Origin of the sequence: Entomospira culicis (genome assembly GCF_028748145.1) — a bacterium.
GTDB lineage: Bacteria > Spirochaetota > Spirochaetia > WRBN01 > WRBN01 > Entomospira > Entomospira culicis.
The window spans coordinates 1,152,896-1,614,268 of the sequence record NZ_CP118181.1 but is presented as its reverse complement, the minus strand read 5'-3'; the positions used below and the strand labels follow the sequence as shown (position 1 = coordinate 1,614,268).

The window sequence follows — 461,373 nt, the reverse complement described above, 5'->3', positions numbered from 1 at the left end:
TTATGGAAAAGCGAAAAAAATATCCACAAAGTGCATTGTGGATAAGAAGGAAAAATGCTTGTGGATAAGAAGTGGAAGAATTTTAGCAAGTATGTTCTTTTTTGTTAAAATATTACTTAAAAATAGATTGAAGTTGTGCAAGATCGGTGGATTGTAACTCTTGGGCGATGGTCTCTTTGGCTTTGTTAGAGGCATCGACAAAGGCGCTCTTAATGAGGGTTTCAAGCATGGGAATGTCGCGTTCATCGACGGCGATGGGGTCAATTTTTATATCAATTAAATCAAACTTGCCATTGATGGTAACCTGCACCAAGCTGGCTGCCGATCCATTGATGCGCAGTTGTTGTAACTTCTCCTCCATACGCTTGGCTTCGTCCTTCATCTTGCCAAATTGGCTCATAAAAGTCAGGGGATTGATGTTCATGATTGTTCTCCATAAAAAATAGATTGAATTAAGTTGATTTTATCATAGATTAAGGATAATTGCCACGCCTGTGTGCTATCTAAATTGGCAAGATAGGTTTGAATTTCTACCTGCCTCGCGCTAAGGGTTTGGTAGTGCACGGCTTGATGAAGGGTAATCTGCACAATATCCTCATCGATAAGCAGATCTTTGGGGGTGAGGCTTATGTCGAATTGCTCGGCAAGATAGGCAAGAATGGATGCTTTGGAGAGAGTTTTTGTTTCTGGGGCTGAAATGGAAATTTCTTCGGTTTTACTGGGTGGTGGATTGGGTTTGGATGTTTCTAAGGTGGTGGTGGATGTGGCTGGGTTGGTAAGGTTGATGCGTAGCGCGCTTAGTTTGGCGAGGAGGTCGCTAGGGTAGAGTTTGGTTTGGATGGCGGCGATCTGGCTAAGGAAGAGTTCGAGTTCGAGTTGAATGTTGATGGAGAATTTGGCGCTTTTGTAGAGGGCAAAGAGGCTGGTTAGGAGATCTTTGGTCTGGTCGAGGGAGAGCTTGGCGAGCACTTCTTGCGAGAAGCTGGCGAGGGGGAAACCTAAGAGCGACTCTTTGGTGATATCGTGCTTAATGAGCATGATGGCGTGGAAGTAGGCGCTGAGATCTTGGATGATCTGCTCGCCACTAATGCCTTTGGCGATAAAGTCGCGCAAGAGGAGAATCGCATCTTGCATGGTTTGGTCTAGGGCAAGCGCTACTAATTGATTGAGATCGTCGATACCGGCGAAGCCCATCTTCTCTTTCAACTCGGCTAAGGTAATTTTTCCTTGGCTAATGGCGATGGCTTGGTCGAGCAGGGTGTAGGCATCGCGCATACTGCCTCTGGCCTCTTTTGCCAGCCAGAAGAGCGCCTCTTCTTCATAGCTAATGTTTACCTCATTGAGGGCTTCTTGCAGGCGATCTTTAATGAGATCGATAGAGATAAGCTTGAAGTTGAACTGCTGGGTTCGGCTCTTGATGGTGGCCGGGATCTTGTGGCTCTCGGTGGTGGCGAAGATGAACTTAACGTAGACGGGAGGCTCTTCAATCGTCTTGAGCAAGGCGTTAAAGGCACCGCTGGAGAGCATGTGTACCTCATCGATGATATAAATTTTGAAGCGCGAGGCGGTGGGCGGAAAGAGAATTTCATCTTTAATGGCGCGCACGTCGCCGACACCGGTATTGCTTGCACCGTCAATTTCAATGACATCGACACTACTTCCGGCAGCAATCTCGATACAGTTGGCGCAAGTGCCACAAGGGGTGATGGTGGGTTTCTCGTTGGCAAGGCAATTGAGACAGGTCGCTAGGATACGGGCGCTACTGGTTTTACCCACCCCGCGAGGTCCGGTAAAGAGATAGGCATTGGCCAAGGATTGATGATCGAGGCTGTGGCTAATGGCCGTGGCGACAAATTCTTGCCCCACCATCGATTGAAAATTCTTGGGTCGCTTGCGTGATGCCGTAACTTGGTACTTCATTTGTTTGGATTATCGGCAAAGACGCGACGATTTCTTGCATGCCTAGGTGGATAATGCGATGAATAAGAGAAAAGTTGTCGTATTTTATCGATTAAATAGGCTTGCTATCGATAAGAATTTAGGGTAAAATAGAGAGATGATGAGAAAATTGCGCATGCGTTGGATATGGTTGCTTTGGGTAGGATTATTGCTGGGTTGTCTGCCCCAAAAGAAGGTGGTGGTGATCAGTTATAATGTGCAAAATCTCTTTGACGATCAATATCAGGGTACGGAGTATCGCGAATTTAGCGAGGTGAGCACCGCGCTTTATCAACAAAAAGTGAGTAATTTAGCTGGTGGCTTCGCCCAGATTGCCCAGAGTTATGGTTCACCGAGCATTCTTTTATTGCAAGAGGTGGAGAATCATGCGGTGGTGCAAGCCTTAAGCGAGCAGAGCAAAGGCTTACAAGGGATGCATATTCTCTTTGCCAAAGAGCCTTCGCATGCTACGGGGCTGGCGATTCTCTCGCGCTATGAGGTGATCGAGATGCGAAGCATTCAGGTGCGCGATCCGTTGGATGAGCGTCAACAGCTACGCCCGATTCTCTTGGGCGTTTTACGCTTATCTAACAACCAACCGCTGGTCGTGATCAATCTCCATTTACAGAGTCAGCGCGAGGAGCGCAATGTGGTGCGTCGTAGTGCGACGTTCGCACAGTTACACTTGAGCATCGAACGTATTCGGCGCGAGTATGGCGAGGATGTGGCGATCTTGGTGGGTGGCGATTTCAATATGGATTTACGTAATGCATCGGCAATGGAGGCAAACATTATGGCGATTGCCTCGTCTCTTGCGATGGTAGAAGCGGAGGGATTTTACAATCCTTGGCCCAGCTATGTGGAAGCGCATCAGGAGAAAGAGAGCATTTTGGGTACCTATGCGTATGGGGGAAATTGGCAGGCACTGGATGGTTTTTTACTAGCTCGACGGCTCTTGATCGGCGATGGCTTGACCTTTATTGAGCAACGCCCGATTACCCATGCGCGATTTTTATCGGAGCAAGTAGACGAGGAGAGCCAAGAAATTTTCCTCTACCCAAACGCATTTTATGCTAATCGTATCGACGGCTTGAGCGATCATCTGCCGATAATGGCAATATTCACCTATAAAAATTCAAAAAAATAGAAGAAAAGGAGTAGAGTACAATGGCATACGAAGTGGAGATTAAAGCGCGTATTAGTGCCAAGGAGTATACGCAGATGAAGAAGCAGTTGGAGCAGATGGCGGTGGACGGAGGCTTTTATGAGCGTCATGATGTCTATTTTAAGAAGATAGGCGAGAGTGAAGAGCGTCTACGCCTGCGTAAATGTAGCGTGAAGGGCGTTTTACTCACCTATAAAGAGCGTCATACGCATGAGGGCGTAGAGACGAACAAAGAGATCGAGATGGAGGTCTCGGACATGGCAAAGGCACAGGCGATGCTAGAGGCACTTCATTATGGCGTGAGTTTTGAAAAAGAGAAGATGATGCACCTTTACACCCACGACGGTATTCATTATGAGCTGGTGGAGGTAGCTGGCCTTGGTCTCTATATCGAGATTGAAAAAGTTGTCGAAGAAGAGCGCGACATGCAAGGCATCGAGCAGGCAAAAGTGCAGGTGCGCGAGGCATTATCTCGTTTAGGGGTCAAGCCAGAACAGATCGAGGAGAAGTCTTACAAAAAATTACTAGGTTATATCTAGTAATTTTAGCCAAAGAGTGTTATGATACTTGAATAGGGAGATGACTCTCTAGGTACATGAAAGGAAGGTGTAAAAATGGTAAGTCAAAAAGTAACCATTATCGATCCTATTGGTCTGCACGCTAGACCTGCGTCGATTTTGGTTAAAGAAGCCAAAAAGTATCAATCGGCAATGACAATGCGTTACGGCGAAAAAGAGGCCAGCCTCTCAGCGATGCTTAAAATTCTCTCCTTAGCCGTCTCCGAGGGTGCCGAGGTGGAGATTATCGCCGAAGGTAGCGACGAAACCGATGCGCTTGCCGGCATGATCGAGGCAATGAAGAGTAATAACCTCATTTAAAACGAGTGAGAGCCACTCTCTTTTACATAATCGTACTTAAGAGGGTGGATTCTCCTAAAAAAGAGTAGAAAGCTATTGACAAAGGGTTATTTTGATTGTATACTAAAAATGTAATGATTACAAAAAGAGAGTGATTTCATTATTGTGAGTAATAACATGCAACTAAGTGAGGTACTAGAGAGTAGGGGGATTCGCGCGTCGTATCAGCGATTGCGTATCTATCAGGAGCTTAGCGCTAGTCAAGAGCATCCTAGTGCCGAGCAATTGTATGTGCGCTTGGTGGGTGAGATTCCTAGTTTATCGCGCACTACGGTTTACAATACGCTCAACCTACTGGTGCAACATCAATTAGCAAGGCTCATTACCATCGAAAATAATGAGTTACGTTACGATGCGATGATGGAAGAGCATGGACACTTTAAATGTGAGATCTGTGGTAAGGTGAGCAACTTTTCGATACATTTAGACCTTAATCTCTCGCCGGAGCTGGAAAATTGTGTTATTTTAGAGCAGAATGTGTATGTAATAGGCACGTGTAAAGCGTGTTGGGATAAAATTATTTAATTGGAGGATATATTTATGGAAAAACATGAGCAAGATTACTATCAGGAAGATCGTTTTCAGATGCCATTACTAGGTGATGCTGCACCAGAGTTTGTGGCTAACACGACCAAGGGTGAGATTCACTTTCCTAAAGATTACAAGGGTAAGTGGGTGATTCTCTTTTCGCATCCAGCCGACTTTACTCCCGTTTGTACCACCGAGTTTATGACCTTTGCCACGATGGCAGAAGAGTTTAAGGCGCTTAACACCGAGCTTATTGGTTTGTCGATTGACTCGTTGTTCTCGCACATTGCTTGGATCCGCAAGATTGAAGAGCTTCAATTCAATGGGATGAAGCAGGTGAAGATTAACTTCCCTGTTATTGATGATATTCGCATGGACGTTGCTAAGAAGTATGGCATGGTTCAGCCTAATCAATCGAATCAACAGGCGGTACGCGCGGTATTTGTGATCGATCCTGAAGGAAAAATTCGCACGATTATTTACTATCCTATGGCGTTGGGTCGCAACTTTGACGAGCTAAAGCGCGTTATTCAAGCGTTGCAAACTTCCGACAAGTTGGGCGCTGCGATGCCTGCTAACTGGCGTCCGGGTGATGATGTGATTGTGCCACCTGCTGCCACTGCTGACATTGCTCGCCAACGTGTAGAGAAGCCAGAAGGCATGACCTGTCATGATTGGTTCCTATGCACCAAGCCTAGCAAGTAGTTGAGAGATTTTTTATTTTGTAAAGAGATCCGTTTGGGTCTCTTTTTTATTTATGTTGACAAAATAGATGTCATTTTGTATACTAAAAACGAGGATAAGAGGCGATGAAGAGTTATACGTTATGGAATAATAAGGGTGGAGTTGGAAAGAGTTTATTAACGTTTATTCTCGCCACTGAATATGCACGAATGCATCCAGCAGAGAGTGTTTTGGTGATTGATATGTGTCCTCAATCTGATATTTCTCAGTTATTACTCGGTGGGACAAAAGGTGAAGGTAAAAATTACGAAAAAGTAGATGAGAAAAAAATTACCATTGGTCATTACTTTAATGAACGATTGTCGCATTCTCCTTTTGCTCTTTTAGGTACAGAGAGTGATTATTTTATTCATGTGGCAAGCTATAATATTGGCATGCCTAAGAATATTTACCTGATGTGTGGTCATAATAGTTTGGAAATTCTTGCTCCTGCATTGGAGGCTACTGCCGAAATTAAAGGCATAGACGGTCAAAGTAAGCATCGACAAATTTTGGGTATTATTAAGGATTTAAAGATACCCTTTAGTAATAAATATAAGGGGGCAAGTTGTCTTTTTATTGATACTAACCCGTCGTTTTCTATTTATACAAAAATGGCACTTTTAGCTGGTGATCAATTAATTATTCCTTGTTTAGCAGATTATGGTTCTTCATTGGCTTTAAAAAATGTTTTTCATCTCTTATACGGCATAAATCAAAATAATAGCGAAATTCATAGTAAATATACCTTAAAAGAGCAAGCTATGATGTATGATTTAAGTGTACCGATTATCGCTCATGTTATTTTTGGGCGTTCGACTAGATACGACAAAGGTTCAGCACAAGCGTTTAAAAATATTGAGCGAGGCATGCGAGAGTATTTACAAATGATGAAAAAGGAGTATAATGGTTCTATTTTTCTCCCGGTAAATTCTTTGGAATACGATCTCCCCGATATGAATTCTTTAGTACCAGTGATTACTTATGATCCACAAGTGATCTCTTTGATGAAGAACAGAGTACAAACGGCTGAGGGAAAGATCATACAAGTAAATAACTTGAAACAATATAAAGAGTATATCAATCGTTTAGTGGAGCTTCTTTGATTATTCTTGTTAGAATATTGTTGAATTCACTCTTACCATAAGCAAAAAAAGCATAACTGTCGAGCAGATTTTGCTATTCAAGGAGATCGGTTAATGGTCTCCTTTTTTTTATTGTAAAATAATAAAATATTCTTTTTAATAAGACAGAATTTTCCTTATGCATTACTAAATTTACAGTTTATGTTGCTAAATTTATGGTTTGTTTCTATTGACAAATACAAAGATGCTTGTTATGATAAGGAGAAACATGTTCTTATGCATAGAATCAATTTAACCTAAAGGAAGTAGAAGATGCCATATCCTATTGTTGTGTTTAGTTATAATCGTCCGACGCATGTGCGCCTTGCTATCGAGGCACTGGCGAAGAGTCCTTTGGCAAAAGAGAGCGCGTTGTATATCTGCTCGGATGCCCCACGTACGAAAAAGGATGAGCCGGAAGTTTCGGCTTGTCGGGCTTATTTTGAGCAGATTGAAGGCTTTAAGTCGGTACAAGTGGTGGCGCTCACCGAAAATCATAATGTAAAGAAGGCCGCCAAGGTGATGGGCGAGTGGATGAGCAAGAAGTATGAGGCGTGGATCTCGATTGAAGATGATATCTTGGTGCATGAGGATTTCTTGCGCTTTATGAATGATGCGCTGGTCTACTATCGGGATAATGAGAAGGTGGCTTGTGTGATGGGTTTCGCTTATGACAGCGTCTTTGAGAAGGCATTAATTGGGCGAGGCTATGCGCATGATGTGCTCTTTACGCAGGCGTTTTATGCGTTTGGTTGGGCAACCTGGGCGCATAAGTGGCAGAGTTTGGAGATCACTATGCCTTCGCATGATTACTTTAAAGGAATGGGATCGTATCTGCAACTGTTGCGTCGTAGTTGGGCGCACTTGGCTTCGCATCGGGTGGCGAGCAAGCCCACCAGCGAGCTTTGGGACGTACACTTCTGTTATGAGATGATCCGTAAAGGGCTGGTTGCGGTGATGCCAGTACGTAGCTATCTGCAAAATATCGGTTTTGATGGTTCGGGCTTACATAAGTATCACTTTGGGGAAACTTTTTTTCAAGAAAGGCTTCAACCCAGAGAGGATATCGCCTTTACCAATCATATTCATATTAGCGATAATTACCATAGTAGTATCACCTTTGGCGTGATTCGTTTATGGATACGGGCGTTTTGGGGCAATCTTTGGCTCATTTTGGGACGAAAATCGTCACGATGGTGGAGTAAGCCAGAAAAAGTGTTGGTTTTTTCCGAGAAAGGAGATCGATCTAATGCCTAAGTAAATCTTTTCTTTAAGAGAGATAACCTTGACAGGGTTGCAAATTTTTGTTATGTTGTATAGAATCAAGAAAGAGGGAAAAGAGGAGGGGTAGAGAGATGAAAATAGCGGTAACGACGGATGCATTTTATCCACGCACGCACGGGATTGCCGTGGCAATTGATTCGAGTATTCGCTACTTAGCACAGGCAGGGCATGAGGTGGCAGTCTATGCGCCAAGCTTTCCCGATACTAAGGAGCGTGAGTATCCGAAGGGCATCACGATACATCGCTTTGACTCCTATAGTATTGCCGACTTAAAGTTGACCACGAATAAAGAAGAGCGCTTTGTCTATAAGCGAGAATTTCCGCGTATACGTCAATTATTGGCAGATTTTAACCCTGATGTCATTTATAACCACATGGAATTCACCATTGGTAGCGTTACCAAGGCGTGGGCGCTAGAGCATAACACGCCCACCATAATGATGGTACATACCTACTTTCCGCCTTATTTTAAGATATACGCGCCTTTCTTTCCACTTGCTTTGTGGAGGAGTATTATCAAGCATTGGAGCCGTTGGTTTTACAAGGGGTTTGATCTCTTGGTTACGCCTTCTAAAGAGATGAAGCAGGTGATTCAAGAGGTTTACAAGATTGAGCAACCGATTGAGGTGTTACCTACGGGGATCATTGTGGAGAATTTTGCAGGAGTGGATCAAGGGCATGAGCGCGAGTCATCGTTTATCTATAAAGAGCATCCGCGAGTAAAAACGCGTCGCAGATTGCTCTTTGTGGGACGGGTGGGTAAAGAGAAGAATGTGCGTTTTCTCTTAAAGATGATGGAAAAACTCTTGCAACAGCGTGAGGATGTGGAGTTATTGATCGCGGGATCGGGTAGCTATATGGAACAACATAAAGCGTTGGTCAAGCGTATGGGTATCGACGGGCATGTAACCTTTTTAGGAGCGTTCCCGAATAGCCAGATGAAGTATGTCTATGCGATTGCCGATATCTTTGTCTTTGCCAGCCTCACCGAGACGCAAGGCGTGGTAACCACCGAGGCACTTTGCAATGGCATTCCTGTGGTGGCGATTGCTGAATTGGGGTCGATAAGTGTCCTTGAGGGGGAGCGTGGTGGCTTTTTGGTGGAGAATGATCTCGATGCTTTTGCCAATAAGGTCAATTTACTATTAGATGATGAGGCGCTCTATGCTAAGAAGCGTCAAGAGGCGCAAGCGCGAGGTAAAGAGCTTGCCTTTGACGTGCTTACTGGGGAGAAGCTGGTGCGTTTATTAACGCAAGTGGTTGTTGATAAGCGTAGCATGCGCACCGAAGCAACTGTGGTGAGTTCGGAATTTAATGAAGAACAGTCGATGAATACCTAGAATAGTGGAAGAGTAGTTTACTGAGGATAAAAGAAGCGATCGATATGTTCTTGGCAAAAAGAGTACATCGATTGCTTTTTAGATAAAAAATAATTTATAAATAATTAGAGGAAGAATAAATTTTGTACCCAATAGTCTTATTTACATATAATCGACTGGAGCATGCCAAGCAGGTGGTAGACTCCTTATTAGCGAATGCTTTAGCGAAGGAGAGCAAGCTCTATATCTGCTCGGATGGCGCGCGTAATGAGGAGGATCGCCCTAAAGTAGAGGCGTGTCGGGCATACTTTAAGACGATTACGGGCTTTAAAGAGGTTGAGGTCGTAGAGCTTGCGGAGAATCACAATGTGAAGCGTGCGGTCAAGGTGATGGGCGATATGCTCAGCGACAAATACGAGGCGTGGATCGCCATTGAGGACGATGCGTTGGCGCATCCGCTCTTTTTGCAGTTTATGCACGATGCCTTGGCTTACTATAAGGATAACGATAAGGTCTTACTGATTAACGCCTATGCGCACGAGCGAGCGTTTCGTAAGGCGCTTATCAAGAAGAAGTACCCGTATGATGTGATTTTTGGCGTGGCGTTTCACTGTTTTGGCTGGGGTATTTGGTCGGATAAGTGGAAGGCAATTGATTTTCATATGCCAGAGCAGGATTATTTTAAGGGATTGGGCAGTACCTTTTCGATCTTTAATCGTAGCTGGGGGCACTTGATGTCGCATAAAGTGGCAAGTAAGCCATCTAGTGAATTGTGGGATATCCACACGACTTATTATATGCTAAAGCATGATAAGGTAGCGCTCTGGCCGGTGCGTGGGTATATCCGCAATATTGGCTTTGACGGCACGGGGTTGCATGGCTACGATTTTGCTGATAGTGTCTTTGGGGAGGAGGTCAATCCGAAAGAGCGTATCACCTTTACCGATGATCTTGCATTATCGAGAAAATACGATTTTGCTATCTATTCGCAGGTGGCGATTAAGTGGGTAGGCGCCTTTGTGGGCAACTTTTTTACGATTCTGTTTCGTCGAAAGAAGAAAAGATCGTAATATTTGCTCTAAATTGCTTGTCAAAGGTGTAAAAAGATGCTATTCTTAAAGAAAGTTACGTTTTTTATGCCGTTAGAAAAAGGTATCATTTTATTTGAACTCCTAGAAGGAAGAGAGGCATTGGGTCTCTCTTCTTTTTTCTCTACAAATCTGCTATAATAGAGAAAGTATACCCAAAAAATAAGGAGTTAGAGATGGAAATAGCCAAACTTATCGACCATACGCTATTAAAGGCCGATGCCACCAAGGCGCAAATTCTACAGTTGTGCAACGAGGCCAAGACGCATCATTTTGCCTCGGTCTGCATTAATCCCCACTGGATTGTCCTTGCCAAGGAGGCATTAACAGGAACATCGGTGAAGGTCTGCACGGTAATCGGGTTTCCCTTAGGCGCAAATAGCGTGGCAACGAAGGTCTTTGAGACCAAGGATGCTATTACGATGGGGGCAGAAGAGATCGACATGGTGATGAATATCAGCAAGGCCAAGGATGGCGACTTTACCTATATCGAAGAAGAGGTGCGCGCGGTGGTGGATGCTAGCGGTGATGCGTTGGTCAAAGTGATTTTAGAGACCTGTCTGCTCACCAAGGAGGAGATTCGCTTAGCCTGCTTGGCGTGCGTGCGTGCGGGAGCTGATTTTGTCAAAACCTCCACGGGCTTCTCCACGCGTGGGGCAACGGTGGAGGATGTATCTTGGATGAAAGCCTGCGTGGGCGATAGCGCTTTGATTAAGGCCGCAGGAGGCGTGCGCACCCTTGCCGATCTCGAAGCGATGGTGCAGGCAGGCGCTAGCCGTATCGGTACCAGTGCCGGTGTCGTATTAATGCAAGGGAATAGCCATAGCGGAGCGTATTAAGCACTCGCTTGAGGATAGAAAGAGAAGAGTAGCGCAAGGCTACTCTTCTGCTTTATGATGGAAAGGGAAATTAGGTTATTCCTGTAGATCTTCGATCTCTTCCTCGAGTTCGTTGATTTCATCCTCAATCTCGTCAAGGCGCTCTTGAAGGATATCTTGCTCTTCCTGAAGATCTTCGATCTCGCCTTCAAGTTCGGCAATTTCGTCTTCAATCTCATCCTCGATAAGGAGATCTTCGTCGGTTGGTTCAAGACTACCCTCCTGCCCGTCAATGGTATCAATAAGCTCATCGGAGCTGATTTGTTCTACCTCGTCCTCGATATTGCTCTCTTGAGAAGAATTCTCTTGTGCAGGGAGGTTGATCTCTTGACCTTCTTCGGGGATACCTAACTCTTGACCGGGTAAGATGATATCGGGGTTAGAGATGATATCTTTGTTGGCCTCCCAGAGACGTGTCCACTGGAAACCATCACCATAAACCTCTTCGGCAATGCGCCAGAGCGATTCACGACGGCTAACATTGAGGCGCACCACACGAATTTGAGCAAAGCTCATTTGTGAGTAGACAACAACATGTGTTGAGGCTTCATCTAAGAGGGCAAGAGCCTGATCGTGTTCTCCCGCTTCGGCAGCTACGGTAGCCTGCTCCCATAGAATGATAGCACGTTGAAGATTGGTAAATTGGGGCGCCATATCTTGGTGCTCCATGGAGTTATTCTCCCCACGGCTCGCTTGCCAAGGGCTAGGTTGATGCATTTGCTCATCGGTACCACGGGCATAGCGACGGCTCAACATTTCGATGCTAAGTGCAGTCTCTAAGTGGCGATCGAGAAGTACAATGAGGGTCTCATCGTCATGTTCGATGGCTTGCCAGAGATGCTTAGCATTTTGTAGATGCTCTACCGCTTCGCTTAATCGTGCTTCATTATAGGCGATACGCGCATTGCTCACTTCATTGCGAAAATCAGCTAAAGGATTCTCTAAAAGATAGAGGCGCTCTGGGCGTTGGACATCCTCAAGGAAGGTCTCGTAAAGCGCGAGATGGAGATCGATAATATCGCTATACTCGATGAGCAAAACGGTAAATTCCTGCCAAATAGCCAAGGTCTCTTCGCCATCATCGCCGGCTTCTAGGCGGTCGCCCACTTCTTGAAGCGATGCAGATAATTCACTGGCTTGGGCTTCTTCATAGGGAGCGATGTTTTGTGCAATGATTAACTCATACTCAACAATTTGATTGAAGGTGGGCAAACTCTCGCCAATGGATGGATCGATTTGGAGGGGATGATACGCCTCTGAAGTGGCTTCCGCGTCGTTCTCCGTAGTGATAAAATCTCCCTCTTCAGAAGCACCTTGGATGTAAAGGATATCTTCCTCAAGAGAATCCGTCGTCTCCTCTGCTAGATCTGCATTTGTTTGGTTGGTTTGGGTGTTTCTTAGGCGTTCGTTCTCCTCGCGAAGATGTTCGTTCTCTTCGGTAAGTCCTTCGAGTTCACGTTCTAGGCGCGCAATCTCTTCGTCTAAGTTCTGATTATGATTCTCTTGAATACTGCTGATAGGCACTGGTGTTTGGGTTGCATCTTCTTGCGCAAAGAGCGATCCGACACTCAAGAGCGAGGCAATGACAAAGCCTAACGACAGGTGGTGGAATTTTTGCATGTATCTTCTCCTTTCCAGATGATGATAAAAGGCACCCCCTCAAAGAAGGGGATGCAACCATCTGCATGAAATTAGTTTAGCACAATTAGTGAAGGAGTGCAACTACTTATTATCATCAACAACTTCAAAATCAGCATCTTGGGCATCATTTTTAGGATGATCGCCACCATTTTGTCCCGATGCATCGCCTTGCGCGCCTTCGGGGGCTTGTTTGTAGGCCTCTTCGGCAAGCTTGTGCGAGAGCTGTTTGAGGTGCTCGGTCTTATCCTTAATTGCCTGCACGTCGTCGCTAGCGATGGCGCTCTTAAGGTCGGCAATCGCACTCTCGATGTTGGCTTTGTCGTTGGCATTGACTTTATCACCTAGATCGGTTAGGCTCTTTTCCACTTGATAGATGAAGGAGTCAGCCTCATTTTTCGCGTCAATTTTCTCTTTGATTGCGTTATCGGCAGCCTCGTTAGCTTTGGCCTCTTGTACCATCTTTTCGATGTCGCTATCGGAGAGACCCGAAGAGCTCTCGATGCGGATTTTTTGCTCTTTACCGGTGCTAAGATCCTTGGCGCTTACGTGCACAATACCATTGGCATCGATATCAAAACTCACCTCAATTTGTGGGACACCGCGCGGTGCTGGTGGAATATCGGTAAGATCGAATTTACCAAGGGTGCGGTTTTGCGCGGCCATGCTACGCTCACCTTGGAGAACGTGAATGCTTACGGCTGGTTGATTATCGGCAGCGGTGCTAAAGACTTGGCTCTTTTTGGTGGGGATAGTGGTGTTGCGCTCGATGAGCTTGGTCATGACTCCGCCCATGGTTTCGATACCAAGGGAGAGGGGGGTAACGTCGAGGAGGAGAACGTCTTTCACATCGCCACCGATCACACCACCTTGAATGGCCGCACCCATGGCAACCACTTCGTCGGGGTTGACGCTCTTATTCGGCTCTTTGCCAAAGAGCTTTTTCACCAGCTCTTGCACTGCAGGAATACGGGTAGAACCACCAACAAGGATAACCTCATCAATATCCGATGCGCTCAAGCCGGCATCTTTAAGGGCATTGAGACAAGGCTCTTTGGTGCGCTCCACGAGATCGGCAACCATCTGCTCAAATTTGGCGCGAGATAGCTCCATTTGTAAGTGCTTAGGGCCACTGGCATCGGCGGTGATAAAGGGTAGGTTAATCGAGGTGGTTGTCGCGCTGGAGAGCTCGATTTTTGCCTTCTCGGCGGCCTCTTTAAGGCGTTGCAATGCCATACGATCTTGGGCAAGATCGATACCCGAAGTGCTTTTAAACTCGTTGATAAGCCAGTCGATGATCTTGGTATCAAAGTTATCACCACCAAGATGAGTATCACCATTGGTCGAGCGTACTTCAAAGACACCATCGCCTAGCTCGAGGATGGAGATATCAAAAGTCCCACCACCTAGGTCATAGACGGCGATTTTTTCTTCTTTATTCTGCTTTTCAAAGCCATAGGCCATAGCAGCGGCGGTTGGCTCGTTGACGATACGCTTCACCTCAAGACCGGCGATCTTACCAGCATCCTTGGTGGCTTGACGCTGCGCGTCGTTAAAGTAAGCAGGCACGGTGATAACCGCCTCGGTAACGCTTTCGCCTAGATAGTCTTCGGCGGTTTTCTTCATTTTTTGGAGGATGGCCGCCGAAATTTCTGGTGGAGAGAGCTTCTCGCCACGGATATTCACACGACAGTCGCCATTAGAGCCTTGCTCTACGCGGTAGGGGGTGCGATGAAGCTCATCGCTTACTTCGTCAAAGCGACGCCCCATAAAGCGTTTGATGGAGTAAATGGTATTTTCCGGGTTGGTAACCATCTGGTTTTTGGCGGGGCTACCAATAAGGCGTTCGCCCTTTTCGGTATAGGCCACGATGGAGGGAGTGGTGCGTTGCCCTTCGGCATTTTGAATAACAACGGGATCACCGCCTTCAATAACAGCGACACAAGAGTTGGTGGTTCCTAAATCTATTCCAATAATTTTTCCCATGGTTTAAACTCCTTTGTTGGATATATAAAGTCTATTGTTGGTTGGGTACAAGCGCAGGGCGTGTAACTACTCTTTGGCTTTTGGCATGCGTACTTTTACCTTGGCCGTACGCAAGAGGCGATCGTGCAAGAGATAGCCGGCTTGAAATTCTTCTATTACATGCGCCTCATCGGTCTCTTCGCTCTCTTCCATGGCAATGGCTAGGTGATGGTCGGGATTAAAGGGCTCTTGAAGGCTCTTTAGTTTGGTTAAGCCTTTGCTGTTGAGCAGGGCAATGAGATTATTTTCGATGAGATCGATGCCTTGGATAACGGCTTGAATGTCGTTATTCTCCTGCGCGGCCTTTTTGGCACGTTCAAAATTATCCAGAACATCGAGCATTTTTTCGATGAGATCGGCGTTAGCGTATTGAATGCTCTCGATCTTCTCTTTGCTCATGCGCTTGCGATAATTCTCAAAATCTGCTTGCTTACGTATCGACAAATCTTGCAACTCTGCCTTTTCTTGGGTGAGTTTTGCGATAGTCTCGCTAAGCTCTTGAATGAGGTTATCCTCTTGACTAGGCGAGGTTTCGGTCGCTTGAGGTTGGCTTTCAGTAGGGTTTTCGCCTGCCAATACCTCCTCTGCCTCTGCTTCATCTTTCTTCTTTTTAGCCATAAATACTAGATTGCACTCCTTTGCTTATTTGTACATCTTTACTAACAAGATAACAAGATATTTTGGGGTGGTCAAGTAAATTTTATCATTTTGACGCGAATTTTATTTTAATATGTACTAGATTTTATCTTTAAGGGAGGTTAGGGCGAAATTGAGCGTCTCTTCTATTAATTGGTTCGTGCGTAAACCCATCTGATAGCCAGTACTCATGCTTGGTAGGAGCGTGTAGAGAAGCGTGCGATGATTTGGGCTTAGAGCATGCCATGCATCGATGGGGCGTTTGGCGAGATCGATGAGTTGTTGGTGATAATTTTTTAGGAATTTTATGCCATCAATGCTAGGTTGATGCCATGTTTTTGGCGTGTGGAGGGTTTGGGCTTGATGGAATTTTGTTTGATAAAAGGCGAGCAGATCGCTTTGATAGTGCCCTGTTTCTGGATAGTAGTGAATGGCGGTGCGAAAGGTCAGTTGGGCTACGTTTTGGCTGATGGGTTGTAAGCGCGAGGCTTGCGCCTCATATAAACAATAGAGGTAGTTGGGATTGGCGTAGGGCTTGCCGTGCAGATAGGCAAAGTCGAGGCCGCCCCAGCGGATACTTTTTGCGCCTAGGTACTTGGCGAGGAGGTAGGCGGTGGTGCCGACATTACCAGAGTCGGTGGGGAGATGGCGAAGTCCGCTTAAGCGCGCTAGGGGATGCGATCCGGCAAAGAAGTGGCTCTTTCCCGAGCGGTGGAGGGCAGGATGGACACTGAGATCGGCGATGAGGGTAGATGGTTTGAGATCGAGTCCTAAAAAGTGATATTGAACAAGGGCTTGCGCGTCGATGGAGAGGATGAGATCGGCTGGCAGTTGATGGGCTTGCAACGTGAGGGCTGCCGCGTCGCTAGCGATGATGAGCGGGCGCTTATGCTCTTTTTTCATACGCACGATGGCATCTTCTAAGGATGGCCCTGCCCCGGCAATAAAGATGTCGGTTTGGCTAGGAATAGCGCGCGCTGAATTCTCGGGCGTGATGGTGGCGAGGTTGGTAACGATATTCTTAAACCAGCGTCGCCCAAAGAAGTGCCACGTACTCAACTCCCCGCTAAGTTGATGCATCCATGCTTGCCATGCCTGCGTAAAATTATCGAAAAAAGTGGGATAGAGGCTCTGCATAAGGCGTGGGTGGATGAGGTGAAGATTGCCGTGCAGTAAGGGTTGATAGAGGTGAGCTAATTGCTGAAATAGGGGAGATATCTCTTTATTAGATAAAAGGATAAGGCGAGGATCGTTAAGGATATCGGTGTAGTCGAGGGTGGCAAGGAGGTTGGCAAGGTCGCAGGGGCTTGGTTCGATAATAAGGAGCAGGGCGGTGGTAGATTGCGCGAGGATGCTTTTGGCAAGGTAGCCTGCACCTAGCCCGATAACGAGGTAGCTCTCGCCTGTGGGAGGCAACATTTTTTGCGCCTCTTTCATGGGATCATAGAGGCTGTGGAGTGGTTGGTCTTGGTAGATGGGTACAGCAAGCCCATTGCGCGCCTCTTTTAGGGGAAGAGCAATAGGCTGATATTGCGCAAGTTGTTGCGCTAGCGCATTAAAGCGTTGACGCAAGATCTGGAGATTTGTTGTCCATAAATTCATCTACTTATATAAAATTGATTTAGGTGCAAAAATTCATCACGATACCCATATCTTGAGGCGTATCGGTAAAGGCACTAATCACTGGCGAGAGGGCTTGACGCAGAGAGAGCGCATGATGGTGTAAAAAGTCGAGTTGTTCTTGATTATAACTGATATTTTCGAGGGCTTCGGCACCTTCAGCTTGTAAGAGGTCGAAGGGTTGCACATCGTGTACCTCTTTTGCCGAGGGACGAGTAAAGTGTGGAGGCCTGCCAATAACGGGCGCATCTTGATAGGTCTTTTTCACCTGATACTGATACTCGCGATCGCTTAATGCGACACCGGCGACGGTAGCTTTTTCTCTTTCTAGGACAAACATCATGATCACTGTATCGACGCTTGAGAAAAATCCTTAAGAAATTTTATTTTTATTTTTACTCTTTCTCGCTAGATAGCGGTGGTAAAAGCGCATCAAACCTCTTGAGAAATTGATGAGAGTGAGGTATACTAAGAACATGACAATCATACCAGTAGCAAGTGGCAAAGGCGGTGTGGGTAAGAGTACGCTCTCCACGAACATCGCGATTACGTTAGCAAAAAAGGGCAAGCAGGTTGTCTTGGTCGATTTAGACTTGGGCGCAGGCAACTTGCATATCACTTTGGGGGTTAAGGGCATTAGCCATGGTGTGGGCACTTTTTTGGTGAGTCCGCAGATGGACATTAACGACTTGGTGATGCGCACCGAGTATGATAAGCTCTTCTTTTTGGCAGGCGATGGTGGCGTGGTGGGCTTAGCGAACCTCACCTTTCAGCAGAAGAAGAGATTGATCAACGCTCTTATGACCATCCGATGCGACTATCTTATCTTAGACCTAGGCGCAGGATCGGGGTTTAACACGGTAGACTTCTTCCTCATCTCTGGACGTGGCGTGATTGTTACCGCCCCCAACATGGCTGCTACGCTCACCGCCTATCTCTTTTTAAAGAATGCCATCTTTCGTATTATCGCTTCGGCCTTTCCTAAGGATAGTAAGGGTGCGATCTTTATGGATCACCTCAAACGTGATGGGTTGAGTCTGCAGAAGATCTACATTACCAAGCTACTGGAACAACTCAAGATCGCCGATCCCGAACATTATCCAAAATTTGAACGTACGCTGAAAGCCTTTCGCCCGCGCTTGATTATGAATATGCTCGATGAGCCAAGTAGCGCTAGCAAGGCCGAGCGTCTACGCCGTACGATTGTGCAGTATTTAGGCATCGATATTGAACACTTAGGCGTAGTGTTTCGCGATGAAACCCAATCACGCGCATTGGCAAGTGGCTTACCTGTGGTGATTTATAAACCGCGTGGCGTGATGACCCAAGCGGTCAATCGGGTGGTCGATCGCATTATGCTAGCGCGTGAGGGTAACGCTGCACCCTTCCTTAAAGCCGACGACATCGAAGCAGGCTATAAGCTCGCCGAGGCCGAGGCAAGCGAAGATTATATGGAGAAGATGGGGAGCGTGGAGACCTTCTTTAAAGAGGGCTCGATCAGCGATGGCGACATCATCGAGACCATCCGCACCCAGCAGTATGAACTCAATCAGCTACGTAAAGAGAATCGCTTCTTAAAGAGTAAGATTGTCAAAGCCAGCAAAGATGGATTTAAATTGTAATGCGTTGTAGATGCGCCACCTCCTGTCTAAGTCCATCGTTTTGATGGACTTTTTTTATGCGATTGTAGCCAGCAAAGCAAGGAGATCGGGGTTGTCCATCTGATGAAAGGCACGGCTTAGATTAACACTGTTCAATTTTTTTGCCTTTCATAACGCAAGAAAATATGACAAAATAGGCAAGTAATAAATACTAAGGGAGTCATTATAATGAAACAACGCATCTGGCTGGCGATTTTCGCCTTGATTTTTGTCGCTTCTTGTGTGAAGAGCAACCATAAGGCGCGTGGGCGCGAGCCAATTGTGCTTACCGAGGGGGGCTTTATGGTGGATGGCAAAGAGCTTCGTTTTGGCATGAGCGAAGCTGAGGTCTTTGCTCTTTTGGGCGCGCCAACCGATAGCACACCTGATGATATATCCATAGGTATGCATTGGTATGGCTTTCAGTTTATGTTACGCTTTCGAGATGATGTGCGCTTACAAGATTCTCCGCGCTATTTAACATCGATTTCGCTCTATTCTTCTCGTATGCGTACCATGGAGCTGGGCGGGGTAACCTTTGCCACATCGGAGAGTTACGCGCAAGCGATCGAGCGGTTGTCGGATATTTCTATAGCAGGTGCAACGATTGAGCATACAGAGAAACAGAGCATTTGGCGTAAAGAGGGCGATAGTTTGACTATCAGACGTAGCCGAGAGCATGCGGATAAGATAGAGTCGATTGAATATCGTAATGAAACGTTGCCGTTATTACCACCGATTGCGATAGAACTTTTACCTGATGGTGTGCGTATCGACGAGAAAGAGGTTCGCTTTGGCATGTCTCAGACCGAGGTGATGGCGTTACTAGGCGAGCCGATGCATATCTTTGATGATGCGGGTAAGTCGGCGTCGTATACTTACGCAGCCCCACCGGTTAGCCTTAATTTTGATCGACAGCTCGGCGAGGAGTTTCTCTTAGGATCGTTGCGCTTGCTGGCTCCGCCAAGGCGTGGGGTAACGTTTCTTCTACTGGGCGAGGAATTTTCGCTTAAAGATGATTGGCAAGCGATTCAAGCAAGGCTTAAAGCCATCGACGACCCAGCCTTTGCTCTGGATACAAAGGCGCCATTGTGGTTCACCGCTAGCTGGCACGATGTTACGCTCACCTTGCCTAGCTCTGATGTGATTATGATGCATTATCGCTGGCAAGAGTAAATCGTGCCGATAATGATACCAAAGAATAAGATAGTAAGGAATACCTAGATGAATACAAACCAATTACCCTACTCCAAACGCTTGATGTTTGCCTACTTGGCGATGCTTGCGCTCTTTTTTGTTTTTAACCACCAAAAGCGCACCCAAGAGGCGCGTGAGCGCGCGCCGATTACGATAGAACTGTTGCCTGATGGCTTTAGTATTGATGGCAAAGAGGTTGCCTTTGGCATGACGATGGATGAGGTGCGCGCGATTTTGGGCAAACCGCGTCGTTTCTCCGGCGACAGAACCTTTGTATATCATGGTTATGCGCTTGGTTTTACCGATGATATGGGGGTTGTCTATTTAGATGGCATATTTTTAGATAGGGACAATCCAAACACAACCTTGCTGATCGATGAATACGCCTTTAGGTATCATGGGGATTATACGCTGGTGGGCGATCAGCTTGCGGAGATCGCTCATCGTCATGATGGTAAAGTATTAGAAAGTGGCGCACTTACTATGGGTAACCACTATGTATTGATTAACCCACGTAAAGGATCTTCTAATCAGATTGACACTATCTTTGTTTTTTCATGGCGGATGCAACCACGCGCGGTAACTGTAGAGTTAGAGGCAGATGGCTTTAAGGTGGAGGAGCGCAAGGTTCGCTTTGGCATGACCAAGGAGGCGGTGATCGCGGTTTTGGGTGAGCCATCTCGCAGGGAAGAAGAGGAAGATAATGCTAGCCATAGATTTACCTATAAGAATAAGTTTGTCTTGAATTTTATTGATATTGAGGGGCAATATTTATTAAAAGATGTGTGGTTATATGCTCCTTTTTTTTCAGATTCTCGTGGGCTTTTTGCGGAGCTGAGCATCAACTTTACCGACTCTTTTGATGCAATGGTTGCCCAGCTAAAGAGTGTGGATGTAGCAGAGCTTAGCTATTTTCATGAGTCAGAGAGTGGCAATGTTTTGATTGATTTTTTTGATAATGGGCTTATGCTATTGCGCAATAAAGAGGATCAACTCGATGCGCTATCGTATGGCATTAAGATAGAGCGCTTGTATCAACCGGTGCATGTTCACTTTACCCCCGATGGCTTTCTTTATAATGATAGCGTGGTGAGTTTTGGCATGAACGAGGCGCAGGTGGAGGCGATCTTAGGCGCGCCCGACAAGATAGCCACGAATGATAGTGTGCGTTATGATTATGCAGGCGGTGGCATTAGCCTCTACTTTTTTGATGCCAATCAACAGGTGGGCAGCGAGAATATGCTTAAAAATATCGTTATTTTTAACGGACAGCATACGTGGTCGATAGAGGATAACACCTTCTCCTTTGCCTTAACCACGCAGGAGTTGGTCGAAAGGTTGAATGGATTAAGGCAGATCTCCTTCGATCGCTCCACGAGCAACGGCCGCGAGCTCTTTAGGTTGTACGATCACCACTTGATTGTCTACGAAGACCCAGAGCAATCAGCCGGACGCATCGCATGGGTTGCCTATCGCACCTATCCCTATACCAAAGAGTAACATAGCAAGGAGTACCTAGATGAATACAAACCAATTACCCTACGCCAGACGCTTACTGATTGCCTACTTGGCGATCTTTGCCTTGGTTTTTCTCTTTAACTACCAAAAGCGCACCCAAGAGGCAGTCCTGCGCGAGCCGATTGTCCTTACCAAAACTGGCTTTATGGTGGATGGCAAAGAGGTGCGTTTTGGCATGGACGAAGCCGAGGTCTTTGCACTTTTAGGCGAACCAACGTACCGATCAGATAAAGATATGCCTGTTTTGGTGCGCTACACCTATCGCAATCGATTTTCGTTATATTTTCTCAATGAAGAGCTCCTTTATGAAGGGCGCTTCTCTTTAGCGTATATCTGGCTTGACAACACATCTACTACCACCATGCAACTTGGCGGAGTAACCTTTGCCACCACCGATAGTTACGCGCAAACCATCGAGCGGTTGTCGGATATTTCTATAGCAGGCGCAACGATTGAGCATGGGGAGAACTGGAGTGAATGGCGTAACGCAGGCGATAGTTTGACCATCAGGCGTAGTTCCATTAATGCCGATAAGATTGTGGATATTGAATATCGCAATGAAACGGTCTCGTTGCTACCGCCCCTTGCGATAGAACTCTTGCCTAATGGCTTTACCATCGAGGGCAAGATGCTTACCTTTGGCATGACCAAGGATGAGCTGGTTGCGGTTTTAGGCGAACCCATCAATATCTTTGAGTCAGCGAGCGGCAGCATCGCTTATGATTATCCCAACAAAATTAATATATGGTTGAAACCAAGCACAACCGAGGATGATACGCTGGTGTTAGAGTCGTTAAGTTTAGGGGGAGTCTTAGCAAGGCGCGACGTGCAAGTGCATCTCTTAGGCGAGGCGTTTACCCTTACCGACGATCGCACCACGATTATGGCAATCATGCAAGCCATCGACGACCCTAATTTTGTCTTAAATCATGAGTTCTCTAACACATCCATATTTAACTGGCATGATGCCTCCTTAATGCTCTCCTTTTTTGAACGTGAAGAGAGTGAGGGGCTTTCCCTTCTTTACTTAAGTTACAGCGGGCGTAGCTAGTGGATAAGTAGAGCTATTGGCAAGAAGAGGCATCCCGTTGAGTACGCTTCCCGTCTAGTTGACCTTTAGGAGATTATTGCGTATAGTAGGATCAGCCATGCACCCAAGGAGATGCCCTTGCCCCGTAAACGCCTCACCCAAATTTTTCCTTTTTTGTTACCGATTCGCAAGCGTCAACGCGCGCTTTTTTACAAGATAGGCATGAGGTTCGATCGCCACACCTACGCTAGTACACTTAGTGATGATAAGCTAGAGAAGCGTATTTTTACGCATAAGTCGTTGCTATTACGCAAGCTAGGCGACACCGATATGCAATTACAGATCAACAAGGTAACTAACCTTAAAATTGCTAGTAGTAAAATTTCTCACGTGCTTATTAAGCCCAACGAGGTCTTCTCTTTTTGGCACTTAGTGGGCGATGTCTCACCCAAGCAGGGCTACAAAGATGGCATTTTCCTCTCCGATGGCGCGGTAAAAGTGGCCAGTGGCGGTGGATTGTGTCAATTGGCGAATTTGCTCTTTTGGATCTTTTTACATACGCCCTTAGAGATTGTCGAGCGCTATCGCCACGGCTTTGACCCCTTCCCTGATTACGGACGCGTCATCCCCTTTGGCACGGGTGCCACGTTGGTACACGGTTGGAAGGATATCAAGGTGAAGAATCCGACCAACCTCACCTTTCAGGTCAATCTCTGGTTCGACGAGACCTATATCCATGGCGATATCCGCGCCAACGACTATCCACCGCACAGTTATCATATTGTCGAGAAGAACCATCGCTTTGTCCAAAAGAGCGACGGCATCTATCGCCAAAACCAGATCTATCGGCAAATTATCGACCGACGCACAGGTAATCACCTAGGCGAGGAGCATCTCTTTGACAACGACTCGCTCACTAAGTACGACGTAGCAGAAGAGCTTATCTGTATTACGTAGAAAATGATAATCATCATAAAAAAAATAAAATAGTATTGATATAAAAACATTAATATAATATAATGAAGATATTTATATTCTTTGGAGGATATATTCATGATGAAGAGAGTAATGCCTTGGATGCTGGTGTTGTTTGTAGTGGGGTTGGTGGCCTGTTCGCCAAAAGCTGATGATGTGGATGATAAGGAAGATACACAGTATCTGGCCACTGTAAGCGATTTACCTAGTACAACGAGTACTGCCTCGGTCTTTTTTATGGTTAATGGAAAAAAAGCAGCAAATCTGATTCTTACCCCCTATTCGTTCAAAGTTGGGTCTAATGGTGCCTTTGTTCCCTCTGTAGATACGGTGGATGTGGTTCGGGATATTGTAGCTTCTGGGGTCTATTTTGCACCACCGCGCGCATCTGAGGGACCTGTTTTAGCGTATAATACCAAAGATAAGGATAGCTTGGTATTGAATTATCGTACCGGAGAGATGTGGACAAAACTGGGTATCAATGGGGAGAAATTCAGACCAAAGCAACTAACGCGATCCAATGGTAAAGATTTTATGGATTGGAGTGTCAGTGATCCAGAAATTGAGTCATTAAATCTTTTTTTGAGTAATGCTGGCAAGACACCCTTGGTTGCAGGAGATGAAATTTACGTAGAATTTGTAATAATTTCTGATAACGCTAACGGATCTTATTTGCAGTATTTCACGCTCAAATCTTATACGTTAAAGTAGTTGTCTATTAATTTATTTTAGAGAGCTTTCCCTGTGAAAGCTCTTTTTGTCTTTAGCCACGGGCAATTTTTAAGTCATAAACACGAACAGAAATAAACCCCATTTGGATAGCTTTGTGTAGATCAAAGCTTCGGTATGTTGCCATGCCCGTAATTTGATCTGTTCTTAATGCACCCTCGAAAATGAGATCATCAAAGGCATCATAAACATCAAAATTAAAGCGTAAGAGTTTTCCTTCTATGGATTTATCTAGCTCAAACTCCATGCCTACTGTCCATTCGTGATCGAGTAAGATAAAATTTAACGCCTTGACGATTGCTGTTTCATCGATGAGTTCCACCTCCGATGAGCCGAGGGGCAGAGCAAAGAAGAGAATCAATAACCATTTTTTCATTTATTATCTCCGGTTTTTTTAGATTGGGGTAGAGAAAAAGGATTTACGATAGTGAATCGCCCTGTCATGCGGATTATATCCGTATGGCAGGGCAAGATCAACCCTAGGGTTGATCTTATCATAGATCTATGATAAAAATTTTCTTCTATTTTTACTATTTATTTATAGATGATAAGATGTGGTTTTCGTTTTGCCTCGCCTAGAGGCGTATAGCATCCCTATAGTCATATCCTATGCTTTTAGCATAAGGATAGCACATTTTATTTTAAGGAGAATTCTATGGAATTTGCCAATGAGAAAGAACAGGCGCTCTTTGTGGAGGGTGCAATGCACATGGTTCAAGAGTTGATTTTACGCGGTTTTGCCCCGTTAGATCTGCTCGATCACTTTGATATGGTGGTGGATAAGGAGGTTAAGATTAATACCTACGCGGTTCCGCCACATCAATTTAATATCACCACGCTCAAAGATGCGCTGATGCGACACGCCAAAAAGGAGGATAAAAACTTCGATGAAACCAAGACCTACAAAGTACGACTGGTCTCGGTAGAGTTGAATGGCCTGTTACAGCTCAAGCCAGAGCTTTGGGCTGACTAGAAGTCTTATGCATAAGATCCATTACGGTGGGTCTTATGCCCTTTGCCCGTTGGGCGAAGCATCATATGTTGGTAAAAGAGGTAAAGAAATGGCAGAGAATTTTTATTGTGAGTGTTGTGGAAAGAAGTATTCTAACGTCAGGGATTTAACGAGCAATAGTTGTAGTAAGAGTCCGACCAAGAAGCACGTGCTGTATGAGGGATCGGAGAAGAAGCAGTATACCTGTAAACTCTGTGGAAAAATGTACTCTAATTTGGTCGACTTAACAAGTAATAGCTGTAGCAAAAGTCCTACCAAAAAGCACGTTCCTGCGCGCTAGGTCTTAAAAATGTTTTAACCATGAACCCGTATGAAGTCTCATACGGGTTTTTTATAGTAACTTAGCGTAAAATTTCGCGTGGTTTACTACCGTTGGCGGGGCCAACAATGCCTCGGCTCTCCATCATTTCGATGAGCGTGGCGGCGCGGTTGTAGCCAATCTTAAAGCGACGTTGCAAGTAGCTAGCGCTCGCCTTACCCGAGGTGAGCACCACTTCTACCGCTTGGTCGTAGAGGATATCATCGCTTGCGCCGTCATTGCTCTCAAAGGAGTTGTCGTCATCGTCGTAGAAGATCTCGTCGTCGATGTAGTTGGGCGCACCTTGACTCTTCACAAAGTCGGCAATCTGCTCTACTTCGTTATCGCTTAAAAATGCCCCTTGGATACGCGTGGGGATGGGATTCCAACTGCTGACAAAGAGCATATCGCCCTTGCCTAGGAGCTGTTCGGCACCGTTGGTATCGAGGATAACACGGCTATCCATCTTGCCGGCAACCATAAAGGCGATACGGCTAGGGAAGTTTGCCTTGATAAGACCGGTAATCACGTCGACACTGGGGCGCTGGGTAGCCAAAACGAGGTGGATACCGGCGGCGCGACTCTTGGCGGCGAGGCGGGCGATGAGTCCTTCTAGCTCTTTTGCGCCGGTTGCCATGAGGTCGGCAAATTCGTCAATCACCACGACCAGATAGGGGAGGGGAGGGTTGATCAATTGCATCTCTTGAATTTTGAGGTTATACCCCACAATGTTACGCACACCGAGATTGTCGAGGAGCAGATAGCGACGATCCATCTCTTCGTTGACCCACTGGATAGCTTGCAGGGCGCGCTTAGGGTCGGTGATGACGGGCGTGAGGAGGTGCGGTACGTCGTTGAAGGGTTTTAGCTCGACAACTTTTGGGTCGATGAGCAAGAGGCGCACTTCAGAGGGTTTTCGCGTGAATAAAATCGAGGAGATGAGACCGTTGACGCAGACCGATTTTCCACTGCCCGTAGCACCAGCAATCAGCAAGTGAGGTGTCTTGGCAAGATCCATCACTTGGTTATCGCCTGCGATATCTTTCCCTAAAATAATCGGGATAATCTCCCGCGGATCGTGCATCTTGGTATCATCAATAAGCTCTTGAAAGCTGACAATCGAACGGCGCTTGTTAGGGATCTCTACGCCCACCGCCTGCTTACCGGGGATGGGCGCGACGATACGCACGCTCTTGGCAGCCAGACGAAAGGCAATGTTGTCGGCAAGCCCCTCAATGCGCGAGAGTTTGACACCACTGGCCGGTAGAAGCTCAAACATCGTGATGGCTGGTCCTTTGGAGATATTGGTTACCGTACCCTCAATCTTAAATTCCTTGAGGGTGCTCTCCAAGATGCTGGCGAGCTGTTCGGTCTCTTCGTCGATGTGCCAATAGGGAACTTGCTCGTAGCCTTGGAGGATGTCGGCAGGGGGAAATTGATAGTTGGCGATTTCGGCTGGAGTAGTGGGCGAGTCGACCGCCTCTTCAAGCTCTTGCTCGACAAGCGTCTGTTGAAGAAAAGGCGAATTCTCCCAATCCTCTTTGATGCTAGGCAATGCGCCCACGTGTTGAATCTCTTCTTGGGGATCAAGGTCGATATCGTCAAAGGTGGGATCGTCTAGGGCGATAAAGGGAGTAGGCTGGGTTGCTTCGGGTGGATGCTCAAGGGCAGTGCGTGCTAAAAAGTGCGCGCGCTCTTGGGCAGGCGTGAGGGGGATAGGGGGAGAATCTTGGGTCGTTGATGCGTCGATATGAGTGGAGCTGTATGGCTCGTGAAGAGGTTCTTCGGGCAACACTTCCTCTGACTCCGGAAGGCTAGGCGCGTCTTCTGGTTGGGGTTCCTCAAATGTATCATGGATATTATCGTGATGGGTAGGGAGAAATTCCTCGTCTAGCGAGACAAGCTGGGCATACTCTTGGTGAAGCTCGTTGGATTGAGCGATGGGCATCTGGGTGTTGGCGATAATCTTATCAAGAGTGTGGTTTGCTTCGTCGATAAGTTCGGCAATCTGCGACTCCAAGTGCGCATTCTCCACAATCTCCTCGCTAATCGCATGCAAGGCATCTTGCTCCTCTTGGGTAAAGAACGATTCGCGCAGGTGTGGGGGAAGAAGATCATCCTCAAGATGGTTCCTTCGCTCTTTAAAGTCATTCTCCACATTAACTTCTGGACGCTCAAGCTTTTTGGGGATAAAGGACTCCTCTGGCGCGGGCGATATCTCGGGGGCAGGGTCAGGTTCCACAATACCTAAATGTTGATTAATAATCTGGCTAAGATCCTCCTTGTTAAGGGGATCGTGGGGGGTAGGTTCGGGGATTTTCTCTTCACTCTGGAGGCTCTCCTCTGGTTCATCCTCAAGGGCAGAAGAGAATGGCGCAACCTCTACGTGCGAAGGATTGTGGCTGGTAGCCTCTTCGTGCCAAGCATCCACCATCGGATCTTCAAGGAGCTCTTTAATTTGCGGGTCGGCTTGTAGATAGTGCAAGGTGCTCTTTTCGTCGCTAAGGGTTGTCTCTATTTTGGTATCTTCATCGGAGGGGGTAAAACGAGGCTCACTTTTGAGTTCACCAAGGAGATCTTCGACCTCTTCTTGCCACTCTTTCTCCACCTTTTCGGCACCAAAGAGGGCGATTTTTATTTTGTGCAGACTCTCGCTGAGGTGATGTTTACTCTTCTTTAGGTGCGACTCCACACGCAGTAAAATACGACTAGGATCATGCTGATTGGGGTGAGGATTTGGTGGGATCTCTTCGCCGTCCATAAAGATATTCTGGCTATTGTCGATGGTGTTGATTTGGTTGATGTGAACGTGGATCTTTTCGTCTACGTTGAGGTTCTCCTCGGCAATTTTGCGATCTTTTAAGAAGAGACGCGAGCGATACCAGAAGTAACTAATGAGGGTGAGCTCAAGCAATAGCACGACAAGATAAATCATGATAAAGTGGGGTCGGTGGTTTTTAGAGAGACGCCAAAAGAGATCAAGTTCCCAATCGGTGGTGGCGTTGCCGGTGAGAAAGCGCGTAAAGAGAACTAGGGTGATAAAGGGCAAAAAGGTGAGGTTTATCGCGGTGATATAGGCAGGGTTGTCGTGATTTTGCTTGAGGTAATTGCCGATAATATAGAGGTAGAGCGGAATGTAGAGGGCAAAGAGACCAAAGGCGTCAAAGAAGAAGCGCCCAATAAGAGTGGCAGTGGGCCAAGCAAAGAGCGCCGAAACAAGCATAAACAAGAGCAAAACGGCAAGTATGTAGAACATAGAGCTAATTACGAACGAGGGTGTTTTTTGTGTTGATGTATCCACTTGGACAAAGACCTCCCACCTATAGCCTATTTTCGGCATTGAGTGAGCAATTCTTTACGTTACTGATTGTCATTAAAGAAATAAGTCTAGGCACATCTCTTGACAGAAGCTAGCGTATTGGTTTAAAATGGAGTATCGCGTGTATGAACATCGTTGGCTTATCTTGACTATGCATAATGACATATATCAGAATGTGAAATATAGAAAGATAGGAGAAGATGATGTCTTTACAAAAAATAGTATGGATTCTTTTGCTAATGACGATTGGTTGCCAAAGTCAAAAGCGGGTGCAAGATGATTATTATGATGATACCTCGCATCCGGCGCAGGAGACTTTTGATAGTCGGGTACAGTATCTTATTATGCACTATACCGCTGTCGATGAGGGGCGGTCGTTTGACCTTTTAACGCGCCCCGATTGGCCTGCTAGTGCGCACTACTTGGTTACCGAGTACCCAAAGATGCGAGGCAAAAAGCCTGTTGTCTATGGCTTGGTCGACGAAAAATTGCGCGCTTGGCAGGCGGGTAAAAGCTACTGGGCAGGTAATACCAACCTCAATTCTGGCTCGATAGGCATCGAGATTGTCAACTTTGGCTACATCGACGCCCCTGACCCCAATGATGATAATGCCATCTACGCGCTGATGCTCAAAGAGGAGCGTATTAGCAAAGAGGGCGGTATCTCTCAAGCGGAGTTGATGAAGCAGAAGAGCAGTTGGCTTTATGCCGAGGATCGCTATTGGTTTCCCTTTACCGCCGAGCAGACGACTGCGGTCATCGCCCTAGCAAAAGGCATTGCTCAACGGCACGATATCCCTCCCGAACATATCTTAGGGCATATGGATATCGCTCCCCAGCGCAAGCACGATCCAGGTCCACTCTTTCCTTGGCAAGAGCTCTATGACGCGGGAGTTGGCGCGTGGTATCTACCTGAGGCGGTGGAGTGGTACGTGCAGGATCGCCCCTTAGATCAAGAGGTCGATCCGCAATTATTACTTAAGGCGCTCAAAGTCTATGGCTATGAAATTCCCGAACCACTGGATGAACGTATCCCGAAGAAATTGCTCAAACCGCAAGAGGTTAAGCAGTACGAAGAGAGCAGACGTATGGTGATTCGTGCCTTTCAGATGCACTTTCGCCCTAGCAACTTCTCGGGCATCGCCGACGTGGAGAGCGAAGCGATCGCCCTTGCCTTGGTGGAGCGCTATAAAGGTGCCGATGTCGCGCTCGCCTTACTGCGCAAGTAGGCTTTTATGACGTTATCCCTAGGTAGAGATCCGCTGATTTCTACCTAGGTTGTTTTAATCGGAGTCACTTGCCTTAACTCTTTTCTCTAACCACTTGTCGAAGTTACCTTCTTTAAAATACTTTTTAAACACACCATTTGTGATATCCCAAGTTTCATCGATATGATGCACAGAATTGTTGTGATAGGGAATTTCATCATCGTCTTTATCATTTGGAAATAGCGTATCAATGACTTTTGCCACTTTCTTTTCCAAATTTTTCTGATTTACTACTTTTACCGTGGGTAATCTTTCTTCAACTAGATCTGCATATGCATCTGGGTTAGTGATGAGATTAAATTTTTGATTTACTCCATTAAGACTTCGATAGATATCGTCATGAAGACGCGCTGTTAGCAATCTTTTTACTTCTTTTTTCTTTTCCATCCTTTCATTTTACCATGGGTTTGTTTGAATGTAAAGTAAAAATAGGTAATTTTCTCTCATCATGGCCACAAATAGCTGGGCGGTTGTCTAAAGTGGTGAAAATGGGTAGACTATAGGCATGAGTAAGTTCGATTTAATTATTTATGACTTTGACGGCACACTATACGACACCCGCCCTGGTTTGCACAAGATTTTGCGCCAGATGTTAGCGGAGTTTGGCTTTAACCCCGATGGCTACGACCTTAAAGAGTTTGTGGGGCCACCCATGGAGTGGTCGTTGGCAAATATTGTGGGGGCAGCGCCCGATGTGGTTACCCAGATGATTGTCTATTTTCGCCCACGTTATCAGGAGTCGGCGTTGGAGCACCTCATCTTTTTTGATGGGATTATGCCGATGCTGGAGGAGTTTAAGCAGGCAGGCAAGAAGCAAGCCATCGCCTCGTTGAAGTTTCGCCCTTCGTTGGACAAGATCTTGGAAGTTGCTAGCATCGGGCATCTTTTTGACGCGGTGGCTGGCTACTATCCCGATGCTCCCGAAACCAAGGCACAGCTGATGCGTACGGTTATTGAAGCAACGGGAGCAAAAGCGCCGATCATGGTGGGCGATCGCCACTTTGATTTAACCGGAGCGCAAGAGGTGGGTGTCCCGTTTATCGGGGTGGGCTATGGCTATGCGCGCGATATGGCCGAGCTTGCCGAGGGCGATTACTGGGTGGCTACGGTGGCAGAATTGCATCAATTTTTGGCACAACACACTTAGATTGTGATGCAGGTGCGTCGTTTTGCCAATGGCTTGATGGTTATCACGCCTCCGCTTTATCGTGATGAGCGCGGGTGTTTTATGGAGCTTAGTAAAGCTAGCACCCTTAGGGCGCTTGGTTTACCCGATGCGTTGGTGCAGAGTAATCTTAGTTGGAGTAAATATGGGGTGTTGCGCGGATTGCACGATCAGCTTGAACCTTACGCGCAAGGCAAACTGGTGAGTGTTCTACAAGGGGCGATTTGGGATGTAGTGGTCGATATCCGCCCCCAGAGCGCGACCTATTTGTCGTGGTTTAGCTTTTACTTAACGGCCAAGAGCATGCGTCAATTGTGGATTCCTAAAGGATTTCTCCACGGCTTTTATGCTTTGGGGCAGGATAATTTGGTGCTTTATCATACGAGCGCCGAGTATCATGCAAGCCACGAGCGAAGCGTTGCCCACGATAGCCCGATATGGTCGGTTCCCTGGCCTCGGTATAAAATTTTGTCAGCAAAAGATGCCCAAGCGCCCCACTTTCAGCCTTAATTATAAAAGATAGTGTCGAAAAAATGCTTGCAAGTGTTCCTGCCACGTGCCTAGCGAGGCGATGGCGAGGGTTTGTTTGGCTTTTTGGCTGGCTAATGGGCTGTAGATGGGGCGTGTGGCGGTCTGTGGATGGGCTTGTCGATAGGCATGGCTGGTGATGGCGTGGAGGGTGGGGTTGGTGGATAGGTTGAGGCTACGTTGCGCGAGGTTAAGGGTGGCCTGGGCGAGGTGATATCGGCTTACCTCTCCTTCGCTGGCAAGATGATACGTACCCACGGCTGGGCTAGTGGCAAGGGCAAGAATTGCTGGTACAATAGACGGGATAAAGGTGGGCGTGCCGATTTCATTCTCTACCACGGTGAGGCTGGCTTGGGTGCGCAGTTGTTGGAGAATGGCCAGGACAAATCCACGCTCGGTGCTGTAGAGCCACGATAGACGAATAATCAGATGATTTGGGTAGGGGTGCAAGGTCTCTTCGGCGAGGAGCTTGCTCTTACCGTACCATTGTAGAGGATTGGGGCAGTCGCTCTCGAGGTAGGGCGAGGTTTTGGTGCCGTCAAAGAGATAGTCGGTAGAGAAGAAGACAATTTTAGCGCGGTAGGGTTGCGCGATGTGTGTAAGATTACGCGTGGCGAGAAGGTTGTCGGCAAGGGCTTGGAGCTGGTGTTGCTGGGCGTGGTCGACATGAGTAAAGGCGGCGGTGTGCATAATGAGCGTGGGGCGATATTGTTGGGCAAAGCTCTCAACCGCTCGATAATCGGTGAGGTCGCACTGGCTACGGTTGGTGGCAACAAAGGGCGCACCTTGCCGACGCAGTTGTTGTTGAAGCGCGCGTGCCAGTTGTCCATCTCCCCCCGTAATCCAGATTCTCATAGGCTAGAGTATAGACGAAACGATCGCTTTTGTCTACTTGCACAATTTGGGTGAACCATGTATGCTATAGTAAAAAAATGATTTATAATATAAGGCAAGGATGGTGATAGCGTGCAAGCAGTAGCGTTTAATGGGACGTTTGGTGGGTACCTCAAGCGGATGAGTGGCTTTGTGTTGCTGGGGGTTGGGTTACCGTTGGTGATAGCGATGATGGTTTTTGGGGCATTGAAGACGGCGGGCTTAGAGCCTTCGATTATTTTTAAGGAGAATATTTTAACCGCTTTGGCTACACTAAGGGAGAATCCGACGCTCCTCTTGCTCTTGATATTATGGTCATTCGTGGTTTTACCGTTCTCGTTTTCGTGGTTTTACCACATATTAATACGCTATTTTGTGGGTGCAAGCAGGCTGGATCGGCATCAGTTACGTTTTACTGGGCGCATGGGTGGGTTGATTAGGATCTACTTTATTATTTGGGGGATGAATATCTTGGCAGGATTAGTCGTAGCACCGTTTGCTGCGTTCCCTGTTTCAGCAAAAATTTTCTCTGCCATGACACAAGCGATATTGGGTGCTACGCTCTCCCATTATTGGTTAAAGTGGGGCGTATCGCATGTGGTGGTCGAGAAGAGTTCGGCGGATTTGGTTTATCGAGGAAGATGGGGAGATATTTTTAACATTTATGCGCTCTACGTAATGCCATTCCATATTATTAATAATCTCTTTTTTGCAGAGGCCACACCGATCCTTAGGTTTTTGATGCTTGTGATGGGCGGTATCTTCTTACTGTATTGGGTAATGAAGCAGATGGTTGGTTTTATTACGTATGGTAAGCATCCTTTGCAATGGAGAGCGAGCATTAAGTGGCCTTTTCGTTTGATTGGTTTCACGGTTATCTATGCGGTTGTTATCTTTATCCCAATCGTAATATTTATTCTATTAGTGGGTGAGGCGGTATTAGATATCTTCGTTGTCTTCCCTTTTTCTACGTTGATTCTTGCTTGGTGGATCTATGCGATTGCGCGTTGGACAATAATGGCAATTCATTATGAAGAGATTCCCAATTAAGATGAGGATCTTGCCTTAGAGCAGGGTGGATAATGGGATATTCTCCTTGGTAATCCAGATTCTCATAGGTTAGAGTATAGATGAAACGATCGCTTTTGTCTACTTGCACAATTTGGGTGAACCATGTATGCTATAGTAAAAAAATTACGTATAATATAGAACAAGGATGGTGATAGCGTGCAAGCAGTAGCGTTTAATGGGACGTTTGGTGGATACCTCAAGCGGATGAGTGGTTTTTTACTATTGAATTTTGGGTTAGTGCTAGTGGGAGCGATGATGGTTTTTGGCGCGCTGAAGACGGCGGGCTTAGAGCCTGCGATTCTTTTTGAGGAGGATTTTTGGATCGCCTTGTCTACGGTGGAGGAGAATCCTGAGGCGTTGCAGGCGTATTTCGAAGAGTTATTTGCAGATATGGATGAGTCGACGCTCCTTGCTTTCCTTGGGCTTTTTGGTGCGATTTTTCTCTTTATCTTGCTGATGCTGGTTGCCTCGCCTTTTGTTTTGTCGTGGTACTACCGTACGCTGATGCGCTACTTTGCCGATGTTAGCAGGCTGGGTCGGCATCGGGTGCGTTTTGATGGGCGCATGGGTGGGCTCATCAAACTCTTTTTTATCGCACTTGGGGTGAATATCTTAGCAGGATTAGTTGGAGCACCATTTGAGGAGCTCAAGTCTTTGAAGATTGAGACACTTACCTTGGTGGCAGGAGTCGCCTCTACCGTGATACAAGTCATCACCAGTGCGTTTGTTTTGCATAAGTGGCTAGAGTGGGGCGTGCCTCACTTGGTGGTAGAGGAGAGTCCAGAAGATTTTGTCTATGAGGGCAAATTTCTCCAGATCCTCAAAATTTACAGCCTCTACTTAACGCCATTCTATCTGGTGGGTGTCTTTCAAGAGATGGTGCATGAAGGGATATTTGCCCTTATGTTTATGGTGGTTGTGATTGCTAGCCCCTTCTTAATTCGTCTCTTTACGCGGCAGATACTGGGTTTAATTACCTATGGTGAGCGCCCGTTAGCATTTCGGACGGGGGTCAAGACGCTGTTTAAGTTTATGGGGCTCTCGATTGTCTTTGGGTCGGTGCTGATTATCGTCGTGATTATCCCGATTTTGACAGAGGCAGTGATGTTGACGGTCGTTTTGGTTACGGGGTTTTTTATACTGACTTATGCTTGGTGGACGTATGTCATGATAAGATGGGTGATTCGAGGGATTCATTATGAAGAGTTACCAAATAAGGAAGAGGATTTAGGTTTAGAATAAATTTAATATCTCAATAGAATAGGAGAAGAGAGTTGTTAAAGTTTGAAGGGAATTTTATTGCGTTTTTACAGCGTCAACGTGTTGCGATGACGGCGCGGTGGGTTTCGCTGGTGGGGATGCTGGCGGTGGTGTTGTTTGTCTTGTTGCCTAAGGGATCGCAGTTGGTGATGTGGTTGAGCATGCGCTATAGTGTGTATGTTGCGCGTCGGGGTGGGCTAGATTTAGATACCAACATGGTGAGCAACGCCATGAAGTATATGGGTATCGATGAGGGCGCACTACAACGGCACCTCTGGCTACTGGGGGCGCTCTTTTTTGTACTGTTTCTTGCCTATAGCGTGGCGTGGGCATGGCAGATGATTACCCAAGCGCGTTACTTTGCAAAAGAGAGCACGTTCAAGGGCGAGCGCTTTACACTAGGTGGTTCTTGGCGTTACTTGGCAATCCATTACGTGGCATTGCAAGTTGTGGTGGGATTAGTGATGGGCTTTATGTTCTATGACATTCAGGGCTGGGTATTGGACACTATCACCAGTGGCAATTTCGAGGATGTAAATGCACAGGGTATCTTTTCGGCGCTTCATTTCCGTATGATGCCCTTTCTTTTTCTTTTAGCGATAGTGTATGCGGTGGTGATGCATCGGGTGGTGGGCTACTATGGAAGCAAAACGAGCCATGGTGGGGGCGTGCAACTGCTTGCGTATCGCGGTAAATGGTTTAGCTTTGTCCCGATGATGACACTCTACTACGTGGGAGCTATTGTGATTAGTTGGTTATGGAGTGTGTGGGCATATCAATCATTTGAGTCGGACAAAATTGATTTATCGCCATTGGCAGAGAATAGCTCTGCGACGCTACTGGGTCTTGCTTGGCCGCTCTATCTTGCACTCACGGTGTTGATGGCAGGCGTGGTTACGTGGAGCTTTAGTACGCTAGCAAAACAGGTGAGCTTACCCGAGCGAGCATTTCGCTTTAGGGGTAAATTTTGGCAGATGTGGTATATCTGGTTGGGTCTCTTCGCCTTAATGATGGTGAGCTTGATGGTAAGCAATGCGATCAGTGAGAGTTTCTCCAAAAAGATACTAGAGAGTTTCTCTGGAATGTTAGGCGCGAGCAGTGCAAGTGATGAGAGCGCACCTAGTTGGAATGTGGGCGTGATTTTTGTGGTGGGCGCGGGTATCTTACAGGCATTCTTGTCGCTAGAGATGCTGGTGTACTATCTGCTAGGGCGCTGGTTTATCCGCAATACCGAAGAGATTGAGGCATAGCTAAGCGAATCGTTTTGCTCGCTATCAATTTTTTGTTACGTAATTGAGGTTGATCTTTTTTCATCCTTGCATTATATTAAGTGAGCTAGCGTTATTGCTAGCGCTTAATATAAGGAGGTTCTTATGAAAGGGTTTCGCTTTGAAGGATCGGTAAATGCCTTGATGTGGACGTTGATTCGCACTGTGTTGTTGATTGTGGGTACGGCGGTGGTCGCCTCGGCAGTCTCGGGTGCGGTGGAGAGCATGTTTATCCGCTCGGTGATGGCCTTTATCGTTTTAGGCGTGATGATTTTTGCTTTGCCTACCATTGTCAACAGCATCGCTAAGTACTTGGTAGAGCATACCCAAGTAGGCGGACAGAAGCTTAAGTACAAAGGACAGGCGATTGGTATTTTGTCTTTAGTGCTAATTGGTTGGTTTCTCTTTTTGATTGTTACCTCTCTTTTTGCTGGCTTGGTGATGTGGCTTTATCAAACCGACCTATCACCGGTTTGGGTAACAGGTATCGCCGGTGCAATGTATATGCTCTTTATGGCATTCTTTGCCTCTTGGTTTATCTTACACGTCTATCGCTGGGTGTTGAACAACACGCAAATTGAAGAGTAGTTACTTGACAAAAAAGAGCAGTTAAGATAGAATAAACGTATCAAAGGAGCTGGGGAGCTTGTTAAGCTGAGAGGATGCCTATGCATCGACCCATCGAACCTGATTCTGGATAATGCCAGCGAAGGAAGCATCCATATGCGTATAAAAGAAATTCGTTTATCTATTGCGATTGCTCTATTTTATCTTGCGTGGTTAGTTCTTTGGCAACTCTTTGCCGACGACTATTTTACCCTTTGGGTGCGCATTTTTCCCAAACCATCTACTATTGTTGCTTCTATGGTAAGGCATCGTGAGCTCTTGTGGCTAGGCACGGTGGAGACGCTTTATCAAGCGGTGATTGGTCTCTTTTTAGGCGCAGTTGTTGCTTTTGTCTTGGCGATTGTTTTAGAGCCGTTGCCTTGGTTAGCGCGCCTTCTTTATCCCTTATTATATGCATGGCAGGCCAGTCCGCCTATCGCTACCACGACGCTGGTGCTCTTGTTGCTTGGTTTTGGCACCACGAGCAAGCTAGTGATTGTGGTGTTGGTTACCTTTTTCCCGATTTATGTGGGCTTTAGTCAGGCGTTAGCCAAGAGCGATCGCGAAGTTGAGGCGTTGTTGCGTAGCTATGGGGCAAGTCGTTGGCAGATCTTTAGGATGGCGCGCTGGCCCATGGCGATGGTGGGCTTCTTTAGTGGCGTGCGCGTCTCGGCAACATACCTTATCTCGGTGGTGATTACGGCACAATGGCTGGGCGGGCAAGATGGTCTGGGCAATACGTTGTTGCGAAGCCGAAAGAGCTACGATTACGCCCTGATGATGGCAACCATCGCCTTGAGCATTGGGTTGAGTTTACTGATTATTTTTATTAGTAGTCAGTTAGAGCAACGGGTGATGCGTAGGTATCATCTTATAGATAAGGAGGAGAGAACGTAAATGAGAGGACTTTTTATTGTTGGTTTAGGGATAGTTTTTAGCATGGTGGCTTGCACGGGCAAGGCGAAAGATGAAGAATCCAAAGATAAGGTGAGCATCATGCTAGATTGGGTGCCTAATACCAACCACATTGGGCTTTATGTGGCGCAGGCGATGGGATACTTGGCGGAAGAGGGTGTGGAGCTTACGATTCTGCAAGCGCCTGAAGATGGTGGGTTAGATTTCTTGTTGACTAATCAGGTGGATTTGTTGATTGGCTGGGAGAGTACGCTCTTTTTTGGACGCGACCAAGGTTTGCCGATTGTGGCTGTAGCAGCGATTTTACAAGAGAATGATTCGGTGTTGGTCTCTTTGCAAGAGAATAATATTACGCGTCCTAGCGATTTAGTGGGCAAGCGCTATTTGAGCTATGGTAGCGCCAACGACATCGCTACGGTGCGAGCCATTATGGCACGCGATGGGGTGGAGAATCCCGAAGTTACATTAGCTGCTACGGGGTCGATGGCCGATCTCAACGCGCTGGTGCATGGGGAGGGTGATTATCTCTGGGTCTTTAGAGGCTGGGATCTCTTGGCCGCTAAGCTACAAGGCATTATGCTTAATGAAATTATTGTGCGCGAGTACGACGATGCGCTCAACTTCTACACCCCGATGATTCTCTCCACCGACGAGAATATCGCCAAGCGAGAGGTTGCTCTGGCAAAGGCGATGCGCGCGATTGCCCGTGGCTATGCGTATGCTGTTGAGAATCCAGGTAAGGCGAGCGAGATCTTTTTAAGTGCGGTGTCGGGAATGGATCGGGCGCTGATTGAGGCGAGTACGGTGCACTTAGCGACGCTTTATCTTAATCATAATGGTCAATTTGGTCGCATGGATGGCAAGGTCTTTGCCCGCTATTTGGCGTGGGCGAGCGCAGAGGGCTTACTTCCTAATAATGGGCAAAATATTATTATTGAAGAAATTTTTACAAATAGGTTGTTAGAATAAGAGGGGGCGCACCATGGCAATCGAGATAAATGGTTTAAGTAAGGCATTTGGTGGTCATCAGGTGTTGCGGTCGCTCGATTTCTCTTTACCTTCGAGCAAGCGAACGGCGCTTTTAGGCGCCTCTGGCTGTGGCAAGAGCGTACTTTTTCACCTGCTAGCTGGCTTGCTCTCGCTGGATAGTGGTAGGATGCAGGTGGACGGAGAGCTTGTTGATAAACTTCCGGTGAGCTACATGCAACAGAAAGATCTCTTATTGCCATGGTATACGCTTTTGGAGAACGCGTCGTTGCCTTTAGTATTGTCGGGAGTTCGCAAGCAAGAGGCGCATGCGCAGGTGCAATCGCACTTGGCGAGGTTTGGGTTGGCCGACTTTACCGATCACTATCCCAATCAATTATCGGGAGGTATGCGCCAACGCGTGGCGCTCTTGCGTACGATGATCTATCGGCAACCTATCGTGCTGATGGATGAACCTTTTTCGGCAATCGACGCGCTCAGCGCCCAACAATTACGCCTCTTTTTGAAAGAACTGCAAGAAAAAGAGCAATTTACCCTCTTTTTTATCACCCATAATGTGGAGGAGGCGCTCGATTTAGCCGATGAAATTTGGGTGATGCATAAGGAATCGACCCCCCAGCTACAGCGCATCGATAGCACGGGTCTTGATTATGAGGCACGGCGCAAGCTCTTATGGCAGGCGTTGGGGGTGGGGCAGGGCGTTCTCTCCATGCATTGACTAAATAGCCTAAACTGCGATAGGATAAGGGTAGCATGAAGAGAATACGAGAGATATTGATGATGAGCACGATCTTGCTAGTGGTGGCATCGTGTCGAGATAGCTATGGCTATGGTGTGGTGCTCTGGAGCGCCGATGAGATTGAGCTTGCCACGGGCATGATTGTGCGTATTGTGGGCGAGTCGCAGCGCCGAGAGATTGTTCGCGTGGAGCATCCTGATACACGGGCGATTATCGAGATGGATAAGTGGCGTTTAGAGCGCTTTGAGAAGAAGACACAAGCGCAGGAGTATCTGGCTGAATTTGCGCCCTTCTTGCGTAGTTACGTTGATGCCAGACGTACCGGATTACCGATGCGCCGACAACCGTACGTCATTCAGGGGGAGAGCTTTTACTCCTTGCGTGATGGACAGGTCTTAAAAGTGATTGGCAGAAGTGCCGAGCGCGAGCAGATTGGTGGGTACAAGGCGTATTGGTATCACTTGCTCTCTAACGACGGTGTGCAGGGTTGGGCGTATGGACGCTTTTTGCGCGAGTATATGCTCACCGAGTCGGGGCAGGCAATTTATGATGAGAAGGATTATACAGGCGATGCCATCTTAGAGAATTTTTTCGACCCCGAGAATATCTGGCGTCCTGCATATATCTATGATATGGTGGCCAAAAATACGGTCAACTTGGCGCTGGTCAGCGAGGAGTATGGACTCTTTATCAACCCTGAGAGCAAGACCATTAACATCCGTTTGCCCAATCAAAGTGTCGACTTTACCTACAGTCGCATTACGCCGGTAGGTGGCGATGCCTATATGTTTGTGGATAGTCCCTTTAGCTTTACGTTGAAACCGAATTTGGTGCAGGCACGTTACTCACTTAGAGGGGCGAACCAGAGTGCTGAATTTAGGGTGCTACAACAGCCAATTCGGGCGATTATCAGTGAGGAAGAGAGCCGACGTGGTGCGCGCTATCGAGAGTTTACCGCGATGGGGCCAACCTTCCGTAGCGATTGGGGCACGCTTACCTTTACGGGCGATGGGCGCTTTATCTTCAACGATACACAGAGCTTACAGGATTTTCAAATTATTCTGCCCAGCGACGGCAATAGTGGGCGTGTTCTCTTCGATCTCTATCTGGATGATGCGTTATGCAATCGTTTTGATGGTGCTTTCGCACTGGTCTTTGATGAATCGGCTAAGCGTATCATTATCGCCTACCGCATGGGCGTGGGTGGTTTTGAGGCGAGTTGGGTGGAGCAAATGACGCCTAATCATGTGCTTTTATCGCAGTATGTTAGCCCCATCGAGACAATTTTTGTTAAGTAGGATTTGGCACTAGATGGCATTTTTACAAGTCTCTTCGTTGTCGCTTGCTTTTGGCGAGCGGGTAATTTTAGATAAGGTTGCCTTTACCTTAGCGCCGATGAGTAAGGCAGCGTTGGTAGGGATTAATGGTGCGGGAAAGTCGACATTGATGAAGGTGTTGACAGGTGGTCTTAGCCCTGATGATGGGGAGATCGTCTTAAGTAAGGGAGCAAAGCTCGCCTACATGGCACAGAGCAGTAAGGTGGAGGCGGAGGCGACGCTCTGGCAACAGGTAGAGCATGCCTATGATGATTGGTTTGCTTACGAGGCGCGCGCCCATGCATTGATGGAGCTTGGCGATGAAGAGAGTCTGCAAGAGGCTAGCGCTCTACACGATCGCTTGGCGCATAGTTCATTTTATCAACGCACCTCGCTTATCGATGCTACGTTACGTGGACTTGGGTTCAAGGAGAGCGACTTTATTAAGCAGGTGAAGCACTTCTCCTCGGGCTGGCAGATGCGTATTGCCTTGGCGCAGGTGCTCTTGAGTGAGCCGGATATTCTCCTTCTTGATGAGCCGTCGAACTTTTTGGACACTGAGACCTCTGTGTGGTTGATGGATTGGTTGAAGCGGTTCAGCGGTGGTCTGCTCTTGGTGAGCCACGATCGCTACTTTTTGGAGCAAGTTACCAATGAGACGTTGGAGCTTTTTAATGGGGCGCTCAAGCGATATGCAGGATCGTATAGCCAGTACGAGGTGCGTCGGGCGCAGGAGTTGGAACAATTAATGAAGTTGCGTCAACAGCAAGAGGAGCGTCTGGCCCAGATTGAGGATTTTGCGCGCAAATTTCGGGCGAGTCCTAGTAAAGCGAGCTTGGTACAGTCGCGCTTACGTGAGGCCGAAAAGATCCGAGAACAGCTTCCCTCCCTGCCAGAAACCACCAAACAGATGCGTATTGTTCTGCCCAAGCCTCCGCATGCTGGCGAGCGGGTGCTCTATTTGGAAGATCTCCAAAAGAGTTACAACGATCGTCTCATTTTTAGCGATCTGACGCTCTTGGTGGAGAAGGGCGAACGCTTGGCGATTACGGGTCTCAATGGTGCGGGTAAGTCTACCTTGATGCGTATCTTGAGTGGCGTGGAGAAGGCCGATAGTGGCTATCTCAAGTGGGGCAGTGGTGTGGAGATTGGCTACTTTAGCGAGGATACGCACCAGCCCTTTATGGGTAAGAGCGTTTTGGAGGAGATGGAGAGCCAAGCGCCGCTGCACCTACAGCCGGAGGTACGTAATATCTTGGGGGCGTTTCTCTTTAATGGCGATGCGGTCTACAAGCCGATTTCGGTACTCTCGGGTGGCGAGAAGGCGCGCTTATTGTTGGCAAGGCTCTTTTTAAAACCGTTCAATTTACTTATTTTAGATGAACCGACCAACCATTTAGATCTCCAGTCCAAGGATCTCTTACTTCGTGCCTTGAAGGAGTATCGTGGAACGTTGATCTTTGTCAGCCACGATCGCTACTTTAATGAGCAGTTGGCAACGTCGGTATTGCACATGCAGGCAGAGCCTCGATACTATCCGGGGGATTACGGCTACTACTTGGATCAATGGGCAAAGGGCGGTACGGGTCAATTGATGCGCGCCAAGCAGGAGCAGTCGCTTCTCAAGGCGATTAAAGAAGAGCCCAAGGTCATCACCAACTCGCAACAGGAGCGCTTACAGAATAAGGCACAAGCGGCCAAGGTGCGTAAATTGAAGCGTCAGGAAGAAGAGCTTCTTCTTCAGATAGCCGAACAAGAGGATACTTTGGCGCAGAAGCAGGCGATGCTTGCCGATGAGGTGGTCTATCGCGATGTGGGGCGTTTAAAAGAGGTGCAAGCCGAGATTGCATCGTTAGAGGCATCGTTAGAGACACTATACGAGAGCTGGCAAAGCATCACGCAGGAGCTAGAGAGGGATACTTAGTGGAACGGGGAGCTAGGGGGAAGTTGCATCCTTACGATAAGGAGGATGGTTGTGCGCGTCTTTATTGATGGTGACTCGTTCGTTAAGCAGGCGCGCGAGGTGGTGATTCGTAGCGCACTCAAAGGGCGAATCTGTGCACACTTTGTGGCAAATCATCCTATTTCGTTGCCCAAGCACCATAAAAATATCTTCTTTTATCAGGTAGAAGCTGGCGCGGATAAGGCGGATGACTTTTTAGTAGAACATGCGCAAGTGCACGACTTGGTTTTAACGCGTGATATTATCTTGGCGAGCCGATTGTTAGCCAAGGGGGTGGCGGTGCTTAACGATCGCGGATATCAATTTAATGATGACGAAATCAAGGTTAAATTAAGCGAACGCGATCATATGCTAAAAGCGCGTGAGGCTGGTCTCTATGTTCCGCCCAAAGAGAGTCTGTATGCCAAAAAAGATGGTCAAAATTTTGCCAATGCCTTTTATCGTGTGCTAGAAGAAAAAAAGGGCTTGCGAGAATCGATAGAGTGTGTTATGATTAAGAAGTGTTAACATACCAAGCTATGAGTTGGTAGTAAGACAAGGAGGCGAGGCATGAATGACTTTACAGAACGCATGCGAGAGGTGTTGCTAGCCCAGCGGGCTAAGCTCACGGGCAATTGGGAGTTGGAGCACGAACGTTTTGATGAGATGATTCATCAACACGACGGTGGCGATAGCATGGACGAAGTCTCCACCACCAATGACAAAAAGATCCTAGAGCAACTGGGTGCGACCATGTTAATGGGCGTGCAAAAGATAGATGCGGCTCTAGCGAGAATGGAAAATGGCACGTATGGCGTCTGTGTTAAGTGCGCCAAGATGATCGATAAAGAGCGCCTAGAGGCAATCCCTGAGGCGGCTATGTGCATCGATTGCCAGCGAGCTATCACATCGCATCACTAAAAAAGAAGAGATCTTTGTAGCAGTAGGAATGATATAATAGGGTGTTAGCACGGTATAGCAAGAGTAGTAAAGGCAAGTTGGTTAAGCTGGCTGATGTCTATGTAAAGGAAGAGCATGGAATTGATGCGCGTAGTGTAGATAAAGATGCCTATGCGATTTGTCGGCAGTTGATTCATGCTGGTGCGCAGGCCTACATTGTGGGGGGGGCGATTCGTGATATCCTATTGGGCAGAGAGCCTAAGGATTGGGATATTGTTACCAACGAGCACCCTGCAAGGATTCGCAAGATCTTTAAGCGATCGCGCATTATTGGTAAGCGCTTTAAGCTGGTGCATGTAACAACAAACTCCGGCGCGCTCTTTGAGGTGGCAACGTTTCGATCGCGTAATGGTGATGATGGCGAAGAGCTCTTTGGCACGCTCGAAGAAGATGCCTTTCGGCGCGACTTTACGCTTAATGCGCTCTATTACGACGTGATGGAAGAGCAGATTATCGACTTTCACGGGGGCTATCGCCATCTACAAAATCGCATGATTGAGCCAGTTGTTCCCCTCAAGATCACTTTTGTTGAAGATCCTGTGCGCATGATCCGTGCGATTAAATCGGCAAAAACCTCCCAAAGCAAACTATCTCCCGCCCTTGCCAAAGCGATCAAAAAACAAGCGCCGTTACTCGCAAAGAGCTCCTCTTCGCGTCTCAGTGAAGAACTTCTCAAGGTGGTGGTGCTCGCCGAGTGTGCCGACTTCTTAGCCACTTGCTACGAAATGAAGCTTCTTGCCTACTGGATTCCCGCTTATCATGCCTATATTCAGCGTCTTGGTAAGGCCGAGCAAGCGAAGCTTTGGGCACATATCACCCAGCCCGATCTCCCTAGGGGCAAGCGCTTTAAGAGTATCTCGATCCGCCATCAAACGATGTATGGCATGATCTATCCGTATGTCAAGGCGCTAGGTACGCTCTCCTCGCTAGAGGGTGAGGCGATTGTCTTGCTCCTAAAAGAGATTCTCTTTCCGGTTGTGCTTCCGAATAAAGACCTCTTTATGGTGATTAAGATGATGGCCGCCAAAGAGGGGCTACCGAGCAACTTCTTTAAAGAGCAGGATTATCTTCAACGTCGACGTAATAAACGCACGTGAGATGAATTGTGATTGGGTGGAGCTAGAGATAATTATCATCATAAATACAACACGAAACAGAATAAAAAACCTCACTGCTAAGGTGAGGTTTCTATTTTTCTAGTAGATTTAATTAAGCTATATATTATTTTATTTATCTATAGTAATGGTAGATGTAACATCGGTTAGCTCTTTTTTGGCAACAACGACAGTATAGCCATCGACATCATTACCCTTAAAGGTTATCTTGTAAACGGCAGGAAATTTAATAGTATCGCCTGCTGTTACTGCAGTAGCCCAGCTAAGACCAAAGGCTTCAACAGAAGATGGATTAATTGTTATCGTACCATCTACGCCATCGGCTAAGGTGAACATAAAATCTGTCTCCTCCACAAGCAGTTCTACTAGCTCATTTAGGGAAAAATTCCAAGGTAAGGCGTACGCACTACCGCTGGGTAGCTCCATGCCTACCACGTAAAAAGAGAAACCATTAAGAGCCTCTACGTTTATCGCGTTCCAATTGTCGTCATCTTGTTCGGTTTTACCATCAATCTTCAGGGTCATCAGGGCGGTAGCCATTCCTTCCTCTCCAGCCTCCGTAGTAGGAATGATGATATTATTCACGGATAATTCGACATCAACATTAAGCTTATCCATACCATTATCAATATCAGGTTTATTTGTACCATTATCAATATCAGGTTTATCCATACCATTATCAACATCACTATTGTTTGGCTTACAGCTTACCAAACCAATCATCGCCAAAACGGCCAGCAAAAATAAAGTTTTTTTGAACATAAATTTACTCCTTATGTTTATAATCTATTTATTATTATATACAAAATTACAATATTTGTCAATAATTTTATTATTATAATTAATAAAATTAAATATTTTTAATAATTATGCAAAAAAGATCTTAAAATTAATTATAATAATTTTTTTATTCATATCTATGCATTGTTTTTGGGATTGTTTATTTATCTGTTGATTAATTATCTGTGATTTTGAATAAAGCAATAATTTTTCACAACATGTAAAAGAGGCACTAACTAATAATAGCTTAGGAAACATTTCCCAAAATATCCTATGTAAGGGCTTTTTCTGCTAAGGTATGCGGTAAACGCAAGGCGATAGTACGGGGGATGTACCCCCCATTTATGGCTTAGGATTATCATCTTCTAAATGCATCTTCTTGCGGATAGACTTCCTAAAAGACTTCTCGTAATGGCTCTTTTATTGTTTATCCTCCTTCAGGTACAGGCTGTAGTTGGATAGCGCGAGAAAAGGCGTGTTGAAATGCTTCGAATTCGGCTTGTGTGGGTTTAAGCAGAAGCACGCCGTGTTGATGCCCCTGATCGGCTTGGATGCCTCGGCAAAAGAGATAGTATACCCCACCGATTTGGTCGTAGCTAAAGGTGCGCTGGCTCATCTGCACGTAGTAGGTGATAGCCAGTAGGTAGATGTGGTACTGTAGTGTAAAGTGTTGCTGATGCATTTCGGCTTGCATGCGCTCTTGGGTGTAGTGCGCTAGGCTCTCGCCGAGGTTGGAGCTCTTCCAGTCGATGATATAGAATTTACCTGCATCCTCAAAAAAGAGATCGATAAAGCCCGTGAGGAGGCCCTGCTTGAGGGTGTAATTGATCTCATTAAGGTTGAAGGTTACCTTTTCGCGTAAAAAGAGACGAAAGGAAAGCTCTTTGCTTTGGCGCAGGCGATCGAGTTGGTGAAGCGGTTGGCGCGAGTGAGGCATCGGCACATTGAGGCTCTGCCAAAAGATCTCTTTAACGATGGCAAGATTTCGCTCTATCCACTTGGTGTGGAAGTGTTGCTGGGCGATGGTGTGGAATTGGTGGTGGATCGTCTCGTTGGTGAGGAAGGTTTCTTTGTCGATACTTGCGATGCTAAAATCTTTCTCTTCAAAGAGTTGATGAAGAAGCAACCCCAGACTCTTTCCGCCTTTAAGGGTGAGCGCGGTAACAACGGCTGGGGTCTCGTTATCCTCCCACAGCAATGTTTCGGCATCGCTCTGATCATCTTCAGGTTCGCTAGCACTAGCGGTACGCTTGAGGTTTTTGGTGAGCGAGGTGTAGCTATGGGTTGCGCGCATGCGATCTTTTATCTGGATATCTAGCGAGGCAGGGATAAATTGCGGATTGGATCGTGTCGCTTTTTCTTGCGACAGAGGCGCGAGCATTATCTCCGTATCGATATCAAGATAGGCAAAGGCAGCGGGGAGTCCCTTAAGGGCATCTTCTATTGCTTCATGACGTTGCGTAGCCTGTTTTACAGCAGCGCCGGTTACTTTTATTCCTTTGGCATTTACTTCTAGTTCGGGTTCCTTTAGATCTAAAAATTGTTGCAAAAATTGCACAAAGGGCACGGGATCTTTTACAAAGAGATAGGGTAGGTAGAGGTGGCTCTGGGCGCGGGTGCAGGCAACGTAAAAGAGGCGTTTTTTTTCGTCGAGTTCTTGTTGGGTGTGCATCTGGACAAAGGTTGCGTCGATGCCGTAGCGATAGCCTTGCTTGCCCTGTTCGTCCATGTAGGCGAGCGATGGCTTGCTTTTTATTTCGTTTAGATTGGTGATGCCTACGAGGCTAAAGACGATGGGGAACTCAAGGCCTTTGGCTTTGTGCGCGGTGAGGATTTGTAGGGCATTTTCGTCGTGCTCCAGACGCAAGGTCTTTTCATTATTGCTCTCGTCTTGGGCTTCGGCTTTGTCAATCATCGCTTGGAGGGCGTGGAGAATCGCCGTTGGGTTGGTGAGCGCGGTACTTCTGCCAATGTCGATGAGGAGATCCTCGAGGTGGCGAATATTAATAAAGAAACGTTCGCCGTCGTAGGGCTGGGCGAGCTGGGAGCGCATGATATCACATTTTGTTAAGATCTGATCGAAGGCGCGCAAGATCGAGTGCTTTTGGAGCAACGCCTTTGCCGTTTCGAGCTTGCCTACCAGACGCGCGTAGCCATCTTGCGGATGCTTTTGGCGGAAGGTGTGGAGGAAGTGATGGTAGAAGAACTCATTTACCGCGGTACCCTTGGCGTGTAAAGCGATGAGCGCTTGGAGGAAGAGTTGCAAAAAGAGAAACTCTTGGCTGGCAAAGAGGCTCTGGTTGGAGATGTTGACGGCATGAATATTGAGACGATAGAGCGCCTCTTTAAGATCGCTCCCCTCCTTGTGGGTCTCGGTGAGACAGGCGATGTCGCTGGGCTCTAATTTTCGTGATTTTTGTGTCTTGGGGTTGTAGAGCTCGTAGCCATTGGCAGGATCGAGCAGGGTATGAATCTGTTGCACGAGGAGTTCTTGCGCCGTCGCTCTAATGCTCTCTTTACTGCCGATAGGCTTTGCCTCCGCAGCTAGGGTAGGTGTAAGCAAGGTGATGCCTGCGGTGCAGGGTTTGTCGTTTTTCATAAGCATGAGCGCTTCTTTGTTTTCTGCGTTGACGGATGCGTAATCTTGCTCGCAAAAGAGGGGCGCAAAGAGTTGGTTAATCGCCTTGATAACCTGTGCATTAGAGCGATAGTTGTTGGCAAGCGTACAGATATTATCTTGTGGAACGCTCTGCATCGCGGTGAGATAGGTTTGAAGGTTCGCCCCGCGAAAACGGTAGATCGACTGCTTGGGGTCGCCAATGAGCAGATAGGTGTGGTCTGTCGGATCGTTGGGGTTGGGGCTGGGGCTAAAGAGGCGCTTAAAGATTGCCCACTGCTTGTGGTCGGTATCTTGAAATTCGTCAATGAGCGCCACGCGAAAATTGCGACGAATCGCGCTAACAAATGATTCATTGGCCTGCTCATGGGCAAGCAGTTGATAAACATCGTCGATCAAATCATTAAAACGCAACTGCGCCTGCTCTTGGCGTTGCTGCGGGTGCTTTTTCTGGATAAAATCGACAATCTCGGCAAGCAACGTCGCCTTCATCGCGTTAAAGAAGGGAATTTTTGATTTTTTACCATTTTCTAGGTGATAGAGATTAAGCTTTGCGAGTTGATCGATTAACGTAGTAAAATCTCCCTTACTTTTGGGTGGGATTTGCGCGAGGATGTCCATTAGGGCGTAGAGATCGCGCGGATCGATGCGTTTAAGCTCCTGCCATAGCACTTTATTATCTTCTTCTGTGGGTGGGATAGCCGTGGCACGGAGCGCCTCCACTATGGCGTTGAGTTCATGGTTACCTTGTTGATAGGCTTGATAGATCTCCCATACCCGATTGCGCTCGTCTGGATCGGGGTGGATGAGATTGGTGCGAAGCTCCTCCTTGAGCGCTTGGATGAGGGGACTATCTTCGTATCGCTCTGACTTTTCAAGGAGTAGCTTCTCGAGGTCGTTCTTGAAAAATTTGTAAGAACGGGTGTAACAACGATAGGCAAGGTGGATGCGTGGATTGATGGCTTGCTCTTGCTGGCGAAAGAAGTCGTAGAGCAGTTGCTCGAGAATGGCTTGGTTGTTGACCAGCGCAAAGTGAAAATTCTGTCTACTCTCAAAGGGATAGGCGCGCAATAAATATTGACAAAAACTGTGGATGGTGTAGATCGGCGCTTCGTCGAGATTGGCATAGGCACGCTCGAGGCACTCTCTGATTTCGGGTCGGTCGTTCTCGATATGGTAGTCCTCACGCTCCAAAAAGGCGCGATGCTCCTCACAAAACTGTTTTAGTTCGGTCTCGTCGCTGGGGTGGAGCAGACCTTTGAGCAACTCACGCAGGCGATGGCGAAGCTCGGCGGTGGCCTTGTTGGTGAAGGTAACTAGGAGAATCTGCTGGATAGTGGGGGGATTATCCTTCTTTAGCAGGTAGAGGAGCGCAAGGCGGATAAGGCTGTAGGTCTTGCCCGTGCCGGCAGATGCGTTGAGGGCGGCGGGCTGGGTGAGGTCTAAGTCGACATAAGAATTCTTACTCATGCGACTATTGTAGCACAAAATAGGCTAAGACGGAAGTATTTTTTAGGAGAATCGGCGCAAGTATCAAGCTATTACGTTGAAATGCGTTACTTAACTTTGGCATAAAACTAAGCCAATATGGGGGTAAACCCACATTTATTGTTTAGAAAAAAGCTACTTCTTTTCGTCTAATTTTAACCACTTTCCTAATAACCACAATAATGTAATACTTGGAACAAGCAGAAGAGGCTCTAACCATGTTGACTTGGTGGGATACCAATCATCTTTATAGATTAACTCGCCGAGCTTATAGAATATGGGAAGAACTACAAAAAGAATAAACAAAAATGTTACAAGGAATAATAGTACGATTCTCCATGCTTTAGGTAGTGCTAATAGTGTAGCTCTTATCTTTTTCAACATCAATTGATCTCCTTGGATGATATACTTTTTCTTAGTGATAGTCGGCGTTGGTGGGTAGCAGGTAGGTGATAAGCGTGATGCCTTTTGCCTTTGCCATGGCGATAGTTTGCTCTTGGGTGGGGCCAAAAATGGTGATGAATTTCCCTTCGGGCGTGCGTATTTGGCGACTCTTGGGCGTGGGGTGGGGAGGCGCGTCGCCAATTTGGATGATGATTCGATTTTGCGCACCGCTCCAGTCGAAATCTTGCACCGCGCGCTCAATTGCCTCGTACACTGCCTCGGGAATATCGTGTCCACCGCCTACCGTAATGCTCTTGATGTGCTGTTCAATCACCTTGGCATCGCGGGTAAAGCCTGTCCCCAAAATCTTGGTAAGATACGCCCCTTTGCGCGCATCTTCGTAGTCGCGGTAGAGGACAAAGCCGATCTGGATCGGTTTTTGTTGTAGTTCTTGAATGAGCGTGGGCAGAAATTCTCTTTGCACGTAGGGCATCACTTGTTTCATACTCACGGTGGTGTCGATGGCAAAGACGACTTTGGTCGTGCCAGTGGCGGGGATAGCTGCGAAGATCTGCTCTAGCGTAGCGATGAAATCTTCCCCTTTTTCGAGATTGGTATGGAAGGTTCCCCCTGTTTGCTTGGCGAGTTGGCTAAGGGGTGTGATGGAATCGGTTTTGGGCGCGACTTTTTGGAAGCGGATATGGTAGGGGTTATCACGAAAGCCACGATCGGGGAGGGCGGTGTTATAGGTGGCGTTGGGCGCGGTAAAGGTGCGGATGTTGAGCCAAAAGTCGTCGATAAATTCCATCTGCCCCTCTCTACTGCCGGGGCGTGGATAGCCAAAGACCACGGCGCTGGGCACAAAGAGGTGAAACCATTCGTCATCGCCAAGGGGCTTAAAGACTTGCGCGGTAGAGGTAACCAGAAAGTAGCTTCCGTCGGAGAGAGCGATGGTACGATCGCCTAGGTTGCGATGCTCATTTGCATAGGTGGGGTCGGGGTCGTAGGCGCGTAGGGCAAAGTTATCGTAGAGGCCTTGCAGGTCGACGGTGGAGTCGGTGAGCATGATCGACTCTACGCCATCTCTTTTTCGCACAAAGAGATCAAAGCCATCTTTGCTTGGGTCTAGCCGAAAAATTTTGATGTCCTCTGGCCTGAGAATACGCACCGTTGAGAGCTCTTGTGCCGAGAGCAAGAGAAGGAATCCACTAAAAAAGAGAGAGAGGCTGAGAAATTTTGGCAAGGTAGATAATTTCATCATAATCAAATTTTCGACGCTCCATGCTATAAAGAGAAGACGTAAGGGCTATTTTGTCGATATTTTTTGTGGTTATGCGTAAAAGTGTACGAAAAAGCGACGTAGATAATTGACTTTTAGTCTCAAAAACGAGTAGACTAGAGGAGAAGAGATGATAAGATTTCTTAGAGATTATTAAATGAAAAGATGAGGTGGCATTTTGTCGCAAAAAGAAGAAGCAATTGAGGTAGAGGGTGTCGTAACCGATGCACTGCCGAATACCAATTTTAAAGTTAAGCTCGATAATGGGCACGTTGTGATGACCTATCTCTCGGGGCGTATGCGCAAGCACTATATTCGTATTGTTCCCGGTGATCGGGTGAAGGTGGCGCTATCTCCTTACGACTTGACACAAGGTCGCATCATTTTCCGCGAACGTTAGAGCTCTTATCCTTTAAAATTTTAATTTTAAAATCGAGAATAAACTATGAATAAAGAGATGCCTCATGGTGTAGCTATTTTGTGGGATATTGAGAATATCACCCCACCCAATAACGATACCTTATTGATGGAAGGGATCGGCGAATTTGCCGAAGGATTTGGTCGGGTAGCAGTGAGCTTTGCCTATGCTGATTGGTCGATTCCCAAGTTTGCTAAGCTAAGCCGTAGCCTTAGCGAACGTCAATTTAAGCTTACGCACACGCCTCACAAGGGGGGCAATGGGGGTAAGGGAAAGAATTCGGCCGATATGGCGCTAGTGAGCGACGCGATGGAGTTGCTTCAATTTTATGGACATATCAATGTCTTTATTGTGGTAACCGGCGATAGCGACTTTCGTCCGCTCCTGCAAACCATGCGTAAAAATGGTAAGATGATCCATGTCATTTACGATATGAAGCGCGCCCCTCAAGATCTCCTTGCCCTTGCCGACGGCTTTACCGACTATCGCGAACTCTTGGCTAGCAAAGACGATGATGATGAGGACGAGGAAGTTGCCGTATCCAAGGTAAAAGAGAGCAGAGAGTATTGGTTTCAACAGTTGGCCGAGGCTGCTGATATGTTGAAGAATCAGGGCAAGAGTACGCCTTTTAGTGCAGTAAAGATCCAGATGAAGATGCTCAATCGCGAATTTAACGAGAGCGATTTGGGCTTTAAACGCTTTAGCCATTTTGTCATGGCCGCAGGATCTGCTGGATTTATCACCATTCAACGCTCCGAGAGCGGCTCACGCGAGGTGGTCTCCCGTAACAATGGTAATACGCGTGGAAATAGCGCCCCAGGATCGTTACAGGCAGCGCTAATTGCACTAGATGAAGAGCTTATCAAGCTAGATGAACTCAAGGAAAATAGTGAGCACGACGGCTGGCATGGCTATAATCACTTGGGCATTCTCTTGTCAAACCGAGGCGTTAATTTACAGGAGCTAGGCTTCTCTAAATTGAAGAAGTTTATTCAGAACGCCGAAGTACGTGGCATCGTGGAGACGAAGATTAGTGAGGACGGTTATCCTTTTGTGCGTCGAGTGCGTCAAGAGACCAAGTAATGCTGGCTTGTTGATGTTTTTGTAGAAAAGCGTCAATCTCACAAAAACAACCACAGCCAATAAAGGGCGTTGCGCTACGCCCAATGGCTGCCAGTGGCGATGGGTGGGGCGTACTAATAATATGCAGGTTGTCGGCTAGCAAGAAGGTTTTTGCCGCCTTTTGCGCCTTTTTGCCCATGGCAAGCATAAAAATGAGTTCGGGGGTTTTCTCCTCGAGGATATAATGAATAATGCTTTGATTCAGGCGCGTCCAGAGTTCTTCTGAGATGTTTTTCGGATTCTTTTTTGTGGAAAGATCAAGCGTTAGGACGGTATTGAGTAGGAGAAGTCCTTGTTTTGCCCAGTTGGAGAGATCGCCATGGGTGGAGACGGGAATCTCATGCGAGCGGTTGAGTTCAAAAAAGATATTGCGTAGTGATGCAGGAATCGTTAATCCGGGATCGACACTAAAGGCTAGACCATTAGCGTATTCGATGTTCGGATAAGGATCTTGCCCCAAAATAATCCCTTTGAGTTGCGCACGTGGGGTAAGCTCAAAGGCGCGCCACAAGTACTTCTCTTGGGGTGCAATGCTTAGGGTTGCATAAGCATGCTCAATCTCTTTAAGAAGGAGCTGAAACCATTGCTTCTCGGATAGCTCGACAAAGAGCGTGCGCCATTCAGGGTGAACGGGGTAATTGAGCGGATGGTGTTTGTGATTAAAAGAGCCGATGTTTGTTAAATTCAAAGTGATATTCTCCTGCGATTTTTTGATAATATGCCTTATCTTCGGGTAGATACCGGGTTAAATAGAGTTCTCCTAGCTGTACCTTGCCCTTGGTTGCGCCTTGATGGAGAAGGGTCTGTAGGAGCTCTTGCGCAAGAGCTTGGGTGGTCTCGGCGATCTGTAGGTGGTGGGAGGTCAGAAGTTTTTCTAGATCATTTTTAATATGTAAAAAGTGTGTGCATCCCAAAATGAGTGTTGCTGGATGTTGAATGGGAATTTGCTCGATGACAAACGTTTCAAGGTACTTCATACGCTCGGCTTGTGAGGCTTGGGGAAAGAGCGTTTCTACCCACCGTACTAGCGGATCGGCAGGAATGATGGTGATGTTGCCTAGGTGCTGGTAGGCACGGCAAGTCGCACTGGTGGCAAGCAGAAGAAAGGATTCACTGGAGGTATTCTGCATGCAGAGGGTCGGCGTGGTCGTGAGGATGGGGGTATTGGGCAGGTGCTTGGTGAAGATCTCTTTGCCATAGATGCTGGCGGTATTACAGGCGATAACGATAACATCGTAATGCTTATGCGCCTCTTTGAGCTTGTTAGCCAGTGTATGTAAGTGGGCTTGCAGTTGACTATCGTTCTTGGCACCGTAGGGAAAAGCGTCGTTATCGGCAAGATAGTCGATGGTGCAGGCTAGCGCGTGCGCTTCTAGGAGATGCTTAATGGAAGTAAAATAGGGTAATCCACCGATGCCTGAGTCGATAATTAATATATTGTGATTTTTTGTCATATAATTATTATAAACACTTAAAAAAGATGCTCACGCTCCTCCCCTCTTTTCTGATATTTTAGCGTAAAGAGACCCGATTAGTCAATGCATTCTTGGCAAAGATAGGATAAATATGCTAAAATCGAAAGGTATGTTATATTTTGATAGCGCCGCTACGGCGATGTTGGAGCAGATTTTTGTAGAAGAGGCGTATCGCGTGGCGTTGGAGTATTTTGCGAACCCCTCTAGTTTACACGAGGCGGGTAAGCGAGCAAGAGGCGCTTTGTCGATAAGTCGAGAGGCAATTGGCCGGTACTTAGGGTTACCGGCAGACGATCTTATCTTTACCAGTGGCGCTACCGAGGCGAATCAGCTTGTGTTGCTCTCGCTTTTGCGATCGCCGGCAAGGGGTACCATCCTCATGAGCGAGGCAGAACACCCCTCGATGTATGAGAATCACCGTTGGTTGAAGCAAACAGGCTTTAGTATTAAATTTGTCAAGGTAGATAAATTGGGTCGTTTAGATCTCCTCGACTTGCAAAAATTGCTGACTAAAGAAGTACGCATGCTCTGTTGTATGGCGATCAATTATCAAAGTGGGGCGATCAATGATATTAGCGCGATCCGTAAGGTGTTAGATGCCTATCAAGCCGAGCATCAGAGCCGATCGATCCACTTGCACGTGGATGCGGCGCAGTTGGTAGTGGGGCATCTCTACGGGGAGGTGTCGCATTGGCGGTGCGACTCCTTGGCACTTTCGGCGCATAAACTTGGGGGAGCTAAGGGCGTGGGGTTGCTCTATTGGCGTGGCAGTAAGCAGGCATTTCTGCAGGGGGGTGGACAGGAATTTGGTATGCGATCGGGCACGGAGAATTTGTTTGGTGTGAAGACGCTGGAGCTTGCGCTACACCGCGTCTCCCAAGAGAGAGATACGCAGGCGCAAGCCAAGCAAGCGCTTTTCTACCAAGCGGTGGCAGATGCTGGTGGCGTGGTCTACCATCAAGAGGCGACGGCAAGAGAAAAATCGATGTATCATTACTTGGTGCGCTTTGCTCCCCTCCCCGGTGAGGTGGTGGTGCGCCATTTAAGCGAGCATGGTATCATGGTGGGCACCAACAGCGCCTGCTCGGGAGGCAACAAAGAGCGTCTACGTGCCCTGATGGCCCAAGGTATCGCCATGAAAGAGGCAGGGGAAATCGTACGCTTCTCCTACAGCCCATGGACACCGATCTCACAACTAGAGGCTTTGTCGGTCGCACTTCCGCAGGCGATGGCAGAACTTCCTCGTTAATATACGTTTTTCTTGACAATGGGGAAAACGCATGATAAAATTATAATAAAAAGAGAGACGACTCTATGTTTGTGAGAGGTGAGCCCCATGAAAAAACCCCTAAAAATTGCCACAATCGGTGGCGGATCTAGCTACACGCCAGAGATTGTAGCTGGTTTTATTAGTCGATACCAAGATGTGCCGATTAAAGAGCTCTGGTTGGTCGATATTGAGGCCGGTAGAGAAAAGTTAGAGATTGTCGGCGCGCTGGCTAGGCGGATGGTAGAGAAGGCTGGCGTGCCGATGCAGATTCATCTGACGATGGATCGTGAAGAGGCGCTCAAAGATGCCGATTTTGTTACCACACAACTACGTGTAGGTCTGCTAGATGCACGCATTCAAGATGAGCGTATCCCCCTCTCTCACGGGGCAATTGGGCAAGAGACCAATGGTTTTGGTGGCTTTATGAAGGCATTACGTACTATTCCTGTGGTTTTGGAGATTGCTAAAGAGATGGAGCGTCTCTGCCCCAATGCGTGGCTGATCAACTTTAGTAACCCCAGCAGTATGGTTACCGAGGCGGTGCATCGCCACTCTAGCATCAAGTGTATTGGTCTGTGCAATGTGCCTATCGGCATGCAACGATCGGTGGGCGAGGTGATTGGCGATGAGGACTTCTTTATTCACTTTTTGGGCATGAATCATTATGTTTGGGGTAAACATATTTATCACCAAGGCAGAGAGATTACCCAAGAGATTCTACCCAAAATCATTGAGCATGAATCCACTAAATCGGTCGTAAAAAATCTTAAACCTATCGTTTGGAATAAGGAATTTGTTCAACAATTGGGCATGTTACCCTGCCCCTATCACCGTTATTATTACATGCAAGATGATATTTTACACGAAGAGTTGGAGTCGTTTAAAGATGGCAAGACGCGTGCCGAAGTGGTGCGTGGTGTGGAAGAGGCGCTCTTTGAAATCTACAAAAACCCCGAACTTAACGAGAAACCAGCCGAACTTGAACAGCGTGGAGGGGCGCACTACAGCGACGCTGCCTGTGGTTTGATTCGTGCGATTTATACCAATAGTCAAGAGATTATGGTGGTGAACATGCCAAATAATGGTACCATTGGTATTCTCCCTGACGACGCGATCATCGAAACCTCCGCCATGATCACCAGCTTTGGCCCAGTTTCGCTCAAAGCCTCGCCTCTACCAGCGCCCGCGCAAGCCGAAATTCTCCTAATGAAGACCTTCGAGCGCCTCACTATCGAAGCGGCGGTAAAAAAAGATTACAACATCGCCATTCAAGCCCTCACCATTAATCCGCTCACCAAGCACGGTGCGATGACGCGTGTGATTTTTAACGAGTTACTGCAAGCACACAAACCCCACCTATCGGGTTGGCAGATTTAATTGTTGTGATTGACAGCTTGCCAAAAGCATGGTAAAATGAAGGATAGATAGTAAAAATACTTTTTTTTGTATGAAGGGAGTGATGAAAAATGAGTACAGGTAGTTTGATGGAACACTACTTTTTGAACCCGATGACCAAGCTTGCTAAGCAACGTCATTTAATGGCAATTCGCGATGGAATGGTCTCAACAATTCCATTGACGATTGTAGGCAGTTTATTTTTAATTTTCTTGAACTTGCCCTTTACCGACGCCTTTAAGGAGGGTAAGGCATTTTTTCAATTTTTGGCGGCAAATTCGCTGGGTATTGCGTTACCGTTTCGTGTTACTACAGGCTTAATTGCCATTTATGCTACATATAATATGGGATATAGCCTTGCCAAGAGCTATGAGCTAGATGGTAGGAGTGGCGGTACGCTTTCGCTGATGGCCTACTTTATGACCACCATGCCTCAAATAGCTGATGGCTTAGGGTTCGTGATTCCTCTAGGAAGATTAGGTGGTGCGAGCTTATTTACGGGAATTTTTACCTCTATTTTATCCGTAGAGATCTTTCGTCTCTTTGTGAAGAAGAACTTAGTTATCAAGATGCCCGAAGGTGTGCCTGACTCTGTCTCTAAATCTTTCTCTGCGTTATTTCCGGCCTTTGCGATCATGATTGTGATGTTTACCTTAATTACTATCGCAAAAGTTGACTTACAGGCGATGTTTATTAAGATTTTTGATCCATTAAAAAATATCGTAGATACTCCTTATGGTGCGGTGATTATTGTCTTTTTGGTAACGCTTTTGTGGACGATGGGAATTCATGGTGTCTCTATTGTGGGTGCGGTGGCGCGTCCTATTTGGACAGAGATGATCTCTGAAAATAGTAGTGCTTACGAAGCTGGTGCGGCGATTCCTTATTTAACTCCAGAGCCATTTTTTCAGTGGTTTGTCTGGATAGGTGGCTCTGGTGGCACGTTGAGTTTGGTCTTTTTGCTTCTCTTTGCTCGTTCTCGCTACTTAAAGGATTTAGGTAAGGTTACATTGATTCCTGCGTTGTTCAACATTAATGAGCCAGTTATTTTTGGTCTACCAATCATGCTCAATCCGTTCTTCTTTGTGCCCTTTATTTTAGGTCCTGTGATTGTTACGATTGTAAGTTACATCGCTATCGCTTCTGGTATGGTAAATATTCCTGTGCTTGTAGCACCGTGGACATTCCCCGCACCTTTAGGGGCTTTCTTTGCAACGGGGCTTGATATCCGCGCAGCGATTTTAGCATTGGTGAACATCGTGATTTTGGGTGTTGTTTACCTGCCGTTTATGAAGATGTACGATAAGAAGATGTACCAAGAAGAGCTGGATGCTGCTAAAGAGTAGGAGTGTAAAAGATGAGTGAAGAGTTAAATCTGGAAGAGGCGATTTTTACGATTATCGCCAGTGCTGGTGAGGCACGAGGTAAGGTCTTTGAGGCGATGAGCTTGGCTGAGGCAGGAAAGATTGGTGAGGCTAAGGCGCGTTATGCCGAGGCAGATACTGAGCTCCACGCTGCGCATAAGATTCAGACAGGCTTTATTCAGCAGGAGAGCGGTGGTAATCCCGTTGAGATTAGCATGCTCTTTTTGCACGCACAAGATCACTTGATGACGGCGATTTCGGAGAAGGCGCTCACCGAGAAGATTATCAATTTGCACGCAAAAGTGGCAGATTTAGATGCACGTTTACGCGCACTTGAAGGCAAGTAGGGGGAGAGGATGCGTCAATTAGGCATTTCGGTTTATGCAGGGCATGCGCCCATCGCCGAGAATAAGGCGTATTTGGACTTAGCGGCCAAGCATGGGTTTACGCGCGTCTTTATGTGTTTGCTCTCGATTGAGGGCGATAAGGAGAAGATTGTTGCTGAATTTAAGGAGACGGTAGCACACGCGATGGCGCTCAAGTACGATGTGATTGTCGATGTGGCTCCGCGTATCTTTAGTGCGCTGGGGATTTCATATCAAGATTTGAGCTTCTTTGCCGATCTGGGGGTGAAAGGTTTTCGCTTGGATATGGGCTTTACGGGCATGGAGGAGTCGATGATGACCTACAACCCGCATGGTCTGCAGGTGGAGATCAACATGAGCAACGACACGCACTATATCGAGACGATTATGGATTACAAGCCCAACACACACATGATGTTGGGGTGTCATAACTTTTATCCGCACCGTTACAGTGGCTTAACGCGCGCGCATTTTGATAGCTGTAACGTGCGTTTTAAGCAATTTGGTTTAACTACGGCAGCCTTTGTCAACTCGCATGTGGCGACGTTTGGCCCTTGGCCGGTCGATCAAGGGTTGTGTACGCTTGAGGAGCATCGCGCGTTGCCTATCGATGTGCAGGCGCGAGATCTCTTCTTTAGTGGCATCGATGTGGTGATTATCTCCAACTGCTTTGCCAGTGAGGCGGAGTTGGCGACGTTAGCGGCGATCAATAAAGATGTGCTAGAGCTTAAGATCGAGACGCTTATCGATTTGCCTGCGGTAGAGAAGAGCATTCTCTTTGATGAGTTGCACTTCAATCGTGGCGATGTCAGTAGCTTTTTGGTACGTTCCACCCAGTCGCGCGTTAAGCACAAGGGGCATCACTTTGCAGTGATGAACGCTAAGCCAACGATTGAGCGCGGTGATATTATCATTGAGAGTTCAGAATATGGGCATTATGCTGGCGAGATGCAGATTGCGCGTCATGCGATGGAGAATAGTGGTAAGAGTTCGGTGGTGGCGCGCGTGCACCCTGACTATATCCCTTTTTTAGATCGCATCGAAGCGTGGCATAAATTCAAATTAATTCCATAAAATAGAGAAAAGAGGGGCGATCTTAGGGTTGCCCCTCTTGTCAAAATGCGATAATCCATGCATACTTAACAATGATGAATCTCTTTGTATTAGGGCTAATGCCCGCACTGCTAATTACTCAATTATTTATGGGGCGCGCGCCACGGATGGTCTTGTGGCACGGGGCGATAGGCTTGCTATTGGTCTTGCCGATGGTTCTGATTCGTGCCTTTCTTTTAGATCAGGGGTTTGCTGGCGATTATATGACCTTCGCCTCGCAATGGGTGGTGGTTTTTGTGTTAGATTACCTGATACCTTTTGGTTATTTACTGGTGATGATCCCTTGGGCGTTGCACTGTCGTTGGGTTTTGCGCGACGAGATCTACTTGATTGCCTTTTTGGCCACGTTTTTTGCGGTAGATGGCTTGATTTTCTGGTTCTTTAGAAGCAGTGCTGACGGTGCATATGAGTATCTCTTTCGCCCGCTTTTTTATCTACTGTTTACGCTATTAGTTGCGCGGTTTTACGCTAAAGGCGCATGGGTTGCGTTGATTGGCTTAGTAGTAGCCACGTTGGTGGCTGGGGCAAGCGATGTCTTTATCTTTATGAATCAATATCTTTTTACTGCCTTAAGCGTCTTATTGGTGGTGGCAATTGCGTTTGCAAGTTGGTTGTTGCCGTTGTCGCTAACTAAACGCGGTGAAGACGGGCAAGAATGAGCCCTAAGCCGATTCTCTATGTGGAGCAACTAGAGAAGAGCTATAAGGTGGGCGATGCGCGTCAAAAGGTGTTGCACCATCTCACTTTTTCCCTCTATCCCAAGGAGGTGATGGCGGTGGTGGGTGAGTCGGGATCGGGCAAATCGACATTACTCAATTTAATTGCTGGTCTAGACCCGTTTGATGGCGGTACGATTACGAGCTGTGGGGTGGATGTGGGTAAGGCAAGCGATCGAACATTGGCGCAGTATCGCAATGAGGAGTTAGGCTTTATCTTTCAGTTTCACTTTTTGCTGGAAGATTTTACGGTGTTAGAGAACGTTTGCATGCCGGCGTGGTTAGCTGGGCGACGCGGTGCCACGGTGGATGCGCGCGCGCGGTATCTTTTGGATGCGGTAGGTATGGCTAATAAAGAGAAGAGCCTGCCAGCGCGATTATCGGGTGGCGAGCGCCAACGTGTGGCGGTAGCGCGTGCGTTGATGAATCGCCCAAAATTGATCTTGGCTGATGAGCCGACGGGGAGTTTGGATGGCTATCATGCGCAGAATGTTTTTCGCTTGATGGTTGATTTAACACTTGCCGAAGAAGGATCGTTGCTATTGGTTACGCACGATCTGCAGTTGGCGAAGCGAGCCTCGCGTCAATTGGAGCTGACGAAGGTTCTTGCAGGGAGCTAGCTGATGAACCTTAGTAGCTATTTAGCAAGGCGCTTTATGCTAAACCCTAAACAGCGCGCTCTACGGAGCGCCATTTGGGTGATTGCCTTGAGTGTGGCGCCGTTGGTCTTTGTGAGTCAACTCTCAAGGTCGATGGTGGAGGGCATTATCGATCGCTTTTTAGAGACCTACTCGTATCATTTACAAGTAACAAGTTTTTTAGATCCGACTTTTGATGAGGCAAAAGCGCGTCTCGCCGATGCACCGATGGTGCATGCGGTGTATGAAGAGGTGCGTAGTTATGGGTTAGCCTTCTCCTCGACGGGGCGCATGAGTGTGCAGTTGCGGGGCATCGATCCTAAGCTCTATGGCGAGGAGGGACAATTTCGACGTTATTTAACGATTGAGCCTCCGGATGCTATGCTCAATGAGGGCGAGGTTTGGTTGGGAGTGGCTAGTGCGAAGCAGTTGGGTCTTGGCGTGGGCGATACGGTGCGCCTGATGGTGGCGTACGCGGATACGATGGGCGTCTACCAACCGCGTATTTTACGGGCAGAAATTACTGCGTTGGTCTCTACAGGCTATCAAAATTTGGATGAGCGCTGGCTCTTTGTAACCCTTCCCTGGGCAAAGGATCTCTTTGCAGATGGGGAGCAAGAGCATCTCTTTGGTATCAAAGTGCATGAGCCGTACAAAAACATTAAGGCAACACGTGATGCGGTGCAGGCAATATTAGGTAATAATTATCTGGTGTATGATTGGCAAAATCTCAACAAGAGCGAACTGGTGAGCCTCAATTCTAGTCGTGGGATCTTGCTCTTTTTGTTGATTTTGATTACCGTGGTCGCGATTGCCAATACGGTGGGGGTGCTTCAACTCTTCTATTTGGAACAGATTAGGAGCATTGTTACCCTGACTTTTTTGGGCATGCATCGCAGACAGCTCTTTGCGTTTTATCTTTTTGCTAGCTTTTGGACGGCCTTAGCTGGTGTCCTACTGGGTGCGCTCTTTGGTTTGTTGTTGACCTTTGGTTTTGTGCATCTCTTGCCGTGGGTGGAGGATGTCAGTGTGGTGATGGCGCGTGGTTTGGGGCAGATCTTGCCATGGATTGAGTGGCCAGTGTTAGACTTGAGCTTTTATCTACGTGGGATGGAGGTGCGGATTGAGTGGGCATCGCTCTTGATGAGCTTGGGCGGTGTGGTTATATTAACGGTAATATTTAGTCTTGTGCCGGCATGGCGGGCAAGCGTGATGAAGCCGATGCAATTATTGAGAAAAGTATAAGATATAATAAACAACTTTTTCAGATGAATTTCTAGGTGTAAGGGAGAGAAAAATGAAGATTTTGGGGCTATTACGATTTTTGGTTGTGTTTATCTTGGTGAGTTTGGTAACGATTCCATTTTTACTGATTCAGTGGTTATTGCGCTTTTTACGCGCGCGCAAGCTCAATCGAGCCTTTGCTTATCGTACGCTCAGTTGGATATCTCGTGCATTGATGTGGGGTAATGGCGCACGCGTAACGGTGAGTGGCTTGGAGAATCTGCCTAAGAATCGTGGGGTGCTCTTTATGTCCAACCATCAGGAGTACAGTGATATTCTCTTGTGTTATGGTTATTTACGCACCCCAATGGCGATGATCGCCAAGAAGGAGTTGGGGGATATTCCCTTTCTTGCGACGTATATGCGATCGTTAGAGTGTTATATGCTCGATCGTAAAGATCCTAAGCAGGCGATGAAGCTCTTTCAAAAGGCAAAACAGCGCCTCACCGAAGAGCACTATAGCGCCTTAATTTATCCCGAAGGTACGCGTAGTCGAGGCCCTAAGAATCGTGATTTTATGGTGGGTGCATCACGTATTGCCTATCTTGCCGATACCGCAATTGTGCCGGTTACGATTAGTGGAAGCTGGAAGGCTGGGCAATATATCACGCAGGTGGGGGGTAAAAAACCGATCGATATTGTCATCCACCCGATGATTGAGACCAAAGATTATCCATCTGATCAAAAGCAAGCGCTGATGACAAAAGTGCAGACGACGGTGGAGAGTGGCTTTACCTCGGCAAATGACGCTAGTATCAGTAAGCAATAGAAAGGAGTTTGACAATGGACAAAGAGCAGAGCGAAGCAGAGAGACTACCACAAAATGAGCCTTGGTCGGCGCTCTCACACATGATTGGTGCGGGGTTGTCGGTGGTGGCGCTGGTGGTCTTGGTGGTGGCATCGATTCAACGCGCCAGTACGGTGCATACGGTGAGCTTTATCATTTATGGGGTCAGTCAAATTTTACTCTACACCATGAGTACATTATATCATAGCTTTAAGCGCGGTACGCGCGTAAAACAACTCTTTCGTCGGTTTGACCATATCATGATCTTCTGGTTCATCGCCGGAACGTATACGCCGGTGAGTTTAGTTGTGTTGCATTATCCACTGGATTGGATTTTAGTGATTATTATCTGGAGCATCGCGATTTTGGGCACGCTCTTTAAGGCGATATGGATCAAATCACCGGGTTGGATCAACTCAACGCTCTATATTGCGATGGGCTGGGTGGCGGTCTATGTCTTGAGTCCACTCTACCAGAGCGTGGGAGTTAAAGGCGTCGCCATGATGATTGGCGGGGGGCTACTCTACAGCATCGGTGCAGTGATTTATGCGCTGGGTAAAAAGAAGGATCTCAAGACGGCCATGCGCGTACACGATCTCTTTCATTGGTTTGTCTTGGCGGGATCGGCGCTCTTCTTTGTGGTGATGTACACCATTGTCTTGCCGATGCCGGTACAGTAAAGAGAATTGGGGAGTAAAAAATGAAAAGAGCGGGATTGTGGATACTCTTATTGATTTTGATGAGTTGTGGCGGTGAGCAAAAGGCGACAAAGAGCCATGCGCTTCCCTTTGACGCTTCTTGGCGCGTGTGGGATGATTTAGTGGTGAATGAGCGCGATGAGGTGCGCGAGCTAAGCGCAACCTTTAGGCAGGTTGTCCGCCCCGATGTAACGTGGTTAGGCATGCAAGGCACGCTGACTTTTTATCTGAATAAAGGCGAAATTCGTAGTGTCGCTTTTACCCCCGAAGATTTATATCGTGATGAGGAAGCGATGACAACAATGCTACGGGAGCACTTCGGAAAAAATCGTTCTGCCGACGAGGAGTTATTAGAAGCGTGGTATCAACGTGATGCCAAGGAGAGTTGGTTTCGTAAGCAAATTCCACAAGATGTTGAGATAACATTAGGTAGTCGATTAGCACACTACTGGCTGTATGATGGCTGGGTGATTGCCACGCATGCTGGGGATTATCCTTATGCATACATTGCGTTTTTAACGGAAGAAGGATTTCATTTTCGTTGCATCGACTACTTTATTGAAGAGTGTCTGGTGGATTAAAAGAGCGGAAGGAGTAGTGTATGTTTAAGAAGGGTGTCTGGATGTTTGGCATGATTTTTTGGTTGGTAAGCTGTGGGGGAAATAAGGAGGCGATTCTGCCTGAAGAAGAGCCAAGCGAGGATCTTGTCGTGGTGGAAGAAGTTACGACGGAGGTAGAAGAGGTTGAAGTTGGCGTGGAAGTGCGAGAGGAGAATGTCAATCTTATCCCCGATACACTTTTGCGCGCGATGATTGTCTATCTGCAAGATATCGAGGCGCAAGCCGAGCCTCAAGCGAGCATCGAGCTAGACCGCGAGGATTATTACCCCACACCGATGCCCTTTGGGGAGCATATCGATACGTGGATCGCGCTGTATGGCCAACCTGATGGCGAGTTGCAAAATACAAATGAGTATCCCGATTATAGACCTCCTTATGGGCGTGATCGCAACTATACAGCATTTTACAAAGAGATTACCCGTTGGCAGGGCGAGCTGTGGAATGTTACGTTAAGCTTGAATGATGCGCAAGAGATCATGATAATTAATGTCTCTTCCTGGGATGCGGAACGCCAAGAGTATCGTGCCTTTCCGAAAGATTTGTATATTTCGCTCACCGATGAGATTCGCCGTCGCCTAACTGAAGAGGCTGTCGCGCAAGGGTGGATTAGCGAGGAGGAGATACGCCTCTTCTACCTCAAGCTAATGACGCTTAATACCATTACGCGCGACGACTACTTGGTGGACGATGGCTTTATGCCCGTAAAAGATTTATTAACTGATAGTTTTCAGCTGGCTATCTATTGGTCGGATGCATATGATAGCCGATGGGACAAGAGTAACCCAGAGCGACGTTGGGGGATGGATGTGGCGCGTTGGCAAGAGGACATGCCCGCTGCTCCCTTTAAGGCAGAGGTCGGCGACTCGTTACTTAGCTTGCTCCAAAAAGAGGGCGCAGGTGTAGAGATCTACATGGACATGCCGTTTGAAAAGCTTTATGATAAAATTTCTACCGATACAGGCTTGGTCTTGCTGGAGGGTAGTAGTCTCTATAACGCACCCAATACTAGCTCGCCGTATGTTACGATGCGTAATGATATCCTTGAGGGATATCCGCTTTTGTCGTTGATGGCGTATAAGCCCGAAGAGCGCTTGGCACTATGGCAAGAGTTTGGTCGGGGAGGTCTCTATCTCTATCAGCGCGTATGGCAGGGGCAACCTATCACCATCACCTACCGCGTGTGGGGGGATAAGGTGGGGCATCGTTCGTTCTTTATGCCCAACCCTAAGGAGGAGTAGTGTATGTTTAGGAAGGGTGTCTGGGTTTTTAGCACGATCTTTTGGTTGGTAAGCTGTGGGGAAAGAAGCGAGAGTAGTCTTCAGCAAGCAGAGCCAAGCGAGGATCTTGTCGAGGTGGTAGAAGTTCCACTCAAAGTGGAGGCGGAAGAGGTTGCCGTGGAGGAGGTGGCTAAGCCGAATTCGAATCTTATCCCCATGGAACTACGCCAGCAGATGATCGCCTATCTTACCGAAACAGAAGAGACACAAGATGCAATTTCTATGGTTGAGGGTGTCGCGTCGTTGCCGTTTGACTTGATGCTGGGGCGCGATTTTGCTGACTTTCTCGAGGTACACGGTGCGCCCAATGCGATGTACTCTACCTTCGATGGGCCACCATCAAAAGTAGATAGCTACTTTACCCTCTTTCCTGATATGGAGTGGGGGGATCTTCCCATTAATTGGGCATCCTACGAGCATTTGGGCGATTGGCTTGGCTTTGCGGTGGGCGCAAATGTGATTGTCGATGTAGAGAATACTATCGCTTTGGTTATTCTGACTCCCTATTATGATCCAAGTACGCCACGTAACGATCCCACGTATGAGGAGTATTTTCAACGTTTTCGTGATGCCGAGCGCGCTTTTTTTACCCAAGCCTATCAGCCCTTGACGGACAACCGCGAGGCGAAGATTGCGTTTATTAACGAGGCGTTAGAGAAGGGCAACCTCCAGTCGTGGCGCGTACGCACCTTCTATCGCTTGCTTGGCAACTTTGTCTACCTTACGCCCGATGGCTATTTGGTGGATAGCGCTGGGTTTTATATCGATGCCATGCGCTACACGCGTGAGGGCAGTATCAGCGCTAGCGACGATGAGACGCAAATGGATGAGGCGTTGTGGCAAGAGAATTTCCCTGCATCACCTTTTCGTGCGCAGGTGGGAGACTCCTTACAGACGTTGTTGAGAGAAGAGGAGGCACTCTCCTTCTTTCTTAGGGCGCACTTCCTAGCGGGCGAGAAGAGTGATTGGCTTCGCCCAGAGGTTGGTATTCGCTTGGATTTAGCCATAGAGAACGATTGGAGCAGGGTGGATCGCGCATTTAGAGAGGCAACGGATGCAAGTAACCCGTATGTTACTTGGTGGAATGACTACGGCGGGGGCATTGCGATGATCTCTTTGATGGCGATAAAACCAGAGCATCGCTTGGCAGTGTGGCAAGAGCGTCGTAGCCGAGGCGATTATTCAGAAGATCTTTACTTTGTGGACAAAGCGTGGCAGGGCTTGGCGATTCGGGTGGTTTATCATGTTAGGGCAGATAAAATTGTACGCCGATACTATCTCTTAGCAAGTCAAGCGCGTCGTTCTTGGTAAAGGGGTGAGTATCAATATTTATGGTAACGTGTACGGCATAGACGACCTAGAGCGCGTGATAGAGAGCGCCATACACAAGGCCGAGAATAAGCTGATGCGCAGTGTGAGCTTTGGGCTAGATAGTGGCTACGAAGTGTAGCCACCCAAAAACAACTAAAAAGTAAACGGCGTACCCGTAATGTTTTTCTTCTTGACCTTTTTATCCCGAGGCTCCATAATATTTCGCAGATCATTGTGCAAACTACTTATGGCTTTTTTTGTTCTATAAGTGATCGCATGATGATTATTGTTTAGGCGAACACCGTTAATCTCAGGATAGACCCCAAAGTACTTTGTTACGCCGACAATCTTCTGCATAGTCTCCTCGCTAAGGGTTGCGTAAAAGTCGAAAGAGAGGAGGCGACCGTTATGATCCACCGTCTTCTCGACGCGTGCAGGTAATCGATAGGTAGTGTCATCAAGAACAAGCATGAGGTTAACCGAGGATAGGTTGTCTCTAATCTCGTAGTGGCTGGTATGGTAGCGCAAGAGGTAGTGGACGCCCTCGGCGTTCTCTATGGCATAGAGATAAGCTCTAACTCTATATCTATCTTGTTGTAGCGCCGGATAGCGATATTGAGAGTATCCGTCATACCAAGAGCGCCAGATGCTCTTGCCATAGATGGGATCATTGGCACGATACTCTATCTCCGTCCAATTTTTAAAAACACTTCGGTTTGGATTCCACTGGGCGGCAAGGGGGCTAGTGGCTAGCGCTACTAGGGCTAGCATCAATACAAATCGTTTCATTAAGAAAAATCCTTTTTTAAAGAAATTATTTTCTTTATTATACTACATAAACCATCATGTTGTCAATCAAATCTCTCTTTGGCGCTACAATCACCATTGTTGGATGGTGGCATCTGCTATGCTTAGGGCGTGGCCTTCTTTAGCAAGGCAGACTCTTTTTTTATCCAGGAGATACCCATGAATTACATTGGAAGTGTCAATGAATTTACCAAGTTTTTCGCCATGCATGACAACCTTATTGGTAAATCAATAAACAACGGGCGCTCTTTTGAGCGCCCTAGCTATTTATGGATAGATGCGTTCTATCCAATTTTTATACGCCTCTTGGCGGTTAAAGAGGCTCTCGTATGCCTTTGCCTGCACAAACCCCGGAATCCCTTGCGCCGTTACCACCAGTTGATAGATAAGCAGTCCTGCATCGGTTTGCATAAGATAGACAACGATAAGCATCTCTTTGGGCTTGGCGGTGGTTACAATCCCTTGCGTCAGCTTTTCGATATTTTGTGTAGTCATCAGGATCTCGTTTTCATTGGCATAGACAATCACGTCGTAATATTTGGCGCCAAAGGTCTCGTCGTCTTGCATCATCACGCCTTGCCAGCGCGCGGGGATAGCGCTAGGGCGTGGGGCATCGATCTTATTTTTGCTGGCAAAGGAGTCGACCAAGTAGGTTTCGTAGATCAACTCTTTCATCTTTTTGTCGCCACGGGAGTAGAATTGTAGCCCTTTAAGGCTGGCGATGTTGAGCAGATTGTGGTAGAGCGAAAGTTGATTTGCGCCCTTTTTGTTGGGCAGAAGGTAGAGTGATTCGGCAACGCTCTTCATTTTTACCTTATTTATTTCCGACTGCAGATTGGCTTGGAGTGCGGTGTTTTTAGGCATTAAGATAATATCACTAAGCGATTTTCCGGTATTTGTAATCTTGGCGTTGGTTAGCAGTTCTTGTTGTTGATCGGCAGTGATGATATCGCTAAGCATCATCTGCGCAAAACTATGTTGAAGAATAAATAAGCTAAGCAGAAGGACAAGGGAAATCTTTTTTTTCATAAAATATGCTCCTTTATTGCATGAATATTGCGTATCATTGTACGAGAAGCCCTTAAAAAGATCAATAGTGATAAATTTTTTGTAAAATTGGTTGTTATTGATGCAAATATCGGATATAATTTTAGGAAAATTTTAGGGATGAACTGGGAGGAGAATCGGGATGTTTACGATTACAGAAAAGTATAGCTATGATGATGTATTGTTGGTGCCTGCAGCGTCGGAGGTGTTGCCAGACGAGGCGCAGACACGTGTACGCTTGGTGCGTGATTTGTATATCAATATCCCGATCATCTCGGCGGCGATGGATACCGTAACCGAAGAGCAGATGGCGATCGCGATGGCCTTGCGCGGTGGCGTGGGCGTGATTCACCGAAACCTTTCGCCTAAAGATCAAGCGAAGCAGGTGGTGCATGTAAAGCGCTATCTTAATTGGGTTATCCACGCACCTTTCACCATCACGGCCGATGCAACAATGAAGGATGTTAAACGCACCATGAAGAAGCACGATGTGCGTGGGCTTCCCGTGGTGGACGATGCGGGCAAGCTTCTTGGCATCATTACGGGACGAGATTTGCGTTTTGTCAATAATGATGAGCAGAAGGTCTCTACGTTTATGACCAAGGATGTGATCACCGTACCTGTGGAGATCACCCCCGAACGCGCTTATGAGATGTTTGGTAAGCATCGGATTGAGAAGTTGCCGGTGGTTGATAAGGATGGCACATTGTTGGGGCTTATCACTTTTAAAGATTTACAAAAGCGCGAGGAGAATCCTGATGCAGCGGTGGATAGTGATGGGCGTTTGTTGGTGGGGGCGGCGATTAGTCCTAGCGATTGGCAGGTGCGCGTACCGATGTTATTGGAGGCGAAGTGTGATTTTGTCGTCTTTGATACGGCGCATGGCGCGGCGAAGTCGGTGTTAGAGGCGCTTAGGGCATTGCGAGAGGCGTATCCGCAAATGCCGGTGATTGCGGGTAATGTGGCGACGGCACCCACGGCAAAGCTCTTGATCGATGCGGGTGCAGATGCGATTAAAGTGGGCGTCGGGCCTGGCTCGATTTGTACAACGCGCGTGGTGAGTGGGGTGGGCTATCCCCAATTTTCGGCGGTGGTGGAGTGTGCCGAAGTGGCGCAAGCGCATGATGTTCCTTGTATTGCCGATGGCGGTATCAAGTATTCTGGCGACATTGCCAAGGCGATTGGTGCGGGGGCCAGCTGTGTGATGTTGGGCAATATGTTGGCCGGACTCAAAGAGGCGCCTGGGGATGAAATTATCTTTGAAGGACGTATTTTTAAGCAGTATCGAGGGATGGGAAGCATGGGCGCCATCGCTAGTGGTAGTGGCGATCGCTACCAAATGCGTAAGGAAGAGAAGCCCGTCCCCGAAGGCGTAGAAGGGCGTGTTCCCTACAAAGGCGAGGCAGTAAATTATCTGCATGTCTTGGTAAGCGGACTCAAAAAAGGCATGGGCTACACCGGCTGTAAAGATTTAGAAAGTTTACGTAACTATAAGCAATTCGTAAAGATAACCCAAGGCGGTTTAGTAGAATCACACGTGCATAACGTGAGTGTTACCAAAGAATCTCCAAATTATTCGTAAAAAGGCCTTGATCAAATTTAGCGAAATGGGTATAATGCCGTTAAAGTAGTTGTAATGTAAATTACAAGGATAACAATGTTATCCCCACTTGCCCTTGTAGCTCAGTTGGTAGAGCGCATCCTTGGTAGGGATGAGGTCTGCGGTTCGATTCCGCACAAGGGCTTTGGTTTTTGCCAGAGTAGGTATTTGGTTTTGAAGGGAGAATGAAGATGGCTAAAGCAAAGAAAGGTGCCGTAGAATTAATCGCACTACAATGTGGCGAGTGCAAAAATAAGAATTATACCACCCAAAAAAATCGTCGCAACACGCAAGGAAAGCTAGAGTTTTCTAAATTTTGCAAGTTTTGTCGCAAACATGTAGACCACAAAGAGACGAAGATTAAGTAGTTTTATGTTGTTATATAGGTCAGTAGCCTAGAGGTTAGGCAACGGTCTCCAAAACCGTCTTACGAGGGTTCGAATCCTTCCTGGCCTGTTTTTTTAAAATTGGAGTAAGGGATAAAATGAGTATCATTCTAACCGTTTTAGGAATCATTCTTGCTGTTTTAGTCGCCTTGACGGTCGCAGTTAATTACAAAGCCATCATTAATTTCTCTAAAGGATCGTGGCGCGAGTTAAATCGGGTTACCTTTCCTACCCGAGAAAAAGCTATCGCCCAAGCGTATATCGTTTTAGGGTCAGTGGCAATTTTTGCTGTGATGTTTGGCTTATTCGATCTTCTACTAGTACGAACAATGGGTCTGCTTTTTTAAATATTTTGACAAGATTTGCGATAAAGTAAGCCTTAGGAGATAGAGAGTGGCAAAAGCTTGGTATGTGTTGAGTGTCTTTTCTGGACATGAAAATAAAGTAGAAAAGCTCGTTCGTATGATGATGCAACATGGCGATCTTGATGCAGTTAGCGATGTTCGCGTGCCTACCGAAGAGGTGGAAGAGGTGGTAAATGGCAAAAAACGCATGGTCAGTCGCACCTTTTTACCTGGCTACCTCCTTTTGGAGATGGATTTACCAGAACGTGGCTGGAAGAGCACTCTTTCCAATCTTTCCAAAATCAATGGCGTTATGGGCTTTGTCGGACAATCGGGCAATATCAAGCCTCAACCGATTAGTGCCGAAGAGGCTAAAGAGATTCTTCAAAAAACCGGTGAAATTAAAGTAGAAAAGAGCACCCATCTTAAACAAGAGTACGCCATTGGCGAGAAAGTTCGCATTATTAGCGGTCCTTTTGAGGGATTTAATGCGATGATTGAAGAGGTGCATCACGAAAAGGGCATGCTCCGCGTCTCTGTCGTCATCTTCGACCGAAACACGCCACTGGATATTGAGTATTATCAGGTAGAGCGTGTAAGTAATTTATAGGAACAAAAGAAAATGGGAGCTACGTCCTAAATAAAACACGTAGCGATATTACCATGGAGGAAATGTAAGTGGCAAAGAAAAAAGTTACAGCAATTGTTAAGCTTCAGTGTCCTGCTGGATCGGCAACTCCTGCCCCACCAGTAGGTCCTGCGCTAGGTCCTCACGGTGTCTCGGCACCTGAGTTTGTCAAGCAATTCAATGATCGCACCAGTAAGATGGAGAAGGGTTTAATTATCCCTTGTGAAATTACGATTTTTGCCGATCGTACCTTCACGTTTATCCTCAAAACTCCCCCCGCAGCAGTTTTAATTAAAAAAGCGATCGGGTTGGATAAGGGATCGGCAAAGTCTCATATCGAGAAGGTCGGTAAGATTACTAAGGCGCAAATCGAAGAGATTGCCAAGTTGAAGGCACCCGATCTTAACGCTATCGATCTTGATGGTGGTGTAAAGATTATCGCTGGAACGGCGCGCAGTATGGGCGTGACGGTGGAGGGCTAGGATGAGACGAGGCAAGAAGTATTTAGAGGCTAAAAAAGCCATCGAAGCAGATAAAATTTACGAGCCAATGGCTGCGTTAGAGTTGATTAAAAAGATTGCATTTGCAAAATTTGACGAGACAGTAGAAGTTTCGGTGGCGTTGAACATCAAAAAGAGTCATTCGATTCGTGATACGTTTGTTTTACCTCATCAGTTTACCGCCGAAAAGAAGATTTTGGTCTTTGCCAAAGGCGAGAAGGCAGATGAGGCAAGAGCAGCTGGTGCCGCTTATGTGGGTGATGATGATTTGATTCAGAAGGTTAAAGATGGTTGGACAGACTTTGACGTCTGTATTGCTACTCCCGACATGATGAAAGATGTGGGTAAGTTAGGTCCTGCCTTGGGTCGTCGTGGTTTAATGCCCAACCCTAGAACCAAGACGGTTACCAACGATATTACCGCCACTGTTGCTGAACTTAAGAAGGGACGTATTGAATTTAGAGCCGATAAGACGGGCGTAGTTCATTTAGCAGTAGGTAAGTTGAGCATGCCTTTGGAGCACGTACAGGAGAACTTGATGGTTTTCTTTTCGGAGCTTATTCAGAAGCGTCCTACAGATCTTAAGGGCGAGTTCATTCGCTCGGTCTATCTTGCGAGTACGATGGGACCAGCAATCAAGTTGGAAAATGCGGTAATCACTGCAACAAGGAGCGCTTAAGGTATGGAAAGAAAGATTCAACCCAAAAAAATTGAAGCGGCAAAGAAGTTGGTTCAAGAGATCGGTGGAGCAAAGGATCTCTTTTTTACCGAGTATCAAGGTTTGACGGTAAAGCAATTAACCACGCTTCGTAAAGAGCTTCGCACTCATGATGCAACGTATGCTGTTGTAAAGAATAGCATGGTGCGGGCGGCCTTTAGAGAGCTTGGTAAGTCTGACTTAGATAAGTACTTTGTCGGCACCAGTGCTATCATGTTTACCCATGGTGAGGAGTCTGGTCCTGCCGCTAAGGCGCTTACCACGTTTGCCAAGGAGAACAAGGCTTTGGTGGTGAAGGGTGGTTATGTGGGTGGCGAGGAGTATGATGCTAATGCAGTTATCAGTTACAGTCAGCTACCTACTCGTATCGACCTTATTGCGATGTTGGCGCGCACGCTTAACGAGCCTGTGGCACAATTTGCCCGTGCTTTGCAAGCGGTTGCTGATCAAAAAGAGGCTTAAAAGGCAATTTAGTCTTCGTTTAACCGTTAACTTGCTAGTTGCCAAAAAATAATATATATTATAGGAGAAGATAATATGTCAACGGAAGAGATTTTGAGCGCAGTAGAAAAGATGACTGCTTTGGAGCTATCGGCTTTAGTAAAGGCCATTGAAGAGAAATTTGGAGTAAGTGCTGCTGCTCCTGTAATGATGGCTGCAGGTCCTGCTGCCGCTGCTGAAGAAGAGAAGACTGAATTCAACGTCGTTCTTAAGGATTTTGAAGCTTCTGCTAAGGTTGCTGTCATTAAGGCTGTTAAGTCGGTTACTGGCTTGGGTCTTGGCGAAGCAAAAGCCATGGTCGAGCAAGGTGGCGCAACCATTAAAGAGGCCGTGAGCAAAGATCAGGCTAATAAGATTGCAGAAGAACTTAAGGCTGCTGGAGCAACTGTAAGCATTGAATAGAAGACGTATGTCGCCTATCTATTAGCACACAATACGACGTATGGCAGAGGATTTTCTTTTGTCTAGCGTCGTTTTGTGCTAAATGATTAGATTTAAACGAGTTATCTGGTGGGGGAGAACCTAAATGTTTGTTCGAAAAAGAGACCAAGAAAGGAAAGTTGTGGGGGAACAGTATGAAGAAGTCGTACAATTCCCTAATTTAATCGATATTCAATTTGCAAGCTACGAGCGTTTTTTACAGCTAGAGGCTCTCTCGCAGAATAAACCGCTTAAGCGACAGGGTTTGCAGGATGTCTTTGAGTCTACCTTTCCTATTGAGAGTCCTAATGGTGAATTCATTTTGGAGTATCACGGTTATACTATTGATCTTAATGCAATCAAATTTTCAGAGGTTGAGTGTAAGCAGAAGGGGGTCTCTTATGAGGCGCCATTAAAAGCAAAGATTAACTTGGTCTTTCAGAACACTGGTGAAATCCGCCAAAAAGATATCTACATGGGCGATGTTCCTCTCATGACCGATCGCGGGACTTTTATCATTAATGGTGCCGAGCGTGTTGTTGTCTCACAGATTCACCGCTCACCAGGTGTTATTTTTAGTTATGAGAAGGGTATTTTTTCCAGCCGAATTATTCCTTACCGTGGAAGTTGGTTGGAGTTTGAAGTTGATCCTAAGAAAAATTTAATATTTACCAAAATAGATCGTAAAAAACGTATCCTCGGTACGCTCTTTTTACGCGCACTTGGCTTTGAGAGTCGTGAAGAGATTCTTAATCTTTTTTACAAAACCGAAGAGATGGATCTCGTTGATGATGTCGATCTGAAAAACACTTTACTAGGGCGCTACTTAGCAAAGCCGGTCTTTGTCCTTAATGAAGATGGCACCCAGCGCCGTCTCTTTCGCGCAGGTGATCGTATCTATCTACACGAACTGGATGCGATGTTGCATGCGGGAGTCAAGAGCGTTGAGCTGATTGACTTTATTGTCCCTGGCAGTGTGAATAGCGACATTATTTTGAAGTGTTTTGAGTGGGAAGATAGTCGTGATTATGGCGATAAGGATGATGCACCTAATAAGGAGGATGCGCTTACGGCGGTGTATGATGTCTTGATGCCAGGAGAGCCGATGACGGTGGAGAATGCCGAGAAGGATTTACACTCGACGTTCTTTAGTAGCCGACGCTACGATTTAGGTTCGGTCGGACGCTATAAGATTAATAAAAAGTTTGGTTATGAAAATCCTGATCACGAGAATACGGTTTTGACCAAAGAGGATATCGCTGCGACCATGCGCTATCTGATGAAGGTATACACCGATGCCGAGCAGATTGACGATATCGACCACTTGGGGAATCGACGCGTGCGTAGTGTGGGTGAGTTGCTTACCAACGCGATGAAGAGCGCCTTTAGCCGTATGGAGCGCAATGTTAAAGAGCGCATGAGCATTAAAGAGGTGGAGTCGCTTAAGCCACAGGATATTATCAGCATTAAGCCCATTGTCTCGGCGATTAAGGAATTTTTTGGCTCGAGTCAGCTCTCGCAGTTTATGGATCAGTGTAACCCTTTAGGAGAGTTGACCCATAAGCGTCGTCTTAACGCTTTAGGACCCGGTGGTCTTACCCGCGATCGGGCTGGTTTTGAGGTGCGCGACGTTCATTATACGCATTATGGGCGCATGTGTCCTATTGAGACGCCTGAAGGTCCAAACATCGGTTTGATTATGAGTTTGGCAAATTATGCGCGTGTTAATGAGTATGGCTTTTTGGAGAGTCCTTATCGAAAGGTGGTGAAGGGTAAGGTTACCAAAGAGGTGGAGTATCTCTCGGCGATTGACGAAGAGCGATATCTTATTGCGCAGGCCGGTGCTCCTATCGACGAACAAGGACGATTTTTAGAAGAGCAAGTTGCTGTGCGCAAGGCGGGCGACTACACGACTAGTTCGGCTCCTGAGATCTCTTATATGGATGTTTCGCCCAAACAGATTATCTCCACGGCCGCCTCGTTGATTCCATTTTTGGAGCACGATGATGCGAACCGCGCGCTGATGGGTTGTAACATGCAACGTCAGGCTGTTCCGCTTCTCTTCCCCGAGGCGCCACTGGTGGGTACGGGTATGGAGATGAAGGCTGCCTATGATTCGGGTGTATTGCTCAAGGCCAAGCATGCAGGTGAGGTGATTTACTCTTCGAGCGTGGTGGTTAAGGTACGTCGTGATGAGGATCCTTCCATTATCGATGAGTACCCCTTAACTAAGTTTCAACGTACCAACCAAGATACCTGTTTCAATCAAACTATGTTAGCCAGAAAGGGCGATAAGGTTGCCAAGGGTGATATTTTGGTGGATGGGCCTGCAATCCAGAATGGTGAGCTTGCCTTGGGTCGAAACCTTTTGGTGGGTTTTGTGCCTTGGATGGGCTATAACTATGAGGATGCGGTTTTAATTAGCCAACGGGTGATCAAAGAAGATCACTATACGTCGGTGCATATTAGCGAATTTATCACCGAAGTTCGGGAGACAAAGCTTGGGCCTGAGAAGATCACTAAGGATATCCCCAATACCAACGAGCGTGCCTTAGCCCAGTTGAGCGAAGAGGGTATTGTGCGGGTGGGTGCGTTGGTGCAATCGGGATCGATTTTGGTGGGAAAAGTTACGCCTAAAAATGACGCCGATACTACTCCTGAATTTAAGTTACTCAACTCGATCTTTGGCGAGAAGGCCAAGGAGGTACGCGACTCTAGTTTGAAGCTTCCTCATGGTGTGGAGGGTACGGTTGTCGATGTTCAGCGCCTAAAGCGCTCGGCAGGTGATGAGTTGGATCCGGGAGTAGAAGAGGTGGTTAAGGTGCTTATCGCTACCAAGCGCAAGTTGCGTGTGGGTGATAAGATGGCGGGTCGTCACGGAAACAAGGGTGTTGTCGCGCGCATTGTTCCTGAGTCGGATATGCCATACATGGCCGATGGTACGCCGTTAGATATCTGTTTAAATCCGTTGGGCGTGCCTAGCCGTATGAATATTGGACAGATCATGGAGACAGCACTAGGCATGGTGGCTGCCAAGCGTGGCGAGCATTATGCGACACCGGTTTTCCAATCGCCGAGCAACGACTTTATCGACGAAGAGCTGGCGAAACTTGGCATCGATCAAGGTTGTACGATGACGCTTTATGATGGTTTAACCGGTGAGCCACTGCGTAATCCTGTCTTTGTGGGATACATGTACTACTTGAAGTTGCACCACTTGGTAGACGACAAGATGCATGCGCGATCGACAGGTCCGTACAGCTTGGTTACCCAGCAACCGTTGGGTGGTAAGGCACAATTTGGAGGTCAACGTTTGGGTGAGATGGAGGTTTGGGCGCTGGAGGCTTATGGCGCGGCCAATACCTTGCAAGAGTTACTTACCGTTAAGTCTGACGATATGAATGGCCGTGCGAAGATTTATGAGGCAATTGTTAAAGGTGAACCGACTAATCCAGCGGGTATTCCAGAGGCCTTTAATGTTATGGTGCAAGAGCTTAGGGGATTGGCGCTCAATCTCTCTCTCTCGGACGCACGTGGAAACCCTGTACCGCTTACCGAACGCGATGAAGAGCTGTTGAGCAAGCGCGGGGAGAGTGGTGCATTTAATAAGTAAGATGGCACCGGCATAAAGAAGCAAGAGGGGTGGATAGAGTATGAAAGAGATGGCAGAGTTTGATAGTATTCGTATTAGTTTGGCAAGTCCTGATCAGATTAAGGCATGGAGCTATGGCGAGGTAAAGAAGCCAGAGACGATTAATTACCGCACGCTAAAGCCAGAAAAAGAGGGGCTCTTTTGTGAGCGTATCTTTGGTACTACGAAGGAGTGGGAGTGCTTTTGTGGTAAGTTTAAATCGATACGCTATAAGGGTGTGGTCTGCGATCGTTGTGGGGTTGAGGTTACGCATTTTAAGGTGCGCCGTGAGCGTATTGGACATATTGAACTTGCCTCGCCGGTGAGCCACATTTGGTACTATCGTAGTGTGCCTAGCCGTATGGGATTACTCTTAGATCTCTCGATGTCGGCATTACGTTCGGTGCTCTACTTTGAGAAGTATATTGTGGTGGACGCGGGCGATACGGATCTTAAAAAGATGCAATTGCTCACCGAAGAGGAGTACTCCAGCGCCAAAGAGCGCTTTGGCTTGAGCTTTACCGCGGGTATTGGTGCGGAGGTGATTCGCACCCTTTTGGAGCAGATTGATCTGTATGAGTTAGCCTCATCTTTGCGTGCCGAGATGATCGAGAAGGGAGCTAAGAGTGATAAGCGCCTTTTAAAGCGCTTGGAGCTGGTAGAAGACTTTCGCGATTCGGGCAACCGACCGGAGTGGATGATCCTTGATGTTGTGCCGGTCTTGCCACCAGAACTACGTCCGATGGTACAGCTTGATGGTGGGCGTTTTGCCACCTCTGACTTAAATGATCTCTATCGCCGTGTGATTAACCGAAACAACCGCCTCAAGCGTTTGATTACGCTAAAGGCCCCTGATATTATTATCCGTAACGAAAAGCGTATGCTTCAAGAGGCGGTTGATGCACTCTTTGATAATGGTAAAAAGAAGAAGGCGGTGAAGGGGTCGGGCAACCGTCAGCTTAAATCGTTAAGTGATATGCTCAAGGGTAAGAGTGGTCGTTTCCGCCAGAACTTGTTGGGTAAGCGTGTTGACTACTCGGGGCGTTCGGTTATCGTGGTTGGGCCAAACCTCAAGCTTCATCAGTGTGGTTTGCCTAATAAGATGGCGATGGAGCTCTTTAAGCCTTTTATTATGAAAAAGCTTATCGACAGAGATTTTGTAAGCAATATTAAAAAAGCAAAAATTTTGGTGGAGCAAGAAGCGCCTGAGGTTTGGAATGTCTTGGACGAAGTAGTTAAAGAGCATCCTGTCCTCTTAAACCGCGCGCCGACCCTGCACCGTTTGGGTATGCAGGCGTTTGAGCCAGTGCTGGTAGAAGGCAAGGCGATTCGTCTGCATCCGCTGGTTTGTACCGCGTTTAATGCCGACTTTGATGGTGATCAGATGGCGGTGCACGTGCCATTGACGCAGGCGGCACAGATTGAGTGTTGGACGTTGATGATGTCGACGAACAACTTGCTCAACCCATCAAATGGTCAACCGGTGGTCTACCCACGTCAGGATATGATTTTGGGTATCTATTACCTTACCAAGAACTACCTTGAGAAAGAGGGCGAAAAGCTCCGCTACTTCTCGGGTGAGGATGAGGTCTTAATGGCTGCCGAGCGTGGGGTATTGGATTATCATCAGCTCTGCTTTGTTCGCCTGAATAATGAGTGGGTCAAGACGACCCCAGGGCGCATGATTTTTAACCAAAATATGCCCGATGAAGTGCCCTTTGTCAACGAGACACTGGGCGATAAGCAGGTGCGTCGTTTGATTGCGCAAGTCTATGCCGAACATGGTTCGTATACCGCGGTGCAGATGTTAGATGCCATTAAGAATACGGGATATCGTTATGCAACCTTCTTTGGTGCCTCTATCTCGATGAATGATATTCTTGTGCCAGAAGAGAAGAAGAGCATGGTGGAGGCCGCCAACAAAGAGATTGTGCGTATCTCTGAACAGTATAAGAAGGGCCATATTACCGATGAAGAGCGCTACCAACGCGCGATTCAGACGTGGTCGAATGCTAACGATCAGCTTACGGATTTGATGATGAAGAAGCTGGAGGTTGCTAAGGGTGGATTTAATAGCGTCTATATGATGGCAGACTCAGGTGCGCGTGGATCGCGTAACCAGATTCGTCAGTTGGCGGCGATGCGTGGTTTGATGAACAAACCCAATGGACATATTATTGAGTTGCCGATTCGTTCTAACTTTAAAGAGGGTCTCTCGGTTATCGAGTACTTTATTTCGAGTAACGGTGCGCGAAAAGGTCTCTCGGATACGGCGCTCAAGACGGCCGAAGCTGGATATTTGACCCGTCGTTTGGTGGACATTGCCCAAGACGTGGTGATCAACGAAGAGGATTGTGGTACGATCAATGGCTTGGTCTTGGCTGCGGTTAAGGATGGAGAAGAGGTTATTGAATCGCTCTCTAGCCGTCTGGCGGGGCGCTTCTCTTTGGAGCGTTTGGCGCATCCAGTTACAGGCGATGTCTTGATAGATATTGGTGAGGAGATTACCGAAGAGGGCGCTCTGGTGATTGAGGATCTTGGCTTTGATTCGGTTAAGGTGCGTTCGGTCTTAGCGTGTGAGTCGAAGTATGGGGTCTGTCAGAAGTGTTATGGACGCGATCTTGCGCGTGGGCACTTGGTCAACGTGGGCGAAGCCGTCGGTACGATCGCTGCCCAGTCGATTGGTGAACCGGGTACCCAGCTAACCATGCGTACTTTCTATACCGGCGGTGCGGCGAGCACGGCGAGTGAAGATAATAAGGTAAGCTTTAAGTACGATGTCTATATCGAGAAGATTCAGGGTAATTACATTGAGCTTGAGGGTTCTAAGCTCCTCTTCACGCGACGTGGATCGTTGACATTGCGTCAGGTATTGCAGAGCGAACAAATCGCTAAAGACGATAAGCTCGTGGGAGATTTTCCTCGTCGGGTGGTTAAAGACGAGGTGCTTATGGTGAAGGCTGGTGGTAAGAAGATCCATGCCTCGGCGCTGGGGTATATTGACTATCATGGTAAGCATATCTATTTGATGGCCAATGAGCAGAATATCACCATCCGTAACGGATCAGAAGTGGTGGTAAAGGTGGGGCAGATGATCCCTGCCGGTGAGGCTTTGGCAAGCTTTGACGCCTTCTCTGACCCCATTATTGCCGAGCAAAGCGGATATATGCGCTTTGTGGAGATTGAGTTGGGGCGTACGTTGCGCGAAGAGACCAATGAAGATACCGGTGCTACCGAGCGTAAAATCACCGATCTCTCCAATGAGTCTGCGCAGCCTCGCATCGAGATTTTGAGCGATCATGGCGATGTTTTGGGTGTCTACTACTTACCGGGACACGCCTATCTTGCGAATGAGACACAAGATGGTGCATTTGTGGAGGCGGGAACGCGTCTGGCGCGTATGCTTAAAGAGAGTCAGAAGTCGATGGACATTACCAGCGGTCTGCCTCGGGTTAGCGAGCTCTTTGAGGCGCGTCGTCCGCGCAATGCCGCTGTCTTGAGTTTGATCTCGGGTAAGGTGCACTTTAGAGGCGTAACCAAGGGCAAGCGTACCATTGTGGTGGAAGATCCCTTTGGCAAAGAATTTAAGCACCAAGTGCCGATGAGTCGCTACTTACTCGTGCGTGAAGGTGATATGGTAGAGGCGGGGGAGCCACTGTGTGATGGCGCGACCGATCCGCATGATATCTTGCAGATTTTGGGCGAACAAGCGCTTCAGCAATTTTTGTTGCGTGAGGTACAGGCGGTCTATCGCATGCAGGGTGTGCAGATTCATGATAAGCACGTGGGTATTGTCATCCGTCAGATGATGCGTAAGATGGAGATTGTTCAGATTGGCGACACGGGCTTTATCTATGGCCAGCAGGTGGATAAGTACGACTTTCACCATGAGAATGCGCGGGTGCATGCCGATGGTGGAGAGGTGGCGATTGCGCGTCCACTCTTGTTGGGTGTTACACGTGCAAGCTTGAATATTGGTAGCTTTATCTCGGCGGCCTCCTTCCAAGAGACAACGCGGGTACTTACCAACGCTGCCATTGCCGGCGAGGTGGATAATCTTAAGGGTCTCAAGGAGAATGTCATCATTGGACACCTTATCCCTGCTGGAACGGGGATGAAGCGCTATCGCAAGATGAAGCTCTCGAATCAGGAGTATACTGACTTGGATGACTTGGTGCAAGAGACGAAAGAGAATCGTCGTCTGGAGCAAGAGTTGGCGCGTCAACGTATGAACGAAGAGCTTGCCGAAGATGAGGTCGAAGTGGAGAGCGCCGAGCTTGACGAGGTTTACACCTACGAAAATGGTGGCGACTTTGGCATGAGCGAAATTGATCTAGACGATGAGTAGCATGTAGATAGGAAAGGAGTTCTTGAGCGATTTTCTCTTGCTCAAGAGCTCTTTTTCGTTTATTATGAATAGTAGAGAACTCTTTTGGCGAAGGATGGTTGGTACATGAGGATTGCTTTATTTACGGATACATACTTACCGCAAAAGAATGGAGTGGCGGTAGCCGTTAACCAGTTGAAGCATGAATTGGTAAAAATGGGGCATGAGGTTTTTGTCTACACAATCCATATTCCCAATGACACAAACGAATTAGAAGAGCAAGTGGTGCGCAGTCGAGCAGTGATGGTGCCTAAGCTTGGTGCTGAGGAGAATCTTTGGGCGTTACCGAATCGTATGCGTATTTTGCATCAACTTAAAAAGGATAAGGTTGAGATTATTCATACGCACACCGAGCTTCCGCAAGGGATGACGGGGCGTTATTGTGCTAAGGCAATGAAGATTCCGCATATCCACACGGTGCATACCATGTGGGCGGACTATAAGCACTATCTCTTTCGTGGGCGCTTACTTACCGAGCGAAATATTGCGTTTGCCTATCACTTTTTTTTGCGTAAGGTTACGGCGATTATTGCTCCTAGTCAGAAGGCGCAGGATTTTTTAACGCATATTCAAATTAAAGGGGTGCGTATCAACAACGGGGTGGATGCGTCGCTTTTTTTTTCTCAAACAAATAAAGAAATACAGCAGAAGATATTATCCGATTTTGGGATTCTCCCAGAGCAGAAGGTGATTCTCTTTGTGGGACGCATTGCTCCAGAAAAGCGCGCAAGAGAACTCTTTGCACTCTTGACAAACGTTATGCAGGAGCAAGATGATGTGGTGGCGATCTTTATTGGCGATGGAGTGGACGCGGAGTCGCTTAAAGCCGAGGCGATTAGCCTAAATTTAACCAAGCGGATGATCTTTGCAGGACGCGTGGAGCATGCGCAGATGGTTAATTACTATGCAATTGCGCACCTGTATGTTACCATTAGCTTGAGCGAGGTGCAACCGATGACCTTGATTGAGGCGTTGCTTTCGGGGTTACCGATTATTAGTCGGCAAGATTCAGCGTATATTGGCTTGGTGGTGGATGGAGTGAATGGCTCTCAACATGCAACCGATGAGGCGGTGGGCGAAGCGATTATTTCGTTACTGCGCGATGAGGCAATCTACGCACGTTATCGCGAAGGGAGCTTGGCGCTCGCCAAGGATTTTACTGCGCAAGGTAATGCCCAGAAGACCCTCGCCCTCTACGAGCAGGCGGTGGCGATGGGGAGGCCGGAGGTTTTTCACAAAGGGCCACTCATTTATGATCAATAAAGGTGCGCTTGTCGCGGATAAATTGGCTTATCGGCGTGGGGAGCAGGAGCTTTTGCGTATCGATGCCCTTTCGATTCCTCATCAAGGATTAGGCTTGGTGGTGGGTAAGAATGGCGCGGGCAAGAGCCTCTTGTTACACTTGCTTGCCGGGCGCTTGGCACCAAGTGATGGGCAATTAGTTTATCGGGACGAGGTTGGTCTGCGATCGTTTCAAATCGATGTTGCCTTGCGTGATCTGGTGCGTTTACTGCCTGATTTATGGGTGGGTGATGCCTCGTTGACGGTGGCGCACCATCTGGAGCAATTGGCCTTGGTTTATCACCATTTTGATAAAGCCAAAGCAACTACGAATGTTCAACATGTAATAAAACAGGTGCGCTTATCCCCCCTAAAAGATAAGCCAATTAAGGAGTTATCCTTTGGGGAGAAGAAGCGCTTAGGTGTGGCGGGGGTACTCTTAGGGGAGCCTCAATTTCTCTTTTTGGATGAGCCATTAACGGGTCTTGACGGCGAGCAAGCGCGTAAAATGCGAGCACTTTTGCAAGGTCTAGGTGCTAAGCAAGCGGTGGTGATGAGCGGGCATGATTTAGTGCAAGATTGCAAGCTTGCGGATTATCTGCTTTGGGTAAAAGAGCGTCGCGTGGAGTATCATCTGCCTAGCAAGGAGATCTTCGCACAATTACAGCAGGAGATGTTGGCCGATGTTTAAAGGATTGCTAGGGCTAGAGATGACGCGATTGCTTAGACGCAGGCACTCTTTTTGGTGGCAATTTTTGTTACTAGGATTAGCCTTAAGCATCTATCTTTTACTCTATCAATTTCCGATTCACTTGGCAAGCGCTCCTTTAGTTTTTGGCACTATTGTCAGTGGTTTGACGCTCTGGGTCTTGCCGCTCTTTGTGATTTCGGAGGTACAGATTGGGCGTTATGGCGTGGATAGCGTATGGCTTGGTTTGCCGATACGTCCACGATATTGGCTTGTGGCGCGCTTGGTGGCGTGGCTGGGGTTACATATCTCTACGCTTTTGCTCTGGATGCTCATTTTTATGGTGGGTAGCTATTGGTACTTTTTCGATATCGGCTTAGTTGTGGGTGGTATCTTAGAGCTTTTGCTTGCGACCAGTTGGACACTTTTGGTCAGTTTTGCGATAGGTAGTTGGATTCGTTCTAGCTGGCTGGCGCTTATCACGATCTATCTGATGCAACTCTTCTTTGTGGGTGGTGGATTACTCTCGGCGTTTTTGTGGGATCGACTCCCTGCCTTGGCGATGGGTGTAGAATTTTTTTCGTATGGCTATCGGGTGCGTAATTTGCGGTTGGGGATATTCTCTCTGGCTGATGCGATCTTTTGGTCGATGGTGCTGGGCATCTGGTGGCTAACGCTGATTTATCGCGTGGAGTCTATCGCCAATTATTGTTGGGAGGTATCGCGTAAGGATGGGTTTAAGGCGCTGGGTGTCTTGATTGTGGGGAGTTTTTTGCTTTTTTTGCCGATCGAGCGAGACATCACCCAACGACAGATGCATCAGCCCTCGCCGGCATTTAGGCAAGAGGCAAAGCGCTTGAAAGATCCCTTAATTGTGCAACGCGTACGCACTGATGCTTTGGCGTGGTTGGGGCAGGAGCGCTGGTTGATGCGTCGTCTTTATGCGTATCAACGGGTGAATAAACATCTGCATGTAGAGAAGCTTTCGATTCAATCTCCTGAGGGTGCGCGCATGGGCTTTCGTGCAGTTGCCGAGTTGGGGGGCGCGGATCAGTATGCTGGATTGTTGATGCACTATCGTGATTTGGTGGTACGTGAACCTAAACTACGTGACGGGCGCTTGCTGGACGAGGCGATGACGATTGCGGTGCGTCGGTTGACACGACAGACCCCCAAACGTCTTTTGCTTATCCTTGATCAGGATCAACACGCAGAAGATTTTTCCCTACTTTCCACCATGTTGGCACGAGAATTTGATATTGAGTGGTTGACTGCCGAAAATCGTAGGTGGTTGGCGCACTTGGAAGTGGATGGATATTTGGTTTTGGGTGGCAACGATTTAACCACCGAGGATTTAGCCATTTTAGATGCCGAACGTGCTAAGGGTAAGGGCCTCTGGATTAATACTATGGGCGTGCGCCTCAGCACACATCCTGGCTATCCGATTGAGCGTCTATCGCCATCGCCTTTGCATCGCTATTTAGGGGATAAGGGATTGAGTGTGGGACGTAATTTACTGCTTGATCCTGATGGCTATCTCTTGGAGAGCGGAGCGGGGCTGGCGAATTATCCGCTTTGGTTGAGTGGTCGCCGATCACGCCTGAGATCGCCGTTGGTAGATGGGTTGACGGGTATTGCCCCTTTGATGAGTGTTGCCCTTACGCCACATAGCGATCGTTGGGAACCCTTGGTGGTCAGTTCGGCACTGGTTAAGGAGCAGGTGGGTGAGCTTGAGTTTAACATTTTTCAACTCTGGAGTGGCGACTGGCGAGGCGATGCTGATGTGCGTTGGCTAGCGAGTATCGAACAAAGGGATAATAAGATGGGTACACTGGTGGTGGTGGGCAGTACCACGTGGCTTAGCAACATGATGGAAGATGCCGGAACCGTGCATAATTTGGAGCAGGCCAAGGCGTTGGCGCGATATATCGTGGGTGATGAGGCGTTATTAGATGCGCAATTACGCTTGTTGCCTACCTCTACGATGAAGCGCCCCTTCGCCGGTAGAGAGATGCGTGAGCGATATTATGGAGCTCTTTTGGTTTTGGGATTTGGTTGGGTGATGGGAAATGTGTTCTGGTGGATGTTAGCAAGACGAGTACGAAGGAGGCGAGGATGAGACAATTAGCTGTGATATTTTATCTCGTGGTGGTAGGCGTGGGCGTTTATATTGCCTATCAATGGAACAGTAGTCGCTTACCCGAACGGGTACGCTTGCAGGGTTTCCAGGTGGTAGACGTGGAGAAGCTGGTGATCGAGCGCGGGCAAATCGTCCTCACGCTGGTGCCAGATCTTGATGATCCTCAACGTTGGATCTTCTCTTCCAATCTCGATGCCGTGCGCGCTTATGGGGTGGATAGCCCGTTGGTTATGAGCTTGATATCGAGCTTACAGAGCGCTAAGTATGCCTATTTGGTGGAGAATAGCAGTAATCAGAGCCTACAGCGTTATGGCTTGGGTGTGCAAGAGCGCTATAGCGTGGAGCTATGGCTTAAAGAGCATCCAGAGCCCTATCGTTTCACGTTGGGTGCGTTGGCGGTGAATGGGTATGATGTCTATTTGCTCCATAACGAACATGTCTATCGCGCCTCCTTTTTAGGACTTTACGAACGTATGGGTGCACTGGGGCAGGTTATCGATGCAACCTTGGGCGCTAATGAGCGTCTCTTTGGCTAAAAAGTATATCACTGTGTCGAAGCTACCGTGAAGAGGATAGACTATTTGCTTATTATATGTTATAATGAAAGATATTGAGTAAGGAGTGGGAGATTGGGAACCTTTAATAGTGTACCGTTAGGGATTGTGGTCTGTCCGGGGGCGGAGACTTTTTCTGCGCAGTTGATTCATTTTGTGGAGCAGTTTTGGCGACATCGTTTCTTGCGTAAGTGTAAGTCGATTGCCAATACCTATGGATTTGAAGAAGAATTTGCGCTCAAGATCCTCAATTTAAGCGATGATCTCATGACGGCGCGTATCTCTCCACGTGGATCGGCAGAAAAATTTAGAATGCCACGCTTTAAGGTGGATGCCACCTTCACCTGTTTTGCCAACGGCGAGGTAAAGACCGAACTTTTAGGCAGTGTGCGCGAGCGCGATATTTATATTATTCAGGATATGTATAGTAAGGTTCCCGCTCATTACGAGGGCGCTGATCCTAAAGTTTATGCAGTTAATGATCATTATATGACACTGCTTACGGCGGTGGATGCTGCCAAGGGCGCGGGCGCGGGGCGCATCACTTGCATCTTACCGGCCTATCCCTATGCTAGACAGCACAAGCGTAAAGGTAGGGAGGGACTCACCGCGGCGCTAGTGGGACGTATTTTAGAGGATATGGGCGTGGATCGTATCATTACGCTGGATATTCACTCCCGGGATATTGATCACACCTTTAAAAATCTCCACTTAGAGAGTTTTCATGCGAACTACCCTATTCTTAAAGCGCTTAAGCAGATTATCAACCTAAAAGAAGAAGACTTGGTGGTACTTGCACCTGATACGGGGTCGTTAGGGCGTAATCGCTACTACGCCAACTCGCTGGGGCGACCTTTGGCGATGATGTATAAAGAGCGCGACTATAGTAAGGTCAGCAAGAATGCTAGCGACTCTAATATTAAAGGCGCGAAGCTTTTAGGCGATGTGGCGGGCAAGACGGTCTTTCTTGCCGATGACATGCTAGGTACGGGTGGAACGCTGATTAAGGCGCTTGAGCAAATGCGTGAAAATGGTGCAAAGCGCGTGATCATCGCGATTAGTTTGCCCTTTTTCGATGCCGATGCGGTAGAGCAGTTTCAAAAAGCCTACGACGCAGGGCTCTTTTGGCGACTAATTAGCACCAACGCGGTAGCGCACTCATCTGACTTACTCGAGCGATCGTGGTACATTCAAGCCGATGTCGCGAAGCTCTTTGCCGAGGTTTTGATGCGCCTGCATACTGATCGCACGTTAAGCCCGCTCTTGGATAACAATGAGGTGATTCAAAAATTGCTTAATGCCGAAGACGAGTAGCCAATGATCTTGAGCATTGACCTAGGCACATCGAGCGTAAAGGGGGCGATCTTTTTGGAGAGTCGCCTCTTGCGTAGCTTAGGTCGTGTGATCTACAAACGCCAAGATGCTTCTAGTTGGATTGTCGCTATTCAAGAGCTGATAAGCTCCTTAGCCCACGCCGAACGTGCCGATTTAGCGCAGATTGTCATTAGTGGGCAGGGGCCAACTATTGTACCGATTTTGCGTAATCAACAAATTCTTAAGCCAAGTTTCTACTACGCCAAGGGGGCATATTATCCGGCAAAGCAAGCGAATATTGCTTCGTATTTTTTGCCCAAGGTTGCGTATCTCTTGAGGAAAAAGCCAAGGCTTAGCGAACAAGTGCATTACTTTGTGAATGCGCCTGATTTTATTGCGTACTGGCTCACGGGCGAAGTGGTAACCTCTTTGCCCAATCATGCGTATCGGGAGTTGATCTGGTCGCCTGAAGAGATCCAAGCATACGGGTTTTCGCCTGATTGGTTTCCTCCATATGCTCAAGATACGGCAATTGGTACGGTGCGACAAGCACTACGTCAAGCGTGGATGCTTCCTCGACGGGTGGTAGTGTATACCACAACCTTCGACTTTTTATCGGCGCTGTTGGGTAGCCAATCTACACAGGTAGGCGATGTCTTAAATCGCGCTGGGATGAGCGAGGGGATTAATTTCATTACAAACCAAATCCCCGATACGTCCCTGCTCCCTACGGTTGACTCCTTTTGGCGCATCACGCCACATGTACTACCACATCTCTATAATGTGGGGGTGGTCTTTAACGAGGTAGGGCAGTTGATGCAGCAACATAACTATGATTTAGATGAGGTAGAAATTCAGCTCCATGTGGCAAAAATTACGCGTATCTGGAACGAGATGCAACCGATTAACGTAAAGCAAATTCGGCTCTGCGGTGGACAAACATACCATCAGGATCTCAATGCGATGAAGCGTCGGTTGAGTCATCACCCGCTACACGTCTTACGCTTTAATCAGCCCGAGCTCACCGGCAACGCCATGTACGGCGCGTGGCTATCGGGCTACTACGCCACCCTAGAGGAGAGCGTTGATGCAATTGGTAAAGAGGTTAATTAATTTATATGATATTTACTTATGGTGTTCTTCTGGCGCATAGAACGATAGTGCTTGACAGGAGTGCTATCCATGCGTATTATTAAAGAAGAGATAGAGTGAAATATGGTATTTTGCTAAATTTTATGCAATTATTATGTAGAATTTTATTTTTTAAAAAGGGAGAGATAAAATGCAGATCGCAATCGGTTCTGATCACGCTGGGTATGAGTTAAAAAATGAGATCACGAAGCATTTGGAAGAGAGTGGTTATGCCGTGCAAGATTGTGGAACTTATAGCAAGGAGAGTTGCGACTATCCGGTGTATGGGCGAGCTGTGGCACATAAGGTGGTGCATGGCCAGTGCGAGCTGGGCATCGTGATTTGTGGTACGGGTGTGGGCATTTCATTGGCGGCGAATAAGGTTACGGGGATTCGTGCGGTGGTCTGTAGCGAGCCGTATACCGCAAAGATGGCGCGTATGCACAATGATGCCAATATTCTAGCGTTTGGCGCAAGAGTGGTGGGTATCGACATGGCGAAGATGATTGTGGATACGTGGCTGGCTAGCACCTTTGAGGGCGAGCGTCATGCCAAGCGCATAGCGATGATTGAGGAAGATGAACAGAAGAGCTAAAGGTCTGTGTGGATTGTTGATAGAGATGGGATAAAAATGGTTGTTGATGGATGTTTGGCGGGCTAGGTTGAAGGAGATTGCCTGTTAGATATGCAAAAACAATCGAAGAAGATAGATTGGAGGATTAAAATATGGCTAATGGAAATAGCGTAGGTGCGACTATTTTTGGTGTGTTACAGCGAGTAGGGCGGGCGTTTATGTTGCCTATCGCACTCTTGCCGGTAGCAGGTTTGATGTTGGGTATTGGTGCTTCGTTTACGAATTCCGTTACGTTGGCGCAGTATCCGATTTTGAACACCCTCTTTGGTGGTGGTTTCATGTTTGCGGTGTTAACCGTGATGAAAGAGGCTGGAGATGTTATTTTTGGCAACTTACCGATGCTCTTTGCGATTGGTGTGGCTGTGGGTATGGCCAAGCAAGAGAAAGAGGTGGCTGGAGTTGCGGGTGCGGTTGGTTTCTTTGTGATGCATGCAACGATTTCGGCGCTTTTAACCTTGAACAATAAGCTTGCTCCGGGGGCATTGCCTGAGGGTGCTATCGGTAGCGCGGTGGGTATCACTACGTTGCAGATGGGTGTCTTTGGTGGTATGATTGTTGGTCTAACGACGAGTTACTTACATAATCGCTTCTACAAAATTGAACTTCCCGAAGTCTTCTCCTTCTTTGGTGGTACGCGTTTTGTGGCAATCATTACGGCGTTGGTGCATTTGGTGATTGGTGGTGTGCTTTATCTTATCTGGCCATCGGTACAGAACGTTATCTTGGCGATGGGTGATTTGGTTAACACATTGGGTTATGCGGGAACTTTTGTCTATGGACTTATTGAGCGCTCCTTGATTCCCTTTGGTCTGCATCACGTTTTCTATATGCCTTTCTGGCAAACAGCCGTGGGTGGTGTTATGGAAATTGATGGTCGCATGGTAGAAGGTGCACAAAACATCTTCTTTGCACAGTTGGCAAGTGGTAGCACCACGGAATTCTCCGTAGAGGCTACGCGCTTTATGGCGGGTAAATTTCCCTTTATGCTCTTTGGTCTACCTGCAGCAGCCTTGGCAATGTATCACACAGCTAAGCCAGAGAATAAGAGTAAAGTGTATGGATTACTCTTTTCTGCAGCGCTTACGGCCTTTGTTACGGGTATCACCGAGCCACTAGAATTCTCCTTCTTGTTTGCTGCGCCCTTGCTTTATGGTGTGCATGCAGTCTTTGCGGGATTATCCTTTATGTTTATGCATATCCTCGATATTACCGTAGGTCAGACCTTCTCTGGTAGTATCATCGACTACGTGCTCTTTGGTGTGATGCAAGGTGCATCTAAGACCAACTGGCCACGTATCTTTATCATTGGTATTCCTTATATGTTCTTGTACTACTTTACCTTCCGTTTCCTAATTACGAAGTTCAACTTTAAGACCCCAGGGCGTGAGGATAATGTTGAGGATGTTAAGCTCTACACCCGTGCTGATGTCGATGCACGTAAGGCAAAGGGCGAGAAGAAAGAGGGTGCAAGCCTTAGTGAGAGTGAGATTGCCCTTTCCAAAATGCTCGAGGAGGGCTTGGGGGGACGTGAGAATATCACCTCTTTGGACAATTGTATCTCTCGTTTACGTGTTACGGTTAGTGATCCTAGCGCGGTGAAAAAAGAGATCTTAGAGAGAACAGGCGCTAATGGCGTACTCTTAGCGGGTACGGGCGTACAGGTTATCTTTGGGCCTAAGGTCGCGGTGATTAAATCTAACTTGCAAGAGTATTTGGATAGCACCAAATAAATTGTGAAGCCCACCAGTTGGTGGGCTTTTTCATAAATAAAGATATTTTTATTTATAGACAACAGCAATACCGCTGAATACGCGATATTTGGATGCTCCGTCGACGAGAATAGACTCTTCAATATCGATAACATTATCAATATCTGTGCCGTACTTCTCTTCTGCGATCTGAATGAGAGCAGCGCGTACACCTTGAACCTCTCCTTTAACAATGCGCTTGTCATCCTCACGAACGCTTACGGGTCCAATTACGCGTACGTTATCATTTACCCCATTGTTATGGAAAATGACGTTGCCAACGCCGGTACATCCCACCATAAACAACGACAAAACGATAGCAATGATGGCAATTTTCAAACCTTTCTTTTGCATAAACATGCCTCCTAATTCATAACATTGTATGAAAAAAGATATTTTTTGTCAACAGATATTTTAATAATATTGCTTAATTAATTTCTTTATAGCAATTTTGGATCGACTTGTACCTTGATAAGACGCACTAAAGGCGCACCAACTAGGGCAATGATCGACTTAAGTACGATATTGACCATAATAATTGAGATCATTGTTGCCCATGGCAAGATACCCCCAAAGGCGATTAAAGCAAAGAGTATTGTATCTAAGATGATAGAGAGCAGGTTACTGATCATGCTGGCGAGGATATCTTTTTTTTCGGGGTTGGTGCGGATGATTCTACTAAAGACAAAGGTGTTGAAGAGTCCTGAAATCAAGAGCGCGGTGATGCTTGCTAGCGCAATACGGCTACTCTGCCCGATGATAAGCGCAAAGGCTTCTTGCATGCCACTAGCGTGCCATTGGGGGGAGGGGGGAAGGGCAACGGCAAGCTGAAAGAGCCCCACCATCGCAATGCTAATGATCACCATGGCGATTACCACGACCGACGCGATCTTGCGTCCGGCATTTTTATGGAGCATATCGCGCACAATAAACGAGACCGGAAAAATAATCGTACCAGCATCCACTTCTTGAAAGGGGAAAGGAAAGGGTAGATAAAGCATCTTTACCGAGAGAATATTGGCGAAAATATTGCTCGCCACGTAGATGGCGGCCACAACGAATCCTGCGATAGGCAAGGAGATAAAAGCTTCTTTCTGATTATCCATAATGGATAAGGGTAGCATAAATGGCTAAAAAAATCAAGTAAATGCTTTTGTTGTAACGAATTTTTTGGATAAAATAGCTAAAACTTCTTATTTTTCTCTTTTTTGCCTAGACACAGGCGAAAGATTCGACGATAATCAAGATAATTTATAGGAGTTTTCATGCTAATTGATCTACATAGCCACTCCACTGCTTCGGATGGGGCAGATGCGCCGAGCGTTTTAGTGGATGTGGCATTTAAGGGTGGCGTACGTGCATTAGCGCTTACCGATCACGATACACTTGCAGGGCTTGACGAAGCTAGCCAGCAAGCAGAGGCGTTGGGTATGCTCTTTTTACCGAGTATCGAGATCGAGATTAACGCGCAACGTGGTGCTTTTCACCTCTTAGGGCTTAACTTTGATGCAAAAAAAAGTCAGGCGATGCAACAACTTGCTCTTGCATTAGACCAGCAACAAAAACAGCGTGAGGAGCGCAATGTTGAAATTTTGTCCAAGCTCAATGCCCTTGGTCTACCCTGCGATTACGCCGAGATTCGTGCGCTTGCCAAAGACGTGGTGGGACGGGTGCATATCGCGCGCTACCTCTTTATGAAAGGATATGTGAAGAGCCAGCAGGCGGCCTTCGATCTCTACCTAGCGAACGGTCGACCTGCCTATATCCGTAAAGAGTCGTTTGAGCTAGCAGAGGCGGTGGCGCTAATTCATCAAGCTGGAGGTAAGGCGATTGTGGCGCATCCGCTTTCACTCTATCAATCTTGGCGGGTGATGGCGGAGAGTTTCGCGCAGTTTAAAGCGATTGGCGTGGATGGTTTAGAGGCGTATCACAGCAGTTGTAAGGCAAACGAGAGCCGTCGTTTTGTCGCGCTTGCCCAGTCGTTAGGGTTACTGGTTACGGGCGGGAGCGATTATCACGGGGCAAAATACTTTTCGCGTCGGCTTGGTTATGCTACGGCGGGGGAGAAGATCGATCCTTCGCTATTACTGCCTTTGCTACGCCCCGAACAATTAGCTCAATGGGAGAAAATGCAATATGAAGCAATGGATAAATCATTTTAATGTAAGCAGATGGGTGGGAGTTACTCTTCTTTGTTTGGGCACTTTGCCCTTATCGCTTTGGGCGCAGAGCGCCGATGAGTTGCTCGAGATGCACTTTCACCGTGGGCGACAATTGCTCTTCTCTGGGGAGAGTATGGAGCATGCAATTGAGGACTTTTCGTATGTCTTGTCGGAAGATTTTCTCCACTTTGAGGCACGTCTCTTTCGCGCCATCGCCTACTTCGAGTTAGGTGAGATCGAGCTAGCCAAAGCCGATGCGCTCTATGCGCGTCATTTACACGAGGCGGATGCGCGTCTTAATGGTGTCTTGGGCATTATTGCCATGCGCGAGGGGCGTTATCCGCAAGCGAGCGACTTTTTTACCCGTCAAATGCAGTTAGACCCCAATAATCCACAAGCCTACATCAATCGGGCGTGGGCGCTCCTGATGCTTCCGCATTATGAAGAGCTAGCATTAGCAGATTATCAACAAGCGTTGGAACGAGATCCCGATAACGTAACAGCGCTCTTTAGCCAGCTTGAACCGCTCTTACGTTTGGGGCGAACCGACGAGGCGCACACCGAGATCACCCGTATCATCCACCTCTACCCCGAACTTACCGAGCTCTACGCTAAGCGCGCACAAATTCGCCTCCTATTGGGTGAAGAGGAGCGTGCACTGGCTGACTATCAGCAGGTCTTGCGCCTCATCACCGAGAGTGAATTCGATCTGATGCTCCATGCGATGCGCGGTATCGCCTCGATCTACCTTAGCCAAGAGAATTGGCAAGCCACGCTGGTCTACAGCCAAGCGGTGCTCACCCTCACCAATGAAGAAGATGCAGAGGCACTCGTGTTACAAGGGCGCGCGCTCTTAGGCATTTACCAAACCACGGGCGAAGCCGATATCTTTAGCGAGGCACAACGCCTCTTTTTGTTAGCAATCGAACGGGGCTTTCTCAATATCGTCTACCTCGAGCGCCTCTTGCACGAGGCCAACGCCGATTATACCGTGGAATTTTCATTGATAGAGGAGGTTTTGGAGTGATATATCTTAAGAGAATAGCTTCGTTTATGATTGATTTTTATATCATAATTTTTTTATGGGGCTCTAGTGTAAAATTCATCGCCATGCTATCGTCAGCCAGTGGAGTGATGGTTCCTGAGACAGTTTTTGCCCATCTATTGTCGCCAGTTTTTTTGGGGATTGTGGCAGGTACGTATGTTTTTCTAGCCAAAAGAACACTAGGACAGCGGATTCTTGGGTTAGAGTTTTATCGTAAAGATGGTACAAAGATAACCTTTTGCCGTAATGCGGTGGTGCATGGTCTGCTTGCTTATCCCTTTCTCACGATCTCGGTCATTCCCAACATCATTTTTAGCTACACCAAAGAGAGCTTATGGATGGATGGATAGTGTTTCTAAGCTTTATGTGCGAAAGTATGAAAGGAAGGATCACCCCCAAGCCGATAAGAATATAAGGAGCGTATAATGAAAAAAATGTTAGCAGTGGGGGCTATCGTGATGATAGGTATAGTGATGGTGGGTATTGCAGGAATTTCTGCAAACAATGAGCAAGCCACGGGCTACGAGGCAGAGGTTAGGGTAAATGATGCCCATAGCACCTATTTTAAAGTCCTCGATATAGAGGTAACTATTGGTTATATTAAGAAATTTAAACAAATTTTTCAAGAGATTGAGGCGGGTAAGCACTTACCCAAGGGAGATACTCCTGCTATTCCTGATGCAAAAAGTGCTGCCGATGCGATGATTCGATATTATTATAAGGATAAATCTTTTGAAGATGATATACTGGATTATATCCCTTTAAAAGTTGGTTACTACAAAGGCGTGTGGTACGTTCAGGGACTCTACCTACCTTATGAAAACAGAGTAGAACCATATTCTTTATTGATAGAAGATGGTTCAAGACCACGCATATTGTTACGTGCAGAAGATGGGATGGTTTTAGGCGCCAGAACAAGATTGATGGATCCAATTATCTAGTTTATTCCAAGCCAAAAAGGAGTAACCATGGATTATGACATTACGCTTTTACATGATCTTTACTATATTAGACCAGATGGTATTTATTATATTACTTCGCATGAGCAAGCGTTGCTTAGGCGTTTTTGTCGACGCATTTTAAGCCTCATTAGCGAAGAGATGATGTTCAAGGTTAATCCCGCTTGGTACGATGCGTGGCAGGCACAGCTTGGCGAGGTAAAACAGATCACCATGGACTTTACCGGTGGGTTTTGTTACCTAAAGTTTGTGCAGGATGAAGTAAAGGCCAGTCAGCGCCCCTTCCCAGGGCTTCCAACCAAGGGCTACTCTAACGACAGCAACTATCAAACCTTTCACTTTAGCTACAAAGGCGAGCTCTTTTGTGGAACGCTTATCTCCTTTATTGATGGATATTTAGAGATCATGGAGCTATATAACTTTGGTATGGATCGCGAAACGTTCATTCCCTTGGATATGGAAGAGATCCGACCCTTGTACAATATGGAGGATACGTAAGGTGATATTATTAGGCATAGCGTTTATTGTTATTTTGCTTATTATGATTTCTGCGGGGATAAAAGCGCACACCCTTGGCGATGATCTACAAGAACTCTGCCGAGCGCACGGCTATATGATCGAGACGATGATGGATATCAGCATTTATAGTTACCCATGGATATTAGGCAAAGAATTTGCCAATTTTATCGAAGATAAGCCAGAGCTAGACGAGCAGATAAGAGAAATCTTGGAGGAGAGGGTAGCCATTACGCAGGGTGCATTTGCGAAATGTGCTGGGGTGATGGTGATGACCTTTATTCTAGGTGTCCTATTTTTTTAGTTTTTAGGAGAGAAGGCTAGCGTGAAAAGAGTGTTCTTGGCAACTTTTTTGTTTCTTGTTGGTTGTGGGTATCCTCGAGGGAGCGCAGAGATTCCCGCTTTTATGCAACATGGATTTACGTTTGATCTCTATTTTGGCATGGATCTAGCACGATTTCAAGAGCATATCAGCCAATCAGGCTATCGAGAAATAGAGCAAACTATCCCACTGGTGGACGAACAAACCTACCACATGCACGATTACTATACCCCTGAAAATGGAGATCGCACGATTGCGTTTCATTTTCATGATGTAACGATCTCTTTTGACCAAGAGAAACTACTCCATCTTTCACGATCGGGTGCATATAGCAGGGAACAACTGCTTATGTGGGAGGAAGAGATAAGCACGAAGCATGATGGTCTTCTTTTTTATGTTGATGAGGAAGAAAATAGTGTGAGAATCCACATAATGTCCATAAAAGTAGCGAGATGGTTATACAATAAAGAAGTATTTGAGAGGATACTGATTAATATAACTTCCTAAGCCAAGAATTCATTCTCGATATGGTGTGCCGATAAGAATATAAGGAGCGTATAATGAAAAACATGTTAGCAGTGGGCGCTATCGTGATGATAAGCTTAGGGATGGCGAGTATTCCGGGGATTTCTGCAAATAAAGAACAAGCTAATAGCAATAGCGGGGCACAGATGACTGATTTTAAGGTACCGAAAGAGGGATTTATCGATGATGCAGATAAGGCAATTAGGCTAGCCTTGGTCTATATTCACTATTATGGCAATTATGAGATTACCTATGATCAGTTGACAGCAACATTAAACGGTGATGTTTGGTCGATTTCCCGTAAGGGTGAGGTGGTAATGCAACTCCTTAAGAGCAGTGGCGCAGTAGAACATCTTAATTTTACACGCATTGGGCATGAGGAAGGTGGGGATTGGTATAGGCTTAAAATAAAGGAGAATGGTTATGTCTATGATGGTCTTCTGGCAATGAAGATTGCTAATGTGATATATGATGAGAGGTATATGCAGAAAGGTGGCAATAATGAGCCAACTTTTCCTAGTTATGATTACGCATTTACTCTAGAAAGCATAAGCACAGAGGCAGAAGAGATACGTATTTGGCTAATTGATACCAAATATCCGATTTATATTGACAATGATAGCGTTGAGTTAATGTTAGGTGGGCAATTGGCTTTTAAAATACGCCAAAAGGATGGTGCTCTACTAGGCATCATTGATATAGGTTAATTTATAAACAACTTAGGGTTTTATCTCTTTCTTTTTTCGTTTGGTTGATGGCTTGGCGTGGGCTAGCGCCTGATAGATCGCTTTACCCAGATGATAGGCGAGGGTAACGGGTACGGCATTACCCACCATCTTGTAGCCGTGGGCGATGTCGCGGTAGTGGAAGATAAAGTCATCCGGAAAGCTCTGGATGCGCGCGCACTCTCGCACGGTGAGCCGACGGTAGAGATGTTCGTGTCCGGGGAGAAAGATGCGCTTATCCTTATCAACAAAGAGCATTTTGGGCGCTTGCGGATGCAGGGGCGCATGGCGTCCTCCGGCTTGAATGGTAAATGAGGGCTCATCCCACCCTCTCACCCGATTGCGCGACATGTAGAGGGTAGAGAAACCCCCAGTCATATACTCGTGGTTGGCAATGGGAAGGTGTTGCTGGTGCTTATTGCCTTCGCTGGCAGGAAGCGCGCTTGCTTGGAGATCGGCGATAGCGTCGCTTAGCGTGGGACGGGAGAGCAGTGGTTCGGGCCAGGCAAAGGGGATGGTGAGATCGCGACGAAAGCCCACATAAAAGACTCGCTTTCGATCTTGTGCTACGCCGAAGTGGTTGGCGTTGAGCACTTTAATGTGGGTTTGGTAGCCTGCCTTGGTAAAGTCGGCAAGGATGCGTTTCACAGCATCTTGATGGAGATCGGCGAGCATGCCTGTTACATTCTCGGCGACAAAAAATTTGGGCTGTTTATCCTTTAAGATACGGATAAATTCATAGAAGAGTTGTCCGCGTAAGTCGTTGATACCGCGCAACATCCCTGCAGCGCTCCAGCTTTGGCAGGGCGGACCTCCAATAATGCCATCGCAGGCGGGAATTTCGTTAGAGTTAATCTCGCGAATGTCGCGCTTATCTAGCGGACTAAGGTGGTTCTTCTCGTAGGTCTCCCAGATGCTCTTGTCGTATTCGTTTGCCCAGATTACGCGAAAGCCTGCCTTTTGAAACCCTAGATCCATGCCACCGGCGCCCGAAAATAAGCTGATAATATTCATGTAAAACCTCTATAGATAAAGGGTGATGAGCTTGGCGCTCTTGGTTTGGCTGGGATCATCGGGCTCTTTAATGACGACGTTGGCGATGTTTAGCGTGGGATGATCGACCGTGAGCGCGAGAAGCGCGTTGCGATCGTTTTGGGGAAAGGCGAGAAATTTTTCGTCATTGATGATTGCCATGAGCGAGAAGGCCGCGTGTGTGGGTGGTTGGGGGAGGTAGTCGAAGCTTCGCCATGGATTACTGATGTGCCACATCCCACGAATTCTGAGGTAGGTGTTGCCAAGGGGGTCAACTTTATTGACGCGTCCTAGTTCATTAGTGGGTGCAAATTCAACTTCAGGAATAGAGGCGATGCCGGTACTCATCGATGCTTTAATGCGCTCGTAGGTGGGTGCGCTGGCAACGTAATCGATACCGTAGACAAAGGCAAGCGCACTAAGCTGGCTCTTATCCACCAAGCCTACAGCATAGATAAGATCTTTCTCTTGCCACCACTCGCATTGACGGCACTCTTTGGTGAGCATTGGATTATCGCGCATAAGTTGGGTCTTTGGATAAGAACTATTGAGCGCAAGATCAGCATTTCGTGCGGTGATCTTCTTTACCTCGATGGCATCTCCTCCACGAAGCATCATGTCGGGCGGATTATTTTGGCTTCCCAGATAAGAGAACGTCCCTGCTAGCTTGTTGAGACGCGCTTGCGCATCACTGGTATGAAAGGTATCGGCAAATGCGTCCTTAATGTACTCTTCCAGTGAGACTCCCAAGCTATTGGCCCGATTCTTAGCAGAAGTAACATCCTTAAGGTTGGGGATCGGTTGCTGAACAATGCGAGCAAGAGCCTGAAGCAGGTTAGCCGGCATGCTTAATCCTCGCTATTGCTAAGAATCTCTTCGCCACTGGCAGTCAAAATGAGCGGATCGATGAGATCGGTGAGATCGCCATCCATGATCTTGTCTAGCTTGTAGAGCGTTAAGCCAATACGGTGATCGGTAACGCGCCCTTGGGGATAGTTGTAGGTACGGATACGCTCGGAGCGATCGCCGGAACCCACTTGATTTTTACGGGCATCGGCGCGCTGGGAGGCATTTTTCGCCTCTTCTGCCTCTAAAAGACGACTGCGCAAGATATTCATCGCCTTTTCTCGGTTTTTGATCTGGCTACGGCTATCTTGCATGGCAACGACGACGCCAGTGGGAAGGTGTGTAATGCGCACGGCAGAGTCGGTTTTGTTGATATGCTGACCACCAGCGCCACTGGCGCGGTAGGTGTCGATGCGCAGATCTTCTTTACGGATGACAATATCGGCTTCTTCGGCTTCAGGCAAGACGGCAACCGTCGCCGCGGAGGTCTGAATGCGTCCGCTACTCTCGGTTACCGGGATGCGTTGCACACGATGCGCGCCTGACTCATAGCGCAGTTTACCATAAACGCCTGATCCAGAGATTTCAACGATAACTTCACGAAACCCACCAATGGTGGTCTCATTGGCATCAAGGAGCTCAAAACTCCAGCCTTGACGCTCGGCATAACGATGATACATACGATAAAGATCGGCAGCAAAGAGCCCCGCTTCGTCGCCTCCGGTACCGGCACGGATCTCCATGATGACGTTCTTGCCGTCGAGGGGATCGGCGGGGATGAGCATCACTTTGAGCGCCTTCTCTTGCTCAATAAGGGAGGCTTCTGATTCGGCTAACTCCTCTTGGGCTAGGGCTTTGAGCTCGGCATCGCTTTCGGACTTGATATATTCACGATTTTTTTCTATGGCTAAAATAGTGGCTTGATAGGCTTGGTGTGCTTGAAGGACACCCTCTAAGCGCGAGAAATCTTGGCTAAGTTTGCGGTAGCGATTCATATCTTTGACCACGTCGGGATCGCTAAGGAGCTTGCTCACTTCATCGTGCTGGGCGATGATGGGTTTGAGTTTTTGTTCTAGATTTTGCATAGATGCCTCTATTCTACTCAATTTTGGCTATTCTGTAAAGGGTCTTTTGGGCTGATTTTGATTTTAATAAAGCACAATTGCTTGTGGGTATAGAGACATCGGTCGTGAAGGTTACTTACTGATAGGTAATCAAGCTATCTCGAACGGGAATGGAGAGTGTCTGGAAGATATCTCCTTGGTAGTTCCTTAAGGTGATGGTGATCTTTGCATCTGGTGATGGGAGATCGTCGCCACCACTAGAGCTTACGAAGAGCGTTGAGCCCTTGTCTTGGGTGAATAGCCCAAAGGGGGTATAAATATGTAAGCGATAGCCCTGTCTCTTTAGCTCTTCTCCATTTAGGGGCGTACGTCCTTTGTTTGGCGTGGAGGTATAAAGGGTAAGCGTTCCTGCCTCTACGCTAGAGTTAATATAGAGAAGATCTTTGTCAGCACTTAACACTGGACGTTCTTCTACAGGTGCTTGTGGTGGATTTTCTATCGTCTTTTGAGATTCTGTGGGCTTGGGGGATTTTTGCATATCCGCTTTGGGTACCGTAGCAGGAGGTTCGGGCTTTGCATTTTTGGGGGTGCAAGCGGATAAAAGCAAGAAGAGAGCTAAGCAATAGATAAGTTTGTTCATAAATTCTTCCTTTTTTGATTTTTTTTGCAAAAAATTACATATTAAGCTTTTGCATAACTAATTATACGCCTGCGTTGAATAAAGTGTCAAGGTAAACTAAGAGAAGAGAGCGTTTCTTTTATTTTTTTGTTTTGCTTGAAGATGATATTTTTATAATTTTTTTGATTTTTTAATAACTTAATTATATAAAATGCTTGTATAATTTTGCTTTTTATGCTATACATTATCATGTAAAGGATAATAACATGATGAAGAAAATTGCGGGTATTTTGGTTCTTTCAATGATAGCTGGGTGTACGCCAAAGGGAGATGGCGAGGATGCATTGCTAGGGCGTTCGGTGGTTGATCAAGCAAAGAGAGAGGTGGCGATGGTTGGTACACCTAGGCGCGTGGTGAGTGGCTTTACCTATCCGTATGTCTCGGCGTGGTACGTGGCAACGGGCTCGGGCGAGGCGATGGTGGGTATGCATCCTAGCTCGTATAGTGCGATGGAGTATTCGATCTTGGCAAACTTATCCCCAGAGTTGCTGGCTAGTTCGACGGGATTTATTCAACAGGGGGAGCTTAATGTTGAAGAGCTGCTCAAGCTTGAGCCTGATCTCTATTTGGAGAATTTTGCTTTTGGGAAGAATATCGAAAAAATGGAAGAGCTTGGGTTAGCGACTATCGCACTGAAAACGATGAGTCAAGCTGGGGGCGATCCCTTTGCGACGATGCAGAGTTGGCTCGATTTGACCGCGGAGATTACCGATGCTAATACACGCGTGCATCACTTTAGCGAGCTTGCACAAGAGGCAAAGGCGGATGTTGCCCAGCGTTTATCTGGTGTAACCGATGGGGAGAAGCCTCGCGTCTTGATGATTCATAGCCATGATGAACGTACGATTATGGTATATGGTGCAGGTATTTGGGGTAACTACTGGATTAGAAGTGCTGGAGGTATCGATGTGGCGGAAGAGCAGGTGCAAGGCACGCAGGCCGTGAATATGGAGCAGATCTATGCGTGGGATCCCGATATCATTTTGATTAGCAACTTTACCGAGACGCACCCGATCGATCTCTTGAATAATCGGGTTACGGGACAAGATTGGTCGGTCTTATCGGCGGTGCAGAGGGGCAAGGTGTATAAGATTCCGCTGGGTGTCTATCGATGGTCTACCCCTAGTGGTGATGCGCCTTTGATGCTCAAGTGGATGGCACAAACGCTTCATCCAGAACGCGCACAGTACGATATGGAGTCGGAAATCCGCACCTACTATCAAACTTTCTATGGCTACTCGCTCAATGAGCAAGATCTCGAGAGTATCCTTTTTCCCGCACGAGAATCCGCACGTAGCGAACTAACACTATATATCAATAATCTCAAAAATTAATTAGAACATAGGCGGAGGAACAAGATGTATAAGAGAGTGGGGTTTGCGGGAATATGCATAGCGCTTTTGTTGAGTTGTGCGCCAAAAGAGGCGACGCATAGGTTGGATGCGCCTGAAGAGGTTGTGGTGGTAGATGCGTTGGCGCGTGAGGTTAGGGTGGTTGTTGAGCCTAGTCGCGTAGTGAGCGGAAATATTTTACCCTTTGTGCCGGCGTGGTACGTCGCGAGTGGGCAGACAAGCTCTTTGGTGGGTGTGCATCCTGACTCGTACGAGGTGGCGCGTCATACGTTATTATCGCGGATGTCGCCAGAAATTTTGCAGGCATCCTCGCGTTTTTTGCAGGGTGGGTTGCTCAATGTGGAAGAGCTGCTTGCGCTAAATCCGCAAGTGTATGTTGAAAGTGAGCTTCAGCTAAAAAATATTGAAAAGATGATCGAGGTGGGTATCCCTACCTTGGCGATTCAGGCGCGGATGATCGATGAAACGGATCCCTTAGAGACGCTCCATAGCTGGCTCGATTTGGTCGCTATCATGATGGATGATGATGCACGCGTGGTGCATTTTCGTACATTCGTTCAAGAGAGTTACGATCGGGTGGCGCAAGGATTAGCCGGTATCTCCCCGGAAGAGCGTGTGCGGGTACTCTTTATCCACACGCATACTGGTGCATTGATGCGTGTTACAGGTAGTGGCTTTTTCGGGAATCAGTGGATTACGGTGGCAGGAGGTATTCCGGTTACCGAGGCAGAGGTGGTACGCGTGCAAGAGGTAAGCATGGAGCAGATTTATCGCTGGAATCCGCAAGTGATTATTATGACAAACTTTAGCGCCGTTACACCAGAGGATATTTTAGCAAATCGGGTGGCGGGGCAGGATTGGTCGGTGGTGGATGCGGTGCAAAACGCGCGCGTATATGCTACGCCTACGGGAATCTATCGTTGGGCGTCGGCAAACGGCGATGCACCTTTGATGTTCTTGTGGTTGGCGCAGAAGCTCTATCCTAATCGCTTTGGGTACGACATGCGCGAGGAGACGGCAAGGTACTATCAGGCATTTTATGGATACGCGCTTTCGGATGATGAATTATTGATGATGTCGCTTTAATTTATAAAGGATGTAAAAGAGGATGATGCGGGTGAGTCGGACGGGGTTGTGGGTAGTGATGGCGCTTTTGCCTATTGTGTTGGGGGTGGCGGTCTTGGGATTTGGTCGCATGCAGATTGCCTTTAGTGATGTGGTGGGCGTGCTCTGGAGTCGGGTTTCGGGCAATGGGGTGAGTTGGCCGTCGGTGTACGAAGTGGTGATCTTTAAAATACGTATTCCGCGCGTCTTGATGGCGTTGCTTTTGGGGGGTGGTTTAGCTGTGGCTGGTGCATCGTTACAGGGGATGTTTGCCAACCCATTAGTGAGTTCGGATATTTTAGGGGTATCGGCAGGGGCGGGCTTTGGTGCTGCTCTGGGGATTATCTGGTGGGGAACGGGCTTACCGACGCAGATGATGGCATTGTTGGGTGGGTTATTGGCGATCTTTTTGGTGGCTCTTTTGGTGGGCAGGGGAACAAGGTCGATTTTTGTGCTGGTGCTTGCTGGGGTCATCGTCTCGGCGCTCTTTCAGGCGCTTATTTCCTTGATGAAATTTATTGCTGATCCCGAAGATAAATTACCCACGATCACCTATTGGCTGATGGGTAGCTTGAGCAGTGTCAGCTATCGCGATTTACAGATTGCCCTGCCGTTGATGGGGTTGTCGATTGGGATCTTGTGGTTGTTGCGCTGGCGGATCAACTTGCTCTCCTTACCCGAAGATGAGCTACGATCGCTGGGCATCTCGGTGGGGTTACTCAAGGGGTTGATTATTGTGAGCTCTACCTTGATTGTGGCAACCAGTGTGGCGGTGGCAGGGATTATCGGCTGGGTTGGCTTGGTGATTCCGCATATGGCGAGGATGTTGGTGGGTGCGAATAATCAACAGGTTATCCCGATGAGCTTGTTGTTGGGGAGCAGTTATTTGCTGGTGATCGATACATTGGCGCGATCGATGAGCGCGGTGGAGATGCCGATCTCTATCTTGACGGCGTTGATAGGCGCGCCGGTCTTTGCATTATTGTTGAAACGATCCCAAGGAGCATGGCGATGAAGGTAGAGGTGTGCTTGGCAAATTTTTCGTATCAACGTGGCGCAGAAAATTTATATACGGAGGATCTCAATTTTACCTTAGATACGGGGGAGATCTTGACAATTTTGGGCGCTAACGGCGTGGGAAAGACAACCCTTTTGCGTTGTTTGGTGGGATTGTTGCCTTGGCGAAACGGAGAGAGTTATTTTAATGGAAAGAGCCTTGGGGCGTATCGTAAAATTGACTTTTGGCGCGAGGTGGGCTATGTGCCGATTGCTAGGCGTAGTACCTTTGAGCTGAAGGTATGGGAGTATGTTGTTCTGGGTCGTGCTTCATACGTGGGGACGTTTGCACAACCATCTAAGCGGGATAGATGCTTGGCTCAAGAGAAATTAGAGACGGTGGGCATTGGGCATCTTGCAGAGAAGAGCTCGCACCAAATTAGCTCTGGCGAGTTGCAATTGGCCTCGATTGCTCGCACATTGGTTTCTAATCCAAAGCTTTTGCTCCTTGATGAACCAGAGTCGCACTTAGATATCCAAAAGCAGGTGGCGGTGCTTGCGGTTATCAAAAAGCTGGCCAAAGAGCATGGCATCACGAGTATCATTAATACGCATTATCCTAATCACGCTTTTTATCTTGCCGATCGGGTGTTGTTGCTGGGTAAGGGATTACCGGTAAAATTTGGCACGCTGGAGGATGTGATGCAGGTGGAGACGCTCTCAACCTATTTTAATGTCGAAGTGATCAAGCTCCAAGAGCAATGGGGTGAGGAGCATTTAGAGGTAATGGTGCCTAGAGCCTTGGCAAAAGGGGGGAAATCGTGAGAAAATTGTCAGATGCCCCTCTTTACAAAGAGGCAAGGAAACTATTATAGTATAGAGATATGGCACAAATCAAGCAAATTTTCGATCAAAATTTTTTAGAATATGCATCTTATGTAATTAAAGACCGCGCGATTCCCGACATTCAAGATGGGCTTAAGCCAGTACAGCGACGCATTTTGTACACGCTCTACCGCATGGATGATGGCACGACGCATAAAGTGGCGGCGGTGGTGGGACAGACGATGTTTTTGCATCCGCACGGCGATGCCTCTATCTATGAGGCGTTGGTTAATCTCGCCAATAAAGATCTCTTTATTGAGAAGCAAGGGAATTTCGGTAATATCTTTACAGGCGATAGCGCGGCTGCTGCGCGTTACATTGAGTGTGCGCTCTTGCCCTTTGCCAAGGAGATTCTCTTTCATCCAGAGACGATGCAATTTGTGCCTAGTTATGATGGCAAGTTTCAAGAGCCGGTGGTTTTGCCGGTAAAGATTCCTTTAGCGTTGATTTTGGGTGCAGAGGGGATTGCGGTGGGTATGAGTACGCGCATTCTTCCGCATAACTTTGTCGAGGTGGTTGATGCGGTACGTAAAGCCTTGCGCGGTGAAGCTTTTGCGCTCTATCCTGACTTTCCCACGGGCGGGCTCGTCGATGTGAGTGATTATAAGGATGGCTTGGGTAAGGTGGTATCACGCGCTAAGTTAGATGTCGTAGACAACAAGCGGATTGTGGTGCGCGAGCTGGCTTTTGGTACGACGTGTGAGTCGCTGATTAGTAGCATTGAGGATGCCACGCGTAAAGGCAAGCTCAAGGTGGGTGCAATTAACGACTATACCGCGGGTGAGGTGGAGATTGAAATCGAATTGCCCCGCGGGGTGCATGCCCAAGATGTGATTCCTGCCCTCTATGCCTTTACCAAGTGCGAAGTGGCGCATCATGTGCACTGCTTGTTGATTGTCGATCGTAAACCGAAGGTCATGGCAATCTCAGAGGTGATTCATTATCATGCTAAGCATCTGCAAGAGTTGCTCAAGCGCGAGCTCTTGGTGGAGCAATCGGCGCTTCTTGCCAAGATTCACGCGCGTACGCTAGAACGTATTTTTATTGAAGAGAAGGTCTATCAAGGGCTAGAGCATCTCAAGAGTGCCAAGGCTATCGACGAACATATCCGTAGCGCGCTCCAACCATTTGCTGGGGTGGAGTTTCACGACCCGCTTACTGATGAGGACATTGAGCGCTTGCTCAAGTTGCCGATTCGTCGCATTAGCCTCTTTGATATCGACAAGAATAAAAAAGAGCTTGCCCAAATGCAAAAACGGCTCAAAGAGATTAGCAAAGCGCTGGGCGATTTGGTGAGTTATGCGTTGCTCTATTTGGATAATTTGCTGGTTGCAGAGTCGGCGCGTTTTGCGCGTAAGAGCGAGATTACCGATATCGATCGGGTTGATTATCGCCAAGCAGCGCTACGCAACCTCAAGCTTCGCTACGACGAGAAAGAGGGCTATTTAGGCACAGAAATTACCACTGGAGAACTCATTGGCGAGTGCTCGGAGTATGATCGCGTCTTTTATGTGGGAGGCGATACGATCTATCGCGTTATCGAGATGCCCAAGAAGCTCTTTATTGGCAAGAAGGCACTCTATGTGGCGCTCTTTGAGAAGAAGATTTTATCTGAAGCTATCTTTAACATTGTCTACAAACACAAAGAGAGTGGCTACCCTTATCTTAAACGCTTTAAGCTCAACCAGTGGATGCTGGGTAAAAACTATGGCCCACTCTTGCCTAGTCAAGGGCAACTGATGCACTTCTTTATTGGCGAATACTGGCAGATGATCCCCACCTACAAAGAGTCTAACCTTTTGAAAGAAGAGGAAATATTCTCTACAGAACAGTATCTCATCAAGAGTAGCTCCACCCAAGGAGTACGTCTCAAAGCCAAAGCCATCGCTAAAATCAAGCTCAAGGAGAAAAAGATTTAAATAATCGATAGTTTCTACTTGTCATAACTAGAAAAAAAAGTTATACTGTAACAAGAGTGGTAGATTATAATGAATACAGACAAATAGGCTATATGCATCGGGCATTCTTTCGCTTATTGACCGATGGCTTGGGCATCCTAGAGCGAAGTTCGGCTTCAAAAGAGGCAAATAACTAAGGTGAAATGGCTTAACAACTTACATATATCAGATAAAATCATCCTCTTTGTGGGCGCGTTACAGCGTAATCGCTACCTAAAGGCACTACAGCAGGGCATGGAGTTATCTATCCCGCTATTAATGGTCTTTAGTATTGTCAATTTGGTTTTGAGCTTTCCTTCTGTCTCTTACCAAATTTGGCTAAGAAGTATCTTTAATATTGCCGATGTGAATATTCATTATATTATTAACTCACTATGGGTGATTGTGAATATCAACTTTGTGGTGGGTATCTCTTATATTTTAGCCGAGTCATTTAATAAGACCTCGGTAGTGGGTATGGCTAGATATCGGTCGTTTATTAGTGTGGGAGTTTCGGTCTCGGCGTATATGATCTTTGCCATCACCAACCGCGACTTTCTCTATACGAGCTACGGAGGTGGATTGCAACGCTATCCGGCAGAGGTCTTTTTATCAATGGTGATTGCCATGGGGTCTTCGCGGTTATTTATCGCCTTCTTCTCGCTTCAGCAAAAGCGACGGCATCTCTACAACGATATGAGTAATCCCGTTCTCTCGCGAGTATATGATGCGATGATGCCGGCGATTTCTACGTTGTCGGTCTTTATTTTATTGAAATTGATTCAAATTTATGTCGATTTTAGCTTTGTCGTGGCGCTCTTTGATCGCATTTATCTCAGGCTTCATGGCAATTCCACGCCAACCAATTTGGGGCAGGCAATTAGCTATGTCTTACTGGAGAATGTCTATTGGCTCTTTGGCATCGATAGTTCGATGATTCTCAACGACATTACGGGGCATTATCTTACGACAATTAGCTTACCCGGATATAACATTTTTGAAGCGGATAGTTCAATTTTTATCTTTAGTCGTACGTTCTTTGCTCATTTTGTGTATCTTGGCGGTGAGGGCGCACTTTTGAGTTTGGTGGTTGCCTACTGGTGGTTTCGCGTACGCACCGACTACGATCGCACGATTCAGCTCTCTACCTTTCCCGTTATCTTTAATATTAATAAATTGCTTATTTATGGGTTACCAATTGTGGCAAATCCGCTCTTTATTTTACCCTTTCTCTTGACTCCATTAGTCCTTACGATTACGAGCTATCTTGCATTTTCTTGGGGATTTATTCCTGCTATTACGCGAAATGTCTCTTGGTATATGCCTATTGGATTGTCCGGATATCAATCTACAGGTAGTATTGCCGGGGCAATTTTACAGCTATTTAATCTTACGGTAGGCGTGATTATATACGCCCCCTTTCTACTTTTGAGCAAGAAGGTTCGTGATCATGACTATAATCAGGGACGTAAGGAGTTAATTGAATTTTCGATTAATCGCTATGTTTCTGAAGAGAATTATTTGAACGTTCGCACTGATGTGGTGGGCGCGGCTGCGCGCATTCTGAGTGCTGACTTACGGGTAGCTTTGCGTACAGGGCAACTTTATTTGGTGTATCAGCCTAAGGTGAATTTTTTAGAACAAAAAGTGCATGGCGGTGAGGCACTCATTCGCTGGGAACACCCCATTTATGGATTCATTCCGCCACCAGTTATCATTTCGATTGCCGAAGAGAATGATCTGCTTAATGAGCTCTCGCATTGGGTAATTACCGAGAGTATGAGTCAGGTAGCAAGTTGGCAACAACAAGGGCTTAATGATGTGCATATTGGGGTCAATTTGTCAGCACGAGAGATTAATCACCCGCATTTGTCAGACTTTATTCTTAATACTATCAAATTTTTTGGGCTTAAGCCAGAGCAGATTGAGGTGGAGATTGTCGAAACGATGGAGCTGTCGATGAACGATCTGGTGCAACAGCAACTCTCTCGTCTGGTGGAGCATGGGGTAACGTTAGCTATCGATGACTTTGGCGTAGGGCATGGATCGGCGATTTACCTGAAAAATTTTGATATCAGTACGCTGAAAGTGGATAAGGCGATTAGCGATGAAGCGCATCGCGATCCTCGTGTGGCTGCGATTTTCAATGGTGTGATGCTGATGTGTAACGACTTAGCTGTCGAGATGGTGATTGAGCATGTGGAGACCGAAGAGCAATTGGAGTATTTAGTGAGCAAGGGGGGCAAGATCTTTCAGGGCTACTTCTTTAGCAAACCGCTCTCTGCTAGCGACTTTTTTACTTACATGAAAGCCGTCGAGGCCGACCCGACTATCTTGACTAAATCGATTGTATCGGCGGATTTACGTAAGCTTTTTGTCGGCAACCCACCGAAAGATGCTGTGGATAAAGCGGGACAAAATTAGTTTATATTATTTTTTCATCGAATTTTACATATAAAAATAGCTGACGATAGAGTAAAAATTGTATATACTTAGGAATAATAGAACAAATTTGAGAAGGAAGTGAGAAACAAGAGACATTTATGGCAAAACGTGACTATTATGAAGTATTAGAGACGCCTAAGAGTGCAAGCGCCGAAGAGATTAAGAAAGCCTATCGTAAATTGGCGATAAAGTATCACCCCGATCGTAATCCCGATAATGCTGAGGCAGAAGCTAAATTCAAAGAAGCAACCGAGGCTTATGAGGTTCTCTCTGATAGCCAAAAGCGTGAAGCTTATGATCGTTACGGTTTTGATGCGGTCAATAATGCAGGCGGTGGGTTTGACCCTAATGCCTTTCGTGGCGACTTTGGTGATATTTTTAGTTCATTTTTTGGTGGAGGATCTTCTTCTCGTCGTGGTAATCCGGCGCAGGGTAGAGATTTACGCTATGACTTAACGATAAATCTCGCTGATGTGGTGAGTGGCAGTAAGCAAAATATCGTTATCAATAATCAGATTTTTTGCGACGCATGTTCTGGTTCGGGTGCTAAGGCTGGATCATCGAAAAAGACCTGTCATACCTGTCATGGTACGGGGCAGGTGGTGCGTTCGGCGGGGTTTTTCAGTATTCCTAGCACCTGTGCTACCTGTAACGGTAGTGGTCAGATTATTGAACAACCTTGTGCGAAGTGTAGTGGCAAGGGAGTTAAGGCTAACCGTGAGGAGATTGCGCTTACCATTCCTTCGGGGATTGAAGATGGGCAACGCTTGCGCGTGTCCGGACGTGGCGATGCGGTAAGTGGTAGTAGCCAGCGTGGCGATTTGTATGTCTATATTCGGGTGCGCCCCCATGAGCATTTTGAGCGCGATGGGGCTGATTTGTGGTGTGTTATTCCGATTTCTCCTGTGCAGTTGATGCTGGGTGATGAGATTATTATCCATACAATTACGGGTTCTCGTGTTAAGCTCAAGATTAAGGCGGGTAGTCAACATGGAGATGATTTACGTATCCGCGATCAGGGCTTGCCGATGCTCAATAGTAGTAAAAAGGGCGATCTTTATGTGAAGCTTCAGGTGTCGATTCCTGAGAAGATCTCTGGTAAGGCGAAGGATCTCTTAAAGGAGCTTGAGCGTGAGCTTAAGGTGGAAAAAGAGCCTCGACCGGTGCGTCTAAAAGATTTAAAATAGCAAAAAAAGAAGAGAGGAATCCGCTGGGCAAGTTGAGGATTCCTCTCTTTAGATTGAAGGTTTCTATTGTTTGTTTATGCAACAAAGATAGCTAGGTCAGCTTTGTTGGCGGGCTTGGCAAGGCGCTGGAGTGCTTTTTTCTCGATTTGGCGAATGCGCTCTTTGGTTAAGTTGAAGTATTCACCAACCTCTTTAAGGCTCTGCGCGCGATGATTATTTAAGCCGAAACGCATCTCCAAAACCTTCGCTTCCTTGGCTGGAAGGGTGGCAAGGAGTTTGTTAATCTGTTGGTGCAACTCACTTTGTTCTAATTCGCTTTCTGGGCTGGTGTAGCGACTATCAGTGATGAATTCGCCGAGGGTAGAGTTGCTTTCCGTTTCGCTACTGGCCGGTGAGTCTAAACTGGCTACGCCACGAGAAGTGTTGAGGAGAGATTGGATGAGTGCAGGCTCTAGCCCAACAAGATCGGCGATATTTTCGGCGGTGGGTTCTTTGTTGTTGGTAGCTAGGAAAATTTTGCGCGCTTTTTCGATTTGAACCAACTCATTGGCGCGATTTTGGGGTAGACGAATGGAGCGAGACTTCTCCCCTAAGGCTTTCATGATGGCCTGACGAATCCACCAGACGGCGTAAGAGATAAAGTGAAAACCTTGGTCTGGGTTGAAGCGCTCGATGGCGTGAATCATGCCGATATTACCCTCACTGATAAGATCGGCAAGAGGCAAGCCTTGGTTTTGGAATTTTTTCGCAACATTTACGACAAAGCGCAAGTTGGCTTGAAGCAGGCGATTTTTCGCATCTTCATCGCCGGCGCGCGCTCTTCTCGCGAGGGAATCTTCCTCTTCACGAGATAGCAACTCAATCGTGTTGATTTCTCTAAGATAGAGAGACAAGGCATTTTCGTCTTCATCGTTGAAGTAGTGATTTTTTTTAGCTTTTTCCATAGGTTTAACCCTCCGGCTATATCTATGCAAAAATCGTGCCAATAATTTTACCCTTTTGTCGACAGTCTTAGAGCTTGGAGTGAGTCAAAATGACACACCCCAATCCTTTTAGAAAAAAAGTGAGACAAAATGTTACAATAATGGAAAATTTCGCCCCACAAAGAGGACTTCTGGCTCGAGCATGTGGCCAGTTTGACGCAAAACTTCGTCTTTAATGTGCGCCACTAGTTGATAAATTTCGCTAGCTTTGGCATTATTTTGGTTAATGACGATATTCGCATGGAATTGTGAGACCGACGCGCCACCAATGGCATAGCCTTTGAGACTACATCCATCGATGATCTGCCCCGAGGGTTTACCAAAGGCACGATTGTTTTTAAACGTTGAGCCACCGCAGGGATAGGCAAAGTGTCCTTTTTGCGTACGGTCGTCCTTAAAAGATTGGGCGTGTTGTCGCAATGCCTCGATACTTTGTGTGCTGGCTTTGAGGGATAACGTCGCCTCTATCACTAGCGCTAGGCGGTGTTGCAGCGGTGATACCTTATACTCCCACTGCTCTGGTTTGAAGGGGATGACTTCTCGCTCCCCACGCTCATTGAGGATGGTAATATCAACAAGGATGTCTGCCATTTCAGCATCATAACAGCGCGCATTCATAAAGAGCGCGCCACCCAACGTCCCCGGCAAGCCATAGAAGGGGGTGAGCCCTTCTAGTTGTTGTTCTACGCTCCATAGCACGAGTTGCTCCATGAGGATACCCGCTGGCGCTTTGATGCGATCGTTTGTCAGGCGTGTGGGTGTTTGATGAGCACTAAGGGCTTGGGTGTCGATGACGATGCCTTCGATGCCCTCATCACTGATGACGAGATTGGAGCCGTCGCCCAGAAAGAAGAGAGGCACGGCGTATTGATGTGCAAGTGCCATCACCCGCGCTATTTTGGTGTGCTCTTGGGTATGGATGAGGAGGTCGGCCTTGCCCCCCACCTTAAACCAAGTACGCTCCTTGAGAGGCGCTTGTAGCGTGTACTCTTGCGAAGTGATGCGAGCTTGCTCGATGATGGCTTGGCGGTGAGTGCGCAGAGACATCCTAGATTAATCCTCTTTGGAGAAAATTTTGTTGAAAAAATTGAAGATGCCTTTAGACTTATCTTCGTGAGGCTTCTGTCCCTTTGGTTTGGGTGGATTGGGGTGGGATGCGCCTTTTGGTTTAGCCTGATGGGGGCTTTGTGGGCGATTCTGTTGAGAGGCTGTTGTATGAGATCGGGAATGTTTCGCACGCGATTCGTGTTGACCATTGCGGGGGGTACGGTCGCTAGGGGCAGAGCGTTGGGGACGATCGGGGCGATCATTGCGTGGGTGGGACGAGCGTGTGGGGCGTTCGGTTTGTGGGCGATCGTTACGATCGTGCTGGGATCGGGCTGGGCGATCGGGGCGAGGTTTACGCGTTGCTTCTCGTGGTGGGTGTACTTCGTGGTCGCGTTCTGGCGCGTGATCTTTGGTGGTTTTGGGGCGGGTATTGGTGGGTTTGTGGTTGCTTTTGGGGGATTTTTCGCCGTAATTGCGACTGGAGCGAGGAGAGGAAGAAGGTTCGCGTCTGGGATGATCTTTTCTACGATGTTCGTAATGCGAGGTTGACTCTTGCCCGACAGGTTTGGGGCGCGATGCTTCCTCTTTGATGGTGAGATCGACCAATTGTTGAAGCTCGTTGTCGATGATGGACATGGGGATCTTCTTTTTGATGAGCTTCTCGATGGAGGCGAGGTTGTAGACAAAGCGCTCACAGGCGAAGCTGATGGCAAGACCGGTGGTTTGTGAGCCACGGGCGGTGCGTCCGATGCGGTGGATGTAATTTTCGGCATCGTCGGGGAGGTCGAAGTTGATGACGAGCGAGAGGTCTGGGATGTGTAGTCCACGGGAGGCGATATCGGTGGCAGCGAGGATTTTGATGTTGCCATTTTTCATGTTATTGATGATTTGTAGACGCTTTTTCTGCTGAATACTGCCTTCGATGAGCGCACAATTATAGCCGGCAGCTTTGAGGCGCTTGGCAATTTGTCCCGCCCCCGCCTTGGTGTTACTAAAGATGATGACACTTTCGGGGTTCTCTTTTTTGAGGAGAGCCAAGAGGAGGATCATCTTTTCGCTACGGCTGACGTGGAAGAGGCGCTGTTCGATTCCCTCGACGGTGGGGGATTGGGCTTTAATCACGATGCTCTCAGGGTTATTCATGTGCTCCCAAGCGAGTTGCCCGACCTTGTTGTTGAGGGTGGCGCTAAAGAGGAGGTTGAGGCGATCTTGTGGGGCGGGGAGCATCTTGATGATTTTTAGAAGATCTTTATGAAAGCCCATATCGAAGAGACGATCGGCTTCGTCGATGACCAGAACGCCGGCGTTTTGAAGGTTGATGGCTTGCTTGTCGGCAAAGTCTAGGAGGCGGCCTGGGGTGGCGACGACGATTCGTGGATTGCGTCTAAGGCTGTGGAGCTGTTTGTCATAGGCGGTTCCACCGTAGATGGTGGCCATGTTAAAGGAGAGAAATTGTCCGATGGCTTTAGCCTCTTTCTCAATCTGAACGACAAGCTCGCGGGTGGGTACAAGAATGAGGGCGAATTTATCTTGGTTTTCTGGTTTGAGGAGATGCCAAAAGGTGGCGATAAGGAAGGATGCCGTCTTGCCGGTACCGGTTTGGCTCTGGGCGTAGACATCTTTCTTGGCCTCTAGTACGGCTTTGAGCGTGGCCTCTTGAACGGGTGTACAGGTTTCGTAGTTGATAGCCTGAAGCCCTTTGAGTAGCCGAGGATCTAGGGGAAATTGTGAAAATTGCATGTTAATAAAAGTGTACCTCACAGGAAAAGTCTGGATTGTGTTGCTGGAACACAAGGGTAGTTTTTGGCAAAAGAGGCCAAGGAACTATAATAGTTATATTGTGAAGGGAAAAGGCTATTCTGTCAAGCACCTAGGAGCGAATAAAAAAATCTGGGTAGATATTGACAAAAAAAAAGATTTCGGGTAGAATAGAGGAGTTCTATTTGGTGACATAGCTCAGTCGGTAGAGCAAACGGCTCATATCCGTTCGGTCGGGGGTTCAAATCCCTCTGTCACCATTAATATTTTTAAGAAATAAAATAGGCTTGCTGATTGGCAGTCTATTTTTTTATTCGCTTTTTCTCCGATAATAAGAGCAACAGAATGACAAAAAGAGAGAATCGTACATGAAAAAATTGGGAATTATGATCTTAATCATGGGAATAGTGGCGAGTTGTAATACGATGTTTAAGCCGACCAATAGCACACAGACCTCGGCAACGGGGCAGGTGATTGAGGAGCGTGGGTTTCGTTTACCTGAACGCTTTGACAACTTTCGTCTCGATATTATTCGCCGTAAAGCCAATCAGGGACGCGACTTTATTTACTTACGCGCGGAACATGTTGGCCCTGAGCGCCTGATGGTTACCAAGCTGTGGGTCAATATCGACGGCGATACTACGCGTGTCTACGAAGTACCCCCCTCTCAAACGTTGCGCGCCGATCAGCAGACCCCCGATGGTCGTGATCGCAACCGTTACTACCTGCGCCAAGTAGAACATTTCATCTTTACCGAAAATCTTTTAAACCTGATGCTCGAGGCAAAAACCAGCGTTACCTTCACCATCATCGGTGAAAATCAACACTACGGCGCCAACCTCTACACCGGCCAAGATCTCGAAAGTTTCCAAACTTCCTTGCGTGATCTAGCCAAAAAAGAGTAAATTCATTATACTAGTTCTTGATAGAATCTTAGAAGAAAAAGTTTATGTCTGCTGGTGATGTGCCGATAAATGAAAGAGAGTTTCCCTATTTGTCTACAAGGGAGAGCCTTTGTCGCCACCTTAAGAGTTAGACAAAAGAGTATGGAAAAACCAAAAAGAGTCGCCAAAATGCTCTTTTTGTACACCGATAGGTAAGGAGAGGGATAAAATGTATCGTGTTTCAAGCTCCATGGGGCAGAGCAATTTTGACTACCACAACCGCGCACACGAGTCGCAAAAACATAAAATCGACGGGCAAATCCAGAGCCAACGAGGCATCGCACGCCTAAGAGATAATCCAGTTAATGCCGCCCACTCGGTACGCTATCAGAGCAAAAATGTTCGCCTAGAGCGCTATCAGCAGAATGTCGATAACGCTGTCAACCGCTTAGCCATCGCCGAGTCGAGTGTAAGTGAGGCAACATCTATCCTTCAACGCATCCGTGAAATTGCGGTGCAGGGCGCTAATGGTACCTACGATCAAAACGATTTACGCTACATGGCTATCGAGGTGAATGAGTACCTCGAGGAGCTTGGTAATATTGCTAATGCTAAGGGTGGCGATGGTCTTGCCCTCTTTAGTGGTACGCGCACCGACGTGGATGCCTTCCGCTTGGTACGTGGCTCGGTGGTGGGCGCGGATGAGCAGATGATTACGGGTGCTATGTATACCGGTAATGTTGATCGCCGTGAGAGCGCCTACGCCGACAATGCCAGTATGACTACACAGTTTACGGGGAATTCACTCTTTTGGGCAGAGAATCAACGCATCTGGGGTGCTAGCGACGTAGCACAGTTTGTCGTGCAACAAGATAGTTCTATTCATATTGATGGGGTCGAAATTCCTCTTCAAGCAGGCGACGGTGTCCATGCGCTTATCCACAAGATTAATCAAGCCGATATTTCGGTACGCGCAAGCCTTGATCCTGTCGAGAACAACCTTGTGTTAGAGACAACCCAACCACATCAGCTTTGGTTGGTAGATGGCGAAAATTCCACTACATTAGAAGAGCTCGGGCTTATTGTCTCGGGGCAAGAGGCTTCGACTCCTAATAATTATCACCCCTTTGCGCGCGTTAGTGGTGGCAGTATGTTTGATGCGGTGATTGAGTTGCGTGATGCGCTCTTGGTCGGTGATAGTAATCGTATTGGTGGGGCCGCCCTTGGTGGCATTGATCGTGCTTTGGACAATGTCAACTTAGCCCGCGCGCAGATGGGTGCTAAACATAATCGCTTAGAGAGTGTGGGTGATCGCCTCTCGAAGGACTCTTTAACCTATATTCAGTGGGATGATCAGGTGCGTGGACTAGATTTAGCGAGTGCGCTGATTGAGCAGAAGATGTTAGACTCGGCAATGACTGCCAGCTATGCGAGTATGGCTAAGGTGATGCAACCGAGCTTGATGGATTTTTTAAAGTAATTAATAGTATATGACAACGATTGAGAGCAAAGACTATGGCGCAGTTACGGTGGATGAAGAGACGCAGATCTACTTGTTTGACGGGGGGATTCCTGCCTTTGAACACCTGAGGAGATGGGCGATTTTTGAAGCCGATCGCGCGCCTTTTTTTATCTTTCAGAGTTTGGATGAGCGCGATGTTGCGTTTTTTGTGATGAATCCGTGGCTCTGTCGCAAAGATTATGAGGTCAAACTAGAGCAGGGAGACCTCCTCTCTTTAGGATTAAATTCTACGGATTCGGATGCGGTAATGATCTTCTCGATTCTTTCTATTCCTGCTGGCGAACCGCACTTGATGAGTATTAACTTGCAGGCACCGTTGGTCTTTAATCAAACCAATCAGCAGGGAATGCAGGTGATTTTAAGCGACCATCGATGGGGTATTCGCCATATTGTGTCGCAGGAGTTGGCGCGCGAGGGCGAAGCCTCATGTTAATTCTTTCTCGGCGCAAAGATGAGAAGATTATTATTGATGGTCGTATTGAGATAACGATTGTGGAAGTCAAAGGGGATCAAGTGAAGCTAGGAATCGTCGCCCCCGAAGAGGTTAAAATTTATAGGCATGAAGTTTTTCAAGCTATTGAGCAGGAGAATATTCATGCAAATTGTACTCTAGCTAGAGACTTACCTAAAATAGAGATCCCTAGGTAGTTTTTTAGCTAGAGACAGTTTGTCGATAAGGTTTGAGAAGTAGGAGAATGATGAGATGAAAAGGGCAAGATTTTTACTTTTGGTATTAAGTTTGTTCACCTTAGTATACGCGTCGGCGCAACAAGAGGTGATTCGAGAGGAGCTTGAGGGTATTCCTACTGAAGGAATTACCTTTAGAAATTTCGATGGCGTCGTGGTGAACCCCAACACGGCTGCCGAAATTCGTGGTATTGGTCGTGCGCTAGCCAACCTCGCTGGTGATGCGCAGATGGATGGTCAGATTTATCGCTATGGTAATAAGTACGCCATTCGCGAAGCAGGCGATCAAGAGATTGATGGCAAGCTCTCGGCAGCGATTCTTTACGTGAATCCCGACGCATTGGTAGAGAATGTGCGTAATTTACGCTTGATTATTTCGGGTTACCTAGAGGGGCGTTTTGGCTATAGCACTGCTGATGCGGATCTTTTAGCCTATCTTTTAACCATGTATAATGCCTACCATCGTGGCGACATTGAGTTCTTTAGCGCGCGCTATAAGCCCGCAGTTATGAGCGATGTAACCGCACAAAATGCCGGTTTGGCGCTCTCTTACGACCAGTGGCCTGGGCAAACGCGCCTCTTTATCCCGCTTACTTTCGGTGGCAATCTTTATATTCCAGACATTGTCCCTAATCCTGATGATATCGACGATCAGACGCGCGGGGATTTAGCTGATCTTATTGAAGATTCTTTGACAGGCGATCAGCTAGAGATCGATGACCTTGAGAATCAAATCGATGAAAATGAGGATAAAATAAAGGCTCTTGAGGAAGAACGTGATAGACTGATTAATGGTGGATCTAATGGGACGGGCATTGGCGAGGAGAATGCCATCGAGAGCGAGAGGGGCGACTTTGATGTTACCATCCGCGATGTCTTTATGGATGGTACGATTCAAGAAGATGTCTACGACAATGTTGTAGAGATTATCACCAAGCACGAGCCCAAGGGGGAGTTTGACGAGACCGAAGATGACGATAAACGTTATATTATTGTTAAAGATAACACCACTGGCGTTACCCGTGAAGAGGTAAAAATTGATGAGGTGATTGTTGAAGAGACCACGGATGAGGATGGTAATCCTGCGTATATCGTTACCGTAATTATCCGCGATCGTGAAGCTGGCAACGACAACCAAGGTAGTACAACAGATCCCAAGAGTGGAGATCAAGGAAGTACAACAGATCCCAAGAGTGGGGATCAAGGAAGTACAACAGATCCCAAGGGTGGAGATCAAGGAAGTACAACAGATCCCAAGGGTGGAGATCAAGGAAGTACAACAGATCCCAAGGGGGGAGATCAAGGAAGTACAACAGATCCCAAGGGGGGAGATCAAGGAAGTACAACAGATCCCAAGGGGGGAGATCAAGGAAGTACAACAGATCCCAAGGGGGGAGATCAAGGAAGTACAACAGATCCCAAGGGTGGAGATCAAGGAAGTACAACAGATCCCAAGAGTGGAGATCAAGGAAGTACAACAGATCCCAAGGGTGGAGATCAAGGAAGTACAACAGATCCCAAGAGTGGAGATCAAGGTAGTACAACAGATCCCAAGAGTGGAGATCAAGGTAGTACAACAGATCCCAAGAGTGGAGATCAAGGTAGTACAACAGATCCCAAGAGTGGAGATCAAGGTAGCGACAGCTCAACCGACACCAGCACCCTCGATGAAGAGACTCAAAAGCGCATTGAAGAGCTTGAAGAGGAGATTGAGCGTTTAAAAGAGGAAAATCAGCAATTGCGTGATCAACTCAAAGCAAAAGAGGATGAGATCAAAGCAAAAGAAAAGATTATTGACGACTTGAAGAATAATCCTCCCTCCAACAGTGGCAGTGAGAGCGGAAGTTCCAGCGATCCTAAGAGTGGCGAAGACGGTTCTGAGGATGGTAGCGAGGATTCAACCGATACCACGGATGATCCAACCGATTCTACCGATGACCCTGCGAGTGGAACCGATCCAAATGGCGGGGATCAAGGTAGCACGACTAATCCTACTGATCCAAAGGAGGAGGATCAAGGAAGCACAACGAATCCAACCAATCCTGCGAACCCAGGGAATACGCAAAACCCAACTGATCCAAATGGTGGAGATCAAGGAAGCACAACGAATCCAACTAATCCTGCGAACCCAGGGAATACGCAAAACCCAACCAATCCTACTGATCCAAATGGTGGAGATCAAGGAAGCACAACTAATCCTACGAACCCTGGGAATACGCAAAATCCAACCGAGCCTCCCAAGCCAACGAATCCTAATCCGGATAAAGTCGACACTAGCTTAGGCGAAGAGGGTACCATCTACTTTATGTTAGACACGGGCGTGCGCCAAGGTGGGCGTCATCGCAAGGTTATTGTCTCTTTTGACCTCGCGAAGAAGGAGATTGTCAGTCGTAGTCCCGATAATATCTCTTCTGGTCAGTTCAAATTGACACCCAAGGGGCTTATCACAATCACCGAGAAGGGCGATCCTACCAATCCTAAGTTCTACCTTACCCTCCTCGACCCTCGCACGCTTCAGCCTATTGGTATTAGCGATGTGCCTTTGCATGTGGATAGCTTCTTGTTTGCTACGGAGGAGAGCATTTACGCGATGTCCGAAGCGCGTGGCGACAGCTCTGTTTTGATTCGTTTTAAGGATGATTTGAACATTGATACTCGTAGCGATGCGATTGTCAACCCAGACACCACCCTTACCCAACACGAGGATTATGTCTTTGTGGAGAATAAGGCGGGTACGGCAGTGTTGGTCTTGAACCGCAAGGATTTGAAGCTGATTGCAGAGATCAAGCTTTAAATCGATAGTCATTTTGATGTTATTATCCTCCACGGCGTTTCCTGTAGCGTCGGTGGGGGATTCCTTGCATCTTGCTAGGCGTTTTTATGAGGCGCAGGAGTATGTTGACGCGTTGCGTTATTACCGCGCCTTTTTGAATGAAAATAAATTTGTTGATCATTATGGTGCTATCGTTATCGAGGCGTCGCTAACATTGATGGGCGTACAACAACAAGTGCCCTTTATTCAAGAGTATTTAGCAAAAGCTCCCACGCTAGACGATAAAGCCTTGATCTATCAACACTTAGCATTTCTCCATGAGTATTTGGGCGATTATACAACGGCAATCAACCACTATATTCTTGCCTACGAGCACTCTCGTCCAGTACGTTACGAGCTCTATTTACGGGTGGCTAAGTTGAGTTTTGAGTTGGGGGAGTACGAGCGCAGTTTATATATGGCAAGACGGGTCAAGAGCGAGACAGCGATGCACCCAGCCTTGCACAATGAGATTTTGTTAGTGATGATTCGTTCGGTTTTGATGCTCCCTGACAACATCAATAAGTTGGAGGCGATTATACAGCATGAGCGTCTCTTTATGGAGGAGCATGCACAAGCTAATCTCTTGTATCTGCTCTATTTAGGTTATAGTCGAAATCATGAATTTGCTAAGAGTCAGGAGTATAAATTGAAATTGATTCGTCGTTATCCAGAATCTCCGGAGGCGCAAGAGGTGCAGGGATATGTGAAGCGGAGCATTGCTCCCTCGTTGTTGTGGTGGTGAGCATGAAGCGATTTTTGGTACATGGTTTTTACGCGTTTGCTTCTGGCGTATTGATGAGCCTGATTTTGCCAAACGATTGGGCAGAGCAGGGCTGGACGATGCTTGCATTTGTCGCTTTGGTACCCCTTTTGGTGGGTACGTATCGCAGTAAAAAGAAGCGAGAGTTGCTCTTTATGGCAGTAATTTTGGGGACAACGCACGCGTGGGTGGGGCGCTACTGGTTGAGTTATTTCCAAGATTTTAGTTATATTATCTTGATAGCGTTGAGCGTTGGTTTGAGTGGTGTCAACTTCATCCTTTTGTTGGTGATACGTCGCCTACGATTTTTGCGCGCTTCTAGCCGTATTTGGGCGATAACGTGGCTCTGGGTCGCCTTTGAGTTTGTGCGCAGTCAGGGCTTCCTTGCTGATCCTTGGGCGTTGTTGGCCTATGGTTTTGGGCAGAGTCGCTATCTTATCCAAATTTTGGATATTACTGGGCCGATGGGTTTAACGTTATTGGTTGCCTTAAGTAATGCGATTCTGGCGCAGTGGTGGGTACGCCCTGTAGGATGGCGTCGCTACTTTGGGCATGCGCGGTCGGCTTGGTTAAGCTGGATCTTCTTGATGCTCTTCAGTTTAAGTTATGGATTTTGGCGCGTTTCTTCCTATTCTGTGGAGAGCGAGCATTATGCAGAAGTTATTTTGGTACAACAAAATAAAGACTCTTGGCAGGTGGATTGGGTGGAGCTGATCGAGGCACACATCGCTGGGGTGGCAACGCTTGAACCATTTGTGGTACAACCCGATATTATTGTCTCCAGTGAGACGACCTTATTAGGTGATTTTTCGCAGATCATGCGGATGGGGCAGTCGTTACCTTGGGATCGATCGTTGCGTGAGTTTATCCTCTCTACGCATAGCTACCATCTCTTTGGCGCGTTGGATACGGAGGATAAATTTTACTACAATGCTGCGTTTTTGGTTGATGCGAACGCGCAACAAGTGGGCTTGCCCTATTATAAACGCGCACTGATTCCTTTTGCCGAGGCGTTGCCCTTTGTCGATTGGACATGGCTGGGCAATCATTATCGTAAATGGTTTGGCGGCGATCTGCTCCAACGCGCGGGGGAGGAGAGCGTCCTTTTTACTGTCCCTTTGCGTAGTGGTGGGACATTTACCTTTGGTGTGCCGATTTGCTTTGAGGATGCCTTTCCGTCGGTTACGCGAGAGTTTGCTCGATCGGGGGCGCAAGCGATTGTCAATATCACCAATGACTCTTGGTCGCAACGCCTCTCGGCGCAACTCCAGCACATGGCGATTGGACGTTACCGTAGTATCGAAACGCGTCTGCCAACGCTCCGCGCGGCCAACAGTGGCATGACGGTGCATATCAACGCGCTGGGTGAGTACGAAGCGACGTTAGAGCCGTTTGTCAATGGTGCGCTGGCGGTCTCGTTGCCTGTGGTCGATCGCCCGTGGACTGTATATGTGCGCTTTGGCGAGTGGCTAAGTTATCTTGCTGTGTTAATAAGTGGCTTGTATCTGTTGATGAGCTATCACCCTGCTGGGGCGACATCGCTCTTTTCTTGGTTAAAGAGATTTTTTTAAGGGAGTGTGAGGGGCAGATAAAGATTCACCACTTACGCCTTGATTATATCCCAAAAGTAGCTGATGGAGGTACCAAGGAGGATAGCACTGAATGCATTAATCGCTATTTTGTTGGCGCGCAAAGCGGAGGCTTTGTCCTCTTCATACTCATCATTGATCGCTTCAAGGTTGTTGATAAGCCCTATTCTTCTGTAGACAAGTGTGACTAATGCGCCACCATAAGCAATCATCGAAGGCAATCTGAGCGTTTTGATCATGCTCTCTTCCGATGAAAATTCATCATAATAGATCTTGATGGCAAGGATAGTAAGCGCCCATAGCATGGAGAGGATAAAGAGAAGATAAATCCACTTTTTCCCTTGTTGATAGGATATCGTCGGGCGTATTTTTTTCATTTGCTAACCTCATAGATCGCTGTGGCATCTATAGAGAATTTCGACGTATTTCGGCACAACCTTAAGACAAACAACTTAATCATATTCTTCACTGTCGTATTCACTTTCATACCCCGCTAATTTATCCAAATAATATTCACATCGCGTAAGCATATGCATGAGAATTGCGTCTATTTCTGTCATATCAAGGGTAGATGGACGCCCATCTTCTAGCGCCCATGCATGCATGCCTAAGGCCATCTCGATAATATCGAATTTACCTACCAAATCATGACATATCTCTTGGGCAGAAGTTCCTAGATGCGCAAAAATGATAGGTGCATCTAGGTGATCTTTATGTACCTCAAGCAGTTCGTGAGCAAAGGCATTCACGGCGGCATAGGTGGAGTCAAAGGAGTATTTTTTGGCAAAATATCCATCCAACCAGATTTTCGTTCTTTCAAATATTTTTTTGATTGTTAATATTCTTTTTCTCCTAATGTGGACTAAAAATAGAGTTGCTAAGGCGTAGCCTTTGTTTGATTGTCAATCACAAAATTATATCAGTTATTAAATTCAATTTTCCCCCCTTATTGATACGATATCTTTTTATATTTCATCATGTGGAGAATTTTAGTGATTCCCTAGGTTAGAGCCAGTCGCCGGTGTCGTCGCTTTGGAGCTGGGGGAAGATGCGCCTTAGAATCGTCAGTAACTGGGTATACGAGCGAAAGGCGCTGGGCTTTTGGTCGCAGAAGAAACAGACACTTTGGAGTTCTTGCAGGAGAGCTTCTAGCGCTTGCGGGGTGAGAATTTCTTGTTCTTTGGTAACTTGGAGGAGTTTGGGATAGTCGGTAGCGCTGATCATCTCTTGCTTGGAGGTAAGCTGTTCCTCAAGCGTCTCTCCGGGGCGAAGACCAATGTATTGCAGGTCGATATCGCCTTTATCAACATCAAAGCCGTAGAGTTTCGCCATCTGCTTGGCAATGGTGAGTGTTTTGATTGGTGTGCCCATGTCTAAGAGGTAGAGCGCTTTGGGATTGGGGACTCCGCCTGCCATGAGCACGAGAGAGGTGGCCTCGGGGATGGTCATCCAGTAGCGTTGCATGCGCGCGTCGGTGATGGTGAGCGGGCCGCCTTTGAGGATCTGCTCTTGAAAGAGTGGGAGAATCGAGCCCCTACTGCCCAAGACATTACCAAAGCGCACGACGAAGAAGGGAAAGCCTTGGTGGTTCGCTTGGAGGAGAATCTCTTCACTTAGCGCTTTACTCGCGCCGTAGATGTTGGAGGGATCGACGGCTTTGTCGGTGCTAATGAGGACAAAGCGTTCGGGGGGGAAGTGTTTCGCCGCCTCGACGAGGTGGTGGAGACCAAAGACATTATTTTTGATCGCCTCAATCGGATTTATCTCCATGAGCGGTACATGCTTATGCGCTGCACAGTGAAAGATGGCATGAGGTTTAATGCGTTGGATGAGGTAGTGCATGTATGCTTTGTCTTGCATCTCGCCGATAATGGGGCGAATGGTGGTTGCTGGGGATAGTCCGTGTTGTTGGAGCTTACGCACCTCTTTTTCGGTGTGATAGATGGAGGTCTCGCCATGTCCAAAGAGGTAGATGGTTTTGGGTTGGGCGCGTAGGAGCTGTTTGGCGAGTTCACTGCCAATCGATCCGCCTGCACCGGTTACGAGGATATCTTTGTGTTGTAGGTAGGAGAGGTGGGTGTCTAAAGGAAAGGAGACGCTTGGGCGACCAAGGAAATGCTCGGAAGAGATCTGTTGAGAGCTAAGCCAGATGGGAAGTTGCGGTAGATGGTGGAGGGTAGGGAGGTAGGCGGTATGTTTAAAGCCGTGATTTTTGAGTTGATGGAAGAGATCGGCGAGGGTTTGCGTGGAGATGTTGTCGAGGGTAATGGTAAAGTCAAAGTGGTAGTTAAGTTCAGGCAGAATGGTTTGATAGTTACCTTGGAGAATAGGGAAGTTACAGGCATCGGGCAGCTGCTGGTGCGATAAATCGGGGTCGACGATCAATGTGATGCTAAGTTTTGGGCTAAGTTGTTGCATCATAATAGCCAAGTGATAGGCCGTTGCATTACTGCCTAGAATATAGTGTCCAGAAGAGCTCATGGCTATAATTATAGCAAATTTAAGTAATACTAGCAATAGGTTACGATTTATAGTATAATAGGTCGTAGATACGAGAAAGAGAAGAGGTAGAGAGGTGAAAAAGATATTCATTTGGTTGGTGATGAGTGCGGGGGTGCTTTTTGCACAGGAGATTAATTGGCAGGGGATCGACTTTCCCAAGAGTGCACAGGCGACGATTGCCCAGATGGAGCGCACGCAAGGGCCCGGCGAATGGGTGGAGAGCGGGCGTCGTTATCGGGGTAAGGGGATGTTCTTGGGGACAAAGGCCGAGGTGGAGCTTCTGGTGGATGGCGATTTTATTCAGCAGGCAATCTTTACGTGGCAAGAAGAGGGCGATGTATTGGCTTCGAAGAGCTACTGGCGCACTCTGTTGCGGGAGCTTTTGGGTACGCGTTTGTCGGTTGATCTCTTTAGTGGCGCGCATCTGTGGCGCATGGAGGGTGGATCGCATGTTAAGTGGAGCCAAGAGGTGCATCAAGAGGTACGAGCGCGCGAGGCGAGCAAGTTAGAGGGTAAGATCCGTAGCGAGAGCAAGAGCCGTCGACTGTATAGTATCGATCGTGAAGAGCATGAGCATGAAGGAGAACTCACCCTCGATGGCGTGCAACTGGGTAGCGATGAGGAGATCACCGTAGAGATTGTGCACCATCGCGTGGAATTCTATCAACTTCGCCCGCTAAGTAGTACAAGCACTAGTAATGAAGAAGAGCAAGAGAATCTTACTGATACGCGTGGCAGTGAGGAGCGTGAGGATTCCGTCGATGGAAATGAGTAGGGAGCGTTGCTTGCGTGGGTATGATTTTATCCGGCTAAAGCGTGGGTGTTTTGGGATGGGTCTTTATCGAGATGGGGGAGCGTGCGAATGGGCATGATTAGCGAATTATGCGTGGGTGGACAAGATTTTATCCAGCTAGAGAATGAGCGTTTTGAGGTGCTTATTAGCCGATATGGGGCGCAGATTATGGCGATTTTGCCCAAAGGTGGCGACGTAGATGCGCCTGATTGGCTCTGGTTGAGCGAGAAGAGTCCGCTAACTGAGGGCAAGGCGATGCGTGGAGGTATTCCTATTTGTTGGCCCATTTTTGGTGAGGATATGCAGGGGCGACTACCTAAACATGGCTTTGCGCGTCTGCAACAGTGGAGCTTTATCGGCGATCATGAGGACGAGAAAAATCAGGAGGTGGCGGTGAGTTTTCGTTTACGCGACAATGACCTTTCTCGTCGATACTGGCCGTACGCTTTTGAACTGGAGTTTGCCGTTCGTCTCACCATGCAAGGGGTGGAGTGTCAATTTGAGGTTAAAAACACTGATGTCAACCCGTTTGAGCACGCGTTTGCTTTGCACCCGTATTTTCATGTGAGTGGGTTATCTGCCGTGGAATTATTGGGGATAGAGGGCGCTTCGTACCAGCGCGCGGGGGAGAATTCTTTACGTACGTGGCAGCTAGGCGACTCGTTGGATATGGCACGCGATGATGCATTTATCGATATGGCAGATGCGACGATAACGCTTAAAGATCACGGCTGGCAACGTTCCATGCAGATGCGCTATGAAGGAGTTTCGGACTTGGTGGTGTGGAATCCCCATGCTGAAGGAACTAAGCAGATTAGCGACATGCATGCCGATGGTTATAAAACGATGCTCTGTGTGGAGCCTGCACAGGTAGCCCGCGTAAGCTTGACACCACAAGCTAGCTGGATGATGCGGATGCAGATGCACTTTACCTAAAGGAGGAGAGGATGTGGTCATTTCGTCGAAAAGCGCGTGCCGTAGAGGTAACGCCTTGGCAAGCGTTTGGTCAGCAGTGGAGCGAGCGCTTTGGCGCAGAGATTCTCTTTCGTGAGGCTAGCGAGTCGCAAGATTTTAAGGAAGTTTCCGCGCACTGGCTGGTGCATAAGGCGCAGATTCTTGCTTGTGTGGTGGGTGAGCGAAGTCAATCGATACAGACGCTCCTCCGTGCGATGCCTAGTGTTAACGCTAGCTATGATACGCATCACTTTTCGTTTTTTACTACGCCGTCGCCGGCTATTGACGGAATCCTTGATGACTTTAGCTCATATAATATAGAAGTGGCGGGTGGACGATATTACGTATGGCTTGAGCCTAGCCTCTATGCTATGGATATGGAGCCTAAGCCGATGAGTAATCGTCTCTTTGGGTATGCGCTTTTTTATCGTCTATTAATACCGCGATTTAAAGAACAAGAGAAGAGCTTTGGTTGGCATGTGCATCAAGTGAAGGAACTTAGAACTTGGCAAGAATCGGCAGATTGGGCAAGTTTAGAAGTCATTGGGCAGAGCGCGAGCAAGGAAGTGCGTTATCAATTTTGGTTGGCATGGCCGCAAAAAGGCGATAGTCAAGGCATTTGTGCGCAGATTATGAAACGATTTTGCTATCACACCGCACGATTTTGGCAACGCGAGGGCATTGAACTTATCTATAAGGAGACAAAGCACCCGTTGTCGTTACAACAGGTTTTGGCGATGCAGGGGGAGATTCGCTACAAAGAGCCGTATCGCCTTCCGTTTTTGCTCTTGATGAATCAACAGGCAGTGCGTAATATTGCGCTTGGCTTGGGTGGTAGCGATTTGCCTTTTTGGTCGGCCTACCATTATAGCATGTTGCGGATATGGGCGACCTATGGTTCTAGCTTGCAACATATTGCCGTGTATGGTGCGGTAGAGAGTAAGGGGCGCTTGGCGAGCTTGGCAGATCTCTTGTTTTACTTACCGATGAGCGAGCAAGAGAAGATCCTGCATAACTTTGTGTCGGTCTCTTATGGGAGCAAAATTAGGGCACTTTTTGCCTATCAGCATGCGCTTGACCCAGAAGATGTGCGCTGGATGGTGAGTGATTTTTTCCCTAGCGATCTCTGTGCGCGTTTGCCCAAGGCGTTGATGAGTGGGTGGCAAGAGCAGAGCGCCTCGCTTGATGTGGAGCAGTGGCAACACCTCAACGAGGAGGTGTTATTGAGTTTAGTGCGGGCGATTATGCAAGGGCGTTTGGTGGTGAATGCATGGACAAAAGCGTTGCTTTTGGCGGAGATCTTTGAGCCACATCAGCGACAGTATATTCAAAAATTTGAGCAGAGTTATCGACTCTTTTTGGAGCACTGGCAGGCACTAAGCGAGCGTGAGCGCATCTTTATTGTAGAGCAGGTGCATAATGGGCAGTGGCGCGAGCTTTTGGTCGTAAAACCGAAGCTTTTGTCGCTTCTTAAGCCGGCTATGAGTCAACGTCGCTACCACCTGCTTGATGAGGAGCTACATCTAAGCCCCGATTCCCAGAGTATCGCCTATCAGGAGCTTACGCGTATCTTAGAAAAAATCGTTTATATCACACTTTAAAAAGGAGTAAAATTAGGAGGAAAGCTCTTGTCATTAATGAGCATACCTGCTATCTTAATAGTATGAGTATAGAGAAACCAGTAGAACAGAAGAAGAAATCTTATTTGGATGGCATCGACTTTACCATTCCTACGTTGGGGGAGAACAAATACGATAGTCCCTTTTTTAAGACATCAGGTTCCGATAGCATCGATTTTGTTAGCGATGGAGATTACACGCTCTACAAGGTTGATACCAATGACTTTACCGATAGAAAGCTTCAAGAAGAGGCGATTCACGACCCACGTAATCGTATGGAGCGCGCAGGGGCGAGAAAGAAGCTCTACTTTAATCCCGATAACGTGCGGGCGGGTATCTCTACTTCAGGCGGACTTTGCCCTGGGTTAAACGATGTGATTCGATCGTTAGTACGTAGCCTCATGCTCGGTTATGGCGTAAAGACGGTGTGGGGTTTTCGTTATGGATACCGCGGTTTTTTACTCGACAGCCCAATGGGGCCTATGCGCTTAGATCCAGATATTGTGGATGATATCCACCTAGAAGGTGGTACGATTCTGGGTAGCGCACGTGGTGGTGGTGAAAAGACCGAAGAGATTGTCGATACGTTACAGCGTTATCGCATTAATATGCTCTTTGTGATTGGCGGTGATGGATCGCAAAAGGGCGCTGCTGCCATTGCCGATGAGGCGGAGCGTCGTGGGTATGACCTTGCGGTGGTGGGTGTGCCTAAAACCATCGACAATGACTTATCCTTTATTAACAAATCGTTTGGCTTTGAGACGGCGGTGGGTATTGCCCAAGAGAGCGTGTACGCTGCCCACGTAGAGGCCAATGGCGTAATGAACGGTGTTGGTTTAGTTAAGGTGATGGGGCGCGACTCTGGATTTATTGCTGCCCAGACGGCATTGGCTAGTCAGCAGGCGAATTATGTCTTGATTCCAGAGGTTCCTTTCGATCTTGATGGCCCTAAGGGCTTGCTCAAGTCGCTCACCGAACGTTTGGGGCGCAAGGGGCATGCGGTGATTGTGGTTGCCGAAGGTGCTGGCGCCGATCTTATGGAAGCAGAGTGGGGAAAGATCGGGGAGAAGGATGCTGGTGGTAACGCCCGCATGCACGATATTGGTCTCTTTTTAAAGGAGAAGATCTCGGCGCACTTTAAGAGTATCGGTCTCGATGCGATGGTGCGTTACATCGACCCAAGCTATACGATTCGTGCCAGTGCTCCTAATAGTAATGATGCCATCTACTGCGCTAGGTTGGGGAATAATGCCGTACATGCTGCCATGGCAGGTAAAACCAAGGTCTTGATGAGTCAGTGGAATGGTATTTATGTGCATGTGCCTATCAAGTTAGCCACGCGTTCGCGCAATAAAATTAACCCTCGCGGTCGCCTTTGGCAAGATGTTTTGGAGAGCACGTGGCAGCCCATCAATATGAAGAACTAGCCACTGCCTTTATCGTATGATGCTTTTTAGGAATAACGTGGGCTAGTTGACATAATTTTTTCCTCAAGGTAGAATGATAGTGTGAAAGTAATAGTTCCTACAGTTAATGCGACCATTGGTCGCTTCCAAGATAATCGCACAAAAGTAGAAGAGACTCTTCATGGGGTCTCTCTGTTGTCTTCAGACGCATTGCTGGTGCTTCACCCTTATACGCTGGCTGGTTGCGAGCCTCAAGATGCGTGGGAGCATCCCCTTTTTCTCTCTCATTTTGAGACAGAGCTGGCAACAATGGCTAAAGGCGCAACGAATGCTGTCAGTTTGATTTGGCAGGAACAAGAGTGGTTGGTTGCGTTCAAATATGCCAGTGGCACATTACGTAAAATGCCCTTTAACTCCAGCGGTTATCTTCTCCATGAGGGGATGCATATGATCACGGATCAAGGGCTTATGGATACGGATTTGGAGCCGTTGGCAGGTGAAGATGGTCTGTGGATTGTCTTTATGCTTGATGCCTATAGCCGTGAGGGTGTCGCCTTATTACAGCAACGGGCGCAGATGCTAGCCCAGCAGAGTGGGAGTACCGTGGTATTGGTGGGCGCACTTGGTACGGCGAACGATCGGCTCTTTAGTGGCGATGTTGCGCTAATAAGCAATGCAGGGTGGGGCTATGGGTTTCTTTTGGAAGATCAATGCACCATGCTCGATACGGATAATATCAATATTGCGTGGCAGGTCGGTAAGCAGCAGGTTGATATTTTAGAGAGTTTGGTGAGTCGAGAGTATGCACTTATCCTCTTTGCCTTGCGCGATTTTGTCCAGAAGAGTGGCTTTAGCAAGGTGCATCTGGGGTTGAGTGGTGGGGTGGATAGCGCGTTGGTGGCGACATTGGCGGTGCATGCTTTGGGTGCAGAGCAGGTGGTGGGGATCCTTATGCCAAGTCCGCATAGTAGCGAGCATAGCGTGAGCGATGCTTTGGCGCTTGCGAATAATTTGGGTATCGAACACCATACGATAAGCATTAGCCCGTCCTATTCACAGTTACAGGGTGAATTAGCCTCACACTTTACACTTAGCACGCTGGCCGACGAAAATATGCAGGCGCGTCTACGTGGGCTCTATCTAATGACCTACGCCAATAGCACGGGGAGCTTTCTCTTAACAACGGGTAATAAGAGCGAGATTGCCTGTGGCTATGGTACGCTGTATGGCGATATGTGTGGGTCGTACAACCCGATTGGCGATCTCTATAAGACGGAAGTTTATGCGCTCTGTCATTATATTAATGAGCAGGCGGGCAAGGCGCTTATTCCCGAACATATCCTCACCAAAGCACCATCGGCGGAGCTTCGGGAGGGGCAGTTTGATCAGGAGAGCTTACCCGCATACGATCGATTAGATCGAATTATTGAAGAGTTATCAAAGAATCAATCTTCTCTGGAAGAGGTGGTGGCGAAAAGCAACACCACGACAGACGAAGTAACAAAGGTTGCGCAATTGTTGCGTAATAGCGAGTTTAAGCGTTGGCAAGCTGCGCCTGTGCTCAAATTGAGTACTACGCATATGGGCAGTAGTCGAGTGCATGCGTTATTGTCGCGTTTTCGTATTGACGAGAGCTAGGAGATAGGTAAAATGTCAGATGTGAGTAGAATGAGTGAGCGTAGTAAGTTGGTTACCTTATTGTTGGCGATTTTTGGTGGTCTCTTTGGATTTCATCGTCTCTTTACGGGGCATCGCTCTTCGGGTATGCTTCAGTTGATCACCACGCTTTCGGCGATAGTGGGTATTTTTACGGTCTTTATGTTAAACTACTCCCTATTCGACAAACAGAGCACACAGCTTGTCTCGGTGGAGTACTTTTTAACAGTGTTAGGTATTATGGTGGCTGGGGCTATCCCTATTGCCTTGATTTTGGGCTGGCTGATCCTTGATCTTTTTCGTATTATGTTTAACCGTTTTGACGATGTCGATGGGCATCGGGTGGGGCGGTGGTTTGTACGTACAGGATTTTAGGCGATCTCCACGGCGTATAATGAAAAGAGTCATGATGCTTGTACTATGATGCTTAGAGAGAGGAATAATGCAAAAGAGAAAGATAAAGATTATTGCGGAGTTGGGGACGAATCACTTAGGCGATTTGTCTAAGGCCCGCAAGATGATAGAGGCTGCCGCACGCGCGGGAGCAGATGCGATTAAATTTCAGTGGGTTATTGCCGATGAGATTGTGCATGCGCGGGTGGGGAATGTACCGCTACCGGGCGGAAGCGTCTCGTTGTATCAACGCTTTAAGGAGCTGGAACGTCCAGCCTCTTTTTACGAAGCGCTAAAAGTCATTGTTGAAGAGGAGTTTGGCTTAGAGTTTATGTGCACGCCCTTTGGCTTAGAGAGCGCGCGTCAGTTGATCGCGCTGGGCGTTAAGAGCATGAAAATCGCTAGCCCAGAGCTCAATCACTATCCGCTTATCGAGAGCTGTGCGCAGGAAAATATTCCGATGTACTTAAGCCTTGGCGTAAGCAAACTTAGCGATATTGAAGAGGCAATGCAGTATCTAAACCCTAAAACAACCACGTTATTACACTGCGTAACCTCGTATCCTGCCGATCCTACCGAGTATAACCTACGTCAGCTTCCCCACCTTAGATGCCTCTTTGGCACGCAAGTGGGGGTTTCTGACCATACCATGGATCCGCTTTTAGTGCCTGTTCTTGCGGTGTTACAGGGAGCAATGGCTATCGAGAAGCACATGTGTTTAAGCAAAACCGATGATGGCTTGGATGACCCTATCGCCCTTGACCCCAAAGAATTTGCCCGCATGGTGGATGCGGTACGGATGGCCGAGATCTTCCCTGAAGCAATTCTCGCGGAGTTGACATACTGTTATGGTGGCGATCTGATTGAGTGTGTCTTTGGGGATGGACAAAAAATCTTAGCACCCAATGAGCAGGCGAACTATGGCAGAACCAATCGATCGATTTGTGCGCTGGTTGATCTGCCTGCTGGTACGGAGCTTACTAAAGAAAATACCGCGCTGTTACGGGTGGAAAAGGAGCTTCGTCCGGGGTTACACCCAAGACATTACGCGTTCATATTAGGGCGTAAATTAGTTGCTGAGGTTAAAGCTGGCGATGGCATCACGTGGGGAGAGCTTTAAATTCTATTGAGGGCTACTACCTTTATTTTTTAGGTTTGGGTTGATGAACTTTAGGGTTATTTGTTTTCCCAATGCTATTGCCGGAGGTTCCTGTAACGTACCAGTGAACGGCACTTTCGGGAAGCTCTAGTGGTACTCTTCGTCGATTGAGGGAGCGCGTTGCCGTAACGTACTGAATATCGATAGGATCGCCTTGCCACAGTTGCTGATCGAGGAGGTACTGCCACTGCTGAAGAAAGAGTTGGCGTTGTGAGGAGTTGGTCTCACTGGCGCTGGCTTTTTCATAGGCAAGACCAAAGTAGGCGGGTGCGTAGGGATTGGTGGCGATGGTGATCACTTCGCGCGTGTTACCAAGTTTGGGACTGTTATCGAAGGTAAAAGGCGCGGGAATATCGGCGTGTAAGACAAGGAGATCGCCCTCTTTTACCTGATGATCGGCAAAGATATAGCGGGCGCGATAATTTTGGGGCGTTCCTAAGTAGACGGTGGTGCCAGCGAGATTACCTGTGGCTAATGCACGTAATTCGATGGCATCGGTAATTTTCTTATTATGGATAATGGAGAGTTCGTTGATGACCAGTGGGATAGGCTCCTCTGCTGGTATCCCGTAGAAGGTGAGCGAAAAGTCTAAGGAGCTAACCCCGACACTGGCCGTTGCCTCTAATGTATAGGGTTGGGCAACGTGCGCATTGCCAAAAAAGAGCGTATTTTTGTCGACAGATTCTAAGGTTAATGGAGAATATAGGACGATATTAGAGAGGTGTACGGGTCTATCAAAGTGTAGAGTAAGGCTATTGTGCGTAATTTTTTCGATACCTAGAAAAATTGGGGGCGAGAAGTATTGACTTTTTTGCCCACAACTGGTTAAAATAAGGAATAGTATGAAGAGTAAAAATCTTTGTTTCATATAAAAGAGCATAACATAAAGTACGGCAGTTTGACAAGTGATAGAAATGGAGAAGAAGGATGAATCGGGTAGTTCTAAAAATCATCGTGGTGAGCAGTTTCCTCATCTTGGGTCTTTCGGATGTCTGGGCAAAGAAGCAAGAGGTTACCCCAAAGGCGTTGCGCGCCCCTGTATCGATGCGATCGGAGTATCAGGGCAATATTTATAAAATTAAGTTGGATAAAAAATTACACGCCTCCGTAGAGCGACAGATTGAGCGCTTTAGCAGTGGTAAGCTACAAAATTTTGTGAAAGAGGGTATGGCACGTGCCGAACCTTATTTGCCTTATATTATGGAGCGTATCGACTATTATGGGTTGCCACGCGAGTTGATTTATCTGCCTTTGGTGGAGTCTGCTTATCGGCATGATGCGGTCTCTCGGGTGGGGGCGACAGGTATGTGGCAATTTATGTACACGTCGGCGCTTCCTTATGGTTTGGTCATCAATGAGTGGCAAGACGATCGCTTAGATGTTTATTTAGCCACCGATGCAGCCTTACGTAAAATTCGTCGAGAGATGGATTTATTAGGTGATCCGCTCCTTGCCATGGCTGCATACAATGGCGGAATTACTCGAGTGCGTCGTCATCAGCGCAACCTCGAGAGTGCCGGCGAAGAGGCAACCTTTTGGCAGATGTACGACCAAAAATTGCTTCCGCGTGAGACCTCGGAGTATGTGCCGCAAATTTTAGCTATCGCCAAGATGATGGAAAAGCCTCGTAAATATGGCTTTAAACCGATTAAGTGGCGTCCTAGGGAGCTTAATAGTGGCAAATCACGTTTTTTTGTCGAGCTAGAGTTGAGTAAACAGATCCACCTTGAGCTTATCGCCAAAGATGCAGGCATTCAACCCGAAGAGCTTATCTATCTTAATCGCGCGCTCAAGAAAAATATTACCCCACCCATCGCAAAAAACACGCCCTTTATGGTACGCCTACCTATTAGTTATGTGGAAGAGCTCACCCAAGCCATCGAGGCTAGCGACTGGGCGCCCATCCTTTATAAAAAGTATCGGGTGCAAAAGGGCGACTCCTTTGCGCGCATTGCTTCTCGCCATAATGTACGCGTTGCTGATCTCATTGAGGCAAACCCTGGGAAAAATCCGCGCCTTATTCACCCTGGAGATATCATTAATGTGCCAATATAGGTAAGGTTTTCTACACTAAGTATCGATAATATAGAGTGAGGGTAGGAAACGTGAAGAGAATCGTAGCTATGATATGGATGTTGGTGGGGTTGACTTTCAGTCTTCGTGCAAATACTGCGCAGAGCATTAGCGTAGAAAAAGAGATCGATTGGCAGGCACAGCAAATTCGCTTTACCTTGCGGGTTGCTGTCGATCAACAGGCATTGCCTAACTCTCGCCAACAAGCCGAGGGGTGGATCGAGCGTGAGCGCTTTCGCCTTATCGCCCAGAGTTTGGGAGATGTGGTACTCGATGCACAAGGATCGTTTAAAGAGAATGCACCACGTAAGAATCAAGTGCATTGGAACCTCAACCTTGCAGCTACCCATGCGCAACGCGAATACGCCGTCTTGAGCGCCGATTTACGCTACCTAGAGGCGGTCTACACTCTCTCAATTACCGATCTGATGCGTCATATCTCTGTCGATGTAAAACAGCGCGTCTTGCCCTTACTTACGACGAATCAACGCGAATTTGCCTACTCGGGCATTGTTATCTTTGTCAAGAGTCGCTTACCTATCCGTGGTAAATTTAACCAATTTTCAGCACTAGAGCCAGCCCTTGCTCCCTCGATTTTCGATGAATCGGGCGAGACACTCTTGAGCTTAGCTACAATCAATAGCCGTCTCTTTAGTGAAGGCAAAGGCGGATTATCCTACACCTTCGATACCAATAGTCAACACTGGTCGCCATTGCAGGTGGGCTTTAATCCTCTGATTCTTTCGGCGGTGGCAGTTAGCGGCGAGTATCACATCACCGATATCGTGATTGCCCAAGGTGATGCTGATCGTCTGCGCGCCTCGGCACAAGCGATGGAGATGCTCCATAATGCGAAGGTATTGGTGGTTATTCAACCCTAACTAAAGAGAGGATTTATTGCATGGAACTTGTGCGTGATTTGTTTGTGAAGTATTTTGTTATCTTGTTTATGCTTGTAGGGTTATTAAATGTTCTATTTTTTTATCTTCCTTTTTTTAAAAAAATACGAGACTTAAAACAACGCTACAATCTTCCGACAGAAAAAAATAATGGTACGGGTCGATCGAGCTTTTTTACTAGTGAGGCTACTAAGGAGCTAGCAAGCCGTAACCTCGATTTTGCTCACGAACTATCCAACCTCAAACGCCGATATTATATTAATACTGCGATGATGCTTATTATCTTGGTACCGTTGATGATAATTAATGTTTTATTGCAGAGTTAGAGGGTCAGCCTCCAGTTGAGTCAATTGTTCCTAAGTTGATATCAATTTATGCGTTACGTCTGTTTCCCAGCTTAGTGCTGAGAAGTGGGAGTGTCATGGCTACCAGCAAGAGGGTTAGGTGGCTAAGGGATAGGCTGGTTTTAGGCCAGATTTTTATCACCGAGAAGAGGATAAGCCCGAGGGCAAAGCTAAAGAGGGCGTCTTTGTGGCGATGCATAATTTTTGCCACGAGTACGGCGTAAAAGAAGAGTCCGATCAAAATGCCAAGAGCAAAAGCGCTTAGTGCGATAAAGGGGGCCCAGACCATTTCGCCTTGGAGTAGGCGATCGATCCAGAAGTTCATTAACGATAAAATTTGGCTATACTGTCCCATGAGTAAGAGGATCAGGCTTCCTGAAATGCCAGGCAGCGCGATGGCGATAGAGGCGATAAATCCGACGGCAAAGAGCTGTAAAATGTATCCTACGGTGATTGTAGGTAGGTCGGCAGAGAGAACGGATGTGTTTGCGCCAGTGTAGAAGTCCCATGCGAGAATGGTGATCATCAGGAGCGCACCGACGCTAAAGCTTATCGTTTTTTTTCGGTTGACGGGGAAGAATTCGCCTTGCCGAACGATGGTGGGGATTGCACCAAGAATGAGACCCGTGAAGACGATTTGTGTATGGCTGGGCCAGTGCAGGAGCAGAAATTTGATGATTTTCGCAAAGAGAACCAGCCCCATTCCGACACCTAAGAGGATGGGTATGAGGAAGCGTAGATGCGAGAGGAAGGCCAGTCGATTTTTGGCTTTGATGGCGTGGATGCTTTGGCTAGCGTGCGCGATGATTTTGTCGTAAACGCCCAGAAGCATGGCGGTGGTGGCACCGGAGACTCCGGGGATAACGTCGGTAATGCCGATGGCGATGCCTTTTAATAAGAGTGCGATAGTTTGGATCATGGGTACTAGTGTAGCAGAGGCGATAAAAAAAGTCTAGAGCGATAAAACTCTAGACTCTCTTTTTTTGTGAAAAAGTAGATTAGAACGGACGATCAGCGAGGTATTTTAGCTCTTTAAATTGACGATCGAGGTCGGTCTTAATCTTGGTCAAGAGCTCCGTAGCGCGCTCTGGGTTGACCTTCTGGAGACTCTTAAAGCGAACTTGCTTATAGAGATAATCTTCAACGGGGGTGCTAGGGGCTTGGTTGTCGAGCATGAAGGGGTTCTTACCATCAGCAACTTTGCGTGGGTCATAGCGGTAGAGAGGCCACATACCCGAGGTGGTTGCCTCTTTTCCTTGATTCATACCCTGCATCATATTACCGCCCTGACTGATACAGTGGCTATAGGCAATGATAAGGGATGGCCCGTCGTAGGCGACTGCCTCTTTAATAGCCTTGATGGTCTGGGACATATTGGCACCCATGTTGATTTGTGCAACATAGACATTACCATACATCGATTGCATAAGACCAAGCGGTTTCTTGGTAACAGCCTTACCACCAGCAGCGAATTTAGCGATAGCACCGGTTGGGGTTGCCTTACTGGATTGACCACCGGTGTTACTGTAGACCTCGGTGTCCATAACTAGCATATTGATGTTCTTACCGCTAGCAAGAACATGGTCAAGTCCGCCGTATCCAATGTCGTAAGCCCAACCATCACCACCGACAACCCAGTGTACTTTTTTCACGAGGTAATCAGCCAAGGAGAGGAGGTGCTTAGCCTGATCGCTACCGATCTTGGTGCAAGCCTCTTTCAACTTAGCAACGTCGGCACGCATTTGGGCGAGCTTCTCGTCGGTGCTCTGGTCGTTGCCCTTAATGGATTCAACGAGACTGGCATCCAATCCTACTTGAGGAAGGATATCGAGAGCATGTTTGTTGAGGTTCTCGTAGGTGAGAAGCATACCAAAACCATATTCGGCAGCGTCCTCAAAGAGGCTGTTACCCCAAGTTGGACCCTTGCCATCATCGGTTTGTGCGTAGGGGTTGGTGGGCAGGTTACCCGAGTAGATACTGGAACAACCTGTAGCGTTGGCTACCACAAGGTTGGTACCCCAAAGTTGGGTGATAAGCTTAATGTAAGGGGTCTCACCACAGCCAGCACAAGCGCCCGAGAACTCGAACATGGGGCGACGAATTTGTGTACCAAGAGGTGTGTCAGTGGAGACAGGAACGTTGCTCTCAGGGAGTTCATTAAGGAAGAAGTCCCAATTTTTAATGCCCTCATCACGGACAGTGCGCTGATCGACAAAGGCTAAAGCCTTGCCCTTTGCAGGACAGATGTTGATACAAGCACCACAACCAGTACAATCTTCTGGGGAGATTTGGATAGTAAATTCCTTCTCTTTAAGAGGACCTGCGGCCATGGTTTTGCGTCTAAAGCCCTCTGGGGCATTCTCAAAGACGCTCTTATCTTGGAAGGCCTTCATGCGGATAACGGCGTGAGGACAGACCATCGAACATTGACCACAGGCGATACAGGTCTCAGGAAGCCACTCTGGAATGGTCTCGGCGAGGTTACGCTTTTCGTACTTGGTGGTGGCAGTAGGATAGACGCCGTCCATAGGAAGCTGACTGGTTTTGAGGTGTTGACCACGACCATTGATGATCTCGGCCAAGACTTCGCGCACAAATTGAGGCGCATCGTCTGGTACAGCCTTAGCCATTTGGAGGTTACCCTCGATGGTTTTAGGATAGTTGACCTCAAAGATATTTTCAAAGGCAGCATCGACGGTCTTGATGTTTTGCTCAACCATCGCCTCGCCCTTACGACCGTAGGTCTTCTTGATGGCCTCTTTAATGTAACCAATAGCTTGATCAACATGCAATACGCCAGAAATTTTAAAGAAAGCAACTTGCATGATAACGTTAATGCGCGCGCCCATGCCATTTTCCCGCGCAATTTTTACCGCGTCGATGACATAGAACTTGAGTTTTTTGTCGATAATCGTCTGCTGTACGTTGGTAGGAATCATGCGCCAAACGGCATCGGCAGCAAAGGGGCTAGCCAAGAGGAAGGTTCCGCCTTCTTGAATGTTGGAGAGCATATCGACACGCTCTAGGAAGCTAAACTTATGACAAGCAACAAAGTCAGCACTGTCGATAAGGTAGGGACTACGGATAGGCTTATCGCCAAAACGCAAGTGCGAGACGGTAACGGTACCAGCCTTCTTACTGTCGTAACTAAAGTAACCTTGGCCATACTTGTCGGTGTGGTCGGCGATGATCTTGATGGAGTTTTTGTTTGCGCCAACGGTACCGTCGGAACCAAGACCGTAGAACATCGCTTGGTTGAGACCTTCTACTTTGAAGCGGAAAGATGGATCGTACTCAAGGCTGGTGCCAGTGAGGTCGTCAGTGATACCAATGGTGAATTTATTCTTTGGCTTCTCGCTCTTGAGGTTATCAAAGACCGCTTTAGCCATCGCAGGAGTGAACTCGGCGCTACCCAATGCATAGCGACCGCCCACAACTTTTGGCCAACCTTTAAAGGGAGCGTTACCACTCTCCATCATCTCGCCAATAGCGGTGCGGATATCCTCATAAAGAGGCTCACCTAGAGAACCTGGCTCTTTGGTGCGGTCTAAGACAGCGATTGCCTTAACAGTAGCAGGCAGAGCCTTGATAAAGTGTTCGGCAGAGAAGGGTCTAAAGAGGCGTACCTTAATGAGACCACACTTGCCACCCTGTGCATTGAGCAGGTCGATAGCCTCTTCTACAGGCTCTACACCCGAACCCATGGCGATGATGACGTGTTCGGCATCTTTTGCACCATAATAGTCGAAGAGGTGATATTGGCGACCAGTGTGTTTCGCCAAGCGATCCATATAGGATTGCACGATAGCAGGAGTATCCGCATACTCCTTGTTGATGCTCTCACGGGCGGTGAAGTAGACATCGGGGTTTTGCGCAGAACCACGCATGGTTGGATGCTCAGGATCCATAGCACGGGCGCGGTGGGCAGCAACGTAATCGTAGTCGATCAGGTCATTCATCACCGCTTGAGGGATCTCTTCGATCTTTTGCACTTCGTGAGAGGTTCTAAAGCCATCAAAGAAGTGCATAAAAGGCACACGTGCCTTAAGTGTAGCTGCATGAGCAACAAGGGCTAAGTCCATAACCTCTTGCACGTTGCTACTAGCAAGCATCGCCCAACCTGTTTGACGACAAGCCATCACATCCGAATGATCGCCAAAGATGGAAAGGCCATTAACCGCAAGCGCACGTGCGGGAACGTGAAAGACGGTGGGAGTCATCTCACCGGCGATTTTATACATGTTAGGGATCATCAAGAGAAGACCCTGACTTGCTGTGAAAGTGGTGGTAAGCGCACCTGTTGAGAGCGCACCATGCACTGCTCCAGCGGCACCGCCCTCGCTTTGTAACTCCGAGACAATAGGGATATTTCCCCAGATATTGGTGCGTCCCTGAGCGCTCCACTCATCACAGACTTCTGCGATGGGTGTTGAGGGAGTAATTGGGTAAATAGCAATTACTTCGTTAACTGCATGGGCAACATAGGCAGCAGCTGTAGCGCCATCTATGGTTACCATTTTTTTGTCAGCCATTTTTGATACCTCATCTTATATATTTGATAGTATAATTATTCTAACATTTTTGTACAAAGTCCACAAGGGGATTATACAAAAACTAATCAATATTCATATAAACGCAAAGCGATTTTTATAACTTTTTCTCTTCTAATTGCCAAATAAGCAAATAAATCATAAAAAAGCGTAAAGATGCGTAGCGCGTAAAGAGCGGATTCTGGCAGATGCGGAGCATACTTTGCATGAGCGGGGTGTCGTTTTTGGAGCAAGATTGGATGAATGTGCGCATCTGTTGCATGAAGTCTAGTTGAGAGGCGTGGTGAAAGATGATCTGTTCAAGGCTCTGCTTAAGGGCAGGCTTGGTCTTTTTTTGTGCCTGCATGACCTCTTTGAGCTCGTTGTAGGCCTCTGGTTGATTGTGTAACCAGAGCAAGTAGCGATGGTAGAATCGATCGAGAATACCAAGCAGTTTCGCGGCTCCAAGGATAGACTCGTTGAGGATAGTTGGCTCTACCTTTTGCCAACTCAAGGGCCATAAGAGCACATACATGTCATTTACCGAGAGCAGAGTCGTGAGCGATTGGATGGAGCTTACCAGAACATAGTGATTGTTGTTGTGGTAAATCTGGCGCTTGATGAGAAGGATGGCGCTGCTATCTTTGAGATTGCCTAGAGCGGTAATGGCTTCGGCTTTAAGGCGATAATCTTCGCTCATAACGGCACGTCGCAGGCTAGGAATGGCTTGCGAAATTTGGTGTTGTCCTAAAATGCGCGCAGCTACATGGGCGGTGCTAAAGGGGTGATTGCGTAATTGTTGTAAGAGCGCTCGGGTGAGCTCTGGCGGTTGGTCGGCACTGGAGATATTTTCCAGCGTGGCGAGGGCTTTACGACGGATCTCGAATTTGGGTGATTGCAAACTCTCAACAATGATATCGACGGCAGCGTCAGACTCTAAGCGACTAATTTGCTCCAAGATAGGACCAATCTCACTAGGAGTAGCCGCCCCAAGACGATTGGCAAGGCTAATGGCCTGAATGTCGCGTGGGTTAATAATCAGACTAAGGCCAGTGCGTACCGAGGTTTTGTTGGTGTTTTTAAGAAAGGACATCAACACCAAAAGCGGGATCATAAAGCCAGCTGCCACACCAAAGAAGATGCGAAAGACCGTGCTAGAGTTAGCAATGCCTGCCGATTGTAGCGTGTTAAGCAGTTGTCCACCGGTAAACGAACCCAAGCTACCCCCCAGACCAAAAATCATGAAGAAGAGGATAAAGGCATCCATGGTTTCGTTACGCTTGATGATGCCAAAGAGGTAGGTTTGCCCTGTCGATTCAATGCCTTGGAGCCCAAAGACAGCCAAAAAGTTGAAGGTACTCAAAAAGATAATCAGGTAGAGACCACTTAAATTGGGGCTAATGGCTGCCGGCAAGAGGCTCACGCCTGAGAGCGCGGTAAAAAAGATAAAGAGCGTCTTTGCGCCTACGGTCTGTACGATCGTTTTACTAAAGGCGCTCATTAAGAATGCACCAAAGAGCCCTGCAACGGTAAAAAGGATCGCATTACTGTCATTTTGATAATAAACGTCGCGCATGTAAACCACAATAAAGGGGCGTGTCGCCGCAGTAACAAAGGAGATAAAGAAGAAGACAATCGCAAAGATCCGAAAGTCTGCACGTCCAAAGATGTTCTTTAAGAAGGTAAAGAAAGAGAGTTTCTGTGTGCTTTTGGGCGCACGCGGGAGAATAAAAAGATAGTAGCAGGAGAGAAATCCCAAGGCAATGCCTAATGCAATCAAGAGCGTGTAGCTAAGGGTAGAGGCATTAAAGCGTAAGACTAATCCAATAAGCACCGTGGCAAGGATCATCGCGCCAAAGTTGAGCATAAAGGTAAGCGAGAGATAACTGGCTCGGTTTTTTGGCGTGGAGAGCTCACTAACGACGCTATTATTTGCGCCCATGCCTGGCCCGCGCGTAAGGTTAAAGCCGATACTACTAAAGAGCAAAATGGAGAGTGCTAACTCCGTATTGCCCCAAATCATGATAATTGGAATGCTAAGAATGGGGAGCATCATGATATTGCGCATCAGCCATGCCCAGTAGTAGAGAGGTACAGCCCCAATACGAGGCTCTAGGATGCGCCCAAAGTAGACCAAGATAAAGGCCAAATAATTGAGACTGGAGATAAGACCGATAAAGGTAGCGTCCGCCCCCAGCTGAATAGCCAGAAGCGTGATAATCGAGCCGTTGATAAGCGGAAATGATGCACCGTTGAGGGCTTGATAGGTGTTAAAGTTAGCCCGTCCTTTACGCACTTGCATGCCCGTTAGTGCTTGATTACTCTCCACGACTCTCCTCCTTATCCTTATGGAATTTTTTCGATCTGCTCAAATTGTTCAACGGTGCTCTCGACAAGGGGGTAGGAGCCAGCAACAAAGAGGCGCGTTGGCTTGAGTTGCAATAATCGCAAGCGATGTAGCCCGTCGTTCTCTTCTTTAAAGACGACCTCAAAGCTCTGTTGCTCTTCGATTAACCCGTATACATTTCGATAGCGCAGTTGCATAATCAAGGTGTTCTCCAGCCTAAAGAGGCTCATGCTCCCCTCACGAACAACGCCTTTGGCGTTTTTTTGTTGAAAGAGGGGATAGTTAAAGAGGAGCGCCTCCCCATTTTGATGCGTGAATGTCCCGCTAAAGGGGCTTTCACTTAGGGTGATGGGGGTGAAGGCTTGGCTATTAACCAACTCTTGTTGGAGATTGATGCGAGTATAACGGCCTTGCCATGCAACACTAGGAGTAGGCTGGGTAAGGATGATGGTGTTGTCGTCGATGATGGTGATGTTGCTGTTGCCACTGACTTGTGCAACCTGTTGGTTACGCGCTTGAAGAGTGATACGATTACCAGAAATGGAGCTGTTAAGCCAATCGTAAATTTCCACACGACCTTGTTGAAAGAGAATCTCTTTCTCTTTTGCGTTGAAGACGACCAGACCTTTAGCCTCGGGTGGGTCGCTTTGCCAAGGACCTTCAAGGAAGGCTTCAAGCCGATCGCGGTTGGTGGTGAGTTGTTGTAGGGTTGATTCGCTCTTGGTCAGTAAAAATTGTTGGCTTGCACGATTATATTGATAATAGTCAACCTGTAGGCGATCTTGATTACTGGTGGTAATGAGGATGCTTGAGTTACTGGGATTCGCTTCATCGAGGAGATAGGAGATCTCTCCGGGGGTGCTAGTACGAAAGAGAAGGTCGGGATAGCCATTGTGTAGTTGGTAGATGTCGAGGGTGGTGGGCGATTGGTAGGTCGCCTGACCTTTGAGAAGCACGTGGGGCATAGGGTTTTCTGGATCGAAGGCGATCGTATCTAACTCTGCCCAAGTAAATGCGGAGTGGATGATGGTTTGGCTTTGGTCAAGTTGAAGGGTATGTCCAAGGGTTAAATCTTGCCATGCATGGGGGTAGATGTAGACTTGGTGATCGTGTTGTTGCCAATAGGCACTGTTCTCGCCAGTGAGCGATGAGGCTAAAAGTTGGATTTGGGTATCAATAGGTTCTGGGGTAGCGGGGGGGGTGGGGGTGAGGATAACCTCATCAAAATCTTTGTAGCCACGACAGCCAAAGAGCATTAGGAGGAGGAAAGGTAAAATTCGTAGGTTTCGATATTGCATATATTCTATTATTTTGAGTATAATATACACCAGATGACAGGAAAAAAGCAAGGGCTTTGGCTGTTAAAATGAGGAGAAAGTGGTGAGAAAAATGTCGATACTACAACAAATTCTATTATCCTTGATACTTGCTGGGTGTGCAACTGACCCAAGTGTTTCGGAGGGCGAGCCGACCGGCGAGGATCCAAGTGGTGATGATTCGGTGGTGGAGCAACGCGTAGAGCCAAGTGATGAGCTTCGCTTGAGTGCGCGAGAACTCTTTTTCTTGCGTTACGATCAAGAGGAGTATCAAGTGGCCATCCGAGGTGGGCGCATCCAGCAAAGCCAAATCCCTGCTAGTCAAAGCCCACGGCAACTGGTCTATCGCCTTGATGATGCCCCCTTGCGCCTCTTTGCTCGACCTAATTATCCTCAACAGCTAGCATTACAGATGACAAGCGAGCAACAGCAATATTACCATGGGCGATTATTGCGTCATTTTTTTGTACAAGAGAGTCCGCTCGTACAGGTTGATGAGGCGTTGGTGTGGTTGCGCTGGCTTGAGAGTTTTGTCTATAATGCCGAAATTCTCACCAAAAAAGAGGATGCCCTTCAATTTTTCCAAGATCCTGATCGCTTGCTCTCTAACATCAATCCTTTTTTCTACATTAATTACGATGGCAAGCTCTTCTCGGTAGATTATTTAACCATCCAAGAGAACCAGCTTTGGCAAAAGCGTATCAGCTTTACACCGACGGGGGAGATTACGCGTCTTCAACAAGACCCTCTGGATTTGGAGCGACGCAGTGGGCTATAAGAGGATCTGGGTGGTGATGTTATTAATAAGTTTTTTGAGTTGCACCAAGAAAAAGATTGATTATCTCCAGCTACCCGAACATAGCATCATTAGTCAAGATCGTTACTGGGGCGTGGTGCGCGTGCCTTATTTACGCTTGAGCGCAGGCATTGTCGACGAAGGACAAATTGAGGGCATTTTGCGCGCCGGCGACGTAGTACACATCCTTGAGATACGTTCGGTATATCAACAGGAGGCAGGATTTTGGCGCGATTATTATCATGTGAAAAGTGTTACCTCTACGCTCACCGGGTGGATTACCAGCGACGCGCTAGAGCTCTTCTTATATGAAGAGGCGGCGAGGCGTAATAGCGATCGTTTTCGTCAGCGTGATGGTGCTTGAGTGTGATGACCTTTTGTGTGGATAAATTGAAGCAGATTAACCTCTAGGCTAGGCATTTGGCAAAAAGCGTTGCTCATTTGGGTAAAGAATGTGGTAGAGATGGCGAAGAATTCCGCTAAGTCTACGCAATTTTCCCGATTGAATTTAGCTTGTAGTGTTGCCCAATGTTGATGATCGGGGTGGGCATAGAGATCGGCGAGGTGGTCGTTTAGCGCGTGTACCTTAACATGGTGATACTCTTCTTCTTGCCGATAGGCTTGCCACAAAAAGGGTTTTCCTGCGAGTACGGCACGGCTCAAGCTATCTTCTCCACGAATAAAGAGTGCATCAGCAACCAGAAGTAATCGATCGAATATCGCTTGGCTACAACGACGCTTCACCAACCAAGCATCTTCTATGGTGGTAGGAGATGCGCCAATTTGGATGATGGCAAAGTGGTCAAGCAGTTGGTGCAGGAAGGTCTCGTTAATTTCGTACAGATATAATAGAAGCCACGGTCGGCTTAGATAACTTTTCGGAAGATCCAACTCTACACTAAGTTCTTTCTTGGTAAGAGAAGGATGACGCTGAACAATCTCTTTCTCTTCGATAAAATCGCCATGCGTAAGCGAGCCTTGTGCGGTGAAGCTCGGAAAGAAGAAGAATTTTTTGCCTGCGGGATTCATGCCAAACGACTCTAAGCCATGATAGTCGTTGATCCAAGATTCAGCGGTGAGGTACTCGAGGTTTATGATGATGGGTGGTAGCGGATAGTCTTGCGGTAGGGTGCAGGCAAAGGCCTCGATGGCGACGTCGGCAGGCATGGCTTGGCCGGATGCACTGGTGTAGGGTAAGAGCGCGATACTCTGTTGATCGTGGGTAGGATGAAGGGCAAGAACTAAGTCGGGGTGGGTGCAGTAGAAGCGTAGCGTGAGGCTGGGTTTGCGCTGTTTGAGCGCTCTGGCTAGGCGATAGGTTACAGCGACATCGCCAAAGTAGTCGATAACCTGACAGAAGAGATCAATGTTCACGGATCTGCTTCCGGTAGAGCTTGCGGATCTGGCTAAGGTCGGCTTGGGTGGTGGCATCGCGAAAATCGGGGTATGTCCAAGGCAGAATTTGCCAACGCTTTTGGCTATAAAAGAGCGTCAGCTCGCCGTAGATGCCCGATTGTAGGGCAAAGCGATGCGCCACGCTCTTGGTGGTGGCTAAAATGAGCCTCCCTGTATTGATGAGACCGGGGTCAAGGTTGATGGGACGATAGCCAGCGTGCATAAAGGTTGCCTCGATGGCGTTGGTTTTTATTTTGATCTCGGCGAGTGCTTGCGGATCTATCAATCTTTCCACACTGATAAATTGACGAAAGACCGTCCCGCCCATCTCTTTATCATAATAAGGAGAGTGGTCGGAGAAGGTGTAGGTATCGCTGACAAAATCTAGCTCTCCCCATGTCTGGACGATCGTCTTTTTGGCATCCTCGGCTTGCTCTTTATCGCGAAAGAGTAGACCCATCATCAACTTTTCTGGTGCAAATGGCGTAATGTTCCCCATAGCATCCCCTTATTTATCAAAATAATCTCTATTTTAGCCGAATCTTACAGAGAATGCAAGTATTGCCTATTGAAAATTTTGATGAAATCGGGTTTACTGTAGGGTATCGTGGAAAAGTTATATTACGCAACCTGTCAACTCTTTTTTGAAGATCTCTTAGAACAAGAGCTCACCACCTTGGGCGCCACTTCAACCGAACGTTCGGTGGGGGGAGTCTTCTTTAACGCTAGCGAGCCAGTAATGTATCGCGTCTTGATTCATGCACGCACTATCGCGTCGTTACGCTTGGTGTTGCTACAGTCTGATATTAGTGAAGCGAAGGATCTCTATCAAAAGTCGCTCTCGATTGCTTGGTTTGAGTATTTTAGTCAAGACGATCTCTTCGCCTGTCATGTGAGTTCTTCGGGTAAGAACATCGCCCCAGAGAACTACTTGATGCTGGTGATGAAGGATGGCATTGTCGATAGCTTTCGCAAGATTGGCCGTGCACGCCCCAATATCAACAATGAATTAGCTACACATTATGTCCACTTACAGGTAGTGGATAATCATATCGTTATCGCGCTTGAGCTTGAGCATGAACTCTTCAAGCGTGGTTATCGTACCAGTTTGGACGAAGAGAATCAGGAGATGGCTAAGGTTAAGCTTATCAAAAAGCGCAAGAGTCATAACCATCCTGCCCCGCTTAAAGAGCACTTAGCCGCCTCGCTGCTTTACCGTGCGCACTGGTTAGAAGAGGTGGAGCAGTCGCCCGATAAGATCTTCTACGACCCGATGTGCGGTAGTGGCACCATCGTGATTGAGGCTTTTATGATGGCCTATCAGATGTCGCCCCAGTGGCTACGCCAGCGTTGGCGTATCAAGCATTGGCGTGGGTTCAATGCCACGTTGTTCGAACAAGAGTGGAAGGCGATGGCGCTGAAGTACCATCAGCTTTTGAGCGAGCATGCGGGGTTGACCTTTTGGGCATCGGACAAAAACGAACACGCCGTTGCCATGACACGTCTTGCTACGGAGAAGCTAGGAATTGCGCCTTATATTAAGGTGTTTAATCAAGATTTTTTCGACACCAAGCGCCCGCCCAAAGCAGGGTTTATCCTCTCCAATCCTCCCTACGGCGAGCGTATGGGTAGCCGTGATGACGCCAATCGCCTTTATGCACAGTTGGGTCAGCATCTCAAAACCCAATACCAGCAGTGGCAGGTGGCGCTCCTTGCCCCTGATAGCGATATTTTACGCTGTTTGGATATTCGATCGGAGCGCATTAACACCTTCTTTAATGGCGCAAAACGCGCGGTCTTGCTTCGCTTTATGATTGAGGATCGTGAGGAGCAACGCTTTGTCTTGAGCGATGAGGCACAGGAGCTTAAAGCGTTGATCAGCGAGCAGTTTGCGCGTCGTAAGGCAGAGGCGCAAGAGCTTTATGCAACGAACGCCTTTCGTTTCTACAATGCAGAGAGTCCGCTCTACTCGGCAACCTGTGAATATTTTGCCGGTGCGGTGGTGGTGCAGGAATTTGTGGTGTATCGTAGCAGAGAGGAGCAAGCTCCAGCGGTTAAGCAGGTGCGCACTACGGAGTTTTTACGCATTATTCAAGAGGTTACGGGGCTACCTAAGATGGATATTTACCATAAACAGCGCCGACCGGCCTCGTCTAAGAGTCAGTACGATAAGGAAGCTTCGGTGGATGCGCTACAGCGTGTGGTGAAAGAGGGTGGGCTCGAATTTATTGTCAACCTCTCTACGTATATTGATGTGGGGCTCTATTTGGATCATCGTTATCTTAGGCGCGAGGTGATGAAGCGTAGTCAAGGTAAGCGATTTTTAAATCTCTTTAGCTACACCGCCTCGATGAGTGTGGCAGCTGCGGTGGGCGGAGCGATTCAGACGGTCTCTGTGGATGCCTCTAAAACCTATCTTATACAGGCAAAGAGTAACTTTGAACGTAATCATATTGATTTAGAGGGGGGTAACCATCGCTTGGTTCGACGTGATATTAAGAAGTATTTACGCGAGTTAGAGAGCGAAGAGTTCGATATGATTTACCTTGATCCGCCCACCTTTAGTAACGGTAAGGGGCGTGATGCGCTGGATATTCAGAAGGATCATGGGGCGATGATTACGCATTTGATGGATTTTGTTTCGCGTGATGGGGTACTCTACTTTTCGGTGCATTATCGCCGTTTTCGCATGGATGAGCGCATTCTGCGTAGTTATAATGTTACTGATTTGACAAAAGTCTCGCATGATAAGGATTTTGATGGCCGCTTGGAGCACTATTTGTGGTCGGTGGAGCATCGGGTGTAGGGATAGTTAGGAAGGGGTATGGCAGGCAGAAGAAGTAAGCGATACATGCGTAATACACGTAATCGTAGTCAGTTGCACGGTAAGATTAGCGTGCAGGGGGTGGAGATTTGGCGTCATTTTTTTTGGGCGACATCCTTAGAGAGTGGTCTGCTTGAGCCATTTTTGCTCGAATTTCTTCTGCTCAACCCTGATCACAAAGAGCGAAAACAACAGCCCTACTTTCATGCTAAGGGATCCTCGTTTGCGATGGTGCGCGTGGTGCGCCTCTTGGATGGTAGCCATCCAGCGACGTTTGTAAGCATGCAGGAGGTGGAGCTTAGTAATCATATTTTGTCGCTACGTTTTGGACGCAACGTCTGTTTGGAGGATGCCTCTACGGGGCAGATTGTTACGCTGGATAAGGATATTGGCGTGCGTTTCGGTCTGGCGAGTGCCGGTAGCGCGAGTTGGGAGCTTCAGATAGAGAAGAGCCAAAGTTATGGTTATGGGTTTATTGCTAGCCGATGGATTACAGCGTATCGCTTGGTGGGAATGAGCTGGCATGTGGGCGGATTAAAGGCAACCTTTGATGGGCGTCTCTTTATGGATGAGGATGAATTTAAGGTACATGCCTCTACCAGCTATGGGTATCAAGATAAAATTTGGGGTGGCTACATTGGGCAAGAGTGGGCAAAGCTCTACGGTGGAGCGCTCTACGATGCGGATAGTGGGCAGGAGGCGAAGAGCGATTGCTTGACGATCTTTCGGCATCAACAGATTTTATTAGGCAAGGTAGATGGGCATACGTATCGCTTTATCTATGTGCATGAGGGCGTGCTGTACGACTTTTCTTCGGATCAAAAGAAGACGATCTATGCGTTTAAAGAGAGTAAAGATGCCGATATATACACGGTGATGCTGGAGGCAATTACGGCGCATGAGCGCTTGTTGGTTACCTTGCGCTTTTCTCTTGATGCGCCCAAAACATTGGAGTATCCTTACGTGCAGGGCGGGAATTTACGCTTACGTTTAGCCACACCGGTTACAGGCGAGGTGGAGCTCTTTCGATTAATGCCTCTTAATGGGTGGCAACGTGATGTGCATCAACGATTAAATTATGCTCTTTACGAGAGTAGCTCTCTGCCATGAGCGATATCACGCCCGAAGAATTTCATCATTTATTGATTTTAAGCGAGCAGTATCTCTTAAATGATGGCTGGGAGCTTGCTTCCAGTGCGTTGGTGCAAGATATTGCGTCAGTAGATGAGAGCGTGGCGCAAGACTACTCTTTTTTAGCAAAATTTCAAGATGATTCTACGGAGTTGGACGAAAAATTTGTTGAGCAAAAGATATCCGTAAAAAATGATGCAAAGCCTACGATTCAGACCCCTAATGGTTGGAGTGATCTTATCGATTATATTAGAAAGATCGGCTATGATACTCCACATGATGAGTATCGATTACGCCCGAAGGTGATGATGATTGTTTCGTATGCACAGGGCAAGTTTGCTGAGGTAAAAGCCTATGCGCAAAAGTGGATGCAGGCGATTGGGCTTGGGCTGGAAGATGTCTATTATACGACTGTTTATAAAACAACGCACGCCCAGCACGATATTTGTTTGAGCGAGGAAGAGGTCGCAATTATTAAGCAAGAGATTGCATTGATTGCTCCGCAGTATTTGATTTTGGGTGGAAGGCTTGCCTATGAGGCGCTTTTTAGCGCGCGACCTTCGGTGAGCAAGGCAAGAATGCGCTTGCATACCTATGAAGGAATTGCTACGATGGTAACGTATGATCCGCAATTTGTTTTACAGTATCCGGTTTTGCGCGAGGATGTCTGGGCAGATTTAAAACGCTTACAGGCGTATATGGGTAGAAAGCGCGAGACTCACGGGAAGTGAGTCTCGTTGAGAAAAAGGACGCCTTGATAAAATCGTTTAGGCATTAAGGGTGGCGATGACATCCTTCATCTGTACGATAATATACTCTACGCCGTCAAGTTTAAATTGATTGGCAGCGTATTTGTCGTAGATGACTTTATCGCCGACTTTAACTTTGATTTTTTCATGATCGTCGCCAATGGCTACAACTTGTGCCACGTGCGTCTTTTCTTGGGTGGCGCTATCTGGAATAAAGAGACCTGAAGCAGTCTTCTTCTCGGCAACCTCCATTTTTAGTAGGACACGATCGGCTAAGGGTGTAATGTTCATTCTTCACTTTTCTCCATTTTGGCTGATTTATCTAAAAATTGCTAGTATTATAATACTAAAGAAGGCGATAATCGTCAAGCTTTTTGGCGAAAAATGCTAGGGATGGAGCGATTGATCGTCTTGATTGGGGTGGGTGTGGGGGATAAAGCCCGTGTGGTGGTGCATCATGAAGTTGTAGCGGAGCATGAAGTTGGCGTAGGCGATGCGAATATCTTGATTTTCTGGGGCAAAGCGCAAGGCTTTTTCGTAGGAGGATTTGGCCTGTTTAAAGTCGCCAAGTTCGTCGAGGAGTTGGGCTTTGCAGAAGTGGATGGAGGGATCTTTTTTGATGTAGCGAAGGCTCTGATTGTAGGCATGAAGCGCGCCAAAGAGGTTACCGTCTTCGTGGAGAAGGGAGGCAAGGAGAAACCAGATATCGCCGTTGTTGTTTGCTTGGGCGAGGGCCAACTCGCAGTCGATGATGGCGAGATCTTTGTGATCGAGGAGGTGGTGCACTTTGGCACGATTGAGGTAGAGAAAGGAGTACTCTAATTGAAAGCGATCGATGGCGGTATTGTAGACCTCGAGGGCGTGCTCGAAGGCGAGGAGCTCTTCGAAGAAGAGGGCGTAGCTATTCCAGAGTTCGGGATTTTGAGAGTCTAGGGTGAGAGCTGTTTGGAAGTCGATGCTGGCTTTGTCGTACTCTTTACGCATTTGGTAGACGATGGCTCTGGCGTGATAGCTCCAGGCGTCGGGGGAGTGGCTGATGGCTTTGGCTGCGTAAAAGGATGCTTCATCGAGGTGAGATAATTCGGCGCAGAGCACGGCTAAGAGTGCCCATGGGGTGTGGTCGAGGAGGATGTGGCGAAGGGAGAGGAGGTAATCATAGGCACCTTGAAGATCCTCTAACTCATAGAGCAGGAGCGCTTTTTCAATATAAGCCTCTGGAAGTTGGGGGTCGATGAGGAGCGCTTGCTCGATGGCGCTAAGGGCGTGCTTAAACAACGAGAGCTCCTTGGCAATGAGAGCGTAGTCGAAGTAAGCATTATAGGAGGGTTCATACTGATAAATGAGCTTGGCAAAGGCAAGCGCTTGTTTTAGGTCGCCCTCCTCATAGGCTTTGTCCATAAGGATCTGAAGAAGAGCAACGTCGGTGGTTTGCATATTATCTATCATTAATGGAGTCATTGTAGAATAAAAAGAGAGAAAATGCAAGCCTTGGCTCTAAAAAAGAGGTGTTTCTGGTGTAAAAGATATCGCCTAGAGTGAATTTGCACCGACAAATTTACGATAATCATAAAAGCGAAGATCAAAAAAAGAACCAAAAGCCAGAAAATCCCCCGCGCACAATCATATGGAAGGCAAAAGTATTTTTATTCTAGGAAGAACGCTTGCATGATATTGAAAGATGTGTTAAGATAAGGAATAGATAGTATAGACTAGATTTTCAGCTAGGATAATTCAGCCAATATTAGAAAAATAAGAGGATTGACCATGAAAATTAAGAACAAAGCAGTAACAGTTATCTCCCTTACGCTTCTTGTTTCTATCTCCCTGCTAACGATTTTTACGCTTGTTGCTGTCAAAGATATGGTGAATAAACGTAGCATCGTGATGGGTAAACAGTACACCGCGATGATGGCTGCTTTGGTTACCGAACAATTAGTAACGGTGCGTACCGAGGCGTTTATCAATCAGTTGCAATTGACGAATTATCCTGATGAGCGTAGTGAGCGACGTCAGTGGTTGAGTAGAGCGCTACGTAATTATAGTCTTGGTACAAAGCTTTTTGATGGTGTTTGGGCTATCTATCTCCCCAATGCCTTGGATGGCTTAGACGATCAATTTATTAATAACCCTGAATACTTTGGCGATGACCGCGGACGCGTGCAAATGTACGCGCGTAATGGCGAGGTAACCTTTTTGGGGGCTCGCTTTGATGATATTGATGATCATGAGCGTATTAATTTAGTATTGAAGAATCGATCGCCACAGGTAACTTCTCGCTTATATGGTGATTTTGATAGTCGGGTGAATATCGCGCGCACCGGCTATTCTGTTATTCTTCCCATCGAAGACCCTGTAACGCGCGAGGTGTATGGTGTATTGGGTATTGATGTGGCTGCTGATTTTCTCTACATTCCTTTTGGTCGCTTTGAGGTGCCGATGCCGGCGGCCTTTCATGCGGTATCTACGGACAGCGAACGCTTAACCCTGATTAACCACAGTGTGCCTGATTTTATTGGTACGCACTTTGTTGATAGATTAACGGCAGAGGAGTCGCGCACGATTACACAAAATATTACGCGAGGAAGTGCTTCCGATGTCTTTGTGATGGAGAGACAAATTCCTAGTGTGCTAGGGGATGGAACCTATCGCCACGGCTACACCTTTTACGCAAAAGTCACCATGCCTGGTCGAGATCCCGCGCGTGAGTGGATTGTCTACTATACTGTCTACGATGAGGATATGCTAGAGGGCGTGGCTGAATTTAGGGCCATAGTTATTGGTGGGGTTATCGGTATTTTAATTCTGCTTGTCTTCGTTATTACGGTACTGATGTCGGTTATTTTGCGGCGCTTAGATGTTACCAATCGGGCAATTGCCTCGGTGGCTGCTGGTGGTGGTGATCTCACGCGACGCATCGATCGTCAAGGCAATGATGAGCTTACCGATCTTGCGGGTAACTTTAATCAATTTACAGAAAATCTACAGGGGATCATCAGCACAGTTAAGTCCAATACGAGTGGCTTGAGCAAAACATCTAACATGCTTAATGTAGAGATGGAGAGGGTGAGAGAGGATCTTGATGGTATTCGTGGCATCATCGATGCGCTTAAGGTGAGTGTAGATGAGCAAGTGACTGACTTAAGTGATAATAATAAGATTGTTACAGACTTAGTTAATCATATTAGTAATCTTGATGATCTCGTTATTACACAGGCTGCCGGGATTACGCAGAGTTCTGCAGCGATTGAAGAGATGGTCTCTTCGATTAACAGTGTAGATAAGATTGTCAATATTATGGCTAGCCAGTATCGCGAGTTACATCTTGCTGGTGAAGATGGGCGCGACAAGCAGGCATTGGTACGGGAGCGTATTCGTGAGGTGGTGAAGGGTTCGGTTAAACTTCAAGAGGCGAATGCGATTATTGAAGAGATTGCGAATCAGACGAACCTTCTTGCAATGAATGCCGCCATTGAGGCTGCGCACGCCGGTGATGTGGGCAAGGGTTTTGCCGTTGTTGCCGATGAAATTCGTAACCTTGCCGAGAGCGCGGCATTACAGAGTCAGAATATCGGGCTAGAGCTAAAAGCAGTGCATGAGACGATTGCTGGCATTGAAGAGGCCAGCAATGAGGGTGAGATCTCTTATACTAAAGTGTTTGATGGGATTAGTAATCTCTCCAGCTTGGTGAATCAGGTGCAAGGGGCGATGAGTGAGCAGAGTGCGGGGAGTCAGGAGGTTTTAAAGAGTCTTAAGATGATTACCCAAAGTTCCCAAGAGGTTAAGGATGCCGCTAGCAGTATGCGTTTTGGTAGTGGTGCTATTATTAGTATGATGAAGAAGCTTACCGAGGAGATTCAAAATGACCGACAAAATGCAGATAATGTAGAGGCTATGACCGAAAACATTATGAGCACAACGAATCAGCTGGGGCGCTTGGTGGAGGATAATGATCACAAAATTAATGAAGTTACCGAGATGATGGATAAATTTAAGGTCTAAAGAAAAGAGTGGGGTTAGGGCGATGCGCGCTGACCCTATCAGCGATGAAGGCATAGGGGTAGTTGGGTAGATGAAAATAAAGACGCGTGTTATTTTTTGGATTTCTATAACGTTAATGATTACGATGACGGTTTTTGTTCTGGGTATGAGCCTTTTGGCACGAAGAATCATTATTAATCGCAATATTAGCCTTGCCCAGCAGTATGTGGTTACCATATCTGGTGCGGTTGCTAGTCAAATAGACTTTGTGGAGAATGAGGCCGAGATGTTGGCGCGAGCGTTAGTTAATTATCCAGCAAACCCCCTTGAGCGCAGGCAGTGGTTAGCGGGGCAACTCTCTGATGCAAGTTATCGAAAGGCGCATATTGATGGCATTTGGGTGGTGATGTTACCCAATGCGTTGGATGGCTTGGATAATATTTTTGTGAATGAGCCTGCCAGTTTTGGTGACAATGAGGGGCGGGTGCAAATGTATGCAAGTGATGGTGATGTGCGTTGGCTTGGCGCCAGAAGTGAAAATATTGATCGCCATACGATGATTCAGCGTGTGATTGAGGATCGACAGGTGCATATATTAACGCGCATGCGCGATGACTTTGATACGAGTGTCAATATTGCACGTAGTGGCATTACCATTATGGTGCCTATTGAGAGCGAAAAGAGTCGGCGTATTTATGGTGTGTTGGGTATCGATATTTCTTCGGATTTTATCTTCTCCCCGCTCTCTAAGTATGCCACATCATTAAATATTCCAGCTAAAGCAATCGTGAATGAAGAGCTGACGATGCTCTTTCATACTAACCCCGAGTTGATTGGTGCTAGCTTTACCCAGCGTGTACCGGATACAGCTAATCAAGAGGCATTGATGAGTATGGCTAATACGACGCTTATTGCGGATAATGAGTCGTTGCTCTTACACTGGAAAGTGGATCCTGAGGGTAATGGTCGCTATGTGAAGGCTTATAATTTTTTCTCTCCTGTGAGAGTAACTGAATCAAAGCAACGTTGGCTTGCTGGTTTTAGTGTTACCGAGAAGGAGTTACTTGTTGGGCTTTCTGAAATTGTTTTCTCGTTAATTATTAGTGCGATTATTGATATTGTTTTAGTTGTTTCCTTGCTTATTGTGATTATGAGTGGGATTTTATTACGGTTGGGCGTTTTACGAAAATCTGTCTCACAGACGGCGGGAAGTCGTGATTTAACCCAGCGTATAGAGCTGACAGGTAGTGATGAGGTGGGTCAGATATCTGGGAATTTTAATCAATTTTCGCAAGTATTACAAAAAATTATTTTGCAAGTGAAGAAGAGTATCAAAAAGATTGAGAGCAGTTCACAGGGGCTTAACCGTGGCGTATATCAGGCAGAGAGTGATGTTATGTCTTTGAACGGTGCGATGGAGGGCTTAAAGCGAGCTGTCGGGGATCAACGACAGACGGTGCAAGAGAATAGTCATACGGCGCAAGAACTTTTTGGCGATATTGCAAAAATTGATGATCTGGCTGTTACGCAGGCCTCAAGTATTACGCAAAGTTCCGCAGCGATTGAAGAGATGGTCTCTTCGATCAACAGTGTCGATCAGATTGTCAATAAGATGGCTCAGCAATATCGAGATCTCTATGAGGCTGGCGAGATTGGGCGTGAAAAACAGACTTTGGTGCGTGAGCGTATCCGTGAAGTGGTGAAGGGTTCGGTTAAGCTACAAGAGGCGAATGCGATTATTGAGGAGATTGCTACCCAAACAAACTTACTGGCAATGAATGCTGCGATTGAGGCAGCACATGCTGGTGATGTGGGTAAGGGCTTTGCGGTGGTTGCTGATGAAATTCGTAATCTTGCGGAGAGTGCGTCTGAACAGAGCAAGAGTATCGGTATGGAGCTGAAAGCGGTGCATAAATCGATCGCTGGTATTGAGAGCGCTAGTAATGAGAGTACGCGATCCTATCTTGCTGTCTTTAATAGCATCGATAATCTCTCTAGTTTGGTGAATCAGGTGCAGGGAGCAATGCAGGAGCAGAGTGTGGGTAGTCATGAGATTTTGAAGGGATTAAAGATGATTACACAAAGTTCCCAAGAGGTGAAGAGTTCTGCTAACAGTATGCGTGTTCAGAGCAAGCAGGTCGTGCAGGTTGTCGATCTTGTCTCACAAAACATGCGGGATAATGATGGGAAGGTTGATGTGCTGGTTGCCCAGACCGAGGCAGTACGCGATAAGGTGCTTCAGTTGGTTCGTTTAAATCAAGATAACCAAGTGCGTGTTCATGAGGTTACTCAGATGATGCAGAAATTCCGTGTATAGTGAGTGTGTATAGATGGCGATTTTAGAGAGTAAAAAGGTGAGATTCTATGAAAATTAAGACACAAACCACATGGTATGTCATGGTGACGTTAATTATCTTGCTTAGTAGCTTGTCGGCATATGCAATTAAGGTTGTATACGATAAGATACTGCAGACAAGCATGGAGCGAGCCGAATCGCACGCGATTACCATGGCTACTGCGGTGCAAGAGCGTGTCGATTTAGTGGCTACGCAGGCGGATGTTTTACAGCGTATTCTTACTAATTATCCAGATAATCCCAGTGAGCGAAGACCCTGGTTAGCGCAACAATTACGTAGTGCGAGCTTGGATCAAGCTGATATTGATGGCATTTGGGTGGTCTTTTTACCTAATGCGTTTGACGGTCTTGATGATTTATTTATTAATGATCCGCTTAATTTTGGCGACGAAGCCGGTCGGGTACAGGTGTATGCCGAAGATGGAAAGATTACTTTTCTTGGGGCTGATTATCGTGATTTGGAGAACGATGCAGCCATTTCTTCGGTGGTTACCGAACGTCGTCCGCGGGTGCAATCACGACTTTATCCTTCCTTTAACCAACACTTGCCCATTGCGCGTACTGGTTTTACGATTATGATTCCCATTGAGGATCCTAAGACGCGTGAAATTTTTGGGGTTTTAGGGTTTGATATTCCTTCTAGTTATCTCTTTAGTGCTTTCTATGAATTTGAAGAGCCTATCCCGATGCAATTTCATGGTGTAACGAGTTTTAGTGCGGTATTTTTAAACCATAGTATTCCAGAATCTATTGGCAATGTCTTTACCGAGAGTTTGACGATGGAGCAGAAACGAGAGTTTGAGTGGGCATTTGAGCATGAAATTCGTGAGCCTAATGCGCCACCGCATACGCACAACCTCATACGTAAGGATATCGATCCTAACCGTCCGGGCACGAGTTATTCTTTTATGTCGATAGTGAAGTTGCTTGGCGATAACGAAACGTTGGTGGTCGGGAATGTTGATCGTTGGTTGGTTGTGTATACGGTACACAAAAAGGATATGCTTGATGGGATTGTTCTGTATCGTCGCGCAACTGTTGCGGGTATGTTGGCTATTCTAGCGATATTGGCTGTGGTTATTAGTTACATTGTTAATCGTAATTTTAAGAATTTAGATACAATTAACCGTGCGGTAGAGAGTATTGCGCGTGGCGAAGGTGATTTAACTCAGCGCACGGCTATTCGTGGTGAAGATGAGGTTGCAGAACTCTCTATTGAGTTTGATCGTTTTGTAGGAAACATTCATGATACGGTGAGTAGTGTGCAGGAGGATACGCGTTTATTATCGCGTACGTCTACCATTTTACAGGAGGAGATGGAGCAGGTGCGTCAATCTCTCACCGATATTCAACGAGGAATTTCTGAATTGGTTACTAATATTGAATCAAAATTGGTGGATATGGTTATAGAAACGAATAATACGGTGAGTTTGGTTACGAATGATGTGAATCATTTGGAGACGCTTATTTCTAGTCAATCTTCAGGAGTAACGCAGAGTTCGGCAGCGATTGAGCAGATGGTGGCTTCAATTGGTAGTGTGAATAATATTGCGCAAGAGGTGGCAAGGCAGTATCGTGAGCTCTACTTAGCGGGTGAGGATGGGCGAGAGAAGCAGTTGATTGTGCGTGAGCAGATCCGAGAGGTTGTTAAAGGATCGGCGAATTTGCGTGAAGCTAATGCAATTATTGAAGAGATTGCGAATCAGACGAATTTACTTGCTATGAATGCGGCGATTGAGGCTGCACATGCAGGTGATGTAGGTAAGGGCTTTGCGGTGGTTGCTGATGAGATTCGTAACTTAGCCGAGGGCGCTGCGATACAGAGTAAAAGCATTAGTGATGAGTTGGCTATAGTTCATGAGACAATTGCTAGCATTGAAGCTGCCAGTGATGAAAATGAAAAAGCCTACGAAGAGGTCTTTGGTGCGATTGAGGGGCTCTCCAAATTGATTAGTCAAATTGAGGAGGCGATGCAAGAGCAGAGCATTGGTAGCCAAGAGGTGATGAAGAGTTTACGCATGATCACCCATAGTGCATATGACGTAAAAGATATGGCTAGCAAGATGAAGCGAGAGGGCGAGGCGATTACTTACTTGACCAAACGTTTCTCGGATAAGATGGGTAATGATAAGGCTGATATTGAAAATTTGGTGCGGGTGATTGACAAGGTGATCCAAACTACCAATGACTTAGATACGATTGTAACGAGAAATTACGACTACAGTAATGGAATTAGCGAGGTGATTGGTAAGTTTAAGACATAAAAGAGCTTACTCCTTTAAAAATAAAAAAAGATAGCCTTTGGGTTATCTTTTTTTTGTTATGGATTAAAAAATTGCTTTGGTATGATAAGTATTATCTGCTCTCTATGTCAATAGCATAAAAGAGGATATATTGGGGAATTTTGTTGAATTTTATCCTTTTTTGAAATAAAATACAATATGTAAAATTTCAAAAATAAAGGGAGCATGCAATGAATATCTCCGCAAGAGTGGTACTTTTTCTTGGGACTGGGTTGATGATTTTAACGTTGCTTGTCAGTAGTATTGTGATTGGGCAGGTACGCGATATGGTGATGAAGCGCAGTTTGAGTATGGGGCGTCAGCATTCGTTGATTTTGGCTTCTGCGATTGAGAGTGAACTTTTGATGGCCATTGATCAGGCGATCACGATTCAATCTTTTTTACCACATTATCCAGAAGATACTTCGCTACGTAGGGAGTGGCTGGCGCATATTTTGGCGGATGCTAGCGAATTGAATAAGGGATGGGATGGGGTTTGGGTCATTATGGAGCCTAACGCCTATGATGGTTTGGATGAGTCATATATTGATGATGCACAACATTTTGGTGATGATCAAGGGCGTATTCAAGTGTACGCGCGCAGGGGGGAGAGTCGGTGGTTGGGGGCTAACTTTGCTGATGCACAGGGTTATTCGGTATTGCAACAAGTGCGTCAAGAGCGCCGACCGGCAATTATCAACAAGCACTATCATAATTTTCCGCGTAGTAGCTTAACAATTGCGCGCACGGGAACGTCGATTGTGGTGCCTATTCATAACGAGGAGACAGGCGGTATTTATGGAGTTTTGGGGATAGATATCTCTAATGAGAGCATTTTTCATTTTTTGCGTAAATTAGATTATCCGATGGAGCCTCGCTTGTATGGGGTGATTACGGGTAATTTTACGGTGCTAGAGCATAGCGATGAGGAGTATATTGGGCGAAAATTTCAAGAGTTTTTGACACAAGACGAATTTAATGTCATGAAAGGAATTTTTGATAAGGTTGATAAAGAACAGCATCATTCACATGCGATACAAAGAGATTTGAATGTTCTTGGGCGACAGACACGTGGCTATACATTTGGGACAATTTTGCATCTACCGGGCGTGCAGGATAGCTCTTGGATGGTGCTTTGGACGGTTACTGAGCAGGAGATGTTGAAGGGAGTTCCCGAGTTATCGCGCTTTTTGGGCTTTTCTTTGGTGATGATTATCGTGGTGATTGCGGTGCTGACGTATATTGTTATGCAATTGGTTTTGATGCCGTTAGTGGCGATGAATAAGGCGTTGAGCATGATTGCGCGCGGTGGTGGTGATTTGACACGGATGATTGAGATTAAGCGAGAGGATGAGGTGGGCGTGGTTGCGGTGAGCTTTAATAGTTTTATTACTAAGCTTAAGGAGATTGTGGTACAGATTAAGCAGAGCATGGTGGATTTGACGCATAATAGTAATGCGTTGCGTCGGGAGATGGGACACTCGGAAGAGAATTTGGAAGATGTTCAACTTGCGGTGAATAAAATTGTGGTAAACGTGCAGGGACAGCAGGTGGTGGTGGAGTCTAGCCAGAGAAATACGGCAAGCTTGATTACGAGTATCGATGAGATGGCGGGGCGCACGCAGGAAGAGGCAACGGCGATTGTACGAAGTTCTGCCGTGATTGAGGAGATGGTAGCCAATATTCAGAGTGTGGATCGGATTGTGCGACAGATGGCGAAGGAGTATGAGGTGTTGCATAAGGCTGGAGAGGTGAGTCGTAATCAACAAGGGGTGGTGCAGGAGCGCATTCGCGAGGTGGTTAAGGATTCTGTGAAGTTGCAGGAAGCCAATGCAATTATCGAGGAGATTGCGACGCAGACGAACTTATTGGCGATGAATGCAGCGATAGAAGCAGCACATGCTGGCGATGTAGGAAAGGGCTTTGCCGTGGTTGCTGATGAGATTCGTAATTTGGCAGAGCGAGCGACGGTACAAAGTAAGGATATCAGTATGGGGCTACGCGCGGTGCATGAGACGATTGGTGGCATTGCTGGAGCAAGTCGAGATAGCCAATCGAGTTTGGATGCGCTTTTTGCGGGGATTGAGGATGTCTCTGGGTTGATTAAACAGGTGCAAGAGGCAATGCAAGAGCAGGCGCAGGGCAGTGTGGATGTCTCTAGGAGTTTGTCTTTACTTACACATAGCGCGCAAGCAGTGCGAGAGGCCTCTCAAGAGATGAGGCATGAGGGACAGCGTATTGAACAGGATATGAAGAGCATGGTGAGGTTTATTGCACAGGATATGGAGTCGGTGCAGATTGTGTGCGATGCCACCGAGCGCATCACGACCAGTTTAGGGGTGCTCAAAAAGATGGTGGTGAGCAACGAACAAAAGATTGAAGGGGTGAACAAACTGATGAGTAAATTTAGAGTAGATGAAGAAAAACGTTAAAAAGAAGGGTTTATGTACTTGCTTTTTTTTAGGATATATGTTATGATAATGTAAATGATCAATTTAAAGAGATGATCTTTAAATAAAGATGGGATGCTTACTTGATGCAAAAGGCAAGCTAAGCCGCTTCCAGAATTGAAATTAATTTGTCTATTTTGATGGATTAGTTATATTTTGTGGCTAGTAAGTCCTCCCTTCGACGATAATTTATTGATTTAAATACATTGAATGGAGGAAACAATCAATGGCAAAAGAGAAGTTCGTGCGTACGAAGCCACACATTAATGTTGGAACCATTGGACACGTTGACCACGGTAAGACAACATTAACCGCAGCCCTTTCAGCCTACTGTGCACGAAAGAACGGTGGTAAAGAGATGAAATACGATGATATCGATAACGCCCCAGAAGAGAAGGCGCGCGGTATCACGATTAACACTCGACATATTGAGTATGAGACCGAAGCGCGTCATTATGCTCACGTGGACTGCCCAGGTCACGCCGACTATATCAAAAACATGATCACAGGTGCTGCGCAGATGGACGGTGCTGTCTTGTTGGTTGCTGCCGATTCTGGTCCAGAGCCACAGACTCGTGAGCATATTTTGCTTGCTAAACAAGTAGGTGTACCTAATCTTATTGTCTTCTTGAACAAGATGGATCTTGCCGATCCTGACTTGGTAGAGTTGGTAGAAGAAGAGGTTAAAGATCTTCTTAAAAAATACGATTATCCAGACGATGTGCCTATTATTCGCGGTTCTGCCTTTAAGGCGATGTCTGCAATTGATGATCCAGAAGCTACGCAACCTATCGCCGATCTTCTCCATGCAATGGATACTTACTTCCCTGAGCCAGAGCGCGCCATCGATAAGCCATTCTTGATGCCTATTGAAGATGTCTTCTCTATCTCTGGTCGTGGTACGGTTGTTACTGGTCGTATCGAGCAGGGTGTGATTAAAGTGGGCGAGGAAGTCGAAATCATCGGTATTCGTGATACCCAAAAGACCACGGTTACGGGTGTGGAGATGTTCCAGAAACTGCTTGATCAAGGTCAAGCTGGTGATAACATTGGTGCGTTGCTCCGTGGTATTGATAAGAAGGCGGTTGAGCGTGGTCAAGTTTTGGCTAAGCCAGGTTCTATTAAGCCACACACCAAGTTCAAAGCAGCTATTTATGCATTGACCAAGGGTGAGGGTGGACGTGAGAAGCCCTTCTTTACGGGCTATCGCCCACAGTTCTACTTTAGAACAACCGACATTACTGGTGCTGTAGAGCTTACTGGTGGTAAAGAGATGGTGATGCCTGGTGAAAATACCGAAATTTTGGTTGAGTTGATTCACCCGATTGCTATGGACGTGGGACTAGGCTTTACGATTCGTGAAGGTAGCCGTACGGTAGCATCTGGAAAAATCATCGAGATTATGGATTAATTTGGTGATTTAATAAGGCAATATATAAAGGCTCCTGCAGGAGTGGGAGTCTTTTAGTTGAGGAGAATTGGGTGAAAAAAGATAAAATGCGTGTTCAATTACGCGGATTTGATACGGAGTTGGTAGAGAAATCTGCGCAAGAGATTGCCAAAGTAGCAAGAAGCAATGGAGCTAAGGTTGCTGGGCCAATCGCCTTGCCAACCAGAATTCAGAAGTACACAGTGTTGCGCTCTCCATTTGTCAATAAAAAATCCCGCGAGCAGTTTGAGATGCGAACGCATAAGCGTTTGGTGGATATTATCGATCCAACTCCTGCCGTGATGGATGCCCTTATGAAGCAGGAATTGCCTGCTGGTGTAGACGTTTCCATTAAGTAGTGGAATAGAGAGGAGTTCGTTGCCCCATAGATGCACTAAAAGTTTTTTAGTATGGCGATGGATTTTGCAAGGTTGGAAAGAAATATACGGAAAAGTCCGAGGTAGAATTTGATGATTGGGCTTATTGGTCAGAAAATTGGAATGACACAAGTGTTTGATGACGAGGGAGTATTGATTCCAGTAACCGTTATCAAAATTGAACATAACGCGGTGGTAGGCGAAAAGACAAAAGAGCGCGACGGTTATAGTGCCGTTGTCTTGGGGTCGGTTGATGTAAAACCTTCTCGTGTAACCAAGCCTTACTTGGGTCAGTTTGGGGATGGGATAGCTCCTAAGCGTCATTTAATTGAGTTTAGGGATTATGAAAAAGAGTGTAAGCCAGGGGATCACTTTGGTGTAGAGATTATGGACGGTGTTCGCTTTGTTGATGTCGTTGGTACAAGCAAGGGTAAAGGTTTTGCCGGTGTTATGAAGCGCTACAACTTTGGTGGTGGACGCGAGACGCACGGTTCTAAATTTCACCGTGAGCCTGGATCAACGGGACAGAGTACAACTCCTGCTAACACGAAAAAAGGTCGCAAAATGCCAGGACGTATGGGTGGCGATCGTGTAACAGTTCAAAATTTAAAAGTGGTGCGTTTAGATGCCGAAGCAGGTCTTTTATTGGTGCAGGGCGCAGTTCCTGGTCCTAAGAAGAGCATGATTGTGGTGCGTGACGCCAAGAAGAGAGGTTAGTGGTGGACAAGAAAGTTTACTCTATTGATGGTAAAGAAAAAGGCAAGGTTATCCTTAGTGATGAGGTCTTTGCAATTGAAGTCAGTGAAGGTTCCATTTACCACGCTATTCGTAATGAGGCTGCTAATCGTCGTGTGGGCACTGCTTCTACCAAGACCAGAAGCGAGGTCAATACCAATCACCAAAAACCGTATCGCCAGAAAGGCACTGGTCGCGCCCGTGCTGGTCGTCGCAATAGCCCTGTTTGGGTGGGTGGTGGTACCGCTTTTGGTCCTAAGCCTCGCGATTACTCTTACTCTCTACCTAAAAAGGTAAAGCGCCTTGCGCTCAAGAGTATCCTTGCGATGAAGGCCTCTGATGACGATGTCTTTAAAGTGGTAGAAGATTTCACGATTGCCAGTGGTAAAACCAAGGATTTACGTGTGATTTTGCATCACTTTTTTACACACGAGCGTGCTGTGGTTATCATGAAGGATGACGATATGATGCTAAGAAGAGCGGGTCGAAACTTTCCTAATGTAAGATTTTTGGCTTACAATCGTCTAGAAGCGCATGAGCTTTTCTATGCGAAGAAAGTTTTGATCTTAGAGACCGCTACGCAAGAGCTTGGCAAATTTTATGGAGAACGATAGATGAAGGCAGATGAGATTCTTATTAGACCGATTTTAAGTGAAAAATCGAGCCTTTTACGAGAGGCAAAAAATAAAACTTATGTCTTTCAGGTTGCCAAGCAGAGTAATAAGATCGAGATTATGAAAGCGGTGAAGACGATGTTTAACATTGAACCTCTCTCTTGCTCGATTGTGAATGTGCGTGGTAAAAAGAGAGCGAATATTCCTTATCGTGGTAGCGTTAAGCGCGGGCATGGTAAGACAGCTTCGTGGAAGAAGGCTTATGTCGTGCTTCCTGAAGGCAAGACTATTGCTGAGTTGGAGGCATAAAGAGAGTTATGGCAGTAAAAGTATATAATCCAACATCTAATGGACAACGCAATCGTCAGAGTTTGACCTTTGAAGAGTTGACTGGACACGAACGTACCAAGAGTTTAACGAAGGGTAAGAGCGAGAGTGCTGGTCGATCGAATGGTCGTATTTCGGTGCGTCGTCGTGGTGCGGGACATAAAAAGTCGTATCGAACCATCGATTTTAAGAGAAATAAAATCGGCATTCCCGGTAAAGTTGTCAGCGTTGAGTACGATCCTAACCGTTCGGCATTTATCTCGTTGATTAATTATGTGGATGGTGAGAAGCGCTATATCATCTGGCCTAAGGGCTTGAAGGTGGGCAGTGAGATTATCGCGAGTGAGGATGCTCCGATTGAAGTTGGTAATGCGCTTCCTTTAGAGAAAATTCCTGCAGGGCGAAACATTCACTGTATCGAGCTACATCGCGGAAAAGGCGCACAGTTGTGTCGTACTGCCGGCGTGGGCGCTACCTTGGCAGGTATCGACGGTGATTATGCGATTGTGAAGTTGCCTTCGGGTGAGACGCGCTATGTGCACAAAAAGTGCTATGCTACGCTTGGTGAGGTGGGTAACGAAGACCACATGAATATCAAGCTTGGTAAGGCTGGGCGTAATCGCTGGTTGGGTAATCGCCCTAAAGTTCGTGGTGTTGTGATGAATCCTGTTGATCACCCGCATGGTGGTGGTGAAGGTCGTACCTCGGGTGGACGCCATCCAGTAACGCCATGGGGTCAACCTACGCGCGGTTACAAGACACGCAAGAAGAAGAACAACACTGATCAGTTCATTATTAAGAGACGTAAGTAGGAGAGCGGTATGTCGAGATCTGTTAAGAAAGGTCCCTTTATTGCCCAACATTTGTTGAAGAAGGTTGAGGCGACCAAAGCAAGCGATAAGAATCGCAAAAATATAAAAACATACTCCCGATCATCTACGATTATTCCAGATATGGTAGGCTTGACGATTGAGGTGCATAACGGTAAGATTTTTGTTCCTGTCTATGTGACAGAGAATCTAGTTGGGCACAAGCTTGGTGAGTTCTCGCCAACACGTATCTTTCGCGGTCATGCTGGATCGGACAAGAAAGGGAAGAGGTAGTAGGTAGATGAGAAACGAGAGTGGTTTTCGCGCTGTAGCAAAGTATCTACCCATGTCTGCGCACAAGATTCGTCCCGTAGCAGATGTGGTGCGAGCTAAGAATTATGAGCAGGCTATGGCTATTTTGGAGGCGATGCCTCAAAAAGGTGCTTTCTTCTTAAAGAAGGTTATTAAAAGCGCAGCTAGTAATGCGATGGATAGAGATGCTCAACTTGATGAGAGCGTGTTGGTGATTAAGGAGCTTTATGTGGATGAAGGTCCTCAGCAGAAGCGTCTTTGGGCACGTAGTCATGGTAAGGCGGATCGTTTGTTAAAGCGCTCGGCGCATATTACGGTTGTAGTGGATCGCAAGGAGAGTAGTCGCTAATGGGACAAAAAGTTCATCCATACGGATTACGTTTAGGGATTAATAAGAAGTGGAAGAGCACGTGGTACGAGGCTGGTAGTGGATATGCTAAGTCTTTGCATGAGGATCTATTTTTACGCAAGACCTTGATGAGTTACCCTGAGTGCAAGAATGCTGATATTGCTGATATCGAGATTAGTCGCCAGTCGAATAAGGTGATTAATGTGATGATTCATACGGCACGTCCTGGTGTGTTAATTGGTACTAAGGGTGCTACTATCGAGAAGATTAATGCCTCATTGCAGAAGCTTGTTGATGGTAAGACGGTTAAGGTTAAGGTGAAAGAGATTCGTCGCCCAGAGCTTGAGGCACAGATTGTTGCCCTTAATGTGGCGCGTCAATTGAAGGGGCGCAGGCCTTTTAGAAAGGCGCTTAAGAGTGCGGTTTTTGGTGCGATGAAGGCCGGAGCTTTAGGTATCAAGATTAAGATTTCGGGGCGTCTTGGTGGCGCGGAGATGAGTCGTGATTTTGAGCAGAAAGAGGGTCGTGTGCCTTTGCATACTTTGCGTGCTAACATTGATTATGGGTTTGCTGAGGCGGATACCACCTTTGGTGTGATTGGTGTGAAGGTATGGATTTTTAAGGGCGAGGTCTTGGGATCTGAAGCAAAGAAAGATGATGCTGGCACCTTGTTGCGTAAGCGCGAAGATAAGGAGATGATCAATGCTTAGTCCAAAGAGGGTAAAACATCGCAAAGTTCAACGCGGGCGTATGCGTGGTGAGGCTACTCGTTGCAATACTGTGGTCTTTGGTAGTTATGGCTTGATGAGCATGGGTCTTAGTTGGATTACTGCTCGTCAGATTGAGGCTGCGCGTATTGCCATGACGCGTCATATTAAGAGAACGGGAAAGGTTTGGATTCGCATTTTCCCAGATATTCCTTACACTAAAAAGCCTGCAGAGACGCGCATGGGTAAGGGAAAGGGATCGCCGGAGAAGTGGGTGGCTGTGGTTAAGCCCGGTACGGTGATGTTTGAGATTGGCGGTAATGTGCAACCAGAGCTAGCACGCCGTGCGATGGAGTTGGCGGGTGCTAAGTTGCCTATCCCAACGAAATTCGTAACCAAGAGAGAGGTACTTGAATAATGGCAAAAGAGAAGAACGCGTTGTCTGCCAAGAGTCTTTCGACCTTAACTCTTAGCGAAAAAGAGAAGAAAAGAGACGAGTTGGTAGGCGAATTACGTCGTTATCGGTTTACGAGTGTAATGGGTAGTGTGGAGAACAAGATGCAAAAGCGTAACTTACGCAAGGGTATCGCGCGCTTGAACACTATGATTCATGAGCATAAATTGGGTAAGAGGACGTAAGAATAGATGGATCCCATTGTAAAGAAAAACAATAAAAAGATGCTTGTTGGTATTGTTACCAGCGACAAAATGGATAAGACTGTAGTGGTTGCCGTAGAAGGTCGTGTGTTACATCCTCTTTATAAGAAGTACATTACACGCACCAAGAAGTATAAAGCTCATGATGCAGAGAATCAAGCTTCAATCGGTGATCGCGTGCAAATTCAAGAGTGTCGTCCTGTTTCAAAAGATAAGCGCTTTCGGTTGACTGCGGTACTTGAAAAAGCTCGCTAAATAAGGTAGGATAGAGAAGATGATTCAGAATTTGACTGAGCTAACCGTTGCCGACAACTCGGGAGCGAAAGTAGCAAGATGTATTAAGGTTTTGGGTGGAAGCAAGCGCCGTTATGCCTCGATTGGTGACATTATTGTTGTTGCCATCCGTGAGACGACGCCCAACACCCCCATTAAGAAAGGTGATGTGCGCAAAGCAGTAGTGGTGCGTGTAACCAAGGAGTATCGACGCATTGATGGTACCTATGTGCGCTTTGACGATAATGCTTGTGTGATTTTGGATAACAATCTTAACCCTGTGGGAAGACGCATCTTTGGCCCGGTTGCCAGAGAGTTGCGCGAAGATGCCAACTTCATGAAGATTATCTCGTTAGCCCCTGAGGTAGTATAGGCATTAGTTGAGGATAAAAGATGAGTAAAATCAAATTGCGTAAAGGCGATACTGTTGAGGTAATTGCCGGAAAAGATAAGAACAAAAGCGGAAAAATCCTGAAGATCGATCGCACCAAAATGCGTGTGGTGGTTGAGGGCGTGGGGATTATGAAGAAGACCCAGAAGTCTCGTCAAGAGGGAGAGCAGGGTTCGATCATTGAGGTTGAAGCACCAATTGCTATTTCCAACGTGCTTTTGAAGTGTGGCAAGTGTGCACGTGGTGTACGCGTGGGTATCAAGGTAGAGGGCGAGAAGAAGACTCGCGTCTGCAAGAAGTGTGGAGAGGCAATCTAATATGGCGAAAAAGAGTGATGGTAAGTATGTACCTCGATTAAAAACCATGTATCAAGAGAAGATCTTGCCCGATCTTATGAAAGAGTTGTCCTATAAGAATGTGATGCAAGTGCCTAAGATCGAGAAGATTGTTATCTCGATGGGTGTGGGTGGCGCAATTGGGAATAAGAAATTGCTTGATGTTGCCGTTAAAGAGATTACCCAGATTACGGGGCAAAAAGCGGTAAAAACTAAGGCACGAAAGTCGATTGCGAACTTTAAGTTACGTGAAGGCATGGAGATTGGTGCTAAGGTTACCTTGCGCGGATATCATATGTACGAATTTCTTGATCGCTTGGTGAATATTGCTTTGCCACGTGTTAAGGACTTTCGTGGGGTGAGTGCTAAGGCCTTTGATGGTCGTGGTAATTATAGCTTGGGTATCAAGGAACAGATTATCTTTCCTGAAATCAATTTTGATGAGATCGAAGCAGTTACGGGGATGAACATTGCCGTAATCACCAGTGCACAAAGCGACAGCGAGGCGCGCTCTCTTTTGAGTGGCTTTGGTATGCCTTTTGCGAAGTAGAGAGGGGAGAGGATAAGATGGCAAAGAAGTCTTTGATTATAAAGTCTCAGCGAGAGCCTAAATTTAGCACACGTGCTTATAATCGCTGTAATGTTTGCGGTCGCCCTAGAGGCTACATGCGCAAGTTTGACATGTGTCGTATTTGCTTCCGTGAGCTTGCAAGTTCGGGAATGATTCCTGGTGTTACAAAATCTAGTTGGTAGGAGATAAGTTGGATGAGTGTTTCTGATCCTTTAGCGGATATGCTAACAAAAATACGCAATGCTAGCCGAGTGCGACACGAGAAGGTAGATATTTCTCTTTCACGCCTAAAGTTAGAAGTTGTGAAAATTTTGAAGAATGAGGGATACATCAAGAATTTCAAGAAGATTACGGTGGACGAGAAGAATGTGATCCGTGTCTTTTTGAAGTATGATGATAAACAACAGCCTGTGATTCGTGGTGTAGAGTCGATCTCTACCCCTGGTCGTCGCATTTACTCGGGATACGAGAAGATGCCTCGTGTCTTTAATGGGTTTGGCTCATTGATTGTGTCCACCAGTAAGGGTGTGATTACCGGTAAAAAAGCTGTCGATGCGCAAGTTGGCGGTGAACTTTTATGTAAGGTGTGGTAGAGAATATGTCACGAGTTGGAAAGAAAGAGATACCACTGCCTAAGGGAGTTACCGTTAGTGTTGAGGGTAATACTCTGCGGGTAAAGGGTGCTAAGGGTGAGTTGACCCAGACGTTTAGAGATGATGTTTCTTTTAACATTTCTGCCGATAAGGTAGAGGTGGTGAAGGTGAAGTCGGGTAAGGATTCTTCTGCGATGCATGGGTTGTATCGTGCGCTATTGGCGAATATGGTTAAGGGAGTTTCTGATGGGTTTGTCAAGACGCTGATTATTTCGGGTACGGGATATCGTGCGGAAGTCAAAGGCACGAGTGTCTTTTTGAACCTTGGTTACTCTACACAGATTGAGTATGTTGTCCCTGAGGGCGTGAGTGTGGTTGCAGAGATGCCTACCAAGCTTAATGTTAGTGGCATTGATAAGGCAGCGGTTGGACAAGTGGCTGCTGAAATTCGCGGTATCCGTAAGCCTGGAACGTACTCGGATAAGGGTATTCGTTACTCTGATGAGATTGTCAAGCGTAAAGTCGGCAAAACTGGTGTCAAGTAGGATAGTAAGAGTATGAATAAGGTAGAGAGAAAGATAAAGGCCAGAGAGGGTCGAAAGGTACACATTCGTAAGCGAGTGGTAGGTAGTGTGGAGCGTCCTAGAGTCTGTGTCTACAAGAGCAACATGCGTCTTTATGTGCAGGCGATTGATGACGTAGCTGGGCATACCTTGGTAGCTGCTTCAACCCTAGAGAAAGAGTTGAAGGATGCAAAGCCTAATATTGCTGGGGGCGAGAAGCTTGGTGCAGTGATGGGTGAGCGTCTAAAGAGTAAGGGAATTAGCAAGGTGGTATTTGATCGTAATGGATACAAGTATCATGGCGTGGTAAAGGCGTTGGCCGATGCCATAAGAAAAGCGGGCTTGGAGTTTTAGATGTCTATGCGTAATGATAAGAGAGAACGAGAAGAGAAAGAGTTCAGTGAAAAAGTTGTTACCCTCAATCGCGTAGCTAAGGTTGTTAAGGGAGGACGTCGTTTCTCCTTCTCGGCTTTGGTTGTGGTGGGTGATGGTAAGGGTCGCGTTGGTTATGGCTTTGGTAAGGCGAATGATGTCTCTGAAGCGATTCGCAAGTCGGTAGAGCATGCCAAGCGCAACTTACGCGTTATTCCTATGCGTAACAACACGATCCCTCATGAGGTGATTGGTCGCTTTAAGAGCTCCAATGTGATTATGAAGCCTGCTGCCCCTGGTACGGGAATTATTGCCGGTGGATCGGTACGTATGGTGATGGAAGCTGCTGGTGTGCATGATGTCTTGAGTAAGCGATTGGGTTCTAAGAATTCGATTAATATTGTTAAGGCGGTTTTTGCTGCATTTGACGATACGATGGATATTCGCAAGGTCAGCGCAGCTCGCGGTAAATCGATTAAAGATTTCTGGGGATAAAAGATGGAAAAGAAGTTATCAATTAAATTGGTTCGAAGCCCCTTGGGTCGTCTGCCTAAACAGCGTGCGACGGTGAAGGCGTTAGGCCTACGAAAGATGCATAGTGTGGTAGAGCTACCGGCTAACGATGCGGTTAAGGGCATGGTTGCCAAGGTTGCGCACCTCGTGCAGGTTGAGGAGATTTAAGATGTCGATGCAGATTGTACCACCACGCGGAGCGGTTCATTCGCGAAAACGCCTTGGGCGTGGGCAGGGTTCTGGTTTGGGAACCACATCGGGAAAGGGACACAAGGGACAAAAGGCTCGTTCTGGTGGATCGGGTGGACCTTATATTGGCTTTGAGGGCGGACAGGTACCTCTTTATCGTCGCTTGGCAACGCGTGGGTTTACAAATAGTCGCTTTGCTACCAAGTATATTGGCGTTAATCTTTTTCTTATTGAAAAGGCGTACGAATCTGGCGAAGAGGTTACCTTGGAGACTTTGCGCGCTAAGAGGCTGATTAAGAAGAGTGAAGAGTTGGTAAAGATTTTGGCTAAGGGTGAACTTAGCAAGAGTCTAACCTTTTCTACAGTCAAGATTTCTGAACAAGCAAAGAGTAAGATAGAGAAAGCTGGGGGCAAGGTTCTTTAGAACTTTGCCTTATGGCAAAAGTGTTTCAGATGGTAGCTTAGATGGGAAAGGTGTAAATGGCGATGGCAAAGAGTTCGATTGTAGATATATTTAAGGTGCGAGAGTTACGGTCGCGCATTTTATACACGTTGATTTTACTATTGATTTTTCGCATAGGAACGGTGATTCCTATACCGGGAATCAATGTTGCGGTCATTCAGGAGCGTATTGCGGCGTCGCGTGCGGCAGCCTCAGGCGGTGGGATGGGCTTCTCTGACTTTTTGGATTTCTTTTCGGGTGGAGCCTTTAGTAATTTTTCGGTCTTAATGCTGGGTATTATGCCCTATATTTCGGCACAAATTATTCTGCAGATAGCCCTGTTGGTCTTTCCTACGTTCAAGCGAGCGGTGGAAGAAGATGGTGGTAAACGTAAGTTTCAGAAGTATACACGTTGGTTGACGATTTTAGTTAGCTTTGTGCAGGGTGCGGTTACGGCACAGGGTGCTTTTGCGATTGAAGGGGCGATTGTTCCCCAGTTGTCTAGTGCGGGATTTTTTGTCATTGCGATGGTCTCGATTACGGCGGGAACGATGTTTTTGGTCTGGTTGGGTGAACAAATTACACAAAAGGGTGTGGGTAATGGTATCTCGCTGATTATTTTTGTGGGAATTGTTGCACAGATGCCAGGTGCGGTTTGGGAGCTTATTAGTGGTGTGCGAAGTGGAAACATTAATGTGATTGCGGCGTTGGTATCGATGCTGATGTTTGTAGGAATCATTGTTTTTGTTATCTTTGAGCAACAGGGTGAGCGTCGTATTCCGGTAAATTATGCAAAGCGTATTGTGGGTCGACAGATGGTGCAGGCACAAAACACCTACATTCCGTTTAAGCTTAATCCCTCTGGCGTTATTCCGATCATCTTTGCTTCGAGTATTTTGACATTTTTTATTCAAATTTTACAGCCTTTGGCTATCGGTAATGATACGATGGCATCGGCGTTAAATGCGTTGCGTATTAATGGTCCCCTCTACAACACCTTGTACGCAATTTTTATCATGTTTTTTGCTTACTTTTATACACAGGTTTCGTTGAATCCAATAGAAGTAGCACGACAAATTCGTGAGCATGGTGGTTCTATTCCTGGTGTTCGTAGCGAACAGATGGAGAGGTACTTGAAAGATGTGTTAAATTATATTATAGTACCAGGAGCACTCTTCTTAGTAGTCATCGCATTGTTGCCTACTTTGTTGAATAATTGGATGGGTCTTCCAGATTCCGTGGCGCATCTGATGGGTGGAACGAGTTTGTTAATTTTGGTTGGAGTAGATCTTGACTTAATGAACCAGATTGAGAGTCATTTACGGATGCATCGGCATGACGGGTTGACGGTTAAGGGTCGCATTCAATCGAGAAATTTATAGGATGGGTGAAAATGAAAGTTAGAGTCAGTGTTAAGCCTATGTGCGATAAATGTAAAGTCATTAAACGCTTTGGTGTGATCCGCATTATCTGTGAAAATCCCAAGCACAAACAAAAACAAGGATAGGAGATAGAGAACAGTGGCAAGAATTGCAGGTATTGATTTACCAAATAAGCACACCGATATTGCACTAACTTATATTTATGGGATTGGCAGAACGACCGCAAGAGAGATTTGTCAAAAGAGTGGCATTGATGGAAGCGTTAAAATTAACGAGCTATCTGCCGAAGATATCAATAAGTTACGTTTACTTATTGAGAATGAGTATAAGGTGGAAGGTCGACTTAGAAGCGAAGTGGCGTTGAATATCAAGCGCTTAATGGATATTGGTTGTTACCGAGGTCTTCGTCATCGTAAGGGTCTACCGGTTCGCGGTCAGCGCACCCGTACCAATGCACGTACGCGCAAAGGTAAGAAGAAGACAGTTGCTAAGAAGAAGAAGTAAGGTAGGGTAAAGAGAAGTGGCTAAAGCAAAACGAGAAAAGAAGTCAATTTATGAGGGGAAAGTCTTTGTACAAGTAACCTTCAATAATACGATCATCACCATCACGGATATGAAGGGTGCAACCATCTCTTGGTGTTCTGCGGGGCAATTAGGCTTTCGTGGTGCCAAAAAATCGACCCCCTTTGCTGCGCAATCGTGTGTAGAGAACGCTGCGACCAAGGCTAAAGATATTGCTGGCTTGCAAGAGGTGCATGTCTTTGTGAAGGGACCTGGTGTAGGGCGTGAATCTGCGGTACGCAGTTTGGGTGCTCTTGGGTTAAAGGTGAAGAGTATCAGCGACGTTACTCCGATTCCACACAATGGATGTCGTCCACAAAAGGCACGCAGAATCTAGGCTAAGAGGAAAGATAATGGCACGAAAAAATCTGTTACAGGGGATTAAGCGACCTAAAGGGCTTGATTTTGAGCATCTTGAAGATCATCAAGATTCGGGTCGGTTTATCGCATATCCGTTTGAGCCCGGCTACGGACAGACGATTGGTAATAGCCTAAGGCGGGTGCTCTTATCGAGTATTCAAGGTTATGCGGTGGTGGCGGTGCGCATCACCAACCTCGAGGATGACGGTAGCTCGCATGTGATTACCTCGGAATTTGAGATGATTCCGCATGTGATTGAGGATACACCTGTCTTCATTCAAAATTTGAAGCAACTCCAGCTCAAGTTACCAGATGACATCGAAACACTTACGGTTGCGGTGGTTAAGCAGGGTGAGGGGAGCTTTATGGCTAGCGACTTGGCCATTGAGGGTATTGAGGTGATGAATCCTGATCATCTGCTCTGTACATTGGCAGAAGGGGCGCATCTTGAATTTGAGATTCAGGTGAATCTTGGGCGTGGGTATGTTCCTGCCGAGGAGAATGCACAAGATATCAATGTGATCGGTGCCCTTGCTGTTGACTCTATCTTTAGCCCTGTGCAAAAGGTGGCGATTACGGTGGAGGATTATCGGGTTGGGCATCGTGCTGATTATGATAAACTCATCTTAGATATCAAAACAAATGGCATCATTCGTCCATCTGATGCGTTGGCAGAAGCTGCCAAGATCATGAAAGATCACCTTTCGATTTTTATCAACTTTGACGAATCAAGTGTCGCCGAAGTGGAGGAGATTGATGAGGATGAGTTCTTGTTACGCGAGTACTTGGAGACACCTGTGGAGCAGTTAGAGCTCTCGGTGCGTTCGAGTAACTGTTTGAAAAATGCTGAAATCCGTACGTTGAAGGATTTGGTTAGCCGTAGCGAGGACGAGATTGCTAAGACGCGCAACTTTGGTAAAAAGAGCCTCTTGGAGATTAAAGATAAGCTTCGAGAGTGGGATTTGAGCTTTGGCATGGTTGACTTTAAAAATGTTAAACAGCGCTTGCGTCAGGGCAAAACACAAGATAGTGAGGGGAAGTAGGAGATGAATAATAAAACTGGATTCAATCGTTTGGGGCGTAACGCAAGCCATCGCCGTGCATTGCTAAAGAACTTAGCCACATCGCTGATTAAGCATGGTCAAATTGAGACCACGCAGGCTAAGGCAAAAGAGTTGCGTAGTGTGGTGGAAAAGTTGGTAACGCGCGCACGTGTAGATAGTGTACACAATCGTCGTGTGGTTGCTAAGTTTATCACCGATAAAGAGGTTGCGAAAAAACTTTTCACCGAAGTTGCCGTACAGTACGTGGGTCGTCCAGGTGGCTATACGCGTATCGTTAAGACGGGTCAACGTCGTGGTGATGCCTCTCCTATGGCGATCATCGCCTTTGTGGAGCCTAATAGTAGTGCTCCTGCAAAAAAAGAGGCAACAGTTAGTTAATGAAACTTATAAGCGGATAATTTAGGTTATCCTCTTGGGTCTGTAGCTCAGTCGGTTAGAGCAGCGGACTCATAATCCGTTGGTCCTGGGTTCAAGTCCCAGCAGACCTATACATGAAGATCTAGGAGCGTGGTATCCTAGATCTCTCTTTTTTGTGGCATAAAAAATCTTCTGCCATAGGTGACAGAAGATCAATATCAATTTAATTGTGGCATGTTTTTAGAGAAGGTCGTGATTTTGTTGATCGTGCCAAAGCTCTTTGCGTAACTGTTTGATGTTTGCGTCGGCGAGATAGTCATCAAAGCTCATGCGACGATCGATGATGCCATTTGGGGTAAATTCGATGATACGGTTGGCAATAGCTTGAACAAATTCGTGGTCGTGGCTATTAAAGAGAATAACACCGGTAAATTCTTCGAGCCCCTGTTGCAATGCGGTAATACTCTCAAGGTCTAAGTGACTGGTCGGTTCGTCCAAAATGAGTACATTGCCAGCATCGAGCATCATGCGGCTAAGCATACAGCGCACTTTTTCGCCTCCACTTAGCACGCGCACATCCTTGAGACTCTCCTCACCTGAAAAGAGCATGCGTCCTAAAAAGCTTCGGATAAACGTCTCGTCTTTGTTTTCTGGGCTATATTGACGCAACCAATCCGTCATCGAGAGCGAGTCCTCAAAGAAGCGGGTATTATCCTTGGGAAAGTGGCTGGCTTTGATGGTCTGTCCCCACTCAATGCTCCCGCCATCGATGGGGCGCTCTTGCATGATTGCCTCAAAGAATGCGGTTTTGGTGGTGTGCATCGAGCCGATGAAAGCGATTTTATCGGTATTTTCTACGATAAGATTGAGATTGTTGATCGTGATCTCGTCTTGATTGAGTTGCATATTTTCGATACGTAACACGAGATCGCCACAAGGACGCTCGGGACGAAAGCTTACATAAGGAAAGCGTCGACTACTGGGGGTAAGCGAGCTAAGATCGAGCTTTTCGAGCACTTTTTTACGGCTGGTAGCCTGCTTGCTTTTACTGGCGTTGCTACTAAAGCGCGCGATAAAGTCTTTAAGCTCCTTTGCCTTTTCTTCGGTCTTTTTGGCCTGATCTTTACGTTGTTTTTGGAGCATCTGGTTGGTCTGATACCAGAAGTCGTAATTACCTGTAAAGAGCTTCATCTCGCCGAAATCGATATCGACAATGTGGGTACAAACCTTGTTGAGGAAGTGGCGATCGTGGCTAACAACGATAACAATATTTTCAAATTTGATAAGGAATTCTTCAAGCCAGCTGATACTCTCGAGGTCTAAACCGTTGGTGGGCTCATCCAGAATAAGGATATCGGGATCGCCAAAGAGTGCCTGCGCAAGAAGGGCGCGCACTTTACGGCTATCGTCGAGATCACCCATCATCTTCTCGTGATCTTGTTCGGCAAGCCCTAGTCCGTTAAGCAGGGTGTGGGCATCGCTTTCGGCCTCCCAGCCACCCATTTGGGCGAAGGTATCTTCAAGTTCACCGGCGCGAATTCCATCTTCATCGCTCATCTCCTCTTTGGCGTAGATGGCATCGCGCTCTTTCATGATAGCGTAGAGCGCCTGATTACCCATAATAACGGTCTCCAACGCGGTGTATGCATCGAAGGCGAAGTGGTCTTGCTTGAGCACGGAGATACGTTGATCTTTGGCGAAGTTGATGCTGCCTTTGTCATGATCGAGGTCGCCAGCTAGCACCTTGAGAAAGGTCGATTTTCCCGATCCGTTGGCACCAATCACGCCATAACAGCCACCCGGAAGAAACTTTAAATTGACATCTTTAAAGAGGACGCGTTGTCCAAAAGTAAAGACTAAATTTTCAATAGTGATCACGTAAAACTCCTTTGTCCAGCTAATGATATTAGCTATCTAGTGATTCTATTATAGCCAATATCTCCTTATTGTTGCAAGAGTTTTTCTCTTATTTAGCCAAAAATCACCGTAAATTCGACAAAGATCTTCCCTTTTTCGGGATAATCGTGTACACTAGAGAGCATGCAACTGCTTTATGGCGCACCTGTTGCGCAACAAATTGAGGATGATATCGCTCTCTTGAAGGATCGGCATCAATTAAACGATGTCGCTATTGGTTTGACCATCGTCGTGGTGGGTCGTGATCCGGCCAGTGCCTTGTATGTGCGTAATAAGACCAAGGCTTCGGAGCGTCTGGGCATTATCGCACAGGTACTAGAGCTAGCTGAAGATATTTCATCTAAGGAGTTGGAGACGCAGATCCGCAGGTTAAATGAGAATCCCGATGTGCATGGCATTTTGCTGCAAGCACCCCTACCCAAACATTTGCCTTTTGATCAAGCGATTAGTTGGATTGATCCCTATAAAGATGTGGATGGGTTTCACCCGCTCAATGTGGGTAAATTGATATCTGATCAAGCTGTGCTTAAACCTTGCACACCGGCGGGGATTATGCGCATGCTCAATTTTTATCAAATTAAAACAACAACAAATATCTTGGTTATTGGGCGCAGTTCGATCGTCGGTACGCCCTTAGCGCTGATGCTCTCTCGCCCCGGTATCGACTCTACGGTTACCCTAGCGCACAGCAAAACAACGAACCTTGAACCGTTGGTGCGTCAGCATACCCTGATTATTAGCGCCGTGGGCAAGCCGATTATCCCCAAAGAGTGGCTCTCTACGGATGCGGTGGTGATCGATGTGGGTACCGTACCCATGACCGACGCGCAAGGCAAGCGCTATTGGGTGGGCGATGTCGACCCGCAAGCTATCTGTAAGGCGAAGAGTCCCGTGCCCAAAGGCGTTGGCCCTATCACCGTGGCGATGTTGATGTACAATACCGTGCAGGCCTATCTTTTACAGCAGGGGTTACGATGATGGCTAAGTTCTTTTTTCATAAGGAGATCGTGTTAAAATGAAAGCCAGACTCTTTTATGGACGTGCAGGGCGCTTTGGCGTGCAACTTGAGGGTGAAGAGGCGTTGCGCCACGTGCAGATTAAGGGTAAGCGCCTGCAAGGTGTCGACGAATATAATCCCCTCGCTCCCGGTGATTGGGTGGAGCTGGATAAGGATCTCCTCATTATCCGACGTATCGAACGTACTAATGCGCTTCAGCGGTTTAATTGGAAGCAGAACAAACCCCAAACCTTCTGTGCGAATATCGATTTAGTCTTCTGTGTGTTGGCGTCAAAATCGCCTGAATTTCATGTGCGCTTCCTCGATCGTCTGCTCATCGCTGCGGAAGAAGGCGGGGTTGAACCTGTTATCGTGATTAATAAAATCGACGAGGGCATCGAACATTTAAGCGAATACCTCGCGTTATACCAAAATCTTGGCTATACCCTTGTGCTTGCTTCGGCACTGCATGGCGACGGGTTAGAGCAATTACGCGCGCTCGCCAAAGATAAATTGGTCGGACTCTGGGGCGCAAGCGGCGTGGGTAAGAGTACGCTTCTCAACGCGTTAGAGCCAAATATCCAACAAGAGACGGCGGCCGTCAACCGCAAGTGGAATCGTGGGAACCACACCACCAACTTCGCGACCTTCCTGCCCAAAAGCAACGGTGGTTACTGGGTGGATACCCCCGGTATGCGCGACTTTACGCCCTTTGTTCCCTCGCAAGAAGAGCTCGTCTTGGCGATGCCCGAGATCCAAGAGCTAGCGCACCACTGCCCCTTTAGCAATTGTCAACATCTCGATGAACAGGAGTGCGCCGTAAAAGACGGGGTGGAGCAAGGCACAATCGCCCTAACCCGTTACCAAAGCTACGTAAAAGTGCTAGAAGAGAGCACCAGCTACCGCAAAAAGTGGTAGTTACTGAAAGTTATGTAAAATCCCTCCGCCAAAGTTAAAATCATCTTTACGTACTACTAAGATATGTTCTCTTGTCATGCCAAATCCTTGATGGAAGACAACGTAACGATCATCAATGATAGTAAAGAATTTGCTAACAAACTCCTGATCATAGTAGGCATCTTGCGCAAAAGCATCGGTGTAAAAAGCATAAATCCATGCCTTTTGCGTATCGGTTAGCGGAGTCTTCTCTTTGAGCAATGCTAAAAATTGATCTTCGCTGGTATCGTCAAAGTTAAAGATGGTTGCAGAGGTGATACGCGCCTCTTCGATGGTGGGGTGGTCGAAGCTATCGCTTGCCGTGTTATAATTTACGGTGAGGGGAATGCCGTGCCAGAGGATATCTTGATGATAATGTATGGTGAGTAAGTTGGATAACGAGCGCTGAATTTTTAGCGTACCGGTAACGTCGTAGGTGGTAAAGAGATCGCGCAAGGTTTTGGCTTCGTCAAAATTTGCCAAGACGGGTAGCCCCTGCTGACTTAGATCTAGGCGCTGGTAGGTATCGGGGATAAAGATAAGGGTGTTGAGGTAGTCGCCATGAAATTCTAGCCGTATCCTCCCCATTACGCCGAGCATCTTGGTGCGATACTCGTAGATGATAGGGCGGTTATGCAGATAGGCCACTGCCCAGTGCGTCCAGTCAAAGCCACCCATTGCTTCTATGGGTTCCTCCCTGTCGAGGCGATCTAACTCGATAAAATTACGGCTATACAATGCAAGTTCTTGTGGCGAATTTGGGAGAACGGTGGGGTTGGAGATGGCGATATCGGGGTTTTCTCTTAGGGTTGCCACACGTAGCGTGTCGCGCGGATCGGGTGTAGCCTCCTCACTAATATAGACGATGGGGGTAAGCTCTTTCAGCTCTGCCATCACGCTGGCTAGAGAGCGTTCGCCTATCCGTAGCCAACTTGGGAGTAGTTGATGGTCGCGATTTTCGGGGAGTGTGTTGGTTTGATTGAGATAGTGTAGGCTGCTTTTAAACCACCTTGAGGGCGTTTCACTTGCCGAAAAGAATTCCATTGCTACCTTATTTTCGGGGATAGGGGGCATAGCCTCTACCGTAGGGACAGGGAGCGCTTGTCCTTCCATTAATGCAGGCGGTTCGTCGCTTGTAGAGACCTCATTGTTTGGTGCTTCTTTACAGCCAAGCAAGAGGGCAGTGAGGAGAAGTAGCTGAAGATAACGCATTGTAGCCATGCTTATTTTAATTTTACCCCCGAGACGTAGAGCCGATCGATGGTGCTGGCCTCGCCTAAAGTCATCAAGACAAAGAACTCTTCGTCAAGGTTCTCCACTGTCTGCATGCGTTGGCTAAGGGCGCGGGTGGCGTGAGTGTTAATAATAGCGATATCGGCTTGATAGCCCGGTGCGAATTTACCTGTTATCTGATCGATAGAGAGGCTCTCGGCTCCACCTAAGGTATGGAGATACAAAGCTTTAATCGGGCTCAATGCGTGGCGATGGCTACGGCTAGCACGATAGGCGGCTGCCATGGTATGCCATGGGCAGAGCGATGTTCCTGCACCAATGTCGCTGGCAAGGGATATGTTAAGATCGGGGCGTTGGCACTGTAAGCCAAAGAGGTTCAACGGGGTATTGCCTAAGAATTCGTTTGAGCTAGGGCAGTGCGCGATAGAGCTCTTTCGGTCAGCAAGGAGGTTAATCTCTTCCTCGGAGAGGAGGTTGCCGTGTCCCAAAACCGTTCTTGGCGTGAGCAGATTATATTGATCAAAGATATCGGCATAGCTCTTAGCCTTGGGGAAGAGTTCGAGCGTCTTGGCGACTTCTTGGCTATTCTCGTCGATGTGCGACTGAATCGTCAGATCAGGATATTTCTTTACAAGTGCCTGTGCTAACTCTAATTGTTCCTCACTACTGGTGATAGGAAAGCGCGGTGTTAGCGCGTAGCGTAAGTTGCCGTGATTATGCCACTTCTCGATAAGGGCAAGCGTCTCGTCGTAGCTCTGCTTAGCCGGGCGAATGATGCTCTTTGGGGCATGGCGATCCATCCAAACTTGTCCGGCGGTGATATGCAAATTCGCCTCATCGGCAGCCTCAAAGAGTGCCTCGACACTCTCGGGGTGGCTACTACAGTAAACACCGGCCGCGGTAATGCCATTGTCGATCAGGTTGAGAAGAAATTGCTTAGCTTGCGCTTTCGCATAATTAATATCGTGATACTTTGCCTCGGCCTTAAAGGCGTATTTGTCGAGCCATTGAAGGAGATCTTCGCCAAATCCACCAATCGCCTCCCACTGGGGATAGTGCAAGTGGCTATCGATGAAGCTAGGCATAATGATATAATTTTTATCAAATTGGATAACCTTTTGCTCTAATAATTCAAAATCTTGGTAGCTACCTACATCAACAATCTTATCTAGCTTAATGAGTAGTACGCCATCCTCGTAGTAGTGATAAGAAGCTTCGTCGCCAACGGTAAAAGGATTGGCGCGAAAGGTAAAAATGCGTCCGCGTAGGGCAAAATCGTAGTGAGTATGCATGCTGTTGCTCCGTTTAGTTCAAAGAATTTAAGAAGATCGCCATCTTAGGATGGCTTTGTAAAGAAGAAATGACATGGGCTAGATAGTCATTGCCATGGGGAATCCCTGCCCATGCTTGTTCCCTGGCGCCCAAAAGCGTGGCAACAAACATTACGTCCTCCATCTGGCTGTAGCCTTGCGAGGCTAACCGATTGCTCTGATGGATACGTAAGACATGACCGTTTTCATATAATTTATAGGATTTTTCTAGTAAATCTAATTGATCACGTGTTTCGGGTATAGGGTTTTTTTGTAGAGATAGCGCGAGATCACGTATCTCATTTCTAATGGTTAAAAGCAGATCGATGGGCGTGGGTTCAATGCTAAATTCGACGGTAATGCCACTCTTTTGGTTGTGATAGAGGTAGTGAGGATGTTCGAGGCGGGTGGCCACTTGGTGGTTGAAGCGATTATAATGAATGCGCTCAGTGATGCGGTAGAGTTCGTGTTCGTCGAAGGTGATAGCACTGTAGAAGCCCTCGAATTTGAGGGGCGAGTGACTGGCTTTGGCGGTGGGTTGTTCGGCAAAGAGCGCTTCGAGTTGGGCGATACGTTCTTCCTCCATGAGGGTGGCGGTGAGAAAGCCCGACTCTTCGTACTGTAAGACGAGGTGGGAGAGACCTAAGCCAAAGTCGTGAAGGTCGCGCATCGCCTGTTGCTGTGGGTCGGGTGCCACGCCATAACGCAGTGGATCGGGCGAACGATAGATGACGACACTTTCATCGTCCCAGCGACTACCAGTGAATGCACTCACAAGGGTTGCCATGGCGACCATAGCAGTAATACTACGCAAAATGAACCTATTCATATAAGATATATCGGCTACTATGGAGTAATGTTACAACATAATTGCAATTTCTTCGAGCTCTTTTTTTGAAAAAAGCAAATTTTTGCTCTCGGGCAGGAGCTGTTTGAGCTCCACTTCGTAGAGAATGTGGCTTAGTTGCTTGAGGAGTTCGATTTGGATGTGGCTAGGATTAATCGTGCTATAGTGATGAATTTTTTGGTGATAGGGGGCGAAGGGCAGGGCTTTTTCGCGATCTTTGGGTAGGTTTGCGAGGGCACGATCGAATCTTAGATGCCAAATTTTGAGGAGCTGGGGTAGCCGACGCACTTTGGCTTGCGACATCCACAACCAAGCGGACTTTCCGGCTAAAAATGCAAGATTTTGTTCTAATCTCTCCAGATCAGGTAGGGAATTGCCTTTGCTCTTGGCGCGAGAAAGCTTCTCTCTTGCCTCATGGTATAGCTCCAACGAGGTGGTAAAGGCGGTAAAATCTTGTGCCACATCTTGCCAGAGCGCTTGACGGGCAGTTGCGCTATCAAGCGCCTCAAAGGCTTGTTGGGTGCGAATCGCACCTAGACGAACGTATTGCATGCGCGTGTAGTTCTCAAAGAGACGATTTGCCTCTTTGTAACTCGCCCAATAGCCCAAGTGGGGGTGGCGTTCTTTGAGCTGAAAATTCTTCTTTAGGGCAGATAGTTCACTTTTTAGGAGCTTTAGCACGAGCGCTTCGATGCCGGCAAGGTGCGCATTCTCGGCACTTGGACGATCCTCAAAGAGCTTAAGAGAGATTTGCTCGGTGTTATCATGATAAAAGAGCGCTGGATAGGCTTGTCCGTAGACCTCGCCCGCGCTGTTGGTTACGGCAATCACGGGTGGGATGGTGGGGTGATGGGTCGGCCAGGTTTGCAAATTCTCTTGATGCCAGCGCTTGGCAAGTTGCGCGAAATCTTGGGCTTTAGCTTGAGAAAAGGAGAGTTTTTTTAAACTGCCCAGCTCTTCTGCGCGAGCGAGATCGTCCTCTTCGTTGGGAGTGTGGCGCACAGCATAATGCATCTTGAGACGATCTTCTATCTTGCCATAAGCCTCTTGCCAAAGCTCTTTGGAGATCTGCACATGGAAGGCTTCTTGACAAAAATGTTGAAGCTGGGTAAAGAGATTGCCATTTTTAGGCATCGATTGGTGGATGGTCTTTACGCTCTGCGCGGTGGGGTGGAGTTTGATGCGTGAGGGCTTGGGGAGTGCTTTGATCATCGCGGTGATTTTCTCCACAAAGAGACCCATTGGTTGCCAAAGGAGGGCATCCATATCGGTAAGCTCCGCGACTTGCTTGGGGGTGAGGATCGCAGTAACGCCATCGGTGGGCTGGTTGGGGGCAAAGCGATACTCCATGACGATCGCCTGCTCCTCTACGATCACTTGGCTGGGATAGGCTTGGAGTTCGGCAAGGAGATCGGGATCGATCGCCAAATCGCTCTCTTTGAGGTAGAGACTCGCCTCCCACGCTAAATCTTGTTGAAGCTTTTTGCGTAGCGCCACGACGCTAGCAATGCCCTTCATTTTAGGCAGATAAAATTGCACAATTGCCTCTTTATCCAGAAGAATGGTCTCTCGGCGAAGCTTGGCTTGGCTAGTGGCAAGGCTCTCTTGAAGTGCGACATTGTGGCGTAAAAAGGCAAATAGCTCTTCCTCTAAGAGCGTGGTAATCATTTCGGGCTGGGTGAGCGCTTGGGTAACAAATAGGAGCGTTGCCTGTTCTGGATTGTAGGCAAGATAGCTTCGATTCGGGTATTGCGCGATAGGGTAGGAGTAGAGGTAGTGGGTCTCGGTGCAGACAACCTCTTGGCTCTTCTCGCTATAGACAGGTAAGCTTGCGCGCTTTTGGATGAGGTGCTTGGCAAGATCCTCCAGCCATTGGGGATCGATGCTGGCAACTTCGCGGGCAAAGAGGCGCGAGGTTCGCCACATCTTGGTGGCAAAGACCCATTGCCAGCCTTGACTAAGCAGGGAGCTTGTCGGGAAGAGAGAGAATTCTTGCATGCGCATATCAAGGTAGTGCGCTTGTTTTTTAGGGCGATCCTTTTGATTTTTCTTGTAGGTTTGCTTCTCCTCAGCAGGTTGATAGACACCGATTTGACTCAAGTAACCCGTTAAGATAGCTCGATGGATTGCAATATACCCGATGGGGAATCTCTCTTTGGTGGCGCCTTGCCAAGGGCGCTCTTTGCCCACAGCCGAGGGCTTGTAGCCACGTTCTTGCATGAGGTTTCGGATCTGCTCGGTGAGCGAGAGCCACTCATTGACGCGCATGGGATGCAGGTACTGTTCTTGGCAGAAGCGTTTGAGTTGATTCTGGCTTATCACTTTACGTTCAATGGCTTTATCGTATAATTGAAGGTACCACAGGAGATCGCTAGCACTCTGATGGAATGTTTGGTGGATGGCTTTAGCTACCTCACGTTTATCTTCGGGGACACTACGCAGATCCATCACCGAGAGGGCGGCGGCGATGATGGTAACTTCTTCTAGCGCGCCCTCTTCATCGGCGGCGATGAGCATGCGCGCTAGGCGCGGATCGAGGGGGAGATGGCTCATGGCACGCCCAAGGGGAGTCAATTTGCGTTGCGATTTTTTAAGGGACGGAATCGCTTGAAGTTCAAATAGGGTTTTAAAGCCCTCGTTAAAGAGACGCTGTTGCGGTTGATCGATAAATTCGAATGCTTCGGGTTCTTTGATGTGCATCGCCATCATACGCAAGATGGTTTCGGCAAGATTAGCCCGTTTGATTTCGGGTTCGGTGTGGGGCGCACGACTATGAAAATCCTCTTCGCTGTAGAGCCGAATACAAATACCGTTACTTACACGACCACAACGTCCGGCGCGCTGGTTGGCAGAGGCCTGACTGATCGGCACAATGGGGAGGTTTTGGATACGTGATTGGGCGGAGTATTGGTTGATACGCGCCAGTCCCGCGTCGATAACATAACGGATATTAGGCAGTGTAATCGAGGTCTCGGCAATGTTGGTAGCCACGATGACCTTACGCCCTTCGACATGCTCAAAGATGAGTTGCTGTTCGCTCTGGCTTAGGCGCGCATAGAGCGGTAAGAAGGTGCGTTTTTCTTTGCTGGATGCTTTTTTTGCTAGCTCGATAAAATTTTTAATAAAATCTTCCGTAGGCAAAAAGATCAAGACATCATCACTGGTAGATTCCAATGCGATGCTCTCTAAGGCGCGCAGGGCTTGCTCTAAGATATCTTCTTCTTTGTGGGTGGGTTCTTGGTAGCGAATTTCTACTACGTAGTGGCGGCCTTTGGCTAAGAGGATAGGTGCTTGGTGAAAAAATGTTGAAAAGCGCTCGGTGTCGATGGTTGCCGATGCGATGAGAATCTTGAAGTGAGGGCGGTGTACAAGGATCTTTTTGAGTAATCCTAAGAGGAGATCGATGTTGAGGCTACGTTCGTGTGCCTCGTCGACAATGACGGCATCGTACTCCAAGAGGTGGTGATCGTGATGGATCTCGGAGAGAAGCATCCCGTCGGTCATCACTTGGATAAAAGTCTGCGGATGGCTCTTGTCATCAAAGCGAATACGATAGCCTACACTCTGCCCAAGATTTTCTTTGAGCTCATACGCAATACGTTTGGCGATGGAAGTGGTGGCGATACGTCTAGGTTGAATACACGCAATTTTCCCATGCTTGCCCATGCCCGCCTCTAAAAGAATTTTGGGTAGTTGGGTGCTCTTACCACTACCGGTCTCGGCAGCGATGATGAGTACTTGATGTGTTTTAAGCTGAGCAAGAATCTCTTCTTTTATCTGGAGAATAGGGAGATTATCGGGATAGAGAAGCGCTGGACGCTTAGCCCAACGCTCTTTTTGTCGCTCTATCGACCACTGCCGAATATGTTGTTTTTGGGATGCTTTCATAGCGATAATGGTCGATCCTTTTAGGATTTTGTCTCTAGTAAGCGTAGCGCGCGAGGCAGAAGCGCAGTGTTGTAGATCGTGTCGTAGGGATAGCTAGAGATATAAGAGGTGAAGAGATTGATATCTTTGTCGATCTCCTCTTCAATGGGTTGTTCAAAGACGCTAAAACCGTCGCCGCCTTGATGCAAGAAGGTCGTGATAGCAACTTTGTAGTTTTTGGTAAGATTGAGCGGGCGCTGATGGAACCAAATGTCTAAGACGCTGTTACCTTCAGGAGTAACTATATAATTATATGTGAGACCAGAAACATGGAGAAGCCCGCTAAAATCCTCGGGTAATTGGCTAACACTGTGCTCTAGTGCCTCTTTAATTTGCTGGCCAGTCAAGGTGATAATAATAATGGAGTTGTCAAAAGGCATCACATTGAAAATATTGGCATAGCTGATCTCGCCTTTGGGGAGGGATGCACGGATGGCTCCACCATTAATAAAGGCGATATCGGCGTTGCTCATGAGACGAAAACTGTCAGTGATTATGCTACCTAGGAGCGTTTGACGTGTGCGCACGCTCTCTTTTTCGCCATTGAGTCGTTGAGGAAGGAGGATGATCGTCTCTTGGGTGAGCGCTTCTGCTTCGGCACGTAAGCGTTGCATGAGTGCGCGCACTTCTTGCACAGCCGGATGCTGTTGTTGCGCTTCGTTGAGGTGTAAATCTTCGGTAGTTAAGCGCTTGTTATGCACGGTGAGAATTTGATTATCTTGGATGGTTAGTGTGGTGTGGTTCATCGACTTTGCATAGCGCACATTATTGATAATCAAGGAATTTTGTACAATCTCCCCATCGGAATCAAGGAGAATGTGATCGCTATCGATGATGAGTAGGATATCAGGAAAGAGGGTAATAATGCGACTTGCCATTTCGCTGGAATTTTCGCCCAAACTGGTCATGAGGATGATATGATCGGCTTGGGTACTAAGCTCTTCTAGTTGAGAGGTAATGTGCGCAAAGGGATCAATGATGCGAGATTCACTAAGCTGATGTTGGTTGATCTCTACAACGCGGGGGGAGGTTAATCCCACCACAGCGATCTTTAACTGATCGACAGTAAACATCGTATAGGGTAAGGTGATCGGATCTTCATTCCAGATTAAGTTACTGCTAAGGATCGGAAAGGAGGCAATTTGATGAAGATTACGCCATTGCTGATCGCCAAAGATCATATCGTGGTAGCCGACATTGATGGCATCATAACCTACCATATTCATCACCTCGATGGTGGTCTCGCCTTTTTTCATGTTGGTGAACAGAGAGCCCTGAATGGTATTGCCTGAGTCTAGGAGGATAACCTGATGCCCTTGCTCTTCTAGTGCAAGTTTATAGGCAAGGAGTTGATCATAGTGAATATTTTGTTGCTGATCTAAGAGCATATAACCATAAGTGTCGCCCGTGCTTAGAATGTGAAGCTCATGGATTTTTGGCTCCTTGGTTTTTGGGCAACTAATCAAAAGTGTAAGTAATAGCAAAGAAAAAAATATGTATCTCATGGGAAGCTAACCTGCTTTATTTTAGAGTATATCAACCAAATATTGTGTAACAGCAAGAGGTCTCTTGTATAGAAATTAATATAGAAATGGAATATATTCAAGCGATGTTAGGAAGAATATGAGGAGGATTTTCTAGCATATGACGAACTCCTATTTGATGTTGATAATGCGCCCATGATAGCATATTTAGCGCGCTTTGTAAAGCTCTATCCGCCTAGCGCGGAGGATAGAGCGTATGAACTATTGGGCAGACCAGCTACGTGGCTGGGTAACACGTGTAAAGATCTCTTCAGATCCATTGCGGATATAGGACGTGAAGGCATCAGCCTCTTTACTAAAGGTTTGAATGATGGGCTTTTTAAACATGGTGTATCCATCGCCACCTGTTGCTAAGAAGTCCAGAAGCGCGATGGTGTAGGTAGCCTCAAGGTTGATGGGTTTTTCGTCTATCCATATCTCTACAATACGGCTACCAGCAGGAGCAGAGAGGTTATAGCTATACGTAAAACCTGATACATGAGGAAAGCCGGCATTGGGTTCTGGATATTCACGGAGACCATGTTCTAGGGCATCTTTGAGATCTTGCCCGGTAACTTCGATACTTACGATATCGCCGTCAAAGGGTAGCACGCTTAGGATGTTCCCAAAGGTGATATCACCTGCATTCATCGAACTACGAATTCCTCCGCCATTCATAAAGGCCAATTGTGTGCCGGCATCGGCTCTCAACCCATCGGCAATAAGGCGACCTAGGTTTGTTTCTGATGTGCGTACGCTCTCTCTGGTTCCGTCAAGGTAGATAGAGCTAAAACTCAAGACGGTATTTAGAAAGTCGTCAAAGCCACGATTGATATTACGTAATAACACTTGGACGCTTTGTGCCGATTCGCGCAAGGTGTACCCAGCGTTAAGCTCTTCGGCAGAGAGGTCTAGCGGGCGGTTTACGATTGCTGTGATATTGCCCTTTTCCACCGCAATGGAGGTGTGGAGCAAGCCATGGGCATCGATAAAGCCACTAAGGATTGTGGTTTTTCCGACAACTGTTCCTTCTGCAGGGATTGTGGGATCGTGTTGGTCGATGATTAGATCAATCCCATTAACGCGTTCAGCGAGAATGGCCGGGGTGATCTCCCCTTCGTCGCCTAGGTGGGAGAGGAGAATGATAAAGTCATGCTCCTTACGTAGTTTTGGAATGATCTCTTTTAATACTTTGATAGGATCACTCACCTCCCACCCCTCGATATTCTTCTGCGCAACCTTCCATTGAATGTCTGGCGTTGTTACACCCACCACAGCAATGCGCGCACCATTTATGGTAAAGGATTTGTATTGGGGAAAACTCTCCATCTCCCCGCGTTTACGCACATTACCTACTAAAATTGGAAAGTCAGCTTCAGATTTTAGGATGGCTAGCTGGGCGCCACCAAAGTTAAATTCAAGATTACCTATCGTCGCTGCATCATATCCCACCGCGTTCATCACCTTAACCACATTTAGACCTTTATCAAAATTAGCAATCGCCGTGCCGTGGATGTAATCGCCCAAATCAAAGAGCAAGACATTCTCCTGCTCTTCTTGCAAGAATGCTTTGTAATTGGCAATGGTGGTATAATTGATATTCTCCTCAGATGGCGTGAGCGCCTGTCCACTAAGGTTAGACGTGGTAATAATTTCCAGCTCAAACGAGGCTTTTTGCTTGCTACATCCGCTCAACAGAGCCAGAAGACCAGTAAGAAGAATGATGGGTTTTACTTTACTCATGGTAACTCCAAAATATTGTCTACATAATTTATGATGTTTGCCAACTACGTGGCGCTTCAATCAAGGTAAATGCCTCTTCGGGGTAGGCTTTGATGTAACGAATAAGAATGTCCGCATCGCTAGAGAATTCACCAACAATTGGCTTATCGAGCATGGTAAAGCCATCACCCCCCGTCGCTAGAAAGTTCAAGAGCGCTAAAGAGTAGGTTGCTTGCGGATCGATAAGTGTCTCGGCTATCCAGATATCCACCACGCGAGATCCAACTGGTGCAGAGAGATCATAGCTATAGGTAAAGCCCGATCCGTGAATGAAGGCACCATTGGCATCGGGGTATTGACTAAGCCCATGCTCCAGCGCTGTTCTTATCTCCGCTCCAGTAAGGTCAATGCGCACCACGGTATTATTAAAGGGAAGCACGCTAAGCAGATCTTGTAAGGTGATATCACCTGCATCGATAGAGGTGCGAATACCTCCGCCGTTCATGAGGGCGATATCGGTTTGGGCTTCATAGCGATAGCTATCGGCAATTAGGCGACCCAATGCGCTCTCTTGCATGCGAACCACCTCGCGCGTGCCATCTAGGTAGATGGGGGAGTAGCTAACGACTTGCTGTAAAATGACTTGGGAGCGTTGATGAATCTCTTCAAGCAGGGCGACAACCTGTTGGGCGTTAGGACGCATGGTATACCCTGCGTTAAGTTCCTCGTCAGAAGCATTAAGAATTTTGGCGCTAATATCAACAACTTTTCCCTTCTCGAGGGTAATGGTTGTATGCGCGAGGTATTGGGCGTTTCCGCCACTATTTACGATAAGTGTATTTCCGATACGTTTACCATAGCTGGGCGTGAAGTTGTTTTCGGCGTTACCAAGGGTGATCGTCGGCGTATGATCGTGCCCATCAATAATTAGATCAATAGCAGGAATCGCATGAGCGAGGTCGGAAGCGCGATATTCGCCCTCTTCGCCTAGGTGCGCAAGGACGATGATGATCGCATGCTCTTTTTTCAATTGATTGATGAGCGGGGTAAGCGTCGTGATGGGATCGAGGAATTGCCATCCTTCCACATTTTGCGCGGAGGTTTTCCAGCTTGTCTCTGGTGTGGTTAGACCGACAATGGCAATTTTTACGCCACCTTTCTCGATGGTTTGATGGCTAGCAAAGGGGCTACCTACTCCCACTTGTTGGACATTCGCAGTAATGAGCGGAAAGGTTGCCTCGCTTTGACGTTGCAGCAGATTCTCCCAGCCAAAGTCAAATTCATGATTCCCCACGGTTACTGCGTCGTAGTGCATGGCGTTCATCACTTGAATGACATCCGCACCTTCGGTAAGATTGGTTAGCGCGCTACCTTGGAGATAATCGCCAGCATCTAGGAGTAGTACATGCGGATGTGCCTCGCGCACCATTTCGGTGTAGTTGGCGATGGTGGCATAGCCGATGGTCTCTTCGTTGGGGCTTAATGCATAGCCGTGTACGTCGGTGGTGCTGATAACCTCTAGCACTAAAGATGGCTTCTCTTTCTGGCAAGCACCAAAGAGCGCGACGATTAATAAAGGGATAAACCATTTTTTCATCATTTGGGAGACTCCTCACATTATGAATTATTTCTATTATAACATGATAATGGGAAAAAATGCAATCTATTTTATAGAATTTTACAAAAAAAGAACGATATAGCCAACAGCAAATATCGTTCTTTGAAAAAAGTGATTAAAAATGGATACATGATTAATGTACACCTCTTTTGGGCAAAGGTAAAGGGGTTTTCTTGCAATTTTTTCTTTTTTTGACGATATTTGTGTCATGATAGAATGGACATATCACCTAGATGTATTATTAAGAATGAGTGTGGCGTTGATTTTGGGCTTTTTGATTGGCTTACAACGTAGCAAAGAGGATAAACCAGCGGGGATTAAAACGCACGCCTTAGTGAGCTTGGGCGCGAGTCTGATTATGATTATCGGTGATTACGGGCATCGATTTGTGAGTGAGCAGATAGATATGACGCGTTTAGCCTCGCAAGTGGTGAGTGGGGTGGGCTTTATCGGCGCGGGTACGATTTTGATTACGCAACGCAAAGCGATCATTGGGCTCACCTCGGCGGCGATCATCTGGCTTACGGCGGGCTTAGGCTTGGCGGTGGGTATCGGGTATTACTTTTTGGCGATTAGCGCAACGATTTTAGTGCTGATTCTCTTGCACGTCTCCACCGACTTTGAGCGCTGGTTATCGCATCGCCAACGCAACTTGCGCTTTATTAAGATACGCGTCGATCAAGTAAGTGCGCTTGCGCCGTTGTTGGATCTTGTTGGCGAATTTGGTGGAAAAGTTGAGCGTATCGCCCGTAAGGAGACTGGCGTGATGAAGATAACGATTCGCCTTCCTGCCGGCTCGGATCGTACAGACCTACTTACTGGGTTAGTGAAGATTGAGGGCGCACAGCTATTATAAAGGTCATCCTTATTAATAGAAAATAAGCACCTAGCACGTATCATATTATGTACTAGGCGCTTATCTTTTTTTGATTAGTTATTTATTAAGATAGGCAAGCAGTGCGATAGCCGCATCCTTAGGGCCAGATGTTTCGTTGCCTTTAATACCAAGACGCGTCTTGAGTTGCCCAATTTCGGTACGATTCTTCGCCAATAGAGTAAAGAATTGATCCAAAAGCTTATCGGTTTGCTCCTTACGTTGCACTGGGCCAAAGGGGTTGGCAAAGTACGATTTCACCAAGCCCACCTCTTGGGTTGTCCCTTTTGCCATGCGTGCGCCGTCGATGAAGACTTGCTTAGCCTCCTCAAGATTGGTCATAATATCCATCGCATTATTGGGATCGTCGCTGTAATTGTTGGCGTATAAGAAGAGGTCGATGGGGTAGCCACGAACAATCTCTTCATAGGTAGCTACGGGAATCACCACGCGTGCGTTGATGCGATCGGGGTTCATAAAGATAGCCCGATCGATCTCACTATAGGCATAGCTGGGGTCAAGGTCATCTAAACGCACAAACGCACCAATCTCAGTACCGTAGGCGCGTACTTGTCCACCTTCGTCGTAGATAATGCCCATGTCGTCAAAGATAATTTTGATCTCTTTAATGCCATTATCCTCTAGTCCGCGCAGAGCCTCTAGTGTTTCAGATTTTCCAGCTCCGCTATCTCCAATAATCACCACGTGCTTAGTTACATCATTATTCATGGTGATAACCGCCATCGCACCGTGCAAGGGGAGTCCTTGCCCATTAATGCCTTTAACATTATGAAGCGTGAGGAGCATCTTCTTCATGTAGCCAAAGTAGTCGATCTCCTCGCTGTAAGAGGCGTAGCCTACCATCATGTTGCGTTCTTTATCGTGATAGAACGCGGTGCCCTGCTTGCCATCTTCTACCCCATAGGCATAGATGAGATCGGGTTTTCGGCTATGGACTTCGGCAGGACTTGCCATCTCAAAGAGGTTGGCAAGGGTGATACCCATCGCCATAAAGTCGGTATGAAAGTAGACAAGCGCAAGATACTTGCCCACTTTGGCAGGATAGCAGATAAATTTTTGGGCATCAAGGCGTTGATTTGTGAGAGGATTCTCCATAACCTCTTGAAAAATACCGTCGCGAGTGTTACGGCGCGAGTAGGTAATAAAGGGTGGCGTAAGATAGATCGATTGAATGACAGGAATTTCCCTAAAAATCGCATAGGTATCGGTAGCAAAATCTAACGGGGTGCTATTGAGCACCAAGCCTGCATTGACCCCAGCGATGACTTGTCGATAGACCGACTGCGAACGCTTGGTAAGCTTCTCCATGACGATTTTATAGGAGCTTAATATCATCTCTTTAAAGTCGTTGTGCGACTGCACGAAGTAAGCATTTTGAATATCTTGCCCCTCTTGCGTGCTGTAAATGACAGCATAACGTTGGAGCGATCGCCAATAGGCAAAGAGTGTCTCTACAAAGTCGATAAGCGCAGGCTTGTTGAGGAGATATTTTTGTAAATCTGGGTGGGCGCTAGAGAGACTCTTGGTGTCGAGCACAAGGAGCATTTTAAGGATATTTAAGAGATCCTCGGCAAGCTCCTCGTCGTTGTTTCTGATAGCGATAAGCGTATGATACAAGGGCTTATCCTTTCGCTTAAGATAGGCAATGTGCATCTGCAACACGCGCTTAAAGCTCATGCTATTGAGCAATTCGCTCTTACCGGCGCAGTAGTCCTTGGTGAAATTTAAGATTGCATTAGCATGGCTAACAGAAAAAGCATCGATCATTGTAAAGGGTTCATTCATAAATTATCTCCTCTTGAAGATGGGTTATATTCTTATTTTATCACAATTATATTAAAAAGACAACCACATAAAGCAACATAGCTAGGTCTGCTTTATGGGTCATGTTATATTAGTGAGAAATTCGCTCTAGCGTGCGGGTAGCAAGAATATCTACGCCTAGATCTAAAATATTGCTGACAATAACATCGCCCACTTTGATAGGCGCATCTACTTGGGTCTTAGCGAGGGCTTTCATCACATCCATCATGCGCTCTTTAGGTACGTCGCTACTGGTAACCACGGGTAAGCGCGGAACAATCGCTCCCTTAATGGCGATTGTGGTGGTGAGCATTCGGCTGGGGGCGGTAAGCTCTTTTTGCGCATAAATCGGGCCACGCTTGCAACTATTGCCACTAAATTCCCATGGCTCTTGTCGGCGATCGACCTCAATATGACAGCCTTTGGGGCAGATAATACAGATGACTTCTTGAAGTTCGTTCATGTTATGCCTCCTCCTTGTGTAGCGCTAAGGTAATGTGCTGGGCTTGACGCACCGCATCATTGATATCAACTTCGATGTACTCCATCTCGGCGGGTACCACGTGCGACTTGAGACTCTCTTTAATCAGCATGCCATCGGCAAAGATCTGTATCTTTACACGATGATCGGGGCTCTTTACTCTAAAGTAGAAGCGCTGTTTAGCACCAAGTGTCTGCGGTTTGATAGATTGAGGCACCACGTAATGCAACCCCGTATGTGCAGTTACCTCGATATGTCTCTCTTCGGATATTTGGTTAGAGAGATAGTGCATCACTCCATCCACACAGCGCCTTGCCTCGGCCACGACATAATCGACCACATCATGCACATGAAGCACATTACCACAGGCGAAATAACCGGGTATCGAGGTCTGTAAATCGTTGCTTACAATCGGGCCTTTGGTTGCCTTGCTTAATGCGATACCCACGCCTTCACTCAAACTATTATTGGGTAGTAATCCAATGGAGAGGAGCAGAGCATCCACCTCGATATATTGCTCTGTTCCTTCGATTGGCTTTAGATTTTCATCTACTTGCGAGAGCTCAATCGCTTGGATACGCTCTTTGCCGTAAATTCTGGTAACGGTGTGCGAGAGATAAAGTGGAATGTGAAAATCGTGCAGACATTGCACAATATTACGCGTAATACCATTGGGCTGACGCTGAATCTCCGCAACACCCACGACCTTTGCGCCCTCCAAGGTCATGCGCCTTGCCATAATCAACCCGATATCACCACTGCCCAAGATAAAGACCTTCTCTCCTACAAGATAGCCATCCATATTGAGATATTTTTGCGCAGCTCCCGCGGTTAGGACCCCAGCTGGGCGACTCCCCGGAATCGAGATTGCTCCACGTGGGCGCTCTTGGCAACCCATGGCAAGAATCACTGCCTTGGCAAAGTAGCGCACAAAGCCTTCTTTGGAGACAATCATGACACTACGATCGGGGTTGAGCATGGTAACCGATGCCTCTAGCAGATACTCAATGCCAAGTTCATACACCTTGTCGATATAGCGCTGGGCAAAAGCAGGCCCGGTAAGCTCTTCTTTAAATTCATGCAGACCAAAGCCATTATGAATACATTGTAGCAGAATGCCCCCAAGTTGATTCTCACGTTCGACAATGAGGATACTTCTAAGCCCGCGTGCATGCGCCTCTACGGCGGCCGCTAACCCGGCCGGGCCTCCGCCAATAATGATTACGTCGTACTCTTTACGTGCTTTCATGTCTTAAAAATCTCCTTACTGTCGCGTTTTAATACTGCTGAATTCGGGCCGTCGTGCAACACCTCTTTTGGCGATATGCCCATCTCTTGCGAAATAAGGCGTACAATGGTAGGCTCACAGAATCCCCCTTGACAAGGACCAAAGCCAGCACGCACGCGCTTTTTAATGCCTTTGATGGTGTGACTACCCACATTGCCGTGCATTGCATCGCGGATCTCTTGTCGGCTAACATGCTCGCAGTGGCAGATTATCACACCGTAATCAGGGTGATCTTTTACCTGCTTGTGCTTAGTGATGAGGGTGGTAGGTTGATACTCTTTGAAGTTCGTTTTGCGAGGTAATTGCTCAAACGCAGCGAGATCAGCAAGATACTTAGCAATAGCAGGTGCGCTAGCTAGTCCGGGCGACTCAATCCCGATAACGTGATAGAGCCCTGTATTGTATTTAGACTCCTCGATAATAAAATCATGACGTGTAGAAGAGGCTCTAAGCCCCGCAAATTCGTGGATAATCCGATCGGTAGGTACGGTGCTCATGGTGTTTTTGATCTCTTTAATGAGATAGGAGAGTCCTTCTTTCGTGGTCGTAACATCATCAAAGTCATCGATCACCTCGGAGGTAGGGCCAATCAAAATCTCTCGATTGCTAATCGGCACCGCCAAGACGCCCTTGCCTCTTTCGGTGGGTAATGGAAAGATAATATGATTGACATACTTATAGGCTCCACGCGTAAGGACGAAGTATTCGCCTTTACGTGGGGTGATGGCATCTTCGGTTGGCTCGATCATCTTTTGGATCTCTACTCCAAAGAGACCAGCACAATTGATGACATGATGTGCCTGAAATTCTTCGCCACTCTTGGTCTCAATGGTATATCCCTCTTGCGCCTTACGCAGTGCAACAACCTCTTGTCCTAGCTTAACCTCCACCCCGTTACTGATACTGTGATCAAAGAGTGCGAAGGTAATCTGCCAAGGATAGACAATGCTTGCCGTTGGTGCTAAGAGCGCCATCTTGACGGTTGGGTTGATCGCAGGCTCTTGGGCTAAGACCTCTTCTGCGCTCAACAACTCTACCTCTACCCCATTGATGGTCGCTTGATCTTTTAGCTCATGCAGACGCGCAACGCCCGCCTCATCGAAGGCAACGGTAAGGGATCCCATTTGATTGAAGGGGATCTTATAGTAATGACAAATATCTTTGTACATCTGATTACCCTGCACATTGAGCTTCGCTTTGAGCGTGCCGGGTTTGGGGTCGTACCCTGAATGAATAATCGCGCTGTTTGCCATGGTGGTCTGATTGGCGAAATCATTCTCTTTGTCTAGCACTAGTACCTTCACGTCGTAGTGAGACAATTCCTTGGCAATAAATGCCCCCACGACGCCTTGCATGGTAGGTAGATGGTAGATGGTAGATGGCGCTAGCTTGAGGCAGATCTATGATATTATCTGTAGGCTCTCTCTTTTTGGTTGGTTGGCCAATTAAGAGATGTTCTCGCACTAGAGATTGAGAAACTCCACCATAGCCTTGGGGGTGAGAGGTTATAAATCTCGTAGAAATTCCTGCCATATGGGTTGTTTGCATGGTTAGTAAATCCAGACGATAAAGCTCTCCGAGTTCTGACTGAAAGAGTAAATACGCTTGCTCTGAATGATAGTAAAGAATTCTTAGGGTTCGATTATAGTCATTGAAAAAAAATGAAGGAAAGTGCTCATGGTTAAGGATATATTTGCGGAGTACGCGCTTTTTTTCTGTGGAAAAGAGCGTTAATGTTGTATACTCGGCATGATAATGTTCGAGTAAAAGGTTATTATCATTGATTGCATAAATAGCCGTGGCGTTAGCAATCTCTGCATGAAGAGAGGTATCTAGTGCTAAGGAATTTACTTCTCCGGTGTGGAGATCGTAGCGAAGGATGCGCATCTCCTCTGGTGCATCGATAATTTGTATACGTTGTGCAAAGCTAAAGAGGTAGCGCCCCTCTTGCCAATCGATGATGGGATGGTTTGCGTGGAGTATCTTCCACTCATCTCTCCTCCAATCAGGCCAATATTCAAGCACATTAAACGACTGCATGTTTTGGGTGTTTACATTGATCGCACTCACGCGACTAAGACTACTCACGTTGATCAAGTAACCAAAATTCGTTGATTTTCTCGCTTGATTGGCTGAAGTCGTGATAGCGCCGATGAAGAACATGGTGAGGAGTAACCCAATAATTACTAAAGATTTCGGTAGATTTTTCATATTTTTTTATTTATCGGCAACAGCAATCAAAAGAATGAGATATTACCTACGCGATGAACGTAGGTAAGTTATTCGTATATGTGATCCCGCTTGGTTAAGAGGCATGACCCATAGCGTATCAGATCGAAAGGTAATGATATGGTTATGGCGTGATCGGTTTGAGTGTTTTATAGAGTTCGATATTATTTTTGTAGATTTCCACGCCTTTGGCAAAGCGTGCTTGTTGCTCGGGGGTGATGGTTGTGAGCACTTTGGCCGGTACGCCAGCCACCAGTGAGTTGGGGGGAATCACTTTGCCTTCGCCAACCATTGCACCGGCAGCGACAATCGAGCCTGCACCGATGGTTGCCCCGTTCAAAATAATCGCGCCCATGGCAATAAGGCAATGATCCTCAATGGTGCACCCATGAATGATCGCGCCATGTCCGATGGTAACCTCCTTACCAATAATCGTAGGAAATTCGTGGGCAACATGCACCACTGTATTGTCCTGTACGTTGGAGCCTTCGCCAATTTCGATATAATTATCGTCGCCACGTAAAGTTACATTAAACCAGATCGAGACATCACCAGCAATACGCACATCGCCAATCACATCGGCAGAGGGAGCAATAAAGCTATGCTCGGCAAGGCTAGGGCGCTTATCGGCTAATTGATAGATCATAAAATCCTCCTTTTTCTCGCTTCTTTATGAAAAGATATTATTGATCTGCTGGGTTACGCGCACAAAGGTGGTACACTTACTCAACTGCTTAAGATTTTGTGCACCCACATAGGTGCAGGTGCTACGAATACCGCCCAAAAGATCGAGGATGGTGGCTTGTACGGCACCGCGATAGGGGATTTTTACGGTTTTGCCCTCACTGCTCCGATACTCAGCCACGCCTCCGTGATGCTTTTTCATTGCGGTGTCGCTACTCATCCCGTAGAATTGAACAAAACGTTTGGTCTCGATGATAGGTTGCTGGGTTGCTTGATCGAGTTGCTGGGTGAGGTGATGCTCTTCGATTAACTGACCTTCGCCCTCGTCGTGCCCTGCGAGCATGCCCCCAAGCATCACAAAATCAGCGCCCGCGCCAAAGGCTTTTGCTACGTCACCAGGATTGGTGCATCCGCCATCGGCAATGATGTGTCCGCCCAAGCCATGCGCAGCATCGGCGCACTCGATGATGGCGCTAAGTTGCGGATAGCCCACGCCCGTCTGTTTACGGGTGGTACAGACCGAACCTGGCCCGATGCCTACCTTCACAATATCAGCCCCACGCAAAATAAGTTCTTGCGTCATATCGGCAGTAACCACATTGCCGGCCATGATGGTGTGGTTGGGATAGAGGTTGCGTACTTTTGCGACAAAATCGCCAAAACTCTCGCTATAGCCATTGGCAACATCGATACAGATAAAGGTGATGTGTGGGTTGTCCCGCAAGATATCTTGCAGACGTTGCCAATCTGCCTCTCCCGTACCGGTACTCACGGCAAAGTGATGGGGCGAAATGGTTTGCGCGAGTTGGGTAATCTCTTCGGCACTAACGCTCTTCACCAAGGTGGTAAAGAGTTTGTGCGAGGCAAGCGCCTTTGCCATACTCACCGTACCTACGCCGTCCATGTTGGCTGCCATAATGGGCACGCCTTGCCACTGTTTCTGGCTATGTTTAAAGGTATAAGTGCGCTCTAGGCTCACCTGCTTTCGGCTACTCAAGGTACTGCGCTTGGGCATAAAGAGCACATCTTTAAAATCTAGCTTCACGTCATCGATAATCCGCATCATTTACTCCTATATTGCAAAAAAATTCCATAGGTGGTAAAGATAGCCAGTACGCAACTAGCAAGCGTCTTTACTATTGTAGTATAATGATAATTATCGCTTTGTCAAGGGTAGACAGGCACGATTAAGATGCGTATAATAGCATATAAGAATATAAGAGAGAGATTGATGGATAGCATGAAGGGATATCGTTTTTTTGTTGCCATAATGGTGCTGATGATTCTCTTGGGGTGTCGGTGGGAGAGAGCACAAATTTATGATACGCTAGAGGTTCTACAGATCAGCGATCCTCAAAAGATGGCAGTAATCAGGGAGCAGGCAGAGCTTGCGTTTACTAAACAGAATGTGAGTACAGAGATAAAAAGCGAATTAGGTGTCGTGGGCATAGCTTTTTTTTACTTGCAGGATACTTATGGTTGGATTTACGGATCGCGTACAACGCTTTATCATGGTGGATTTTTAGAGAGGAAAGATTTATCGGCGGTGTTAGAGGATGGCATTTGGCACGTGTATCATAAGAAAAAAGCCGTGATGCAAATGCGTCAAAGTGATGGTGGTATCGTGAGCATGGCTGGTTTCGGGGAAAACGCAAAGCAACAACGTCTGATGAACGAAGGGTTTGTTTACGATGCAGACTTGGCGGTAAAGCGCGCATACCTTGACGCAGGCAAGGGGCGCGAACAGATGAGCTATGAGGTTTTTCCTTACTACAGCGAAGCAGAGCAAGATGTGATTTGGTACGTGCGTCTGGGTGTAAACCAGCTAGCCATACCGGGCTATATGGCGATCCGTCAAAAAGATGCGGTTATCCTAGGGCATAGCTATGGCAAGTATTGTGAATAAGAAAGAATATAACATTAGGAGAGAGACCTTAATCTAGTTCTCTCCTTTATTCGTTTAAAAGTTTTTTGTCAATACACAAAAGGGAATGTTGGTTGTTTGATCAACCATAAACGCTACATTATCCCAACCTCGAGATTTAGCCTCTTCTGTGATTGCATCTTTAACGGTACTAGTAACATTTGTGGCTTCTATACCAGTCTTTTTAACATAGAGACCTAATATTTTTTCTCTATTCATAACAATCTGTGGCTCATTAGGTGAACGATTATTAGGATCAGGCCATTGCCACCTACCGCCCTTTCCGTTTACTTCAGACATAATAACTTCTTTGTGCTTTAAATAGTAACTATATTTTAGCATAATTGATTTGTTTTAGTCAAGAGTGATTTGGTGGTTCTTTGTTTAGCCTTTGGGCGGGGCAAATTGGGGTAGATAGTAAAATGTGAGGGCGGGATTGGTACGATCCCCTCCTAGAAACCACCAATCAATGATATCTTTTTGCCAGAGTAGGGTGGCGCGCTCGTCATTTTCTACCTGATAGAGGCGCATTCGATAGGAAGAGAATCTTGGTGGCCCACTCTGGTCGACAATCAGGAGTTGATCGGGCTTAACCATTACTAGGGTAAAAGGCGTATACGCGTCTGATTTTTTTACCTTAATGGATAGTGGAATGGGCTTAAGCGCGAGGGTTTGAAAGTGGAAACGCACCAAGCCAAGGTCGCGCTCGGTAAAGAGCCACTGATGATTGCGAATGTTCGTGGTTGCGCTGTAATAACCGCCATTTTTAAATGATAGCAGATAGATAGGCAAGGCAACACTCTCTGCTTTGGGAATATCGTAATAGTGTAGTTGTCGCGCTTCGCCATAAAAATAAAAAATACGTTGATATAGCGGATCATAATGAAGAACGTGGTGGCTATATACGTTGAAATTTGTATTGGTAAATAGCTCTTTTTCAATCGTGTTGCTTTCGATATTATAAACGAGAAAATGCCAGGGTTCTTCTCGTGGAAAAGAACTGATAATGCTAAGGCGTTGGGCATCGAGGGCACTTAATATGTGATAGGATCGATTGGGGTCTAGTTGCCCAATCAGCTCTTCGAGATTAAAGGCATAGGTCTCGCCTGTAAACATGTCCCAGCGAATAAAGTCTCTAGCTAGCGGGTAAAAAGGTTGGTGACTGTATATGGTGTTATCTGTGATACTATTGGCGTATTTATAATCCTGTAAACGAAAAAAGTGATAGCGACTCTCTTGCTTATCACTAATGAAAAGGGGCGTAAGGTAGCGTTGACGCTCCTGATACCACGGCTTAGCAATATCGCGATAGGTTAACTCTTTAGAACGTGTATTGATGGTCATCATGCGATAGGGATCGGTAAGGTTGACAAAGTAGCCATCGGTTATGCGATTGCTATCGGGTTGTGGCTTGGCGCACGATGCCAATAGAGTCATCAGGAGAAAGATTCGCTTCATATCTATATGATAGCAAAAATCGATAGAAGAAACAAGGGTACAATCGCTTGCCCCCTTGTTCTTTTTTACCAATAATAAAATAGTTTAGGGCTTGTCAAAGACGCCAAAAACCTCTTTGCTAATCACCATGATCTTATTGATTTTGGGCAGATGCGCCACCTCCACATCGCTGTGGGTACTAAAGTCTAAGTAGGTAAGCGTTTGGTCAGTAGAAGGGTTTTTGATGACGTGCGCACCCCCAGCACCGGTAGGAAAGGAGATGATATTGCCAGCTTTTACCGAAATCTCGCCATCGACGGTCTCGATAATGCCCTCTCCTTTAATAATATAGAAAATTTCCTCATTCGCCTCGTGGTAGTGGTAGCCGTATGCGGTACTACCGGGTTCTACCTCAACAATATTCGCATGGCACTTCTGTAGTAAGCCCTCACTGCTGGTGGCCTGTACGTGGTAGGTACTGCCATCGCGGGTGGTGGTTTGCTTGGGAAGGGTCTGTATATCGGTAATTTCGCTCTTCTTCATGATAATCGCTCCTTGGGTGGTTTCATGTTATCCATTTTATGTGCCGTTAGTATAGGAGCCGGATATTATTTTGTCAAGCCCCCTTTAGCAGGTGTTGGATTTTTAGCGCTTCTTTCGCGCCTCTGATGGCAGTATTAGTTGTGGAGGGTAGTAGAATTTACTCCAACCGACATAAGTAGCCTTCTGCTGTTGCCAGAGGAGGGTTGCGGTCTCTTCTTGAATTTGGTAGATCTGATATTTTTGTGTAGAGCTTGTGCCGTAAAATGCAGGATGGAAGATTTGATTTATTAACTTATCCCAGAGCGTTCTTCGGCTGGTGTGTACTAAAATCTTGTCGCTATCAATAAGGTAATAGTCGCCATGGGGTAGACTCTCGGGTAGGTAGGTGGCTATCTGCTGGCTGGCTAGATGGTAGATGGCATACTTGTTATGATGCGTCACTAAGAGATACTCCTTTGTCCAAGAGCTAGAACTACGGGTATAACCGAAGGGATGGTGAGTCGTGAATTGAGTTTCTATGCCGTCGATCTGGCTGGTTTGCATTGTGGTTAAATCGAGTCGATAGAGTTTGCCATATTGTGTGAATAATAAAAATTTTTCTTGGGGATTGTAGTATTTAATGGATAAAGTTTTCTCCTTTGAGGGAGCAAATAAGTCGGGGAAGTCGGTATAGGCAATGGTGTGCGATTGGAGAACTTTGTTCTCTTCGATGGAAAAAAGTTCCAAGATAATATATCCTTCGTAGAAATACTCCTCACTAGAATTTTTGTGCGGATTGTGCGTGTGGTGTAAGAGCAGATCGTTTTTATTTAGCGCATAAATATAGGCTGAATTGTTGATAGCTTCATGGAGAAAGCTATCGAGTTCTAGAATCTCTTTCTCTCCTGTATAGAGATCGTAGCGAATGGCATGAAGACCGTGTGGCGGATCGATAAATTTGCCATTTACATACCTACTGTGTTGTTCAAAGCTAAACAAGTAGCGCCCTTCTTGCTCGTCAATAGTGTAGTTTAGTATATCCCATTCAGCTCGATAAGGGTGCCAAGCATTGAGAATATTGCGAGATTCTCTTTGATTAGTGGTTAAGTTGATGGTATGAATCTCTTTGAGACTGCTGATGCTAAGTAGGTAGCCAGTGGTTTGCGGGCTTTTTGCATTAAAAAAGAGCATTCCGATGCTTGCCAAAGCACCGATTAAGAGAAGTGGCGCAAGTTTTAGCATGGTAGAACGTTTCATTCTAACTCCTTTTTTGGGGTTTTCGTATTATTATACTCTTTTGTGGAGATGTGTGTCAAAGGACAGGGCTTAAAGGTATTTTTTGATAATTTTTTTGGATAGATAAGTTGTTGTTTAGTATGGATATAGCTTGTGTTTTTGGGCAGGTTTACAACTTTTTTTGTAATTTGTGGGAAAAAGGTGTTGACAAAAGTTGGGCAATGAGTTATAGTATAGGAGGTTGAAGCGAAACGAGATTGAGTTTTAAATCGGCTAATGGTTTTAAATTACAGACGAGATTATTAAGTGGTGGCTAAGGCGTAGCGTAAGGCACTAGAAGAGGCTTGATAGTTTTATATAGAGCGAAGGGATAAAGATTAATATGGTCAAGTAAATAAGAGTCCATGGGGAATGCCTTGGAGCTATCCGGCGATGAAGGACGCGGTAAGCAGCGAAATGCGTAGGGGAGATGCAATCAATCTATGATCCTGCGATGTCCGAATGGGGTAACCCACTAAGGTGAAGCCTTAGTATCGCACCTTGAATAAAATAGGGGTGTAGAAGCCAGACGTAGGGAAGTGAATCATCTAAGTACCTACAGGAAAAGAAATCAAACGAGATTCCCTTAGTAGCGGCGAGCGAAAGGGGAGGAGTCTAAACCAGATAAGAGTGTAACTTTACGGTGTTTCTTATTTGGGGTTGCAAGAGTACATGCGAGAGGGCGTAAAACCTCTTGGGTGAGTAAGAAAACTTAGTTATAGCCGAACGGTTTGGGAAGGCCGGTCGAAGAGGGTGAAAGCCCCGTAGGCGAAATGATTAAGACTCACTGGTGTATTTCTTAAGTACGGCGAGACACGAGAAACCTTGTCGGAATCTGCGGGGACCACCCTGCAAGACTAAATACGAGATAGCTACCGATAGTGAACGAGTACTGTGAAGGAAGCGGTGAAAAGCACCCCGGGAGGGGAGTGAAAGAGAACCTGAAACCATGGACTTACAAGCGGTCAAAGCCTCTAAAGGGGGTGATGGCGTGCCTTTTGTAGAATGAGCCTGCGAGTTATCATATGAAGCGAGGTTAAGCAATAGAAGTTGCGGAGCCGGAGGGAAACCGAGTCTGAATAGGGCGTCTTGAGTTTCATGTGGTAGACCCGAATCCGAGTGATCTATTTATGGTCAGGCTGAAGCTTGGGTAAGACCAAGTGGAGGGCCGAACACTAGTCCGCTGAAAAGGGCAGTGATGAACTGTGAATAGGGGTGAAAGGCTAATCAAACTCGGAGATAGCTGGTTCTCCTCGAAATGTATTTAGGTACAGCCTCAATTGTTTAGTTAGCGGGGTAAAGCACTGATTAGGCTAGGGCCCGTCACTGGGTACCAAACTTAGTTAAACTAAGAATACGCTAACTCAAAAGATTGGGAGTGAGACTGCGGGCGATAAGGTTCGTGGTCGAAAGGGAAAAAGCCCAGACCGTCGATTAAGGTCCCAAAATTATGCTAAGTGGAGAAGGAAGTGCCACGGCAAAGACAGCTAGGAGGTTGGCTTAGAAGCAGCCATTCCTTAAAAGAGTGCGTAATAGCTCACTAGTCGAGTCGTGGTGCGCCCAAAATGTAACGGGGCTAAGCATAATACCGAAATCACGGATTGCACACATTAGTGTGTGATGGTAGAGGAGCATTCCCTAGGGCGATGAAGGTAACTTGAGAAGGTTGCTGGAGCTATGGGAAGAGAGAATGCAGGCATGAGTAACGAAAAGGAAGGTGAGAGTCCTTCCCGCCGAAAATGTAAGGTTTCCAGGGTAAAGGTTGTCTTCCCTGGGTGAGTCGACCCCTAAGGCGAGGCTGAAAAGCGTAGTCGATGGGAAGCAGGTTAATATTCCTGCACTTCTGATAGTTTCGAAGGAATGACGCAGAAAGAGAATATCCGCCACTTATTGGATTGTGGTCTAAGCATTAAGCTGATTGAAAGAGTACAGGTAAATCCGTACTTTTAGGTAAGATGTGAAGGAGAAGGCTGTAAGAAGCTGGGAGGGATAGGATTTATGCTGCCAAGAAATAATTTCTAAGGTTAGGCTATTGGGAATCGTACCGTAAACCGACACAGGTACATGAGAAGAGTATTCTAAGGCGTACGAGAGAACTAGAGTTAAGGAACTCGGCAAAATACATACGTAACTTCGGGATAAGTATGACCACTGAGAAGTGGTGGCACAAGAGAGGTTCGGGCGACTGTTTACCAAAAACACAGGTCTCTGCTAACTCGCAAGAGGAGGTATAGGGGCTGACGCCTGCCCGGTGCTGGAAGGTTAAGAGGATTGGTTAGCGGGTAACTGCGAAGCTGAGAATTGAAGCCCCAGTAAACGGCGGCCGTAACTATGACGGTCCTAAGGTAGCGAAATTCCTCGTCGGGTAATTTCCGACCCGCACGAATGGCGTAACGATCCGGACACTGTCTCAACTCTAGACTCGGTGAAATTGAAGTATCGGTGAAGATGCCGATTACCCACAGTTAGACGAAAAGACCCCGTGAACCTTTACTGTAACCTGATATTGAGATTTGGGCAATCATGCGTAGGATAGGTGGGAGACTATGAAGCTTGGGCTTTGGCTTGAGTGGAGTCGTTGGTGAAATACCACCCTTGATTGTTTAGATTTCTAACTGGTGCCATAGAACTGGTACTAGGACATTGTCAGGCGGGCAGTTTGGCTGGGGCGGTCGCCTCCTAAAGAGTAACGGAGGCGCGCGAAGGTTACCTTATCTTGGTTGGAAATCAAGAGGAAAGTGCAAAGGCAGAAGGTAGCTTGACTGCAAGACGCAACAGGTCGAGCAGGTACGAAAGTAGGTCTTAGTGATCCGGCGGTCGCGAGTGGAAGCGCCGTCGCTTAACGGATAAAAGGTACTCCGGGGATAACAGGCTGATTTCACCCAAGCGTCCATAGCGACGGTGAAGTTTGGCACCTCGATGTCGGCTCATCGCATCCTGGGGCTGTAGCAGGTCCCAAGGGTATGGCTGTTCGCCATTTAAAGCGGTACGTGAGCTGGGTTCAGAACGTCGCGAGACAGTTCGGTCTCTATCTGCTGTGGGCGTTGGAATTTTGAGGAGATCTGCATTTAGTACGAGAGGACCGATGTGGACTAACCTCTGGCGTACCAGTTGTTCCGCCAGGAGCAATCGCTGGGTAACTATGTTAGGAACGGATAACCGCTGAAAGCATCTAAGTGGGAAGCCGGCTTCAAGATGAGAATTCCCTGAGGTTTTATGCCTCCTAAAGAACCCGTAAAGAACATGCGGTTGATAGGTTGCAGACGTAAGCATAGCAATATGTTCAATCGAGCAATACTAATGAGTCGTGAGGCTTGACCATATTACTCTTTATCTCTTGGTGATAGGAGATAATTTAGAACTATATAAAGAATAGTAATAAATATCCTAGCGATGATGAAAAGAGGGGAAATACCCGTTCCCATCCCGAACACGGAAGTGAAGTCCTCTTTTGCCGATGGTACTGCAGTAATGTGGGAGAGTAGGTTATCGCTAGGTTTTTTTATTTCTCAAGGACAAATAAATCAAGACATACCACGAAGAATAGAAGCCATGAGCTTCTTTTTTTATGTATCTTATTTCTATTGTGCGCTATAAAATTAGACAGAAGATAAATTATGCATAATCTAAGTTTACTCTCTTTCCATCTTCTTTCCCTGCTAAGCTTGATGCAAATCCTGTTATATGCTATACTTGTTTTGCTCTAGTTTGACGCAATATAGAAAGAAGAATTGTCTCTATATGGGGGAAATTGCATGCAGATACCTGTGGTTTTAGCGATCAATGATGCTTATCTTCAACAAGCGAAAGTACTTATCTACTCCCTGTATGATAATGCAAAAGAAGAGACACGTTATGATGTCTATATTTTACATTATAAATTATCGCTAGAGACGCAAGAAGCACTAGAAATATTCTATAAAAAAGAGAATTTTCGCGGTAGATTGACCTTTTTAGGGATGAGCGAGGCACAGTGGCAGAGCATTCCGTTTGTGGGCAAGTGGGGTAAGGAGACGAATTATCGTCTTTTTTTACCAAATCTTTTACCGCATCTGGATAAAATTATCTACTTGGATGCCGACGTTTTGGTCTTGGCTGACCTGACGGAGTATTATGCACTAGACTTAAAAGAAACTGCGTTTGGTAGTGTGATAGAAGATATTTTGGCTTTTCGTCGATACTATGTTTTTACGCAGTTGGCAAAGCTAGACAAGCAACATATGAGTTATCAAGCAGATTGGGAATATATTAATGCAGGAATTTTATTCCTGAATTTGAAAAAATTACGTGCTATCGATTTGGAGGAGAAGGCATTACGTTTGCTCTCTTTGTTGCCGAAAAGTGGCTTCTGGTTGGAGCATTTTCGTCCGCCTCATATTGATCCTCTGATTATGCCTGATCAAGATATTCTCTTTTATCTGGCATTCGCCTATACCGATGGCATTACTTATGTGCCTTTTGCCTACAACTATCTGTTGTTTGTGCTGGCTAAATCGCAGATAGAGAATGAGGCCAGTGCGGAGTACGAGGCGTATTTGGCGTTTTTAAATCGACGCGTACCTAAAGATGTAGCCTTGCCGTCATCACCAGTCATGATTCATTTTGCTGCGATGCATCCGTGGAAAGTGTTACACATGAAAGGGCGTTATGCCGATCGTTATCATGTGTATGCGAAAAAAATTGGTTGGAATAGTACGAAGTATAGTTATTTTTATTTTTTGGCAAAAGTGAGGAATTATATTAAGCATCGTTTGCTATTGCCCGATTTTAAAGAGCAAATGCGCCGTGTTTTTAAGCGTGTGTAACCGAGGAGAACAAGATGCGAGTGCCGATTGCTTATGCTATAGATGATGGTTATGCCAAGATATTGTTAGCGCAGTTGATTGCCCTGTATGAACATGCGAATCCAGAGACGATTTACGATCTCTACATTTTGAATGGCAAGCTTACCAAATCGCACCGTGAGGCAATCGTTGGCTTGGTAGCAGAACTTAATGCGCAGGCGCAGGTAACTTTTTTGGATGTCAGCTTCGCCCAGCAACAAGCGATTCCTGATATCGCCCCTTGGGGTAGAGAGACCAATTATCGAGGCTTACTCCCCGAATTTCTTCCGCATATCGAGAAAATTCTCTACTTAGATGCCGACACCTTCGTACTAGGGGATCTTTCGCACTTAATGCACCTTGACTTAGAAGGCTATCTCTTTGCTGCCACAGCCGATTACTTTGCTACCAATCGTAATGTCATTGAGCTTGGGGTACAGGAGAATAACTTTGCTATTGAGCCGATTGTGCGTACTTTTGGCTACATTAACGCTGGTGTGCTCTTGATGAATCTTGCTTATTGGCGAGCGCATCAGTTGCAAGCGCACTTTATCTCTTTACTCAATATTATTAAAGAGAAGAAGATGAACGCCTTACCCGATCAGGACGTGCTCAATTATTTGGCGATTAAAGACGGGGTCAACCGTATCTTTTATCTACCGACAACCTATAATACCTCTTATACGATGGGTACGGACTCTTTAGCGGATAGGCAGGTGGATATGGCGCGTCATGGGTTTCATCATCGCCTCTTCTCCGAAATCCAGCGTAATCAGCGCGATAGTTATGTCGATCGTACGAACACTTTACTGGAGATAGATCGCATGATGATCCTTCATTTTGTTAGTAATAAGCCTTGGGCGCACTATCGCTTTACTGATCGATTTGTACCACTCTTTAAACCTTATGCCGATCGCGTTGGCTTGGTGCTAGCACCGCGTAAGCGCCCTGCTCTCACGCCATCACGGGTGTGGAAAAAACTTAAACCGTATCACAAGTGGATTTATCTCTTATTTTTATTTAATATATTATCGGTATTAGGGTTGAGCTATCTGATATCTTTACTTTGGTAGGAGGAGCTACAATGATTCCTGTGATCTTTGCAATTAATCAGGCGTATACGCGGCAGTTGCGGGTGGCGTTGCTTTCGCTTTATCGTCATGCGAAAGAGGCGACGCAATATCAGGTGTATGTCCTGCATTACGATGTAACGATTGATAGTCAAGAGCTGATTTGCGCCGAGCAAGAGAAACTCCATACGCGAGGCGCACTGGAGTTTGTGAGGCTATCTGATGAGCAATATACAAAAATTCCATTGGTGGGTCGCTGGGGTAAGGAGACCAATTTTCGCTTGTTACTACCAGAACTTATCCCTAAGGGAGATAAGGTCATCTACTTGGATACCGATGTGCTGGTGCTAGCCGATTTGGCCGATCTCTTTCGCACTCAGCTGGATGACTGTTGGTTGGCAGCTGCCATGGAGGAGCGGGCTGGCTATCGTAATTATACTATCGCGAGCTTTATGGCGCAGGCCGAAGCGCAAGAGCTTACATTTGTGCCTCAACGTTCGCCCTATATTAACGCGGGAGTTTTGGTGCTCAATGTTGCGTTGATGCGAGAAAAAGATATCACCCCACGTGCGTTGCATCTTTTAGCACGATTACCCGCTCACTGGTTTGAGAATAGTCGTTACGACTTCTTCCTGATGCCCGATCAAGATATCTTATACTACCTAGCCTATCAATCTAGCAAGGGCGTGCGCCACTTACCCGATCGCTATAATCATATCGTGGGTTACTATTATTATAAGGATATGCCAAAATTCGCCTCACAAGAAGCGTATGCGCACTGGCTAGGTTACATTGATAGCTTGGCTGGCAAGCATGCATCGCAAACGTGGGAGGATTATCAACCAGCGATTATTCACTATGCCGATAGCGCCCCTTGGAGTAAAAGGCGTGGGCTTGTCCCCTATGAAGCGCTCTATCGCGCGTATGCCAAGGAGATTGGTTGGAAGCTCCCGAACAAGTGGCTTATCAACCTGATAACATGGGCTAAGCGTCGTTTCTTTTATCGCAAAACCACGCGCGATGCTTGGGGGCGTAAGGGTATGGCACTCTTGGCGCTTAATATGCTTATGGTAGGATTAGTTCTAATGATAATGACGATCTGGCTTGTCTTTTAGAGATAAACCATGTATAATAAGCAGGAAAAAGGAGAAGAAATAGATGCGAATGCCCATCGCCTATGCCATTAATGATGGTTACACCAAGCCGTTAATGGCGCAACTGGTAGCTTTGTATGAACATGCAAAGAAAGAGACAATTTATGACTTATATATTTTAAACTATCAATTAAAAGAAGAAAATCGCAAGCTTATTACGAATTTAGTAGGCGAGCTTAAAACAGAGGCGAAGGTAACGTTCTTAGATATTACGGATGCTGAATATAAACAGATTCCGTTGCTTGGACAGTGGCCTAAAGAAACTGATTTTAGAGGATTTCTACCAAGACTATTGCCTGATATAGATGTTTTGCTTTACTTGGACGCTGATACGTTAGTAATAGAAGATTTAGCGCATCTGATGAATATCGATTTAGATGGATATTACTACGCGGGATGCCGAGATATATTTGATCATAATAAGCAAATCTTAAATTTAGCGTGTGTGGAAAGTAATCATAAGGTTGTGGATCTTGTGCTGAATTATAATTATATTAATGCTGGTGTGTTGCTCATGAATTTAGCATATTTACGCCAAAATAATTTTTCGCAAGATTTTTTGCAAGTATTAAAAAAAGGGGTTGATGCGCAGGTATTGGGATGTCCAGACCAAGATGTTATCAATTATTTAGCTATAAAAGATGGGGTAAATCGTATTTATTATTTACCTGCAAATTATAATAGCCTATACCTTTTTGGGGCTCATCATAAAGAGCAAAGGATTACATTTGATGCAGAGAGTGCAACATGTGATGATCTAAAATTTCATGCTGGGATTGCTCGACGAAATCAGTTGGTGCGTGATCCATCTCTAATAAGGGATAAAATTATTATTTTCCATTTATCTGGGTTAAGCCCTTGGCGCTCAACTAGACCCAGAGATGAATTTGTACCCATGTTTAAACCTTATGCCGATCGTGTTGGGTTAGAGATACCTCCACTTAAAAAAAGATATCAAAATACTAATTTTCACATCATTAAAAACTCTCTGCGTGGAAAGAACATTTATAAATTACATAGAAAAATAAAGGTGGCATTGCTATTCGCCTTAGGGGTTGGATTTGTCCTTGGTCTTATCAGCACGATCTCTATCGGCACATAATAGATAAAAAGCAGGGCGCTATCACCCTGCTTTTTTCTTGTCGTAATAACTATTGGATACCATAGCCCCCAGAGAGCTTCATGCCACCCATAATGTTGCGCGCTTTAAAGCCTTTGCTTAGCAGGTAGCGGGTAGCGATGTAGCCACGCACGCCCACCGCACAGTAGACGAGGATCTCTTTGGATTTATCTAGCTCGTTCTCGCGTCCATGGCGGAGTTCGTTTACAGCGATATGGATGCTCTGTTCGAGTTTACGTTCGGCAACTTCGGCGTCGTCGCGCACATCGAGCAAGATTTGCTTGCTAGGGTCGATGTTTAGCGCCTCTTCAAAGCGCGCGTGAGGCATCAGCCCTTCAATGATATTGCGCGCCACAAAGCCCGCCATATTGAGAGGCGATTTTGCCGAGGAGTAGGGCGGAGCATAGGTAAGCTCCACTTCGGCGAGATCGTATACCGTGCCTTTAAAGTGCATCGCCATGGCAACGCTATCGATAAATTTATCTACGCTATTTTGGCCAATCGCCTGCGCACCTAAAACCTCGTAGGTGTTGGGGTCGTAGAGCATCTTGATGGTGAGCGCGGTAGCCCCTGGATAGTAGGTGGCGTGGCTGTTGGGGTGAATGTAGATCGGCTGATAGGCGCGACCGACGGCTTGCAGGGAGCGTTCATTGCTTCCGGTGGCGGCTGCTGCGAGATCGAAGACCTTGAGGATGGAGGTGCCAAGAACCGAGGTAAAGGACTCTTTTTTATCGAAGTGAAGATTATTGGCAACGATACGTCCCTGACGGTTGGCAGGCCCTGCAAGGGGGATATGTGCCTTGCCCCCTAGCACGCGATGGTCAACCATAATGGCATCACCAAGGGCATAGACGTTGGGAACGTTGGTTTGGAGGTGCTCATCGACGAGGATACGCCCGCGTTCATCGAGATTGATGCCACTGTTGGCGATGAATTGGGTGTCGGGCTGTACACCAATCGCCAGCACGATGAGATCGGCCTTGAGTGTTTCGCCTGTTTCAAAGTGGATAACAACTTGGTTGCCTTCTTCGCTAAATTCGATGGCCTTTTTGCCTAGCATTAAGTTGACACCATGCTTGCTTAGCTCGCCTTCGATCATGGTAGCAATTTCGCTATCGAAGGGGGCGAGGATGTGGGGCGCAGCTTCAACAAGGTGGGTGTTCAAGCCGATTTCGACAAGATTTTCAGCCATCTCTACCCCGATAAATCCACCCCCGATGACCACAACATCTTTGGTGCTCTGGAGGTCGACCATCTCTTTGATCTTATCGGTATCGGGAACGTTGCGTAGGGAGAGAATGCGTGGGAGGTCGATGCCCTTGATGGGGGGAACAAACGGTTTTGCACCAGGAGAGAGGACAAGATGGGTGTAGCTCTCGGTGTAGTGCTTACCGTCGGATTCTTCGACGCTGACCTCTTGTTTTTTGGTGTCGATGGCGACGACTTTGCTATTAACGCGCACGTCGAGATTAAAGCGCGCTTTAAAGCTCTCGGGGGTTTGCAGGAGAAGTTTGCTACGCTCGGTAATGCTTCCGCCGATATAGTAGGGCAGACCACAATTGGCAAACGAGACATAAGGATCGCGTTCGAAGAGGATGATTTGTGCCTCTTCATCGAGACGACGTAGACGTGCAACGGTGGTTGCCCCACCGGCGACTCCGCCAACTACGAGAATTTTTTTCATACAATAACTCCTAGAATGGAAAATATACTATGGTTGACAAGCAAAAACCTTTTCGCCTTAGATTGAAAATAAAAGATTGCACTCATCACGTTTAAAGATACACGAAAAAGCGCGCTTAGGTAAAGTGGGTTGGAGGGAAATTTATGGGGATTCTTGTCTAAAGCAGCGGTTTTGGGTATACTAAAGAGAGGTTTTATCTGGATGAGACGGAAGGAGGCGGGTGTGAAGAGTCGTTTTGGATTGCTATTGATGTGGGTGTTCCTGCTGGTGAGTTGTATGAAGGGGCAAAACGAAAGGGGCGCGCTCTTTGGGGTTGCTGATGAGGACTCTTTTACGACGCGTCGTTATGAGGATGGCTGGCTGGTTGGTGAGGGCGATGCCGATGAACGTTGGTACTTTATCAACTACGGCGATTACAAACTCTATGCCTACCTTGGCGATGCAACCCATGGCGATCTCTATCATGTGGGGAAGCACCGCGCTAGCACCGATGGGGAGGGCAAGATTATCCCCTTAACCTTAGAAGATTTCGATTATGTGGAGAATGCCGAGGCAGATTTTCACTATGAGATTATCACCCGTATGCCCAAGCCCGAAGATAATCTTGCCGATATTAAAGCCGAGCTCAAACGTTTTCTCCAACAAAAATATGAACACTTCGAGCTGGTGAGCGAGGGCAGTGATTATATCGAGTATGTTGCCGATGGCAATACGTATTTTCATGGACTTGTGCTCTCCAAAGGGCTTCTTGCCGAGGATGAGGCGCAGAGTCTCACCTTGCGCGAACTGGTGGGCTATAGTAGTAAGGAGCATTACGCCCAGTACCGCGAGGCCTATCGTCAATCGTTTATCACCAATCGAAATATCATGCTCTATCACGCCTACAAACAGGGTTATCTGCCTCCCTATAGCATGGATGAGCTTAATCACTTTATTGCCTCGGTGGATAGAGATTTTGATTATGAGGGTGGGAGAATGGTAGAGAACCCACCGCGCGATACCACGTATCCCGATGCCATTCCGATTAATTATGGCGATTATGATTTATTAGTCTTTGCCAACAATGCGGTGTTGGATCGCATTTATTATCTGGAGAAATTTCGTACCCTCATGCCCTACAACGACGGGAGCACTGCCCCAGGATTACTGGAAGATCTCGACTATATCGCCAATGACGACCTCGATTTTCACTATGAAATCATCACGCGTATCCCCACGGTACAGAAGGGCTTAGAGGCCTTGCGTCAAGAGCTTATCGAAAGCCTTAAGGCGCAACACCCCGATTTCAAACTCCTTGAGGAGGGGCTAGACTTCATCGAGTATTCGGCCAACGGCAACATCTACTTCCACGGACTCGTTCTCTCTCAAGGCCTGCTCCCAGATATCGATGCAGGACACCTCGTCTTGCGCGAGATGATTGGCTTTAGCGAAGCGGAAAGCTATCTAAAATACAAGGAATTATATGAACAATCCTTTTATCACAATAAAGCCATCATGCAAGAAGTCGTCGAAGAGAAGGGCTACCACCTCTTGGAGTAAAATCAGATAAATTCGCTTGACAAAGCTTAGCAGTTCATTGTAATATAAAGAGTATATGGATCAACAATTCTTTTTCTTCATGCTGGAGCGCGTGTTTAGGGTCTACTACTATGTCCTTTTAAGCACGGTGATTATCTCTTGGATTCCTTCGCTACGCCACTCAGCGATTGGTGGAGTGCTTTATGCGCTCACCGAGCCTTATGTTCGCCTCTTTCGTGGGCGCTTCAGTCGCATCGGCATGCTCGATATCTCCTTTCTCTGGGCAATCCTCTTTTGGTCGCTTCTCCTTAGGATTATTAGCATCGCACAGGCTGGGCGTACGGTAAGTATCTTCACGGTGCTGGCAATGTTCATTATAATGGTCTTTCAAGTTATTCAGAGCCTGCTCCTCATCTTGTTGATCTTAACCATCGTACGTTTGATCTTCTATAAAACCCAGTCGCCCCAAGGTCGGCACGCCGGTACCATGATGGACATGGTGTTAAACCCTATGGTGCAGAGCATCAAGGCACTGGTGAGTAAAAAGCGCTTTATCTCGCATCAACGTCTTTTGGTCTACCTACTTCTTGCCTTGGCGGTGGGCTACTACCTATGGTCTTTTTGGGTTGGTACGCTTCTTAACCTGTTACTACAGACACTCGCTTAATCGAAGTGATGGGCGGGTAAATGGTCTTAGAGGAGCTGGAGCTACCGATTAGCCACATTAAGGGTGTGGGACCCGAGAGTTATCGTGCTTTTGCTACGTTGGGCATGACGCTGGTTCGTGATCTTTTGCTCTACTTTCCCTTCCGCTATGAAGATCGTCTCACTCTCTATACGCTGGATGCCATTCCTCAAGCCATGCCGGCTACTTATCTGGTAGAAGTGGTGGAGCATCAGCATATCTTGACCAACCGAGAGAAGGTGCTCAAGGTGATCGTTGCCGATGCTGGAGGTAGTGCTGAGCTTATCTGTTTTGGTCGCCCTTTTTTGGCAGATATCTTACAGGTGGGTAGAAAATTCTATCTTTATGCTAGCTTTCATTTTCGTTACAACCACTGGCAGAGCTCTAGCTTTGACTTTGAAGCCTACACCCCTTCGCCAAAGAATTTCTTACGCCTCAACCCTATCTATTCTTTGACGGCAAAACTAACCCAGCATCGCCTTGCCCAAAGTGTCGCGGGTGCATTTGATCTTTTGCCTAGTGCCATCGAGAGCCTGATTCCTCCTGTGTTGATGGCGCAAGCGTCTTTACCGATGTCTAAGCATGAGGCGCTAGAGAATTTGCATCGCCCCACTAGCTATGAGAAGCTTGAAGAGGCGCGTCGTACGCTGGCTTTGGAGGAGTTTTTGCTCTTTCACTTAACCAAGGAATTTCATATTCGCCAAAATAAGCAAGCGGTGCGTTCTCCGCGTTGTTTAGAAAATTTACTTTATCAGCAACTGCTTGCTAGGTTACCTTTCGAACTAACCCAAGCTCAAGAGGCCGTGTTGGTGGAGATTGGCGATGATTTGGGCGCCTCTCACCCGATGAAACGTCTATTACAGGCAGATGTGGGCGCGGGCAAGACGTTGGTGGCCTTTTTAAGTGCGATGTATGTGATACAAGCCGGTGAGCAAGTGGCGCTCTTGGCACCCACCGAGCTTCTGGCGAAACAGCACGCCGATAATGCGTATCGCCTGTTGCATCCCTTGGGTATCTCGGTGGGATTTCTCTCGGGGAATGTGCGCGCTAAGGGACGGTTAGATACCTTGGAGCGTCTTGCTAATGGGGAGATTCAGCTGATTATTGGTACGCATGCGCTCTTCTCCGACGATGTGCATTATAACAATTTAGGGTACGTGATTGTCGATGAACAACACCGTTTTGGGGTACAGCAACGCAAAAAGATGCATCAAAAAGCACCGATTGTCGATCTCCTCTTGATGTCGGCAACACCTATCCCCCAGACCTTGCAGATGAGCTACTTGGGTAATGTAGAGATCTCGACCATGCATCAACTACCTAAGGGTCGGCAACCGATTTTGACGCACTTAGTACGCGCTGGCAACGAGGAAAAACTCTATAGCATGATTAAAGTAATGTTGGATGAAGGTCGGCAAGCGTACTTTGTCTATCCGCTTATCGAGCAGCAAGAGGACGAACGACGCGCGCTAACCCAGATGTTTGAGGCGCTTCAAGCGGGGGAATTTCGTGATTATACTGTGGCGATGATCCACTCGCGTTTAGACGAAGAGAGCAAGAAGAGCATCATGCAACTCTTTGTACAGAATCAGATCCAGATTCTCTTCTCTACCAGCGTGATTGAGGTGGGAGTTGATGTACCCAATGCCACGGCGATGGTGATCTTTAATGCCGAGCGCTTTGGTCTATCGGCATTGCACCAGTTGCGCGGACGTATTGGGCGAGGTGGGCATCAGGGGCGGTGTTTTTTGGTGTATCATGAAGATTTAACCGAGATTGCCAAAGAGCGATTAAAAATTTTATATGAACATACCGATGGTTTTATGATTGCCGAACAAGATTTACGTTTGCGTGGGCCAGGTGAGTTTGGTGGCATCAAGCAGAGTGGTTTTATGCGTTTTTTGGTGGCAGACGTTGCCGAAGATGCGGATCTTTGGCAGGAGAGTCAGGCGTTGGCGCGTCAGTGGTTGGATACTTATGTCGAGCTTGCCCAAGCGGACAAAGTTGCCCACCGATTGTATCAGTATATTGAGCGCCAGCCATGGTATTCGTAGTGTAGACACGTGGAAGATGGAAAAGGAAATAGAATGAGTAGTAATACAGCACTAGTGATCGGAAAAGAGAGTTTTATTGGCGCGAAGTTGGTAGAAAAATTATCGTTGAATGGACGTGATGTGGTTACGTTTGTGGCAGATAGCACGAAGTCGGTGCGGGTGATTCCTTGGAATCGATCGGGTTTTATCTCGACGATTACTTCCTTGCGCGAGCTACAACGCGTTTACGGTTTTCCTAGTGATGTCTTTATTGTCTTTGGTCGCAAGCGCGAGGAGGTCTTTCCGCAAGAGAGCGCCTCGCTGATTGATGAGGTGTTAGATTACGATTTAAAAGCATTGGTCTATCTCACCCAAGAGCTTTACAAGCGCGCATTAGAACAGAATAAAGAGATGGCTATTTACTTTGTGGCAGAGAACTTAGAAGATAATAAACGTCCGTTGGGTAATGCGGCGGCGGAAGGGTTTCGTGCGTATGCGCGCACCTTGATGAGCAGTGGCCCGCAGATTTATTTATCGGGATGTGAGTTGGTCGGCAATGATGAGGAGGGTTTTGTCGATTATATTATCAAGATGGCCAGTGAGCGCAGTGAAAAGCGCGCTAATGCATGGTTGGTGTATCCTAAGCCGAGCTTTTTTGGATTGGGATCGAAGCGTTGATGAATGGATAAAAAACGAAGGAGCGAAGAATGAGGTTGTGGCATGTTACCCTCTTAGCGGGGGTATTGGCAGTTGTAGCAGGATTTTTGGCACCACAAGATGTCGTGTGGCTAGATACAATGATTTGGGTTGGTGGGGATCTTTTTAGTCAATATTTGGCGTATTTGGGCATGCCGTTTCTCTTTTTTAGCATGACGGTTTCGGTGGTTTATCTCAAGCGTCGCCACTTACTGATGCGGGTGCTTTTAAAGTCTTTAATATGGGGCATTGCCTTATCGTTTGGATTGGCGATCTTGGGCGTCGTCTTGGTGCAATTACTGCCATTACCTAGACTTATCATCTTTTTCGACCAAACCGTGGTCAGTTCAAGCCTAGATGCCAAGACGATTATGATGCGTCTCTTACCGCACAATCTTTTGACCATTTTTACCGATTTTTGGTTCTTACCACTCTTTCTTTTTGCGATGATTTTGGGCTTAAACATGAATTTTGATATGGAGTCAATCGAGCCGACCTTTAACCTCTTTGATTCGCTCTCACGGATCTTCTTTCATATCATTTATCGTACCTTTTATGTCATCTTTATTCCGATCTTCTTTCTTTTACTTAAAGTGGTACGTACCTTGCGCTTCAGCGAGGCGATTACGCACTATCACCCCTTTTTGTGGACAATTGTTGGGGTGGCAGGGGGATTATTCTTGATCTTTAGCATTGCTTACTATCTTTTAGCCGGACGTAGAAATCCTTTTGGGTGGATCTATGGCGTGGGGATGACGCTTCTTTTTACTCTGGTTGGATCGCCCAATCATGCGAATTACAGTTTATATAGTGTGCAATCGCATAAAAATCAAAACATTAAGCGCGATCTTGCTGGGTTTAATGTGCCCTTTTTCCTGTTGTTTATCCGATCGGGAAGTGCCTTGGTGGTGGCGATGAGTTTGACTTTGATTGTTAAGTCGTACTCCGTGCTAGATATTGAATTTGGTAATTTGGTGAGCATCGTCTTGGGCGCGATGGTCTCTTCGCTCTTTTTACCCTTGAGCAGTGTGGGTAGTCAGTTACAGGAGAGCTTACACTTGGCCGCCAGTTTTTACCCTAACGACATTAGCAACGGACTTCGCGCGTTAGATGTCATCATGCCCTACCTCTCCCCGCTTGCAAGTCTAATTGATATGCTGATTTTGGCTTTCTTACTGCGCGTCTTCGCCTATCAGCACGACTTTATCCGCAATCGTAGTTATATTTAGATCACTCTTTTTTCACTAAATAAATCATCATAAATACCCAATCTCTGCATCTCCTTTTATTAGGGAAGAGCGTAGATTGGGTGATTTTTTTTCATGTTTAGAGGTTATATATTAGGATTGGGGATATGGTCGAAGCCGAGGTAAGGCACAAGGATGGTGGGCATGCGGATGCTGCCATCGGCTTGCTGATAGTTCTCAAAGATAGCGACCATGGCACGGCTAATGGCGATAGCGGTGCCGTTGAGGGTGTGGACAAATTGATTCTTCCCATCGCTATCCTTATAGCGCACGTTGAGGCGACGACTTTGGAAATCGGTACAGTTACTGGTACTGGTAATTTCGCCCCAATCGCCATGTTCGCCACGACCGGGCATCCACGCCTCCAGATCATACTTGCGGTAGGCTGGCGCGCCCAGATCTCCGATCGCCGTATCTACGACGCGAAAGGGGATGTTAAGACCGATAAAGATCTCCTCTTCAATATCGCGTAGGAATTCATGGAGCTGATCGCTCTCTTGAGGCTTGCAGTAACAGAACATCTCTACTTTGGTAAATTGATGCACGCGATAGAGCCCCTTGCTAAATTGTCCAGCCGAACCTGCTTCGCGACGAAAACAGTGGCTAACTCCCGCCATGAGAATAGGTTTTTTGCTCACATCAACAATATCGCCGGCATGATAGCCACCAAGGGTGATCTCGGCAGTGCCCACAAGGCAGGTCTCTTCGCCTTCGAGTGGGTAGATATTACTTTCCGCCCCACGCGGGTTAAAGCCGATGCCCTGTAAAATAGATTCTCGAGCAATGTCTGGGGTCTGATAGATGGTGAAGCCATGGCGCATGAGGATGTCTAGGGCATAGCGCACTAGAGCGAATTCGAGCAAGACGGCTTGGTTTTTGAGAAAGTAAAATTTAGAACCAGAGACCTTACTGCCAGCCTCAAAATCGACAAGATCGAGCGTTTCCCCTAGCTCAACATGGTCGAGGGGTTTGAAGGAGAATTGAGGGATGTTGCCGATCTGTTTGAGCTCTTTGTTGGAACGATCATCAGCACCCAAAGGCGCATCAGGGTGCGCCATATTAGGGATTTTGAGGGCTTCTACCTGAAGGAGATCGCTGATATGATCCATCTCTTGCTCGAGCTTAGCGACCTCAATTTTGAGGGCTTTACCTTCAGCAACCAAGAATTCGCGCCGATTTTGATCGACCTTGCCCTTGAGTTGCTTGGCATTTTCGTTGCGAAGATTTCGCTGTTTGTCAATCTGCGCCTTAAGCGAATTCTTCTTCTCAAAGAGATGCAAAACCAAATCAAGGTCAACGCTCATGTTTCTATTTTTGACGTTTTCTTTGATCGCCTCGAGGTTTTCTTTGATTAAATGCAGGTTGATCATAAGGCTTTCTCCTTTCTTCTTTATTTATACTGCGAGGAGGGCGTTGTGCCTCTTCTCGGTTGTTTCGTTCCTTTTTGTAGGGATTATCATCGCGGTTGGGGCGGAAGTTTGAGTCTCTTGAGCGCTCTTTTTTGTAGGGATTATCATCACGGTTAGGACGAAAGTTTGAGTCTCTTGAGCGTTCTTTGTTGTAGGGATTATCATCGCGGTTGGGGCGAAAATTGGAGTCTCTGGAGCGCTCTTTTTTGTAGGGATTGTCGTCGCGGTTGGGACGGAAGTTGGAGTCTCTGGAGCGTTCCTTTTTGTAGGGATTGTCGTCGCGGTTGGGACGAAAGTTTGAGTCTCTGGAGCGTTCTTTTTTGTAGGGATTGTCGTCGCGGTTGGGACGGAAGTTTGAGTCTCTGGAGCGTTCCTTTTTGTAGGGATTGTCGTCGCGGTTAGGACGAAAGTTTGAGTCTCTGGAGCGTTCCTTTTTGTAGGGATTGTCGTCGCGGTTAGGACGAAAGTTTGAGTCTCTGGAGCGTTCCTTTTTGTAGGGATTGTCATCGCGGTTGGGACGAAAGTTGGAGTCTCTGGAGCGCTCTTTTTTGTAGGGATTGTCATCGCGGTTGGGACGAAAGTTGGAGTCTCTGGAGCGCTCTTTTTTGTAGGGATTATCATCGCGGTTGGGACGGAAGTTTGAGTCTCTTGAGCGTTCCTTTTTGTAGGGATTGTCGTCGCGGTTGGGACGAAAGTTTGAGTCTCTTGAGCGTTCTTTTTTGTAAGGGTTGTCATCACGGTTGGGGCGAAAGTTTGAGTCTCTTGAGTGATCCTTTTTGTAGGGATTGTCGTTCGAAGAGGATTCTTCTCTTTGGCGAGGATAGTGAGGTTCGGCGTGCTCTTCCTGTTGGGTGTGTGGCATCTCTTGTCGTTTAATTTTGGTGTTGGTGGGTAATCGATCGCCAAGGAGCGTGTAGAGTAAGATGCCCGCGGCCACCGAGACGTTGAGGCTATTGAGGCGCTGATTCGTGGGAATTGTCAATATTTCGTCGCAATTCTCTTTTACCTTCTGGCTAATACCCTTCCCCTCGGCGCCCAAGACGAGACCGAAATGGCGCGCAATTTTTCCCTGACTTGCTCCTAGCTGACGAATATTACTGCCTTGCATATCCGCCCCGTAGACCCAAAAACCATTCTCCTTGAGCAGATCAATCGCGTAATTGAGGTTGACGATTGCTCCGTGATTGACGACTTCCGATCCACCAGCGCTCACGCGAGAGACGATATCATGATCGCCTGAGGCCGAACGACGCTCGGGGTAGATAACCAAATCGACCCCAAAGAGCGCGCTACTACGTAAAATTGCACCGATATTGTGCACGTCGGTAATGCTATCGAGCAGTAAAATAGAAGCTTTGGGGAGCGCCCGCAAGGTTTTGATCTGTTGCTTAAGCCACTGTGTTCCGCCTTTAAGGCTCTCCTGCGGAATGCTTAAGGCAACATGAAAGGCACCGTAGCTTTTCAGCTCTTCGCGCGATACCTCTTTGCTTGGAATGCCAAAGAGCTTGGCCAGCCGTAACAACGGAGCGTTCTTCTCGCTCTCTTTGTCGTAATAGAGGGTGTTAGCTGGATGCTTCGCACGAATGCGCTCTTCAATTGCATGAGCGCTGGTTAAAAATTCTTCCATTAAAGGTGCTCCATAAATAATTTTATTGTAAACAAAAGTAAACTCATCATCAGTAAAAGATAAAAAAGCAGGGTGCGTAGCATCGGTTTGTTAAGGCGTTTTTGCCACGGATGCGCCCACTGCATCAAAATGATATGGGAGGCATAGTAGAGGGCGCTGGCGCTCAAGAGAAAGTAGAGCGTGTAGCTTATCTGCCACTCTTGGCTCTCCTGCCAACGATAACTATGGCGCATCATGGTAGATAGGATAAACCAGATGCAGGCGGTGAGTAATTTAACGATAAATAAAGAGGATTTACCTCGCTCTATCCTTCGTAATAGTACAACAAAGGATAGCACAATGATTGCGTATCCCATTACTGCTCCTGTGCCGACGACGAGGAGTATCTTCGAGGCAAGTGTTGAGATAACCCAGTGAGAATACGATAGCTAATCGTACCACTAGCTTCTGCTAGATGCTGCGCAGTAAAGTGTGTTGGGTGAAGGAGATAGACCTTATCAAAGCGCTTGATATTATGATGTTCGCCTAAATTGACCATTAATTGGTTCATGCAGACGCGCCCAATAAGGGGATAGGGTTTGTCATTAATAATGATATATGGCGTGTGGATAAATTCGCGAGGGTACCCATCGGCATAACCCACGGGAATCACCGCGATGTCGCATGCCTTGGTGGTCTCTTCGATCGCGCCATAAGAGATGGGAGTATGAGCTGGCACGCGTCGGATATGGATGATATGACTAATCCAACTGAGCGCGGGCTTTAGGTGCGGTAGCTCATAGCCATAGAGCGCAATACCAGGGCGAATCATCGAGATTACACTCTGGGGGTAGTGCCTAACGGCCAAAGAGCTCGCTAGATGATAAACAAGATCGGGATAACGCGCATCCAACGTCTCTTTTATCTGCATCAACATGGCGATATCGTCTTGCATGTTAGGCAGATCCGGCGTGTCGGCTTGCGCAAAGTGGAGTGCTACTCCCGTGAGTTTGAGGAAAGGTTCTTGGTTCAGCTGTTGCAAAAATGCGTCGAGTTGGGCGGACTCTAAGCCTAATCGATTCATCTGGCTGTTCATTTTGAGGTGAAAAGAGAGCCCCTGTTGCAGACGTTTTGCCTCTGCTTGCCAGTAAAGCAGTTCTTCTATCGAGCTGATGAACGGCGTGGCTTGGTAGTGCATAGCGGTGTTGAGATCGGCAGGATGAACCACGGTCATCAGGAGGATTGGATGGGTAATGCCAGCTTGGCGCAAGGCGATAAGATCGGGTAAACTGACCACTGCTAACCACTCCACCCCGATGTTTATAAGGTGTTTTGCGACGGGGATCAACCCATGTCCATATGCATTGGCCTTCACCACCCCACAGATAAGACGCTCTCCACCGATGTGCGATCGTAGCGTCTGCACATTTGCGGTGATGTGATCTAAATGAATTTCCAGATAGGTGAGCTCTGTGGGGAGGTTAGGGGACAATATCTATAATCCTTCCTCTAAAAAGATGTGGTAGGTCTCGTAGTTGCTAAAGAGATCGATCTTACTGATAAGCTCCATTGGCGCATGCATGCCCATAACCGGGCCTCCGCAATCGACCACCTGCACCCCACGATGGGCAAGAAATTGCGCCACCGTACCACCGCCACCTTCGTCGATCTTACCCATCTCGCCAAATTGATGCGGAATGCCTTTTTGGGTAAGCAGTTGACGTAGAGCCGCGACAAATTCGGAGTCTGCCTCACTACCCATGTACTTACCACCCGATCCCGTGTACTTAGCGATGGTGATACCCTTGTTGATGACGGGGGCGTTGCTCTCGTCATGCACCCCTTTGAAGTTGGGGTTGAGCGCAACATCCACATCGGCACTAAGGGCTTTGGAGTTCCACAGAAGCTCCATCATCTGCGTCGCGTCGTAGGAGAAGCCCAGCGCTTTTACCGTTTTGGCAAGAGCATAGACAAAGAAGTCGCTCTCCATGCCGGTAGAGCCAGTGCTCCCGATCTCCTCTTTGTCCGCAAGAAAGACCATCGCAGTTCTTTTGGGTGTGTGTTTAAGGTTGAGGATCGCCTGTAGAGCACTATAGCTACACATCCGATCGTCGTGCGCATAGGCGCCAATCATCGAACGATCAAAACCGATATCCTGCGCTTCAAGGGCGGGAACCACCTCGATTTCGGCACTACAAAAGTCCTCTTCGGTCATGCCGTATTGGGTGTGTAGATGTTCTAAAATCGCAAGTTTGATGGGATGTTTCGCTTGCTCTTTGCTATTATCTAACGAAATTTTGGGCATGCTTCCTGCTAGTAGCTGGAGCTCCTCGCCCTTGATGGTCTCGGTGGCTTTGCGCTCGTTTTGTACATTGGCGCTAAGGTGCGGGAGGATATCTGGGATAACAAAGATCGGATCTTCGTCGTCATACCCGATACGGATCTCCTTGGTCGTGCCATCTTTAAGGACAACCACGCCATGCAAGGCAAGGGGAGTATTGACCCATTGATACTTTTTAATACCACCATAGTAGTGCGTGCGCAAGAGCGCCATGTCGGCGGATTCGTAGAGGGGCATGGGCTTGAGGTCAAGGCGAGGGGCATCCACGTGGGCTGCGACAATATTGACACCTTTTTGGATATTCTCACTGCCAATGTGGATGAGTGCGATATTCTTGTGGCGGTTGATAAAGTAGATCTTATCGCCTGCCTTGACCGAGGTCGCTTCAAAGCCATTCTTGTAGCCCATTGATTCGGCAAGTTGCTGGGAGTAACGCACCGCTTCGCGTTCGGTTTTCACCTCATTGGAAAATTTTTTGTACCCTTCGGCAAAGCCAAAGGCCTCTTGTACCTTTGCTTCGCTATACTCAATATTGCGTAATGTTAAGTGACTCATCTCTCTCCTCCTATCCGATCTGGATGCCTTGACTAAAGAAGGCTTTCATCGCTTGATAATAGCTGTACACGTCGAACTTGCTGGCTAGCTCATAGGGCGCGTGCATGCTGAGCATGGGTAGCCCTAAATCGATGGTGCGAACTCCACGATGTGCTACAAATTTAGCGACAGTTCCACCGCCGCCTTCGTCCACTTTACCGCTAGCGCCCCATTGATAAGGGATATTAGCGCTACTTAGGAGGGCGCGTAAGCCCGCTACGAGTTCGGCATCGGCATCGCTTGCACCAGATTTTCCACGCGCACCGGTATACTTGGTAATCGATGGCCCACCATTAAGGCGCGCGCTATTAGATTCATCGTAAACCGAGCTAAAGATAGGCTCAAACGCAGGTTTTACATCCGCACTAATACAGATAGAATTCCAGAGCATCTCTTGCACATCAAGGGGGCTGGCGGAATTTCCGCTCATCTTTAAGACTTTGCTCATCGCGTAGACAAAGTAGTCGCTCTGCATACCCGTAGAGCCGGTGCTTCCGATCTCTTCTTTGTCCGCAAGGAAGACCATCGCGGTTTTTTTAGGTGTGCTGGTCTGTTCTAGTAGACCGATAAGCGAGGTAAAGGCACAGCTACGGTCGTCATGACCATAGGCACCAATCAGCGAGCGGTCGAAGCCAACGTCGCGTGCTTTAGATGCAGGCACGATGGAGAGTTCGGCGCTAAAGAGGTCAGCCTCTTCAAGCCCGTACTTTTCGTTGAGGATCTTGAGGATGGCCTTTTTGACCGCGCCTTTATGTTTATCGTCTTGAATGAGTGGCAGGGAGCCGACGACGAGTTGCATCTCTTCGCCCTTGATGGTCTCGGTTGCTTTACGATCGTTTTGGATATGGCGCGAGAGGTGGGGTTCAATGTCGGGAATCATAAAGACGGGGTCGCTCTTCTCTTCACCGATAACAATCTCTACTTTTTTGCCATTTTTGAGGATCACCACACCATGAATGGCGAGAGGTTTACTCACCCATTGGTACTTTTTGATGCCACCGTAGTAGTGTGTCTTGAGTAGGGCAAGATTGATATCTTCTTGTAGAGGCATGGGCTTTAGGTCGAGGCGAGGGCTATCGACATGGCTGGCGACGAGGTTGATGCCTTGATGAATGGGATTTTCGCCAATGTGGAAGAGAGCTAAATTCTTCTCTCGATTGACCATGTAGAGTTTATCGCCGGGCTTTACGCTGGTGAGGCTGGTGGCATCCACGTAGCCTGCCTCTTGGGCAAGGCGGATCGCCTCGGTAATGCTTTCGCGTTCGGTTTTGGCTACGTTAAGGAAGGTTTTGTAGCGATTGGCGAATGAAAAAACGGCTTCGACTTCTTCTTTTTTACCAAAGAATTGATTAAATTTAGGACGCTCGAATTGCATCGATCTTCTCCTTTTCATCCTGCAGTTCTCTTAGGATGGACATATCTTTCTTTAAGATTATACCAAATGTATGCAAACAATACAAGTGAATTCACCTATATAAATGCTGATTTTTCCAAAATATTGCTTGCCTTGGAGGCTTTTTGGGTATTATCTTTTAGGTGTAGAAAAGAGCGATGAGAAAAGATGGAGGATAAGTAAGTAGTATGCAAGAAGATGATATGCAAGAGAAGAATTTGATTCCGGCGCAGTTGGCGATGCCGATGCGGTTACCAGTGATTGCCCTGTTGAATAAGCCGATTTTTCCGGGGATATTTTTGCCGATGATGATTAATACTCCGGCGGATTTGCGGGCGGTGGAGTTGGCCGAGGAGGCGGGGGGCTTTGTTGGTTTACTTTTGGTTAAGGAGAGCCACGAGGAGACGAGGACAAAGGAGAGTTTTTACGAGGTGGGCGTGGTCGCAAAGATCATGAAGAAGGTCAACCTGCCTGATGGATCGCTCAATATCTTTATTGCCACGCAGAAGCGTTTTCGGGTAGTTAAGTTTGTCAGTAAAGAGGTGCCTTTTGTCGTGGCGGTTAAGTATTTGGATGAGATTGGCGATAAAAATTCCAACGAACTTAAAGCCATGGTGCGCTCCCTTCTCCAAGAGATGAAGAGCGTCAGCGAGAATAATCCCTTCTTTAATGAAGAGATTCGCCTCAACATGCTCAACATTGACGAACCCGGTAAGATCGCCGACGTAATCACCTCGATGCTCAATATCGATCGTGAAAAGCTCCAAGAGATGGTTGAAATTTTAGACATCAAAGAGCGCCTTGAGCGTGCCCTCATGTTCATTAAGCGCGAACAGGAGGTCTCACGCATCCAGCAAAAAGTGAGCAAACAGCTCAACGAGCGTATCGAAAAGAGCCAGCGCGAGTACTTTTTACGCGAAGAACTTAAAGCAATCAAAGCAGAGTTGGGCGAGAATAACGGCGATCCTAAGAGTATGGAGGTTGAGCGTTTTCGCGAGGCAATTGCCAAGCTAGAACTAACAGGCGAGGTTAAAGAGCAGGTGGAGCGCGAGTTAGAGAAATTCACCATGATTGAGCCCAACTCTTCGGAGTATAGCGTAATTCGCAACTACCTCGATTTAATTATCACCTTGCCATGGCACGCCACGCTTAACGAGGCGATTGACTTGGCAAAAGGTCGACAAATTTTGGACGAAGATCACTATGGCTTGGAGGATGTCAAAGAGCGTATTTTAGAGTATCTTGCCGTGCGCAAGCTTAAACAAGATGCCAAAGGATCGATTATCTGTTTGGTTGGCCCTCCCGGTGTCGGTAAGACGAGCATTGGGCGTAGCATTGCCCGTGCCTTGGGGCGCGAATTCTTTCGTTTTAGTGTGGGTGGTATGCGCGATGAGGCCGAAATTAAGGGGCATCGACGCACTTACGTAGGCGCAATGCCGGGTAAGTTTATTCAAGGGATGAAGGTGGTCAAGTCGCGCAACCCTGTCTTCATGATCGACGAGATCGATAAGCTGGGGGTTAGCTACCAAGGCGATCCTGCAGGCGCTCTGCTTGAGGTGCTCGACCCTGAACAGAACGCTACCTTTCGCGATAATTACCTCGATCTTCCCTTCGATCTCTCGGATGTGATGTTTATCGCCACGGCCAACACCCTCGATACCATCCCGCATCCGCTCCTCGACCGTATGGAGGTGATTCGCTTATCGGGCTACACCGAAGATGAAAAGGTCGAGATCGCCAAGCGTTATATTATCCCCAAGAGCCTCAAGAAGAGCGGTTTAGATAAGACGCACGTGCGTTATGATCGCAGTGCCTTGAAAGCGATTGCGTTAGGTTACGCCAGAGAGGCGGGTATGCGCCATTACGAGCAACTGATCGACCGTATTCATCGTAAAGTAGCCAAAAAAGTTGCGCTCAACGAGGCGGAAGAGTTGCCCATCAAGATCACCGAATCTAGCTTGGAGATTTATCTTAAGCGCGCACCGTTTAAAGATGAAGAGACCAAAAAGATCACCCGTCCAGGTATGGTGGTGGGCTTGGCATGGACGGCCTTTGGCGGTGATACGCTTATGATTGAAGCCGTCGCACTACCGGGTAAAGGTGGCTTACAACTTACGGGTCAGATGGGTGATGTGATGAAGGAGTCGGCCACAATCGCCTACACCTACGCACGTCTCTACCTTGCCAATAAAGGGAAAGATAGCGACCAGCGCGACTTCTTCGATAAGCATACGATCCATTTACATATCCCTGCAGGTGCTACGCCCAAAGATGGCCCTAGTGCCGGTATCACCATGGCAAGTGCCATGATTAGCTTGGCGCTAGGTAAGCAGGTGAAAAAGGGTTTAGCGATGACGGGTGAATTAAGCTTGGTGGGTAATGTCTTAGCCATTGGTGGGCTTAAAGAGAAGAGCCTGGCTGCCCGTCGCTTAAAAATTAAAGAGGTGATTATCCCCAAGGCCAACACCAAGGATTTACAAGAAATTCCCGAGCATGTGAAGGAGAATATCCTCTTTCACCCTGTCGATCGCATGGATAAGGTGATCGAGCTACTCTTTAGTGAAGAGTAGGATAGCGAGCCCTAGTGTGGATGCTAGGGCTTTTTTTTATGCGTAAGATATCATCACCTTTAAAAAACCCTAGCACGATACTAGGGTTTAATTGCTCTCTTTTGGTTGGGCGGTTAGCCCCAGCCAATGGGTAGTTTGAGAAGAAGCCAGAGAACGAAGAATGCAGTCCAGCCCAGTAAAATGGAGAGAGAATAAGGGAGCATGAGGCTGATTAGGTTCCCAATCTCAAATTTGGGAACGTAGTGGCGCGCAGCAATAAGAACGATACCCATATAGGTCATGAGTGGGCTGATAATATTGGTAGAGGAGTCGCCAATACGGTAGGCAACTTGAATGACATCGGGGCCAAGTTGATTGTCGGAGGCGATCATCAACATCGGAATGAAGATGGGCGCGAGGATTGCCCACTTGGCACTGGCGGATCCCATAAAGAAGTTGATGAATGCCGAGATAAAGATAAAGCTCACAATTAAGAAGATCGGGTTTTGGATATTCTGATTAATCAGAAAGAACGCTCCATGGTTGGCAATATATTTATCTAATCCTGAGTGGCTAAAGATCGCTAAAAAGTTTCCCGCAAAGACGGCAAAGACAAGGATATAGGCAATATCACGCATTGCATCCACCGTCATTTTGATGTACTCTTGCCCATTATTGATCTTTTTGAGCGAGCGCGCATAGGCAAGCCCAGGAAAGAGGAAGAGCGCAATCAAGAGTACAATAATATTATTGAGAATCGGGCTAGTCATCCCGCCTTTACCATCGGGATAACTCTTAAGCACCCCGACCACCCATAAAAGGACAATTCCTAATAGCGTGATAGCAACGGCTATTCCGGCCTTTTTGAGAGCTTCTTTTTCTTCGGGGTGTAGCTCCCCAATGGTCATGGTGTTTTCTGGTAGGGTATAATCATACGATTCTACGCGCTTTTCGACAAACATTTTGGTAATAAAGGTTAAAAAGATGGTCAAAAAGATGGTAGAGCCAAACATAAAGATATAGTTCATCATGACTGGATCATGGGGGAAATCTCCGCCAAAGGCACTTTCATAGACATCTTGTGTGATTTTGCCTAAGAGCCCATCGGCTGTAGAGGGGATCATCGCCGCGCCAAAGCCCGCAGAGACGGCAGCGAAAGAAGCAACAATTCCAATGAGAGGATTCTTCCCCAGCCCTGCGTAGAGTGCACCTGATAGGGGAATCAAGACGATATACCCCGCATCCGAGGCGATGGAACTATTAATACCTATCAAGATGATAACCGGTAGGATCATTTTTTCGGAAGTATTATGCCCCACAATCTTAATGAGGGTACCTAGTAATCCGCTCTTTTCGGCAAAGCCAAAGCCCAACACACCCACAACGACTAACGCCAGTGGCGGATACTTACGAAAATTATCTAACACATTAGATAAAATCCAACGAAAGCCCTCCACCGAGAGGAGATTCTGTACGGTGTAGTTAGGCGCGCCCTCCATTGCCGAGGGATGAGAGCCTTTTGCAAAGAAGCTTGCAACAATAATAAAACTGATTAAGATAAGGAATAAAAGATTTGACTCCGGCAGTAATTCGCCGATACGCTCGACGAATCCTTTCTTACGTTCTGTTGACATGATGACTCTCCCTATTTTTGTTTATGCATACAATATTCTCTCAATATACCACGAAAAGGGGATAATGTCCACTCTCATATAGCATAAAAAAAGATTTAGCATGGAATTTTTTGTATTTATTGAGGACAAAAAATCCTATATATACGGTCTTAAATGCGCGTTGTTTCCATATAATATGAAAAGTTTTTGCCTTTAAGTAAGTGTTCTTTTTGCCTGCGTCATAAGAGAAAAAGATCAGGATTTTTTTCTTATTTTTCGATCTTTTTCTCTATAATTAACATGATTAGCTAGCGTTTTTTGGCGCTTTGGTCTCTTTCATGATCATCGCACCGATTAAAAAACTGCTCGATGCTATCGTACTAAAGACGAAGGCGACGCTGTAATTGCCATTAAAGTTGTCAACAAGCATGCCAAAGATATAAGGAGCAAAGGCCGAAATGAGATAGCTAATGCTCCAAAAGAGGCTAAAGGTAGGCCCTAGATTCTCCGCGGTAGCGCCTTTACGTTCTTGAGCAAAGAGGACTAAGCTAGTCATGGGGAAGAAGAGGAAGAATCCAATCATTAAGGCCGAAATGTTGACTAAAATTTGGCTATCAAACCAGCCCCACGTCTGGCTATGCACACCGATAATGGCAAGAATTTGAACTGCACCAGAGATCTGGAGAATGGGGCGTCGATAATACGTTTTTTGTGCCACAATAATGCCAAAAATTGTACCAACAATGCCCATTAAGAAGATATATTTGACCGCAGGGATATTCGCATGGCTGTAGAATGTCAACAAGATAAGGTAGAAGGAGAGCGTGCCCGCATAGGTGAGGGCGTAGAGCCAGTTGAAGGGTTCTTTGAGTCCGTCGATGATGGTGTAGCTCTTGGTGCTTTTCGCAACGGCTGGCTTGGTGTCGGTGCCGTAGACGAGCCATAAGATAAAGATGATCAAGCTACCTACCGAGATTGTCAATAAGACATGTTGCCAGTTGTTGTTGAAGAGCGACATCATTGCGCCTAGACCAAAGGCGATGATCGCCATGCCCAAATTGAGGGCAACGCTATTCATTCCGTTGACAATCGGACGCTCTTTAGGCTCAAAGAGTTCAAACACCAGCGGTGCAAAGAAAGCAATGATCAAGGAGCTTCCCAAGCCTGCGATAAAGCGTACGAGTAAAAGCATAAAGTAGCTATTCACCAAGCCGGCAAACGCACCAATACTCATGAGGAGCATCGAGAGGCTGACGGCCTTTTTCGTACCCAATTTTATGAGGATTGTCGAGGCTAAAAACGTACCAATAATGCGCGAGATCGAGACGACATTAGTAATCCAGCTAAGCTCCGCCGTGGAATTAACCCCCATCTGCTCGCGAATATCGGGTAAAAAGAGCGCCGTCGCTTGCCAGCTCATCCCAAAGAGCACATAGCTTAAAAAGAGCAACGCTTCAATCATATATTTGTTGGGTTGATGGGTTTTGATCATACAGTTACCTCCAAAAGAAGCCGTGCGCTATTACTATAAGCACAGAGGAATTCGGTTAAAGCACGACTAAAGAGCATAGGATCATCGATTTTAGAGAGGTGGGATACCTTAGGCAGAATTTGCATTTTCGAGCCGAGAATATGCTCGTTGAGGTATTGCGAAAAGGCGATCGGGGTTACGGGATCAAGCTCGCCTACCAAGATAAAGGTGGGGATTCCCCCCATCGATGCATGATGCGCGCGATAGTCGGCCGTGAGGGTGGTTTGCGTGGCTTGCGCGTACGGTTTTTTACGATTGGCTTGAAAGATCGTTGCCGTTTTGATCAATTGCTCTTCGGCGGTATCGGGCTTGCTTGCGGCCTTAGCGATGGCGTACCCAAGCTCTTGCATACTCAAATCCTCAATCCGTTTAAGACGCGCTTCCAGACCAGTGGTTGCCATCTCCTCGGGGTAGAAGCCCGCCCCGTTGGCAAGGGTCATCGATAAAATACGGCTCTTATCTTGTACCGCAATCTCTTGACACAAGAGCGCACCCATGGAGAGACCACAAAAGTGTGCTTGTTTGATATCAAGCTGATCGAGGAGTGCGAAAATATCTTTCACCATTAAGGCGAGAGTAATGACTTCTTCACCGTCATCGCTTTGGGCATGCCCGCGCATTTCGGGGGTGATAACACGGAAGGTTTGTTGAAAATAATCAATTTGGGCTTGCCAAGAGGCGATATTCTCGCCTAATCCATGGAGAAAAACAAGAACGTCTTTACCCGTACCACTCTCATCGTAATTGATATGAATGTCATTTACGCATACTTTTTTGTGCATTATTTGCATCCTTTTTGGTTTTGTATAGAGTCATTATAAGAGGATATGTGTTGGTTTGTCAAATACTTTTTATAAAAAAATATAAGGTGAGGATAAAAAAAGACGATGTGAGGATAAAAAAAGACGATCACTAAAAATTTAGGATCGTCTTAGAAGTGCCGCCGAGGAGAATTGAACTCCTGACACGTGGATTTTCAGTCCACTGCTCTACCAACTGAGCTACAGCAGCATAACAACCTTATGATAGCATAGAGAAGAAAAGATGTCAAGAGTGCTGATAAATTTTTATGGAAATTTTCTTGACAAGAGGAGAAAGTGGGTATACACTAAATTTAGTTAAACGTTTAACTAAGTCTAAAAAGAGAGGAAAAGAGATGAAACGAGGAAAACTTCTTAACAGTCAATTAAGCTATCTTATTGCTAGATTGGGGCATACAGATACGATTGTGTTAGCTGATGCCGGCTTGCCTATTCCCTTGGGTGTGGAACGTATTGATTTGGCTGTTATACGTGGAATGCCCTCTTTACGTGATGTGTTGGATGCGGTGCTTAGCGAGATGGTGGTGGAGTCTATTGTGATGGCAGAGGAAATTCTTCTTCATAATGGAGCGTTGTCTGCAACTATTGAGCAGTTGAGTGGATGTAAGGCAACATTTTGTTCTCACGATGCATTTAAGGAGCGAACAGCAAAGGCGATTGCGGTGATTCGTACCGGAGAAGCTAGCGCTTATGCTAATGTTATTTTGCAAGCAGGAGTACAATTTTAAGATGAAAGGTGAATGTTTACTATCACTAGAAGGGGTCTCTAAAAGTTTTCCGGGGGTCAAAGCACTCGATGAGGCAAATCTTCGGGTGTATGCCGGTAGAGTGATGGCATTGATGGGGGAGAATGGCGCGGGTAAGTCGACATTGATGAAAATTCTTAGTGGTATTTATCAACAAGATGCGGGGAAAATTTATGTTAACCATCAGGAGGTTCAGTATCAGGGGGTGGTTGCTTCGCAACGTCTTGGTATTGGTATTGTGCATCAGGAGCTCAACTTGGTTGCGCAGTTGAAGGTTTACGAGAATATCTTTTTAGCCAAGGAGTCTAGCGCATTATGCGCCCCATTGCGTCACCAACGTGAGCGTAAGGCGGCGCAGGGGTTATTAGACGAGCTTCACTTCTCTTTGGATGTGGATGCGCTGGTGGGAACGTTGAGTATCGCCCAGCAGCAGTTGGTGGAGATTGCTAAATGTTTGTCGATGCAGGCAAAGGTGATTATTTTGGACGAGCCTACGGATGCCTTGACCGAGAAGGAGAGTCTACAACTATTTGCAATCATCCAAAAATTGAAAGCGCAAGGCAAGGGTATTGTCTTTATTTCTCATCGCCTGAAAGAGGTCTTTGCCATTGCCGATGACGTAACGATTTTACGTGATGGTAAATGGATGGGAGAGTATCCTGTGACCGATATTCATGAGGATCGGCTGATTGAACTAATGGTTGGTCGTACCATTACCGAGCAATTCCCTTTCGAAAGGGTTCCTCGAGGTAAAGAGATGTTGAAGGTGCATCAGGTGCGTAACGCTTATGTGCAGAATATCTCTTTTACTTTGCATGCTTCGGAAGTGTTGGGGATTTCAGGATTAATGGGAAGTGGTCGTACTAAGTTAGTAAAAAGTCTTGCGGGGGTATATCCTTACGAAGGCGTGGTTTATGTAGATAGTAGACCATTAAAGACGCATTCCATTCAGGAGTCTCTGGCGCATCGTTTGGTGTATGTCTCTGAAGATCGTAAGCAAGATGGGTTGGTCTTATCGCTGTCGGTGGCAGAGAATATGGTTTTATCTTTATTGACTACCCTCAAGAGGCGTCTTCGACGCTCTATTCTTCATGGATTAGTGGATGATTTTATTGCACAATTGCATATTAAAACCCCCAGTAGAGACAAGAAGGTCGGAGAACTAAGCGGGGGCAATCAGCAAAAAGTAGCGATTGCTAAGGCGTTGTTATTAAAACCTAAGGTGCTTATTTTAGATGAGCCTACGCGTGGTATCGACGTGGGCGCAAAAAAAGAGATTTATCAATTGATTAACCAGTTGAAGCGCGAGGGGTTAGCTATTTTACTGATCTCCTCAGAATTGCCAGAGATTATGGGACTTAGTGATCGGATTATAGTATTACATGCAGGAAAAGCCAAAGGTCTGCTTGTGCGTGAGGCTTTTGATGCGCAAAAAATTATGGCAATGAGCATGAATTAGGAGCGAGTATGAAGAAGATGGATGTTAAAGGATGGACTAAGCGATATCAAACAGTGTTTGCGTTGGTCTTATTGGTGATGGTGGCAAGTTTATTGAGCGATAATTTTTTAACAATAAACAACATGATGAACATGTTAAGACAGAGTTCAATAAATGCGATTATTGCATTTGGCATGACACTGGTGATCCTCTCTGGTGGAATTGATCTCTCAGTTGGATCGATTTTGGCAATCTCTAGTGCGCTTGCGATGTCTTCCTTGGTTGCAGGTCAAGGTGGCGGGGTAGCGATGTTTATTGCTTTAGTTGCTGGTACATTGATGGGCATGAGCACGGGTTTGTTGATTGCCAAGGCTAAATTACAGCCGTTCATTGTTACCTTGATTATGATGAATTTACTACGAGGTGCAACGTTGGTTTTTACCGACGGGAAACCAATTACATTAGATTTTACGCGGGTGGATGCTTTTTATAATTTTATCGGTAATGGCAAGTTGGGCATCATTCCAATGCCGGTTGTGGTGATGTTGCTTGTGTTTGGATTGACCTATTACTTATTGTATCATACTAAATTGGGGCGTTATATTTATGCGGTGGGGGGCAATGAACAGGTTGCACATTTGTCAGGGATTAATGTTGTTCGCGTTAAGGTGATTATTTATGGGTATATGGGGTTTTTAGCTGCGCTTGCCGGCGTGATTCTTAGCTCGAGATTATTATCGGCGCAACCTACTGCCGGGGCAAATTATGAGTTGGATGCGATTGCTTCCGTGGTGGTAGGGGGCACCTCCTTGGCTGGTGGGGTAGGCGGTATTGGGAGTACGTTAATGGGAGCCTTACTGATTGGTGTCTTGAACAATGCGCTTAATTTGTTACAAGTTAGTTCTTATTATCAGATGATAGTGAAAGCATTAGTCATTTTAGTGGCGGTGTTATTGAACCGCAATATAAAAAAATAAGGTTGTAAGGAGTGTTTGAGGATGAAGAAAAAAGGTTTATGGTTGGTCTTGACAATGGTATTATTTGTCGCTTGTCCAGCAGAGAAGGGACGCACGGAGAGTTCTGGTGGGGAGAGTAAAAAGCAGAAGATTGGGGTAGTCGTTTCTACACTCAATAATCCATTTTTTGTCGATTTGGTGAGTGGAATGAGAGCGCAGGCGAGTTCGTTGCCTTATGAGCTGGTGGTGTTAGATTCGCAAAATGATCCAAGCAAGGAGTTGGCGAATGTAGAGGATTTAATTACGCAAGGTGTGAGTGCTATTCTTATTAATCCTACCGATTCTGATGCGGTGGTGCGAGCAGTCATGCTGGCGCAGGATGCGAGTATCCCTGTGATCTCTTTGGATCGATCGGTAAATGGGGTGTCGGTTACGGCGCATATTGCTTCGGATAACATCTCTGGTGGTAGGATGGCTGGTGAATTTTTGCTTCAAGAACTGGGTGAGAGGCTTGCTGTAGTAGAGTTAGAAGGCATTACTGGTGCCTCCGCAGCGCGTGAGCGAGGTCAGGGATTTAATGATGTGGTGAAAAAGTATGTGGTGGTGCGTCAAGTAGCCAACTTCGATCGCACGCAAGGGTTGCATGTGATGGAGAATATCATTCAATCTGGTACTAGGTTCAATGCGGTCTTTGCGCATAACGACGAAATGGCTTTGGGTGCGATGAAGGCGCTGCAAGATGCGGGCTTAACAGAGGTGTTGGTTGTGGGATTTGATGCGACGGATGATGCACGTAGTGCTGTCTCTAGTGGATTGATGCGCGCAACGATTGCCCAAAAACCTCAAGACATAGGCATGCAAGGCATGCAGGTGGCGCATCAGTTATTAAGCGCACAGAAAGTGGATAGTTATTATCCAATTAGTTTGGTTTTAGTTGAATAAAAATAGCTAATGAAGAGGCAGAGGATAGGCAAGAGCTTCGCCTCTTTAGAGGAGTATTGTGATGGGAGAACGAGAGATTTATGTATTGGGGAGCATCAATGTTGACTTGATGTTTACCGTAGATAACATACCGCAAGCAGGGGAAACTCTTCATGGGTTGGATTATTTGGAGAATCTTGGGGGTAAGGGATTAAACCAAGTGCGCGCCATGCATGAGCTTGGGGCAAAGGTGGTTATGTTAGGAGCTGTGGGTGGCGATGCGATGGGTGAGAAAGTGTTAGCTTCGTTGAGAGGCTGGGGGATAAGCGATAATTATATTGAGGTGATGTCTCATGTTGCTACTGGTTTAGCCTGTATTATACGTATGCGGGCTGAAAATCGTATTATTCTTCACGCTGGAGCAAATTTTGCTATGACAGAGAAGGTATTGAGTCCGTTGTTAGCGGTTAAACCAGGTGGATTTTTTCTTGCGCAATTAGAGGTGCCTTACTCTTTGGTTTTGATGGGAATGAAGGTGGCAAAGACGAATGGGTTGACCACTATATTAAACCTAGCTCCGGCTCGATTAGATGTCCAGGATATTTTGCCCTATGTAGACTATTTAATTGTCAATCAGAGAGAGCTAGAGCTACTTACTACGATTTATCCACGGGAGGAGGTAGATGTTCAACTGGCTTTTACACAACTACGTCAATTGGGTTTACAGCGATTAGTTGTAACCTTAGGCGCAGGAGGGGTGTTGTATGTAGATGCCTATCAAACAATCTTTGTGCCAAGTTACCGTATTGATGCGGTGGATACCACAGGTGCTGGTGATGCTTTTGTGGGGGCTTTTGTCGCCACATTGGCGCAAGGCAGCTCGATGAAAGATGCGTTATATTTTGCTAACGCAGCGGGTGCGTACGCTTGTTTGCACGTAGGGGTGGAGCAGGCAATGGGTAAGAGAGAAGATATCAAAGCAGTGATGAAAGGAGAGAAGAGAGATGAGTAAAAGACCAATTATTATAGACACTGATCCTGGAATTGATGATGCAATTGCAATAGCCATTGCATTATTTAGTGAGGAGTTAGATGTTCGTTTAATTACCACGGTAGCTGGAAATGTGGGTTTGGAGAATGTCACCAATAATACGTTAAAGTTATTGGCATTTTGGCAAAAAGATGTGCCCGTAGCTAAGGGAGCTGCGCGTCCGCTGGTTTTGCCCTTGATAGATGCTGCGAATGTGCATGGGCTCTCGGGCATGGATGGATATGACTTTCCCTCACCAGCGAAGCATAATTTATTATCGATTCATGCCGTAGAGGCTATCTATCAAGAGTTGGTGAGCAGTAAGGAGAAGATTACATTGGTACCGATTGCGCCTTTAACGAATATCGCTTTACTATTACGGATGCATCCTGATGCTGTAGAGTATATCGAGGAGATTGTACTGATGGGGGGATCTACCACTCGTGGAAATAAGGGGGTGATGTCGGAATTTAATATCGCTACGGATCCAGAGGCGGCTAAAATTGTTTTTGACTGTGGATTACCGATTGTGATGGTGGGATTAGATGTAGGTTGGAAGGCGCTGGTTTACCGAGAGGATAGTGATAAGATTATGCAGATGGGTGCTACGGGAGAAATGATGGTTTCCTTATTTCAGAAGTACCGTAGTGGAACGTTTAATACAGGTTTAAAGATGTACGATCCATGCGTGATGGCTTATTTACTGCAACCAGAAATGTTTGAGGTGATACCAGGGGTGGTAGATATTGAGTTGGATGGGAAGATGACCAAGGGGATGACGATTGTTGATTTTCGAGGTTATTTAGGCGATCGTCCTAAGAATGCGCGTGTGTGTGTGGATATTGATGGGCAGATGTTTCGCCAGTGGCTATTAGCTTCTATCGCTGCGTGCTTGTGATAAAAGGGGATAAGTAAGATGATGCATATTTGGATAATGTATGGATTGGCCTTCATTAGTGTCGTTATCGTGGTGTGGATGCTGTTGAAGAAGATGGACATCAAAATGACTCTTTTATCGGTGGGTATGGTTTTGGTCTTTTTTAGTCTGTTGCTAGATGGTGCGCCCAACGCGATGCTGGATTGGTTTGCCCCCTTTACGTTGATTGTCGATCAGTTTAAGAGTGTTTTACCGCGTGCGGGGTTGATTATCTTGATTTTGGGTGGATATACGACATATATGAGTAAAATTGGTGCCAATGAGGTGAGTGTCCATATGCTTACGAAGCCCCTGTTACGCATTAAGTCGGTGTATATGTTGGTTCCGATTGTTTTTTTGTTAGGGAATTTTCTCTCCTTAGTAATTCCCAGTGCAGCTAATCTTGCGGTTATCCTCTTAGCGACACTCTATCCGGTATTAAGACGCGTGGGTATGTCCTCTTTAACGGCTGCTGGGGTGATTGCTACTACGGCAACCATAATGCCCACACCGCTAGGGGGGGATAATGTGGCTATGGCAATGGAGTTGGGGATGCCAGTAACGGAGTATGTGTTTCATCACCATGCGATGATATCTATCCCCACTTTGCTTGTAGTAGCAGTGGCGCACTATGTTTGGCAACGCTACATGGATAAAAAAGAGGGTATAAGTCAAGCCAATCTGGCGCAAGAGGTGGTAGATGTCTCCGAGGAATTGAGCTATGGGCGACTCTTTAGGATTGTATATTCAGTCTTACCGATGTTGCCCATTCTGCTTCTGTTGTTGTTCTATGCAATGAATTTAAGGTTACCTCAAGAGCAACAAGTTATGCCTTCGGTAGAGGTGGTCTCGATACTCTCCTTTTTTCTTGCTCTTTTGATACAAGCGGTTCGTTATCGTAATTTAGCGATGGTGCTAGAGGAGAGTGAGGCATTTTTTAAGGGAATGGGTAACGCGATGGGGATTGTTGCGCTGTTGGTGGCTGCCGGCGTCTTTGTGGAAGGATTAAAATCGATAGGATTGATGCAACATTTAGAACAGGTGATGCGTAGCACCGCCGTGCCAGGATTCACGTTACCATTGATTTTGGTGCTATTTAGCGCATTGATTGTCTTGTTATCTGGTAGTGGGTTGGCGCTCTTTTATGCGATGGTTCCTCTGGTAATTCCGTTGTCGCTGGCTGCAGGAATTAATCCTTTAGCGATAAGTATTCCTGTTGGATTTACGGGGAATTTATTGCGCGCTGTATCCCCTGTGGCTGCGGTCGTGGTTATTGTGGCGGGTACGACACAACAAGATCCGCTTAAGATTGTTAGGCGAACTGCTGTGCCCATGGTGGTAGGCGTCGTTTTTATGTTTATCCTCTCGATGATGCGTTTTACTGTGTAACTTTAGCTTAAATTGCTTCATTTATCTAGGGCATTATGCCGTACTATAATAAAGGGAATGATCTGTGCTAAGGACAAGTAGAAGAGATTGAAACGTATTACAATGAAAGATTTAGCTAAAGAGGCTGGAGTATCGGTTGCTACAGTCTCTTTGGTGTTGAATAAGAAAGCGTCGCATCTTAGCCAAGCGACGATCGATCGGGTGGAGCGCCTGGCAAAGGAGTTAGGGTTTGTTTCCAATTTACATGCCAAGAGTTTAAAGACCAAACAATCCCAGACAATTGGGTTAATCTTGCCTGATATCACGAATGCCTTTTTTACGCAGATGGCAAAACGTATTGAGTATCACTTAACGCAGGCAGGATACCTCCTACTTCTCAATCACACCGACGGCGTGGCGATACAAGAGATTATGGCGATTAAACGATTTAAACAACTCCATGTGGAAAAAATTGTTCTGGTGGCCTCCCATGTGAGCACGTATCACTTTGTGGAAGAGCATCGGCTCAATCATTTCGTTATCTTTCTTGATCGTATTATTACGAAACCTGCGTTTTGCTGGGTGGGTAGCGATGATTATCAAGGTGGGGCACTTGTGGCAAGAGCGTTGATAGCGCATCATCATTATCACGTGTTATGTGTGACTGGTCCTTCCCATTTTACCAATGTGCAAGAGCGATTGGCCGGTTTTAGAGAGGTCTATCAGCAGAATAACCATCCTTATGATGTGGTCTGTTTAGAGGGCGATTTCACCGTTGATGCCGGAGATCGTTTAGCTAAGACGATTTTTAAGCATCCCTATAAAGCGATCTTTTTTATGAATGACCTGATGGCAATTGGATTTTATCACGCCTGCATGGAGGCCGCGATTTCCATTCAGGAGCAGTATGCCATTATTGGTTATGATGATATTGAGTTTGTTCGCTATTTATCTCCACCCTTGACTACTGTTCGTCAACCTATCGACGCGATGGCAAGGCGTGTGATGCACTTAATTTTAGATGAAGGGGAAATGCACGAAAAATTGCCCGTAACCTTGATATCTCGTAAGAGTCTTTACGCAAAAAGAGAGGAGGAGTAGCCACTTCCTCTCTTTTTTTGTATAAGTCATAAAAAATGTCAAAATAATGCTATTTCGCGAGTGTAATCACTTGATCGATACCTAGTGGTTTTTGCTCTTTGGTTGCCTGCTCGGTGTTGGTGATGATGGCAACCTTAACTTCCTCTAATTGGTGCGCGAGATAACGTGCACTCTCGATCATCGATTGCGGGGTTACGGCTAAGAGATGGTTGCGGATGCGTTGTCGTGTAGCTGGTGTGATGTTGTAGATGGCGCGCTTCATGGCGAGGCTTAATGCCTCTTGTGGGCCTTGCGGGCGATTCTCTTTGCCAATGCGTGCGATGAGGGTATCGTCAAGATCGTCTTGTGAGATAGTCTCAAATGTACGAAGAATCGCTTTAAAGGCATTTAGCGTGCGCTCCATGTGCGGATCGCGATAGCTGGTCATGGTAAAAATACCTTGTGCATTGCCCGTAGCACTTGCTGATACGCCATAAGCTCCGCCTTGCATACGGATGGCATGCCAAAGTTCGCCAACGGTGAGATACTGTCCAAGGAGAATTTCTGAAGCACGCTGTGGCTGATGAAAACTATGTGCCTTGAGAGCGAGACCAACAAAGTTGACCTCGGTGTTGGTTGTAATCATCTGGCTCTTGATGCTAGGCAGGGTGAGGGGTGCGGTGATGAGCGTGAGATCTTTTCGGCTGGCTAGCGGAGCAAAGAGCTTGGTGATCATCTCTTTGGCCTGCGCTACATTGGGTGCGAGGAGACCAAAGGTGGCGCGCTCTTGCACCAAAATACGATCGGCAATCGCTTGGAGTCGGCTAACCACTTCGGCTTTAAAGCTATCCTCTTGCCAGCGACTCTGCATCTGCTCGAGAAATTGTAGTTGCGTTACCCCGTGCCAAAGTTCCTCGGTGTAGGCACTCTGACTAAAGAGCGCGCTAAGACGCAAGCCCACCACCCCTGAACCCGAAGGCACAACGGCAGCCGCCATCTCATTGTAAAGCTCCCAGTAGAGCTCTTGGAGGCGCTGAATGTCGGTAAAGTCGATAGAGAAGATTGCCTCTTGCAGGGTGGCGGGTAGCTCTTGGAGTTGACTCTCCAGCGCTTTAAAGTTGATATGCAACACTGCACTGCGTTCGCTGGCTTGCCCTTGTTCGTCGAGATACTCCCCCGTATCTAAAATAAAGTTAAAACCGCCACTGTCGCGGGCAATGGCTTGCGCCATCTCGATGTAACTCTTCTTATCGCTACCCATGCCACTCATGGCACGGCAGAAGAGCGGAAGCCATAGGAGCGCCTCTTGATCAAAGTCATTGAGATTAAAGGTGGTGTTCCAATAGTAGAGTCCGTTGCTAAATTGGTCAACAACATACAAGGGACGTTGGGCAAAGATGCTCTCTTGTCGGCTAGCGATCTCTTTGATCTTCTCGGGGATATCGCTACGGCTCAAGCGGGGCATCACGGTGGGATCGTCGGTTTGATTTTGGTGCGCTTCGAGCTGGGCGCTCTGCACTTGGAGGGCATCTTTATCGGCTTGTCTCATCGAGAGGAGCTTTTGCTTGAGATCTTCCTCTATGTTGCGATCTTTTTGCTTGGCAAGCTCGGCATTGGGTGTGATGAGTGTGAGCGAGGCGTGGGTATTATCGATGAGGTAGTATTGGATGAGTTGTTCAAAGTAGCCGACGGTGAATGCCTCTTGACGCAAGGCCGCCATGGGTTCGGCAAAAAGAATCGCATCAAAGGGATTAAGATCATAATTCCAGCCCTTGTACAGGCGACTCATCAGGCGCAAGCCAAACGATCCACTGCGTAATTCTCGGCGTTGCATCTCGATAGCGCGTAGTGCCGATTCGATCATCTCGTGGCTAATGCCGGTTTTTACGATATTCTGTAGCGTCTCATCCACAAGCTTCTCAAATTTCCCTTGATCCTCGGGCTTGATGCCACGTAAGCCGGCGCTAAAGATGGCGCGATTGAAGTCGAAGCTAAAGCCACAGACTGGTGAGAGATCTTGCCCCAATCCCGAGCTCTGTAAGGCTAGATAGAGCGGGGCTCCGCTAGATCCAAAGAGAATATGGTTAAGCACCTCCAGCGCGAGGGTGGTTTTGGTCTCGGTGAGGGGCGCGGTAAGCCAGTTGAGCGAGATGTAACTGGTGTCGTCTTCGCCACGGCTGGGGAATTCACGATGCTCATAACGGCGCGCGCTAAAGGCGGGTTCTTCGGCGACTTGGCTCTGACTGGGCGTGCTATCCGTGAAGTGTTGCAAAAATTTATCGTGCAACCGCGCGAGCTTCTCTTCGATATCGACATTGCCATAAAGAAATATCTTTGCGTTATTAGGATGGTAATACTTCTGGTGAAAATCCACCATCATCTGGTGCGTGATGCCAGGAATCGCGTCGGGATTGCCACCCGAATCATACTGATAGCTGTTACTAGGATGCAACGACTGCACCACCGCATCAAAGGCATAGCTCTCGATGCTACTATACGCACCCTTCATCTCGTTGTAAACAACGCCCCCATGGCTCAAAGCATCTTGATTGGGATCGTAAACCAGCCGATAGCCCTCCTGCCAAAAGGTCTCCTCGTTGATCAACGGGAAGAAGACAGCGTCGCCATACACATCGAAAAGATTAAAAAAATCTTGCTTCACCGGACTGGCTGCCGGATATAAGGTCTTGTCAGGATAGGTCATTGCATTGAGGAAGGTCTGCATGCTACTGCGTAGAAGCGTCAAGAAGGGATCTTTGATCGGGTAATGCTTGCTCCCAGCCAAGACACAGTGTTCCAAAATATGCGCCAGCCCATAATCATTCTCCGAGGGCGTTCTAAAGCCAAACGAGAAGAAATTCTCCTCATCGTCGTTCTGGAGTAAAAAAATCTCCGCCCCCGATTGATTATGGCGCAGGTGATAGCCATGCGATCGATACTCAGGCACGGGTTTTTCAGACAGTAAGGTATAATGTGTAAACTCTTTCATATGATCTATAATAATGCGCATATCAAGAAAGATCAAGTAATGGCGATTTTCTCTTGACATAAATATTCATTTTCTCTATGATAAAGTAATACTTAATTATGAGTACAAACTATTTAATAGTGGGGGATTGGGTTTGTGCAACCAATAAAAGATACTCAAGACATGCAATATCTTTACTTATTACGTGTTGTAGCGAGCGTGCTAGTGGTACTCACTCATGTGGTGAGTGGGCTAATTCTATTTCAATATAAAGAAGACAATTTTCCGGCATTCTTGTTATTAATGAATGCTTTTTCTCGTGGAGCAGTACCCATTTTTGTGATGATCACCGGTGTATTATTTCTCTCTAAATCTACGTTCAATCTTAGGCAACGATTAAGGGATATTATCGTACCTATGATTATTTGGACAGTGATATACTTATTTTTATATAGGTATATTTTGTATCCAGTTGATCTGATTTCTTATGGCGATTATCTTTCTACTTTAGGTCTTAAACGTTCTTTAGTGTTTATGTTCTTTCATAATCAAGGAATTGTATATCATTTATGGTATTTATATATGATAGTTGGAATTTATCTAGCAATGCCTTTTTTACAAAAAATAGCGCAAAATAGTGCTAAAAATGAGTTACGCTATGGGCTATTACTTTGGTTAGCTTTCACTATTGGTTGGAATACTGTTGTGACATTTCAAGAATTTTTTCCGCAGGAATTTCCTTACCTCTCTATTTCTTTGCCTATCTTTAGTGATTATATAGGCTATCTTTTTTTAGGCTATTATCTGCATTATTTACATGGGCGAAATACGAGTACCCAGAATTCTGCATGGCGAATGTCTGCTTGGCTCCTTATGTATATTTTGATTAGTTTTATTATGTTAATCAGATTACAAACAGAGAATTTCTCTGAATTGATTATTCCTACGTTTGATAATTTAGCCATTTACGTTTTGATTCAATCTATTTCTATATTTTATGTGATAAAATATAGCTACAAATCTTTTCCTTTGTTTCAAATGCGTACTTTTCAGAAAATAATTAAAAAATTGTCTTCTTTATCTTTTTCGGCTTACCTTGTCCATGCTATGGTTTTAGCGGTTATGCGTCATGCATTGTTTAAGTATTTTCCACCACGGGGGGTACAAATACATGCACAACTTATAATAGAGTTATTCAGCACGATTATGATTAGTTATCTCATTGCCTATCTAATCAGTTTGTTACCCAAGCGCATTGCTCGCGTTTTAGGAGCATAAAACAAAAAAATGTCATTTATAAAATTATAAGATCCAAGCCAGCAATAGCAGAGCTACCCCAACTTGGAGGCACGCTACAAGAAGCGAAAAGAGTAAGAGCTTGCCGCCTTTTTTTATGAGAGACGCTAGGTTTAGGCGGAGCCCGATGGCCGATAAGGCAGTGATTTCTAACCAGAAACTCGCCGATGCTGTATATTTATGTACGGCGGGAGAGATGGGTAAAAGCGTATTTATCAGGAGCGTTAGAAAGAATCCCAAGATATACCATGGTAAGAATGTTGCTATGCGCGTAGCATGCGATGTTTGTTGCTTTTGGCTTTTATCAGAGGCTAGCCGTTGCATGAGGATCACCACGAATCCTAGGAGAGAGACGCGCATCACTTTAAAGAGCATCGCATGAGAGGCGACCTGCTCGCCTACTAAGTGCGAAGCCCCAGCCACCTGTCCCACCGACGGCAATGTTCCCCCAAGGAGCGCCCCCATCCGTAGAGCATCTTGCGGGTAGAGGAGCATAGCAACAATCGGGAGCGTGAGCATAAAAATCGTGCCCATCAGGTTAATCATCGTGATGCTCTGCCCCTTCTCTTCCTCGCTTGCACGTACCACCGGCGACACCGAGGCAATGGCAGAAGATCCACAGACGGCATTCCCCGCGCCCATCAATAACGAAAATGTGGGAGTAAAGCCAAAAAGTTTCCCCATCAAGAGATTGAGCGTAATGGTGAGAATAACAAGGAGAAGGATGTAACCAACAGCTCCCAAGCCTATCTGCTGGAGGTGTTGCAGGGTAATCATAAAGCCTAGCATGAGTACGGCAAGCTCTAAAAATTTGCTCTCGGCAATGCGCGTGCCAGCCTTCCATATCGCTTGAGAAAAGAGGACATTTCCTGCCAAAATTCCTAGTAATATTGCGATCGTCGTAGCGCCTAGGTGGGGAACCAACTTGCTCAAAAGCACGGAGACCATCGCCGTAGCGATAGATAATAAAACGCCTGGAAAAATGGATTGAATTAGCTTCATATGCATCATTGTAACCAAAGTAAGTGATTTGAACAACTCATCACAAGCGATATTATTCAAGAAAAAGAGCAAGCCAAAAGTGGGAATTGAACCCACGACCTACGCGTTACGAATGCGTTGCTCTACCCCTGAGCTATTTTGGCGTGAAAGAACATGGTTATTTTAAAACGTAAAGGCATTTTTGTCAAGAGGGGTGGATCTACTGTGGATGACGATGCTCTTTTGTTGTAAAAATAGAATTATAATTTATTTACATGTGGTTATTTTGTATATTTATTCTTTTTGTATTACTTTGTAAATTATAATTTATTTTTTATTGACAACTTAAATTTACCATGATATACTGTATCTAATAAAAAAATTATCTTAGGAGTAAGGTTAATGAAGAAGAGACACATGATGTTATTGATCTGGGGAATTTTTGCGATGTTAGGTTGTCAGAGAGCGGGCAATGAATCGGGAGCTTTAGCGATAGGGGTCGATACGACAGAGAGTTTTTCGATCTCTTTTTTTGAACATCTCAAAAAGGCTAATCAAGGTGATACGTTATCGCTACGTATTGCGCGTTTAGAAGAGCTTTTTATTTACTATTACCTTCATCACAACACGCTTTCTAAAGAGGAGAGTGTGGAATATCAGCGAGAGATTTTACAGCTATTGGATGCGATCAATCCACAGGATGCGAGTTATTTAATGGGATTAGGCTATCTCTCTGCAACACAGGGTGATTTAGCAGAAAGTATTGCCTATTATGAAAAAGCTTATCAAGTAAATGGTATTAGCGATGCTTTGATGAATTGGGCTCTTTATGCGCGTTTGGCAAGCGATGGGGTAAGTTATCAGCGCGCTTATGCACAGATACAGGTAAGCACTAAGAGAGTTTTATTTGATATTATGAGTGAGGCGATTGATAAGCGTGGAGAAATTCGTATTAATATGAACGTGGAGAGTCTTCCTGAAATTGATAATATCTTTATTTTGCTAGGATTTGAGCTTAATCCTGATGGCACAATGAAACCAACGTTAATAGAGCGTTTAAAGGTAGCCCTTCTGGCGTTGGAGCGTTATCCTCAAAGTCAAATTATTTTGACAGGCGGAGTAGAGCGTAATGGTCAAACGGAGGGTCGTCTTATGGCACAGTGGCTTATGGAGCATGGTATTGAGCAAGATCGGCTAATTGAGGAGAATATGGCACGCGATACGGTAGAAAATTTGCTTTTTTCACTTAAAATTCTGGAGAGTCAACCTCATATTAAAAATGTTACCATTATCTCAAGCGCGACGCATCTTAAACGTGCAGTTACCCTATTTAAAGTCGGTAATGAGATCTTCAAGGATCGATTAGAGCAGCCAGAGCTGTTTCATGTGCACAATTTGGGCTGGCAAGATATTTCCATGGAGGAGCTTTTGGCACATGATGAGCATTATGCAATTACGCGCGATGTATTACGCATGGCGGGGATGTGGGCTTATCCAAGAATCAGCCGATAAGAGAGGATAGGAGCTTAAGCTCAAAAGGAGAAAAAAGTGAAAGATTATTTACAACGTATTGGTCGATCTTTAATGTTGCCTGTAGCAGCTTTACCGATTGCTGCACTGTTTATGGGTATTGGCTATTGGATTGACCCCAATGGTTGGGGATCAGGGAATGTGTTATCAGCATTTTTAATTAAGGGCGGTGCGTCGATTCTTGATAATTTGGGTATTTTGTTTGCGGTGGGTCTAGCCTTGGGGATGGCGAAAGAGAAAGAGGGATCTTCTGCGATGGCGGGGTTAGTGGCTTTTTTAGTGCCGATGAGTATTTTAAATCCCGATGCCGTAGTGATGTTTCGCGGTGCTATTTCAGAGGATGCTGTATTAGCCTTTAGTAAGGTGAATAATGGCAATGTCTTTTTTGGCATGATGGCTGGACTGATCGCTGGGGCAATGTATAATCGTTTTGCGCATACGAAGTTGCCAATGGCGCTCTCCTTTTTTAGTGGTAGACGCTTAGTCCCAATTCTCACGGCGATGGTGATGATGGTGGTTTCGGCAGTCATGATGTTTATTTGGCCGGCGGTATTTATGGCGCTAGTGAACTTTGGTAAGGCGATTTCGGCAATGGGCGCTTTGGGCGCTGGATTATATGGATTTTTTAATCGTTTGTTGATTCCTACGGGATTGCACCATGCGCTGAATAATGTTTTTTGGTTTAATTTGGCAGGCATTAATGATATTGGAAATTTTTGGAGTAATGTCGGGGAGAAGGGCGTAACGGGTATGTACCAAGCAGGATTTTTTCCGATTATGATGTTTGGATTACCTGCGGGAGCTTTTGCTATCTATCAAAATGCGCGACCTGAGAATAAAAAAAGTATTGCCTCTTTGATGCTAGCTGCGGGATTTGCCTCATTTTTTACCGGAGTAACCGAACCCTTGGAGTTCTCTTTTATGTTTGTGGCTTGGCCTCTTTATGTGGTACATGCTGTACTTACTGGGCTCTCTCTCTTTGTGGCAGCTGCATTTCAATGGACAGCGGGATTCAACTTTAGCGCTGGTTTTATTGATTACATTTTGAGCGCACGTCTACCTATCGCCAATCAACCATGGATGCTCTTAGTGCAAGGAGTCTTCTTCGCAGGGCTCTACTATGTGGCCTTTAGCTTTGCGATTCGCACCTTCAACTTGATGACTCCAGGGCGCGAGGAAGTCTCGGCAGAACAACGGAGTGTACGTCAAGGCAATGCCACCACCGATGCGCTAGCAGAGACGCTCTACGACTTGCTTGGCGGGGCAGAAAATGTGCGTATCATTGATAATTGTGCCACGCGCTTACGCATTACGGTTAAGTCAACAAGGGATATTAATGCAGATAAAATTAAGGCAGCGGGCGTTGTTGGGGTACAGGTCATCAGCAATGAGTCCCTGCAGATTATTATTGGTCCTGATGTACAATTTATCGCCGATGCAATGAGCGCAATTCACGATAAATAGATCTCATTTTTATAGACATTAAAGAATGAATACGACCAGTACGTTAGTGTGCTGGTCTTTTTTATGAAAATAGAATTATAATTTATTTATGTGGGTATTTTGTATATTTATTCTTTTTATGTTACTTTATAAATTATAATTTATTTTTTATTGACAATTGACATCTATCATGGTATACTCTTATTAAGATTTATGAATCATAAGGAGTTCTCCATGAAAGAGAGTGAGAAGTTGGCTTTGGATATCCCCGAGCCAAATATTGATGTAGTAGAGGGTTATGCGCAGTTATGGGATGCCAACGATGCGACCCATCAGTTGTACGTGGCGCACAATGAGACGCTAAAGCAGGTTTGGGGGTTTTTGCCAGAGAATACGAATTTTCAGCATATCTTAATTAAGGTTACATTGCTCAATTCGTTTTATAGCACGCGTATCGCCAATATGAGCTTGGTGCACGTTGCCAAGGCGATACATGATTTAAAGATTGATGACAAACTAGCTAAATCAGAGGTTGATACAGAACTTGTCAACGCTATTGCTGATGCGACCAAAGAAGAGTCTGGCAAGCGGGCGTACTCTTTTGCTACTAAGTATTGCCACTGGCATCGCCCTGATCTTTATCCTATTTACGATAGTTTTGTTGGCGATGGGCTATGGTACTTCTTTAAGAAGTATGGCAAGATGCAAAAATTCCTTAAAACCAAGGATTTAGCAGATTATAGCTCCTTTTACGACGTGATGGCCAACTTTCGAGAGGTTTACGGTTTAGCAGAATGCACCATTAAAGAGGTAGATCTCTATTTGTGGCGCTTGGGCAAAGAGTATTTTAAAAGCAATAAGGATGAGGAGTAGATAGATGAAAAAAGTGATGTTATGGGCGCTCTTGGCGCTAATGAGTTCGCCGGCCTTTTCGCTTGCTTTTGTGGATGTGGGGATTCGTGGGGGAGTTGGTTTAGATTTTTTGTCAACGACCTATCTTGGCGATGATGTTTATCGATTTTATGATATAACCGACAGAAGCGGACTAGCCAACCCTCATTTAGGCATTCAAACACATCTTGGTTTTTTTGATTGGTTATCGCTATCCATAGCTTTAAATATGAACTTTAATCGTGGGGAGACAATTCAATTAAGTAGTGATAGTGATTCATTTGCGTATATTAATAGTGAATGGGGAGGGTGGACGCCTTTTCAGAGAGCTACCTATGAGGTTGCCTATCACTCTTTTGCCTTAGATCTTGCGATGAATTATCACTTAAAGTGGTGGTATGTGGGTGGTGGTTTAGGGGTAGCGCTTAATACGCCTGCGAAATCGTTTAGTAATCTAAACGTTTATAGCAGAGACAAAGATGAGGCTTTTGAGCCATGGGAGGGTAGAATTCTCCATGCAAATGATTTGAAAAGCTTTGTGAGTCTCAATCTTATGCTCGAGAGTGGGGTGCATATTCCTATTATTGATGATCTGGGCTTCATTACCGTGGGTGCTAGAGTAAAGTTTGATGTATTAGCAAGAAACAAAGGAATTCCTACGTTTGATTCTAATCAAATAGATTATTATGATCCAGTTGATAGCGATTTTTTTGTAACAGATTTTGATGCTACGCGCAATATCGGCAACAAATTATTAATCGATTTTTTTGTTGGCTACACCTACCGTTTTAGCTTTTAAGTGATAAAAAAGTGCCCAGTGTTGAGCTGGGCATTCTCTATATTAATGTATAAAGTTTAGAGCACGTAGGAGCTGATAATCTTATTAAATTTAATAACGTCAAAGTTGCCTTTAATCTCAAAGCGCACGGTGCCCAGCCCACTGTAGACTAAATCGATCTCGCAATCGAGGTCGAAAGAGCCGGCGGTCTCAATGGAGAAGGCTTGCACCTTGCTGTAGGGTAGCGAGGTAAAGTCAATCTTCTTGCCTGTCATGCCTTGCAAGTTAATCGAGATAGCGCGTTTGTTGGTAAAAACCAGCGAATCGCGCATTGCCTTAAAGGCGGCGAGAATCTCTTCCCCCTCCACCAACATCGCATCGACGGGGGTGGGCATCTTGCTAATCTCGATGGGTGCAAGCTTGATGAGCGAGCCATTTTTAAAGTCAATCATAGGATATCTTCCTTATTATAAAAAGTATGTATTCTTTGATAATAAGAGAATACCCCATCAAAGTCAATAGTGAAAAAACTATTTTCTAAAAATTGTGAAAATTTTTGTTTACAAGTACAAAAAAGCAGTGTACAATAAAATATACTCTGAAAAAAAGAGTAGATAGTAGATGAGTGGAGGATAAAGAAAATGGTAAAAAAAGTATTAAAACGTTCTTTTTGGTTGCTAGCGCTCGTTGCGCTCGTATCTTGTAGCCCCAAGACACCCACGCCCGATGACGACGGAAAGGACAACGGCGGTCTTGACAATGGTGGGAACGACAATGGTGGGAACGACAATGGTGGGAACGACAATGGTGGGAACGACAATGGTGGGGATATCGTTACAATTGGGCAGGTTGAATTTAACTTTGATCCGAAGGGTGATGGCTTTCCAGGACATGCGGGGTACGACTACGGTACGGGCTACTTGGTGTACACCTTGGTGCCGGTAGATAGATTGGATCTCTATAAGAGTATCTATCACGAGGGCGCAAAATTTGCTAATACTACGGAATTGGTTAAGGCAGCCGCTGATAGTACAAGTGCAGAAACGTATATTGGACGCACTAGTGCGCATACCACCATCGCTTTAGGTTCTGCGGTTACATTAAACATCAGAATGCAGGCTACCGAAACCAGCGATGGTCCAAGCTTTATCAGAAGTGGCGCGGGTACTTATGCCGTAGCACGCGGTAGTGGACTGAATCCGTTTACTCCTGCTAGCACGAATTTTTCTCGCTGGAGCAAGGCTGATGCGGATGTGAAAGATGCTGCTACCTTGCGTGAGGGACACGCATTCTATCTAGGTTCCGATTTTTATGTGATGTGGGGGTATGCTTCTCGCCATGCTACGGATAATAGCGTAATTTATAGCCCACTTAATAGCGATCATACGGTAGAGCAGTTGGATAAATTTTTCCGATTTAGCGTAGTAGACTAAAAGAATCATTTGATCATTCCTTAAAGATAAAGCGGTTAGGAAGAGGGGCGACCCTCTTCCTTTTTTTGTAAAAATATTATTTTTCTATTGCAAGATTTTATGTAAGTATGATATAATAAAAGTATTCTATAAGGTATAGAAGGAGAAGAATATGGTAAAAACAGTATTAAAACGTATGTGGTGGCTAGTGGCGCTTATGGCGTTGGTGGCGTGTAATCCCAAAAATTCGACCCCCGATGACGGTGGAAAGGACAACGGTGGTCTTGACAACGGCGGGAATGACAACGGTGGAAACGACAACGGCGGAAACGACAACGGCGGAAACGACAACGGCGATGGAAACGACAACGGTGGAAATGACAACGGCGATGGAAACGACAACGGTGGAAATGACAACGGCGATGGAAATACCGTTACGATTGGAAGAGTGGAGTTCTCTTTTGATCTACCCAATGGGCAACCTTTTCCAGGACATGCGGGGTTCAACTACGATACGGGCCACTTGGTATACATCTTGGTGCCTGTAGATAGATTAGATCTCTATAAGAGAATTTACTTTGAGGGCGCAAGATTTAAATCTACAACGGCATTGCTTGCTGCAGCCACTAGTACGAGTGCGGAAACGTATATTGGGAGCGCCTCTACGCATACCCGCATCCCTTTAGATTCTGCGGTTACATTGAACATTAGAATGCAGGCTACCGAAACCAGTGATGGTCCAACTTATACTCGCAGTGGGGTGGGTACTTTTCCCGTAGTACGCGGTACGGGTGCATGGGCGCTTGATCCTGCAAGCACGAATTTTTCTCGCTGGAGCAAGTCTGATGGGGATGTGAAGGCTGCTGCTACCTTACGTGTGGGACACGAATTCTATCTCGGTCCCGATTTTTATGTCATGTGGGGATATGCTTCTGTCCATAGTAATTTGAATGATACCGTAATTTATAGCCCACTTAATAGCGATCATACGGTAGAGCAGTTGGATAAATTTTTCCGATTTAGCGTGGTAAACTAGATACCATTTGATTAATCCTTAATGTAAAGCGAAAAGATGAGGGAGGGGCGCAAGCCCTTCTCTTTTTTAAAAATATTATTTTGTTATTGAAAGATTTTATGCAAGTATGATATAATAAAAGTATTCTATAAGGTATAGAAGGAGAAGAATATGGTAAAAACAGTCTTAAAACGTATGTGGTGGCTAGTGGCGCTTATGGCGTTGGTGGCGTGTAATCCCAAAAATTCGACCCCCGATGACGGTGGAAAGGACAACGGTGGTCTTGACAACGGCGGGGATGACAACGGCGGGAACGACAACGGTGGGAACGACAACGGCGGAAATGACAACGGCGGAAATGACAACGGCGGGAACGACAACGGCGGGAACGACAACGGCGGGAACGACAACGGCGGGAACGACAACGGCGGGAACGACAACGGCGGGAATGACAACGGCGGGAATGACAACGGCGGGAACGACAATGTTGAGATCGGAAAGGTAGATTTTGATTTTAATTTTATTAGAGGTGAATACCCTATTCCAGAGAGGATGGTGGATGGATGGATTAACATTGCTTATACATTGGTACCAGTAGATAGGTTAGATGATTTTAAGTTAGTTTTTAATGAGAATGCGCAATTTTTTAGTGCAGAGCAACGGGAACAGGCTTATAAAAGCTTTGGTGGGATAACCACAGATATTGAGGTCACAATCTTTCCATCGACTCCTTTGAAAACGTTGAGCATTGATATGAGAGAGGGGGGAAGTCCTCATTATGCTCGTCTGGGGAGGGCATCACAACTAATACGACGTGGGAATGGGATCTACATTGCAAGTCCATTAAAGCATGATTTTCGCTCTTGGTTAACCACGGATAGCGACATAAAATCTATTAGGCTCTCAGTTGGCGAAGAATTTTATGTAATGTGGGGGCTTCTAATTAGTACTAATTATTTGGACTATGAGTTTTATATGCCACTTAATAGCGATCATAGTGTAGCGCAGTTGGATAAATTTTTTAGGTTTAGAGTAGAGTCATAGCATATCTATAAGTGTGGGTATAGCTTATGAGATAGGGAAGGGCGCAAGCCCTTCTCTTTTTTTTTATAGAATAAGGGGACAGAAGAAATATTTTTTTAATTTTAAGTTGTTTCTTGTCATAGAGTTATGGATTTTTTGAAACATTTTTTCATTTTTTTAGAGAAAATGGGTTGACAAAAGTTAGGCGATGGGTTATAGTAATGGAGGATGAAGCGAGCAAGAGTGGTTGAAAGAAACGTGAGTTTGCCAGTCTAAAGTAACGAAGATGATGAGAAGAATCTTGAGTGCTTTGTTTAAGAATAGGGAAGGGAGAGAGATACGCTTGGGTTTGAAGTCAAGAAGTTGAGTTTAAAGAATAAATTGTTAATGATAATTGAAAAAGACTTTGGAGCAATCCAGAGTTCATAAATCATGGAGAGTTTGATTCTGGCTCAGAACGAACGCTAGCGGCGCGTCTTAAGCATGCAAGTCGAACGGTAACCGGTATTTATATCGGCTAGAGTGGCGAACGGGTGAGTAACGCGTGGATGATCTACCTAATAGTTGGGGATAGCCATCAGAAATGGTGGGTAATACCGAATAAGCTCTACGACTGTGGTTGTAGAGGAAAGACGCAATTGTGTCGCTGTTAGATGAGTCTGCGTACTATTAGCTAGTTGGTGGGGTAAAGGCTCACCAAGGCGACGATAGTTAGCCGGCCTGAGAGGGTGTACGGCCACATTGGGACTGAGATACGGCCCAGACTCCTACGGGAGGCAGCAGCTAAGAATCTTCCACAATGGACGAAAGTCTGATGGAGCGACGCCGCGTGAACGAAGAAGGCCGAGAGGTTGTAAAGTTCTTTTATGGATGAGGAATAAGTTGGGGAGTGGAATGCCCTAATGATGACGTTAATCCATGAATAAGCTCCGGCTAATTCCGTGCCAGCAGCCGCGGTAATACGGAAGGAGCGAGCGTTGTTCGGAATTATTGGGCGTAAAGGGCGCGTAGGCTGTTGAACAAGTCTGTAGTCAAATACCTCGGCTTAACTGAGGGAAGGCAATGGAAACTGTTTAACTTGAATTACCTAGAGGAAACTGGAATTTCTAGTGTAGGGGTGGAATCTGTTGATATTAGAAGGAACACCAAAGGCGAAAGCAAGTTTCTGGGGGATAATTGACGCTGAGGCGCGAAAGTGTGGGGAGCAAACAGGATTAGATACCCTGGTAGTCCACACCGTAAACGATGTACACTAGGCATTGGTCTGACATGGATCAGTGCTCAAGCTAACGCGATAAGTGTACCGCCTGGGGAGTATGCCGGCAACGGTGAAACTCAAAGAAATTGACGGGGGCCCGCACAAGCGGTGGAGCATGTTGTTTAATTCGATGATACACGAGGAACCTTACCTGGGTTTGACATATAGTGGGATTCATCAGAGATGGTGGAGTTCTTTCGGGAACCGCTATACAGGTGCTGCATGGCTGTCGTCAGCTCGTGCCGTGAGGTGTTGGGTTAAGTCCCGCAACGAGCGCAACCCCTATCTTTAGTTGCTAACATTAAGTTGAGGACTCTAGAGAGACTGCCAGCGACAAGCTGGAGGAAGGTGGGGATGATGTCAAGTCAGCATGGCCTTTATATCCAGGGCTACAAACGTGCTACAATGGTTGGTACAAAGAGAAGCAAAGCGGCGACGTGGAGCAAACCTCAAAAAGCCAGCCTCGGTTCGGATTGCAGTCTGAAACTCGACTGCATGAAGTTGGAATCGCTAGTAATCGCGCATCAGAATGGCGCGGTGAATACGTTCCCGGGCCTTGTACACACCGCCTGTCAAACCACCCGAATTGGGTCTGCCCGAAGTCGCTAGATTAACCGTAAGGAGGTCGGCGCCGAAGGTGGGACTAGTAAGGGGGGTTAAGTCATAACAAGGTAGCCGTACCGGAAGGTGCGGCTGGATCACCTCCTTTCTAAGAGAAAGGTAATAGTAGATGTAGTACACATCTAAACTTTAAACTAGACCAATGACTTCACTCAAGCGTATCTCTTTCCTTTTCCTTTTATATTTCCCTATATTAAAAGGAATTACGGGCTCGTAGCTCAGTTGGTTAGAGCACTGCTCTGATAAGGCAGGGGTCACAAGTTCAAATCTTGTCGAGCCCATTAGGAGTAAACATTTTTCTGTTTACTCCTCTTTTTTTCTCCATATCTTATTGACTAATTCTCTTATTTAATTTATACTAAAACAGAAGAATCGCATAAATCTGGAGGAATTGCATGTTTAAAATAGCCGTGGTCGGGGATCGTTCGAATAATAATCATGAAGAGGAACGAAAAATTTTTTCGGCACTACAAGTGGAATTTTTGGTTTACAATTTCACTCTTGAAACGGATGAAAACATCGCGTATTTTAAAGACGTAGATGCGATTTTAGCCTATCAAACCACTATTTCAAAAAAAACCATCGATCAGCTTACTAAGTGTAAAATTATCGCGCGCTATGGCGTGGGTACTGATGCCATCGATATCGAGGCTGCTACAGCTAAAGGCATCTGGGTTACCTCAGTTCCTGTGGCCGCGGTGGAAGAGGTTGCAACGCACTCGTTGGCAATGCTCTTGGCTTTGGCTAGAAATCTTCTTTATATCGATAAACAAGTTCGTTTAGGTCGATGGAATACTGCCGGTGAGCGTGCGGTACATCGCATGAGTGGCCGTCGTATGGGTTTTGTTGGCTTTGGGGCTACGGCAAAACAGCTGGCAGCACGCCTTCAAAGCTTTGGCTTAGCTGAACTTTTAATGTACGATCCCCATGTTGATGCGAACACTGCTCGTCGCTTGGGGGTTAAAAAAGTGGATACCATAGAGCAATTATTGCCTATGTGTGATTATCTCTCTCTCCATTTACCTTCTACGAGTGAAACCCGTGGTATGATTAACACAAAGACGATTGCAATGATGAAGGATGGGGTTATTTTAATTAATACGGCACGTGGTTCTCTTATTAATGAGAGTGATTTGGTGGAGGCATTACGTAGCGATAAGATAGCGGGGGCAGGATTGGATGTCTTTGCGATGGAGCCTTTAAATCCTGATTCTGCATTATTGACTTTGGAAAATGTTATTCTCTCTGATCATTGTGCCTATTATAGCGTTGAGTCGGAGAGTGAGGCTAAACGAGTGGCGGCGGGGAATGTCCTGCGCGTACTTACTGGTCAGCAACCCGATACGCCTGTTAATCAAATTCGTCCTTAGGAACGGTATTTTATGTTGAAATATTATTTTCTTTCTGTGACTATTTCTATATTTATGCTCTCTCTTTCGGTTACGGCGCAAGCGCCTCGTAGGGGAGCTTTTGCTTGGCATGCAATTTTGGACTTTGAGGAGAGCGCTAGTAAAGAGGAGTTGTTTGATTTACTCTTGGCGGAGCTTTTCTTCTCTGCTGATTTTGGATTTAAGGCGAAAGATATTCAATATTCTACTGCGGGTATTCCTGAAATTGGGGATCAACCGCTCTTTATGGCACAGGGAGAGATTATTCCTACGGCGAATTTTCTTGATTTTGCAATTATTGGCGGTGGATTTTTTAAAATTCAAACGCCTGATGGTATTAAGTTTACACGCAATGGGAATTTTCGTCTTAATGCCCAAAATTTAGTGGTAACGGAGGAGGGACATGCGCTTGTTCCTTCCTTGCAGATTGATCGGGCGGATGTGCCACTGTTGACGATGGATGCTAGTGGGAAGACTTTACAGCTTGTTAAGGATGGTATGGTGCGCGATCTCTATGACTTTGAGCTTTATTTACCGAGCGACGTAGAGAATGGTGTGCTAACAGAGAATAAAGATGGATTTTTTCTCTTTGCTGACTCTTCGCGCACCTCAAGCGATTATCAAATTCAATCACGTTCGTTGGAGTTAAGTACGGTAAAAGTGGAGCGTATCTTGGCACGTTTGAGTGATTTACTCTTTAAGATTAAGCAAGAGAATCCGCAGGGTGATTATGATTTTCGCTTTTACATGCTCGATCATTTACTTAAGTCGCAGTTACAGATGGGGCAAACCGCTCAGAGTATCAAACGTTTTAGCGATTTGGTTAAGGGCGTTGCACCGTTGATGTTATTTGATCAAGAGACAGCGAATGACATTAACGCTTAAGTTGAAAAGATAATCGATGAATCGGCGAGTATCCGTGCTTTTTGATAGCATCTTTGTGTGCAGTAGTGGGATAGCCGACATGTTGCGTAAAGTTATACATAGAATAAAAGTGATGCATGCGTTGCATATAGCTATCGCGTATATATTTTGCTAGAATCGAGGCGAGCATGATACTTTCCTCTTGTTGATCACCTTTCACAATACATTGTGCAGGATGATCAAATGAAGGGAGCTTATTGCCATCCACCAGAATATTTATGCTGTCGTAATGATTTATCTGTAAACGTTTTACGGCTAGTTGCATTGAAAGAAGGGTTGCTTGCAAGATATTGATTTTATCGATGGTTTGAGGTGAGACGAATCCTATTCCGTAACGATATCGTTGCATAATGAGCGGGGCTAATGTTTCGATGCGTTTTTTTGATAACTTCTTTGAGTCATTGATCTTAAAGGGTATGATCTCGTTGACTTTTATGGCGACGGCTACCGAGCAAACTGGACCAGCTAATGCGCCTCTGCCCACTTCATCTACGCCAATGATATATTTTGCCACTCTTGCCACCTTTGGGTCAGTTTTTTTGATTCAATTAAGAAAGGCGTTGCAATTTCGTCGATATAAACGCGATGGTATTGCGATGTATGGCCGATAAACGCGACTTTTTTTCTGGATTGATTGGTAAAATACCACTGAATTTGATAAGATTGCTGTTGATTACTCGATGCTTTTACAGCTGATTTTGGGGCGCTGTAGTGCAAGAGGAGCATCTCCTGAAAGAGTTTTCGTGCGACATTATCTGCCATTTCTTTTTGGTTTAGGAGAAAAATTCCCTCTTGGGTACGTTGCCAGCGATGAGTATCGCCAAGGTGGGAAAATTCAATGGCATTAACTTCCTCGATCGGGGCAAGTGTAATGGCACGTGATGCGATAGTAAAGGGTTCAATGTTGAGCAGTTGATACGCTAAATCGCTAGGGAGTAACCAAACATCTTCTTTTCCGATTTCCGAGGCATAAAAGTGAAATTCATCGGCTGGTAGCCCCACGGCAATGCTAAATATCGAGCCATCTTGATGCCTAACCTTGAATTCTGCTTGAGGATGAGTGAGACCCATGGTTTCACGGGTGGCTCTATCAACATTGGGCTGATAATTATAGATCACATTAATTGGCGTTCGTCCCGCCCACAATTGTAAGAGATTTTCTGATAGTCGACTTTGGTCAACATTATATTCTAAATAAGGCGATACAAATGTATATAAACTAAGAAATTGAGGTCTCTCTTTTCGTGTAATATGCGTCTTTCCATAACGATTCTCTAACCAAAGCTCTTGGATTGCGTTGATATGGAGAGTCGGCAGTAAAATCTCATAGTAGCTAGATATTGGGCGAGCAATCAGTTGTACCAGAAGCGCATCTAAGAGAAAGAGCGTATCCTCACCGGCAATACGCATAAAATGGGCATTTTTACTGGCATTTGGCGCGTAAATATCAAGCGTCAGCGCTTGCTTATCTCCATATAACATCAGTGTATAATGGGGCTCCCAATCTATGTTCGGGATTTCCTCATTCTTTACGCTAATCACGGAGACTTGCTTTAGCATCGCTAGGAGTTGTTGAATAAATTGTTGATCGATGAGCAAATCTTGATGATGAATCTCTTGCCACTGACCGTTTGGCTGGCGATGAAACTCTATTTTCTCTTCATTTAAGTAATGCCTAATCTGCACCTGCTCTACGGTAGATGGGATGGGTAAATTCATCCGATCCTCATGGAGGGTGGCTAAATGGAGCGGTGCTGGGGAGTTATCTTTTTGATATATAACAAGCACAATTGAGAGTAAAATTAGTGCAAATAACAAAAAGAATGGAAGAATTTTTTTGGTGTAATGATGCATTTTTATCTTCTTTTTCGATGTAAATAAATCGTCATGCCAGCAAAAATCAATAATAACGGAATCACGATAACAATGAGAATTGCTAGAGGAATGGCCTGTTTTGCGGTGATGCCGTGCATGGGCGCATTAAAGAGATTTTTGGGTGGAATCTGGATGCTTTGTACTTGTTGGTGTAACCAGTCGATGGCTTGTAGCATGAGGAATTCGTTGGCGTAGTTGTAGTGAAGAAAGGTGGTATCTCCACTGATAATATAGAGTTGACTAGGGTTAGCATTGGGATTTTCTCGCTCAATAGCGATGGCAAGTGGGCGTGGTTGTCCTAATGGATTGCTTTGATATTGTACTTGTTGATTTTCTGGGATGAGTAAGCCATTTTGAGGCGAAGTGCTTAGCACGACTTCATGTTTTACGGTGTTATCTTGGGTGGTGAGTATCTCTATATGGCGAGGTAAACGCATAATCGGGCGCAGATTTTGCTGTTGCATTGCTTGTGTGATGGGATGGAGGTGTAGCGTGGCTAAGAACGCGAGCTTATCGGGATCGGAAGCAAGGAGAAAATTTGGATTCTCTTCTACCACTGCCGATGGCTGGAGCGCTATTTGCCAACTTTGAAGAAATTCTTGCCAGTAGTAAGGCACTTCTGCCTGAAAGGGTAACGAAAGATAAATGCGTTTTCCTGAGGCTTGCCACTCTTCTAACCGCTCTATCTCTTGTGGCGAGAGATCGAGGCTGGGAGAGAGAAAGAGGATCGTATCGATGGGTTCAAGGCTTTCGACAAGCAGAGAGCCAGTAACAATATCATACCCTTGATCTTCGATCAACTGTTGCAAACTAACGCCTTTACTGCTTTGTAAATTCTTGGGCGCAATCTCTGCGTGGTTATCGACAAGGAGGATACGATAACGCTCTTTATGGTTAAATTGAAGGAGCGTATCAACTAAGAGCTGTTCGGTATTGTTGCCAATCAGATAACGCTCGCCTCGGCTAGTGATATGGTAGCTAAGTAGTTGATGAGGTGTAAGAATACGGTATTGCGTGCCTTGTTGGATAATCAGGGAGTCAGGTTCGATGTGATCTTCTGGTTGGAGGAGCGTGGCTAAGAGGAGTGGCTTTTCGTCCATGGCAAAGGCTTGATAGCTAATGAGGCTGTTCGTGCGCGCCACTTCTTGCAGGAGCTGATCAATTTGGAGAACGCCCTCTCTACTCATGCGATTCGCCGGCACCAGATAGTAGAGCGAGAGTGGTTCAGTTAGATTGCCTAGAAGCTCTTTGCTAGCGAAATCGAGGCTATAGCGACGGGTGCTTGTTGCGTCGATAGAGATGTTTAAGAGCGCCATTAGCGCATAAAATCCCAGTGCTATCCCCACGATGATGAGCGATCGAAGCGTGGTGTAGAGGGCAAAAGATCGGCGATCAGAACGATTTTTCTCCATTATTTCTCCCGATAATCGTGTTTTTCTAGATTTGTATAAATCATGTATTGTAAAAGAAAGATAGCTAGGAGAAAGTAGGTCGCATCTTCTAGCCGAATCACACCTTGGTTAAATCCCTGATAGCGATGTAACGGAGAGAGTTGTTGGAGAAACGTTGGGAGAAATCCTTGATAGATACTAGGGTGGAGGAGATAGAGGCTGGTGGTGATAAGCCAGATCAGGGCGAGCGAACCGAGAATGAGCCAGATTGGCTGACGTTTTAGGTAGAGTTGCAGGCTGGTGATGCTTAAAAGGAGGCTAATTGTGAGAAATCCTGCGAGGGGATGACGTGGGATAATCGGTGCGATGGAGGTAAGAAGGAGGATCATGGTGATGAGTAAAAAGCTGACAATCGCAGCGATTAATTGGTGTTGGGTGTAGCTCGAGACCATCATACCCAGACTCAAGAGCGTAATGGCAAAGAGCACAAAGCCAATAAATGCGGTAAAAATATGCATCCAATCGGGCGTGCCAAAGGTGGCAATCACACTCAAATAGAGCAAGAGGACAAGGAGAATAATCCCAAAGATCACTAAAATACTCAAAAATTTAGCTATCACAATATGGTGCAAGGCAATTGGTTGGGTAAAGAGAAGCTGATCGGTTTTATGTTGCCACTCTTCACTATAGCTACGCATGGTGAGCAAGGGCGCAATAATCGCGAGCATTGAGGTGAGCACTTGCAGATAGGCAGGAAAATTTTGATTGGCCTTAAAGATATGGCTAAGGGTAAAGATCGCGCCCGTAAAGAAGAGAAAGAGCGCCAAAAAGAGGTAGGCCAAGGGGGTTTTAAAGTAGATAAGGATCTCTTTTTTGAAGAGTGCCCACATGATTTACTGCTCCTTATGGGATTGTACGAGTTGAAGAAATGACTCTTCTAAACTCATACTATGGGGGGTAAAGGCAAGAATTGTCCAAGGTGATTGGCGCAACATTTGCCAAAGTTCTACGCGCCAATCGCCTAAGGATTGGTTTGTTATCTGCACAATCGCCGTAATATTTTGAGAATCTTTTTTTAGATGATATGATGTATTTGGTGGGAGGTGTTCTTCTAAAAATTGAGTCAAGTTAGCCTCTTCTTGGGTAGCAAATTCGATGTGAATGGGTTGGCTAGCTTGTAAGCGTTGTTTGATCTCTTTGGGTGTCGCCGAGGCGATGATCTTGCCTTGGTCGAGGATGATGATGCGATCACAGAGACTTTCGATCTCGTGTAACATGTGGCTAGACAAGAGAATGGTGTGGTGCGCTTTGAGCTCTTTAATCAGGGTGTGAATCTCTTGGAGTTGTTGCGGATCCAGCCCTGCCGTGGGTTCGTCCCAAATGAGTAGCGAGGGAGCGCCTAAGAGCGTGCTAGCGATGCCTACGCGTTGACGAAAGCCTTTAGAGAGTTGACCGATTAGGCGACATTGCACCTTTTGGAGCGAGAGCTTTTCAACGACCTTTTGCACGGCAATCAGGCGTTGTTGCTTGTTGGCTTTGGGTAGGCGAAGCTCGGCGATAAAGGCGAGGTACTCCTCGGTGGTCATCTCTTTGTAGAGGGGCGGATGCTCTGGCAGATAGCCGATGAGCGCTTTACGTTGGATAGGATTCTCTAAAAAATTGACCCCATCAACAGTGATGCTCCCCCGTGTAGGCGCCAGATAGCCGGCAAGAATATTCATGAGGGTGCTCTTACCCGCGCCATTGATGCCTAAAAACCCGATCACTTCTCCTTTTTTTAAGGAGAAGGAGAGATCGGCTAGGGCTTGATGGTTGCCATAGAATTTTTCTACATGTTCAATCGATATAATCATCATTAAGAATGGGTTGGCAATGGTCTTAGTTAGTGTCTGCTAGCATCGACCATTTCTACCCATTATGTACCCTCCAAGATTACGTTAAAGCTATGTGTCATTTAAAATAGGATGGAGAGAGGTTTGGAATATACACATCGCCATCCCTCCGATAAAGTCCTCTTTGGTATAGTCGTTAGCTCTCTTCGTCGCTCTCCATGGTTTTGATGAGGGCGTGGATTCCGTCGCGGATTTTATCAATTTCGGCTTCGGTGGGAGTACCCGCCCACTCAATGCTTGGGTGCATTTGCCACTTAAGCTTTTCCGCCCAGCTCTTGACCTCTTTTTCGGCACCGCCAACCCAGCCAAAACTTCCCATACGTAAGCAGTGCTTGTTGAACATCTTTTTGCGGAAGGCATCGTCTAAAACGTGTGCAACGGGAGGAAACATTTGATATTCGTAGGTAGGCATCGCAAGGATAATACCACGACTCTGCCAGACACTCGCCAAGACCATGCCAATCTCTTCTTCTGGCACGCGGTGTTCAAAAAATTCGATGCCTGAATCCTCGACAATCTTACGAATAAAGGTAACAGCGCGCTCGGTGTTGCCATACATGCTTCCCCAAATGAGGGTGATCTTTTTGGGATCGCCTGCGTTGGTGGCATAGCCGGCAAGGGTGCTGTAGAGATTGACGATACGTGCAACATCTTTTCGCCAGATAAGACCATGGCTAGGGGCGATGATCTTGATGGGTAAGTGCGCTAGCTGATTGATAGCACGCGTAACAAAGGGCGAAAAGGCGGCGACAATATTGGCATAATAGCGAATTGCCTCATCGATATACTCTTGCACGGTTGCTTCATCAAGGGTATCGTCGAAGGATTTATCGCTTGCAACTGCACCATAGCCACCAAAAGCATCGCAACTAAAGAGAATGCCATTGCTACGCTCAAAGACCATCATGGTCTCGGGCCAGTGGACGTTGGGGGTTTCAAAAAATTCCAAAACTTTGCCTTGTCCTAAATCGAGTGTATCACCAGTTTTTACGGGAATCACATTACTAGCAACATCGTAGAAGGTTGAGAGCATGGGAACGGTCTTGGCAGTACAGTAGATTTTGACATGGGGATTGTTCTTGATGAAGGTGCCCAGCCAACCGGTGTGATCGGGTTCCATATGGTTGACAATGAGGTAAGAAATTTTCTTCTGCTCAATGCCAATGGCGGCGAGCTCTTCTTGATACTCTTTGGGGAGATCTTCAAAGTCTTGCACCAGATCGATGAGGGCAATTTCATCGCCTTGCACAACGTAGCCATTGATAGATGCCCCCTTAGGGATGGGCCAAAGCCCTTCGAAGAGCCTTGTATTGGGGAGATTTACTCCAACTTTGTAGATACCATCGACGATTTTTGTGGCATTCACGGTTAAACTCCTATAACTATTGAATTTTATATGAAGGAAAGTTAGTTGGGTATTTCATGGATCTCTAAGCGAGTGATAAAGATATGGTTGATCTGGCTTTGGCTACCGATACGTTTGAGCGTTTGGTTGATGGCCTGTTGCATGGGTTCGCGTAAGAGCTCTTCGCGGCCTTGGGTGAAGGCGCTAGCGGGGTATTGCATGAGGAGGTTGCGTAGGGCATCGACGATGGGTAGACGAGCGCTGGAGATGTCGTTACCAAGCCGGCGATCGTTGGCGTCATAGGCGATGATGAGGTCTAGGTTGAAGAAGTGGCTGGGTTGATCGACAGTAACGCCTTTGATGGTGGGGAGGTCTTGGTAGAAGGCCGTTTGCGCGGGGTTGAGCAGTTGATCAAAGCTCTTGAGGGCTGAACGATGTTGACGCATCTGGGTTTTAAAGAGCGATCGTTCTTGGGCGGTGAGGGAGGCGAGGATCTGTTTTTCGCTATTTTTGGCGATTTCGGTGCGTTGATTGCGCTCTTCTTGGGTTTCGGCAAGATCGATGAGCTGTTCGCGGTCGAACTGGGCTTGTGCTAAGAGCTTGACGCGTTCTTGAGATTCGATTTGCGCGTTGATATCGATGGCAACTTCTCTGGCTGGGCGTGGGCAGGCTACTAAGGTGAGCATGATGAGTAGTAAGATAGAATAATCTCTTATAGTCTTCATAATACCATTATACACAAAGATAGGGAGTTTGACTATACCTTCATTTTAGTTTATAATGAAAGGTATGGATAATGTTGTAAAATTCAAAGTGGGACAAAATATTGTCTATCCTCTGCAGGGGGTCGGACGGGTGGATGCGATTGAGGAGCGACAATTTAATGGCTCTGCGAGTACGTATTATACGATTTACCTGCACTCTTTTGATATGACGGTCTTTGTGCCGGTGGAGAAGGCGCCAGAGCTTGGGTTACGCCCGATTGTCTCTAAGAAGAAGGCCAAGGAGGCCTTGGCGATTGTGGCTAAGGATAATGAGCCGATGAAGGGTGATTGGAAGGCGCGTTACCAGATTAATCGGGATCTGCTGAAGCAGGGCAGTGTGGTGGATATTGCTACGGTGGTGCGGGCGTTGTATCATCGCAGTAAGGTTAAGGAGTTGCCGGTGCAGGAGCGCAAGCTTTTTGATGATGCGTTGCGCCTCTTGGTGGATGAGATTTCGGCCGCCCTTGAGCAGTCGACCAAAGAGGTGGAGCGTTTGATCTTTGGGCAATTGGAGCCTATCTCGGGGAGCATTGATGTGCTCTACGACGAAGATGATGAGTAACGGCGTTTTTATCCTTCTCGCCGGTGGTAGCTCGAGTCGTATGGGGGGGGATAAAAAGGAGCTTCTGCCGTTGCCTGAGGGCGATAATGCGCTCTCCCGTCTCAGTCAGATGCTAGAGCAAGGCAAGCTTATCAAACACCTGCACGTGGTCTATGCGCCCATGCACGAGGAGGCGATCCGTCAAGCGGTAGCTCTCTTTACGGGAAGGATCACCTTTTCGCCGGCTGGAACTACCCGACAAGCTTCGGTGTGGCAGGCGCTTGAGCAACTCTCTGCTTACGCTCCGCAGTGGGTGATGATCCACGATGGGGCACGCCCTTGGTTGACGCATCAGCTTATCGAGAGGTTGCATGAGGGGTTGGCACAGCACGAGGCGCTCTTGCCGATTATCCCACTCACCGATAGCCTCAAGCGTCTGGACGCAGAAGGTGTCGTGGTGGAGGAGTGTGATCGTCGTAGCTATGGTTTGGCGCAGACGCCACAAGCCTTTCACTTTGATGCGATCTATCAAGCCCATAAGGCGCTACAGCGAGGGAATTTCTCCGACGATACCTCGATTTATCACGCCCATCATGGTAGACATGCGCAAAGCATTTTAGGGGAGATCGGTAATAAAAAATTGACCTATCGGGAGGATTTGGCCTAATGCAAGAGCATTACCGTATTGGTTTGGGCGAGGATATTCACCGACTAGGCGCACCCCGTCCGCTCTGGTTGGCAGGCATGGAGGTGAGCCCAAGTGGCGGAGCCATTGCGCACTCCGACGGCGACGTGGTGCTACACGCCCTCATTGACGCGCTCTTAGGGGCGCTCGCGCTTGGCGACATCGGCGATCACTTCCCCCCCAGCGATCCTGCCTATCGCGATATGGCAAGCACGCTCTTTCTCGAAAAAGTCTTGCCGATGATCCACCAGCGAGGCTACCGCATCAACAATTGCGACATCACTATCCGCCTCGAGCGCCCTAAATTATATCCCTTTAAGCAAGCGCTAAGAGAGCATTTGGCAAAATTACTCCACGTTGACATCGAACAAATTTCGCTCAAAGCCAAAACCAGCGAAGGACTGGATGCGGTGGGCGAGGGCGAGGCGGTTTTTTGTCAAGTTGCCGTCCTGCTGGCTAGACAGAGCGTGCCTTTATCTCTATAATAGCAATATGAGTATGATTGAAGCCGTGATTTTGGGATTACTGCAGGGCGTGAGCGAATTTTTACCGGTATCCAGTTCGGGACATTTGTTGTTGGCGAAGCGTTGGTTTGGGCTTGCCGAGATCCCGATTCTCTTCGATCTTGCGTTGCATTTGGCGACACTGGGCGCGGTCGTGTTGCTCTTTCGCCAGACGATTGCGCGTCTCTTTCTGGTGTTGATACGCTGGGTCGCGCGTAAGTCGCTACCCAGCGATCGCAGTGATTTATCTTATATTGCGTTAATTCTTATCGCCACGATGATTACCGCGGTGATGGGTTTGCTCTTGAAAGATTTAGCGCTTCCTGCGCGCTTGGTCTACGCGGGCTTTCTTTACACCTCGACGCTACTCATTATTAGCACGCGTTTTATCAAGCGCGGTGAGGTAAGCGAACCGATCGGCGAGGCTGGATGGTTGGGCAATACGTTGCGCGGTATTATCATTGGATTTTTACAAGGCTTGGCGGTGCTCCCTGGAATTTCGCGTTCAGGCTCGACGATTAGTGGTGCACTCTTTTGTGGCATCACGCGCGAACGTGCTGGCGAGCTCTCTTTTTTACTCTCTATCCCTGCGATTGTCGGTGGATTTATCCTCACCTTGCGAGAGGGTCAAGGCGAAGATCTCCTTGCTCAAATGGATCTACTCCCGTTACTTGTGGCGCTGGTGGTGGCCTTTGCCTCGGGATACTTTGCGCTACGCCTGCTCATGCGTTTGGTAAAAGAGATGAAGCTTCACTACTTCGCCTTCTACCTCATTCCCTTGGCAATTCTTGGACTCTTCGGGATTCTTCCCTAATGATAATGGATGAGATTGCGCTGGATAAGATCGATCGGCGCGAACCGTTTGCGCTCTATGTGCACTTGCCTTTTTGTCATTATCGATGCCATTATTGCGACTTTTACGCTTCCGCTGGGGTCGATCCGCAATTACGACGCAAGGTGATCGCGCGGATTTTGCGAGAGATTACTAACCAGTTAGCGTATCTTCACATGGAGCGCTTGGTGAGTGTTTATGTGGGTGGCGGTACCCCTAGTATGATCGACGGCGATCAGCTCTCGGCGTTGATCGACTTAGTACAAAGTTATCATCCTCAACAAGTTACTATCGAGGTAAACCCCGAAGATGTGAGTAAAGATTTAATCGATGCGTTGGGGTTAGCGCGCTGGCAAAATCTACGGGTGAGCATGGGCATGCAGACGTTTCATCAAGCTAGCCTCGATGCGGTGGGGCGCAAGGTAACCACCCAACAGATGTTCGACGCATTAGAGCTTTTGTCGCCGTATAAAGCGCGTCTAAGTCTCGACTTAATTGCAGGTCTACCCTTCCACACGCAAGCCATTGTGGAATCGGATATGCACCGCCTCGTTACTTATCGACCTGCCCACCTCTCGCTTTATGCCCTAGCCATGGAGGAGGGGACGGTACTCACTTATCGCCACCATCCGCACCTCCCCAACGAAGAAGAGCGAAGCATCCAGTGGCAAGCCTCTCAACGGATGCTGTTAGCCTCGGGATATCAGCAGTACGAGGTCTCCAATTACGCGCTAACGCCCAATGATTATAGCTTACAAAATACGCACTATTGGCAACTCAAGCCCTATATCGGTATTGGGCCAGGTGCAGTGGGAACTCTGCCCTTGCTGGATGGATCGGCGTTGCGCATTACGGGGCGACGCGAATTTGGTGTTTGGTCAAATCCCGATGATATCAATCTTTGGCATAGAGACATGATCGAGCGCGAGAGCTTTATCTTTGAACACTACATGATGGGGTTTCGCACGGCATTAGGTATCAGTAAAGCGATTCTTAAAGAGCGTTTTGGTGATGCGGGATTAGCCCCATGGGAGCATTTACAAAAAAGCAAGTGGCGAGAATTCTTGCAAGAGGATGATAGGTATATCACCCTCACCGAGCAAGGGCGATTGGTGCTGGATGCCATCTTACTCGATCTCCTTTAGGGCAATGCTTGCAGAATATTTTATCGAATAGAGTCTGTGCTAAGATAGGATAGCTAAACACTTTATATCAAATATTTAGCTCAATAATAATTTGGTTAATGAATTTGAATGGGACGTACCAAAAGAGAATGCTTACATCTTGTTTAACAGCCTCTAAACATAATTGATAAATACTCTTTTCATCGTGAAACAAAGGTAATATAGATTGGATTCTATCTGGATCCTTTTTTATAGCTTCTGCGCATAGTTCAAAAGTTTTGAGTTTATTTGGGATATCTTCCAAATGCCCATCTTGGTTAATAGCAATAAGACAAAGTTCATAAGTTCTATGCTTATTAGGCACATGGGATAATGCCCATCCTGCATTCTTCACGCTAACAAGGCATATGTCATAGGTTTTATATTCATCTGGGACGTATTCCAAAGCATCACCATTGTTGGTAACAGCAGCTAAGCAAAGCTCATAGGTTTTATGCTCGTCAGGTACATCTTTTAAAGATGTAATATTATTTTCTAGAAGGATTAAATAGAATTGATAGGATTTACAATTGTTTGGTATACGCTTTATGATATCATGGATTTTTCTGAAGTAGGATGGTCGTTTTTTTAAGCTATCAATGGTTTGTTGGATAAAGATATAATACATTTCGCATGTTCGTAAGGCTTCTGGGATCTCCCATAATAGGTGATGATTTTTATTAAAAGTTTCTATGTAAAAATTATCTACTTTATGTTTATCTGGAACAAATCTAAGATTAGTAGGATTATGTACCACAGCTTCAATACAAATTTCATAGGTCTTGTATTCCTCAGGAAGCAAGTCGAATGCTACTCCATTACTTTTTGTAGCTTCTAAATAAAGAGCATCACTAACAAAATTTTGAGGAAGATACTGTAGAATTTTCCCATTTTGCCTAACGGTATTTACATAAAAGGAGTAATTTTGTAGTTCGCCTGGAATATCTTTTATTAACAATGGATTACGTTTGATAATTGCAAGATAAATGTCAGGAGTATGGTATTTTGTTGGTACTATAGCTAAAATTTCCTCTAAATCTTGATTATTAAAATCATTAAATGGATAGTTGAATGCAGCTAAGTATAGTTCATCACTTTGGAATTCAATTGGTATTTGGTTCTTTATTTTAGGTTCTGATAGTCGAGATAAAAGTAAAACCTCGTCATCGATTAGATCTTCAAAATCATCACCTTCAATTTGTTCATAAGTTATATATAATAAGGATTGATATCCATAATGTCTAGCAACCTCTAAATAAAAATCATAGGTATGAAACTCCTCTTTAATGTGTTCTAAAGCAGAGTAAAAGGTTTCTTCTTTAACTAATTCAAGACAAAGATCGTAGCATGAAGTTCTTTGGCAGATGTCAATCATATCTTCTTCTTGACAATTCTCTCTATCTCGTATTGGAATAGTAAGCCATAATTCTTTGGTTAAATAATTATCAGGAATATAAGGAAGAAGTCTAAAGCCTGATTCTTGCTGTATTGCATCTAATACCATTTCATAGGTGATAAACTCAAGTTGCGTGTATTGTAACCATGATCCTCCATTAAGAAGATTTAAAACTATCTCAAATTTGTTGTTTAGGTACTTTTTAGGAATAACATCTTTGTCAATGTCGCAATCATATAGTTTAATGATTTCAACATAAAAAGCATATGTTTTTATTTCCTCTGGTATATATGGTAGAATTTCAAAGAGTGAAAACTCATCTCCAAAACCATGCTCTGGATGATATTTTTGAATTGTTTCCCAGCATAGTTCATATGTTTTGAATTCATCTGGAATATAAGCTATAACATATTCATCGAATTCATCTTGGGGGTAGGAAGCTTTGACAGTCTCTAAGTAGATTTCATAAATTAAGTATTCTTTAGGAATGTAGCCAAATAAAGGATATGGATTGAGTTTTGAAGCACTTAAACACATTTCGTATGTTCTAAATTTTTTAGGTATGTAAGAAAGGATACGTTCAATGACGGTCTCTATGTCATTTTCTTTGGTATATAAGGCGTAAGGTCTCTTGAAGTTTTGATTAATGATTTGATTAAAGGCTAGGTTAGATAACTCTTGATTCCTCTCTTCAGAATGGATCGAGTTTAGATTCAACCCATTTTCTTTTACTAAATCAAGATATTGAGTATATTTTTCAGTCATTTTTACCTCCTAAAAATAAATGAATAAAAACCCGCCCTAGTTCATGTGAGGAAGGGCGGTTTATAAACACTTATGGCAAAATCTTACTTGTTTTTGTGTCGATTTTTGCGAAGCTTTTTTTTACGCTTGTGGGTTGCGATTTTCTTTCTTTTACGTTTTCTTCCGCAGGGCATGCACCAACTCCTTATCATAACAATAAACTGCTTCTATTATCGCTTTTAATGCTAGAAAGGTCAAGGGCTTTCGCCTAAATTTAGTGGGAATAATGGTCGATTTTCTCTATAACAGCCAAAAAGTGTGGAGGATGCGGTGATGGTGGTGTTATTTTTAGATATTTTAGATATGGCGGGGAGCTTGGCCTTTGCGCTTTCGGGGGCGCTGGCGGGGAAAAAAAAGAAGATGGATGGCTTTGGCATTATCTTTTTGGCCAGTGTTACGACCTTTGGTGGTGGGCTTACGCGCGATTTACTCTTGCATAGCAAACCCGTGGCGATCTTTGAGAGCCCGCGCTATCTTATTATTGCGATTGTTGCCGGATTGGTGGTGCGCTATTTTGATCATCAAAAGGTAGAGAAGCAGTCGTTGATGATTGCCCTATTCGACGCCAGTGGCTTGGCCGTTTTTACGGCATTTGGCACGATGCGCGCCATCGAGGTGGGGGCGCCCATGCATGGTGCCCTCCTGATGGGCATGATAACGGGTTGCGTGGGAGGCATCATCCGCGACATCTTGCGCGACGAACCTCCGCTCATTCTCTATGGCGACTTTTACGCCCGCGCGAGTCTACTGGGGAGTCTCTTACTCTACTTTTTGTACGTCTATCTGGCGTTGCCTAGCGTGGTGGCAATTGTCAGCTGTGTGATACTTGTCTTTGTGTTGCGCCTCTACGTTATCTTGAAGAACCCGCACTACCAAGAGCGTGTGCGCCAGCACCTACGCCCCTTCCGTATCAAAAAAGATCGCCGTAAAGATAGGTAAATAGCCGTTTCTATTGCACGCATGTTTTACTCCTTATCTCGGTGTATCCATACATAAATAGGAAATGATCAATCGGTGGATAGCCAGCGAGAAGTTTTGGGATAGAACTAAGCCAACACGGGGGATAAACCCACATTTATGGCTTAGGTAAATTAGCTAATGGGGGTAATGCCTCGCTCTCTCACATGCTTTTGCAACACACCACGACTATTATGGAACGTCTTTATATAGGTGCTTTTACGCGTTTCGTAGTTCTTAATACTACTATAACCAATAAATTCTATCGAGGCAATATCCGAGGTATGAGTCTCTTTTTCATGCATTTTTGGTGCTAAAAAGAAACCATGATAAAAACGCATGCCATTTGCCTCATACTCTAAAAAGTCAACGCCCTCACTAATCACCTTAATGCTCCCATAGCGACAATTTAAGATCTTCTTCAGGTCGCTCTTAAATTGGGCAAGAGTTTTAGAGTCAGGGTTGCGCAGTACAAACTCTTGATAAAAATCACTCTCTTTACTAAGATACTGGATAATAGACTCATGCTCCCAAGCTAGCGCCACAGCCTCCGGGAGAGGTGAGTATCCATTGACAATAAAGTTAAAATTTTCTAAAAATCCACCATCTTCCACAAGCAACCTTATCTTATTCTCATCCAAATTGTAGATCAGTTCTATCTCTTTCCCTTGGTAAGTCATATCAAAATCTACAAGCACATCACTAGGAAATTTACGGCTTGCTCCGCAAGTGTGCTCTGCCGAGGCATCTTGCCCATTTAATCCAAATGCTATAACTAGCACCATTAACAGTAAAAAATTTGGCAATAAGGCACTTGAGGGCTTGTCTCATCTTTAAAACTAAAAGGCACAATCGCCTTTTAGTTTTTTTTAGTAGAAAATTTTAAATATTGGTTGTATTTTTCAAGCATCATATTTTTTGTATACTGCTCCATATACTCAAAATCAGGCTCTCCTAAATTATTGATAGGGAGCATAATTTTAGTAGATAATAATCTATTACCTGTCCAACTATAGCCGTGAGAAAATTTTTGTTTATTCACACTTAAGCATTTAGCTATAAACACACCATTGAAAGAGTTTAATTTATGGGCATAACCACAAGATGTCTTCCCACTCATACCAATAAAGTTCATCGGTATATAGTGGGCTAATCCAGCAGCACCATCTCCTATCTGAACAAAAAGAATACAATTTCCTCTCGAAACCCAGTTAGGGTTTGATTTAATACTACACATCGACACATACCCATTATTAAGCTTAGAAGCCGCTATATAAGGTACATCATCGCCTTCAATCAGTTGGTCTGTAGTCTTACCTTTTGTTGCTTCAATTTTTTGAAATAATTCACTTACTTTAAGAGGTTTCCACGCTTTCTCATTTAAAGCTGGTATTTCTTTGTAACTAAGGTTACTTAGCTTAGTTAAGAGATATTTTTGATAACGAGAGAGCATTAGCTCCTTTTTAGACTTGGTGTATTGCGTCATATACTCAAAATCAGGTTTATTATCCTCCGTTACTGGCAAGAGAATAATCTCTTTATTAATTCTCGTGTTATTAATTTCTCGATAAAAACTATATTTATACTGTAATCGTGTTAGTAACACAGAGATGAAAAGATAGATAAAATTATTAAAATTATCATTTTTTAACCCTGTTACGTGATCGCTTGCAATAAAAGAGTAAGGATGATAGAAAGCCTTGCCAACGCTACCACTGTTAGCAATAGATAAACAATGGGAAAATATACGTATCCCATCTGCGTTCCCAATAAAACCATCAACTCCATTATTTAAAGCAGTTGAAGAAACATAAGGGGTATTACCCGTAATATGACTTGCTGTTTTCAGTCGCTTACCACGTGTAATCAGGGGAAATAATGTGTTTAGATGAAACGCTTCCCATTCCCTATCATTAATCATCTTTTTCTCCCTTCTCATTAAACAAGTATTCTCGATTCTGCATAATCATCGAAAACTCAAAGGTAAGATAATCGCCTATCGTTTTTTCAAAGTCAGCATCTGTGGGTATCTCATCGTTAAAGTAATAAAAGCTATGCAACCATTCATCACTTGGTTCTACTCTTGTTTCCACACAAAACTTAGAGGGAGCTTCTGTATTGCCATTCCACACATCTAGTAAATGTTTGCGTTTATCCTTGGCAGAATTACTCTCTACTAAGCCAACGTGTTGTCTTACTTCATAGCCATCTTCTCTAAAATCGATAAACTTGCAGATATGCTCTGCCTCATGTGGTTCGTGGGCTGTAAAAATCGCAATAACAGGGTTTGTTCCTACCCCATAAAAAGTATTCGTATTACAAGTAATAACTCCTTCTAAAGTGTGTTTTTTAAGAATACCCTCTCTTAATGTTTGCTCTATCTTTGTCTTACCTGTCATAGAGGATTGGGGGACAATGACGGCAGCCTTTGCACCAGTAGTTAATGAGTTCAATAGTTGTTCCATAAAGGCTAACTCATATTGAGAGGGGTCTTCCTTTGACCCTTGCGAGTAGGGAGGATTCATCAAGCCGATGGTTGCACCTTTTAGTTGCACTTGTGCGGGATTCTTTTTCAAAAAATCACTACATTCAAGATTGCTGTTGCCGTCTCGTCTTAATATCATATTAGCAGCCGCTACGGCAAACATATTGCTTTGTAGCTCGATACCGTGTAGCTGTTTTTTTTTAATATTCTTACGTTGTTGTTCATTACTAGCCTTAGCTAACATCCTATGCATTGCAGAAATCAAAAAGCCAGCAGTTCCACAAGTAGGGTCAAGTACTACATCGTCAGGTTGAACATCAACTAAATCGCACATTAAGTCAGTTATATGATTAGGGGTTAAAATGATACCCAAGGTTTGACCATCACCGCCAGAATAGCTCATAAACTCACCATAAAAACGACCAACAAAATCTTCTGAAGTTTTTTGATACTTTATGTTTTTAAACACGTGCTCAAAGAGAAACTCCGTGTAAAACTTGAGAGGAGTTTTACCTAAGGTTTCATTAATTTCATTAAGTCTAAAGCTGGTGTGGAAAATAGCAAATTCGGCAAGAAGTTTATCCTTCTTGGCATCTGGCCCCACATTAGAACGGGTTAAACGTCCTTTAATTGCATTCATTAGTTTGTCGCCATCACGACTTCCTTGCGTTTGGTCGCCTGTAAGCAAGGAAAGACTAAAGCCCCCGTATTCAATTTCATCTAAAGCCAAAAGGATTCCAGCCACAACTAAAGGCTTATCTTGGTCTTTTAGAGTACCATAATTACGTAAATATTCGTGCAATTCTGCCGCATCTTTTAAAATTTGTTCCGTAGTTTTTTCAATATCTGTTGCTTCTTCTAACACATATCTAATATAGTACTCTTGGATGTTTTTCGGCGAAAACCATACAAAAGATTCAAGTTCCTCTAACTTTTTATACCCCTCTCTATCATCTACCCATAGTGGAGTAATCTTGTGGTGTTTTTCATCCCCAGAAACCCCTACTGCAAAGACCTTTCTAAAAGGACTATTTTGAGCGATGTGCTTTGCATAAAAATAAGCTCCATTTACAGCATAATCAACCACGTCTTTTGTTTCCGTTGAAATAAGCCCTGTAGAGGTCAAAGCAAGATGTTTATTAACATCAGCCTTATTTTCTATCACTAGCACAAAGTCGCCAATAACCGCTACATACTCAGGAAAACCAACCTTACCAGTTCCTCGCTTAGACGCAGTTTTTAAGGCTTCATTCAGCTCTTTGACATTACTACCTTGAGCATCAAACTTAATACCATTCTCTTTTAATTGGGATGCAACCCATATATCCGTGATTACTTCTTTTTTAGCCATTATTATAACTCCACTCCACCTAAAATTTTTCTAACATCTTTTCTATCGTGTCTATAAATAAGTTCTTATTCTTTCGATTGTTATAGACATAGCTTGTCTCTCCTACGTACAAGTGAGTATTCTTCTTGCTATAGTGATGATGTGAACCATACCAAGCCCTCTTGATTAAACTCCAAAACCCTTCTATTGAATTAGTATGCACATCCCCAGCTACAAATCGTTCGCTATGATTAATCACAAAATGAGAGACCCCATTGTTCCCCATAGGAGCATAGCCTAAATATTCATCTGTAACTAAAATAGACTTAATCTTATCCACGTTATCGTCAAAGATTCTTTTTAACGTCTTAAAGTTCATAGACTCTTTTTCTCTATCTACAACTTCTACTCTTACTTCTCCTCCTCGCTCTTGCACTCCAACAACTGCGGTCTTGTTTGTCCCTCTACCTCTCTTATTCTTTCCTACATTGCCACGAGGTTTTCCTCCTATGTAAGTTTCGTCCATTTCTATTATTCCTTGTAATAAGATACTCTCTTTTGTATTCATAGCTACACGAATCTTGTTTTGGATTTTGAGGGCAGTACCTTGACGTAAGCCCAAATCTCTTGAGATTTGATAAGAAGATAGAGATTTTTTAGCATTGAGCATAAGAGCTAAAATTTGAAACCATTGAGGAAGAAGTTTAGCATTATCAAAGATAGTACCCGAAGTAACAGAAAAAGATTTTTGACAAGAGTAGCACTGATGACGGGGGGAGCGATTGCTTTCCTTTTTAGCACCTGTTTTAGTAGAATTGCAATAAGGGCAAATAACACCTTCAGCCCATCTAGCTTTTTCTAAAAACTGTATGCACTGCTCTTGTGTTTGATACTTTCTAATAATCTCTACAATAGTCATAACTTTTCCTCTTATAACCATTGTACTATATTTTTAATTTTTAGTCAAGCCCATAAGTGTCTTATTGCCAAAAATTTTTTTCATATACAATCTCCTATACACCGCTGTTAAGATCAACGGTATGCTATCATTATAGCAAAAGAGAGTGAGATAGTAAAGAGAAGTTATTTATGGGCAGAGAGATAGCCATACAGCTGATGCATGGCGTGTAGGCGTTTGCATAGGGTTTGACGTTTTTGTGCGCTCTCGGTGAGGCAGTGGAGCCAGTAGGGGAGAATCGGGCTAAAGAGCGCGCAGGCAGGGTGATGGCTTAGGGGTTGCGCGTTGCTCTTATCGGCATCGAGGCGTTGCAGGAGATCGGCAAGGAGGCGCAGGGCTTCTTGTTGATAATGTTGAAGCTGTGGAATAAAGGCAGGATCGTCGGCAATGCGTGTTTGGGCTATCTTGCGGTGGGTTTGCTCGATCTTCTCTCGTATGATAGGAAGCTCTAGCGCACGCGCTACGGTTGCATAAGGCGCGCCATGAATTTTTGCACCGATTGCACTTAGGTTATAAGTGGGGATGGTCTCCTGCGCGAGCGCTTCTTCTAGCCACTGCACGTACAGACGCATACGCGCATCGCTGGCCACCTCTTTGCCTTGATTATCTTTTAGGGAGATCTCTTGTTGATGTTTGAGTCTTAGTTGCTGGCTCAAGATGCTCTGGGTACGGGTGTGGTTGGCCACAATCCACTGCTCAAAGAGCGCGCCTTTGGCGTGGGTTTCTGCTTGGGGATAGGCGAAATCTGCGCCCACTAACCAGATACTCGTTGCCTGCATCTGGAGGGCGAGATCCCACGCGGAAATGGTTACGGAGCCCCCTGATCGTAGCGCTCCCCATGGTTTGAGTTGTTGACTAAGCGGTTGCATCAGTGGGACGATGGGACTTATCAGGTAGCGTTGATGCTCCTCGATGGTTCGCCACAGGAGCGGATGCACCGCACTATCGATAACATAAGGAATCCCCTTAATGTCGAGGTTATCGAGGTGGCGCGCGTTCCAGTACTGGCTATCAATGGAGAGGATCATATCGGGACGAATGTGGTGGGCAAGCAGGATACGCACGGCGGTGTCGACACAAATCAGGAGCATGCGTTCGCGTAGTTGCGTGAGATGTGGTAGCAGATTTGCAAGGCTGGGCCCGGCCGCCACAATTAAGACAGGAAGACCGTGAAATGCATCAAAGAGAGATTTTACTGGCTTAGCGCTTGCCCAGTGCGGGAGATTTTTTATGCTATTGCGCCACCACAACAGCCCGTATTGTTGCAGGGCGAGTTGATTGGTCTTTTGACGCTGTTGATATTGTAAAAAGATCGTTTTGAAGGGGGCGAAGCGATCGGGCTCTTGCTGCACACGGGCGCGAAATTCATGCCAATGGGGCTGTTGTGCTTGCCATTGAATCAGGTGGTGCTGAAGATCGGCGGGGTGCGAAGATGGAATAATGGCCAGCTGTGGGTGTTTCAATATATCCGTAAGCACGGGGCTTTGGCGAAGCAGATTAAGGTAGGCTAAGTTTGGCTCAAGGATAATAATTTTACGTTCTGGATAGGTGCGAATGACCGCTTGGGCAAAGTAGCCCAAGCCCACTCCCGCTAAGATGATAGTATCCCAACCATCGGGGAGGGTGGTAAGCTCTTTTGATGCCTCACGTTGTGGATCATAGCGCGAGTGTAGGGCAAGACCATGGGCAATGAGGGTAGGTAGTTCACTTTTGGTCTCTGTTAAGACTAGTTGTGGATCGGGGGGGAGAAGATTAAGCGTGGTATCAAGGGCGGGGAAACGCTGGGCAAATTGATCGAGGAGACTAGGCTTCATTATCCCCACTCTTGAGGCGAATGGTCATCTCGGGGCGCAAGAGCGAATCAGCAGGAGGAAATTGTTCGGCGACCCAAAACCCTGTGCCATCCACCCGAAAAAAGAGATCGTCTTTGCGGAAAAAGTGAAGCGCTTGGCGCAGACTCTTGCCCTCAAATTGGGGCAGACTTGCGTTAAGTGCAGGATAATCGGGGGTGCTAGGATCGGGTAAGTGATCAAGGTGGAGGAAGTGGGCGTATCGGCTAGGTAGCCCCAAGTGAGGCACCAGCACCTCAATAATATTACGGGCTAAGGGCGCTGCGACGTTCGATCCCCATATCGACTTACCGGGGGAGTGCATCACGACATAAACGATATACTGCGGGTCGTTTGCAGGGACAAAGGCGAGGGTACTGGCGATGTACTTATCGGTGCTATACGCACCAGTTACGGGGTCGATAGTCTGACTCGTTCCCGTCTTGCCACCCACCGAGAGGTCGGGCATTTGCAAGCGCCTAGCGATACCTTTCTCCACACTATGGTGCAGTTGCGCAAGCACGGCTTGCACGGTGTATGGCGAGATTGCTTGCCCGATCTCTTCACGCGGATAGCTACGGAAAATATGTCCATCGCCATCGAGTACGTGTTTGACAATCTGCGGTTTTATGATGGTACCTTGATTGGTAAAGGCGGTGGCTGCTTGCATAATCTGCATGGAGGAGACACCGATCTCTTGCCCCATCGCGATAGTAGGTTTGGTGCGTGCCGACCATTTTGGCGTATCGGCTAAGAGACCAGTACTCTCGGCGCTCAAAGGAACATTGGTACGCTTGCCAAAGCCAAAGGCCTCAATGGCATCATGAAAATCATCACGACTCATACGCTCACTAAAGTAGGCCATGCCCGCATTACAGCTGTTAGCCATCACATCGGCAACGGTCTGCTCGCCATGTTCGGCAACGCATTTAATACGAAAGGTCTCGCCATTAATCGTTTGCTCGTAATGCCCCGGACAGCAGAAGGTCTCCCCTGGATCGATGACGTTCGCCTCAAGCATGGCGGCCATGGTAAAGACTTTAAAGACCGATCCCGGCTCGTAGGCCTCCACAACGGGACGATTCATGCGTTCGTACTCACTATAACGGTGATAGAAGGTGGGATTGAAGCTAGGCAGGCTGACATAACTCAAAATTTCCCCACTCTTGCCGTCCATAATCAGAGCAACAGCTGATTGCGCCTCCTCCTCACGTAGACCTTGGCGCATGATCGACTCGATGCTGGCTTGCAGATTGATATCTAAGGTAAGCTCAAGGGAGTAGCCTCGGATGATCTCTTGGTCGTCGATAACGGCGATGGGCGAGAGAAATTTATCGAACGCAAATTCTAATCCGCCTCCACCCTTAGCATCTAAGTTGAGATAGCCTAGCAACGGTGCAGCTAAGTCGCCTTGGGGGTAAGATCGGCTAAATTCGGGAGTAATGCGGATCCCGTTGAGGCGATGTTCAAGCATTACCTCCTCCACGCGCTCTTTAATCTGTACGTCGGCACGGCGCAAGAGGGTGAGGGTATTAGACGGATGAGCCAAAATGCGATCGTAGAGCTCGGTTTGTGGCCACAAAATGATCGGCGCAAGGTGTGTGGAGAGCGCACGAATCGATTGCAGATACTCCTCATTGGTCTCATAAGGTTGTTCATTGCGTACCGTGGGCAACCACAGTGATATCGTGTACTCAACGACTTGTGTAGCGAGGATATGTCCACGCCGATCATAAATAGCTCCCCGTTCGACAATCGGAAGCGTATTGGTGGGGATGCGTGCCTTGCCCTTACGCATAATCCACATCGAAAAGAGAATAATAATGCTCAAGGCAACCGCCGTAAGAATGAGCACAATGCGTTGTCTGGTGGTTAAATGTGAGGTATGTTTAAGCGATTTAAGCTGGCTCGTCGCGTTCTTGCGATGGATCATAAGCTCCCCTTTTTGGTGATATTTATCGAACGTTTTTATTAATGATAAGACTTTCGGATAACGCGCCCAATAATTTGGTGCGTAGCAACAGCACCATAGGCACGGCTATCATAGCTTATCGACAAATTATCACCCAAAATAAAGATGTGATCCTCAAGAAGCGCATTTTTCGCGAGAAATTCCTCTAGTTGCGCACGGTCAAGCATAAAGGTTTGGTTAGATTGTGGCAGATAGAGGGTGTTGTCTTGCCACGTATAGGGAGTAGCTGGGGTAAGGAGAATGCGCTTAACAATGAGCGTATTGGAAGCAGTTTGGATCAGGACGATATCACCGCTTTGGGGTTTTCGCCAGCGCATTTGAAGGGTGTCAATCAGAAGCCAGTTGCCATGAGAAAGGGTGGGTAGCATCGAGTTGCCTTGCACTTGAATAAGTTGTATGCCAAATAATAAATATATAATTAGTAGGAGTAATGGTGTAAATATGATGATTTTATAGATGGTTTTAGATTTAATAAATATTAACATTTAGGAGTAAATATTATTTTTATTCAGCCACTCTTGCCAAATACGCGCGTGTTTTAAGTGCTCTTCGTAGGTAACGCTAAAGTGATGCTTGCCATTGGTTTGTGGGATAGCGACAAAGAAGTAATAATCGGTTTGTGGGGGATAGAAGACGGCTTTTAGAGCGACTCTTCCAGAGAGACCCACTGGATGCGGAGGGAGTCCTGCATATTTATAACTATTAAAGGGATCATCTATAGCAAGATCGGCGTAGAGAACGCGACGCGCGTGCCCTTGTCCTAGGCGCTCTTTTTTCATATAGTTGATGGTCGCGTCGGTACGCAGGAGGTCGCCAACGGCCAGACGATTGAGAAAAACCGATGCCATAAGTGGGGCATCTTCTGCAACTTTATGCTCTTTTTGAACGATGCTTGCGAGGATGATTTTATCGGTGAGTTCTTGTGGAGAGCGCGCTTGCCAATTTGTGTCAATTTCCGTGAGCACAGCAAAAAATTGACGCAACATTAACGTTACCGCCTCTTGGGCGCTGATGGTTGCTGGCACAAGATAGGTGTCGGGGAAGAGCCACCCTTCGAGCGTCTCTTGATTGATGCCGTAGGAGAGAAGGAGTTCGCCATGATTAGATGCGTCTAAAAATTCTTGTGATGTAAAAAATCCCGCCTCCTCCCATATCAGCGATGCCTCACGCAAGGTGAGCCCCTCGGGGATGGTGATAGCGATAAGATCGAGCGTGGGTGCAGTGTTGAAGAGAAAGTGTAGTGTTTGAATTGCAGTGAGATTGGTGGGTATCGCGTATGTTCCAGCGAGAATGCGCCCTTCTTGATGAATAAATTTATGATAAAGTTTTAAAAAGAAGGCACTTTTGATATATCCCTCTTCGTCCAGTTGCTCCATAATACGGTAGAGAGAGCTTCCCTCTTTTACCTCAAAAGTAGAAGGGGATTGGTTTTCTATGAAATCTTTACGTGCGGGTGAATTCATCATAAGAAGATAGCTAGCAGCAATCATGATGAAAACAAGGAGGAGCGAGAGGAAACCAAGGAGAATTTTTTGTGCAACGGAACTCTTTTTTTGCATAAATTTACAATTCTCCGCGTGCGTAGAGATCCTCGAGTGTTTGTAGCTCTTCTAGCCCAATACGCGCGTAGAGATAGCGCTCTAGCTCTTGGTAGAGGTAGCCGGTTTCGGTGCTCATTTGCTCGAGATTTTTGAGGCTTAAAAAGAGTACCGCTGCTTGATTGGGGGTGATATCGAGGTGCAATGTCTTCTGTTCTATCATCGTGATTCTCCTATGGCTTAATCTGAATCAGACGCTCTTCTGGGTGGTTGGCAAGGAGGTTCTCAATTTCGTCTTTATGGTAAAGCTTGGCATCAGTAAGATTGATCCCAGGGCAATGCTCTGCCTCTAGGTTCCAGTTGGCTTGTGAGGCTAAAATGCTCGACCAAAAGGGATAAGTACGGCATTGGCTAGGACGTGCGGAGTAGATGCTGCAGCCATCTTTCCAGAATTCACATCGCATTTGTCCATCGGATTCGGCAACTTCGAGTAAGGAGATGCGTAGCGCATTACCATGTGCGACGGTGCGTGCGTGTTGGGTTAAAAAATCCTCTTGACTCATTTGTAGATGTGCGGTAATTCTATCGATATCTTCTTTGGATAAAAAGACATATCCGCTATCGCCTCGACAACATTGTGAGCATTGAGTACAGTGAAAGTGTAAGCCTTGATCGTAAAATTTTTTCATCTTCTATCGACAATGATAGCATAAAAGTTAATAAAAGACAAGAGAGTTATCTCTTTTTATGCGATGAATTATGCGTGAGTAACATCACTGCGAGGCATCATTTAAGAAAAAGATGATTTTATGATATTTGATATAATCTATGTTGAGAGAAAAATCAATATATTTCTGTAATAAAATGGATATTGATTAAGAATAAATTATTATTATAAAACGGATTTTTTTTAAGAAAAAAGTTACAATAAGCTAAATAAAACCCTTGAGTAAGTAGATGAAAGTGGGTATACTAGGGAGGTAATTACCAAAAAATGCCAAGGAGTATGTGCGATGTATTGTCCCCATTGCGGTGCAGATGAGATGAAAGTGTTGGAGACCCGAGAGAGCGAAATGACCAACTCAATCCGTAGACGCCGAGAGTGTTTGGCATGCGGACGACGCTTTACCAGTTATGAATCGATCAAACAACCGCCCATCACTGTGCTCAAAAAGAGTGGCAAACGTGAGCCCTTTCGATCCGAAAAGATTAAGGCATCGTTGGATCTTGCGCTACGTAAGCGCCCCATCAGTCAAGAGGCAATTGCCATCGCCCAAAAAGAGATGGAAAAAGAGATCTTCTTTCGCGCTTCTGATCGGGGGCATATCGAAAGCAAGACCATTGGTGAGATTATTTTAAGCCACCTCAAAGAGTTAGATGGCGCAGCCTATGTGCGCTTTGCCTCGGTCTACTTTAGCTTCTCCGATGTGAAAGCCTTTATCTCCTTCATCGAAAATATGCCGGAAAAAGGCTCACTCTAAGGAGCTTTCATGCTCCCGCTTCATCTGCCATAAGGCCTCAATGAGGCGATCTAATCCGATATAATTCTGGACACTAATTGCTAAATGGTCTTCTTCATCTAACTGTTCTGTAAATTCTTTATAGCGTTCTTGATCTTCGCTTGTCTCCACTTTACTACCGACAATTAAGCGTCTACGCGTGAGCAGTTGCTCGTTGTATTGTACCAACTCATCTAGCAGAGTCTGATAACTTTCCCATGGATCTTCGTGAGGATTTTGCATATCGATGAGAAAGAGGAGGGTAGCGGTACGCTCCAAATGTTTCAGAAAGCGGATACCCAATCCCAGCCCCTGACTAGCTCCCTCAATGAGCCCCGGTATATCGGCAATCACAAGCAGATCGTCGCCTTGCTTGATGGTGCCCAGATTGGGTTCTTTGGTAGTAAAAGCGTAGTTGGCAATTTTGGGATTCGCCGCGGTAATTGCGCCAATGAGCGAACTTTTACCGGCGTTCGGAAGCCCAACAATGCCTACATCGGCGATAACCGAAAGTACAAGTAATATCTCCTGTTGAATGCCTTTTTTCCCAGCCGTTGCAAGACGAGGCGCTTGTTTAAACTTGTCGCTACGTCGGAAGTGCCAGTTCCCCAATCCGCCTTTGCCTCCTTTTAGGTAAGGGATACGTTGCTCCTCTTGCCCTAGGTCGAGGATAAGGGTACGTGTTTTATAGTCAAAAATTTTAGTACCTGGGGGGACAGGAATGACAACGTCTTCGCCTTTAGCGCCAGAGCGCTTAGACTTTCCGCCATTTTTCCCATCCTCGGCGACGAATTTATGTTTGTTTTCGAGGTGTCGAAAGGTTTTGAGATTTTTTCTTACCTCAAAGATAAGATTTCCTCCGATACCTCCGTCGCCACCATCAGGGCCACCTTTGGCGACGTACTTTTCTCTGCGAAACGATACCGCCCCATCGCCACCATTACCCGATGCGATAACAAGGCGGGTCTCGTCGATAAAACTGCGCATAACTCCTTACTCTGTAACGATAGAGATACGCTTTTTACCCTTGGCAAAGTGAAATTGCACCGTGCCTGCGATGGTTGCATAGATGGTATGATCCCGACCTACGCCCACGCCACTTCCTGGGTGAAATTTAGTGCCACGCTGGCGTACGATAATCTCGCCTGCATTGACGCGCTGACCACCAAAGCGTTTTACGCCAAGATACTGTGCATTACTGTCGGTTCCGTTTTTGGAGCTTCCTCCACCTTTCTTCGTTGCCATCTTATCTACTCCTTGTTAAAATTAATGGTAATTCTCTCCTGCCACTCGCTGGTTAAATCCTCGATACCTTGCAGGAGGATCTCCATGGCGATGATCAATTGAGGGTTGAGGGGATCGCGGATACGCCAATGTAGATAGCCATCATGAACGACAATCTCCTCGATGAGTTTGTGCTTCTCAAGATAACGAGTAACGGTTCGGCTTAGCACGCTTACGGCAAGGCAGAGAGGACTCTCCTCGGTGGCAGTGCGTAGATCGTGCCCACAGATGTTGATGGAGGAAAAACCTACATCGTTGTGGCTGATGGTTACCCTGATCATGAGCTAGCGATTCTAGCTACTAACCTTTTCTACAAGAAGCTTGGTGTAGTTTTGACGATGTCCCATGGTTTTGCGATACCCTTTGCGACGTTTGTACTTAAATACACGAATCTTTTTGTCCTTTAGGCTCTCCATTACCTTAACGGTAACCTTAGCGCCTTCTACATGAGGCTTGCCTACAGAAACCTTCCCTTCTCCATCACTAAGCAGAAAGACGGGGAACTCAAGTTTGGTGCCTTCGGCATGCTCGGCGTGCAAATCTACCAGCATGTATTTGCCCTCTTGGGCTTTATACTGCTTGCCTTTAATCTCAACTACTGCGTACATCTTCTTTAGCTATCCTTGCATTTTATAAAATGATTTTTCAAATAACTCTTCCATTTTACTTGACAAGGCATCTTCTGTCAAGAGCTATAGCTCAATATTTGATCAATTCCTAGATGAATTTGTAAATTTGGCTTGACCAAAGCGCATTTTAGTGCTATGATATCTCATATTAGTTGTTGCATGATCCATGTACTAATAAAGATGTTAGTGTACGGCGCATAATGCAAGGCGCATACATTATATAAGGAAGTAGCTGTTTATGAAAAAAGAGATTCACCCAAATTATCAATTGGCAAAAGTTGCCTGCGCTTGCGGTAATACCTTTGAAACTCGTTCTACCATGGGCGATATTCATGTCGAAATTTGCTCGGCTTGCCACCCGTTCTTTACTGGTAAGCACAAATTCGTCGATACTGCTGGCCGTATTGAGCGCTTTAACAAACGCTACGGAGCTAAGGGTTAGCTCTTTGGCTTTTTTTGCCCAGCACGATAGAGCCAGTTCTCTGGCTCTCTTCTTAGATGCGTTGGGTGTACGAAATTTCTAGGTAAAGATAAAGGATAGAACTATGGGTATTATTGTTATGCAAGAGGTGCGCATTGGCACCGCATTCACCATGGATGGCAATGGTTATGTTACACTCAAGAGCGAGTTCTCCAAGAGTGGGCGCAACGCTGCCGTTATGAAGCTCAAAATCAGAAATCTTCTCACCGGTCAAATTAGCGAAGGCGTCTATAAGGCTGCCGATAAAGTTGAAGAGATCAACCTCGATTTAAGACCGATGCAGTACTCCTATAATGATGGCAATGACTACGTCTTTATGGACATGGAGAGTTACGACCAAGTGGAGATCCCTGTAGAGCAACTTGGCGATGCGGTCTACTTCTTAGAAGATAACATGGAGATCGAAATCGCCTTCTACGAGGGGCGCGCGGTAACCGTCAAGCTCCCTATCAATATCGTGCGTGAGATCACCGAGACGGAACCAGGTATCAAGGGTGATACTTCGGGGAAATCGCTCAAGCGTGCAAAAATCGCCAGTGGCTACGAATTGATGGTGCCTCTCTTCTGCGAGATCGGTACCAAAATCAAGATCGATACCCGCGATGGCTCTTATGTAGAGCGTGTTAAGTAAAAAAGTGTAAAACGTATCAGGACGGCTAAGCCAACCTCTCCTTCTATGGTTAGCTGTCCTGATCTTCTTCATAAAAATCTTGTCCAATTAAGAGTGACATCTCCTCAAAGCCAATCGACTCTACATCGCTATCTTTCTCATTGTTCCCATTTGCGTGCAGGTGGTTGATAATATGCTGAATTTGCGTCTGCTGATTATATAGGAGTTCTTGAAATTCTTCGCCTAGTTTTTGTCGAAATTGTATGGGTAAATTCTTATCGCTATATTGAATCTGTTGCAATAAGCTCTCCATTGCCGTGCGTGCGCGACGAATGAGTTGTAAATATTGCGGAAAGTGAATTAAACGACTATTTTGCATCATTTGTCCTTCAATCTTTTTGAGGGTACGGTCGAAAAAATTGATATCTAAAATATATTTATCGCATAAAAAATCACCATCTAGGCTTAAATCTAGCATCTGAGTAAGTTGTTCAACTTGCGCAACAATAAAGAAAATATTATCTTCGTAGTTGATCTCTTTTTTCATACATTTCTCCTGTTAAAGGATTTAGAGTGCATTACGTGCTTGCACGGCGAGAGTATCACAACGCTCGTTCCATTGATGACCGGCATGCCCCTTGCTCCAGAGCCATTGTGGCTTGAGTTGTTGATTCAGGAGATCAAGCGCTTGCCAAAGATCCTGATTTTTCACGGGCTCTTTGGTGCTGGTTCGCCATTGATTACGCTTCCAATTGTGGATCCATTGCGTAATGCCGTTCTTTACATAACTACTATCGGTGGTGAGAGTAATGGCGGAATATGGGATGTTCTGGTTGACAATATAGCGGAGTGCCTCGATGGCGGCGATAAGTTCCATGCGATTGTTGGTGGTCATCGCCTCGGCACCGGAAAGTTCGATGGTAGAGCCATCATGCAAGAGAATTACTGCACCCCATCCACCTTTCCCAGGATTACCACTACATGCGCCATCACTATAGAGCTTTATGCTATCAGGAATGATTTCTGATAGTGAGACTGACGGCAATGGCGTGCTGTACTTCTTGGCAAGCGCCTCCAATTCTAAACGCAATGCTTCTTGATTGATGGTGGATGCATCGATCGTAAAGTGTTGGCAAAATTGATGTACCATATCGTGCATAGTGTACCTCTTTAGTGGAGATCGAGGGAAGAAAATTTCTCTTTGTCTATCTTAAAGGCAATCAGCATGTCATTCTCTTGGCTATTTAGGGCGCGCTCAAGCGCGTGTTCGGCTTCTTTCCAGAGAATGGTAGGCGCGACACCTTCCCGCTCTTGGGTGGAGGCTAAGCCAGCAGAGAAGTGGAGATCCGACCCTTGGAAGGCACGATTGAGCTCTTCGAGCATGGCAAAGCTCTCTTCAAGACTCTTTCCGTGGAGAAGGAGTGCATAACGTCCATCTTCTAGTGTTTCTAGGGGAGCTTGTGGGAAATTTTTCGTCATGTAGCTAGTAAGGAGATCGTCAAAACGCGAGGAGAGCGTGGGTTGCTCTTGGAGCAAAATGAGCGCCAAGGGTTGATTCTCCATGGCTTGCATGCTCTCTAAGATGGCTCTTTTTGCCGAACTCTCAGGTTCCATGGCTGGCTGTGTTGGGAGTGGATTCAGGCTATCTTCACCAAGGATAGGCTCTTCGTTTAGTTGCTCCTCCTCGATGGGTGATTCAAGGGGAATTTCTTCCAGATTATCTAACGTCGGTAAATCTAGCGATTGATGCAGGAATTCATCTTCACTATTTTCTGGATCCTCTAATACGGGAATGCTATCTAAGGCCTCTTCGGGATCGCCAAGTGGCTCTTCCTCAAAGAGGAGTTCCGTTGGATCCTCTAGCTCTTCGGGCATGGTTAAATCGTCATTTAAAAGGGAATCTTCAGGAAGAAACGAGCCCTGTGTGGGGCTATCCTCCTCTGGGGTTGTCGGACTCTCTTCTTCAGAAAAGGCGAGGGGATCAAGGTCATCAAGGGGGCTGGGGAGCGAGTCTATATTAAAATCTTCTGGGGCTTCGAGATCAAAGAGAATCGCCTGTGGCTCATCAGAGGGGTGCTCAATCTCTTCTAATGGGGAAAGAAAGAGATCTTCTTGCGGTGCATCTGGTTGCGCATCAGTATCAAAGAAGTCGAGATCGCTAGGGCTTGAAAGATCAGATTGTTCTAAGGTATTGGGTTCGATTTCGGGAAGATTGAGATCATCAAATGCGCTAAAATCAGGCAGCGGATCTTCTGTAGAAAAGTCCTCTTCAAGTGAGAAGAGATCGTTGTTCTCTTCGGGGTGAGGGTTGGTAATATCGGCAATGGCTGGATCGTCGCCCAAATCAAAAGAAGGGCTGGGTTCGGCAGTAAAGATATCGGGGTCTTGGCTATAATTCGCTTCAATCTCTTCGAGTTCGTGCTGGGCTTGACTTGGCGTGATGATGCTTCCTTGGACAGGGCTACTGTCGGATTGACGTGCTTCTTGTGGGCGCTTTTTGAGGAAGAAGCTCATGATAATGCTAAGCACCATCAGGGCAAGCACACCAATGAGCGCGCGTAGCGTGATGGCTTGCGCGGAGGCTGGACTTAGGAGGTCGAAGACCATGGTGATGCGCATATCGCCTTGATTGGGGGTAGCGAGGGTAAAGCGGTCGATTTGTTGGGTGTAGTAGGCAAACTCCCAAGCGCGTGGTTGATACTCGTCGGCGGCAGTCAGCCAAAAAGAGTTGCGATCACGACTAGCTTGAAACGCGTAGCGTTGATTCTCTTTGATCGAGATAAAAGTGAGGGTAGGGAAATGGTCGAGGATCTGCTCTAGGGCAAAACCGTGTTCTGGGTCGTAGCTGTTTTTAATATAGGTGTAGACATTGTTTTGGTTTGCTTGGAGGTGGGTGAGGGTGTGCTTTCGCTCTTGCTGAATGAAGATGATGCTTCCGATAAGAATGCCCAGAAGGCTTGCGACAACCAGCCCGATGTACAGCGCAATGGGGGATAATTTGTGCGATTTGTTATTCATACATCCTCTACTTTTCGACTTTTTTTCTCTTTTTTGATGATGTCTACGTAAAAAAGCAACGATACTCATAGATGTAGACAAATCTAATATCGGCAGGTGGTAGAGAAAAATGCAAGATAAAAAGTTAATTTGGCAAGAAAAATCACGAAAAAAGGGCGGGGAGTATCGGATTTTTACGGTGGACGCGGTGGAGCGGGTGCATGAGGATGGCGCGAGCAATACATTTTTTGCGATTGAGAGTCAGCCGTGGATTACGGTGATTCCGTTGATCAAAGAGGATGGGGTAGAGAAGTTTGTGATGGTGCGCCAATTTCGCCATGGGAGTGCCACAATTACGACCGAATTTCCGGCAGGCATTGTCGACATAGGTGAGAACCCCGTCGAGGCAGCCCAGCGCGAGCTTAATGAGGAGGTGGCCTATCGTAGTCATAAGGTCACCTTTCTTGGGGCGAATAATCCCAACCCCGCGCTCTTTACCAACCATATGCACATCTTTTTGGCAGAGGATCTCACCTTACTACCCAATCAAGAGCTAGATCCAGACGAGCGCATTGAGATCGTGAAGATCCCCGTAACCACAGTGCTCGAAACGATGGGCTATGGCGAGATGGATCATGCATTAATGGTGATGGCGCTCTTTTGGTATCAGCGCCATCTTATGAAAAATTCCTAGCCCTCAAGTAGCCCAAAGAGGTGCATGATGGTGGCGTCAGCCTTGTTGGATAAGATCTCATTAGCCAAGACTTTACCTAGCTGGACGCCCTCTTGATCAAAGCTATTGAGGTTCCATAAAAAGCCTTGGAACATCACTTTGTTTTCGTAGTGGGCGAGCAACGCACCTAGGGTGCGCGCGCTAAGTTGTGGTGCGTAGAGCAACGATGCGGGGCGACCTCCTGCAAAATTCTTGTTGAGGTTGCTTGGCTCGCTCTTGCCTAAAACAAAGGCTGAAATTTGCGCTGCGAGGTTAGCATTGAGTTTGGTCTGGCTGGTTGAGCCTTCAAAATCGTAATCTACGGCGCACTGGCTACGGCTAAAGCCGATGAACTGAAGCGGAATGATGTCGGTGCCTTGGTGTAGAAGTTGATAGAAGCTATGTTGCCCATTGGTACCGGGTTCGCCAAAGATGGTAGGGCCGGTGCTGTAGCTTATGAGTTGGGCATCGCGGTTGACACTCTTGCCGTTGCTCTCCATATCTAACTGTTGAAGATGGGCAGGAAATCGCGATAGGGCTTGGCTGTAAGGGAGAATCGCGGTGCTGGGATAGCCCTTGATGTTGCGCTCATAAAGACCAATGAGAGCATCCATGAGGGCGGCGTTTTGGGCGATATCGCGGTGGCGCGCATGCGCATCGGCGTCGGCAGCCCCCTCAAGCAGTTCGTCAAAGACATCAGAACCAAAGGCAAGGCTCAAGACTACCCCACCTACGGCCGAAGTGGAGGAGTAGCGTCCGCCAATAAAGTCGTCGATAAAGAAGCTCACGAGGTAGCTATCGTCTTTTGCCAAGGGGCTGGTCTGGCTGGTTACGCATACCATATGTTTATTGGGGATAAAGTTGAGGATCTGTTGTTTGGCGGCCGCCTCTAGGACGAAGTTGCGATTGGCGAGGGTCTCTTGTGTGGTGCCACTTTTTGAGACGAGGATAAAGAGCGTGCGCTCTAAATCGCAACTGTCGATGATGATAGCTGCGTCGTCGGGGTCAACATTGCTAATGAATTTAGCCTCGAGTTTGCTTAGATAGAGATTCTGTAGCGCCAAGTAGAGCGCGCGAGGCCCTAGGTCGCTACCGCCGATGCCTACTTGCACCACGGTGGTAATTTTTTTGCCTGTAGAGCCGAGAATTTCGCCGGTGTGTACTTTGTTGGCAAAGTCTGAAAAGCGCTTTTGTTGCTGTTGGTAGAAGTGGCGTAAATTTTCGTTATGAAAGAGCACCTCGCCGGCTTGTTGTGCGCGGGTTAGGTGGTGAAGCACCTTGCGTTTTTCGCCGGTATTCATCATCTCTCCGCTCAAGAGAAGTTCGTATTTATCGATGACCTGTTGCTCATCGGCAAGGGCTTGTAGGGCAGAGAGTAGTGCTTGGTTGATGCCTTTTCCTGCATAGTTAAAGGTGAGATCGGCACCGGCGCGAATGCTCTGGCTCTCGAGGTTCTCTTTGGTAAAGTGCTCGACGACCGAAGGAATTGCGAGCTCTTTTAGTTGGGAAAAGCCCTTGGTTTGGTCAAGATTTTGATAACGAATCATACGTAAACTCCTTATTTGATTGAATGATTTTGGTTAAAATTATCTCAAAAATGAAAAAATGTTAGTTTAAGGTTGCGGTTGCTCCTGAATGAGGGGAATGAGCTGACTCAAAATTTCATTACATAGCGAGAGGATAAGCAGGGCTTCTTTGGCAAGGAGCGTCTCTTTTTTTGCGTCGTAGTACTCTTGGTGGTAGAGCCTGAGATTGCTAAAAAGGTTGACTAATTCGGGTTGGTCTGCAACGATGGGTAGGCTAAGGGCAAGGTCAATTTGCTGACTCAAGTCGCCTGCATCGGTGGCAGTAAGGAGGGGTAAAAAGGATAACACCGCCTGCATGGCGTGATCGATGGTGGGCTGATACTGGTGATCTTGGGCGTTGGTAAACGCGTCCAAGGCGCTCAAGAGCTCTTGATGAGCCAACTCGGCTGGGCTAGACATAGTGCCTCCTTGCACAATAGTGATTGCTACTTTTTTATCGACCTTTTTAGGCAATAAAATCGCTAGTGTTGACCACTTTTTTCTTAAAGCTAGCAAAATTTCTTCTCCAAGCGGAAAATATTTGAAAAAAAGTGAAAAATATGGCAAAAACGTGTTGACTAAATTGCAAAAAAAAGTCATCTTTAAAACCATATCTACAGATTAGATAGGATGGTGGTTTTTTAAGAGAAAAGATAAATCATATCGCAGGAGGAAAAGGCGAAAAATTGAAAGGTAGTGTCGTGCGTTTTGAGAACGTCAAAAAATCTTTTGGTGACTTTGTAGCCGTTCAGGAAGCAAATATTGAGATTAAGGCAGGCGAATTCTTTTCGCTATTAGGACCCAGTGGCTGTGGAAAAACCACACTACTACGGATGTTAGCAGGATTTGAGTCGCCCACTAGCGGAGCAATCTATCTGGATGATGTCAATGTTACGGCACTCTCCCCCGATAAGCGACCTGTCAATACAGTTTTTCAAAACTACGCGCTCTTTCCCCACCTGTCGGTTTTCGACAACGTGGCCTTTCCCTTGCGCTTGCAAAAGCGTACTAAAGAAGAGATCAACCAAAAAGTTGCCGAGTACCTAGAACTTGTCCAACTTACCGGCAAAGAGGGCAATATGCCCAATCAACTCTCTGGTGGACAAAAACAGCGCGTAGCTATCGCCCGCGCACTTATTAATGAGCCTAAGGTGCTCTTATTGGATGAGCCTCTTTCGGCCTTGGATGCAAAGTTACGTCAGCGCATGCTTGTGCAGCTTGATCGTATCCACGATGAGGTGGGGGTAACTTTTGTCTTTGTTACCCATGATCAGCACGAGGCACTCTCTATTTCCGATCGCATCGCGGTGATGAATGTGGGGCGTGTCGAGCAATTAGGCGCTCCGCATGATATTTATGAGAGTCCCATTAGTGCCTTTGTCGCCAACTTTATCGGGGAGACCAACCTCTTTACCGGTAAGGTAACCAGCGTGCAAGGCGAGTGGGTCGAGGTGGAGATTGCCGGCATTGGTATGCTCAAGGTAACTGCCGATGATGACATTAAGCCTAAAGTCGGTGATATTATCAACCTTACGGTGCGTCCTGAGAAGATTAGTCTTGCCACTGACCGCCCTAAGTCGCTAGAGAATAAGATGGCGGAGTATAACATCTTCCACGGCATTATCCATGATATGATCTATCTTGGATCGGAGTCGAAATGTTTTATCACCTTGGATGGATCGGAATTTGTCTTTAAAGCAATCAAATCGCACTCTAAATACCTCGAGGACGGCCCTGAGGTTACATGGGAGGATAAGGTTTACTTCTGGTGGCACGCCAACGATGCCTATATTGTGGCGATTGTTGAGGAGGCGAAATAATTTATGCGTAAAAATTTAGGCTTTCGCTACACCTTGCCCGCACTCTTGGTGATGAGCGTCTTTACGGTTATCCCCCTGCTTATCGTCTTAAGCTACTCCTTTATGACCAAGAGCAGTAGCGGTGGGGTCATCTATCAATTTAGCTTAGATGCCTATCGGACAATTTTCAGTAAAGAGTACGCGCAGGTTATCCAAAATACGCTTCAGATTACCTTTTTAGCGACCTCCTTAACGCTCTTGATTGCGCTGCCTTGTGCTTATTATATGGCACAATCTAAGCGTAAAGAGATTTTAATGCTGATCATTATTATTCCTTTTTGGACAAACTTTTTGGTACGCATCTTTGCTTGGAAGGCAATTTTAGAGGCCAATGGTCTCTTGCCTTTGCTCTTGATGAAGCTCAATTTAATTGCCGAACCACAGAGCTTTTTGTATAATCGTACGGCGGTGATCCTTGTTTTAGCGTATACGTCGTTGCCCTTTGCCATCTTGCCTCTCTATAATGCGATTGAGAAATTTGACTTTGGCTTGCTGGAGGCAGGGCGCGATCTTGGTTGTAGCCACATGTGTAGTTTGCGAAAAATTCTCTTGCCTAACATTCGTGGCGGGATTATCGCTTCGATCATCTTTGTGGCTATCCCCATCTTTGGACAATACGTTGTGCCACAACTGATCGGTGGTGGCGCTAAGGGAACGTACATGATTGGTCAACAGATTGCCAACGCCTTCTTTCAGGAGCGCAACTGGCCGGTACCTGCGGCCTTTACCACGTTGTTGATGGCGATTACCATCTTGGGCTTTATGATCGTTCGCTTGCGATCGGTTCGAAGAGTACGCTTGCTACAGAAACGCAGTCGTGCCGTAACCCAGTAGGAGTAGATAAATGAAAGATTTACATCGATTGCAAGCCCCGCGCTTGTCTAAGGTTGTCTTTATCATGACGGCCGTCTTTTTGATAGCACCGCTACTTATCTTGATTGCCTATAGCTTTAACGGCGGAAAGAATAGCTGGACGGGTTTTAGTCTGCGTTGGTACGAAATTCTCTTTACGCGCAAGGAGAATTTATGGCTGGCTTTTTTCAACAGCATCATCGTGGCGATTACAGCGGGTGTGATTGCCACTGCTATTGGCACACTCTCGGCGATTGGTTTACATTGGTACACTTTTCGCACCAAGAGCTACTTGCAGGTTACCAACTTTATTGCCCTCATTTTGCCTGAGATTGTGGTCGGTTTGAGCCTTGCCATCTTCTTTGCGAGTTTGAATCTTAACCTACGATTGGGCAATGTGATCATTGCGCACGTTGCCTTCATTTTACCTTTTGTTACCCTGATGGTTTTGGCACGACTGGATGAATTTGATAGCGGAATCATCGAAGCTGCGGAAGACTTGGGTGCAAAAGATAGCCAGATTCTCACCAAGGTCATTTTACCTATCGCCAAACCTAGCATCATTGGAAGCTTTGTGATGGGGGTAACCTTGAGCTTGGAAGATTTTGTTATTACCCTTTTTGTGGGTAGTGTGGGCTCGACGACCTTGCCCATCGCCATCAACAACACCATCCGTAAAGATCCCGACAGTAATGTGGTCTATGCGCTCTCGGTCATCTTGATAGCGGGGACGGTCTTGCTGGCGTTTAGCGCCCGACGTTTCTTAAAATACATGGTGAAGACGTAAGAATTTCTCGATTTTTTATGAGTAAATGAAGTAGAGAGAACAGCTGGAGAAGAGATAGCTGGGCGGGCGACGCTCTCTATTGTTTTGACAGCGAAAATAAAAATGGATAAGGAGTTTACATCATGAAGAGTAAGCTGATGTTGGTAGCCATGGCGATGATATTTGCCTTGAGTAGTTGTGGGGGATCTGGAGAGAAGCGCGAGATTAATCTCTTTAACTGGACGTATTTTATTCCCGATCAAGTGTTAACAGACTTTCGTCGCGAGACGGGGATTCGTGTACATTTGGACACCTACGACAGCAACGATACGATGTATGCCAAGCTCTTAACCCAGAGCGCCAATTATGACGTGGTGGTGCCTTCGGGTGATTATGTCTCGATGATGATTGCGCAAGGCATGCTCCAGCCGTTGGATAAGAGCTTGTTGCCTAACTTTGCCAACTTCAACGCCGACATCCTTAGTTATATCGACTTTGACCCTGGGAATGTCTATTCGGTGCCTTACGCATTGGGTGCGACGGGGATCAATGTCAACACCAATATGGTGCAGGAGTATGAGTCGTCTTGGCGGATGTTTGAGCGCAGTGATTTAGCGCGTCGGATGACTTTGATGAACGATTCGCGTGATGTGTTGGGCGTGGCATTGAAGTACCTAGGCTATAGTGCGAATAGTACTAATCCTACCGAAATTCAAGAGGCACGCGACTGGGTTATCGCCAATTGGAAGCCCAATGTGCTCAAATTTGATGCTGAAATGTTTGGCAAGGATTTTGCCTCACGCAATACTTGGGTGGCACATGGTTTTCCAGAAGTTGTTCTTAAGGAGCTCGAAGGTGATAATATTTTTGAACATTACGCCTTCCTCTTGCCGAAAGAGGGTGGATTGATCTATCTTGATAACATGGTGATCATGGCGAATGCGCCTAATCCCGAGCTGGCACATGAGCTGATCAACTACATTTTGCGTTTGGATGTGCACGCTTTTATTATGGACGAATTTTGGTATCCCACGCTGATGCCCGATGCCGAGAGCTTGCGAACGGTAACCGTGCCATACAGCATTGAGGGGCTCTTTACGAACAATTATGAATTTAGAGCTAATGTTGGGGATGCGGTTTCGTACTATAATGATGCGTGGAACGCGATTATGCGATCGAACTAGACCATTTTAGCGTGATGTATAGGTGGATAGGGGTAACTTATCCACCTAATAACAGTAGAGAGGGAGGGCAGGATGAAGAGATTTCGTCTACTTTTTTTAACAACGATGAGTGCGATGCTACTAGCTTGTGGCGGGAACGATAAGGAAGTGCTCTACCTTTTTAATTGGTCTTACTATATCCCCGATGAGGTGTTGCAAGATTTTCGGCGAGAGACAGGCATTCGGGTGGTGCTCGATACCTATGACAGCAATGAGTCGATGTATGCCAAGCTGGCTACGGGCAACGCGCAATACGATTTAACCGTACCCTCGGCCGACTACATGGAGCTGATGCGTGAGCAGGGTATGTTAGCTCCATTAAATCATGAATGGCTACCTAATTTGCATCATATCGAGGCAGAGATTCTTCCATTATTAGCGTTTGATGCCGAGCAAGCATATAGTGTGCCATATTTTATCGGTGCGGCGGGAATTAATATGAATCGCAATAAAACCGGAGAGTTGCCCGCGAGTTGGGCAATTTTTGGCGACGATCGCTTTAAAGGGCGCATGACCATGATGTATGATGTGCGTGAAACGCTCGGTGTGGCGTTGGCTTATTTAGGGTATAGTGTGAATAGCACCGATGCCGAGGAGATTGCGCAGGCAAGGGATCTTCTGCTTGAATGGAAGCCCAATCTCTTAAAATTCGATGCGGAGATGTTTGGTAAGGATTTTGCATCGGGGAGCAGTGTGATTGCGCATGGCTATGCCGAGGTGGTACTCACCGAGCTTGAGGCTGCCGATGGGGTAGATTATCAATATCTTCTGCCTAAAGAAGGTGGCTTGGTGTATGTGGATAATTTGGTGATTTTAGCCGGGAGTAAGAATGTGGAAGGGGCGCATCAATTGATTAATTATCTCTTGCGTCCTGATGTGCATGCGCGTATTGCTGACACCTTTTATTATCCCACCATTTTGACTGGTGCTAAGGAGTTGCGTGAACGAACCCCCGCCTATGAAATTGCGCAACTGGTAGAGCTTGGCTACGAGGTTAAGCGCGATGTTGGCTCGGCACTTGCGTATTATACGCGTGCTTGGAGCGAGGTGCAATCACGTTAAAGATAGAGACGAGGAGAGCGATTTCCTCGTCTTTATTTAGATTAGGCATATTTTGTATATCATTAATTACAGGCGACTGATTTGTACGTGATAGATAAAGAGAATCATAAATGTCGTAAAGATAAGAGCAACTGCAAATATCGTCAGACTTTTACTTGAAATGTGCCAAGGATATGGGGATCTCCTTTTGGGCGTTGGCCTAGAGGTAGTTTTTGTACGATTAAGTTTAGGCGCTTGCGCATGAAGCTGGTAGCCACAACTAGGACAGCCGTGTAAAAATTGCTCAATCGTACCCTGATAGAGGCAAGAAGGGCAACGAACCCCTGAAAATTTAACCCGACACTGCGGGCAAGCATCTAAATGCGCATCCACCTGGCTTCCACAAACATCACAATAAAAATGCGGTTTCACGATGACTTTTTACTCTCCTTTGCACCAACTATCTATCCAAATATCTTAAGGAACGTTGTCAGTATAGACAAAAAAGAGAAAAAAGAAAAGGGTCTCATGCGTTAAATTTAAGAGAATATGGAATAGCTCTTTAGTTGTATAGGGAAAAAACCGAAAATAAAGAATGATGGCTGGTAATGACGATTTAAATAAATTGAAACAAACTCTCGAAAATCTCTCCGACGAGCCCCTTTGGCGCGAAAAACGTGGCGAATCCATAGAAGATGTGCTAATGGAGCAATCACCGACAATTGAGCGCGAGGCCATTGTTCGCGAGGCCGATCTCAATCGTGAAGAGAATATCAATGCAGAACCTCAAGAGGAGTCGCAAATGAGTGATGAGGATAAGAAAGAAGAGCCCTCGCTGGAACCAACCGAGGCATTTGCTGACTTTGATGGCGCTGATTTATCGAACCTAGAGGATCCTGGGTTAGAGACGCTTCGTGATGAGAATGCAAGTGATGAATTAGACTTCTCCTCCTTTGACGATATGAATTTATCCTTAGATGAATTTCCCTCGGAAGATAATCCCGTTGAGGATGAGGCTACTAACAAGGGCGAGTTATTTCCAGATGCGCCACTTCCCAATGAGCAGGAAGAGGAGGCGCTTGAGGATACGATTTCTGTCGAAGAACTTGCCTCTTTAGCGCCGAGCACCCCAGAGAATAGCGCAGATGATGCCTCTGGTGAGCTGGAATCTACATATAATATGACAAACGAGAGCTCCTTGGATACGGGAATTGATGACTTGGCGCTTCCTGATATGGATGATGCGCTGGATTTAATGGATATGGATAAACCGATCGAGATCTTTGGCGATAGCGATGATGATCAGGCGATTTTAGCCATGGGTGAGGGCGATGAACTTGCTGATATGCTCGATGAAGAACCCGTACTCTACGGAAGTGAGGGGGTAGATGCTGCCGATCTGCTTGCTGAGAGCGATCTTGATCATCAAGCTAAAGAAGATTCGGTGGATCACATGGAGAGTGATTTTAATCTTGGCGACTTTGGCGATATCAATGTGGATGCGAAAGAGAGTCCCGCGAAGTCTGATGTTAGCGATGCTGAAGAAGAGGATGCGTACGAAGAGGATGAAGAGAGCGTTGATCCAGAGAGTTTACTCTTTAGTCAACAAAAGATTGATCAAATTAACGCATCTTTGGCGCGCCTGCCGCGTAACTTACGCTTGGCTATGCATAAAATTCTCGCTAGTGAAGAGACCGAACCTGCGGTGGTACAACGCTTAACAAAAAAGTTGCTTAAGCGAGCTTCTGCGCGTTCTCTGGTGAATGATGTCCGAGAACTTACCGGTCAGACGATTATCTTACCCAATCGCTATCAACAGAATGCTGGCGAAGAGTTTGAGAAGCGTCGGGGTGGCTTTGCCTATAACTTTAAACATCTTGCCTGGCCATGGGTCAAGCCGGTGATGGTGGTTACCGTTCTTGTGGCGTTGGTGGTCTTTATTGGTTTTTCTGCCATTTATCGTCCGCTTACGGCGGGATGGTATTATCGCAACGGCTTGGTGATGTTAGAGGCGGGCGATTACGATGAGGCAATGCTTAACTTTAGAGTGGCACATGATGGTTGGCGAGCGGGGCCGATGCAGGTTCAGGGAGTGCCTCGTCAGCGATGGTTCTTTGAGTATGCCGAAGCTTTTACCCGTCAACGTCAGTATACATTAGCACAGGAGATGTACGATCGCCTGTTGCGCGCGTATCCTACCTCCCAACGTGCCTATCTGACCTATGGCGATTTTGAGAGTCGGCATCGCTCCAATTTTGAGCGGGCGGATCAGATTTATGTGCGCTATCTTAATGATGTTAATTCCAAGGATGTGCAAATGTTGAGCGCCCGATCGGAGAATTTATTGCGCTGGGGTGCTTACGACGAGAGTCGTTTGAAACAGGCGCGTGACGTATATGCTATTCTTATTCAGACTGATGGGTTATCGGATCGCACGGTGATGGGTTTGCTCGAATTCTCTGTTTTACGTAACGATCGCACAGAGATAGAACGTTGGGCTGGGTATATTCAGGCGAATCCTAAGATGAAGTTAGATCCTGCGACATTGGCGTTGGCAGCGAGTTGGTTTTTAGATCAAGGACGCGCTGGGGAGGCGGAGAAGCTTTTGCAAAAGGCGATCGAGTTAGAAGAGAAAGATCCGATTTTGCATTATCAATTGGCGCGTTTTTATGAAGAGGTGGGCGATCTCTCGAGCGCAAGTAACTCTTTGAGTCAGGCGATATTTCTGATTGCGAACCGTCAACCCATGACGCTACGCGATACGGAAGTTTACATTGATGTCTTCCGTCGATCGGCAAATTTCCGCTTCAAAGAGAATATCATGGATGAGCGCGCGCAAAGTGAGCTTGAACGTGCCATCGCCTACTATGAAAATGGGGTGGAGCGTCGGATTCTTGGGCGCAATCCTTTCCATGGGCGTATGTATTTGGAGCTCGGTGATATCTTTTATATTCGAGATCGGGCGCTTCAGCTTGCCGATATTCACTATGAAAAGGCGCTGGAAAATAGTTTTGATGATGCTGACTTACGCTACAAACGCGGTTATATTGCCTACAATCGTGGAGATTTGACTAACGCGATTAATAACTTTAGCCTCGCTTACGGGATGGAGAGTGGTCATGCTAATACGATTTATAGTTTGGCGACGGCGTTGGCGGTGGATGGTCGCAGTGCTTCGGCGCAGGCCTATTATCAAGAGTTGCGCGAGATTTTAGAGAGTGAGCGTTTAGCATTGGCTTCTTCGGATGCTTCGGCGATGGAGGTTTTGCGTAGGGAGAATGGCGAGTACCTTATGAAGGTTTATAATAATCTGGGTGTGGTTTTAGCCGATCTTGCGCAACGTAGCCCTAATCGTGTAGCGATTGAACAGCAAGCACAGATTGCCTTTCAACAGGCGATGTTCTTGTGGGATGCGCTCTCCCGCGATCCTGAGAGTCGCGCAAGGGTTATTTCGCAGGAGCTTCCGGGGATGAATTTCCGCGCGTTGCTTCATCCCGTAGCTGGGCAGGAGTCTACTTATTTATACGATAGTCTGGCGATGTTCTTAGAGAATCCGCCGGTATCGTGGGGATTTTAGTGCGGAAGGATTGACAAAAGTTGCTAAATGATGTAGAATGTTTACATAATGCCGGAGTGGTGAAATTGGTAGACACAGCAGACTCAAAATCTGCCACAGCGATGTGTATGGGTTCAAGTCCCATCTCCGGTAAGTAAAAAATAAAGAGCCTATCTTCTTGTAGATAGGTTTTTTTATTAGGAGATATGTATGGCGTGGTTTGAGGATGAGTTATTTTGGTTAAAGTATAAAGAGATGATGTTTGATCCTGATCGGTTGGCGGCAACACCTACCGATGTTGAGCAGATGATTGCCTTAGCAAATTTGCCCAAGAAGGCGGTGATTTACGATCACTGTTGTGGATTTGGGCGTCATGCACTTGAGTTCGCGAAGCTGGGATATGCGGTTACGGGGGTGGATCGTTGTACGAGTTATCTGGATTTGGCGCGGGGCAAGGCGAAAAAGCGTAACTTGAATGTGGAATTCATCGAGGCGGATATACGTAGTTTTGTTGCACCAGATCGGTTTGATTTTGCTTATAATTTTTTCACCAGTTTGGGTTATATTGAGGATGCCGAAGAAGAGTTGCAGGCGTTGCGCAATGTCTATACAAGTTTAAAATCAGGGGGGAGCTTTTTAATCGATATTGAGGGTAAGGAGACGTTGGCGAAGAATTTTTGCGAGAGCCAGTGGTTTGATGGGCAAGACGGATCGATTATGATGGTGGGCGCGCGGATTTTGGATGGTTGGTCGCGGGTGGAGAACCGCTGGGGCTATGTTAAAGATGGCGTGTACGAGGAGACGATCTTTTCGCATAAAATTTACAGCGCATGGGAGCTGGGCACGTTATTGAATGAGGCTGGCTTTAGTGAGGTGGAATTTTTTGGTAGCTTGGAGGGCACTCCTTACGATCAAGATGCAGAGCGATTAATCGTTTTAGCACATAAATCATAGAGAATGACCTCGCTATCTCTCTTGGGGTGGGATTAAAAATTTTCTACCTCGGCTCTGGTGTGATGAGCGATAAGATCTTCGAGGGGGTACTCGATGGCGATCTCTTCTTGGAAGCGGATTGCCCCTTTGATAGCCTGATCGAGGTAGTGCATGGCGAGGGCTACGGCATCTTGAGGTTGGTCGTTGTGGGCGAGCATGCGTCCGGTTACGATGGAGGCGAAGGAGTCGCCTGTGCCGTGGAGACCCTTTGGGCTCTTGAGGTGGAGCGGAGCGTGTACTTTGAAGTAGAGATTTTTTTCTTTGTCGAAGAGGTAGCTGGTGATGCGTTGACGTTCTGGGTCGTGAATGCCGGTAACGATGGCGATTTTAGGGCCAAGCTCGCTGAGGTTTTGTAGAAAATTTTTGGCGTTGCTCTGCGCGAAGGGTTGATCGAGAGGGAGACCTAGGAGTGCATTGGCTTCGGTGAGGTTGGGGGAGCTGACGTGGGCGCTTTTGAGGAGAGTTCGCATGGCTTTGACTTGTTTTTGATCGAAGGCGGGGTAGAGTTTGCCATTGTCACCTAAGACGGGGTCGATGTAGATGAAGCGCGGAGTAAAGCGTTGGATAAATTTTTGGGCGATAGCTACTTGCTCGGGTGAGGCGAGATAGCCAGAGTAGAAGGCATCAAAGTGGAGATTCATGGCATCCCATTTGTCATAAATGCGTAAGAGTTCTTCGCTTAGGTCGAGTAAGCTAGGTTGCGTGCCAAAGCCAAAGTGGCTAGAGAGTAGGGCGGTGGGTAGCGAACAACAGTAGCAATTGGTGGTGGCAAGCAGGGGAACAACCACATTTAGGCTGGAGCGGCCATAGCTACAGAGGTCGTGCATTGCCATGACTTTGGGTGCGTTGATCAAATTCATATCAAACTCCTTATAATAATTTTGATAAAGTATTCTCGTTTTTTCCAAAATAGAGTATACTGTGCTTATCATTATAGCGTAGCTTGCTGTAAAGGTAAAGAGAAAGAATGCGATTGTAAAGGAGAAAGATCGATGAAGATAGGAATTATTGGCTTAGGGATGGTGGGCAAGGAGGTCTTGCTCTACTTGTTTCAATTTTCCGCATCGCAAGAGATTGTGGTGTACGACATCAACAAGGCGCGCACGCAGGCAGAGATTTGGGATTTTGAGGATTCGGTGCCACTTGGCCACTTTAATCACTATAGTCATATGCGCGTGGCAGAGGATTATAGCGATATTAAGGATTGTGATTATGTCTTCGTCAATGCCAGTATCCCTGCGAAGAATTTAACCGATCGTCGCGCGCTATTGGCAGAGAATGAGAAGTTGATGCGCGAGATTGGGCAAGCGGTGGCTAAGTATTCGCCGAATGCTATCGTAATTATTACTAGCAATCCTGTGGACGCAATGACTTACTACTTTATTAAATATAGTGGCATGCCCCACCATCGCGTATTGGGATCGGGGGATATTTTGGATACGGTGCGTTTACGTCGCTATATCTCGATGCATTTTGATGTAAGCGCAACGAATGTTACCTCGTTTGTCTTGGGCGAGCATGGCAATAGCTCTTTTGTCCCTTGGAGCATTGCACAGGTGGCTGGGTTGCATGTGGATGAGTTTAGCAAGGTGAAGGGAGTTCCTCTTATTAATAAGGAGGAGGCGATGCAGTTTGTGCGTCAACGCGGGCTGGATATTTATAATACGCGTGGCTATACCGATCATGGTATTGGCGCGTCGGTGTACACGATTTTTAGCGCCGTTGCCCAGAATGAGTCGCGCATTATGCCGGTGAGTGCATTGCTTCATGGTGAGTATGGCATCGATAATTTGGTGATCGGTGCGTTGTCGGTAGTGGGCAAGAATGGTATCGAAAAGGTCTTGGAGTATCCCCTAACCGACGAGGAACTTAAATTATATCATACTAGTGCCAACTTCATTCGTGAGGCGATGAAGTAGTCAAGAGCCGTTACGAGAAGATTTATTGCATAAATTGCCTAAATCTTCTCTTGACAATTCTATGATATAAGGCTAGGATATGTGTATTATGGCAATTAACATTATGGGAATTGGTAGCTATCTACCCAAGAAGATTATGGCAAATGATGAGTGGCAAGCTTATGTTGATACGACCGATGAATGGATTCAAAGTCATACGGGTATTAAAGAGCGTCGCATCGCCAATGATGAAGAGAGCACCGCATTTATGTCGGTAGAGAGCGCCAAGATGGCACTAGCGATGGCCGGTATCAGTGGTCAAGAGCTCGATTTGATCGTAGTAGCTACGGCTACTCCCGATTACTTAGGCTTTCCTGCCACGGCAAATTTAGTACAAAAAGAGCTAAACGCGGTGGGGGCTGCCAGTTTTGACGTGCGCGCAGCTTGTAGTGGCTTTGTCTACGCATTAAGTAACGCGTATGCCCTGCTCAAAGCGTCTAAAACGATGAAGTATGCGCTTGTGGTGGGGGCTGAGAAACTTTCGAGCATCTTAAATTGGCACGATCGTAAAACAGCGGTTCTCTTTGGCGACGGCGCAGGTGCGATGGTGCTCTATAAGGATGATCGCGACGGGGAAGATGATATTGTTGACTTTGTACTCCACTCCGAGGGCGATCCCGTGGCGTTGAGTCGCCCTGCTGGTGGCGTGAAGCAACCTGTCGTTGAAGAGCCCAGCCAGAGCGCTCTACACATGGATGGCGCACGTGTCTATCGTTTTGGTGTGCGTATTCTAGGCGAACTGGTTGAGGAGCTATCTATCCGCAATGCTCTAACCATGGATGATATTGATTGGGTCGTCCCTCACCAAGCAAATGCACGAATGATCGATGCGTTATTGGAGAGAAAGGGCTGGCCATCCGATAAATTTTATATGAACATTAGCCAAATGGGCAACACCAGTGCCGCGAGCATTCCGCTTGCCTTGCGTCAAATGTACGACGAAGGAAAACTCAAAGCAGGGCAACATCTCTTGTTGGTAGGCTTTGGTGCAGGTCTCACTTGGGGAGGAGTCTATATACGATGGAATTTACAACCAAAATAGCCTTACTCTTTGCTGGTCAAGGCGCGCAACACCCCGGTATGGCGAAAGAGCTTTATACCCAACACGCGAGTGTGCGGGCGCTCTTTGAATTGGCTAGCGATGTCTGTGGCAAGGATATGAAGAAGCTCCTCTTTGAGGGGAGTGAAGCCGAGCTTAAAGAGACAATCAATACGCAACCTGCCGTTACGTTAGCAAGTCTGGCGGGGATGGTGGGCTTGCGCATGGCGGGGGTTCGTAGCGAGGATATCGCGTGGGTTGCTGGCTTTAGTTTGGGAGAGTATGCCGCTTTGGCGGTAGCCGATGTCTTGACGGCGGAGGAGACTTTTCGTCTTGTGTATGAGCGTGGGCGTATTATGCATCACGCGGGCAATGAATTTAAAAAACAGGTGGGTGAGCCAGGTATGGCAGCGGTCTTGGGTTTGAGCGCCGGTGCGGTGAAGGCAGTGCTTAACGATCAAACCGAGGTCTTTGTTGCCAACTACAACGCTCCTGATCAAGTGGTGATTTCGGGTCTGCTTGCGCAAATCGATCGCTTAGAACCTCTCCTTAAAGAGGCGGGTGCCAAGCGTGTCATCAAGTTGACCGTCTCGGGACCTTTTCATACTCCGCTTTTGTCTAAGGCTTCATTGGAGTTTAAATCGGTGATTACAGGCTTGCGTTTTGCTAGCCCCAAAGTTCCCTTATACAGCAATGTTACGGGCGGAATTTTGTCGACAGGCAAAGAGATCCAGCATCACTTAAGTGAGCAGATTAGCCATCCTGTCTTATGGCAAGGGATCATTTCTGATGCGCAAACGCGTTTTCGTGAGCGAGTGGCAGTAGAGGTTGGGCCAGGCAATGTCTTGAGCGCGTTGATGCGTGGTAATGGTGCAAATTACGAGATGTTCCGTTGTATGCAGATGCCCGAAGTAGAGATGCTGTTGGCGCGCATGCAAGAGTAATTTAGAAAGAATAACCTCTTCTTGTGAAGAGGAATCGATAGAAAGAGAGGAGCGATGCAAATGGGTTTATTAGATGGAAAAGTTGCTATCGTAACAGGTGGAAGTGGCGGACTTGGATCCGAGACAGTGCGTGTATTCTTACGCGAGGGTGCAACTGTGCACTACACAGGACTTAATCAAGGGGAGTTAGACGCGGTTCAACCTACCTTTAGCGACAAGGCAATTGGGCACATCTTGAATGTGGCAAAAGAAGAGGATTGTCGTAATTTTATTAAGGCTGTTGTAGCAAAGAGTGGTAAGATCGACATCTTGATCAACAATGCTGGTATCACCAAGGATGCGCTCTTTACACGTATGACAACCGATGATTGGAACGCTGTGATCAACATCAACTTGAATAGCATCTTCCACCTTACACATGAGGCTTTCCCTCACATGAAGGAGAACGCCGAAGGCGGATCGATCATCAACATCAGCTCGATTGTGGGGCGTCAGGGTAACTTGGGTCAGGCCAACTACGCGGCTGCGAAGGCGGGATTGATTGGCTTTAGCCGTTCGATTGCACGCGAAGGTGCACGCCGAAAGATTCGTTGTAATGCGGTCTGCCCCGGCTTTATCGACACCCCAATGACTGCGGTTATCCCAGAAAAGGTAAAAGCTGGCTTGGTTGCACAGATTCCGATGCAAGAGATGGGTCTACCTAAAGACATTGCGAACGCATGTTTGTATCTTGCTAGTGATATGGGTCGTTATGTGACTGGCGTAGCGCTAGATGTTAATGGTGGAATGTTTATGGGATAGTGACCCGTTAGGTCATTAAAAGAAGGAGCATGCAAAATGGCTTAGATAGAAGGAGGTCATTTTGCATGAAAATCACGTAGAAGATGAGGAAATGATGATGAGGCGAAGAGTTGTAGTAACAGGAATGGGGATGGTGAGTGCCCTTGGTAACACGGTGGAGGAGTCTTGGCAGGCGATGAAGGCTGGCAAGTCGGGCATCGGCAGAATTACCAAATTCGATACCACCGACTTTCCTGTACATATTGCTGGAGAGGTCAAGAATTTAGACACTTCGCTCTATATGGATGATAAGGATGCCCGTAAGATGGCACCTTTTAGTCATTTTGCTGTGGCCGCTGCGGTGCAGGCCTATCAACAATCGGGTTTAGAGCAGAGCGCTTACGATAAAGATCGCGCAGGTATTCTTGTGGGCAATGGCATTGGTGGCTTTGATGAGTTTGGTAATGCTGCGCTCAAGCTTTTTGAGAAAGGCCCTAATGGCATTTCTCCATTGGCTATCCCTAAGTTGATCAGTAATGAGTGCGCAGGTAACGTGGCGATGCGTCTGGGTTGGAAAGGCCCTACTGCGGTAGTCTGTACGGCTTGTGCTTCGGGAACGGATGCTATTACGATGGCTGCCGATATGATTCGTGCGGGTCGCGCTGATATTATGGTTGCCGGTGGCACCGAGGCGGCGATCACCGAGGTGAGTATCGGAGGCTTTGCTAAGCTTACTGCGCTCACCACTGAATTTGCCGATCAACCGCAGAAGGCGAGCCGTCCGTTTGATAAAGATCGCGCAGGCTTTGTGATGGGTGAGGGCGCAGGGATCATTATTCTCGAGGATTATGAGCATGCCAAAGCACGTGGCGCAAAGATTATTTGTGAGTTTGCCGGCGGTGCCATGACCGGTGATGCTTATCACCTAACGAGTCCTACCCCAGAAGGAACGGGCGCAGCCAAGGCCTTTACCTTGGCGCTTGCAGATGCTGGTTTAGAACCAACTGATATTGGGTATATCAATGCACACGGGACAAGCACGCCGGTGAATGACCCTAGTGAGACCAAAGCTATCAAGTTGGCCTTTGGTGAGCATGCCTACAAATTAAAAGTCAGTAGCACCAAGAGTATGCACGCGCATGCATTGGGGGGGGCTGGTGGTATCGAGGCGATTGTTGCGATTAAGGCACTCACTGAAAATTTTGTTCCGCCCACTATTAATTTAGACCAAGCTGGCGAAGGGTGCGATCTCGATTACGTTCCTCATGTTGGTCAGGCGGTAGAGCTCAAGGCAGTGATGAGTGATTCCTTGGGATTTGGCGGACACAATGGTGTGGTCTGTTTTAAAAAGTACGAAGCATAGGAGAGGCTAAATGTATAATGTAGAAGATTTAATTCCTCATCGAAAGCCATTTTTGATGATTGACGAGCTATTGAAAGCAGATAAAGATGGATGCGAAGGTAAGCGCACCTTTTTGGCAGAAGAGTTTTACTTTGCTGGGCACTTTCCAGAGTATCCAGTTGTGCCGGGAGTCTTATTGGTCGAGGCCTTGGCACAGTGCGGTGGAGCGGGCGCACGCGCTGCAGGCTTGGTGGGCAACGATCAGCTTTTCTTTTTGGCGCAAGTGGAGCAGGCTAAATTTCGCAAGCAGGTGCGTCCGGGAGATACGGTGCGCTATGAGGTAACTAACGTGCGTGCCGGTGGTCCTTTACTCAAGCAGAGTGGCAAGGTCTTTGTCGGCGATGAGATCGCGGTAGAGGCGAGTTGGACGTGCATTGCTGGGCCAAAGTTGGCATAAAATTTGTAGATAAGGAAGGATAAATATGATGATTATAGAACCAAAAGTGGCAGGGAATGTCTGCCTCAATGCTCATCCCACTGGCGCTCTGCGCCTAGTGGAGGAGCTGATCGACTTTGCGAAAAAACAACCTAAGATTGCTGGGCCTAAGCGCGTTTTGGTGATTGGCGCGAGCGCGGGTTACGGATTGGCAACGCGTATTATTAACACTTATGTCAATGATGCCACCACGATTGGTGTGAGTTTTGAGCGTGCTGGGAGTGCTGATAAGGTGGGCGCGGTGGGCTGGTATAATAATCTTGCTTTTTCTAAATTGGCGAAGGCCGATGGCAAGCAAGAGATGACTCTTTCGGGCGATGCCTTTAGTCAAGCGTGTAAAGACGAGGTGATTGCCACTGCCAAAGAGCTTTTTAAGGGCGAGAAGATCGATTTGGTGGTCTACTCGCTGGCTAGCCCGATGCGCACAGCGCCTGATGGCATCACTTATAAGAGTGTGTTGAAGCCGACGGGGCAACCTTACACGGGTAAGACGGTGAATATTTTTAATGCGCAGGTCAGTGAGGTTACTATCGAGCCTGCTAGCGAAGAAGAGGCAAAAAATACCGTCAAAGTGATGGGCGGTGAGGATTGGATTTTGTGGATAGAAGCACTCAAAGCGCACGATCTGCTTGCTGCGGGGGCAATTACCATGGCCTATAGCTACATTGGCCCAGAGATGACTTACCCACTTTATCGTGAAGGGACGATTGGTAAGGCCAAAGAGCATTTGGAGCAGAGTGTGGGTGAACTCAACTCCTTGTTAGCGTCCCTTAATGGCAAGGCGTATGTTAGCGTGAATAAGGCGGTGATGACACGCGCGAGTTCGGTGATTCCGGTTGTACCTCTTTATATGGCAATTCTTTATAAATTGATGAAAGCCAAGGGAACGCATGAGGGCACGATTGAGCAGGCCTATCGTCTTATGGATCGTCTTTACAATCACGATACGGTCTTGGTTGATGATGTGGGGCGTATTCGCCTTGATGACTGGGAGATGGATCGTGCATTGCAAAAAGAGATTGAGTTGGCGTGGAATAACTTAGATTTATCAAGAGTACGTGAAGAGACCGACCTAGAGGGTATTCGTAAGGAGTTTATGCAGATTCACGGATTTGAGGTGGACGGGGTCGATTACAGTCAAGAGGTTGACCCATCTCGTATTGATTAAAATAGATAAATATTATTCAGTAGGAAGGAATCATGCGGAAGTTTCAGATAACTAATGGGGTATACTTTTTAGATTGCCATGAGGTGGGCATGCGCATTTTGTGTGGCTGTCCCATGGACTCGGTTAAGTTGCTGATGCGTGCCGGATTTATCCAACGTATAGAGGATGAGCAATGGCTCTGGGAGAGCGGGGCTAACGCCATCCTCCTTTCGGATGTCTCCGTCCAGAATGGTTCTTTTTCTAATCTTACCGAATTTCCGCTCATGCATATGATGTATAATCAGGGGTTAGCTTTGCCTAATCACCCTGGATATACGGGCAGTAAGCCGATGATTTTGGGAATCCCTGAGCAGATCGCCGGACAAATTGAGTATTTGGATCGAGGGATTAATGGCTTAACCGCCGATGAGTTGGCGAGTGTTGATGATATTAGTGAGGAGCAGAAACGAGAAGTTTCTATCTTTAAGAAGCGATTTAAATATGGCGATCCTAAAACATCGAAGGATTTGGTCAATTTTTTTGAGATAAAGACCAATGAAGAGCCTTACGAGATTGCCCCCGAGCTCTATGTGGTGCGTTTGGGTCTTAATGTGTATCTCTTTCAGTATCAGGATCAAGAGGAGATTATCGATTTAACGCTTACTGAGATGCAACAGTATGGTATTCCTTACAACCTCGACTTTCACCCGATTCATAAGCAAGACTTTGCTATCTTACACAGTGGCGAGGGTAACGGCTGGGATAAAGATCGCCCTTGTATGAGTAGTATCATCAGTGCCGAGGGCAAGTATTATCTGATCGACGCAGGCCCGAACGTGCTGGAGGCGTTGGAGAAGTTTGGCATTTCGCTCTCGGAGGTGGAGGGCGTCTTTATGACCCATGCCCACGACGATCATTTTAATGGTTTGACAGGGCTGATTCGATCGCAAAAGCGCCTCAAATTATATACCAGTAAATTGGTGCGTGTCTCCCTGATGCGCAAGCTAATGGCATTGCTCAATTTTGATGAGGATGTCTTTAGCAAATTCTTTGATGTGCATGATTTACCTTTAGAAAAGTGGACGTATATCGGTCAGTTACAAGTGATGCCTGTCCTCTCTCCCCATCCGGTGGAGACGAACATTTTTTACTTTAAAATGCTCAATCATCAAGGGCAGATGCGTAGTTATGGGCATTTGGCGGACGTGATTAGCCAACGGGTACATCAGCAATTTTTACAGGTCGAAGATGAGGATCAAAAGTTCTTGATTAGTCGCTATGAAGGGGTTTGGAAGAATTATTTGCGCGCGGTAAATATCAAAAAGATTGATGCCAATGGCGGATTGATTCATGGAGAGGTGGATGATTTTAAAGACGATAAATCAATCAAAGTGATCGTGAGCCACACCACGGGGCAACCAGCTATGCACCAGCGCATCATGGCTTCTACGGTGAATTTTGGCGTAGAAGAGTTGCTTATCGAGGCCAGTCGTGATTACTTTCATCTGGCAGCCGAGCGCTATTTGGAGGAGTTATTTCCCGAAATCTCTCACTCGGTACGTGGCGAGCTTTTAAAATTTCCGCGTCAGTTGATTAATCCAGGGCTTATCGTGATTAAAAAAGAGGAACCATTAACGCACGCCTATTTAGTGGTTTCTGGGGTGTTTGAGTATATCACCGCTAGAGATATTGTGCGTTGTGAGGCGGGCATGCTTTTGGGCGAGGAGGCAATTCTCACGGGTACAACCAGCGAGGGAACCTATCGATCGGTAAGTTATGCTAAGGTGATTAAGATTGATGCCCAGCAGTATCTTCATTTTGTCCGTCAGTACCTCTCTTTAGATATTTATGTTGATTCGTTTTATCGGCGTAAAAAACTTCGCTCCTCTGAATTATTTAAGTCCATATCCTCTCGTTATTTACTGGATGAACTCAATAAAAAGATGACTACGGTACAGTATGCAGAGGGTGATATTTTACCCGAAGGGCATCAGCGCCAAGTGGGTCTGATTGTGGAGGGCATGGCGGGTATTTTCCATAAGGAAAATTTGGTAGAGACGCTCTCGGAGGATTACTTTTACGGGCAAGAGGTCTTTTTTGCTAAGAGCGAGGGGTTGATTCCACAAGTTGTTGCACTCTCTGCGATTACGGTGGTGCAGTTGCCTTTAGATGCACTCATTTCTGTGCCGTTGCTCTTGTGGGAACTACTGGAATCTGGAGATAAAATTGCCAAATTGGTGGCGCAAGCCGATCGCCTGATCTCCTATATGAATGAGCTTGCCGACGATCTCCTTATGAATCAGATTGAGAATGAAAAAGAGATTGCCTATGATGAGGATGATTAGATAGCAATACGGGAATAATTTGGGGATAATCGTGCTAAGCTGATCGTTTTCTCTCTTATATAACTGAACTTGCCTACGATCTTCTTGTGAATTAAGTAAAGAATGAAAAAGAGGTCGCCTGTGGACGACCAAAGATAAGATTAGGTAGGAGATAAGGAGTGAGTATGTGTAGATTATTTGGGTACACAAAGGTTGGATTACTAGGGTTATTAGCGTTCGTTTTGTTGAGTTGTCAAGCAAAACCAGCGAAGGAGGCGCGTACGCTTACGCCCTTAACATTGGCGATTGGCTACATTCCGAACATGCAATTTGCCCCGTTGTATGTGGCAATGCATGAGGGATATTTCGCGCAAGCGGGCATCGATTTAACGATTGAGTATGGCATGGGCAGTGATATTCTCTCGATTTTAGCAGGTGGACGGGTGCATTTCGCCTTGGGTGATGCCGATCAATACTTACTTGCCCGTGCACAGGGCATGCCTTTGCAAGCGAGCTATCAATATTATGAGACCTCCCCTTTAGCAATGATGAGCATGGATCCAACCATTTCCCTTCCATCGGATTTACGCGGTCGACGTATTGGTGTCTCTGAACTCTCCGGCTCTTCTTATCTTACACTGATGGAATTTTTGACTTATTATGATATTTCCCAAGAAGATGTGGAGATTGTACGAGTAGGTTACGCGCAGTTGGCTGCGCTTGAGCGAGGCGAGGTGGATGCCGTTGTTGTCTTTGCAAATAACGAACCTCTCCAGATGCGCGAACAAGATGTTCGGTATCAGTTGTGGATGGCTTCTGATTTTTCTGCCTTAGCCGGTGCGCTTATTTTGACTAATAGTAATCAATGGCAAAGTGATGAGCAACAACGCGTGTTAAATGCGTTTTATGAGGCGCTCACCAAAGCGATGCGTTTTACGCGCGATCACCCTGAAGAGGCGGCAGCCATTGCGCAACAGTATATCGATGGTGCCATTTATGAAGATATTTTAGCGGGAATTTATGCAACATTGGCTTATTACACCGAGAGTGGCGTTGTAGACCAAGCACGTATTAATGCTACGCAAGAGAGCTTACGCGTACTTGGTTTTATGGAGTAGTTGACTCTGCAGAAGTATTGGCAGGGGCTTTGACGTTAAGCGGATAGGTAGCGCGCAAGGGTTGAAGGTGCGTTGCCTTTCCCGTTTCATCGTCCAAGGTAATAACGACGGCTTGGAGTTCTATTTCATCGCTGATTAACTCTTCACTTTTACGTGGACGTTGCGTGGTGTAGCGTTCGATTTCACTCTCTGGAGTAAATCCAGCCACACTAAATGGTGCGCTAATACGTCCTACATCGGTGATATAGGCCGTCTCATCGATAATTTGCGCATCGAGGGTAATTGCCTTTGCGCCATAACCAATGATGGCGCTACACTTTCCTGCCATCATATGTGCCATGGTCTGTTTTTCGGCACTGGCAATGGCGCTAAAAGCGACAAGGGTAAAGGGAGATGGGTGCTTAGGATTATCGAGAATTTTATTAACCAGCTGATACGGATTACTGGCATGCACGCGATGAAATCCCATCATCCCCATCACATTGATGATATTGAGCTGTTGATTTTTCGGGGTGTGGAGATGGCGCATGCCATAGCCAAAGTTGCCGATGCCTGTAAAGTTAGCAGGACGTAAGACAAAGTGAATCTGGGCAAGCTCTTCGACAAGGTCGCGTTTACTCAACATTGCCTCTCCTCCAAGGAGGAGATCGATGCCCAGTTTGCGCAGATAGAAGGCATGATTCTTACCAAGACCATAGCCTCCCGTTACGGCATCGGCAACAGCAATGGTACAATCAATTTGGTGTTCGGCTTTGAGACTAGCCAAGTGTTCTTTCACAAAGGCGATACTCTGTTTGCCGATAAGTTGACCTAAAAAGAGGATCTTCATTGGGAGCTCCTTATGCTTCTAAGACAAAGATATAGTAACGCTTCTTGCCAGCGCGTAAAAGGATCGCGCCATCGATAAAGAGATCGGCATGTATGGGCGCATCGGCTTCGGTAATGAGCGCTTCGTTGCAGTAGGCAGCTTTTCCCGCAACTAATTTTTTGCGATACTCCCCTTTGCTGTTGGCAAGACCTGCCTGCACAAAGAGATCGGCAAGGGTAAGCTCTTTCGCGAGATCCGCGGTAGATAGGGTGCTGTAGGCGATACCACCTGAGCTACTTTTACTACTGGTTGCCTTACCAATGGCAGCACCGACAATGGCCCCGGCAAGCCCCACGCCTCCTGTTATGGTGGCTAGGAGTGCTCCACCAATAGCTGTTTTCACGATATGTTTTACCCGATCTTCGCGCTCTTTTTGACCCAGTGGTTCAGAGAAGCGAGTAAAGAGAATTCGACTCTGCTCTTGGCTCTGTTGGGCGACGTCTTCCCCATGAATCAGTTTGGTGGTCTCATAGGCAAGGCGATCTTTGGCAACGGCGATTGCTTCTACGCTCTTCTCTTTAGTCAACGCTTGCGTAATCTCTAAGGGGAGGAAGGTGAAGAGTTTAAGGTAACGTTCCACATCGGCATCGCTACAGTTACGCCAATATTGATAGAATTCACTAGGCGAGGTGAGGCTAGCGTCTAAAAAGATAGCGCCATTTTCGCTCTTGCCCATCTTTTGACCGCTGGAGGTCATGATGAGCGGGCAGGTTAAGCCAAAGACTTCTTCCCCATGTAGGCGACGAATGAGATCGACGCCAGAGATGATGTTGCCCCATTGGTCTTGCCCACCGATTTGTAGTTTACAGTGATGATGGCTAAAGAGTTGCGCAAAGTCGTAGCTCTGAAGGAGTTGGTAGTTGAATTCCAAAAAACTCAAGCCACTCTCTAAGCGTGAGGCATAGGTATCGAAACTAAGCATGCGATTGACGCTAAAATGCTTGCCGATATCGCGTAAAAAGTCGATATAACGCAACTCGTTGAGCCACTCTCCATTATCCACAAAGGTCACATCAGGATCGTCGGCAAAGAAGCGCATCACCTGTGTTTTGATTTTTTGGGCATTACTCTCAATCTTCTCTTGGGTGAGAATGGGACGCGCCGAACTTTTGCCCGAAGGATCACCAATGCGCGCGGTGCCTCCTCCAACGATCACAATGATCTTTAAGCCGATATTTTGCAAATGTTTAAGCATATAGAGAGGCAAGGTGTGCCCGATATGCAGACTCTCTGCAGTGGGGTCTACGCCCAGATAGACAGCAAAAGGGAGGTTTTTTTCACGATGCTCTAGGATAGCCTTTGCCAATCCGGCTTCGTTGGTGCACTGATTAAAAAATCCGCGTTGGTGTAGCTCGGTAAAGAGAGTTTCTTTCATACGAGTCCCCTTTTTTGTCTGTATAAGATATAGAGTAATGCCACTATTATAGCCAAGGGCGCAACTTTTATCAAGGGGAAAGCGCGCCCTTGCACATACTTTGTGATAAATTTATCGCGATAGGGCTTTACAGAGTGGGGCGTTTTGTGTATAATAAGCACGTTATGTGATATATGTAACGATTTTTGGCGTCGTACCCAAGTGGTAAGGGAGAGGTCTGCAAAACCTTCATGCGTGGGTTCGAATCCCATCGACGCCTTTGTGATCAACCTCTCGTTTGTGGGGTTGATTTTTATTTTTAATCTAAGGATTAAGTAGATGTGGAAGTATAGAGCGTTTATAGTGTTGGGGTTTATGTTGTTGGTTGGATGTACTCGAGGAGAGAATGACGATGCTTTACATGAACGAGAGCTTCCGAGGAGTCGTTTTTCTATAGATGCTGGACAACCGAGCTATCATTTAATGGATGAGTCTGGAGTAATTACTTGGTATGTGAATATTCCTGCATTTCCCATGAAGGGCAGTGGGCATGATTTAGTCTCGAAAAAGATCTTATTGGATACAAAAACACAGATTCACTTTTTGGTAGGGGATGACGATCAACTGCAATTACTCTTTGCTTCTGGTGAGTTACCAGATATTATCACGATGGATAATAAGCTCCATTTTAATGAGTACGCGACTAAGTGGGCGGTACCTTTGAATCTCTTGGCTGATGCTTATGATCCTTATTTTTATGAAGTAGCGCGTGCAGATTCTTTGGCGTGGTACCAGCAAGCAGATGGAAATATCTATGGTTATCCTAGCTTATCGAGCAATTATGATGACTTTTTTGGCGACAATGTTGTCATGATCGGTGGGGAAGGTCTTATTGTACGTGCTGATATTTATCAAGCTCTTGGTTCTCCTGATATGCGCACTCCCGATGGATTTTTGGCCGCGTTAAGGGGTGCAAAAGCATTTGATGCCAATTTAACTGCGCCTTTAGTTATTAGAGGCTTGAGTAAAGGTGGATCCGTGATTGATGTGCTTTTGATGTTTTTAGCTGTTCCTCGTATTGTTGATAGTCAATATTATGAGGGGGTGTTTGATGAAGAGTATTTACGCTGGGTGAATGTATTACGCGAGGCCTATCAAGAGGGATTGATTATTGATGATAATTTTTCCTTTAATAATATGCATATCTATGATGGGGTGGCGGAGGGTAAATTTTTTGCTTTGTTGACCTCTGGATTGTTTGGAACGACCCCTGCGATTATTCAAAATTATAAGCGCGATCCACAACAGCATTATATCGCTGTAGATGGACCGGCTAATCGTAATCTTGATCCTCCAACCATGTATCAGATGGGACTAGCTGGTTGGACATTAACCTATGTTACCCAAAATTCTCAACACAAAGAGCGGGCTATGCAGCTCATTACTTATCTCATGACTGAAGAGGGTCATAAAACTGCAACATTGGGGGTAGAGGGGGAGTCTTATTTTTTAGATGACGATGGTCTTTACCGCTTTACTCCAGAGTATCAGCAGTGGCGTGCTCGTGATCCCTTAAACTATCAAAAAGAGAGCGCTATCCGTGAGTTAATTTGGTTAGAAGAAGGTAATTGGAAGTTGCGTTATAGTGATACCTTGGCTCCAGAGATGAAGCAAATTTTTGCTTGGACAAGGGATAAAATGACTCCTTGTTTTGCCCTTGAGCAGACCGAACTTCCTTTTAGAAGCGCCGAAGAGCGGGTTTGGAAACATTATTTACAAGAGCGTAATGAAGCTGTAGTACGCATGATTCGTGCACCTAGCTATGCACAAATGCTTGTCGAACTAGAGGCGTTCAGAGAGAGTGCCAATAGCGCGCAGGGTGCTTTGGCAGTAAAAAATCAGCTTATTAGAAAAAATATCGAAAAGCTAGAGAAGATGAATTATCCCACTTGCTAGTTTGTATGTTATCTTATTCGGTTAGTAGACGAACGAGCGTGGGCTTGAGATGAAATTCCTTTAGGAAGGTCTGTAATGCGGGTGTTGGTGTAAAATGGTGCGTGGGATGGGTTAATTTCGCGCGGATGAGGGCATTTTTGGGCGTGTTTTCGATCTCGACAAATTCGATTACGTCAACCTGATACCCCATGGTACGTAGAATTTCACAGCGAATGGCGTCGGTAAAGAGGGCAGAGAGGCGCTCTTTGTGTAATCCGTGCTGAAAGAGAAAGCTCCACGATGCAGGCGGGGCGATCTGTTGTGCGATCTCGTGTTGGCAACAGGGCACTGAGAAGATATGCGTAATCTGGTGGGTGATGGCGTAGTGTAGAGCATAATCGGTCGCCACATTGCAGGCGTGGAGCGTGATCATCGCATCAACCTTGCCGTGATCATGGCTCGCTTTGGCGATGTCGCCGTGAATAAAGTGGAGGTTCTGATAATCGTACTTTTTCGCCGTCAGATTGCACTGCTCGACCACATCGGCTTTGAGATCGTAGCCAATCATGGTGAGTTCGATCTCTTTTATAAAGACAAAGTAGTAGTAGACGAGAAAGGAGAGGTAGGACTTTCCGCATCCAAAGTCGATGATGGTGAGCGCTTCTTGCTGATCTGTTTCGATGCTTTCGACGATGAGGCTAAGGAAGTGATTGATCTGTCTAAATTTCTTTTTGGCGCTAGCTTTAATGCGAAAGTTACCATCGAAAATGCCCAGATCTACTAATGCGTGAATCGGCATACCCTCTTCTAGCAGATAGCTTTTGGTGCGATTATGCTCCATCTCAGGGGCTTTTTGCTGTTGATTTGTTTCGGCGTAGTGGAGGATTTTCCCTTTTTTGGTTAGCCGATAGTGATAAATTTGGCTGGCAGTTGTCATCGTAATTTGTTTACAAATATACTCTTGCATACATTGATAAAGATACGAAACCAGCTCAACGTGTGCGATATTTTGATGGTAGACTTTTTCTGCTCGCGTTGTTTCGATCTGCCACATCGGGATATCTTTGAGTAAAATTGGACGGATGAGAACTTTTTTTACCTCATTTTTATCGAGATGAAAGAGAATTTTATGGATCTGGTGCAGTTGGTGTTGCGATAATTCTTGCAAAAATCTCTGGTACATGATAGTATGAGTATCGTAAGATTAGAGGTAAAAATCAAGTAATAGAGAAGAGAACGCCAAAGAGTGAACCCTTTGGCGCAGAATAAAATAGATTTTTTCTTTACTCAACTTAATAAGCGATCGAAATTTCGCGTAAGCGTGCCACAATGGCGTGCACTGCCTCGATGGTACGATCGATCTCTTCTTCTGTGGTGTAACGACATAGGCTAAAGCGAATGCCCGTATGCTCCAAATCGGCGGAGATCTTCATGGCGCGGAAGGTGGGGTTGGCTTGAAGATCGGCGCTACTGCAGGCACTACCGGTGCTGGCTGCGATGCCACGCTCGTTAAGATCCCATAGACATGCCTCGCCCTCTACGCCTTTAAAACTGATGAGCGAGGTATTTGGCGTACGCGGAGAGTCTTTTCCGACAATCGTGATGTCGGCAAGTTGGAGAAGACCGCGCTCGAGTTTATCGCGCAAGTGTGCCATCTTGATGATATTTTGCTCAAGATTGGCGACTGCCACGCGTAAAGCGACGGTCATGCCGACAACTAAAGGGATCGCAACCGTTCCACTACGACGACCACCCATCTGCGCACCACCGTGGAAGAGTGGGGTAAACTGGGTCTTCCCGCGAATAAAGAGCCCACCAATACCCTTTGGCCCATGGAACTTGTGTGCCGAGAAGGTGAAGAAGTCGACACCCGCATCCGAGAGATCGACAGGGGTCTTGCCAATGGCTTGTACACCGTCGCTATGAAAGAGCGCGCCATGCTCGTGCGCTACAGAGGCAAGCTCTTTGATGGGAAAGAGCAGACCCGTCTCGTTATTTGCCCACATTACGCTCACAAGGGCGACATCGTCGCTCATCATGGCGCGGAGTGCTTCGGGAGTGACTAAACCCTCTTCGTTGACGGGGATAAATTCAACCACTGCGCCAAGCGACTCTAAAAATTCTAGCGTATGCGCCACCGAAGGATGCTCTACTTGCGTGGAGAGAATGCGCTTTTTCTTGCCGGTGTGGATAAATTGGTAGTACACACTCATGAGCACGCTATTGTTACCCTCGGTTGCACAACTGGTGATGATGATGTCATCTCGATCCTCTGCCCCAAAGAGCTGATAGAGCTCGTGCATGCTCTGTGCTAAGGCGCGGTGGGCAATACGCCCCGTGTTGTGTAGACTGTTGGGGTTACCAAAATACTCTTGCTGGTAGGGTTGCATGGCTTCATAGGCCTCATCGCACAGGCGGGTGGTGGCGTTGTTATCTAAATAAATATCGTTATTGTTCATAAATGTCAAGGCTCCTCTTATCATCTTGCAAGATTTATAACTATCTTGCTATTTTCATATTACTTTAAAAGCCAAAAATCTTCAAGAGACTCGCCCTAAAAAATGGAGAAACTTGTAATTTTTGTAGGATTGTGGTATGCTTAAGGGAAGGAATGGGGAGAAATTAGGAGGGTACATGCGAAAAATTTGGCACAATAGTGATTATTTTGCTGGTCTCTATATGGGCATAGGGATACTGGGCACGTTGATGAATCTCCTTTATGGGTTGATGGGATCAGGGCGATCGTGGATAGATGCTGTGGGTTTTTGGATCTTTGTTATCCTCTTTTTAACCATCACGATTGCCGGAGCTATCTCACTGAAAGAGTCTAGGTATGAGGATGAGCTTAGTGATTCGATGCAACAGTACCATCGCTGGAACGCCTCATTGGGTTCAATTCTCTGGGTGCTTACCATGCCCATGCTTTTAGGTACGGGGATCATGCAATGGTTCACTATGGCGATAGGTTATGCGCTCTTTATTTACCCCTCTATTGCACTAATGCGTATTCATCACATCGTACTTTTCCCGAAAAGGGAGCAGAAGAGTTGGCGTCAGTGGGTTGCCGATGGCGCGCTCATGGAGAGCGGAAAGGAGTGATGCTACGCCGGTGGCGTGGATAGGTTACGCCAGTGATAAGAAAGCGAATTACGACATACTTGGACGACTATGTGCATTTACTACGGGGTAAGCATCTGCGGGATCACGTCTGTGCGATGCTGTTGGATAGTAAGGAGCATCGGCGGGCGTTCGATTTTCTTCAGCAGGTTGATCGCCATGAGTTAGAGTATTGGGCGGTGTGGTATCACTTTGCGCGCTATCTTGTTTATCACAACCCCATCGACATGAAAGAGACCTACGCCTTGATTATGCAAGAGGATTTTGCGCATGATGCGTGGTTTCTCTACATGATTGCGCGCTATGCTTACGAGGTAGCTGGACAGCCGATGATTGGCTTGCGCTACTTGAGACGCGCTATTGCCTTACAACCAGAGCTTAGTTGGCAGAGTGAGTATGCGATTTTTTGTTATTATACGCAACATCATGACGAATCTCGTCGTTATTTAGAGCAATTGATCGAGGTGGGGTATCATCGGGAGAATAGCTATCTCTTCTCTTTGTATGTTGATTTACTGATTCGACAGGAAAATTTTGCCCAAGTCTTACACCTCTATCGTACGTATTGGTCGAAAGCTAAACTCCCCACGCGCGACTTGGTACTTCAATTTAAACTCGAAGAGCTCTTTGGCAACAAGCGCACCGCACAGCGTATCGCCAAGAAGCTCTTTCGTGAGCGCGCCTTTTTAGATGAAATTAACCAGGCCTTTTTGTTGCTCTACTTTATCAAAGAGAAGAAAAATAGCTACGCCGACAAACTCTACCAAGAGCTTACCTCCAACCACTCCTTAGCGATTTTGGCGCGTATCCTCTACGCAACCCAACATCATATACAAGATATCTACACCGAGCGTGAGTGGTATCAACAAAAATTTCGCCTCTATAGCTTTGTTGACCATAGTTTTTTACTCTACATCAACAGCGGAATGAGCGAATTGCATCGTCTTGCGGTGCGCTTGCATCACCAGTCGCTTCAAGCTCACCAACGTCAGCTGCACTACGACTTTCCCGATCTCTGGCAACGTTACGGAGCCGAACTCTTCTTTTTAGGGGAACGCCCCATCTTGTCGGCACAGTTTGTACGTATTTTTTATCAGTTACAAGCGCGTCAATATGCCCTTGCCGACATGCACCTGCACGGCATCTCTATCACCTATCGTACCCGACTGATCTTTGTGGGTAGTGCGCGCATTCCTTTTGGCTATTACTTACTACGCGGAGAGTTAGCCTTAGGGCGAAAACAGTGGCAACGCGCCACGCATTACTACGCGAAGGCGCTCAAAAAGCTCTCGATGCTCGATAGCTATTACCGTGAATACTTCGCTTGGCTCTTGATAGAATGTGTGCGGATCTTTATTGACGCATCATTGATGTATCAAAATGCCAAAAAGACGAGTAAGCAATTACGCGCCTTACGCCTCTTTGACGCCGAACACCTTACCCTATTACTCCATCGCCTGCGTCATAGTCAACATCAAGGCTCAAAGAGCGAATCGCAGGTCTGGCAAGCGCTGGTAGAGGAGCAACTTTTACAACGGCAAGGATAATATCAGCATACTTTGCGGTTTTTACCCTAAGACTCCTTATGCGATGATTGGTAGTATCGATCCATAAAGGCTTGTTTGTAGAGAGCAAAACGGTTCTCTTTAATCGACGCACGTACCTCGTTCATAAAGCGCTTCATAAAGGTGAGATTGTGATCGGTAAGGAGGGTGAGTGCGTTGATCTCTTTGGCTTTGATGAGGTGGCGGAGGTACGATTTACTATAGCGTTGGCAAGCCGAGCAGGTGCAGTCGGGGTCGATGGGATTGTTGTCGAGGGCATAGCGTTCGTTTTTAAGTGAGAGTAAGCCATCAAAGCTCATCGCTGCACCGTTACGCGCTACGCGGGTAGGGTAGACACAGTCAAACATATCAACCCCAGCCTCTACGGCCTGTAAAATATAGTCGGGCGTGCCTATCCCCATAACATAACGCGGTTTATTGGCAGGAAGTAGGGGGGTGCTATAGTGAACGAATTCTTCAAATACTTGCTTCTCTTCACCCACACTCAATCCGCCAATCGCATACCCAGGGAGGTCGAGGGCAGCTAACTCTTCGATACTTAATTTGCGGAGATCTTTATAGAAATTTCCTTGTGTGATACCAAAGAGAAGGCCTTGCTCACCCGAGGCTTGCCACTCTTTTTGACAACGTTTTGCCCAATCGACGGTGGTGCGGTGCGCTTGATAAGCTTTTTTCTCGGTGATGTTGGGCGGGGTACAGACGTCTAGCACCATTTTGATGTGCGAGCCGATGATGTTCTGCGCTTGGATAGCCTTTTCTGGGGTAAAGAAGTGCTTAGAGCCGTCAATATGCGAGCTGAATTTGACACCTTCTTCGGTGAATTTAGCAAATTTTGAGAGACTAAAAAATTGAAATCCGCCTGAGTCGGTGAGAAAATTTCTATCCCACGTACTAAATTGAGGCAACCCACCCATCTTCTCCAGGAGCTCTAAGCCAGGGCGTAGGTAAAGATGATAGGTGTTGGCAAGGATAAGGCGATAGTCAAGCTCTTCTAAGCGACGATGATGCAACGCCTTCATGGTACCCACCGTGCCCACTGGCATAAAAACGGGCGTAGCGACATCGCCCTGCGGGAGAGATAATGTGCCTAGGCGCGCTTGTCCGTCGGTGTGAATAACGGTAAAATGTTGCTTCACGAGGTAGCTCCTGATGATAAAATTTGCTCATGGTCTTGGATACGTCCAAGCGAGCGAGTGGTGCTGTGGCTAATTTTACTCTCTTCGGCATAAAGTGTTAATACACCCATCTGGGATAAGGTAAGATGTTGCATCTGAGAGTGCGTAATTGTTCCGATTTGCTTGCCGACAGACGTAAGGTTGAGGTGTTGGATCTGGAGATTTTTTAAGGAAAATTGGCTATTACCGGTAATGGTGATGTCGCTTGGCATAAGATTATCTGTTGGTAGGGTAATGCGAATCATCTCGGTGAGGTTGCGATTGGCAGGTGCATGGCTAGTACGAATGGTGAGACTTCTATCGGTTTGACGAATTTCGGCAAAGTAAGCGATAAAGGGCGAGACCCATATGGCGAACTCCTCCCCAGATTCTATGCGTAAATCCACATTGCCTTGCAAGATGAGCGCCTCGGGGAGTTGGGTGTAATCTAGGCGTACGCTAGCTGGCTGACGCATATAGCGGAGCATCGATGGCGTAAGCTGAAAGCCCATATTGAGATCCGTCCAGTGAAAGGTCATCGTTAATAGGGAGATAATCGTTGCAATGATAATAGGGCTAAGCAACCATCCTTTACTGATTTTTCGCGTTTTCATGGGATTCTCCTTTTTTCTCCAGATCAATATTTTGTATCAAAGAACTTAAGCAACACGTAAGGTTTTCACCTTAAAGTAGGCGAAGGTTAGGAAGATAAAACTAATGGCAAATCCCATCAGGTTGAAGAGAAGGGGACGGGTTAAGTAAAATTCACCAAATCGAAGGAAAAATTCACCAAAGCGCTCCATACTTTGCTCATTGAGGATATTTGCTATCGTAAAAAAGAGCAAGAGGATGATCCCGACCATCGAGAAGAGCCACAAAAAGAGAATCACTTTAATGAAAACATAGCGACGAATTACGCTGGCAGCAAAGAAATAGATAGAGACAGGTAAAAACCAACCAAAGGCAGGTGAAATGGGAATTTGTATTTGATCCCAAAGTTGCCTTAAGGTAAGCAAGCTGTAGGCATTATCGAACCCTTCTTTATTGGGAACGAGGATTGCCGCAATGCCAATGTTAAGAAGGTAGATAATACGCGTAAGCAAGACGCTGATTCCCGGAATAAGAAAAAGGGCAAGCACGACCGCAATCGTAAAACGATGGTAGCCACTAATGGGCGTTGTCAGGGTAAGGATACTACGCGAAGCCTTACGCTCTTTGGCAAAAATCGTACTTGCGGAGAATGTCCAAAGAAAGGGCAGGAAGAAGAGGCTTGCATCGTTCATGATATCGGTTGCACCCATATTGATTTGCATCAAAAGCGAGATAGTGTAGCTAAGTTGCACAAAGAGCAAGAGCCCCAAGAGGAGCTTGCTCTCTTCTTTAAGGTAGAGGGTGAAACGTAATTTAAAGTAATCCCAAAAGATAGCAAATTCATCTTCACCTTGGGTACGTTCCGTAATATTTGACATGTTTTAGACTCCTATACTGGGGGTTTGTGATGCTTGTTGTGCGAGGTAGCGTTGAATGTTTTGACTACCATTGGTGGCGGCAAGAAAGATAAATTCAAGATCTAAGTGGCTCTTTTGCCCAGAAGTATTTGCAATCAAACTCTGCTGTATGCCCCCGAGTTGCGATTGATGAAAGCTCTCTTGGGTTGTCTCGGTAGAGATAGCAAGGTGTTGTTGCATAAAGCTTAAGGTGTGGTTAAAGACGACACGATTCTCGTGTAAGATAGTAAGTCCGCTGATAATCTCTTGGAGATCGCGTGCTTGGTGGGTGGAGATGATAATCGTACGATTGGGATTTTGCATCTGCATAAGCAGGTCGCGTAAAACGGCTTTACTTTGTACATCTAATCCGTTGGTTGGCTCATCCAAAATCATCAGGGAGCATTGGGTGGCTAATCCCAAGGCAATAAGCGATTTCTTTTTCTGTCCAAAGCTCATTTTATGCATGACCTTGTTGGTTTCTAGGTTAAATTTTTGCGCAATCTCTTCAAATAAGGAGATGGAAAATTTGGGGTAGAGCGGGGCTAAGAGTTTCATATATTTTTGGAGCGAGAGGGGTGGAAGGTCAGTCTCCTCGGGTAAAAAGAAGAGATCTTTAAGAAAATGTCTCCCGCCAATAGGTTCACCGCACCAAGTAATTTGTCCATCACGTGGCTCGATAAGTCCGGCAACAAGCTTGAGGAGCGTGGTTTTTCCTTCGCCATTTTGCCCCATGAGCCCGTAAATTTCACCCGGAGAAAAGGTAATATCCAGATTTTTATAAAGCGTCTTCTTGCCTTTTGGATAGCGGTAAGAGAGCTGTTTGATTGTAAGCATAGTAACCTCGCTGATTAAGAATGTTCTTTTTTTGTAGAGAAGAGGAGATCGCCCTCTTTCCAAAGATCTTCTAGGGCATAGAAGGTTCGCTCTTGAGGGTTGAGGAAGTTGACCACGATGTTATATGCGTCGACTACCAGCCAGCGACTTTGTGGCGACTTACTATGCGTTTGAATAGGAAAGTCATAACGATAAAGCAATTGCTTTACCTCGTGCATCGCGCTTTTGGCTTGGGTCTCACTGGTGTAGGTCGCTACGACTAAAACATCCGCCCAGGTGCATTGCTGTTTTACATCAAGGACAACAAGATCGCTAAGTTGTAAATCGACAAGTAGCTGTGCGACCTCTAAGGCAATTTCATTAACTGATAAGTTCTTGGGTATATCTTCCATCAAAATCTCTCCCTAATACAATACGAATATCGACATTTTCCATAATATCCAAATCTGATCCCACCGGAATGCTGAACGAATAGATGCGGTTGGTGCGAATAACCTCTCCCACGCGCTGGGCGGCCTCAAGGTTGCCACTAAAATCAATCACAATGGTGTAGTCCACATCATTGGTCTCGGCGTTACTGGTACGCACAACATTGTAGCCAAGACTTTCGTAAATTTGCGCGGTGCGTTGAGCTAAACCATTATTTTTTGTACCATTTTGAATTTCAATACGCCTTGGCCAGGCTTGAATAATCACCTCCTGAGGATTGGCTAGTGTCGCTTGGGTTTGTGTTACCATCTCACGGATCAGTCGCCCGTCGTAGTGGGGAAAGAGGAATTGTTGATTGTCGATAGTGCGGATGGTACCTGTTACCTTTTGGACAATCAAATTCTCTTTGTCTAAGCGATGCATTGCCTGCCAAAACTCCAAAAGAGCTTCCCTATCCATATTGGTCGTGCTCTTATTGATGAGCTGATCGATGACTAAAGGGTTGGCAATCGCGGAGCTGTTCAACGCCATTTGACGGACAAAAGCCCCAGCAAACCGACGAGTAAGCTCCTCTCTTCGACTCTGTGCTGAGGTATTTTGCGCCATAATAAGATACTCGGTAGCTTTTGCACCATCGAGAATAAGCGAGCCAGCAGGAAGCATCACCGCACGTTGATGATATTCTGCTTGATAATTTGTTGCAATAAAAGCTTCTACGCCCCCAAGCAAATCAACTAAAAAACTAAATTCATCTAAATCCATCGAGATGTAAAAAGGAGTATCAGCAATTGCCAAGATATTGCGCACGCGCTGGGCATATTCTTGTGGATTTTTGGGGTTAAAGTAGGTAGATATGGGGACAAAGCGTGAACGATCGCTACTAATGATAGCGTAGTTAGCTGGAATATCAAAAACTGCCCCTCGATGAGTTTGGTTATTGTAAAGATACATGAGCGTGAAGAGGGGTTTCCCCTCCTCATGCACCACAAGCAGGGTTGCCATGCCATCCTTACGCCGTAAGGTTTGCGCAACGGCATTACTCTTGGTTTGAAAGTAGAGATAGATCGATGCTCCTAGGACAATAGCTAGAATAAGATAGAGTAGAAACAACGATCGATCTTTAAGCGCTTCTAGCGATAACTTCATAGGCGACGATGCTTAGGTAAGGTGAAAGAATTCGAGAATTTCTTGAGCAACGGTGTCAGTTGTGTAGCTGGTGCGATAGAGTTGTTCATCGCCAATAACCCGAAAGGTGAGGTTGTAGGCTAAGGCCTGTTTAAGCTCCGCGTGATAAAAGAGACGCACGTAGCGCAGGGAATTTCGGTCGCTTTTACGGTTCATAACGAGGAGATACCCATCTTCTTGAGGAATACTCTCTAGTAGGTTAAATTCATTGAAGGTACGACTGAAATCATTTAAGTAACTATCAGCTGTACTGCTGATACGGTTGATGAATGCAGTAATGAGCACTTTAGAGCCATTGAAGGTGGTTTTTAAGCCGGGATATTGATCGACAGCGAAGGTGTTTTCTTGTCCTGCCGAGAGCGATGCCATATAAGACCAAGAGCGACCCATTTCTACGAGATATCCTTTTCCTTCGACGTTTTTCATGGGCATGGGTGGGAGCTTGGGCTCTGCTTTTGGGGTTTCTGGAGTGGATGCAGGTGTGCTCTCTTCTGGTGGGCTACTCTCTTCTGGTGGGGTGCTCTCTTCTGGTGGCATTGATTGATTGGTTGTTTCGCAACTAACTAGTCCCACACTAATAAAGAGTAAAATAAGCAGGCTCATTGAGCGTTTGATGGAATATAACATAAAAGCTTTTCCTTGTAACATAAGATTCCTCCCTTAAGTATACCATATTATCTCAAAAAAGTGTTAAGAAAATAAGAAGAAATCCGAAAATTTAGAGAAAAATGTAATTTATATTGTAAATTTTGACAATATTGGGATAAAGTGCTTGACATCATTTCGCTTTTGAAGTATAGTGTAGATACGACGCAGGGTAGAGCAGTTGGCTAGCTCGTTGGGCTCATAACCCAAAGGTCGGAGGTTCGAGTCCTTCCCCTGCTATTTTTTGAAGAGTTATTGTTAAAACCAATAACTCTTTTTTTATTTCTTTTAACATTTAATAACATAGCAGAAGCAATCATATCCTGCTCCTGCTTATCGCTTTATCTTTGTGGTATTATTCGATACGCATCGGCTCTAGTGCGTATACGTGGTAGGGTTGCGCGGTGAGCATCTCTTGGCTAAGCCCGATGCGTGCTAAAATAAGGTTGAGTGGATTCTCTTGCACATTAAGGAGTGATTGAATGATACGCTCCATGGTTTTGTCGTTAAAGGGATAGGTTTTAACGGCATAAACTTCACCTAGTTCGGCTAATTCTGCCGTAATGATAATCGCATCATCTAGCGTACCAAGTGCATCTATAAGTCCTAAATCTAGCGCTTGTAGTCCACTGTAGACACGTCCTTGGGCAAGTGCATCGGCTTTTTGGATATTTTCTGCACGCCCTGCCTTTACGACGCGCTCTAAAAATTCATTGTAGATAAAATTCGTCCCCGATTGGTAGTATTCCAGCATCGCCTCGCTAGGCTGATGAAAGAGATCCATGCTAGGAATTTGGTTGTTTGGCACAAAGAGACGATCTTCATTGATACCCCACTTCTTGGCAAACCCTTCGGCCGTAAAAAAGAGGGAAAAGACCCCAATAGAGCCGGTTACGGTGGTTGGGTGAGCGACGATTTTATCGGCAGCCAAACTCATCCAGTAACCACCAGAGGCCGCGGTAGCACCCATAGAAATGACTACAGGAATCTTCTTTTTACTACGAATATCTTCTATGACCCGATACATTTGTTCGCTAGCGTAAGAGCTTCCTCCGCCGGAATCTATACGAATGATAATTGCCTGAACCCGATCCTCAACAGCATCTTGAAGTTGCTCGATGACGCGCTGTGCGCCCATCTGCGTATCCGATCCATACCCCGAAACAATCGCCCCTTCTGCGTGAATGATGGCAATTGTTGGTTCATTTTTGTGGAGAATACGACGGCGCTTAGCTTTACGTTGTGCCACCCGATCTTCTACATTGAGGTATCTTTTGGGCGAGATAAACGCCCCTTGCTCGCTGTTGAAATGATCAAATGGATCGAAACTAATGTTAGGAAAGAGCGTGTTAAGCGCTTGGTTGCGACTTCCAATTTGGTCAATGAGACCCAATTGTTGGCTCGTTTGTGCTTCAGAGTCGCCTAAGGTGCGGTTCGCGAAGGTTGGATTAGCAATCGCAATTTTTTGGTTATTCGATAAGTTAGCGCGGTTAGCCAGAATGCTGGTGGTGTAATGTTGCCAAATAGAACTAAGCAGAGAGCGCGTCGCTTCTTGGTTGCTTTCGCTACGCGCTTCTAGTTCGTAGCCCTCCACGGCGTTTTTGTATCGTCCTACTTTGATGATATTTGCTTCAATGCCAAGCTTGTTAAGTGCTTCTGCCATAAAAATTTGACTACTCACAAAGCCATTGATATCTGCCATACCAAACGGATCCATCCAGATCTCATCGGCAAGGGATGCTAGCCAATAGCTCCCTTTACCGTAGTAGGCGGAGAAGGCATAGATAGGTTTTTCGCTGGTTTTAAAGAGGCTAAGGGCAGCGTGTAGCTCTTCAATCACGCCAAACCCTGATGGATAAAAACCACTAAGATCGAGCCAAATGGCCGTTACGCGCGGATCGTCTTTGGCGAGCTTGATGGCGCGGGTGTAGTCATGCACCGACTCTTTGCTGGGATTGTTACCAAGCAAGAGTTCTTGAATAAGTCCTGGTTCGGGGCTACTCTGCTCATTAATATAGCCTGGGTTGAGTGATAGGGTAAACGATGGCGGAAGCTTGGGCGCTTTACTGGTCTGGCGCATGCCTAAAAAGAGGTAGTGACCAATGATGATAGCCAGAAGAATAAAAAGGATAAAGAGAATGTTGGCTACTGCTTCGCGTAGGAATTTGATAAATCTATGCAAAAGCAAGATATAATTTGTATCTTTCATATTATTAAAATTAGCACAAAACGAGTGATTTGTAAAGAGACTAAAAATAAAAACGACCAAAATTTCTGTCTTGAATCCTAATATTAGGAATCCAAGACAGAAATTGGGTTATTTGGCGATACCTTTCACGATGATAGGTGTGTCGGTGGCTGCTTTGGTAGCTTGCTCTAAGACAGCTTGAGCTAAGGCATTAAAGTTGTCCAAGATTTCCCGTGGAGCTTGGGTTTTGACCAGAGGAGCCTTTTGAGAGGAGGAGAGCTCTTTCGCCATTTCGTCAAAGATCTTTTTAGTCTTTGCATCTTTAGACTTAGCAACTCCCTTGGCATCGGTCTCATCATACACAACCGAAATGATGACTCCCTTTTGCACACGAATGGTTAAGGTGGGCATATATCCGGTGGGATTAGCCTTTTCAAAGTTGGCCTTGTAAATGCCATCTTTTAGTGTAGCTTGTGCAAAAGCGGTAGGAACCATGAAGAGCACCAACAGCATACCTGCGATCCATTTTTTCATTTTTTTCCGTCCTATAAATAAAAAATAGATATGAAAAAGAAAGTAACACTTCCTATAAATAATGTATCGATAAAGATACGTAAAAACATAAGCAATCTTTATATTTAATTGCTAAAAAAATATTAATTTTCTATTTTGAAGATATCGATTGACAGAGTTGCTTTTTTCCTTTATAATACGAGAGAATTAGATGGGTGGGGGGCTGTGATGATGCATGAGGAATTTTTGCAAAAAACCGGCAAGGTGATTGAGTTGCTAGCTTCTGAGATTTTGTTACTTCACGTGGGCGATCGCTTACCGGTGATTAGCGATTGGGTGGAGCGCTATAACCTCTCGCGCGGAACGGTACAGAATGCGATTCAGGTTTTACGCCAAAAAGAGGCTATTGTTACCAAAAGTCGCGGGCATCTGGGCACCTTTCTTATCGATATTGACTACCAGAAGTTGCAACATTTTGCGTTGCGTGGCCCTTTGCGTGGGAGCATGCCCTTGCCGTACTCTAAGCTCTATGAGGGGTTGGCTAGTGGGCTCTATGACACCTTTATGCAAGTCGATTTGTCGTTGAGTTTAGCCTATGTACGGGGTGCTAAAGATCGTATTCATCAAGTGCTTGAGGGGCTCTATCACTTTAGCATTGTCTCGGGATTAGCTGCTGATTTTGCCATTAAGTCGGGTGCACCCTTGGAGATTCTTTTTAATTTTGGATCGAAAACCTACCTCTCTGGTCATGTGATTCTCTTTGCGCATCCGCATAAGGCGCTCCAAGCGGGCATGCGTGTGGCGATTGATATGAGTTCTTACGATCAATCCTATCTTACGCAGGCGCTGGTGCGCGATCTTGATGTAGAACTTATTCCCATGGGTGCGCATCAAATTATCAATAACCTTCTGCATAATAAGATAGATGCCGGTGTCTGGAATTACGACCAAGTCTTGATGCACCAGTACCCGCTCGCCTATCAATTTATCGACAACCCCCTTACCGATCGTGCCACCCAAGCGGTGTTGGTCGGCTTCCAGCGTAACTTCGTTATCAATACCATTCTTAAGCGCACCATCAATCAGGAGCATGTTCTCGCCGTTCAGCATGAGGTGGTATACGATTTACGTGTACCTAAATATTAAGCGACATCTTTATATTACACAAGAGGATAGGGTGATGGAGTATCGTTTTTTAGCATTAAAAGAGAAGGGGCTTATCCACGAGGAAGCGTATCGTTTTGCCCAGCAAGCAAGGGATTATTGCACTGCTTTGGCAACCGATCTCTCTTTTGAGGGCTTGGATATGTTGCTTACCCACTTGAGTATGGGATTTATGCGTCAAGAGCAGGCCATCGTGATGCCGCTTATGCATGCGGAGATTCGTCAAGAGCTTCTGGATAATCCGATGTTCGATGACGTGCAAGGTTGGTGGCAAGATCTCCAACGTATGAGTGCGAAGCTATGGCATCCTAACGAAATAGACTACATCTATGCCCATCTTTTAATGTTGGTTGACACAGATATTTTGGAGCATAGATAAAAAAAAAGAGGGCTAGCCAACAGCAAAACCCTCTTAAATTAAGTGATGAAAAAAGTGATGTTTTTACTCTGAAAAGTGATAAAAAAAGTTATTCAAACCAAAGTGTTATTATACAAAATCAAAATTTAGTTACGGTTTCTTGCCTCTTGTTGTGCGACAAAGCGATTGAGGTCGTCCATAGAGCGTTGTTGACGATCGATGCGATTTTGTTGTGCTTCTAGGCGTGCCTTGGTCATGGCGATGCGCCCGCTGGAGTAAGGACCAATGTCGAAGTTGTAGGCGGTTGTCTCCCAAAACTTAAAGAGTTTAGCCTGATAGATGGCGCGCTCTTTTTGTACTTCGGGGGAGTTAAAGTGAGCTAGGCGCTCCTCTTGACTCATAAAGGCGACCATTGCACGGTGATCAGGACGATTATCTAGTCCAATCTCGGTGATAAAGTTATGTAATTTCGCCTGATCTTCACTAGAGAGAGCTTGCCACTCTTCTGCATAAATGCCAAAGGTTCCGCGTTGTTGACCACCTCTCTGGCGCATGTTATTGGCTTGGTTATTGTAGCGCATGTTATCACTACGTCCCTGTTGCATGGGTGCACCTTGTGCAGGGCGACCTTGCTGTGGGCGATTACCGCGTGCATTCTGTGCGAAAAGTTGTGGGGATGCGAGCATGATTAGGGCGGCTATAGTGAGTGTTCCTCGTTTCCATTGTCGTGTCATTTTGTTCTCCTCCGTCTTTCTCTTTAAGATATCTCCATAATACTAGGCAAATGTGAACAAATTATGATGAGAAGATATTTTTCTTGTGAAGTTATGCATATGTGTCGTATTGATGAGTTTAAAGTGATTGTAGATAAAGAATTAAAATTTAATGATTTTTTGAAAAAAAGATAAAAAATGTTAAAAATGAGAATCGAGGGCGACAATTTGGTTAATAGAGACGGCTTCTAGGTAGAAATTTCCCGCATCATTAGCGACAACTTTGCCTAAAACGTGGGTAACCAGATTAGGCGTAAGGGAGATCTCGAAGGGAACAAAGACATCCACCGCACCCTCTAAGACGCGTCCATCTTCATAGCCAACTAAGAGACGAAAGGCAATGCGGGAGGGCGTAACATTGAGCCCATTGATGGGCCCCCGCCAAAGCACATGCAATCCATTGTAGAGTTGCGGTTGGGAGGCGACATCGACAAAGGTAAAATTCGCATTGTAGGTGGCAAAAGTGGGCGGTTGAAAGGCCTGTTGGAGGATCATCGCTTGGGCTTTAACGGCGCTACTGGCATTAGAAAGGAGTACGCGATTGAGCTCTCTGCCGGCAAGATCGTCTTGAAAATTGTTGAAATACTCTCGCGCATCCTCCATGCCTTGGAGAATTTGCGCCTCACTCAAGATAAAGAGCGTAGGGGCATCGCTAGGGGAGAGGATCTCGGTGGGTTTGATGCTAAAGAAGGTAAATTGCTCGGATACACCGTCGCGCGTGAAGGGTTGAGGGGGAAATATCTGGTAGAAGATACGTTGGCTAAGAAACCCGATACTGACTAATAAAAGCATGATAGTGAGGGTATAGCCGATGCTCGAGACGACGCGCATAAGGGGGGAGATGGGCTTGATGGGTAGGAGTTTTTTGAACGAGTGTTGCACAAGAAAGCGCCCCAAATCACGATTATCTTTGATACTCTTCATTTTATTAATACCAAAGCGCGCTTTTTTGTTGTCGGGTTCAAGGTCGTCTACCTCGAGCCAAAGTTGCAACGCCTGCGCGGTATCACGTTTGCGTAACGCCACGCAAGCCAGCAAGAGGCGAATGTCGATGTTATCTTCGGCAGAGGTAAGCCCGCGTTGAAGATAGAGTTGTGCGCCGTTGATGTCGTTGGTAAAGTAGCAAGCGCTCCCCAAGAGGTAGTAAAAGTGCGCGTCATTATTAAACAAGAGGATTTTGGGCTCTAAGAGCCGAATCACTTGTCGATACTGCGTCGCTTTGAGCTGACGCTCGGCCTTCTTGAGGATCGCTTGGGCATCCACTACGAATTAACTCCGTAGTCGCTGTAAAAAGAGATCGAGCTTAGGATTGGCAAAGAAGGCAGACCCTGCTACTACCACGTCGATGCCCGCATTTTTCACCGCAAAGATGGTCGACTCGTTGATCCCGCCATCAATTTGGATGTGGTAGGGATAGTTATAGTGGCTCTTCATCTGTTGCAGTCGTTTCACCTTCTGGAGCATGCTGGGGATCATACTCTGGCCACCAGCGCCGGGATTGACGCTCATCACCAAGACGAGATCAACAAAGGGCAGTAGCTCGACAATTGCACTTAAGGGCGTAGCCGGATTGAGCGCAATGCCTGCTTTGACTCCTAATGTATGAATCTGTTGCACAAGGGCGTGCGCATGGTGCGTGGCCTCAATGTGAAAGGTAATATTATTGGCACCAGCTTGCGCAAAGGCGGCAAAGTGGCGCTCGGGGGTGTTGGTCATGAGATGCACATCAAAAAAAGTCTCGCTCTTGTCGCGCAGGCTGGCAACCACTTGCGATCCAAAGGTGATAGCCGGCACAAATTGCCCATCCATCACGTCGAAGTGAAGCCACGGCGCTTGATGCTGATGCACCAAGGTGAGCGCCTCTTGAAAGTGTGCAAAGTTAGCCGACAGTAGGCTAGGAGCCAAAATAGGCATATTTGTATTCATAATAGGAAAAGTATAGCCGAAAAGATTATTTTTGGCAAGCGAACAAAAGTGAATTCATCTAGTAATACTCTTTACAAGACTTTTTTTATGCTATATTATAGGGGATATGCAAACTCATTTGATTGTAAAGGGTGCTCGTGAGCACAACTTAAAGGGTATTGATGTTACCATGCCACGGGATAAGCTGGTGGTGGTCTCTGGGGTCTCAGGCTCGGGCAAGAGCTCGCTGGTTTTTGATACGATCTTTGCCGAGGGTCAGCGCCGTTATGTGGAGTCGCTCTCGGCGTACGCTAGGCAATTTTTGGGACGCATGGAGAAGCCCGATGTCGATTATATCGAGGGCTTATCGCCTGCCATCTCCATCGAGCAGAAGACGACAGGGCGCAATCCGCGCAGTACGGTTGGCACCATCACCGAGATTTATGACTACTTGCGTCTTCTATATGCGCGTGTGGGTACGGCGGTCTGTCCTAAGGACAATATTCCGATCGCCTCGCGCAGTTTGGATCAAATTATTGACGATATTTTTGCTATCCCCAACGCTATGCGCCTCATGATTCTCGCGCCTTTAGTGCGCGAGCGCAAAGGGGAGCATACCAAGGTCTTTAGCGACGCGCGAGCTTCTGGTTTTGTGCGCGTGCGCGTGGATGGCGTGGTGGTCTCATTGGAAGAGGAGATTCCCCTAGATAAGAAGCGCAAGCACTCCATCGAGGTGGTGATGGATCGCCTTATTTTAGAAGATAGCCAGCGTTCGCGTCTAAGTGAGGCGGTGCAGAGTGCTTTGAGCGTGAGCGGTGGGCAGGTGATTGTCGCGTTGTTGGATCAAGAGAATAAAATCACGCAAGAGATTCTCTTTAGTGAGCATGCGGCCTGTCCGTTGTGCGGTTTTAGTATGCCGGCGATGGAGCCACGGCTCTTCAGCTTTAACAATCCCGCGGGTGCTTGTAGCGACTGTGCGGGCTTGGGCGAGACCTTGGAGTTTGATGAAGATCTCATTATGCCTAATCGTGCGCTTAGCTTTAATCAAGGTGGCTTTGCTCCTTACAACCCCGAGACCAATCGCTGGTATCGATCGATCTTTGCGAGTTTAGCCACGCACTACGGCTTTACCTTGGATACGCCAATTAATCAGATTGATGCACAAGTGTTAGCAAAGGTGTTGCACGGCACGGGTAGCGAGGTGATTACCTTTAAGTATGAAAATGTACAAGGGACAAATAGCCATACGCAACAGCGCCCTTGGGAGGGTATTTTTGCCGATCTCAAACGCCGTCATCGCGAGAGTACCAGCGACAACGTGAAAGAGTGGTTTGAGGGTTTTATGCGCTCTGCTCCTTGTGAAAGCTGTAAGGGCGCGCGTCTGCGTAGTGAGGCTCTAGCCGTACAGGTGGGCGGGCAGAATATCTTGAGTCTTACCCAGATGAGCATTGAGGATGAATTGCATTTTTTTCAGTCGCTTAGTTTAAGTGGCATGCATGAGGCTATCGCTAAGGAGATCCTCAAGGAGATTCGCGATCGCCTTACCTTTATGCACAGCGTGGGCTTGGGATATTTATCGCTTACCCGCACGGCTGGCACGCTTAGCGGTGGGGAGAGTCAGCGCATTCGTTTGGCGACGCAGATTGGATCGAGTTTGATGGGCGTACTCTACATTTTGGATGAGCCAACCATCGGGCTACACCAGCGCGATAACGATCGCCTATTGCAAACGCTCAAGCGTCTACGCGACTTGGGTAACACGTTGATCGTGGTAGAGCATGACGAGCAGGTGATCCGTGAGGCGGATTATTTAATCGACATTGGTCCAGCTGCTGGCGTGCATGGTGGGCAGGTGGTGGCCTCTGGTACGCCTCAAGAGGTGGCACAGGTGGAGCTAAGCCCGACGGGTCGCTATTTGAGCGGTAAGGAGATTATCGCGGTGCCTAGTCTTCGGCGCGAGGGCAATGGCTCTTTTTTAGGTATTCAGCAGGCAACGCATAACAATTTAAAAAATATCGATGTAACCTTTCCGTTGGGTACACTCTCGGTGATAACGGGCGTATCGGGGTCGGGTAAATCGACGCTGCTTAACGATATTATCAGCCCCTATCTCCATAATACATTAAATCGCGCGCGCATGAGTGTGGGTAGAGTAGGCGCGGTGGTTGGCGCAGAGGCGCTGGACAATGTCATCACCATCGATCAGTCGCCTATTGGCCGCACGCCTCGTAGTAACCCCGCCACGTATGTGGGCGTTTGGACGCCGATTCGGGAGCTTTTTGCCGAGCTTCCGGCGGCGAAGGCGTCGGGCTTTAAGAGCGGACGCTTTAGTTTTAATGTAAAAGGTGGACGCTGTGAGGCTTGTGAGGGATCAGGCGTTAAGAAGATCGAGATGCACTTTTTACCCGACGTCTTTGTTAAGTGTGATGTCTGTCATGGCACGCGCTTTAACCACGAGACCTTGCAGATTCGCTATAAGGAGAAGAACATCCACGAGATTCTCCAGATGACGGTGGAAGAGGCGCATCAATTTTTTGCGCATATCCCCAAGGTGGAGCGTAAACTTGCCCAGTTGATGGAGTGTGGCTTGGATTATATCACGCTGGGGCAGTCGGCCTTAACCTTGAGTGGTGGGGAGGCACAACGCGTGAAGTTGGCGCTCGAACTCTCCAAGCGATCGACGGGGAAGACGTGTTATATCATTGACGAACCTACGACCGGACTTCACTTTTTAGATGTGAAGAAGCTATTGGTAAGTCTACAGTCGTTGGTGGAGCGCGGTAACACCATTTTGATGATTGAACACAACTTAGATGTCATCAAGTGCGCCGATTATATTGTCGACCTTGGCCCCGAAGGCGGTGCTGGTGGTGGGCAAGTGTTGGTAACAGGCTCGCCCGAGCACGTTGCTGATTGTGAAGCATCCTTTACGGGGCGCTATCTAAAACCGCTACTTAGTGGTCTTACTCCGCTAGAGCAAATAACCAAAGGAAGGGACGAATAACCATGAGCACACTCCATGAGGATGAATTTAACGCAAGCTTTCCCAAGAGCTATCAACCCAAGGATTTTGAATCAACCATCTATCACCAGTGGGAGGAGGCTAATACCTTTGCCCCACAGTCGCGCTTTGGCAATACGGAGTCGCCCTTTGTCGTGGTAATTCCGCCACCTAATGTTACGGGCGTGTTGCATATGGGGCATGGTCTTAATGGATCGTTGCAGGATATTTTGGTGCGCTATCAGCGGATGTTGGGGCGTAAAACCTTGTGGGTTCCTGGTACCGATCATGCGGGTATCGCCACGCAACACGTCGCCGAGAAGGAGCTTAAGGCACAAGGCAAGAGTCGTCATGATGTGGGGCGCAAGGCCTTTGTCGAGTATGTTTGGCAGGTTAAAGAACGTCATCATAAGATTATTACCCAGCAGTTACGCGAGATTGGCAGTAGTTGCGACTGGCAGGCCGAGCGCTTTACCCTCGATGAGGGGCTTTCGCAGGCGGTGCGCGAATCATTTGTGCGCATGTATCAGGCGGGTGATATCTATCAGGGTGAGTACTTGGTCAATTGGTGCATGCGCTGTACCACGGCGCTCTCGGACGATGAGGTAGAGTATGCCGAGGAGTCGAGCTTTTTGTACCATGTCAAGTATCCGCTTGTCGACGGCAGTGGCGCGCTGATTGTCGCTACCAGTCGCCCCGAGACGATTTTTGGTGATGTCGCCTTAGCGGTTCACCCTGAAGATGAGCGCTATCTTGCGATGATCGGCAAGGAGGTGCATGTGCCCATGACCAATCGCACCATCAAGGTGATTGCCGATAGTTATGTGGATCGCACCTTTGGTAGCGCGGTGCTTAAGGTTACGCCTTCGCACGACCCCAACGACTTCGAGATCGGTAAGCGCCACAACTTGGCATCTATCAATATTTTTCACGAAAATGGATTGCTTAACCAGCATACACCTAAGGAATTTCAAGGGCTTACTATTGTTAAGGCACGCGAAGCAGCGGTTGCTTTGCTCGAACAGCTAGAGTTATTGGTCAAGAAAGATCCGCTACAGCACCGCGTGGGGCACTGCTATCGCTGCAATACGACGATTGAGCCTTACTTGAGTAAGCAGTGGTTTGTCCGCATGGAGAAGATGGCGAGTATGGCGCTTCAGGCTCATGATGATGGTAAGATTCACTTCTACCCCAAGCGCTGGGAGAATACGTACTCGGCGTGGCTTAAAGATATTCGTGATTGGTGCATCAGCCGACAGTTGTGGTGGGGGCATCGTATCCCCGCGTGGTACTGTGCCGCGTGTGGAAAAATCTCGGTGAGCACCACCGATCTTACTCACTGTAGCCATTGTCAGAGCACAAACATTAAACAAGACGAAGATGTCTTGGATACGTGGTTTAGCAGTTGGTTGTGGCCCTTTAGCGTCTTTGGCTGGCCCAACCAGAGCGAGCAACTCAAAGAGTTTTACCCCACCTCGACGCTGGTTACCGCCTACGATATCATCTTCTTTTGGGTTACCCGTATGATCATGGCTGGGCTCAACTTTATGGGCGAGGTGCCGTTTAAGGATATCTACATTACCCCCTTGGTGCGCGACAAACAAGGGCGCAAGATGAGTAAGACACTGGGTAACGGCATTGATCCGCTGGAGATTGTTAAGAGCGACGGAGCGGATGCGTTACGTTTTACTATCGCTTATCTCTCCACACAGGGGCAAGATCTCCCACTCGATCGCGAAATGTTTAAGATGGGCGGGCGCTTTGCCAATAAGATCTGGAATGCTAGTCGTTTTTTACTGGGTAATCGCGTTGCTATCGCCTACAAACCCGAGCTCGCTAAGCAGTATAGCGCGCTGGATATGTGGATTGCCTATCGCCTAAACCACGCCAGTAAACTCGTCGCCGAGGCCTTTACGCAGTATCGCTTTGACGATGCTAGCCACGCTATCTACGACTACTTTTGGGATGACTTTTGCGACTGGTATCTGGAGGCACTCAAGGCGAGCTTCTATGCCGATGATGTTGCTGAAAAGGAGCGCGCGCTGGCGGTATCGCTTTCGATTTTGGAGGAGTCTTTGCGCTTGATGCATCCGTTCTTGCCCTTTATCAGCGAGGAAATTTATCAGAAGCTCCCCAATAAACAAGCCGACTTCTTGATTGTCGCCCCCTATCCACAAGCCCAAGATCGATCGATGTGGGAGGCTAGCGCCGAGGCGTTTGGCACGGTGAAGCTCTTTATTGGGCAGGTTCGTGCGATGCGTACGCAATTTGGCATTGCCGGCGACGAACGTATCGTGGCGAAGGTCTATATTGCATCGAACCAAGAACGCGAGGCCTTTATGGCGCATGAAGAGGTGATGTTGCGCATGGCTAAGTTGAAAACCATTGAGCTAGCCTCTGTGGCGTTTAACGAGACCGACCGCAAAGCGCACCTTGGTGTAAACCTCGTGGGGCGCGATTTTGAGGCGTTGCTGGTGATGCGCCACCTTATTAATATAGAGCAAGAGATCGCCAAGCTGACCAAAGAGCTTGCCGAGGTTACCCAGCAGATGGAGCGCGCGCAAGCAAAATTGGCGAACGAAAATTTCGTACAACGTGCCGATCCATCCGCCGTCGCCAAAGAGCGCGAGCGCGTAGAGCAATTTAGCCAACAACGTATCAAACTAGAGGCAAGCCTCGAGAGCCTTAAAGAGAGTTAAATGAAGAAGGCATAAGGAGAGGCGCTGATCCTCTCCTTTGCTCTTTTCGCGTTGCAAAAAAACGCATGATATGATAAAATATGTGTATGGCGATTACGAACACCCTCTATACCAATGATAATCTCTTTGTCTTAACAGGGCTCAATAGCGAGCTGGTCGATCTCATCTACCTTGATCCGCCCTTTAACTCCAAGCGCATCTACTCCGCGCCAGTAGGCTCTAAGGCGGCGGGTTCGTCGTTTAAAGATATGTGGACGTGGCAAGATGTCAACGAGGCTTACTTGGAGTCGTTGATCGATAAGTATCCTGCACTGGTGCGTTTTATCATGCAGATTCAGCAGGTGCATAGCAAGGGGATGATGGCTTACATCACCTACATGACTCAACGCCTTATCGAGATGCATCGGGTGCTAAAGCCTACCGGTAGTTTGTATCTACACTGCGACCCCACCGCTAGCCACTATCTTAAAGTGGTGCTCGATGCGATCTTTGGCAAAGAGAATTTTCGTAATGAGATTGTCTGGTGTTACTCCACGGCTACAACGCCCTATATCAAGCAGTTTCCTAGAAATACAGATATTATTTATTGGTATTCAAAATCAAAGATTTGGACATTTAATAAAGATAAAATTCGAGTTCCTTATAAGGGCGGTGCTCCTCATGGCGGAACGAAATGGCTAAAAGAGGGAGAGACACTTGAGGAGTGGCGAGAGCAACAGGGAAATTTAGGCAAGATTCCCTTTAGTTGGTGGGCAGATATTTACAAGGTTGGTAAACATGAGTCTACGGGGTATCCGACGCAAAAGCCACTAGCGTTATTGAATCGTATTATTTTGGCAAGCAGTAATCCCGGTGATTTAGTTCTTGATCCCTTTGCTGGTTGCGCAACCACCTGTGTTTCGGCGCAACATCTTAGTCGTAAGTGGATAGGGATAGATATCGAAGCACAGGCGACAAAAATTTTGATGGATCGTCTCACCGAAGCAAGCGGCGAGATGTTTAAAGATTTTGTTCACCGCACCGACGCTCCCATTCGCACGGACGTGGTGATGGAAGCCCCTTCACTCTCCATTAAAGAGCGCCTCTACCAAGCGCAAGCGGGTAGGTGCAATGGCTGTACCACGCAGTTTGATATCCAACACTTTGAGATTGATCATATTATCCCACGGGCAAAGGGCGGAGGCGATTATTACGAAAATTATCAGCTTCTCTGCGGACATTGCAATCGCACCAAGGGCGACCGACCGATGGAGTATTTACGTCAGAAAATTAAAGCCAGAGAGGCAGTCCTCGCACAGCTTAGTTTTGGCGAGTAGCTAACCACGTGTTGCATAAAAATCTATAACGAGATAAATTACTCTTATGTCTACCCCAAACTATTTTTATACGCACGATAATTTGTTGGTGTTGCATCACCTCAATAGCGAGCTGGTCGATCTCATCTACCTTGATCCGCCCTTTAACTCCAAGCGCATCTACTCCGCGCCGGTCGGCTCTAAGGCGGCGGGTTCGTCGTTTAAAGATATGTGGACGTGGCAAGATGTCAACGAGGCCTACTTGGAGTCGTTGATCGATAAGTATCCTGCACTGGTGCGTTTTATCATGCAGATTCAGCAGGTGCATAGCAAGGGCATGATGGCCTACATCACCTACATGACCCAGCGCCTTATCGAGATGCATCGGGTGCTAAAGCCTACCGGTAGTTTGTATCTGCACTGCGACCCCACCGCTAGCCACTATCTTAAAGTGGTGCTCGATGCGATCTTTGGCAAAGAGAATTTTCGTAATGAGATTGTCTGGCAACGCAACGACGGCCGAGGCAAGGGCAGTCAACATAAGGCAAAAAAGTTTGGGAGCAATACTGATAGCATCTTTTTTTACACAAAATCAGATACATTTTATCTTAAAAACACCTTAGATATTGAGGACAAGGCGGAGAGCGATAAAAAATTCAATAAGATTGATGGAGAAGGTCGGCGCTACTATACGGGCATTCCGCTCTTTCGTAACAAGACTATGGGCGATCGCCCCAATCTCTGCTTTGAGTGGCGGGGTTTTCGCAACCCTTACAGCTCGGGTTGGCGGTTAAGCCAAGCGCGTCTGGAGGAAGAGTATCAAAAAGGCAATGTCGTTATCACCGACGAGGGTAAGTTAGAGCGTCGCAAATATTTAGATGATTATGAAGGTAAGCCTTTAGATAACAACTGGATCGACATTCCGCGCATTGGGCGCAACGAGGATACCGGGTATCGCACGCAAAAACCGCTAGCACTCTTACATCGGATTCTTCACGCTAGCAGTCGTGAGGGCGATCTCATTCTCGACCCGTTTGCTGGTTGTGCAACCACCTGCGTGGCAGCCGAGCAGTTGGGGCGCGCATGGATCGGTATTGATATCGAAAAGCAAGCGGTGCAGATCTTAATCGAGCGTCTGGAGAAGGGTGGCGCGCTAGAAGATCGCCTCACCTTTAGGCAACTGGGCAAAGATTTTATTCACCGCACCGACGCTCCCACTCGCACGGACGTGGTGATGGAAGCCCCTTCATTCTCCATTAAAGAGCGCCTCTACCAAGCGCAAGCGGGTAGGTGCAATGGCTGTACCACGCAGTTTGATATCCAACACTTTGAGATTGATCATATTATTCCTCGGGCAAAGGGCGGAGGCGATTATTATGAAAATTATCAGCTTCTCTGCGGACATTGCAATCGCACCAAGGGCGACCGACCGATGGAGTATTTACGTCAGAAAATTAAAGCTCGAGAGGCAATCCTCGCCCAACTTAGTTTTGGCGAGTAAAAGAGAGAGGATTACTCTCTCTTTATCATTTTTTGGTTAGAGTGCTTTGGCGCTAGGCACGTGTACGCTGTATTTGTTGGCGATGCTCTTGAGCTCTTCATACACCGAGGCGAGAATCTTTACGCCATCCTTTTTGGCGGTAACCATGTTGGCGTGAGGGATTTGCCCTGCGTAGTAGATGGGTTTGAGCGGATCGGCGCGCTTGGTATCGAGCATCATCTGGAGGTAGTCGTCCATATCGGTTTTAAAGTGATCTAAATCGCGAAATTGTTTGATATCGATTGCCATGAAGAAGTGGTTGACGCAGGCGGCGGTCTCTGGGGTATCGCGCACATTGATGCCGTAATCGCCTCCGCACAAGAGCGAGGTGAAGATCTCGACCATCATGGCAAGCCCGTAGCCTTTGTGTCCTGCACTGGCACCGCCTAGGGGTAGCAGTCCACCTTCAAGGTTGAGTAGTCCATCGAGAAAGGCTTTGGCGTCGGTGGGGGTTTTCCCTTCGCTGTCGATTGCCCAACCATCTGGAATGGGGTCGCCATTACGCAGTTTGATCTCCACAGCGCCACGGGTAACGTTGGTGGTGGCCATATCTAGGATAAAGGGGGGAAGCTTGCCCGTGGTAGGAGCGGCGAAGGCTAAGGGATTGGTACCAAAGCGCGCGCCAAGTCCACCGGTGGGGATGCCTAGGGGGGCGGTGTTGGTCATGGCGACGCCGATCATGTCGTGGGCAAGAGCTTCGTGGGTGTAGTAGCTGGTGATACCGTGGTGGCTACTACATCGTACGCTAATCATGCCTACCCCAGAGTTTTTTGCCAGCTCGATAGCGCGCTTCATGGCTTTGTTGGAGAGGACAGAACCTAAGCCGTGGTTGCCCTCCCAAACCTCAAACGAGGGGCCACTTTTGAGGACTTGGTGTGGCGTATCGGGGTGGGTTACTCCCTTGGCGATGTCGTTAAGATAGCGCTGGGTACGGGCAACGCCATGACTACTAATGCCTTGGGCATCGGCCATGACAAGGACATCGGCGGCAGCTTGGGCGTTATCGGCACTCACCTTGGCACCGACAAAAATATCCTTCACGAGGGTTACCAGATCGTCATAGGCGATCTGCACATAGGGTTGGTTGGACATGTTATAAATTCTCCTTATCGTAGTTAATTAAAGTATAAATGCGGAAACTGGCAAGGCTCTCTTGGTAGTTGAGGAAGGGAAGCCCAATGACGCCACAGAGATCTTCTACGGTAGCGCCTTGACGCTGTAAAAGGGTCGCTGCGGCCTGTAGTGTGCCACCTGTGGCGATGAGGTCGTCGAGGAGGAGCACGCGCTTACCGGCAAGTTGGGGGGCTGGTTGCATCTCGATGCTGGCAGAGCCATACTCTAGGTCGTAGCTTTGGCTATCAACTTTGCCGGGGAGCTTGCCTGCTTTACGGATGGGGTAGAAGGGCTTTTGCATCGCGATAGCAAGGGCAGGTGCAAAGTAGAAGCCACGTGCCTCTAAGCCGGCAATGGCATCGATGGGTTGATCTTTATAGTGATGCTGAATCTTCTGGATAACATGGGCAAGCGCAGGCGGATGCTGAAGAATCGGGCTGATATCATAAAAGAGAATCCCCTCCTTAGGAAAGTTTGGCACTTTACCAATATATGCATCGATATCAAACGGTTCGTTCATTAGAATTTATCTCCTTGTGTGGGTGGCACTCCTCAAAATATAATCGCATTAGCGGGGAAAAACAATCTCTATTATAGATCGCTTAGCAAGAGAAATCAAGACGTGCGGGGAAAATTTTGGAGGATGGAATAGTGATTTTTGATAATAAAGAAATTTTTATATAGTATGTTGACAATTTTAATGATTTTGTTTATAGTTAGGATTATTCTAAGAAATAGGAGAATAGGACGATGTGGAAGAAGAGTCTTTTTTTATTTTTAACGATAGCTTTTGTATTGGCTAGCTGTAGCCCTAAAAACAAAGGTGCTGATGATGATAATGATGATAATAACCAATGGCAAGAGATTCGCCCTGTATCAGAAGAAGGGTTTGATTGGCTGGGTGGTGAGCTATCGCTTAGCAATAATCCTGTAAACCAAGGTTTTATCTTGTCCGCACATTGGAACGGGGAAAAGCTGAGTACGATGGATGCTGAGTATTTTGATAATCTGCTAAATGATGAAGACTTTGAAAATACGTTGATTGCTATTGATACGAAGGGTTTAAAGACGAGTGTAAAGCCTGAAGGTAAAGTGTATGTAACGGGTAATATGCATGAGGAGCAAGAGGGCTGGGACTTACGCGTTACAACGATAACCGGTGCAGCGAAGAAAGGCGACTCTGTTACGGTAAGTATTACATTTGATGATGCGAGTGGGCAGAGCGTTACGCGTGAGGTGGTGGTTAATATTGTGGAATAACCTACACTCGTAATAGGTGTATTTTTTTGATAGCCTCCATTTTGGAGGCTTTTTATGGTCAATATATTTTTGATTAGTTTGTATATCATTTTTAAGAATTTTTTTAAAAACATATTGACAGGAATCATTATTTTATATATTATGAAAAATATCTTGTATACATAGGAGAATAGTATGTGGAAGAAAGGAATTGCTTTATTTTTGGCAATGGCATTAGTACTAGCTAGCTGTAGCCCTAGCAACAAAGTAGCAAAAGAAGGGTTGGATTGGGAAGGTGGAGAGTTGTCTCTATCCGCTACTAATGGATTGGTATTGTCGGCTTACTGGAACGGCGTAAAGCTTAGTTCGATGAGTGATGCAGATTTTGCAAAACTTACGGAAGACGACAAGTTTATCAACACAGTTGAGAACACCTTAGTGAATCTCAAAGTGAGTGTTGATCCAAATGGGAAATTATTGGTAATACAAAATCTAGCCGCAGATCGCGACCAAGAGATGCTTGATATGGTGGTTACTGCGCTTCCTATTGTAGTTAAGAAGGGCGACAAGTTTACCATTACTGTTACCACGAGAGATCATAATGACAAAGAAGTTAAACGTGAGGTTAAGATTAAAGCTGTTAAGTAACTTTGCCTTCTGTGTTCTTGTAGATAGCCTCTCGGTGTAGAGGCTATTTTTTTTCTTTCACTAGACAAACCATCCCAAATATGATAAAATAGAGTATACTCTAGGAGGTTTGCGATGACAGCGCACAACGAAGCAAAAGTGGGAGAGATCGCTCCCAATATCTTATTACCGGGCGACCCATTACGTGCTAAATTTATTGCCGATAATTATTTAGAAAATGTCAAACAGTACAATAGCGTACGCAACATGTTTGGTTTTACGGGTACGTACAAAGGCGTTCCCGTGAGCGTGCAGGGTACGGGCATGGGGATTCCCTCTATCTCGATTTATGTACATGAGTTGTTGGCAAACTATGGTTGCAAAAATTTGATTCGCATCGGATCGGCTGGCGCTATCCACGAAGAGATTAAAGTGCGCGAGATTATTCTTGGTACGGCGGCAAGCACCACTAGCGGTGTCAACAAAGATCGCTTTAACGGCTTAGATTTTGCTCCCGCTGCCGACTTCGACCTCGCCTTGGCCGCCGCGCAATCGGCTGAAGAGTTGGGCTTTGCCTTGCGTAAAGGGACAATTCTCTCTAGTGATATCTTTTATGATGATAATCCTAAATTCTACGAAAAGTGGGCAAAGTATGGCGTACTTGCCGTGGAGATGGAGGCTGCCGGTCTCTACACCCTCGCTGCGAAGCATCGTGCGCGTGCGCTTACATTAGTCACGGTGAGCGATCATATCGTTACGGGCGAGAGCACTTCGGCTGAGGAGCGTCAAAACACCTTCACGCAGATGATGGAGATTGCTTTGGAGTCGCTCGTTAAGATGCACGCAAAGGGATAATTGCGCGTTGGTGCACCTATCTTCGGACGATCTTATTGCACAGTGCAAAGCGCTCGCCTTAGGTCGTGGTTTCTTACAAGCAGGGGTAGCTAACCAGCATGGTTCTAGTTATCTCACCCTTGCTGTCCCCTATTTATCTGCTACGCAAGAGAGTCGGCAGGTGATGGGTCTCTTTGCCTGTCATGATAATTATCAGGCGGCGGTGCGTCTTGCCAAAGAGTTGCGCAAAGATTTAGCCTCGCTCTTCAACCTTCCACCCAAGAGCTTTAGCATTGCTTGCAATTCTCGTCATCTCAACGAAAAGAAGCTTGCTGTGGATGCAGGCATTGGCGTGTACGGCAAAAATTCTTTAGTGATTGTGGATGGTTGGGGTTCGTTTGTTGTATTGCTTGCGGTGGAGCTTCCGCTCTACTTTCTTCACCTGCAACCGGTCAATCGTGTTGCCGAGCGTTGTCTCTCGTGCAATCTCTGCCAAAGGGCGTGTCCTCCCAACGCGTTGCACCATGCCTATCGTCTTGATCGAACGCTCTGCTTACAATCAATGGCGAGTAATGGCATGCTCCCCGTCAGCGATAATTTGCCGGTCATTTACGGGTGCGATATCTGTCAAAATGTCTGCCCTTACAATAAATCGGCGCTGGCATACTACAAAGAGGCCGCCGCTGAAGCAACTTTAGAGCCTTGGTGCGATTTGGCTCTTTGGGAACGCGGGGATTTAGCCGATATTCAAAAGGCAGTGAAGTCATCACCATTGAAATTTAGTTGGTTAGATAAAGAGGCGTTGATGCTCAATGCGCGGGTGCGGGCGTGGTCTCGAGCGATGCGTTGGGCGGTGCAAAAGGAGTTGGATAGTGAATAGATTTTTGGGGATTATCGGGGTAGTAAGCATATTTGCGATGTCAAGTTGGGCGAACCCCGAGAGTACGATTTTACGCCTAGCCTTACCGGCACATCAATTTAATTGGGATCCGCAAGCTATCGAACATGACGATGAACATATCCTCTTTTCTGCGGTCTATCAGGGGTTGGTGCGTCTGGATGCAAATTCCCTTGAGCCTCTGCCGGCATTAGCGCAGGCGTGGCAGGTGAGCGCTGATGGCTTGGAGTATCGTTTTACGTTACGTCCTAAGCTTCGTTTTTCGGATGGAAGCGCGATTACTGCACAGAGTTTTTATCGATCGATTCTCCGTTTAATTGACCCTAATCGCGCAAATCCTAATGCCGAACTTCTCTATATGATAGAAGGAGTTAAGGATTATAGCTTAGGAGAAGAGAGCGATCTGCGAGCCCTAGGAATTGAGGTGCTAAACGAGCGTGAAATTCTCTTTCGCCTGCGCCACCCTGCGCCCTATTTTTTTGAGATCTTGGCACATCCTGCCCTCTCTCCTTTGAGTGGCAGTCAGCTTCCCTTGCGTTGGAGCGACCCTCGCGCGATTCCCTTTAGTGGCCCATATCTCTACGCTGGCGAGAGTGAAGATGGCATTATTTTACGGCGAAATCGTCTTTATTGGCAAGCCGATCAGGTGGAGATTACGACAATTGAAGTACACTTTCACCAAGAAGAGGCTTCTATTGATGTGCAGTTGACCGAGGGAAAGCTTGATTGGGCGAGAAATCTTCTGCCCAGTCAACTTACGCACGATCATAAATTTTTAGCGACACAGCGCTACTCTTCCCAATATTATACCTTTGTCGCGCGAGAGGGGGCGTATGCGCAAGGCACTGTGCGTAGGGCTTTGATTAAGTTGCTTCCGCTAAATATGATGCGCGATAGTGGTATGCCGATGGCGCAATCGTTGGTACCACCACATAAGGATTATCCCACAATTTTAGGAATTAACAGCGATTACAGCGAGGGGATGTCTCTTTTGGAGCAGGCAGGCTACCCCGAAGCCGAGGGCTTACCGACGCTTCATGTGTTGCTCTTTTCGTTGGACGATCCGCGCGCGCTGTTAATGCAACAGGCTTGGCAACGCGCCGGCATCGACGTACAATTGCACACCTTGGATTCGTCGGAGTATTATGACAGTTCGCAGTGGGATGGCATTGCGTTGGTGGAGCAGGGCTGGAGTGGCGAGTATCTCGATCCGTTGACATTTTTGTCGTTATGGTTGACGGACTCGCGTTACAATCAGAGTACGTTTCGTAGTGCGCAGTTTGACGCGATGATTGAAGCATCGCACTTTTTGACAGGCAAGGAGCGTCTGCTAAAGCTTGCGCAGAGTGAGGCGTTGCTCATGGCAAGTGGCGTGGTCATTCCGATGAATTTCTTGGTGGATCGCGAGATTGTCCCTGCTTCGGCGTGGTGGGGGTTTGGTCGTAATCCTTTGGGACGCCAGCGTTTTGAGTATCTACGTAAGAGTGAGATGATATCGCTGGTTGATGTGCTATAAACGCATATCAAGCATAAAGAAAAAAGAAATATTTTAGGTTGAGAGGCGATAAATGATGGGTAGAGAGATAGCTGATGCGTTGGATAGCATGATTTTGTCCGCGAGTGGTTGGCGCAAGATTTTCACTGAGGATCGGGAGGAAGAGAGTTTAGATCCCAGTATCAATGAGGTGGATGGCTGGATTGCTTATGTGGCTGGCATCGCCTTTTCGCGCTATCTTAAAGAGATAAATGCTGAAGCATCTCCTCGGGTGTTACTTGCCCGCGATACGCGTCCTACGGGTGGGGCGCTCGTTTCGCATGTAACTTTGGGACTCTCTTCACAAGAGGTGGAGTATGCCTATATTGGAATTGTTACTTTGCCGGAGGTCTTGGCATATGTGCGTGCTAGTGGCGAGTATGATGCCTTTTTCTATGTGAGCGCGAGCCATAATCCGGTGGGATACAATGGTTTTAAGTTTGGTTTAGCTGACGGCGGAGTGTTAGGTGGGGAGGCCAGTGTACGGGTGATTACGATTTTTCGTGCGCTTTTGGCAGAAGAGTTTGCGTACCTTTGCCCGCTAGAGAGTACGCCTATTTTGGCGGATAGCGCGCTGAAGTTGCGAGCCTCACAGAGTTATCGAGAATCTTTGGTTGGATCGCTGTTGAATTTAGAGAATAATCACATAGATAAGTTAAGAAGCGCCATCCAGCAGGCAGGTGGTTTTGGCGTGGTGATCGATTTTAATGGATCTGCACGAATCAATAGTATCGATCAGAGTGTCTTGGAGTCGCTTGGTGTACAGGTGCATAAGATGGGGGGTCAGTTAGGACAATTTCACCATGCAATTGTACCAGAGGGCGACTCTTTAGCGCTGTGTCAGAGCGAATTAGAGCGGATGTTTCAAGTAGATCCGCGTTACCAATTGGGTATTGTGGTCGATTGCGATGGCGATCGGGGCAACTTGGTCTATATCGATGGCGAAGGTAAAGCCCAAGTGATGGATGCACAGACGACTTTTAGCCTAAGTGTTTTAGCCATGCTGGCTTATACGGCGATGCGCCCCAGCGAGCAAGAGATTTCGATTGTGGTGAACGACGCAACGAGTCTACGTATTGAGGACATTTGCGATCGCTTTGGGGTTACGTGCCATCGATCAGAGACTGGGGAAGCAAATGTATTGGCACAGGCGACGCACTTACGCCACTGTCATCATCTTGTTCCCATCGCCGGTGAGGGCTCGAATGGGGGTACTATTATCCATCCTAGCACGGTGCGCGATCCGCTAACGACATTACTGGCCCTTATCAATCTTCTCTTTATGGAGCATGATGGCACCACCTTAATGCATTATGCACAGAAACGATTAGGCGTTGCTCCGAGCTATTGGACGATTGCTGATATTTTGGCGCATTTACCTGCCTATCAAACAACATCGGTGGTAGCACCTGAGGCCTTAGTAAAGACAACGAGTACGCCTTATGAGCTGAAGCGCGCGTACGTAGAGCTTTTAGCGTCAGTTTGGGCACAGTGGCAAGCAGAGCATCCCCGCGATCGGTTGAGTCATTACAAAATCTTTCACTACGAAGGGCGCGAAGATTTTCCGGTGTTACAAGCGCCGGCGCTTGGTGGTATGCGCATCCATTTGTACGATGTGGATGGTGAACTGGTGGTAGCCTTTTGGTTGCGTGGGAGCAAAACCGAGCCGATGTTACGTTTGATGGTAGACACCAAGCGTGAGCCACTTGTGGAAAACGAGGCAAAGTGGCGTAAGCTTCATCGAGATCTTATTGAGCGTGCTGATGCGCATGCTCAGAGAGGCTAGGTTGAATGTTTAGCATCACTTATATTTGTGTCAATTGAAAGCCCATCTCTTCTAGGTAGCTGGCAAAGCCTCCGCTATCTAGGAGGTATTCCGCTGGTAGAGCGAGGAATAAGGTTGGCTGGTCATGCTCTGTTGAGCTAAGAAATTGATCTACGCTTGCCCAAATGATTTGGTTGGTTGCTTCGTAGAGGAGCAGTTCGTCTTCTTGCATAAAGGCAAAATCTGGCGAGCGGGAGATCACTAATTGATCCAATACTGTATCGATATCACCTTTGAGCCACGCATGTTGTAATGCTTCGGCTAGGTTGATTCCCCCCTGTAAAAAGCGTAACTTCATAAACACCCATTGGTAGAGCTCGTTGGGATAGCGTTGCGAGGTGGTTAAGAGATAGGGAATTTCTGCCGGCAAGAGCTGGAAGGTTTTGCTGGGGATCTCTTTTTCTAGCGCGTGATTAAGGAGATACTCTTCTTCGGACTGGGCGTGAAATCCTAGTTGGGTCAAGGTATTATAATAAAGAAGTTGCATAACTAGCCATGGGTGATAGGAGAGGAGGATCGCCTTTTGCTCTTCCTGTAGAGGCATGGCTTGCACAATGGCGGTGAGTTGTCGGAGCGCTTCTGGGGTGAGCAATTTATCCCACGGTTGTTGGCTGATGCTTGCTTGGTCTAAGTGCGCGATATCTTCTTCGGAAATTCTATGATAAAGATAGAGCTGGCTGGATGCGAGGGCTTGGTGAATACGCGCTGGTAGCGGGTAGACGAGATCGGGTTTAAAGACGCCCCCAATAGAGCCAAAGAGGTAGAGGGTGGTCTCTTCTCTGGATGCTTTAAAGAAGAGCATAGTGTGCTCCTTACGAGGCGGGGTTGGCTTGGGAAGAATGCGCGCGGAGGGCAATGCTAGGAGAAGGATGATGGCGAGAATCATGGTGGATTTAGGGTGTTTCATGCTGATATTGTAGCATGTTTTGCCTTTTTTGGCTATGTGTAAAAAAGACATAGGGATGCAGGGTGGGGCATTGGCAAGTGAAGCATCAAAAGGGTGTTAAAATAAAGGGCATGCTGGTTAGGCATGCCCTCATTTTTCGGCTGATAGTTGATAGAATAATTGATTTTTTTAGCTTCTTCTACCTCCTTGTAACGTGAATTTAAAGTGGTCTAAACCATTGATGTTAATTGGAATAAAGGTATGTGCGCCCTTATATGTGAAGCTACCAATAATGATGACATAAAATTCTTCATTTGGCTTAAGTTTATAGGCATCATCTGCTTTTTGATTATGAGCGGTAATGTCATAATCCTGCTCATACCACGCATCAAAGGGAAGGGTGTAGCCCATGTCACGGAAGAGGGGATAGGTGGTCTCTTCGTGTTTGAGGGTCGCACTACGAAGATCGGTGAAGTCTAACGTAATAGGGGTGAATTCTAATTTTTGAGCGCGGAAATGAAGTGGTGATGCCCTGATGTCTAGTACAAAGGGATCCGTATAAAAAGGAAGATTAGATACCGGTGATGCCTCCAGATTGGGTATCCATGTCCCAGCTTTTAGCACATCTTGTTTGTAGGTGTCGATCATCTTTGCAGGAACGTAGTGTAGGTTATAGTAGCCAACATGTGTTGCTGGAACGTCTAAAAAGGGGACGAGGTTAAAGATGGGACCTGGGCCAAAGTCAACAGATAAGATGCCGTTATCTATAGGTGGTTTGTTATCATCTATAGGTGGTTTGTTGTCATCTATAGGTGGTTTGTTGTCATCTATAGGTGGTTTGTTGTCATCTATAGGTGGACTGTTTGAGGGAGTTTTAGGGTTGCATCCAGCAACGATTATGAGAGCTAACATGGCTAAGAAGCCGTAGGGGTTAAATGTTTGCATAAAATTCTCCTTGTTTAAAATGATTTGGGTTGAACCTTCTGATATTGAGCAGTGGTAGAATATAGAAGGCGATGTTTAAAACCTCTAATAAGAGGATATAATATCCTTATTATTCTGTCAAGTATTTTACTAATTAAACAACATATTTAGTATATGAATTTGCAAAAAATAGATAAATAAGCGCTAAATATGTGTTTTTTATGATTTTTTTATAAATTAGTTATAGACAGAATATATAAATTCTGTAAAGCGCTTTTTTTTTGAAAAAGAGATACCTATCAGGATGAGATACCTTGAAAAAAAGAGGAGCGATCTTGCTCCTCTTTTCTTGTTGATGCTTGCATTCTTTATTCCTGCAATATGTAGGTGCTGTGTGCTAAGCCGTTGATATTAATCGGAAGATAGAGTATCTTTTCAAATGTTACATCCAGCGCAACCGCTACAATAATCACGTAGAATTCCTCATTAGGATAAATTTTGTACACTTCACTGGCAGATGCATTGTGTTCCTTAATATCGAGATCTTGACGACTCCAGCGATCGAATGTCGTGTTTAGCGCTGTACGCGTGATGTTGTAGCTCTTCTTAGTGTCTTGTATTTTAGGTGATTGGGGATTACTGAAGTCAAAGCGTATCGGCAAATGCGATCCGTCGATATCTACCGCCACGCTAAAGCCGATGGGATCGGTATTGAAGGCGATATAGGACATTGCGCGACCTTTCTTATTCTGCCAGAGACCTGCTTTTAATACCTCTTCTTTATACTGTTCAAAGGCGCGTACGGGTACGTAGTGTAGACTATAAAGTGCTGTTTCAAAGGGCTCTAAAGGTGAGGTGCTAAAGTCGAAGAGACGATCTACTTCAAAGATAGGGCCACTTCCAAAATTGGGCACTGGGATATCTGTTGGCGTCTCTGGGTTAGGCGTCTCTGGGTTAGGAGTCTCTGGGTTAGGGGTCGGTACTTTTGGACTACAGCTAGCCATCAAGAGGAAGATAGCGGTTAACGATAGAATTTTTTTCAGTTTAAACATAAAACTTCTCCTTAAATAAAGTTTGTGTAAAATATACTTGCTTTTGAGTAATAGCTCTTCTGCAAGCCTTGTATAAAAAGCATACAATAAGCCATTATTTCTGTCAACGCTTTTTACCTTAAAATAGCATATTTAGTATATTTTAGGTTTAAGAATTGTTATTTAGACACTAAATATGTATTTCTTTTGATGAACTAATAAATATCTTGTAAAGAGAATATAGGCAAGTAATGAAGGCTTTTTTATGGCACAATTAAAATAAAAAGAGGAGCATTATCGCTCCTCTTTTTATAGATAGTAATCGTCTACTCTTCTAACGTATAGGTACTGTGACTAAGTCCATTGGTATTGATGGGGATATAGAGGCTGTAGGATAAATTGGGTTTACCAAGAGTGTGAGCGACAATTACTACATAGAATTCTTCATTGGGATGAATTTTATATGCATCGCTGGCTGCTGCATTGTGCGCGATGATATCCTCATCTTGGCTAGTCCATCGTGTAAAATTGAGCTCTCCTGGTCTGAGTTGATTGTACCTGAAAGGCCTAGAATCATTAGAACTAGAAAAGCTTTCTACTTTGGGGTCTTGCGGATTACTGAAATCAAAGCGTACGATAGAACCATGTGGTTCCTTGATGGGTAAACTTGCGACGTGTCCACCAACACTACGTATTGAAAATGACATTAAGTGATTATAACGTTCCTTCTTATTTTGCCAGATGCCCGCCTTTAAAATCTCTTCCTCGTAGTGTTGAAAAGAACGTACAGGTACATACTCGAAAAGTAATTTAACAGAGTTTTCTAAACGACGATCTGAATTGCTAAAGTCAAGTTGAGTATCCACTGCTGTAAAGATAGGACCATTTCCGAAGTTGGGCACTGGGATGTCTGTTGGCGTCTCTGGGTTAGGATCTTCTGGGTTAGGATCTTCTGGGTTAGGATTCTCTGGGTTAGGAACCTCTGGGTTAGGAACCTCTGGGTTAGGAACCTCTGGATTAGGCGTTTGCGCTTTTGGGTTACAGCTAACCATCAATGCGAATATAGCGGTTAACGATAGAATTTTTTTCAGTTTAAACATAAAACTTCTCCTTAAATTAAGTTTTTGTACAATATGCTTGCTTTTTAGCGATAACGCTTTTGCAAGCCTTGTATAAAAAGCATACAATAAGCCATTATTTCTGTCAACGCTTTTTACCTTAAAATAGCATATTTAGTATATTTTTGGTTTAAGAATTGTTATTTAGACACTAAATGTGTATTTCTTTTGATGAACTAATAAATATCTTGTAAAGAGAATATAAGTAATAAATGAAGCAGATGATTATCCCTAAAATAGAGCGCAACAACCGAAGAAAAAAGAGAAAAGCACGTATCTTTTCCTTCTTTGCAGATTCTTCTTTACCCTCTTGACCAATCGCCTTAAAAATATGATAATATAAAGTATGCTATCGGCGATGTTAAATGGCTTGTTTGGAACAAAACAAGAACGTGATCTCAAAGAGCTCGTGCCTTATCTACGAGCCGTAAATAAGTTGGAACCATGGGCAGTGGCTCTTGGCGATCAAGATTTTCCGCTTCAAACGCGTACGCTCAAAGAGGAGCTAAAAGCAGGCGCATCTTTGGATAGCCTCTTGCCCCGCGCCTTTGCTCTAGCCAGAGAGGCCTGTCGACGTGTTTTGGGTGAACGCCCCTACGATGTCCAGATCCTCGGTGCGCTCACGCTCCATGAAGGGCGCATCACCGAGATGAAGACCGGTGAGGGGAAGACGCTCACTGGCGTGCCGGCTGCCTATCTCAATGCGCTCACGGGTAAAGGCGTGCATATCGTTACCGTGAACGATTATCTGGCCTCTCGCGACAAAGCCCAGATGGAGAAGGTGCACAACTTCTTAGGACTCACCGTGGGGCTTATCCTACCTAACATGGATAATAACGCGCGTAAAGAGGCCTATGCCTGTGATATCACCTATGCGACTAATAATGAGCTAGGCTTTGATTATCTGCGCGATAATATGGCTTGGGATATGCGCGCCAAGAGCATGCGTGAGGAGCGTAATTTTTGTATTATTGATGAGATCGACTCGATTTTAATCGACGAAGCGCGAACGCCATTGATTATTTCAGGGCCAGACGAGGAGGAAGATACCTCCGTGATCCAGAAGGTCAACACGTTGGTCTCTTACTTTGTCGAGGTGGAGAAGGATCCCGTTACGGGGCAGTATCCTTTAGAAGATCCGCTTATTAAAACCGTGCATACCGGCGATTTTAAACTCGACGAAAAGAGTAAGCGTATTCTCTTTACCGACGCGGGTTTTAATAAAATGGAAGGGCTTCTTCAGAAGGCAGGCATCATTACAGGTAGCCTGTTTGAGGGGAAGAATTTTGAGTATGTCCATTATGTAACCCAAGCGATGAAGGCGCATAAGCTCTTCTTTATCGATGTGGATTATGTGGTAGTTGAGGGGCAAGTACAGATTGTCGATGAGTTTACCGGGCGTGTGTTACACGGGCGACGCTACTCTGATGGTTTGCATCAAGCCATCGAGGCCAAGGAGAATATCCGTGTGGCTAAGCGTAGCCTTACCATGGCGACCATCACGTTTCAGAATTTCTTCCGTATGTATGATAAGATTAGTGGTATGACCGGTACTGCTGACACCGAGGCGCGTGAGTTTACCAAAATTTATAAGTTAGATGTTGCGGTTATGCCAACCAACCGTCCGATTGTCCGTGATGACGAGCAAGATGAGATCTATCTAAACCATCAATTTAAGATGGAAGCGATTGCTAAGGATGTGAAGGAACGCCATAGCGTGGGGCAACCTGTGCTGATTGGTACGGTGAGCGTCGATCGTAGTGAGCAGTTGTCGAAGGTTTTGACCAAGGCAGGCGTGCCACACGAGGTATTGAACGCGAAGAATCATGGCCGTGAAGCGCTGATTATTGCCGAAGCTGGAGCATCGGGGGCGGTTACGATTGCCACCAATATGGCAGGGCGTGGTACTGATATTAAGCTGGGCGGTAATCCCGAGGTTCGCGCGCGAAAACATGTTGACCCAGAACAAGATCCTGAACGCTATCAACAGATTTATCAAAAAGAACTCGAGCGTAATGCCATGGAGTACCAAGCCATTAAAGCGCTGGGTGGTCTCTATATTGTCGGTACTGAGCGTCATGAGAGTCGCCGTATTGATAATCAGTTGCGTGGCCGTGCAGGGCGTCAGGGTGATCCGGGGCGATCGAAATTCTATATCTCTTTAGACGACGATTTGATGCGTCTCTTTGGTGGCGAACGCTTCCGCGCGTTGATGGGTAAGTGGGGTATGGACAGCGGTGAAGCGTTGCAACATGGTCTTGTCTCTAAGTCTATTGAGCGAGCACAGAAGCGCGTCGAAGAGCGTAATTATGAAATACGCAAGCATTTGCTCGATTATGATGATGTGCTCAATCGCCAACGTCAACATATTTACACCTTGCGCGATAGCCTTCTCAAAGAAGAGATGATGTCGCGTCGCTTGATCCGTACGGCAAGTGAGTTGACGAGTGAATTTTTGGAAGCGTATCATAAGAGTAAAAATCGGCAAGAGAGCGAGAGTAGCGATGCGCAATTCTTGCAAGATCTGCATATGCAGTTTGGGTTTACCCCTGCTGATGTAGAACAATTTTTGAACGCTTCGTTAGATCTTCAACGGCAAGAGATGAACACCTTCTTTGAACTTGATATGAGTGAGAAGGCGAGTGCGATTGAACCTGAAATGTTTAATAAGTTCTTGCGCTTTGAATACTTACGTCAATTAGACCGTAAGTGGCAACAACATCTTGACGCGATGGAGGGCTTACGTGAGGCAGTTAATCTTCGCACTTATGCCCAACGTAATCCGCTAGTGGAGTATAAGCTTGAGGGTTTTCAGATGTTTGATGCGATGATCGACGACTTAGCACGGGTGATTGTGGCGCGTATCTTCAGAGTAAAACTCCAGCCAGTGCAGAGCGTGGAAAATCGCCCCAAAGCAACGGTGAGTACGCACCAGAGCATGGGCAACCTCCTCTCTGGTGGTGGTGGGGGTGCAGAAGCGCCTAAAAGTGTTTCTCCTAGCGCAACTCCGCCTAAGACTAGCCAACCGATCAATATCCAGCGACGCGTGGAGAAGGTCGGGCGCAACGATCCTTGTCCTTGTGGCTCGGGTAAAAAGTATAAGCAGTGCCATGGTAAGTAATTTGGTGTAGATTATTTAAAGAGAAAGAGAGAGGAAATCCTCTCTCTTTTTGGTTAGATAGAAGAGTTACTCTTCTACCACTTTGATTTTTGCACCGAGTTGTTGAAGACGCTCGACAATATTTTCATAGCCACGTTCAATTTGGTAAACATTGGAGATGGTAGACGTTCCGCTAGCTGCCAAGGCCGCAATGATCATCGCCATCCCTGCACGCACATCTGGACTAGCGAGTTGCGCCGCGCCCGAGAGGCGTGATGGACCAGAAATAACCGCACGATGTGGATCACAGAGAATGATTCCAGCTCCCATGCTAATCAGTTTGTCAACAAAAAACATACGGCTTTCGTACATTTTTTCATGAATAAGAATGGTTCCTTCACACTGCGTTGCCGCCACCACCATAATACTGGTAAGATCCGCAGGAAATCCCGGCCAAGGCGCATCGTCGATGGTGGGGATAGCTCCACCTAAATCTTTTTTAATGCGCATCTCTTGGGGCGTGCCAACGTGTAAATCATCACCCACCACTTGCCAAGAGATACCTAGTTTGGCAAAAGCCATCTGAATCATGCGTAAATTTTCGGGAGCAGCATGCTCGATGACTAACTCACTCTTTGTGGCGGCGGCAAGGGCGATAAACGATCCCACTTCCATAAAGTCTGAACCAATGGTAAAGGTTGTTCCGTGTAGCTTCTCCTTCCCCTCAATGGTTAAGACATTACTGCCAATGCCACTAATAGCACCACCCATAGCGTTTATCATGTTACATAAATCCTGAATATGTGGCTCGCTGGCAGCATTACGTAAAATAGTCGTGCCTTCAGCCATCGCCGCAGCCATAATGGCATTTTCGGTGGCGGTTACGGAGGCTTCGTCTAAAAAGATATCACTACCGACGAGCTTATTGGTCTTAACATGATAAGATTGGTCGATATGTACCTGCGCACCCAATCCCTCAAAAGCCAAAAAGTGCGTGTCTAGGCGACGACGTCCAATCACATCTCCACCGGGAGGCGGAATAATTACTTCATTTCTACGCGCCAGCATGGGCCCTGCAAAGAGAATACCGGCACGAATTTTTTGCATTTTCTCTTTACTAAGCTCATTTTTATTAATGACACTCTCAATGCGATAGACGCCTGCGCCTTCTTTGGTTACACTGCCACCGAGGTCTTCAATGACCTCAAACATCACTAAAACATCAGCAATTTCGGGTACATTGTGTAAAGTAACTGGTTCGTCTGTTAATAATGCCGCGGCAATACAGGGAAGCGCCGCATTCTTGTTTCCCTTCACGGTGATCTTCCCCTTGAGTGGATAGCCACCTTCAATCACGTATTTTCGCATAGATCCTCACTTATAAATTTATTTAAAGATTACTTGTATTTAAATAATTATCAGCCAAGTATCCAACACCAAAGGAGATCATTGTAATCACTGTGGAGATGATGAGCATCTCGCTGAAACGTTTTTTAAAGGATAGGTCTTTGGTGATGGATAAATAGAAATTGAAAATTAAAATAATAAAAAAGGCGATGACCAACATCCAACTTACTGCGAGCATTTTTGCATCAACGGGAAAAATGAAGTAGGGTAAGAGAAGCATCATGGTGACGAAAACATACGTTAACCCGCATAAAAGCGCTGCCTGTAGGGCTTTTGGATTGTTCTCGCTACGGTTGGAGAGGTATTCGCTGGCTGCCATCGAGAGGGTGGCTGAAACACCAAGAATCATGCCAGCAATCCAAATCATACGGTTGTTAGACATCGATAAGCTAAAACCAGCAAGCGTAGCGGTGATTTCAATGAGTGCGTCATTAAGACCTAAAACCATGCTACTTATGTAGCGTAAACGTGCCTCGTCGAGAGTTTTTAGGAGCATCTGTTCGTGTTTTTCTTCTTCTAAGAACCACTCTTCAAAGTGTGCATCATAATCAATCAACAGGCTTTTAATGAAGTTATCCATGGGGAAGGTGATCTTCTTTTCCATCATCTTTAAGACGAAGGTGTATCCCAAAATACGCGAGGCTAGTAAGAAGATCATGACTTTAAGTCGAGAAATTGTAGCGGATCTTTGCGTCAACTGTTCCAAAGTTGCTTGGTGTTTAAGTTCAACGCTTGCTACTTGCTCTAAAATGGAGCGATTGCTCACATCCTTTTGTCTTTTTGCCAAGATACCATAAACTGTGGCAGCGAATAGTTCACGTTTTTGCAGATTAAAGATGAGTGCTATAATTGCTTGCTGGTAGCGAGGATCGGTGGTATCCAAACGCCGTACGTGCTGATAGGCGCGGGCAGTGTTCATCTCTTGAAATACTCCTTTGGTTTATGTTTTCGTAAAGATAAAGAGAGTGAAACATAAAGTCAAGAGTAAGATCCTCGTTTTGGATGGGTTAGAGCCACGGGAGATTCACGGCGAAGAGGTGTAAAAGTCCGACAAACATCGCGAATAACCCCCAATGTTTTTTATACTCTAGCGCGTATTTGGAGAGGAACGATGTTGCTTGATTTTGCGCACCATTGTTTGCGAGATACTCTTCAAGAAAGATGACGGTAGCGACGGTGATGCTAGCAAAAGCGGGGAAGAAGTCGAGGTAGAATTTCCCCATGAGAAGGGAGATGACGCCAATGAGCATGGCAGAAAAGGCTAGGGTGAGTCGCGAGGTGCTGGAGGTATTTAGGAAGCGATAAAGCCCCTCAAAGGAGGGCACCTTTGCAATTACGGTGGAGTGAGCGAGAAAAAATCCGCCCAAAATAGTAACGACAACACGTGTAAAAAATAAGAAAGGTATCTGTTCCATACTCTTAATGGTAACCTCTTTTTTTCAAAATGTCAAGGGGAATTCTTATTTATTTCGAGTGCTTGTCAGGGGTGGATGGCTTGTGCTATAATGAGAAGATATGAATGGAATTAAGAGTTTTGTCCGACGCACGGGGCAGATAACACGTGCGCAAGAACGCGCGATTGGGGAGCTTTCGCGCTATATTATTTCTAGTGAAGAGAAAGAGTTAATTCATTTTGATACTTATTTTAGTAAGAAAAATGTGGTGGTGGAGATTGGTTTTGGCATGGGTCTTGCAACTTATCAAATTGCGCAGGCCAATCCACAAACGGGCTATCTGGGCTTTGAGGTCTATCCTGCTGGGGTGGGTAAGTTGCTCTTGGCGATTGAGGAGCATCAATTAAAGAATTTATATATCGTTCAAGATGATGCGGTAGCATGCGTGCCTACCATGATTGCCGATGCGACTTTAGCCGGAGTGCATCTTTTTTATCCGGATCCGTGGCCGAAAAAGCGCCATCATAAGCGACGCATTTTGCAAAAAGAGTTTATTCATCTCTTGGCATCTAAGCTAAAGGTGGGCGGATACCTTTACATTGTTACCGACTGGCAAGAGTATGCCGAGGAGATTTTAGCACGATTGATGGTAGAGCCTCTGTTGAAGAATCGTTATGATGATTATGCCGAACCTCAAAGTTGGCGCCCCATGACGCGTTTTAATGAGAAGGCGAATGAGGCAGGTAGGTCGTCATGGGAGCTCTTTTTTACGCGTATTTAAATGAGGCGGAATTTAGACTTAGGGGGAGGGTCGCTCTCTTTTATCTCAAAGACAACGGTGTTTGCTAACTCTGGATGTGGATGAATATCGATGGGTTGCCCGCCCTCCTCACTCTCGATGGTGGCAATCAACTTATTATCGTCTTCAAAGTCCAGATGAAGCATTAGCCCGTTAGCATAGACGGTAACGGGACCTTTCTTCTCTAAATTAATCATTTTCGCCATGATTCTCTCCTTGCTCGGGGGTGGTATTTTCGGTATTGGAGCGCGCTTTCTCCGGATTTGGCATATCCGCTTGTGAGGCTTCTTCTGCCTTATTCTCTGGTTTTTTTACGCTTTCTTGATATTTTTCCGAAGAGAGATAGGGATTGGCTTGGAGCATCGCTTCACGTTCGGCTTTGGCTTGAGGATTTTGGTTGAAGATGGCAAAAAATTCGTCATCGCTCATATTTTCCGTCTCTAAGATACGTAATGCGAGGTCGCGCAAGAGGTCTTTATACTTGGTGAGTGTGGTAATAACGCGCGCGTATCGCTCTTTGAGGATGCGCGCAATCTCGCTATCGATGTACTCTTGGGTCGATTCGCTATACTTTTTATCGTATCCGGTATCGCCAAAAGAGACATTTTTAAAGCGCTCACTCATGCCGTAATCCATAATCATCGAGCGCGCGATGGCAGTGGCACTTTTGATATCGCTGCTTGCGCCTGTGGTGATATGCCCAAAGATGATCTCCTCGGCAGCGCGACCACCCAAAGCGATATCAATTTTTGCAATAAATTCTTGTGTACTATGACTATAAATACCTTCCTGTGGGCTACTCCACATTACACCTAATGCACGACCACGCGGCACGATGGTAATTTTACGAAGATTGGAGTTGGTGGGCGAGAGTACCTGCATCAGGGCGTGTCCCATTTCGTGATAGGCAGTATTTTCCCGCTCGTGGGTAAGCATAGAGCGGCTCTTTTTGGCGATACCCAGGGCATGCTTTTCGATGGCTTCATCAAAGTCGGCGTGGGAGACACGGGTGCGCCCTGCACGCACCGCCATGAGAGCAGCCTCATTAGCAATATTGGCAAGATCGGCCCCTACGAAACCGGGGGTTCCGGCAGCGATCTTGGTGAGATCAACGGAGTCGTCCATCTTGATGTTTTTGGTGTGGATCTTGAGAATCTGCTCACGCCCTTTGCGATCTGGCTGGTCGACGGTTACTTGGCGATCAAAGCGCCCCGGACGTAAGAGCGCGGGGTCGAGAATCTCAGGGCGGTTGGTCGCAGCGAGGATAATTAATCCCGCGGTAGCATCAAAACCATCCATCTCCACAAGGAGCTGGTTGAGGGTCTGTTCGCGTTCGTCGTTACTGGTGATAGAGTTGTTACGGCTCTTACCAATGGCATCCATCTCGTCGATAAAGATGATACAGGGCGCTTTTTCGCGTGCTTGTTGAAAGAGATCGCGCACACGCGCAGCACCGACACCGACAAACATCTCGACAAAATCCGATCCACTCATTTTGAAGAAGGTAACCTTGGCTTCACCGGCAACAGCGCGGGCGAGTAGCGTCTTACCCGTACCGGGCGGGCCCACTAGTAGTGCGCCTTTAGGGATTTTTCCACCAATGTCGGTGTAACGTTTGGGGTTTTTGAGAAAGTCGACAATCTCTTCGAGCTCTTGTTTGGCCTCATCACATCCTGCGACATCGGCAAAGGTGGTTTTGAGGTCTTGTTCAGCAACGATGCGTCCTTTGTTCTGCCCAAAATTGAGCGCATTAGCACCGCCACCCATGCGCTTAAACATGCTACGGGAGAGAAGAATGAGGATACCAAAGAGGATGAGGAAGGGCAAAATTTGGTTGAGGAAATAATTATTGCTGGGGGGGATAACCTCTACTTCGAGGTTATTGCTTTGGATAAGCTGGAGTAACTCAGGGTCTTGAATGCCGGTGAGAACGAGCGTGGCGGCGCGGTAGGTGGGATTCTCTTCTTGTTTATTATCCTGAAGTTGACGCATGGTGGTCATGCCTCGAATAATTTTGTGCTTATCAAGAGCTTGATTTTCCATCTCTTTTTGAGTCTGGGTAAAACCAATAATGAAGCCGTTTTTAAACTGAACGCCTTTAATCTCTTGGTTAGTAATCTTCTCCTTAAAGCTAGAGAGGGAGATCTTTTGGTATTGAGTCATCCCGCTACCAAACCAGTTGGCAATAAGTAATAGCGCCAATACGATGATGATGAGTAGACCAAAATTGAACTTACCAGAGCTCGGCTTAATGGGGTTGGGGCGATTATCTTTACGTGGTGGTTTGCGATTGTTATTATTTTTATCTGCCATGCATGTTTCCCTAATTCTTATTAAAAAGTCGTAATACCAACTCAAAGTATACCCAAAAGCCTTCATATATGCAAGAGGTTTGCACGCAATATTGCTCTGCAATGCATGAGCCTCTTGATATTCCTTGGTAGATTTGGTATGATAAAGAATCATAGGTAAGAACTTTAGCCTTTAGATTTGGGAGGATGGTATGGAGATGCAGACGTTGGAGAATCTCTTTCGTTTGAGTAATTTTTCGATGGAAGATGAAGCAGAGAAAGCGCAGTGGCTTAGTGATATTGCCCAGTGGTTGGAATTTTTCTCTTTGGAAGATACGCCTGATGTTCCTAATCTTTATCGCTTTGCAGGCCAGCGTCCTATCGATGCAATTCGCCCCGATGATGTTGTGGGCAAGAGCCTCACTAGCGCTGAAATCAAGCTCTTCTCTAAACGTTTTGTCGATGGCTTTATTGCCTTGCCTGAACATAAGCGTCAATCTTAGTGACCCATGCAAGCACCTTGTCCGAAATCGCTGTGCAATTTGACTCATCAATAAGGAGAATACATTGTCTATCAAGCAATTAACTGCATATCAAGTGCATCAAGCCTATCAAAAAGGCGAGCTTACCCCTCCAGAAGTTGTGGCTGCCTACGCGCAAAGCCATCAAGAGACACCAGAGATCAATGCCTTTATTGAGCACTTTGGGGCTGACGCGATGGCGAAGGCAAATGCGCTTACGAAAAATCAAGATGCATCGCTCTTGTGGGGTATTCCGGGGGCGCTCAAAGATAATATTTCGGTAAAAAATAAAAAGCTTACCTGTGCCAGCGCCATGTTGGAGAATTACACTTCGCCTTACGATAGTAGCATTGTCGAACAGTTGAATCGCGCGCAATTTATTAATCTTGGGCGACTCAATATGGACGAATTTGCCATGGGTTCTACTGGGCGTTATAGTAGTCATGGGGCAACGCGCAATCCCTTGGACGCACAACGGGTGGCTGGTGGCTCTTCTTCTGGGTCAGCCGCAGCCGTAGCAGCGCATCAGGCGCTCTTCACCATCGGCACCGATACGGGAGGATCCTCGCGTTTGCCTGCTAGTTATACGGGGGTTTGTGGCTTTAAGCCTACTTATGGCGCAATTTCGCGTTATGGGGTTAATATGCTCTCGCCCAGCTTCGACGTTCCGGGGATTTTAGCCCATACGCCAGAGGATATTGCGATGGTTTATCAATCGCTCCTTAAAGAGGATACCAGAGATCAAATTGTGCGACCTATCGCCTATCGCTTTGATAACGTACGTAAACAACCCTCTCTTAAAGGGGTGAAAATTGGTCTACTCGACTCCCTTTTGGATCGGGCTGATGCGGATGTGGTTAAGGCTTATGCCTTGGTAAAACAGCTATTGCTCGATGCTGGAGCAGAGCTTGTTCCCTTTGATTTAGGGGTTGAGTCGGAGCTAATCAAGGTATATTATATCTTGATGTGTAGCGAAGCTGCCACCACGCTGAGTCGTTTTGATGGGGCGCGCTATGGCAATGCCGTAGATGCCAGCGACATCGAGAGCCTTATAGCCCAAACACGCATTCAACGCTTGGGGCATGAAGTGGTTCGACGTATCTTGATGGGTAATTACTTTTTAATGGAAGAGAATTATGCGCAATGGTACATGCGCGCCTTGCATATTCGCGGGCAACTGGTAGAGCGCTTTACGCAGGTGGGCAAGGAGATGGGAGCAACGCTTTGGCTTTGGCCAGGTTTCCATGAAGCAGCGATGATCTCTGCACCCGAGCGAGATAATTATGCTAGTGATATTGTGGCTGTCGCAGCCAATTTATATGGAGGCCCTGCCGTTGCCCTCCCTGTCATGAAAGGTAGTCATGGGTTACCGGTGAGTGTACAAATCGCAGGCACGGTAGGCAATGATGAGGCGGTATTACAACTTGCCGATCTCATTTATCGGCAAGTAAATTGGCAAAATAGACGTTATTAGATTTTATGTTATGTAATTAAGAAGATGCGGCTTGAATGAGTCGCATCATGGCTTCTAGTTCATCCACCACGGTAAACGTTTTACTTTTTCTTCCCAAGCTGTCGCGCACCTCACTGACAAGGGTAAGGGTTGTGCCGTTATACTCCTCATTGAGCGCCAGAATAGCATTTGGGTTGAGATAGAGCCAACTATCGTATACAGTTTTTAGAATAAGAAATTGCACTATTGACTCCCCAACTGGTTGAATAGATTTTCAACATACTCGATATTTTCTTTGAAGAGCTGACGATTATTCTTTTTCATCTCACTTTTGGTGTGCATCTCTTTAGAGAAATAAACGGCGGTAATGCTCTCGCTATACTGTTCTATAGCAACAACATAATAAGGGTTGATAAGCATGGGCTCCCCACGAAGGGTAGTAAGTTTGATAAGCATAGTGGACCTCTATTTATCTGTGTTTAATATTTTTTGTTTGAGCAATACGAGGATATCCTCGACAGAATCTTCTACAAAGTAAAGCTCTCCAGAGCTAAGCATCACCTCTGTGCCCCAGCCACCATTTTGGATGTTGGAGATTTGGTGAGGGTTGACCCACATCGTGAAGCGGGTGGAGTGTTCAATACCTTTACGATCAACCCAGCGCTTTACGGAAAGCTCAAGGAAAGGATACTTTTGATTGGCATGCTGGTGGGCGACCTCTTTGAGGTTTTTGACATCAGAGAGGCACTGGAGGATGGTGAAGACTAGCGAGCCGTAAGTAACACGTGTAAAGTTGAACTCACCCACGGCGATAGCTTCAAAATGCTCCTCTTTGAGGGCGAAAACATTGATATAACACGTTTCGATGCGTCCGGCGCTAATGTATCGATCGAATCGGCTAAAATCGACAGGAAGTTGCGTGATACCTTCTGCTGGGGCATACATCGGATGCGAGCGAGCGAAGGTGGTGTAGATATGCCAAAGCTTGTGCATATTAGCACCTTGTGCTTCATCTGGGTGAAGAAAGAAGCGTATATATTTATAGGGGAGTGCGATGCGTTGGGTGAGATTGGCATCGACAAAGCTCTTAATGAAGAGTTCGGGGGTGAGTTGGTTGACGATATCATCGTATGAGTCGATGCAGGTGATCTTTTCGCGGAAGACGGTGCGAATGACGGAGCCTCCACCATCTTTATCGGCGATTTGGAGGATCTTCTCCTCGTCTAAAAAACGGTTTCGGATGAGGTCTACTCCGCAGTACTCTTTAATGACGATCAATTTATTGTTTTGCATGTATATTGCTTCCTACTTTTTAACAGCCTAAGAAAAGTTTAACAGGTTTTGAAATTCCTGTCAACATAGATAGGCAAAAATATTACTCAAAGAGATCGCGCGGAGCATTTGGGCGAGGGATGTTGAGGTGTTGATAGGCGAGGTCGGTGGCAAGGCGGCCTTGGCGGGTGCGCATGATGAGCCCTTGTTGAACGAGGTAGGGTTCGTAGAAATCTTCAAGGCTCTCGGCGCTCTCTCCCACGGCGATGGCGAGGGTCTGTAGTCCGACGGGGCCACCTTTATAAACCTCGATAAGGGTGCGCAGGATGGTACGATCTTGATCTTCTAGTCCGAGGTGATCGACTTGGAGGCGGGAGAGGGCAAGCTCACTGATGGGCAGATTGATCGTCGCCTCATGGTGCACTTGGGCGAAGTCGCGCACGCGCTTAAGGAGTCGGTTGGCAACGCGAGGTGTTCCACGCGAGGATTGGGCAAGCAGTGATGCGGCAGCTGGATCGATGGCGATGTTGAGTAGACGTGCCGATCGGTCAATAATGTCTTGTAACTCTAGCTGTGTATAGGGATTAATACGAATCGTGATGCCGAATCTGGTATGTAGTGGTGCCGATACGCTGCCAGGTTTGGTGGTTGCTCCCACCAAGGTAAAGCGAGGCAGAGGGACGCGCACACTTCTTGCGCCTACGCCTTGCCCCACAATCAGATCCATCTCAAAATCTTCCATGGCAATATAAAGCATCTCCTCGATGGCCGGGCGAAGACGATGGATCTCATCAATAAAGAAGAGCGAGCCCTCTTGCAACGAGGTGAGTAGTCCGGCAAGATCCTTGGGTTTTTCGAGCGCCGGCGCACTGGTGAGCACAAAATTGACACCAAGTTCACTGGCGACAATCCCTGCTAACGTCGTCTTACCCAAACCCGGTGGCCCCGAGATAAAGAGGTGATCAAGCGCCTCTTTGCGTCGCTTGGCCGCCTCGATAAAGACCTCCAAGTTAGCCTTAAGCGCCTCTTGCCCCTGAAATTCTGCCAAAAAGCGCGGACGCAGAAAGTTATCCTGATTAATATCTTCCATCTGCGCATCGCCTGTAAGAAATGAGTGTTCCAATCAATCTCCTTATTCGCTATCCTTCCATTGTAAAGAGTCCTTCCCACTCTGTCAAGAGACCAACCCTTGACTTTTTTGACGTAATTTGATAAAATCAGATTAATGGGTGGATCGTCTTTTATGGAGAAGTCGCTTTCTCTTACCTAAAGCCTCCTCTACTCATGCAAAATCTTGTTAGCTCTTCGATACGCATGTTACTTCGATGTTACCCCTTTGATAAAAGCTTTAACCCCAATGCATATTTTATCAACATGGTGCATAGCCGAGAGTGCTTAAGGGGCATATGTGCAGAAAACTTTTATAAAAAATCAATGTAAGGCAATCTATGGAAAAAAATGATGTTGTATCTACTCCTAAATCGACGGTAGAGAGTCCCTCGACAGAGGTAGTAACGCCTTCGGTTACTACAATCACCCCACCTGCCACGCTAGAACCCTCCGAAGTTAAACGCCCCGTGCGTAAACGCGTGCGTATCGTGCCAGTCAATCAGGATGATGAGGCTTCCCTAGCCCAGCCTAATCTGATGCCTGCACCCACCAGCCCTCCAGAAGAAGAGCCTAAAGCCAAGAGCTCCCCCAACAAAGCGGAGAGCCTCCTACCCAAAGAAGAGAGCGCAAAACAGTCGGCACGTATGACGGTGATTAATCCCAAAGAGCGTAACCAGAATAATCATCATCAAAATTATACTAACGGGAAAAATAACAACAACAAGAATAACAATCAACGCCGTCAAAATAACCGTAACAATAACAATGGTGCCAATCAGCGTCTGCCCAAAATCGATGTTTCAACCATCAATCCTCCCCCAGCCGATCCCAACGCTCCGCAAATTAGCATTAATGACCTTACTAGTCTAAGTGTTCCGCAATTACGCGAGAAGGCCGAGAGCTTTGGCTTAGAGCACGAGTCTTTGCTCTACCTTAAAAAGCAAGATGTTATCCTTCAAATTCTTAAGGCACACACGAGCACAGGCGGAGTGATTTTTGCCTATGGTAGCCTCGAAATTTTGCAGGATGGCTATGGGTTTTTGCGTAGTCCGCAGAACAGTTACCTTGCCGGTAGCGATGATATTTATATTAGTCCGCATCAAATTCGCGCCTTCAATCTCAAAACGGGTGACACTGTTTATGGGCAAATTCGCACCCCCAAAGAGGGCGAGCGCTTCTTTGCCATGCAACGCGTCGAGACAGTCAATCTCGATACCCTTGAGGTCTCGCAAAACCGCGTACCCTTTGAGAATCTTACTCCGCTCTTTCCCGATGTTCGCCTGAACATGGAGACCGGTGCAGGCGATGTCTCTACCCGTGTGATCAATCTCTTCTGTCCAATTGGTAAGGGGCAGCGTGGCTTGATTGTCGCTCCTCCGCGTACGGGAAAGACCGTTTTGATGCAAAAAATTGCTAATGCTATCACCGAGAATCATCCTGAGTGTTACTTAATCGTTTTGCTTATTGACGAACGTCCTGAAGAGGTTACCGACATGAAGCGTAGCGTTAAGGGTGAGGTGATTGCCAGTACCTTTGATGAGCAGGCCTCACGCCATGTACAGGTAGCGGAGATGGTGCTAGAGAAGAGTAAGCGCATGGTGGAGCAAGGGCATGATGTGATCATCTTGCTTGACTCTATTACCCGTTTAGCGCGTGCTTATAATCAGACTATTCCTACTAGTGGTAAGATTTTATCAGGTGGTGTTGACTCCAATGCACTCCATCGCCCCAAACGTTTCTTTGGAGCTGCGCGTAACATTGAAGGCGGTGGTTCGCTCACCATTGTCGCCACAGCCTTGGTTGATACAGGGAGTAAGATGGATACCGTCATTTTTGAGGAGTTCAAAGGTACGGGTAACATGGAGGTAACCCTCGATCGTCGTCTCTCGGACAAACGCGTCTTCCCTGCTATCAACATTAAGAGTAGTGGTACGCGTAAAGAGGAGATGCTCCTCACCTCCGAAGAGGTTAATAAGGTGTGGGTGTTGCGAAAAGCCTTGAGTAGTATGGATGATATCCAGATGACGGAGTTGATTTTAGAGAAGATGCGGAAATTCAAGACCAACGATGCATTTTTACGATCGATGAATGAGACGTCGGATGCAGGTCGAAACTAATCATAAGCAAGAGAGAGGGTTGAGTCATGGCAAAAGAGTATGATGCACAGAATATTCAGGTACTAAAAGGCTTAGAGGCGGTGCGTGTGCGCCCCGGTATGTACATCGGATCGACTGGGCCAGATGGCTTGCACCACATGGTCTATGAGGTGGTGGATAATAGCATCGACGAGGCGCTGGCGGGTTTTTGTACGACCATCGTTGTGGCAATCGAGAAGGATAATATCATTCGCGTGGAAGACAACGGCCGCGGTATTCCTGTCGATATGCACGAAGGTGAGGGTATGAGTGCCCTTGAGTTGGTCATGACGCGGCTGCATGCTGGTGGTAAGTTTGATAAAGATACCTATAAGGTGTCAGGTGGATTGCACGGTGTCGGTGTCTCGGTGGTTAATGCATTATCACATTGGCTGGAGGCGACAGTCCATCGCGATGGCACGATCTATCAACAAAAATTTGCACGCGGTATTACCCAAAATGCTTTGCAAACCCTTGGTAGCACCACAAAAGTGGGCACAACCATTCGCTTTCATGCCGACAATGAGATCTTTACTGAGACGACACATTATAGTTTTGATGTCTTAGCCATCCGCCTGCGTGAGCTGGCCTTCCTCAACAAGGGTATCCATATTACCTTAATTGATGAGCGTGAAGGCGAGGAACAGGAGCGTCTCTTCTTTTTTGAGGATGGTGTCTCGGGATTTGTCCGCTATCTTAATAAGGGAAAAAGCGTCTTGCATCCGCACCCTATCTATCTGGAGACCGAAAAAGAGGGCGTTCTCCTCGAGATTGCCATGCAGTATAACGATAGCTACAGCGAAAATATTTCTACATATGTAAATAATATCAATACGCGCGAGGGCGGTACGCACCTTACGGGGTTTCGTAGCGCCTTAACACGTGCGATTAATAAGAGTTTTGAGATTAGCGAGGCGGATAAGAAGGATGCAAAACTCAAAGCAGGGAAAAAAGTTAAAACAGAAGAGATTGAAGGGTCGGGTTTCTCCGGTGAGGATGTGCGCGAGGGACTGACGGCGGTGATTAGCATTAAGGTTCCCAACCCACAATTTGAAGGACAGACCAAGCAGAAGTTGGGTAATAGTGAGGTGAAGGGCATCGTTGACTCGGCGGTGTATGAGCGTTTGATGCTCTATTTTGAAGAGAATCCATCGATTTTACAGGCAGTGTTGGCGAAGGCGATGTTAGCCGCGCGTGCCAGAATTGCTGCGCGCAAAGCCCGAGAGCGCGAACGTAAAAATGTCTTATCTGGTGGTGGCTTGCCTGGGAAGTTGACCGACTGTAGCGAAAAAGATCCGCAAAAGTGTGAGGTCTTTATCGTTGAGGGTGATTCTGCGGGTGGATCGGCAAAACAGGGGCGTAATCCTGCAATTCAGGCGATTTTACCGCTGTGGGGTAAGATGCTCAATGTGGAGAAGACACGCCTAGATAAAGTGATTGATAATGAGAAGTTACAACCGATTATCTTGGCTTTAGGGGCAAGCGTGGGCGAGGAATTTAACCTTGAAAAACTTCGCTATCATAAGGTTATTATTATGGCTGATGCCGATGTCGATGGTAGTCATATCAATACGCTCCTCTTGACCTTCTTTTTCCGCTATATGCAGCCACTCATTACGCATGGACATGTCTATTTAGCGTGCCCACCGCTCTACAAAATGATGAAGGGAAGCGGAAAGAGTAAAGAGATCTTTTATGCCTATAGCGATGAGGAGCGAGATGGCTTGATGCGCGAGCACGGCTTTAGCGATAAGGATGATATTCAGCGCTTTAAGGGATTGGGTGAGATGAACTATGAGGAGCTTTGGCGCACCACGATGGATCCTAGTCGTCGTCGTTTGAAGTTGATCAAGCTTGAAGATGCGGTGGAGGCTGACTTGGTCTTCTCGATGTTGATGGGTGATGAAGTGCCTCCCCGTCGGCAATTTATCGAAGAGAATGCGCTTTATGTTACGAATTTAGACATTTAAGGATTATCTTACCTAGAAAAGAGAAAGCTCCCCATCGGGGAGCTTTCTCTTTAAGATCATCATGCGCTTTAAGCAAGATTGGTGTAGATAGTTTTGTCTCTGATTGGGTCTGATAAGTGGGTGATGCTCACCTGATTTTTCGCATCCGCAAAGCCAAAGACCATCCATGTAATATAGTATTCGACATTTTTACCATTCCTAGTGATGAAGGTTTTTGTCGCATATGGTGCTTTATCCACATCAGCTGTTTCCCAGAAACTAAGCATACCAAAGAGAGAGTGGGTGGAGTGTGAATAGGTTTGTACTCCCGCAGGGGTGGTAAGCTCTGGTATACGGAAGCTAAGGTCAAGTTTAATCATGCCATCTGGGTATCTATTCATTCCACTGGAGTAATCTTCCTTGATCGTGATATAGGAAGCCCACTTCTGGGGTTCAAACACTTCTCTAATAAAGTCTTGGTACTTACCATCAAAGTTACTCTTGCTATAGATCCCTTCGGGTAGGGTGTTTAAAAGCTCTTGGTTCGCGGCTTTGGTTACGACAATCGCGCGTACTTCTATCCGATTCGTGCCTTCAATGGGAGCGATGGTCATGGTGACGGAATCTGCACCGACGATAACCTCGGGGGTTGGGTAGGGATCAGGTTGTTCCACGGGCGGTTTAACGTTGAGGTCGTCGTCATCTGGCCATGGATAAGGATCGGCGGGAGGGTTACCTGAGTTACAACTAACAATAAATAAGCTCATACTTACTAGGGCGATGAGGGGACGTAAGAAGCGATTTTTCATGAAATCTCCTTAAATAAAATTAAGTATAGCATATTTGTGGTATAAGATCAATAATTTTATTATTATAAATTATAATAATGGTTATATTTAATAAATATAATAAAATGTAGCGCAAAAATATTATAAAGATACGCTTAAGGATCTTTTTTGTATAATGTAATACAAATAAAAGCTCCCGAGTGGGAGCTTTCTTAATTAAGCATTCTTCGTAAACATTGTTTATGGAATGACGGTATAGAGGCTCAAATCATGCATCTCTTGCCCTAAAACACGCACAATCATTTTGTCTCGATCGTTATTCCAGATATAGCCTTCTAACATCCAGAGGATATAGTATCGATTACCTACTTCTGCAGGAAATTCGCCTGTCGTCATCTCTAACCAGAGGATATCCTCAAGGTGCCAAGTTTTGGTGGGGCTTAGGAGATTACGGGTGCTTGCACCTGCAGTGGTATAGGTTTTTAAGAAATTTACGGGTTGCCCATTAATGGTTGCCTCATAGGTAGCGACATCAAAGGTAATTTTAGCATCGCTAGGATAGGAGGCAACGGCTTCGGTAGCAAGGAGATCGTGATTATAGCCGTTGACGAGCATATCGCTAAAGCCATTGATAAACATCTCGTAAACCTCAAGGTGGAGATATTTTTGTTGATTATAAGGAATTCCGGGGTGAATTTCGAGTGCCGCCAAGATTGTGGCAAACGATTCTTCGGGGAAAATATAACCACGAATGCGCACGTTCGAGATGATATCGCCATCGAGATCAGCATAATCGCTGGTGAGGCTGGTGGTAATAAGGGAATTGGGTGGCTCGGGGCACTCAACTTTTGGGCTACAGGCAACAAAGATACTGAGAAAGAGAAAAGAGAGGAGAGAATATTTTTTCATGAAGATAAGACTCCTAGCATAAGATACTTTTAGGTAGATTGTATGGAATAAATCCATTTTTGTCAAGATAGTGCTTAAGGTTTGTGATGTGATGTTCGATAAGGGAAAATTGTGGATCGACAGTGTAATGCTCTATCGATCCCTATAGAACGGTTTAATTGATAACCGTGTAGAGACTACGTTCGTGCATATCTTGCGCGATAATACGAATCATCCATCGACCGCTATAGACATCAAAGCCCTCTAGCATCCAGAGAATATAATATGTACTTCCGACATCAGGGGAGGGGAGATCGCTATTAGTAGACTCTAGCCAGAGCACATTGCTTAGCGACCAGCGTTTATTGGTTGTTAGGATATTTTGGGTCTTTCCCCCGTTGCTTGTGGTGGTGTGGGCAAAGGGCACTATTTGCCCATTAACGGTTACTTTGTATGTGTCCACGTTAAAGAGAATCTCTGCACCACTGGGATAGGTGGAAACGACTTCTGTAGCAAGAAGATTATGGTCATAGCCATCAACAAGTTGATCACTAAAGAACTTTACAGCCGAATCATACATACCCGTTGTCATGTAGGTTTGCTCATCGCTGACGATGCCCATTTGCCAGCCGAAGATCATTTTGATTGGCTCTAATTGCTCTTCTGGAATAATGTATCCACGGATGCGCAAATCCTGTAAAGGACGTTCTATTCCATCATCCTCATTAATGTTGCTAAAGGAGGTGCGATGAATTGCGCGTGGATCTTCTGGAATAATCGGATCAACAGGAGGATTAGGGTCAACAGGAGGATTAGGGTCAACTGGTGGGTTAGGGTCAACTGGTGGATTAGGGTCAACGGGTGGATTAGGGTCAACGGGTGGATTAGGGTCAACTGGTGGATTAGGGTCAATAGGCAAATCTACTTTAGGGCTACACGCATTGAGTATAGCAAAAATAAATAGGGGTAATAGCATTTTTTTTATCATGAGAAATCTCCTATATGAATAAGAAAGAGTTGGTATACTATTAATTGTATCTAATAAACATATTTTTGTCAAGATAAGTGCTAAAGTGTTCTCTTTTCTTGCCGATAACGCAATACTTTTTAGGGCACAACGGTATAAAGACTCGCCTCATGCATCTCTTGCGCAATGATACGCACGATCATTTTATGCTCTTCATTACTCCAGATGTAGCCCTCTAGCATCCAGAGGATATAGTATTGGCTTCCAATCTTGGGATTATCGCTACCAGATTTCGTCTCAAGCCAACTAATGTCGCTAAGACGCCATGTTTTATCGGCAGTAAGGAGGTTTTGAGTGCGTGCACCTGATGCTGTGATGGTTTGTACAAAATCAAAGGTCTCCCCATTCACACTAAGCTGATAGGTGTCAACATTAAAGGCAATTTGCGAGCCACTTTGATAGTTTTGGATGGGTTGGCTGGCAAAAAGATTGTAATCATACCCATTTTTTAGTTGTTCACCTAGGGTATCAATTGCTTGTTGATAGACGCCTTGGCGCAGATATTTTTGATTGGTGCCTGGGATACTGAGGCTATATCGAAGGAGTAATTTGGTTGAACTAAGTTTACTTTTGGGGATGATATAGCCACGGATGCGTACATCAGAGATAATTTCACCGTCATAATAGGCTTCTTCACTAATAAGATCGGTATGATGAATGGCTTGTGGCTTTTCTGGATTAGGGTCAACAGGTGGATTAGGGTCAACGGGTGGATTAGGGTCAACAGGTGGATTAGGGTCAACAGGGGGGTTAGGGTCAACGGGTGAGTTAGAATCTACGGGAGTTGTGTTGTCAGCAGGTGGCATACTATCCGTTGTGGTAACTTTAGGATTACAAGCGATAAGCATGGTAAAAAGGAGAATGGGTAGAATAAATTTTTGGTTCAAGGGAAAGCTCCTGTGTAAAGATTGAATACTTACTATAAGAATAATGGTAGCCAATAAATAGATTTTTGTCAAGTATGGCTAAAGATTTATGGCTAATTGTTCGATTTATAAAGTAATTTTCCCCTAGATCAAAAGAGCCTCCCGTAGATAGGAGACTCCTTGTTAATATTGAATATTGCATAAATAAGAATTAAGATACTCTATTGAAAACGGTAGAGATAGCCTAAGGTTAAGCCTAGGCTAAGTCCAGTATGCCCATAGATTCGTTCCTCGTGTGGCTCTTCCCAGATACCGTTTTGCTTTGCTACAGTAGCTAAATCTAGTGTGCCACGTAATCCGATGGTAATGTTGTGATTGCCTTGCCCCAAAGGAATATAGAGACCGGTATCAACGACGACGTTTACGCCAATACTGCCTTTAACATCTTCTTTGCTTGCTTTAATTGTCTCAGAGGAGAGTTCAGCGCCTAAGAGATACGTTCTTAGTGTTACTTCTGCACTTTTGGGCGCGGTATTAAAGGTGAGCCCAGGGCCAACACCAAAGTACCACCAGCCAACATGGAATTTAGCGAGTAAGTCCACATCGATAGAGGTATGCGCAGCATAAAACTCTAATTTGCTACCGGTTTTTTCCAGCACATCTCCATCAGTAATTGTCATGTCAATCTCATTCCATGCCCTACGCCCTAGCGTAATCTGTAGGCCAGTAGTTAGCGAAAACCACTGAGCTAAACGTAAATCAGCATATCCACCCAAGGTAAATCCCCCGCCAAAACCGCTCATGATTAGGCTTTTGGGGTGTGCATAGCTATTTAACAACGAATTGGCTTCATTAAAGGCGTAGATCATAGAAGCAATCCCATCGCCAGGCCAGTAAGCATTCCAATTTAACTCCCCACCAATGCGTGCTCCCACGCCAATCTCTACACTGTGTGCTTGCGGATTAACCCACAGCATCCCCAAAGCCAATAGGCTAATGCCTGCTAGGTGTTGAAAAAATTTTTTCATACTTTTCTCCTCAAATAAGTGTAAGCATAGCATAGATAAAATAAAAGATTAATAATTTTATTATTATAATTTATAATAAATGCAATATTTAATAAATATACAATAATATGAAGATAAGATATTATAAAGATAAATTAATCAACTTGTTGTGTATAAAAAATATTTAGCAAAAAATCCCCACTCATCATGAGCAGGGATTCTATATGCTATTCTCTTTTACATTATACTTTGAGCTTAAAATCACGCGCAATATTACGTTCGGTGTCGCGCTCTTTGATGGTTTCGCGTTTGTCGTAGAGTTTTTTACCACGCGCCAAGCCAACCAGCACCTTGACGCGATTATTTTTAAAGTAAAATTTAAGGGGTACGAGGGTAATCCCTTTCTCGCGCACCTTGCGGTACATGCTTTGGATCTCTTTTTTGTGTGCCAGTAAACGGCGCGGGCGATCGGTGAGGTGGTTGTAGATATTTCCGTGCGTGTAGGGCGAGATATTCAGTTTGTAAATATAGAGTTGTTCTGATTCGGTAATTTCACAGTAGGAGTCCACAAAGCTCATGTGTCCATCGCGTAGACTCTTGACCTCGGTGCCCACCAAGGCAATTCCGCACTCCAATTCTTGAATAATTTCGTAATTGAAGCGCGCTTTACGGTTGTCGGCGATGACTCCTGCTGGTTTTTTGGCATTTTTTTTCATTTAAGATGCTCCTAATTCTCTTCCAAAACCACACGAAAGGAGACATACGGACTCTGCCAGTATGGATTTTGCGCACCGCGCGTATAGCTATGGCTAGGAATCATGCGTGGATGGTCGGGTTCAAATCCGCGTACACTCTGTAAAAAGGGGATAAAGACGCTCTGTGCCGTGGGGCGCGTGGCAAAGAAGAGATTCTTGAGGGGGTAATAAGGCTCTTCCATCCACTCGTAGTACTGGGTTTCGATGGCTTGATTTTGGATGAGATACTCCCACTCACTTTCATAGGGTAGACGCGCGCGCCAAGGGAGGTTGCGACGAGAGAGTTCTCGATTAATCAGCTCGATAAAGCGACGTGCGCCTGCCACTGAGACGTAGCTGACTGGTTCTTCTGCAAAGGTTGCATCGAAGCGATTAAAGCCAATCTCTGCTTGATCGTCGGGATTGGGGATATTGGCAAGAATACGATTAAAATCTTGCTGTGTAATGAGTTCTTCTGTGTAATAAAAGCCAGAAAGATTGACATAGCTAGCAAATTCTTTCGGATTATCACTTGCTGGATTACCCATAAGTAGGTGCGTCGCAGGTGCATAGGTAAAGGTGAGATTGAGGATAGAGAGATCATTTCTAGGCGAATCATTGCGCTCAATGGGTTCTTGCGATCGTTCTTTTTGGAAGGCAATAATATCTTCTAATTTAGGCGATTTCGTATCAAATTGAATGCCCGTCATAAGGTTTGGGTCAACAGCTAACCCTTTGTCGGCAAGGGTGCTCCAGAGGGTGATAACCTCCTCTAAGGAGGCTTGATCGCTGACGATAAACCAACTGTCGGCTGCCCAACGCAGGATGTTGCTCTGGTTTAGATCAATATCGCTATGCAGTATGTCGTCTAGGGCGTGAAGGAGAAAGGGTTCACGTGGGAATGTTGGATTATAGCTTGCGCTGTAGGCAAAGGATGCTTCTTTGTAGGATGTTTCTAGTAGTGCTGGCAGATCGATGAGGTTGAGTTGCGGATTGAGGGTAACTTTTTTAGGAAAAAATCGGCTAAAGAGGCGTCTTCCCTTGACGGTAACAACCTCTTCATGATCGGAAAAATGCGGTTTCTTGTAGCGAATGGTGTACTCTCCGGCGGGGACAAAGAGCGTCATGGGGGTAGAGCCAACGCGCTTATCATTAATATAGACACTGGCACGATGGGGTGCGGAGGTGAGGGTAACCTGACTACCGTATTGGGTAAGCCCAGGGTAGAGGCAAAGGAAAAAGAGGATCAACAGGAGGATGATGGCATAAATGACCTTGAGGTAGAGGCGTGGGGGGATACCCAAGAAGGGCTTGAGGGTTACATGAACGTCGGCAAAGTCGGCGAGGGTAAGGTCAGATTTTTTTCGCTTAAACATAGCTTTTATAATAGATAGAATGTGGGAGTTTGTCAAGGGCTTAGTTGCCTAAGCGACGCTCCACTTGATATTGTAGTTTAAGGAGCGCTTTTTGCCAAAATTTGAGCAGACGCTTGCGCTCTTTACGGATCTTTAGAGCGTGCAGAAATCCTTCATACTGAAAACCACTCTGTTGGACAGTGAGGAAGATGGTGTCATTATTTTGGCGAATAAAGAATTTCACCGATGTCTGTAGCGCAAGATCTGGCTGATTCAAGGTAAATTCGAGAGCAACCTGCTCTTTAATATGACGTATTTCGGCTTGCCAGATATTTGTCTCTTCGGTGGGAAAGTAGGTGATGGTGAGATCGAAAGGTTTGCCCACAACGAGATCGCTACTGGTTTGTGCAAACCACAGCGCCCAATTCTCTTGATGTGAAATCAACGGCCAGAGAATGGCTGGCGATCCTAACAATGTCTGTGCACAATCGATATTTTCTAGTGTTGCCATATATCTAGTGTAGCGAGGCTTACGCGATTTGTCAAGAGATAATGTTTGTGATTGACAATTTGGCAAGAATTTGTTATGAATAAAGGGCAAGTCGTGTTATAATGAGAAGAGAGGAGAGGCTGATGTTGTTAAAGGATATGATTGATCATCACTGCCATATGTCGCAGACGTTGGGCGCAGAGCCACAGGCGATGGAGTGGTTGACGCGTGCGTTTGACGAGGGATTATTTGCCATTATCGATGCAGGTGATATTCAATTGAGTATCGCCGATCGTTTGGCACTTTTGTCGGCTTATACGCGCGCCTACCTCGTCATCGGCATGCACCCGCTCGATGTCGATCATCCTTTCAATTTTGAGGAGATGATGGGCGTATTAGATGATCCTAAGGTGATCGGCATTGGCGAGATCGGCTTAGATTATAGTCGAATAGAACACGATAAGCGCAAGCAGCAGGTGGCATTTGAGGCACAATTGAGTTTGGCAGATCAGTATGATTTACCAGCGATGCTGCATATTCGTGATGCCTTTGATGAGGCCTACGCGATGGTGAAGCGTATTGGCGTACCCCGCGTGGTGGTACACTGTTTTACGGGTGGTCGCACCGAGGCCAAGCGTTGGCTAGATATGGGAGCTTACTTGAGTTTTTCGGGGCTGATTACCTTTAAAAATGCCTCCGACATCCAAGATGCGTTGAGCTACACGCCTGCCAATCGTATTTTATTAGAGACGGACTCCCCTTATTTGAGCCCAGTTCCGCATCGTGGTAAGACCAATCATCCGCATAACATGGTGCATGTGTACCAACAGGCGAGCGTCCTCACCAAAACGCCCTTAGAGGCGCTCACCCAGCAAGTGAAGACAAACTTTATGGAGCTTTATCGTTTACACCATATTGGTTAGTACTCTTTTTTTGCATTGATAATTAAGGTTGCTGTGCGTGGATAAACGCAAGCATCGCTTGGGCAAAGGGCTTAGAGGTGTGGGGTGCTTTCATGTCACCGGTGATGGTATGTTCGCCTTGGGTGTTCGTGTGGTTTTCGATACGTAACTCTTTGGCAGTTTGATTCTCCACCCCATAGCGCATAAAGATCTTTTTGGTGTAGCTAGTCTCTACGACCTTGTCATGGTCGGAGGCAATCACAAAGAGAGGCACGCGCATGCGTTCTACGGGATAGGCTTGCAGACGCTTTACCCCAATGGCTAGCGCTTGTGTGGCATGGAGATGCTGGGTGTTGCTCCAAACATGGGGGAATAACCCTTCGGGTGCGGTGAATTTATCTCCATCTACTGATCCATAGAGCGAATCTTTGTAGAGTAAGGTGGCGAGTTTGTATCCCCACTTATTGGTGAGTAACGTGGAGGCGCGATTGGTAGGACGAAAGTTCGGCGCTACAAAGAGTCCTGCGACGATCTCTTGTGGATATTGTTGCATCAGGTGCATCGCCATCACCGCGCCATTGGAGTGGGCGATAATGATCACTTTTTTCCCTAAAATACGCGCGATCTGCATGGCCTCTTCGGCATCTGCGATCCAGTCTTCAAAGGTAACTCCCTTAAAGGCGACGCCACCGCCAGTAATGCCGTGTCCCTTAAAGCGAGTATAAAAGATGTTCGCGCCTAGCGCGTCGGCGAGGAGCTTTGGCACAGGATCGATCTCTTGACGGCTAGCAGAGTAGCCATGAAAGTAGAGAATCACAGTGTCGGTGGGGGTATTGGGCGCATCGTACCAGCGAATGAGCTTTTGCGCGCCGTCAATTACGCCCGCTACCGCGGCCTCTTGTTGCGTAATATGGTTTTCCAATTGGTGGATAGTTATATTAGATAGATCGCTTTTGGCGCCAAGCACTCCGGCAAACGACAAGAGCGCTACGGAGGAGAGAAGGAGATCGTGCATAAATTTTCCTTTATTATTCATAATATCATAAGTGTAGAGAAAAAAGAGAAAGCTGTCAAGTAATTTCGCTAAAAAGACGAAACTAGAGTAGGCTTATTAGCGATAGAGTAAGGAGATGATGCGCGTGCATAAAGTATGGATGAGTATGTGGATGGTATTGGGGTTGGTGGGGTGTAAGCAATCAGGCGAGCAAGGAGCTACTAGCGCCCTCGCGCCGATGAAGGATGTTTCGCGGGTGAGCCAAGAAGCGCCGTTTGATTATCCTTTTGCGGTGGGTTTTGGTGCATCTTGGGAAGATCTCATGCGTGCGGAGGGGATGCAAGAGGCCGATAATGGCAACAACTTTATCGCCATCTATACGTACGATCGCTCTTGGCATGGATACGCAGGCGCGCTCAATTATCTCTATCTTGCGGAGGATGACGCGGTGATTGCCGTCTCCTTTGATATCGCTATGACCGAAGGGGTAGCCCTTGAAGAGATTTTGGCACTCGCAGAGAGGCTCTACCAGCGTGCCACGCCCGAACTTTATGAGGCGATCTTCGCGTTAGAGGCAGGCAAAGGTGCCGAAATTCTCCATGACGAAGCCTCTGGCTATTTTTTCTTCAGCGACATCTACGCAATTCACATCAACCCCGAACCCGACCATCAATTGATTAGTATCGTCTACTCCTACGCTTGTAGTTGTGATGAGCGTTAATTTGGATCTGTTGTCAAAGGCGTAAAAATCGGATAGAATAAAGATCTAAGTGTGAAAGCAACATAATATTGTAAAAGTAGGATAAAAGAGCATGGTAATTTCGTGGCAGTGGCTAAACGAGTGGGTCGATTTATCGGGGGTTAGCGCCCAAGAGCTAGCTGAAAAGCTTACCCGAGCAAGTTGTGAAGTAGAGAAGATTGAGATGAGGAATCGTGCATTAGCGCATGTACAAGTCGCCAAGGTAACGGCCATGAGCCCTCATCCTAACGCAAAGAGCTTGCAAATCGTAACCATCGATTTGGGTGGATCTTCTTCTAGCGTTGTCTGTGGCGCACAGAATATGCATGTGGGCAACTTTGTGGCTTACGCGCCGGTAGGCACACACTTTGATGATGGGATGATCCTATCTAGTAAGGAGATTGCAGGGGTAGCTAGTGCGGGCATGCTCTGCTCGGCTAAGGAGCTTGGGGTGAGTGAGGATCATCAAGGCTTATGGATTTTAGATAGCTATCTTACCGACGCTAACGCACCATTAGGGAAGCTTTTGGTCGATGTTTTGGGGCTCTACAGCGATACGTTGTTGCATATCGACAATAAATCGATCACCCATCGTAATGACCTCTGGGGCATGCTGGGCATGGCGCGCGAGGTGGCCGCGGTGATGGATCGCCCATTTAGTAATCCCTACGATACACCTTGGCAAGAGGCGCGGATGCAATCTTTACCCAGTGTCGCAACCTCTCCTTTTACGTTAGAGATTAAGAGCGATTGTGCCTTGTCGTATGCAGGATTATTGATGGATCATGTGGATGTGGAGCAGGGAAGCCCGTTGTGGTTGCAGTATCGCCTCTACTTACTGGGCTTGCGATCGATCAATATTATTGTCGATATCTCCAATTATGTGATGCTGGAGCTGGGTATCCCTAATCACATTTACGATCGCGCAAAACTCGCCGGCAATCGCCTTGAGGTGATGGAGTTAGCGGAGCCTCGTTCGTTTGTTACGTTAGATGGTCAGACGCGCGATCTTGTGGTTGGCGACGTGGTGATTGCCGATGCACAAGAGGTGCAGATTATCGCGGGGATTATGGGTGGAGAGGCGAGCATGGTGGAGAGTGGCACTAAGGCGATTCTTTTGGAGGCTGCGGTGTGGGATGCGAGCACAGTGCGCAAGAGTTCGCTACGCTTGGGGCTTCGTACCGACTCTTCTACGCGTTATGAAAAGTCCCTCGATCCGCACGCGATCACGCTCACGCTACTCCGTATGAGCGCGTTGATCGAAGAGTTGATGCCTCAAGCGGTTATTTCATCCCCAATCTTAATGGCAAGAGAGGCGCAATCAAGGCCACAAAGCATTACTATCGAGCAATCTTGGGTGCATCGCCGTTTAGGTCTTGAGTTATCCTATCAGAGCATGGCAGAGATTCTCTCCCGATTAGCCTATCACACCGAGCTAACCGATGATGGATTGCGCGTAACGCCCCCTACCTTTCGCGCAACCAAATCGACCGCGATTGCCGAGGATATTTTAGAGGAGATCTTGCGTGTTTATGGCTTTGATCGCATTGTGCCACAACCGCCGCATTTGCCAGTTGCGCCTAACTTCTTGGCTGATTTTGTGCAGATTGAGCGTCGTATTCAAGATTTTATGGTACTCCACGCGCAAGCCTTTGAGGTAATGACCCATCCGCTGGTGGGGCTAGAGTTGTTAGAACGCGCGCACTGGCCAGCGCATAATGAGGCGCTCAAGATGCTCAATAGTACCAATGTGGAGCATGATCGTATGCGCCCGACGCTCGTGGCTAGTTTGTTGCGTGCATTAGAGTTGAACAGCAAACATAGCGATGCTTTTCGCCTTTTTGAGTTGGGTCGCGTGCAAGAGCATGATCCTGTCAACTTTAGTAAAGAGTGCAAGCACTTGGCGATTCTTTACTATGACTATAAAGCATCACCTTTTATGCAGTTGCTCGATCACACACAGGCGCTGGGGCGTTATTTAAATCAGGAGATTAGCATTGAACTTGAACCTAAGGCAATGCCTCTCTATCCTGAAGATTGGTTTGGGCTGCATCCTTACGAACGCGCCTCTTTGTCGGTGAATGGCGTGGTATGCGGTAGTGTCAGCGCGATACATCCGCTACTCTTAAAGGAGTATAAGGTGCGTGGGCATGCTAGCTTGCTCTTACTGGAGATGAGTGTGTTGCCGTCGGCTACGGAGCGCAAGGAATTTCCCTATAAGAGCCTATCGCGTTACCCTAGCTCGCGTTTCGATAGTACGTGGATTTTGAAAGAAGAGCAGAAGACAAGCGATTTGATGGCGGTACTAGCCTCGGTGGATATTCCTTATCTACAGGAGTATTCGATGTTTGATATCTATCAACCAGCGGAAAGCAAGGAGCGTCATGTTACGATGCGCGCGATTTTCGGGTCGCAGGAGGCAACGCTCGATGCCAAGCAGGTAAAAGAGGCAGAAGAGCGCGTGATGCAAGCCTTTAGCGAAGCTGGATATCTCCTTAAGCAGTAGGGATATCGGCTAAGATGAGCCATGTGGGAATAGAGCAGAGTCAAGCCATCGCCACGACGCAGGTGGGGGTTGCCCAGCGTCTGTTGTATACCACGGCGCAGATGTTGACGCTTCCGCAGGTGGCGTATGAGGAGGCACTTGCTTTGGTGGTTGAGGAGAATCTCTTCTTAACCCAAAGCGAGGACTCTTCTGGTTTGCGTGCAGGCGGGAGTGGGAGTGCCGAATTTTTTGAAGAGACGGTAGTAGATCGTCCAAGGCTGAGCGAGGTTCTACTTGCGCAATGGCAATTGCACGCGAGCTCTCCCCTAGCATACGAGGCGGGAGTGCGGATTGTGAGTAATCTCTCTGCGGAGGGCTTTCATCGTTTACCGCTCTCTACGTTGGTTACGGATACGATTTCGCTAGTGATGTTGCAACGCGTGGCAAAGGAGATTTCTCGGTTAGATCCTATCGGTTGTGCGGTGCGCGACTGGGTGGAGAGTCTGTGGGTGCAGAGTCAGGAAGTGCCATTACACGCTTCGTGGGTAGAGGTGCCTGAATTGATGTTTCGTGATGCGATGGGATACTGGCAGGCTGGTGATTGGGCGATGGCTGGTCGGCTCTTTGGGGAGAGCGATGCGGATCTGATGCGTCGTTATCTTGGGCAATTTACCCCTTATCCGGGTTTGGCGTATGATCGTGAGCCTATCGTTTATCGTCAGGTTGATCTCTCTTTGGAGGAGGGTGAGGGTAAGTTTGAGGTTGCCCTCTTGAGTTGGATGGGAGTAGAGCGGTTGTCGCAGGCGGAGTATCAGGGGTTGTTGGCGAAGATGCAATCTCCACAAGAGCTGGCGTGGCTAAGGCGGATGTGGCAAGAGGCCGGCGAGGTGGTGGCCATGCATCGTTATCGGTCGATGCAACTTTTACGCGTGGCGCAGTGCATTGTGGATGCGCAAAGGGAGTATCTGCAACGCAACTGCATGCACCTTGCGCCCTTGCAACTTGATGATATTGCAAAATCTTTGCAGATGAGCATCTCGAGTGTTTCGCGGATTATTAAGGGTAAATCGATCCGCATGATGCATGGGGGAACGCTTGCGCTAAAAGATCTGTTGAGTCGTCGCCAAGAGCATGCTGGCACGCACTATTCGCGCGAGGCGATTAAGCAGAAGATTAAGTATATTTTATATCGCCATTATGGCGAGAGGCTCTCAGATGCTAAAGTGAGTCGTCTGCTAGCTTTAGAGAATATCCACTTGGCTAGGCGCACGATTAATAAGTATCGACACGAAATTCTTTGTCAAAAATAGTTGCCGAAAGTGGATAAATCAGTGTAAAATAAAAGAGAAGGAGTCTAAAAAAGACTCACCATTTAAGGAGGAATTCGTCGTGGATATTGAGATTACTGGTGTACACTATCACGTAAGTGACGCAACCAAAGAGCACATCCATAAAAAGATGGAGCATTGGCAGAAAATGGCGCATACGCTCAACCGCATACACTTATCCATCACCCCTAAGCAGGAGCATCATCATGAAACATTTGAGGTGCATTTACACGCCAAGCTCGATTGGCAACATGCCCCTACGGTCGATATTCGTCGCCATGGGGAGAACCTCTGGGCTGTGATTGATGAGACCTTTGAAGGTTTTTCGCATGCCGTGCACAAACACAAAGATAAGCATACCCACGTCTCCCATGATCGTGTTAATTTAGAGTAATTTTTTAAAAGACAGTTATATTGCAACATTCTATTTTATCCTGCTTTTGTAGAGGCTCTCTTTACAAGGGTAGGATAAAATGCTATAAATAGAGAAGAGAATCTGCTTAGATAAAGGATAATAAGATAAATGCGAAGTGTAGTGGTGAAAATTGAGAACAAGGAGGGGCTTCACGCGCGACCTGCCTCGATGATTATGCAGTGCGCCAGTGAGTTTGACTCTAGTGTATACTTAGTGGTGCATCAAGAGCGAGTTAATGCCAAGTCAATTATGAGTTTGATTGGGGTAAGCGCTCTTTACGGTAGCGAGGTTACCTTAGAGATTGATGGTGAGGATGAAGCTCAAGCGGAAGAGGCGCTTAAGGCAGTATTTGCCAGTAAGTTTGGCGAAGAGTAGATTGTCGATGACGGTGCTTTTTGTGTTTATGGCGAAGCAATCAATGGTTATGGAGAGGTGATATGCGTACATGGGTTAAATGGCTAGGCTGGCTGGTGTTAAGTCTATTTTGGCTGGGCTGTCAAGCCTCATCAACAGGGGAACGCCCCTTTCATCTTATTTATGCACGGAGCATGACGAGTCTTAATCCCCTCTTTGCCACTGATTTAACTTCTTATAATTTTTTGCATAATATCCACGAAGGTCTCATGACGTATGATGTGGATGGCGAAGTGGTGTTGGGTTTACTCTCGAGCGTGGAGGTGAGTACCGACGGTTTGGTGTATGACTTCTATCTTAAGGAGGGGCTTGGCTTTAGCGACGGCATGCCCTTAACGATGAACGATGTGTATCGTAGCTGGATGTATGTATTAGATCCTAAAAATAGTGCGCCTTTTGCGCATCTTTTTGATGTGATTGTCGGTGCTAAAGCGTTTCGTTTGGGCGAGAGTGGCGAGACTCCTGCGATAGATCTGCTTAGCGATTATCATATGCGGGTGCAGTTAGAACGGCCATTCTTCTTCTTTTTGGAGCTATTGACCAATCCAACGTTTCAGGTATTGCACCAGAGTTGGCTAGAGGGACAAGCTCTGATGCCTCGGGTGAGTGGTGCTTACTACATTGATAAGCAGGAGCAGGATGGTACGATGTTCCTCAAAGCCAATCCGTATCATTATGCGTATGAGGAGGGGCAGACGCTGAAGGAGATTAAGGTCTCTTTTGTGAGCAATGGGTCGGTGGCGTATCAACTCTTTCGGCAGCTAGAGGCTGATTGGTTGATTCGGAACATGCCTCTGTCGCTAGTGAGGCGTGAGCAACCGAATGAATTTTTTCATCAAAGCCCGGCGAACAGTACTTATTTTATTCTCTTTAATCACGACATTCCTAAATATCAAGATGTGCGCGTGCGTAAGGCGTTGAGTATTGCGATAAGCCGTGAGGATTTAGCGCATCTGTTGGAGGAGCGCCCACAAGCCTTGAGCTATATTACGCCGTTTGGCGAGGATAGACCGGAGATTGATCAGGATTTAGCTAAGGCAAAGGTGCTGATTGCCGAGGCTGGGTATAGTAAAGAGAATCCTTTGCGTATAGACTATCGTTATAGTAGCTCTTGGTTGGATAGAATGGTTGCGGAGTATTTACAGTCGGCTTGGCAGGCGATTGAGGGGGTTGAGGTGCGTTTGGAGGCGATTGAGAGTGCGCGTTATCGGGAGCTTTGGCGCAGTGGCGACTTTGAGATGATTCGTGTCTCTTGGGTGATGTCGGACTACGAGGATGGGGAAGACTTTTTGCGTAACTTCTCGAAAGAAAACCCCTTTATGTACATGCGAAGTGGTTACCATAATGAGGATTTTGAGGATCTTTTGGCGCAGGCGGATGTCGCAGAAAATAGAGTTGCGCGCGCCCAGTTACTTGCCGATGCGGAAAAAATGTTGTTACTTGAAGAGTATGCGGCGATTGGACTCTTCGCACCCTACAATTATCATTTGGTGAATAGAGCGTATTGGCAAGGCTTCGCCCCTAATCGCAGAGATATTCACTTGTTGCGATATCTACGAAAAAACAACGAGGATTACTAGATGAATGAGCATAAAGAGCAGATAGTAGAGATCCAAATTCTGCAGACAACCGACTTACATGGGCGTTTTTCCCAGTACGACTACACCTTAGATAGGCCGTCAAAATATGGTGGTGGATTGGCCGCGCTGGCAACCAAGATTAAGGCGTTGCGCAAGGAGTATGCACACACCTATTTATTGGATACTGGTGATGCGCTACAGGGGAATCATAATGAATTTTTTCTGCATGACGTAGAGAGTAACCCTATTATTAAGATGTTCAATGCTCTTGAGTATGATGCTTTTACGTTGGGAAATCACGAGTTCAACTTTGGCACGCAGTATGTGCAGGACTGTTTAGCCGAGCTACAGATTCCCGTACTGGCGGCCAATATCTATAATGAACGCGCAGAGCGGATTGCTAAGCCCTATCTTTTATTGAATAAGGGTGGCGTGCGGGTGGCAATTGTGGGGATGGTTACCGAGAATGTATTGCGCTGGGATTGTGATCATTTGGAAGGGTACACGGTGGTGCCGGTGATGCAGGAGATGCAGAAAATTTGGCCAGAAATTGAGGATAAGGCAGATGTGTATATTTTTGCGAATCATCAGCCGTGGTATGATCAGTACAGTTATGGTGATGGATATGAGCATTTGGTGGCTGCATATCCGCAGTTTCAGGTGGTGTTGATTAGCCATTCGCATCGGAGGCGGGCGCATGTGGAGGACGGGCGTGCTTATCTTCAGTCGGGGTGCTATGGAGGCGACTTGGGACAGATTGTGGTACGTCTACGTAAAGCGGGTGCAAGGTATGTGGTAGAGTCGATGCAGAGCCATCTTTATGGTATGGACGATGTGGCAGAGGATCCTCCGCTGTTGGCGTTGGTGGAAGGCGAGCATCAACGGATACTGGATGATATTCGTCGTCCGGTGGGTCGATTGGTGGGGGGTAGCTTGATTCCCATGCGCACGCTTGTCAATCTTAATCCAGCGCAGGTGGAGTCGACAGCACTCATTGCCTTGATGAACGACGTGCAACGGTTTTATGGTGAGGCGGATGTCTCTTTGGCAACGCTCTTTCATATCGACATTAACCTGCGCGAGGGCGAGATTAATCGCGCTGATGTGTTGAGTATGTATCGACATAGCAATACTTTGCGAGTGTATGAGGTTTCGGGATTACAGATAAAGAAGATTTTAGAGTGGAGCGCGCGTTATTTTATACGGTGGCGCGAGGGCGATTTAACCATCGCGTTTAACCCGCAGATTCCAGTTTATGAGTACGCGATGCTGGGGGGCATGTTTTACGATATCAATATCGGGAATGAGGTGGGTCATCGGATTGAGCATCTACGTTGGCCTGATGGGCGAGCGGTAGGTGATGAGGAGCGCGTGCGCGTTGCGATGGATGATTTTAGAGCCAAGGGTTTTATCGAACGCGATCTCTTTTTTGAGGATGCGAGTGTGTTGTTGGTAAAGGATTTTTCGCAAGGTACAGTAGAGAAGGGGCAAATTCGCGACTACTTAATGGCATATATTGGATCACAATGTCAAGGAATTATTACCAATGCTATCGATGGGAAGAAGAATTTCTTTCAACTTACGGGCTATGATTGGGATAAGGAGCTACGTGCTGAAGCGGTGCGTCAGATTAATGCGGGCTTAGTAGAGATTCCTACGAGTGAAAATGGTTTGTCTTTTTATAGCCGAGCCATTCGTAAAGAGGATTTGCAACCATTTTAAGCAAAGGTGCTCTTGAATATGCGTGCATAACGATCTATAATGAAAAAATCAAGAGGTTAAGAAGTAAAGGATAATATAGTCAATGAGATTAATGGATAGGTTTAATGTTTTACGCAGTGGGGGGGTGATCGATCGCGATACGTATGAGCAACTCATTCGAATTTTGGATAAGTTGGAAATTCATCGCGATTTGCCAATTAGCGACGAGAATGGGTCGGGGTTGATGGTCTATTTAGGCTTGATGCTCATGCGTTTTAAGCGTAACGAGGTGAGTGCGCCGATGGCTAGCGAGTTATTTGAGGAGTTTAAGGTGCATAAGAGCTACTATAGCATCGCACTAGAGGTGATTGAGGAGATTGAGGCGATGATTGATTTGCATATCCCTGAGAGTGAGCGCCAGTATTTGGTGGCTAATATTTTTACGATATTGGATCCTGATGGAAAGAAGTAGTATTTGGGGTTGGGGATAAAAATAGGTGCTAGAGCTAGCACCTATCCTAATACAGGAATTCATGGACGATGGCGGACTCGAACCGCCGACCCCTTGCATGTCAAGCAAGTACTCTAACCAACTGAGCTAATCATCCTTCACGTTGGCTTTATCATAAAGGAAAACCGATAAAATGTCAATGGATAGCGCAAAAAATGTGCCGAAGAAAAGAAGATTTTTTCTGCTTTTTGTGGTTATACATCAAATGAAATAACTTTAAGATTTTTTTGCGAAAAAGACTTGTCTAAGTGGTAAAAAATGCGCTATGATATAAAGTATAGACGATTGTCGAAAAAAGACTCAAAAAGGCTAGCCTAGTTGCCGAAAAGTAAAGAGAGGTAGGAGTATGATCGTAGAAAATAGAGGATTTGAACGTACTTTAGGAATTCTAGAGAAGACCTTGAGTGCCAACGTACAACGACGCGAAATCATTGCTAACAACTTGGCAAACGCGGAGACCCCCAACTTTAAGCGTAGTGAGTTAAGCTTTGAGGCCGATCTCAAGCGCGCTTTTGCATACGAAGCTAGCAAACAACAGCATCTACAGGCGAAAACCACACACGAAAAACATATCGCATTTGCTACGCCTCCCTTATGGAATGACGTACAACCTACGCGTCGCTTAGACTACTTGAGTACTATGCAAGCCAATGGGAACAATGTCGACCTCGAGCAAGAGGTGGTGGAGCGCGCCAAAGCTGATCGCATGTACGAACTCCTTACTACCGTAACGAAGTTTCAATTCAATCAAATATCTATCGTCGCCCGATAAGAGGAGAGTGAAAAGATGGGAATGTTTAGTGGACTAAATATCGCCGCCACATCCATGAGCGCACAACGCTTACGTATGGATGTTATTTCTAATAATATTGCCAACGCCAATACCGAGCGTACCACCGAAGGTGGGCCGTTTCAGCGCAGTAACGTAGTGATGCGCCCATTAATCGATCAGCCATACTGGAAGAGTCCCTTTTTGCCTAGCGCCCTTGACAATGGTCCTGGTAAGGGAGTGCGTGTTGATCGCATTCAAAAGGATAGCACTCCAGGGAACTTACGCTGGGATCCTTCTCATCCTGATTCTATTCTGGAAGGGCCAAATAAAGGTTTTGTGCTGGGAAGTAATGTTAATATTGTTAATGAGATGGTTGATTTGATTTCCGCGTCGCGCGCCTACGAGGCCAGTGCTACGCTGATTGAGGGCGAGAAGTCTGCCTTTGGACAGGCGCTCAATATTGCCCGCTAGGTTTTGCATAAGGAGTAATACAGATGGATTTACGTATAGGAACGACAACATTAGGGTTGCCTGTGGCAGACCTTGCTAAAGGACATGGTCAATTAGCCATGCGCAATACGTTGCCCGGACATTTGAACGGACAGTCGATTGCCTCGATTATTCAAGATAACTTAAGTGCTAGCGAGCTGGAAGAGCTTAACGCGCGCTTAGGCACGGCGCACACGATTGACGAAACGCCTAAGCAAGAGGATTTTACCGAACTTTTGATGAGTGCGTTGGATAAGACCAATCAGGCGCAAAATGAGGTAGAGCGATTGACCGCACAGGCAATTGTCGAACCCGACAGCGTGGATATCCACGAAGTAACCATCGCCATGGCCAAGGCAAACATGACATTGAGTCTTAGCAAAGCCATTATTGATAGAAGTATTAGCGGATTTAAAGATATTTTGAATCAACGCTAAGGAAAGCACCTAGTAATGGTCGATAGAAGTATATAAACTAAAGATGAATAGAGAGTTTTACAGGAGGTTCGGATGAAGCAATTCTTCCTTGATAGCGGTGCTAAGATAAAAGGAGCATGGTCGAAGTGGAGTGTCGTCAAGAGATCGATCTTTGTCGGGTTGGTTGTGCTTGTTTTAGTGGCATTGGTAGCGCTTGCCTCCATGAACACGCGTCAGCCTCAAATACAAATATTTGGCGCACCCGTTACGGACATGGGGCTTCGTGATCGTATTGCGGGGCGGTTGGATGCGGAGGATATTCGTTACTCGATTTCGGGTGATGGTACGCGCTTTGTCGTGAGTGATGAGAAAACGGCGCGTCAAGCGCGCGCGCTTTTGGTGCGTGAGGGCATTAACCTTGGGCAGATGGATCCGTGGACGCTCTTTGATGTTGATCGCTGGACAACAAGTGATCTGCTTAACAAAGTTAATCTTCAACGCAGTATTCAGCGTCAATTACAATTACATATTGAAAGCTTAGAGGATATCGATAGGGCAGAGGTCTCTTTAGCCTTTCCTAAGGATAATTTCTTAGACCCCAATCAACATCCGGTAACGGCGAGTGTTACTCTAATGGCTAAGCCGGGATCGGATATTGGTGAGTCTAGTAGCTCTGGGCGCAAGAAAGTTGAAGGTATTCAGTCTTTGGTACAGTTTGCCGTACCACAGCTTTCGGTAGAAAATATTGTCATCACCGATCATGCGGGTCGTCGCCTTAATGATTTCTCTGCTGATACGCTTACGCAAATGCAGGAACGCACGCGCTTTGCGCAACAGCAAAAACGCACTGCCGAGCAAGCCATCATCGCAAAGATTCAAAATAGTTTAGGCGCGATGTACCCAGGGCGTATTCAGGTTGTTAATATTGATGTAACACTGAATAGTGATATTATTAAGGAAAAACGCGTGGAGGTAACTCCGATTATTCTAAAGCCACAGAGCCAAGGCGTACCTTATGATGATAGTCAGTTTGTGGATAAGGTTAAAATCAGTGAGCAGGTGAGTTCGGTTACCTTTGAGGGTGAAGGATTTAGTCCATCTGGTCCTGCTGGTACCCCTTCGCAAACGCCTCCAGGTTATGCGGATTTGCAGAATACTACGGGTATTTACAATCAAAATACCAGTTCGATCAACTACATTGTTAATCAGTCTACACAAGAGTTAGATGTTACCCCCGGTGCAGTTACCCGTATTACCGCTGCCATCTCTTTGGATGGAACTTGGAATTTTGTCTATGATGAAGAGGGCAATTATGTCGTGAAGAATGGCGCGCGTGAACGTGTTTTTACCCCGCCTAGTGAAGAAGAAGTTAAGAAGCTACAGGGTTTGGTACAAGATGCTATTGGTTATGATAGTAGACGTTTAGATAGTGTCACAGTAGAAGGTAATAAATTCGATCGTAGTCTTCAGCACGCCGAAGAGGATCGCGCTTATCGTAATCAGCAACAGCGTGCAACAATCTTTGTTGGTTTGATTGCTGGTACAGCCATATTGTTAGTGATGATGTTCTTTTATCGTGCATTTCTTCATGCACAGGCGCGTCGTCGTCGTGAGCGTGAGGAGGAGGCGAACCGTCAGCACCAAGCCATGCGCGAGGCTGCTTTACGCTCTTTGGAGCAAGAACGTGCACCGCTTGAGGCTAGTGCTTCTGATAAGGCTCGCATGGAGTTGCAAGAGCAGGCTGTCATGATGGCTCGTGAACGCCCCGAAGAGGTGGCGCAATTAATTAGAACGTGGTTAAGTGAGGAAAATTAGATGTCAAGTGAAGTAGCTCCGAAGAAGGAGAAGCGATATCAAGATTTTACGGGAAGGCAGAAGGCTGCAATCTTTTTGGTAACGCTTGGTGCTGAACTCTCCTCTGAAATCTTTAAGCATTTAAAGGAAGATGAGATAGAGAAGCTAACGTTTGAGATTGCTCGTTTGGATAAGATTGAGACCGAGACGCGCATGATTATCTTGGAAGAATTTCAAGAACTTATGTTGGCGCAAGATTTTATTACCTCTGGCGGTATTGATTATGCCCGTGAGTTATTGGAGAAGTCTTTGGGTAGCCAGAAGGCGGTGGATATTATTAATCGCCTGACCAGTAGCCTTAAGACGCGTCCCTTTGACTTTGTGCGCCGTGCGGATCCAACGCACTTGCTGAATTTTATCCAGCAAGAGCATGCACAGACGATTGCGTTGGTTTTGGCCTATTTGGAGCCGATTAAGGCAAGTCAAATTTTGGGTAGTTTGCCAGAAGAGAAGCAGTCGGATGTGGCGCGTCGTATTGCCACAATGGATCGCACTTCTCCGGATGTGATTCGTGAGGTCGAGCGCGTTTTAGAGAAAAAGCTCTCCTCTTTATCCAGTGAAGATTATACGGCTGCTGGTGGTGTGCAGGCGATTGTCGATATTTTGAATATTGTTGATCGTACCACTGAGAAGAATATTATGGAATCTTTGGATGAGGAAGATCCAGATTTGGCCGAAGAGATCAAGAAACGCATGTTTGTCTTTGAGGATATTGTCTTACTTGAGGATCGTGCGATTCAGAAGGTATTGCGTAATGTCGATAATCAAGAGCTTGCCAAGGCGCTCAAGGGCGTTGATGCGGAGGTTCAGGATAAGATTTATCGTAATATGTCTAAGCGCGCGGCAGTTCTCTTAAAAGAAGATATGAGTTACTTAGGGCCAACGCGTCGAAAGGATGTGGAAGAGGCGCAACAGAAGATTGTTTCCATTATTCGCAAGTTAGAGGAAGAGGGCGAGATTGTTATTGCTCGCAATGATGACGAAGATAATGCCATGGTGTAGCTGGAGTAGGTGAAGGAGAATGCAAGAAAATTCGGCGGTAAAGTTGATTAAAGAGTACATTTGGTTGTTTGATAATCGGCAATTACAGTCGATTTTCATGCAGGTTATCATGAAGGGTAAAATGCATTTGGCTAAGTTAACCATGACCTTACCGTCGTCTTTGCAGGAGCGGGTCTTTGTGAATATTAGCAAGGGGAATCAGGCTAATGTTCGTGAGGAAGTAGAGATCTTGCGTCCCAAAATGACAGAGGCAATGCAAGAAGAGGCCGCGGAAGAGGCCATAGCTATTGTGCAGAAGATGTTGCGTGATTTGGATCTTTTTTTACCAGAAACGGCAAATTTACCTGCATACAGCGATGATGGTGAGTCGGCACTGCTTTTTAAGGACGAGAATATTTATAGTAGAAAAATATTGGAGTCTCTGATTATGCTTGCGGATAAGGAGCGTTTTGCCGGACAATTGGTCTTGGCAAAACGTCATATGGGGTTAGACTATATTCATGCTATCGAAAGCATTGCTAAAGAGTATCGTAAGGAGTTATTGCCTTATTTAGATGAAGAGGATTATCAGGTGATTCTCAACTCTTTTACAGAGGGAACAATCAATACCTTACGAAGCAGTCAGGCGATTTTGGTACGTAATCAATTGGCGGGCTATCTGCTTGATAGCAAGGATACCTCGACTGCTTATACTTCCCGAGATTTGATTTATCAAGGAGCGGTTTTGCATCCTGCGTGGTGGCAGGCAAGGGTGCGTTGGGAGGAGATAGCACAACAACTTTCGGATGGGGAGTTGCTGCAAATTCTATTTCATGGTAAAATAGATGAGGTGATGTTGATATATTATGAGAGTCCACGTCTTTTGCGTGATAGACTTTTTAGTCTCTACGGTAAAGAGGTGCAAGGAGTGTTGGCTCATACGTATCGCAATATGGATCTTTCTCGATTGGGGGAGGATGCATATCAGGTTCGATTAAAGATGATAGCGGTGGCAGAGAGAGCGGGAAAAATCGCATAAAATGGAGAGGGAGTAGGCATGGGTAAGAATATTTTTGAGTCGGTAGAGGTGGAGAATCTTGCAGAGCTAGCGATGATTGAGGCTCCTAAATTTGCGCATTTAGAGGCACACGCGGAGCAGGAGAGCGAGGATGTTTATGAAGGACCTACTGCCGAAGAGATTCGTCAGGAGGCGATGCAGGAGCGTCTTAAGTGGGAGGGGGAGCGCGCGCAACTTTTGAGTGAGGCGCAAGCTAAAGCGGATGAGATTGTTCTTCATACGGAGCAGAAACTTCAAGAGTCTCGTCGTCTTGCGGAAGAGGAGTTAACGCGTCGGCAAGAAGAGAGTCAAGCTGAGGCAGAGCGCCTTATTACGCAGGCGAAGGGTGAGCTAGAAAAAGCCAAACTTGACGCTAGTTTAGCCTACGAAAAAGAGATGGATCAGGCGCGTCAGAAGGGGCGTGATGAAGGTTATGAAGAGGGCTTCAAGCAGGGTAATGAGGAGTCGATGCGCTTGGTGAATCGCATTCATGTCATTATTGATAAGACCCTTGAGAAGCGCAATGATATTCTTACTGATGTTGAGTCGCAGGTGGTTGAACTGACGTTATTGATGGTGAGAAAAGTGGTGAAGGTGCTTTCAGAGAATCAGAAAAGTATCGTTATAAATAATATTATGCAAGCGCTCAAGAAGATTAAAGGGCGTGGCGATGTGGTTATTCGTGTCAATATGCAGGATTTATCGCTCTCTAGTGAGCATATTAATGATTTTATCGAAGCCTTAGAGCGACGAGGAAATATCACTTTGGCGGAGGATTCTACCATTGAGCCCGGTGGCTGTGTGATTGAGACGGATTTTGGCGAAATTGATGCGCGTATCAGCAGTCAATTACACGAAATTGAGGGGCGAATTCGCGATTTAATGCCGATTACGACAAAGCCTTCTCCTATTGATGAAGAGTAGGCGGGAGATGAGTTGTTGTTAGGTAAGTATCGAGAGCATATAAGGTCGTTTAATCCGATCCGATCGCTGGGTACGATTAACCGTATTCGCGGGGTAATGGTGGAGAGTTTAGGCCCGCAGATGTTTATTGGCGAGGTGGCGAAGGTCTACTCGGCGGATGGTCAGAGTGTGTTGGCTGAGGCTACTGGATCGCATGAGCAGTATAATAACTTGATGCCTTATGAGGATTTGCCTATGCTTCAGGTAGGGGCAAAGGTGAAGGCAACAGGTAGCGCGCTTTCGATTGCGGTGGGCGATGGTCTACTTGGGCGAGTGCTTGATGGGCTTGGTCGTCCTTATGACGGCAAGGGTCCTATTATCGGCGAGAGAGTGGTCTCGATTTTTGGTACGCCACCAAATGCAATGGATCGTAGTCCGGTGGAGGAGCAAGTGCAGACGGGTATTCGTGCGATTGATGGTTTGTTGCCGTTAGGCAATGGACAGCGCGTGGGTATCTTTGCTGGTTCTGGTGTGGGCAAGAGTACACTGCTTGGTATGATTGCGCGTAATAGTAGTGCGGATGTGAATGTTATCGCGTTGATTGGTGAGCGTGGTCGTGAGGTGCGAGAATTTATTGAAAATGAGTTGGGGGAAGAGGGGTTGGCACGATCGGTGTTAATTGTGAGTACCTCAGATACTCCGCCGTTGGCGCGTGTGCGTGGTGCGTATGTGGCGGCTACGGTTGCGGAGCATTTTCGTGATCAGGGTAAGAATGTGATGTTGCTTTTTGACTCGGTAACGCGTTTTGCTTTGGCTCAACGTGATGTGGGTCTTGCTAATGGTGAGTTGCCGGCAACACGTGGTTATCCAGCGTCGGTGTTTACGCTTTTACCTAAACTTTTGGAACGTAGCGGTCGTGCGAAGGTGGGATCGATTACGGGTGTCTATACGGTTTTGGTGGAAGGCGATGATATGGATGAACCGATTGCTGATGCGGTGCGCGGTTATCTGGATGGGCATATTGTTTTAACACGCGAACTGGCTGAGATGGGGCATTTCCCTGCGATTGATGTGTTAAAGAGCGTTTCGCGTCTCTCTGGACGATTGCAAGATGCCTCGCAGGCGCAGGCGGCGATTGGCATGAGGCGTTTGATGGCCTCTTTGCGTGGAGTGGAGGACTTAGTACGTGTGGGTGCGTACGTTAAAGGTAGCGATCCGCTGGTGGATGAGGCGTTGCAAAAGCGTGAGTCGATTGAGGGCTATCTTCAACAGGGAATCGCAGAGCGAGCAACGTTAGAGCAGACGTTGAAATCGTTACGATTGCTTTTTGGTAGCGGACATTCCAAGGGTTAGGCGATGAAGCAATTTCACTTTTCGCTTGAACAACTTCTCAAATATCGACGTGATATGGCAGAGAGTGCACGGCTCTCTTTGGCGGGGAAGGTGGGAATGATAAATCTTCTGGAGCACGAGGTGAGCGACTCTTTGGTGCAAGAGCGGGAGAATTTTGTGGCTAGTCGCAAAGCCTTTGATGTCCATCACTTGCGTCAGTCGGAGTACTTTAGTGCCTTTCAAGAGGAGCGTCGAGCGCAGGCAGAGCGTAAAATTCAGCGCTTGGCTGTAGAGCGTGAGGAGCTTCAGCAACTTTATCAAGAGAGATTAAAGGCAGAGTTGGTTTTAGAGCACTTAAAAGAAGATGCGTATAAGAAATATCGCAAAAAAGCACAACGTAGTGATCAAATTCGTTTAGATGATATGATAAATTCGCTGATTCATGCCGATAAAGAGAGTGTAAAGCGAAATTCAGGAGAAGAAAATGGCAGGATATGGTAAAATTGGCGTAACGGTGAGGGTTACAACTTTATTGCTGATTATTTTTTTATTAGCATTTATCGTTGCTCCCTTGTTATTTAACATTTTGGGTCTACCGGGTATGCAAAATCCTATCTATACACGTATTAGTCGTTCTTTAAGGCTTAGTGGACCTGCGCCTGCTTCTACGGTGAACGGTGTTGATTTACTGGAGCAGGAGCGCTTACAAATTTTGTCGCAAACCTTGGATAATCGCGAGTTGGAGCTAGCGCAGAAAGAGGCGCTTTTCCAAAGTAAGCTAGAGGAGCTTGAGGCGCGTGAGCAGATTATCGGTGCGCAAGAGGAAGAGTTGAATCAGCGTGCAGAGGTGATTGCTATTCGTTTGCAGGGGCTAGATGATTTTGAGGGCAATCTTTTATTGAATGCCCAGAATTTGAGTAATATGCCTCCTGCGCAGGCGGTGGCGATTCTGGAGAATATCACTAGCGATCAGGTATTGATTGAGCATCTCTTAGCTGCCGATCGTTACGCTGTTGCACAAGGGCGTATGTCGCTCTCGTCGGTTTGGATTTCGATGATGAATGCTGAACGTGCTGGGCGAATTATGGAGAAGATGGCAACGCCGTCGTAGGAGAAAACCATGCAGATACCATTTATACAATCTGATATCACCTCGGTTCGGGTAGAGAGCGACAAGGGCTCATCGCGTTCTTTTGAGCGATCTGAATCGACTCATCAACCGCAGACTAGAGAGAGAGAGGCTGGGGTGGCAGAGGAGCGAGATCTTCGTGTCGATTCGTTGCTCAGAGAGGATGCTCCTTCTGAGGATGCTTTGGACGTTATCGGTGAAGGTGTTGGAGACCAAGAGTCTCAAGTCTCTTTGGTTGCATTAATGCAACAGGCGATGGCGGTGGAAGAGGGTACTACGGAGAGTGAGGAAATTACAAATATCGAGATGATTGATATGCGTGAGCTTCTTGAGGAAGATGGTGATGCGTCGGTATTGAACTGGGTGGCTTTTGGTGGTAATGCGCAAGAGAAAGAGCTCTTTAGTATGAATCGAGATTTTGCCGTGGCGCAACAGATTGACAAGTATGCGCAGAATCAACCGCAAAAATCTCCGCGAGGGGCAGAAGAAGTTCGTGAACTTTTGGCGAATATGCAAGGGAGTGCTCTACCAGAGAGCGAAGAGATAATCATGCCTTTGGTTATGCCGAAAGAGTCTGTAAGTGTAAACAAGTCGGCTTCGGCTGGTATGGAGTTGACGCAGCTGCTCAAGGGGGAGCAAAAAGCCACGGAGCGCGTGGGTATGAAGGTGGATGAGTCCTTGGTGAACAGAGAGATGACGTTGATTGTGAATCAGGTGCGTTCCGAGAGCGATATGCCTAAGCCATTATTAGATGTGGCACAGAAGTTAGAGATTCAGAACGCGGTACGTCAGGCGCTTCTTCAGGGTGGGAACACCGAGATTGTCCAACGGGCGCAGTTTGTGGTACGAACAGAAGAGATGGGTGAAATTCGTTTGATGTTACGCCCTGAGCATTTGGGTACGGTACGTGTCAATTTAGTGGTAGAAGATGGTCGCATTTTGGGGCGTATTGTGGTTGCAAATGAGCATGTGAAAGCAGCGTTTGACGATAATATGAAAGATTTACGTGATGCTTTTTTGAAGAGTGGTTTTGAGTCTGATTTTGATGTAGATTATCAAGGATCGGGGGAAGAACAACCGAAGGAGCATCGTGGTGGCTATCACTCTAGGCGGTTACGAGAAGAGGCTTCTCGTGAATATACCAGCGATATTTTAGCATATTGGCAGAATCAAAATGGATAGGAGTAAATAAGTATGGACGGTATTCAGAATTTTTCTCAAGGAAATCAGAGTCTCACCGATGTGCATCGCTACTCGGCACTAGAATTGGCTCGACTAGAGGAGCAAGCAGCCGCGTTTAATACGGCTACCGCCTTAGAAAACGGTGGACGTTTACCTACGCAGGAGTTGGGCAAAGACGAATTCTTGAAGCTTTTAATCACTCAGCTTCAACATCAAGATCCAACAAAACCGCTGGAAGACAAAGAATTTATCGCCCAAACAGCCCAGTTTACCGCACTGGAGACCTCTAAAGAGATGGCCTATCAGCTTAAAATGATTGGGGAGCAGTTGGGTGGGCGTCTTGGTGGCGAAAAAACATTAAGCTTTTTGGGTAAAGAAGTCGACATATATACAGAGCAGGGTAATGTAATTACAGGACGTGTTACGCAGGTTAAGCTCAATGCGGATAATGGCACGAGCTTGATTGAGGTGGGCGGACGCGAATATTCTCCGGAGTTGGTACGTGCGGTGCGTGAGGTTAAGAGTGAGCCGATTGCTCCTCTTCAACAGAATATGCACGCGTTCAATATGTACGAAAGTGCTGTGCCCAATGTTGTTGCCCAGCCACAGAGCGAATAAAGAAGAATTTGAGGAGAGATTAAGGTTATGATGAGATCATTATACTCTGGTGTTGCAGGATTGCAAAATCATCAGACACGCATGGACGTAGTGGGAAACAACGTTGCTAATGTCAATACGATTGGATTTAAGAAGAATCGTGTCAACTTTCAGGATATGCTCTATCAAGATAGCCAAGGTGCTTCTCGTCCAACCGACGATCTTGGTGGTACCAACCCTAAGCAAGTGGGGTTGGGTATGCTTGTTGCCGCGATTGATACGATTCATACGCAAGGTGCGATGCAGAGCACGGGTGTGAAGAGCGACTTGGCGATTCAAGGTGATGGTTTCTTTATTTTGAGACAAGGTGATCAGAGTTTTTATACGCGTGCTGGTGCTTTTGGTACGGACGCTGATGGTATTTTGGTCAATCCCGCTAATGGTATGCGTGTACAGGGCTGGCAGTCGCAAGAGATTAACGGGCAGATGGTGGTCAACCCTACGGGAAATCCTGGCGAGATTCGTATTCCTATCTACCAAAAAGATCCTGCTTCGGCAACCTCTGTGGTTAAATTGATGTCTAACTTAGACAAAAATATGCCTCTCATCCCTGAAGGTGCAACTGAAGCCGATATCGCTCGAGGTACTTGGACAGTTTCGCAAAATGTTTACGATAGCTTTGGTAATACCCATCAGTTGCGCGTGGAGTATCGTCGCATGGTGGATGAAAATGGTGAGGCAGTGCCTAATCAGTGGATGGGTGAGGTCTTTATTAACCGACCTGTTGGTGCGGATGGGGAAGAGGCTAATCCAACCAATCTTGCTGTTGGCGTTAATGGTGCGGAAGCAGGTGGTACGCAATTTGTGATGCAGTTTGACAATAATGGATCCTTACAGAGTCTGACGGATGTGGATGGTAATGTCATGGATGCCGGTACGCTCTCGCTTACGGTTGGCTTTGAAGTCCCAGAGTCAAATGAAGTGGATGGTGAAGTATTGCGCCAAAACTTCCAAATTGAAGTGGGTATGGTTGGTGGTTACGAAGATAGTACCACGCAATTTGCTAGCCCTAGTAGTAACAAATCTTTCTTCCAAGATGGCTACGGCATGGGTTATATGAGTGGCTATACCATCGATCAAAGTGGCGTAATTACGGGCGTTTACACTAATGGGCAGAGCAAGGTGGTGGGGCAAATTGCCATGGCAACCTTTGTGAATGCTAGCGGTTTGGAGAAGAGCGGTGAGACTAACTTTAGAGAGACAGCGAACTCGGGTGTAGCGTTGATTGATGTGGCCGGTACGGCGGGTAAAGGTAAGATTAGTGCTGGTATGCTGGAGATGTCGAATGTGGATCTCTCGGCAGAATTTGTGGATATGATTGTAACCCAGCGTGGATTCCAGGCAAACAGCAAGGGTATCACCACCAGCGATACGATGCTTGAGACAATTTTGGGTCTTAAACGTTAGGTAAAAATGGAAGAGTATAATGATTAAACTAACACTATTAGGTAAGCAGGGTAGAGAGTTTTATCTAAATCCGCATGTCATTGAGAGCATAGAGATTGGTGGAGCAGATTTGATCATTCATTTATTATCTGGAAAAAGTTTTATGGTGGCTGAAGATATTCAGACGGTACAGAAACGCATAGTAACCTATCGTAAAGAGATAGGTTGCTTTAAAAACGAAGAGTAGAGGTTACGAGAATGGATTTAGCGTCTCTTTTAGGTATTATAATTGCATATGGTATGCTCCTGTTTTCGATGGTGGCTACGGGAGCTCCCCTGATTTTGTTTTGGGATTTAGGCTCGTTGCTTCTGGTTGTATTTGGATCGCTGGGTGCAACTATTATGTCTAATGACATGAAGGTGATTAAGCAGGTACCTACTTATGTGGGGCTGGTCTTTAAATCGAAAAATTATAGTCCGATGGAAGTGATTAGTCAGCTGGTTGGTTTTGCTGAAAGTGCTCGAAAAGACGGTCTGTTGAGCTTAGACGATGCTATTAAGGATGTAGAGGATAAGTTTTTAGCCGATGGGTTACGTCTTGTCGTGGATGGTACTGATCCTATCATTATTACAAAAATTCTGGAGATTGAACTCTCTAAAATGGATGATCGACATAATCGTGGTGCAGGATTCTTTGAGACTTGGGCGGCGCTGGCGCCTGCCTTTGGTATGTTGGGTACGGTTATTGGTCTTATCGCGATGATGGCGAACTTAGGTGATACTTCTTCTATTGGTAAGGGTATGGCGCTCGCGTTGATTACGACTTTTTACGGATCTTTGGTTGCTAACAGTATTGCACTACCCATGTCAGCAAAACTTCGTGGTAATCACGATCGGGAGATGATGTATAAAGAGATTATGTTAGAGGGTATCTTGAGTATTCAATCTGGCGATAACCCACGTATTCTTGAGCAAAAGCTCTATAGCTTTCTTCCAGGTCCAGAGCGCCCTGTATCTCAAGAACCTTAAAGGAAGGAGGTAAATTATGGCATTGGCAAAAAAAGAACGAAAAAAGATAGATCCCAATGGTTGGCTCTTAACCTATGGTGATATGATTACGTTAGTATTATGCTTCTTCGTCTTGTTGATTGGTGAGCCTGCACAAGATTCGGCGCGCATGCAACTGTTATCGGCGGCGATGGGTGGGCTAGGTCCTTTTACCGGTGGGCAGACGCTAGATGAAGGGCCTCTTGCATTGATGGGCAGTACGGTAAATGCTTTACCCTCTTCTCAACGAAAAAATCAGATGGGGGCGGCTAAAGCACAAGCTCAACATTTGCAGAGTCAAGATCAAAACAACTTAATTCAACAAGTGGTTGAAGATCCTGAACGTGGCTTGGTTATTACCTTGGCAGGGGATGTCCTCTTTGCCCCCGATTCTGTGGAGTTAGACATTGAGCGTAATCGACGGATGTTACAAGAGCTGGCAATTTTGTTGAATTCCCCTGAATTAGCTGGAATGACATATCGCGTGGAGGGGCATACTGATTCAGTTTCTCCTGAGTTTATTAGTCGGGAGTTTGCAAGTCGATTCCGTTCTAACTGGGATGTCTCCACCGCTAGAGCAATTAACGTCTTACAGTATCTTGTTGACTACGGTGCGCCTGAATCTCGTATGCAAGTTACTGGATTTGCAGGCACACGTCCAATAGTCTTTGGCGATGATCCTGAGAGTCGCGCTTATAATCGGCGGGTAGAGATTGTTGTATTGACCAGAGGTCATCTCTAACCTTTAACAACCCCATATGAAAAGAAAAAAGAGCTAAACTGATGTTTAGCTCTTTTGCAATGCTTCGAGGTCGCTCTTTTTGGTAATAATTTTACTAATTAAACCATACTGAATTGCCTCTTCTGCATTGAGCCAGAAATCTCGATCGGTGTCTTGTTGAACTTTTTCTATCGGTTGCCCGGTCTCTTCAGAGATAATCATGTTGATTTTTTCTCGATACTTGAGCATCTCTTTAGCATGAATTTCAATTTCGGTAGCTACACCGCGAATACCGCCAATGAGTGGTTGGTGAATAAGATAGCGACTATTGGCAAAGCCTAGACGGCGCTCCTTGGGTGCAGAGAGGAGAATCATTGCTCCCATGCTGGCAGCTAATCCCATTACGAGGGTATAGACAGGTGATTTTAAAAATCTTACAGCATCAAAAATTGCAAAGCCAGAGTCAATCGATCCACCGGGGGAGTCAACATACAATGTGATGGGCTCATGATTTTTGGCATCTAGCACCAAGAGTTGTTTTACGATCTTTTCGGCAAGTTCGCTATCAACTTGACCGCTGACAATGATCGATCGTGTATTGATTAGCTCTTTATCTATGATGATTTTATCATCTTTTTTTTCTTTATCTTCCATGCTTTATCTCAACTTTTAAGTTAGTCTTCTTGCCCTCTAGTATAGCTTTTTTAGCGCACTATGACAAGGGTTTTACGATAAAATTATTCTACAACGCACTTTTCTTTCCTAATTGTGAAAATTTTTTATTTAATGGGATTAGGGGGCTTGACATTTTTTTTTATCTATGCTATAAATATGGTATCAAGATTGCGTGGGTAGCTCAGTTGGTAGAGCTCCACCTTGCCAAGGTGGTTGTCGCGGGTTCGAATCCCGTCCCACGCTCTAAAAAATCCTCCTTTTTGGAGGATTTTATTTTATATCTCTTCCGCAGGACGCGAACTCTCTAATTGACTAAATACGTGGGTTCGATTCACAAATGCTTCGCTAGGGTTATCCGTACCTACCCGTCGGATTGTCGTGGGGTAGATGGAGCGTCCATCATCGCTGACAATATGATAAATAATGCGTGTCCCTGCCGAGGTCTTCAGCTCTAAGCGAAAGAGGCGATCTTTGCCAATGACACTGTTCCAGCCTGTATCGGTGTAGCTAAGAATGATGGTGGCAACGTGTGGGTCGCCGATGGTAAGTTTGCCGGTGGCTTCCACGCTACTTTCAATGAGGATATCACCGTTGTCGATGATAGAAAAGAAGACGCCTTTTTCGGGTTTCCAGTTGAGCTCTTTGGCGAGGCTGGTCATAATGAGGGGGTTTTTGTAGTCAACTAATTGCCAGTAGCTACCAATCAGTTCGCTAGTAAAAATATCTTCACGATAGCGCCTGCGATGATCTTCGGCTGGTGTTTGGCTAGGATCTTGGCTATTTTGCTTTAGCCAATCGAGAATAGCGCTTTCGGTAGAGGTGCTAGGTGTATCGTTTTGGTTACTTTCTGATGCGGGGATAGCTCTTGCGACGCGTTTAAGGAGAGGAATCTCTTCTTTTTCATGGACATAGTAGAGCGTGTCGTTTTTGATGGTGTACTTATAGCGAAGGTTAAAGAGCGTGAGATCGCCGGTGCTGGCATCTTTTTTGTGGCGGATATTCCCGCGGATCACCTGAATTTGACGCCGATAGCTAGCCCGAGATTGTGCATCAAAAGAGATATTGGTGATACTTCCATAAAAATCGCGGGTAGGTCCCACCTCAATGATGCGCATTTCCCAGTTGGAGTAGGGCAAGACCTCGTTAAGCTTGGCTGATTTGCTGTTGCCGCTTCCAATGCTTTGGCTTGAGAGGCTAAAGAGGAGAGTTGCCATTAAAAAGAGAGGAAGAATCTTTTTCATATAAATAATGCTCCTTAATGATGATATGTTATTTCTTCTTTCATATCATAAAAGTTAGGTAAACGATACCTTGATCTTCGGCAATAAGGACGAAACTTTTCGCCTTTCTTCTTTGTTTATAGCATTTAAGCATGAAGTTCCTGTGAATAATTCTTACTTTGTAAGCTAAATTTATCCATTTTGCATCAGATATGAGAAAAATGATTTATATAGACGAATAAGATACTTGTGAAGATAGGCAGGCTCTGCTATAATGATGGTATGGCTTATCATATCCACATTACCAATGAATTTAACAACCTTTTTGTGCAAGGCGATAGTAGCAAGTGGTTCAACGGCAATCTTTTCCAGCAAGAGCTTCTCCTTATTACCCAAAACCAACAGATTAAACACTGGCTGGTGAACACGGCTACGGAAGTCTTTGGTATTGCGCCCTTTTTGGAGGAGCATTGTCAGCTCTCTGATCAAGCAATTCGACAGTTGCTTCCGAAGATGGCAGGGATTGAGGAGCAATTTAATTTTAGTAAAGAGTTTGACAAGAGTAAGCGTCAGATTCTCTTTACGCCTGATTTACGTCTGATTATTTACAAATATTTGGAGAAGAAGATTGCCGAAGAAGATCCGCTCTTTGCACCGGTGATTGCGTATTTACGCGCGCAAGAAGAGCAAAAAACGACATTGCAAAGTTCACGCCTCTTTGCGTTGGCAAGCTCGGTAGCCACATTAATGGAGCAGTATAGCGCGCGCTACGACCCGTTAATGGAGGCGTGGCAAGCCAACACCTTACATAAGGGCGACGTAGAGGAGCAGAACAATTTTTTTTCTGCAACGCAACAGTGGCAACAGCGTCTGTGGTACGATCTCTTTGGGGATCCTCATCAGGCGCGATACGCATTGCCCAGCGATGTTGTCCGTGCGGTGCTCAAAGCCGAAAGTGGGTATACGGGGAGTCTCAAGCGTATTATTATTGTGGGTACGCCCTTTTTACACCCATTGCATCACCGATTTTTTATCCATTTAGCAAAGCATTTAGAGGTACACTTCATCGTTTATAGTGCCGTTGCGCTCAAAACGCAAGAGAACGTCGCCTTGATGAGTGCCTTTGATCGACAATACATGGGGGCGCTTGAGGAGTATTATCTACAACTCAAAACCGATGAGTTGGAGTATCAAGAGCACTTTGAGGATAAAAAAGGTACGCATGCCTTGGTGAGAGTGCAACAGGCGATTGCGTTTCATGAAAAAGTTACGCAAGAAGATCTGCCACGAGATGATTCGATGCGGGTGATTGCCTGTAGCGATCCTTTGCGTGAGGTGGAGGTGTTGCGCGACTCTCTTTTGCATGCGCTCAACGATGATCCCCAATTGCAGTTGCACGATATTTGTGTGGTGATGAGCGATCCTGCGCTCTACACGCCTTATCTTAGCAAGGTCTTTTTGGATAAGGGTCAAGGTAATGTCGACCTGCCCATTCACTTTGATGATCTCTTAGCAAGCGCCTCGCTATCACCTAGCTATCAACTTATCTTAGATCTCTTGGGTTTAACTGCTACGCGACTCTCTCGATCGCAAATATTAGAACTTCTGCAGAATGAACTCTTGATGGCGCGTTTAGACGTTACGCAAGATGATTTAGCAATTTGGCAAGCGTACACCGAGAATTATCACATTGCTTGGGGCTTTGACCAGGAGCATAAAGCCCAAGAGGTAGCTGGGGCAAGTGATAACTTTACATGGTTAGCGGCCTTTCGGCGCTATTTAGATGATTATCTATGGGACACGAAAGAGAATTTGCAGGAAGTCCACGCACCGAGCATCGGGAAGCTGATCTATGTGGTGCATCAGTTGTATGAGGATTTTCATACGGTGGCGCAAGAGCGTCTCTCTTTGGAGGAGTGGGTCGATTACCTAGAGCCAAAACTGGCGCGCTTTCTCCCTGATACGCAAGCGCGTAATGGGCAAATCAACCTCTTTCGATCGCTCAATGAGATTGGCTCGGCGCTTAATCAACTGAAAGATGATAAGTTTGTCGACAATAAAATTCCCTTTGTTGTCGTGATGCAACTGATTAAAGAGTCGATGGAGCGTGAGGTGGAGCGTACCTTACACCAATCTTCGGCGCAGGGTATCTTGTGCGCACCCATCGCGGCACTACGCCTTATTCCCTTTAAGTTAGTTGCCTTTTTGGGCATGAACGAGGAGCGTTATCCTTCGCAAGAGAGTGCTAATAGCGCGGGCTATAATTTGAGCGAACTCTTTAAAAAGACCTTTATTATGAGTCGAAGCAACAACGAACGGGCAAGCTTTTTGGAGACGTTCTTATCTGCTAAAGAGAGAGTGCTCTTCTTTTACCAAGCTAGCGACCGTCAGAGCGGTCAAACCCTTGAGCCTAGTTCGGTCATTTTCGATCTCTTTCGACAGGTCGAGCTACCGCTTAGTTTCGACCATGAAAAGGGGTATCCGTTGCTACAAAGCATGCCTCTCTACCCCTTCCACGCCTCTCTTTTTCATACAGCTGACCCAAAGCAACAGACATTTAGCCAGCAGGCAAGTGATCTTGCGCAAGCGTATTACGCAGAGAAAAAAGAGGATATCATTGAGCCACAGATGCCGATATTCGCCTCGCAACCGCTCCACTATCCAGAGAAAATGCGCCTAACAGATTTGGTCGATTTTATTTGGCAACCGTTAGAGAGCGCTATGGATTATCACCTTGAACAAGGATACCAAGCTCCCGAAATTGATGGCGATAAAGAGCAGTATCACTTGTCTAGCAAGGTGAGGAAATTGCTCTTTTCCCGTCTATTAGAACGCATCATTACCGAAGAGAGTCCGGCATCAACCTTGGTAGAGACGATCTGGCAAGAGGCTCTTGCAGAGGGAGAGATTATTAAGAGTGTCTATCTGGAGAGCTACTATGAGGAATTTCGTCAACTTGCCGAGCTTGCCGTGCCAAAAATCCGTGAAAAGAGTCAGGGAAGAGCACTCTCGGCAAAATTACCCCAGCAGAAGTATGCAATCACCTTGGAGGCGGAGGATAGCCCCCGTACATGGAGCTTTACTCTCAAAGATTGCTATGAAAATCAAGCCGAAGAGACATTCTATCGCTACATCCTATCATCTTATGTGCAAAATAAAGAGAAGATCTGCAACGTGGGATATGATTGGAGTTATCGTATTGAAGAGAAGCTGATCAACACATTGTGGCACTTAGCTGGCATGCCCGATAAGCTGGAGGTGATACTTGGTCTTTTTATCCGACCCGAGAATGAAGCGATCAAATTTTGCCTTAATCCACCAAGCGAACAAGATACACCGCCAAAAGCACAAGAGCCACTTGATTTGGCGACCTTTAGACGCTTGGTAGAACTCTATAAAGAGAACCTTGCCAGCCCATTGGTGATGAGTTCTGGTATTTGGGTTGGCTTGATGGAAAAATCTTATAAAGATGATGCTGAGCTAATAAAAAACTACAAAACCATCCTAGAAAAGAAGATGACCGATGAGTTTCATCCGGAGCAAAAGTTGGTGGATAGGTTAGCGTACTTAGGTGTTGATGTTGAAGCGTTTGCCAAGAGGGATCTATCTGAAAAAGAGCAAGAGATGTTGACGTTTTTATGGAATAACTTTTTTCAACAATAAGCAAAGCATGGGAACCTCGGATAGGAGGTTCCCTGCTATGGGTTAGAGAACGCCTGAGATGCGTTCAATCACTTTTTTACGATCTAGGGGTTTGACCATGTAGTTCTTTGCGCCAGCAATGAGAGCTTGTTTGACCAAATCTTCACGCCCGATAGCACTAATCATCACAATTTTTGCATTAGGATCATATTCTAATATCGTCTTTAGAGCGGTGATGCCATCCATATTGGGCATCGTAATATCCATCGTTACCAGATCGACTGGTGGTGTAATGAGCTTGTATTTATTGACGCCCTCTAAGCCATCGTTGGCGATGTCAACAACATCAAAAAGCTCTGATGTCAAGATCTGTTTTAGTTGTTTTTGAACAAAAACAGAGTCATCTACAACAAGAACCCGATACGGTGCTCCATTGGGGCCAATTCCTGGTGCTTTGTGTTGTGTAGAACTCATAACAACTCTCCTTAATCAATGCATTCCGCGCGAGTGGGAATATCTTTATAAATCAGTATAGCTAATTTAGCAATATTTGTCTAGTCATTAATGATAAATGTTACTAAAATAAAGGTGCGCTTGGGGATGGTCGAGGATTTCGTCGCTTTTTGCTTGGGCGATGAGGCGACCTTGATGTAAAAGGAGGATGCGATCGGCAAGGGAGAGGATCTCTTTGGCGTTGTGGTCGGTGATGAGGATGGCGATATCTTTCTTTTTGAGCGGGGTGATGAGCGATCCGAGCTCTTGGGTGTAGCGCAGGTCGACACCGGCGAAGGGTTCGTCCAGGAGGAGGACGTTGGGTTGGATGGCCAGTGCGCGAGCAAGTTCTAGCCGACGCCTCTCTCCCCCTGAAAGCGTGCTTGCCGGTTGAGAAAGGAGTTTTGTCAGGTTGAATTCGGTGCTGAGTTGTTCAAGTTTGACGTGTGCATCGCTGGCTTTGGGGTAGAGCATCTCTATGCCAGCTAAGAGATTATCTTGCACACTCATTTTGCGAAAGATCGACGGCTCTTGAGGCATATAGGCAAGACCACGCCGGGCGCGGGTCTCTGGAGAGTGCGAAGGCAGTGCCGTGCCGTTGAGCAAAATATTTCCAGCATCCCAGCGTAAGAAGCCTGCTATCATCTTGAAAATAGAGCTTTTTCCCGCGCCATTGGTGCCGAGTAAGCCGACAATTTCTCCGGGATAAAGATCGAAGGAGACGTTATCGGTGGCAAGGTAGCTCTTGTAATATTTGACTAAGCTTTGCAGGCTTAGCACCGCGTTAGAGGCTGATGGTTCCACGATGTAAGTGCTCCATGGTGATCTCTTTTGTCTCTAGGTGGAAGAGGATAAATTCCGCCTCAAATTGTTGCCCATCATAGATTAAGGTAACCTGACTATGCAACTCCAACATTTGCGCCTCCTCGTGAAAGAGCAGAATATGCGATTGGGTGGAAAAATCTTTTCCATTCATTTGCACGTTCCCTTCAAAGCGCCAAATGCGTTCGGTTTCTACAAAGGTTACGGAAGAGGCAGTAATGAGAATTTCCTCGTTATCGTCTTTAAATTGCACATTACCCCAAGCGCGTAGCTCGCTTTTAATTTGTGCGTAGTGCAGGTGATTACTGGTAAGTTCTTGCGCTTCGTTTTGAGTTCGTTTTACCTTCACATCGGTTTGCGCTTGCAGGGTGCGTTGCGTTGTGCCTTGTATCGAAATGCTCTGCGCATAGAGGGTAAAGGCATCCAGTTGAAGGAGAGCTTCGCCAGTAAGTTCGATAAGCGCACCATCTTGAGAGACTTGCATCTTCTTTGCATAAAAGGAGATCTCCTCTTGCGCAACAATGGGAAAGATCAATAAGATAAGGATAAGGCTCATACGCTTCATGAGAGCGTACCTGCTACGTCGTCGATATCCATGACGTGGGTACGACTATCATAAAGTAGTTTTTGCGCATAAATCAGGGTACGCGGTTGGCGAATGTAGACCTCCTCTTCAAGGGTCATGATCCCGCTTGGTTCATGGTAACTAAAGATGTTTCCTGTGAGGGTGAGATCTTTTTGTTCAACTTCGATCTTCTTCCCCAGCCATGTGCCTCGATGGAGGGGAACACTAAGCTCCTGTGCGACGATCGTACGCTCAGCTTCTTTCATTGTGGTTTTGGTAAGAGTCATGGTATCTTTCAACAGGCTCACGTGTTGGGCTTGCCAAGTGCGACTGATGGAGTTCTGATAATAGGATACTAATTGAAAGTCGCTAGCCTCGATGGGTGGCTCTGTTGGTGTCGGCTTCACACAAGCCAAGAGGCTAAGAGACGCCATCCAGAAAATTTTCTTCATCAGAATTTCCTAGTTCAAAGTCATTGGATACGCCTAAGCCCAGCCAATCTTCCTCTTCTGTAGTTTGCTCCTCTCCACCACGAATCGCCTCTAAGATAGAATCTGAAATGGTCTCATTTTTGGTACCAAGATCATCAGCAATGTCATCAAAGCTCTCCTCAGGTCCAGTGCCGGTGATAAAGTATTCACGAATTGACGAAAACCCATAGAGTTCGGCTTGGGGAGTCCAACGATGACCGTCGGCGGTGATGGCAATTTCACTAATCCCACCAGGGCGAATAAAGTCGCGCCTCGGTAACCCCTCATGAATACGCAACATATAGCGCATCAAGACAGGCGCAGCCGAAGAACTTGCCTCGTTTCGGATACTCAAGGTGTATCCACCCTTGTCAAAACCATACCAAACGGCAGTGGTGTAGTAAGGGGTAAAGGCAATTGCCCACGCATCGCTCCAATTTTGGGTAGTACCCGTCTTTCCTGCGATAGGTTGATTGAGTGCGGTAGCATTATTACGGTGTGCCCAGTAGAGCGTACCGTTGGTGACGGACGTACGCATGATATCTGTCATAATGAAGGCAGCTTGTGGGCTGAGAATTTGGCGATCATTGGAGCGATTTTGGGTGGCGCGTACCTCTGCCTCCACATCAACAACCACCTGATCGTTGCGATCGAGAATGCGCTTAATGGAGATAGGGATGACTTCTTCGCCTTGATTGGGAAAGACGGCAAAGGCACGCACCATTTGCATAGGTGAAGTGCTGATAATACCCAAACCAAGCGACCAAACACGCGGGAAGGTACGCCCAATCTCCATCGGATCTTGGATGCCTAAGAGACGTGCGGCGCGTGCGATGGCAGCATCAATACCAACACGTTCTAGCACGGTAATGGCAGGAATATTGAGCGACTGTGCTAATGCCATACGTAGGCGCGTTCCGTCGTTATAGTCGAGATTGTAATTCTCCGGACGATAGTAAGTGCCATCCTCGTTAATCCACGTTTTGGGATAGTTGTCTAGTCTGGTGGCGGCAGTGAGGTTTCCGCTAGCAATGGCTTCAGCGTAGTAGAGTGGTTTGAAGGAAGAGCCAGGCATGACCTTGGCCTGTGTTGCGCGGTTGAGCTGGTTGGATCGGCTAAAGCCACTCCCGCCAATAAGTGCAGTGATATAACCACTCTCTTGTTCTACGGTGATGAGAGCGGTTTCGATGCGCCCTGCATTACGGCGCGATCGCTCTTTATTATAGGTGTTGATGGCGACGTTGTTGGCACGCCGTATACCAAAGATGCTGGTGGCGATATCTAGATCGCCGATCATGTTTTGGGTGATGTAATCCATCGACTCGCGATAAGCACGTCCGCCTTCTACCCGTAGACGAGGCATATTAAAGAAGAGGGCAAGCCCCTCAATGCTTGGAACATTGGGTGCGGATGCATTATAATAGGAGGCACGGTGGGTATTGAGGATATTGGTTGCGCGTTCTAGACCAGCATTGAGCTCTTCTTCGGCGGCTTGTTGGTGGTCTAGGTGGACGGTGGTGTAGATTTTATAGCCGTCGGTATAGATATTGCGTCGACCAGTAAGATAGTTCATGGACTCACTACGGATATGCTCAGAGAAGTAGGGCGCAAGGTCGATGCGCTCAAAGAAGGCGGTGCTCGATCCATCGCGCGACCAGTCGTGGTTTTGCCAGAAATCTTGCATTTGACGCTCGGCTTCTTCTTGCGTTAAGAAGTTGCGCTCTACCATGCGCGAGAGCACATCTTCTTGGCGAGGGATGAGCGCATCTGGGTACTTGAGCGGGGAGAAGCGTCCTGATGGAGCAGAAAGTTGGATCACGAGGGCAACACTTTGAGCGGCATCGGCCTCTTGAATGCCGTGTCCAAAAAAGTATCGACTGGCAGCTTGAATCCCATAGTTCGTGTGCCCAAAGGGCATCTTATTCATGTATGTTTCTAAAATTTCTTGCTTGGTAAGGTGACGCTCAATTTGCATGGCCCACCAGAGCTCTTTTACCTTACGGCTGATGGAGATATCACCGCGATCGGCATAGATGTGTCCAGAGAGCTGTTGGGTTAGGGTCGATCCACCGGTCATGCGTCCAAAGCCAAAGAGCTTGGCCATTACCGTGTTGATAGCCGCACGCACCGTACCGGTAATGCTATATCCACGATGATCGAAAAAGTCTTTATCCTCACGGATCAGCGAGGCATGAATCGTGGTGATGGGCAGATCTTGATAGGTGATTAGCTCGCGGCGCTCATTACCAAAAAATTCGGTAACCACTTGACCGTCATGGGCATAGACAACCGAAGGGGTGGAGAGATAAATCTGTCCTACGTTACCTCTGGCCTCCACGGCAAGCGACCTTGTGTAATTGAGCCCCATGAGTATGCCTAACATAACAGCGATACCGAGGGTAAGCGAACCAAAAAGAAGAAGAGTGGTGAGATAAAATGGATTCTGTTTCTGCGCCATGATGCTAACAATATAGCCGATAGTAGGTCATTAGGTCAAGTCATCGCATCGATTTTAACGCGATCTCTATGGACAAATTGCGTAATGAGTGGTATGATAGAGAGCATGATGAGACGAATGAGCTGGATGCTAGGACTAACTCTCTTTGCTACGATTCTTCGCGCATCGACGGCGGGGCACGAGCATGATGCTGAGCGCGAGGCGCTGATTCAATCCCTCTTTGCGATAAGTTGGCCTTATCATACGGGCTTGCAGAGCGCGTCGATCCTTACGGCGACAACTCCCGCTTCGTTGTTGATCTGGGCAGAAGGCGCTGCGATTCTTATCGACGCAAAGGAGCTTGTGGATGCTGGCTTGCGTCTGGATAAACGATCTGGTGCTGGGCTCTTTTTTGATGCCCAACATCAGCAGGTTATTATCACCAAGAGCGATCTCCAGAGTATTACCCAAGAATTTCGTTATAAAGATGCTGTCTTTGCCGACTTTATGATCTTTAATGGCGATAAAATGCAGTATGATCCGATATCACGTCAAATGGCCATCGGACTAGGGCAAGCCTACGCATACCTTCCTTTAGTAACCTTGCAGGAGCATCACGATGACCACGATCATGAGGAGCATAATCATGACCACACGCACGATGGTCATCACCACCATGACCATGATCACGATGGACATAGTCATGCCCCACTTCAAGACGACTTTTTGTTAGGGAGAACCTTTTGGCAGGCACGCACGCCGATTTCGGCAAACCAGCGCAAGCGTCTGGGGCAACATGATCCGCAGTTACGTTTACAGCTTGTCATCAATGCTAAACCTTTCATTAAGGCGGGACTCAAGCCCCAACAATTACGCACGATACGCTATGAGCAAGAACGTTACGGTTGGTTCAATTGGTTTAGTCACGAGCGCTTGATTCTCGATTTTTATTTATAAAGAAAGGAGCCATATTTATGCAATATCGCATCACCGAAAAAGAAGAAGAGCTAAACGCCCAATTACGCGCGTTGGTTCAGGATAAACCCTCACAATTACTTGAGTTACTCATTAATGATGTGGAGGTCCGTACCATTCAGGAGTACGCCAATCACGTCTCCATTGCCCGTCTTAATTATAATGATCATGGACCTGTTCACATGCGTATTGTTGCGCGTAATGCGTTACAGATTGCGCAATTGTTAAGGCAACAAGGCTTTAAACTCTCGCTTACCAAGGAGGGCGTGGGCACGCAAGCAGATGAGGATTGCGCGTTGCTTTTAGCGGGATTTTTGCACGATACAGGGATGACGCTTACGCGTCAAATGCACGAACAGACGGCGTTGGTTTTGACGATGCCGATCATGAATCGCTTATTGGATGCTGTCTATGGCGAGGATCCCATGAAGTATGTGGTACGCTCCCTTACACTAGAGGCAATCCTTGGACACATGGGTACGGTTACTATCCATAGCTTGGAGGCGGGGGTTATGTTGGTGGCCGATGGATGTGATCTAGAGCGAGGGCGTGCCGAGTTGGTTATCGCCAGCACCCAGCACGACTTTGACGGCACCGCGCAGGTCGGTACGGTACATCAACATTCGGTGCATGCCATCGATCGCGTGCGTCTTACCACGGGTACTAAACGCAAGGTTGCTGTCATCATCCAGATGCGTAATCCTACGGGCTACTTTCAGGTGGAGGAGACGCTCCTTGGTAAGATGAAGCAGTCGCCGATTAAAGGTGAGGTAGAAGTGGTGGTGCATAGTCAGGGTTTAGAATCTGTTGTCTATCTACTATAAAATAGAAAGAAAAAATCGCATAGACGCGAGGCATAAGGAGCAATAATGAGTCGACGATATTATGGGCTAGGGTTATTATTAATGGGGATTTTCTTTTTGGCAAGCTGTGCCAATGCCCCCAAGGCGGAGCAGAAAGAGCTTAACTTCTTTCCAGAGCAAGCAGATCTCTATTTGCATATTAACGTGCCTGCTTTTCGCAAGCTGGGTAAGGCGCTAGCTAAAGATTGGGATAAGGATCAAAAGAAAGCCCTTAGTAAGGGCATGCAGTTTACGCGTCATGTTGCGTTCTATAAGGATGAGGCGACGCTCATGATGCGTGCCATGGGGACTTACCCGCAGTCGATGGTGCTTAAGGAGCTAATGAAGAGTCCAGAGCTTACGCAAGTGGATACCTATACCTTTCGCATGAACGAGCCTGTAACCAATATTCCTAAGCAGGGGGAGACGTTTTTTGATATCCATATCCCCAAGAGTGGCATAATGTATCTCTCCAATCATTTGGAGCGTGAGCTAAAGAGTATGCAAACGCGTAGCGAACCCAACTTTTCACCTTATGTACGATCGTCATTTTTATCTACCAAAAACGCGGTAATTTACTTGCCCGACTTCTCTAAATTTCTCCAGCAGTATATGGATTCAACTCCCTTGCCGGTCTCTATCCATGGGCTCTTGATGAGCATCGAACCCAAGGGCAGCAAGTACCAGATAGAAGCGCTGATCCTCTTTAGCGATAATGCCCAAGAGCGACGCATGTTGATGGCGCAATCGCGCTTTATTAGCTCTGCTTTTGCCAATAATAAAGTAATGCAAGATCTTAGTTTTAGCGAAATCGAAGAGGGTGTGCTCTTTACCTTCTCGATTAAACATAAAGATTTAGTCAATCTTCTTTCTCGTAAAAAGAGTTGAGCAGGTAGGCATGCAAGGGAAAAAGATTGTCGTAGGCTGGCTGTGGATTCTGCTTTTGGTGGCAGGTTCGCTTCATGGCTTTGCGCTAGAGCAACCAGCATTAGTGCGGCTACAAGCGACGCTCTCTGGAGATTCGCAGGAGGGAGCGCGAAATTTTCTCGCCTTCTACGACGATCTTATTGCCGATCCTAGTGTGAGTGATTGGATCAAAAATGGCTTGATTCGTCAACGCCAGCGGGTAGCTGATAGCCATTTACCTGCATGGGGGGTGGTCTATTTAGATGTGATTGGGCGAAACTTTTTGATTACGGGCGCCAATATCGCGCTCTTTAGCGACTTTGCGCAAGTAGAGCATTTATCTGGAAATCAGACACGTACCTTAGGTGAGGCGTATGTCATCTATCGCGATCGCCAAGCCGATCTGGCAGTTTATCTCTTAAGCGATGAGGCGCGCCCTGTGACCCAGCAGCTACGTCTAAGCGAACGTCCGTTAAATCCTTCAGAATTGCTCTACGCCTATGAGCAGGGAAGGAACGCTCCTTCTTCTGTGATATTACGGCAAGATGAGCGCGGTACGTGGCGTATTTCAGATGGACTTTTTCAAACGAAGCAGTATAGCTACGGATCGCCGATACTTAATAACGATGGCGAAATTGTCGGGTTGGTGGGGAAAGAGAACGCTATCATTCCTGTGACGGAGATCCAACGGGCGATTGTACAGGCGGAACGCTTGCGTCCACGCGCAACGCAAGGTGCATTAGAGCGCGCCTCGCAAGAGCTTGTCAACGCGGTGATGGGTGAAGAGTACGATGCTTTTTCGACCTTTTTTAGCACCAATCTTACCAGTAGTTTGGGCATTCCGCTCTTTTTGGAGTTGATGACACGGGTGAATATTGCTACGCGTAACACCTACATTATGGCACTGCGCGATGAGGATCCTACATTATTGATTAATACCGTGTTAGGCATCTTTATTATGGAGCGATTTAACGAATTTGATCAGCCGATTTTTGAGCAACTACGCGTTGGGAATGCTCCACGTAATGCCTTTCAAGTCAACACGAATATTACCTATAACCTCAACCAGAAGCCCTATACGATTGGCTGGATCTACTCGGCAGGACGTTGGCGGGTCGCCAATGTGGACTCCTTTAATTTTATCGAGAAGCGCTCGGTTTTTCGTCAAATTGATCGCTCTGGGGCGGTGATTGGCTTGGGTTACACCTTTATGCCGAAGATCCATGATCTCAAAAATATGCACGCCTCGCTAGGTTATTATCAACAGGTGCACCGCCTCTTTGGCGTTAGTGGTGAGCTGGCGTATCATAGCATGTCCTATCGTACGCGCACCATCAATGAGCGGGTGCAGATGATGCATGTCTTAGGCAAGGCGCAATTTCAGCTGGGCTTGGCCTTTGATTCGCTCAATTTTTTGGCTTATGGTGGCTTGAGCGTGGGCATTGGCGTGCGATTGAGCGGGGCGTTGCAAGAGGAACTTTTTGCCGAAAGCTTAGTAAATCGGGCGCGGGTGGTGTTGAATGGGGGTTGGTTTGCTGGCTTAGAGGTGGGCTTCTCCGATAATAGCCCGATCTTTGTGGGCATCGAGGGTGGCGCTATGAGTGATTTCTTTACGGGTAAGTACTTAGATATTCACTATGGTGGAAAAAGTTGGGCAAATGCACACTATCTTAAAGGTTATATTAAGTTTAAATTCTAGCCAAAGTTGTGTATATTTAGGATACTTACAATAGGATATATGTGGAGATGAAAATCATGAAACAATCAATTAAGAATAAATTATCATACAGTAAGATATCGAGAAGGTCAATATTTTGGACATTTGGATTATTAAGCCTGATATTATCGGGCTGTGGTAGTTCGCCGAAAGTGAGGTTGGGCGTAGATTCGCAGGGGCGCAGTCGCTATGAACTTGAGACGAGCAAAGATGGCGCCGTTTTGATCTTTGTGAAGAATCGTAATGATGGTTCATATCAACTCTATTACTATGATAATATCAGTAATGTGCCTGCCTTTACGCAATCGGCACCGATTGCACCAACGCGTCCGGTCAAGCCTGTTTATCCCACCGAGCCTACGCGCCCTGTGCCTGATGCTCTGGTGGCGCATGAGTATGCGCGTGGGGAGCGCTATTCTACCTATCGACGTAATATTTCCTTACCCAATGAACCGCAAAAACCGGTGGAACCTCCGCGCCCACGCGAACCGCAAAAACCCACATCCCCTACACAACCCAAAGAGCCCTCTGCTGAACCACAGCATCCGGGTAATCCCCCTCAAGCGCCTGCGCGTCCCCTACCTTCTGCTCCTGTAAAGCCAGAGCAACCAAAAGCACCTATCGAACCTAAGAAGCCTCAAGCGCCCAATAACTCGGGTAACTCGGGAACGCCGCCTTCTACTTCCAATCGTCCGGGGACACCGAATCATCCAGGGCAATCTAATGGCAATACGCCCAATCGCCCTAACACGCCTAACTCCGCCGAGCAACGCGAGTACGAGCGTAAACTGAAAGAGTACGAAGAGGCGATGAAAGAGTATCAACGCCAGATGCGCGAATATGAGCGCAACATGCAAGAGTATCAGCGGTTAATGCGTGAGTATGAGCGTCAACAACAGGCGTACCAGCGCCTGCAAGGTGAGCATGAAGCCTATCAACAATCGTTAAAGGAGTATCAAGAGCGCTTGCGTCGGTACGAGCAAGAGAAGCGCGCTTATGACGAGGCACAACGTAAGTATCAAGAAGAGAAGCGTCGTTATGAGCAAGCTCTACGTGAATATGAAGATGCACTAAGGCGTTACGAGCAAGAGATGCGTAGCTATCGTGATAACATGAGTGTGTATGAGCGCCAGATGAGCACCTATCGTTCGGAGATGCAACGCTACGAGCGCGACTATGCGAGGTATCTGGAGCAGAAGAAGATTTATGACGAGGAGCAGGCGAAAAATGTGGCACGAGATGCCTATGAAAACGCGCTCAAACGATATGAGCAGGAGATGATTAGCTATCGTCGAGATGTGGCCAATTATGAGGAGAACTTGCGCAATTATGAGCGGGCTTTAGTACGATACGATCAAGAGATGGCGGTTTATTATCAGCGTCGAAGTGCTTACGAAGAGGCGCTTAACGCCTACATGAATAACACGCGTAGCGCACTCTATGCGCGTCGTGATAGCTTACTTCTCCATACCGAACTGGAGGGCGGAGCGATGCGCAGTTTCTCTTTTGCGCTAGAGCCTATCGACGTTTCGCACCTCAATGGCACCACTTGGCGTATTTACTCGGTGGCTTGGCTAAGTGCTAGTGAGATGCAGGCGTTGGCGAACGTGAGTGCGCTCTCTTTTGTGGTACAGGATGGGCGCTTAGGCTCATTTACGGCGCGAACACTTAGTAAAAATGATGTCAAAAAACTTCGTGTGGCGCTTAGAGATATGGTGCAAAGAAGTTAAAAATAGACTAGACAAAACGTCAAAAGGGGCGTAAAATTTAAGAGTAAAGCAAGATAGTGTGGCATCATTGAGGCATGGATTTTTTTAAAGTATCTTAGAATATCTTAGTGACAATAATACAGCGATTTACGTTGTATGGATTGCTTTTTTGTGTGTAAAAGAGGAGGATAAGATGGCAGAGATTAGAGTCTTTTCAGAGATTGGTCGCCTTAAAGAGGTGATGTTGCACCGTCCGGGGTGGGAGGTGGAGAATTTTACGCCCGAACACTTTGGGGAGTTTCTTTTTGACGATATTATGTATCTTGAGGCAGCCCAGCGCGAGCATGATCAATTTAGTGAGGTCTTACGTAAGGCGGGAGTCAAGGTGCACTATTTAGAGGATTTAGTGGCGCAGAGCATGGAGCACCAACCTGATGCCGCCAAAGCGATGGTAGAGCAGTATCTCTTGGAGTCGGGGGTCTTTCATCCCCAGATGCGTCAGGAGCTGTTACAGTGGCTTTATGAGAGCAAAGATATGGCGACCTTGGTACGTACGCTGATTGCGGGGGTGCGTAGTCATGAGGCGCCAATTGGTCGGCAGAAGAGCTTATCGAGTTTGACCAGTGGGGAAGAGCTTTTTCTCGTTAAACCTTTGCCCAATATCCTCTTCACGCGCGATCCGTTTATCAGTATTGGGCACGGCGTGGCGATTAGTAGCATGAAGCACTTGATCCGTCGGCGCGAGACGTTGCTAAGCGATTTTCTCTTTCGGCATCACCCTAATTACGCGGGGAAAACCCCTTTCTGGTTTGAGCGTGATAATATGAATCACTTGGAGGGTGGCGATCTCTTGGTGATTAATGAGGAGATCCTCTTTGTGGGTATCTCTGAACGTACGGATGCCTACTCGGTGGAGCAGTTGGCGATGCGTCTCTTTAACGATGAGACGAGCAAAGTCAAGAAGGTTGTTGCTTTTGTGATTCCCAAAAAGCGCGCGTTTATGCATTTGGACACGGTCTTTACACAGATCGATCACGATAAATTTACGATACACAGCGAGATTGAGGAGACGCTCACGCTCTTTGTCATCGAGGCGGGATCGACTACGGATAGTGTGCATATTACCGAGGAGCATAAGGATTTGGAGCATCTGCTTTCGGGGATTTTGGATCGGCGGGTGCTGCTCTTACGTTGTGGCGATGGCGATGCAATTGCTGGATCACGCGAGCAGTGGAACGACGGGGCAAATACCTTGGCGATTTCTCCAGGGGAGGTTTGTGTTTACGAACGAAATCATGTAACCAATCGGCTACTGGAGGATAGCGGCATCAAAATTCACGCGATCCTCTCCTCCGAATTATCCCGTGGTCGCGGTGGCCCTAGGTGCATGAGTATGCCCTTAGTAAGAGAAAATTTATAAAATTTTTCTATCTATTTAATTTTTTATAGATAAAGGAGATAGGTATTATGGCATTCAATTTACGCAATCGGCACTTCTTGACATTATTGGATTTTTCTGCTAAAGAAATAGAGTACTTGCTCGATCTCTCTCGCGATCTTAAACGCGCGAAGTATACGGGCACCGAGCAACAGCGGTTGAAGGGCAAGAATATTGCGCTAATCTTTGAGAAGGATTCTACCCGAACGCGCTGTGCCTTTGAGGTGGCAGCCTACGATCAAGGGGCGCGGGTAACTTATTTGGGGCCTAGTGGCTCGCAGATAGGGAAGAAGGAGTCGATTAAGGATACGGCTCGGGTGTTGGGTCGGATGTACGACGGGATTGAGTATCGTGGCTTTGGGCAGGAGATCGTGGAGACGCTAGCAGAATATGCAGGCGTGCCGGTCTGGAATGGTCTGACCAACGAGGATCATCCCACCCAGATTTTGGCAGACTTTTTGACGATGGAGGAGCATTTTGGGGCGTTAAGCGGATTAAAGCTAGTATTTTGTGGAGATGGACGCAATAACATGGCCAACGCGTTGATGATTGGTTGTGCGAAGATGGGCGTGCATTACACAGTTGTTGCCCCAGAGCATCTGTGGCCAGAGGAGACTTTGGTTGCGAAGTGTCGAGAGGTTGCTAAAGAGAGCGGAGCGAAGATCGAATTCTCTGCGGATGTCGCCAGCGGTGTGGCTGGTGCTGATGTCGTTTATACGGATGTTTGGGTCTCGATGGGTGAGCCTCAAGCGGTCTGGAAGGAACGCATCGATTTATTAAAACCTTATCAAGTAAACAAAAAGCTTATGAGCTATGCTAAGGCGGATGCGATCTTTTTGCACTGCTTGCCGGCTTTTCATGATGAAGAGACGCAAGTGGGGCGCGAGATCGCGCAACAATTTGGCATGAGTGAGCTTGAGGTTACGAACGAGGTCTTTGAGAGTGCGCAGTCGAAGGTGTTTGATGAGGCGGAGAATCGTCTGCACACCATAAAAGCGGTAATGGTGGCTACCTTGGGTAGCTGATAAAATAAGACCTTGCAAGAGGAGCAGAAGATGTCTGAAGAAAGTAAAGGTAAGTCGTGGAGTTTTCCTAGCACTTACACCATTTTAGTGATAGCGTTGATCTTTGTGGCAGGATTAACCTATATCATTCCCGCTGGCTCGTACGATTATCAAGATCCTATGGGGCAGATCATTCCCGCTGAAGAAGCTAGCCTGATGAGTGCCGATGAGCGTAAAGCGTTAAAGTTGAGTCCAATTGCTGGCACCTTTACGCGCATGGAGAGCCGTGGACAAATTAAACACCTCCCTATGGCACCGATTAAGGGGTTTGCCGATAGTGTAGAAGTTGCAACCTTTGTGCTCTTTATTGGCGGATTCTTAGGCGTTATTGCTAAGACGCGGGCAATTGATGTAGGTATCGCAAGCTTGATGACACGGATGAGGAGTCGACTCTATCTCTTAATGGCGATGTTGATTAGCATCTTCTCTCTTGGAGGAATGAGTTATGGTATGGGCGAGGAGACGATTGCGTTTTATCCCATTCTCTTACCGATGATGGTGGCAGCTGGTTTTGATGTGATGGCTGCCGCTGCGGTGATATTGTTGGGTGCGGGTACGGGTGTGCTTACGTCTGTGCTCAATCCCTTTGCCACGGGTGTGGCTAGTGATTTGGCAGGTGTGAGCATTGGCGATGGGATGCCTTTTCGTCTGGTGCAGTGGGCGCTTTTTGCCTTTTTTACGATGTTTTATGTGATTCGTTACGCTAAGCGCACGCAAAAGAGTCCGATGCTCTCGGTTACACACGATTTGAATCCCGAGATTAATGCCGAAATTTTAGCCAATCATCAAGAGCATGCCGAGAAGTTGACCTTACGTCAAACGTTGGTTTTAATTACCTTCATCGCGACGTTTGGAGTGATGGTCTTCTCCCTCTTGCCCTTTTCGGATTGGAATGAGAATTTAGCGTCTTTAGAGTTGGGTTGGTACTTTCCTGAGTTGGCGGCGCTCTTTTTATCGTCGAGCATCTTGGTAGGATTTTTGGCTGGCTTTAACGAGCGCGATATTGCGGGAAGTTTTGTCGCTGGGGCTAAGGATGTCTTGGGGGTGGTGCTAGTCTTGGTGCTCTCCAGAGGTCTCAAGGTGGTGATGGAAGAGGGCATGATCATCGACTCCATTTTGGCCTTCTCCGAGCAAGCGGTGCAAGGCTTGCCACAAGTGGTATATATTAATGTCGTATACTTCTTGCATATTATTCTCTCGATCTTTATCCCTTCAACTTCAGGGCTGGCGGGTCTCTCTATGCCAATTATGGCACCCTTAGCCGATATTGCGGGGGTCTCGAAGAGCTTAGTGATTACGGCATATCAATCAGCCTCTGGCTTGGTGAATATGGTCTCACCGACCAGTGGTATCTTGATGGGCGCGCTGATGGTCTCTAAAATTCCGTATGATCGCTTTATTAAATTTGTCTGGAAGTATATCGCAACGCTCTTTGTAGCAACCATGGTGCTCTTAACATTGGGCGTTCTTTTGGGCGTTGGGTAGTTTTTGTTAGATAAAAAGGAGGTTTTTGATGAGATACGTGATTGCTTTAGGTGGTAATGCTTTAGAGGATGGCAAGGCAGAGGCGACGGCTGAGCGTCAACTAGAGGCGATAAAGCAAGCGGTTAAAGGGATTGTTGATGTGGTGGAGGCGGGGCATACGGTGGTGATTACCCATGGTAATGGACCGCAAGTGGGTCGCATTTTGATGCAGAATGAACTTGCGCAAGCGCATACTCCGGCGATGCCTTTTGATCTCTGTGGGGCGATGTCGCAGGGGATGATTGGCTATCATATTCAGCAGGCGTTGCGTGGTGAGCTATTGCGTCGTAAGCTTTCTCTCCCCGTTGCAACAGTAGTCACACAAGTAATTGTCGATGCCGATGATCCTGCCTTTAGCCATCCGACCAAACCGATTGGTGCATTTTATGATGCAGCCGAGGCAGAAAGGCTCACCCAAGAGCGAGGCTATACGATGAAAGAGGATGCTGGACGCGGATTTCGGCGAGTGGTGGCCTCGCCTCAACCCAAGACGGTGGTCGAACTCAAGAGCATTGAGGCGCTTATCGCCAGTGGACAGCTTGTGATTGCCTGTGGCGGTGGCGGTGTTCCCGTGGTGGAGCGTGACGGTCTCTTGCATGGTGTGCCTGCGGTTATCGACAAAGATTTGGCCTCGGCACTCTTGGCGCAAGAGATTGGTGCCGATCAATTGATTATCCTTACGGCGGTAGAGCAGGTGGCGATTCGTTTTGGTCAAGAGAATCAAGAGAATTTAGCCAAGCTTTCGGTGGCAGATGCCAAAAAATATGCATCGGCTGGCGAATTTGGCGAGGGATCGATGCTACCTAAGGTCTTGGCGGGTGTTCATTTTGCGCAGAGTGGCGAAGGGCGTAGCACGCTAATTACCTCACTAGAGGCGTTAGGGCAAGCGATTTCAGGCATCAAAGGCACACGTATTGATGCTTAAGTTTATGTAATGTGGGCAGAAATACCTTCTCCTTGTTGGCTTAATCATCGGGAGAGGGTAGATAAATTTATCGATAAGTTACTTGTCAAAGTGGGGTATATCGGCTAAAATAGGCAGATGATGAGAGAAAAATCGGCTAATCAAACGCGTCTACGGAGTATTTCGGCGCTGGTGGTGATGCTTAGTACGTTGATTTCGCGGATTTTGGGTTATGTTAAGTCGGCGGTCATCGCGCACTACTTTGGTGCGGGTGGGGTGGCCGATGTCTTGAACGGTGTCTTTCTTATCCCCAATAACTTACGTAAATTGATGGCTGAAGGGGCATTGACGACGGCTTTTATCCCTGCGTTGAGCAAGCATGTGGTGCGCGAGGATCATCGCGCGGCGAGAAAAATTACGCAAGAAGTCTTGACTTTACAATATGTCGTTTTATTGCCATTTATTTTGATAAGTATCCTTAGCGCGCCACAGATGGCTTCGTTTCTCTTCAACTTCCCAGAGGCCTCGCAGATGGAGTTAGCCAGCAAACTTTATGCATGGTTTATCCCGTATCTGCTTTTTGTCAGCGTGGCGGCAATCATTACGGCAGTGCTCAATACGCATGGGCGCTTCTTGATGGGGGCGCTTTCACCCCTCTTTTTTAGCTTTGCGGTGATTATGGCGGTGGTGGGTTTCAGCGGATCGCTTGGGGTTTACAGTATGGCGTTGGGCATTTTGGTGGGAGGTTTGGGACAAGTGATGATCCTCTATCCCCTTTTTCGTCGCCTCGATTATCGCTTGAGCCCGAGTCTCTTTTTGCGGAGCGAAGAATTTAACACCATCATGAAGCGTTATTTACCGGCGCTTTTGAGTAGTAGCATCTTTGTGATTAATCAACTGGTGGCTAGCCGATTGGCGAGCGGTTTGGCGGATGGATCGATGAGCGCGTTGACCAACTCGATTGTCTTTTTCAACTTGCCATTGGGTATCTTTAGCGCGACGGTGAATACGGTATTTTATCCACAATTAGCCAAGGCTGCGCATGCGCAAAATCATCAGGAACTCGCCGAGACGATGAAGCGTGGATTGTATTTATTATTGATCTTTTTAGCCCCTTCGGCGCTCTTGATGGGCGTTTTGGCGCATGAGATTATCAGTGTGGCGTTGATGCGTGGGATGTTTGGTCAAGAGGCCGTCATGCTGACAGCGCAGGTCTTGATTGGCTACTTAGTGGGAATCTTTTTCATTGCAGCCTATAACTTTGCGCAACGTTACTTTTACGCGAAAGGGCGCTTCTTCTTGCCCTTAATGAGCGCAATTTTCGCTAGTGGATTGGATATCATCTTGAGCTTGTGGTTGATTCGCACGCCCCTTGGTGTCTCAGGCTTAGCCTACGCTAACAGCATTGCCTTTTTCTTTGGCTTTTTGCTCCTCTTTATCATCATTGTTAAGGAGCAGGGTTTGTCGGTCTACAAGGACAGCCTTGGCTTGATGTTCAAAGTTGCCATCTCTTTGGGCGTGGGTTATGGTATTTATCTGCTAACGGAACGCTTGCTAGCTCCAGATTGGTGGCGTGCACCCTTGCCTTTTCTGCAAAAATTGAGTTATTTATTCTTGCAAGGTGGGCTTCCTGCGCTGGCAATCTTGGGCATGTATATCCTCTTTAAAATGGATATGATTAAGGATATTTTTCGTTTACGCAAAAAAAGAGGGAGTAAATAAATCTTCCCTTTAGACCGATAATAGAGAAGACGTAGGAGAGTAAGTGTGAAGAGAGTAATCTTTGGCATATTAATGATAGGAATCGCCGTCCAGATATCGGCACAGACCCAAAGCTCGATTGCCCAAGAGCGAGAGCGTTTTGGTCAGATGCCAACCTCTAGGGGTAGCGTTATTGATACCGCGGGGATGGATGCACGCATTGTGATGAGCTTGGCTTGGGCGTCGTTTGAGCAAGGTGATCTTGCCAGTGCTTTGCAGTATGCTGAGCGCATCCGTCAAGAGCTGGGGCAACATAGTGAGGCGGAATATCTCATTGGTCTTATCTATATGAAAGAGGGGCTTCCCCTACTTGCTGAGCGATCGCTGAAGAATGCTCTACTCTATGCGTATACTGCAGAGGAGCGCGCTGATTATGGCTTAGCGTTGGCAAATTTGTATTACCGTATGCAGGATTATCCTGCGATGGAGCAACAGTTAGAAGATGTGATTTTTGGCTTGCCTTATGACGACGAGGCGATTGCCTTTCGTCAAACCCTTACCGGACAGATGCGTCAAGCGCGCCAAATCATGCTCAAAGAGGGTATCGATCGGGTGGCAGAGCTCTATCGTTGGCAGGGGCTTCACCACGATATCGCGGTAGAGATGCTCGCCCTCTACGCCTACAATCACGATACTTATGTGGGGTATGGTCGCGCGGTAGAACTCTTTACGTATAGCACGATTTTGAAGGTGGGGGTTTTGGTCAATCAATTAATGGTGTATGATCCTAGCTATCGCTTTTCCACATTAGAGGATCTCTTGGTGCAAGCGAAACGCTATCCCTCGATGCAGATATATATCGATAATGTAGACTTTTATCGCACGATCTTCTTCTTGGCAGCGAGCCTTTATGCTTATGAGAAGTCGGATGTCAGTAAGATTTTATGGAATGGGCTACGGTTACAATCGAGCACTTCACCTTGGATTCGTCGTGCAGCGTTACGCTTTCGTCAACCGATGATTGAGGATTTTTCCGCAGAGTTTGACGGTATCTTTAAAGCGCAATTTTAGTTTGATATAAATTGATGAAGGAGGTGCGAAATGCCTTATTATGATTATCGTTGTGAAGAGTGTGCCGAGCAATTTGAACTCTTTCAATCGATGGATGCGCCCAGTGGTGGTGTTTGTCCCAAGTGCCAAAGCCATTTGGTTAAGCGGATCATTGGTGGGGCGGGGATTATCTTTAAGGGGTCGGACTTTTATGTAACCCAGCAACGACAGAAGCGCGGTCAGGATTGATGCATTCGATTATCGATCTCACCATGACATTGAGTCGTCTACCGGGGGTTGGCAGTAAGAGCGCGAAGCGTATGGCCTATTTTTTACTAGAAGAGCCTGAACTTCGGGCGCTCCTTGAGGAGCAGTTACATCATCTGGCGAATTCGGTTTATCTCTGTCCGATTTGTGCCTGTTATTCGCAGGAGATGCAGAGTTGCCAGTATTGCGATCGTCAACGCCTGCAACCAGAGCTTCTCTGTGTGGTAGAGCGCGCCAGTGATGCGATGAATCTGGAGGCTTCGGGGGGCTTTGGGGGACTCTACCACGTGTTGGGCGGGGCGATTTCGCCGATGAGTGGGATTACTCCCGAGCAGTTACGCTTAGAGAGTCTAAAGTCTCGATTAGAATCTGGCGCAATTAAAGAGGTCATTCTCGCTACCAGCTTTACCTTAGAGGGTGATGCGACCGCGCATTATTTGGAGCAATGGCTGGCTCATTTTGACGTTGTGGTTAGTCGTATCGCCAGTGGCTTGAGCGCGGGGGCTCAACTGGAGTTTGCCGATAAACAGAGTCTCATTCATAGCATGAGAGGGCGTCAAAAGCTTTAAACTGCGTTCTAGTTTCAATGTTCCCCTTGTTCATACCCATGATAGGTGCTCAATTTTGAGGTGAGACCCGCTTCAATGAGTCTTTCGTAGAGAAATTGTTCAAGCCAGTTATGCTTAGCTGTGAACTGCGTTCTAGTTTCAATGTTCCCCTTGTTCATACCCATGATAGGTGCTCAATTTTGGGGTGAGACCCGCTTCAATGAGTCTTTCGTAGAGAAATTGTTCAAGCTGGTTATGCTTGCAGGTACGGCTAATGGAGAGAATGAGGGTATTTTTAAAGCTAATTACGGAACAGTCGCGCTTATTGATATACTTTGGCGCGGGAATGAATTCGACATCTTTGACCATCGAGGCAACTTCTTCGGGGAGGGAGAATGCGCCTAGGTTAGAGAGTACGGAGCTCTCTTGACGCATATTTTGGGCGTGAATGCGCTTGAGCACCATTCGCTTCATGAAGAGCGGAATGACGGCGAGTAGTGGAATGCTTTCGCTACGTAGATTTTGCCCAATAAAGGGTTGAAAGTGCTTATCCAGAAGCTCTTTTTTCATCGTGTGATGGACTTGGGCGAGGATCTCTTCAAAAGTGAAGAGCCCTAATCGTGGATCGATCTCGTGTGAGATGAAGCCGATGAAGTTGCGCAAGCTTTTACTGGGAAAGAATTGGCGTAGATCAACCGGATTATTGATGCGCAACGGGCGACGAAATTTACGTTTGGGTGGGAGTAAAAACATCCGATCTTGATACGCCGTGAGGTAAAATGCCGTGAGTAGCGTGGTTAGACTTACTTTATGTTGCTTGGCTAGTTGGAGGGTTTGATCGAGTGGGAGACGAAAGCTCACGACCTCTACGCCGAAGGGGCGTCGATTGCGTTGAGGTTCGTAAAAGGCTTCGCCCATGCGTTTTTTGGGTTTGGGAAGTGCTTTTTGTAGTAGTAAATTTTTGTAAGCATCATGTAACTCTTCGCTTTGCAAGGGTGTTTCGGGGCGAATAATCGCATCATTATCGGGAATTTCTACACCTAAAAGATAGGCGTATTCGCAGAAGAGCGACTGCAAGAATTGGGTGGCAGCTTTACCGTCAACAATTAAATGTGTTGTCTCTAAAGAGATGCGTTGGTGGTAGACGAGTACACGAAAGGGATAGGCGTGTGCTTGTGTGATGTCGTGCCCCATGGCGATTTCGGTGTCGCGGATGATGGTGGGGTAGTGAAAGTTCTCTTCTAAATAATTCCAGAAGATACCACGTTTTAGGCTGGTACGAAAGATGGGAAAGCGTGGGAGAATATTGAGGAGCGCTTGTTGCAGGATATCGATCACAACGGGCTTCTGTAGGTTGAGGGAGAGACGGAAGAAGTGGCTCTCTTTTTTGGAGACGAGGGCTTGATAGATGAGAGCGACGTTGTCTAGTTCGTAGGTGTTGAGGCGTTTATCGTTCATGATGCAGATCCTCGCGTTTACGCTGGGCTTTGATAATCGGATCGAAATTGACGCGAATTTTCGCGAAGTAATGGAGATAGATAAAGATCATCGCAAGAAAGAGCAGGCTACTGAAGGTAAAGAGCGACCACCCCTGTGGTCTGCCTCCACCGGAAATGCCAATGTCTAGGCTTATCAACGAGATAGAGATGGCAAAGAAGCTAAAACCGATGATATTGAGGCCTTTAATGCGTAGATAGCGCCAGAGCATTTGTAGTAAAATTAAGGGGCTAATCCCGCCCATAATAATCACAAATCCACGGGAAAAAGCCCACTTGATAGTCTCATCGCGTAAGTCGATGGCAAAGAGAAAGAGCGTGGTGTTGATAAGTAGAAGCCATTGTGCGCCTAAACTAAATCGATATAAACGGACAATGAGTAAGATAATGATGCTGTAAAAGAGCGCAATAGAAGGCAGGTAGATGGCAAGGCGACTCTCCCCAAAGCGATTGAGCTGATAGACGCTGACTGTTGCGACAATAATCATGGCGCTAAAGAGGGCAAGCATCAGGAAGTCTAGGATAAAGTTGAAGATTTTCGCCGTAGAGACCGGCGCAGGCACGTACCAAAAGGAGGCGTGTTCGTGGGCTTTGTTTAGCTCTCGCCAATGGCTAAAGACATCTTCGGGGCGCTCGTTATCCTCGGGATGGAGCAATGGCTGGTGGCACAAGGGGCAACGATCTTTACTCTCTTCTTGAATAACGACCCGACAACGTCGACAATAGGTCATAGAATAAACTCCTTTGGTGCGAAAAAAGTAGGATTTTTTCGCAATCTATGTTATAATAATCTTGAAAGCAAAAAAAATCAATGCTTAGGAGAAAATAATGAAGTATGTTGCCATTTTATTAGCAGAAGGATTTGAAGAGGTCGAGGCGTTATTGCCATGCGACTTTTTGCGTCGGGCCGAGATTGTTACCAAGTTGGTGAGTATCAGTGAGGATCTCTTGGTGAAGGGTGCACACGATATTACGGTACAAGCTGATATGCATCTTAGCGAGGTGCAAGTTGCCGATCTCTTGGGCGTGATTGTTCCGGGGGGTATGCCCGGCACCAAGCATTTGGCGGAGAATTTAGCGGTGATTCGTCTTTTAAATGACGCGCACGCACAAGGAAAAATCGTTGGGGCAATCTGCGCTAGTCCTGCTATCGTGATGCCAAAAACCAATTTTTTCGCCGAAAAAACCTTTACTTGTACGCCTAGCCAGCGCGATCTCTTGGCGGATAAAAAGTACTACATCGAAGCGCCCGTGGTCATCGATGGCAAGGTCATCACCAGTCGTGGCCCCGGTACCACCGCGCACTTTACCCATGCGATTATTCAAGAGCTAAAGAGCAAAGAGATCGCTGATGCCCTCTTTACCCGCGCGCTCTTTCATTTGGAAGAGTGCTAGCATTTTATAAAGTAAAAGAGCGCCAATAGGCGCTCTGATTATTTACTGCAAGGCTTATCTCTCTACCCAAGAATAATGTTGACAATTTTCCCCGGAATGGCGATAACCTTTTTGATCGTCGCATTTTGCGTGAGCTCGATAATGCGCGGTAACGCCAAGGCACGTTGTTCAAGCTCTTCTTTGTTGATATCTTTAGCAACGGTAATCTCGGCGCGTAATTTCCCGTTGACTTGCACCCCTAGGGTTACCTCGTCGTCAATGGTAAGCGCCTCGATGTAACTAGGCCAAGGCTCAAAGCTTAGTGTCTTCGCGTTGTTGATAAAGGGCAGATACAACTCTTCAGCAAGGTGCGGGGCGTATGGCGCGAGGAGGAGAAGGAAGGGTTTCCATAGCTTACGGTAACAGGTTTTTGTCGGCATTACTTCGTTCATAAAGACCATCATCTGTGCCACAGCGGTGTTAAACTCGAGATTTTGGGTATCTTCGGTTACCTTTTTGATGGTTTTATGGAGAATTTTTTGCAACGCGAGCGGTGGTTCGTTGTTGTCTTGCGGAAAGTGTGCATAGTCGTAGACTTTGCTCAAGAAGCGATGCACGCCCACCATCCCTTGTGTGTTCCACGGTTTGGTGGCTTGCAATGGTCCCATAAACATCTCGTAGATGCGCAAGGTGTCGGCACCAAATTGGTCGATCATGTCATCGGGATTAACCACATTCCCACGGCTCTTGCTCATCTTTTCATTATTTTCACCTAGAATCATGCCTTGGTTAACCAAGCGCTGGAAAGGCTCTTTGGTGGAGACTAAGCCTAGATCATACAAGACTTTATGCCAAAATCGCGCATAGAGTAGGTGGAGTACCGCATGTTCCATTCCCCCAACATAGAGGTCGACAGGCATCCAATACTGCTCTTTATCCTTGCTGACAAACTCATTAGGGTTCGTGGGGTCGATGTAGCGAAGGTAGTACCAACAGCTTCCCGCCCATTGAGGCATGGTATTAGTCTCGCGCTTGGAATCGCCTTTACACTTGGGACAAGTGGTTTCAACCCAATCAGTAATCGTAGCAAGAGGCGATTCACCGGTGTCGCTGGGCTGATAACTCTCAACTTTGGGCAACTCTAGGGGAAGGTCGTCTTCGCTTAGCGGGACAATGCCACAACTTGGACAGTGAACGATGGGCATCGGTTCACCCCAGTAACGTTGACGGCTGAAGATCCAGTCGCGGAGTTTATAGTTGACCTTACGGTTAGCAACTTTTTTCTGCTCAAGCACCTCGATGGCTTTGATTTTAGCAGCAGCGACATCGAGATTCGACCACTCTCCGCTATCAAAGGTGATGCCATCGCCGACCATTGCCTCTTTGTCGAGCGTGTCTTCGCCAGATTTTGCTTGGATAACAGCCTTAATCGGGAGATTGTAGAGCTTGGCAAAGTCGTAATCGCGTTGATCGTGGGCAGGCACGGCCATCACCGCACCGCTTCCGTAGCTGGTTAAGACATAATCACCAATCCAGATCGGAATCTCCTCCTTGGTGAGCGGGTGGATCGCGTAACTACCAGTGAAGACACCGCTTTTGGTCTTGGCAAGTTCGGCACGCTCTAGGTCGCTCTTGCTGGCAGCCTCAAGTTGATAGGCTTGTACCGCAGAGCGTTGCGCATCACTGGTGATAGTGGCAACTAGGGGGTGTTCTGGGGCAAGAACAACATAGGTAGCGCCGTAGAAGGTCTCCGGGCGGGTGGTATAGACCGTGATGATTTTTTCGGGATGCCCTGCCACAGGTAGGTGAATTTCCGCGCCATCGCTCTTGCCAATCCAGTTGCGTTGCATTGCTTTTACGGCCTCGGGCCAATCAAGGCTATCGAGATCGGCAAGAAGCTCTTCGGCGTAGGCAGTGATTTTGAATTTCCACTGACGCAAATCCTTACGTACCACAGGCGTATCACAACGATCACAGCGATTGTTGTTGGTTACCTCTTCGTTTGCCAAGCCAATGCGACAGGAGGGACACCAGTTGATGGGGGCGAAATCCTCGTAGGCGAGTCCTTTTTTGTAGAGTTGGAGGAAGATCCATTGCGTCCAACGATAGTAATCGACATCGTGTGTTTGCACCTCGCGTGACCAGTCGTAGCTAAAGCCAAGGCGCTCAATCTGTTTACGAAAGGTTGCGATGTTGGCTTCGGTGGTGGTTTTGGGGTGCGTTCCAGTCTTGATAGCATAATTCTCTGCGGGCAAGCCAAAGCTATCAAAGCCCATGGGGTGTAAGACATTGTATCCCTTGGCACGCAAAAAACGCACATAAATATCGGTCGCGGTGTAACCCTCGGGATGCCCTACGTGTAGACCATTGCCACTAGGATAGGGAAACATATCCAGCACATAGGCGCGCTTCTCTTTGGGGTAGGCAGGATCTTCGGTAACCTTGAAGGTCTGATTACGTTGCCAGTGGTCTTGCCACTTCTTTTCGATGTCAGCAAAGGGGTAATAGGCCATAAAAACCTCACTTTAAGTCATGATTAAGAGATATTGGGCGATTAGATGTAGCTAATCTTTTTGGCTTGCGTGATTTCAAAGACACCCAGCAGACGCTTCATCGCATCGATGTCGTAGTGCGCATGACTGGTAGCATTGTAGAGATCCGTAACCTGTTGAAGTGCCTCTTCGCCTTGGAAGAGCGCCTGACAGAAGGCAACTTTAAGATAGCCCTCAGCAACGAGTTTGGCAAAATCTTTATTATGACAGAGGCGACGTAATTTCTTGTCGATAATCGCCGTCTCGCCGTGGTAGCCAATAACGTAGGGGAAGGTGGTGGGGGAAAGTTGCATAAAAATTATCTCCTAGGATTTTTGATAGGGCCCAATGCTTGCAAAAAGAGCTCGCGCGCGGTCTCTGCTTTGGCTTTACCTGCGCTCTTCTTCATGAGTTGACCGAGCATAAACTTGAGCGCGTGATCGGTACCTTGATGGTAATCTTCTACCGCTTTGGGGAACTCAGCAAGCACTTCTTGCACCCATTGGGCGATGGTATTGGGATCGTCAAGCTGTTTGAGATCGAGCTTTTGTACGAGATCCTTGGCATCTTCGCCCGTAGCAAGCATCTGGGTAAAGACGCTCTTACTCTGCTTACCGGTGATGGTTGCCTGCTCCACCAAATCACACAGCTCGCGTAACTGGTTGGGTTTGATAGGACTCTGGCTAATCGAGATATTTTTCTCTTTGATCACCGCCAGTAGCTCGCTCAAGAGACGATTGGCGACCTTTTTGGGGCTAATCGCACCTTTGGCTGCCTCAAGATAGTAGTGCAGAAGTTCTTTAGAGCTGGTGATGGTGTAGGCATCCTCTTCGGTGAGTCCAAATGTTTGGATCAGCTCTTCACGATACTCCATGGGGGTAGGCTCTAGCTTCTGGCGTAATTGTTCTAACCACGCCTCATTAAGGAGCACGGTAGGAATGTCTGGCTCTTGGTTAAAGCGATAGTCATCTAAAACGCCCTTGTTGCGCATAAAGATGGTTGTCCCCGAGGCATCATCCCAACGACGGGTGGTTTTGATCGCTTTGGGGTCATTAAGGGTAATGCCATCGGTTTGCCAGAGGGCAAGTTGGCGCGATGCTTCAAATTCGATGGCACGGCGTAGGGCGCGAAAGCTATTCATATTTTTTACTTCGGAGATCGGTGTGGCAATCCAGCCTTTGTCGGTCTCGATTTTAAGGTTGACATTGGCATCACAGCGCAAAGAGCCACTCTCCATTTCGCCGTCGCTAATGCCCAAGAAGCGCACGATTTCACGTAAGGTCATGAGGTAGGTGCTTGCCTCCTCGGGACTGTGCATGGTGGGGGTAGAGACGATTTCGAGTAATGGCGTACCCGCACGATTATAATCGTAATAATCGGTCTGTTCGTCGGCAATTTGTAGATTTTTCCCCACGTCTTCTTCCATATGGAGCTGAACAAGGGCAATCTCTTTAACCTCGCCTTGATGTTTTATCTTGATAGAACCGCCCTTACAGATAGCGTTGATTTGGGTGATTTGATAGCCTTTGGGAAGGTCTGGATAGGTGTAACTCTTACGGGCGAAGGTGTTCTCCATGGTGATAGTGCTTCCAAAGGTGAGCCCACAAAGCGCGGCGGCCTCAAAGAGACGCTGATTTACCTCGGGCATGGCACCAGGTAGCGCCAGACAGATGGGGCAGGTACGGCTATTGGGGATACCGCCGTAACTATTTTCACAAGCGCAAAATGCTTTGGTCTTGCTTAACACTTGCACGTGGGTCTCCAAACCAATAATGATTTGGTATTTTAGTTGCGATTGTTCATCTTGATAAATTGGAATTGCCATAGCTCCTATATTACATAATTTTGACAATTTGTGCAAGAGCTAAGGCGTATCGGCGCGATTCTCTAGGAGGTTTTCGAGGAAGATGGGGTGAGGTTCTTTCTCTCGTGTGGGATAGGCGGAGAATTTCTGTTTTGCTTTGGGGATATTGGGTGTGGTGCGGGCATTGTAGAGGTAGGTGTGTACGATGATGCGCGGGGATTTATCTTGGTTCTTGGTACGTTTTATCTTGAGGATAGCCACATCGGTGTAGCCTAGGCGGATGGCAAGATCGGCGGTGGCGGCTTTGCTGGTGCGGGTAGCGCGCGCGTAGCCGAAGGCACTGGGATGGATCTCGACTTGGTAGTAGTTGGGATCGCCATTTTGTGCTTCTCGGATATAGTCATACTCGCCAAGAATGGTGATGCCACTACTACGCGTGCGGTCGATGGGATTGTAGTAGACGACAAGGGCGATAGCACCTATGCTCACGAAGAGGATGAGGAATGCGATAAGATTGGTACGGGGTTTTTTGCGGGGCTTCTCTTGATGATGCATTAGCGGTGAATCTCCTCGTTAAGTTCTCTAATCAGGCGATACTTCTCTTCATAGAGCGGTGTGGATAGGTTGACTTTATAGTGATGCGGATTGACTAGACGCTTACGTTCGCTACTAAAGGTGGTAAGGCGTTGTTGATAGTACGCTCGGCTTGCGGTGAGGTTGCTCTGTTGTCTACCTAGTTCGGTTAATTCGCCATTGATCATCATGGGCTGGGTGAGTCGTTCAACCTCATAACTACCGGCTAGAAAGGTGGTCGCCTTGAGGCGATCTTCTTCAGATATAATGGTAATTTCCTTACCAGCTAGTAAGAGGTCGCGATCGCTATCGCCGTTTGCCATGGTGATAAGATCGGCTTTTGCCTCGCCTTGCTGATAAATACGATAGACATCTTTGTGATAGGGTGTGCTTATCTTAATGCTATCGTTGGAGAGCTTGATAACGGGTTTTCCTTCCATCTCCACCAGCTTGTAGACACCACCAAAGCAGGGATTATCCTTACTGGTTGCGATGCTATCGCCTACGCCAATGAGGTCAAAGGGCGCGCCTTGTTGCTTTAGCTCGCTGATGAGGTGTTCATTAAGGCTATTGGTAAGCAAGATTTTTGCTCGATGTAAGCCTGCTAGATCGAGCTCCTTTCGGCACATCTTGCTAAAGTAGGCCAAGTCGCCTGAGTCTAGGCGAATGCCGTAGGTGAGTTTTTCGTTGTGCTCTATTGCTATCTCTTGAAAAATTTTGATGGCATTCATTAACCCTGACTTAAGCGTGTCGTAAGTATCGATAAGAAAATAGATCGACGGCGCGCCGACACGTTGCATCTGATTGGCGAAGGTTTTAAAGGCGAGATACTCCGCCTCTTTGCCTACGCCAAAACTCTGGATATACGAGTGCGACATCGAGCCGATAGAGGGCGCACCGTAAAAGTATTCGGTTGCCATCGCCGAGTGCATGGCACAGCCACCAATGAGTGCTGCTTTTGTTCCCAACACCGAGGCATCAAAGCCATGCGCGCGACGCGGGCCAAAGGCTAAGACAGGAATCTCCCCAGCCGATCGGGTGATACGGCTAGCCTTACTAGCGATGGTCATCTGGTAGTTAAAGCTGTTGAGTAGCGGGGTCTCGATGATTTTTGCCAACACCAGATCGCCCAATAGCGTAAGAACAGGCTCCCCAGCAAAGGAGAGTTCGCCCTCACGCATGGCGTAGATATCACCATTAAACTGCGCCTCCATGAGATACTCTTGGAGATCCGCGCTTAAGCCCAGCTTCTGAAAGTATCCAGCCTTAACGTCTTTTTTCGTGTGATTAATCATATTAACCAGCGACAGGGCGCTTTCGGTGCCAACGACTACGGCAAAATTGCTATCTTCGGTTTTACGAAAAAAGTAATTAAAGATGCTCGCCTGTTGGTGCATCTGGTTGGCTAGATAGACTTCGCTCTCGGTGTATTGATAGCGATCGCTGTTGATAAAGCGAGCAAAGTCGGTTAGGATATTCATGGCAGACCCCTTGTCTAGTTTTGGCTGAAAATAAGAATGATTACTGTTTGAGAAGCGATTTTTTGAGTTGTTCGGGTTTGGCCGAAAAGATATCGACAACTTCATTGCTACTCATCATGTGAATTTTCCCTTTGAGTTTAGCTCCTTGGGCGATGCTGATAGCGCGCGTGAGAATATCGCCTTCGAGTTGCGCTTCTTGACTGATATGCACGCTCTGATCGACAATGGCATTTCCTGTGAGTTTGCCGTCGAGTTGGAGATTTTTGAGATTGATGTTCGCCTTCACTTGGCTAGACTCTTCGATGATGAGATCGCCACCTGCAACGATCTCCCCATCGAATTGTCCTTGAATGCGCATCCCGTGCGCAAAGCGTAGCTTACCAACAATATGCGAGTGCTTACCAATGACGCTCTCTTTTTTAGGTGAATAGTGAATTTCTTTCATACTAATTATATTGCGATTTTTTGCTACTTTTGTCAATCGTCTTTTTGCGATTCTACCCCTTGCCAGAGATTTTTCTCCTGCGTTGCCTGAATTTTTTTGAGATTGTACCACGCCTCGTTTTGAATGGGAAACGTACCCTTTTCTGTACCTACCAGTAAGTAGATTTCATCTTTGGTATCAACGTAGTGGTGCATGTAGAGTGAAATGAGATGCGGTTCCAGATCTTTTTCTACAGGAATATGACTATGCTTAGCGTATAGCGGTATCTTTTTCGCTAAGCGCTCCACCATCATTAAGTCTAGCTGATCGTCTCGATAAAGTTTGTCAGTAAGCTTATCGAGAGCCTCTGCCCCTTGTGCTTGGCTACGGTATTTGGCGATGATACTCTCCTCTTTGGTTTCATGATAGATATCGTGAATGAGTTGACTTAAGATATAGTGATATTTTTTGATATTTGTATTAAGTGTCGTCGGTTGACATTGGTTATTTACGAGGAGTAGGGATTCCTGTTCCCTTAATTGTTCAATAGGATAGAGTTTGGCGTGCAACATATGAAGCGATCCATAGAGCGTCGCCTCGTCCATAGCGTCGATGCTCTTAATCAGTGTTTTAAACGATTTTTTTAGACTAGAGTAAAAGAGAATATGGGAAATGTGTTCTGTACTTTCAGCCGAAACTACCTTAAGTAAGGAGTTTTGTTCAGGGGAAAAGGGATTAAATTGAATCTTTTTAATCCGCTCTTCGATGTAAGATGCAGTGTACAAGAGAATTTTATCCATGGTGTTAGCTGATCCTTTGCCTTGCTATCAACGTAAGAAGTAGTTTTGCAACACCTTTGGCGTCTGCAAATGCGGATTATTCAGCAGGTGAGAAATCGTCTCCTCTTGAATGCCTGTTACGTGGTAAATATGACGTTTGGTGTCATCGGCTTGGGCAGGTCGCTCAAAAAAGAGCTCATCATCCACCAGCACAAAACCAAACTGAATATCATGCTTGCGTACATGTAAGCGCATATGATCGCCAATGGTATTCTCCCATAAGCCTAGCACTTGTTGGTCCTGACTAATGCGATGGGGTAGGCAGACCCCCAAGGCAACGCTATCTTCTAAGCGCTGATGAATACTTGCCAAAAAGGCTTCCTTTTCCTCGTTGTTAAGTGCAGGTAACTTTGAGTAAAAAAAGAAGCGATTGCTACAGGTGTTGGAGAGTGTGATCACTTGTTGCATCCACTGATGCGTTTGAATAATGTAGCGATCCATCTGCGCATAATGTTGGCTTAAATAATGGTAATATCGATACCAAAATGGGTATAAGTGTTGTGCAATCTCTTCTTCGTAATGATCGCTAAAAAAGTGAATCATGGTTTGCCCATCTGCTAGCATAAATGTGTCTCCTTATGATGAACTCATCGTCCTTAGTCTCGATTAAACTAAGTTTACCAAAGAAAATATACCCATTATTTATAAAATAATCACAATTTTATAACTGATAGCCAGATCTAAAAGATCTCCCTAATACTGATAGATAGAATCAAATACCGTGGTATCATTTTTTTCTACTTTTGGCTTATCAATTTGTATATTAAGGATACTGAAAAAAATTCCTATCGCCAAGGGTATTTCTAACTTTCTTTGCATAAGGAAGATATCGATGCTACTTCTTTAGAGATGCATGCTCTATCGTAAAGATATGGTGGGGCGCTAGCTCCGTCAAAACATCTTTAATATTCCGTTGTGTAAGGTAGGGGCTGTAAAGCGAATCACCCATTCTTGTGTGAATAACAAAGTGATTTTTATGCAATTCAATATATCTTATGTCATTGATATAACAAAAATTGATGCGTCCTGTCATCGTATGGAAAAAGGTGATATGGAGCTCTTCAATGCGTAATAGTGGACGATTGCCCGCATTCAACGAGAAGATAGCGACAAAAAGTAACGAGAAAATATAAATTTGCCAATCAATCGGGCTAGCAATCAGAGGCATCGCCGGCCACGCCAAGAGAAAACCGATAAGCGGAGTAAAATAAGCAATACGGTAAATCATATTTGACTTAACGACAAATATCGGTGCTAAAGATGGCGTAGGGGATGAATGTGCTTTTCGCTTAAACATAACTAATCCTTTACTTAATAATAAGTTAATGTTCCCTGGACTTCTCATAAAAGCGTGTGAAACGCGGGTGAAAGACGAGCTCGGCCACACCAATTGGACCATTACGTTGTTTGGCGATAATCAACTTTGTCTCGATGAGACCTTCATCAGCCGTCTCATTGTCGGTTTTACGGGTACGATGTAAAAACATCACAACATCCGCATCTTGCTCGATCGATCCCGTCTCACGCAGGTCGGCGAGATTTGGCTCTTTGCCTTCCGCATCACGCCGTAACTGGCTCAAGATGATGACGGGAATTTTTAGCTCGCGCGCCAGTGCTTTAATATTTCGGCTCACGAGCGCCATCTGTTCGTGACGGGCAAGATTACTCTCTTTCACGGTGATAAGTCCTAAATAGTCGATGAAGAGCACTTTGATATTCTTTTCGATCTTCATCTTTCTTGCCTGTAATTTTAGTGCAGACAAAGAGATGTTAGGTGTATCATCGATGTAGAGGGGCGCATCGTAAATGCGCGAGGCGGCATCGCTAATCTTGCTTAATTCGGCGCTAAGCATAAGGGATGGGCTACGAAATTTAATGCTATTAACTTGTGATTCCGAGGCAAGCATGCGCATCACTAGCTGTTCGGCGGGCATTTCAAGCGTAAAAAATCCCGTAGCGATCTGCTGTTTGATCGCTAAATTTTCCACAAAGGAGAGCGCCAAAGCCGTCTTACCCATACTCGGACGCGCACCGATAACAATCATCTCGCCATCTTGAAAACCAGAGAGCATATTGTCGAGTTCGGAAAATTTACTCTCAATGCCTGTATAGCGGATCTTGTTTTTGAAGCGCTCTTCCAAAATCTCTAAGGTATTTTTAACTAGCTGACGCGCATCGTAATAGGCGCTAATTTTACTACCATAATCAAGATCCAAGATCTTTTGTTGTGTGTGTTCAATTAATGTCTCGGTAGGTTGGGCTAGATTGGTGGATTCCTCGGCAATGTCGATGCCCATCTCCTTAAGCGATCGACGAATAGCAAATTCGCGCACAATATTGGCATAATGTAGAGGGGTACTCGTGAGTGGTGCCGTCGCGGTAAGCTCGGTGAGATAGGCAGTACCGCCTGCTTTCTCCAAGAGGTCGCGACTACGCAATGCATGGGTCAACGAGACGACATCTACGGGTTGACCATGCTCCACCTGAAAGCGAATGGCCTCAAAGAGCACCTGATGCGCCGAATTAAAGAATGATTGGGGAGCAATAAGCTCCTCAATCTTGTCCAAAGTGGCAACTTTAAAGTTGGAAAGTAACGTGCCAATAAGTGCACGCTCGGCTGCAAGATCAAAAAGATTAGCACGTTCTTCCATAGTATTTCTAGGATTGGCAGAGAATTAGTTGTTAGCTTCTGCGCTCTCCTGTACTGGATTGTTGCTCTGTACATTGATTTTGAGGTTGGCAACCTCACCTGCATAAAGACGCACTTTCACCTCAAACTCGCCTACCTCTTTGATGCTGTGGTTAGGAATATCGATGAATTTCTTCTCGATAGACATGCCCTTTTTCGCAAGCTCTTCGGCGATAGTTGCAGGAGTAACCGCACCAAAAAGACGACCCTTCTCGCCACTAGCAAAGTGAAAAACCAACGCTTCTGCTTCGAGTTTTTCTTTGTGCGATCGCGCTTCTTTGGCTTTTTCGGCCTTCTTACGGGCGATAATATGCTGGCGCTTGGTAAGCTCATTAACGGCATGGGCGCTGTAGTTAGCAACAATCCCATTTGGGATAAGATAGTTGCGCGCATACCCCGCAGCTACCTCTTTGATGTCGCCCTCTTCGCCTAGTGAAGCGTAGTCTTGCTTCAAAATAACTTTCATTTTCATATAAAATAACCTCGTTTATCGATTAAAATACTTAGGGTGAGCATTTTACCCAATTTTATCTCATAAAAAGATAACAGATCGGGTAAAATTGTCGAATGGTTAATTGCTTACAAACGGCAATAGAGCAATAATGCGGGCGCGCTTGATGGCTTGGGTGAGCTCACGTTGATGACGAGCACACGAACCGGTGATGCGTGCAGGAAGAATTTTACCACGTTCGGTAACACAGCGCTTGAGGGTCTCTACATCTTTGTAGTCGATGCCTTTGGTGTTGTTGCAAAAGCGACAGACTTTCTTTTTATGAAAACTGCGTTTGCCTCTGCGTTCTTTGTCGTCGCCTGAAAAGTTGTCAAAGTTATTATCTCTTGAATCTGCCATGATAGTCTAAATCTCCATATTATACTAAGATAAATTGCATCACATACTTGTGATTAAAAAGGGATGTCATCCTCAAAATCAACCGGAGGTGCCATGTTGGTGTTTGTTGAAGGGGATGGATTGGCTTTGGGTCTGCCGGTGGGGGGATTTGGGCGCGAAGATTGACTTGGGGATGAGGCGCGCTCGGAGTCGTTTGTGCCACCTAATAGCATGATGTTATCCGCTAGAATGGTAACCCGACTGCGTTGCTGACCGTCTTGTTCCCAACGATCTTGACGAAGTTGCCCCTCGATGCCCACCTGCTTACCTTTGGTGAGGTAATTATTGAGCGCTTCTCCTTGTTTACCAAAGAGAGTCACGTCAAAGAAGTGAGCTTCATCGACCCATTGATCGCCTTGTTTACGTCTGGCATTTACGGCGATAGCGAGGCGAGAGACGGGCATATTGGTGTTGGAGGTGTATTTGAGTTCCGCGTCTTTGGTGAGTCTACCAACAAGAACAACACGATTGATATCGGCCATGACTACTCTTCCTCAGCCTTGGGTGTAGGACTCTCAACTGGGTTAGATTGGTTAGTATGGAGAGGTTTTCGCACGCGGATGCGTTGTTTGCGAGGCTTCTCTAGCTTGATGAAGAGGTGGCGAATGAGACCTTTTTGGAGCTTAAGGAGCTCATCAATTTTGGTCATTTCGCCTTCGCGCTCAAAGAGGTAGAGGTGGTAGTGTCCACGATTCTCTTTGTTGATTTCATAGGCAAGATTGCGTGCGCCCATGTCTTCTTCTTTGACAATGGTAGCACCTTGGTTCTTGAGGATGGTACGAATGGCATCGACACCCTCGGTGTGGAAATTTTCTTTTACATTGAATATGCAAACTAACTCATAGTTGTTCACGCTATTCCTCCTTGTGGTCTTTCTCTATTATTGACCCATCGACGATGCAACGGGTAAAGAGGACTCGTTATCCTTTTATTATACCCGATATATCCATTTTCTTCAAGGGGGGTATCTATCTTGACATTTTTTAGCGATAAGTGATAAAATGATTTACTAAAGTTTTACAGGAGCGATAGATGAGCGATAATGGTGCGGGAAATACGCCTTTTGAGGATGCGGATGGGTGTGAGATTGGATGTGAGCGTGAGGCAACGCTGGGCTTGGATGATTTTTTGGTGTTGAATGGTGATGAGGACGATGCGGAGTTAGAGGCGAAACAGCGTAAGGCAAGTGATTGGTTTTTGTTGGGTACGCGTGCGTATGTCCATGCGCAGTATGATCTTGCGATTACCTATTTTGATAAGGTGCTGGAGTTAGAGCCCGAGAATGCCAAGGCCTATGCCAATCGTGCGGATGTGCACTGGGAGATGGAGGAGTACCCCGAGGCACACAATGATTATCTGATGGCGGTGGAGCTAGGTGGTGAGAAGATGCAACTGCTCTTAGATGAATTTATTCAAGCCATGCAAGCCGAAAAGTTGATGGATAAAGAGGGGCGATTCCGCCAGAACGTCAAGAGTAAACAACCTTCGCACTTGCCCTTGGTGGACGAGGCAGACTTGGGCGAAGATATGCGCATCTTTGATCCCAAAGATGAATCTATGGAGGATGAGGACGACGAAGATCTCTTCTAACTTTTTGTAGAAGCGGAGGGGTATAAATGTATAAAAAACTCAAAAAATACCAAAGAATCTTATTTCTTATTACATTAGTAGTGAGTATTATCTTAATATTTTTTATAAAAAGGGAAGAGTATGGCACGCTTGGCTATCTGCTGGCTATCGTCGCCGTGATAATCTTGCCCTTATTGCTGGTGCTGATACTCTACGCGCTGGTGTTTGCATTTAAACAAAATCGACATCATCGTTGGCTACAAATTTTTGGAGCAATCCATGTTATTATTGGGATTATATACAATCTCGTGCTGATTATTGAGGGGAGATGGTGGTAAGGAGGCAATAGAATGGGGTTAGACGAGACGTTTATGGTTAAGCAAAAAAGGTATAAGAGAGCTAAGATCCTTGTTAATATCTTGAGTTTTTTCTTATCTTTACCGCTATTGATTATGGTGGTGCGGATGGGGCATCACTTGATAGACTCTTCTATACCAGTAAGGCGCATACCTAGTGGCATTGTGTTTGGTTTGGGGTATCTGGCGATGGCGATAATCATCCTATATCGCAGATGGGGTTTAAAGCGAGGCTATCTTACGCCACAGCAAGCCACTAATGATACGGAGGTAGAGAAAGAGCCGGCCTTAGGTATTACCAAGATGCTCTTTGTTCTTACCTTGGTGATTGCGCTTGCTAGCTTGTTTGGCTATCTCTTTTTCACGCTGTTGTCAGGAGGAAAGTAAATGAAAAAATTAGTATTACAAGTCGTGGGTATAAGCATACTGACCTACCTCTTTATTATGGTGGCTTGGATAGCCGTGTATTATATTGATACTAAGATAGGGTCCAAGAGTGCTGATAAGCGCTTCTCGGCAGACTCCGTTTCGCATTTTTATGAGATAGCGTCGCTTGTGCTTTTTTACGAGGAGCGTGCGGATTCTATAGACCAAAATATTGATGGATTAATAGAAAAGGGAAATGATCCTGATAGTGAAACTATTCAAGGTTTAAGGAGTGAGGCACAGATGCTACGTGATAGGGCAGAATTTATTCGGCGTAGGCTAGCAGGCGATATTGAGGCGATTTATTCGGTCGTGAAAGTACCGCTGTCTGTCGATTTGTAATGCGCCAGTTAGCGCTTATTTTAGAATAAAGGGAGAGAAGAAGATGCGCAGTCTCAAGGATAGAGTATGGTTCATCATGTTGCTTTTAGCCATGATTATTGTTACTGGTAATATGGTAAAGAGGGTGGTAGAAAGTGTGAGTATAGCACAATTTACATCAGAGAGTGAGGATCCGTTAGTTTCCGTTAAGAAGTTTCGTCGGCAAGTACAAAGAAAGTTGGATAAAGAGTTAGCTAAAAAACATCCCAATGAGGGAAATATAGAAGTATATCAAAATGCACTAGCTACGATAGATCAAGCTCTTGAAAATAGAGAAAAGGAAAGGCAGGAGAATACGCCATGATTGCGCGCAGAAGAGATCTTTTCTTTATGTTATCGTTTTTTCTCATTGTTCTGGGTTTGCACCTGCTTTTTCGCGCAGATAGAGCGTTATTACAGCATAAATTAATCCATATTGCACGTATCCAGAAGGCATACCAGCAACTTACGCATGCGCTATTCCCATGATATTATAAATTTATAATGTACCTATCTTGAAGAATTCTTACTATATACAAACTATTTACATATCCAGTACTCAGTTTTTGATAATAAAAGATTTTATGTTTAAAGACTTTTTCAATCCTGCTTTTGATTTCTTCCAACATTATTTCGATTAATCCTCTCATTTAATTCATATAAAGCTGTTTTATCCAAATCAAAGTGCAAAAGCTTTATCGCTTCATCGTAATAAGACCATTGGTATTCTAAATGCTCATCCGATATTGAGATCTTCATATTGACATCACATAGAACCGCAAAGGAATATACAGGAATAACAATCACTTTATCCCCCCAGTTTTTTTGTGATTTCTCAGAAAACAGATTTGCTGCAACATGGCACATTGAAGTCAGCGATAATAATTCATCGGATCTTATTCCTGCTTCTTCAAGTGTTTCTCGTTGTGCAGCAATTAAAGGTAGTTCATCGTCTTCTCCTCCGCCGGCAATAAATTGCCAGACACTCATATCTTCACGCTTGAAGATGCAATACTGCACAGTAGACTTTTCCATCTTGTAGGGTAATACTAATACGTTATAAGGTGCTCTTGCCATAATGATAAATCCTTTCTACTATAAAATTACTTATTAATTAAATTTGCTATATCTATAAACCCTTCCAAAATATATTGATTTTCAAATTCTGTTATTAATGGATGGATACATAAGCACACAATATGATCTTCAATGAAATTTGCATACGGGGTATCACTTACATTAGTATGCTTGAGAGTGTTTACCTAAAGATATCAAGAGCAATGTCTTGCATTCTTTTAAACTGGTTTACTCTCATTAATCCTATCGACAATTTTAAGCTTAAATTAATCATTTCTGGGGTTTTAGAAACAACTTTTGTTCGCCTTGTAAATCGTGCCAAGTGATGCCGCGGGTTACTGTTATCTTGTTTGATCGTATAAGTCCCTTGTTTACCTACAATATGACGTTCTTTGGGTAAAACTTCCTTAAAAGCATCCCAATGAGGGAAATATAGAAGTATATCAAAATGCATTAGCTACGATAGATCAAACTATTGAAAATAGAGAAAAGGAAAGGCAGGAGAATACGCCATGATTGCGCGCAGAAGAGATCTTTTCTTTATGTTATTGTTTTTTCTTATTGTTCTGGGTTTGCACATGCTTTTTCGCGCAGATAGAGCGTTATTACAGGAGAAACTAATGCATATTGCACGTATCCAGAAGGCATACCAGCAACTTACGCATGCGCTGGAGGGTGAGGCGGGCTTGCTCTCCCCAGAAAAGAGTGCTTACCTAGAGAGCCTCTTTAAGCTAGGTGCGCATCAAGCGGAGTATGATAGAGATTTCTTGATGCTCATTCTTAAACAGACGCTACTTGCGCTAGGGTTTACCCTCCTTCTGTGGACGCAGATAAAAAGGTTTCATCACGGTGCAGACCGCAGGCGAAGTAGATTTTCGTTACTCTACTTTCTCTTTATCGGGGGCATGACATACTTACTTCTATTCTTTATGCTCAACCGTATCACGATTGTAGCCATCCCTTATTGATGCGTCTATGCAAAGTAAGTGGGGTTATCTCACGAAAAAGTTAGGATGAGAAAGGATAGGAGTAGACGATGTATATCTTCTTTTGGATAGTGCTCTTTATCTTCCTTTTGGTAAAGATGCTCATGATTCCTAGTATCAAGGATGCCAGAGAAGATGCGGTCGCGTGGCAACAATTTTTAGAGAAGTGGGGCTTTGATGATGTGCCTAATCCCTATTTTTTCAAAGGGGGGATGATTTGGTTTTACAGTAAGCCGGTGAGAACGTTGGAGGCAGAGCATCCAGAATTTTCGCGCGAGGTACAGCAATGGTTTGTGCGACTCCATGAAGTACAAGAGCGTAATGGTAGGCGACTCTTTACGCTGTTGGCTATTATGCTGGTTACCGGGTTGCCGATGCTTATCTTGTAGTGCATACTTTTTTTCTTGGAGAATCGCATGTATCATCTCTTTTTAATAATACTCTTTATTACGTTAGCAACGAAAATCATTGCCATCCCCATGATGAAAAGAATGGAGGTGGACGATACCGAGTGGCGACTATTTTTAATGAAGTGGGGATTTCCCGAACCGTTTGTTATGATTTATGAGAATATGTGGTTCTGGTTGCATAGTAAGCCTGTCAAAACCTTACGAAGGGAGAACCCAGAATTTGATGCGGAACTGCAGATGTGGTTAGAGCGAATGCATGACATGCAGCGCAGAGCAATCTCAGGCATTCTGATAGTTTCGGGTGTTATGTTTTTAGCGATGCTGCCTGTGTTTATTATGGAGATGCTTTGAGGGAAGTTGATAACCATGCCGAAAAATGAATAAGTATTATTGTGGACGAATAGGAGCGATGTATGATGAAAAAGATCGTATTGGCGATGCTCATCTTAACGAGTTGCACGAAACCATCGCTTGAGAGGAGTACCGAACAAGCACGTAAGATTCAGGCGTTGCAAGCAGAAGAGTAGATGCTCTTAGAAAGGGGCTTTCTTTACGCAATGCTACATCTGAAGAGAGGATAATTTTATGTCTAAAAGAAGCAGTAGCCTAGGTAAATTTTGGCAATGGTGTCTTGCATATCAACCCTTATTATGGTATCTTATTACGTTTCCTCTCTTTATGTTACTCTATTTAGTACCAAAAGCAAGAGCTATTTTGGTGAATATCGAGACTGCTTACCCAGTGATTGGGGTATTTCTTACAAGATTCGTTGCGCTTGCCTTGGTCATTATCGTGCTGGGAACGTGGGGAGTGATTTTAGTACGCTCCATTTATGCCATACCTCTTATTCGGGATAATATGAAAAAATCTCAAGAGGGATAACGCAAAAATAGATGGGGGGAAGCATAAGATACGCGCGACTTAAATAACGCATCAAATGAGTCTAAAGCTAAAAGATACAACTAAAAGAGATCATCGAGATCTTCGTCGCTTAGCTCCTGCCAGAGATTTTTGGCAATGGCCGCACCAATGTCATAGCGGTCGAATGACTCATTGGCGAGCTTGTTTGGGCCAGACTCATTGGCTTCGGCTACCCCATTTGAATTCTCTCTACTGGGAAGAATTCCCCATGCGCTCAAGAGATCTTCGCCTCGACGTAGTGCAATTGCGCCTTGCTCATAGAGTTGCCCCGTGCCAGAGTCAGGGTTCGCGATACCAATGGCGTGTACAAAGAGATCGCGCCCTTGATCGAGGGCAAATTGTCCGGTAATCAGCGACCCCGATTTATGGGGCGCTTCGATGATGACGGTGCCTTGGCACATCCCCGCGATGATGCGGTTACGGGCAGGAAAGGTGTAGTTGGTGGGGCTCACCGACGGCGCATATTCGCTTAGTATCAGTCCCCCTTCATCGATAATGCGGGCAGCTAGGCTTTTGTGCGAGTTGGGGTAGAGGTGATCGAAGCCTCCACCCAAGATGGCGGTGGTGTGTCCGTGCACGGCCAGTGCGGCGCGGTGCGCTTGTCCATCTACCCCTAAAGCCAACCCCGAAACGATCGAACCTACATGAGGAGCGATCTCTTTGGTAAAGATACTGGTCTCTTCCTTGGCGCTTACCGAGGGGCGACGTGTGCCGACAATGGCAAGTTGGGGTAAATGAAAAGAAGGAAATGTTCCGCGATAATAGAGGAGAAATGGGGGATCATGAATCTCTTTGAGCAAGCTGGGGTAGCTAGCATCTGCCATATCGATGATACCAATATGGCGTTTTTGAAGCTGTTCATAGAGTTTTTCCGCATCGATTAATGCCTGTTTCCCGTGCCAGCATTGCCACGCTTCTTGTCGATATTTCGTGAGGCGTAGGTCGCTAAATTCCACCATAAGCTCTTGTCCATGGAGCGTGGAAAAATCGTGCTCATTGGTATACTTTTTTGCTAAAAGCGCGCGACTTCTTGCCGGTAAAAAGGGTATCATGTCGATAGCTAAAGAGAGGATATATGCCATAATTTTCTCTTAAGGAATGAGCGCTAAACCAGCATTAGCTTGATCAATATAGTATTTGTGAAGATCAGGGTTTCGGTTGGCTTCATCAATAATTTGTTGATAGAGATTGCGCGCCTGCAGATAATTGCCCTCTTTAAGGGTGATATGCGCGAGTAAGAGTTGTGCCTCTTGGCTCTGTGGATGGAGGCTCTGGTAACGTTTCACATACATTTTCGCCTGCCCTAGCATAGAGGTATCTTGGACGTAGATGCTTGCCAGTGCTAGAGAGGTGGGCGCATGGTTTGGGTCAATTTCGTATGATTTAAGCAAGTGGGCAAGGGCTTTTTCCTGATAGGTTGCCTGTTTGATGGGATCAATAGAAAGAGTACTGACCCAACCACTACTTACGCCGGCGTAGTAGTGCAAGGTGGCGCTTGCAGGGCGAATCTCGAGGGCAAGTTCAAATTGTTCGAGCGCTGCTTGGTAGAATTTTTGATTGAGATAAAGCGTTCCTAACATCTCATAAGCTAAGGATTTATCGTATAGCGCAATGAGGGCTTTTTGGAGTTGTTTCTCTTGGCGTTTAATCATTCGCCTTGCCTCTTGAACACTCAAGGATTGATCAAATTCGCGTAATCTCTTGGCAAGTTCTTCTTCACTCTCTTGCTTGGGGTTGACTTTCTGCACATCTTTGATATTTTTGGCGCTATCAATCCACTCGCTACGTAAGCTACGTCCACAGCTGGTAACGATGAGAAGGGGAAGAGTCAATAAAATCAATCTTTTCACGGTGAGGTTACTCCTTGCTTAGCATCATTCTTATCGGCAAAAAAGAGGAGAGACAATAGCCTTTGTTATAAATTATTTCGGGATCGCGGGTGAAATTTGTGATGCGCAAGGGCTAAATCTTGCCGATCGACATGGGTATAAATCTCGGTGGTGCCAATATCCACATGCCCTAAGAGTTCTTGCACTACGCGTAAATCTGCGCCATTTTTGAGCAGGTGCGTGGCAAAGGAGTGGCGTAGCGTGTGGGTCTTTAGCTCGATACCCTCTTGTGTCGCCCACTTTTTGAGGTTCAACCAGATACCTTTCCGGCTGATGCGATAGCCACGAAAGTTGAGAAAGAGCGCGTCTTCACTACGACGTTGATAAGGCGTTCCTTTACGTATTCTTAAAATGGCGCGCCGACTCTCTTTAAGGTAGCGCTCTAGCCAGTAGATTGCTTCTTCGCCAAGGGGAATGATGCGCTCTTTGTTTCCCTTACCAACCACGCGAATAATACCCTCCTTGAGAGAGAGGTTCTTCACATCGAGATCGACTGCTTCGCTGATACGCAAGCCACAGCTATACATCAATTCGTAGAGGGTGCGATCGCGTAAGCCCAGTACAGTGGTAATGTCGCAGGCCGATAAGAGTTGATCGATTTGTGCTTCGGAGACGACTTCGGGATTCTTTCGGCGAATACGTGGTCGTTTGATAAGCGCCATTGGGTTATGTTCGACAAGATCATAATAGAGCAGAAATTGCATAAACTTACGTAAGGCGCTCATCGCCTTGGCAACCGATACCGAAGAGAGTTCACGCGTAAGGAGGTATGCCTCGATAATTGGTGGCGTAAGGGCATCCCAGCTGAGTTGTTTGCGCTCCATGTAATCGAGAAAGAAGCTCACCTCACGTAGGTAGACATCAGCAGTGGCGAGACTACGACGCTCTTTGAGACATATTTCTGCCTCAAAGAGCTGGAGAATCTCCTTTTTCGAGAGTTGGTCGAGTTGGTGGGTCATGGGTGGTTAGAACCCTTCGCCTAGGTGCCGTAAGTAGCTAGGTACGCTCTCATCAAGCTCGATCTTCTCCTCATTTTTTTGACGTCTGCCCTTGGTAATGCTCTCCCACTCGTTGCTATCGATGACATTGGCTTTTCGCGCCGAAGGCGTGCGTTCGGGTTCGGGGGCAAATGTTTCGCTGTGAACAGGCGCAGGGCGCGATTGCATAGCGCGATGAGGCGCGGTATCGAGATCGGTAATTTCTGGTTCAAGTGGCGCAACGGGCTTGGGTTTTTGCCCGCCGACGGTGGTAAAGGTACGATTACCTCGCTCAATGACCCGTGGTTCTTCGCGGTTAAATCCTGTGGCAATGATGGTTACGTGTACTTCGTCGATGAGATTCTCGTCGATAACCAAGCCCATTTTGCGTTCGGTGTTCTCACTGATACGCTCGCTCAATGCGCTCATCAACTCATCACCTTCGTAGATACCAAAATCAGTTCCTGCCGTAATATTGACTAGTAGCCCGTGTGCGCCTGAAATATCGTTGTTTTCTACCAAAGGCGAATTGAGCGCTGCTTTTAGGGCATCGATGGCGCGATTATCGCCCTTGCCGATACCCATCCCCATGAGCGCTTCGCCTTTAAAGGAGAGCATTTTTCGCACGTCGGCAAAATCGACATTGAGATAACCTGTGTTGGTAATAAGATCGACCACGCCCTTAACTCCGATACATAGCAAGTTGTCGACCTTCGCAAACGCCTCTTTGAAGGTGGCTTTGTGGTCGGAGACTTCTAATAATTTTTGATTGGGGACAACGATAAGTGCATCGCTATTTTTACGTAGCTCCTCAAGACCCTCGCGGGCAATGTTCATCTTTCTTGCGCCTTCAAAGCTAAAGGGCAGGGTAACAATGGCGACGGTCAACGCCCCCGACTCCTTCGCCAGTGATGCGACGATCGGGAGACTACCGGTGCCCGTTCCCCCCCCAAGACCGGTGGTTAAAAAGACCATATGCGCGCCATCGATGACTTGCCGGATCGCCTCTTTATCCTCTTGGGCGGCACGGCTTCCTACATCAGGATTACCACCGGCACCTAATCCGCCGGTTAATTTTTGTCCAAGCGCGATCTTTTGTGGGGCAAGACACCGCGAAAGGGCTTGCATGTCGGTGTTAATGGCGACAAAATCAACCCCTTCGATATGGGTGCGAATCATGTGATCGATGGCATTACACCCACCGCCACCGGCACCAATAACCTTGATACGCGTGGTACCTAGGGTTTCATCGTTAGATTGGCTGGGGGTAGTCGAACTCTCCACCACAGTCATGTTTAGGCGATTCATAAGCGACCTCGTTTTATTTCCATGTTCCTTATCTTATTATTCTCTATTTTTAGCCATTGTGTCTAGTATTTTTTTAAAAAAAGTTCTCTTTTATCCAATTTAGCGTACTTTTTTTCTTGGGCTTACTCTCTTTTTTGCGTTTTTTTGCCGATAGGCGCTCTTCTTCAAAGAAATTCTCTTCGGGATAGAGCGAGTGGGGGAGATCGGGTTGGGCGGGTGCTTCGTCGGAGAAGTTTTGGCGTTGAATCTCTTTTTGGAGATATTCTGGTTGTTTGAGTAGCCCCCAGACGGTGCCGTATTGGGCAAGGCTCTCTTCGTCATCAAGGCCTTCCACGCCCATCACATAGGCGGATCGTGCCGAGAGATCGAAGATGCGCGCAAAGAGTTCGCTTGCACCGGGCAGTTGGCTTCCTCCGCCGGCAATCACAATCGACTTGGCTTTGTAGAGCCAACCGCTCTTTTCCAATCGACGTTTCGTTGCATTCGCGATGTCGGTCATTCTGGCTTGGAGGATATCGCACATTTTGCTCTCTAGCATCATCTCTGCCCCACGGCCGCCGAAGGGTGGGATGGGAATTTGGCGAATTTCATTGCCCAACAATCCACGATAGCAGATCCCATGTTCAATTTTGAGTTGTTCGGCAAGAGCAAGGGGGATCTTCTCCACTTCGGCAAGATCTCTGGTGAGCGAGGATGCACCGATAGGTAGTACGCTGTTGTAGTGAGGTTGTTCGTCGATAAAAAAAGCGATTTTGGTGGTACTCGCCCCCATCTCAATGAGAATAACTCCTTCCGTGCGCTCCACTTTAGAGAGCACCGCATAGGCGCAGGCCAAGGGCGAATAGATGAGCGCTTGCACGCTTCGCCCTGCCGATCGCACGGCTTGTTCTAGATTATTCAGCAAGCTACCGGGAGCGGTGATGATGTGGATACGCGCCTCTAACCGTACGGCTTGAATGTTGAGTGGCTCTCGGGTAATGAGGTGGTTGTCGATGCGATAATTGAGCGGAATAATCGCGGCTATCTCGCGATTGTCGGCTAAGGGGACGGCTTGGGCAGAGTCCATGACCTTCTCTACATCTTCTACCGAGATAGATCGAGGTTTACCACGTAGACCGACATTGGCAACGCCATCGGAATTTTGGGCTTGAATATGTTCGCCAGAGAAGCCAACAAAGCAGTGATGGATTTCTGATCCAGACTCTGCTTCCAATTGACTCAAGAGATCTTCAATGGCATGCACGCTCGCCTCTAAATTGAGAATAGCCCCCTTACGAATGCCCGCGGTATCACGACGCACTACCGCAACCTTGGTGGGGCGCTGAAATTCGTCATAGAATGCAGCTACCGCCTTCATGGTGGCCGAGCCTAAATCGATGGCCACATAGACATCTTGATTTTTGCTATATTCACTCACTGCGTACTCTCTCTTTATCGATAAAAAGATATGGATAGCCTACCACGTCTGCTTGGGTTAGTATAACAGATTATCGACCTTTGGGGTAGATATCTTGCTAGGTGTTGCGTTTTATTTTGTAGATAGATGACTTTTCTCTGATGAGTGTAGCAGATTATTGACTTTTAGGGGAGATATCTTGGCAGGAGATTGGGCTTTATTTTGTAGATAGATGCCCTTTCCTTTATGAGTATAGCAGATCATCGACTTTTAGGGGAGATATCTTGGGCGGAGGTTAGACTTTATCTTATAAATATTGGAAAAGTTGGTCGTCGTTTGTGTCGATGCTTATGGTTTTTCTTGCGTGTAGACAATTTCGTTGGTGCGAAAATCTACTTCGCCCAAAAAGCGTCCTTGACTCTCCAAGCTAAGGAGAACGACAAATGCCCGCTCGATATCTTCGGCCTTGAGGTAGCTCGCAAGTTTGGCTTTCGCGCGTAGGCCAATAAAGCTCACCTGCCAGTATAGTAAATTATCGGCCTTGCTGATGGCTTTGATACCGGCGATGGAGCTGTGGGTGGTGGGATGGTGTTCGCGTAGGCGTTGTAGCGCGGTGAGCAAAGGACGCATGCTCTTGTGTAGCCGAAGACCACTCTCCTCCTGTTCAAATTGTGCGCCATGTAATAGTGGCGGAAAGATGCCTGTCTTTTTGTTACTACTAAAGAGATAGCCACCATGATCCAAAAAGAGAATGCCTCCCTCGGCAGTGATGAGCGCCACGCTAGGATTATAGCCTTTCATCTGGATATAGAGTCTGCCAAAGTGTCCGCGTTGCACGTGTGCCTCTTGAATCATGCTCTGTGCTTCTAGGAGTTGGACAAGGGCTTTGGGGTCTACCTCCATGATACGCATGCCATAATCCAGATCACCAAGTTCATAGATATCGCTCTCTAGCACGTCAAAGTTGGCATCAATCAAGATGGTTTTGAGCAAGGTTCTGGGTAAAATAACGCCAAAATAGATCACTTCTAGCACAAGAATGACGATCAAAAAGAGAAGCACTCTGCCTTTAATGCTACTCACGTTCGCCCCTCTTTACGCGAGAGATTGAGCAGAATCCCGCACATCATCATCGAGACCAAGAGGTTACTGCCTCCTGCCGAGAAGAAGGGTAGGGGTAATCCGGTAACCGGAAAGATGCCCACCACCACCGCCATATTGAGAAAGGCTTGCCCCGCGAGTGTGGTTGCCAGCGCGATGGCTAAAAAGGAGGTGTAGTGCTTTTTTGTCTTCTGTCCGATGTCATAGGCCTTGACCAAGAGAAGCAAAAAGAGCCCAATCACGCTCATAATGCCTAAAAAGCCAAGCTCCTCAACTACCGCAGCAAAGATATAGTCCGACTGCACCAAACTGATACGCCCGAGCTTATACTCTCCCGCGCCCAAGCCCGTTCCACCGATGCCACTATTCTCAATGGCACGTAATGCGAGGATCGCTTGCCGGCCATTTTTGGTGAGGTCACCATCACCGCTCAACCAGAGTAAGACGCGTTGTATACGAAA

General features: G+C 46.6%; 436 protein-coding genes, 12 tRNA genes, 3 rRNA genes and 1 riboswitch (1 of these 452 running past the window's edge). Of the genes, 276 read left to right on the top strand and 175 right to left on the bottom strand.

Annotation, left to right across the window (positions count from 1 at the left end; genetic code table 11):
* Positions 1-112: 112 nt before the first annotated feature.
* Both PVA46_RS07650 and dnaX read right to left on the bottom strand, forming a co-directional pair.
* On the bottom strand, positions 113-424 hold the full coding sequence (locus tag PVA46_RS07650) for a YbaB/EbfC family nucleoid-associated protein (RefSeq protein ID WP_167696180.1): 312 nt from the start codon (positions 422-424) through the stop codon (positions 113-115).
* The gene (gene dnaX, locus PVA46_RS07645) at positions 421-1,920 is read right to left on the bottom strand and encodes a DNA polymerase III subunit gamma/tau (protein ID WP_167696179.1); all 1,500 of its coding nucleotides are present in this window, start codon (positions 1,918-1,920) and stop codon (positions 421-423) included. Before dnaX ends, PVA46_RS07650 begins: the two co-directional genes overlap by 4 nt.
* A 136-nt stretch (positions 1,921-2,056) precedes the next feature.
* Between dnaX and PVA46_RS07640 the strand changes: the two genes are divergently transcribed.
* From PVA46_RS07640 to deoC, 10 genes are all read left to right on the top strand, one after another.
* Complete coding sequence (locus tag PVA46_RS07640) at positions 2,057-3,085, top strand: endonuclease/exonuclease/phosphatase family protein (RefSeq protein ID WP_167696177.1); 1,029 nt, start codon at positions 2,057-2,059, stop codon at positions 3,083-3,085.
* A 20-nt stretch (positions 3,086-3,105) separates the two neighbouring features.
* Positions 3,106-3,642, top strand: coding sequence for a class IV adenylate cyclase (gene cyaB / locus PVA46_RS07635; protein ID WP_167696174.1), 537 nt, complete (start codon positions 3,106-3,108; stop codon positions 3,640-3,642).
* A gap of 75 nt (positions 3,643-3,717) precedes the next feature.
* Positions 3,718-3,981: an HPr family phosphocarrier protein gene (locus tag PVA46_RS07630; protein WP_167696172.1), complete on the top strand. Its 264-nt coding sequence runs from the start codon at positions 3,718-3,720 to the stop codon at positions 3,979-3,981.
* A 156-nt stretch (positions 3,982-4,137) separates the two neighbouring features.
* Positions 4,138-4,545 carry a Fur family transcriptional regulator gene (locus PVA46_RS07625; protein ID WP_167696170.1) on the top strand — a complete coding sequence of 136 codons (408 nt, stop codon included), beginning with the start codon at positions 4,138-4,140 and terminating at the stop codon, positions 4,543-4,545.
* Between the two features lie 15 nt (positions 4,546-4,560).
* Positions 4,561-5,253 carry a peroxiredoxin gene (locus tag PVA46_RS07620; protein WP_167696168.1) on the top strand — a complete coding sequence of 231 codons (693 nt, stop codon included), beginning with the start codon at positions 4,561-4,563 and terminating at the stop codon, positions 5,251-5,253.
* Positions 5,254-5,357: 104 nt separating this feature from the next.
* Positions 5,358-6,377 carry a ParA family protein gene (locus PVA46_RS07615; RefSeq protein WP_167696166.1) on the top strand — a complete coding sequence of 340 codons (1,020 nt, stop codon included), beginning with the start codon at positions 5,358-5,360 and terminating at the stop codon, positions 6,375-6,377.
* A 291-nt stretch (positions 6,378-6,668) separates the two neighbouring features.
* A complete protein-coding gene (locus tag PVA46_RS07610) occupies positions 6,669-7,652 on the top strand; it encodes a glycosyltransferase family protein (protein WP_167696164.1) in 984 nt (327 codons plus the stop codon).
* A gap of 98 nt (positions 7,653-7,750) precedes the next feature.
* Positions 7,751-9,019 carry a glycosyltransferase gene (locus PVA46_RS07605; RefSeq protein WP_167696162.1) on the top strand — a complete coding sequence of 423 codons (1,269 nt, stop codon included), beginning with the start codon at positions 7,751-7,753 and terminating at the stop codon, positions 9,017-9,019.
* A gap of 122 nt (positions 9,020-9,141) precedes the next feature.
* Positions 9,142-10,068 (top strand): hypothetical protein, encoded by a 927-nt coding sequence (locus tag PVA46_RS07600; protein WP_167696160.1) that lies wholly within the window; start codon positions 9,142-9,144, stop codon positions 10,066-10,068.
* A 194-nt stretch (positions 10,069-10,262) separates the two neighbouring features.
* Entirely contained in the window at positions 10,263-10,925 is a 663-nt protein-coding gene (gene deoC, locus PVA46_RS07595; protein ID WP_167696158.1) for a deoxyribose-phosphate aldolase, read from the top strand.
* Positions 10,926-11,000: 75 nt separating this feature from the next.
* Here deoC and PVA46_RS07590 read toward each other — a convergent pair whose 3' ends face one another.
* From PVA46_RS07590 to PVA46_RS07570, 5 genes are all read right to left on the bottom strand, one after another.
* On the bottom strand, positions 11,001-12,584 hold the full coding sequence (locus PVA46_RS07590) for a LysM peptidoglycan-binding domain-containing protein (RefSeq protein ID WP_167696156.1): 1,584 nt from the start codon (positions 12,582-12,584) through the stop codon (positions 11,001-11,003).
* 102 nt (positions 12,585-12,686) lie between these two features.
* Positions 12,687-14,588, bottom strand: a complete 1,902-nt coding sequence (gene dnaK / locus PVA46_RS07585) for a molecular chaperone DnaK (protein ID WP_167696154.1) — start codon at positions 14,586-14,588, stop codon at positions 12,687-12,689.
* 66 nt (positions 14,589-14,654) lie between these two features.
* Positions 14,655-15,245 (bottom strand): nucleotide exchange factor GrpE, encoded by a 591-nt coding sequence (locus PVA46_RS07580; RefSeq protein ID WP_167696152.1) that lies wholly within the window; start codon positions 15,243-15,245, stop codon positions 14,655-14,657.
* A 117-nt stretch (positions 15,246-15,362) separates the two neighbouring features.
* The gene (locus PVA46_RS07575; RefSeq protein WP_167696150.1) at positions 15,363-16,865 is read right to left on the bottom strand and encodes a 6-hydroxymethylpterin diphosphokinase MptE-like protein; all 1,503 of its coding nucleotides are present in this window, start codon (positions 16,863-16,865) and stop codon (positions 15,363-15,365) included.
* A gap of 19 nt (positions 16,866-16,884) precedes the next feature.
* Entirely contained in the window at positions 16,885-17,226 is a 342-nt protein-coding gene (locus tag PVA46_RS07570; RefSeq protein WP_167696148.1) for a hypothetical protein, read from the bottom strand.
* A 133-nt stretch (positions 17,227-17,359) separates the two neighbouring features.
* Here PVA46_RS07570 and PVA46_RS07565 point away from each other — a divergent pair, with 133 nt between their 5' ends.
* From PVA46_RS07565 to PVA46_RS07540, 6 genes are all read left to right on the top strand, one after another.
* Entirely contained in the window at positions 17,360-18,505 is a 1,146-nt protein-coding gene (locus PVA46_RS07565) for a P-loop NTPase (RefSeq protein ID WP_167696147.1), read from the top strand.
* 207 nt (positions 18,506-18,712) lie between these two features.
* Positions 18,713-19,699 carry a hypothetical protein gene (locus PVA46_RS07560; protein ID WP_167696145.1) on the top strand — a complete coding sequence of 329 codons (987 nt, stop codon included), beginning with the start codon at positions 18,713-18,715 and terminating at the stop codon, positions 19,697-19,699.
* A 48-nt stretch (positions 19,700-19,747) separates the two neighbouring features.
* A complete protein-coding gene (locus PVA46_RS07555; RefSeq protein ID WP_167696143.1) occupies positions 19,748-21,220 on the top strand; it encodes a DUF7738 domain-containing protein in 1,473 nt (490 codons plus the stop codon).
* A 19-nt stretch (positions 21,221-21,239) separates the two neighbouring features.
* Positions 21,240-22,289, top strand: coding sequence for a DUF7738 domain-containing protein (locus PVA46_RS07550; protein ID WP_167696141.1), 1,050 nt, complete (start codon positions 21,240-21,242; stop codon positions 22,287-22,289).
* 111 nt (positions 22,290-22,400) lie between these two features.
* Positions 22,401-23,225 carry a VanW family protein gene (locus tag PVA46_RS07545; protein ID WP_274360287.1) on the top strand — a complete coding sequence of 275 codons (825 nt, stop codon included), beginning with the start codon at positions 22,401-22,403 and terminating at the stop codon, positions 23,223-23,225.
* Between the two features lie 96 nt (positions 23,226-23,321).
* Complete coding sequence (locus tag PVA46_RS07540; protein ID WP_167696138.1) at positions 23,322-23,954, top strand: hypothetical protein; 633 nt, start codon at positions 23,322-23,324, stop codon at positions 23,952-23,954.
* 52 nt (positions 23,955-24,006) lie between these two features.
* Here the strand turns inward: PVA46_RS07540 and PVA46_RS07535 are convergent, their stop codons facing one another.
* Positions 24,007-24,348, bottom strand: coding sequence for a hypothetical protein (locus PVA46_RS07535; RefSeq protein ID WP_167696136.1), 342 nt, complete (start codon positions 24,346-24,348; stop codon positions 24,007-24,009).
* 279 nt (positions 24,349-24,627) lie between these two features.
* Between PVA46_RS07535 and PVA46_RS07530 the strand changes: the two genes are divergently transcribed.
* Both PVA46_RS07530 and PVA46_RS07525 read left to right on the top strand, forming a co-directional pair.
* Entirely contained in the window at positions 24,628-24,945 is a 318-nt protein-coding gene (locus PVA46_RS07530) for a hypothetical protein (RefSeq protein WP_167696134.1), read from the top strand.
* Between the two features lie 88 nt (positions 24,946-25,033).
* Positions 25,034-25,264 (top strand): hypothetical protein, encoded by a 231-nt coding sequence (locus PVA46_RS07525; RefSeq protein WP_167696132.1) that lies wholly within the window; start codon positions 25,034-25,036, stop codon positions 25,262-25,264.
* Positions 25,265-25,325: 61 nt separating this feature from the next.
* Here PVA46_RS07525 and PVA46_RS08380 read toward each other — a convergent pair whose 3' ends face one another.
* Positions 25,326-28,538, bottom strand: coding sequence for a DNA translocase FtsK (locus PVA46_RS08380; protein WP_246226805.1), 3,213 nt, complete (start codon positions 28,536-28,538; stop codon positions 25,326-25,328).
* Positions 28,539-28,804: 266 nt separating this feature from the next.
* Here PVA46_RS08380 and PVA46_RS07515 point away from each other — a divergent pair, with 266 nt between their 5' ends.
* Positions 28,805-29,830 (top strand): N-acetylmuramoyl-L-alanine amidase, encoded by a 1,026-nt coding sequence (locus PVA46_RS07515; RefSeq protein WP_274360286.1) that lies wholly within the window; start codon positions 28,805-28,807, stop codon positions 29,828-29,830.
* A 54-nt stretch (positions 29,831-29,884) separates the two neighbouring features.
* Here the strand turns inward: PVA46_RS07515 and PVA46_RS07510 are convergent, their stop codons facing one another.
* On the bottom strand, positions 29,885-30,256 hold the full coding sequence (locus PVA46_RS07510) for a hypothetical protein (protein WP_167696128.1): 372 nt from the start codon (positions 30,254-30,256) through the stop codon (positions 29,885-29,887).
* Between the two features lie 118 nt (positions 30,257-30,374).
* Between PVA46_RS07510 and PVA46_RS07505 the strand changes: the two genes are divergently transcribed.
* Both PVA46_RS07505 and rfbC read left to right on the top strand, forming a co-directional pair.
* A complete protein-coding gene (locus PVA46_RS07505; protein ID WP_167696126.1) occupies positions 30,375-31,016 on the top strand; it encodes an HAD hydrolase-like protein in 642 nt (213 codons plus the stop codon).
* Between the two features lie 6 nt (positions 31,017-31,022).
* Positions 31,023-31,544 carry a dTDP-4-dehydrorhamnose 3,5-epimerase gene (gene rfbC, locus PVA46_RS07500; protein WP_246226821.1) on the top strand — a complete coding sequence of 174 codons (522 nt, stop codon included), beginning with the start codon at positions 31,023-31,025 and terminating at the stop codon, positions 31,542-31,544.
* Here the strand turns inward: rfbC and rfbD are convergent, their stop codons facing one another.
* Positions 31,545-32,417, bottom strand: a complete 873-nt coding sequence (gene rfbD, locus PVA46_RS07495) for a dTDP-4-dehydrorhamnose reductase (RefSeq protein ID WP_167696124.1) — start codon at positions 32,415-32,417, stop codon at positions 31,545-31,547. It lies immediately after the preceding gene.
* Between the two features lie 111 nt (positions 32,418-32,528).
* Between rfbD and PVA46_RS07490 the strand changes: the two genes are divergently transcribed.
* The 12 genes from PVA46_RS07490 (at position 32,529) to PVA46_RS07435 (ending at position 44,596) form a co-directional block, all read left to right on the top strand.
* The gene (locus PVA46_RS07490) at positions 32,529-33,485 is read left to right on the top strand and encodes a hypothetical protein (RefSeq protein ID WP_167696123.1); all 957 of its coding nucleotides are present in this window, start codon (positions 32,529-32,531) and stop codon (positions 33,483-33,485) included.
* A 177-nt stretch (positions 33,486-33,662) separates the two neighbouring features.
* On the top strand, positions 33,663-34,748 hold the full coding sequence (locus tag PVA46_RS07485; protein WP_167696122.1) for a hypothetical protein: 1,086 nt from the start codon (positions 33,663-33,665) through the stop codon (positions 34,746-34,748).
* A 32-nt stretch (positions 34,749-34,780) separates the two neighbouring features.
* Positions 34,781-36,016 carry a hypothetical protein gene (locus PVA46_RS07480; protein WP_167696120.1) on the top strand — a complete coding sequence of 412 codons (1,236 nt, stop codon included), beginning with the start codon at positions 34,781-34,783 and terminating at the stop codon, positions 36,014-36,016.
* Positions 36,017-36,139: 123 nt separating this feature from the next.
* Positions 36,140-36,622, top strand: a complete 483-nt coding sequence (locus PVA46_RS07475) for a DUF898 domain-containing protein (protein WP_167696118.1) — start codon at positions 36,140-36,142, stop codon at positions 36,620-36,622.
* A 40-nt stretch (positions 36,623-36,662) separates the two neighbouring features.
* Positions 36,663-36,766, top strand: a riboswitch (TPP riboswitch).
* Entirely contained in the window at positions 36,758-37,537 is a 780-nt protein-coding gene (locus PVA46_RS07470) for an ABC transporter permease (RefSeq protein WP_167696116.1), read from the top strand. Its footprint overlaps the riboswitch before it by 9 nt.
* A complete protein-coding gene (locus PVA46_RS07465; RefSeq protein ID WP_167696114.1) occupies positions 37,538-38,524 on the top strand; it encodes an ABC transporter substrate-binding protein in 987 nt (328 codons plus the stop codon).
* 13 nt (positions 38,525-38,537) lie between these two features.
* Positions 38,538-39,260, top strand: a complete 723-nt coding sequence (locus tag PVA46_RS07460) for an ABC transporter ATP-binding protein (protein WP_167696112.1) — start codon at positions 38,538-38,540, stop codon at positions 39,258-39,260.
* 35 nt (positions 39,261-39,295) lie between these two features.
* Complete coding sequence (locus tag PVA46_RS07455; RefSeq protein WP_167696110.1) at positions 39,296-40,579, top strand: SH3 domain-containing protein; 1,284 nt, start codon at positions 39,296-39,298, stop codon at positions 40,577-40,579.
* 13 nt (positions 40,580-40,592) lie between these two features.
* Positions 40,593-42,521, top strand: a complete 1,929-nt coding sequence (locus PVA46_RS07450) for an ABC-F family ATP-binding cassette domain-containing protein (protein ID WP_167696108.1) — start codon at positions 40,593-40,595, stop codon at positions 42,519-42,521.
* A gap of 51 nt (positions 42,522-42,572) precedes the next feature.
* Complete coding sequence (locus tag PVA46_RS07445) at positions 42,573-43,067, top strand: DUF188 domain-containing protein (protein WP_167696107.1); 495 nt, start codon at positions 42,573-42,575, stop codon at positions 43,065-43,067.
* A gap of 42 nt (positions 43,068-43,109) precedes the next feature.
* Positions 43,110-43,460 carry a TraR/DksA family transcriptional regulator gene (locus PVA46_RS07440; RefSeq protein ID WP_167696106.1) on the top strand — a complete coding sequence of 117 codons (351 nt, stop codon included), beginning with the start codon at positions 43,110-43,112 and terminating at the stop codon, positions 43,458-43,460.
* Between the two features lie 41 nt (positions 43,461-43,501).
* Entirely contained in the window at positions 43,502-44,596 is a 1,095-nt protein-coding gene (locus PVA46_RS07435; RefSeq protein ID WP_167696105.1) for a tRNA nucleotidyltransferase/poly(A) polymerase-related protein, read from the top strand.
* A gap of 129 nt (positions 44,597-44,725) precedes the next feature.
* Here PVA46_RS07435 and PVA46_RS07430 read toward each other — a convergent pair whose 3' ends face one another.
* From PVA46_RS07430 to PVA46_RS07420, 3 genes are all read right to left on the bottom strand, one after another.
* On the bottom strand, positions 44,726-45,376 hold the full coding sequence (locus PVA46_RS07430; RefSeq protein WP_167696104.1) for a hypothetical protein: 651 nt from the start codon (positions 45,374-45,376) through the stop codon (positions 44,726-44,728).
* Between the two features lie 445 nt (positions 45,377-45,821).
* Positions 45,822-49,481 (bottom strand): UvrD-helicase domain-containing protein, encoded by a 3,660-nt coding sequence (locus tag PVA46_RS07425; RefSeq protein ID WP_167696103.1) that lies wholly within the window; start codon positions 49,479-49,481, stop codon positions 45,822-45,824.
* Between the two features lie 433 nt (positions 49,482-49,914).
* On the bottom strand, positions 49,915-51,144 hold the full coding sequence (locus PVA46_RS07420) for a VWA domain-containing protein (protein WP_167696102.1): 1,230 nt from the start codon (positions 51,142-51,144) through the stop codon (positions 49,915-49,917).
* 196 nt (positions 51,145-51,340) lie between these two features.
* On the opposite strand from PVA46_RS07420, the gene infA reads away from it, so the two are divergent.
* Positions 51,341-51,562: a translation initiation factor IF-1 gene (gene infA / locus PVA46_RS07415; RefSeq protein ID WP_167696101.1), complete on the top strand. Its 222-nt coding sequence runs from the start codon at positions 51,341-51,343 to the stop codon at positions 51,560-51,562.
* 45 nt (positions 51,563-51,607) lie between these two features.
* Positions 51,608-52,663: an NYN domain-containing protein gene (locus PVA46_RS07410; protein WP_167696100.1), complete on the top strand. Its 1,056-nt coding sequence runs from the start codon at positions 51,608-51,610 to the stop codon at positions 52,661-52,663.
* Here PVA46_RS07410 and PVA46_RS07405 read toward each other — a convergent pair.
* Both PVA46_RS07405 and PVA46_RS07400 read right to left on the bottom strand, forming a co-directional pair.
* A complete protein-coding gene (locus PVA46_RS07405; protein WP_167696099.1) occupies positions 52,611-53,390 on the bottom strand; it encodes a uracil-DNA glycosylase in 780 nt (259 codons plus the stop codon). The genes PVA46_RS07410 and PVA46_RS07405 overlap by 53 nt on opposite strands.
* Complete coding sequence (locus PVA46_RS07400) at positions 53,362-54,156, bottom strand: glutamate racemase (protein ID WP_167696098.1); 795 nt, start codon at positions 54,154-54,156, stop codon at positions 53,362-53,364. Before PVA46_RS07400 ends, PVA46_RS07405 begins: the two co-directional genes overlap by 29 nt.
* A 130-nt stretch (positions 54,157-54,286) precedes the next feature.
* On the opposite strand from PVA46_RS07400, the gene PVA46_RS07395 reads away from it, so the two are divergent.
* The 14 genes from PVA46_RS07395 to PVA46_RS07330 all read left to right on the top strand — a co-directional run bounded on the left by PVA46_RS07395 (position 54,287) and on the right by PVA46_RS07330 (position 67,154).
* The gene (locus PVA46_RS07395; protein ID WP_274360285.1) at positions 54,287-55,426 is read left to right on the top strand and encodes a cysteine desulfurase family protein; all 1,140 of its coding nucleotides are present in this window, start codon (positions 54,287-54,289) and stop codon (positions 55,424-55,426) included.
* Positions 55,427-55,513: 87 nt separating this feature from the next.
* Entirely contained in the window at positions 55,514-56,824 is a 1,311-nt protein-coding gene (locus tag PVA46_RS07390; protein WP_167696096.1) for a 6-phospho-beta-glucosidase, read from the top strand.
* Between the two features lie 89 nt (positions 56,825-56,913).
* Positions 56,914-58,188, top strand: coding sequence for a PTS sugar transporter subunit IIC (locus tag PVA46_RS07385; RefSeq protein ID WP_167696095.1), 1,275 nt, complete (start codon positions 56,914-56,916; stop codon positions 58,186-58,188).
* 11 nt (positions 58,189-58,199) lie between these two features.
* Positions 58,200-58,553, top strand: a complete 354-nt coding sequence (locus PVA46_RS07380; RefSeq protein ID WP_167696094.1) for a PTS lactose/cellobiose transporter subunit IIA — start codon at positions 58,200-58,202, stop codon at positions 58,551-58,553.
* 9 nt (positions 58,554-58,562) lie between these two features.
* Positions 58,563-59,645, top strand: a complete 1,083-nt coding sequence (locus PVA46_RS07375; RefSeq protein ID WP_167696093.1) for a DUF871 domain-containing protein — start codon at positions 58,563-58,565, stop codon at positions 59,643-59,645.
* 71 nt (positions 59,646-59,716) lie between these two features.
* Complete coding sequence (locus PVA46_RS07370; protein ID WP_274360284.1) at positions 59,717-60,343, top strand: hypothetical protein; 627 nt, start codon at positions 59,717-59,719, stop codon at positions 60,341-60,343.
* Positions 60,340-61,020 carry an ABC transporter ATP-binding protein gene (locus PVA46_RS07365; protein WP_167696091.1) on the top strand — a complete coding sequence of 227 codons (681 nt, stop codon included), beginning with the start codon at positions 60,340-60,342 and terminating at the stop codon, positions 61,018-61,020. Before PVA46_RS07370 ends, PVA46_RS07365 begins: the two co-directional genes overlap by 4 nt.
* 3 nt (positions 61,021-61,023) lie before the next feature.
* Entirely contained in the window at positions 61,024-62,283 is a 1,260-nt protein-coding gene (locus PVA46_RS07360) for an ABC transporter permease (RefSeq protein ID WP_167696090.1), read from the top strand.
* Positions 62,284-62,335: 52 nt separating this feature from the next.
* A complete protein-coding gene (locus PVA46_RS07355) occupies positions 62,336-63,091 on the top strand; it encodes a lysophospholipid acyltransferase family protein (RefSeq protein ID WP_167696089.1) in 756 nt (251 codons plus the stop codon).
* 14 nt (positions 63,092-63,105) lie between these two features.
* Positions 63,106-63,789 carry a PAQR family membrane homeostasis protein TrhA gene (gene trhA / locus PVA46_RS07350; protein ID WP_167696088.1) on the top strand — a complete coding sequence of 228 codons (684 nt, stop codon included), beginning with the start codon at positions 63,106-63,108 and terminating at the stop codon, positions 63,787-63,789.
* Between the two features lie 20 nt (positions 63,790-63,809).
* Positions 63,810-64,388 carry a hypothetical protein gene (locus PVA46_RS07345; RefSeq protein WP_167696087.1) on the top strand — a complete coding sequence of 193 codons (579 nt, stop codon included), beginning with the start codon at positions 63,810-63,812 and terminating at the stop codon, positions 64,386-64,388.
* Positions 64,389-64,408: 20 nt separating this feature from the next.
* Positions 64,409-65,665: a hypothetical protein gene (locus tag PVA46_RS07340; RefSeq protein WP_167696086.1), complete on the top strand. Its 1,257-nt coding sequence runs from the start codon at positions 64,409-64,411 to the stop codon at positions 65,663-65,665.
* A gap of 3 nt (positions 65,666-65,668) precedes the next feature.
* Complete coding sequence (locus PVA46_RS07335; RefSeq protein ID WP_167696085.1) at positions 65,669-67,015, top strand: hypothetical protein; 1,347 nt, start codon at positions 65,669-65,671, stop codon at positions 67,013-67,015.
* A 4-nt stretch (positions 67,016-67,019) separates the two neighbouring features.
* On the top strand, positions 67,020-67,154 hold the full coding sequence (locus PVA46_RS07330; RefSeq protein WP_274360283.1) for a hypothetical protein: 135 nt from the start codon (positions 67,020-67,022) through the stop codon (positions 67,152-67,154).
* A 14-nt stretch (positions 67,155-67,168) separates the two neighbouring features.
* Here PVA46_RS07330 and PVA46_RS07325 read toward each other — a convergent pair whose 3' ends face one another.
* Both PVA46_RS07325 and PVA46_RS07320 read right to left on the bottom strand, forming a co-directional pair.
* Entirely contained in the window at positions 67,169-67,804 is a 636-nt protein-coding gene (locus tag PVA46_RS07325; protein ID WP_167696084.1) for a hypothetical protein, read from the bottom strand.
* 285 nt (positions 67,805-68,089) lie between these two features.
* Positions 68,090-68,851, bottom strand: a complete 762-nt coding sequence (locus PVA46_RS07320) for a DUF6675 family protein (RefSeq protein ID WP_167696083.1) — start codon at positions 68,849-68,851, stop codon at positions 68,090-68,092.
* Positions 68,852-69,011: 160 nt separating this feature from the next.
* On the opposite strand from PVA46_RS07320, the gene guaB reads away from it, so the two are divergent.
* The 20 genes from guaB (at position 69,012) to PVA46_RS07220 (ending at position 91,456) form a co-directional block, all read left to right on the top strand.
* Positions 69,012-70,451, top strand: coding sequence for an IMP dehydrogenase (gene guaB / locus PVA46_RS07315; RefSeq protein ID WP_167696082.1), 1,440 nt, complete (start codon positions 69,012-69,014; stop codon positions 70,449-70,451).
* A gap of 90 nt (positions 70,452-70,541) precedes the next feature.
* Positions 70,542-70,614: transfer RNA gene (locus PVA46_RS07310), tRNA-Thr, on the top strand.
* Between the two features lie 46 nt (positions 70,615-70,660).
* The gene (gene rpmG, locus PVA46_RS07305) at positions 70,661-70,837 is read left to right on the top strand and encodes a 50S ribosomal protein L33 (RefSeq protein WP_167696081.1); all 177 of its coding nucleotides are present in this window, start codon (positions 70,661-70,663) and stop codon (positions 70,835-70,837) included.
* A 16-nt stretch (positions 70,838-70,853) separates the two neighbouring features.
* Positions 70,854-70,925: transfer RNA gene (locus tag PVA46_RS07300), tRNA-Trp, on the top strand.
* 28 nt (positions 70,926-70,953) lie between these two features.
* The gene (gene secE / locus PVA46_RS07295) at positions 70,954-71,202 is read left to right on the top strand and encodes a preprotein translocase subunit SecE (protein ID WP_167696080.1); all 249 of its coding nucleotides are present in this window, start codon (positions 70,954-70,956) and stop codon (positions 71,200-71,202) included.
* A gap of 46 nt (positions 71,203-71,248) precedes the next feature.
* Positions 71,249-71,809, top strand: coding sequence for a transcription termination/antitermination protein NusG (nusG, locus tag PVA46_RS07290; protein WP_167696079.1), 561 nt, complete (start codon positions 71,249-71,251; stop codon positions 71,807-71,809).
* A 68-nt stretch (positions 71,810-71,877) separates the two neighbouring features.
* Complete coding sequence (gene rplK / locus PVA46_RS07285; protein ID WP_167696078.1) at positions 71,878-72,309, top strand: 50S ribosomal protein L11; 432 nt, start codon at positions 71,878-71,880, stop codon at positions 72,307-72,309.
* A 1-nt stretch (position 72,310) separates the two neighbouring features.
* Positions 72,311-73,006: a 50S ribosomal protein L1 gene (gene rplA, locus PVA46_RS07280; RefSeq protein WP_167696077.1), complete on the top strand. Its 696-nt coding sequence runs from the start codon at positions 72,311-72,313 to the stop codon at positions 73,004-73,006.
* A gap of 3 nt (positions 73,007-73,009) precedes the next feature.
* Entirely contained in the window at positions 73,010-73,507 is a 498-nt protein-coding gene (rplJ, locus tag PVA46_RS07275; protein WP_167696076.1) for a 50S ribosomal protein L10, read from the top strand.
* 75 nt (positions 73,508-73,582) lie between these two features.
* The gene (gene rplL / locus PVA46_RS07270) at positions 73,583-73,948 is read left to right on the top strand and encodes a 50S ribosomal protein L7/L12 (RefSeq protein WP_167696075.1); all 366 of its coding nucleotides are present in this window, start codon (positions 73,583-73,585) and stop codon (positions 73,946-73,948) included.
* A 124-nt stretch (positions 73,949-74,072) separates the two neighbouring features.
* Positions 74,073-77,579, top strand: a complete 3,507-nt coding sequence (gene rpoB / locus PVA46_RS07265) for a DNA-directed RNA polymerase subunit beta (protein ID WP_167696074.1) — start codon at positions 74,073-74,075, stop codon at positions 77,577-77,579.
* 40 nt (positions 77,580-77,619) lie between these two features.
* Positions 77,620-81,945, top strand: a complete 4,326-nt coding sequence (rpoC, locus tag PVA46_RS07260; protein ID WP_167696073.1) for a DNA-directed RNA polymerase subunit beta' — start codon at positions 77,620-77,622, stop codon at positions 81,943-81,945.
* Between the two features lie 105 nt (positions 81,946-82,050).
* Positions 82,051-83,247, top strand: a complete 1,197-nt coding sequence (locus PVA46_RS07255) for a glycosyltransferase (protein ID WP_167696072.1) — start codon at positions 82,051-82,053, stop codon at positions 83,245-83,247.
* A complete protein-coding gene (locus PVA46_RS07250) occupies positions 83,237-83,956 on the top strand; it encodes an ATP-binding cassette domain-containing protein (protein WP_167696071.1) in 720 nt (239 codons plus the stop codon). Before PVA46_RS07255 ends, PVA46_RS07250 begins: the two co-directional genes overlap by 11 nt.
* The gene (locus tag PVA46_RS07245) at positions 83,949-86,072 is read left to right on the top strand and encodes an ABC transporter permease (RefSeq protein ID WP_167696070.1); all 2,124 of its coding nucleotides are present in this window, start codon (positions 83,949-83,951) and stop codon (positions 86,070-86,072) included. The genes PVA46_RS07250 and PVA46_RS07245 overlap by 8 nt, the downstream gene beginning before the upstream one ends.
* Positions 86,069-86,629: a hypothetical protein gene (locus PVA46_RS07240; protein ID WP_167696069.1), complete on the top strand. Its 561-nt coding sequence runs from the start codon at positions 86,069-86,071 to the stop codon at positions 86,627-86,629. Before PVA46_RS07245 ends, PVA46_RS07240 begins: the two co-directional genes overlap by 4 nt.
* A gap of 93 nt (positions 86,630-86,722) precedes the next feature.
* Positions 86,723-87,961 carry a ribose-phosphate diphosphokinase gene (gene prs / locus PVA46_RS07235; RefSeq protein WP_167696068.1) on the top strand — a complete coding sequence of 413 codons (1,239 nt, stop codon included), beginning with the start codon at positions 86,723-86,725 and terminating at the stop codon, positions 87,959-87,961.
* 3 nt (positions 87,962-87,964) lie between these two features.
* On the top strand, positions 87,965-89,074 hold the full coding sequence (locus tag PVA46_RS07230; RefSeq protein WP_167696067.1) for an FGGY family carbohydrate kinase: 1,110 nt from the start codon (positions 87,965-87,967) through the stop codon (positions 89,072-89,074).
* 169 nt (positions 89,075-89,243) lie between these two features.
* The gene (gene rpiB, locus PVA46_RS07225; protein ID WP_167696066.1) at positions 89,244-89,687 is read left to right on the top strand and encodes a ribose 5-phosphate isomerase B; all 444 of its coding nucleotides are present in this window, start codon (positions 89,244-89,246) and stop codon (positions 89,685-89,687) included.
* A 131-nt stretch (positions 89,688-89,818) separates the two neighbouring features.
* The gene (locus PVA46_RS07220) at positions 89,819-91,456 is read left to right on the top strand and encodes a PTS transporter subunit EIIC (RefSeq protein WP_167696065.1); all 1,638 of its coding nucleotides are present in this window, start codon (positions 89,819-89,821) and stop codon (positions 91,454-91,456) included.
* 48 nt (positions 91,457-91,504) lie between these two features.
* Here PVA46_RS07220 and PVA46_RS07215 read toward each other — a convergent pair whose 3' ends face one another.
* Positions 91,505-91,828: a hypothetical protein gene (locus PVA46_RS07215; protein WP_167696064.1), complete on the bottom strand. Its 324-nt coding sequence runs from the start codon at positions 91,826-91,828 to the stop codon at positions 91,505-91,507.
* An 86-nt stretch (positions 91,829-91,914) separates the two neighbouring features.
* Positions 91,915-92,580, bottom strand: a complete 666-nt coding sequence (locus PVA46_RS07210; RefSeq protein ID WP_167696063.1) for a queuosine precursor transporter — start codon at positions 92,578-92,580, stop codon at positions 91,915-91,917.
* Between the two features lie 159 nt (positions 92,581-92,739).
* On the opposite strand from PVA46_RS07210, the gene PVA46_RS07205 reads away from it, so the two are divergent.
* From PVA46_RS07205 to PVA46_RS07170, 8 genes are all read left to right on the top strand, one after another.
* Positions 92,740-93,636 (top strand): PHP domain-containing protein, encoded by an 897-nt coding sequence (locus tag PVA46_RS07205; protein ID WP_167696062.1) that lies wholly within the window; start codon positions 92,740-92,742, stop codon positions 93,634-93,636.
* Positions 93,611-94,663, top strand: a complete 1,053-nt coding sequence (locus PVA46_RS07200; protein ID WP_167696061.1) for a tetratricopeptide repeat protein — start codon at positions 93,611-93,613, stop codon at positions 94,661-94,663. Before PVA46_RS07205 ends, PVA46_RS07200 begins: the two co-directional genes overlap by 26 nt.
* Positions 94,660-95,031 (top strand): RDD family protein, encoded by a 372-nt coding sequence (locus PVA46_RS07195; protein WP_274360282.1) that lies wholly within the window; start codon positions 94,660-94,662, stop codon positions 95,029-95,031. The genes PVA46_RS07200 and PVA46_RS07195 overlap by 4 nt, the downstream gene beginning before the upstream one ends.
* Before the next feature lie 75 nt (positions 95,032-95,106).
* On the top strand, positions 95,107-95,622 hold the full coding sequence (locus tag PVA46_RS07190) for a hypothetical protein (protein ID WP_167696059.1): 516 nt from the start codon (positions 95,107-95,109) through the stop codon (positions 95,620-95,622).
* 27 nt (positions 95,623-95,649) lie between these two features.
* Positions 95,650-96,138 (top strand): hypothetical protein, encoded by a 489-nt coding sequence (locus PVA46_RS07185; protein WP_167696058.1) that lies wholly within the window; start codon positions 95,650-95,652, stop codon positions 96,136-96,138.
* 1 nt (position 96,139) lies between these two features.
* Positions 96,140-96,460 carry a hypothetical protein gene (locus tag PVA46_RS07180; RefSeq protein ID WP_167696057.1) on the top strand — a complete coding sequence of 107 codons (321 nt, stop codon included), beginning with the start codon at positions 96,140-96,142 and terminating at the stop codon, positions 96,458-96,460.
* A gap of 21 nt (positions 96,461-96,481) precedes the next feature.
* Positions 96,482-96,985: a hypothetical protein gene (locus PVA46_RS07175; RefSeq protein ID WP_167696056.1), complete on the top strand. Its 504-nt coding sequence runs from the start codon at positions 96,482-96,484 to the stop codon at positions 96,983-96,985.
* A 53-nt stretch (positions 96,986-97,038) separates the two neighbouring features.
* On the top strand, positions 97,039-97,710 hold the full coding sequence (locus tag PVA46_RS07170; RefSeq protein WP_167696055.1) for a hypothetical protein: 672 nt from the start codon (positions 97,039-97,041) through the stop codon (positions 97,708-97,710).
* 12 nt (positions 97,711-97,722) lie between these two features.
* Here the strand turns inward: PVA46_RS07170 and PVA46_RS07165 are convergent, their stop codons facing one another.
* From PVA46_RS07165 to PVA46_RS07150, 4 genes are all read right to left on the bottom strand, one after another.
* Positions 97,723-98,742 carry a DNA cytosine methyltransferase gene (locus PVA46_RS07165; protein ID WP_167696054.1) on the bottom strand — a complete coding sequence of 340 codons (1,020 nt, stop codon included), beginning with the start codon at positions 98,740-98,742 and terminating at the stop codon, positions 97,723-97,725.
* A 9-nt stretch (positions 98,743-98,751) separates the two neighbouring features.
* Complete coding sequence (locus PVA46_RS07160) at positions 98,752-99,606, bottom strand: NgoPII family restriction endonuclease (protein WP_167696053.1); 855 nt, start codon at positions 99,604-99,606, stop codon at positions 98,752-98,754.
* A gap of 2 nt (positions 99,607-99,608) precedes the next feature.
* On the bottom strand, positions 99,609-100,691 hold the full coding sequence (gene prfA, locus PVA46_RS07155) for a peptide chain release factor 1 (RefSeq protein ID WP_167696052.1): 1,083 nt from the start codon (positions 100,689-100,691) through the stop codon (positions 99,609-99,611).
* A 115-nt stretch (positions 100,692-100,806) separates the two neighbouring features.
* Positions 100,807-101,310: a hypothetical protein gene (locus PVA46_RS07150; RefSeq protein ID WP_167696051.1), complete on the bottom strand. Its 504-nt coding sequence runs from the start codon at positions 101,308-101,310 to the stop codon at positions 100,807-100,809.
* A gap of 245 nt (positions 101,311-101,555) precedes the next feature.
* Between PVA46_RS07150 and PVA46_RS07145 the strand changes: the two genes are divergently transcribed.
* The 7 genes from PVA46_RS07145 to dnaJ all read left to right on the top strand — a co-directional run bounded on the left by PVA46_RS07145 (position 101,556) and on the right by dnaJ (position 111,255).
* Positions 101,556-102,683, top strand: a complete 1,128-nt coding sequence (locus PVA46_RS07145) for an ABC transporter substrate-binding protein (protein WP_167696050.1) — start codon at positions 101,556-101,558, stop codon at positions 102,681-102,683.
* Between the two features lie 24 nt (positions 102,684-102,707).
* Positions 102,708-103,787 (top strand): ABC transporter substrate-binding protein, encoded by a 1,080-nt coding sequence (locus PVA46_RS07140; protein WP_167696049.1) that lies wholly within the window; start codon positions 102,708-102,710, stop codon positions 103,785-103,787.
* 22 nt (positions 103,788-103,809) lie between these two features.
* Positions 103,810-104,820: a FecCD family ABC transporter permease gene (locus PVA46_RS07135; RefSeq protein WP_212603862.1), complete on the top strand. Its 1,011-nt coding sequence runs from the start codon at positions 103,810-103,812 to the stop codon at positions 104,818-104,820.
* Positions 104,817-105,626 carry an ABC transporter ATP-binding protein gene (locus tag PVA46_RS07130; protein ID WP_167696048.1) on the top strand — a complete coding sequence of 270 codons (810 nt, stop codon included), beginning with the start codon at positions 104,817-104,819 and terminating at the stop codon, positions 105,624-105,626. Before PVA46_RS07135 ends, PVA46_RS07130 begins: the two co-directional genes overlap by 4 nt.
* A 59-nt stretch (positions 105,627-105,685) precedes the next feature.
* On the top strand, positions 105,686-107,605 hold the full coding sequence (locus PVA46_RS07125; RefSeq protein WP_167696047.1) for a DNA topoisomerase IV subunit A: 1,920 nt from the start codon (positions 105,686-105,688) through the stop codon (positions 107,603-107,605).
* A gap of 177 nt (positions 107,606-107,782) precedes the next feature.
* The gene (locus PVA46_RS07120; protein ID WP_167696046.1) at positions 107,783-110,047 is read left to right on the top strand and encodes an EAL domain-containing protein; all 2,265 of its coding nucleotides are present in this window, start codon (positions 107,783-107,785) and stop codon (positions 110,045-110,047) included.
* A 119-nt stretch (positions 110,048-110,166) separates the two neighbouring features.
* Positions 110,167-111,255: a molecular chaperone DnaJ gene (gene dnaJ / locus PVA46_RS07115; protein WP_167696045.1), complete on the top strand. Its 1,089-nt coding sequence runs from the start codon at positions 110,167-110,169 to the stop codon at positions 111,253-111,255.
* 74 nt (positions 111,256-111,329) lie between these two features.
* Here the strand turns inward: dnaJ and PVA46_RS07110 are convergent, their stop codons facing one another.
* The 3 genes from PVA46_RS07110 to PVA46_RS07100 all read right to left on the bottom strand — a co-directional run bounded on the left by PVA46_RS07110 (position 111,330) and on the right by PVA46_RS07100 (position 115,025).
* The gene (locus PVA46_RS07110) at positions 111,330-112,199 is read right to left on the bottom strand and encodes a sigma-70 family RNA polymerase sigma factor (RefSeq protein ID WP_167696044.1); all 870 of its coding nucleotides are present in this window, start codon (positions 112,197-112,199) and stop codon (positions 111,330-111,332) included.
* Positions 112,200-112,331: 132 nt separating this feature from the next.
* A complete protein-coding gene (murB, locus tag PVA46_RS07105) occupies positions 112,332-113,285 on the bottom strand; it encodes a UDP-N-acetylmuramate dehydrogenase (protein WP_167696043.1) in 954 nt (317 codons plus the stop codon).
* A 6-nt stretch (positions 113,286-113,291) separates the two neighbouring features.
* Positions 113,292-115,025, bottom strand: coding sequence for a DEAD/DEAH box helicase (locus PVA46_RS07100; protein ID WP_167696042.1), 1,734 nt, complete (start codon positions 115,023-115,025; stop codon positions 113,292-113,294).
* A gap of 205 nt (positions 115,026-115,230) precedes the next feature.
* On the opposite strand from PVA46_RS07100, the gene PVA46_RS07095 reads away from it, so the two are divergent.
* The 8 genes from PVA46_RS07095 to lnt all read left to right on the top strand — a co-directional run bounded on the left by PVA46_RS07095 (position 115,231) and on the right by lnt (position 123,282).
* Positions 115,231-115,303 (top strand) — tRNA-Met (locus tag PVA46_RS07095).
* Between the two features lie 108 nt (positions 115,304-115,411).
* Positions 115,412-115,948, top strand: coding sequence for a hypothetical protein (locus PVA46_RS07090; protein ID WP_167696041.1), 537 nt, complete (start codon positions 115,412-115,414; stop codon positions 115,946-115,948).
* 208 nt (positions 115,949-116,156) lie between these two features.
* Positions 116,157-117,407, top strand: a complete 1,251-nt coding sequence (locus PVA46_RS07085; protein WP_167696040.1) for a flagellar hook-associated protein 3 — start codon at positions 116,157-116,159, stop codon at positions 117,405-117,407.
* Between the two features lie 10 nt (positions 117,408-117,417).
* Positions 117,418-117,882, top strand: coding sequence for a flagellar assembly protein FliW (gene fliW / locus PVA46_RS07080; protein ID WP_167696039.1), 465 nt, complete (start codon positions 117,418-117,420; stop codon positions 117,880-117,882).
* Positions 117,876-118,097: a carbon storage regulator CsrA gene (gene csrA, locus PVA46_RS07075; protein WP_167696038.1), complete on the top strand. Its 222-nt coding sequence runs from the start codon at positions 117,876-117,878 to the stop codon at positions 118,095-118,097. Before fliW ends, csrA begins: the two co-directional genes overlap by 7 nt.
* A 55-nt stretch (positions 118,098-118,152) precedes the next feature.
* Positions 118,153-120,930 carry a P83/100 family protein gene (locus PVA46_RS07070; protein ID WP_167696037.1) on the top strand — a complete coding sequence of 926 codons (2,778 nt, stop codon included), beginning with the start codon at positions 118,153-118,155 and terminating at the stop codon, positions 120,928-120,930.
* Between the two features lie 16 nt (positions 120,931-120,946).
* The gene (locus PVA46_RS07065) at positions 120,947-121,693 is read left to right on the top strand and encodes a hypothetical protein (RefSeq protein WP_274360281.1); all 747 of its coding nucleotides are present in this window, start codon (positions 120,947-120,949) and stop codon (positions 121,691-121,693) included.
* A gap of 2 nt (positions 121,694-121,695) precedes the next feature.
* The gene (lnt, locus tag PVA46_RS07060; RefSeq protein ID WP_167696035.1) at positions 121,696-123,282 is read left to right on the top strand and encodes an apolipoprotein N-acyltransferase; all 1,587 of its coding nucleotides are present in this window, start codon (positions 121,696-121,698) and stop codon (positions 123,280-123,282) included.
* Between the two features lie 32 nt (positions 123,283-123,314).
* Here the strand turns inward: lnt and PVA46_RS07055 are convergent, their stop codons facing one another.
* The 3 genes from PVA46_RS07055 to PVA46_RS07045 all read right to left on the bottom strand — a co-directional run bounded on the left by PVA46_RS07055 (position 123,315) and on the right by PVA46_RS07045 (position 125,781).
* Positions 123,315-123,677 carry a hypothetical protein gene (locus PVA46_RS07055; RefSeq protein ID WP_167696034.1) on the bottom strand — a complete coding sequence of 121 codons (363 nt, stop codon included), beginning with the start codon at positions 123,675-123,677 and terminating at the stop codon, positions 123,315-123,317.
* 75 nt (positions 123,678-123,752) lie between these two features.
* Positions 123,753-124,100 carry a hypothetical protein gene (locus PVA46_RS07050; RefSeq protein WP_167696033.1) on the bottom strand — a complete coding sequence of 116 codons (348 nt, stop codon included), beginning with the start codon at positions 124,098-124,100 and terminating at the stop codon, positions 123,753-123,755.
* Positions 124,101-124,305: 205 nt separating this feature from the next.
* The gene (locus PVA46_RS07045; protein ID WP_167696032.1) at positions 124,306-125,781 is read right to left on the bottom strand and encodes a polysaccharide biosynthesis protein; all 1,476 of its coding nucleotides are present in this window, start codon (positions 125,779-125,781) and stop codon (positions 124,306-124,308) included.
* Between the two features lie 94 nt (positions 125,782-125,875).
* Between PVA46_RS07045 and PVA46_RS07040 the strand changes: the two genes are divergently transcribed.
* The 7 genes from PVA46_RS07040 (at position 125,876) to PVA46_RS07010 (ending at position 133,743) form a co-directional block, all read left to right on the top strand.
* Positions 125,876-126,577 carry a hypothetical protein gene (locus PVA46_RS07040; protein WP_167696031.1) on the top strand — a complete coding sequence of 234 codons (702 nt, stop codon included), beginning with the start codon at positions 125,876-125,878 and terminating at the stop codon, positions 126,575-126,577.
* A gap of 93 nt (positions 126,578-126,670) precedes the next feature.
* A complete protein-coding gene (locus PVA46_RS07035) occupies positions 126,671-127,531 on the top strand; it encodes a D-hexose-6-phosphate mutarotase (RefSeq protein ID WP_167696030.1) in 861 nt (286 codons plus the stop codon).
* Positions 127,532-127,542: 11 nt separating this feature from the next.
* Complete coding sequence (locus tag PVA46_RS07030; protein ID WP_167696029.1) at positions 127,543-129,150, top strand: hypothetical protein; 1,608 nt, start codon at positions 127,543-127,545, stop codon at positions 129,148-129,150.
* Between the two features lie 62 nt (positions 129,151-129,212).
* Positions 129,213-130,595: an ATP-dependent 6-phosphofructokinase gene (locus PVA46_RS07025; protein WP_167696028.1), complete on the top strand. Its 1,383-nt coding sequence runs from the start codon at positions 129,213-129,215 to the stop codon at positions 130,593-130,595.
* 81 nt (positions 130,596-130,676) lie between these two features.
* Positions 130,677-132,212, top strand: coding sequence for an NAD(+) synthase (gene nadE, locus PVA46_RS07020; protein ID WP_167696027.1), 1,536 nt, complete (start codon positions 130,677-130,679; stop codon positions 132,210-132,212).
* A gap of 12 nt (positions 132,213-132,224) precedes the next feature.
* Positions 132,225-132,605: an NINE protein gene (locus PVA46_RS07015; protein WP_167696026.1), complete on the top strand. Its 381-nt coding sequence runs from the start codon at positions 132,225-132,227 to the stop codon at positions 132,603-132,605.
* Between the two features lie 67 nt (positions 132,606-132,672).
* Entirely contained in the window at positions 132,673-133,743 is a 1,071-nt protein-coding gene (locus PVA46_RS07010) for an N-acetylneuraminate synthase family protein (RefSeq protein WP_167696025.1), read from the top strand.
* Between the two features lie 22 nt (positions 133,744-133,765).
* Here PVA46_RS07010 and PVA46_RS07005 read toward each other — a convergent pair whose 3' ends face one another.
* A complete protein-coding gene (locus PVA46_RS07005; protein WP_167696024.1) occupies positions 133,766-134,650 on the bottom strand; it encodes a lipoprotein TP_1001-related protein in 885 nt (294 codons plus the stop codon).
* A gap of 59 nt (positions 134,651-134,709) precedes the next feature.
* Between PVA46_RS07005 and PVA46_RS07000 the strand changes: the two genes are divergently transcribed.
* From PVA46_RS07000 to PVA46_RS06990, 3 genes are read left to right on the top strand one after another with little or no spacing between them, the layout of a single operon-like run.
* Positions 134,710-135,837: a lytic transglycosylase domain-containing protein gene (locus tag PVA46_RS07000; RefSeq protein WP_167696023.1), complete on the top strand. Its 1,128-nt coding sequence runs from the start codon at positions 134,710-134,712 to the stop codon at positions 135,835-135,837.
* A 50-nt stretch (positions 135,838-135,887) separates the two neighbouring features.
* Positions 135,888-136,736, top strand: coding sequence for a hypothetical protein (locus PVA46_RS06995; RefSeq protein ID WP_167696022.1), 849 nt, complete (start codon positions 135,888-135,890; stop codon positions 136,734-136,736).
* Positions 136,737-136,756: 20 nt separating this feature from the next.
* A complete protein-coding gene (locus PVA46_RS06990; protein WP_167696021.1) occupies positions 136,757-137,080 on the top strand; it encodes a hypothetical protein in 324 nt (107 codons plus the stop codon).
* A 46-nt stretch (positions 137,081-137,126) separates the two neighbouring features.
* Here PVA46_RS06990 and PVA46_RS06985 read toward each other — a convergent pair whose 3' ends face one another.
* The 4 genes from PVA46_RS06985 to PVA46_RS06970 all read right to left on the bottom strand — a co-directional run bounded on the left by PVA46_RS06985 (position 137,127) and on the right by PVA46_RS06970 (position 145,272).
* Entirely contained in the window at positions 137,127-138,017 is an 891-nt protein-coding gene (locus PVA46_RS06985) for a DUF368 domain-containing protein (protein WP_167696020.1), read from the bottom strand.
* 79 nt (positions 138,018-138,096) lie between these two features.
* Complete coding sequence (gene nifJ / locus PVA46_RS06980; protein ID WP_167696019.1) at positions 138,097-141,630, bottom strand: pyruvate:ferredoxin (flavodoxin) oxidoreductase; 3,534 nt, start codon at positions 141,628-141,630, stop codon at positions 138,097-138,099.
* Between the two features lie 115 nt (positions 141,631-141,745).
* Positions 141,746-143,956, bottom strand: coding sequence for an MFS transporter (locus PVA46_RS06975; protein WP_167696018.1), 2,211 nt, complete (start codon positions 143,954-143,956; stop codon positions 141,746-141,748).
* A 17-nt stretch (positions 143,957-143,973) separates the two neighbouring features.
* Positions 143,974-145,272: a hypothetical protein gene (locus PVA46_RS06970; RefSeq protein WP_167696017.1), complete on the bottom strand. Its 1,299-nt coding sequence runs from the start codon at positions 145,270-145,272 to the stop codon at positions 143,974-143,976.
* A gap of 82 nt (positions 145,273-145,354) precedes the next feature.
* Between PVA46_RS06970 and PVA46_RS06965 the strand changes: the two genes are divergently transcribed.
* Entirely contained in the window at positions 145,355-146,068 is a 714-nt protein-coding gene (locus PVA46_RS06965; protein WP_167696016.1) for a hypothetical protein, read from the top strand.
* Between the two features lie 16 nt (positions 146,069-146,084).
* Positions 146,085-146,450: a hypothetical protein gene (locus PVA46_RS06960; protein WP_167696015.1), complete on the top strand. Its 366-nt coding sequence runs from the start codon at positions 146,085-146,087 to the stop codon at positions 146,448-146,450.
* Here PVA46_RS06960 and earP read toward each other — a convergent pair.
* Together earP and PVA46_RS06950 are read right to left on the bottom strand one after the other, a co-directional pair.
* Positions 146,432-147,460 carry an elongation factor P maturation arginine rhamnosyltransferase EarP gene (gene earP / locus PVA46_RS06955; protein WP_167696014.1) on the bottom strand — a complete coding sequence of 343 codons (1,029 nt, stop codon included), beginning with the start codon at positions 147,458-147,460 and terminating at the stop codon, positions 146,432-146,434. The genes PVA46_RS06960 and earP overlap by 19 nt on opposite strands.
* Positions 147,450-147,980 carry a DUF4416 family protein gene (locus tag PVA46_RS06950; RefSeq protein ID WP_167696013.1) on the bottom strand — a complete coding sequence of 177 codons (531 nt, stop codon included), beginning with the start codon at positions 147,978-147,980 and terminating at the stop codon, positions 147,450-147,452. The genes earP and PVA46_RS06950 overlap by 11 nt, the downstream gene beginning before the upstream one ends.
* A 108-nt stretch (positions 147,981-148,088) precedes the next feature.
* Between PVA46_RS06950 and rlmKL the strand changes: the two genes are divergently transcribed.
* The 3 genes from rlmKL to PVA46_RS06935 are packed head-to-tail and all read left to right on the top strand — an operon-like array spanning position 148,089 to position 152,167.
* Positions 148,089-150,287, top strand: a complete 2,199-nt coding sequence (gene rlmKL / locus PVA46_RS06945; protein ID WP_167696012.1) for a bifunctional 23S rRNA (guanine(2069)-N(7))-methyltransferase RlmK/23S rRNA (guanine(2445)-N(2))-methyltransferase RlmL — start codon at positions 148,089-148,091, stop codon at positions 150,285-150,287.
* Positions 150,288-150,305: 18 nt separating this feature from the next.
* Positions 150,306-151,415: a hypothetical protein gene (locus PVA46_RS06940; RefSeq protein WP_167696011.1), complete on the top strand. Its 1,110-nt coding sequence runs from the start codon at positions 150,306-150,308 to the stop codon at positions 151,413-151,415.
* Positions 151,412-152,167 (top strand): uracil-DNA glycosylase family protein, encoded by a 756-nt coding sequence (locus PVA46_RS06935; RefSeq protein ID WP_167696010.1) that lies wholly within the window; start codon positions 151,412-151,414, stop codon positions 152,165-152,167. Before PVA46_RS06940 ends, PVA46_RS06935 begins: the two co-directional genes overlap by 4 nt.
* Before the next feature lie 36 nt (positions 152,168-152,203).
* On the opposite strand, the gene PVA46_RS06930 is transcribed toward PVA46_RS06935, so the two are convergent.
* On the bottom strand, positions 152,204-152,476 hold the full coding sequence (locus PVA46_RS06930) for a co-chaperone GroES (protein WP_167696009.1): 273 nt from the start codon (positions 152,474-152,476) through the stop codon (positions 152,204-152,206).
* A 96-nt stretch (positions 152,477-152,572) separates the two neighbouring features.
* Entirely contained in the window at positions 152,573-153,631 is a 1,059-nt protein-coding gene (locus PVA46_RS06925; protein WP_167696008.1) for a tetratricopeptide repeat protein, read from the bottom strand.
* A 318-nt stretch (positions 153,632-153,949) separates the two neighbouring features.
* On the opposite strand from PVA46_RS06925, the gene PVA46_RS06920 reads away from it, so the two are divergent.
* The 33 genes from PVA46_RS06920 to PVA46_RS06760 all read left to right on the top strand — a co-directional run bounded on the left by PVA46_RS06920 (position 153,950) and on the right by PVA46_RS06760 (position 177,664).
* Positions 153,950-156,184, top strand: a complete 2,235-nt coding sequence (locus tag PVA46_RS06920; RefSeq protein WP_167696007.1) for a methyl-accepting chemotaxis protein — start codon at positions 153,950-153,952, stop codon at positions 156,182-156,184.
* Positions 156,185-156,254: 70 nt separating this feature from the next.
* Positions 156,255-158,480 carry a methyl-accepting chemotaxis protein gene (locus PVA46_RS06915; RefSeq protein ID WP_167696006.1) on the top strand — a complete coding sequence of 742 codons (2,226 nt, stop codon included), beginning with the start codon at positions 156,255-156,257 and terminating at the stop codon, positions 158,478-158,480.
* Between the two features lie 47 nt (positions 158,481-158,527).
* Positions 158,528-160,783 (top strand): methyl-accepting chemotaxis protein, encoded by a 2,256-nt coding sequence (locus tag PVA46_RS06910; RefSeq protein ID WP_167696005.1) that lies wholly within the window; start codon positions 158,528-158,530, stop codon positions 160,781-160,783.
* A 209-nt stretch (positions 160,784-160,992) separates the two neighbouring features.
* Entirely contained in the window at positions 160,993-163,233 is a 2,241-nt protein-coding gene (locus tag PVA46_RS06905) for a methyl-accepting chemotaxis protein (RefSeq protein WP_167696004.1), read from the top strand.
* A 244-nt stretch (positions 163,234-163,477) separates the two neighbouring features.
* Positions 163,478-164,662 carry an elongation factor Tu gene (tuf, locus tag PVA46_RS06900; RefSeq protein WP_167696003.1) on the top strand — a complete coding sequence of 395 codons (1,185 nt, stop codon included), beginning with the start codon at positions 163,478-163,480 and terminating at the stop codon, positions 164,660-164,662.
* 71 nt (positions 164,663-164,733) lie between these two features.
* Positions 164,734-165,039, top strand: coding sequence for a 30S ribosomal protein S10 (gene rpsJ / locus PVA46_RS06895; RefSeq protein WP_167696002.1), 306 nt, complete (start codon positions 164,734-164,736; stop codon positions 165,037-165,039).
* Between the two features lie 111 nt (positions 165,040-165,150).
* A complete protein-coding gene (gene rplC, locus PVA46_RS06890; protein WP_167696001.1) occupies positions 165,151-165,774 on the top strand; it encodes a 50S ribosomal protein L3 in 624 nt (207 codons plus the stop codon).
* A gap of 2 nt (positions 165,775-165,776) precedes the next feature.
* The gene (gene rplD, locus PVA46_RS06885) at positions 165,777-166,406 is read left to right on the top strand and encodes a 50S ribosomal protein L4 (protein ID WP_167696000.1); all 630 of its coding nucleotides are present in this window, start codon (positions 165,777-165,779) and stop codon (positions 166,404-166,406) included.
* A complete protein-coding gene (gene rplW, locus PVA46_RS06880; RefSeq protein WP_167695999.1) occupies positions 166,407-166,715 on the top strand; it encodes a 50S ribosomal protein L23 in 309 nt (102 codons plus the stop codon).
* Positions 166,716-166,723: 8 nt separating this feature from the next.
* Entirely contained in the window at positions 166,724-167,545 is an 822-nt protein-coding gene (gene rplB, locus PVA46_RS06875) for a 50S ribosomal protein L2 (protein ID WP_167695998.1), read from the top strand.
* Positions 167,546-167,554: 9 nt separating this feature from the next.
* A complete protein-coding gene (gene rpsS, locus PVA46_RS06870) occupies positions 167,555-167,836 on the top strand; it encodes a 30S ribosomal protein S19 (RefSeq protein ID WP_167695997.1) in 282 nt (93 codons plus the stop codon).
* A 7-nt stretch (positions 167,837-167,843) separates the two neighbouring features.
* Positions 167,844-168,203: a 50S ribosomal protein L22 gene (rplV, locus tag PVA46_RS06865; RefSeq protein ID WP_167695996.1), complete on the top strand. Its 360-nt coding sequence runs from the start codon at positions 167,844-167,846 to the stop codon at positions 168,201-168,203.
* On the top strand, positions 168,203-168,913 hold the full coding sequence (rpsC, locus tag PVA46_RS06860) for a 30S ribosomal protein S3 (protein WP_167695995.1): 711 nt from the start codon (positions 168,203-168,205) through the stop codon (positions 168,911-168,913). Before rplV ends, rpsC begins: the two co-directional genes overlap by 1 nt.
* Positions 168,906-169,328, top strand: a complete 423-nt coding sequence (rplP, locus tag PVA46_RS06855; protein WP_167695994.1) for a 50S ribosomal protein L16 — start codon at positions 168,906-168,908, stop codon at positions 169,326-169,328. Before rpsC ends, rplP begins: the two co-directional genes overlap by 8 nt.
* Positions 169,328-169,549, top strand: coding sequence for a 50S ribosomal protein L29 (rpmC, locus tag PVA46_RS06850; RefSeq protein ID WP_167695993.1), 222 nt, complete (start codon positions 169,328-169,330; stop codon positions 169,547-169,549). Before rplP ends, rpmC begins: the two co-directional genes overlap by 1 nt.
* A 6-nt stretch (positions 169,550-169,555) precedes the next feature.
* Positions 169,556-169,822: a 30S ribosomal protein S17 gene (gene rpsQ / locus PVA46_RS06845; RefSeq protein ID WP_167695992.1), complete on the top strand. Its 267-nt coding sequence runs from the start codon at positions 169,556-169,558 to the stop codon at positions 169,820-169,822.
* Between the two features lie 19 nt (positions 169,823-169,841).
* Positions 169,842-170,213: a 50S ribosomal protein L14 gene (gene rplN / locus PVA46_RS06840; RefSeq protein ID WP_167695991.1), complete on the top strand. Its 372-nt coding sequence runs from the start codon at positions 169,842-169,844 to the stop codon at positions 170,211-170,213.
* Positions 170,214-170,233: 20 nt separating this feature from the next.
* The gene (gene rplX, locus PVA46_RS06835) at positions 170,234-170,548 is read left to right on the top strand and encodes a 50S ribosomal protein L24 (protein ID WP_212603861.1); all 315 of its coding nucleotides are present in this window, start codon (positions 170,234-170,236) and stop codon (positions 170,546-170,548) included.
* A 1-nt stretch (position 170,549) separates the two neighbouring features.
* Positions 170,550-171,116 carry a 50S ribosomal protein L5 gene (rplE, locus tag PVA46_RS06830; protein WP_167695990.1) on the top strand — a complete coding sequence of 189 codons (567 nt, stop codon included), beginning with the start codon at positions 170,550-170,552 and terminating at the stop codon, positions 171,114-171,116.
* Between the two features lie 17 nt (positions 171,117-171,133).
* Positions 171,134-171,319 (top strand): type Z 30S ribosomal protein S14, encoded by a 186-nt coding sequence (locus PVA46_RS06825; protein ID WP_167695989.1) that lies wholly within the window; start codon positions 171,134-171,136, stop codon positions 171,317-171,319.
* A 12-nt stretch (positions 171,320-171,331) separates the two neighbouring features.
* Positions 171,332-171,730 (top strand): 30S ribosomal protein S8, encoded by a 399-nt coding sequence (rpsH, locus tag PVA46_RS06820; protein ID WP_167695988.1) that lies wholly within the window; start codon positions 171,332-171,334, stop codon positions 171,728-171,730.
* A gap of 5 nt (positions 171,731-171,735) precedes the next feature.
* Positions 171,736-172,275 (top strand): 50S ribosomal protein L6, encoded by a 540-nt coding sequence (rplF, locus tag PVA46_RS06815; protein WP_167695987.1) that lies wholly within the window; start codon positions 171,736-171,738, stop codon positions 172,273-172,275.
* A gap of 12 nt (positions 172,276-172,287) precedes the next feature.
* A complete protein-coding gene (gene rplR / locus PVA46_RS06810) occupies positions 172,288-172,647 on the top strand; it encodes a 50S ribosomal protein L18 (protein WP_167695986.1) in 360 nt (119 codons plus the stop codon).
* Positions 172,648-173,160, top strand: coding sequence for a 30S ribosomal protein S5 (gene rpsE / locus PVA46_RS06805; RefSeq protein ID WP_246226798.1), 513 nt, complete (start codon positions 172,648-172,650; stop codon positions 173,158-173,160).
* 3 nt (positions 173,161-173,163) lie between these two features.
* Entirely contained in the window at positions 173,164-173,346 is a 183-nt protein-coding gene (gene rpmD, locus PVA46_RS06800) for a 50S ribosomal protein L30 (RefSeq protein WP_167695985.1), read from the top strand.
* 1 nt (position 173,347) lies between these two features.
* Positions 173,348-173,791: a 50S ribosomal protein L15 gene (gene rplO / locus PVA46_RS06795; RefSeq protein WP_167695984.1), complete on the top strand. Its 444-nt coding sequence runs from the start codon at positions 173,348-173,350 to the stop codon at positions 173,789-173,791.
* A 62-nt stretch (positions 173,792-173,853) separates the two neighbouring features.
* Complete coding sequence (secY, locus tag PVA46_RS06790; protein ID WP_167695983.1) at positions 173,854-175,191, top strand: preprotein translocase subunit SecY; 1,338 nt, start codon at positions 173,854-173,856, stop codon at positions 175,189-175,191.
* A gap of 11 nt (positions 175,192-175,202) precedes the next feature.
* Positions 175,203-175,316, top strand: coding sequence for a 50S ribosomal protein L36 (gene rpmJ / locus PVA46_RS06785; protein WP_167695982.1), 114 nt, complete (start codon positions 175,203-175,205; stop codon positions 175,314-175,316).
* 13 nt (positions 175,317-175,329) lie between these two features.
* Positions 175,330-175,695 carry a 30S ribosomal protein S13 gene (gene rpsM, locus PVA46_RS06780; RefSeq protein WP_167695981.1) on the top strand — a complete coding sequence of 122 codons (366 nt, stop codon included), beginning with the start codon at positions 175,330-175,332 and terminating at the stop codon, positions 175,693-175,695.
* 16 nt (positions 175,696-175,711) lie between these two features.
* Positions 175,712-176,089, top strand: a complete 378-nt coding sequence (rpsK, locus tag PVA46_RS06775) for a 30S ribosomal protein S11 (protein WP_167695980.1) — start codon at positions 175,712-175,714, stop codon at positions 176,087-176,089.
* Positions 176,090-176,105: 16 nt separating this feature from the next.
* Entirely contained in the window at positions 176,106-177,155 is a 1,050-nt protein-coding gene (locus tag PVA46_RS06770; protein WP_167695979.1) for a DNA-directed RNA polymerase subunit alpha, read from the top strand.
* Between the two features lie 3 nt (positions 177,156-177,158).
* Positions 177,159-177,554: a 50S ribosomal protein L17 gene (gene rplQ / locus PVA46_RS06765; RefSeq protein WP_167695978.1), complete on the top strand. Its 396-nt coding sequence runs from the start codon at positions 177,159-177,161 to the stop codon at positions 177,552-177,554.
* A gap of 36 nt (positions 177,555-177,590) precedes the next feature.
* Positions 177,591-177,664 (top strand) — tRNA-Ile (locus PVA46_RS06760).
* Between the two features lie 109 nt (positions 177,665-177,773).
* Here PVA46_RS06760 and PVA46_RS06755 read toward each other — a convergent pair.
* Entirely contained in the window at positions 177,774-179,411 is a 1,638-nt protein-coding gene (locus PVA46_RS06755; RefSeq protein WP_167695977.1) for an ABC-F family ATP-binding cassette domain-containing protein, read from the bottom strand.
* Positions 179,412-179,573: 162 nt separating this feature from the next.
* Between PVA46_RS06755 and PVA46_RS06750 the strand changes: the two genes are divergently transcribed.
* Both PVA46_RS06750 and rsgA read left to right on the top strand, forming a co-directional pair.
* Positions 179,574-180,428 carry a bifunctional 5,10-methylenetetrahydrofolate dehydrogenase/5,10-methenyltetrahydrofolate cyclohydrolase gene (locus PVA46_RS06750; RefSeq protein ID WP_167695976.1) on the top strand — a complete coding sequence of 285 codons (855 nt, stop codon included), beginning with the start codon at positions 179,574-179,576 and terminating at the stop codon, positions 180,426-180,428.
* 37 nt (positions 180,429-180,465) lie between these two features.
* Positions 180,466-181,365, top strand: coding sequence for a ribosome small subunit-dependent GTPase A (rsgA, locus tag PVA46_RS06745; protein WP_167695975.1), 900 nt, complete (start codon positions 180,466-180,468; stop codon positions 181,363-181,365).
* Here rsgA and PVA46_RS06740 read toward each other — a convergent pair whose 3' ends face one another.
* The 7 genes from PVA46_RS06740 to PVA46_RS06710 form a co-directional block, all read right to left on the bottom strand.
* Entirely contained in the window at positions 181,366-182,604 is a 1,239-nt protein-coding gene (locus PVA46_RS06740; protein ID WP_167695974.1) for a hypothetical protein, read from the bottom strand.
* A gap of 2 nt (positions 182,605-182,606) precedes the next feature.
* Positions 182,607-183,908 carry a guanine deaminase gene (gene guaD, locus PVA46_RS06735; protein WP_167695973.1) on the bottom strand — a complete coding sequence of 434 codons (1,302 nt, stop codon included), beginning with the start codon at positions 183,906-183,908 and terminating at the stop codon, positions 182,607-182,609.
* 13 nt (positions 183,909-183,921) lie between these two features.
* Entirely contained in the window at positions 183,922-184,755 is an 834-nt protein-coding gene (locus PVA46_RS06730; protein ID WP_167695972.1) for a hypothetical protein, read from the bottom strand.
* 30 nt (positions 184,756-184,785) lie between these two features.
* Positions 184,786-188,661, bottom strand: a complete 3,876-nt coding sequence (gene hrpA / locus PVA46_RS06725; protein ID WP_167695971.1) for an ATP-dependent RNA helicase HrpA — start codon at positions 188,659-188,661, stop codon at positions 184,786-184,788.
* Positions 188,662-188,681: 20 nt separating this feature from the next.
* Positions 188,682-190,088 carry a bifunctional metallophosphatase/5'-nucleotidase gene (locus tag PVA46_RS06720; RefSeq protein WP_274360280.1) on the bottom strand — a complete coding sequence of 469 codons (1,407 nt, stop codon included), beginning with the start codon at positions 190,086-190,088 and terminating at the stop codon, positions 188,682-188,684.
* A gap of 357 nt (positions 190,089-190,445) precedes the next feature.
* Positions 190,446-191,966, bottom strand: coding sequence for a bifunctional metallophosphatase/5'-nucleotidase (locus PVA46_RS06715; protein ID WP_167695969.1), 1,521 nt, complete (start codon positions 191,964-191,966; stop codon positions 190,446-190,448).
* A 28-nt stretch (positions 191,967-191,994) separates the two neighbouring features.
* Positions 191,995-193,545: a bifunctional metallophosphatase/5'-nucleotidase gene (locus PVA46_RS06710; protein ID WP_167695968.1), complete on the bottom strand. Its 1,551-nt coding sequence runs from the start codon at positions 193,543-193,545 to the stop codon at positions 191,995-191,997.
* A gap of 226 nt (positions 193,546-193,771) precedes the next feature.
* Between PVA46_RS06710 and PVA46_RS06705 the strand changes: the two genes are divergently transcribed.
* Positions 193,772-194,419: an MgtC/SapB family protein gene (locus PVA46_RS06705; protein WP_167695967.1), complete on the top strand. Its 648-nt coding sequence runs from the start codon at positions 193,772-193,774 to the stop codon at positions 194,417-194,419.
* A 78-nt stretch (positions 194,420-194,497) separates the two neighbouring features.
* Here the strand turns inward: PVA46_RS06705 and PVA46_RS06700 are convergent, their stop codons facing one another.
* From PVA46_RS06700 to PVA46_RS06670, 7 genes are all read right to left on the bottom strand, one after another.
* Positions 194,498-196,243, bottom strand: a complete 1,746-nt coding sequence (locus PVA46_RS06700) for a phosphoenolpyruvate carboxykinase (ATP) (protein ID WP_212603860.1) — start codon at positions 196,241-196,243, stop codon at positions 194,498-194,500.
* Between the two features lie 109 nt (positions 196,244-196,352).
* A complete protein-coding gene (locus PVA46_RS06695; RefSeq protein WP_167695966.1) occupies positions 196,353-196,724 on the bottom strand; it encodes a DUF1667 domain-containing protein in 372 nt (123 codons plus the stop codon).
* A gap of 1 nt (position 196,725) precedes the next feature.
* A complete protein-coding gene (locus tag PVA46_RS06690; RefSeq protein ID WP_167695965.1) occupies positions 196,726-197,991 on the bottom strand; it encodes an NAD(P)/FAD-dependent oxidoreductase in 1,266 nt (421 codons plus the stop codon).
* A complete protein-coding gene (locus PVA46_RS06685) occupies positions 197,988-199,385 on the bottom strand; it encodes an NAD(P)/FAD-dependent oxidoreductase (protein WP_246226796.1) in 1,398 nt (465 codons plus the stop codon). The genes PVA46_RS06690 and PVA46_RS06685 overlap by 4 nt, the downstream gene beginning before the upstream one ends.
* The gene (locus tag PVA46_RS06680; RefSeq protein WP_167695963.1) at positions 199,303-200,241 is read right to left on the bottom strand and encodes a hypothetical protein; all 939 of its coding nucleotides are present in this window, start codon (positions 200,239-200,241) and stop codon (positions 199,303-199,305) included. Before PVA46_RS06680 ends, PVA46_RS06685 begins: the two co-directional genes overlap by 83 nt.
* Positions 200,242-200,383: 142 nt before the next feature.
* Positions 200,384-200,905 carry a gamma carbonic anhydrase family protein gene (locus tag PVA46_RS06675; protein WP_167695962.1) on the bottom strand — a complete coding sequence of 174 codons (522 nt, stop codon included), beginning with the start codon at positions 200,903-200,905 and terminating at the stop codon, positions 200,384-200,386.
* A gap of 24 nt (positions 200,906-200,929) precedes the next feature.
* Complete coding sequence (locus PVA46_RS06670; RefSeq protein ID WP_246226794.1) at positions 200,930-202,009, bottom strand: GMP reductase; 1,080 nt, start codon at positions 202,007-202,009, stop codon at positions 200,930-200,932.
* A gap of 165 nt (positions 202,010-202,174) precedes the next feature.
* Between PVA46_RS06670 and PVA46_RS06665 the strand changes: the two genes are divergently transcribed.
* Positions 202,175-202,849 carry a hypothetical protein gene (locus tag PVA46_RS06665; RefSeq protein WP_167695961.1) on the top strand — a complete coding sequence of 225 codons (675 nt, stop codon included), beginning with the start codon at positions 202,175-202,177 and terminating at the stop codon, positions 202,847-202,849.
* 54 nt (positions 202,850-202,903) lie between these two features.
* Here PVA46_RS06665 and PVA46_RS06660 read toward each other — a convergent pair whose 3' ends face one another.
* The 4 genes from PVA46_RS06660 to PVA46_RS06645 all read right to left on the bottom strand — a co-directional run bounded on the left by PVA46_RS06660 (position 202,904) and on the right by PVA46_RS06645 (position 206,083).
* Positions 202,904-203,167 (bottom strand): hypothetical protein, encoded by a 264-nt coding sequence (locus PVA46_RS06660; protein ID WP_167695960.1) that lies wholly within the window; start codon positions 203,165-203,167, stop codon positions 202,904-202,906.
* Between the two features lie 84 nt (positions 203,168-203,251).
* Positions 203,252-204,325, bottom strand: coding sequence for a hypothetical protein (locus PVA46_RS06655; RefSeq protein WP_167695959.1), 1,074 nt, complete (start codon positions 204,323-204,325; stop codon positions 203,252-203,254).
* Positions 204,326-204,409: 84 nt separating this feature from the next.
* Positions 204,410-204,847 (bottom strand): cupin domain-containing protein, encoded by a 438-nt coding sequence (locus tag PVA46_RS06650; RefSeq protein ID WP_167695958.1) that lies wholly within the window; start codon positions 204,845-204,847, stop codon positions 204,410-204,412.
* Between the two features lie 102 nt (positions 204,848-204,949).
* Positions 204,950-206,083 (bottom strand): hypothetical protein, encoded by a 1,134-nt coding sequence (locus tag PVA46_RS06645; RefSeq protein WP_167695957.1) that lies wholly within the window; start codon positions 206,081-206,083, stop codon positions 204,950-204,952.
* A 363-nt stretch (positions 206,084-206,446) separates the two neighbouring features.
* On the opposite strand from PVA46_RS06645, the gene PVA46_RS06640 reads away from it, so the two are divergent.
* The 6 genes from PVA46_RS06640 to PVA46_RS06615 all read left to right on the top strand — a co-directional run bounded on the left by PVA46_RS06640 (position 206,447) and on the right by PVA46_RS06615 (position 214,250).
* Positions 206,447-209,423: ribosomal RNA gene (locus tag PVA46_RS06640) — 23S ribosomal RNA — on the top strand.
* A 64-nt stretch (positions 209,424-209,487) separates the two neighbouring features.
* Positions 209,488-209,599 (top strand): 5S ribosomal RNA (gene rrf, locus PVA46_RS06635).
* Between the two features lie 257 nt (positions 209,600-209,856).
* Positions 209,857-210,906: a glycosyltransferase family 8 protein gene (locus tag PVA46_RS06630; RefSeq protein WP_167695956.1), complete on the top strand. Its 1,050-nt coding sequence runs from the start codon at positions 209,857-209,859 to the stop codon at positions 210,904-210,906.
* A gap of 14 nt (positions 210,907-210,920) precedes the next feature.
* Complete coding sequence (locus PVA46_RS06625; protein ID WP_167695955.1) at positions 210,921-211,997, top strand: glycosyltransferase family 8 protein; 1,077 nt, start codon at positions 210,921-210,923, stop codon at positions 211,995-211,997.
* Positions 211,998-212,008: 11 nt separating this feature from the next.
* Positions 212,009-213,109, top strand: coding sequence for a glycosyltransferase family 8 protein (locus PVA46_RS06620; RefSeq protein WP_167695954.1), 1,101 nt, complete (start codon positions 212,009-212,011; stop codon positions 213,107-213,109).
* 43 nt (positions 213,110-213,152) lie between these two features.
* Positions 213,153-214,250: a glycosyltransferase family 8 protein gene (locus tag PVA46_RS06615; RefSeq protein WP_167695953.1), complete on the top strand. Its 1,098-nt coding sequence runs from the start codon at positions 213,153-213,155 to the stop codon at positions 214,248-214,250.
* 49 nt (positions 214,251-214,299) lie between these two features.
* Here the strand turns inward: PVA46_RS06615 and PVA46_RS06610 are convergent, their stop codons facing one another.
* The gene (locus tag PVA46_RS06610) at positions 214,300-215,952 is read right to left on the bottom strand and encodes an FAD-dependent oxidoreductase (protein ID WP_167695952.1); all 1,653 of its coding nucleotides are present in this window, start codon (positions 215,950-215,952) and stop codon (positions 214,300-214,302) included.
* A 222-nt stretch (positions 215,953-216,174) separates the two neighbouring features.
* Here PVA46_RS06610 and PVA46_RS06605 point away from each other — a divergent pair, with 222 nt between their 5' ends.
* Genes PVA46_RS06605 through PVA46_RS06585 form a run of 5 tightly spaced genes read left to right on the top strand, consistent with a single transcriptional unit; the run spans position 216,175 to position 222,113 of the window.
* On the top strand, positions 216,175-217,491 hold the full coding sequence (locus tag PVA46_RS06605; protein ID WP_167695951.1) for a hypothetical protein: 1,317 nt from the start codon (positions 216,175-216,177) through the stop codon (positions 217,489-217,491).
* Between the two features lie 55 nt (positions 217,492-217,546).
* The gene (locus tag PVA46_RS06600; RefSeq protein WP_167695950.1) at positions 217,547-218,137 is read left to right on the top strand and encodes a YggT family protein; all 591 of its coding nucleotides are present in this window, start codon (positions 217,547-217,549) and stop codon (positions 218,135-218,137) included.
* A 20-nt stretch (positions 218,138-218,157) separates the two neighbouring features.
* Positions 218,158-220,209: an ATP-dependent DNA helicase RecG gene (recG, locus tag PVA46_RS06595; protein WP_167695949.1), complete on the top strand. Its 2,052-nt coding sequence runs from the start codon at positions 218,158-218,160 to the stop codon at positions 220,207-220,209.
* A 33-nt stretch (positions 220,210-220,242) separates the two neighbouring features.
* Positions 220,243-220,866, top strand: a complete 624-nt coding sequence (locus PVA46_RS06590; RefSeq protein ID WP_167695948.1) for a hypothetical protein — start codon at positions 220,243-220,245, stop codon at positions 220,864-220,866.
* Between the two features lie 29 nt (positions 220,867-220,895).
* Positions 220,896-222,113 carry a cation:dicarboxylate symporter family transporter gene (locus PVA46_RS06585; RefSeq protein WP_167695947.1) on the top strand — a complete coding sequence of 406 codons (1,218 nt, stop codon included), beginning with the start codon at positions 220,896-220,898 and terminating at the stop codon, positions 222,111-222,113.
* Positions 222,114-222,217: 104 nt separating this feature from the next.
* Here the strand turns inward: PVA46_RS06585 and serS are convergent, their stop codons facing one another.
* Genes serS through PVA46_RS06555 form a run of 6 tightly spaced genes read right to left on the bottom strand, consistent with a single transcriptional unit; the run spans position 222,218 to position 229,456 of the window.
* On the bottom strand, positions 222,218-223,501 hold the full coding sequence (gene serS, locus PVA46_RS06580) for a serine--tRNA ligase (RefSeq protein WP_167695946.1): 1,284 nt from the start codon (positions 223,499-223,501) through the stop codon (positions 222,218-222,220).
* Complete coding sequence (rlmB, locus tag PVA46_RS06575; RefSeq protein WP_167695945.1) at positions 223,440-225,167, bottom strand: 23S rRNA (guanosine(2251)-2'-O)-methyltransferase RlmB; 1,728 nt, start codon at positions 225,165-225,167, stop codon at positions 223,440-223,442. Before rlmB ends, serS begins: the two co-directional genes overlap by 62 nt.
* On the bottom strand, positions 225,167-225,523 hold the full coding sequence (locus PVA46_RS06570) for a hypothetical protein (RefSeq protein ID WP_167695944.1): 357 nt from the start codon (positions 225,521-225,523) through the stop codon (positions 225,167-225,169). Before PVA46_RS06570 ends, rlmB begins: the two co-directional genes overlap by 1 nt.
* The gene (gene alr / locus PVA46_RS06565) at positions 225,523-226,638 is read right to left on the bottom strand and encodes an alanine racemase (protein WP_167695943.1); all 1,116 of its coding nucleotides are present in this window, start codon (positions 226,636-226,638) and stop codon (positions 225,523-225,525) included. The genes PVA46_RS06570 and alr overlap by 1 nt, the downstream gene beginning before the upstream one ends.
* A gap of 3 nt (positions 226,639-226,641) precedes the next feature.
* Positions 226,642-228,042 (bottom strand): aminopeptidase, encoded by a 1,401-nt coding sequence (locus PVA46_RS06560; protein WP_167695942.1) that lies wholly within the window; start codon positions 228,040-228,042, stop codon positions 226,642-226,644.
* A gap of 10 nt (positions 228,043-228,052) precedes the next feature.
* Positions 228,053-229,456 (bottom strand): aminopeptidase, encoded by a 1,404-nt coding sequence (locus PVA46_RS06555; protein ID WP_167695941.1) that lies wholly within the window; start codon positions 229,454-229,456, stop codon positions 228,053-228,055.
* 221 nt (positions 229,457-229,677) lie between these two features.
* Between PVA46_RS06555 and lon the strand changes: the two genes are divergently transcribed.
* On the top strand, positions 229,678-232,044 hold the full coding sequence (lon, locus tag PVA46_RS06550; protein ID WP_167696315.1) for an endopeptidase La: 2,367 nt from the start codon (positions 229,678-229,680) through the stop codon (positions 232,042-232,044).
* 113 nt (positions 232,045-232,157) lie between these two features.
* Here the strand turns inward: lon and PVA46_RS06545 are convergent, their stop codons facing one another.
* From PVA46_RS06545 to PVA46_RS06530, 4 genes are all read right to left on the bottom strand, one after another.
* Positions 232,158-233,657, bottom strand: a complete 1,500-nt coding sequence (locus tag PVA46_RS06545; protein ID WP_167695940.1) for an AbgT family transporter — start codon at positions 233,655-233,657, stop codon at positions 232,158-232,160.
* A 283-nt stretch (positions 233,658-233,940) separates the two neighbouring features.
* Positions 233,941-235,128: an MFS transporter gene (locus PVA46_RS06540; RefSeq protein ID WP_167695939.1), complete on the bottom strand. Its 1,188-nt coding sequence runs from the start codon at positions 235,126-235,128 to the stop codon at positions 233,941-233,943.
* Positions 235,125-235,949, bottom strand: coding sequence for an alpha/beta fold hydrolase (locus PVA46_RS06535; protein WP_167695938.1), 825 nt, complete (start codon positions 235,947-235,949; stop codon positions 235,125-235,127). Before PVA46_RS06535 ends, PVA46_RS06540 begins: the two co-directional genes overlap by 4 nt.
* A gap of 156 nt (positions 235,950-236,105) precedes the next feature.
* Positions 236,106-236,178: transfer RNA gene (locus PVA46_RS06530), tRNA-Phe, on the bottom strand.
* Between the two features lie 145 nt (positions 236,179-236,323).
* On the opposite strand from PVA46_RS06530, the gene rbsD reads away from it, so the two are divergent.
* The 8 genes from rbsD (at position 236,324) to PVA46_RS06490 (ending at position 244,464) form a co-directional block, all read left to right on the top strand.
* Entirely contained in the window at positions 236,324-236,716 is a 393-nt protein-coding gene (rbsD, locus tag PVA46_RS06525; protein ID WP_167695937.1) for a D-ribose pyranase, read from the top strand.
* A 1-nt stretch (position 236,717) separates the two neighbouring features.
* On the top strand, positions 236,718-238,193 hold the full coding sequence (locus PVA46_RS06520) for a sugar ABC transporter ATP-binding protein (protein ID WP_167695936.1): 1,476 nt from the start codon (positions 236,718-236,720) through the stop codon (positions 238,191-238,193).
* 8 nt (positions 238,194-238,201) lie between these two features.
* Positions 238,202-239,149: an ABC transporter permease subunit gene (locus tag PVA46_RS06515; RefSeq protein ID WP_246226792.1), complete on the top strand. Its 948-nt coding sequence runs from the start codon at positions 238,202-238,204 to the stop codon at positions 239,147-239,149.
* Positions 239,150-239,170: 21 nt separating this feature from the next.
* Positions 239,171-240,070, top strand: a complete 900-nt coding sequence (gene rbsB / locus PVA46_RS06510; RefSeq protein WP_167695935.1) for a ribose ABC transporter substrate-binding protein RbsB — start codon at positions 239,171-239,173, stop codon at positions 240,068-240,070.
* 61 nt (positions 240,071-240,131) lie between these two features.
* A complete protein-coding gene (locus PVA46_RS06505) occupies positions 240,132-241,061 on the top strand; it encodes a ribokinase (RefSeq protein WP_167695934.1) in 930 nt (309 codons plus the stop codon).
* Positions 241,054-241,977, top strand: a complete 924-nt coding sequence (gene rihC, locus PVA46_RS06500) for a ribonucleoside hydrolase RihC (RefSeq protein WP_167695933.1) — start codon at positions 241,054-241,056, stop codon at positions 241,975-241,977. The genes PVA46_RS06505 and rihC overlap by 8 nt, the downstream gene beginning before the upstream one ends.
* Before the next feature lie 18 nt (positions 241,978-241,995).
* Positions 241,996-243,384, top strand: a complete 1,389-nt coding sequence (dcuC, locus tag PVA46_RS06495; protein ID WP_246226790.1) for a C4-dicarboxylate transporter DcuC — start codon at positions 241,996-241,998, stop codon at positions 243,382-243,384.
* A gap of 87 nt (positions 243,385-243,471) precedes the next feature.
* Entirely contained in the window at positions 243,472-244,464 is a 993-nt protein-coding gene (locus PVA46_RS06490; protein ID WP_167695932.1) for a LacI family DNA-binding transcriptional regulator, read from the top strand.
* 49 nt (positions 244,465-244,513) lie between these two features.
* On the opposite strand, the gene PVA46_RS06485 is transcribed toward PVA46_RS06490, so the two are convergent.
* Positions 244,514-247,432 carry an insulinase family protein gene (locus PVA46_RS06485; RefSeq protein WP_167695931.1) on the bottom strand — a complete coding sequence of 973 codons (2,919 nt, stop codon included), beginning with the start codon at positions 247,430-247,432 and terminating at the stop codon, positions 244,514-244,516.
* 135 nt (positions 247,433-247,567) lie between these two features.
* Here PVA46_RS06485 and PVA46_RS06480 point away from each other — a divergent pair, with 135 nt between their 5' ends.
* Positions 247,568-248,689: an acyltransferase gene (locus PVA46_RS06480; protein ID WP_167695930.1), complete on the top strand. Its 1,122-nt coding sequence runs from the start codon at positions 247,568-247,570 to the stop codon at positions 248,687-248,689.
* 24 nt (positions 248,690-248,713) lie between these two features.
* Here PVA46_RS06480 and PVA46_RS06475 read toward each other — a convergent pair whose 3' ends face one another.
* Together PVA46_RS06475 and PVA46_RS06470 are read right to left on the bottom strand one after the other, a co-directional pair.
* Complete coding sequence (locus PVA46_RS06475; protein WP_167695929.1) at positions 248,714-249,709, bottom strand: YeiH family protein; 996 nt, start codon at positions 249,707-249,709, stop codon at positions 248,714-248,716.
* A 71-nt stretch (positions 249,710-249,780) separates the two neighbouring features.
* A tRNA-Thr gene (locus tag PVA46_RS06470) sits at positions 249,781-249,852 on the bottom strand.
* Positions 249,853-250,090: 238 nt separating this feature from the next.
* Between PVA46_RS06470 and PVA46_RS06465 the strand changes: the two genes are divergently transcribed.
* The 4 genes from PVA46_RS06465 to PVA46_RS06450 all read left to right on the top strand — a co-directional run bounded on the left by PVA46_RS06465 (position 250,091) and on the right by PVA46_RS06450 (position 254,351).
* The gene (locus PVA46_RS06465; RefSeq protein WP_167695928.1) at positions 250,091-251,200 is read left to right on the top strand and encodes a YdcF family protein; all 1,110 of its coding nucleotides are present in this window, start codon (positions 250,091-250,093) and stop codon (positions 251,198-251,200) included.
* A 36-nt stretch (positions 251,201-251,236) separates the two neighbouring features.
* Entirely contained in the window at positions 251,237-252,682 is a 1,446-nt protein-coding gene (gene nagE, locus PVA46_RS06460; protein ID WP_167695927.1) for an N-acetylglucosamine-specific PTS transporter subunit IIBC, read from the top strand.
* 213 nt (positions 252,683-252,895) lie between these two features.
* Positions 252,896-253,534, top strand: a complete 639-nt coding sequence (locus tag PVA46_RS06455) for a hypothetical protein (protein ID WP_167695926.1) — start codon at positions 252,896-252,898, stop codon at positions 253,532-253,534.
* A gap of 4 nt (positions 253,535-253,538) precedes the next feature.
* A complete protein-coding gene (locus PVA46_RS06450; protein ID WP_167695925.1) occupies positions 253,539-254,351 on the top strand; it encodes a hypothetical protein in 813 nt (270 codons plus the stop codon).
* Positions 254,352-254,407: 56 nt separating this feature from the next.
* Here the strand turns inward: PVA46_RS06450 and PVA46_RS06445 are convergent, their stop codons facing one another.
* Positions 254,408-254,782: a PH domain-containing protein gene (locus tag PVA46_RS06445; protein WP_167695924.1), complete on the bottom strand. Its 375-nt coding sequence runs from the start codon at positions 254,780-254,782 to the stop codon at positions 254,408-254,410.
* Between the two features lie 189 nt (positions 254,783-254,971).
* Here PVA46_RS06445 and PVA46_RS06440 point away from each other — a divergent pair, with 189 nt between their 5' ends.
* From PVA46_RS06440 to PVA46_RS06410, 7 genes are all read left to right on the top strand, one after another.
* Positions 254,972-255,763: a hypothetical protein gene (locus PVA46_RS06440; protein ID WP_167694681.1), complete on the top strand. Its 792-nt coding sequence runs from the start codon at positions 254,972-254,974 to the stop codon at positions 255,761-255,763.
* 151 nt (positions 255,764-255,914) lie between these two features.
* Positions 255,915-256,778: a hypothetical protein gene (locus PVA46_RS08405; RefSeq protein WP_246226788.1), complete on the top strand. Its 864-nt coding sequence runs from the start codon at positions 255,915-255,917 to the stop codon at positions 256,776-256,778.
* 150 nt (positions 256,779-256,928) lie between these two features.
* Positions 256,929-257,801 carry a hypothetical protein gene (locus PVA46_RS06430; RefSeq protein ID WP_274360279.1) on the top strand — a complete coding sequence of 291 codons (873 nt, stop codon included), beginning with the start codon at positions 256,929-256,931 and terminating at the stop codon, positions 257,799-257,801.
* Positions 257,802-258,209: 408 nt separating this feature from the next.
* Positions 258,210-259,747, top strand: a 16S ribosomal RNA gene (locus PVA46_RS06425).
* A gap of 119 nt (positions 259,748-259,866) precedes the next feature.
* Positions 259,867-259,940, top strand: a tRNA-Ile gene (locus PVA46_RS06420).
* Between the two features lie 114 nt (positions 259,941-260,054).
* Complete coding sequence (locus PVA46_RS06415; protein WP_167695922.1) at positions 260,055-261,029, top strand: C-terminal binding protein; 975 nt, start codon at positions 260,055-260,057, stop codon at positions 261,027-261,029.
* 36 nt (positions 261,030-261,065) lie between these two features.
* Positions 261,066-261,932 carry a hypothetical protein gene (locus PVA46_RS06410; protein ID WP_274360278.1) on the top strand — a complete coding sequence of 289 codons (867 nt, stop codon included), beginning with the start codon at positions 261,066-261,068 and terminating at the stop codon, positions 261,930-261,932.
* Here the strand turns inward: PVA46_RS06410 and PVA46_RS06405 are convergent.
* The 7 genes from PVA46_RS06405 to PVA46_RS06375 form a co-directional block, all read right to left on the bottom strand.
* Positions 261,922-262,485, bottom strand: coding sequence for a ribonuclease HII (locus PVA46_RS06405; protein WP_212603859.1), 564 nt, complete (start codon positions 262,483-262,485; stop codon positions 261,922-261,924). The two genes, PVA46_RS06410 and PVA46_RS06405, sit on opposite strands and share 11 nt — an antisense overlap.
* A complete protein-coding gene (locus PVA46_RS06400) occupies positions 262,461-263,759 on the bottom strand; it encodes a hypothetical protein (RefSeq protein WP_274360277.1) in 1,299 nt (432 codons plus the stop codon). Before PVA46_RS06400 ends, PVA46_RS06405 begins: the two co-directional genes overlap by 25 nt.
* 68 nt (positions 263,760-263,827) lie before the next feature.
* Positions 263,828-265,258 carry a motility-associated ABC transporter substrate-binding family protein gene (locus tag PVA46_RS06395; RefSeq protein WP_167695919.1) on the bottom strand — a complete coding sequence of 477 codons (1,431 nt, stop codon included), beginning with the start codon at positions 265,256-265,258 and terminating at the stop codon, positions 263,828-263,830.
* Positions 265,258-266,127: an ABC transporter permease gene (locus PVA46_RS06390; protein ID WP_167695918.1), complete on the bottom strand. Its 870-nt coding sequence runs from the start codon at positions 266,125-266,127 to the stop codon at positions 265,258-265,260. The genes PVA46_RS06395 and PVA46_RS06390 overlap by 1 nt, the downstream gene beginning before the upstream one ends.
* Positions 266,128-266,130: 3 nt before the next feature.
* Positions 266,131-267,093 (bottom strand): ABC transporter ATP-binding protein, encoded by a 963-nt coding sequence (locus PVA46_RS06385; protein ID WP_167695917.1) that lies wholly within the window; start codon positions 267,091-267,093, stop codon positions 266,131-266,133.
* 172 nt (positions 267,094-267,265) lie between these two features.
* Positions 267,266-268,495, bottom strand: coding sequence for an FprA family A-type flavoprotein (locus PVA46_RS06380; RefSeq protein ID WP_167695916.1), 1,230 nt, complete (start codon positions 268,493-268,495; stop codon positions 267,266-267,268).
* A 41-nt stretch (positions 268,496-268,536) separates the two neighbouring features.
* Positions 268,537-269,199, bottom strand: a complete 663-nt coding sequence (locus PVA46_RS06375) for a flagellar basal body-associated FliL family protein (RefSeq protein ID WP_167695915.1) — start codon at positions 269,197-269,199, stop codon at positions 268,537-268,539.
* Between the two features lie 64 nt (positions 269,200-269,263).
* Between PVA46_RS06375 and PVA46_RS06370 the strand changes: the two genes are divergently transcribed.
* The 5 genes from PVA46_RS06370 to PVA46_RS06350 are packed head-to-tail and all read left to right on the top strand — an operon-like array spanning position 269,264 to position 272,944.
* Positions 269,264-269,800, top strand: a complete 537-nt coding sequence (locus PVA46_RS06370) for a CarD family transcriptional regulator (RefSeq protein WP_338032666.1) — start codon at positions 269,264-269,266, stop codon at positions 269,798-269,800.
* Positions 269,790-270,446, top strand: a complete 657-nt coding sequence (locus PVA46_RS06365; RefSeq protein ID WP_274360276.1) for an IspD/TarI family cytidylyltransferase — start codon at positions 269,790-269,792, stop codon at positions 270,444-270,446. The genes PVA46_RS06370 and PVA46_RS06365 overlap by 11 nt, the downstream gene beginning before the upstream one ends.
* Positions 270,446-270,949, top strand: a complete 504-nt coding sequence (ispF, locus tag PVA46_RS06360; protein ID WP_167695912.1) for a 2-C-methyl-D-erythritol 2,4-cyclodiphosphate synthase — start codon at positions 270,446-270,448, stop codon at positions 270,947-270,949. Before PVA46_RS06365 ends, ispF begins: the two co-directional genes overlap by 1 nt.
* A gap of 7 nt (positions 270,950-270,956) precedes the next feature.
* Positions 270,957-271,781: an undecaprenyl-diphosphate phosphatase gene (locus tag PVA46_RS06355; RefSeq protein ID WP_167695911.1), complete on the top strand. Its 825-nt coding sequence runs from the start codon at positions 270,957-270,959 to the stop codon at positions 271,779-271,781.
* Positions 271,781-272,944 carry a coproporphyrinogen-III oxidase family protein gene (locus PVA46_RS06350; protein ID WP_167695910.1) on the top strand — a complete coding sequence of 388 codons (1,164 nt, stop codon included), beginning with the start codon at positions 271,781-271,783 and terminating at the stop codon, positions 272,942-272,944. The genes PVA46_RS06355 and PVA46_RS06350 overlap by 1 nt, the downstream gene beginning before the upstream one ends.
* Before the next feature lie 67 nt (positions 272,945-273,011).
* On the opposite strand, the gene PVA46_RS06345 is transcribed toward PVA46_RS06350, so the two are convergent.
* Positions 273,012-275,123 carry a DUF4116 domain-containing protein gene (locus tag PVA46_RS06345; RefSeq protein ID WP_167695909.1) on the bottom strand — a complete coding sequence of 704 codons (2,112 nt, stop codon included), beginning with the start codon at positions 275,121-275,123 and terminating at the stop codon, positions 273,012-273,014.
* 312 nt (positions 275,124-275,435) lie between these two features.
* Between PVA46_RS06345 and PVA46_RS06340 the strand changes: the two genes are divergently transcribed.
* Positions 275,436-276,101, top strand: coding sequence for a trimeric intracellular cation channel family protein (locus PVA46_RS06340; RefSeq protein WP_246226763.1), 666 nt, complete (start codon positions 275,436-275,438; stop codon positions 276,099-276,101).
* Positions 276,102-276,253: 152 nt separating this feature from the next.
* Here PVA46_RS06340 and PVA46_RS06335 read toward each other — a convergent pair whose 3' ends face one another.
* The 10 genes from PVA46_RS06335 to PVA46_RS06290 all read right to left on the bottom strand — a co-directional run bounded on the left by PVA46_RS06335 (position 276,254) and on the right by PVA46_RS06290 (position 286,920).
* Complete coding sequence (locus tag PVA46_RS06335; RefSeq protein ID WP_167695907.1) at positions 276,254-276,904, bottom strand: hypothetical protein; 651 nt, start codon at positions 276,902-276,904, stop codon at positions 276,254-276,256.
* Positions 276,905-276,978: 74 nt separating this feature from the next.
* Positions 276,979-278,040, bottom strand: coding sequence for a restriction endonuclease subunit S (locus PVA46_RS06330; RefSeq protein ID WP_167695906.1), 1,062 nt, complete (start codon positions 278,038-278,040; stop codon positions 276,979-276,981).
* Entirely contained in the window at positions 278,033-279,955 is a 1,923-nt protein-coding gene (locus PVA46_RS06325) for an HsdM family class I SAM-dependent methyltransferase (protein ID WP_167695905.1), read from the bottom strand. Before PVA46_RS06325 ends, PVA46_RS06330 begins: the two co-directional genes overlap by 8 nt.
* 19 nt (positions 279,956-279,974) lie before the next feature.
* Positions 279,975-280,853, bottom strand: coding sequence for an IS1595 family transposase (locus tag PVA46_RS06320; protein WP_167695904.1), 879 nt, complete (start codon positions 280,851-280,853; stop codon positions 279,975-279,977).
* A gap of 164 nt (positions 280,854-281,017) precedes the next feature.
* A complete protein-coding gene (locus tag PVA46_RS06315) occupies positions 281,018-282,706 on the bottom strand; it encodes a motility associated factor glycosyltransferase family protein (RefSeq protein ID WP_167695903.1) in 1,689 nt (562 codons plus the stop codon).
* Complete coding sequence (locus PVA46_RS06310) at positions 282,696-284,654, bottom strand: penicillin-binding transpeptidase domain-containing protein (protein WP_167695902.1); 1,959 nt, start codon at positions 284,652-284,654, stop codon at positions 282,696-282,698. Before PVA46_RS06310 ends, PVA46_RS06315 begins: the two co-directional genes overlap by 11 nt.
* 38 nt (positions 284,655-284,692) lie before the next feature.
* Complete coding sequence (gene lepB, locus PVA46_RS06305; RefSeq protein ID WP_167695901.1) at positions 284,693-285,178, bottom strand: signal peptidase I; 486 nt, start codon at positions 285,176-285,178, stop codon at positions 284,693-284,695.
* Positions 285,179-286,252, bottom strand: a complete 1,074-nt coding sequence (gene mltG / locus PVA46_RS06300; RefSeq protein WP_167695900.1) for an endolytic transglycosylase MltG — start codon at positions 286,250-286,252, stop codon at positions 285,179-285,181. It abuts the gene before it with no gap.
* 4 nt (positions 286,253-286,256) lie between these two features.
* On the bottom strand, positions 286,257-286,454 hold the full coding sequence (locus PVA46_RS06295; RefSeq protein ID WP_167695899.1) for a hypothetical protein: 198 nt from the start codon (positions 286,452-286,454) through the stop codon (positions 286,257-286,259).
* Positions 286,455-286,464: 10 nt separating this feature from the next.
* Positions 286,465-286,920, bottom strand: coding sequence for a YkgJ family cysteine cluster protein (locus tag PVA46_RS06290; RefSeq protein ID WP_167695898.1), 456 nt, complete (start codon positions 286,918-286,920; stop codon positions 286,465-286,467).
* Between the two features lie 324 nt (positions 286,921-287,244).
* Between PVA46_RS06290 and nrdR the strand changes: the two genes are divergently transcribed.
* Positions 287,245-287,712 (top strand): transcriptional regulator NrdR, encoded by a 468-nt coding sequence (gene nrdR / locus PVA46_RS06285; protein ID WP_167695897.1) that lies wholly within the window; start codon positions 287,245-287,247, stop codon positions 287,710-287,712.
* Here nrdR and cgtA read toward each other — a convergent pair.
* From cgtA to rplU, 4 genes are read right to left on the bottom strand one after another with little or no spacing between them, the layout of a single operon-like run.
* Complete coding sequence (gene cgtA, locus PVA46_RS06280; RefSeq protein WP_167695896.1) at positions 287,704-288,717, bottom strand: Obg family GTPase CgtA; 1,014 nt, start codon at positions 288,715-288,717, stop codon at positions 287,704-287,706. The two genes, nrdR and cgtA, sit on opposite strands and share 9 nt — an antisense overlap.
* Before the next feature lie 6 nt (positions 288,718-288,723).
* Positions 288,724-288,975 carry a 50S ribosomal protein L27 gene (rpmA, locus tag PVA46_RS06275; protein ID WP_167695895.1) on the bottom strand — a complete coding sequence of 84 codons (252 nt, stop codon included), beginning with the start codon at positions 288,973-288,975 and terminating at the stop codon, positions 288,724-288,726.
* 5 nt (positions 288,976-288,980) lie between these two features.
* Positions 288,981-289,295, bottom strand: a complete 315-nt coding sequence (locus PVA46_RS06270; RefSeq protein ID WP_167695894.1) for a ribosomal-processing cysteine protease Prp — start codon at positions 289,293-289,295, stop codon at positions 288,981-288,983.
* A gap of 12 nt (positions 289,296-289,307) precedes the next feature.
* Positions 289,308-289,622, bottom strand: coding sequence for a 50S ribosomal protein L21 (gene rplU / locus PVA46_RS06265; RefSeq protein ID WP_167695893.1), 315 nt, complete (start codon positions 289,620-289,622; stop codon positions 289,308-289,310).
* 259 nt (positions 289,623-289,881) lie between these two features.
* On the opposite strand from rplU, the gene rpmE reads away from it, so the two are divergent.
* Both rpmE and efp read left to right on the top strand, forming a co-directional pair.
* Complete coding sequence (rpmE, locus tag PVA46_RS06260) at positions 289,882-290,085, top strand: 50S ribosomal protein L31 (RefSeq protein WP_167695892.1); 204 nt, start codon at positions 289,882-289,884, stop codon at positions 290,083-290,085.
* A gap of 103 nt (positions 290,086-290,188) precedes the next feature.
* Positions 290,189-290,755, top strand: coding sequence for an elongation factor P (gene efp, locus PVA46_RS06255; protein WP_212603858.1), 567 nt, complete (start codon positions 290,189-290,191; stop codon positions 290,753-290,755).
* 49 nt (positions 290,756-290,804) lie between these two features.
* Here efp and PVA46_RS06250 read toward each other — a convergent pair whose 3' ends face one another.
* The 3 genes from PVA46_RS06250 to PVA46_RS06240 form a co-directional block, all read right to left on the bottom strand.
* The gene (locus PVA46_RS06250) at positions 290,805-291,281 is read right to left on the bottom strand and encodes a hypothetical protein (RefSeq protein WP_167695891.1); all 477 of its coding nucleotides are present in this window, start codon (positions 291,279-291,281) and stop codon (positions 290,805-290,807) included.
* A 21-nt stretch (positions 291,282-291,302) separates the two neighbouring features.
* Positions 291,303-291,752, bottom strand: a complete 450-nt coding sequence (gene rnhA / locus PVA46_RS06245) for a ribonuclease HI (RefSeq protein ID WP_274360339.1) — start codon at positions 291,750-291,752, stop codon at positions 291,303-291,305.
* Positions 291,753-291,904: 152 nt separating this feature from the next.
* The gene (locus PVA46_RS06240; RefSeq protein WP_167695890.1) at positions 291,905-293,752 is read right to left on the bottom strand and encodes a hypothetical protein; all 1,848 of its coding nucleotides are present in this window, start codon (positions 293,750-293,752) and stop codon (positions 291,905-291,907) included.
* Between the two features lie 109 nt (positions 293,753-293,861).
* Here PVA46_RS06240 and PVA46_RS06235 point away from each other — a divergent pair, with 109 nt between their 5' ends.
* Positions 293,862-294,425 carry an NUDIX hydrolase gene (locus PVA46_RS06235; RefSeq protein WP_167695889.1) on the top strand — a complete coding sequence of 188 codons (564 nt, stop codon included), beginning with the start codon at positions 293,862-293,864 and terminating at the stop codon, positions 294,423-294,425.
* Here the strand turns inward: PVA46_RS06235 and PVA46_RS06230 are convergent.
* Together PVA46_RS06230 and PVA46_RS06225 are read right to left on the bottom strand one after the other, a co-directional pair.
* Positions 294,422-295,987: a glucose-6-phosphate isomerase gene (locus PVA46_RS06230; RefSeq protein ID WP_274360338.1), complete on the bottom strand. Its 1,566-nt coding sequence runs from the start codon at positions 295,985-295,987 to the stop codon at positions 294,422-294,424. The genes PVA46_RS06235 and PVA46_RS06230 overlap by 4 nt on opposite strands.
* Before the next feature lie 69 nt (positions 295,988-296,056).
* Entirely contained in the window at positions 296,057-296,428 is a 372-nt protein-coding gene (locus PVA46_RS06225; RefSeq protein WP_167695887.1) for a hypothetical protein, read from the bottom strand.
* 266 nt (positions 296,429-296,694) lie between these two features.
* Between PVA46_RS06225 and PVA46_RS06220 the strand changes: the two genes are divergently transcribed.
* The 5 genes from PVA46_RS06220 (at position 296,695) to PVA46_RS06200 (ending at position 301,770) form a co-directional block, all read left to right on the top strand.
* Positions 296,695-297,828 carry an ABC transporter ATP-binding protein gene (locus PVA46_RS06220; protein WP_167695886.1) on the top strand — a complete coding sequence of 378 codons (1,134 nt, stop codon included), beginning with the start codon at positions 296,695-296,697 and terminating at the stop codon, positions 297,826-297,828.
* 3 nt (positions 297,829-297,831) lie between these two features.
* Positions 297,832-298,701: an ABC transporter permease gene (locus PVA46_RS06215; protein WP_167695885.1), complete on the top strand. Its 870-nt coding sequence runs from the start codon at positions 297,832-297,834 to the stop codon at positions 298,699-298,701.
* A gap of 10 nt (positions 298,702-298,711) precedes the next feature.
* Positions 298,712-299,506 carry an ABC transporter permease gene (locus tag PVA46_RS06210; RefSeq protein WP_167695884.1) on the top strand — a complete coding sequence of 265 codons (795 nt, stop codon included), beginning with the start codon at positions 298,712-298,714 and terminating at the stop codon, positions 299,504-299,506.
* A 122-nt stretch (positions 299,507-299,628) separates the two neighbouring features.
* Entirely contained in the window at positions 299,629-300,669 is a 1,041-nt protein-coding gene (locus tag PVA46_RS06205) for an extracellular solute-binding protein (protein ID WP_167695883.1), read from the top strand.
* 72 nt (positions 300,670-300,741) lie between these two features.
* Positions 300,742-301,770, top strand: coding sequence for a polyamine ABC transporter substrate-binding protein (locus PVA46_RS06200; RefSeq protein WP_167695882.1), 1,029 nt, complete (start codon positions 300,742-300,744; stop codon positions 301,768-301,770).
* A gap of 66 nt (positions 301,771-301,836) precedes the next feature.
* Here PVA46_RS06200 and PVA46_RS06195 read toward each other — a convergent pair whose 3' ends face one another.
* The gene (locus tag PVA46_RS06195; RefSeq protein WP_167695881.1) at positions 301,837-302,181 is read right to left on the bottom strand and encodes a hypothetical protein; all 345 of its coding nucleotides are present in this window, start codon (positions 302,179-302,181) and stop codon (positions 301,837-301,839) included.
* A 163-nt stretch (positions 302,182-302,344) separates the two neighbouring features.
* On the opposite strand from PVA46_RS06195, the gene flcA reads away from it, so the two are divergent.
* The 3 genes from flcA to PVA46_RS06180 all read left to right on the top strand — a co-directional run bounded on the left by flcA (position 302,345) and on the right by PVA46_RS06180 (position 306,259).
* Positions 302,345-305,326 carry a periplasmic flagellar collar protein FlcA gene (gene flcA / locus PVA46_RS06190; RefSeq protein ID WP_420828750.1) on the top strand — a complete coding sequence of 994 codons (2,982 nt, stop codon included), beginning with the start codon at positions 302,345-302,347 and terminating at the stop codon, positions 305,324-305,326.
* A gap of 50 nt (positions 305,327-305,376) precedes the next feature.
* Positions 305,377-305,458: transfer RNA gene (locus PVA46_RS06185), tRNA-Leu, on the top strand.
* A gap of 57 nt (positions 305,459-305,515) precedes the next feature.
* Positions 305,516-306,259 carry a class I SAM-dependent methyltransferase gene (locus PVA46_RS06180; protein ID WP_167695879.1) on the top strand — a complete coding sequence of 248 codons (744 nt, stop codon included), beginning with the start codon at positions 305,516-305,518 and terminating at the stop codon, positions 306,257-306,259.
* Positions 306,260-306,291: 32 nt separating this feature from the next.
* Here the strand turns inward: PVA46_RS06180 and PVA46_RS06175 are convergent, their stop codons facing one another.
* Positions 306,292-307,158: a pyridoxamine kinase gene (locus tag PVA46_RS06175; RefSeq protein WP_167695878.1), complete on the bottom strand. Its 867-nt coding sequence runs from the start codon at positions 307,156-307,158 to the stop codon at positions 306,292-306,294.
* A gap of 132 nt (positions 307,159-307,290) precedes the next feature.
* Between PVA46_RS06175 and PVA46_RS06170 the strand changes: the two genes are divergently transcribed.
* The 9 genes from PVA46_RS06170 (at position 307,291) to PVA46_RS06130 (ending at position 317,446) form a co-directional block, all read left to right on the top strand.
* Positions 307,291-308,217 (top strand): malate dehydrogenase, encoded by a 927-nt coding sequence (locus PVA46_RS06170; RefSeq protein ID WP_167695877.1) that lies wholly within the window; start codon positions 307,291-307,293, stop codon positions 308,215-308,217.
* An 88-nt stretch (positions 308,218-308,305) separates the two neighbouring features.
* On the top strand, positions 308,306-309,298 hold the full coding sequence (locus tag PVA46_RS06165; protein WP_212603857.1) for a beta-ketoacyl-ACP synthase III: 993 nt from the start codon (positions 308,306-308,308) through the stop codon (positions 309,296-309,298).
* Positions 309,277-310,239, top strand: a complete 963-nt coding sequence (locus tag PVA46_RS06160) for an ACP S-malonyltransferase (protein ID WP_167695875.1) — start codon at positions 309,277-309,279, stop codon at positions 310,237-310,239. The genes PVA46_RS06165 and PVA46_RS06160 overlap by 22 nt, the downstream gene beginning before the upstream one ends.
* A gap of 60 nt (positions 310,240-310,299) precedes the next feature.
* Entirely contained in the window at positions 310,300-311,040 is a 741-nt protein-coding gene (gene fabG, locus PVA46_RS06155; RefSeq protein ID WP_167695874.1) for a 3-oxoacyl-ACP reductase FabG, read from the top strand.
* Between the two features lie 97 nt (positions 311,041-311,137).
* On the top strand, positions 311,138-312,382 hold the full coding sequence (fabF, locus tag PVA46_RS06150; protein WP_167696304.1) for a beta-ketoacyl-ACP synthase II: 1,245 nt from the start codon (positions 311,138-311,140) through the stop codon (positions 312,380-312,382).
* 10 nt (positions 312,383-312,392) lie between these two features.
* Positions 312,393-312,818 (top strand): 3-hydroxyacyl-ACP dehydratase FabZ, encoded by a 426-nt coding sequence (gene fabZ / locus PVA46_RS06145; protein ID WP_167695873.1) that lies wholly within the window; start codon positions 312,393-312,395, stop codon positions 312,816-312,818.
* A gap of 28 nt (positions 312,819-312,846) precedes the next feature.
* Positions 312,847-314,025: an enoyl-ACP reductase FabV gene (fabV, locus tag PVA46_RS06140; RefSeq protein ID WP_167696302.1), complete on the top strand. Its 1,179-nt coding sequence runs from the start codon at positions 312,847-312,849 to the stop codon at positions 314,023-314,025.
* Between the two features lie 32 nt (positions 314,026-314,057).
* Entirely contained in the window at positions 314,058-316,349 is a 2,292-nt protein-coding gene (locus PVA46_RS06135; RefSeq protein WP_167695872.1) for an MBL fold metallo-hydrolase, read from the top strand.
* Between the two features lie 164 nt (positions 316,350-316,513).
* Positions 316,514-317,446, top strand: a complete 933-nt coding sequence (locus PVA46_RS06130; protein WP_167695871.1) for an ABC transporter substrate-binding protein — start codon at positions 316,514-316,516, stop codon at positions 317,444-317,446.
* On the opposite strand, the gene PVA46_RS06125 is transcribed toward PVA46_RS06130, so the two are convergent.
* Together PVA46_RS06125 and tyrS are read right to left on the bottom strand one after the other, a co-directional pair.
* A complete protein-coding gene (locus tag PVA46_RS06125) occupies positions 317,436-318,275 on the bottom strand; it encodes a YmdB family metallophosphoesterase (protein WP_167695870.1) in 840 nt (279 codons plus the stop codon). The two genes, PVA46_RS06130 and PVA46_RS06125, sit on opposite strands and share 11 nt — an antisense overlap.
* A 10-nt stretch (positions 318,276-318,285) precedes the next feature.
* Positions 318,286-319,689 carry a tyrosine--tRNA ligase gene (gene tyrS, locus PVA46_RS06120; protein ID WP_167695869.1) on the bottom strand — a complete coding sequence of 468 codons (1,404 nt, stop codon included), beginning with the start codon at positions 319,687-319,689 and terminating at the stop codon, positions 318,286-318,288.
* 187 nt (positions 319,690-319,876) lie between these two features.
* Between tyrS and PVA46_RS06115 the strand changes: the two genes are divergently transcribed.
* A tRNA-Cys gene (locus PVA46_RS06115) sits at positions 319,877-319,948 on the top strand.
* A gap of 59 nt (positions 319,949-320,007) precedes the next feature.
* The gene (locus PVA46_RS06110; RefSeq protein ID WP_167695868.1) at positions 320,008-321,624 is read left to right on the top strand and encodes a type 2 periplasmic-binding domain-containing protein; all 1,617 of its coding nucleotides are present in this window, start codon (positions 320,008-320,010) and stop codon (positions 321,622-321,624) included.
* A 13-nt stretch (positions 321,625-321,637) separates the two neighbouring features.
* On the opposite strand, the gene PVA46_RS06105 is transcribed toward PVA46_RS06110, so the two are convergent.
* The gene (locus PVA46_RS06105; RefSeq protein ID WP_167695867.1) at positions 321,638-322,786 is read right to left on the bottom strand and encodes a class I SAM-dependent methyltransferase; all 1,149 of its coding nucleotides are present in this window, start codon (positions 322,784-322,786) and stop codon (positions 321,638-321,640) included.
* A gap of 109 nt (positions 322,787-322,895) precedes the next feature.
* Positions 322,896-324,062, bottom strand: coding sequence for a cysteine desulfurase family protein (locus PVA46_RS06100; RefSeq protein ID WP_212603856.1), 1,167 nt, complete (start codon positions 324,060-324,062; stop codon positions 322,896-322,898).
* Positions 324,063-324,237: 175 nt separating this feature from the next.
* Between PVA46_RS06100 and PVA46_RS06095 the strand changes: the two genes are divergently transcribed.
* Together PVA46_RS06095 and PVA46_RS06090 are read left to right on the top strand one after the other, a co-directional pair.
* Positions 324,238-324,702, top strand: a complete 465-nt coding sequence (locus PVA46_RS06095) for a hypothetical protein (RefSeq protein WP_167695865.1) — start codon at positions 324,238-324,240, stop codon at positions 324,700-324,702.
* A 32-nt stretch (positions 324,703-324,734) separates the two neighbouring features.
* Complete coding sequence (locus tag PVA46_RS06090; protein ID WP_167695864.1) at positions 324,735-326,267, top strand: hypothetical protein; 1,533 nt, start codon at positions 324,735-324,737, stop codon at positions 326,265-326,267.
* Between the two features lie 26 nt (positions 326,268-326,293).
* Here PVA46_RS06090 and tgt read toward each other — a convergent pair whose 3' ends face one another.
* Genes tgt through PVA46_RS06055 form a run of 7 tightly spaced genes read right to left on the bottom strand, consistent with a single transcriptional unit; the run spans position 326,294 to position 332,025 of the window.
* Positions 326,294-327,421, bottom strand: a complete 1,128-nt coding sequence (tgt, locus tag PVA46_RS06085; protein ID WP_167695863.1) for a tRNA guanosine(34) transglycosylase Tgt — start codon at positions 327,419-327,421, stop codon at positions 326,294-326,296.
* On the bottom strand, positions 327,418-328,053 hold the full coding sequence (locus tag PVA46_RS06080) for a hypothetical protein (protein ID WP_167695862.1): 636 nt from the start codon (positions 328,051-328,053) through the stop codon (positions 327,418-327,420). Before PVA46_RS06080 ends, tgt begins: the two co-directional genes overlap by 4 nt.
* A 45-nt stretch (positions 328,054-328,098) precedes the next feature.
* Positions 328,099-328,908, bottom strand: a complete 810-nt coding sequence (locus PVA46_RS06075; protein WP_167695861.1) for a hypothetical protein — start codon at positions 328,906-328,908, stop codon at positions 328,099-328,101.
* 3 nt (positions 328,909-328,911) lie between these two features.
* Complete coding sequence (locus PVA46_RS06070) at positions 328,912-329,763, bottom strand: ABC transporter ATP-binding protein (RefSeq protein WP_167695860.1); 852 nt, start codon at positions 329,761-329,763, stop codon at positions 328,912-328,914.
* Positions 329,764-329,777: 14 nt separating this feature from the next.
* Entirely contained in the window at positions 329,778-330,155 is a 378-nt protein-coding gene (gene rsfS, locus PVA46_RS06065) for a ribosome silencing factor (RefSeq protein WP_167695859.1), read from the bottom strand.
* The gene (locus tag PVA46_RS06060; protein WP_167695858.1) at positions 330,124-331,338 is read right to left on the bottom strand and encodes an LCP family protein; all 1,215 of its coding nucleotides are present in this window, start codon (positions 331,336-331,338) and stop codon (positions 330,124-330,126) included. Before PVA46_RS06060 ends, rsfS begins: the two co-directional genes overlap by 32 nt.
* Positions 331,339-331,350: 12 nt before the next feature.
* Positions 331,351-332,025, bottom strand: coding sequence for a hypothetical protein (locus PVA46_RS06055; RefSeq protein WP_167695857.1), 675 nt, complete (start codon positions 332,023-332,025; stop codon positions 331,351-331,353).
* A 163-nt stretch (positions 332,026-332,188) separates the two neighbouring features.
* Here PVA46_RS06055 and PVA46_RS06050 point away from each other — a divergent pair.
* A tRNA-Met gene (locus PVA46_RS06050) sits at positions 332,189-332,262 on the top strand.
* 115 nt (positions 332,263-332,377) lie between these two features.
* Here PVA46_RS06050 and sppA read toward each other — a convergent pair.
* Both sppA and PVA46_RS06040 read right to left on the bottom strand, forming a co-directional pair.
* Complete coding sequence (gene sppA / locus PVA46_RS06045; RefSeq protein ID WP_167695856.1) at positions 332,378-334,204, bottom strand: signal peptide peptidase SppA; 1,827 nt, start codon at positions 334,202-334,204, stop codon at positions 332,378-332,380.
* A gap of 135 nt (positions 334,205-334,339) precedes the next feature.
* Positions 334,340-334,744, bottom strand: a complete 405-nt coding sequence (locus PVA46_RS06040) for a hypothetical protein (RefSeq protein ID WP_167695855.1) — start codon at positions 334,742-334,744, stop codon at positions 334,340-334,342.
* A 207-nt stretch (positions 334,745-334,951) separates the two neighbouring features.
* Here PVA46_RS06040 and yhfZ point away from each other — a divergent pair, with 207 nt between their 5' ends.
* The gene (gene yhfZ / locus PVA46_RS06035; RefSeq protein WP_167695854.1) at positions 334,952-335,869 is read left to right on the top strand and encodes a GntR family transcriptional regulator YhfZ; all 918 of its coding nucleotides are present in this window, start codon (positions 334,952-334,954) and stop codon (positions 335,867-335,869) included.
* 34 nt (positions 335,870-335,903) lie between these two features.
* Positions 335,904-336,266, top strand: a complete 363-nt coding sequence (locus PVA46_RS06030) for a hypothetical protein (protein WP_167695853.1) — start codon at positions 335,904-335,906, stop codon at positions 336,264-336,266.
* A gap of 125 nt (positions 336,267-336,391) precedes the next feature.
* Here the strand turns inward: PVA46_RS06030 and PVA46_RS06025 are convergent, their stop codons facing one another.
* From PVA46_RS06025 to rpe, 3 genes are all read right to left on the bottom strand, one after another.
* Complete coding sequence (locus PVA46_RS06025; protein ID WP_167695852.1) at positions 336,392-336,979, bottom strand: hypothetical protein; 588 nt, start codon at positions 336,977-336,979, stop codon at positions 336,392-336,394.
* Between the two features lie 180 nt (positions 336,980-337,159).
* Complete coding sequence (locus PVA46_RS06020; protein ID WP_167695851.1) at positions 337,160-338,281, bottom strand: tetratricopeptide repeat protein; 1,122 nt, start codon at positions 338,279-338,281, stop codon at positions 337,160-337,162.
* A 6-nt stretch (positions 338,282-338,287) separates the two neighbouring features.
* The gene (gene rpe / locus PVA46_RS06015; RefSeq protein ID WP_167695850.1) at positions 338,288-338,944 is read right to left on the bottom strand and encodes a ribulose-phosphate 3-epimerase; all 657 of its coding nucleotides are present in this window, start codon (positions 338,942-338,944) and stop codon (positions 338,288-338,290) included.
* A 106-nt stretch (positions 338,945-339,050) separates the two neighbouring features.
* Between rpe and uvrA the strand changes: the two genes are divergently transcribed.
* The 4 genes from uvrA (at position 339,051) to PVA46_RS05995 (ending at position 347,419) form a co-directional block, all read left to right on the top strand.
* Positions 339,051-341,927 carry an excinuclease ABC subunit UvrA gene (gene uvrA, locus PVA46_RS06010; protein ID WP_167695849.1) on the top strand — a complete coding sequence of 959 codons (2,877 nt, stop codon included), beginning with the start codon at positions 339,051-339,053 and terminating at the stop codon, positions 341,925-341,927.
* A gap of 2 nt (positions 341,928-341,929) precedes the next feature.
* On the top strand, positions 341,930-344,623 hold the full coding sequence (locus PVA46_RS06005) for a valine--tRNA ligase (RefSeq protein WP_167695848.1): 2,694 nt from the start codon (positions 341,930-341,932) through the stop codon (positions 344,621-344,623).
* 86 nt (positions 344,624-344,709) lie between these two features.
* Positions 344,710-345,939: a DNA methyltransferase gene (locus PVA46_RS06000; protein WP_167695847.1), complete on the top strand. Its 1,230-nt coding sequence runs from the start codon at positions 344,710-344,712 to the stop codon at positions 345,937-345,939.
* A 46-nt stretch (positions 345,940-345,985) separates the two neighbouring features.
* A complete protein-coding gene (locus PVA46_RS05995; RefSeq protein ID WP_167695846.1) occupies positions 345,986-347,419 on the top strand; it encodes a DNA methyltransferase in 1,434 nt (477 codons plus the stop codon).
* Positions 347,420-347,455: 36 nt separating this feature from the next.
* Here PVA46_RS05995 and PVA46_RS05990 read toward each other — a convergent pair whose 3' ends face one another.
* Together PVA46_RS05990 and PVA46_RS05985 are read right to left on the bottom strand one after the other, a co-directional pair.
* Entirely contained in the window at positions 347,456-348,550 is a 1,095-nt protein-coding gene (locus PVA46_RS05990; RefSeq protein ID WP_167695845.1) for an Ldh family oxidoreductase, read from the bottom strand.
* 1 nt (position 348,551) lies between these two features.
* Complete coding sequence (locus tag PVA46_RS05985; protein WP_167695844.1) at positions 348,552-349,091, bottom strand: adenine phosphoribosyltransferase; 540 nt, start codon at positions 349,089-349,091, stop codon at positions 348,552-348,554.
* Between the two features lie 230 nt (positions 349,092-349,321).
* Between PVA46_RS05985 and PVA46_RS05980 the strand changes: the two genes are divergently transcribed.
* From PVA46_RS05980 to PVA46_RS05955, 6 genes are all read left to right on the top strand, one after another.
* Positions 349,322-349,831 carry a hypothetical protein gene (locus PVA46_RS05980; protein WP_167695843.1) on the top strand — a complete coding sequence of 170 codons (510 nt, stop codon included), beginning with the start codon at positions 349,322-349,324 and terminating at the stop codon, positions 349,829-349,831.
* Positions 349,832-350,005: 174 nt separating this feature from the next.
* Positions 350,006-350,458 carry a hypothetical protein gene (locus tag PVA46_RS05975; RefSeq protein WP_167695842.1) on the top strand — a complete coding sequence of 151 codons (453 nt, stop codon included), beginning with the start codon at positions 350,006-350,008 and terminating at the stop codon, positions 350,456-350,458.
* A gap of 114 nt (positions 350,459-350,572) precedes the next feature.
* A complete protein-coding gene (gene deoD / locus PVA46_RS05970) occupies positions 350,573-351,292 on the top strand; it encodes a purine-nucleoside phosphorylase (RefSeq protein WP_167695841.1) in 720 nt (239 codons plus the stop codon).
* 10 nt (positions 351,293-351,302) lie between these two features.
* Positions 351,303-352,151 (top strand): 4Fe-4S double cluster binding domain-containing protein, encoded by an 849-nt coding sequence (locus tag PVA46_RS05965; RefSeq protein ID WP_167695840.1) that lies wholly within the window; start codon positions 351,303-351,305, stop codon positions 352,149-352,151.
* A complete protein-coding gene (locus PVA46_RS05960) occupies positions 352,144-353,685 on the top strand; it encodes a peptide ABC transporter substrate-binding protein (RefSeq protein WP_167695839.1) in 1,542 nt (513 codons plus the stop codon). Before PVA46_RS05965 ends, PVA46_RS05960 begins: the two co-directional genes overlap by 8 nt.
* Positions 353,686-353,740: 55 nt before the next feature.
* Positions 353,741-355,489 carry a hypothetical protein gene (locus PVA46_RS05955; RefSeq protein ID WP_167701238.1) on the top strand — a complete coding sequence of 583 codons (1,749 nt, stop codon included), beginning with the start codon at positions 353,741-353,743 and terminating at the stop codon, positions 355,487-355,489.
* 19 nt (positions 355,490-355,508) lie between these two features.
* On the opposite strand, the gene PVA46_RS05950 is transcribed toward PVA46_RS05955, so the two are convergent.
* From PVA46_RS05950 to PVA46_RS05935, 4 genes are all read right to left on the bottom strand, one after another.
* Complete coding sequence (locus PVA46_RS05950; protein ID WP_167695837.1) at positions 355,509-356,435, bottom strand: TraB/GumN family protein; 927 nt, start codon at positions 356,433-356,435, stop codon at positions 355,509-355,511.
* A 168-nt stretch (positions 356,436-356,603) separates the two neighbouring features.
* Positions 356,604-357,359 (bottom strand): hypothetical protein, encoded by a 756-nt coding sequence (locus tag PVA46_RS05945; protein WP_167695836.1) that lies wholly within the window; start codon positions 357,357-357,359, stop codon positions 356,604-356,606.
* 347 nt (positions 357,360-357,706) lie between these two features.
* Positions 357,707-358,390 carry a hypothetical protein gene (locus PVA46_RS05940; RefSeq protein ID WP_167695835.1) on the bottom strand — a complete coding sequence of 228 codons (684 nt, stop codon included), beginning with the start codon at positions 358,388-358,390 and terminating at the stop codon, positions 357,707-357,709.
* Positions 358,391-358,695: 305 nt separating this feature from the next.
* The gene (locus PVA46_RS05935; RefSeq protein ID WP_274360275.1) at positions 358,696-359,421 is read right to left on the bottom strand and encodes a hypothetical protein; all 726 of its coding nucleotides are present in this window, start codon (positions 359,419-359,421) and stop codon (positions 358,696-358,698) included.
* Between the two features lie 412 nt (positions 359,422-359,833).
* Here PVA46_RS05935 and secA point away from each other — a divergent pair, with 412 nt between their 5' ends.
* A complete protein-coding gene (gene secA, locus PVA46_RS05930; RefSeq protein WP_167695833.1) occupies positions 359,834-362,608 on the top strand; it encodes a preprotein translocase subunit SecA in 2,775 nt (924 codons plus the stop codon).
* A gap of 66 nt (positions 362,609-362,674) precedes the next feature.
* Here secA and murA read toward each other — a convergent pair whose 3' ends face one another.
* From murA to PVA46_RS05915, 3 genes are all read right to left on the bottom strand, one after another.
* Positions 362,675-363,955 (bottom strand): UDP-N-acetylglucosamine 1-carboxyvinyltransferase, encoded by a 1,281-nt coding sequence (gene murA, locus PVA46_RS05925; protein ID WP_167695832.1) that lies wholly within the window; start codon positions 363,953-363,955, stop codon positions 362,675-362,677.
* A gap of 22 nt (positions 363,956-363,977) precedes the next feature.
* Positions 363,978-364,913 (bottom strand): VIT1/CCC1 transporter family protein, encoded by a 936-nt coding sequence (locus tag PVA46_RS05920; RefSeq protein ID WP_167695831.1) that lies wholly within the window; start codon positions 364,911-364,913, stop codon positions 363,978-363,980.
* An 88-nt stretch (positions 364,914-365,001) separates the two neighbouring features.
* Positions 365,002-365,409 (bottom strand): hypothetical protein, encoded by a 408-nt coding sequence (locus PVA46_RS05915; RefSeq protein WP_167695830.1) that lies wholly within the window; start codon positions 365,407-365,409, stop codon positions 365,002-365,004.
* Between the two features lie 100 nt (positions 365,410-365,509).
* On the opposite strand from PVA46_RS05915, the gene trmB reads away from it, so the two are divergent.
* Positions 365,510-366,169 (top strand): tRNA (guanosine(46)-N7)-methyltransferase TrmB, encoded by a 660-nt coding sequence (trmB, locus tag PVA46_RS05910; protein WP_167695829.1) that lies wholly within the window; start codon positions 365,510-365,512, stop codon positions 366,167-366,169.
* Here the strand turns inward: trmB and PVA46_RS05905 are convergent.
* Together PVA46_RS05905 and ftsH are read right to left on the bottom strand one after the other, a co-directional pair.
* On the bottom strand, positions 366,166-366,393 hold the full coding sequence (locus tag PVA46_RS05905; protein WP_167695828.1) for a hypothetical protein: 228 nt from the start codon (positions 366,391-366,393) through the stop codon (positions 366,166-366,168). The genes trmB and PVA46_RS05905 overlap by 4 nt on opposite strands.
* The gene (ftsH, locus tag PVA46_RS05900) at positions 366,377-368,500 is read right to left on the bottom strand and encodes an ATP-dependent zinc metalloprotease FtsH (RefSeq protein WP_167695827.1); all 2,124 of its coding nucleotides are present in this window, start codon (positions 368,498-368,500) and stop codon (positions 366,377-366,379) included. Before ftsH ends, PVA46_RS05905 begins: the two co-directional genes overlap by 17 nt.
* A 190-nt stretch (positions 368,501-368,690) precedes the next feature.
* On the opposite strand from ftsH, the gene PVA46_RS05895 reads away from it, so the two are divergent.
* Together PVA46_RS05895 and PVA46_RS05890 are read left to right on the top strand one after the other, a co-directional pair.
* Positions 368,691-368,981, top strand: a complete 291-nt coding sequence (locus PVA46_RS05895) for a hypothetical protein (RefSeq protein WP_167695826.1) — start codon at positions 368,691-368,693, stop codon at positions 368,979-368,981.
* 64 nt (positions 368,982-369,045) lie between these two features.
* Positions 369,046-370,473: an amidase family protein gene (locus PVA46_RS05890; protein WP_167695825.1), complete on the top strand. Its 1,428-nt coding sequence runs from the start codon at positions 369,046-369,048 to the stop codon at positions 370,471-370,473.
* A 16-nt stretch (positions 370,474-370,489) separates the two neighbouring features.
* Here the strand turns inward: PVA46_RS05890 and PVA46_RS05885 are convergent, their stop codons facing one another.
* The 4 genes from PVA46_RS05885 to ruvB form a co-directional block, all read right to left on the bottom strand.
* A complete protein-coding gene (locus tag PVA46_RS05885; protein WP_167695824.1) occupies positions 370,490-370,696 on the bottom strand; it encodes a hypothetical protein in 207 nt (68 codons plus the stop codon).
* Positions 370,696-370,908 (bottom strand): hypothetical protein, encoded by a 213-nt coding sequence (locus PVA46_RS05880; protein ID WP_167695823.1) that lies wholly within the window; start codon positions 370,906-370,908, stop codon positions 370,696-370,698. The genes PVA46_RS05885 and PVA46_RS05880 overlap by 1 nt, the downstream gene beginning before the upstream one ends.
* Before the next feature lie 9 nt (positions 370,909-370,917).
* Positions 370,918-371,745, bottom strand: coding sequence for a hypothetical protein (locus tag PVA46_RS05875; protein ID WP_167695822.1), 828 nt, complete (start codon positions 371,743-371,745; stop codon positions 370,918-370,920).
* Positions 371,746-371,827: 82 nt separating this feature from the next.
* Entirely contained in the window at positions 371,828-372,814 is a 987-nt protein-coding gene (gene ruvB / locus PVA46_RS05870; RefSeq protein WP_167696300.1) for a Holliday junction branch migration DNA helicase RuvB, read from the bottom strand.
* A gap of 358 nt (positions 372,815-373,172) precedes the next feature.
* Here ruvB and rho point away from each other — a divergent pair, with 358 nt between their 5' ends.
* Both rho and gyrB read left to right on the top strand, forming a co-directional pair.
* Entirely contained in the window at positions 373,173-374,951 is a 1,779-nt protein-coding gene (gene rho / locus PVA46_RS05865; protein WP_212603855.1) for a transcription termination factor Rho, read from the top strand.
* Between the two features lie 26 nt (positions 374,952-374,977).
* Positions 374,978-376,939, top strand: a complete 1,962-nt coding sequence (gyrB, locus tag PVA46_RS05860) for a DNA topoisomerase (ATP-hydrolyzing) subunit B (protein ID WP_167695821.1) — start codon at positions 374,978-374,980, stop codon at positions 376,937-376,939.
* Positions 376,940-377,007: 68 nt separating this feature from the next.
* Here gyrB and PVA46_RS05855 read toward each other — a convergent pair whose 3' ends face one another.
* The 8 genes from PVA46_RS05855 to PVA46_RS05820 form a co-directional block, all read right to left on the bottom strand.
* Positions 377,008-377,727 carry a hypothetical protein gene (locus PVA46_RS05855; protein WP_167695820.1) on the bottom strand — a complete coding sequence of 240 codons (720 nt, stop codon included), beginning with the start codon at positions 377,725-377,727 and terminating at the stop codon, positions 377,008-377,010.
* Positions 377,728-377,946: 219 nt separating this feature from the next.
* Positions 377,947-378,615: a hypothetical protein gene (locus PVA46_RS05850; RefSeq protein WP_167695819.1), complete on the bottom strand. Its 669-nt coding sequence runs from the start codon at positions 378,613-378,615 to the stop codon at positions 377,947-377,949.
* A gap of 154 nt (positions 378,616-378,769) precedes the next feature.
* On the bottom strand, positions 378,770-379,582 hold the full coding sequence (locus PVA46_RS05845; protein ID WP_212603854.1) for a hypothetical protein: 813 nt from the start codon (positions 379,580-379,582) through the stop codon (positions 378,770-378,772).
* A 119-nt stretch (positions 379,583-379,701) separates the two neighbouring features.
* Positions 379,702-380,508, bottom strand: a complete 807-nt coding sequence (locus PVA46_RS05840) for a hypothetical protein (protein ID WP_167701237.1) — start codon at positions 380,506-380,508, stop codon at positions 379,702-379,704.
* A 200-nt stretch (positions 380,509-380,708) separates the two neighbouring features.
* Positions 380,709-381,515: a hypothetical protein gene (locus PVA46_RS05835; protein WP_167695818.1), complete on the bottom strand. Its 807-nt coding sequence runs from the start codon at positions 381,513-381,515 to the stop codon at positions 380,709-380,711.
* Between the two features lie 221 nt (positions 381,516-381,736).
* Complete coding sequence (gene smpB / locus PVA46_RS05830; RefSeq protein WP_167695817.1) at positions 381,737-382,210, bottom strand: SsrA-binding protein SmpB; 474 nt, start codon at positions 382,208-382,210, stop codon at positions 381,737-381,739.
* A gap of 11 nt (positions 382,211-382,221) precedes the next feature.
* A complete protein-coding gene (locus tag PVA46_RS05825) occupies positions 382,222-383,604 on the bottom strand; it encodes a PEGA domain-containing protein (protein WP_167695816.1) in 1,383 nt (460 codons plus the stop codon).
* 40 nt (positions 383,605-383,644) lie between these two features.
* A complete protein-coding gene (locus PVA46_RS05820) occupies positions 383,645-384,094 on the bottom strand; it encodes a hypothetical protein (RefSeq protein WP_167695815.1) in 450 nt (149 codons plus the stop codon).
* A 122-nt stretch (positions 384,095-384,216) separates the two neighbouring features.
* On the opposite strand from PVA46_RS05820, the gene PVA46_RS05815 reads away from it, so the two are divergent.
* Positions 384,217-384,996, top strand: a complete 780-nt coding sequence (locus PVA46_RS05815) for a TatD family hydrolase (protein ID WP_167695814.1) — start codon at positions 384,217-384,219, stop codon at positions 384,994-384,996.
* A 22-nt stretch (positions 384,997-385,018) separates the two neighbouring features.
* Here PVA46_RS05815 and PVA46_RS05810 read toward each other — a convergent pair whose 3' ends face one another.
* Positions 385,019-386,011 carry an alpha/beta hydrolase gene (locus PVA46_RS05810; protein ID WP_167695813.1) on the bottom strand — a complete coding sequence of 331 codons (993 nt, stop codon included), beginning with the start codon at positions 386,009-386,011 and terminating at the stop codon, positions 385,019-385,021.
* 103 nt (positions 386,012-386,114) lie between these two features.
* On the opposite strand from PVA46_RS05810, the gene PVA46_RS05805 reads away from it, so the two are divergent.
* From PVA46_RS05805 to PVA46_RS05770, 8 genes are all read left to right on the top strand, one after another.
* On the top strand, positions 386,115-386,690 hold the full coding sequence (locus PVA46_RS05805; RefSeq protein WP_167695812.1) for a hypothetical protein: 576 nt from the start codon (positions 386,115-386,117) through the stop codon (positions 386,688-386,690).
* 91 nt (positions 386,691-386,781) lie between these two features.
* Entirely contained in the window at positions 386,782-389,214 is a 2,433-nt protein-coding gene (gene pheT, locus PVA46_RS05800) for a phenylalanine--tRNA ligase subunit beta (RefSeq protein ID WP_167695811.1), read from the top strand.
* Positions 389,215-389,228: 14 nt separating this feature from the next.
* Positions 389,229-390,503: an RNA polymerase factor sigma-54 gene (locus PVA46_RS05795; RefSeq protein WP_167695810.1), complete on the top strand. Its 1,275-nt coding sequence runs from the start codon at positions 389,229-389,231 to the stop codon at positions 390,501-390,503.
* 79 nt (positions 390,504-390,582) lie between these two features.
* Positions 390,583-390,915, top strand: coding sequence for an HPF/RaiA family ribosome-associated protein (locus PVA46_RS05790; protein WP_167695809.1), 333 nt, complete (start codon positions 390,583-390,585; stop codon positions 390,913-390,915).
* Positions 390,916-391,044: 129 nt separating this feature from the next.
* The gene (locus PVA46_RS05785) at positions 391,045-391,311 is read left to right on the top strand and encodes an HPr family phosphocarrier protein (RefSeq protein WP_167695808.1); all 267 of its coding nucleotides are present in this window, start codon (positions 391,045-391,047) and stop codon (positions 391,309-391,311) included.
* A gap of 62 nt (positions 391,312-391,373) precedes the next feature.
* The gene (locus tag PVA46_RS05780) at positions 391,374-392,930 is read left to right on the top strand and encodes a peptide ABC transporter substrate-binding protein (protein ID WP_167695807.1); all 1,557 of its coding nucleotides are present in this window, start codon (positions 391,374-391,376) and stop codon (positions 392,928-392,930) included.
* Entirely contained in the window at positions 392,931-394,652 is a 1,722-nt protein-coding gene (locus PVA46_RS05775; protein ID WP_167695806.1) for a bifunctional metallophosphatase/5'-nucleotidase, read from the top strand.
* Positions 394,653-394,734: 82 nt separating this feature from the next.
* Entirely contained in the window at positions 394,735-395,103 is a 369-nt protein-coding gene (locus tag PVA46_RS05770; protein WP_274360274.1) for a PRD domain-containing protein, read from the top strand.
* 62 nt (positions 395,104-395,165) lie between these two features.
* Here PVA46_RS05770 and PVA46_RS05765 read toward each other — a convergent pair.
* Positions 395,166-395,239: transfer RNA gene (locus PVA46_RS05765), tRNA-Val, on the bottom strand.
* Positions 395,240-395,488: 249 nt separating this feature from the next.
* Between PVA46_RS05765 and flgB the strand changes: the two genes are divergently transcribed.
* From flgB to PVA46_RS05685, 16 genes are all read left to right on the top strand, one after another.
* Entirely contained in the window at positions 395,489-395,914 is a 426-nt protein-coding gene (gene flgB, locus PVA46_RS05760; protein ID WP_167695804.1) for a flagellar basal body rod protein FlgB, read from the top strand.
* 15 nt (positions 395,915-395,929) lie between these two features.
* On the top strand, positions 395,930-396,385 hold the full coding sequence (flgC, locus tag PVA46_RS05755) for a flagellar basal body rod protein FlgC (RefSeq protein WP_167695803.1): 456 nt from the start codon (positions 395,930-395,932) through the stop codon (positions 396,383-396,385).
* 23 nt (positions 396,386-396,408) lie between these two features.
* Positions 396,409-396,840, top strand: a complete 432-nt coding sequence (fliE, locus tag PVA46_RS05750; RefSeq protein WP_167695802.1) for a flagellar hook-basal body complex protein FliE — start codon at positions 396,409-396,411, stop codon at positions 396,838-396,840.
* 72 nt (positions 396,841-396,912) lie between these two features.
* On the top strand, positions 396,913-398,634 hold the full coding sequence (gene fliF / locus PVA46_RS05745; RefSeq protein ID WP_167695801.1) for a flagellar basal-body MS-ring/collar protein FliF: 1,722 nt from the start codon (positions 396,913-396,915) through the stop codon (positions 398,632-398,634).
* Positions 398,635-399,675, top strand: coding sequence for a flagellar motor switch protein FliG (gene fliG / locus PVA46_RS05740; RefSeq protein ID WP_167695800.1), 1,041 nt, complete (start codon positions 398,635-398,637; stop codon positions 399,673-399,675). It abuts the gene before it with no gap.
* Positions 399,676-399,694: 19 nt separating this feature from the next.
* The gene (locus tag PVA46_RS05735) at positions 399,695-400,693 is read left to right on the top strand and encodes a hypothetical protein (protein ID WP_167695799.1); all 999 of its coding nucleotides are present in this window, start codon (positions 399,695-399,697) and stop codon (positions 400,691-400,693) included.
* Between the two features lie 18 nt (positions 400,694-400,711).
* Positions 400,712-401,635 (top strand): flagellar assembly protein FliH, encoded by a 924-nt coding sequence (fliH, locus tag PVA46_RS05730; RefSeq protein WP_167695798.1) that lies wholly within the window; start codon positions 400,712-400,714, stop codon positions 401,633-401,635.
* A gap of 15 nt (positions 401,636-401,650) precedes the next feature.
* A complete protein-coding gene (locus PVA46_RS05725; RefSeq protein ID WP_246226754.1) occupies positions 401,651-402,967 on the top strand; it encodes a FliI/YscN family ATPase in 1,317 nt (438 codons plus the stop codon).
* Positions 402,968-402,970: 3 nt separating this feature from the next.
* Positions 402,971-403,447: a flagellar export protein FliJ gene (locus PVA46_RS05720; protein ID WP_167695796.1), complete on the top strand. Its 477-nt coding sequence runs from the start codon at positions 402,971-402,973 to the stop codon at positions 403,445-403,447.
* Positions 403,431-404,057, top strand: coding sequence for a periplasmic-type flagellar collar protein FlbB (locus tag PVA46_RS05715; protein ID WP_167695795.1), 627 nt, complete (start codon positions 403,431-403,433; stop codon positions 404,055-404,057). The genes PVA46_RS05720 and PVA46_RS05715 overlap by 17 nt, the downstream gene beginning before the upstream one ends.
* A 9-nt stretch (positions 404,058-404,066) precedes the next feature.
* Positions 404,067-405,257, top strand: a complete 1,191-nt coding sequence (locus PVA46_RS05710; protein WP_167695794.1) for a flagellar hook-length control protein FliK — start codon at positions 404,067-404,069, stop codon at positions 405,255-405,257.
* A 12-nt stretch (positions 405,258-405,269) separates the two neighbouring features.
* A complete protein-coding gene (locus PVA46_RS05705; protein WP_246226755.1) occupies positions 405,270-405,875 on the top strand; it encodes a flagellar hook capping FlgD N-terminal domain-containing protein in 606 nt (201 codons plus the stop codon).
* A gap of 27 nt (positions 405,876-405,902) precedes the next feature.
* A complete protein-coding gene (gene flgE / locus PVA46_RS05700) occupies positions 405,903-407,321 on the top strand; it encodes a flagellar hook protein FlgE (protein WP_167695793.1) in 1,419 nt (472 codons plus the stop codon).
* Positions 407,322-407,340: 19 nt separating this feature from the next.
* Positions 407,341-407,547, top strand: coding sequence for a flagellar FlbD family protein (locus PVA46_RS05695; RefSeq protein ID WP_167695792.1), 207 nt, complete (start codon positions 407,341-407,343; stop codon positions 407,545-407,547).
* 11 nt (positions 407,548-407,558) lie between these two features.
* A complete protein-coding gene (locus PVA46_RS05690) occupies positions 407,559-408,329 on the top strand; it encodes a MotA/TolQ/ExbB proton channel family protein (protein ID WP_167695791.1) in 771 nt (256 codons plus the stop codon).
* A gap of 16 nt (positions 408,330-408,345) precedes the next feature.
* Positions 408,346-409,089: an OmpA family protein gene (locus tag PVA46_RS05685; protein WP_167695790.1), complete on the top strand. Its 744-nt coding sequence runs from the start codon at positions 408,346-408,348 to the stop codon at positions 409,087-409,089.
* Between the two features lie 45 nt (positions 409,090-409,134).
* Here PVA46_RS05685 and PVA46_RS05680 read toward each other — a convergent pair whose 3' ends face one another.
* On the bottom strand, positions 409,135-409,722 hold the full coding sequence (locus PVA46_RS05680) for an ATP-dependent Clp protease proteolytic subunit (RefSeq protein ID WP_167695789.1): 588 nt from the start codon (positions 409,720-409,722) through the stop codon (positions 409,135-409,137).
* Positions 409,723-409,913: 191 nt separating this feature from the next.
* Here PVA46_RS05680 and PVA46_RS05675 point away from each other — a divergent pair.
* A tRNA-Gly gene (locus PVA46_RS05675) sits at positions 409,914-409,986 on the top strand.
* Between the two features lie 32 nt (positions 409,987-410,018).
* Here the strand turns inward: PVA46_RS05675 and PVA46_RS05670 are convergent.
* Positions 410,019-410,984 (bottom strand): hypothetical protein, encoded by a 966-nt coding sequence (locus PVA46_RS05670; RefSeq protein WP_167695788.1) that lies wholly within the window; start codon positions 410,982-410,984, stop codon positions 410,019-410,021.
* 261 nt (positions 410,985-411,245) lie between these two features.
* On the opposite strand from PVA46_RS05670, the gene PVA46_RS05665 reads away from it, so the two are divergent.
* The gene (locus PVA46_RS05665; RefSeq protein WP_246226768.1) at positions 411,246-414,626 is read left to right on the top strand and encodes an exodeoxyribonuclease V subunit gamma; all 3,381 of its coding nucleotides are present in this window, start codon (positions 411,246-411,248) and stop codon (positions 414,624-414,626) included.
* 42 nt (positions 414,627-414,668) lie between these two features.
* On the opposite strand, the gene PVA46_RS05660 is transcribed toward PVA46_RS05665, so the two are convergent.
* From PVA46_RS05660 to PVA46_RS05640, 5 genes are all read right to left on the bottom strand, one after another.
* A complete protein-coding gene (locus tag PVA46_RS05660) occupies positions 414,669-415,079 on the bottom strand; it encodes a response regulator (RefSeq protein ID WP_167695786.1) in 411 nt (136 codons plus the stop codon).
* Positions 415,080-415,166: 87 nt separating this feature from the next.
* The gene (gene lptB / locus PVA46_RS05655) at positions 415,167-415,901 is read right to left on the bottom strand and encodes an LPS export ABC transporter ATP-binding protein (protein WP_167695785.1); all 735 of its coding nucleotides are present in this window, start codon (positions 415,899-415,901) and stop codon (positions 415,167-415,169) included.
* Complete coding sequence (locus PVA46_RS05650) at positions 415,882-416,484, bottom strand: hypothetical protein (RefSeq protein ID WP_167695784.1); 603 nt, start codon at positions 416,482-416,484, stop codon at positions 415,882-415,884. Before PVA46_RS05650 ends, lptB begins: the two co-directional genes overlap by 20 nt.
* Complete coding sequence (locus tag PVA46_RS05645) at positions 416,481-416,936, bottom strand: hypothetical protein (RefSeq protein WP_167695783.1); 456 nt, start codon at positions 416,934-416,936, stop codon at positions 416,481-416,483. The genes PVA46_RS05650 and PVA46_RS05645 overlap by 4 nt, the downstream gene beginning before the upstream one ends.
* On the bottom strand, positions 416,905-419,412 hold the full coding sequence (locus tag PVA46_RS05640) for a transglycosylase domain-containing protein (protein WP_167695782.1): 2,508 nt from the start codon (positions 419,410-419,412) through the stop codon (positions 416,905-416,907). Before PVA46_RS05640 ends, PVA46_RS05645 begins: the two co-directional genes overlap by 32 nt.
* 105 nt (positions 419,413-419,517) lie before the next feature.
* On the opposite strand from PVA46_RS05640, the gene PVA46_RS05635 reads away from it, so the two are divergent.
* The 13 genes from PVA46_RS05635 (at position 419,518) to recR (ending at position 434,057) form a co-directional block, all read left to right on the top strand.
* A complete protein-coding gene (locus PVA46_RS05635; RefSeq protein WP_167694679.1) occupies positions 419,518-420,348 on the top strand; it encodes a hypothetical protein in 831 nt (276 codons plus the stop codon).
* 17 nt (positions 420,349-420,365) lie between these two features.
* Complete coding sequence (locus PVA46_RS05630) at positions 420,366-421,190, top strand: phosphohydrolase (protein ID WP_167695781.1); 825 nt, start codon at positions 420,366-420,368, stop codon at positions 421,188-421,190.
* A gap of 45 nt (positions 421,191-421,235) precedes the next feature.
* Entirely contained in the window at positions 421,236-422,096 is an 861-nt protein-coding gene (locus PVA46_RS05625) for a hypothetical protein (RefSeq protein WP_167695780.1), read from the top strand.
* Between the two features lie 10 nt (positions 422,097-422,106).
* Positions 422,107-423,813: a trypsin-like peptidase domain-containing protein gene (locus PVA46_RS05620; RefSeq protein WP_167695779.1), complete on the top strand. Its 1,707-nt coding sequence runs from the start codon at positions 422,107-422,109 to the stop codon at positions 423,811-423,813.
* Positions 423,814-423,869: 56 nt separating this feature from the next.
* Positions 423,870-425,561 carry an ATP-binding protein gene (locus tag PVA46_RS05615; protein ID WP_167695778.1) on the top strand — a complete coding sequence of 564 codons (1,692 nt, stop codon included), beginning with the start codon at positions 423,870-423,872 and terminating at the stop codon, positions 425,559-425,561.
* Positions 425,562-425,733: 172 nt separating this feature from the next.
* Complete coding sequence (locus tag PVA46_RS05610) at positions 425,734-426,960, top strand: arginine deiminase (protein ID WP_167695777.1); 1,227 nt, start codon at positions 425,734-425,736, stop codon at positions 426,958-426,960.
* 47 nt (positions 426,961-427,007) lie between these two features.
* A complete protein-coding gene (gene argF, locus PVA46_RS05605) occupies positions 427,008-428,003 on the top strand; it encodes an ornithine carbamoyltransferase (RefSeq protein ID WP_167695776.1) in 996 nt (331 codons plus the stop codon).
* 30 nt (positions 428,004-428,033) lie between these two features.
* Complete coding sequence (locus tag PVA46_RS05600) at positions 428,034-429,527, top strand: YfcC family protein (protein WP_167695775.1); 1,494 nt, start codon at positions 428,034-428,036, stop codon at positions 429,525-429,527.
* Positions 429,528-429,555: 28 nt separating this feature from the next.
* Entirely contained in the window at positions 429,556-430,491 is a 936-nt protein-coding gene (gene arcC / locus PVA46_RS05595; protein ID WP_167695774.1) for a carbamate kinase, read from the top strand.
* Positions 430,492-430,608: 117 nt separating this feature from the next.
* The gene (murJ, locus tag PVA46_RS05590) at positions 430,609-432,192 is read left to right on the top strand and encodes a murein biosynthesis integral membrane protein MurJ (RefSeq protein ID WP_167695773.1); all 1,584 of its coding nucleotides are present in this window, start codon (positions 430,609-430,611) and stop codon (positions 432,190-432,192) included.
* A gap of 45 nt (positions 432,193-432,237) precedes the next feature.
* Positions 432,238-433,242, top strand: coding sequence for a tetratricopeptide repeat protein (locus tag PVA46_RS05585; RefSeq protein WP_167695772.1), 1,005 nt, complete (start codon positions 432,238-432,240; stop codon positions 433,240-433,242).
* Positions 433,243-433,272: 30 nt separating this feature from the next.
* Positions 433,273-433,470 carry an FmdB family zinc ribbon protein gene (locus PVA46_RS05580; protein WP_167695771.1) on the top strand — a complete coding sequence of 66 codons (198 nt, stop codon included), beginning with the start codon at positions 433,273-433,275 and terminating at the stop codon, positions 433,468-433,470.
* On the top strand, positions 433,470-434,057 hold the full coding sequence (recR, locus tag PVA46_RS05575; RefSeq protein ID WP_167695770.1) for a recombination mediator RecR: 588 nt from the start codon (positions 433,470-433,472) through the stop codon (positions 434,055-434,057). Before PVA46_RS05580 ends, recR begins: the two co-directional genes overlap by 1 nt.
* Positions 434,058-434,195: 138 nt before the next feature.
* Here recR and PVA46_RS05570 read toward each other — a convergent pair whose 3' ends face one another.
* Complete coding sequence (locus PVA46_RS05570; protein ID WP_167695769.1) at positions 434,196-435,494, bottom strand: hypothetical protein; 1,299 nt, start codon at positions 435,492-435,494, stop codon at positions 434,196-434,198.
* Complete coding sequence (locus PVA46_RS05565) at positions 435,484-436,263, bottom strand: hypothetical protein (protein ID WP_167695768.1); 780 nt, start codon at positions 436,261-436,263, stop codon at positions 435,484-435,486. Before PVA46_RS05565 ends, PVA46_RS05570 begins: the two co-directional genes overlap by 11 nt.
* Before the next feature lie 97 nt (positions 436,264-436,360).
* Between PVA46_RS05565 and PVA46_RS05560 the strand changes: the two genes are divergently transcribed.
* Positions 436,361-436,927 carry a DJ-1 family glyoxalase III gene (locus PVA46_RS05560; protein ID WP_167695767.1) on the top strand — a complete coding sequence of 189 codons (567 nt, stop codon included), beginning with the start codon at positions 436,361-436,363 and terminating at the stop codon, positions 436,925-436,927.
* A gap of 62 nt (positions 436,928-436,989) precedes the next feature.
* Here the strand turns inward: PVA46_RS05560 and leuS are convergent, their stop codons facing one another.
* The 14 genes from leuS to rpsF all read right to left on the bottom strand — a co-directional run bounded on the left by leuS (position 436,990) and on the right by rpsF (position 448,989).
* Positions 436,990-439,419 (bottom strand): leucine--tRNA ligase, encoded by a 2,430-nt coding sequence (gene leuS, locus PVA46_RS05555; protein ID WP_167695766.1) that lies wholly within the window; start codon positions 439,417-439,419, stop codon positions 436,990-436,992.
* 41 nt (positions 439,420-439,460) lie between these two features.
* Positions 439,461-439,751 carry a hypothetical protein gene (locus PVA46_RS05550; protein ID WP_167695765.1) on the bottom strand — a complete coding sequence of 97 codons (291 nt, stop codon included), beginning with the start codon at positions 439,749-439,751 and terminating at the stop codon, positions 439,461-439,463.
* A gap of 5 nt (positions 439,752-439,756) precedes the next feature.
* Complete coding sequence (gene gatB, locus PVA46_RS05545) at positions 439,757-441,262, bottom strand: Asp-tRNA(Asn)/Glu-tRNA(Gln) amidotransferase subunit GatB (RefSeq protein ID WP_167695764.1); 1,506 nt, start codon at positions 441,260-441,262, stop codon at positions 439,757-439,759.
* Positions 441,263-441,301: 39 nt separating this feature from the next.
* Positions 441,302-441,796 carry a hypothetical protein gene (locus tag PVA46_RS05540; protein WP_167695763.1) on the bottom strand — a complete coding sequence of 165 codons (495 nt, stop codon included), beginning with the start codon at positions 441,794-441,796 and terminating at the stop codon, positions 441,302-441,304.
* Positions 441,796-443,295 carry a nicotinate phosphoribosyltransferase gene (locus tag PVA46_RS05535; RefSeq protein ID WP_167695762.1) on the bottom strand — a complete coding sequence of 500 codons (1,500 nt, stop codon included), beginning with the start codon at positions 443,293-443,295 and terminating at the stop codon, positions 441,796-441,798. Before PVA46_RS05535 ends, PVA46_RS05540 begins: the two co-directional genes overlap by 1 nt.
* Positions 443,296-443,335: 40 nt before the next feature.
* Positions 443,336-443,740, bottom strand: a complete 405-nt coding sequence (locus tag PVA46_RS05530; RefSeq protein ID WP_167695761.1) for a bactofilin family protein — start codon at positions 443,738-443,740, stop codon at positions 443,336-443,338.
* 32 nt (positions 443,741-443,772) lie between these two features.
* Entirely contained in the window at positions 443,773-444,519 is a 747-nt protein-coding gene (locus PVA46_RS05525; protein ID WP_167695760.1) for a hypothetical protein, read from the bottom strand.
* Between the two features lie 27 nt (positions 444,520-444,546).
* Entirely contained in the window at positions 444,547-445,122 is a 576-nt protein-coding gene (locus tag PVA46_RS05520) for a hypothetical protein (protein WP_167695759.1), read from the bottom strand.
* A 271-nt stretch (positions 445,123-445,393) separates the two neighbouring features.
* Positions 445,394-445,855, bottom strand: a complete 462-nt coding sequence (locus tag PVA46_RS05515) for a hypothetical protein (protein ID WP_167695758.1) — start codon at positions 445,853-445,855, stop codon at positions 445,394-445,396.
* 25 nt (positions 445,856-445,880) lie between these two features.
* Positions 445,881-447,209 carry a replicative DNA helicase gene (dnaB, locus tag PVA46_RS05510; RefSeq protein WP_167695757.1) on the bottom strand — a complete coding sequence of 443 codons (1,329 nt, stop codon included), beginning with the start codon at positions 447,207-447,209 and terminating at the stop codon, positions 445,881-445,883.
* Positions 447,210-447,233: 24 nt separating this feature from the next.
* Entirely contained in the window at positions 447,234-447,719 is a 486-nt protein-coding gene (gene rplI / locus PVA46_RS05505) for a 50S ribosomal protein L9 (RefSeq protein ID WP_167695756.1), read from the bottom strand.
* A gap of 99 nt (positions 447,720-447,818) precedes the next feature.
* Positions 447,819-448,097 carry a 30S ribosomal protein S18 gene (rpsR, locus tag PVA46_RS05500; protein WP_167695755.1) on the bottom strand — a complete coding sequence of 93 codons (279 nt, stop codon included), beginning with the start codon at positions 448,095-448,097 and terminating at the stop codon, positions 447,819-447,821.
* A gap of 53 nt (positions 448,098-448,150) precedes the next feature.
* Positions 448,151-448,618 carry a single-stranded DNA-binding protein gene (gene ssb / locus PVA46_RS05495; RefSeq protein WP_167695754.1) on the bottom strand — a complete coding sequence of 156 codons (468 nt, stop codon included), beginning with the start codon at positions 448,616-448,618 and terminating at the stop codon, positions 448,151-448,153.
* 2 nt (positions 448,619-448,620) lie between these two features.
* Positions 448,621-448,989, bottom strand: a complete 369-nt coding sequence (gene rpsF / locus PVA46_RS05490; protein ID WP_167695753.1) for a 30S ribosomal protein S6 — start codon at positions 448,987-448,989, stop codon at positions 448,621-448,623.
* Between the two features lie 179 nt (positions 448,990-449,168).
* Between rpsF and PVA46_RS05485 the strand changes: the two genes are divergently transcribed.
* From PVA46_RS05485 to PVA46_RS05465, 5 genes are read left to right on the top strand one after another with little or no spacing between them, the layout of a single operon-like run.
* Positions 449,169-449,726 carry a tetratricopeptide repeat protein gene (locus PVA46_RS05485; RefSeq protein WP_167695752.1) on the top strand — a complete coding sequence of 186 codons (558 nt, stop codon included), beginning with the start codon at positions 449,169-449,171 and terminating at the stop codon, positions 449,724-449,726.
* Between the two features lie 26 nt (positions 449,727-449,752).
* The gene (locus tag PVA46_RS05480) at positions 449,753-450,043 is read left to right on the top strand and encodes a hypothetical protein (protein ID WP_167695751.1); all 291 of its coding nucleotides are present in this window, start codon (positions 449,753-449,755) and stop codon (positions 450,041-450,043) included.
* 12 nt (positions 450,044-450,055) lie between these two features.
* Entirely contained in the window at positions 450,056-450,448 is a 393-nt protein-coding gene (locus PVA46_RS05475) for a hypothetical protein (RefSeq protein WP_167695750.1), read from the top strand.
* Positions 450,449-450,829, top strand: coding sequence for a hypothetical protein (locus tag PVA46_RS05470; protein WP_167695749.1), 381 nt, complete (start codon positions 450,449-450,451; stop codon positions 450,827-450,829).
* Between the two features lie 43 nt (positions 450,830-450,872).
* Positions 450,873-451,172, top strand: a complete 300-nt coding sequence (locus PVA46_RS05465; RefSeq protein WP_167695748.1) for a hypothetical protein — start codon at positions 450,873-450,875, stop codon at positions 451,170-451,172.
* Between the two features lie 275 nt (positions 451,173-451,447).
* On the opposite strand, the gene PVA46_RS05460 is transcribed toward PVA46_RS05465, so the two are convergent.
* On the bottom strand, positions 451,448-451,924 hold the full coding sequence (locus PVA46_RS05460) for an NUDIX hydrolase (protein WP_167695747.1): 477 nt from the start codon (positions 451,922-451,924) through the stop codon (positions 451,448-451,450).
* Positions 451,925-452,105: 181 nt separating this feature from the next.
* Positions 452,106-452,378, bottom strand: a complete 273-nt coding sequence (locus PVA46_RS08390) for an IS1 family transposase (protein WP_167695746.1) — start codon at positions 452,376-452,378, stop codon at positions 452,106-452,108.
* Positions 452,379-452,544: 166 nt separating this feature from the next.
* On the opposite strand from PVA46_RS08390, the gene PVA46_RS05455 reads away from it, so the two are divergent.
* From PVA46_RS05455 to PVA46_RS05440, 4 genes are all read left to right on the top strand, one after another.
* Positions 452,545-452,892 carry a hypothetical protein gene (locus PVA46_RS05455; RefSeq protein ID WP_167695745.1) on the top strand — a complete coding sequence of 116 codons (348 nt, stop codon included), beginning with the start codon at positions 452,545-452,547 and terminating at the stop codon, positions 452,890-452,892.
* 68 nt (positions 452,893-452,960) lie between these two features.
* The gene (locus PVA46_RS05450; RefSeq protein WP_167695744.1) at positions 452,961-453,299 is read left to right on the top strand and encodes a hypothetical protein; all 339 of its coding nucleotides are present in this window, start codon (positions 452,961-452,963) and stop codon (positions 453,297-453,299) included.
* Between the two features lie 27 nt (positions 453,300-453,326).
* Positions 453,327-453,671, top strand: a complete 345-nt coding sequence (locus PVA46_RS05445) for a hypothetical protein (RefSeq protein ID WP_167695743.1) — start codon at positions 453,327-453,329, stop codon at positions 453,669-453,671.
* A gap of 234 nt (positions 453,672-453,905) precedes the next feature.
* Positions 453,906-454,202 carry a hypothetical protein gene (locus PVA46_RS05440; protein WP_167695742.1) on the top strand — a complete coding sequence of 99 codons (297 nt, stop codon included), beginning with the start codon at positions 453,906-453,908 and terminating at the stop codon, positions 454,200-454,202.
* A gap of 80 nt (positions 454,203-454,282) precedes the next feature.
* On the opposite strand, the gene dprA is transcribed toward PVA46_RS05440, so the two are convergent.
* The 7 genes from dprA to PVA46_RS05405 all read right to left on the bottom strand — a co-directional run.
* The gene (gene dprA / locus PVA46_RS05435; protein ID WP_167695741.1) at positions 454,283-455,323 is read right to left on the bottom strand and encodes a DNA-processing protein DprA; all 1,041 of its coding nucleotides are present in this window, start codon (positions 455,321-455,323) and stop codon (positions 454,283-454,285) included.
* A gap of 9 nt (positions 455,324-455,332) precedes the next feature.
* A complete protein-coding gene (locus tag PVA46_RS05430; RefSeq protein WP_167695740.1) occupies positions 455,333-456,091 on the bottom strand; it encodes a tetratricopeptide repeat protein in 759 nt (252 codons plus the stop codon).
* Between the two features lie 65 nt (positions 456,092-456,156).
* A complete protein-coding gene (locus PVA46_RS05425) occupies positions 456,157-457,089 on the bottom strand; it encodes a tyrosine recombinase (protein ID WP_167695739.1) in 933 nt (310 codons plus the stop codon).
* Positions 457,090-457,095: 6 nt separating this feature from the next.
* Positions 457,096-458,415, bottom strand: a complete 1,320-nt coding sequence (ftsZ, locus tag PVA46_RS05420) for a cell division protein FtsZ (protein ID WP_167695738.1) — start codon at positions 458,413-458,415, stop codon at positions 457,096-457,098.
* 73 nt (positions 458,416-458,488) lie between these two features.
* Positions 458,489-459,832, bottom strand: coding sequence for a cell division protein FtsA (gene ftsA, locus PVA46_RS05415; RefSeq protein ID WP_167695737.1), 1,344 nt, complete (start codon positions 459,830-459,832; stop codon positions 458,489-458,491).
* Positions 459,833-460,159: 327 nt separating this feature from the next.
* Positions 460,160-460,894 (bottom strand): cell division protein FtsQ/DivIB, encoded by a 735-nt coding sequence (locus tag PVA46_RS05410; protein ID WP_167695736.1) that lies wholly within the window; start codon positions 460,892-460,894, stop codon positions 460,160-460,162.
* Positions 460,891-461,373, bottom strand: partial view of an FtsW/RodA/SpoVE family cell cycle protein gene (locus PVA46_RS05405; protein WP_167695735.1) — the 3' end only. It continues 726 nt past the right edge of the window; the window shows 483 of its 1,209 coding nt (coding positions 727-1,209); its start codon lies beyond the right edge, outside the window; its stop codon occupies positions 460,891-460,893. Before PVA46_RS05405 ends, PVA46_RS05410 begins: the two co-directional genes overlap by 4 nt.

Bases quoted from the DNA above. Each gene is read 5' to 3' on its own strand.
- PVA46_RS07650 (WP_167696180.1), bottom strand. From the start codon at position 424: ATGAACATCAATCCCCTGACTTTTATGAGCCAATTTGGCAAGATGAAG.
- dnaX (WP_167696179.1), bottom strand. From the start codon at position 1,920: ATGAAGTACCAAGTTACGGCATCACGCAAGCGACCCAAGAATTTTCAA.
- PVA46_RS07640 (WP_167696177.1), top strand. From the start codon at position 2,057: ATGATGAGAAAATTGCGCATGCGTTGGATATGGTTGCTTTGGGTAGGA.
- cyaB (WP_167696174.1), top strand. From the start codon at position 3,106: ATGGCATACGAAGTGGAGATTAAAGCGCGTATTAGTGCCAAGGAGTAT.
- PVA46_RS07630 (WP_167696172.1), top strand. From the start codon at position 3,718: ATGGTAAGTCAAAAAGTAACCATTATCGATCCTATTGGTCTGCACGCT.
- PVA46_RS07625 (WP_167696170.1), top strand. From the start codon at position 4,138: ATGCAACTAAGTGAGGTACTAGAGAGTAGGGGGATTCGCGCGTCGTAT.
- PVA46_RS07620 (WP_167696168.1), top strand. From the start codon at position 4,561: ATGGAAAAACATGAGCAAGATTACTATCAGGAAGATCGTTTTCAGATG.
- PVA46_RS07615 (WP_167696166.1), top strand. From the start codon at position 5,358: ATGAAGAGTTATACGTTATGGAATAATAAGGGTGGAGTTGGAAAGAGT.
- PVA46_RS07610 (WP_167696164.1), top strand. From the start codon at position 6,669: ATGCCATATCCTATTGTTGTGTTTAGTTATAATCGTCCGACGCATGTG.
- PVA46_RS07605 (WP_167696162.1), top strand. From the start codon at position 7,751: ATGAAAATAGCGGTAACGACGGATGCATTTTATCCACGCACGCACGGG.
- deoC (WP_167696158.1), top strand. From the start codon at position 10,263: ATGGAAATAGCCAAACTTATCGACCATACGCTATTAAAGGCCGATGCC.
- PVA46_RS07590 (WP_167696156.1), bottom strand. From the start codon at position 12,584: ATGCAAAAATTCCACCACCTGTCGTTAGGCTTTGTCATTGCCTCGCTC.
- dnaK (WP_167696154.1), bottom strand. From the start codon at position 14,588: ATGGGAAAAATTATTGGAATAGATTTAGGAACCACCAACTCTTGTGTC.
- PVA46_RS07580 (WP_167696152.1), bottom strand. From the start codon at position 15,245: ATGGCTAAAAAGAAGAAAGATGAAGCAGAGGCAGAGGAGGTATTGGCA.
- PVA46_RS07575 (WP_167696150.1), bottom strand. From the start codon at position 16,865: ATGAATTTATGGACAACAAATCTCCAGATCTTGCGTCAACGCTTTAAT.
- PVA46_RS07570 (WP_167696148.1), bottom strand. From the start codon at position 17,226: ATGATGTTTGTCCTAGAAAGAGAAAAAGCTACCGTCGCCGGTGTCGCA.
- PVA46_RS07565 (WP_167696147.1), top strand. From the start codon at position 17,360: ATGACAATCATACCAGTAGCAAGTGGCAAAGGCGGTGTGGGTAAGAGT.
- PVA46_RS07560 (WP_167696145.1), top strand. From the start codon at position 18,713: ATGAAACAACGCATCTGGCTGGCGATTTTCGCCTTGATTTTTGTCGCT.
- PVA46_RS07555 (WP_167696143.1), top strand. From the start codon at position 19,748: ATGAATACAAACCAATTACCCTACTCCAAACGCTTGATGTTTGCCTAC.
- PVA46_RS07550 (WP_167696141.1), top strand. From the start codon at position 21,240: ATGAATACAAACCAATTACCCTACGCCAGACGCTTACTGATTGCCTAC.
- PVA46_RS07545 (WP_274360287.1), top strand. From the start codon at position 22,401: ATGCCCTTGCCCCGTAAACGCCTCACCCAAATTTTTCCTTTTTTGTTA.
- PVA46_RS07540 (WP_167696138.1), top strand. From the start codon at position 23,322: ATGATGAAGAGAGTAATGCCTTGGATGCTGGTGTTGTTTGTAGTGGGG.
- PVA46_RS07535 (WP_167696136.1), bottom strand. From the start codon at position 24,348: ATGAAAAAATGGTTATTGATTCTCTTCTTTGCTCTGCCCCTCGGCTCA.
- PVA46_RS07530 (WP_167696134.1), top strand. From the start codon at position 24,628: ATGGAATTTGCCAATGAGAAAGAACAGGCGCTCTTTGTGGAGGGTGCA.
- PVA46_RS07525 (WP_167696132.1), top strand. From the start codon at position 25,034: ATGGCAGAGAATTTTTATTGTGAGTGTTGTGGAAAGAAGTATTCTAAC.
- PVA46_RS08380 (WP_246226805.1), bottom strand. From the start codon at position 28,538: ATGTTCTACATACTTGCCGTTTTGCTCTTGTTTATGCTTGTTTCGGCG.
- PVA46_RS07515 (WP_274360286.1), top strand. From the start codon at position 28,805: ATGTCTTTACAAAAAATAGTATGGATTCTTTTGCTAATGACGATTGGT.
- PVA46_RS07510 (WP_167696128.1), bottom strand. From the start codon at position 30,256: ATGGAAAAGAAAAAAGAAGTAAAAAGATTGCTAACAGCGCGTCTTCAT.
- PVA46_RS07505 (WP_167696126.1), top strand. From the start codon at position 30,375: ATGAGTAAGTTCGATTTAATTATTTATGACTTTGACGGCACACTATAC.
- rfbC (WP_246226821.1), top strand. From the start codon at position 31,023: ATGCAGGTGCGTCGTTTTGCCAATGGCTTGATGGTTATCACGCCTCCG.
- rfbD (WP_167696124.1), bottom strand. From the start codon at position 32,417: ATGAGAATCTGGATTACGGGGGGAGATGGACAACTGGCACGCGCGCTT.
- PVA46_RS07475 (WP_167696118.1), top strand. From the start codon at position 36,140: ATGAAAGGGTTTCGCTTTGAAGGATCGGTAAATGCCTTGATGTGGACG.
- PVA46_RS07470 (WP_167696116.1), top strand. From the start codon at position 36,758: ATGCGTATAAAAGAAATTCGTTTATCTATTGCGATTGCTCTATTTTAT.
- PVA46_RS07465 (WP_167696114.1), top strand. From the start codon at position 37,538: ATGAGAGGACTTTTTATTGTTGGTTTAGGGATAGTTTTTAGCATGGTG.
- PVA46_RS07460 (WP_167696112.1), top strand. From the start codon at position 38,538: ATGGCAATCGAGATAAATGGTTTAAGTAAGGCATTTGGTGGTCATCAG.
- PVA46_RS07455 (WP_167696110.1), top strand. From the start codon at position 39,296: ATGAAGAGAATACGAGAGATATTGATGATGAGCACGATCTTGCTAGTG.
- PVA46_RS07450 (WP_167696108.1), top strand. From the start codon at position 40,593: ATGGCATTTTTACAAGTCTCTTCGTTGTCGCTTGCTTTTGGCGAGCGG.
- PVA46_RS07440 (WP_167696106.1), top strand. From the start codon at position 43,110: ATGAATGACTTTACAGAACGCATGCGAGAGGTGTTGCTAGCCCAGCGG.
- PVA46_RS07430 (WP_167696104.1), bottom strand. From the start codon at position 45,376: ATGTTCAAAAAAACTTTATTTTTGCTGGCCGTTTTGGCGATGATTGGT.
- PVA46_RS07425 (WP_167696103.1), bottom strand. From the start codon at position 49,481: ATGAGTAAGAATTCTTATGTCGACTTAGACCTCACCCAGCCCGCCGCC.
- PVA46_RS07420 (WP_167696102.1), bottom strand. From the start codon at position 51,144: ATGATGAAATTATCTACCTTGCCAAAATTTCTCAGCCTCTCTCTCTTT.
- PVA46_RS07410 (WP_167696100.1), top strand. From the start codon at position 51,608: ATGAATAAAGAGATGCCTCATGGTGTAGCTATTTTGTGGGATATTGAG.
- PVA46_RS07400 (WP_167696098.1), bottom strand. From the start codon at position 54,156: ATGACAAAAAATCACAATATATTAATTATCGACTCAGGCATCGGTGGA.
- PVA46_RS07395 (WP_274360285.1), top strand. From the start codon at position 54,287: ATGTTATATTTTGATAGCGCCGCTACGGCGATGTTGGAGCAGATTTTT.
- PVA46_RS07390 (WP_167696096.1), top strand. From the start codon at position 55,514: ATGAAAAAACCCCTAAAAATTGCCACAATCGGTGGCGGATCTAGCTAC.
- PVA46_RS07385 (WP_167696095.1), top strand. From the start codon at position 56,914: ATGAGTACAGGTAGTTTGATGGAACACTACTTTTTGAACCCGATGACC.
- PVA46_RS07380 (WP_167696094.1), top strand. From the start codon at position 58,200: ATGAGTGAAGAGTTAAATCTGGAAGAGGCGATTTTTACGATTATCGCC.
- PVA46_RS07375 (WP_167696093.1), top strand. From the start codon at position 58,563: ATGCGTCAATTAGGCATTTCGGTTTATGCAGGGCATGCGCCCATCGCC.
- PVA46_RS07370 (WP_274360284.1), top strand. From the start codon at position 59,717: ATGATGAATCTCTTTGTATTAGGGCTAATGCCCGCACTGCTAATTACT.
- PVA46_RS07365 (WP_167696091.1), top strand. From the start codon at position 60,340: ATGAGCCCTAAGCCGATTCTCTATGTGGAGCAACTAGAGAAGAGCTAT.
- PVA46_RS07360 (WP_167696090.1), top strand. From the start codon at position 61,024: ATGAACCTTAGTAGCTATTTAGCAAGGCGCTTTATGCTAAACCCTAAA.
- PVA46_RS07355 (WP_167696089.1), top strand. From the start codon at position 62,336: ATGAAGATTTTGGGGCTATTACGATTTTTGGTTGTGTTTATCTTGGTG.
- trhA (WP_167696088.1), top strand. From the start codon at position 63,106: ATGGACAAAGAGCAGAGCGAAGCAGAGAGACTACCACAAAATGAGCCT.
- PVA46_RS07345 (WP_167696087.1), top strand. From the start codon at position 63,810: ATGAAAAGAGCGGGATTGTGGATACTCTTATTGATTTTGATGAGTTGT.
- PVA46_RS07340 (WP_167696086.1), top strand. From the start codon at position 64,409: ATGTTTAAGAAGGGTGTCTGGATGTTTGGCATGATTTTTTGGTTGGTA.
- PVA46_RS07335 (WP_167696085.1), top strand. From the start codon at position 65,669: ATGTTTAGGAAGGGTGTCTGGGTTTTTAGCACGATCTTTTGGTTGGTA.
- PVA46_RS07325 (WP_167696084.1), bottom strand. From the start codon at position 67,804: ATGAAACGATTTGTATTGATGCTAGCCCTAGTAGCGCTAGCCACTAGC.
- PVA46_RS07320 (WP_167696083.1), bottom strand. From the start codon at position 68,851: ATGAAAAAAAAGATTTCCCTTGTCCTTCTGCTTAGCTTATTTATTCTT.
- guaB (WP_167696082.1), top strand. From the start codon at position 69,012: ATGTTTACGATTACAGAAAAGTATAGCTATGATGATGTATTGTTGGTG.
- rpmG (WP_167696081.1), top strand. From the start codon at position 70,661: ATGGCTAAAGCAAAGAAAGGTGCCGTAGAATTAATCGCACTACAATGT.
- secE (WP_167696080.1), top strand. From the start codon at position 70,954: ATGAGTATCATTCTAACCGTTTTAGGAATCATTCTTGCTGTTTTAGTC.
- rplA (WP_167696077.1), top strand. From the start codon at position 72,311: ATGAGACGAGGCAAGAAGTATTTAGAGGCTAAAAAAGCCATCGAAGCA.
- rplJ (WP_167696076.1), top strand. From the start codon at position 73,010: ATGGAAAGAAAGATTCAACCCAAAAAAATTGAAGCGGCAAAGAAGTTG.
- rplL (WP_167696075.1), top strand. From the start codon at position 73,583: ATGTCAACGGAAGAGATTTTGAGCGCAGTAGAAAAGATGACTGCTTTG.
- rpoB (WP_167696074.1), top strand. From the start codon at position 74,073: ATGTTTGTTCGAAAAAGAGACCAAGAAAGGAAAGTTGTGGGGGAACAG.
- rpoC (WP_167696073.1), top strand. From the start codon at position 77,620: ATGAAAGAGATGGCAGAGTTTGATAGTATTCGTATTAGTTTGGCAAGT.
- PVA46_RS07255 (WP_167696072.1), top strand. From the start codon at position 82,051: ATGAGGATTGCTTTATTTACGGATACATACTTACCGCAAAAGAATGGA.
- PVA46_RS07250 (WP_167696071.1), top strand. From the start codon at position 83,237: ATGATCAATAAAGGTGCGCTTGTCGCGGATAAATTGGCTTATCGGCGT.
- PVA46_RS07245 (WP_167696070.1), top strand. From the start codon at position 83,949: ATGTTTAAAGGATTGCTAGGGCTAGAGATGACGCGATTGCTTAGACGC.
- PVA46_RS07240 (WP_167696069.1), top strand. From the start codon at position 86,069: ATGAGACAATTAGCTGTGATATTTTATCTCGTGGTGGTAGGCGTGGGC.
- PVA46_RS07230 (WP_167696067.1), top strand. From the start codon at position 87,965: ATGATCTTGAGCATTGACCTAGGCACATCGAGCGTAAAGGGGGCGATC.
- rpiB (WP_167696066.1), top strand. From the start codon at position 89,244: ATGCAGATCGCAATCGGTTCTGATCACGCTGGGTATGAGTTAAAAAAT.
- PVA46_RS07220 (WP_167696065.1), top strand. From the start codon at position 89,819: ATGGCTAATGGAAATAGCGTAGGTGCGACTATTTTTGGTGTGTTACAG.
- PVA46_RS07215 (WP_167696064.1), bottom strand. From the start codon at position 91,828: ATGCAAAAGAAAGGTTTGAAAATTGCCATCATTGCTATCGTTTTGTCG.
- PVA46_RS07210 (WP_167696063.1), bottom strand. From the start codon at position 92,580: ATGGATAATCAGAAAGAAGCTTTTATCTCCTTGCCTATCGCAGGATTC.
- PVA46_RS07205 (WP_167696062.1), top strand. From the start codon at position 92,740: ATGCTAATTGATCTACATAGCCACTCCACTGCTTCGGATGGGGCAGAT.
- PVA46_RS07200 (WP_167696061.1), top strand. From the start codon at position 93,611: ATGAAGCAATGGATAAATCATTTTAATGTAAGCAGATGGGTGGGAGTT.
- PVA46_RS07190 (WP_167696059.1), top strand. From the start codon at position 95,107: ATGAAAAAAATGTTAGCAGTGGGGGCTATCGTGATGATAGGTATAGTG.
- PVA46_RS07185 (WP_167696058.1), top strand. From the start codon at position 95,650: ATGGATTATGACATTACGCTTTTACATGATCTTTACTATATTAGACCA.
- PVA46_RS07170 (WP_167696055.1), top strand. From the start codon at position 97,039: ATGAAAAACATGTTAGCAGTGGGCGCTATCGTGATGATAAGCTTAGGG.
- PVA46_RS07165 (WP_167696054.1), bottom strand. From the start codon at position 98,742: ATGAATATTATCAGCTTATTTTCGGGCGCCGGTGGCATGGATCTAGGG.
- PVA46_RS07160 (WP_167696053.1), bottom strand. From the start codon at position 99,606: ATGCCGGCTAACCTGCTTCAGGCTCTTGCTCGCATTGTTCAGCAACCG.
- prfA (WP_167696052.1), bottom strand. From the start codon at position 100,691: ATGCAAAATCTAGAACAAAAACTCAAACCCATCATCGCCCAGCACGAT.
- PVA46_RS07150 (WP_167696051.1), bottom strand. From the start codon at position 101,310: ATGAACAAACTTATCTATTGCTTAGCTCTCTTCTTGCTTTTATCCGCT.
- PVA46_RS07145 (WP_167696050.1), top strand. From the start codon at position 101,556: ATGATGAAGAAAATTGCGGGTATTTTGGTTCTTTCAATGATAGCTGGG.
- PVA46_RS07140 (WP_167696049.1), top strand. From the start codon at position 102,708: ATGTATAAGAGAGTGGGGTTTGCGGGAATATGCATAGCGCTTTTGTTG.
- PVA46_RS07135 (WP_212603862.1), top strand. From the start codon at position 103,810: ATGATGCGGGTGAGTCGGACGGGGTTGTGGGTAGTGATGGCGCTTTTG.
- PVA46_RS07130 (WP_167696048.1), top strand. From the start codon at position 104,817: ATGAAGGTAGAGGTGTGCTTGGCAAATTTTTCGTATCAACGTGGCGCA.
- PVA46_RS07125 (WP_167696047.1), top strand. From the start codon at position 105,686: ATGGCACAAATCAAGCAAATTTTCGATCAAAATTTTTTAGAATATGCA.
- dnaJ (WP_167696045.1), top strand. From the start codon at position 110,167: ATGGCAAAACGTGACTATTATGAAGTATTAGAGACGCCTAAGAGTGCA.
- PVA46_RS07110 (WP_167696044.1), bottom strand. From the start codon at position 112,199: ATGGAAAAAGCTAAAAAAAATCACTACTTCAACGATGAAGACGAAAAT.
- murB (WP_167696043.1), bottom strand. From the start codon at position 113,285: ATGTCTCTGCGCACTCACCGCCAAGCCATCATCGAGCAAGCTCGCATC.
- PVA46_RS07100 (WP_167696042.1), bottom strand. From the start codon at position 115,025: ATGCAATTTTCACAATTTCCCCTAGATCCTCGGCTACTCAAAGGGCTT.
- PVA46_RS07090 (WP_167696041.1), top strand. From the start codon at position 115,412: ATGAAAAAATTGGGAATTATGATCTTAATCATGGGAATAGTGGCGAGT.
- PVA46_RS07085 (WP_167696040.1), top strand. From the start codon at position 116,157: ATGTATCGTGTTTCAAGCTCCATGGGGCAGAGCAATTTTGACTACCAC.
- fliW (WP_167696039.1), top strand. From the start codon at position 117,418: ATGACAACGATTGAGAGCAAAGACTATGGCGCAGTTACGGTGGATGAA.
- csrA (WP_167696038.1), top strand. From the start codon at position 117,876: ATGTTAATTCTTTCTCGGCGCAAAGATGAGAAGATTATTATTGATGGT.
- PVA46_RS07070 (WP_167696037.1), top strand. From the start codon at position 118,153: ATGAAAAGGGCAAGATTTTTACTTTTGGTATTAAGTTTGTTCACCTTA.
- PVA46_RS07065 (WP_274360281.1), top strand. From the start codon at position 120,947: ATGTTATTATCCTCCACGGCGTTTCCTGTAGCGTCGGTGGGGGATTCC.
- lnt (WP_167696035.1), top strand. From the start codon at position 121,696: ATGAAGCGATTTTTGGTACATGGTTTTTACGCGTTTGCTTCTGGCGTA.
- PVA46_RS07055 (WP_167696034.1), bottom strand. From the start codon at position 123,677: ATGAAAAAAATACGCCCGACGATATCCTATCAACAAGGGAAAAAGTGG.
- PVA46_RS07045 (WP_167696032.1), bottom strand. From the start codon at position 125,781: ATGAGCTCTTCTGGACACTATATTCTAGGCAGTAATGCAACGGCCTAT.
- PVA46_RS07035 (WP_167696030.1), top strand. From the start codon at position 126,671: ATGATTAGCGAATTATGCGTGGGTGGACAAGATTTTATCCAGCTAGAG.
- PVA46_RS07030 (WP_167696029.1), top strand. From the start codon at position 127,543: ATGTGGTCATTTCGTCGAAAAGCGCGTGCCGTAGAGGTAACGCCTTGG.
- PVA46_RS07025 (WP_167696028.1), top strand. From the start codon at position 129,213: ATGAGTATAGAGAAACCAGTAGAACAGAAGAAGAAATCTTATTTGGAT.
- PVA46_RS07015 (WP_167696026.1), top strand. From the start codon at position 132,225: ATGTCAGATGTGAGTAGAATGAGTGAGCGTAGTAAGTTGGTTACCTTA.
- PVA46_RS07010 (WP_167696025.1), top strand. From the start codon at position 132,673: ATGCAAAAGAGAAAGATAAAGATTATTGCGGAGTTGGGGACGAATCAC.
- PVA46_RS07005 (WP_167696024.1), bottom strand. From the start codon at position 134,650: ATGAAACAAAGATTTTTACTCTTCATACTATTCCTTATTTTAACCAGT.
- PVA46_RS07000 (WP_167696023.1), top strand. From the start codon at position 134,710: ATGAATCGGGTAGTTCTAAAAATCATCGTGGTGAGCAGTTTCCTCATC.
- PVA46_RS06990 (WP_167696021.1), top strand. From the start codon at position 136,757: ATGGAACTTGTGCGTGATTTGTTTGTGAAGTATTTTGTTATCTTGTTT.
- PVA46_RS06985 (WP_167696020.1), bottom strand. From the start codon at position 138,017: ATGATCCAAACTATCGCACTCTTATTAAAAGGCATCGCCATCGGCATT.
- nifJ (WP_167696019.1), bottom strand. From the start codon at position 141,630: ATGGCTGACAAAAAAATGGTAACCATAGATGGCGCTACAGCTGCTGCC.
- PVA46_RS06970 (WP_167696017.1), bottom strand. From the start codon at position 145,272: ATGCAATATCGAAACCTACGAATTTTACCTTTCCTCCTCCTAATGCTC.
- PVA46_RS06960 (WP_167696015.1), top strand. From the start codon at position 146,085: ATGTTATTAATAAGTTTTTTGAGTTGCACCAAGAAAAAGATTGATTAT.
- PVA46_RS06950 (WP_167696013.1), bottom strand. From the start codon at position 147,980: ATGGGGAACATTACGCCATTTGCACCAGAAAAGTTGATGATGGGTCTA.
- PVA46_RS06940 (WP_167696011.1), top strand. From the start codon at position 150,306: ATGGCAGGCAGAAGAAGTAAGCGATACATGCGTAATACACGTAATCGT.
- PVA46_RS06935 (WP_167696010.1), top strand. From the start codon at position 151,412: ATGAGCGATATCACGCCCGAAGAATTTCATCATTTATTGATTTTAAGC.
- PVA46_RS06930 (WP_167696009.1), bottom strand. From the start codon at position 152,476: ATGAACATTACACCCTTAGCCGATCGTGTCCTACTAAAAATGGAGGTT.
- PVA46_RS06925 (WP_167696008.1), bottom strand. From the start codon at position 153,631: ATGATAGATAATATGCAAACCACCGACGTTGCTCTTCTTCAGATCCTT.
- PVA46_RS06920 (WP_167696007.1), top strand. From the start codon at position 153,950: ATGAAAATTAAGAACAAAGCAGTAACAGTTATCTCCCTTACGCTTCTT.
- PVA46_RS06915 (WP_167696006.1), top strand. From the start codon at position 156,255: ATGAAAATAAAGACGCGTGTTATTTTTTGGATTTCTATAACGTTAATG.
- PVA46_RS06910 (WP_167696005.1), top strand. From the start codon at position 158,528: ATGAAAATTAAGACACAAACCACATGGTATGTCATGGTGACGTTAATT.
- PVA46_RS06905 (WP_167696004.1), top strand. From the start codon at position 160,993: ATGAATATCTCCGCAAGAGTGGTACTTTTTCTTGGGACTGGGTTGATG.
- tuf (WP_167696003.1), top strand. From the start codon at position 163,478: ATGGCAAAAGAGAAGTTCGTGCGTACGAAGCCACACATTAATGTTGGA.
- rplC (WP_167696001.1), top strand. From the start codon at position 165,151: ATGATTGGGCTTATTGGTCAGAAAATTGGAATGACACAAGTGTTTGAT.
- rplW (WP_167695999.1), top strand. From the start codon at position 166,407: ATGAAGGCAGATGAGATTCTTATTAGACCGATTTTAAGTGAAAAATCG.
- rplB (WP_167695998.1), top strand. From the start codon at position 166,724: ATGGCAGTAAAAGTATATAATCCAACATCTAATGGACAACGCAATCGT.
- rpsS (WP_167695997.1), top strand. From the start codon at position 167,555: ATGTCGAGATCTGTTAAGAAAGGTCCCTTTATTGCCCAACATTTGTTG.
- rplV (WP_167695996.1), top strand. From the start codon at position 167,844: ATGAGAAACGAGAGTGGTTTTCGCGCTGTAGCAAAGTATCTACCCATG.
- rpsC (WP_167695995.1), top strand. From the start codon at position 168,203: ATGGGACAAAAAGTTCATCCATACGGATTACGTTTAGGGATTAATAAG.
- rplP (WP_167695994.1), top strand. From the start codon at position 168,906: ATGCTTAGTCCAAAGAGGGTAAAACATCGCAAAGTTCAACGCGGGCGT.
- rpmC (WP_167695993.1), top strand. From the start codon at position 169,328: ATGGCAAAAGAGAAGAACGCGTTGTCTGCCAAGAGTCTTTCGACCTTA.
- rpsQ (WP_167695992.1), top strand. From the start codon at position 169,556: ATGGATCCCATTGTAAAGAAAAACAATAAAAAGATGCTTGTTGGTATT.
- rplN (WP_167695991.1), top strand. From the start codon at position 169,842: ATGATTCAGAATTTGACTGAGCTAACCGTTGCCGACAACTCGGGAGCG.
- rplX (WP_212603861.1), top strand. From the start codon at position 170,234: ATGAGTAAAATCAAATTGCGTAAAGGCGATACTGTTGAGGTAATTGCC.
- rplE (WP_167695990.1), top strand. From the start codon at position 170,550: ATGGCGAAAAAGAGTGATGGTAAGTATGTACCTCGATTAAAAACCATG.
- PVA46_RS06825 (WP_167695989.1), top strand. From the start codon at position 171,134: ATGGCAAAGAAGTCTTTGATTATAAAGTCTCAGCGAGAGCCTAAATTT.
- rpsH (WP_167695988.1), top strand. From the start codon at position 171,332: ATGAGTGTTTCTGATCCTTTAGCGGATATGCTAACAAAAATACGCAAT.
- rplF (WP_167695987.1), top strand. From the start codon at position 171,736: ATGTCACGAGTTGGAAAGAAAGAGATACCACTGCCTAAGGGAGTTACC.
- rplR (WP_167695986.1), top strand. From the start codon at position 172,288: ATGAATAAGGTAGAGAGAAAGATAAAGGCCAGAGAGGGTCGAAAGGTA.
- rpsE (WP_246226798.1), top strand. From the start codon at position 172,648: ATGTCTATGCGTAATGATAAGAGAGAACGAGAAGAGAAAGAGTTCAGT.
- rpmD (WP_167695985.1), top strand. From the start codon at position 173,164: ATGGAAAAGAAGTTATCAATTAAATTGGTTCGAAGCCCCTTGGGTCGT.
- rplO (WP_167695984.1), top strand. From the start codon at position 173,348: ATGTCGATGCAGATTGTACCACCACGCGGAGCGGTTCATTCGCGAAAA.
- secY (WP_167695983.1), top strand. From the start codon at position 173,854: ATGGCAAAGAGTTCGATTGTAGATATATTTAAGGTGCGAGAGTTACGG.
- rpmJ (WP_167695982.1), top strand. From the start codon at position 175,203: ATGAAAGTTAGAGTCAGTGTTAAGCCTATGTGCGATAAATGTAAAGTC.
- PVA46_RS06770 (WP_167695979.1), top strand. From the start codon at position 176,106: ATGGCACGAAAAAATCTGTTACAGGGGATTAAGCGACCTAAAGGGCTT.
- rplQ (WP_167695978.1), top strand. From the start codon at position 177,159: ATGAATAATAAAACTGGATTCAATCGTTTGGGGCGTAACGCAAGCCAT.
- PVA46_RS06750 (WP_167695976.1), top strand. From the start codon at position 179,574: ATGCAACTGCTTTATGGCGCACCTGTTGCGCAACAAATTGAGGATGAT.
- rsgA (WP_167695975.1), top strand. From the start codon at position 180,466: ATGAAAGCCAGACTCTTTTATGGACGTGCAGGGCGCTTTGGCGTGCAA.
- PVA46_RS06740 (WP_167695974.1), bottom strand. From the start codon at position 182,604: ATGGCTACAATGCGTTATCTTCAGCTACTTCTCCTCACTGCCCTCTTG.
- guaD (WP_167695973.1), bottom strand. From the start codon at position 183,908: ATGCATACTCACTACGATTTTGCCCTACGCGGACGCATTTTTACCTTT.
- PVA46_RS06730 (WP_167695972.1), bottom strand. From the start codon at position 184,755: ATGAATAGGTTCATTTTGCGTAGTATTACTGCTATGGTCGCCATGGCA.
- hrpA (WP_167695971.1), bottom strand. From the start codon at position 188,661: ATGAAAGCATCCCAAAAACAACATATTCGGCAGTGGTCGATAGAGCGA.
- PVA46_RS06720 (WP_274360280.1), bottom strand. From the start codon at position 190,088: ATGCTCTTAGATCAGCAACAAAATATTCACTATGATCAACTCCTTGCC.
- PVA46_RS06715 (WP_167695969.1), bottom strand. From the start codon at position 191,966: ATGAGTAAAGTAAAACCCATCATTCTTCTTACTGGTCTTCTGGCTCTG.
- PVA46_RS06710 (WP_167695968.1), bottom strand. From the start codon at position 193,545: ATGATGAAAAAATGGTTTATCCCTTTATTAATCGTCGCGCTCTTTGGT.
- PVA46_RS06705 (WP_167695967.1), top strand. From the start codon at position 193,772: ATGATAGAATGGACATATCACCTAGATGTATTATTAAGAATGAGTGTG.
- PVA46_RS06700 (WP_212603860.1), bottom strand. From the start codon at position 196,243: ATGAATGAACCCTTTACAATGATCGATGCTTTTTCTGTTAGCCATGCT.
- PVA46_RS06695 (WP_167695966.1), bottom strand. From the start codon at position 196,724: ATGAACGAACTTCAAGAAGTCATCTGTATTATCTGCCCCAAAGGCTGT.
- PVA46_RS06690 (WP_167695965.1), bottom strand. From the start codon at position 197,991: ATGAAAGCACGTAAAGAGTACGACGTAATCATTATTGGCGGAGGCCCG.
- PVA46_RS06685 (WP_246226796.1), bottom strand. From the start codon at position 199,385: ATGCAAGGCGTCGTGGGGGCATTTATTGCCAAGGAATTGTCTCACTAC.
- PVA46_RS06680 (WP_167695963.1), bottom strand. From the start codon at position 200,241: ATGAAAAATCTACCGAAATCTTTAGTAATTATTGGGTTACTCCTCACC.
- PVA46_RS06675 (WP_167695962.1), bottom strand. From the start codon at position 200,905: ATGATCTATCAATTAGCCGATAAGCGCCCTAGCCTTGCCGAGCATAGC.
- PVA46_RS06670 (WP_246226794.1), bottom strand. From the start codon at position 202,009: ATGATGCGGATTATCGATGACGTGAAGCTAGATTTTAAAGATGTGCTC.
- PVA46_RS06665 (WP_167695961.1), top strand. From the start codon at position 202,175: ATGGATAGCATGAAGGGATATCGTTTTTTTGTTGCCATAATGGTGCTG.
- PVA46_RS06660 (WP_167695960.1), bottom strand. From the start codon at position 203,167: ATGTCTGAAGTAAACGGAAAGGGCGGTAGGTGGCAATGGCCTGATCCT.
- PVA46_RS06655 (WP_167695959.1), bottom strand. From the start codon at position 204,325: ATGAAGCGAATCTTTCTCCTGATGACTCTATTGGCATCGTGCGCCAAG.
- PVA46_RS06650 (WP_167695958.1), bottom strand. From the start codon at position 204,847: ATGAAGAAGAGCGAAATTACCGATATACAGACCCTTCCCAAGCAAACC.
- PVA46_RS06645 (WP_167695957.1), bottom strand. From the start codon at position 206,083: ATGAAACGTTCTACCATGCTAAAACTTGCGCCACTTCTCTTAATCGGT.
- PVA46_RS06630 (WP_167695956.1), top strand. From the start codon at position 209,857: ATGCAGATACCTGTGGTTTTAGCGATCAATGATGCTTATCTTCAACAA.
- PVA46_RS06625 (WP_167695955.1), top strand. From the start codon at position 210,921: ATGCGAGTGCCGATTGCTTATGCTATAGATGATGGTTATGCCAAGATA.
- PVA46_RS06620 (WP_167695954.1), top strand. From the start codon at position 212,009: ATGATTCCTGTGATCTTTGCAATTAATCAGGCGTATACGCGGCAGTTG.
- PVA46_RS06615 (WP_167695953.1), top strand. From the start codon at position 213,153: ATGCGAATGCCCATCGCCTATGCCATTAATGATGGTTACACCAAGCCG.
- PVA46_RS06610 (WP_167695952.1), bottom strand. From the start codon at position 215,952: ATGAAAAAAATTCTCGTAGTTGGCGGAGTCGCCGGTGGGGCAACCACC.
- PVA46_RS06600 (WP_167695950.1), top strand. From the start codon at position 217,547: ATGGATCAACAATTCTTTTTCTTCATGCTGGAGCGCGTGTTTAGGGTC.
- recG (WP_167695949.1), top strand. From the start codon at position 218,158: ATGGTCTTAGAGGAGCTGGAGCTACCGATTAGCCACATTAAGGGTGTG.
- PVA46_RS06590 (WP_167695948.1), top strand. From the start codon at position 220,243: ATGAGTAGTAATACAGCACTAGTGATCGGAAAAGAGAGTTTTATTGGC.
- PVA46_RS06585 (WP_167695947.1), top strand. From the start codon at position 220,896: ATGAGGTTGTGGCATGTTACCCTCTTAGCGGGGGTATTGGCAGTTGTA.
- serS (WP_167695946.1), bottom strand. From the start codon at position 223,501: ATGATCAACCTGCATTTAATCAAAGAAAACCTCGAGGCGATCAAAGAA.
- rlmB (WP_167695945.1), bottom strand. From the start codon at position 225,167: ATGGAAGAATTTTTAACCAGCGCTCATGCAATTGAAGAGCGCATTCGT.
- PVA46_RS06570 (WP_167695944.1), bottom strand. From the start codon at position 225,523: ATGGGATACGCAATCATTGTGCTATCCTTTGTTGTACTATTACGAAGG.
- PVA46_RS06560 (WP_167695942.1), bottom strand. From the start codon at position 228,042: ATGAGTCACTTAACATTACGCAATATTGAGTATAGCGAAGCAAAGGTA.
- PVA46_RS06555 (WP_167695941.1), bottom strand. From the start codon at position 229,456: ATGCAATTCGAGCGTCCTAAATTTAATCAATTCTTTGGTAAAAAAGAA.
- lon (WP_167696315.1), top strand. From the start codon at position 229,678: ATGCAAGAGAAGAATTTGATTCCGGCGCAGTTGGCGATGCCGATGCGG.
- PVA46_RS06545 (WP_167695940.1), bottom strand. From the start codon at position 233,657: ATGTCAACAGAACGTAAGAAAGGATTCGTCGAGCGTATCGGCGAATTA.
- PVA46_RS06540 (WP_167695939.1), bottom strand. From the start codon at position 235,128: ATGATCAAAACCCATCAACCCAACAAATATATGATTGAAGCGTTGCTC.
- PVA46_RS06535 (WP_167695938.1), bottom strand. From the start codon at position 235,949: ATGCACAAAAAAGTATGCGTAAATGACATTCATATCAATTACGATGAG.
- rbsD (WP_167695937.1), top strand. From the start codon at position 236,324: ATGAAACGAGGAAAACTTCTTAACAGTCAATTAAGCTATCTTATTGCT.
- PVA46_RS06520 (WP_167695936.1), top strand. From the start codon at position 236,718: ATGAAAGGTGAATGTTTACTATCACTAGAAGGGGTCTCTAAAAGTTTT.
- PVA46_RS06515 (WP_246226792.1), top strand. From the start codon at position 238,202: ATGAAGAAGATGGATGTTAAAGGATGGACTAAGCGATATCAAACAGTG.
- rbsB (WP_167695935.1), top strand. From the start codon at position 239,171: ATGAAGAAAAAAGGTTTATGGTTGGTCTTGACAATGGTATTATTTGTC.
- PVA46_RS06505 (WP_167695934.1), top strand. From the start codon at position 240,132: ATGGGAGAACGAGAGATTTATGTATTGGGGAGCATCAATGTTGACTTG.
- rihC (WP_167695933.1), top strand. From the start codon at position 241,054: ATGAGTAAAAGACCAATTATTATAGACACTGATCCTGGAATTGATGAT.
- dcuC (WP_246226790.1), top strand. From the start codon at position 241,996: ATGATGCATATTTGGATAATGTATGGATTGGCCTTCATTAGTGTCGTT.
- PVA46_RS06485 (WP_167695931.1), bottom strand. From the start codon at position 247,432: ATGAAAGAGTTTACACATTATACCTTACTGTCTGAAAAACCCGTGCCT.
- PVA46_RS06475 (WP_167695929.1), bottom strand. From the start codon at position 249,709: ATGAAGCTAATTCAATCCATTTTTCCAGGCGTTTTATTATCTATCGCT.
- PVA46_RS06465 (WP_167695928.1), top strand. From the start codon at position 250,091: ATGAAGAAGAGACACATGATGTTATTGATCTGGGGAATTTTTGCGATG.
- PVA46_RS06455 (WP_167695926.1), top strand. From the start codon at position 252,896: ATGAAAGAGAGTGAGAAGTTGGCTTTGGATATCCCCGAGCCAAATATT.
- PVA46_RS06450 (WP_167695925.1), top strand. From the start codon at position 253,539: ATGAAAAAAGTGATGTTATGGGCGCTCTTGGCGCTAATGAGTTCGCCG.
- PVA46_RS06445 (WP_167695924.1), bottom strand. From the start codon at position 254,782: ATGATTGACTTTAAAAATGGCTCGCTCATCAAGCTTGCACCCATCGAG.
- PVA46_RS06440 (WP_167694681.1), top strand. From the start codon at position 254,972: ATGGTAAAAAAAGTATTAAAACGTTCTTTTTGGTTGCTAGCGCTCGTT.
- PVA46_RS08405 (WP_246226788.1), top strand. From the start codon at position 255,915: ATGGTAAAAACAGTATTAAAACGTATGTGGTGGCTAGTGGCGCTTATG.
- PVA46_RS06430 (WP_274360279.1), top strand. From the start codon at position 256,929: ATGGTAAAAACAGTCTTAAAACGTATGTGGTGGCTAGTGGCGCTTATG.
- PVA46_RS06415 (WP_167695922.1), top strand. From the start codon at position 260,055: ATGTTTAAAATAGCCGTGGTCGGGGATCGTTCGAATAATAATCATGAA.
- PVA46_RS06395 (WP_167695919.1), bottom strand. From the start codon at position 265,258: ATGGAGAAAAATCGTTCTGATCGCCGATCTTTTGCCCTCTACACCACG.
- PVA46_RS06390 (WP_167695918.1), bottom strand. From the start codon at position 266,127: ATGTGGGCACTCTTCAAAAAAGAGATCCTTATCTACTTTAAAACCCCC.
- PVA46_RS06385 (WP_167695917.1), bottom strand. From the start codon at position 267,093: ATGATGATTATATCGATTGAACATGTAGAAAAATTCTATGGCAACCAT.
- PVA46_RS06375 (WP_167695915.1), bottom strand. From the start codon at position 269,199: ATGAAGACTATAAGAGATTATTCTATCTTACTACTCATCATGCTCACC.
- PVA46_RS06370 (WP_338032666.1), top strand. From the start codon at position 269,264: ATGGATAATGTTGTAAAATTCAAAGTGGGACAAAATATTGTCTATCCT.
- PVA46_RS06365 (WP_274360276.1), top strand. From the start codon at position 269,790: ATGATGAGTAACGGCGTTTTTATCCTTCTCGCCGGTGGTAGCTCGAGT.
- ispF (WP_167695912.1), top strand. From the start codon at position 270,446: ATGCAAGAGCATTACCGTATTGGTTTGGGCGAGGATATTCACCGACTA.
- PVA46_RS06355 (WP_167695911.1), top strand. From the start codon at position 270,957: ATGAGTATGATTGAAGCCGTGATTTTGGGATTACTGCAGGGCGTGAGC.
- PVA46_RS06350 (WP_167695910.1), top strand. From the start codon at position 271,781: ATGATAATGGATGAGATTGCGCTGGATAAGATCGATCGGCGCGAACCG.
- PVA46_RS06345 (WP_167695909.1), bottom strand. From the start codon at position 275,123: ATGACTGAAAAATATACTCAATATCTTGATTTAGTAAAAGAAAATGGG.
- PVA46_RS06340 (WP_246226763.1), top strand. From the start codon at position 275,436: ATGGTGGTGTTATTTTTAGATATTTTAGATATGGCGGGGAGCTTGGCC.
- PVA46_RS06335 (WP_167695907.1), bottom strand. From the start codon at position 276,904: ATGGTGCTAGTTATAGCATTTGGATTAAATGGGCAAGATGCCTCGGCA.
- PVA46_RS06330 (WP_167695906.1), bottom strand. From the start codon at position 278,040: ATGATTAATGATAGGGAATGGGAAGCGTTTCATCTAAACACATTATTT.
- PVA46_RS06325 (WP_167695905.1), bottom strand. From the start codon at position 279,955: ATGGCTAAAAAAGAAGTAATCACGGATATATGGGTTGCATCCCAATTA.
- PVA46_RS06320 (WP_167695904.1), bottom strand. From the start codon at position 280,853: ATGACTATTGTAGAGATTATTAGAAAGTATCAAACACAAGAGCAGTGC.
- PVA46_RS06315 (WP_167695903.1), bottom strand. From the start codon at position 282,706: ATGAAGCCTAGTCTCCTCGATCAATTTGCCCAGCGTTTCCCCGCCCTT.
- PVA46_RS06310 (WP_167695902.1), bottom strand. From the start codon at position 284,654: ATGATCCATCGCAAGAACGCGACGAGCCAGCTTAAATCGCTTAAACAT.
- lepB (WP_167695901.1), bottom strand. From the start codon at position 285,178: ATGTTAATATTTATTAAATCTAAAACCATCTATAAAATCATCATATTT.
- mltG (WP_167695900.1), bottom strand. From the start codon at position 286,252: ATGCAAAAAAAGAGTTCCGTTGCACAAAAAATTCTCCTTGGTTTCCTC.
- PVA46_RS06295 (WP_167695899.1), bottom strand. From the start codon at position 286,454: ATGATAGAACAGAAGACATTGCACCTCGATATCACCCCCAATCAAGCA.
- PVA46_RS06290 (WP_167695898.1), bottom strand. From the start codon at position 286,920: ATGAAAAAATTTTACGATCAAGGCTTACACTTTCACTGTACTCAATGC.
- nrdR (WP_167695897.1), top strand. From the start codon at position 287,245: ATGTATTGTCCCCATTGCGGTGCAGATGAGATGAAAGTGTTGGAGACC.
- cgtA (WP_167695896.1), bottom strand. From the start codon at position 288,717: ATGCGCAGTTTTATCGACGAGACCCGCCTTGTTATCGCATCGGGTAAT.
- rpmA (WP_167695895.1), bottom strand. From the start codon at position 288,975: ATGGCAACGAAGAAAGGTGGAGGAAGCTCCAAAAACGGAACCGACAGT.
- PVA46_RS06270 (WP_167695894.1), bottom strand. From the start codon at position 289,295: ATGATCAGGGTAACCATCAGCCACAACGATGTAGGTTTTTCCTCCATC.
- rplU (WP_167695893.1), bottom strand. From the start codon at position 289,622: ATGTACGCAGTAGTTGAGATTAAAGGCAAGCAGTATAAAGCCCAAGAG.
- rpmE (WP_167695892.1), top strand. From the start codon at position 289,882: ATGAAAAAAGAGATTCACCCAAATTATCAATTGGCAAAAGTTGCCTGC.
- efp (WP_212603858.1), top strand. From the start codon at position 290,189: ATGGGTATTATTGTTATGCAAGAGGTGCGCATTGGCACCGCATTCACC.
- PVA46_RS06250 (WP_167695891.1), bottom strand. From the start codon at position 291,281: ATGAAAAAAGAGATCAACTACGAAGATAATATTTTCTTTATTGTTGCG.
- PVA46_RS06240 (WP_167695890.1), bottom strand. From the start codon at position 293,752: ATGAATAACAAATCGCACAAATTATCCCCCATTGCGCTGTACATCGGG.
- PVA46_RS06235 (WP_167695889.1), top strand. From the start codon at position 293,862: ATGCAAGATAAAAAGTTAATTTGGCAAGAAAAATCACGAAAAAAGGGC.
- PVA46_RS06225 (WP_167695887.1), bottom strand. From the start codon at position 296,428: ATGTCTAGCCCAGCCGAGTTGGCTCATCAAGAGCTCTTGAGCGCCTTG.
- PVA46_RS06215 (WP_167695885.1), top strand. From the start codon at position 297,832: ATGCGTAAAAATTTAGGCTTTCGCTACACCTTGCCCGCACTCTTGGTG.
- PVA46_RS06210 (WP_167695884.1), top strand. From the start codon at position 298,712: ATGAAAGATTTACATCGATTGCAAGCCCCGCGCTTGTCTAAGGTTGTC.
- PVA46_RS06205 (WP_167695883.1), top strand. From the start codon at position 299,629: ATGAAGAGTAAGCTGATGTTGGTAGCCATGGCGATGATATTTGCCTTG.
- PVA46_RS06200 (WP_167695882.1), top strand. From the start codon at position 300,742: ATGAAGAGATTTCGTCTACTTTTTTTAACAACGATGAGTGCGATGCTA.
- flcA (WP_420828750.1), top strand. From the start codon at position 302,345: ATGATGGCTGGTAATGACGATTTAAATAAATTGAAACAAACTCTCGAA.
- PVA46_RS06180 (WP_167695879.1), top strand. From the start codon at position 305,516: ATGGCGTGGTTTGAGGATGAGTTATTTTGGTTAAAGTATAAAGAGATG.
- PVA46_RS06175 (WP_167695878.1), bottom strand. From the start codon at position 307,158: ATGAATTTGATCAACGCACCCAAAGTCATGGCAATGCACGACCTCTGT.
- PVA46_RS06170 (WP_167695877.1), top strand. From the start codon at position 307,291: ATGAAGATAGGAATTATTGGCTTAGGGATGGTGGGCAAGGAGGTCTTG.
- PVA46_RS06165 (WP_212603857.1), top strand. From the start codon at position 308,306: ATGGCAATTAACATTATGGGAATTGGTAGCTATCTACCCAAGAAGATT.
- PVA46_RS06160 (WP_167695875.1), top strand. From the start codon at position 309,277: ATGGAATTTACAACCAAAATAGCCTTACTCTTTGCTGGTCAAGGCGCG.
- fabG (WP_167695874.1), top strand. From the start codon at position 310,300: ATGGGTTTATTAGATGGAAAAGTTGCTATCGTAACAGGTGGAAGTGGC.
- fabF (WP_167696304.1), top strand. From the start codon at position 311,138: ATGAGGCGAAGAGTTGTAGTAACAGGAATGGGGATGGTGAGTGCCCTT.
- fabZ (WP_167695873.1), top strand. From the start codon at position 312,393: ATGTATAATGTAGAAGATTTAATTCCTCATCGAAAGCCATTTTTGATG.
- fabV (WP_167696302.1), top strand. From the start codon at position 312,847: ATGATTATAGAACCAAAAGTGGCAGGGAATGTCTGCCTCAATGCTCAT.
- PVA46_RS06135 (WP_167695872.1), top strand. From the start codon at position 314,058: ATGCGGAAGTTTCAGATAACTAATGGGGTATACTTTTTAGATTGCCAT.
- PVA46_RS06130 (WP_167695871.1), top strand. From the start codon at position 316,514: ATGTGTAGATTATTTGGGTACACAAAGGTTGGATTACTAGGGTTATTA.
- PVA46_RS06125 (WP_167695870.1), bottom strand. From the start codon at position 318,275: ATGAAGATCCTCTTTTTAGGTCAACTTATCGGCAAACAGAGTATCGCC.
- tyrS (WP_167695869.1), bottom strand. From the start codon at position 319,689: ATGAAAGAAACTCTCTTTACCGAGCTACACCAACGCGGATTTTTTAAT.
- PVA46_RS06110 (WP_167695868.1), top strand. From the start codon at position 320,008: ATGTGGAAGTATAGAGCGTTTATAGTGTTGGGGTTTATGTTGTTGGTT.
- PVA46_RS06105 (WP_167695867.1), bottom strand. From the start codon at position 322,786: ATGTACCAGAGATTTTTGCAAGAATTATCGCAACACCAACTGCACCAG.
- PVA46_RS06100 (WP_212603856.1), bottom strand. From the start codon at position 324,062: ATGAACAATAACGATATTTATTTAGATAACAACGCCACCACCCGCCTG.
- PVA46_RS06095 (WP_167695865.1), top strand. From the start codon at position 324,238: ATGCGAAAAATTTGGCACAATAGTGATTATTTTGCTGGTCTCTATATG.
- PVA46_RS06080 (WP_167695862.1), bottom strand. From the start codon at position 328,053: ATGAAAACGCGAAAAATCAGTAAAGGATGGTTGCTTAGCCCTATTATC.
- PVA46_RS06075 (WP_167695861.1), bottom strand. From the start codon at position 328,908: ATGTCAAATATTACGGAACGTACCCAAGGTGAAGATGAATTTGCTATC.
- PVA46_RS06070 (WP_167695860.1), bottom strand. From the start codon at position 329,763: ATGCTTACAATCAAACAGCTCTCTTACCGCTATCCAAAAGGCAAGAAG.
- rsfS (WP_167695859.1), bottom strand. From the start codon at position 330,155: ATGGAAGATATACCCAAGAACTTATCAGTTAATGAAATTGCCTTAGAG.
- PVA46_RS06060 (WP_167695858.1), bottom strand. From the start codon at position 331,338: ATGAAGTTATCGCTAGAAGCGCTTAAAGATCGATCGTTGTTTCTACTC.
- PVA46_RS06055 (WP_167695857.1), bottom strand. From the start codon at position 332,025: ATGTTACAAGGAAAAGCTTTTATGTTATATTCCATCAAACGCTCAATG.
- PVA46_RS06040 (WP_167695855.1), bottom strand. From the start codon at position 334,744: ATGAAAAAATGGATCGCAGGTATGCTGTTGGTGCTCTTCATGGTTCCT.
- yhfZ (WP_167695854.1), top strand. From the start codon at position 334,952: ATGATGCATGAGGAATTTTTGCAAAAAACCGGCAAGGTGATTGAGTTG.
- PVA46_RS06030 (WP_167695853.1), top strand. From the start codon at position 335,904: ATGGAGTATCGTTTTTTAGCATTAAAAGAGAAGGGGCTTATCCACGAG.
- PVA46_RS06025 (WP_167695852.1), bottom strand. From the start codon at position 336,979: ATGACACGACAATGGAAACGAGGAACACTCACTATAGCCGCCCTAATC.
- rpe (WP_167695850.1), bottom strand. From the start codon at position 338,944: ATGAATACAAATATGCCTATTTTGGCTCCTAGCCTACTGTCGGCTAAC.
- uvrA (WP_167695849.1), top strand. From the start codon at position 339,051: ATGCAAACTCATTTGATTGTAAAGGGTGCTCGTGAGCACAACTTAAAG.
- PVA46_RS06005 (WP_167695848.1), top strand. From the start codon at position 341,930: ATGAGCACACTCCATGAGGATGAATTTAACGCAAGCTTTCCCAAGAGC.
- PVA46_RS06000 (WP_167695847.1), top strand. From the start codon at position 344,710: ATGGCGATTACGAACACCCTCTATACCAATGATAATCTCTTTGTCTTA.
- PVA46_RS05995 (WP_167695846.1), top strand. From the start codon at position 345,986: ATGTCTACCCCAAACTATTTTTATACGCACGATAATTTGTTGGTGTTG.
- PVA46_RS05990 (WP_167695845.1), bottom strand. From the start codon at position 348,550: ATGTCCAACCAACCCTATGTGCAGATCGCCTATGACGATCTGGTAACC.
- PVA46_RS05985 (WP_167695844.1), bottom strand. From the start codon at position 349,091: ATGAACGAACCGTTTGATATCGATGCATATATTGGTAAAGTGCCAAAC.
- PVA46_RS05980 (WP_167695843.1), top strand. From the start codon at position 349,322: ATGTGGAAGAAGAGTCTTTTTTTATTTTTAACGATAGCTTTTGTATTG.
- PVA46_RS05975 (WP_167695842.1), top strand. From the start codon at position 350,006: ATGTGGAAGAAAGGAATTGCTTTATTTTTGGCAATGGCATTAGTACTA.
- deoD (WP_167695841.1), top strand. From the start codon at position 350,573: ATGACAGCGCACAACGAAGCAAAAGTGGGAGAGATCGCTCCCAATATC.
- PVA46_RS05955 (WP_167701238.1), top strand. From the start codon at position 353,741: ATGGGTAGAGAGATAGCTGATGCGTTGGATAGCATGATTTTGTCCGCG.
- PVA46_RS05950 (WP_167695837.1), bottom strand. From the start codon at position 356,435: ATGAAACACCCTAAATCCACCATGATTCTCGCCATCATCCTTCTCCTA.
- PVA46_RS05945 (WP_167695836.1), bottom strand. From the start codon at position 357,359: ATGCAAACATTTAACCCCTACGGCTTCTTAGCCATGTTAGCTCTCATA.
- PVA46_RS05940 (WP_167695835.1), bottom strand. From the start codon at position 358,390: ATGTTTAAACTGAAAAAAATTCTATCGTTAACCGCTATCTTCCTCTTG.
- PVA46_RS05935 (WP_274360275.1), bottom strand. From the start codon at position 359,421: ATGGTTAGCTGTAACCCAAAAGCGCAAACGCCTAATCCAGAGGTTCCT.
- secA (WP_167695833.1), top strand. From the start codon at position 359,834: ATGCTATCGGCGATGTTAAATGGCTTGTTTGGAACAAAACAAGAACGT.
- murA (WP_167695832.1), bottom strand. From the start codon at position 363,955: ATGCGAAAATACGTGATTGAAGGTGGCTATCCACTCAAGGGGAAGATC.
- PVA46_RS05920 (WP_167695831.1), bottom strand. From the start codon at position 364,913: ATGAACACTGCCCGCGCCTATCAGCACGTACGGCGTTTGGATACCACC.
- PVA46_RS05915 (WP_167695830.1), bottom strand. From the start codon at position 365,409: ATGGAACAGATACCTTTCTTATTTTTTACACGTGTTGTCGTTACTATT.
- trmB (WP_167695829.1), top strand. From the start codon at position 365,510: ATGAATGGAATTAAGAGTTTTGTCCGACGCACGGGGCAGATAACACGT.
- PVA46_RS05905 (WP_167695828.1), bottom strand. From the start codon at position 366,393: ATGGCGAAAATGATTAATTTAGAGAAGAAAGGTCCCGTTACCGTCTAT.
- ftsH (WP_167695827.1), bottom strand. From the start codon at position 368,500: ATGGCAGATAAAAATAATAACAATCGCAAACCACCACGTAAAGATAAT.
- PVA46_RS05895 (WP_167695826.1), top strand. From the start codon at position 368,691: ATGGAGATGCAGACGTTGGAGAATCTCTTTCGTTTGAGTAATTTTTCG.
- PVA46_RS05880 (WP_167695823.1), bottom strand. From the start codon at position 370,908: ATGCTTATCAAACTTACTACCCTTCGTGGGGAGCCCATGCTTATCAAC.
- PVA46_RS05875 (WP_167695822.1), bottom strand. From the start codon at position 371,745: ATGCAAAACAATAAATTGATCGTCATTAAAGAGTACTGCGGAGTAGAC.
- ruvB (WP_167696300.1), bottom strand. From the start codon at position 372,814: ATGGAAGATATTAATCAGGATAACTTTCTGCGTCCGCGCTTTTTGGCA.
- rho (WP_212603855.1), top strand. From the start codon at position 373,173: ATGGAAAAAAATGATGTTGTATCTACTCCTAAATCGACGGTAGAGAGT.
- gyrB (WP_167695821.1), top strand. From the start codon at position 374,978: ATGGCAAAAGAGTATGATGCACAGAATATTCAGGTACTAAAAGGCTTA.
- PVA46_RS05855 (WP_167695820.1), bottom strand. From the start codon at position 377,727: ATGAAAAATCGCTTCTTACGTCCCCTCATCGCCCTAGTAAGTATGAGC.
- PVA46_RS05850 (WP_167695819.1), bottom strand. From the start codon at position 378,615: ATGAAAAAATATTCTCTCCTCTCTTTTCTCTTTCTCAGTATCTTTGTT.
- PVA46_RS05845 (WP_212603854.1), bottom strand. From the start codon at position 379,582: ATGATAAAAAAAATGCTATTACCCCTATTTATTTTTGCTATACTCAAT.
- PVA46_RS05835 (WP_167695818.1), bottom strand. From the start codon at position 381,515: ATGAAAAAATTTTTTCAACACCTAGCAGGCATTAGCCTATTGGCTTTG.
- smpB (WP_167695817.1), bottom strand. From the start codon at position 382,210: ATGAAAAAAAATGCCAAAAAACCAGCAGGAGTCATCGCCGACAACCGT.
- PVA46_RS05825 (WP_167695816.1), bottom strand. From the start codon at position 383,604: ATGTTTAAGCGAAAAAAATCTGACCTTACCCTCGCCGACTTTGCCGAC.
- PVA46_RS05820 (WP_167695815.1), bottom strand. From the start codon at position 384,094: ATGGCAACACTAGAAAATATCGATTGTGCACAGACATTGTTAGGATCG.
- PVA46_RS05815 (WP_167695814.1), top strand. From the start codon at position 384,217: ATGTTGTTAAAGGATATGATTGATCATCACTGCCATATGTCGCAGACG.
- PVA46_RS05810 (WP_167695813.1), bottom strand. From the start codon at position 386,011: ATGAATAATAAAGGAAAATTTATGCACGATCTCCTTCTCTCCTCCGTA.
- pheT (WP_167695811.1), top strand. From the start codon at position 386,782: ATGGTAATTTCGTGGCAGTGGCTAAACGAGTGGGTCGATTTATCGGGG.
- PVA46_RS05795 (WP_167695810.1), top strand. From the start codon at position 389,229: ATGAGCCATGTGGGAATAGAGCAGAGTCAAGCCATCGCCACGACGCAG.
- PVA46_RS05785 (WP_167695808.1), top strand. From the start codon at position 391,045: ATGCGAAGTGTAGTGGTGAAAATTGAGAACAAGGAGGGGCTTCACGCG.
- PVA46_RS05780 (WP_167695807.1), top strand. From the start codon at position 391,374: ATGCGTACATGGGTTAAATGGCTAGGCTGGCTGGTGTTAAGTCTATTT.
- PVA46_RS05775 (WP_167695806.1), top strand. From the start codon at position 392,931: ATGAATGAGCATAAAGAGCAGATAGTAGAGATCCAAATTCTGCAGACA.
- PVA46_RS05770 (WP_274360274.1), top strand. From the start codon at position 394,735: ATGAGATTAATGGATAGGTTTAATGTTTTACGCAGTGGGGGGGTGATC.
- flgB (WP_167695804.1), top strand. From the start codon at position 395,489: ATGATCGTAGAAAATAGAGGATTTGAACGTACTTTAGGAATTCTAGAG.
- flgC (WP_167695803.1), top strand. From the start codon at position 395,930: ATGGGAATGTTTAGTGGACTAAATATCGCCGCCACATCCATGAGCGCA.
- fliE (WP_167695802.1), top strand. From the start codon at position 396,409: ATGGATTTACGTATAGGAACGACAACATTAGGGTTGCCTGTGGCAGAC.
- fliF (WP_167695801.1), top strand. From the start codon at position 396,913: ATGAAGCAATTCTTCCTTGATAGCGGTGCTAAGATAAAAGGAGCATGG.
- fliG (WP_167695800.1), top strand. From the start codon at position 398,635: ATGTCAAGTGAAGTAGCTCCGAAGAAGGAGAAGCGATATCAAGATTTT.
- PVA46_RS05735 (WP_167695799.1), top strand. From the start codon at position 399,695: ATGCAAGAAAATTCGGCGGTAAAGTTGATTAAAGAGTACATTTGGTTG.
- fliH (WP_167695798.1), top strand. From the start codon at position 400,712: ATGGGTAAGAATATTTTTGAGTCGGTAGAGGTGGAGAATCTTGCAGAG.
- PVA46_RS05720 (WP_167695796.1), top strand. From the start codon at position 402,971: ATGAAGCAATTTCACTTTTCGCTTGAACAACTTCTCAAATATCGACGT.
- PVA46_RS05715 (WP_167695795.1), top strand. From the start codon at position 403,431: ATGGCAGGATATGGTAAAATTGGCGTAACGGTGAGGGTTACAACTTTA.
- PVA46_RS05710 (WP_167695794.1), top strand. From the start codon at position 404,067: ATGCAGATACCATTTATACAATCTGATATCACCTCGGTTCGGGTAGAG.
- PVA46_RS05705 (WP_246226755.1), top strand. From the start codon at position 405,270: ATGGACGGTATTCAGAATTTTTCTCAAGGAAATCAGAGTCTCACCGAT.
- flgE (WP_167695793.1), top strand. From the start codon at position 405,903: ATGATGAGATCATTATACTCTGGTGTTGCAGGATTGCAAAATCATCAG.
- PVA46_RS05695 (WP_167695792.1), top strand. From the start codon at position 407,341: ATGATTAAACTAACACTATTAGGTAAGCAGGGTAGAGAGTTTTATCTA.
- PVA46_RS05690 (WP_167695791.1), top strand. From the start codon at position 407,559: ATGGATTTAGCGTCTCTTTTAGGTATTATAATTGCATATGGTATGCTC.
- PVA46_RS05685 (WP_167695790.1), top strand. From the start codon at position 408,346: ATGGCATTGGCAAAAAAAGAACGAAAAAAGATAGATCCCAATGGTTGG.
- PVA46_RS05680 (WP_167695789.1), bottom strand. From the start codon at position 409,722: ATGGAAGATAAAGAAAAAAAAGATGATAAAATCATCATAGATAAAGAG.
- PVA46_RS05670 (WP_167695788.1), bottom strand. From the start codon at position 410,984: ATGAAAAAGATTCTTCCTCTCTTTTTAATGGCAACTCTCCTCTTTAGC.
- PVA46_RS05665 (WP_246226768.1), top strand. From the start codon at position 411,246: ATGGCTTATCATATCCACATTACCAATGAATTTAACAACCTTTTTGTG.
- PVA46_RS05660 (WP_167695786.1), bottom strand. From the start codon at position 415,079: ATGAGTTCTACACAACACAAAGCACCAGGAATTGGCCCCAATGGAGCA.
- PVA46_RS05650 (WP_167695784.1), bottom strand. From the start codon at position 416,484: ATGAAGCGTATGAGCCTTATCCTTATCTTATTGATCTTTCCCATTGTT.
- PVA46_RS05645 (WP_167695783.1), bottom strand. From the start codon at position 416,936: ATGAAGAAAATTTTCTGGATGGCGTCTCTTAGCCTCTTGGCTTGTGTG.
- PVA46_RS05640 (WP_167695782.1), bottom strand. From the start codon at position 419,412: ATGGCGCAGAAACAGAATCCATTTTATCTCACCACTCTTCTTCTTTTT.
- PVA46_RS05635 (WP_167694679.1), top strand. From the start codon at position 419,518: ATGATGAGACGAATGAGCTGGATGCTAGGACTAACTCTCTTTGCTACG.
- PVA46_RS05630 (WP_167695781.1), top strand. From the start codon at position 420,366: ATGCAATATCGCATCACCGAAAAAGAAGAAGAGCTAAACGCCCAATTA.
- PVA46_RS05625 (WP_167695780.1), top strand. From the start codon at position 421,236: ATGAGTCGACGATATTATGGGCTAGGGTTATTATTAATGGGGATTTTC.
- PVA46_RS05620 (WP_167695779.1), top strand. From the start codon at position 422,107: ATGCAAGGGAAAAAGATTGTCGTAGGCTGGCTGTGGATTCTGCTTTTG.
- PVA46_RS05615 (WP_167695778.1), top strand. From the start codon at position 423,870: ATGAAACAATCAATTAAGAATAAATTATCATACAGTAAGATATCGAGA.
- PVA46_RS05610 (WP_167695777.1), top strand. From the start codon at position 425,734: ATGGCAGAGATTAGAGTCTTTTCAGAGATTGGTCGCCTTAAAGAGGTG.
- argF (WP_167695776.1), top strand. From the start codon at position 427,008: ATGGCATTCAATTTACGCAATCGGCACTTCTTGACATTATTGGATTTT.
- PVA46_RS05600 (WP_167695775.1), top strand. From the start codon at position 428,034: ATGTCTGAAGAAAGTAAAGGTAAGTCGTGGAGTTTTCCTAGCACTTAC.
- arcC (WP_167695774.1), top strand. From the start codon at position 429,556: ATGAGATACGTGATTGCTTTAGGTGGTAATGCTTTAGAGGATGGCAAG.
- murJ (WP_167695773.1), top strand. From the start codon at position 430,609: ATGATGAGAGAAAAATCGGCTAATCAAACGCGTCTACGGAGTATTTCG.
- PVA46_RS05580 (WP_167695771.1), top strand. From the start codon at position 433,273: ATGCCTTATTATGATTATCGTTGTGAAGAGTGTGCCGAGCAATTTGAA.
- recR (WP_167695770.1), top strand. From the start codon at position 433,470: ATGCATTCGATTATCGATCTCACCATGACATTGAGTCGTCTACCGGGG.
- PVA46_RS05570 (WP_167695769.1), bottom strand. From the start codon at position 435,494: ATGAACGATAAACGCCTCAACACCTACGAACTAGACAACGTCGCTCTC.
- PVA46_RS05565 (WP_167695768.1), bottom strand. From the start codon at position 436,263: ATGACCTATTGTCGACGTTGTCGGGTCGTTATTCAAGAAGAGAGTAAA.
- PVA46_RS05560 (WP_167695767.1), top strand. From the start codon at position 436,361: ATGAAGTATGTTGCCATTTTATTAGCAGAAGGATTTGAAGAGGTCGAG.
- leuS (WP_167695766.1), bottom strand. From the start codon at position 439,419: ATGGCCTATTACCCCTTTGCTGACATCGAAAAGAAGTGGCAAGACCAC.
- PVA46_RS05550 (WP_167695765.1), bottom strand. From the start codon at position 439,751: ATGCAACTTTCCCCCACCACCTTCCCCTACGTTATTGGCTACCACGGC.
- gatB (WP_167695764.1), bottom strand. From the start codon at position 441,262: ATGGCAATTCCAATTTATCAAGATGAACAATCGCAACTAAAATACCAA.
- PVA46_RS05540 (WP_167695763.1), bottom strand. From the start codon at position 441,796: ATGCATCATCAAGAGAAGCCCCGCAAAAAACCCCGTACCAATCTTATC.
- PVA46_RS05535 (WP_167695762.1), bottom strand. From the start codon at position 443,295: ATGAATATCCTAACCGACTTTGCTCGCTTTATCAACAGCGATCGCTAT.
- PVA46_RS05530 (WP_167695761.1), bottom strand. From the start codon at position 443,740: ATGAAAGAAATTCACTATTCACCTAAAAAAGAGAGCGTCATTGGTAAG.
- PVA46_RS05525 (WP_167695760.1), bottom strand. From the start codon at position 444,519: ATGGATAAAATTCTCTTGTACACTGCATCTTACATCGAAGAGCGGATT.
- PVA46_RS05520 (WP_167695759.1), bottom strand. From the start codon at position 445,122: ATGCTAGCAGATGGGCAAACCATGATTCACTTTTTTAGCGATCATTAC.
- PVA46_RS05515 (WP_167695758.1), bottom strand. From the start codon at position 445,855: ATGTTTAAGCGAAAAGCACATTCATCCCCTACGCCATCTTTAGCACCG.
- dnaB (WP_167695757.1), bottom strand. From the start codon at position 447,209: ATGGAAGAACGTGCTAATCTTTTTGATCTTGCAGCCGAGCGTGCACTT.
- rplI (WP_167695756.1), bottom strand. From the start codon at position 447,719: ATGAAAATGAAAGTTATTTTGAAGCAAGACTACGCTTCACTAGGCGAA.
- rpsR (WP_167695755.1), bottom strand. From the start codon at position 448,097: ATGGCAGATTCAAGAGATAATAACTTTGACAACTTTTCAGGCGACGAC.
- ssb (WP_167695754.1), bottom strand. From the start codon at position 448,618: ATGGCCGATATCAATCGTGTTGTTCTTGTTGGTAGACTCACCAAAGAC.
- PVA46_RS05485 (WP_167695752.1), top strand. From the start codon at position 449,169: ATGAGCGATAATGGTGCGGGAAATACGCCTTTTGAGGATGCGGATGGG.
- PVA46_RS05480 (WP_167695751.1), top strand. From the start codon at position 449,753: ATGTATAAAAAACTCAAAAAATACCAAAGAATCTTATTTCTTATTACA.
- PVA46_RS05475 (WP_167695750.1), top strand. From the start codon at position 450,056: ATGGGGTTAGACGAGACGTTTATGGTTAAGCAAAAAAGGTATAAGAGA.
- PVA46_RS05470 (WP_167695749.1), top strand. From the start codon at position 450,449: ATGAAAAAATTAGTATTACAAGTCGTGGGTATAAGCATACTGACCTAC.
- PVA46_RS05465 (WP_167695748.1), top strand. From the start codon at position 450,873: ATGCGCAGTCTCAAGGATAGAGTATGGTTCATCATGTTGCTTTTAGCC.
- PVA46_RS05460 (WP_167695747.1), bottom strand. From the start codon at position 451,924: ATGGCAAGAGCACCTTATAACGTATTAGTATTACCCTACAAGATGGAA.
- PVA46_RS08390 (WP_167695746.1), bottom strand. From the start codon at position 452,378: ATGCATTTTGATATACTTCTATATTTCCCTCATTGGGATGCTTTTAAG.
- PVA46_RS05455 (WP_167695745.1), top strand. From the start codon at position 452,545: ATGCATATTGCACGTATCCAGAAGGCATACCAGCAACTTACGCATGCG.
- PVA46_RS05450 (WP_167695744.1), top strand. From the start codon at position 452,961: ATGTATATCTTCTTTTGGATAGTGCTCTTTATCTTCCTTTTGGTAAAG.
- PVA46_RS05445 (WP_167695743.1), top strand. From the start codon at position 453,327: ATGTATCATCTCTTTTTAATAATACTCTTTATTACGTTAGCAACGAAA.
- PVA46_RS05440 (WP_167695742.1), top strand. From the start codon at position 453,906: ATGTCTAAAAGAAGCAGTAGCCTAGGTAAATTTTGGCAATGGTGTCTT.
- dprA (WP_167695741.1), bottom strand. From the start codon at position 455,323: ATGGCATATATCCTCTCTTTAGCTATCGACATGATACCCTTTTTACCG.
- PVA46_RS05425 (WP_167695739.1), bottom strand. From the start codon at position 457,089: ATGACCCACCAACTCGACCAACTCTCGAAAAAGGAGATTCTCCAGCTC.
- ftsZ (WP_167695738.1), bottom strand. From the start codon at position 458,415: ATGAATCGCCTAAACATGACTGTGGTGGAGAGTTCGACTACCCCCAGC.